At 60.9% G+C, this 340,927-nt stretch carries 323 protein-coding genes, 4 tRNA genes and 8 pseudogenes; 182 read left to right on the top strand and 153 right to left on the bottom strand.

All coding sequences use genetic code 11. The annotated features are described in order from the left end of the window. Window positions 1-242: 242 nt before the first annotated feature. The 11 genes from flgL to flgB all read right to left on the bottom strand — a co-directional run bounded on the left by flgL (window position 243) and on the right by flgB (window position 10,131). Entirely contained in the window at window positions 243-1,439 is a 1,197-nt protein-coding gene (gene flgL / locus C8K66_RS07835) for a flagellar hook-associated protein FlgL (protein WP_108524544.1), read from the bottom strand. Between the two features lie 24 nt (window positions 1,440-1,463). Next, the gene (gene flgK / locus C8K66_RS07830; protein ID WP_108524542.1) at window positions 1,464-3,074 is read right to left on the bottom strand and encodes a flagellar hook-associated protein FlgK; all 1,611 of its coding nucleotides are present in this window, start codon (window positions 3,072-3,074) and stop codon (window positions 1,464-1,466) included. 65 nt (window positions 3,075-3,139) lie between these two features. Next, a complete protein-coding gene (flgJ, locus tag C8K66_RS07825; RefSeq protein WP_108524540.1) occupies window positions 3,140-4,072 on the bottom strand; it encodes a flagellar assembly peptidoglycan hydrolase FlgJ in 933 nt (310 codons plus the stop codon). Further along, on the bottom strand, window positions 4,072-5,190 hold the full coding sequence (locus tag C8K66_RS07820; RefSeq protein ID WP_108524538.1) for a flagellar basal body P-ring protein FlgI: 1,119 nt from the start codon (window positions 5,188-5,190) through the stop codon (window positions 4,072-4,074). Before C8K66_RS07820 ends, flgJ begins: the two co-directional genes overlap by 1 nt. 11 nt (window positions 5,191-5,201) lie before the next feature. Further along, on the bottom strand, window positions 5,202-5,855 hold the full coding sequence (locus C8K66_RS07815; RefSeq protein WP_046382149.1) for a flagellar basal body L-ring protein FlgH: 654 nt from the start codon (window positions 5,853-5,855) through the stop codon (window positions 5,202-5,204). A gap of 23 nt (window positions 5,856-5,878) precedes the next feature. After that, window positions 5,879-6,661: a flagellar basal-body rod protein FlgG gene (flgG, locus tag C8K66_RS07810; protein WP_108524536.1), complete on the bottom strand. Its 783-nt coding sequence runs from the start codon at window positions 6,659-6,661 to the stop codon at window positions 5,879-5,881. Window positions 6,662-6,692: 31 nt separating this feature from the next. Further along, window positions 6,693-7,433, bottom strand: a complete 741-nt coding sequence (locus C8K66_RS07805) for a flagellar basal body rod protein FlgF (RefSeq protein ID WP_108524534.1) — start codon at window positions 7,431-7,433, stop codon at window positions 6,693-6,695. A gap of 4 nt (window positions 7,434-7,437) precedes the next feature. Then, the gene (flgE, locus tag C8K66_RS07800) at window positions 7,438-8,586 is read right to left on the bottom strand and encodes a flagellar hook protein FlgE (RefSeq protein WP_108524532.1); all 1,149 of its coding nucleotides are present in this window, start codon (window positions 8,584-8,586) and stop codon (window positions 7,438-7,440) included. A gap of 27 nt (window positions 8,587-8,613) precedes the next feature. Then, window positions 8,614-9,291 carry a flagellar hook assembly protein FlgD gene (locus C8K66_RS07795; RefSeq protein WP_046382153.1) on the bottom strand — a complete coding sequence of 226 codons (678 nt, stop codon included), beginning with the start codon at window positions 9,289-9,291 and terminating at the stop codon, window positions 8,614-8,616. 3 nt (window positions 9,292-9,294) lie between these two features. Then, the gene (flgC, locus tag C8K66_RS07790) at window positions 9,295-9,702 is read right to left on the bottom strand and encodes a flagellar basal body rod protein FlgC (RefSeq protein WP_108524530.1); all 408 of its coding nucleotides are present in this window, start codon (window positions 9,700-9,702) and stop codon (window positions 9,295-9,297) included. Window positions 9,703-9,717: 15 nt separating this feature from the next. Further along, entirely contained in the window at window positions 9,718-10,131 is a 414-nt protein-coding gene (gene flgB / locus C8K66_RS07785) for a flagellar basal body rod protein FlgB (protein WP_046382155.1), read from the bottom strand. A 162-nt stretch (window positions 10,132-10,293) separates the two neighbouring features. Between flgB and flgA the strand changes: the two genes are divergently transcribed. From flgA to C8K66_RS07770, 3 genes are all read left to right on the top strand, one after another. Then, window positions 10,294-10,953, top strand: a complete 660-nt coding sequence (flgA, locus tag C8K66_RS07780) for a flagellar basal body P-ring formation chaperone FlgA (RefSeq protein WP_227778721.1) — start codon at window positions 10,294-10,296, stop codon at window positions 10,951-10,953. 88 nt (window positions 10,954-11,041) lie between these two features. Next, entirely contained in the window at window positions 11,042-11,320 is a 279-nt protein-coding gene (gene flgM, locus C8K66_RS07775) for a flagellar biosynthesis anti-sigma factor FlgM (protein ID WP_046382157.1), read from the top strand. A 27-nt stretch (window positions 11,321-11,347) separates the two neighbouring features. Next, on the top strand, window positions 11,348-11,779 hold the full coding sequence (locus C8K66_RS07770) for a flagella synthesis protein FlgN (RefSeq protein WP_046382158.1): 432 nt from the start codon (window positions 11,348-11,350) through the stop codon (window positions 11,777-11,779). A 186-nt stretch (window positions 11,780-11,965) separates the two neighbouring features. On the opposite strand, the gene C8K66_RS07765 is transcribed toward C8K66_RS07770, so the two are convergent. Then, on the bottom strand, window positions 11,966-12,475 hold the full coding sequence (locus C8K66_RS07765) for a hypothetical protein (RefSeq protein WP_046385181.1): 510 nt from the start codon (window positions 12,473-12,475) through the stop codon (window positions 11,966-11,968). Window positions 12,476-12,601: 126 nt separating this feature from the next. Between C8K66_RS07765 and C8K66_RS07760 the strand changes: the two genes are divergently transcribed. After that, on the top strand, window positions 12,602-13,489 hold the full coding sequence (locus C8K66_RS07760; protein ID WP_017846743.1) for a LysR substrate-binding domain-containing protein: 888 nt from the start codon (window positions 12,602-12,604) through the stop codon (window positions 13,487-13,489). A gap of 448 nt (window positions 13,490-13,937) precedes the next feature. On the opposite strand, the gene C8K66_RS07755 is transcribed toward C8K66_RS07760, so the two are convergent. Then, window positions 13,938-14,591 (bottom strand): NBR1-Ig-like domain-containing protein, encoded by a 654-nt coding sequence (locus C8K66_RS07755; RefSeq protein ID WP_232565975.1) that lies wholly within the window; start codon window positions 14,589-14,591, stop codon window positions 13,938-13,940. 271 nt (window positions 14,592-14,862) lie between these two features. On the opposite strand from C8K66_RS07755, the gene C8K66_RS07750 reads away from it, so the two are divergent. Then, complete coding sequence (locus C8K66_RS07750) at window positions 14,863-15,669, top strand: 2OG-Fe(II) oxygenase (protein WP_104904491.1); 807 nt, start codon at window positions 14,863-14,865, stop codon at window positions 15,667-15,669. A gap of 24 nt (window positions 15,670-15,693) precedes the next feature. Continuing rightward, on the top strand, window positions 15,694-16,344 hold the full coding sequence (locus C8K66_RS07745) for a LysE/ArgO family amino acid transporter (RefSeq protein WP_108524526.1): 651 nt from the start codon (window positions 15,694-15,696) through the stop codon (window positions 16,342-16,344). A gap of 228 nt (window positions 16,345-16,572) precedes the next feature. Here C8K66_RS07745 and C8K66_RS07740 read toward each other — a convergent pair whose 3' ends face one another. From C8K66_RS07740 to C8K66_RS30975, 3 genes and pseudogenes are all read right to left on the bottom strand, one after another. After that, window positions 16,573-16,935, bottom strand: a complete 363-nt coding sequence (locus C8K66_RS07740; protein ID WP_017846747.1) for a DUF167 family protein — start codon at window positions 16,933-16,935, stop codon at window positions 16,573-16,575. Between the two features lie 189 nt (window positions 16,936-17,124). Then, window positions 17,125-18,174, bottom strand: coding sequence for a GIY-YIG nuclease family protein (locus tag C8K66_RS07735; RefSeq protein ID WP_108524524.1), 1,050 nt, complete (start codon window positions 18,172-18,174; stop codon window positions 17,125-17,127). Window positions 18,175-18,403: 229 nt separating this feature from the next. Continuing rightward, a pseudogene (locus C8K66_RS30975) lies at window positions 18,404-18,498 on the bottom strand (integrase); the annotation flags it as partial. A gap of 282 nt (window positions 18,499-18,780) precedes the next feature. Between C8K66_RS30975 and C8K66_RS07725 the strand changes: the two are divergent. The 3 genes from C8K66_RS07725 to C8K66_RS07715 all read left to right on the top strand — a co-directional run bounded on the left by C8K66_RS07725 (window position 18,781) and on the right by C8K66_RS07715 (window position 20,775). Beyond that, the gene (locus C8K66_RS07725; RefSeq protein WP_079444646.1) at window positions 18,781-19,317 is read left to right on the top strand and encodes a dihydrofolate reductase family protein; all 537 of its coding nucleotides are present in this window, start codon (window positions 18,781-18,783) and stop codon (window positions 19,315-19,317) included. 243 nt (window positions 19,318-19,560) lie between these two features. Next, window positions 19,561-20,211 (top strand): hypothetical protein, encoded by a 651-nt coding sequence (locus C8K66_RS07720; protein ID WP_052735757.1) that lies wholly within the window; start codon window positions 19,561-19,563, stop codon window positions 20,209-20,211. 171 nt (window positions 20,212-20,382) lie between these two features. Continuing rightward, window positions 20,383-20,775, top strand: a complete 393-nt coding sequence (locus C8K66_RS07715; protein ID WP_046382162.1) for a hypothetical protein — start codon at window positions 20,383-20,385, stop codon at window positions 20,773-20,775. Between the two features lie 232 nt (window positions 20,776-21,007). On the opposite strand, the gene C8K66_RS07710 is transcribed toward C8K66_RS07715, so the two are convergent. Both C8K66_RS07710 and C8K66_RS07705 read right to left on the bottom strand, forming a co-directional pair. Further along, on the bottom strand, window positions 21,008-21,328 hold the full coding sequence (locus C8K66_RS07710) for a hypothetical protein (protein ID WP_017846753.1): 321 nt from the start codon (window positions 21,326-21,328) through the stop codon (window positions 21,008-21,010). A gap of 296 nt (window positions 21,329-21,624) precedes the next feature. Then, complete coding sequence (locus tag C8K66_RS07705) at window positions 21,625-22,194, bottom strand: hypothetical protein (RefSeq protein WP_108524522.1); 570 nt, start codon at window positions 22,192-22,194, stop codon at window positions 21,625-21,627. Window positions 22,195-23,322: 1,128 nt separating this feature from the next. Between C8K66_RS07705 and C8K66_RS07695 the strand changes: the two genes are divergently transcribed. From C8K66_RS07695 to C8K66_RS30970, 12 genes and pseudogenes are all read left to right on the top strand, one after another. After that, window positions 23,323-24,159, top strand: a complete 837-nt coding sequence (locus tag C8K66_RS07695; protein WP_046382163.1) for a hypothetical protein — start codon at window positions 23,323-23,325, stop codon at window positions 24,157-24,159. A gap of 154 nt (window positions 24,160-24,313) precedes the next feature. After that, window positions 24,314-25,045 (top strand): hypothetical protein, encoded by a 732-nt coding sequence (locus tag C8K66_RS07690; protein WP_046382164.1) that lies wholly within the window; start codon window positions 24,314-24,316, stop codon window positions 25,043-25,045. A gap of 117 nt (window positions 25,046-25,162) precedes the next feature. Then, complete coding sequence (locus tag C8K66_RS07685) at window positions 25,163-25,906, top strand: hypothetical protein (protein ID WP_227778716.1); 744 nt, start codon at window positions 25,163-25,165, stop codon at window positions 25,904-25,906. Window positions 25,907-26,736: 830 nt separating this feature from the next. After that, the gene (locus C8K66_RS07680; RefSeq protein WP_108524520.1) at window positions 26,737-27,198 is read left to right on the top strand and encodes a hypothetical protein; all 462 of its coding nucleotides are present in this window, start codon (window positions 26,737-26,739) and stop codon (window positions 27,196-27,198) included. 100 nt (window positions 27,199-27,298) lie between these two features. Beyond that, the gene (locus C8K66_RS07675) at window positions 27,299-27,955 is read left to right on the top strand and encodes a hypothetical protein (RefSeq protein ID WP_046382167.1); all 657 of its coding nucleotides are present in this window, start codon (window positions 27,299-27,301) and stop codon (window positions 27,953-27,955) included. Between the two features lie 494 nt (window positions 27,956-28,449). Beyond that, on the top strand, window positions 28,450-28,827 hold the full coding sequence (locus tag C8K66_RS07670; RefSeq protein WP_158276045.1) for a transposase: 378 nt from the start codon (window positions 28,450-28,452) through the stop codon (window positions 28,825-28,827). Next, window positions 28,824-29,168, top strand: a complete 345-nt coding sequence (gene tnpB / locus C8K66_RS07665) for an IS66 family insertion sequence element accessory protein TnpB (RefSeq protein WP_108524516.1) — start codon at window positions 28,824-28,826, stop codon at window positions 29,166-29,168. The genes C8K66_RS07670 and tnpB overlap by 4 nt, the downstream gene beginning before the upstream one ends. Before the next feature lie 37 nt (window positions 29,169-29,205). After that, window positions 29,206-30,711, top strand: coding sequence for an IS66 family transposase (locus C8K66_RS07660; RefSeq protein ID WP_108524514.1), 1,506 nt, complete (start codon window positions 29,206-29,208; stop codon window positions 30,709-30,711). A gap of 3 nt (window positions 30,712-30,714) precedes the next feature. Continuing rightward, window positions 30,715-31,293, top strand: coding sequence for a plasmid pRiA4b ORF-3 family protein (locus tag C8K66_RS07655; RefSeq protein WP_108524512.1), 579 nt, complete (start codon window positions 30,715-30,717; stop codon window positions 31,291-31,293). Between the two features lie 215 nt (window positions 31,294-31,508). Beyond that, window positions 31,509-31,694, top strand: coding sequence for a hypothetical protein (locus tag C8K66_RS31585; RefSeq protein WP_165933317.1), 186 nt, complete (start codon window positions 31,509-31,511; stop codon window positions 31,692-31,694). Further along, a pseudogene (locus tag C8K66_RS31580) lies at window positions 31,649-31,804 on the top strand (integrase); the annotation flags it as partial. The gene C8K66_RS31585 and the pseudogene C8K66_RS31580, both read left to right, overlap by 46 nt. Continuing rightward, window positions 31,796-31,981 (top strand): annotated as a pseudogene (locus C8K66_RS30970) (DUF6124 family protein); the annotation flags it as partial. The pseudogenes C8K66_RS31580 and C8K66_RS30970, both read left to right, overlap by 9 nt. On the opposite strand, the gene C8K66_RS07645 reads toward C8K66_RS30970, so the two are convergent. From C8K66_RS07645 to C8K66_RS07630, 3 genes are all read right to left on the bottom strand, one after another. Then, on the bottom strand, window positions 31,974-32,273 hold the full coding sequence (locus C8K66_RS07645) for a hypothetical protein (RefSeq protein ID WP_057004590.1): 300 nt from the start codon (window positions 32,271-32,273) through the stop codon (window positions 31,974-31,976). The pseudogene C8K66_RS30970 and the gene C8K66_RS07645 overlap by 8 nt on opposite strands. A gap of 910 nt (window positions 32,274-33,183) precedes the next feature. Further along, a complete protein-coding gene (locus C8K66_RS07635) occupies window positions 33,184-34,164 on the bottom strand; it encodes a GyrI-like domain-containing protein (RefSeq protein WP_046382169.1) in 981 nt (326 codons plus the stop codon). Window positions 34,165-34,373: 209 nt separating this feature from the next. After that, window positions 34,374-34,751, bottom strand: coding sequence for a c-type cytochrome (locus C8K66_RS07630; protein ID WP_079444642.1), 378 nt, complete (start codon window positions 34,749-34,751; stop codon window positions 34,374-34,376). 403 nt (window positions 34,752-35,154) lie between these two features. Here C8K66_RS07630 and C8K66_RS07625 point away from each other — a divergent pair, with 403 nt between their 5' ends. Then, window positions 35,155-35,463, top strand: a complete 309-nt coding sequence (locus C8K66_RS07625; RefSeq protein WP_017846211.1) for a DUF3077 domain-containing protein — start codon at window positions 35,155-35,157, stop codon at window positions 35,461-35,463. 163 nt (window positions 35,464-35,626) lie between these two features. Here C8K66_RS07625 and C8K66_RS07620 read toward each other — a convergent pair. Further along, window positions 35,627-35,711 (bottom strand) — tRNA-Leu (locus tag C8K66_RS07620). Between the two features lie 108 nt (window positions 35,712-35,819). Here C8K66_RS07620 and queA point away from each other — a divergent pair. The 6 genes from queA (at window position 35,820) to C8K66_RS07590 (ending at window position 41,894) form a co-directional block, all read left to right on the top strand. Further along, complete coding sequence (queA, locus tag C8K66_RS07615; RefSeq protein WP_017846191.1) at window positions 35,820-36,869, top strand: tRNA preQ1(34) S-adenosylmethionine ribosyltransferase-isomerase QueA; 1,050 nt, start codon at window positions 35,820-35,822, stop codon at window positions 36,867-36,869. Window positions 36,870-36,874: 5 nt separating this feature from the next. Further along, window positions 36,875-37,990, top strand: a complete 1,116-nt coding sequence (gene tgt / locus C8K66_RS07610; protein WP_010565220.1) for a tRNA guanosine(34) transglycosylase Tgt — start codon at window positions 36,875-36,877, stop codon at window positions 37,988-37,990. 43 nt (window positions 37,991-38,033) lie between these two features. Further along, a complete protein-coding gene (gene yajC / locus C8K66_RS07605) occupies window positions 38,034-38,372 on the top strand; it encodes a preprotein translocase subunit YajC (RefSeq protein ID WP_003175975.1) in 339 nt (112 codons plus the stop codon). Window positions 38,373-38,434: 62 nt separating this feature from the next. Continuing rightward, window positions 38,435-40,303: a protein translocase subunit SecD gene (gene secD / locus C8K66_RS07600; protein ID WP_057004584.1), complete on the top strand. Its 1,869-nt coding sequence runs from the start codon at window positions 38,435-38,437 to the stop codon at window positions 40,301-40,303. Window positions 40,304-40,312: 9 nt separating this feature from the next. Continuing rightward, window positions 40,313-41,227, top strand: a complete 915-nt coding sequence (gene secF, locus C8K66_RS07595) for a protein translocase subunit SecF (RefSeq protein ID WP_017846188.1) — start codon at window positions 40,313-40,315, stop codon at window positions 41,225-41,227. A gap of 124 nt (window positions 41,228-41,351) precedes the next feature. Further along, window positions 41,352-41,894: a glycine zipper 2TM domain-containing protein gene (locus C8K66_RS07590; RefSeq protein ID WP_017846187.1), complete on the top strand. Its 543-nt coding sequence runs from the start codon at window positions 41,352-41,354 to the stop codon at window positions 41,892-41,894. Window positions 41,895-42,100: 206 nt separating this feature from the next. Here the strand turns inward: C8K66_RS07590 and suhB are convergent, their stop codons facing one another. Then, complete coding sequence (gene suhB / locus C8K66_RS07585; RefSeq protein ID WP_017846186.1) at window positions 42,101-42,916, bottom strand: inositol-phosphate phosphatase; 816 nt, start codon at window positions 42,914-42,916, stop codon at window positions 42,101-42,103. A 145-nt stretch (window positions 42,917-43,061) separates the two neighbouring features. Here suhB and trmJ point away from each other — a divergent pair, with 145 nt between their 5' ends. The 21 genes from trmJ to C8K66_RS07480 all read left to right on the top strand — a co-directional run bounded on the left by trmJ (window position 43,062) and on the right by C8K66_RS07480 (window position 62,033). Next, a complete protein-coding gene (gene trmJ, locus C8K66_RS07580; protein WP_003210307.1) occupies window positions 43,062-43,832 on the top strand; it encodes a tRNA (cytosine(32)/uridine(32)-2'-O)-methyltransferase TrmJ in 771 nt (256 codons plus the stop codon). A gap of 2 nt (window positions 43,833-43,834) precedes the next feature. Then, the gene (gene cysE, locus C8K66_RS07575; RefSeq protein ID WP_046382172.1) at window positions 43,835-44,617 is read left to right on the top strand and encodes a serine O-acetyltransferase; all 783 of its coding nucleotides are present in this window, start codon (window positions 43,835-43,837) and stop codon (window positions 44,615-44,617) included. Between the two features lie 303 nt (window positions 44,618-44,920). After that, window positions 44,921-45,412: a Fe-S cluster assembly transcriptional regulator IscR gene (iscR, locus tag C8K66_RS07570; protein WP_003194020.1), complete on the top strand. Its 492-nt coding sequence runs from the start codon at window positions 44,921-44,923 to the stop codon at window positions 45,410-45,412. Window positions 45,413-45,462: 50 nt separating this feature from the next. After that, window positions 45,463-46,677, top strand: a complete 1,215-nt coding sequence (locus tag C8K66_RS07565) for an IscS subfamily cysteine desulfurase (RefSeq protein ID WP_046382173.1) — start codon at window positions 45,463-45,465, stop codon at window positions 46,675-46,677. Window positions 46,678-46,776: 99 nt separating this feature from the next. Next, entirely contained in the window at window positions 46,777-47,163 is a 387-nt protein-coding gene (iscU, locus tag C8K66_RS07560; RefSeq protein WP_003443374.1) for a Fe-S cluster assembly scaffold IscU, read from the top strand. A 29-nt stretch (window positions 47,164-47,192) separates the two neighbouring features. Further along, a complete protein-coding gene (iscA, locus tag C8K66_RS07555) occupies window positions 47,193-47,516 on the top strand; it encodes an iron-sulfur cluster assembly protein IscA (protein ID WP_010565230.1) in 324 nt (107 codons plus the stop codon). Window positions 47,517-47,524: 8 nt separating this feature from the next. Beyond that, complete coding sequence (hscB, locus tag C8K66_RS07550; RefSeq protein WP_046382174.1) at window positions 47,525-48,046, top strand: co-chaperone HscB; 522 nt, start codon at window positions 47,525-47,527, stop codon at window positions 48,044-48,046. A 51-nt stretch (window positions 48,047-48,097) separates the two neighbouring features. Beyond that, a complete protein-coding gene (hscA, locus tag C8K66_RS07545) occupies window positions 48,098-49,960 on the top strand; it encodes a Fe-S protein assembly chaperone HscA (RefSeq protein WP_046382175.1) in 1,863 nt (620 codons plus the stop codon). 3 nt (window positions 49,961-49,963) lie between these two features. Beyond that, window positions 49,964-50,305: an ISC system 2Fe-2S type ferredoxin gene (gene fdx, locus C8K66_RS07540; RefSeq protein ID WP_104904502.1), complete on the top strand. Its 342-nt coding sequence runs from the start codon at window positions 49,964-49,966 to the stop codon at window positions 50,303-50,305. 14 nt (window positions 50,306-50,319) lie between these two features. Beyond that, complete coding sequence (gene iscX, locus C8K66_RS07535; protein ID WP_017846180.1) at window positions 50,320-50,520, top strand: Fe-S cluster assembly protein IscX; 201 nt, start codon at window positions 50,320-50,322, stop codon at window positions 50,518-50,520. Between the two features lie 91 nt (window positions 50,521-50,611). Then, the gene (gene ndk, locus C8K66_RS07530) at window positions 50,612-51,037 is read left to right on the top strand and encodes a nucleoside-diphosphate kinase (protein ID WP_017846179.1); all 426 of its coding nucleotides are present in this window, start codon (window positions 50,612-50,614) and stop codon (window positions 51,035-51,037) included. 28 nt (window positions 51,038-51,065) lie between these two features. After that, on the top strand, window positions 51,066-52,214 hold the full coding sequence (rlmN, locus tag C8K66_RS07525; protein ID WP_017846178.1) for a 23S rRNA (adenine(2503)-C(2))-methyltransferase RlmN: 1,149 nt from the start codon (window positions 51,066-51,068) through the stop codon (window positions 52,212-52,214). A gap of 12 nt (window positions 52,215-52,226) precedes the next feature. Next, the gene (pilW, locus tag C8K66_RS07520; protein WP_057004580.1) at window positions 52,227-52,985 is read left to right on the top strand and encodes a type IV pilus biogenesis/stability protein PilW; all 759 of its coding nucleotides are present in this window, start codon (window positions 52,227-52,229) and stop codon (window positions 52,983-52,985) included. Next, complete coding sequence (locus tag C8K66_RS07515) at window positions 52,985-54,010, top strand: RodZ family helix-turn-helix domain-containing protein (protein ID WP_108524510.1); 1,026 nt, start codon at window positions 52,985-52,987, stop codon at window positions 54,008-54,010. The genes pilW and C8K66_RS07515 overlap by 1 nt, the downstream gene beginning before the upstream one ends. A 2-nt stretch (window positions 54,011-54,012) precedes the next feature. Then, a complete protein-coding gene (ispG, locus tag C8K66_RS07510; RefSeq protein WP_017846175.1) occupies window positions 54,013-55,122 on the top strand; it encodes a flavodoxin-dependent (E)-4-hydroxy-3-methylbut-2-enyl-diphosphate synthase in 1,110 nt (369 codons plus the stop codon). Between the two features lie 23 nt (window positions 55,123-55,145). After that, complete coding sequence (hisS, locus tag C8K66_RS07505) at window positions 55,146-56,435, top strand: histidine--tRNA ligase (protein WP_079444636.1); 1,290 nt, start codon at window positions 55,146-55,148, stop codon at window positions 56,433-56,435. A 41-nt stretch (window positions 56,436-56,476) separates the two neighbouring features. Then, entirely contained in the window at window positions 56,477-57,118 is a 642-nt protein-coding gene (locus tag C8K66_RS07500; RefSeq protein ID WP_046382180.1) for a YfgM family protein, read from the top strand. Then, on the top strand, window positions 57,111-58,262 hold the full coding sequence (bamB, locus tag C8K66_RS07495; RefSeq protein WP_017846172.1) for an outer membrane protein assembly factor BamB: 1,152 nt from the start codon (window positions 57,111-57,113) through the stop codon (window positions 58,260-58,262). Before C8K66_RS07500 ends, bamB begins: the two co-directional genes overlap by 8 nt. A 259-nt stretch (window positions 58,263-58,521) precedes the next feature. Then, window positions 58,522-59,991: a ribosome biogenesis GTPase Der gene (gene der / locus C8K66_RS07490; RefSeq protein ID WP_017846171.1), complete on the top strand. Its 1,470-nt coding sequence runs from the start codon at window positions 58,522-58,524 to the stop codon at window positions 59,989-59,991. A gap of 114 nt (window positions 59,992-60,105) precedes the next feature. After that, the gene (locus C8K66_RS07485; RefSeq protein ID WP_057004578.1) at window positions 60,106-61,254 is read left to right on the top strand and encodes a pyridoxal phosphate-dependent aminotransferase; all 1,149 of its coding nucleotides are present in this window, start codon (window positions 60,106-60,108) and stop codon (window positions 61,252-61,254) included. After that, a complete protein-coding gene (locus C8K66_RS07480; protein ID WP_017846169.1) occupies window positions 61,242-62,033 on the top strand; it encodes an amidohydrolase in 792 nt (263 codons plus the stop codon). Before C8K66_RS07485 ends, C8K66_RS07480 begins: the two co-directional genes overlap by 13 nt. Window positions 62,034-62,205: 172 nt before the next feature. Here the strand turns inward: C8K66_RS07480 and leuA are convergent, their stop codons facing one another. The 4 genes from leuA to C8K66_RS07455 all read right to left on the bottom strand — a co-directional run bounded on the left by leuA (window position 62,206) and on the right by C8K66_RS07455 (window position 67,334). Then, complete coding sequence (leuA, locus tag C8K66_RS07475; protein ID WP_057004577.1) at window positions 62,206-63,885, bottom strand: 2-isopropylmalate synthase; 1,680 nt, start codon at window positions 63,883-63,885, stop codon at window positions 62,206-62,208. 323 nt (window positions 63,886-64,208) lie between these two features. Next, window positions 64,209-65,030: a M23 family metallopeptidase gene (locus C8K66_RS07465; RefSeq protein ID WP_046382182.1), complete on the bottom strand. Its 822-nt coding sequence runs from the start codon at window positions 65,028-65,030 to the stop codon at window positions 64,209-64,211. A gap of 3 nt (window positions 65,031-65,033) precedes the next feature. Next, window positions 65,034-66,413, bottom strand: coding sequence for an exodeoxyribonuclease VII large subunit (xseA, locus tag C8K66_RS07460; protein ID WP_017846166.1), 1,380 nt, complete (start codon window positions 66,411-66,413; stop codon window positions 65,034-65,036). Between the two features lie 30 nt (window positions 66,414-66,443). After that, complete coding sequence (locus tag C8K66_RS07455) at window positions 66,444-67,334, bottom strand: LysR family transcriptional regulator (RefSeq protein ID WP_046382184.1); 891 nt, start codon at window positions 67,332-67,334, stop codon at window positions 66,444-66,446. A 99-nt stretch (window positions 67,335-67,433) separates the two neighbouring features. Here C8K66_RS07455 and C8K66_RS07450 point away from each other — a divergent pair, with 99 nt between their 5' ends. The 4 genes from C8K66_RS07450 to guaA all read left to right on the top strand — a co-directional run bounded on the left by C8K66_RS07450 (window position 67,434) and on the right by guaA (window position 72,256). Beyond that, window positions 67,434-68,201: a sulfite exporter TauE/SafE family protein gene (locus C8K66_RS07450; RefSeq protein WP_046382185.1), complete on the top strand. Its 768-nt coding sequence runs from the start codon at window positions 67,434-67,436 to the stop codon at window positions 68,199-68,201. 136 nt (window positions 68,202-68,337) lie between these two features. Next, window positions 68,338-68,886 (top strand): hypothetical protein, encoded by a 549-nt coding sequence (locus C8K66_RS07445; RefSeq protein WP_017846163.1) that lies wholly within the window; start codon window positions 68,338-68,340, stop codon window positions 68,884-68,886. Window positions 68,887-69,126: 240 nt separating this feature from the next. Continuing rightward, window positions 69,127-70,596: an IMP dehydrogenase gene (guaB, locus tag C8K66_RS07435; RefSeq protein WP_017846162.1), complete on the top strand. Its 1,470-nt coding sequence runs from the start codon at window positions 69,127-69,129 to the stop codon at window positions 70,594-70,596. 82 nt (window positions 70,597-70,678) lie between these two features. Beyond that, window positions 70,679-72,256 carry a glutamine-hydrolyzing GMP synthase gene (gene guaA / locus C8K66_RS07430; protein ID WP_046382186.1) on the top strand — a complete coding sequence of 526 codons (1,578 nt, stop codon included), beginning with the start codon at window positions 70,679-70,681 and terminating at the stop codon, window positions 72,254-72,256. Window positions 72,257-72,412: 156 nt separating this feature from the next. Here the strand turns inward: guaA and treR are convergent, their stop codons facing one another. Continuing rightward, window positions 72,413-73,117 (bottom strand): trehalose operon repressor, encoded by a 705-nt coding sequence (treR, locus tag C8K66_RS07425; RefSeq protein WP_017846160.1) that lies wholly within the window; start codon window positions 73,115-73,117, stop codon window positions 72,413-72,415. Between the two features lie 238 nt (window positions 73,118-73,355). On the opposite strand from treR, the gene treP reads away from it, so the two are divergent. The 5 genes from treP to C8K66_RS07400 all read left to right on the top strand — a co-directional run bounded on the left by treP (window position 73,356) and on the right by C8K66_RS07400 (window position 80,847). Next, on the top strand, window positions 73,356-74,798 hold the full coding sequence (gene treP / locus C8K66_RS07420) for a PTS system trehalose-specific EIIBC component (RefSeq protein ID WP_017846159.1): 1,443 nt from the start codon (window positions 73,356-73,358) through the stop codon (window positions 74,796-74,798). Window positions 74,799-74,915: 117 nt separating this feature from the next. Next, on the top strand, window positions 74,916-76,562 hold the full coding sequence (treC, locus tag C8K66_RS07415; protein ID WP_057004574.1) for an alpha,alpha-phosphotrehalase: 1,647 nt from the start codon (window positions 74,916-74,918) through the stop codon (window positions 76,560-76,562). 111 nt (window positions 76,563-76,673) lie between these two features. After that, entirely contained in the window at window positions 76,674-77,894 is a 1,221-nt protein-coding gene (locus C8K66_RS07410; RefSeq protein WP_026139927.1) for a carbohydrate porin, read from the top strand. A gap of 122 nt (window positions 77,895-78,016) precedes the next feature. Next, window positions 78,017-80,548 carry a phosphoenolpyruvate--protein phosphotransferase gene (gene ptsP / locus C8K66_RS07405; RefSeq protein WP_108524506.1) on the top strand — a complete coding sequence of 844 codons (2,532 nt, stop codon included), beginning with the start codon at window positions 78,017-78,019 and terminating at the stop codon, window positions 80,546-80,548. A 2-nt stretch (window positions 80,549-80,550) separates the two neighbouring features. Continuing rightward, the gene (locus tag C8K66_RS07400; protein WP_017846155.1) at window positions 80,551-80,847 is read left to right on the top strand and encodes a PTS transporter subunit EIIB; all 297 of its coding nucleotides are present in this window, start codon (window positions 80,551-80,553) and stop codon (window positions 80,845-80,847) included. A 66-nt stretch (window positions 80,848-80,913) separates the two neighbouring features. On the opposite strand, the gene mltF is transcribed toward C8K66_RS07400, so the two are convergent. Then, window positions 80,914-82,374: a membrane-bound lytic murein transglycosylase MltF gene (mltF, locus tag C8K66_RS07395; RefSeq protein WP_046382191.1), complete on the bottom strand. Its 1,461-nt coding sequence runs from the start codon at window positions 82,372-82,374 to the stop codon at window positions 80,914-80,916. 286 nt (window positions 82,375-82,660) lie between these two features. Between mltF and purL the strand changes: the two genes are divergently transcribed. Beyond that, a complete protein-coding gene (gene purL, locus C8K66_RS07390) occupies window positions 82,661-86,557 on the top strand; it encodes a phosphoribosylformylglycinamidine synthase (RefSeq protein WP_017846153.1) in 3,897 nt (1,298 codons plus the stop codon). 4 nt (window positions 86,558-86,561) lie between these two features. Next, entirely contained in the window at window positions 86,562-86,873 is a 312-nt protein-coding gene (locus C8K66_RS07385) for an NIF3 1 (protein WP_017846152.1), read from the top strand. A 181-nt stretch (window positions 86,874-87,054) separates the two neighbouring features. Here C8K66_RS07385 and nagE read toward each other — a convergent pair whose 3' ends face one another. The 7 genes from nagE to C8K66_RS07350 all read right to left on the bottom strand — a co-directional run bounded on the left by nagE (window position 87,055) and on the right by C8K66_RS07350 (window position 95,549). Beyond that, window positions 87,055-88,746, bottom strand: a complete 1,692-nt coding sequence (gene nagE, locus C8K66_RS07380; RefSeq protein ID WP_057004571.1) for an N-acetylglucosamine-specific PTS transporter subunit IIBC — start codon at window positions 88,744-88,746, stop codon at window positions 87,055-87,057. Between the two features lie 26 nt (window positions 88,747-88,772). Next, window positions 88,773-91,283, bottom strand: coding sequence for a phosphoenolpyruvate--protein phosphotransferase (gene ptsP, locus C8K66_RS07375; RefSeq protein ID WP_108524505.1), 2,511 nt, complete (start codon window positions 91,281-91,283; stop codon window positions 88,773-88,775). 36 nt (window positions 91,284-91,319) lie between these two features. Continuing rightward, the gene (locus C8K66_RS07370; RefSeq protein ID WP_371928134.1) at window positions 91,320-92,330 is read right to left on the bottom strand and encodes an SIS domain-containing protein; all 1,011 of its coding nucleotides are present in this window, start codon (window positions 92,328-92,330) and stop codon (window positions 91,320-91,322) included. Beyond that, entirely contained in the window at window positions 92,323-93,429 is a 1,107-nt protein-coding gene (gene nagA, locus C8K66_RS07365; protein ID WP_104904516.1) for an N-acetylglucosamine-6-phosphate deacetylase, read from the bottom strand. Before nagA ends, C8K66_RS07370 begins: the two co-directional genes overlap by 8 nt. Window positions 93,430-93,465: 36 nt before the next feature. Further along, window positions 93,466-94,197 (bottom strand): GntR family transcriptional regulator, encoded by a 732-nt coding sequence (locus C8K66_RS07360; protein ID WP_017846147.1) that lies wholly within the window; start codon window positions 94,195-94,197, stop codon window positions 93,466-93,468. 262 nt (window positions 94,198-94,459) lie between these two features. Beyond that, window positions 94,460-94,963, bottom strand: coding sequence for a murein L,D-transpeptidase family protein (locus tag C8K66_RS07355; protein WP_017846146.1), 504 nt, complete (start codon window positions 94,961-94,963; stop codon window positions 94,460-94,462). A gap of 37 nt (window positions 94,964-95,000) precedes the next feature. Next, entirely contained in the window at window positions 95,001-95,549 is a 549-nt protein-coding gene (locus tag C8K66_RS07350; protein ID WP_017846145.1) for an NUDIX hydrolase, read from the bottom strand. 146 nt (window positions 95,550-95,695) lie between these two features. Between C8K66_RS07350 and C8K66_RS07345 the strand changes: the two genes are divergently transcribed. The 5 genes from C8K66_RS07345 (at window position 95,696) to purT (ending at window position 98,951) form a co-directional block, all read left to right on the top strand. After that, the gene (locus C8K66_RS07345) at window positions 95,696-96,298 is read left to right on the top strand and encodes a CoA pyrophosphatase (RefSeq protein WP_017846144.1); all 603 of its coding nucleotides are present in this window, start codon (window positions 95,696-95,698) and stop codon (window positions 96,296-96,298) included. A 35-nt stretch (window positions 96,299-96,333) separates the two neighbouring features. Further along, entirely contained in the window at window positions 96,334-96,858 is a 525-nt protein-coding gene (locus tag C8K66_RS07340) for a gamma carbonic anhydrase family protein (protein WP_017846143.1), read from the top strand. Continuing rightward, window positions 96,855-97,070 (top strand): DUF1289 domain-containing protein, encoded by a 216-nt coding sequence (locus C8K66_RS07335; RefSeq protein WP_017846142.1) that lies wholly within the window; start codon window positions 96,855-96,857, stop codon window positions 97,068-97,070. The genes C8K66_RS07340 and C8K66_RS07335 overlap by 4 nt, the downstream gene beginning before the upstream one ends. A 162-nt stretch (window positions 97,071-97,232) precedes the next feature. After that, a complete protein-coding gene (locus C8K66_RS07330; RefSeq protein WP_017846141.1) occupies window positions 97,233-97,700 on the top strand; it encodes a VUT family protein in 468 nt (155 codons plus the stop codon). A gap of 69 nt (window positions 97,701-97,769) precedes the next feature. Beyond that, the gene (gene purT / locus C8K66_RS07325) at window positions 97,770-98,951 is read left to right on the top strand and encodes a formate-dependent phosphoribosylglycinamide formyltransferase (RefSeq protein WP_026139924.1); all 1,182 of its coding nucleotides are present in this window, start codon (window positions 97,770-97,772) and stop codon (window positions 98,949-98,951) included. A 122-nt stretch (window positions 98,952-99,073) separates the two neighbouring features. On the opposite strand, the gene C8K66_RS07320 is transcribed toward purT, so the two are convergent. The 3 genes from C8K66_RS07320 to C8K66_RS07310 all read right to left on the bottom strand — a co-directional run bounded on the left by C8K66_RS07320 (window position 99,074) and on the right by C8K66_RS07310 (window position 102,719). Next, window positions 99,074-100,384, bottom strand: coding sequence for an MFS transporter (locus tag C8K66_RS07320; protein ID WP_017846139.1), 1,311 nt, complete (start codon window positions 100,382-100,384; stop codon window positions 99,074-99,076). Between the two features lie 271 nt (window positions 100,385-100,655). Next, the gene (locus tag C8K66_RS07315; protein WP_108524503.1) at window positions 100,656-101,894 is read right to left on the bottom strand and encodes a transporter associated domain-containing protein; all 1,239 of its coding nucleotides are present in this window, start codon (window positions 101,892-101,894) and stop codon (window positions 100,656-100,658) included. Window positions 101,895-101,906: 12 nt separating this feature from the next. Further along, the gene (locus C8K66_RS07310; RefSeq protein ID WP_026139922.1) at window positions 101,907-102,719 is read right to left on the bottom strand and encodes an inner membrane protein YpjD; all 813 of its coding nucleotides are present in this window, start codon (window positions 102,717-102,719) and stop codon (window positions 101,907-101,909) included. Between the two features lie 219 nt (window positions 102,720-102,938). On the opposite strand from C8K66_RS07310, the gene ffh reads away from it, so the two are divergent. The 9 genes from ffh (at window position 102,939) to thrC (ending at window position 111,430) form a co-directional block, all read left to right on the top strand. After that, window positions 102,939-104,315 carry a signal recognition particle protein gene (gene ffh / locus C8K66_RS07305; protein ID WP_017846136.1) on the top strand — a complete coding sequence of 459 codons (1,377 nt, stop codon included), beginning with the start codon at window positions 102,939-102,941 and terminating at the stop codon, window positions 104,313-104,315. 251 nt (window positions 104,316-104,566) lie between these two features. Then, window positions 104,567-104,818 carry a 30S ribosomal protein S16 gene (gene rpsP / locus C8K66_RS07300; RefSeq protein ID WP_003175899.1) on the top strand — a complete coding sequence of 84 codons (252 nt, stop codon included), beginning with the start codon at window positions 104,567-104,569 and terminating at the stop codon, window positions 104,816-104,818. Window positions 104,819-104,823: 5 nt separating this feature from the next. Next, window positions 104,824-105,360, top strand: coding sequence for a ribosome maturation factor RimM (rimM, locus tag C8K66_RS07295; protein ID WP_008014731.1), 537 nt, complete (start codon window positions 104,824-104,826; stop codon window positions 105,358-105,360). Next, window positions 105,342-106,115: a tRNA (guanosine(37)-N1)-methyltransferase TrmD gene (trmD, locus tag C8K66_RS07290; protein WP_169864091.1), complete on the top strand. Its 774-nt coding sequence runs from the start codon at window positions 105,342-105,344 to the stop codon at window positions 106,113-106,115. Before rimM ends, trmD begins: the two co-directional genes overlap by 19 nt. Window positions 106,116-106,160: 45 nt before the next feature. Next, the gene (gene rplS, locus C8K66_RS07285) at window positions 106,161-106,511 is read left to right on the top strand and encodes a 50S ribosomal protein L19 (RefSeq protein WP_003175895.1); all 351 of its coding nucleotides are present in this window, start codon (window positions 106,161-106,163) and stop codon (window positions 106,509-106,511) included. A 223-nt stretch (window positions 106,512-106,734) separates the two neighbouring features. Further along, a complete protein-coding gene (xerD, locus tag C8K66_RS07280; protein WP_017846134.1) occupies window positions 106,735-107,631 on the top strand; it encodes a site-specific tyrosine recombinase XerD in 897 nt (298 codons plus the stop codon). 156 nt (window positions 107,632-107,787) lie between these two features. After that, window positions 107,788-108,519 carry a thioredoxin fold domain-containing protein gene (locus C8K66_RS07275; protein WP_003175893.1) on the top strand — a complete coding sequence of 244 codons (732 nt, stop codon included), beginning with the start codon at window positions 107,788-107,790 and terminating at the stop codon, window positions 108,517-108,519. 129 nt (window positions 108,520-108,648) lie between these two features. Then, complete coding sequence (locus tag C8K66_RS07270; RefSeq protein ID WP_017846133.1) at window positions 108,649-109,953, top strand: homoserine dehydrogenase; 1,305 nt, start codon at window positions 108,649-108,651, stop codon at window positions 109,951-109,953. 67 nt (window positions 109,954-110,020) lie between these two features. Continuing rightward, on the top strand, window positions 110,021-111,430 hold the full coding sequence (gene thrC / locus C8K66_RS07265) for a threonine synthase (protein ID WP_046382201.1): 1,410 nt from the start codon (window positions 110,021-110,023) through the stop codon (window positions 111,428-111,430). 97 nt (window positions 111,431-111,527) lie between these two features. On the opposite strand, the gene C8K66_RS07260 is transcribed toward thrC, so the two are convergent. Then, window positions 111,528-111,749 carry a hypothetical protein gene (locus C8K66_RS07260; protein ID WP_017846131.1) on the bottom strand — a complete coding sequence of 74 codons (222 nt, stop codon included), beginning with the start codon at window positions 111,747-111,749 and terminating at the stop codon, window positions 111,528-111,530. A gap of 313 nt (window positions 111,750-112,062) precedes the next feature. Here C8K66_RS07260 and C8K66_RS07255 point away from each other — a divergent pair, with 313 nt between their 5' ends. Further along, the gene (locus tag C8K66_RS07255) at window positions 112,063-112,347 is read left to right on the top strand and encodes a DUF3509 domain-containing protein (protein WP_017846130.1); all 285 of its coding nucleotides are present in this window, start codon (window positions 112,063-112,065) and stop codon (window positions 112,345-112,347) included. A 170-nt stretch (window positions 112,348-112,517) separates the two neighbouring features. Here the strand turns inward: C8K66_RS07255 and C8K66_RS07250 are convergent, their stop codons facing one another. Further along, complete coding sequence (locus C8K66_RS07250; protein ID WP_108524502.1) at window positions 112,518-113,387, bottom strand: TIGR02285 family protein; 870 nt, start codon at window positions 113,385-113,387, stop codon at window positions 112,518-112,520. A gap of 16 nt (window positions 113,388-113,403) precedes the next feature. Further along, on the bottom strand, window positions 113,404-114,603 hold the full coding sequence (locus C8K66_RS07245) for a CaiB/BaiF CoA-transferase family protein (protein ID WP_046382203.1): 1,200 nt from the start codon (window positions 114,601-114,603) through the stop codon (window positions 113,404-113,406). Between the two features lie 148 nt (window positions 114,604-114,751). Here C8K66_RS07245 and C8K66_RS07240 point away from each other — a divergent pair, with 148 nt between their 5' ends. Next, window positions 114,752-115,294 (top strand): YaeQ family protein, encoded by a 543-nt coding sequence (locus tag C8K66_RS07240; RefSeq protein ID WP_017846127.1) that lies wholly within the window; start codon window positions 114,752-114,754, stop codon window positions 115,292-115,294. A gap of 57 nt (window positions 115,295-115,351) precedes the next feature. Further along, on the top strand, window positions 115,352-117,061 hold the full coding sequence (gene recJ / locus C8K66_RS07235) for a single-stranded-DNA-specific exonuclease RecJ (protein ID WP_046382204.1): 1,710 nt from the start codon (window positions 115,352-115,354) through the stop codon (window positions 117,059-117,061). 107 nt (window positions 117,062-117,168) lie between these two features. On the opposite strand, the gene C8K66_RS07230 is transcribed toward recJ, so the two are convergent. The 7 genes from C8K66_RS07230 to C8K66_RS07200 form a co-directional block, all read right to left on the bottom strand. Then, window positions 117,169-118,449 carry a virulence factor family protein gene (locus tag C8K66_RS07230; RefSeq protein ID WP_108524501.1) on the bottom strand — a complete coding sequence of 427 codons (1,281 nt, stop codon included), beginning with the start codon at window positions 118,447-118,449 and terminating at the stop codon, window positions 117,169-117,171. Continuing rightward, complete coding sequence (mprF, locus tag C8K66_RS07225; RefSeq protein ID WP_057004564.1) at window positions 118,449-121,091, bottom strand: bifunctional lysylphosphatidylglycerol flippase/synthetase MprF; 2,643 nt, start codon at window positions 121,089-121,091, stop codon at window positions 118,449-118,451. Before mprF ends, C8K66_RS07230 begins: the two co-directional genes overlap by 1 nt. A gap of 267 nt (window positions 121,092-121,358) precedes the next feature. Beyond that, window positions 121,359-121,435, bottom strand: a tRNA-Met gene (locus C8K66_RS07220). Window positions 121,436-121,609: 174 nt separating this feature from the next. Then, entirely contained in the window at window positions 121,610-122,734 is a 1,125-nt protein-coding gene (locus C8K66_RS07215; RefSeq protein ID WP_046382207.1) for an ABC transporter permease, read from the bottom strand. Window position 122,735: 1 nt separating this feature from the next. Beyond that, on the bottom strand, window positions 122,736-125,477 hold the full coding sequence (gene rbbA, locus C8K66_RS07210) for a ribosome-associated ATPase/putative transporter RbbA (RefSeq protein ID WP_079444617.1): 2,742 nt from the start codon (window positions 125,475-125,477) through the stop codon (window positions 122,736-122,738). A gap of 2 nt (window positions 125,478-125,479) precedes the next feature. After that, window positions 125,480-126,523 (bottom strand): HlyD family secretion protein, encoded by a 1,044-nt coding sequence (locus C8K66_RS07205; RefSeq protein ID WP_057004563.1) that lies wholly within the window; start codon window positions 126,521-126,523, stop codon window positions 125,480-125,482. Between the two features lie 298 nt (window positions 126,524-126,821). Continuing rightward, window positions 126,822-126,898 (bottom strand) — tRNA-Met (locus C8K66_RS07200). 281 nt (window positions 126,899-127,179) lie between these two features. Here C8K66_RS07200 and dinB point away from each other — a divergent pair. Beyond that, window positions 127,180-128,238: a DNA polymerase IV gene (gene dinB, locus C8K66_RS07195; protein WP_046382209.1), complete on the top strand. Its 1,059-nt coding sequence runs from the start codon at window positions 127,180-127,182 to the stop codon at window positions 128,236-128,238. Window positions 128,239-128,307: 69 nt separating this feature from the next. Here the strand turns inward: dinB and C8K66_RS07190 are convergent, their stop codons facing one another. The 4 genes from C8K66_RS07190 to C8K66_RS07170 form a co-directional block, all read right to left on the bottom strand. After that, window positions 128,308-129,261: a hypothetical protein gene (locus tag C8K66_RS07190; RefSeq protein ID WP_108524500.1), complete on the bottom strand. Its 954-nt coding sequence runs from the start codon at window positions 129,259-129,261 to the stop codon at window positions 128,308-128,310. A 20-nt stretch (window positions 129,262-129,281) separates the two neighbouring features. After that, on the bottom strand, window positions 129,282-130,997 hold the full coding sequence (locus tag C8K66_RS07185) for a proline--tRNA ligase (RefSeq protein WP_017846118.1): 1,716 nt from the start codon (window positions 130,995-130,997) through the stop codon (window positions 129,282-129,284). A gap of 208 nt (window positions 130,998-131,205) precedes the next feature. After that, on the bottom strand, window positions 131,206-132,738 hold the full coding sequence (locus C8K66_RS07175) for an AmpG family muropeptide MFS transporter (protein WP_108524498.1): 1,533 nt from the start codon (window positions 132,736-132,738) through the stop codon (window positions 131,206-131,208). Window positions 132,739-132,781: 43 nt separating this feature from the next. Continuing rightward, complete coding sequence (locus C8K66_RS07170; RefSeq protein ID WP_186355047.1) at window positions 132,782-133,096, bottom strand: MGMT family protein; 315 nt, start codon at window positions 133,094-133,096, stop codon at window positions 132,782-132,784. 192 nt (window positions 133,097-133,288) lie between these two features. On the opposite strand from C8K66_RS07170, the gene C8K66_RS07165 reads away from it, so the two are divergent. From C8K66_RS07165 to groL, 5 genes are all read left to right on the top strand, one after another. After that, window positions 133,289-134,296, top strand: a complete 1,008-nt coding sequence (locus C8K66_RS07165; protein ID WP_057004560.1) for a DUF481 domain-containing protein — start codon at window positions 133,289-133,291, stop codon at window positions 134,294-134,296. Between the two features lie 101 nt (window positions 134,297-134,397). Further along, window positions 134,398-135,129 (top strand): HugZ family protein, encoded by a 732-nt coding sequence (locus tag C8K66_RS07160; RefSeq protein ID WP_108524497.1) that lies wholly within the window; start codon window positions 134,398-134,400, stop codon window positions 135,127-135,129. A 67-nt stretch (window positions 135,130-135,196) separates the two neighbouring features. After that, window positions 135,197-135,673 carry an FxsA family protein gene (locus C8K66_RS07155; protein ID WP_017846113.1) on the top strand — a complete coding sequence of 159 codons (477 nt, stop codon included), beginning with the start codon at window positions 135,197-135,199 and terminating at the stop codon, window positions 135,671-135,673. A gap of 246 nt (window positions 135,674-135,919) precedes the next feature. After that, window positions 135,920-136,216 (top strand): co-chaperone GroES, encoded by a 297-nt coding sequence (gene groES, locus C8K66_RS07150; RefSeq protein WP_017846112.1) that lies wholly within the window; start codon window positions 135,920-135,922, stop codon window positions 136,214-136,216. 50 nt (window positions 136,217-136,266) lie between these two features. Continuing rightward, complete coding sequence (gene groL / locus C8K66_RS07145; RefSeq protein ID WP_057004558.1) at window positions 136,267-137,913, top strand: chaperonin GroEL; 1,647 nt, start codon at window positions 136,267-136,269, stop codon at window positions 137,911-137,913. Between the two features lie 107 nt (window positions 137,914-138,020). On the opposite strand, the gene C8K66_RS07140 is transcribed toward groL, so the two are convergent. Together C8K66_RS07140 and C8K66_RS07135 are read right to left on the bottom strand one after the other, a co-directional pair. Then, entirely contained in the window at window positions 138,021-138,758 is a 738-nt protein-coding gene (locus C8K66_RS07140) for a phosphatase PAP2 family protein (RefSeq protein WP_057004557.1), read from the bottom strand. Window positions 138,759-138,808: 50 nt separating this feature from the next. Beyond that, window positions 138,809-140,758, bottom strand: a complete 1,950-nt coding sequence (locus tag C8K66_RS07135; RefSeq protein ID WP_057004556.1) for an LTA synthase family protein — start codon at window positions 140,756-140,758, stop codon at window positions 138,809-138,811. A gap of 203 nt (window positions 140,759-140,961) precedes the next feature. Here C8K66_RS07135 and colR point away from each other — a divergent pair, with 203 nt between their 5' ends. The 5 genes from colR to C8K66_RS07110 all read left to right on the top strand — a co-directional run bounded on the left by colR (window position 140,962) and on the right by C8K66_RS07110 (window position 144,731). Further along, complete coding sequence (gene colR, locus C8K66_RS07130) at window positions 140,962-141,645, top strand: two-component system response regulator ColR (protein ID WP_046382217.1); 684 nt, start codon at window positions 140,962-140,964, stop codon at window positions 141,643-141,645. Then, complete coding sequence (locus C8K66_RS07125; protein WP_108524496.1) at window positions 141,635-142,915, top strand: HAMP domain-containing sensor histidine kinase; 1,281 nt, start codon at window positions 141,635-141,637, stop codon at window positions 142,913-142,915. The genes colR and C8K66_RS07125 overlap by 11 nt, the downstream gene beginning before the upstream one ends. Window positions 142,916-143,102: 187 nt before the next feature. After that, window positions 143,103-143,783: a class I SAM-dependent methyltransferase gene (locus tag C8K66_RS07120; RefSeq protein ID WP_057004554.1), complete on the top strand. Its 681-nt coding sequence runs from the start codon at window positions 143,103-143,105 to the stop codon at window positions 143,781-143,783. Window positions 143,784-143,787: 4 nt separating this feature from the next. Beyond that, window positions 143,788-144,507 carry a lipopolysaccharide kinase InaA family protein gene (locus C8K66_RS07115; RefSeq protein ID WP_057004553.1) on the top strand — a complete coding sequence of 240 codons (720 nt, stop codon included), beginning with the start codon at window positions 143,788-143,790 and terminating at the stop codon, window positions 144,505-144,507. Continuing rightward, entirely contained in the window at window positions 144,504-144,731 is a 228-nt protein-coding gene (locus C8K66_RS07110) for a hypothetical protein (protein ID WP_057004552.1), read from the top strand. Before C8K66_RS07115 ends, C8K66_RS07110 begins: the two co-directional genes overlap by 4 nt. 97 nt (window positions 144,732-144,828) lie before the next feature. Here C8K66_RS07110 and C8K66_RS07105 read toward each other — a convergent pair whose 3' ends face one another. From C8K66_RS07105 to C8K66_RS07095, 3 genes are read right to left on the bottom strand one after another with little or no spacing between them, the layout of a single operon-like run. Beyond that, a complete protein-coding gene (locus C8K66_RS07105) occupies window positions 144,829-145,926 on the bottom strand; it encodes a DUF1513 domain-containing protein (RefSeq protein ID WP_057004551.1) in 1,098 nt (365 codons plus the stop codon). 2 nt (window positions 145,927-145,928) lie between these two features. Next, entirely contained in the window at window positions 145,929-146,993 is a 1,065-nt protein-coding gene (locus C8K66_RS07100) for an imelysin family protein (RefSeq protein WP_057004550.1), read from the bottom strand. Between the two features lie 31 nt (window positions 146,994-147,024). Further along, window positions 147,025-148,452, bottom strand: a complete 1,428-nt coding sequence (locus tag C8K66_RS07095; protein ID WP_057004549.1) for a di-heme oxidoredictase family protein — start codon at window positions 148,450-148,452, stop codon at window positions 147,025-147,027. 140 nt (window positions 148,453-148,592) lie between these two features. Here C8K66_RS07095 and C8K66_RS07090 point away from each other — a divergent pair, with 140 nt between their 5' ends. Beyond that, window positions 148,593-149,156 carry an NAD(P)H nitroreductase gene (locus tag C8K66_RS07090; protein WP_017846101.1) on the top strand — a complete coding sequence of 188 codons (564 nt, stop codon included), beginning with the start codon at window positions 148,593-148,595 and terminating at the stop codon, window positions 149,154-149,156. Between the two features lie 55 nt (window positions 149,157-149,211). Continuing rightward, the gene (locus C8K66_RS07085; RefSeq protein ID WP_108524495.1) at window positions 149,212-149,502 is read left to right on the top strand and encodes a hypothetical protein; all 291 of its coding nucleotides are present in this window, start codon (window positions 149,212-149,214) and stop codon (window positions 149,500-149,502) included. A 102-nt stretch (window positions 149,503-149,604) separates the two neighbouring features. On the opposite strand, the pseudogene C8K66_RS31575 reads toward C8K66_RS07085, so the two are convergent. The 8 genes and pseudogenes from C8K66_RS31575 to gap all read right to left on the bottom strand — a co-directional run. Next, a pseudogene (locus tag C8K66_RS31575) lies at window positions 149,605-150,129 on the bottom strand (methyl-accepting chemotaxis protein); the annotation flags it as partial. Between the two features lie 333 nt (window positions 150,130-150,462). Next, window positions 150,463-151,368: pseudogene (locus C8K66_RS31570) on the bottom strand (HAMP domain-containing protein); the annotation flags it as partial. A gap of 510 nt (window positions 151,369-151,878) precedes the next feature. Next, on the bottom strand, window positions 151,879-152,280 hold the full coding sequence (locus C8K66_RS07075) for a YbaN family protein (RefSeq protein ID WP_057004547.1): 402 nt from the start codon (window positions 152,278-152,280) through the stop codon (window positions 151,879-151,881). Between the two features lie 159 nt (window positions 152,281-152,439). Then, window positions 152,440-153,048, bottom strand: a complete 609-nt coding sequence (locus tag C8K66_RS07070) for a biliverdin-producing heme oxygenase (RefSeq protein ID WP_017846098.1) — start codon at window positions 153,046-153,048, stop codon at window positions 152,440-152,442. Between the two features lie 140 nt (window positions 153,049-153,188). Beyond that, on the bottom strand, window positions 153,189-155,753 hold the full coding sequence (locus C8K66_RS07065; RefSeq protein WP_108524493.1) for a TonB-dependent receptor: 2,565 nt from the start codon (window positions 155,751-155,753) through the stop codon (window positions 153,189-153,191). A 116-nt stretch (window positions 155,754-155,869) separates the two neighbouring features. After that, the gene (locus C8K66_RS07060; protein WP_108524492.1) at window positions 155,870-156,838 is read right to left on the bottom strand and encodes a FecR domain-containing protein; all 969 of its coding nucleotides are present in this window, start codon (window positions 156,836-156,838) and stop codon (window positions 155,870-155,872) included. A gap of 74 nt (window positions 156,839-156,912) precedes the next feature. After that, on the bottom strand, window positions 156,913-157,431 hold the full coding sequence (locus tag C8K66_RS07055; protein WP_017846095.1) for an RNA polymerase sigma factor: 519 nt from the start codon (window positions 157,429-157,431) through the stop codon (window positions 156,913-156,915). A gap of 190 nt (window positions 157,432-157,621) precedes the next feature. After that, on the bottom strand, window positions 157,622-158,623 hold the full coding sequence (gene gap / locus C8K66_RS07050) for a type I glyceraldehyde-3-phosphate dehydrogenase (protein WP_057004545.1): 1,002 nt from the start codon (window positions 158,621-158,623) through the stop codon (window positions 157,622-157,624). A gap of 221 nt (window positions 158,624-158,844) precedes the next feature. Here gap and edd point away from each other — a divergent pair, with 221 nt between their 5' ends. From edd to C8K66_RS07030, 4 genes are all read left to right on the top strand, one after another. After that, a complete protein-coding gene (gene edd, locus C8K66_RS07045; RefSeq protein ID WP_046382228.1) occupies window positions 158,845-160,671 on the top strand; it encodes a phosphogluconate dehydratase in 1,827 nt (608 codons plus the stop codon). Continuing rightward, a complete protein-coding gene (locus tag C8K66_RS07040; protein ID WP_108524491.1) occupies window positions 160,668-161,627 on the top strand; it encodes a glucokinase in 960 nt (319 codons plus the stop codon). Before edd ends, C8K66_RS07040 begins: the two co-directional genes overlap by 4 nt. A gap of 123 nt (window positions 161,628-161,750) precedes the next feature. Next, window positions 161,751-162,485 (top strand): response regulator, encoded by a 735-nt coding sequence (locus C8K66_RS07035; RefSeq protein ID WP_046382230.1) that lies wholly within the window; start codon window positions 161,751-161,753, stop codon window positions 162,483-162,485. Window positions 162,486-162,516: 31 nt separating this feature from the next. Then, on the top strand, window positions 162,517-163,944 hold the full coding sequence (locus tag C8K66_RS07030; RefSeq protein WP_162231530.1) for an ATP-binding protein: 1,428 nt from the start codon (window positions 162,517-162,519) through the stop codon (window positions 163,942-163,944). A gap of 36 nt (window positions 163,945-163,980) precedes the next feature. On the opposite strand, the gene C8K66_RS07025 is transcribed toward C8K66_RS07030, so the two are convergent. Next, window positions 163,981-164,910 carry an AraC family transcriptional regulator gene (locus tag C8K66_RS07025; RefSeq protein ID WP_046382231.1) on the bottom strand — a complete coding sequence of 310 codons (930 nt, stop codon included), beginning with the start codon at window positions 164,908-164,910 and terminating at the stop codon, window positions 163,981-163,983. A gap of 327 nt (window positions 164,911-165,237) precedes the next feature. Between C8K66_RS07025 and C8K66_RS07020 the strand changes: the two genes are divergently transcribed. Together C8K66_RS07020 and C8K66_RS07015 are read left to right on the top strand one after the other, a co-directional pair. Beyond that, window positions 165,238-165,579, top strand: a complete 342-nt coding sequence (locus tag C8K66_RS07020; protein ID WP_046382232.1) for an antibiotic biosynthesis monooxygenase family protein — start codon at window positions 165,238-165,240, stop codon at window positions 165,577-165,579. A 41-nt stretch (window positions 165,580-165,620) separates the two neighbouring features. Next, window positions 165,621-165,866 (top strand): hypothetical protein, encoded by a 246-nt coding sequence (locus C8K66_RS07015; protein ID WP_017846087.1) that lies wholly within the window; start codon window positions 165,621-165,623, stop codon window positions 165,864-165,866. A gap of 159 nt (window positions 165,867-166,025) precedes the next feature. Here the strand turns inward: C8K66_RS07015 and C8K66_RS07010 are convergent, their stop codons facing one another. Continuing rightward, window positions 166,026-166,658, bottom strand: a complete 633-nt coding sequence (locus C8K66_RS07010) for a flavin reductase family protein (RefSeq protein ID WP_046382233.1) — start codon at window positions 166,656-166,658, stop codon at window positions 166,026-166,028. Between the two features lie 193 nt (window positions 166,659-166,851). Here C8K66_RS07010 and C8K66_RS07005 point away from each other — a divergent pair, with 193 nt between their 5' ends. Beyond that, window positions 166,852-167,607, top strand: a complete 756-nt coding sequence (locus C8K66_RS07005; protein ID WP_057004542.1) for a hypothetical protein — start codon at window positions 166,852-166,854, stop codon at window positions 167,605-167,607. A gap of 116 nt (window positions 167,608-167,723) precedes the next feature. Here C8K66_RS07005 and C8K66_RS07000 read toward each other — a convergent pair whose 3' ends face one another. From C8K66_RS07000 to C8K66_RS06985, 4 genes are all read right to left on the bottom strand, one after another. Next, window positions 167,724-169,043, bottom strand: a complete 1,320-nt coding sequence (locus C8K66_RS07000; protein ID WP_046382234.1) for an MFS transporter — start codon at window positions 169,041-169,043, stop codon at window positions 167,724-167,726. 216 nt (window positions 169,044-169,259) lie between these two features. Beyond that, on the bottom strand, window positions 169,260-170,585 hold the full coding sequence (locus C8K66_RS06995; protein WP_017846084.1) for a sigma-54 dependent transcriptional regulator: 1,326 nt from the start codon (window positions 170,583-170,585) through the stop codon (window positions 169,260-169,262). Beyond that, window positions 170,579-172,345, bottom strand: coding sequence for an ATP-binding protein (locus tag C8K66_RS06990; RefSeq protein ID WP_108524490.1), 1,767 nt, complete (start codon window positions 172,343-172,345; stop codon window positions 170,579-170,581). Before C8K66_RS06990 ends, C8K66_RS06995 begins: the two co-directional genes overlap by 7 nt. 105 nt (window positions 172,346-172,450) lie before the next feature. Beyond that, on the bottom strand, window positions 172,451-173,974 hold the full coding sequence (locus tag C8K66_RS06985; protein WP_017846082.1) for a fumarate hydratase: 1,524 nt from the start codon (window positions 173,972-173,974) through the stop codon (window positions 172,451-172,453). A 217-nt stretch (window positions 173,975-174,191) separates the two neighbouring features. On the opposite strand from C8K66_RS06985, the gene C8K66_RS06980 reads away from it, so the two are divergent. Further along, window positions 174,192-175,136, top strand: a complete 945-nt coding sequence (locus tag C8K66_RS06980; protein ID WP_108524489.1) for an iron-sulfur-binding ferredoxin reductase — start codon at window positions 174,192-174,194, stop codon at window positions 175,134-175,136. 92 nt (window positions 175,137-175,228) lie between these two features. Here the strand turns inward: C8K66_RS06980 and pyk are convergent, their stop codons facing one another. Beyond that, on the bottom strand, window positions 175,229-176,680 hold the full coding sequence (gene pyk, locus C8K66_RS06975) for a pyruvate kinase (protein WP_079444600.1): 1,452 nt from the start codon (window positions 176,678-176,680) through the stop codon (window positions 175,229-175,231). A 172-nt stretch (window positions 176,681-176,852) separates the two neighbouring features. Between pyk and C8K66_RS06970 the strand changes: the two genes are divergently transcribed. Together C8K66_RS06970 and C8K66_RS06965 are read left to right on the top strand one after the other, a co-directional pair. Beyond that, window positions 176,853-177,227 carry a tol-pal system YbgF family protein gene (locus C8K66_RS06970; protein WP_017139782.1) on the top strand — a complete coding sequence of 125 codons (375 nt, stop codon included), beginning with the start codon at window positions 176,853-176,855 and terminating at the stop codon, window positions 177,225-177,227. Window positions 177,228-177,454: 227 nt separating this feature from the next. After that, on the top strand, window positions 177,455-177,814 hold the full coding sequence (locus C8K66_RS06965) for a PilZ domain-containing protein (protein ID WP_046385190.1): 360 nt from the start codon (window positions 177,455-177,457) through the stop codon (window positions 177,812-177,814). A gap of 60 nt (window positions 177,815-177,874) precedes the next feature. On the opposite strand, the gene C8K66_RS06960 is transcribed toward C8K66_RS06965, so the two are convergent. Both C8K66_RS06960 and C8K66_RS06955 read right to left on the bottom strand, forming a co-directional pair. Further along, complete coding sequence (locus C8K66_RS06960) at window positions 177,875-179,206, bottom strand: DUF58 domain-containing protein (RefSeq protein ID WP_108524488.1); 1,332 nt, start codon at window positions 179,204-179,206, stop codon at window positions 177,875-177,877. A gap of 7 nt (window positions 179,207-179,213) precedes the next feature. After that, window positions 179,214-180,254, bottom strand: coding sequence for a MoxR family ATPase (locus tag C8K66_RS06955; protein ID WP_256381373.1), 1,041 nt, complete (start codon window positions 180,252-180,254; stop codon window positions 179,214-179,216). Window positions 180,255-180,752: 498 nt separating this feature from the next. On the opposite strand from C8K66_RS06955, the gene C8K66_RS06945 reads away from it, so the two are divergent. Further along, complete coding sequence (locus C8K66_RS06945; protein WP_108524487.1) at window positions 180,753-182,081, top strand: OprD family porin; 1,329 nt, start codon at window positions 180,753-180,755, stop codon at window positions 182,079-182,081. Between the two features lie 282 nt (window positions 182,082-182,363). Here the strand turns inward: C8K66_RS06945 and C8K66_RS06940 are convergent, their stop codons facing one another. The 4 genes from C8K66_RS06940 to C8K66_RS06925 are packed head-to-tail and all read right to left on the bottom strand — an operon-like array spanning window position 182,364 to window position 186,703. Beyond that, the gene (locus C8K66_RS06940; RefSeq protein WP_108524486.1) at window positions 182,364-183,521 is read right to left on the bottom strand and encodes a DUF4350 domain-containing protein; all 1,158 of its coding nucleotides are present in this window, start codon (window positions 183,519-183,521) and stop codon (window positions 182,364-182,366) included. Further along, entirely contained in the window at window positions 183,518-185,047 is a 1,530-nt protein-coding gene (locus tag C8K66_RS06935; RefSeq protein ID WP_026139914.1) for a DUF4129 domain-containing protein, read from the bottom strand. Before C8K66_RS06935 ends, C8K66_RS06940 begins: the two co-directional genes overlap by 4 nt. Continuing rightward, entirely contained in the window at window positions 185,034-186,014 is a 981-nt protein-coding gene (locus tag C8K66_RS06930) for a stage II sporulation protein M (RefSeq protein WP_017846071.1), read from the bottom strand. The genes C8K66_RS06935 and C8K66_RS06930 overlap by 14 nt, the downstream gene beginning before the upstream one ends. Next, window positions 186,011-186,703 (bottom strand): RDD family protein, encoded by a 693-nt coding sequence (locus C8K66_RS06925; protein ID WP_026139913.1) that lies wholly within the window; start codon window positions 186,701-186,703, stop codon window positions 186,011-186,013. Before C8K66_RS06925 ends, C8K66_RS06930 begins: the two co-directional genes overlap by 4 nt. 167 nt (window positions 186,704-186,870) lie before the next feature. Between C8K66_RS06925 and sbcB the strand changes: the two genes are divergently transcribed. Further along, window positions 186,871-188,298, top strand: coding sequence for an exodeoxyribonuclease I (sbcB, locus tag C8K66_RS06920; protein ID WP_108524485.1), 1,428 nt, complete (start codon window positions 186,871-186,873; stop codon window positions 188,296-188,298). A 90-nt stretch (window positions 188,299-188,388) separates the two neighbouring features. On the opposite strand, the gene mvaT is transcribed toward sbcB, so the two are convergent. Further along, window positions 188,389-188,763, bottom strand: a complete 375-nt coding sequence (mvaT, locus tag C8K66_RS06915; RefSeq protein WP_005790963.1) for a histone-like nucleoid-structuring protein MvaT — start codon at window positions 188,761-188,763, stop codon at window positions 188,389-188,391. A 347-nt stretch (window positions 188,764-189,110) separates the two neighbouring features. Here mvaT and purU point away from each other — a divergent pair, with 347 nt between their 5' ends. Further along, window positions 189,111-189,959: a formyltetrahydrofolate deformylase gene (gene purU, locus C8K66_RS06910; RefSeq protein ID WP_017847102.1), complete on the top strand. Its 849-nt coding sequence runs from the start codon at window positions 189,111-189,113 to the stop codon at window positions 189,957-189,959. Between the two features lie 127 nt (window positions 189,960-190,086). Here the strand turns inward: purU and C8K66_RS06905 are convergent, their stop codons facing one another. From C8K66_RS06905 to C8K66_RS31560, 5 genes and pseudogenes are all read right to left on the bottom strand, one after another. After that, entirely contained in the window at window positions 190,087-191,187 is a 1,101-nt protein-coding gene (locus C8K66_RS06905; protein WP_057004534.1) for a lysylphosphatidylglycerol synthase transmembrane domain-containing protein, read from the bottom strand. After that, complete coding sequence (locus C8K66_RS06900) at window positions 191,184-191,927, bottom strand: DUF2334 domain-containing protein (RefSeq protein ID WP_108524484.1); 744 nt, start codon at window positions 191,925-191,927, stop codon at window positions 191,184-191,186. Before C8K66_RS06900 ends, C8K66_RS06905 begins: the two co-directional genes overlap by 4 nt. Beyond that, a complete protein-coding gene (locus C8K66_RS06895; protein ID WP_108524483.1) occupies window positions 191,920-193,041 on the bottom strand; it encodes a glycosyltransferase family 1 protein in 1,122 nt (373 codons plus the stop codon). Before C8K66_RS06895 ends, C8K66_RS06900 begins: the two co-directional genes overlap by 8 nt. 143 nt (window positions 193,042-193,184) lie before the next feature. Then, window positions 193,185-193,949, bottom strand: coding sequence for a methyl-accepting chemotaxis protein (locus tag C8K66_RS31565; protein WP_370737559.1), 765 nt, complete (start codon window positions 193,947-193,949; stop codon window positions 193,185-193,187). 93 nt (window positions 193,950-194,042) lie between these two features. Beyond that, window positions 194,043-195,074 (bottom strand): annotated as a pseudogene (locus C8K66_RS31560) (cache domain-containing protein); the annotation flags it as partial. A gap of 205 nt (window positions 195,075-195,279) precedes the next feature. Here C8K66_RS31560 and C8K66_RS06885 point away from each other — a divergent pair. Continuing rightward, window positions 195,280-196,764 (top strand): helicase HerA-like domain-containing protein, encoded by a 1,485-nt coding sequence (locus tag C8K66_RS06885; RefSeq protein WP_046382248.1) that lies wholly within the window; start codon window positions 195,280-195,282, stop codon window positions 196,762-196,764. 4 nt (window positions 196,765-196,768) lie between these two features. Here the strand turns inward: C8K66_RS06885 and C8K66_RS06880 are convergent, their stop codons facing one another. Beyond that, on the bottom strand, window positions 196,769-197,224 hold the full coding sequence (locus tag C8K66_RS06880) for a DUF721 domain-containing protein (protein ID WP_017847108.1): 456 nt from the start codon (window positions 197,222-197,224) through the stop codon (window positions 196,769-196,771). Window positions 197,225-197,518: 294 nt separating this feature from the next. On the opposite strand from C8K66_RS06880, the gene secA reads away from it, so the two are divergent. The 3 genes from secA to C8K66_RS06865 all read left to right on the top strand — a co-directional run bounded on the left by secA (window position 197,519) and on the right by C8K66_RS06865 (window position 202,560). Next, window positions 197,519-200,254, top strand: coding sequence for a preprotein translocase subunit SecA (secA, locus tag C8K66_RS06875; RefSeq protein WP_017847109.1), 2,736 nt, complete (start codon window positions 197,519-197,521; stop codon window positions 200,252-200,254). A gap of 124 nt (window positions 200,255-200,378) precedes the next feature. Next, a complete protein-coding gene (argJ, locus tag C8K66_RS06870; RefSeq protein ID WP_026140046.1) occupies window positions 200,379-201,596 on the top strand; it encodes a bifunctional glutamate N-acetyltransferase/amino-acid acetyltransferase ArgJ in 1,218 nt (405 codons plus the stop codon). Window positions 201,597-201,615: 19 nt separating this feature from the next. Next, entirely contained in the window at window positions 201,616-202,560 is a 945-nt protein-coding gene (locus C8K66_RS06865) for a Nudix family hydrolase (protein WP_046382249.1), read from the top strand. 115 nt (window positions 202,561-202,675) lie between these two features. On the opposite strand, the gene C8K66_RS06860 is transcribed toward C8K66_RS06865, so the two are convergent. Genes C8K66_RS06860 through C8K66_RS06850 form a run of 3 tightly spaced genes read right to left on the bottom strand, consistent with a single transcriptional unit; the run spans window position 202,676 to window position 206,257 of the window. Further along, window positions 202,676-203,254 carry a cob(I)yrinic acid a,c-diamide adenosyltransferase gene (locus tag C8K66_RS06860; protein ID WP_017847112.1) on the bottom strand — a complete coding sequence of 193 codons (579 nt, stop codon included), beginning with the start codon at window positions 203,252-203,254 and terminating at the stop codon, window positions 202,676-202,678. A 2-nt stretch (window positions 203,255-203,256) separates the two neighbouring features. After that, window positions 203,257-205,293 carry an ATP-binding protein gene (locus C8K66_RS06855; RefSeq protein ID WP_026140048.1) on the bottom strand — a complete coding sequence of 679 codons (2,037 nt, stop codon included), beginning with the start codon at window positions 205,291-205,293 and terminating at the stop codon, window positions 203,257-203,259. Window positions 205,294-205,339: 46 nt separating this feature from the next. Further along, the gene (locus C8K66_RS06850; RefSeq protein WP_017847114.1) at window positions 205,340-206,257 is read right to left on the bottom strand and encodes a putative 2-dehydropantoate 2-reductase; all 918 of its coding nucleotides are present in this window, start codon (window positions 206,255-206,257) and stop codon (window positions 205,340-205,342) included. 123 nt (window positions 206,258-206,380) lie between these two features. Between C8K66_RS06850 and C8K66_RS06845 the strand changes: the two genes are divergently transcribed. Together C8K66_RS06845 and C8K66_RS06840 are read left to right on the top strand one after the other, a co-directional pair. Then, window positions 206,381-206,866 carry a YajQ family cyclic di-GMP-binding protein gene (locus C8K66_RS06845; RefSeq protein ID WP_017847115.1) on the top strand — a complete coding sequence of 162 codons (486 nt, stop codon included), beginning with the start codon at window positions 206,381-206,383 and terminating at the stop codon, window positions 206,864-206,866. Between the two features lie 135 nt (window positions 206,867-207,001). Next, window positions 207,002-207,844 carry a mechanosensitive ion channel family protein gene (locus C8K66_RS06840; RefSeq protein ID WP_017847116.1) on the top strand — a complete coding sequence of 281 codons (843 nt, stop codon included), beginning with the start codon at window positions 207,002-207,004 and terminating at the stop codon, window positions 207,842-207,844. 191 nt (window positions 207,845-208,035) lie between these two features. Here C8K66_RS06840 and C8K66_RS06835 read toward each other — a convergent pair whose 3' ends face one another. Next, complete coding sequence (locus C8K66_RS06835) at window positions 208,036-209,334, bottom strand: OprD family porin (protein ID WP_079444592.1); 1,299 nt, start codon at window positions 209,332-209,334, stop codon at window positions 208,036-208,038. Window positions 209,335-210,077: 743 nt separating this feature from the next. Between C8K66_RS06835 and C8K66_RS06830 the strand changes: the two genes are divergently transcribed. Both C8K66_RS06830 and C8K66_RS06825 read left to right on the top strand, forming a co-directional pair. After that, entirely contained in the window at window positions 210,078-210,503 is a 426-nt protein-coding gene (locus C8K66_RS06830; protein ID WP_046382253.1) for an HIT domain-containing protein, read from the top strand. Between the two features lie 3 nt (window positions 210,504-210,506). Beyond that, on the top strand, window positions 210,507-210,713 hold the full coding sequence (locus C8K66_RS06825; protein ID WP_017847119.1) for a SlyX family protein: 207 nt from the start codon (window positions 210,507-210,509) through the stop codon (window positions 210,711-210,713). A 67-nt stretch (window positions 210,714-210,780) separates the two neighbouring features. Here the strand turns inward: C8K66_RS06825 and C8K66_RS31470 are convergent, their stop codons facing one another. Next, window positions 210,781-211,383 carry a cold-shock protein gene (locus C8K66_RS31470; protein WP_010566142.1) on the bottom strand — a complete coding sequence of 201 codons (603 nt, stop codon included), beginning with the start codon at window positions 211,381-211,383 and terminating at the stop codon, window positions 210,781-210,783. 427 nt (window positions 211,384-211,810) lie between these two features. On the opposite strand from C8K66_RS31470, the gene C8K66_RS06815 reads away from it, so the two are divergent. From C8K66_RS06815 to C8K66_RS06730, 18 genes are all read left to right on the top strand, one after another. Then, a complete protein-coding gene (locus C8K66_RS06815) occupies window positions 211,811-212,284 on the top strand; it encodes a Dps family protein (protein WP_104902566.1) in 474 nt (157 codons plus the stop codon). A 182-nt stretch (window positions 212,285-212,466) separates the two neighbouring features. Next, window positions 212,467-212,808, top strand: a complete 342-nt coding sequence (locus tag C8K66_RS06810; protein WP_017847121.1) for a ribbon-helix-helix domain-containing protein — start codon at window positions 212,467-212,469, stop codon at window positions 212,806-212,808. Between the two features lie 182 nt (window positions 212,809-212,990). Then, window positions 212,991-213,212, top strand: coding sequence for an FmdB family zinc ribbon protein (locus tag C8K66_RS06805; protein ID WP_026140049.1), 222 nt, complete (start codon window positions 212,991-212,993; stop codon window positions 213,210-213,212). A gap of 109 nt (window positions 213,213-213,321) precedes the next feature. Next, complete coding sequence (gene aspS / locus C8K66_RS06800) at window positions 213,322-215,097, top strand: aspartate--tRNA ligase (protein WP_017847123.1); 1,776 nt, start codon at window positions 213,322-213,324, stop codon at window positions 215,095-215,097. A 135-nt stretch (window positions 215,098-215,232) separates the two neighbouring features. After that, window positions 215,233-215,979: a YebC/PmpR family DNA-binding transcriptional regulator gene (locus tag C8K66_RS06795; RefSeq protein ID WP_017847124.1), complete on the top strand. Its 747-nt coding sequence runs from the start codon at window positions 215,233-215,235 to the stop codon at window positions 215,977-215,979. Between the two features lie 157 nt (window positions 215,980-216,136). Continuing rightward, a complete protein-coding gene (gene ruvC / locus C8K66_RS06790; protein ID WP_017847125.1) occupies window positions 216,137-216,661 on the top strand; it encodes a crossover junction endodeoxyribonuclease RuvC in 525 nt (174 codons plus the stop codon). A 68-nt stretch (window positions 216,662-216,729) separates the two neighbouring features. Next, window positions 216,730-217,341 carry a Holliday junction branch migration protein RuvA gene (gene ruvA / locus C8K66_RS06785; protein WP_017847126.1) on the top strand — a complete coding sequence of 204 codons (612 nt, stop codon included), beginning with the start codon at window positions 216,730-216,732 and terminating at the stop codon, window positions 217,339-217,341. Further along, window positions 217,342-218,400 (top strand): Holliday junction branch migration DNA helicase RuvB, encoded by a 1,059-nt coding sequence (gene ruvB / locus C8K66_RS06780; protein ID WP_017847127.1) that lies wholly within the window; start codon window positions 217,342-217,344, stop codon window positions 218,398-218,400. A 139-nt stretch (window positions 218,401-218,539) separates the two neighbouring features. Next, window positions 218,540-218,995, top strand: a complete 456-nt coding sequence (ybgC, locus tag C8K66_RS06775; protein ID WP_046382255.1) for a tol-pal system-associated acyl-CoA thioesterase — start codon at window positions 218,540-218,542, stop codon at window positions 218,993-218,995. Window position 218,996: 1 nt separating this feature from the next. Further along, window positions 218,997-219,692, top strand: coding sequence for a protein TolQ (gene tolQ / locus C8K66_RS06770; protein ID WP_017847129.1), 696 nt, complete (start codon window positions 218,997-218,999; stop codon window positions 219,690-219,692). A 23-nt stretch (window positions 219,693-219,715) separates the two neighbouring features. Continuing rightward, complete coding sequence (tolR, locus tag C8K66_RS06765) at window positions 219,716-220,168, top strand: protein TolR (protein WP_160384999.1); 453 nt, start codon at window positions 219,716-219,718, stop codon at window positions 220,166-220,168. Further along, window positions 220,168-221,241, top strand: coding sequence for a cell envelope integrity protein TolA (gene tolA, locus C8K66_RS06760; RefSeq protein ID WP_017847130.1), 1,074 nt, complete (start codon window positions 220,168-220,170; stop codon window positions 221,239-221,241). Before tolR ends, tolA begins: the two co-directional genes overlap by 1 nt. A gap of 17 nt (window positions 221,242-221,258) precedes the next feature. Beyond that, on the top strand, window positions 221,259-222,539 hold the full coding sequence (gene tolB, locus C8K66_RS06755; RefSeq protein WP_046382256.1) for a Tol-Pal system beta propeller repeat protein TolB: 1,281 nt from the start codon (window positions 221,259-221,261) through the stop codon (window positions 222,537-222,539). Window positions 222,540-222,591: 52 nt separating this feature from the next. Beyond that, window positions 222,592-223,092, top strand: coding sequence for a peptidoglycan-associated lipoprotein Pal (gene pal, locus C8K66_RS06750; RefSeq protein ID WP_003209827.1), 501 nt, complete (start codon window positions 222,592-222,594; stop codon window positions 223,090-223,092). A 6-nt stretch (window positions 223,093-223,098) separates the two neighbouring features. Then, on the top strand, window positions 223,099-223,929 hold the full coding sequence (gene ybgF, locus C8K66_RS06745; protein ID WP_108524482.1) for a tol-pal system protein YbgF: 831 nt from the start codon (window positions 223,099-223,101) through the stop codon (window positions 223,927-223,929). A 164-nt stretch (window positions 223,930-224,093) separates the two neighbouring features. After that, the gene (gene queE, locus C8K66_RS06740; RefSeq protein WP_017847133.1) at window positions 224,094-224,741 is read left to right on the top strand and encodes a 7-carboxy-7-deazaguanine synthase QueE; all 648 of its coding nucleotides are present in this window, start codon (window positions 224,094-224,096) and stop codon (window positions 224,739-224,741) included. Between the two features lie 16 nt (window positions 224,742-224,757). Beyond that, window positions 224,758-225,432 carry a 7-cyano-7-deazaguanine synthase QueC gene (gene queC, locus C8K66_RS06735; protein WP_162231531.1) on the top strand — a complete coding sequence of 225 codons (675 nt, stop codon included), beginning with the start codon at window positions 224,758-224,760 and terminating at the stop codon, window positions 225,430-225,432. 63 nt (window positions 225,433-225,495) lie between these two features. Then, window positions 225,496-225,571 (top strand) — tRNA-Lys (locus C8K66_RS06730). Window positions 225,572-225,732: 161 nt separating this feature from the next. On the opposite strand, the gene C8K66_RS06725 is transcribed toward C8K66_RS06730, so the two are convergent. Then, window positions 225,733-227,733 (bottom strand): PAS domain-containing sensor histidine kinase, encoded by a 2,001-nt coding sequence (locus C8K66_RS06725; RefSeq protein WP_241561604.1) that lies wholly within the window; start codon window positions 227,731-227,733, stop codon window positions 225,733-225,735. Window positions 227,734-228,220: 487 nt separating this feature from the next. On the opposite strand from C8K66_RS06725, the gene C8K66_RS06720 reads away from it, so the two are divergent. Then, complete coding sequence (locus tag C8K66_RS06720) at window positions 228,221-229,003, top strand: hypothetical protein (protein ID WP_108524481.1); 783 nt, start codon at window positions 228,221-228,223, stop codon at window positions 229,001-229,003. 241 nt (window positions 229,004-229,244) lie between these two features. Next, window positions 229,245-230,303 carry a quinolinate synthase NadA gene (nadA, locus tag C8K66_RS06715; protein ID WP_017847137.1) on the top strand — a complete coding sequence of 353 codons (1,059 nt, stop codon included), beginning with the start codon at window positions 229,245-229,247 and terminating at the stop codon, window positions 230,301-230,303. 63 nt (window positions 230,304-230,366) lie between these two features. Here the strand turns inward: nadA and C8K66_RS06710 are convergent, their stop codons facing one another. The 12 genes from C8K66_RS06710 to arcD (C8K66_RS06650) all read right to left on the bottom strand — a co-directional run bounded on the left by C8K66_RS06710 (window position 230,367) and on the right by arcD (C8K66_RS06650) (window position 244,832). Continuing rightward, complete coding sequence (locus tag C8K66_RS06710; protein WP_017847138.1) at window positions 230,367-230,855, bottom strand: RDD family protein; 489 nt, start codon at window positions 230,853-230,855, stop codon at window positions 230,367-230,369. 105 nt (window positions 230,856-230,960) lie between these two features. After that, entirely contained in the window at window positions 230,961-231,176 is a 216-nt protein-coding gene (locus C8K66_RS06705; RefSeq protein WP_017847139.1) for a cold-shock protein, read from the bottom strand. Window positions 231,177-231,565: 389 nt separating this feature from the next. Beyond that, complete coding sequence (gcvT, locus tag C8K66_RS06700; protein WP_046490083.1) at window positions 231,566-232,690, bottom strand: glycine cleavage system aminomethyltransferase GcvT; 1,125 nt, start codon at window positions 232,688-232,690, stop codon at window positions 231,566-231,568. Window positions 232,691-232,729: 39 nt separating this feature from the next. After that, complete coding sequence (locus C8K66_RS06695) at window positions 232,730-234,106, bottom strand: L-serine ammonia-lyase (RefSeq protein WP_017847141.1); 1,377 nt, start codon at window positions 234,104-234,106, stop codon at window positions 232,730-232,732. A gap of 165 nt (window positions 234,107-234,271) precedes the next feature. Next, window positions 234,272-237,112 carry an aminomethyl-transferring glycine dehydrogenase gene (gene gcvP, locus C8K66_RS06690; protein WP_108524480.1) on the bottom strand — a complete coding sequence of 947 codons (2,841 nt, stop codon included), beginning with the start codon at window positions 237,110-237,112 and terminating at the stop codon, window positions 234,272-234,274. A 10-nt stretch (window positions 237,113-237,122) separates the two neighbouring features. Next, window positions 237,123-237,506 carry a glycine cleavage system protein GcvH gene (gcvH, locus tag C8K66_RS06685; protein ID WP_046490087.1) on the bottom strand — a complete coding sequence of 128 codons (384 nt, stop codon included), beginning with the start codon at window positions 237,504-237,506 and terminating at the stop codon, window positions 237,123-237,125. A 413-nt stretch (window positions 237,507-237,919) separates the two neighbouring features. Continuing rightward, complete coding sequence (locus tag C8K66_RS06675; protein WP_017847144.1) at window positions 237,920-239,428, bottom strand: sigma-54-dependent transcriptional regulator; 1,509 nt, start codon at window positions 239,426-239,428, stop codon at window positions 237,920-237,922. A 119-nt stretch (window positions 239,429-239,547) separates the two neighbouring features. Next, window positions 239,548-239,910: a DUF5064 family protein gene (locus tag C8K66_RS06670; protein WP_046382264.1), complete on the bottom strand. Its 363-nt coding sequence runs from the start codon at window positions 239,908-239,910 to the stop codon at window positions 239,548-239,550. 18 nt (window positions 239,911-239,928) lie between these two features. Then, window positions 239,929-240,858 (bottom strand): carbamate kinase, encoded by a 930-nt coding sequence (gene arcC / locus C8K66_RS06665; RefSeq protein WP_017847146.1) that lies wholly within the window; start codon window positions 240,856-240,858, stop codon window positions 239,929-239,931. A gap of 185 nt (window positions 240,859-241,043) precedes the next feature. Beyond that, window positions 241,044-242,054 (bottom strand): ornithine carbamoyltransferase, encoded by a 1,011-nt coding sequence (locus tag C8K66_RS06660; RefSeq protein ID WP_017847147.1) that lies wholly within the window; start codon window positions 242,052-242,054, stop codon window positions 241,044-241,046. Between the two features lie 69 nt (window positions 242,055-242,123). Further along, window positions 242,124-243,380, bottom strand: coding sequence for an arginine deiminase (gene arcA, locus C8K66_RS06655; RefSeq protein ID WP_017847148.1), 1,257 nt, complete (start codon window positions 243,378-243,380; stop codon window positions 242,124-242,126). Between the two features lie 24 nt (window positions 243,381-243,404). Next, the gene (gene arcD / locus C8K66_RS06650; RefSeq protein ID WP_026140052.1) at window positions 243,405-244,832 is read right to left on the bottom strand and encodes an arginine-ornithine antiporter; all 1,428 of its coding nucleotides are present in this window, start codon (window positions 244,830-244,832) and stop codon (window positions 243,405-243,407) included. Window positions 244,833-245,272: 440 nt separating this feature from the next. On the opposite strand from arcD (C8K66_RS06650), the gene arcD (C8K66_RS06645) reads away from it, so the two are divergent. Further along, window positions 245,273-246,700 (top strand): arginine-ornithine antiporter, encoded by a 1,428-nt coding sequence (arcD, locus tag C8K66_RS06645; protein WP_046382266.1) that lies wholly within the window; start codon window positions 245,273-245,275, stop codon window positions 246,698-246,700. A 59-nt stretch (window positions 246,701-246,759) separates the two neighbouring features. Here the strand turns inward: arcD (C8K66_RS06645) and C8K66_RS06640 are convergent, their stop codons facing one another. The 7 genes from C8K66_RS06640 to C8K66_RS06610 form a co-directional block, all read right to left on the bottom strand. After that, window positions 246,760-248,109 carry a CoA transferase gene (locus C8K66_RS06640; RefSeq protein ID WP_108524478.1) on the bottom strand — a complete coding sequence of 450 codons (1,350 nt, stop codon included), beginning with the start codon at window positions 248,107-248,109 and terminating at the stop codon, window positions 246,760-246,762. Window positions 248,110-248,149: 40 nt separating this feature from the next. Beyond that, a complete protein-coding gene (locus C8K66_RS06635) occupies window positions 248,150-249,493 on the bottom strand; it encodes a HAMP domain-containing sensor histidine kinase (protein ID WP_057004521.1) in 1,344 nt (447 codons plus the stop codon). 67 nt (window positions 249,494-249,560) lie between these two features. After that, a complete protein-coding gene (locus C8K66_RS06630) occupies window positions 249,561-250,028 on the bottom strand; it encodes an LTXXQ domain protein (protein ID WP_046382269.1) in 468 nt (155 codons plus the stop codon). Between the two features lie 169 nt (window positions 250,029-250,197). Beyond that, window positions 250,198-250,875, bottom strand: coding sequence for a response regulator transcription factor (locus tag C8K66_RS06625; RefSeq protein ID WP_046382270.1), 678 nt, complete (start codon window positions 250,873-250,875; stop codon window positions 250,198-250,200). Window positions 250,876-250,882: 7 nt separating this feature from the next. Further along, window positions 250,883-251,290 carry a translation initiation factor 2 gene (locus C8K66_RS06620; protein WP_046382271.1) on the bottom strand — a complete coding sequence of 136 codons (408 nt, stop codon included), beginning with the start codon at window positions 251,288-251,290 and terminating at the stop codon, window positions 250,883-250,885. Window positions 251,291-251,396: 106 nt separating this feature from the next. Continuing rightward, window positions 251,397-251,696, bottom strand: coding sequence for a YciI family protein (locus C8K66_RS06615; protein WP_046382272.1), 300 nt, complete (start codon window positions 251,694-251,696; stop codon window positions 251,397-251,399). 1 nt (window position 251,697) lies between these two features. Next, the gene (locus tag C8K66_RS06610) at window positions 251,698-252,294 is read right to left on the bottom strand and encodes a septation protein A (RefSeq protein ID WP_108524477.1); all 597 of its coding nucleotides are present in this window, start codon (window positions 252,292-252,294) and stop codon (window positions 251,698-251,700) included. Window positions 252,295-252,381: 87 nt separating this feature from the next. Between C8K66_RS06610 and C8K66_RS06605 the strand changes: the two genes are divergently transcribed. From C8K66_RS06605 to rluB, 5 genes are all read left to right on the top strand, one after another. After that, window positions 252,382-253,245: a PHP domain-containing protein gene (locus C8K66_RS06605; RefSeq protein WP_046382274.1), complete on the top strand. Its 864-nt coding sequence runs from the start codon at window positions 252,382-252,384 to the stop codon at window positions 253,243-253,245. Between the two features lie 13 nt (window positions 253,246-253,258). Next, on the top strand, window positions 253,259-253,888 hold the full coding sequence (locus tag C8K66_RS06600) for an L-threonylcarbamoyladenylate synthase (RefSeq protein WP_017847159.1): 630 nt from the start codon (window positions 253,259-253,261) through the stop codon (window positions 253,886-253,888). Between the two features lie 120 nt (window positions 253,889-254,008). After that, window positions 254,009-254,707: a ScpA family protein gene (locus C8K66_RS06595; RefSeq protein WP_169850570.1), complete on the top strand. Its 699-nt coding sequence runs from the start codon at window positions 254,009-254,011 to the stop codon at window positions 254,705-254,707. Between the two features lie 12 nt (window positions 254,708-254,719). Then, window positions 254,720-255,646, top strand: a complete 927-nt coding sequence (scpB, locus tag C8K66_RS06590) for an SMC-Scp complex subunit ScpB (protein ID WP_079444579.1) — start codon at window positions 254,720-254,722, stop codon at window positions 255,644-255,646. Between the two features lie 290 nt (window positions 255,647-255,936). After that, window positions 255,937-257,181 (top strand): 23S rRNA pseudouridine(2605) synthase RluB, encoded by a 1,245-nt coding sequence (gene rluB / locus C8K66_RS06580; protein ID WP_017847162.1) that lies wholly within the window; start codon window positions 255,937-255,939, stop codon window positions 257,179-257,181. A gap of 111 nt (window positions 257,182-257,292) precedes the next feature. Here the strand turns inward: rluB and C8K66_RS06575 are convergent, their stop codons facing one another. Continuing rightward, on the bottom strand, window positions 257,293-258,252 hold the full coding sequence (locus tag C8K66_RS06575; RefSeq protein WP_108524475.1) for a leucyl aminopeptidase: 960 nt from the start codon (window positions 258,250-258,252) through the stop codon (window positions 257,293-257,295). Between the two features lie 73 nt (window positions 258,253-258,325). Next, window positions 258,326-258,463, bottom strand: coding sequence for a hypothetical protein (locus C8K66_RS30965; RefSeq protein ID WP_003175756.1), 138 nt, complete (start codon window positions 258,461-258,463; stop codon window positions 258,326-258,328). A 648-nt stretch (window positions 258,464-259,111) separates the two neighbouring features. Between C8K66_RS30965 and C8K66_RS06570 the strand changes: the two genes are divergently transcribed. After that, entirely contained in the window at window positions 259,112-260,527 is a 1,416-nt protein-coding gene (locus C8K66_RS06570) for an amino acid permease (protein WP_057004518.1), read from the top strand. A gap of 110 nt (window positions 260,528-260,637) precedes the next feature. Continuing rightward, window positions 260,638-261,051: an alternative ribosome rescue aminoacyl-tRNA hydrolase ArfB gene (arfB, locus tag C8K66_RS06565; protein ID WP_017847165.1), complete on the top strand. Its 414-nt coding sequence runs from the start codon at window positions 260,638-260,640 to the stop codon at window positions 261,049-261,051. Here arfB and C8K66_RS06560 read toward each other — a convergent pair. The 4 genes from C8K66_RS06560 to C8K66_RS06550 all read right to left on the bottom strand — a co-directional run bounded on the left by C8K66_RS06560 (window position 261,048) and on the right by C8K66_RS06550 (window position 263,205). Then, entirely contained in the window at window positions 261,048-262,244 is a 1,197-nt protein-coding gene (locus tag C8K66_RS06560) for an MFS transporter (protein WP_108524474.1), read from the bottom strand. The genes arfB and C8K66_RS06560 overlap by 4 nt on opposite strands. 103 nt (window positions 262,245-262,347) lie before the next feature. Next, the gene (locus tag C8K66_RS06555; protein WP_046382277.1) at window positions 262,348-262,530 is read right to left on the bottom strand and encodes a hypothetical protein; all 183 of its coding nucleotides are present in this window, start codon (window positions 262,528-262,530) and stop codon (window positions 262,348-262,350) included. 74 nt (window positions 262,531-262,604) lie between these two features. Then, a complete protein-coding gene (locus C8K66_RS31200; RefSeq protein ID WP_017847168.1) occupies window positions 262,605-262,733 on the bottom strand; it encodes a hypothetical protein in 129 nt (42 codons plus the stop codon). A 160-nt stretch (window positions 262,734-262,893) separates the two neighbouring features. Beyond that, window positions 262,894-263,205, bottom strand: coding sequence for a DUF962 domain-containing protein (locus tag C8K66_RS06550; RefSeq protein ID WP_017847169.1), 312 nt, complete (start codon window positions 263,203-263,205; stop codon window positions 262,894-262,896). Window positions 263,206-263,365: 160 nt separating this feature from the next. On the opposite strand from C8K66_RS06550, the gene C8K66_RS06545 reads away from it, so the two are divergent. Further along, window positions 263,366-264,424, top strand: a complete 1,059-nt coding sequence (locus C8K66_RS06545) for an AraC family transcriptional regulator (RefSeq protein WP_046382278.1) — start codon at window positions 263,366-263,368, stop codon at window positions 264,422-264,424. Here the strand turns inward: C8K66_RS06545 and C8K66_RS06540 are convergent. Next, window positions 264,381-265,835 (bottom strand): TrkH family potassium uptake protein, encoded by a 1,455-nt coding sequence (locus C8K66_RS06540; protein ID WP_057004517.1) that lies wholly within the window; start codon window positions 265,833-265,835, stop codon window positions 264,381-264,383. The genes C8K66_RS06545 and C8K66_RS06540 overlap by 44 nt on opposite strands. A gap of 157 nt (window positions 265,836-265,992) precedes the next feature. On the opposite strand from C8K66_RS06540, the gene C8K66_RS06535 reads away from it, so the two are divergent. Continuing rightward, complete coding sequence (locus C8K66_RS06535) at window positions 265,993-270,228, top strand: dermonecrotic toxin domain-containing protein (RefSeq protein ID WP_165933318.1); 4,236 nt, start codon at window positions 265,993-265,995, stop codon at window positions 270,226-270,228. Between the two features lie 78 nt (window positions 270,229-270,306). Here C8K66_RS06535 and C8K66_RS06530 read toward each other — a convergent pair whose 3' ends face one another. The 5 genes from C8K66_RS06530 to C8K66_RS06510 all read right to left on the bottom strand — a co-directional run bounded on the left by C8K66_RS06530 (window position 270,307) and on the right by C8K66_RS06510 (window position 275,746). Beyond that, a complete protein-coding gene (locus C8K66_RS06530; RefSeq protein ID WP_102617884.1) occupies window positions 270,307-271,650 on the bottom strand; it encodes an imelysin family protein in 1,344 nt (447 codons plus the stop codon). 127 nt (window positions 271,651-271,777) lie between these two features. Beyond that, a complete protein-coding gene (locus C8K66_RS06525; protein WP_017847174.1) occupies window positions 271,778-273,829 on the bottom strand; it encodes a bifunctional diguanylate cyclase/phosphodiesterase in 2,052 nt (683 codons plus the stop codon). A gap of 203 nt (window positions 273,830-274,032) precedes the next feature. Further along, on the bottom strand, window positions 274,033-274,215 hold the full coding sequence (locus C8K66_RS06520; protein WP_017847175.1) for a hypothetical protein: 183 nt from the start codon (window positions 274,213-274,215) through the stop codon (window positions 274,033-274,035). Window positions 274,216-274,371: 156 nt separating this feature from the next. Then, window positions 274,372-274,968, bottom strand: a complete 597-nt coding sequence (locus C8K66_RS06515) for a superoxide dismutase (protein WP_017847176.1) — start codon at window positions 274,966-274,968, stop codon at window positions 274,372-274,374. A 178-nt stretch (window positions 274,969-275,146) separates the two neighbouring features. Then, on the bottom strand, window positions 275,147-275,746 hold the full coding sequence (locus tag C8K66_RS06510; protein ID WP_017847177.1) for a LysE/ArgO family amino acid transporter: 600 nt from the start codon (window positions 275,744-275,746) through the stop codon (window positions 275,147-275,149). Between the two features lie 100 nt (window positions 275,747-275,846). Between C8K66_RS06510 and C8K66_RS06505 the strand changes: the two genes are divergently transcribed. The 10 genes from C8K66_RS06505 to C8K66_RS06460 all read left to right on the top strand — a co-directional run bounded on the left by C8K66_RS06505 (window position 275,847) and on the right by C8K66_RS06460 (window position 286,898). Then, window positions 275,847-276,740, top strand: coding sequence for a LysR family transcriptional regulator ArgP (locus tag C8K66_RS06505; RefSeq protein ID WP_017847178.1), 894 nt, complete (start codon window positions 275,847-275,849; stop codon window positions 276,738-276,740). 52 nt (window positions 276,741-276,792) lie between these two features. Next, on the top strand, window positions 276,793-277,791 hold the full coding sequence (locus C8K66_RS06500; RefSeq protein ID WP_046382282.1) for an NAD(P)-dependent oxidoreductase: 999 nt from the start codon (window positions 276,793-276,795) through the stop codon (window positions 277,789-277,791). Window positions 277,792-277,918: 127 nt separating this feature from the next. Beyond that, window positions 277,919-278,764 carry a hypothetical protein gene (locus C8K66_RS06495; RefSeq protein WP_057004514.1) on the top strand — a complete coding sequence of 282 codons (846 nt, stop codon included), beginning with the start codon at window positions 277,919-277,921 and terminating at the stop codon, window positions 278,762-278,764. A gap of 115 nt (window positions 278,765-278,879) precedes the next feature. Further along, a complete protein-coding gene (locus tag C8K66_RS06490; protein WP_108524472.1) occupies window positions 278,880-280,139 on the top strand; it encodes an AGE family epimerase/isomerase in 1,260 nt (419 codons plus the stop codon). Between the two features lie 104 nt (window positions 280,140-280,243). Then, the gene (locus C8K66_RS06485; protein ID WP_017847182.1) at window positions 280,244-281,530 is read left to right on the top strand and encodes an ABC transporter substrate-binding protein; all 1,287 of its coding nucleotides are present in this window, start codon (window positions 280,244-280,246) and stop codon (window positions 281,528-281,530) included. A gap of 77 nt (window positions 281,531-281,607) precedes the next feature. Beyond that, a complete protein-coding gene (locus tag C8K66_RS06480; protein WP_003175732.1) occupies window positions 281,608-282,516 on the top strand; it encodes a carbohydrate ABC transporter permease in 909 nt (302 codons plus the stop codon). Further along, window positions 282,509-283,354, top strand: coding sequence for a carbohydrate ABC transporter permease (locus tag C8K66_RS06475; protein ID WP_046382285.1), 846 nt, complete (start codon window positions 282,509-282,511; stop codon window positions 283,352-283,354). The genes C8K66_RS06480 and C8K66_RS06475 overlap by 8 nt, the downstream gene beginning before the upstream one ends. Window positions 283,355-283,356: 2 nt before the next feature. Then, complete coding sequence (locus tag C8K66_RS06470) at window positions 283,357-284,517, top strand: ABC transporter ATP-binding protein (protein WP_046382286.1); 1,161 nt, start codon at window positions 283,357-283,359, stop codon at window positions 284,515-284,517. Window positions 284,518-284,603: 86 nt separating this feature from the next. Next, the gene (locus C8K66_RS06465) at window positions 284,604-285,950 is read left to right on the top strand and encodes a carbohydrate porin (RefSeq protein WP_017847186.1); all 1,347 of its coding nucleotides are present in this window, start codon (window positions 284,604-284,606) and stop codon (window positions 285,948-285,950) included. A gap of 102 nt (window positions 285,951-286,052) precedes the next feature. Further along, entirely contained in the window at window positions 286,053-286,898 is an 846-nt protein-coding gene (locus C8K66_RS06460; protein WP_057004511.1) for a D-hexose-6-phosphate mutarotase, read from the top strand. 132 nt (window positions 286,899-287,030) lie between these two features. Here C8K66_RS06460 and C8K66_RS06455 read toward each other — a convergent pair whose 3' ends face one another. Continuing rightward, entirely contained in the window at window positions 287,031-287,891 is an 861-nt protein-coding gene (locus C8K66_RS06455) for a MurR/RpiR family transcriptional regulator (RefSeq protein WP_169850571.1), read from the bottom strand. A 219-nt stretch (window positions 287,892-288,110) separates the two neighbouring features. On the opposite strand from C8K66_RS06455, the gene zwf reads away from it, so the two are divergent. The 3 genes from zwf to C8K66_RS06440 are packed head-to-tail and all read left to right on the top strand — an operon-like array spanning window position 288,111 to window position 290,960. Continuing rightward, window positions 288,111-289,577: a glucose-6-phosphate dehydrogenase gene (zwf, locus tag C8K66_RS06450; RefSeq protein ID WP_017847189.1), complete on the top strand. Its 1,467-nt coding sequence runs from the start codon at window positions 288,111-288,113 to the stop codon at window positions 289,575-289,577. Then, window positions 289,564-290,277, top strand: coding sequence for a 6-phosphogluconolactonase (pgl, locus tag C8K66_RS06445; protein WP_046382287.1), 714 nt, complete (start codon window positions 289,564-289,566; stop codon window positions 290,275-290,277). The genes zwf and pgl overlap by 14 nt, the downstream gene beginning before the upstream one ends. 17 nt (window positions 290,278-290,294) lie before the next feature. After that, a complete protein-coding gene (locus C8K66_RS06440) occupies window positions 290,295-290,960 on the top strand; it encodes a bifunctional 4-hydroxy-2-oxoglutarate aldolase/2-dehydro-3-deoxy-phosphogluconate aldolase (RefSeq protein ID WP_017847191.1) in 666 nt (221 codons plus the stop codon). Window positions 290,961-291,105: 145 nt separating this feature from the next. On the opposite strand, the gene C8K66_RS06435 is transcribed toward C8K66_RS06440, so the two are convergent. Together C8K66_RS06435 and C8K66_RS06430 are read right to left on the bottom strand one after the other, a co-directional pair. Beyond that, window positions 291,106-292,281, bottom strand: coding sequence for an aminotransferase class V-fold PLP-dependent enzyme (locus C8K66_RS06435; protein WP_108524471.1), 1,176 nt, complete (start codon window positions 292,279-292,281; stop codon window positions 291,106-291,108). A gap of 11 nt (window positions 292,282-292,292) precedes the next feature. Beyond that, entirely contained in the window at window positions 292,293-292,529 is a 237-nt protein-coding gene (locus C8K66_RS06430; RefSeq protein ID WP_003213031.1) for a DUF3820 family protein, read from the bottom strand. A 207-nt stretch (window positions 292,530-292,736) separates the two neighbouring features. On the opposite strand from C8K66_RS06430, the gene C8K66_RS06425 reads away from it, so the two are divergent. Continuing rightward, window positions 292,737-293,204: a PA2169 family four-helix-bundle protein gene (locus C8K66_RS06425; RefSeq protein WP_017847193.1), complete on the top strand. Its 468-nt coding sequence runs from the start codon at window positions 292,737-292,739 to the stop codon at window positions 293,202-293,204. Window positions 293,205-293,258: 54 nt separating this feature from the next. Here the strand turns inward: C8K66_RS06425 and C8K66_RS06420 are convergent, their stop codons facing one another. Then, complete coding sequence (locus C8K66_RS06420) at window positions 293,259-293,729, bottom strand: MaoC family dehydratase (RefSeq protein WP_017847194.1); 471 nt, start codon at window positions 293,727-293,729, stop codon at window positions 293,259-293,261. 57 nt (window positions 293,730-293,786) lie between these two features. Continuing rightward, window positions 293,787-294,731 carry an alpha/beta hydrolase gene (locus C8K66_RS06415; RefSeq protein ID WP_046382289.1) on the bottom strand — a complete coding sequence of 315 codons (945 nt, stop codon included), beginning with the start codon at window positions 294,729-294,731 and terminating at the stop codon, window positions 293,787-293,789. Window positions 294,732-294,941: 210 nt separating this feature from the next. On the opposite strand from C8K66_RS06415, the gene fadD2 reads away from it, so the two are divergent. Both fadD2 and fadD1 read left to right on the top strand, forming a co-directional pair. Beyond that, complete coding sequence (gene fadD2 / locus C8K66_RS06410) at window positions 294,942-296,630, top strand: long-chain-fatty-acid--CoA ligase FadD2 (protein WP_108524470.1); 1,689 nt, start codon at window positions 294,942-294,944, stop codon at window positions 296,628-296,630. Window positions 296,631-297,013: 383 nt separating this feature from the next. Beyond that, window positions 297,014-298,705 carry a long-chain-fatty-acid--CoA ligase FadD1 gene (fadD1, locus tag C8K66_RS06405; RefSeq protein WP_057004507.1) on the top strand — a complete coding sequence of 564 codons (1,692 nt, stop codon included), beginning with the start codon at window positions 297,014-297,016 and terminating at the stop codon, window positions 298,703-298,705. Window positions 298,706-298,821: 116 nt separating this feature from the next. Here fadD1 and C8K66_RS06400 read toward each other — a convergent pair whose 3' ends face one another. Next, window positions 298,822-299,199 (bottom strand): hypothetical protein, encoded by a 378-nt coding sequence (locus tag C8K66_RS06400; protein ID WP_017847198.1) that lies wholly within the window; start codon window positions 299,197-299,199, stop codon window positions 298,822-298,824. Between the two features lie 199 nt (window positions 299,200-299,398). Here C8K66_RS06400 and C8K66_RS06395 point away from each other — a divergent pair, with 199 nt between their 5' ends. The 3 genes from C8K66_RS06395 to def all read left to right on the top strand — a co-directional run bounded on the left by C8K66_RS06395 (window position 299,399) and on the right by def (window position 301,258). Then, complete coding sequence (locus tag C8K66_RS06395; RefSeq protein ID WP_046382290.1) at window positions 299,399-299,584, top strand: CsbD family protein; 186 nt, start codon at window positions 299,399-299,401, stop codon at window positions 299,582-299,584. 180 nt (window positions 299,585-299,764) lie between these two features. After that, a complete protein-coding gene (locus C8K66_RS06390) occupies window positions 299,765-300,715 on the top strand; it encodes a YihY/virulence factor BrkB family protein (protein ID WP_046382291.1) in 951 nt (316 codons plus the stop codon). A 3-nt stretch (window positions 300,716-300,718) separates the two neighbouring features. Then, window positions 300,719-301,258 carry a peptide deformylase gene (gene def / locus C8K66_RS06385; RefSeq protein ID WP_108524469.1) on the top strand — a complete coding sequence of 180 codons (540 nt, stop codon included), beginning with the start codon at window positions 300,719-300,721 and terminating at the stop codon, window positions 301,256-301,258. 43 nt (window positions 301,259-301,301) lie between these two features. On the opposite strand, the gene C8K66_RS06380 is transcribed toward def, so the two are convergent. From C8K66_RS06380 to C8K66_RS06360, 5 genes are all read right to left on the bottom strand, one after another. Next, window positions 301,302-301,718 carry a GNAT family N-acetyltransferase gene (locus C8K66_RS06380; protein WP_046382292.1) on the bottom strand — a complete coding sequence of 139 codons (417 nt, stop codon included), beginning with the start codon at window positions 301,716-301,718 and terminating at the stop codon, window positions 301,302-301,304. A gap of 397 nt (window positions 301,719-302,115) precedes the next feature. Next, a complete protein-coding gene (locus tag C8K66_RS06375) occupies window positions 302,116-302,628 on the bottom strand; it encodes a hypothetical protein (protein WP_108524468.1) in 513 nt (170 codons plus the stop codon). A gap of 223 nt (window positions 302,629-302,851) precedes the next feature. Further along, window positions 302,852-303,280 (bottom strand): hypothetical protein, encoded by a 429-nt coding sequence (locus C8K66_RS06370; RefSeq protein WP_108524467.1) that lies wholly within the window; start codon window positions 303,278-303,280, stop codon window positions 302,852-302,854. A gap of 204 nt (window positions 303,281-303,484) precedes the next feature. Further along, complete coding sequence (locus C8K66_RS06365; protein WP_108524466.1) at window positions 303,485-304,117, bottom strand: glutathione S-transferase family protein; 633 nt, start codon at window positions 304,115-304,117, stop codon at window positions 303,485-303,487. A gap of 175 nt (window positions 304,118-304,292) precedes the next feature. Further along, window positions 304,293-305,324, bottom strand: a complete 1,032-nt coding sequence (locus tag C8K66_RS06360; protein WP_162231529.1) for a LacI family DNA-binding transcriptional regulator — start codon at window positions 305,322-305,324, stop codon at window positions 304,293-304,295. Window positions 305,325-305,537: 213 nt separating this feature from the next. On the opposite strand from C8K66_RS06360, the gene C8K66_RS06355 reads away from it, so the two are divergent. From C8K66_RS06355 to C8K66_RS06345, 3 genes are all read left to right on the top strand, one after another. Next, on the top strand, window positions 305,538-306,071 hold the full coding sequence (locus C8K66_RS06355; RefSeq protein WP_046382296.1) for a gluconokinase: 534 nt from the start codon (window positions 305,538-305,540) through the stop codon (window positions 306,069-306,071). Between the two features lie 84 nt (window positions 306,072-306,155). Further along, window positions 306,156-307,508, top strand: a complete 1,353-nt coding sequence (locus C8K66_RS06350) for a GntP family permease (protein WP_046382297.1) — start codon at window positions 306,156-306,158, stop codon at window positions 307,506-307,508. 108 nt (window positions 307,509-307,616) lie between these two features. Further along, window positions 307,617-307,898, top strand: coding sequence for a hypothetical protein (locus C8K66_RS06345; RefSeq protein WP_046382298.1), 282 nt, complete (start codon window positions 307,617-307,619; stop codon window positions 307,896-307,898). A gap of 44 nt (window positions 307,899-307,942) precedes the next feature. Here the strand turns inward: C8K66_RS06345 and alaC are convergent, their stop codons facing one another. Next, on the bottom strand, window positions 307,943-309,160 hold the full coding sequence (gene alaC / locus C8K66_RS06340) for an alanine transaminase (RefSeq protein WP_057004502.1): 1,218 nt from the start codon (window positions 309,158-309,160) through the stop codon (window positions 307,943-307,945). A 196-nt stretch (window positions 309,161-309,356) separates the two neighbouring features. On the opposite strand from alaC, the gene C8K66_RS06335 reads away from it, so the two are divergent. Next, window positions 309,357-309,839, top strand: a complete 483-nt coding sequence (locus C8K66_RS06335) for a GyrI-like domain-containing protein (RefSeq protein WP_079444565.1) — start codon at window positions 309,357-309,359, stop codon at window positions 309,837-309,839. 107 nt (window positions 309,840-309,946) lie between these two features. Here the strand turns inward: C8K66_RS06335 and C8K66_RS06330 are convergent, their stop codons facing one another. Further along, window positions 309,947-310,441, bottom strand: coding sequence for a GNAT family N-acetyltransferase (locus C8K66_RS06330; RefSeq protein WP_017847211.1), 495 nt, complete (start codon window positions 310,439-310,441; stop codon window positions 309,947-309,949). Between the two features lie 144 nt (window positions 310,442-310,585). Here C8K66_RS06330 and C8K66_RS06325 point away from each other — a divergent pair, with 144 nt between their 5' ends. The 3 genes from C8K66_RS06325 (at window position 310,586) to C8K66_RS06315 (ending at window position 312,728) form a co-directional block, all read left to right on the top strand. Beyond that, window positions 310,586-311,005 carry a nuclear transport factor 2 family protein gene (locus C8K66_RS06325; RefSeq protein WP_046382301.1) on the top strand — a complete coding sequence of 140 codons (420 nt, stop codon included), beginning with the start codon at window positions 310,586-310,588 and terminating at the stop codon, window positions 311,003-311,005. Between the two features lie 42 nt (window positions 311,006-311,047). Beyond that, window positions 311,048-311,392 (top strand): YciI family protein, encoded by a 345-nt coding sequence (locus C8K66_RS06320; RefSeq protein WP_017847213.1) that lies wholly within the window; start codon window positions 311,048-311,050, stop codon window positions 311,390-311,392. A 118-nt stretch (window positions 311,393-311,510) separates the two neighbouring features. Beyond that, the gene (locus tag C8K66_RS06315; protein ID WP_057004501.1) at window positions 311,511-312,728 is read left to right on the top strand and encodes an RNA polymerase sigma factor; all 1,218 of its coding nucleotides are present in this window, start codon (window positions 311,511-311,513) and stop codon (window positions 312,726-312,728) included. Window positions 312,729-312,782: 54 nt separating this feature from the next. Here C8K66_RS06315 and C8K66_RS06310 read toward each other — a convergent pair whose 3' ends face one another. Next, window positions 312,783-313,637: a LysR family transcriptional regulator gene (locus tag C8K66_RS06310; RefSeq protein WP_017847215.1), complete on the bottom strand. Its 855-nt coding sequence runs from the start codon at window positions 313,635-313,637 to the stop codon at window positions 312,783-312,785. 87 nt (window positions 313,638-313,724) lie between these two features. On the opposite strand from C8K66_RS06310, the gene C8K66_RS06305 reads away from it, so the two are divergent. Further along, window positions 313,725-314,237, top strand: a complete 513-nt coding sequence (locus tag C8K66_RS06305) for a multidrug/biocide efflux PACE transporter (protein WP_046382304.1) — start codon at window positions 313,725-313,727, stop codon at window positions 314,235-314,237. On the opposite strand, the gene C8K66_RS06300 is transcribed toward C8K66_RS06305, so the two are convergent. Further along, complete coding sequence (locus C8K66_RS06300; RefSeq protein ID WP_046382305.1) at window positions 314,136-314,894, bottom strand: SDR family NAD(P)-dependent oxidoreductase; 759 nt, start codon at window positions 314,892-314,894, stop codon at window positions 314,136-314,138. The two genes, C8K66_RS06305 and C8K66_RS06300, sit on opposite strands and share 102 nt — an antisense overlap. Window positions 314,895-314,999: 105 nt before the next feature. Here C8K66_RS06300 and C8K66_RS06295 point away from each other — a divergent pair, with 105 nt between their 5' ends. Then, on the top strand, window positions 315,000-315,896 hold the full coding sequence (locus tag C8K66_RS06295; protein WP_017847218.1) for a LysR family transcriptional regulator: 897 nt from the start codon (window positions 315,000-315,002) through the stop codon (window positions 315,894-315,896). On the opposite strand, the gene C8K66_RS06290 is transcribed toward C8K66_RS06295, so the two are convergent. Next, on the bottom strand, window positions 315,893-316,810 hold the full coding sequence (locus C8K66_RS06290; protein WP_017847219.1) for a LysR family transcriptional regulator: 918 nt from the start codon (window positions 316,808-316,810) through the stop codon (window positions 315,893-315,895). The genes C8K66_RS06295 and C8K66_RS06290 overlap by 4 nt on opposite strands. A 104-nt stretch (window positions 316,811-316,914) precedes the next feature. Between C8K66_RS06290 and C8K66_RS06285 the strand changes: the two genes are divergently transcribed. The 3 genes from C8K66_RS06285 to C8K66_RS06275 are packed head-to-tail and all read left to right on the top strand — an operon-like array spanning window position 316,915 to window position 319,579. Beyond that, window positions 316,915-317,673 (top strand): 5-oxoprolinase subunit PxpA, encoded by a 759-nt coding sequence (locus tag C8K66_RS06285; RefSeq protein WP_108524465.1) that lies wholly within the window; start codon window positions 316,915-316,917, stop codon window positions 317,671-317,673. A 56-nt stretch (window positions 317,674-317,729) separates the two neighbouring features. Next, complete coding sequence (locus tag C8K66_RS06280) at window positions 317,730-318,608, top strand: allophanate hydrolase subunit 1 (RefSeq protein ID WP_017847221.1); 879 nt, start codon at window positions 317,730-317,732, stop codon at window positions 318,606-318,608. Next, the gene (locus tag C8K66_RS06275) at window positions 318,605-319,579 is read left to right on the top strand and encodes a biotin-dependent carboxyltransferase family protein (protein WP_057004499.1); all 975 of its coding nucleotides are present in this window, start codon (window positions 318,605-318,607) and stop codon (window positions 319,577-319,579) included. The genes C8K66_RS06280 and C8K66_RS06275 overlap by 4 nt, the downstream gene beginning before the upstream one ends. A gap of 139 nt (window positions 319,580-319,718) precedes the next feature. On the opposite strand, the gene C8K66_RS06270 is transcribed toward C8K66_RS06275, so the two are convergent. Together C8K66_RS06270 and C8K66_RS06265 are read right to left on the bottom strand one after the other, a co-directional pair. Next, a complete protein-coding gene (locus C8K66_RS06270; RefSeq protein WP_046382307.1) occupies window positions 319,719-321,335 on the bottom strand; it encodes an inorganic phosphate transporter in 1,617 nt (538 codons plus the stop codon). 140 nt (window positions 321,336-321,475) lie between these two features. Then, window positions 321,476-322,498 carry a transporter gene (locus C8K66_RS06265; RefSeq protein ID WP_017847224.1) on the bottom strand — a complete coding sequence of 341 codons (1,023 nt, stop codon included), beginning with the start codon at window positions 322,496-322,498 and terminating at the stop codon, window positions 321,476-321,478. Window positions 322,499-322,563: 65 nt separating this feature from the next. Here C8K66_RS06265 and C8K66_RS31555 point away from each other — a divergent pair. After that, window positions 322,564-323,454 (top strand): annotated as a pseudogene (locus C8K66_RS31555) (hypothetical protein); the annotation flags it as partial. Between the two features lie 165 nt (window positions 323,455-323,619). After that, entirely contained in the window at window positions 323,620-324,387 is a 768-nt protein-coding gene (locus tag C8K66_RS31550) for a methyl-accepting chemotaxis protein (RefSeq protein ID WP_370737557.1), read from the top strand. A 59-nt stretch (window positions 324,388-324,446) separates the two neighbouring features. Here C8K66_RS31550 and C8K66_RS06255 read toward each other — a convergent pair whose 3' ends face one another. Together C8K66_RS06255 and C8K66_RS06250 are read right to left on the bottom strand one after the other, a co-directional pair. Continuing rightward, window positions 324,447-324,755: a PepSY domain-containing protein gene (locus C8K66_RS06255; protein WP_017847226.1), complete on the bottom strand. Its 309-nt coding sequence runs from the start codon at window positions 324,753-324,755 to the stop codon at window positions 324,447-324,449. A gap of 87 nt (window positions 324,756-324,842) precedes the next feature. Continuing rightward, window positions 324,843-325,970 carry a glycerophosphodiester phosphodiesterase family protein gene (locus C8K66_RS06250; protein ID WP_017847227.1) on the bottom strand — a complete coding sequence of 376 codons (1,128 nt, stop codon included), beginning with the start codon at window positions 325,968-325,970 and terminating at the stop codon, window positions 324,843-324,845. Between the two features lie 233 nt (window positions 325,971-326,203). On the opposite strand from C8K66_RS06250, the gene C8K66_RS06245 reads away from it, so the two are divergent. Then, window positions 326,204-326,527 (top strand): DUF2025 family protein, encoded by a 324-nt coding sequence (locus C8K66_RS06245; RefSeq protein ID WP_017847228.1) that lies wholly within the window; start codon window positions 326,204-326,206, stop codon window positions 326,525-326,527. A 58-nt stretch (window positions 326,528-326,585) separates the two neighbouring features. On the opposite strand, the gene C8K66_RS06240 is transcribed toward C8K66_RS06245, so the two are convergent. Beyond that, the gene (locus tag C8K66_RS06240; protein ID WP_017847229.1) at window positions 326,586-326,906 is read right to left on the bottom strand and encodes an antibiotic biosynthesis monooxygenase; all 321 of its coding nucleotides are present in this window, start codon (window positions 326,904-326,906) and stop codon (window positions 326,586-326,588) included. Further along, window positions 326,903-327,610, bottom strand: a complete 708-nt coding sequence (locus tag C8K66_RS06235; protein ID WP_046382311.1) for a CTP synthase — start codon at window positions 327,608-327,610, stop codon at window positions 326,903-326,905. The genes C8K66_RS06240 and C8K66_RS06235 overlap by 4 nt, the downstream gene beginning before the upstream one ends. An 80-nt stretch (window positions 327,611-327,690) precedes the next feature. Here C8K66_RS06235 and C8K66_RS06230 point away from each other — a divergent pair, with 80 nt between their 5' ends. Then, window positions 327,691-328,572: a LysR family transcriptional regulator gene (locus tag C8K66_RS06230; protein WP_108524463.1), complete on the top strand. Its 882-nt coding sequence runs from the start codon at window positions 327,691-327,693 to the stop codon at window positions 328,570-328,572. A gap of 20 nt (window positions 328,573-328,592) precedes the next feature. Here the strand turns inward: C8K66_RS06230 and C8K66_RS06225 are convergent, their stop codons facing one another. The 3 genes from C8K66_RS06225 to C8K66_RS06215 form a co-directional block, all read right to left on the bottom strand. Beyond that, on the bottom strand, window positions 328,593-329,117 hold the full coding sequence (locus C8K66_RS06225) for a DUF1003 domain-containing protein (RefSeq protein ID WP_046382313.1): 525 nt from the start codon (window positions 329,115-329,117) through the stop codon (window positions 328,593-328,595). Window positions 329,118-329,234: 117 nt separating this feature from the next. Further along, the gene (locus C8K66_RS06220; RefSeq protein ID WP_046382314.1) at window positions 329,235-330,293 is read right to left on the bottom strand and encodes a diguanylate cyclase; all 1,059 of its coding nucleotides are present in this window, start codon (window positions 330,291-330,293) and stop codon (window positions 329,235-329,237) included. Window positions 330,294-330,484: 191 nt separating this feature from the next. Further along, on the bottom strand, window positions 330,485-331,111 hold the full coding sequence (locus tag C8K66_RS06215) for a TetR/AcrR family transcriptional regulator (protein ID WP_108524462.1): 627 nt from the start codon (window positions 331,109-331,111) through the stop codon (window positions 330,485-330,487). A gap of 124 nt (window positions 331,112-331,235) precedes the next feature. Here C8K66_RS06215 and C8K66_RS06210 point away from each other — a divergent pair, with 124 nt between their 5' ends. The 3 genes from C8K66_RS06210 to C8K66_RS06200 all read left to right on the top strand — a co-directional run bounded on the left by C8K66_RS06210 (window position 331,236) and on the right by C8K66_RS06200 (window position 334,792). Next, window positions 331,236-332,294, top strand: a complete 1,059-nt coding sequence (locus C8K66_RS06210; RefSeq protein WP_079444556.1) for an MBL fold metallo-hydrolase — start codon at window positions 331,236-331,238, stop codon at window positions 332,292-332,294. Between the two features lie 207 nt (window positions 332,295-332,501). After that, window positions 332,502-333,146: a hypothetical protein gene (locus C8K66_RS06205; protein WP_256590914.1), complete on the top strand. Its 645-nt coding sequence runs from the start codon at window positions 332,502-332,504 to the stop codon at window positions 333,144-333,146. Between the two features lie 140 nt (window positions 333,147-333,286). Further along, a complete protein-coding gene (locus tag C8K66_RS06200; protein WP_108524460.1) occupies window positions 333,287-334,792 on the top strand; it encodes an amidase family protein in 1,506 nt (501 codons plus the stop codon). A 58-nt stretch (window positions 334,793-334,850) separates the two neighbouring features. On the opposite strand, the gene C8K66_RS06195 is transcribed toward C8K66_RS06200, so the two are convergent. From C8K66_RS06195 to C8K66_RS06175, 4 genes are all read right to left on the bottom strand, one after another. Next, window positions 334,851-335,225, bottom strand: coding sequence for a helix-turn-helix transcriptional regulator (locus C8K66_RS06195; RefSeq protein ID WP_057004494.1), 375 nt, complete (start codon window positions 335,223-335,225; stop codon window positions 334,851-334,853). A 157-nt stretch (window positions 335,226-335,382) separates the two neighbouring features. Continuing rightward, window positions 335,383-336,336, bottom strand: a complete 954-nt coding sequence (locus C8K66_RS06190; RefSeq protein WP_046382318.1) for a hypothetical protein — start codon at window positions 336,334-336,336, stop codon at window positions 335,383-335,385. 116 nt (window positions 336,337-336,452) lie between these two features. Further along, the gene (locus tag C8K66_RS06185) at window positions 336,453-337,097 is read right to left on the bottom strand and encodes an HAD-IB family hydrolase (protein WP_017847240.1); all 645 of its coding nucleotides are present in this window, start codon (window positions 337,095-337,097) and stop codon (window positions 336,453-336,455) included. Window positions 337,098-337,461: 364 nt separating this feature from the next. Beyond that, the gene (locus C8K66_RS06175) at window positions 337,462-338,388 is read right to left on the bottom strand and encodes a LysR family transcriptional regulator (RefSeq protein WP_046382319.1); all 927 of its coding nucleotides are present in this window, start codon (window positions 338,386-338,388) and stop codon (window positions 337,462-337,464) included. Between the two features lie 305 nt (window positions 338,389-338,693). On the opposite strand from C8K66_RS06175, the gene C8K66_RS06170 reads away from it, so the two are divergent. The 3 genes and pseudogenes from C8K66_RS06170 to C8K66_RS06160 form a co-directional block, all read left to right on the top strand. Next, window positions 338,694-340,130 carry an NAD-dependent succinate-semialdehyde dehydrogenase gene (locus tag C8K66_RS06170; protein ID WP_057004493.1) on the top strand — a complete coding sequence of 479 codons (1,437 nt, stop codon included), beginning with the start codon at window positions 338,694-338,696 and terminating at the stop codon, window positions 340,128-340,130. A 12-nt stretch (window positions 340,131-340,142) separates the two neighbouring features. Beyond that, the gene (locus C8K66_RS06165) at window positions 340,143-340,475 is read left to right on the top strand and encodes a carboxymuconolactone decarboxylase family protein (RefSeq protein ID WP_017847243.1); all 333 of its coding nucleotides are present in this window, start codon (window positions 340,143-340,145) and stop codon (window positions 340,473-340,475) included. A 29-nt stretch (window positions 340,476-340,504) separates the two neighbouring features. After that, window positions 340,505-340,645: pseudogene (locus tag C8K66_RS06160) on the top strand (zinc-binding dehydrogenase); the annotation flags it as partial. A 189-nt stretch (window positions 340,646-340,834) separates the two neighbouring features. Here the strand turns inward: C8K66_RS06160 and C8K66_RS31190 are convergent. Then, the coding region (locus C8K66_RS31190; RefSeq protein ID WP_238347833.1) for a hypothetical protein at window positions 340,835-340,927 on the bottom strand (93 nt) is incomplete at its 5' end.

Raw genomic sequence — 340,927 nt, 5'->3', positions numbered from 1 at the left:
CAGCTGCCACGGTCCAACTGTGGGAGGGAGCAAGCTCCCTCCCACAGTTTTTGATGTGTTTGAACAGTGACATGGGGGCGTCGCAGTTGATGGGCTTTTGTGGGCTGGGTTTAGGACTATTTTTGGCCAATCAGCTGCCACGGTCCAACTGTGGGAGGGGGCTTGCCCCCGATGGCGGTGTTTCAGCCCGTGCATCTGGTGACTGATCCAGCGCTATCGGGAGCAAGCTCCCTCTCGCAGTTTTAGATGTATTCGAACAGCGACATCTTTTGGATGCTGACGAAGGTCTGCTGCGCCGCCTGCAAGGCCACTTGCAGTGCGGTGTACTCGGTGACCGACTCGGTGTAGTCGGCATCCACCAACCCCGACAGGCGTTCGGTGTAGCTCAGCGCCAGGTCGTCGCCGATGGTGTCGAGCACGTCCAGCTGGTTAAGCCGCGAGCCGACAGAGGTCTGCACCGTGAGTACGTTGTCCTGGGCATTGCTCAGTTGGCGACTGGCGGTGGACAGGGTGTTGTCCAGGTTGGCCTGGTCGGCGTCGGTTTCCACCGGGGTCTGCAGCACCGAGATCAGGTTTTTCAGGGTCGCGAACAGGTCCGGGTCGGCGTCGGCGGCCTTGCTCACGGTAACCGTGTCGCCGTCCACCGGGGTGCCGCTCAAGGTCAGGGACAGGCCGTTGACTTCCAGCGTGTCGCCCGAGGTGTACGCCACCGGGGTGGCGCCGTCGAGGCTGTATTGCGCGGTGCCGTCGGCGGCGGTGCTGAAGGTCAGGCTGAAGCCGCTGCCGTAATTGGCGTCCTGGGTATCGGTAATGGTCGGGCCGCTGTAGGTCACGCTGCCGCTATTGTCGCCGGCCTCGGCGATAAACCCCGCCGAACTGCTCACCGAAAGGAAAATCGTCGCCCCGGTATCGCCGCTGGCCATGCTCTGAGTGGAGCTGACCTGTTGTGTGATCGCGTTGTTGTCGCCCTGATACACCAGATCGCCATTGGCATCGGTGGCAAACGCCGGGCTTTGGCTCTGGTAGCCGGAAAACAAATAGTTGCCGTTGCTGTCGGTGGCGTTGGCCAGTGTCACCAGCGTGTCGTACACCCCTTGCAGCGAGGTGGCGATGGACTCGCGGTCAGCGTCGCTCAAGGTGCCGTTGTTGGCTTGCACGATCAGCGCCTTGGCGCTGGTGATGGCATCGTTGATGCTGTCCAGGGTGCTTTCTTCCTGGGACAAGGACGTGCTGATGGTGCTGCGCGAGTCGGCATATTGCGTATTCGCGGCGATGGCCTGGCGCACGTTGACGGCCTGGGCGGCGGCCAGCGAATCATCCGAAGGGTTGACCACCCGGGTGCCGCTGGACACTTCCTGGGCGGCGTCCTGATAGGCGCTTTCCTGGGCGAGCATCGAGTTCAGGCTTTGGTTGTAAATCGTCGCACTGCTGAGGCGCATGGCGTCGCTCCGCTCAGAAAATTATCAGTTGATATCGAGGAGGGTGTCGAGCAGGGACGTGCCCACTTCGACCACCTTCGCGCAGGCCTGGTAATACTGCTGGTAGACGATCAGGTCGGCCGCCTCTTCATCCAGGTTCACCCCCGATTCCGACTGTTGCAGCGTGGTCAGTTGCTCGGTGAGGCCCGACTGGGTTTCCAGTTGCCCGGCGACCTTGCTGGCGGTGCTGCCCACGTCGCTGACCAGCGCCGAGTAGGTCTGGCTGAGGGTCTTGCTGCCGCCGACGATGCTGTCGGTCTGCAGGTTGAGCATCGCCAGGGCATTGCTGTTGTCGCTGCTGCCGGTGGAGGTGCCTGCCGCGATCAGGCTGCCGTCGCTGGTCAAGGTGCTGAAACTGCTGGCGGCGTTGCGTGTGGGCAGTACCAGGAAACTGTCGCCGTCATCGGCGGTGCCGCTGATGGCCACGCTCATGCCGGCGAAGGTCAGGGTGTCGTTATTGGCGTCGTAGGTCGAGGTGACGCTGGCGCCGCTGTCGTTGCGGGTCACCATGTAGCCGTCGGTGGCGGAATACTTGACGGTGTAGTCGGTAGCGCTCAGGGCGCTGACATCGTCGGTAAAGGTCGCGCTCAGCGTCGCGTCGCCGGTGTTCTCGGTGTTGCCGTAGATGCTCGGGTCATCCACCGAGAAGAACGCGCTGCCGCTGTCGCCATTCAGGTCGATGCCTGCTGCCTGCAAGGTGTTGAAGGCTTGGGTCAGGCTCACTGCCAGGATGCCCAGCTGGTTTTGCGCGTCGCTCAGGCTGGTGTCGCGAAAGTCCATCAGGCCGCCCAGGGAGCCGCCTTCGAAGGTGGAGTCGTCGAGCACGGTGGTGTGGCCGGCGGCGTCGACGTAGGTGACCACGGTTTGCGTCGGGTCACTGGCCGAGACGGCGGTCTGCAGATCGAAGCTGTCATTGCCCGACACCAGCGCCAGGCCGTTGCTCAGTGCCACGGTGTAGCTGCCGTTGCTTTGGGTGGTGACATCCACGTCCACCAGTTCACTGAGCTGGCTGACCAGCAGGTCGCGCTGGTCGAGCAGGGCGTTGGACGTCGAACCCAGGGCGTCGGACAGGCTGATCTTTTTGTTGAGGCCGGCGATCTGTTCGGTGAGGTCGTTGACCTGGGTGACCTGGTCGCTGATCTGGCTGTTCACGTCGCTGGCCATGTCGTCCAGGTAGCTGCCCAACTGGGTGAACTGCGAGGTCAGGGTTTGCGCGGCGCCGACCACTTCTTCGCGCGCGGCGGTGTCGCTGGCGTCGGAGGTCAGGGTCTGGATCGACGAGAAGAAGCTTTGCATCAGGGTGTCGAGGCTGGCATCGCCATCGGCCAGCAGGCTATCGATCTGGTCGACTTCGGTCTGGTAGGTCGACAGCGCGCTTTCGGCGCTGATGGAGCTGTTGAGCTGGCTGGTGACGAATTGGTTGTACTGGCGGTCGACGCTGGCGATCTGCACGCCGCTGCCCGAGGTGGATTCGGAGAAGTTCGCCACCTGCAAGGTGTAGCCCGCCGTGTAGGCGTTGGTGGTGTTGCTGCTGCTGGTGCTGAGGGCGATCTGCGCGGCGGTCAGGCCGCTGACGCCAATGGAAATAATGCTCATCGAGAAGCTCCTGGGCTACATGGTTGGCACTATCGGCCCGGCAAAAGGGCAACTTGACCCCTGTTCTATAAATCGTTTTGCAGTTGCGCCACGGCCGGCACGTTGCGCAGCGGACCGATGGTGGCCATCACCGAAATCAGCTTCTGTGCATAGCGCGGGTCGGTGGCGTAACCGCCCTGTTGCAACGCGATGGCGGCCTGGGGCGCATCGACGGCATTGCGCACGGCGGCATAACCGGGGCGGTTGCGCATCAGGCGTGCATAGTCGTTGAAGGCAGCGTCGTCGCAGGTATAGACACGAAACGCTTCCAGCTGTTTTTGCGCTTGGGCGTCGGTGTATTCGGTGGTCATCACCTGGGTCGTCGCGCCTTGCCACTGGCCGCCGGCCTTGATGCCGAACAGGTTGTGGCTGTCGGCGCCCTGGGCGGTGGTGATGGTGCGCCGGCCCCAGTCGGTTTCCAGGGCGGCCTGGGCCAGGATCAACTCGGCGGGTACGCCACTGGCGCGGGCGGCCTTTTGCGCCGGTTCGCTCAAGCGCGCGATAAACGCCTGTACATGCTCGGGCTGGTCCTTGTCGCCGCCGCTGACTTCACGGCGTTTCCAGGCATCGAACGCCGGGCTGGCAAACGGCGAGGGGCGCGAGGGCGGCAGGTCGAGGAAGGCTGTGGTGGCGCTGTCCAGTTCAGGCGCCTGCCGGGTGGTGTAGCCGCTCAGTTGTCGGGTCAGTTGCTCGGCAAGGCCGATACCTTTGCCCGCTAGGCTCTGGGCCCACTGCTGGTCGAGCATCTCGGTGTACATCTCGGTCTGCGAGTTGTTCGACATCTCCGACTTGGGCACCGCCGCCCGCATGCTCTTGAGCATCATCTGCAGGAACAGCGCCTCGAACTGCTTGCTGGCTTGCTTGAGCCCCGATTGCGGGTCCAGGTGCGCGCTGTTGCGCAGCCGGTCCAGGCCTTGCACATCCAGGGCAAAGCCATCGGTACTGCCGCCTTTGTTCATCAGATGATCTCCAACTCGGCCCGCAAGGAACCGGCCGCCTTGAGCGCCTGCAAGATCACCATCAGGTCCTGTGGCGTGGCGCCGAGCGCATTCAGGCCCTTGATCACGTCCATCAGGTTCGCCGTGCCTTCGAGCAAATGCAGCGAACCGCCTTGGGACTCGATGGAAATATTGCTCTGGGAGCTGGTCGTCGTCTGGCCGCCACTGAAGGCGCCGGGCTGGCTGACCGTGTTGGTGGTGTCGATGATCACCGACAAATTGCCGTGTGCCACGGCGGCGCGGTACAGCTTCACCGAGCTGTTGAGCACAATGGAGCCGGTGCGCGAATCGAGGATCACCTTGGGGCGCGCCTGGATCGGCAACACTTCGATGCTCTCGATGCGCGCCATGAAGTTGGTGCGCTCATTGGGCGACACCGGGCCCTGAATCTCGATCATCCCGCCGTCCACCGCCGAGGCCACGGTTCGACGCATTTCCAGGTTAATCGCATACACCACGCGTTGTGCCGTGGCCGAGTCCGGTTCGTGCAGGGACAAACCAAGCAGGCCGTGGTCGTTGTTCAAATTCAGCGCCACCGTGCGCTCGATAATCGCGCCTCGGCTGATGCGCCCGCCGGCCAACTGGTTGACCGTCACGCTGCTGCCGTTGGCCGACGCGCCGGCGCCGCCCACCAGCAGGTTGCCCTGTGCCATGGCGTACACCTCGCCGTCGGCGCCCTTCATCGGGGTCATCAGCAAGGTGCCGCCGCGCAGGCTTTTGGCGTTGCCGATGGACGACACCACCACATCGATCTGCTGCCCCGGGCGCGAGAGGGCCGGCAGGTTGGCGGTGACGATCACCGCCGCGATATTGCGCATCTGCATGTTCGCGCCGGCCGGCAGGGTCACGCCCAATTGCGACAGCATGTTGGTCAGGCCCTGTTCGGTGAACGGGCTCTGGGTGGTCTGGTCGCCGCTGCCATCCAGGCCGACCACCAGGCCGTAGCCCACCAGGTTGTTGGGGCGGATGCCGGCGAAGTCGGCGATGTCGCGAATCTGCTCGGCGTGAACCGTTGCCCCCAGCCACAACGGGCAGCTCAGCAGCAGGGTGCGCAACGTTCGGGCGGCTCTAGTGAACATGGCGTGGGTACTCAGAAAGGGGAAACGTTGAGGAGGATGCGATGGAGCCAGCCCATCCGCTGCGCTTCGTTGATGTAGCCATCGCCCACGTATTCGATGCGCGCCTGGGACACCTGGGTCGATGACACGGTGTTCTCGCCGGTGATGCTGCGCGGGTTGACCAGCCCGGAAAAGCGGATGAACTCGGTGCCCTGGTTGATCGCGATCTGTTTGTCGCCGCGCACACGCAAGTGCCCGTTGGGCATCACCTGCATCACCGTCACGGAAATCGTGCCGGTGAACGAGTTGTTCGCCTGGGAACCGCCGGCGCCCAGGAAGTCATGAGTCGTCGAAGCATCCAGCCCAAAGGAGCCGACCTGGCTGGCGCGGCTGGAGGTGGTCGCCAGGCTCAATCCCATGGAGCCGGCGCGGCTGGCATTGGAGGAGGAGTTCTTGCTGGCGCTGACCTGTTCTTCCAGCTCGATGGTCAGGGTGTCGCCGACCATGCGCGGGCGGCGGTCTTCGAACAGCGGTTGCGAGCGGCTGCTCTGGTAGATCGAGCCGTTGGCCAGGCGCGCGGGGTAGCCCTGCGCCTGGACTTCTTCGTCGGGCACCACCGGTTTGTGGGGCAGTTGATCGCAGCCGGCGAGGGCCAGCACGCCGGCCAGAAGATACTTGTGAGCCATAAAGGGAGTCTCGAACCGGGCGCTCAGAGCTGGGTCAGACGCTGGAGCATCTCGTCCGAGCTTTCGACGGCCTTACTGTTGATTTCATAGGCGCGCTGGGTCTGGATCATGCCGACCATTTCTTCCACCACGTTGACGTTGGAGGTTTCCACGTAGCCCTGGGACAGCGTGCCGCCGCCGTTCAGGCCCGGCGTGGTTTCGGTGGGCGAGCCCGAGGCATCGGTTTCCAGGTACAGGTTCTGGCCGATGCTTTCCAGGCCGGCCGGGTTGATGAACAACGCCAGGTTCAATTGGCCGACCTGGGTCGAGGTAGACGCGGCGGGCGTGGTCACCGAGACGATGCCGTCGCTGCTGATCGTGATGGCTGTGGCGTTGGCCGGGATGGTCACGCCGGCCGACAGCTTGTAGCCGTTGGAGGTAACCATCTCGCCATTGGCATCGAGCTGGAAGCTGCCGTCACGGGTGTAGCCGGTGCTGCCGTCGGGCATGTCCACCTGGAAAAAGCCCTGGCCGTTGATGGCCAGGTCCTTGGAGTTGCTGGTTTGCTCCAGGTTGCCCTGGGTGTGCAGGCGCTCGGTGGCGACTTCGCGCACGCCGGTGCCCACTTGCAAGCCGGAGGGCAGGCGCGTGTCGGTGCTGCTCTGGGCGCCGGGCTGGCGCACGTTCTGGTACACCAGGTCTTCGAACACTGCCCGCGAGCGCTTGAAGCCGTTGGTGCTGACGTTCGCCAGGTTGTTGGCGATCACGTCCATTTGCCCCTGCTGGGCTTCCAGTCCGGTTTTCGCCGTCCACAGTGATCGGATCATCGTTCGGTTCCTTGTCTATTCAACCGGGAGGTCAGCCCTGCAGGGAAAGCAGGCTGTTGGCGCGTTTGGCGTTTTCGTCGGCGGTGCTGATGGCTTTCATCTGCATGTCGTAGCGCCGCGAGTTGTCGATCATCGCGACCATGGCGTTGGTCGGGCTGACGTTGCTGCCTTCCAACGCACCGGGCGCCACGCGCAGGCTGTCGTCGGCCGGCAGCGGCTGCGCGTTCGCGCTGCGGAACAAGCCGTCGGTACCGGCCTGCAAGGTGCCGGGCGGCGCCGACACCAGCTTCAACTTGCCCACCGGGCTCAAACCGCGGGGTTCCATGCCCAGCTCGCGCACGCTGATGGTGCCGTCGCTGCCCAGGGTGACCTCGCTGCCCAGCGGCACGCTGATCGGCCCGCCGTCACCGATCACCGGGCGCCCACCCACGGTCATGGCGCCGGTGCCGTCGACCTGCAGGTCACCGCGCCGGGTGTAGGCTTCCTGGCCGTTGCCGGCCTGCACGGCGAGCATCACATTTGGGCCAAGGGCCACGTCCAGCGCGCGGTCGGTATGCACGATCGGCCCTTCGCTCCAGTCCACGCCCACGCCGTTGGCGGCCACCGACACGCGGGTCGGCAAGCCTTCGCCCGCCACCGGCGAAGACTGCATCTCCACCAGTTGCGCGCGAAACCCCGGGGTGACGATATTGGCCAGGTTGTTGGCCACGACGGCCTGCTGTTCGAGCGCCTGATTGGCCCCGCTCATGGCCGTGAAGAGCATGCGATCCATAGGGTCAGGAACCGATATTCACGGCTTGCTGCAACACTTCGCTCTGCGCCGTCACCGACTTGGCGTTCGCCTGGAAGTTGCGCTGGGCAATGATCAGGTTGACCAGTTCGGCGGTCAGGTCGACGTTGGAGTCTTCGGTGGTGCCGCTCAGGATCGAGCCCAGCGAGCCGCTGCTGGCCACGCCGAGCAGCGCCTGGCCGGAGGAGGTGGTGGCCAGCCAGGTGTTGTCGCCGTTGGCTTTGAGGCCGTTTTCATTGCTGAAGGTGGCCAGCTGGATCTGGTCGATGTTTTTGGTCTGGTCGTTGGAGTAGGTGGCGACCACCGTGCCGGTCTCGTCGATGGTGAAGCTCACCAGGCTGCCGGAGGTGTAGCCGTTCTGGGTGATGTCGGACACCGAGGAGTCGTTGCCGAACTGGGTCGTGCCGGTCAGGTCCAGGGTCAGCGACAGGCTGGCCGCGCCGTTGGCCGGGTCGTAGGTGTAGGTGCCGGTTTCGCCGCTGGTGATCAGGCCGCTGGAACTGAAGCTGACGGTCTGGGAGTCGGTCAGCAGGTTACCGTCGATGGCGGTGTGTACGTCCCAGGTGTTGTCGGCGGTCTTGCTGAAATACAGGGTGCTGGTGTGGCTGATGCCCAGGGAGTCGTAGAGTGTCGCGCTGGTGGAATAGGAGTAGGTCGACGAGTCGGTCTGGTCGAAGGTGGTGGTGATGATGTCGTCGCTGGCGTCCAGGTTCAGCTCTGCGTCCAGCTCGGTGCTGGCGCTGGCTTGCATGCCGGTGGTGGGGATCTGGATCACGCCGTTGACCCCGAGCAGTTGATCGCCGGCGGCGTTTTCCAGGTAGCCCTCGGCGGTCAGGGTCAGTTGGCCGTTGCGCGAGTACACGGTTTGCGTGCCGTCGGAGAAGGTGAAGAAGCCGTCACCGTTGATCGCCAGGTCCAGGGCGTTATCGGTGGTGGTCAGGCTGCCGGATTCGAAGTTCTGCACCACGCCCGAGACCTGGGTACCCAGGCCGACGTCGGCGCCGGAGTACACATCGGCGAACTGCGTGGTCGAGCTTTTGAAGCCCACGGTCTGGGAGTTGGAAATGTTGTTGCTGACCACGTTGAGGTCGGTGGACGCTGCCGACAGACCACTGAGCGCTTGGGAAAAAGCCATGGTGTTTCTCCTTCGTTAGGTAGAGGGTCAGAGGACAAGACTGATGTCGCTGAGGGCGACGTTGTCGTTGACGCCCCCCAGGTCCAGCGCGACTTCGTTGCTGCTGTCGGTGGTGACGCCGGTGACCAGCGCGTATTTCAGGGCGGTGCTGGCCACGGCGACGTCGTCGGTGGTAGCGCTGATAGAGAAGGTGTAGGCGCCGTCGGCAGCCGTGGTGCCGTCGTCTTGCAGGCCGTCCCACGACAACGCCTGGGTGCCAGCGCTCATGCTGCCCTCGTCCAGGGTCCGCACGACGGTGCCGCTGCTGTCTTTGATGGTGACGCTGACGCTGTCGGCATCGCTGTCCAGAGTGACGCCAAACGTGGTCGCCACGCCGCTGTCGACTTGGATCACATTGCCGTCGATCAACACGCCGTTGCCCACCAGGGCCGAGGCTTGCAGGGTTTCGGAGGCGCTGATCTGGCTGGAGATGCCTTCCAGGGTGCTGGTGACGTCTTCGATGCTGCTGATGGTGCTGATCTGCGCCAGCTGGGTGACCATCTCACTGTTGTCCATCGGGTCGGTGGGGTCCTGGTTCTGCAGCTCGGTGGTCAGCAGCGTGAGGAACTGGTCCTGCAAATCGTCCGCCGCCGAAGTGGTGCTTTCGGCAGTGGTGCTGGTGCTGTTCATCGTCGACAGCACCGAGCTGGCAATCGTACTGGTCATGGTTTACGCCTCACCTAGGGTCAAAGTTTTCAGCATCATTTCCTTGCTGGTGGACATGACCTCGACGTTGGCCTGGTAAGAGCGCGACGCGGAGATCATGTTGACCATTTCGCCCACCGGCTCGACGTTGGGCATGGTCACGAAGCCCGATTCGTCGGCCAATGGGTCGCCGGGGCGGTATTCCTGGCGCATCGGCGAGCCGTCTTCGACCACCTGGCTGACGCGCACGCCACCGATGCTGCTGCCGGCCTGGTATTGCGACTCGAACACCACCTGCCGCGCCCGGTAGGCTTCGTTGTCCGGGCCGCTGGTGGTGTCGGCGTTGGCCAGGTTGCTGGCGGTTACGTTCATGCGCTGGGACTGGGCGCTCAGCGCGGAGCCGGCGATATCGAAAATACTGAACATCGACATGGTGGTTTCCCTGGGTTATTCGGACTGCATGGCGGTCTTGAGCGACTGCAGGCGGCTGCTCAGAAAGGTCAGGCTGGCCTGGTACCGCACGGCGTTATCGGTGAACTGCGCGCGTTCGCGGTCCATGTCCACGGTGTTGCCGTCCAGGCTCGGTTGGTCCGGCACGCGGTAGAGCAGGTCGCGGCTGGCGAAGCGGCTGGAGTCGGCGTGCAGGTGGCGGTCGGACGTGGTGGCCAGGGTCATGCCGCGGCCCTGGGTGTGCGACTTTTGCAGGGAGCTGGCCAGTTCGGCGCTGAAGTCGAAATCCCGCGCGCGGAAGTTGGGTGTGTCGGCGTTGGCGATGTTATTGGCCAATACCTGCTGGCGCTCAGCCCGCAAACTCATTGCGTCCTGCTGAAAGCGCAGCTCGTTGTCGAGCTTGTCGATCATGGTTGCGGACCTGTGCATCAAATAAATGAACGGCTCGCAGGTTAGTCCCAAGGCTGCCCCGGCAAAGGCCGAAACAGGCCGCTATTTGACGACCAATTCAGGCCTTGCCTCGCTGGCGGGGCGACTAGAATTCTGCGCTGGGTAGCGCGGAGGGCGGGATCGATGACAAGACGGATGTGGGGCTTGATGGGCCTGTTGTGCTGCACCCTGGCCCAGGCGGACGGCCTGCAGGAGCAGGTGCGCGAGGTGATTGCGCCACGCTTGCCCGCGCGCGCCCAATTGGTTGCCGTGGACATCGGCCAGCCAGCGGCGCGCATCGCGGCCTGCGCCCACCCGCGGCCGTACCTGGTGCGCCCGGAGCAAAGCGTGATCGGTCGTGTGGCCGTGGGCGTGCGTTGCCTGGACGAGGTCGCGGGTTACCTGCAAGTCAGCGTGCGCGTGGTCGGCGACTACGTGGTCAGCCGTCAGCGGATTGCCGCGGGTGAGGTGATCAAGGCGCCGATGCTGGAACTCAAGCGCGGCCCGCTGGAGCGCCTGCCCAAAGGCAGCGTGTTCGAGCCTTCGCAGATCATCGGCCGCCAGGCCAGCCGCAACCTAAGCCGGGGCATGGTGATCACCGTGAATCACGTGCGCGAGCGTTGGCTGGTCGAGCGGAACGCCCGCGTGGTCCTGCAGGCCCGGGGCGCTGGCTTCACCATCCGCCGCGAAGGCAAGGCACTGGACAACGGCAGCCTGGGCGGCAACGTGCGCGTCATGGGCAACGACGGCAAAATGCTCAACGCCCAGGTGGTGGGCCAGAACGAATTGCAACTGCGCTACTGATTTTTTCAGCGAAACCCGATTACCGGTCAAAGTTTGCCGTCGCGATTGCCGATAGTTGACCCAACCACAGCCAATTGAAGCCTCTAACGTGAAAATCATAAGTGCAAACCTGACCAACACCCTGGCGCCCGCTGACAGCAAAGCAGGCGGTAATCAACGCGTGGAACTGCAACCTCTCGAAGCCACTCTCGACGACGGCGTGCAAGTCTCCAGCAGCACCGCCAGCTCGCAGGTCGCGACGTCGGCGGACGTGGACATGGAGAAAGTCGCGGCGCTGCGCCAGGCCATCGACAGTGGCACCTATCAGGTCAGCGCGGATTCGATCTTCGACGGCCTGGCCTCCAGCGTGCGCGAAACCCTTCCATGAGCGTTGGTCGATGAGCAGCAGGTACCTATGAGTCTGGCGAAACACTTGGAGTTGCAGCAGCAGGCGATCGTCGAACTGATCGACTGGCTGGAACTGGAACGGCGTGCATTGGCCCAGGCCAAGGTCGACGGTGAAAAGCTGCAGGAACTGACGGCGTGCAAGCAGGCGGCGTTGCAGAAGCTGGAGCAGTTGGAAGCGATTCGGTCTGGGGCGCAGTTGAAGCTCGGCTATGGGGCAGGGCGGCAGGGGGCGCTGAAGGCGGCGCAGGATGCCGATTGCGTCGCGGCCTGGCGGGAAGTGCAGGCACTGGCGCGGCGGGCGCGGCAGCTTAATATCGCCAATGGCGAGGCGTTGGGGCTGCGGATGGCGAGTAATCAGCGGGTTGTCGGGTTTTTGAATTCGGTTATTGGTAACAAGTTGTATGGGCCGGATGGGCGCAGGCTGCGCGGCGTTGATTGAGTAGTGATGTTGTCTGTGTGATCGAAACAAACTTAGGCAGCAAACCGACGAGAAGGTTAAACGCGAACAAGAGGCCGCTAAGTCGGGCCCCTATGAAGGTGATTGGTCATCCGGTAAGACCCTTCGGGGTAAAACCTAGATCACTGTGCCGGCCGGCAAGCCTCCAGTGATTTATGTCCGCGTGGCTCATGACACTAACTGCATGGTCATTGCGCTATATACCTTCAGCCCCTGCAGATCGCTGGCCCTTGCCTGAGTGCAGCCCAGTTTGGCCAGCCAACGGTGTGCAGGGTTCTTGTCCAACGCAACCGCGTGCAGCGCTACAGGTGTAAGGCCTAATCCAATCAGTACTTGAGGGCCTTGTTCACTGACCAACAGGAATTCGTCCGCGCCCACGCCAACTGCCCGGTCCAGCCCGGCATAGAGGTTGCGCTTCCAATCAGTGATGTGCGACTGCCAACGGGCAAAATTGCCTCCCCCTTTTTGGCGGTACTCGTCGCTCTGCAACACGGCAAGCGTGTCGACTGAATGCAGGGCCAGGTAGGCCGGGCAATCGCCGCTCAAGGCTTTGAACCGCTGCGAGGAGCTGAATCCGCTCACCGAGATCAGCGCTGGCAGTTTTTCCAGGCTGTAAAACGCATTCCACTCAGCTTCGCTGGCGGGGTCAGCGTAGTTGCATTCGACTGTATAAATCATCATGTCACTTCGTTGGTTGATGTTTAATCATGCTAGTGACACGGTAATGATCCATAAAACGACTTTTCGGCACTCTTCAGTGATTAAACATCAAGGTGGAGGCCTTGACTTGAACCAGGAATGCCCATGCGTCGAAAGCTCCCGAGTAACGCTGCCCTGATGGCCTTTGAAGCAGCAGCCCGGCATGGCAGTTTCGCCCGTGCCGCAGACGAGTTGGCCCTGACTGAAGGCGCCATCAGCCGGCAGATAGGCCGTCTGGAGGCGTTTCTGGGGGTCACGTTATTCGAGCGTGTTGGCAACCGTGTGCGGCTCTTGCCCAACGGTGAGCGCTACGCGGCCCAAGTGCGCGAACTACTCGACCGGCTCGACAGGGACAGCCAGTATTTGATGGGCCAGCCCAGCGACGGCGCCAGCCTGGATATCGCCGTCAGCCCAACCTTTGCCCTGCGCTGGCTAATTCCGCGGTTGGCCGGCTTTGGCCAGCAACACCCGAATATCTGCGTGCACCTCTCGGAACGTATGGAACCGTTCGTGCTAGCCGGCAGCGGTTTTGATGCCGCCATCCATTTTGAGCACCCGGCGTGGACGGGCATGCAGACGCATCGCCTGTTGAACGAAGTGTTAATTCCGGTTTGTCACCCTGGCCTGCTGAAGCCGGGCAAGCAGGCAACGGCTCTGGATTCACTGCCGCGATTACACCGACGACAGAACCCGGATGCCTGGCAGCGTTACGCCCAGCAAACCGGGATTGTCCTGAGCAACGCCGCGATGGGCGCGCGTTACGATTTGCATGCGATGCTGATCGAAGCCGCGCTGGCGGGGCTCGGCGTGGCACTCGTACCGCGCCTGTACGTGGAAGCCGAACTGGCGCAAGGCCGGCTGGTCGCGCCATGGCCACAAGAGAAGAATGTCGCCAAGGCCTTTTGCCTCGTGCTACCCGAACCGCTTGAACTGAGCCGCGCGCCCATCCAGGTATTTGCGCGTTGGCTGTTGGAGGAAGCGCAGGTGAAGTAGGGGACGCGGTGGGGCCTGTACCGGATTGGTTCAGACGCTGAGCGACTCAGAACTTCACATTGAAACCGGCATGCATCAGCGTGGTCGATGGCCACGCTGGGCATCAGGTCGAAATTCACGGTATCGCGGAACGCTTCATTGATCCGCGCGCCATTGAGATAAACCGCCAGCCCCTTTGGAGTTCCTTATTCCTGGCGGGATAAATGCGTCAACGTCTGTTTGCAAAACCACGACCTATTAGTAGGGAGTTAAGACTTTTGGATGAGTTGAAGGGGCGTGCAATGTGTTTTTTTGATTTTGTGTAATAAGGAAGAGGGGGTTAGTTGGTTTAATACAGTAGTCGAGGTTTTATTTTTATGGAGGTGTAAATGCCGTTGCGGTCTACATTGATAGACGCCCGTCATCAGGCACAGAGTTTTGGACAGATTTGTGGGGCTCCCGTCGGACCTTAACGTGCCATGACGTTGACGATTACATGCAGGATGAAGGCGGGTCCATAACAAGGCTGGCCCTGTTCATCTTCGATACGCCAGATCGACGTGAGTGTGCAGGTCTCCCTTGGGGCGCCGAACTCCACGCTGATACGTACCGGCTGGCCGGGCAGGGTGTCGGCGATGGGGATTTCGTTGTTCAGGCTGCGCAGGTGGGTGTCCATCACCACTTCCAAGGGAACGCCGGACGCGCTGCGGCGAGCGATTACGTATTCGCCGTCGACCCGTACCAATTTCCGACCGCGCCACGGGCGGGCGCCAAGGTTCTGGATCTCCCAGGTTTTCTGAAACGTCTCACCGGGCAGCACCACGGTCTGGTCTGGGGTGGTGACATCCGCGTTGAAGACAGCTATGTCGCTGGGGTCACGCAGGCCGGTGGCGCGATTAGTGGTTGCCATTGAACAGGCATCGCCCGGTGCGCCAGCCAGGTCGGCGAAGTAGCGGAATAACAGCAGCGGCGAAACCTGCAACGCCTTGGCCAGTTTGATCAGGGTGCGTACTGAGGGATCTTGTGAGGCTCCGCCGGTCAATCCGTAGAGGTAGGTTCGGGAAATGCCGGCTTCTTTGGCCAGGGCTGTCAGGGGCTTTCCCAGTTCTCGGCTGCGTCGCATAACCAAGGCTCGAAGCGTATCGCGTGTTCTGATGTTCATATTCGAGTGTTGATCTCCGGTCCTTGGTGATAGTCGTCACGTTGTTCGCCAAAAAGGACAACCTGCTCGCCGCTACGTATATCGAGCGATGCACACTTGCGACCTGCTAGCGACGTGGTGAAGGACATGGATAGGTCCCTTTTGGGTTGGCTACATCCAGTGTCGTGGTTTCTCGCATGCTTGCGAACCTTGTGTGTGTTGCATTCCTTTACAATCATCTTTGGATATAGCGATGACTCAAATAAAAACGTGCTGTGAATCCATTGTTCGATCAGGCTTCGGCATCCTGCAAATGTCTGATGCCATGCTGCAGGACTACAAAAAAATTGTTGATGGATATTCAGCAATCTCTCAGGCCACTAAAGATTCATTTTCCTTTGTTCAAGACACTGACGGGTTTTTTCCGTTTGGAGCCGAATACTCAAGTATTGAGGACCATCCCGACTTATGTGAGCGTTTCTGTTATTGGCCCGTGCATGTGTCTAAGCGAATGCCCTGCGAGTTTACCCAGAGTGATTTTTTTGCCGCTGTGGCTACTTTTGAGCGACAGGTCAACGAGTTGGCTCAGGAACTCATGGATGACGTCTGTGAAGAGTTTGGAGTCGCGCCACTAGCCCCATTTCGCTCGGCATCCTACGTGCAACTATGCGTCTATGGCGCTCAGGCTACTGGTAACCATCGTCAGTTTGCCCAAGACCCACACGAAGATGGTCATATGCTCTCATTCATCAAACCTAATCGTGACGGGCTGGTTTTGGTGAGGGGCGGTTCACTGGAACCCGTGCGTCTCCTGGAATGTGAAATTGCAGTATTGTCGGGGTCTTTGCTAACAGAACTCTCCGATCATGCAATTCCTGCTGCGTACCACGCAGTTCTTGCGCCTCTAAGGCCGGTAGCCAGAAGCTCCCTGATCTACTTTGCCAATCCGAACCCGGAGCAGGCGCTGACAAGTTTTTTCCGCCGGCAACCCATCGATTTGAATAGTGCCGTAAACACCCGCCACACCGGGTTCGGTAACCAGCCTATTCAACTTCTCTAATATTCTCGCGGGTTCGAACATCCCATGTTTCTAAACTTCAACGCTCTTTACCTCGAAGGCTTGCTTTTGGGCATGGGGCTGTTCGCCGCGCCTGGTCCGAAAGACACCTTGGTCATCCGCCAAGGTGTGGGCCGGGGTCCGATCTGGGCCGTGGTTGCTATCTGCGTACTCGCCGATGTCCTACTGATCGCTGTTGGCGTCGCAGGGTTGGGTTCATTGCTGGGAAGTCGGCCGGGTGTGGTGGCGCTGTTGCTGCTGTCCGGTGCGGCGTATTTGCTTTGGTTTGGCGGTCAACGCTTGCTGGCCTGCCTACGTAACCAGTCCATGCCCAACACGCAAGGCGGTCACTCGCAACGAGGCTTGCTGCGCACCGCACTGGTGCTCGGGTTTGCCAATCCTTACGCCTGGCTTGATACCGTCGTGCTGATCGGCTCGATCGGCGCAGCCAAACCCACCGGCCAACAAGCACTGTTCGCGAGTGGCGCGATGACGGCATCGTTGGTGTGGTTTGTGATACTGGCGCTGGGATGTCAGCGTTTGACGCGGCTGTTCCAGGCGCCAGTGGTGTGGCGCTGGTTGGATGCGGGTGTGGCGGTGTTGATGGTGTACCTGGCCGGGATGTTGATCACTGATTCAGTGGGTGTCTTTCAGCAGGTAATCGGGGTCAGACTCTGAAGAGTCCAAAGGGCTGCGAACGCCTCAATGTCGTCTTTCACCAAGTCGGCTTGGACGTATCGCGCTGGAGAAAGAGTAATCTGCCGGTTGCGATAGGCCGAAGTCGGCCAGAAGCGGACGCTTAGTGCAGAAAATAAATCTGTCCCCCCCTTTTATTGCAAGCAGACACTGGAACAGTCCATGACAGCAGGACGGCTCATTAGGCTGCATCGCGCCCGTAGCGAATGGTCAGGTGCTTTCTGCTTCTGACAGGGCCTTGGCCACTACGGCAGGTAAGCTTCCGGGCGCCCTTATACGCATTTGCTTGTTCAAATTAAAACGACCGAACACAACCGTGATGTCAGAAACCGAGACGTCAAACTCTCGGGCGAGAAACTTAACCATATGGTCAGTCGCCCTGCCTGCTACGGGTGCGGCGGTGACGCTGATCTTGAGTTGACTTCCTTTCGCCTTGCCGATGGCATCCTTTTTGGCGCTCGGAGTTCCAAGTATGTTCAGAACTAAAGTCTCTCCATCCCACCCACAAAACGAGGACATCTCAAAGCCACGGCCGGATGATTTCTTTTTGGTAATCGCTTTTGCTTTCTTCACATGGATCCTGCGTAGGTCGGATAAAAATGCCTAACTAAGGTAATCGGGGTCACTCCCCGATTGTTCTGTCGGCTAAGGTCGCAATAAACGGCGCTTGGTTGCGCCGACCCGGAGGAATTGCGCGACGCGAAAACGCCCAAACGCCCGGTTGATTGTGTAGTTGGTTGGCGTTTTTTTCAAATGCCGACCCTAACCGCCGCTCACCTTCGATGCCCATTCATGGACGGGCTTTAAGCGATCAATCGCAGCGGACAACGCTTCGATCGAGTCGCTCAATGGGTCAATTGGAGTCCAAATAGTCAGGTGAGGCGAAACCAACATAAACGTCGAATTCGCGTCTGCCCCATCCTTTCTCAGCACGGTCACAGCTTGGCGGGCTCGGCCATGGTAGCTCCGGTCTTTGTTGAGGCAGCCGATGGCTTCGGTGAGTATTGAACGCCATAACCCATCGGTGATTTCGGAGAGACGAAACTCGCGTCCACCTAAAGTGTCCTCCAGGATTTTCGGTCTTGAACTTAGCTGCCACGCGTCTCTCGCGAAACGCAGGGTGATGTCCTGAGGATCGAGTATATCTGGCACAAGTCGTAGTAACGCAGGGATTTCCAGTTCGGATTTTATCAGCGTTGCAATCGGCCAGCCGCTGTATTGCAAGCCCTCGAGATTGACTCCCACGCGCGCTTTCCCATCGTTCGGGTATATCGCGAGGTTCCATTGAACTCCTTCGTGTCCATCACTAATTCCAAAGGAGGGTTTGTTTAATTGGCCGAATGGTCGTCCTTTAATACCCAGCAATTCGGTGAATCCGTGTAATAGATGGGCGTATAGGGTGTTCCTGCTGGAGCGCGTAGACTGTTTGCGGGGAGGAGCACCCGCTTTTGATACATCGATGTTTTCTTTTTGCGCTTCCATGATGGTTACTGCACTTACGTCCGATACCGACGCGAGTATGGATTGAACCGCAAGAATTGCATCGTCCGGGTGAAGATTGAAGAACTCACGCCTTCTCTGTCGGAGTGGCAGGAGCTTTGTATGAACCAGCGACTCAAACTTCTGGCAGTCGTTCACTGCAATCTGATGGGTTACCTCCCAAAGAAAATCACCCGTCGAGCTCTGATTTATTTCTGCACAGCGAACAGCAGGATCTCTAGCGGTTCTTCCGATCTTGCACACCGGAAGTTCGATGTCTTTAACCCCGAGGATATATACATATCCTCTCTCAGGGGCAGGATAGTTTTCCATAATGGTCTACCTACAGTTGTATAGGAAACTAGCTCCTTAAGTCACCGGTCGGAATGGCTTGCAAACAGCACTTTCCACTTACCACCTGGCGTGAAGGTAACTCGCCTCGAAAATATCAATTTAGCACGCGGAGTCGCCTACAGGCCGAATGATTGAGTTAAGGCCGAGGCTCGATCGACCGCTCCGGGGCGGATAGCGACGGTTTAGAGTCGACTGTCGTTATAAATAGTCAGACTTTCGTCTGTTCCGCCGTCTTAAAGGCATCGTCGACCTCGACTCCGAGGTATCTGACAGTGCTTTCAACTTCGTGTGACCTAGGGTAATTAGAGTCAAACTCTGAAAAATCAAAAAGGGCTGAAATGCCTCAATGTCGTCGCTCACCAAGTAGACTTGGGCGCGTCACGCTGGAGAAAGAATAATATGGGAGTTCAACGACCGCGACGGCACTCTCAACAGTCTCTAAGTTCATAGAAACGGTTTACTTTGGCCCTGTTGCCATCTTGGCGCTTATGGGATCGTACCTATGAACGGCAGTCAGCGAAGGCGAACCTTTTATTCGGCTTATGATCAAGTATGAATAAACGTCGTTTCAATTAGGAGGTCCTGATGGCCACTGCACATGTTTTCATCGCCGTCAGCCTGGACGGCTTCATCGCCCGGCCAGATGGCGACATTGATTGGCTTTTGCAGCGTGATGATCCGACTGAAGATCATGGCTACTGCGCCTTCATTGCCGACAAGGATGTGATCGTGATGGGGCGAGGCAGCTATGAGAAGGTGCTGACCTTCGACACATGGTTCTACGACCGGCCCGTCGTGGTGCTGTCTGAACAACTGGCCGGTACGCCGGTGCCCGAGGCGTTGAAGGGCAAGCTGCGCTTCTCAAACCTCGCACCAGGGGACCTGATGGCCGAACTGGATGGGCAAGGCGTGCATCGTGTCTATGTCGATGGCGGGCAGTTGGTGCAATCCTTCCTGCGCGATGGATTAGTCGCCGATATGGTGATTACCACTGTTCCCGTACTGATCGGATCGGGAAGGCGATTGTTTGGGGCCCTTCAGCAGGACATTGACTTGGAACTGGTATCCAGCTGCAGCTTTGCTTCGGGGTTGGTGCAGTCTACCTATCGGTTGACGGTATGACCGGTTCGCGAGGATGTTCGATCTAGAGCAATGAGGGGAGAGGGGGGATTTATTTGCCGAGGCCGATTCTCGTGAACGTTGCCTTTTCTTCTGGCTGGCAGTCAGTTAGTGGTCGACTTCTGCCGGATATGACAGGCAGAAATCGGCCAGAAGCGGGCATTGGGTGGCACATGGCGATATATTCCGGGCATAGCAATCCACCTTCATTCATGATACTCGCTAAAGACAATGGTCAGGAAAGACATGAACTTCACCGACGAATTAGTAGCCGCCTTCCCGGCAAGCAATCCGGTACCTCCAGTATTACGACAGACCATGGAATTCCTGGAAGCACTAGGCTGCGTCCGTCACTATCGGACCGGGGGCCGCTACATGACTTTGCATCCCGAACCTGAATACAACAACAGCGCTATCACCGCCTTTCACGTTCCGGACTCCGCCGATACTGCTCGATGGACGGCCTGCGAAGATCCCAGAGTAAACGAGCGGCTATCAATATTCCTCAGGACTGGTGGCGATGGATCGTGGGCAGGGTTATGGCTGGACGACCACGATCAGCAGCGAATCGTCCATCTTGGCTCGGGCTCGGGATCAGACATGCTCTGCGTCTTGACCAATAGTACGCAAGACCTGATTCGCTTACTGGCCATCGGTTACAACGAGCACTGCTGGCCAGAGGAGTTTACGAGAACACCGGCCGAACTGCGGGAGCAGCAATACGCAGATGATGACTACCCCGCACCACCTAGGGCATTGCGGGCTTACGTGGAACGCACGCTTGGCCTCAGCGTCCCGGCGCGCGCATCAGATCTCATCTCAAGCACAACAAGCATGGACGCGCATGAATCCAGTGATCCTTTCTGGAACTGGCTCAAACAGGTAAGAAATGATTGAAAGGTCCCGTCACTATCTCGACCACCAGAAGGTCAGAGAATCGCAGGATTTTTCATCAAGCCTTGGATTAATTGGCCGCTCGCAACGGGCGTAGACCAGCAAAAAATCGACGTTAGACACGTAATCGCGAGCTGCCTAATCCAAGCTTCGAAGCCACGATAGGGGAAAGATATGGCAGGAGGGAACATCATCTGCGGCACCTTCCAAAGTGCTGACAAATCCGGATCAGCCTTGGAGGTTGTGTTAGAGGCACTCCCGTTGCAGGCTCACGAACTGGTCGAAAATGTTAAACAGCAACTCGATACAGCAGAATTTGTCCTCATAGAGGTTGAACAAGCGAAAAGCTTGCTTCCATTCTTACAGGTCTACCAGGCTCAATTGATCGCTGAGATCGGGCACGATGATTGGGCTCGCGCAACGCAGGAGGAAGAGTCTTCGCTTGAACCTGTCGCGGCAAAGTGGGGATCAGGTAAGGGATGGAGACTTTACTGTGTGCGAGATCTCGTAGGGGCCTGTGAAAATTCGTTGGTAGAGATGGAACCAGTCTGCATCACGTTTAGTTAACTGCTTCCAGCTCGTTTTCACACAACCTGGGTCGATAGCAGCCCTTTGCCAAAGGCAGCCATCGACCAACAGCACCCCCTGGGCTCCTTCCGCGTTGCGGGTTCAACAAAGGCGAAACCGCTCCGCGAAGACACCCAGGGGTAAAGCATGGCCCTTCGGCCGATGCTTACAGACCGACCGCTATCGGCCAAAAGCCGCCTGTCGATTGCCTTGACGCTGAAACCATGGACTCTCAATCTGTTATCGAACCCAACGCACTGTAAAGCTCTTGTCGAGCGAGAGGAAAATCCTCAAGCCTTGTCCTGGCTTCCAGCGTTGCGCGTGCTTTGGCAACAGACGCGGGCCCCAGGATACCAATGGCGCGTATGGCAGCCCAACGAGTGAAATGGTTCTCGGGATCTGAAACCAGCAAAAGTATTTTTTCAAAGTCTGCATCATCGGACGCATGCTCTGCCAGCAATCTGGCAATACCAAAGATATCAATTGGGTATGCAACCTGGTGCACGCCCAGATACATCGCCCTATCGATCAATTCGTCAAATGAAGAGTCCATGGTGTCTCGTAAGGTAGTCGGGGTTTCCACGTAGCTGAGCCAAGACAAGACTTTGTCAGAACTCATTAAACGTGCAGGGTGCAGCCGTCAGGTTACACGACCGTTTAGCCGAGGGCTGATAAACAGTTGTGGATTTTTGTCGGTGTCGGAAGCCGCTTTTGAGTCGATTCTGCCTGTCGTCTATGACAGAAAACAGCTATGATGCGGACGACGGTAGTAGGCTACATCAAAGTTCTACCAGAGTTACTTACAGGCTGATTAAGCACTGAGGTCTATGGAAGCGATTCCACTATAATTTATTTATAAATGAACTGATACCCAACAATATAAGAGCCTATCTTATTGGAGTGTGCAGTCACCAAAACGACATCCATGCCTTTTTTCCTTCGTTCGTTGAACTCCAACTCAGTGGTGCACAGCTCAATCCAGCGCTCAGTATTTAAATCCTTAAACCGCAAGCCCGCCTCACACCGGCCAGACCTTCCAAAGGAAGGTCCCGGAATATGTAGCTCATAAGCTGATTCATAATGAACAATCTCGCCAGGCAACAGATAAGTAAAAACCTTATAACTATTTAAAGATAATACAAGACCCAGACAAACGCCCCCCACAAAAGAGTCGGCAACTCGCTTCAAATCTCTTCCGTCAGGGCGATAGTAAATTGCTCGTCCGGCAAAAACGAGTCCAACCAAACAGCCAGCGACTATATAGGTGGTCCACTCAGGAATCGACGCCATTAAAACGATTCGAGTCCCAATGCGACTAGCCCAAAGCATATAAATAATCCAGCCCACCACCAAAATCAGGCACGTCGCCGCCCAGAAAGCTTTTTTCTTTGGCTCGTTTTCAAATGAAGGATATTCCATTCCCTGAATGCTCTATTTTTTATTTCCAACATGAGTCGAAGGCAGCGCAGCTCAACAGCCACAGGCTTGTCACGACGCCCCTCAAGATATTCACGGCTTTCGCCGAGGTGTGCAATAGCACCGAGACCAGAGTGCCGGCGTGCGCGCCCGGAACGACGCCAGGGTGATTGAGAGCGTGCCGACCATCAGGCACTCATCTGAATAGCCCCCACTCTAGTGGAGACTTTAGATTTCTGCTTTTGGACAACCTCTGCCTGTCGCCGCGGACGACAGTCGACCGATCGGATTAGACTACACCGGGGTCCTGTCAGAGATTATTTCCATGCTGATTAAATGCCAAAGGTGCGGTCAAGGTGACGTTCGAGCAATGCGGGTCTGCTCTACACAACTTTTACTGTGGGTGTGCGACGAGTGTGAAGCAACGTGGGCGAGCCAGATTGAGGTGAATGTCTGCAATTTTGAAGACTTCGGGACATTAATGGCCGGCATGGGACGCAAAGGTTTATGGTCAGAATTAGAGCCACAGTGATAATTTCGTCATCAACTACTGTCTATCAAAGGCCCCTTTTGGCCGTTTTTTGCCCGTCGCGCAGAACGGCAACCGACCCTAAGCTGTCCTTCGCGACCGGCAAAAAACGACCCGTTGCGGACGTTCAGAAACCTTTCGACTAAGTACTTACGATCACAACGGCACAACCAGTTATCGTTCTAGCGCCTGCTTCAAGCCGAACGCTTAGACCAGATCAACAGCCCTGACCTCTATAGCTCGTTGAGGGACAAAGCTGGCACCCTGTACTGTGCAGGATCTGAATCAACGTACAAGGAGGTGCTTCTAACTCTCATGACCCCTCGGTTGCCCGCTCGGGCAGCCGTTCTACAAGCCCCTCGCGGTAGCCCTGCGCTACGGTAACGATACTTAGTCGTCAGTCGATTAGACGCTAGACTCCCCGAGCAAGTTGAAAACGTTTGCGAATACAAAATTAAGAATAGAGTTTTGATTCGAAAACAATGGGCAGCAGTTATAGATCATGCTACTTGGCGAATGCACGGCTGCCCAAATAAGTATCAAACTCAGTCATTCGGCATGCGCAAACTTTTTCTATGAACGGACGCAGGGGAAGTAATGCTATGACTGACAACGACATCCGCTATTTTGGTCGCGACCTTATAGAACTCATTGACGTTAAATCCGCCAGAGACGTTTTATTATCCAGCGACATGTTCAAACACTCTCCGCGCATGAGTCGCCTGCTCAACTATCTTGTTGAACAGGCCATCGTCGAGTCGGTGCGCGACACCAGCGAATACGCCATCGGCATCAGCGTATTTGACCGCGACCCATGTTCGTACAGCACGGGCGAAGACCCGGTCGTTCGGGTACAGGTGGGGCGCTTGCGGGCAAAGCTGAGGAATTACTACGCAACATTCGGGCGTAACGCCAAGGTCAGGATCGTGATTCCCCTGGGTTGCTACATGCCCACCTTCCAGCGCCAGTCAGCAAACGCCACCGGGGTTGCGCCCAGCCATGCGTTTTGTATCTGCCCGTTCAAATGCCTGTCTTCACAAACGAGGTGGGAATGCTTTACCGAAGGGCTGCATGAGGAATTGACCCACCACCTGTACAAAAAGCTCGACAGGAAAATCATCGTCGAGTCCGCAGCTACTTGTGCAGGCATTCACCCTGCGCAATCACTCGACAGTGTGCCCTGCAACGGCATCGGTCACCGTCTGGAGGGCAGTGTCCACGTGGACGCGGAACGGATCAGAACGTCAGTACGCCTGATTGATGTAACAACAGGCTATGTGGCCTGGTCGGAACAGTTCAATCGCGCGGCGTATACGGCCATTGCACATCAACAAGAACTGGCGTCGTCTATTTGTTATGCACTACAAGGCTTCCTGGCAATGCATGCGAGTATTCTTTCGGAGCACTCAGCCCATAACAGCGGCACGGCGTTACTGTAACGATACTTATAAAAACATCGCGTTATTCATACGCTCCCCCTCGAACCACTGGAATGCGCTAACCACTGATTAGCCTCCCGGCGATTCAAATAGCCAGTCGCGCGGAATGAACGACTGACAAACTTTAATGTGTTAGGGATTAACAGGTGAAAAAATGACTACGTACACTATTGAGTTCAACTTTGAAAATTCCGAACAACAGGCCGTGCTCGCGGCTTTACAGGCGCAGGGTTATAATCTGCTGGCTTATAAAGGCGCCGTTGGCCCCAACCAGCTAACCACTGGCGTACCGACCTGGTTTTCGGTCCCTTACGGCGACCAGTTCGGCATCGTCGACATTTATTACAAACCTAAATACAAGTTGTACGTCAGCACCCAGGCCGATATCGCTGCCAATACAACGATTCTCATGAAATCCCTGTCCCGGCCCCTCGAACTTGGCATTGCGCAAACATTCAACTCTGACGGCACCTTCGTTTCAGGCGGGGTCAGCAATGTTCCCGCTGATAGCCTGGGGCTGTTCAATAATCGGCCTGCGGGTACGCCACCGCTGACAGTGGGCCTTGCCGGCCTTGTCACTACCCCTTCAGGAGGCGAACAGTACTTGCCGTTCTGCGCATTTACCTTGAACCCACAGGGTTCAATCATGATGAAGCCGCTGGAAACCATTTTGCTGGTTGCAGCGCAACAGAGCCTGGAGTCAGGTAATGTCCAAGCCAGCGTTTCGGCGCCTGGGTGCACCTTCTCGTTCTCCGCGAGCGTGGGCAAATATGACATGCAAGTGCTGCCCAGCACCTTTGCCATTACCAACCTGAAAGGTAAACCTTCGGTTTCCCCCGTAAGTTCCGGCTCGACCATTGGCACCATCGTCAACTCGGCCAAGTGACCGGATTTTAAATAGGTGCACTACACCCGTGTCCGTCCTGGCGGAAACGGGTGTTTTTCTATCTGGCGGGAGGTGCCTGTGTGTGAATACAGACCGTACGTACTGTTGTGTGCCTGCTTGATAACAGGCCTGTTGACTCAGGTTTGCCACGCGGCGCCGTTGCGGCTGACGCTTTATCTGAACATTGAAGCCCGGCAATTTTTGAATGCCACTAACCAGTCCATTGTCATCGTTGTACCCGACCCCTCGTCTGAAGGAGACAACAGCGTAGTGGCTATTAATTTACCGCCGCCTATCACGGACTCGATGGTGGTGGTCATTGAACCGAAGACCAGCATTTATGTTGCCCACGGTGTCGTCAGCTCCGCACAGGCTTTTAAAATCGGGGTGTCCAGCCCTGTCTTGTATGGCAACGCGTACAGCTTCAACGGTTATAAAATTAACGGAAACGGCAAAGGCAAGGACGGCAGCGTGGGTATCTACTACGACGCACCCCCTAACGCGAAACCGCTGATCACGGGGCAGGCGTTATTTATCTATGACAGTGACACAGGAAAGCCTGCTTCACCGTCGCCGATCAATGGCTTCACCCTCAACCCCTTTCAATCTCGCTATATCTCGCAGCCGGCCGCCGTTATATGGGCGCTGATCGGCAGCAATATCAGCAGCGGCAGCGTATTGCCTAACAGCGTGCTCAAGTCTGTATCGCCGTATCTGTCCTATGCCAACGCATCGACACAAGGGCGTTCGTCCTTTCAAATCAGTCGTTACCTCGAAGTACCCTTCAATGAACAGAACCAGGCCAGTATTCATTTTGACTTATCCCTTAACGCCTTCGAATGTGGGCCCTACCCGAAGTAGCGCTACGGTAACGATACTTACCCAGGTTGTGCCACTAACGTGCTACTGCGTCAGAAAAATGGGTCGATTCTGGAACAAATGCAGTGACAAGTAATTCTTGCAGTGTGGGACGAATTTGCGGTGACGTCCATTTCTGCTGGTTTTGGAGAGAGCCAGACTGAAGCCTATGAAAAAACGTTTATCAACGACTTAGCTCAAGCTGACAAACGCTCCAATAGACTGATTTTTAACTACAGAGAGCATGGTGTTGGCGCCGACGCCGAATTGCCCTAGTTGCCGATATATCTCTGACCCGGTCAGACTCCTCGCGAGCCACTACCTTTGCTAGATTTGTGTTGATTTAAAGGTGGGTCAGTCTCACGTCAGCTCGCGGGTCAATTCTGCATTGGCGTTAACACATATGGGCGGTCTGTCGCGTAATTTCAGAGTCGTCTTTAGTGTTTCATTACTATTGGTCTTGCTTATTTTTCACAAATTAGCGTGGTTTAAGATTGGAACTTTTTAGGGTGATCTTACGAAAATTATCTAGTGGTTTATCTGTGATGAAAATATTAATGCACCTCTGGCTCGTAGCCACCGAGTCACCCATTGCTACGCTTATTTTTAGTGGGTAACAGCCGAGCTGTTACACGGTGTATCTGTAACGTTACTTACCAGAAGCAGGGGAGTTCGCGAATCTCAAATGGTCGCAGCCAATGACGGCAACGACGGTCAGCCGCGGTAGTGATTGCAGGACATTGCGATCCAAGCCAGCGGAGGCCTTATCACTTGGAGATTTCTAGAATGTCTGATGATCTGATTTGTCTCGACTTAAGCCCTAAGGAATGGACATGAAAAGTAAAAATCTGATTGTGCTGTTTTGTGCCGGTTCGCTGTTCAGCACGCTGGCGACTGCGGATGTTAACGTGTTCCGAGCGATCGATAGAAAAAACGCCACTTATGCGAAGGTAGCAGATGCGCAATGGAGGATTGACGAGGATGGTCTGTCCACATTTGAAGCAGCAAACTTCATTGTGCCCGGAAAGCCTTGCAAGGTCCGGTTCACTGTCGTTGGGGTCAACCCGCCGTTCAATCAGGGCGACCAGGGTCCGATCCACAATATGGCCGGATATATTGGCGTTTACTCTCCTCAGCACGGAGGGCTGGGGCATTGGAGCATTACCAAGGACCCCGCGCCGGCTGTCCCGGCTGAAATCACGAACTTTGTGATTGCAAACCATGCGTCGGAGGTAAATGTCGGCTATACCGGAGGCAGTCCTTCTCAATGCCTCACTCCGGCACAGCCAAATTAGTACTGCCAGAGCGCAATTGATATTGTGATGACTGATTAGAACTACAGTCAATTGAGAAGAGGTGTCTGGTTAGCACCTCTTCTTTTTTTAGGAGAGTCTTATGGCTGTTCTGCATTATTGTTATTCATTCACAAGCGATGTCCTCAAAAAAGATCTCGCTGGAACCCCAGATGAAGTCATTGCTCGGTTGCACCAAAAATCAGCTGAGGCGTGCAGAAAGCCGTCCCATGTGATGGCGGAGGCTTTAGAGGCAGTGCGTTTTAGCCCTTCTTGGCTTACCGATGAGGAAGAGAGTGATCGCCCGGCAAAGCAATTGCTGGTATGCCTACTTGGGCATTGTCATCCAGTACTCTCGCTAGGTCGAAGCGGTGAGCTTCCGTATCATTTGATTCTGAAGGCTCTACTGACGGATGCGGGGTGGAGTAACGAGCGAATCACTGACCTTATTCGTGGAAAGCCAGCAACAATCTTGTTTTCTATGGCGGAGAGAAAAGATTTGGAAGCGATATTCACTGGCCTCACTGATATCGTAGGTATTCTCGGTCCCGATGAATGCGCCAAGCTGACCATGGAGTTGAATTCAACTCGCGATTATTTCTTCATCGATCATGCGCGTCACGAAGAAGTTCTCGGCGGCATTGTTCCGAATTGGTCAGGTCAAGGGGCTGTGCTGGCGAAGTCTGCATGGTCAAGGGCGGTTGACATGCTGAGCAGTCGAGCCTCCGAGCGTGACGCGCTGATTTTGATACTGGATTGATTGTTTAGGTCAGCGGTAAAACCCGACGGGCGGCCAGACAGATAGAAGCAGCGACCTCCTGCTGCCACTCCATGGTCTGGGGGCCTGTTTCTCATCAAACTGGTCCACCCATAACAAACGTCCGCTTTGGCAGCTTGTAAGCTTGGCCGTCAGCCTCAGCTTGCAATCATGGAAGCGAAACCGAGCTGTAATCAGGTAGTCCAGAGCGTTGTGGTTAACGGTTTCAACCGGCACCACGAGCACGAACGTGGTCGAAAAGTTTTGGTATGCCTGGTATGCCAACAGACGTGTAACAGAACTGTCTTGACCTCTGCCTTTTTTTATCGCAGATCTGCTCATCCAACCGATTGGACAGATAGCTGAAAATTTTCTCAAGTCACCAAGGCCTTTGTGATTGGTGGGAAGCCTATTGGTAACCGTCCGGCCAGCACCCTCTCCTGACAGCCCTCCAAATTAGCCAAGATAGTGGACACCATTTTTTAGTGGACACTATCTTGGATACCGTTGCCCCAGCCCGTCGAACTGGCCGCCGCCCCAACTTCTCGCTGGCGTTCAAACGCCAAGTCGTCGAGGCGACCCTCCAGCCTGGCGCCTCCGTGTCGTTGATCGCTCGTGAGCATGACGTCAATGCCAACCTGGTGTTTCGCTGGCGGCATCAATATCAGGAAGGGGTATTCGGCACCGTCAGCCAGAGCGCAACGCTTTTGCCCGTCCAGGTGATGGAGGCGCCAATCGATCTGCCGCGCGTCGTCCAGCCACAGGCGGAGTGTCATTCCGAGATCGCAGTTGAGGTCGGAAAAGCCAAGCTGCGTATCATGGGCGCACCCGATCCGCAGACGCTGCAATTCGTCTTGCAGCAGTTGCTGCGATGATTGCCCCGCCCGCTGGAACCCGTATCTGGATCGCCGCCGGCGTCACGGATATGCGCCGTGGCTTCGATGGTTTAGCGGCACTGGTGCAGACACAGTTGGAAGCCGACCCGTTTTCCGGTCAGATATTTGCCTTTCGCGGACGGCGCGGTGACCGGATCAAGCTGTTGTGGTGGGATGGCGACGGCTTGTGTCTGTTTTGCAAACGGTTGGAACAAGGGCGCTTCGTCTGGCCGCAAGCAACCAGCGGCAGCGTGTCGCTGACGCCTGCGCAGTTATCGATGCTGTTGGAAGGCATTGATTGGCGCAGGCCAATTCGTACAACGCCTGTCCTCGCAGTCTGACTTGCCGCGCTGAAAAAATCCCCAGTAACATGCGGTCATGACTCTCGTGACCGACTCCCTGCCGAACGATCTTCAAGCCTTGAAGACTCTGGTCTCTGCCCAGCGGGCAGAGATTGAGCGCTTGAAAATGATGATCGCCAAGCTGCGTCGTACGCAGTTCGGTCGCAGCTCCGAGCAACTGGACGCGATGATCGATCAACTCCAGTTGAGCCTTGAAGAGCTGCAAGTCAGCCAAGCCGAAATGACACGGCCAGTCGAACCGGCCCCTCGCGCAGTTTCGCGCCGCAAACCATTGCCCGAACACCTGCCTCGCGAAACTCACGTGCATCAGCCCGAGTCGCAATGCACGGGCTGCGGTGGGAAGCTTCGCTATTTGGGTGAGGATGTGTCCGAAGTGCTGGAGTACGTTCCGGCACGTTTCAAAGTTATTTGCCATGTCCGTCCGAAGTGGGTCTGTCGCTGCTGCGAGCACATCGCCCAGGTGCCGGCGCCGAGTCGTCCGATAGCCCGAGGCCTTGCAGGCCCGGGGTTGTTGGCCCATGTGCTGGTCTCCAAGTTTGTCGATCATCTGCCGCTGTACCGGCAGTCCGAGATCTACGCCCGTGAGGGCGTGGAGCTGGAGCGCTCAACCCTGGCCGACTGGGTGGGCCAGAGCAGTCAATTGCTCAGGCCGCTGATCAACGCCCTTGAGCACCACGTCATGAGCGGTCACAAAGTCCATGCAGACGACACGCCGATTGGCGTGCTCGCGCCGGGCAACGGCAAGACCAAAACGGCTCGCCTGTGGACATACGTGCGGGACGACCGACCTGCGGGTGACTCGACACCGGCGGCAGTTTGGTTTGCCTACTCGCCGGATCGCAAGGGGCAACATCCGCGCGCTCATCTCAAGGGCTTTAGCGGGATCTTGCAGGCTGACGGCTACGCCGGTTTTGCTCAGCTGTATGCGACGGGCACTATTGAGGAGGCTGCATGCTGGGCTCACGCCCGGCGCAAGTTTTACGATGTCTACAAAGACTTGGCTTCACCCCTTGCCGCCGAGGCGCTGCAACGGATTGCAGCCCTGTATGCCATCGAAAGCGAGATCCGAGGGCAGCCGCCTAACCTGCGAAAAACGGTTCGGCAAAGTCGGGCCAGTCCGCTGCTGGAGCACCTGCACGCATGGCTTAATCAGACGCTGACTCAACTGTCGAAAAAGTCGGCATTGGGCGGTGCAATCCTCTATGCCCTCAACCGGTGGCAGGCCTTAACGCGCTACTGCAATGACGGCCGAATCGAAATCGACAACAACGCCGCCGAACGGGCGCTACGCGCCGTCGCGCTGGGCCGCAAAAACTACCTGTTTGCCGGTTCCGATGCCGGCGGAGAACGAGCCGCTGCGATTTACAGCCTGGTGGGTACTGCCAAGCTAAACGGGTTAAACCCACAGGCCTATCTGGCCTACGTACTTGAGCACATTGCCGAACACCCGATCAATCGGGTGAGCGAGTTGCTGCCTTGGAACATCTCTTTGAATCACACTGAACACTGCGAGGCCGCCTGATCCATGGTTAAAACTGTCCGTTTACCCAAACCCGCCCCCGACCTGTTACTGCTGCACATCGAGCTGAAGTGGATCACTCCGAAGATTTGGCGTCGGTTCGCGGTGCCTGAAAACATCACCTTGGGCAAGCTGCACCATGTCATCCAGGTCGTGATGGGCTGGAGTGATAGCCATCTGCATGAGTTTGAAATTGCTGGTGAGAATTACGGCATGCCCGACCCTGATGGTTGGGGGCCGACGGTGAACCCGGAAGCCCGTAAAACGCTGATCAAGGCGCTGAACGGAAAGCGGACATTCAATTATCTCTACGACTTTGGTGACAGCTGGCATCACAGTATCAAGGTCGAAAAAACGCTACCCGCTGTTGCCTGTCCTCAGGTGCCGTACTGCATCGACGGCGCCAATGCTTGCCCACCGGAAGACGTGGGTGGCGGGCCTGGTTACGAGGAGTTTCTGGAGGCGATGGGCAACCCCGATCATCCAGAGCATGACGCCATGGTTGAATGGCATGGCGATGTTTTTGATCCGGTGACATTTGAGTGCGAGCGCGTGAACCAGTGGTTTAAACGGATTAAGGTTTGAGTTGCAAGGCGGTGTAGCTCGGACGCTTACGCCTATTGTGCGATTGGGCACGGTAAAGTCGTATGCGAACGGCAGCAGTGGGTCGATTTCAGCCGGTCGCCACTGGCTGAAATCGGCCAGAAGCAGACATTCAAACCGCTAGCCAAATACACTGTCGAGAAGATCGCACTCAAAAATTTTGGTGCAAGTGTGCAGCCATGGAAAAGGGAGGATTCATGAGTCTTGATCTGTGCTTGGAAGCTGATAGTACGCTCACAATTTCGACGCTGAGCAAAGCACTTGCGAATGCTGGTGCTTGGGAAATAGAGAAAACGCAGCGGCCAGCGCAGTTCAAGATTACTGAACAAACACAGTCCATCTATCCACTCGCCAATACGCTCGTATCGTCAAAGGCTGGGTGAAGGCCGTTGGCCTTGATCCAGCCATGTATGGCACTCATGAGATGAGACGTACGAAGGCATCACTGATCTATCGCAGGACGAATAACCTGCAGGCGGTTCAACTGCTGCTCGACCTGTACGAAGACCTGAACGGCAAACACCGCGACATCGCCCTGGCGATCCATCAACTGAGCGAACTGGGCGTACTCCTCACCGCCAAATTGCTCGATCGTGAAACGCCTTGCCCTGGCCAACCCGCCCAACAAGCCGTCTCAGGCCACCTGCAACGGCTTGCCGCGATCAATTGACCCCAGGCCAGCTCTCCACATATTCAATAGTGAAGTCCGGATAGGAATCGACGATCTGGATCTTGTAGTCGGGGTAGCTGTCGACGATTTGCCATTTGCCAACAGAGTCCGGCCAGGAAACCACCTTCTTTACCTTAAGGTCGGGGTACTGATTCACCACTTTCACCTTGTAGTCGGGATAGCTGTTCACGAACTGGATCTTGCCGTAAATCTTCGACACATCGACCGTCGTACCGGCGTGAGCGCAAAAAGTGCAGGTCAACAGCAAGGAAGCGAGGGCAGCTTTGAACATGAGCATTTCATCCTAAAAAATCGAAGCCTCCAGTCTATCGATATCCACGCGGGCCGTTTCAACTCACCTGCCCGATTGCTGGCGGCGTCATCATACGGCACATACAACGGCTCGGCGATCTGGCTTGTGATGGCTTTGGTCAACCCCCTCAGCCTTGCCGACTGCGCGATTGAGCTCAAGCGCCATCGATGGCGTCGAGCTGCTTGGCAGCGTGAAGGCCCACGCCTTATCGCTCTAAAGCGATCACTGTAGTCCGCTATCCAAATCTAGCGGTTCGGAATTCTATTTCGCGGGAAGAAAGTGACCAGCTACTCGTTTTATACTTGGCCGGTTCAGGCTTGCTCATGCAGTCATTTCACCAGCCAGCCCATAAAGTGAGAGAAGCTGAATTCAACTCAAATCTGTCACCTTGATTGAGCGCCCATAGCTTTCCAACAAGGCTGTCATCAAGTACCACCTCTTCAGCTGTCTCGATCAGATGCCGTGTATGCAGTTTTTTTTGAAGCCTAACGCTTCTGACCATGGATCAACCTACCAATAAATAGTCCGAAGATCGGCATGATAATACTGGAACGCGGAGATGACCGCTCTGGGGCTATTTCAGCCGGTTCCGACAGGCAGCTATTGGCCGGACGCGGCCTATTCCGAATCCCCGCTCTCGACCCATAGCTGCTGGTGGTGATCGCCCGCTTTAGGCCGTAAACCATTTCGAGTGAAGAGAATTAACTCGTCTGATTTTCACCTGTGCAGCTAGATCAAGGAGGGACTTTAACGAATGCGTCGTTAGGGATATGGGCTCTTATCGCTTGCTCGATTTTGCGTTATGCCATGCAGCTGCATGGCATAACGATAGTGGCTGGTGAATGCGATGCGCTCACGCCCCTAAACAATGCGGCACGCGGGAGTTGCGTTACAGCGCTCGCACTGGAATGCAGATGTCGCAACTAAACTCACCGGTGTGGGGGTCAAGTGCCGTGGTCGCAGAAAACATCTCGAAGCAAGGCCTATCGTCGCATTGTAGTCCGCTGGACGGCATCCATTCACGCGTCAGCCACATCCAGGCGTTACCTAAAACCTCAGCTTTCCCTTTGAAACTCGCTACGGCATAACGGCCGCCCGGCAGAGTTAGAATATCTACCTGGCCGCTAGCAACAAAATGAGCGGGTACTTCGACGCACGCGTCATAGCGGCACTTGTTGGCTGGAGTGAGAGACGGGTCGTCATGACCTATGCCATAACACGTTTCATCACTGAGGCCATTTGAGTGCATCCACGGCGCAATGGTGCCGCGCCAAAATTCGCCGATGGCGGGCCCATATGGTCCGATCAAACGTTGATACGCGACGCGTGCTTTTGGTAAATCAACGATACGTACATCCATGGCACAAGTTTCCGTTAGCCGATAAGAGACGTCAGATTCACCGAGCGCGGGCTCGCCTTCCTGATGGATATTGCTGAAGACCTGATCAGGATTGCTCTCTTGGTTGCCTGGTTGCTGTCCGATCGCGGACGCCTGCATTTTCAGCCGCTGAAGAGTCGTGGAGCGCCAGGTCGATGGCGTGCAGCCGAACTTGAGTTTGAAGGCTCGCGCAAACGCTTCACCCGAATGGAAGCCGGTGGCCAACGCTGTTTCAAGTACTGTTTCATGGCTACCACAGGACAGCCGGAAGGCCGCCTTCTCGAGCCGTCGACGCTGTGCATAGCTGCCAAGCGTTTCGCCCATCCATGCGGCGAAAATTCGATGAAAATGGAAGCGCGAGAAATTGGCGATGTCGGCTAACTGCGCGCCATCTAACGGCTGATCGAGGTGAGCATCGATGTAGTTGAGTACACGATTTATCCGTCGCGCGTACTCAGCGCGGGATACTTGCGCAGAAGGCTTGGTCGTCATGTTAGCTATTCTAAAAATCACCGTTCATGTGGCTATTGAGCCGTTGAGTTCCTGCGATAACCGCAGCGCGTTCTTCGTTTCTTTCTCGGCAGCGTGCAGCTCCAGCGTAGGCCAATCTGTAGCAAAGGTATCGAGTTTGAACTGTTGGCAGAGCGCTTAAAGCGTCATGTCAATCCACGGAGACAGCACAGGACCAGGCACTTCGACGGTCATCGGGTTTGTGAAATAACGCCACCCATGTATTGATTTAAATCGCGAAAATCCTTAACGCTCCATGAGTGCGGCGATAGCTTTACTCCATTCTCTCGCAAGGTTTTTGGAATTAAGTCGCCATTTGGGCGAAGTATTATCGAAGACACAATCACGCCCGGATAATCATTTAATCGTTTTTTGAAAGCGAGCGTTGTTAGATCAGGCGTCGGCGGATTACTTTTTTTAGCCAGCGGTCCTGTTGCTTTGAGATCCATTCCATGGCACATGCTGCATCGCTGTAGATAGAGATTTTTTCCATTAGCATTATCCGCGAAGGATAGTGATGTTTGAGTCAGCGACAACATTCCTAGCGAAGCGATGAGCACTACTTTCATTGTTTTTATCTTCCTTGATGGGACCGGCGTCGATTGGACGCGATTGGGCGCGCGGGAAAGATATCAGCCATCGCGTCGGCGCACACTGTCATTTCTGATGCCCATTAAACCAATACGTTTTCCCGGAGGTAATCGGGGGCAGACCCCGGTTGTTTCCTGCATCTGGGGGGATCGGCGTCCCCCCCGACCGACCTAACGGAAATTTTTCGCCACAGATACTGACTTTCAACCCCAATCGCTCCTGCGCTAACTTCCTCCCCGTCGCTTCCAACCCAGCGACCGGACTTGAGAATCCGAGAAACAATAGGCTCACTATATTAGGAGCTTAAGCAATGAGCGTTTCTGACAGGCCATACCCTCACAACCCCACCACCCACACCTCCGCCCATCCAGGAGGTGCCCAATGATCAACCCACCCCTCAACAAAACCCTCGGCGTCATCACCTTTTCCACCTGTGGCAAGCAGCCCAACCTTCACCGACTATTCCGCGTGAACGCCGGCGTGCCCATCCGCGATGCGCTGGAGCATGCCTCCGAACTTCTCCACTGTTCAAAACTGCTGGCGTTGGATGCCGCCATGGACACGGGCGCGGATCGTTATGCCTGGGCGGCGCATTATTTGGGGGAGATGGCGAAGGCGGTGGTGGATGATTTGGCGAATGGGATGTTGGCCAATGGGGTGACGGAGGAGGGTGAAGTGGCGGGTAGTTAGTCTGGTGGTTTGAGGGTGTTGCGGCTGACGCTATCGCAGGCAAGCCAGCTCCCACAAGGGGCTGTGTTTCAAGTTGATGTTGCGCTGGTCGGGGATTTTGCTGGTTGCCCACTTTTCGACAGGCGAAAAAAAAGACCTTGAATTTCAAGGTCTTTTTTTAAGATGGTGCCCCGAGGGAGACTCGAACTCCCACTCCTTTCGAAAACGGATTTTGAATCCGCCGCGTCTACCAATTCCGCCATCAGGGCTCAATGGCGGCGAAGTATAGAGATGAGATTACCGTTGGTCAATCACGTTTCATGGTCAATTTTGACTATTTCCGCTAGACTTCCCGGCCCTGCTAGACGAACCCCATCATGCGCGTTGCTGACTTTACTTTTGAGCTCCCTGATTCGCTGATCGCCCGCCACCCTTTGGCCGAGCGTCGAGCCAGTCGACTGCTGACCCTGGACGGGCTCAGCGGTGCCCTCGCACACCGTCAATTCACTGATTTGCTTGAGCATTTGCGCCCAGGCGATTTGATGGTGTTCAACAATACCCGGGTGATTCCGGCGCGGCTGTTTGGCCAGAAAGCTTCCGGCGGCAAGCTGGAAATTCTGGTGGAGCGGGTGCTGGACAGCCATCGCGTGCTGGCCCATGTGCGCTCCAGCAAGTCGCCGAAACCGGGTTCGACTCTGCTGATCGATGGCGGTGGCGAGGCCGAGATGGTGGCGCGTCATGATGCGTTGTTCGAGCTCAAGTTTGCCGAGGAAGTGTTGCCGCTGCTGGAGCGCGTCGGCCATATGCCGTTGCCTCCTTATATAGACCGCCCCGACGAAGATGCGGACCGCGAGCGCTATCAGACGGTGTATTCCCAGCGCCTCGGTGCCGTCGCGGCGCCGACGGCCGGGCTGCATTTCGACCAGCCGCTGCTGGATGCGATTGCCGCCAAGGGCGTCGAGAGCGCGTATGTGACCCTGCACGTGGGGGCCGGCACGTTTCAGCCGGTGCGTGTGGATAACATCGAAGACCACCATATGCACAGCGAATGGCTGGAAGTCAGCCAGGACGTCGTGGATGCAGTCAATGCGTGCAAGGCGCGCGGCGGGCGGGTGATTGCCGTGGGCACCACCAGCGTGCGTTCCCTGGAAAGCGCGGCGCGTGATGGCGTGCTCAAGCCGTTCAGCGGCGACACCGATATCTTTATTTACCCAGGCCGGCCGTTTCATGTGGTCGATGCGCTGGTGACCAACTTCCATTTGCCGGAATCCACGCTGTTGATGCTGGTGTCGGCATTTGCCGGTTATCCGGAAACCATGGCTGCTTATCAGGCTGCCATCGACAATGGATACCGTTTTTTCAGCTACGGTGATGCGATGTTTATCACCCGTAATCCGGCGCCACGCGGCCCAGAGGAACAACTATGAGTCGTATGTCGTTTGAATTGCTGGCCACTGACGGCAAAGCCCGTCGCGGTCGTCTGACCTTTCCGCGCGGTACGGTAGAGACCCCGGCGTTCATGCCGGTCGGCACCTACGGCACCGTCAAAGGCATGCTGCCGCGCGATATCGTCGCCACCGGCGCCGAAATCATCCTCGGCAACACCTTCCACCTGTGGCTGCGCCCGGGCACGGAAGTGATCAAGAAGCACGGCGACCTGCATGACTTCATGAAGTGGCAAGGCCCGATCCTCACTGACTCGGGTGGTTTCCAGGTGTTCAGCCTGGGCGCCATGCGCAAGATCAAGGAGGAGGGCGTGACCTTCGCCTCGCCGGTCGACGGTTCCAAAGTGTTCATGGGCCCGGAAGAGTCGATGCAGGTCCAGCGCGACCTGGGCTCCGACATCGTGATGATTTTCGACGAATGCACGCCGTACCCGGCCGATGAAGACGTCGCGCGGGTTTCCATGGAGTTGTCGCTGCGTTGGGCCCAGCGCTCGAAGAACGCCCACGGCGACAACACTGCGGCGCTGTTCGGTATCGTCCAGGGCGGCATGCATGAAAGCCTGCGCAAGCGCTCGCTGGAAGGCCTGGATAAGATCGGCTTCGACGGCCTGGCCATCGGCGGTCTGTCGGTGGGTGAGCCCAAGCACGAGATGATCAAGGTGCTGGATTACCTGCCAGGCCTGATGCCTGCTGACAAACCTCGTTACCTTATGGGCGTTGGCAAACCGGAGGATCTCGTAGAGGGTGTGCGCCGCGGTGTGGACATGTTCGATTGCGTGATGCCAACCCGTAATGCCCGCAATGGGCATCTGTTCATCGATACAGGCGTGCTGAAGATCCGTAACGCGTTCCATCGCCATGATGATTCGCCGCTGGATCCCACCTGTGACTGCTATACCTGCCAGAACTTCTCCCGTGCTTATCTGCACCATCTGGACAAGTGTGGGGAAATGCTGGGTAGCATGTTGAATACCATCCACAATTTGCGTCATTACCAAGTCCTGATGGCTGGTTTGCGCGAGGCTATTCAACAGGGTACATTGGCCGCCTTCGTCGATGCCTTCTATGCCAAGCGCGGGCTCCCTGTGCCGCCCTTGGACTGAGTTTTCCGACCCTAAGATTCACTATTTGCAACTGGAGTGCTAAATGAGCTTTTTTATCTCTAACGCCATGGCTGATGCCGCTGCGCCTGCTGCTGCCGGCCCTATGGGCGGTGGTTTCGAGTGGATTTTCCTGGTCGGCTTCCTGGTCATCTTCTACCTGATGATCTGGCGTCCACAGGCCAAGCGCGCCAAAGAGCAGAAAAACCTGCTCGGCAGCCTGCAGAAAGGTGACGAAGTCGTGACCACCGGCGGTATCGCGGGCAAGATCACCAAGGTTTCCGATGCTTTCGTGGTTCTGGAAGTCTCCGACACCGTCGAAATGAAGTTCCAAAAGGGCGCCATCGCCGCCACGCTGCCTAAAGGCACGCTCAAAGCGATCTGAGTAACAACTTTTACCAATCGACGGGGCGCGCAAGGCGCCCCGCGTTATAAGCGGGCGGCGTGATGCTGAACAAATACCCTCTGTGGAAATACCTACTGATCCTGGCGGTGCTGGCGATCGGTTTTATTTATTCCGCTCCCAATCTCTATCCTGATGACCCTGCGATCCAGATCTCTGGCGCCAGCACTTCGCTGAAGGTCAATCAGGCTGACCTGGAACGCGCGAGCAAAGCGCTCACCGATGCGGGCATCCAGGTCAAAGCGGCAACGTTGGCAGCTGATGCGAAGGGCGGCTTGTTGCGCCTGACCAAGCAAGAAGACCAATTGCCGGCCAAAGACGTCGTGCGCAAGGCCATGGGTGACGACTACGTTGTCGCGCTCAACCTGGCACAGACCACGCCAAAATGGCTGCGCAGCATTGGCGCGCACCCGATGAAGCTGGGTCTGGACTTGTCCGGTGGTGTGCACTTCCTGCTGGAAGTCGACATGGACAAAGCCCTCGACGCGCGCCTGAAAGTCTACGAAGGCGACGTGAAGAGCCTGCTGCGTAAAGAGAAGTTGCGTTATCGCAGCCTGCCGCAGCTCAACGGTGCCATCCAGCTGGGCTTCTCTGACGAAGCTTCCCGCGAGCAGGCCCGTGCGCTGATCCGCAAGAACTTCAACGATTTCGACATCGTACCGGCCGACCTCAACGGTCAACCTGTACTGCGTCTGGCGATGACCCCGGCCAAGCTGGCGGAAATCCGCGAATACTCCATCAAGCAGAACTTGACCACGGTGCGTAACCGCGTCAACGAGCTGGGTGTGGCCGAGCCGATCGTTCAGCGCCAGGGCGCCAACCGCATCGTGGTTGAGCTGCCGGGCGTGCAGGATACCGCTGAAGCCAAGCGTATCCTCGGCAAGACCGCCAACCTGGAATTCCGTCTGGCCGCCGAGCCGGGTGCTTCCAAAGCCACTTCCGAGACCTTCGAGTTCCGTGAAGGCAACCGCCCTGCGGCGCAGATCGAGCGTGGCTTGATCATCACCGGCGACCAGGTGACTGACGCCAAGGCCGGTTTCGGCGAGCACGGTACGCCTGAAGTGAACATCCGCCTGGATGGCCATGGTGGCGAACTGATGAGCCGCGCCACGCGCAGCAACGTCGGGCGCAGCATGGCGGTGATCTTCATCGAGCAACGCCCGATCACCACCTACACCAAGCAAATGGTCAACGGCGTCGAGAAAGACGTGCCGGTGCAGACCTTCAAGGAAGAGAAGAAGATCATCAGCCTGGCGACCATCCAGTCGCCGCTGGGTGCTCAGTTCCGCATCACCGGCCTGAACGGCCAGGGCGAATCCTCGGAACTGGCCCTGCTGCTGCGTGCCGGTGGCCTGGCTGCGCCGATGTACTTCGCTGAAGAACGCACCATCGGCCCGAGCCTGGGTGCCGACAACATCACCAAGGGTATCGATGCGGCATTGTGGGGCATGCTGTTCGTGTCGCTGTTCATCATCGCCATCTACCGCTTCTTCGGCATCATCGCCACCGTGGCCCTGGCGGGCAACATGGTGATGCTGCTGGCCTTGATGTCGTTGCTGGGCGCTACGCTGACCCTGCCAGGCATCGCCGGTATCGTCCTCACCATGGGGATGGCGGTGGACGCCAACGTGCTGATCTTCTCGCGGATTCGTGAAGAGATCGCCGCGGGCATGACCGTGCAGCGCGCAATCAACGAAGGCTTCGGCCGGGCATTTACCGCGATTCTCGACTCCAACCTGACCACATTGCTGGTCGGCGGGATTCTCTTTGCCATGGGCACCGGCCCGGTCAAAGGTTTTGCGGTGACCATGTCCCTCGGTATCTTTACCTCGATGTTCACGGCCATCATGGTGACCCGCGCAATGGTCAACCTGATCTTTGGCGGGCGTGACTTCAAGAAGTTGTGGATTTAAGGGGCTGCCATGTTACGTACAATCAACTTCATGGGCGTTCGCAATATTGCGTTCGGCGTCACCGTGCTCCTTACCGTTCTGGCGTTGTTCAGCTGGTTCCATAAGGGCCTGAACTACGGTCTGGACTTCACCGGCGGTACGCTCATCGAGCTGACCTACGAGAAGCCGGCCGACGTGACTCAGGTGCGCGAAGAGCTGGTCAAGGCCGGCTATCACGAAGCTATCGTGCAGAGCTTCGGTGCGACCACCGATCTGCTGGTGCGTATGCCGGGCGAAGACCCGCAACTGGGTCACCAGGTTGCCGAGGCCTTGCAGAAGGTCGGCGGTGATAACCCGGCGGCAGTCAAGCGCGTCGAGTTCGTCGGCCCGCAAGTGGGTGAAGAGCTGCGCGACCAGGGCGGCCTCGGCATGCTGATGGCGCTGGTCGGCATCATGATCTACCTGGCGTTCCGCTTTCAGTGGAAGTTCGGTGTCGGCGCCATTGTCTCGCTGATCCACGACGTGGTCGTGACCGTGGGCATCCTGGCGTACTTCCAGATCACCTTCGACCTGACCGTGCTGGCCGCGGTGCTGGCGATCATTGGTTACTCGCTCAACGACACCATCGTGGTATTCGACCGGGTTCGCGAGAACTTCCGCGTACTGCGCAAGGCGACGTTGATCGAGAACATCAACATCTCCACTACCCAGACCCTGTTGCGCACCATGGCGACGTCGATCTCCACCTTGCTGGCGATCGCAGCACTGATGATCTTCGGTGGCGACAACCTGTGGGGCTTCTCCCTGGCGCTGTTTATCGGCGTTCTGGCGGGCACCTACTCGTCGATCTACATCGCCAACGTGGTGCTGATCTGGCTGAACCTCAACAGCGAAGACCTGATCCCTCCGGCCGCGACTGGCAAGGAGGTCGACGACCGCCCTTGATGGGTGGTTGTTGATCTGCTGTTACAAAGAAGGCGCGAGTATTGAACTCGCGCCTTTTTTTTTGCTCCAAGGCTGGGTATAGCGCGGATCTTTCGGTCCGTTTGTGATGGTCAGGAGGTTCAACGTGAACAAGTCGTTACTGGTTGGTGCGGTATTGGGTGCTGTCGGTGTGACTGCCGGGGGTGCTGTTGCCACCTACAGCCTGGTAAAAAGCGGCCCTGAGTATGCGCAAGTGCTGGCGGTGCAGCCGGTGAAAACCCAGATTAAAACCCCGCGCGAGGTCTGCAAGGACGTCGCCGTGACCCGGCAGAAGCCGGTGCAGGATCAACACCAGATCGTCGGTACGGTGGTCGGTGCGCTGGCCGGTGGCCTGTTGGGCAACCAGATCGGTGGCGGTAACGGTAAGAAGCTGGCCACCGTGGCCGGTGCGGTCGGTGGCGGTTATGCCGGTAACAAGGTGCAGGAAGGCATGCAGAACCGCGATACCTACACCACCACGCAAACCCGTTGTAACACCGTCAACGACATCAGCGACAAGGTCGTCGGTTATGACGTGCGTTACACCTTGGATGGCAAGGAAGGTTCGGTGCGTATGGATCGTGACCCAGGCGGCCAGATCCCGGTCGATAAAGAGGGGCGTCTGATCCTGGGCCAGAACCAGCAATAACCCCGGGCCTGGCACAGTTCACAATGTGGGAGGGGGCTTGCCCCCGATGGCGGTGTGTCAGTCAGCCTATCTGTAGCTGAAACTCCGCTATCGGGGGGCAAGCCCCCCTCCCACAGTTGGCTTGTGGTGTTGCTGGTATTTAAGCTCACACCAAATTCCAGACATAAAAAAAGCACCCCGAAGGGGGCTTTTTTGTGCTCGCTCGCTTAGCGCTTCAGCGAAGCCGGCAGGTGCGGCTGGATCGCCGTCAGCACTGCCTTGAAGCATTTGGTGTTGCCGGCTACCACGTGGCCTTTCTCCAGGAAGTCATGACCGCCGGTGAAGTCGCTCACCAGGCCGCCGGCCTCTTGGATCAGCAGGGCGCCCGCTGCCATGTCCCACTCGGACAGGCCCGATTCCCAGAAGGCATCGAAACGACCGGCGGCGACGTAGGCCAGGTCCAGGCTGGCTGCACCGGCGCGGCGGATGCCGGCGGTCTGGCCAACCAGGGCGCGGAACATACCCAGGTAGTTGTCCAGGTTGTCCATCTGGTCGTCACGGAATGGGAAGCCGGTGCCCAGCAGGGCGCCGTCCAGGCTGGTGCGGCCGCTGACGCGCAGGCGACGACCGTTCAGTTGGGCGCCACGGCCACGGCTGGCGGTGAATTCTTCCTGGCGAACCGGGTCCAGCACAACGGCGTGTTCCAGGCGGCCACGGTATTTGCAGGCAATGCTCACGGCAAAGTGCGGGATACCGCGCAGGAAGTTGGTGGTGCCATCCAGTGGGTCAATAATCCACAGGTAGTCTTCGCCTTCACCGCTGCCTTTGTGCAGGCCGGTTTCTTCGCCGAGAATGCCGTGGGTCGGGTAGGCCTTGCGCAGGGCGTCGATGATTTTCTGTTCGGCGGCGCGATCCACCTCGGACACATAATCCTTGGCGTCTTTTTCGTCGACCTTGATGGTATCCAGGCGCTCGATGGAGCGGAAGATCAATTCACTGGCGCTGCGGGCGGCGCGCAGCGCGATATTCAGCATGGGCTGCATGGATGTGTCACCTAAGGTTGTTAAAGAAAGCCGAGCATTCTAGCAGAAACTTTCTTCAGGTGAAGGACGGCGTGAGCTTTCGTGGCATAACCTTAGGCTGTTCTGTAAGATTTGCTCCCCTTTCCCGTGTCCGAGAGCGCCTCCCTTGCTGCAAAACATTCGTGTCGTCTTGGTCAATACCAGTCATCCCGGCAATATCGGCGGGGTGGCGCGAGCCATGAAAAACATGGGGCTGACGCGCCTGGTGCTGGTCGAGCCGCGCGTGTTCCCGCACCACGAGGCCGATGCCCGCGCATCCGGCGCCAATGACATCCTTGAAAAAGCCCAGGTCGTCGCCACTTTGGAAGACGCATTGGTCGGCTGCAACCTGGTGCTCGGCACCAGCGCCCGCGACCGGCGCATCCCCTGGCCATTGCTCGATCCGCGTGAATGCGGGACCAAAGTGGTGGAAGAGGCCGCCGGCGGCGCTGAAATCGCCCTGGTGTTCGGTCGTGAAGACTCCGGCCTGACCAACGAAGAGCTGCAGCGATGTCATTATCACGTGCATATTCCATCAGACCCGGAGTTCAGCTCGCTGAACCTCGGGGCGGCGGTGCAGGTGTTGAGTTACGAAGTACGCATGGCCTGGCTGGCCGCTGAAGGGCAGCCGAGCAAGGTTGAGAAGGATGAAGTGGCGTCGACCAAGAGTGGCGAGTTGGCCACCATGGACGAGCTGGAGCGGTTCTATGAACACCTGGAGCAAACCCTGGTGGCCATCGAATTCCTCGATCCGGAAAAACCGCGGCACTTGATGGCGCGCCTGCGTCGTCTGTACGGACGCAGCTCGGTCAGCCGGGCGGAAATGAATATATTGCGTGGCATCCTCACGGAAACCCAGAAAGCGGCCCGTGGCGAGCTTCTTAAGCGGAAGGATTAAAAATGTTCGAGCGTTTGCGAGAAGATATCCAGAGTGTTTTCCACCGTGACCCGGCGGCGCGCAACGCCTTTGAAGTACTGACCTGCTACCCGGGCATGCATGCGATCTGGATTCATCGCCTGTCCGGTGCCTTGTGGGGCATGGGCTGGAAATGGCTGGCGCGGGTGGTGTCCAACTTTGGGCGCTGGTTGACCGGCATCGAGATTCACCCGGGCGCCAAGGTCGGCCGCCGCTTCTTTATCGACCATGGCATGGGCATCGTGATTGGCGAGACCGCCGAAATCGGTGACGACGTGACCCTGTACCAGGGCGTAACCCTGGGCGGCACCAGCTGGAACAAGGGCAAGCGTCACCCGACCCTGGAAAACGGTGTAGTGGTCGGGGCGGGCGCCAAGGTGCTGGGTCCGTTCACCGTGGGGGCGGGGGCCAAGGTCGGCTCCAATGCGGTGGTGACCAAGGCGGTGCCGCCGGGCGCAACCGTGGTCGGCATTCCGGGGCGCATCATCGTCAAGCCGGAAGTCGGCGATGAGCAGGAAGCCAAGCGCAAGGCCATGGCTGAGAAGATCGGCTTCGATGCCTACGGCGTCAGCGAAGACATGCCCGACCCGGTGGCCCGTGCCATCGGCCAGTTGCTCGACCACCTGCAGGCGGTAGATGGCAAGCTGGACGGCATGTGCGGCGCGCTGAAGGAGCTGGGCAGTAACTATTGTGCGAAAGACCTGCCTGAGCTGCGCGAAGAGGACTTCGCCGAGATCAAAGACGAAGCCGCCACCAAGGCTGGCTGAAGCCTCGCGATCACCAAAAGTCCCCTGTGGGAAGGGGCTTGCTCCCGATAGCGGTGGGGCAGTCACCCATACATTGACTGGTCCTTCGCCATCGGGAGCAAGCCCCCTCCCACAGGTTGTTCTCCATTGGTCTTGGAATTCCTGCTTGACCGCTGTTCCTTCTGTTCGTCCCCACCCCATCCTGCTATTATTTGCGCGCCCTTTTTACGGGTAATCCTGACTAAAGTACTAGGTCTTATAGTTGACTTAAATACTCGGGAATAGCATACTTGCTCCCATTCTGAAACACCTTGGTACTTGTCCATGAGACTGACTACAAAAGGCCGATACGCGGTGACCGCCATGCTTGACTTGGCTTTGCACGCGCAAACTGGGCCGGTGTCCCTGGCCGATATCTCCGAGCGCCAAGGCATTTCCCTGTCCTACCTCGAGCAACTGTTCGCCAAATTGCGCCGCAGCAATCTGGTCTCCAGTGTGCGTGGGCCGGGTGGTGGCTATCAACTGTCCCGCGACATGCAGGGCATCCAGGTGGCCCAGGTGATCGACGCGGTCAACGAATCCGTCGATGCCACCAAATGCCAGGGTTTGGGTGATTGCCATGCCGGCGACACCTGCCTGACCCACCACTTGTGGTGTGACTTGAGCCTGCAGATCCATGAGTTTTTGAGTGGTATCAGCTTGGCTGATCTTGTGACTCGCCGTGAGGTGCAAGAAGTAGCCCAGCGTCAGGACCAGCGCCGTTGCAACACCAAGGCGCCGCGTCTGGACAAGATTGAAGCGTCCGCCGTCGAGTGACAGCCGAAGAGCTAACGGCACGCCAGCCAGCCTGATTTAGGAGAAAGTCCATGAAATTGCCGATTTACCTTGATTACTCAGCGACCACCCCGGTTGATCCGCGTGTCGCGCAAAAGATGAGCGAATGCCTGCTGGTTGACGGAAACTTCGGCAACCCGGCGTCGCGTTCCCACGTATTCGGCTGGAAAGCCGAAGAAGCGGTTGAAAACGCTCGTCGCCAAGTCGCCGACCTGGTGGGTGCAGATCCACGCGAAATCGTCTGGACCTCCGGTGCCACCGAATCCGACAACCTGGCAATCAAGGGCGCCGCGCATTTCTACGCGACCAAAGGCAAGCACCTGATCACCACGAAGATCGAGCACAAGGCGGTCCTCGACACCATGCGCCAGCTGGAGCGTGAAGGGTTCGAAGTCACCTACATCGAGCCGACCACCGACGGTATCGTGACGCCGGCGATGATCGAAGCGGCCATGCGTGAAGACACCATCCTGGTTTCCGTGATCCACGTGAACAACGAAATCGGCACCATCAACGACATCGCGGCCATCGGCGAGCTGACCCGCTCCAAAGGTGTGTTGCTGCACGTCGACGCGGCTCAGTCCACCGGCAAGGTCGACATCGACCTGTCGAAGCTGAAAGTCGACCTGATGTCGTTCTCGGCGCACAAAACCTACGGCCCCAAAGGCATCGGCGCCCTGTACGTGAGCCGCAAGCCTCGCGTTCGCATCGAAGCCACCATGCACGGCGGCGGTCACGAGCGCGGCATGCGTTCGGGCACCCTGGCGACTCACCAGATCGTCGGCATGGGCGAAGCGTTCCGTATCGCCAAGGAAGAAATGGCTGCCGAAAACGTGCGTATCAAGGGCCTGAGCGATCGCTTCTACAAGCAGGTCGAAAACCTTGAAGAGCTGTACATCAACGGCAGCATGACTGCCCGTGTACCGCACAACCTGAATTTGAGCTTCAACTACGTCGAAGGCGAGTCGCTGATCATGGCGCTCAAGGACCTGGCGGTTTCGTCCGGTTCGGCCTGCACCTCGGCCTCCCTTGAGCCGTCCTACGTGCTGCGCGCCCTGGGCCGCAACGACGAACTGGCGCACAGCTCGATCCGCTTTACGTTTGGCCGTTTCACCACCGAAGAAGAAGTCGACTACGCCGCGCAGAAAGTCTGCGAGGCCGTCACCAAGCTGCGCACCTTGTCGCCGCTGTGGGACATGTACAAAGACGGCATCGACATTTCCAAGATCGAGTGGGCGGCACACTAACTATAGAAGCCGCCACCCCAGCTCTGTAGGAACGTGGCGGAAAACGCAGACGTTTTTACAGGGTTCCAGAGCGGCCCTGATGAGTGAGGATTCAGTACCATGGCTTACAGCGAAAAGGTCATCGACCACTACGAAAACCCGCGCAACGTCGGCAAGATGGACGCGGAAGACCCTGATGTCGGCACCGGCATGGTCGGCGCTCCGGCGTGCGGCGATGTGATGCGCCTGCAGATCAAGGTCAACGAACAAGGCATCATCGAAGACGCCAAGTTCAAGACTTACGGCTGCGGTTCGGCCATCGCCTCCAGCTCCCTGGCGACCGAGTGGATGAAAGGCAAGACTCTGGATGAAGCAGAGACCATCAAGAACACTCAGCTGGCCGAAGAACTGGCCTTGCCGCCAGTGAAGATTCACTGCTCCGTACTCGCAGAAGACGCCATCAAGGCGGCCGTTCGCGACTACAAGCAGAAGAAAGGCTTGATCTAAAGCATTTGGCGACGAGTAAGGAGTCAACGATGGCTATCAGCATGACAGAAGCGGCTGCGCGGCACGTGCGACGCTCCCTGGATGGGCGCGGTAAAGGTGAGGGGATTCGTCTGGGTGTTCGCACCACGGGCTGTTCCGGCCTTGCCTATGTGCTGGAGTTCGTCGACGAGGTGGTGGCGGAAGATCAGGTGTTCGAAAGTCACGGCGAGAAAGTGATCATCGACCCGAAAAGCCTGACCTACCTGGACGGCACCGAACTCGATTTCGTCAAGGAAGGGTTGAACGAAGGCTTCAAGTTCAACAACCCCAACGTGCGCGGTGAATGTGGCTGCGGCGAAAGCTTCAACATCTGAGGCTACTTGTGGGCACTCCTTGTCATTTCGCTTTATTCGAGTTGCAGCCGAGCTTTCGGCTGGACCTCGAGCAGCTTGCCACGCGCTACCGTGAATTGGCGCGTGGTGTGCATCCGGACCGCTTTGCCGACGCTTCCGAGCGTGAACAGCGCCTGGCGCTGGAGCAGTCGGCCAGCCTCAACGAAGCCTATCAGACCCTCAAAAGCCCCCCCAAGCGCGCGCGTTACCTGCTCGCGATGAACGGTGGTGAGTTGCCGCTGGAAGTCACGGTGCATGATCCGGACTTTCTGATGCAGCAGATGCAGTGGCGCGAGGAACTCGAAGACTTGCAGGACGAAGCCGATCTGGCGGGTGTCGCGGTCTTCAAGCGGCGTCTGAAAGTGGCCCAGGATGAGCTCAACGAAAGCTTCGCAGCCTGTTGGGACGATGCAGCGCAACGTGAGCAGGCCGAACGCCTGATGCGGCGCATGCAGTTCCTCGACAAGCTCTCCTACGAAGTGCGCCAGTTAGAAGAGCGCCTCGACGATTAACCCAGCGCTGCCCCTGTTGCACGCCTGAAAGACAGATAAGACCTGATTACCATGGCCCTACTGCAGATCGCCGAACCCGGCCAAAGTCCTCAACCGCACCAGCGTCGCCTGGCGGTCGGGATTGACTTGGGCACCACCAATTCCCTGGTCGCCGCCTTGCGCAGCGGCCTGTCCGAGCCGCTGCCCGATGCTGATGGCCAGGTGATCCTGCCGTCGGCGGTGCGCTATCACGCCGATCGCACTGAAGTCGGTGAGTCGGCCAAGCTGGCGGCGTCCACCGACCCGTTGAACACCGTGCTGTCGGTCAAGCGCTTGATGGGTCGTGGGTTGTCCGACGTCAAGCAATTGGGCGATCAACTGCCGTACCGCTTTGTCGGCGGCGAGTCGCACATGCCGTTCATCGACACCGTCCAGGGCCCGAAAAGCCCGGTGGAAGTGTCGGCCGATATCCTCAAGGTGCTGCGCCAGCGCGCAGAGACCACCCTGGGCGGCGAACTGGTGGGGGCGGTGATCACCGTGCCGGCGTATTTCGACGACGCCCAGCGCCAGGCGACCAAGGACGCGGCGAAACTCGCCGGCCTGAACGTACTGCGCCTGCTCAATGAGCCGACCGCGGCCGCCGTGGCCTATGGCCTCGACCAGCAGGCCGAAGGCCTGGTCGCCATTTACGACCTGGGCGGCGGTACCTTTGATATTTCGATCCTGCGCCTGACCGGCGGGGTCTTCGAAGTGTTGGCCACCGGCGGCGATACTGCCCTGGGCGGCGATGACTTCGACCATGCGATCGCGCGCTGGATCATCAGCAGTGCCGGTTTGTCCGATGACCTGGACCCGGGCGAGCAGCGCCATCTGCTGCAAACCGCCTGCGCCGCCAAAGAAGCCCTGACTGACGCGGCCTCTGTTGACGTTTCCTACGGCAATTGGTCGGCCAAACTGACCCGCGAAGCCTTCGATGCGCTGATCGAACCGATGGTCGCCCGCAGCCTCAAAGCCTGTCGCCGCGCTGTGCGTGACTCCGGCGTAGAACTCGAAGACGTGGCTGCCGTGGTCATGGTCGGTGGTTCGACCCGCGTGCCGCGCGTGCGCGAAGCCGTTGCCGAAGCGTTCGGTCGTCAGCCGCTGACAGAAATCGACCCGGATCAAGTGGTGGCCATTGGTGCCGCGATCCAGGCCGATACCCTGGCGGGCAACAAGCGCGACGGTGGCGAACTGTTGCTGCTCGACGTGATTCCGCTGTCCCTGGGCCTGGAAACCATGGGCGGCCTGATGGAGAAGGTGATTCCGCGCAACACCACCATCCCCGTCGCCCGCGCCCAGGATTTCACCACCTACAAAGACGGCCAGACGGCCATGATGATTCATGTGCTGCAGGGCGAGCGCGAGCTGATCAGCGACTGCCGCTCCCTGGCGCGCTTCGAATTGCGCGGTATCCCGGCGATGGTCGCGGGCGCGGCGAAGATTCGCGTGACCTTCCAGGTCGACGCCGATGGCCTGCTCAGTGTGGCTGCGCGTGAATTGGGCTCGGGCGTTGAGGCCAGCATCCAGGTCAAGCCGTCCTACGGCCTGACCGACGGCGAAATCGCCAAGATGCTCAAGGATTCGTTCCAGTATGCCAGTGACGACAAGGTCGCCCGCGTGCTGCGCGAGCAGCAAGTCGATGCCCAGCGCCTGCTCGAAGCGGTGCAGGGCGCTCTGGATGTCGACGGCGAACGCCTGCTGGATGCCGAAGAGCGCATGGTCATCGACCTGCAGATGCAGGAACTCGCTGAATTGATGAAAGGCTCCGATGGCTATGCCATCGAGCAGCAGACCAAGCGCCTGTCGCAAGTGACCGATGCCTTCGCTGCCCGCCGCATGAACCAGACGGTAAAAGCCGCCCTGGCGGGCCGCAACCTGAATGAAATTGAGGAATAATTGATGCCGCAGGTCATTTTTCTGCCACACGCCGAGCATTGCCCGGACGGTATGGTCGTGGAGGCTGAGACCGGCAAGTCCATCCTCGAAGTTGCCCATGACAACCACATCGAGATCGAAAGTGCCTGCGGCGGTGTCTGCGCTTGCACCACTTGTCACTGCATCATTCGCGAGGGTTTCGACTCTCTGGAAGAAGCTGACGAGTTGGAAGAAGACTTTCTTGACCGTGCCTGGGGCCTGGAGCCGACTTCTCGCCTAAGCTGTCAGGCCAAGGTCGGGACCGAAGACATCACCGTCGAAATTCCGAAATATTCGCTCAACCATGCGGCCGAAGCGCCGCATTGATTCAAGGAAGTGTCATGAGTCTTAAATGGGTTGATGTGCAAGAGATCGCTATCCTGTTGGCCGATGGCAATCCGGATATGGATCCCTACTCGCTGAACTTTGTCGCTTTGCGTGACATGGTCATGGCTTTGCCTGGGTTTGACGATGAGCGCGACCGCGGCGGTGAAAAGGTCCTGGAAGCGATCCAGACTGCCTGGAAAGAAGAACAGGACTGACGCCTCCTTTACGCAGTTAGGCAATACCCAAGAACCCGCGTATAATTCGCGGGTTTAATTTTTCGCAAATTACCGTTTCTGGAGTTACACCATGGCTGTTCAACGTACTTTCTCCATCATCAAGCCTGACGCTGTTGCAAAAAACGTCATCGGCGAGATCACCACTCGTTTCGAAAAAGCCGGCCTGAAGGTTGTAGCCTCGAAACTCAAGCAACTGTCCAAGGCTGAAGCTGAAGGCTTCTACGCTGAGCACAGCGCTCGTGGCTTCTTCGGCGACCTGGTTGCCTTCATGATCTCCGGTCCTGTTGTCGTTCAGGTTCTGGAAGGCGAAAACGCTATCGCTCTGAACCGTGAGCTGATGGGCGCTACCAACCCTAAAGAAGCAGCTGCCGGCACCATCCGTGCTGATTTCGCTGATTCCATCGACGCCAACGCTGTACACGGTTCGGACTCCGAAGCCGCTGCTGCCCGCGAAATCTCGTACTTCTTCGCAGCTACTGAAGTAACCACTCGCTAAGCATTGGCTTAAGAGTGAAGGTGAATCCATGACTACATCGACTGTAAAAACCAACCTGCTGGGTCTGACTCAACAGGAAATGGAAAAATTCTTCGACTCGATCGGGGAGAAGCGTTTCCGTGCCGGTCAGGTAATGAAATGGATTCACCACTTTGGCGTCGATGATTTCGACGCCATGACGAACGTCAGCAAGGCCCTGCGCGACAAGCTCAAGGCTATTGCCGAGGTCCGTGGTCCCGAAGTTGTCAGCGAGGACATCTCCAGCGACGGCACCCGTAAGTGGGTGGTGCGCGTGGCGTCCGGCAGCTGCGTCGAGACCGTCTACATTCCCCAGGGCAAACGTGGCACCTTGTGCGTTTCGTCCCAGGCAGGCTGTGCCCTGGACTGCAGTTTCTGCTCCACCGGCAAGCAAGGCTTCAATAGCAACCTCACCGCCGCCGAAGTCATCGGCCAGGTGTGGATTGCCAACAAATCCTTTGGCAGCGTCCCGGCGACCGTCGACCGTGCCATCACCAACGTGGTGATGATGGGCATGGGTGAGCCGCTGCTGAACTTCGACAACGTGATCGCGGCCATGCACCTGATGATGGACGACCTGGGTTACGGCATCTCCAAGCGCCGTGTGACCCTGTCGACCTCCGGCGTGGTGCCGATGATCGATGAGCTGTCCAAGCACATCGACGTCTCCCTGGCGTTGTCGCTGCACGCACCCAACGACGCATTGCGTAACCAATTGGTGCCGATCAACAAGAAGTATCCGCTTAAGATGCTGCTTGAATCTTGCCAGCGCTACATGTCGTCCCTGGGCGAAAAGCGCGTGCTGACCATCGAGTACACCTTGCTCAAGGACATCAACGACAAGGTCGAACACGCGATCGAGATGATCGAGTTGCTCAAGAACATCCCGTGCAAGATCAACCTGATTCCGTTCAACCCGTTTCCCCATTCTGGCTATGAGCGGCCGAGCAACAACGCCATCCGCCGTTTCCAGGATCAACTGCACCAGGCCGGCTTCAACGTCACCGTGCGTACCACCCGTGGTGAAGACATCGATGCCGCCTGTGGCCAATTGGTAGGACAGGTGCTGGATCGCACCCGTCGCAGCGAACGTTATATCGCCGTGCGCGAACTGAGCGCCGCCGACGATGTGCCGCAAAGCGCCGCGACTCGAACCTGAGAGAGGATCTCTATGCCCTTGCGCCTTGCGCTGCTTTTGCTTGTTACCGGTCTCGCGGCCGGTTGTGTTTCATCGGGCTATGACAGCCCTTTGCAAACCGGCAAGGGCCGCGAAGAGGCGCGAGTGGCTTATGTGCAACTGGGCTTGGGTTACCTGCGCCAGGGCATGAGCGAGCAGGCCAAGGTGCCGTTGAAAAAGGCCCTTGAACTGGACGGCGACGATGCCGAGGCCAATGGCGCACTCGCCCTGGTGTTCCAGGCCCAGGCCGAGCCTGAGTTGGCCGAGCAGTATTTCAGCAAGGCCCTGGCTTCCCGTCCTGCCGATCCCCGGCTGCTGAACAACTACGGCAGCTTCCTGTTCGAGCAGAAACGCTATGACCAGGCTTCCCGTTATTTCCAGCAAGCCAGCGCCGATACCCTCTACCCAGAACGGTCGCGCGTGTTCGAGAACCTTGGGGTGGCCTCCAAGCGTCTCGGCCAGCGTGACATCGCGCGCCAACACCTGGAAAAAGCCCTGCACCTGAACAGTCGCCAGCCTCGCGCTTTGCTCGAAATGGCTGAGTTGTCTTACGAAGACAGGCATTATGTGCCGGCACGTGACTATTACGAACGTTTTAGCCTGCTCAGCGGGCAAAATGCACGTAGTCTATTGCTCGGTGTGCGCCTGGCGACGGTTCATGAAGAACGCGACACGGCCGCACGTTATGGCCAGCAACTCGAACGACTCTATCCCGGTACGCCGGAATATCAGCAATACCTGTCGGAGCAATGATGAAAGCGGCGCACCCGGAAGTTGTAGCAGCTAATCGCGTAAACCCAGGCGACACCTTGCGTCAGGCCCGCGAAAGCAATGGTTGGTCGCTGGCGGAAGTGGCCCTCAAGCTCAATTTGACCACCACGTCCCTGGGCAACCTGGAAGCCGGCGCGTTCGACAAGCTGCCTGGGCATACCTTCGCCCGCGGCTATATCCGCGCCTACGCCAAATTGTTGGGTATCGACCAGGCCATCTTGGTCCAGCAATTCGACCAGGTCACCGGCACCGACTCCCAGGGCAGCAACGTCCATGGCCTGGGGCGCATCGAAGAGCCGGTGCGGGTGTCCCACACGATCCTGCGCATCGTCAGCCTGCTGCTGCTGATCGCCGTGATTGGTGGCGGTTTCGTCTGGTGGCAGGACCAGGCCTCCCAGCGCACCAAGGACCTGACCAGCAACGCCATGGAGCACGTCGAAGTCGAAAGCGCCGACGGCACCACGCAGATTCACCCGTTGGACGAGCCGGAAGACCAGGCTGTCGCCGAAGGTCAGGCTGCACCCGAAGCGCCAGTGAGGGCCGAGCAACCCGCGGCGGAATCGGCCCCGGCGGCCACCACTGCTGCGGTGCCGGCTCCAGCCGTACCGGCGCACGCCCCGGTCGTACCGGCTGCACCGGCGCACACTCCGGCGGCGCCTGTGGCGCAAGCCACCGCCCCGGTCGCTCCCGTGCAGGCGCCAGCGCCTGCCGCCGCCCCGACGGCCCCCGCGATTTCGCCGCCGACCACTCCCGTGTTGATCGCCGGTGACGGGCACGTACAAATTACCTTCGTTGCTGACTGCTGGACGCAACTCAGCGATGGCAATGGCAAAGTGCTGTTTAGCGGTCTGAAGCGTAAGGGAGATACGCTCGACCAGGGCGGCAAGCCTCCTTTGACGCTGCGTCTGGGCTTTGCCCGTGGCGCGCAAGTGGCCTACAACGGCCAGCCTGTCGACGTAGCGCCGTTCACCAGTGGCGAAACTGCTCGCCTGAAGTTGGGACAATAGTCATGCACGGCGAATCTCCAATCAAACGTCGCGTATCGCGCAAGATCTGGGTCGGCTCGGTGCCGGTGGGTGGCGACGCCCCCATCGCGGTACAGAGCATGACCAACAGCGACACCAACGATGTCGCTGCCACCGTCGCCCAGATCAACCGTCTGGAAGCCGCCGGCGTCGACATCGTGCGGGTTTCCGTACCGGATATGGATGCCGCCGAAGCCTTCGGCCGCATCAAGCAACTGGTCAAGGTGCCGCTGGTTGCCGACATCCACTTCGACTACCGGATCGCTTTGCGCGTGGCCGAACTGGGCGTCGATTGCCTGCGCATCAACCCGGGCAACATCGGTCGCGAAGACCGTGTGCGCGCGGTGGTGGATGCTGCCCGTGATCGCGGGATTCCGATCCGCATCGGCGTCAACGCCGGTTCCCTGGAAAAAGACCTGCAAAAAAAATACGGCGAGCCGACCCCGGCCGCGCTGGTTGAATCGGCGCTGCGCCACGTTGAACACCTTGAGCGTCTGAACTTCCAGGACTTCAAGGTCAGCGTAAAGGCCTCCGACGTGTTCATGGCGGTAGAAGCCTACCGCCTGCTGGCCAAGGAAATCGTGCAGCCGCTGCACCTGGGTATCACTGAAGCGGGCGGTTTGCGCTCAGGCACAGTGAAATCTGCGGTGGGTCTCGGTATGCTGCTCGCCGAAGGGATTGGCGATACTATCCGCATCTCCCTGGCGGCAGACCCGGTAGAGGAAGTGAAGGTCGGTTACGACATTCTCAAATCCCTGCATTTGCGTTCCCGTGGCATCAACTTCATTGCCTGCCCGAGCTGCTCGCGGCAGAACTTCGACGTGGTGAAAACCATGAACGAACTGGAAGGGCGCCTCGAAGACCTGCTGGTGCCGCTGGATGTCGCGGTGATCGGTTGTGTGGTCAACGGGCCGGGTGAAGCCAAGGAAGCCCATATCGGCTTGACCGGCGGCACGCCGAACCTGATTTACATCGACGGCAAGCCGTCGCAGAAACTGACGAATGACAATCTGGTGGATGAGCTCGAAAGACTGATCCGCCAGAAAGCGGCCGAAAAGGTCGAGGCTGACGCTGCAGTTATCGCGCGCGGCTGATCCAGCGAATTTAAGGAATAGATGTGAGCAAGTCTCTGCAAGCCATTCGTGGCATGAACGACATCCTTCCGGAGCAGACGCCGCTGTGGCGCTACTTCGAGAACACCGTTGCGCGTCTGCTGGATAACTACGGTTACAAACAGATCCGTATGCCGATCGTCGAGTTCACCGAGCTGTTCAAGCGCTCCATCGGTGAAGTGACCGACATCGTTGAAAAAGAGATGTACACCTTCGAAGACCGCAACGGTGATTCCCTGACCTTGCGTCCGGAAGGCACCGCCGCGTGCGTGCGCGCCGTGCTCGAGCATGGCCTCACCGGCGGTGGCCAGCCGCAGAAGCTGTGGTACATCGGGCCGATGTTCCGCCACGAGCGCCCGCAGAAAGGCCGTTATCGCCAGTTCCACCAGATCGGCCTGGAAGTGTTCAACCTCGACGGTCCGGACATCGACGCCGAACTGATCGTGCTGACCTGGCGCCTGTGGGGCCTGCTGGGCATCCGCGATGCGGTCAAGCTTGAACTCAACAGCCTGGGCACCAGTGAGTCCCGGGGCCGATATCGCATCGCCCTGGTCGAGTACCTGTCTGCCCACCTGGACAAGTTGGACGAAGACAGCCAGCGCCGTCTGAAAACCAACCCGTTGCGCGTCCTCGATACCAAGAACGCCGACACGCAGGCCGTGCTGGTCAATGCGCCGAAGATGGCCGATTACCTGGACGACGAATCCCGCACCCACTTCGAGGGGCTCAAGGCGCGCCTGGAAGCCGCCGGGATTCCTTACGTGATCAACCCGAAACTGGTGCGCGGCCTCGATTACTACAGCAAGACCGTGTTCGAGTGGGTCACCGACAAGCTCGGCGCCCAGGGCACCGTGTGTGCCGGTGGCCGTTATGATGGCCTGGTCGAGCAGATGGGCGGCAAGCCGACCCCCGGCGTGGGTTTTGCCATGGGTATCGAGCGCCTGATCCTGCTGCTGGAAACCCTGGAACAGGTTCCGGAAGAAATCTCCCGTCAGGTGGATGTGTACCTGTGCGCCTTTGGCGAGGCCGCCGAACTGGCTGCCCTGGCCCTGAGCGAAAAAGTGCGCGACCAGTTGCCGAACCTGCGCCTGCAGATCAATGCCGGCGCCGGCAGCTTCAAGAGCCAGTTCAAGAAGGCCGACAAGAGCGGTGCGCTGTACGCACTGATCCTCGGCGATGACGAATTGGCCCAGCAAGTGATAGGTTTCAAACCCCTGCGTGGCCAGGGCGAGCAACAGAACATTGCCTTTGATGCGCTCGCCGCGCACTTGGCCACCTGCGTCGTGCAGGGTTGAAGCTGTCGAACAGCCGAATTTAGCGATTAAGGAGTGTTGGGGTGTCGAGTACTGATGATGAGCAGCTGGCCGAGTTCAAGGACTGGTGGCAGCGTAACGGCAAGCCCCTGGTTACCGGCGGCCTGCTGGCTTTAGTGGTGGTGTTCGGCTGGCAAGCCTGGCACAAGTATCAGGCCAACCAGTCCCAAGGCGCCTCGATCCTCTATCAGCAATTGCTGGAAAGCACGCTGACGCCGAGCGGCAAGCCCGATCCTGCGCAAGTGGCAGACCTGGCCGGCAAGCTCAAGAGCGAATTTGGCGGTAGCACCTACGCCCAATACGGTAGCCTGTTCGTCGCGAAAGTCGCGGTCGACACCGGCAAGCTGGATGACGCCGTCGCCGAACTGAAGGCCATCGCCGACAAGCCGACCAACCCGACCCTGGGTGAAATCGCACGTCAGCGCCTGGCTCAGGTATTGGCGGCACAGAACAAGGCCGACGAAGCACTCAAACTGCTCGACGGCGACGCTGACAAGGCATTTGTAGCCACTCGCGAAGAGCTCAAGGGTGACCTGTTGGTCCAATTGGGTCGTACCGACGAAGCCAATGCTGCGTACAAAAAAGCCAAGGCGGCGCTGTCTGATGAAGCGGCGGTCGGTGGCTTACAAATCAAGCTCGACGACTTGGCCAAAGGGGATGCGTGACGTGATCCGTTGGAAACATGCAGCATTGCTGGCTCTGGCCGTTCTGGCCGCGGGTTGCAGCAGCAACAGTAAAAAAGAACTGCCTCCGGCCGAGCTGACCAGCTTCAAGGAAGAAGTGGTCCTGCAAAAGCAGTGGAGCCGCTCCATCGGTGACGGTCAGGGCGAAACCTACAACATGTTGGTACCGGCAATCGACGGTGACAACATTGTGGCCGCTGACGTGACCGGCGTGGTGATCTCCATGGATCGCATGAACGGCGACGTGAAGTGGAAGAAAGACCTCGAACTGCCTGTATCCGGCGCCGTCGGCGTGGGTTACGGCATGGTCATGCTCGGCACGCTCAAGGGCGAAGTCGTGGCGCTGGACTCCAGCACCGGTGAAGAGAAATGGCGCGCTCGCGTGACCAGTGAAGTTCTCGCACCGCCTGCCACCAACGGCGACATCGTCGTGGTGCAAACCCAGGACGACCGTGTGATCGGCCTCGACGCCAGCACTGGCGCCCAACGCTGGTTGTACGACAGCACCCCTGCGGTGCTGACCCTGCGCGGTACCAGTGGTCCGGTTGTGACCAATAATCTGGCCGTTGCGGGCCTGTCGACCGGTAAAGTGGTCGCCCTGAATACCCAGAACGGCGTGCCTATCTGGGAAACGCGTGTGGCGATCCCGCAAGGTCGTTCGGAACTGGATCGCGTCGTCGACATCGACGGTGGCTTGCTGCTGTCCGGCGAAACCCTCTACGTCGCTACCTACCAGGGCCGTGTCGCGGCACTGGACCTGCAAAGCGGCCGCGTCAACTGGCAGCGTGATGCTTCCAGCTACGCCGGTGTCGCCCAAGGGTTTGGCAGCGTCTACGTAAGCCTGTCGTCCGGCACCGTTGAAAGTGTCGACGAACGTTCCACCACTGCGCTGTGGAGCAACGACTCTCTGGCCCGCCGTCAACTGTCGGCACCGGAAGTGTTCTCCAGCTACGTAGCGGTAGGCGACTTCGAAGGCTACCTGCACCTGCTGAGCCAGGTAGACGGTCGCTTTGTGGGTCGCGAGCGCATCGACAGCGACGGCCTGCGTGCGCGTCCGCTGGTCGTGGGTAACATGCTTTATGTGTTTGGCAACAGCGGCAAGCTGGAAGCCCTGACCATCAAGTAAAGGTTTGACTATGCTTGGGGTTACCCCCAGGCGGCCCTGCTTCATTGCTTAATGTAGGAGCGAGCTTGCTCGCGAAGGACGTCAACGCTCACGCGGGTTTCTGGATAAACGCGGCGTCCTCAGGTTTTTCGCGAGCAAGCTCGCTCCTACAGGAACCAGTGTCGGGCAGGGTATGTGGCATTTCAAATGCCGCCCCGAGCACCAGCCGCTGCCTTGCAGCGGCTTTTGTATTTTCTGAAATAACGAAGTGGAGAGCCGCATGGTTCCCGTAATCGCCCTGGTGGGCCGACCTAACGTCGGCAAGTCCACCTTGTTCAACCGCCTGACCAGGACTCGCGACGCCATTGTCGGCGACTTGTCCGGTCTGACCCGTGATCGCCAATACGGTGAGGCAAAGTGGCAAGGGCGCTCCTACATTATTGTCGACACCGGTGGTATCTCCGGTGACGAGCATGGCATGGATGAAAAGATGGCCGAGCAGTCGCTGCTGGCCATTGAAGAAGCCGATGTCGTGTTGTTCCTGGTGGACGCCCGCGCGGGCTACACCGCTGCCGACCAGATGATCGGCGAGCACCTGCGCAAGCGCAACAAGCGTTCCTACGTGGTCGCCAACAAGATCGACAACATCGATCCTGAAATGGCCCGTGCCGAATTCAGCCCGATGGGCCTGGGCGACGCGATCCCGATCGCCGGTGCCCACGGTCGCGGCATCACCCAGATGTTGGAAATCGCCCTGCGCGACTTCCCTAAGGATGACGCCGAGGAAGAAGAGGGCGAAGAAGAGGTCGTCGCCGAAGGTGAGGAAGCCAAGCGCATTCCGGGCCCGAGCGAAAAAGACGGTATCAAGATCGCCATCATCGGCCGTCCCAACGTCGGCAAGTCGACCCTGGTCAACCGTATGCTCGGTGAAGACCGGGTCATCGTGTATGACCAGCCCGGCACTACTCGCGACAGTATCTACATCCCGTTCGAGCGTAACGACGAGAAGTACACGCTGATCGACACCGCTGGTGTGCGCAAGCGCGGCAAGATCCACGAGGAAGTTGAAAAGTTCTCCGTGGTGAAAACCCTGCAGGCGATCAAAGACGCCAACGTGGTGATCTTCGTGATGGACGCCCGCGAAGGCGTGGTGGACCATGACCTCAACCTGCTGGGCTTCGCCCTTGAGGCAGGTCGGGCGCTGGTGATCGCGATCAACAAGTGGGACGGCATGACGCCGAGCGAGCGCGATTTCGTCAAGATCGAACTGCAGCGTCGTCTGTTCTTCGTCGAGTTCGCCGATATCCACTTTATCTCGGCACTGCACGGTACCGGCGTGGGCAACCTCTACGCGTCCGTACAGAACTCGTTCAAGTCCGCGGTCACCCGCTGGCCGACCAACCGTCTGACCCAGATCCTCGAAGACGCGGTCGGCGAGCACGCACCGCCGATGGTCAACAACCGCCGGATCAAACTGCGTTACGCCCACTTGGGTGGTGCCAACCCGCCGATTATCGTGATCCACGGTAACCAGATCGAGAAGGTGCCTAAATCCTACGTGCGTTACCTGGAAAACACCTACCGCCGTGTCTTGAAGCTGGTCGGTACGCCGATCCGCATCGAGTTCAAGGGTGGCGAGAACCCATACGAAGGCAACAAGAACACACTGACTGACCGTCAGGTGAACAAGAAGCGTCGTTTGATGACTCACCACAAGAAGGCCGACAAGAAGCGCCGCGACAAGCGCTGATTCCGACCTCGCAAAAAGGGCTCTTTACGGGCCCTTTTTTGTGCGTGGTGGTTTGCGCCTTGACCCGATGCAGTTGGCAGCTTAAAACTTGGGGTTCACCTGCAGGGGCCTCCGATGATCAACAGCAAGCTGCCAAATGTCGGCACGACCATTTTCACCACCATGTCGCAACTCGCTGCCGAAACCGGCGCGCTCAACCTGTCCCAGGGCTTCCCTGACTTCAATGGCCCGCAGGGTTTGCTCGATGCCGTGGGCAAGCATGTCGCCAGCGGCCATAACCAATACGCACCGATGACCGGCCTGCCAGCCCTGCGCCAGCAAGTGGCGGCCAAGATCGCGCGCAGCTATGGCGCCACGGTCAGCCCCGACAGCGAAGTGACGATCACGCCCGGAGCCACGGCGGCGATCTTCTGCGCGATCCAGGCGGTGATCCGCAGCGGCGATGAGGTCATCGTGTTCGACCCGTGCTACGACAGTTATGAGCCTTCGGTCGAGTTGGCCGGCGGTCGCTGCGTGCATGTGCAACTGAACCTGGAAAACTTCAGCCTCGACTTTGAAAAGATCCAGGCGGCGTTGTCTGCGCGCACGCGCATGATCATCCTGAACACGCCGCATAACCCCACCGGCGCACTGATCAGCCGTGCCGAGCTGGACCTGTTGGCGGCCTTGATCCGCGACCGCGATATTTACCTGGTCAGCGATGAGGTCTACGAACATCTGGTGTTTGACGGTGTGCCTCATGTCAGCGTGCTGGCCCACGAAGAACTGTATCAACGTGCGTTCGTGGTCAGTTCCTTCGGCAAGACCTATCACGTCACCGGCTGGAAAACCGGCTACGTGGTCGCGCCACCGGCACTGACCGTCGAATTGCGCAAGGTGCATCAATATGTCAACTTCTGCGGCGTGACCCCGCTGCAGTACGCGTTGGCAGACTTCATGGCCGAACACCCGGAACACGTCGAAGAACTGCCGGCCTTTTACCAGGCCAAGCGCGACCTGTTCTGCGACCTGTTGACGCCGTCGCGTTTCAGCTTTACCCGGGTCACCGGTACTTACTTCCAACTGGTGGATTATTCAGCGATTCGCCCAGACCTGGATGACGTCGCCATGTCGTTGTGGATGACCCGCGAGCATGGCGTAGCGACGATCCCGGTTTCGGTGTTCTACCAGCATCCACCCCAAGGCCAGCGCCTGGTGCGCCTGTGCTTTGCCAAACGCGAGGAGACGCTGCAACAAGCAGCTGAGAAACTATGCGTGATCTGAATGCACTACCCGACCTGAACATCGCCCTGGTCCAGACCAGCCTGGCCTGGCACAACCGCCAGGCCAACCTCGATCACTTCGAACTGTTGCTGGAACAGGCTCGTGGCGCTGACCTGATCATCCTGCCGGAGATGTTCACCACCGGTTTCTCCATGGACTCGGCCACCCAGGCCGAACCGGAAAATGGCCCGACCCATCGCTGGCTCCAGAGCCAGGCGGCGAAGTACAACGCGGTGATCACCGGCAGTGTGATCATCCAGGCCGCCGACGGCAGCCACCGCAACCGTCTGTTATGGGCGCGGCCGGATGGCGAGGTGCTGCATTACGATAAGCGCCACCTGTTCCGCATGGCCGGCGAGCACAATCACTACACGCCCGGCGAGCGCCAGGTGCTGTTCGAGATAAAGGGCTGGCGTATTCGCCCATTGATTTGCTACGACCTGCGTTTTCCGGTGTGGAGTCGTGACGCCCAGGATACTGACCTGCTGCTGTACACCGCCAACTGGCCGGGGGCGCGACGCCAGCATTGGAACCGGTTGCTGCCAGCGCGGGCGATCGAGAACCTGTGTTATGTGGCGGCGGTGAATCGGGTGGGTACCGACGGCAAAGGCTTCGCTTATACCGGGGATAGCCAGGTGCTGGACTTCCAGGGTGAGAGCCTGTTGAGTGCGGGGGAGGCGGACGGGGTGTTTACGGTGTGCCTCAAAGCGGATGAATTGGCGGCTTACCGCAGCAAATTTCCGGCGAACCTGGATGCCGATACTTTTCAGTTTGTCTGACAGACCGCTATCGCGGGCAAGCCCACTCCCACATTCGAGCCGAACACGGTCAAAATGTGGGAGTGGGCTTGCCCGCGATGAGGCCCCAACAGACCACACACATCCAAAGCCCAACAAAAAAGGCCCCTGAGTTCTCACCCAGGGGCCTTTTGCATGTCAGCGCTCAGTGTGTTTACGCCGCTTTCGCTTCCAGATGGCTCAACGAGCGGTTCAGGGCGCTGAATACCGCCTTGAAGCTGGCCGTGGTGAAGTTTTCATCAATGCCCACGCCATGCACCGGACGCTCACCGTTCACTCGCAGCTCGATGTAGGCCGCAGCCTTGGCGTTGGTGCCGGCACCGATCGCGTGTTCGTTGTAGTCCATGATTTCCACACCAATCGGCAGGCTGGCGACCAGGGCTTCGAGCGCGCCGTTGCCCTTGCCGTGCCAGCGCAGGTTGGTTTCGCCCTGGCCTTTGCCCGAGACTTCCACTTCCACGGTGCTGTTACCGTTTTCTTCCTGCAGACGATGGCTGACCAGCGCGTAGGGCGTGTTGGCTTGCAGGTATTCACGCTGCAACAGCGCGTGAATCTGCGAAGCGCTCATCTCCAGGCCCACGCGGTCGGTTTCGGCCTGAACCACTTGGCTGAACTCGATCTGCATGCGACGCGGCAAGCTGATGCCGTATTCCTGCTCCAGCAGGTAGGCGATGCCGCCTTTGCCCGACTGGCTGTTCACCCGGATCACCGCCTCGTAGCTGCGGCCGATGTCGGCCGGGTCGATCGGCAAGTACGGCACTTCCCACAGGGCGTCGGGTTTCTGCTGGGCGAAGCCCTTGCGGATTGCGTCCTGGTGGGAGCCGGAGAATGCGGTGTGTACCAGGTCGCCGACATACGGGTGACGTGGATGCACCTGGATCTGGTTGCATTCCTCGACCACTTTGCGCACGCCGTCGATGTCGGAGAAGTCCAGCTCAGGGTTCACGCCCTGGGTGTAGAGGTTCAACGCCACGTTGACCAGGTCGACGTTACCGGTACGCTCACCGTTGCCGAACAGGCAGCCTTCGACACGGTCGGCGCCGGCCATCAGGCCCAATTCGGTGGCGGCTACGCCGGTGCCACGGTCGTTGTGGGTGTGCAGGCTGATGATCACGCTGTCACGACGGTTGACATGACGACCGAACCACTCGATCTGGTCGGCATAGATGTTCGGCGTGGCGCATTCAACGGTGGCCGGCAGGTTGAGGATCATCTTGTGCTCGGGCGTCGGGTTCCACACCTCGATCACTGCGTCACACACTTCCTTGGCGAATTCCAGCTCGGTGGCGCTGAAGGTCTCTGGCGAGTATTCGAACGTCCACTGGGTTTCCGGCTGCTGGGCGGCGTATTTGACGAACAGCTTGGCCGCGTTGACCGCGATGGCCTTGATCCCGTCCTTGTCCTGGTTGAACACGATGCGACGGAAGGACGGCGAGGTAGCGTTGTACAGGTGGACGATGGCTTTTTTCGCGCCGCGCAGGGATTCGAAGGTGCGCTCGATCAAGTCTTCACGGCCCTGGGTCAGCACCTGGATGGTGGTGTCCTCGGGGATGTGGTTGCCTTCGATCAGGGTGCGGACGAAGTCGAAGTCGGTTTGCGAAGCGGCCGGGAACGAGGCTTCGATTTCCTTCACGCCGACGGCGACCAGGGTCTTCCAGAAGCGCAGTTTTTTCACTGCATCCATCGGTTCGATCAGCGACTGGTTGCCATCACGCAGGTCGGAGCTGCACCAGATCGGCGCGGTGGTGATGGTTTTCGACGGCCAGGTGCGGTCCGGAATATCGATGGTCGGAAACGCGCGGTACTTCGAAGACGGGTCTTTGAGCATGCTCATCGGGAAATCCTTTGGTGGAGGGGCCGAAAAAGGGCGGCCTGCCGGAAAATTGTTATGGGGTATAAAACAAGGGACGAGGCAGATCGATTCAGCCTGGCAGTCGTGCGCTGACAAGGCACAGGCTGCGGTGCTGGCGGAGCAAAATGAGTGTGTGAGAGGTTTTCATAAGCTCAACCCTAACCGCCGGGGTGAAAGATGGCAAGTAGTCCAGAAAAATTGAGATAAGTTCTTCTGTTGGCGTAGGAAACGAGATTTTATGCTTGGTAAATAGTCTGAGGCTGGTTTTAATTGCGCAGCCTTTATCGGCTGCGCAATCGAGTCGGTCAAGGTTGAAATGCGCCGATAAAGATCGCGGGATCCACCCGTGCATCGTTCAGGCTGACATTCCAGTGCATATGCGGCCCGGTCGCGCGACCCGTCGCGCCGACCTTGCCCACCACCGCGCCGCGTGCCAGTTGCTGGCCCGGGCTGACATCGATCTTCGACATATGGCAGAACATGCTGATAAAGCCCTGGCCGTGGTCGACGAACACGGTGTTGCCGTTGAAGAAGTAGTTGCCGGTCAGGATCACCTTGCCCGCCGCCGGGGTCTTGATCGGTGTGCCGGCGGGGACGGCGAAATCCAGGCCGGAATGCGGATTGCGTTCTTCGCCGTTGAAGAAGCGACGCACGCCGAACTTGCTCGACAGCGGCCCGTTGACCGGTTTGTCCAGCAGCAGGTTGCTTGGCAGGTTAGGGCTGAAACTGCGGTAAGCCTTGATCTGCACCGCCAGCTCGGCTTCGATGCGCTTGAGTTGCGCCGGGGCGGGGTTGACCTGGCTTTTGTTCTTCAGGGTGATGCGCTGTTCCGGGTACTGCTTGTAGCCGACGATAAACGGCAGGTTGCGCCCGCCGCTGCTGATGCGTTCGTTGCCCGGTTTGACCGTCAACGGAATGCCGACAATCGCCAGCCAGTTGGCCTGTTCCTTGACCACCAGGACCGGCTTGCCCTGGTAGGTGGCTTTCGGCGCGGCCGCCGCGGGGCCGAGGTCGACGACGGCCACACCGCCGGGCACCGGCTTGTTCAAGGCCCGGATGATGAAGCTGTCGGCGTGGGCGTTGACGGTCAGGCACAGCAGCATCAACAGGCTGAAAAAACGTGGCATCGATCAATCCAATAACGAAAGGGTGACGGGTGTCAGGTGGTTGTCTTCCACCCGCACTTGCAATTGGCCTTCACCGAGGCGCGCAGTCAGGCGCTGGCCGGTGTGGGTCTGCGCGGCATTGCGAATCGCCTGGCCGCGCTCGTCGAGCAGGATGCTGTAGCCGCGGCCGAGAGTCGCCAGCGGGCTGACCACTTGCAGCGTCTGCACCTGGCTTTGCAGTTGCAGGCGGCGCGCCTTGAGGCCTTCGCGCATGGCGCGGGGCAGGCGTTCGGCGAGGCTGTCCAGGCGTTGGCGCAGCAAGGCCAGTTGGCGGCCGGGGTGTTGGCCGGCGAGGCGGGTTTCCAGGCGGATCAAGCGTTCGCGGCGGGTATTGAGGCTGCGTTCGAAGGCGCGGCGCAGGCGCATGTCCAGGTCATCCAGGCGCTGGGCCTGTTGGCGCAGACGTTCGCCGGGGTGGCGCAGGCGGCGGGCCATGCCTTCGAGGCGCAGGCGGTCGTGGCTCAGCCGGTTGCGCATCAGCATCACCAGGCGGCGGTGCAGGCTGTCGACCTGGCGCACCAGGTTGCTGGCGTCCGGAGCCAGCAGTTCTGCAGCGGCAGATGGCGTCGGCGCGCGCACGTCGGCGACAAAGTCGCTGATCGACACATCAGTCTCATGGCCGATGGCGCTGACGATCGGCGTCACGCAAGCATCCACCGCCCGGGCCACGGCTTCTTCGTTGAAGCACCAGAGGTCTTCCAGCGAGCCGCCGCCACGGGCCAGGATCAATGCGTCGAAGCCACGCGCATCGGCCAGCTTCAGCGCGCGCACGATCTGCGCCACCGCTTCGCGGCCTTGTACGGCCGTGGGGATCAAGGTGAGTTGCACCTGCGGCGCGCGGCGGCGGAACACGCTGATGATGTCGCGGATCACCGCGCCGGTCGGCGAGCTGATAATGCCGATGCGCTGCGGATGGGCCGGCAACGCCACCTTGCGGTCGGCGCTGAACAGGCCTTCGGCGCTGAGTTTTTCCTTCAGCGCATCGAAGGCCAGGCGCAGCGCGCCATCGCCGGCGGGCTCGACGGTGTCGAGGATCAGTTGATAGTCGCCACGGCCCTCGAACAGCGAGACCTTGCCGCGCACTTTCACCGCCAGGCCGTCCTTCAAGGCCTGGCGCACCCGCGCGGCGTTCTGCCGGAACAGCGCGCAACGCACTTGGGCGCCGCTGTCCTTGAGGGTGAAGTACACATGGCCGGACGCCGGGCGGGCGAGGTTGGAGATCTCGCCTTCGACCCAGATATTGGTGAACACGTCTTCCAGCAACACCCGCGCACGGCCGTTGAGTTGGCTGACAGTCAGGACCTCGCGGTCCAGGCCCAGGCGGGCGAACGGATCTTTAATCATGGAGAGGGATCTTTAATCATGGGCGGCAGTTTATAGGCATTCGCGCAAGGTTTGGCAGAATTGCTCCACCAACGCGCTCGGTGTGTGCGGGCAGGCCAGGGCCACGGTACTCAGGCAGTCCGGGTCGGCCAGGGGTAAAAAATGCACGGCGGCCGGGGCGATGTCCTGCATCGATTTTGGTAACAAGGCAATACCGAAGCCGGCCTGGATCAACTGCAACTGCGTGGTCTTGCGCGACATGACCCGTGCAGCCTTGGGGAAAAATCCGGCACGCATGCACAACTCGGCCGACAGATAGCTCAGCCCGCCGCGCTGGGGATGGGGGACCGAGATAAACGCTTCGTCCTTGAGTTGGGCCAATTCGACCGGTGCCTGGCAGCGGGCTAGCGCGTGGTTCGGCGGTACGGCCAGCAGTAACTGCTCACTGTATAAAGGCACCACACGCACGCCTTCGCGCTGGCGTAGCACCGGCAGGCGCAGTAGGCCGACGTCCAGGCGACCGTCGGCAATTTCTTCGAGTTGTGCTTCGGAGGACAGTTTGGCGATATCCATCGATACGCCGGGGCAGCGCTCCAGCCAGGTGCTGATGCCGCGCAGCAGCGCGCCGCTCATCGGCACGGTGCTCGAATGGCTCAAGCGCAGAGTGCCGACCTGGCCGTTACCCACTTGCGTCGCCATCTCGCTGGCCTTGTGCAGTTCACTCAGCAGATTGCGCGCCCGCGGGTAGAAGGCTTCACCGGCGGCGGTCAGCCGAGGCAGGCGCGCGGTGCGTTCGAACAATGGGGTGTGCAGTTGGTTTTCCAGTTCTTTGATCTGCCGGCTCAGGGCCGATTGCGCGACAAACAGGCGCTCGGCGGCGGCGCTGAAGCTGCCGCTGTCGGCGATTTCGACGAAGTAGCGCAGTTGGCGGGTGGAAATCACACGTCATGCCTTTTCGAGATGGGTGGAGGGCTTTGAAGATATTAGTCGCAACTCTCACCGATGGCTAAAGTGATGGACATCTCTTTCAAGGAATTACCCATGAGCCCGGTTGAGCTGATGAGTCAGTGGTCGTTTGGCGGTACAGATTGGCTGGTGATCGGCCTGGGCGTTGCCGTGGCCTATATCGTGTTTGGCATCGCCGGGTTCGGTACGGCGCTGGTGGCGGGGCCGATCCTGCTTATGTTCATGCCGCTGTCGAAGATCATCCCGCTGCTGGTGTTGCTGGATTTCATCGCGGCCTTCGGCAACCTGCTGCAATCGCGACGGGATGTGAACAAGCCGGAGCTGTTGCGACTGCTGCCGTGCATGGCGATCGGTTGCACCCTGGGCGTGGTGTTTTTGCTCAACCTGCATTCGGATCTGTTGCTGTTGTTGATGGGGCTGTTTATCAGCGCCTACGCGATTTACACCTTGGCGGTGAAGGCCCGGCCGGCGCAACTGGCGGCGGGCTGGGCGGTTCCCATGGGCACCGTCGGCGGTTTGTTCGGTGCGTTGTTCGGCAGTGGCGGCTTTTTATATGCGATCTACTTGAGCAGTCGTTTGCCCAAGGACGCCGCGCGCGCCACGCAAAGTGCGTTGATCAGTTGCAGCACCGTGGTGCGCCTGAGCCTGTTCCTGATCGCCGGGGTGTATGCCGACATGCCGCTGTTGCTGCTGGCGGTTTGCCTGCTGCCGGCGATGGCCCTGGGGTTGTGGTGTGGGCGGCGGCTGACGCTGCGCATGTCCCGTGAGGCGTTTGTGCGATTGGTCACGTGGCTGGTGCTGGCCAGTGGCATTGCCTTGATTGGGCGGTACCTGAGTACTTGACCTGTGTCGGGCAGGGATTAAGCTGCCTGCCTTCAGGGCTTCTTCGCGAGCAAGTCCGCTCCCACAGTCGATCGCATTGCAAGGTGGGAGCCGGGCTTGCCCGCGACGGCGCCAGACGTCATACCGCAGGGCTCCCATGAATTCCCAAAGCATCCTTGTCCCGAAAATCTCCACCTTGCCCGTCCACGAACCCCGTGCCCGGGCGATCGTGCGCTGGCTGGTGCGCAAGAACATCATCAAGGAAGAGCTGACCACCTGCGGGCGCACCGGCAACCGCATGGCCTACGCCCTGGCCGACGGCGCCCGCGCCGTGGTGCTGCACCCGGATGCGCTGCCGTTCAACGAACCCGTCAATGGCCTGGAAATCATCTACAAGCGTTGCATCTATACACCGGCCAAGGGTTTTCTCGAAGAAGCCGGCTGCCCGGAATGCCTCAAGGAAATCGGCGAGGCGCTGTTCGACAGCCTGGAAGAGTGGATGCCCGGCCACACCGACAACTTCACCTGCCCGCTGTGTGGGCATGAGGATGACATCAACGGTTTTCTGTTCCTGCAGGAATGTGGGTTTTCCAACCTCGGATTCATCTTCAACAACTGGGCGGAGGCGGGGTTCAAGCAGAGCTTTATCGACGAATTTGCCGATTGGTTGGACCAGAAGATCAGTTGGGTCAAAGTCGAGTTGTAGGCTGCAAGCTCAACCCTCTGTAGGAGCGAGCTTGCTCGCGAAAATCGTCAACGATAATCCGGGTAGTCTGGTTAAACGCGGTGTCTTGGTGTTCTTCGCGAGCAAGCTCGCTCCTACAGAAAAGCAGCATCTTTTCTCCATCTATCAGTATTACCAAGTTTGTCAGAGTTTTACGTTGAGACCTGAGGGGTGTCTGAGTATAATGGCGCGCTTCCATTTTCCCGCTCGGGAGCCCCCGCGATGCTGCGTATCAGCCAAGAAGCTCTGACATTCGACGACATTCTCCTAGTGCCCGGTTATTCCGAGGTGCTTCCTAACGAAGTCAGTCTCAAGACCCGCCTAACCCGTGGCATCGAGCTGAATATTCCCCTGGTTTCCGCTGCCATGGATACCGTCACCGAAGCCCGTCTGGCCATCGCCATGGCTCAGGAAGGCGGTATCGGCATCATCCACAAGAACATGACCGTCGAGCAGCAAGCTGCCGAAGTGCGCAAGGTCAAGCGTTATGAAGCCGGTGTGGTGAAAGATCCGATCACCATCGACGCTGACGCCACCGTGCGCGACCTGTTCGAACTGACCCGTCTGCACAACATCTCCGGCGTTCCGGTACTGCACAATGGCGACCTCGTCGGCATCGTCACCTCCCGTGACGTGCGTTTCGAGAACCGTCTTGAAGTCACCGTCCGCGAAGTGATGACGCCTAAAGAGCGTCTGGTCACGGTCAAGGAAGGCGCCAACAAGAACGACGTGCGCGAATTGCTGCACAAGCACCGCATCGAGCGCGTGCTGATCGTCGACGACAAATTCGCCCTCAAGGGCATGATGACCGTCAACGACATCGAAAAAGCCAAGGCTTACCCGCTGGCCAGCAAGGATGACCAAGGTCGTCTGCGCGTCGGCGCGGCAGTCGGCACCGGTAAAGACACTGGTGATCGCGTAGCGGCCCTGGTTGCTGCCGGTGTGGACGTGGTGGTGGTCGACACCGCCCACGGTCACTCCAAGGGCGTGATCGACCGCGTTCGCTGGGTCAAACAGAATTTCCCTGAAGTCCAGGTGATCGGCGGCAACATCGCCACCGGCGCTGCCGCCAAGGCCCTGGCCGAAGCGGGCGCGGATGCGGTCAAGGTCGGTATCGGCCCTGGCTCGATCTGCACCACGCGTATCGTCGCCGGTGTGGGCGTGCCGCAAATCAGCGCCATCGCCAACGTCGCCGAGGCCCTCGAAGGCACGGGCGTTCCGTTGATCGCCGACGGCGGTATCCGGTTCTCCGGTGACCTGTCCAAGGCCATCGTCGCCGGTGCGTCCTGCGTGATGATGGGCTCGATGTTCGCCGGTACTGAAGAAGCCCCGGGCGAGATCGAACTGTTCCAGGGTCGTTCGTACAAGGCTTACCGCGGCATGGGTTCGCTGGGCGCCATGTCCCAGGCGCAAGGTTCTTCCGACCGTTACTTCCAGGACTCTTCGGCAGGCGCCGAGAAACTCGTTCCGGAAGGCATCGAAGGCCGTGTGCCGTACAAAGGCACCCTGAGCGCGATCATCCATCAACTGATGGGCGGCCTGCGTTCCTCGATGGGCTACACCGGTAGCGCCAACATCGACGAAATGCGTACCAAGCCAGAGTTCGTGCGGATCACCGGCGCCGGTATGGCCGAATCCCACGTCCATGACGTGCAGATCACCAAGGAAGCGCCAAACTACCGCGTAGGTTGAGGCTTCCAGCATAAAGTTAAGTAACCGGGGCTGTCTTATTCAGCCCCGAGTTGTTTCTGATTCATTAGACGAGACTGATCTCATGGCCCTCGACATTCACGCCCACCGTATCCTGATCCTCGATTTCGGTTCCCAGTACACCCAACTGATCGCCCGTCGCGTGCGTGAAATCGGCGTGTACTGCGAACTGCATCCGTTCGACATGGACGACGCAGCGATCCGCGAATTCGCACCGAAAGGCGTCATCCTCGCCGGCGGCCCCGAGTCGGTACACGAAGCCAACAGCCCGCGCTGCCCGCAAGCCGTATTCGACCTGGGCGTGCCCGTGTTCGGTATCTGCTATGGCATGCAGACCATGGCCGAGCAGTTGGGCGGCAAGGTTGAAGGTTCCGAGCTGCGTGAATTCGGTTATGCCCGTGTCGACGTGGTCGGCAAGAGCCGCCTGTTGGACGGCATCGAAGACCACGTCGACGCCGACGGCCTGTTCGGCCTCGACGTGTGGATGAGCCACGGTGACAAAGTCACCAAGATGCCGCAAGACTTCCACATCCTGGCCAGCACCCCGAGCTGCCCGATCGCCGGCATGTTCAACGACGAGCGTGGTTACTACGGCGTGCAGTTCCACCCGGAAGTGACCCACACCAAGCAAGGCGGGCGCATCCTGTCGCGCTTCATCCTCGACATCTGCGAGTGTGAAGCCCTGTGGACCCCGTCGAAAATCGCTGAAGACGCCATCGCCAACGTGCGTGCCCAGGTCGGCACCGACAACGTCCTGCTCGGCCTGTCCGGCGGCGTTGACTCCTCCGTGGTTGCTGCGCTGCTGCACAAGGCCATCGGTGATCAACTGACCTGCGTATTCGTCGACAACGGCCTGCTGCGCCTGCACGAAGGCGAGCAAGTGATGGCCATGTTCGCCGAGAACATGGGCGTCAAGGTGATCCGCGCCAACGCTGAAGATCAGTTCCTGAACAACCTGGCCGGCGAGTCCGACCCGGAGAAGAAGCGCAAGATCATCGGCCGCACCTTCATCGACGTATTCGATGCCCAGTCCAACAAACTGGACAACATCAAGTACCTCGCCCAAGGCACCATCTACCCCGACGTGATCGAGTCGGCTGGCGCCAAGAGCGGCAAGGCCCACGTGATCAAGTCCCACCACAACGTGGGTGGCCTGCCCGAGGAAATGAACCTCAAGCTGGTCGAACCGCTGCGTGAGCTGTTCAAGGACGAAGTCCGCCGTCTCGGCCTGGAACTGGGCCTGCCCTACGACATGGTCTACCGCCACCCATTCCCGGGCCCGGGCCTGGGCGTGCGGATCCTCGGTGAAGTGAAGAAGGAATACGCCGACCTGCTGCGTCGCGCCGACCACATCTTCATCGAAGAACTGCGCAAGGCCGACTGGTATCACAAAGTCAGCCAGGCGTTCGTAGTGTTCCAGCCGGTGAAATCGGTGGGCGTGGTCGGTGACGGCCGTCGTTACGCCTGGGTCGTGGCCCTGCGTGCGGTGGAAACCATCGACTTCATGACCGCCCGTTGGGCACACCTGCCTTACGAACTGCTGGAAACCGTCAGCGGCCGTATCATCAATGAAATCGAAGGCATCTCGCGCGTGACGTATGACGTGTCGAGCAAGCCGCCGGCGACGATTGAGTGGGAATGATCCTGCCCTAGCAGGTGGATGCTGAATAACAGAACCCCGGCCATGTGCCGGGGTTCTGTGCTTCTGAAACACGATAAATCAAACGCCGCAGCAAAAGTGTGGGAGCGGGCTTGCTCGCGATAGCGGCCCGCGGCTACGTTTGAGCTTCGCTCGGCCTTAGCGCCGCGCAATATCCGAAAAGTAGAACTTATCCAACGTATGCCGCGACTCGGTGTACTCGAACTGCCGCCCGTCCTGCAGAAACGTCTGGTTGCTTACCACGATCACATGGCTTTGCCCCTCGAGATCGAGGTGTGCCTGGTCGTCTTTGCCGCGGGGCAGGGCTTCGATGGTGCGTTGGGCGTAGCTGATGTGCAGTTGCAACGTCTGTTCGATGAAGGCGTAGATCGACTGCTCGGCGATGGTGCGGTCCAGGCCGGGGATCAGGTCGGCGACGAAGTGGTTGATGTCGAGGATCACCCGTTTGCCGCCGATGCGCCGCACCCGTTTGATGCGGGTGATCAGGGTGCCGGGTTCGGCCTCGATATGCTGCAGCAGTGAGCCTTCCAGCGGGAACTGGGTGAATTCGACGACGTCGGTGTGGACGTCATCGCCCAGGTCGGCGTGGGTTTCGTGGAAGCTGACGATGCCGCCCAGTTGGAACTCGATGGGGTTGGGCGATAACACAAACGTGCCTTTGCCATGGATTTTCTGCGCAAACCCACGCTCCTGCAGCTGCTCGATGGCCCGCCGCACGGTGCCACGACTGGCCTGGTAGGCATCCATCAGTTCGGTTTCAGAGGGAAGACGGGTGCCGCGTTGCAGGCGTTCGGTGGTGATGTTGGCAAGCAGATCGGTATAGATCTGGTTGTATTTGCTCATGGGGATGGCTCTGTGCCGCGTTTGCGTTCAAGGCAGGAACCTTAGTGGCACGGCTGGGGTTTGTCCATTGGGCCCACGGAAATCTGTGGGCTGTGGCGGGGCCTGATCCAGAAAAAATAGACAATATGTAACTCGTACAGACGAGTTGTTGCTTTAACTCGTCTGTACGAGTACTTTTGCCTTCGGCGTGCTGCCAATGACTGCCCCCCAAATAAAAAAATCAAAGTGGAAACCAAGCATGAGCCACGACTATTCGAACATCGCCCGCGAAATTCTCGAGCACCTCGGGGGCCGCGACAATCTTGAGCAAGCCGCCCATTGCGTGACCCGCCTGCGCCTGGCGCTCAAGGACCCGAGCCTGGTCAACGGCAGCGCGTTGAACCAAGTCGACCTGGTCAAGGGCTCGTTCTTTACCGGTGGGCTGTTCCAGGTGGTGATCGGCCCCGGCGAAGTGGAAAAGGTCTACGCCGCCCTGCGCGAACAGACCGGCCTCGCCGCCGCCACCATCGCCGACGTCAAGAAGAAGGGCGCCGACAAGACCAACGCCATGCAGCGTCTGGTGCGGGTGTTCTCCGATGTGTTCATGCCGATCCTGCCCGCGTTGATCATCGCCGGCCTGTTGATGGGCGTGAACAACCTGATGGGCGCCAAGGGCATGTTCATCGAGGGCAAGACGCTGCTGGAGGCCTACCCGAACCTGGATGGCCTGTGGAGCCTGATCAACCTGATGGCCAACACCTCGTTCGTGTTCCTGCCGGCGCTGGTGGGCTGGTCGGCGGCCAAGCGTTTTGGCGGCAGTGAAATCCTCGGCATCGTGCTTGGCCTGATGCTGGTCCACCCGGACCTGCTCAACGCCTGGAACTACGGCAAGGCGGTGGCCGGCCTCGATGGCCAGAGCCTGCCGTACTTCGATATTTTCGGTTGGTTCAAGATCGAGAAAGTCGGTTACCAGGGGCAGATCCTGCCGATCCTGATGGCGGCGTATGTGATGAGTGTCATCGAGAAATGGCTGCGCGCGCGGGTGCCAAATGCCATCCAACTGTTGGTCGTGCCGATCACCACCATCGTCGTCACCGGCGTGCTCGCGCTGGCGATCATCGGCCCGGTGACCCGTCACCTCGGCATCCTGATCACCCAGGGCGTGGTCACCCTGTTTGACCTGGCGCCGATGCTCGGCGGGGCGATTTTCGGCCTGTTGTATGCGCCGCTGGTGATCACCGGCATGCACCACATGTTCCTGGCGGTGGACCTGCAACTGATCTCCACCCAGGGCGGCACGTTTATCTGGCCGATGATCGTCATGTCCAACCTGGCCCAGGGCAGCGCCGCGCTGGCGGTGTTCTACATGGCGCGCAATGCGCGGGACAAAAGCATGGCCTCGACTTCCGCTGTCTCCGCGTATTTCGGTATCACTGAACCGGCGATGTTCGGCGTGAACCTGCGCTTCAAGTTCCCGTTTTATGCCGCGCTGCTGGGCTCGGCACTGGGCAGCATTTTCCTGTCGCTGAACAAGGTGCAGGCCTCGGCCATCGGGGTCGGCGGCTTGCCCGGGTTTATCTCGATCGTGCCGCATGCCATCCCGATGTTTGTGATCGGGATGGTCATCGCGATGGTCGTGCCGTTTGTTCTGACCTGTGCATTGAGCATGAAGATCGTGCGGCCTGGGTATCGCGTTGCCTGAATTACCGCGTTCGCGAGCAAGCCCGCCCCACAGTTGAATGCGTTCCCCCTGTGGGAGGGGGCTTGCTCCCGATGAGACCCTAGCGGCGGGTACACAATTTTACTGAAGGAACCCACCATGCAAAACTGGCAACACTCGGTGATCTACCAGATCTACCCCAAAAGCTTTCACAGCCACGCGGGTAACGCCACCGGTGACCTGCTGGGTATCGTGGACAAACTCGACTACCTGCAATGGCTGGGCGTCGACTGCCTGTGGATCACCCCGTTCCTGCGCTCGCCGCAGCGCGACAACGGCTACGACATCAGCGACTACTACGCCATCGACCCAAGCTACGGGACCATGGCCGATTGCGACCAACTGATCAGCGAAGCGGCCAAGCGCGGCATCAAGTTGATGCTCGACATCGTGGTCAACCACACCTCCATCGAGCACGAGTGGTTCCAGCAGGCGCGCAGCAGCCTCGACAACCCGTACCGCGACTTTTACATCTGGCGCGACCAGCCGAACAACTGGGAATCCAAATTCGGCGGCTCGGCCTGGGAATACGAAGCGCAAACCGGCCAGTACTTCCTGCACCTGTTCGATCACACCCAGGCCGACCTGAATTGGGACAACCCCAAGGTGCGCGCCGAGGTGTTCAAGCTGATGCGTTTCTGGCGCGACAAAGGCGTCGGCGGTTTCCGCCTGGATGTGATCAACCTGATCTCCAAGCCCGCCGACTTCCCCGAGGACGCCAGCGACGGTCGGCGTTTCTACACCGACGGTCCGAACGTACACGCGTACCTGCAGGAAATGCACCGCGAAGTCTTCGCAGGCCATGACCTGATCAACGTCGGCGAGATGTCATCCACCAGCCTGGAACACTGCATCCGCTACTCGCGGCCGGAGTCCAAAGAACTGTCGATGACCTTCAACTTCCACCACCTGAAAGTCGACTACCCGAACCTGCAGAAGTGGGTGAAGGCCGACTTCGATTTCCTGCAGCTCAAGCAGATCTTTTCCGACTGGCAACTGGGCATGCAGGCCGGCGGCGGTTGGAACGCGCTGTTCTGGTGTAACCACGACCAGCCACGGGTGGTCTCGCGCTTTGGGGATGACGGTGAGCATCGTGTGGTCTCGGCCAAGATGCTCGCCACGGCGCTGCACTTCCTGCAGGGCACGCCGTATGTGTACCAGGGCGAGGAGTTGGGCATGACCAATCCGGGCTTCGACACGATCGAGCAGTACCGCGATGTCGAAACCCTCAACATCTACCGCCTCAAGCGCGATGCCGGTGAGTCCGAGGCGTCGAGCATGGCGGCGATCATGCAGAAGTCGCGGGACAACGGGCGCACGCCGATGCAGTGGAATGCCCGCCAGCATGCCGGTTTCAGCAGCGGCGAACCGTGGATCGGCATCCCGGCCAACGCGGCGCAGATCAACGTCGACAGCCAACGGGATGACCCGGATTCGGTGCTGCATCACTACCGCAGCCTGATCGCCCTGCGTCGCCAGGAACCGCTGATTCAAGACGGCGTTTACCGCGAACTGTTGCTGGGCCACCTCCAGGTCTGGGCCTACCTGCGCGAAGGCCATGGCGAGCGCCTGCTGGTGCTGAACAACTTCTACGGCAAACCCTGCGAAATCCAGCTGCCCGATCACGTCCTCAACGCCGCTACCCGACAACGCCTGCTGATCAGCAACTACCCCGATTGCCAGGTCAGCACGGGCCCGCTGCTGTTGCGGCCTTACGAATCCTTCGTGCTGCACCTCAAGGACTGACGGCTGGAACGTCGTTGCAACTGCCCCGCGCGACGCGAAGCAGAAGGTCAATTCCCGGTGTGGGAGCACCGGGCGCTTCACACAAACATAATAAAAATATCGGAGTACTTCATGAAAACAACAATAAAGCTGGGCCTCGTTGCATCGTGTCTGAGCTTGCCGTTCGGCGCTCAGGCCCTGGAGTTTGCCGGTTACTTGCGTAGCGGCGCGGGGACGTCGACCGGCAGTGGCAAGCAGCAATGTTTCCAACTGCCGGGCGCGCAATCCAAGTACCGGTTGGGCAACGAATGCGAACAGTACGCCGAACTGGAACTGCGCCAGGACCTGCTGACCCTCGACGACGGCTCCGTGCTCAGCGTCGACGCCATGGCTTCGCTCTACAACAAGTACGACCGCGCGCTTAAATTCCAGGGCGAAGACAACGGCTCGGCGCGCATGCCGCAGATGTATGCACAGTGGTCCAACCTGCCCAGCCTCAACGGCGGCTCGCTGTGGGCGGGGCGGCGTTACTACAAGCGTAACGACATCCATATCTCCGATTTCTACTACTGGAACCAGAGCGCCACGGGCGGCGGCATCGAGGATGTGCTGATTGGCGACCTGAAATACAGCTACGCGCTTTCGCGCAAGGACAACCTGTACCAGAAGGAATACGCCACGCGTCACGACTTCAACGTGGCCGGCTTCAAGACCAACCCCGGCGGCGAGCTGGAACTGGGCTTGAGCTACATCGAAAAAGCCGGTGGGCGTGATGCCAACAGCGGTTGGGCGCTGACCGCGCAACATGTGCAAAAACCTTTCCTCGGCGGCAAGAACAAGTTCGCCCTGCAGTATGGCGAAGGTCCCGGCACCGGCCTTGGCTACACCGGCAATACGGCCCTGGATAACAGCAGCAAAAGCTACCGCGCCGTGGAGTTTTTCGACTGGCAGGTGACCCCGCGTTTCGGTGGGCAGATCGAGGCCGTGTACCAGAAAGACATTCGCCCCGGCAGCCAGGACCAGACCTGGATGTCCATCGGTGTGCGCCCGGCCTATGCCATCAGTGAACAGTTCAAACTGGTCACCGAGCTTGGTCATGATCAGGTCGACGCCACCGGCGGTACGCGCAAACTGAGCAAATTCACCTTCGCCCCGACCTGGTCGCCCAAAGGCCCGGATTTCTGGGCGCGCCCGGAAGTGCGTCTGTACTACACCTATGCGAGCTGGAACGCAGCGGCCAAACGCGCGGCGAATGAGCTGGCGGCTGGGTCGGCGTTGTCTGACACCGGCGCCTACGGCACCGCGCGGCATGGCTCGAACGTCGGTGTGCAAGTCGAGTACTGGTGGAAGTGAATCTTCGGATGTAGACAGGCTTAAATGGGGGAGGGGGCAAGCCCTTCCCACATTTGATCTTTGTCACCTCGGGATTTGTATCCACCCAATGATTTTTACAGAACAAAACAGCAGGTGAAGTCATGACCGCAACTCAACCCCTGGAATTGCTTGCGCCCTTGTCGGGCGTGCTGCTGGCACTGGACAAGGTCCCCGACCCGGTGTTCTCCAGCCGCCTGATCGGCGACGGCCTGTGCATCGACCCGACCTCGCAGACCCTCTGCGCACCGTTGGCCGGGGTGATCAGCAATATCCAGGACACTGGCCATGCGGTGAGCATCACGGCTGACAATGGCGTCCAGGTGCTGCTGCATATCGGCCTGGACACCGTGAACCTGGCGGGCAAGGGGTTCAGCCGTTTGGTCGGGGAAGGCCAGCGGGTGGAGGCCGGGCAGCCGTTGATCGAGTTCGACGCCGACTACGTAGCGCTCAATGCCCGGAGCCTGTTGACCTTGATGCTGGTGGTCAGCGGCGAGCCGTTTGCGCTGCTGGCGTCGGACAGCGGCCCGGTCACACTGGGCCAGCCGCTGGTGCGCCTGTCGCCAGGCGAGGCGGCTGAAACCGAGGACGAAGAGGAGGGCGACGCACTGTTCTCCAAACCGTTGACGTTGCCCAATGCCAACGGTCTGCACGCGCGCCCGGCGGCGGTGTTTGCCCAGGCGGCGAAGGGGTTCGACGCCAGCATTTACCTGCACAAGCAAACCCAGAGCGCCAACGCCAAGTCGCTGGTGGCGATCATGGCACTGCAAACCGTGCAGGGCGACACTTTGCAGGTGAGCGCGGCGGGAGAGGATGCCGCCTCGGCGATCAAGGCGTTGGTGGCGCTGTTGGCCGAGGGGTGCGGCGAGAGCGTCGCGGTGCCGGTCGAGGGCGTCGAACCGCGTGTGTCGCTGGCGTCCACGAGCCTGCTGCGGGGCGTGTGTGCGTCGCCGGGCTCGGCGTTTGGCCAGGTGGTCCAGGTGGCAGCGCCGGCGCTGAGCATTCCCGAAACGGGCGGCGGCGAAGCACTCGAACGCGCGGCGTTGGACCGTGGCCTGCACGCCGCTACCGAGGCCTTGCAGAGCTTGCAGGCCAAGGCGGTCGGCAGTGCCCAGGCGCAGATCTTCCGCGCCCATCAGGAACTGCTCGAAGACCCGACCCTGCTGGAGCAAGCCCACGACCTGCTGGCCGTCGGCAAAAGCGCCGCCTTTGCCTGGAACAGCGCCACGCTCGCCACCGCCCAACTGTTCCAGGGCCTGGGCAATGCCCTGCTCGCCGAACGTGCGGCGGACCTGGCCGACGTCGGCCAGCGCGTGCTGAAACTGATCCTCGGCATTCACGACCGCGCCTGGGAACTGCCCGAGCGCGCGATCCTGATCGCCGAGCAACTGACGCCGTCGCAGACCGCCAGCCTCGACACGCACAAGGTGCTCGGGTTCGTCACCGTCGGCGGCGGGGCGACCAGCCACGTCGCGATCCTCGCCCGGGCGCTGGGGCTGCCGGCGATTTGCGGGGTGCCGCCGCAGGTACTGGCGTTGGCCGACGGTCGGCAGGTGTTGCTGGACGCCGACAAGGGCGAGTTGCACCTGGACCCGGACCTGGCCGAGATCGAGCAATTGCAGGCCACCCACCGGGAGCAAATAGTGCGGCGCCAACGCGACGTCGCGCAGGCACGCCTGGCGGCCATCACCCGCGATGGTCATCACGTCGAAGTCACGGCCAACGTCGCGTCGCTTCAGGAGGTCGAGCAATCCCTGAGCCTGGGCGGCGAAGGCGTGGGGCTGCTGCGATCAGAGTTTCTGTACCTGGACCGCCATCGCGCACCGAGCCCCGAGGAGCAAGCCGGCACCTACAACGCCATCGCCCGCGCCCTGGGCCCGGAGCGCAACCTGGTGGTACGCACGTTGGATGTCGGCGGCGATAAGCCGTTGGCCTATGTGCCGATGGATGCCGAGACCAACCCGTTCCTGGGCTTGCGCGGTATTCGTTTGTGTCTGGAGCGCCCCGAGTTGTTGCGCGAACAGTTCCGCGCGATCCTCGCGAGTGCCGGGTTGACGCGGCTGCACATCATGCTGCCGATGGTCAGCCTGCTCTCGGAGCTGCGCCTGGCGCGCACGATGCTTGAAGAGGAAGCGTTGGCGCTGGGGCTCACCGCGCTGCCGAAGCTGGGCATCATGATCGAAGTGCCGTCCGCGGCCTTGATGGCGGACGTGTTCGCGCCCCATGTGGACTTTTTCTCCATCGGCACCAACGACCTGACCCAGTACACCCTGGCGATGGACCGCGATCACCCACGCCTGGCCAGCCAGGCCGACAGCTTTCACCCGGCGGTGCTGCGTCTGATCGCCACCACCGTCAAGGCCGCCCATGCCCACGGCAAGTGGGTTGGCGTGTGCGGGGCGCTGGCGTCTGAAGCGTCGGCGGTGCCGGTGTTGATCGGGCTGGGGGTGGACGAGCTGTCGGTCAGCGTACCGCTGATCCCGACCATCAAGGCCACCGTGCGCGAGCTGGACCTGGCGGATTGCCAGATCATCGCCCATCAGGTGCTCGGCCTTGAAGAAGCCGCGCAGGTGCGTGAGGCCTTGCGCCTGTACCACGCGGCCACCGTTGAAACCTCACCTGTCGTGGAGCACTGAACATGTTCGAGAAATTGCAGCGGGCATTCTGGAAAGCCCTGACCCCGGACTTGATCGCCGAAACCGTCGCGGCGCCTGTGCCGGCGGCGGAGAACCTGTTGTCCGCCGATGTGCTGAATGCCCTCGGTGGCGCGGATAACCTCCAGTCGCAACAACGCGTGGCGCTGACGCGGGTGCGTGTGCAACTGCGGGATGCGGCGCGGGTGGATGCGGCGGCGTTAAAGGCGGCGGGAGTGTCGGGAGTGATGGTGCTGGCGGGTGGCGCGGTACATCTGCTCACCGGCCTCCAAGGCCAGTAGCGATTCAAATGTGGGAGGGGGCAAGCCCCCTCCCACATTGGGCGGTGGTGTTTGGGGGCTTCGGGTTTACAGCTGCGGGTTCTCTTCCGGCGGCTTGGTCTTGTTGACCCCTGGCACATGCAGGTTGCCTTCGACTACCTGGTTGCCTTCCAGCTGTGGCTGGGTCACCCAGGTGAGGATGTCGTAGTAGCGCCGGATGTTCGCCACGAAGTGTACCGGCTCGCCGCCCCGTGCATAGCCGTAGCGGGTCTTGCTGTACCACTGCTTCTGCGACAGGCGCGGCAGCATTTTCTTCACGTCCAGCCACTTGTTCGGGTTCAGGCCGTCCTTCTGCGCCAGCTTGCGTGCGTCGTCCAGATGCCCGGTGCCCACGTTGTAGGCGGCCAGGGCAAACCAGGTGCGGTCCGGCTCGGCGATATCGTCGTCCAGCTCGTCCTTGATCTTCGCCAGGTACTTGGCGCCGCCCATGATGCTTTGCTTGGCGTCCAGGCGGTTGGACACGCCCATCGCCTGGGCGGTGTTCTGGGTCAGCATCATCAGGCCGCGCACGCCGGTCTTGGAGGTGACCGCCGGTTGCCAGAGTGATTCCTGATAGCCGATGGCGGCCAACAGGCGCCAGTCGACCTTTTCTTCCTTGGCGAAGGTCTTGAAGTGTTTCTCGTACTTGGGCAGGCGCTGCTGCAAGTGCTGGGCGAAGGTGTAGGCGCCCATGTAGCCGAGTACATCGACGTGCCCGTAATAGCGATCTTTCAGGCGCTGCAAGGTGCCGTTCTTGCCGACCTTGTCCAGGTAGCTGTTGACCTCGTTGAGCAGGCTGTTGTCTTCGCCGGCGGCCACGGCCCAGCTTTGGTTGCTGGCATCGCCGAGGTCGAACGCCACGCGCACGTTGGGAAAGTACACCTGGTTCATCGCCACTTCGTTGGAGTCCACCAGGGTCAGGTCGATCTGGCCCTCGTCGACCATGCGCAGCAGGTCGACCACTTCAACGGCGTCGGATTCTTCGTATTCGATCGCAGGGTTCTGCTTTTTAAGCTCGGCCAGTTGTTCGGCGTGGGTGCTGCCCTTGAGCACGATGATCTTCTTGCCCGCCAGGTCTGCCGCGTTGGTGGGGCGCGACTGGCCGTTGCGGTAGATGATCTGCGGGGTGACTTCCAGGTAAGGGTGGGAAAAGCGCACCTGCTGCTTGCGTCGCTCGCTGCTGACCAAGCCGGCGGCGGCGAGGACCGGGCCGTTAGGTTTGCCCAACTGGCCGAACAGGTCGTCGAGGTTGTCGGCGGTCTCGATTTCCAGCTTCACCCCCAGGTCGTCGGCAAAGCGCTTGACCAGTTCGTATTCGAAACCGGTTTCACCGTTGCGGTCCTGGAAATACGTGGCCGGGCTGTTCCGGGTAATCACCCGCAATACGCCATCCTCCTTGATTCGCTCGAGCGTGCTGGGTTTATCAACACAGGCGCTGAGCATCAGGAAGAGTCCGGTGGCGATGAGCCATTTGGCGCATCGCGGGCGCAAAGCAGTTGGGGAGAACATCTGCGCAGTATACGCAAACGGCCCACGGCGCCATATCTCGACAGCGGGGGACTTGTCTGCTAGCCGCCTTGAAACTGTGCTGCAGCCCGCAGAAACGTGGCTTGGAGAGCGATTGTGACGGTTAAAATAACTGTGCCCGCCGCCCCGGATAACGCCCCGACACCGTGCAAACCCAGCCAACTGACGTTCGGCAGCGGCCAGCGTTAGTGTTTCGGGTGCCGTTGACGACGGTTTACGTTAGAATGCACGGCCTCAAAGCACACCCCTTCCCGAGGCTGTCCCGAAGATGTTGATCCTGCGCGGCGCTCCTGCCCTTTCTGCCTTTCGCCACAGCAAACTCCTTGAGCAACTGAGCCAGAAGGTTCCAGCTGTTACAGGCCTGTATGCTGAATTTGCTCATTTCGCCGACGTGACCGGCGTCTTGACCGCCGACGAACAGCAAGTGCTGGCACGCCTTCTGAAGTACGGCCCAAGCGTTCCCGTTCAAGAGCCGACTGGCCGCTTGTTCCTGGTTCTGCCGCGGTTCGGCACCATCTCGCCCTGGTCGAGCAAGGCCAGCGATATCGCCCGCAACTGCGGCCTGGAAAAAATCCAGCGCCTGGAACGCGGTATTGCCTTCTATGTCGCGGGCCAGTTCAGCGAGGCCGAAGCCGAGCTGATCGCCGGCAGCCTGCACGACCGCATGACCCAGATCATCGTCAGCCAGCTGGAACAGGCCGGTGCTCTGTTCAGCCACGCCGAGCCCAAGCCGCTGACCGCGATTGACGTGCTCGGCGGTGGCCGCGCCGCCCTCGCGAAGGCCAACACCGAGCTGGGCCTGGCCCTGGCCGAAGACGAGATCGATTATCTGGTCAACGCCTTCAACGGCTTGAAGCGCAACCCGCACGACATCGAACTGATGATGTTCGCCCAGGCCAACTCCGAGCACTGCCGTCACAAGATCTTCAACGCCAGTTGGGACATTGACGGCGAAAGCCAGGAAAAAAGCCTGTTCGGCATGATCAAGAACACCTACGTGATGCACAGCGAAGGCGTTCTGTCGGCTTATAAGGACAACGCTTCGGTCATCGTCGGCAGCGTCGCTGGCCGTTTCTTCCCGGACCCTGAAACCCGCCAGTACGGCGCGGTGCAGGAACCGGTACACATCCTGATGAAAGTCGAGACCCACAACCACCCGACCGCGATTGCCCCGTTCCCGGGCGCAGCCACCGGTTCCGGCGGCGAGATCCGCGACGAAGGTGCCACCGGCCGTGGCGCCAAGCCCAAGGCCGGGCTGACCGGTTTTACCGTGTCCAACCTGCAGATCCCGGGCTTCGAACAGCCGTGGGAAGTGCCCTACGGCAAGCCGGAGCGCATCGTCACCGCGCTGGACATCATGATCGAAGGCCCGCTGGGCGGCGCCGCGTTCAACAACGAATTCGGCCGTCCGGCGCTGACCGGTTATTTCCGTACCTTCGAACAGTCCATCACCACCCCGCGTGGCGACGAAGTGCGCGGTTACCACAAGCCGATCATGTTGGCCGGCGGCATGGGCAACATCCGTGAAGAACACGTCAAGAAAGGCGAGATCCTGGTCGGCTCCAAGCTGATCGTGCTCGGCGGCCCGGCGATGCTGATCGGCCTGGGCGGCGGCGCGGCTTCCTCCATGGCCACCGGCACCAGCTCGGCAGACCTGGACTTCGCTTCGGTACAGCGCGAAAACCCAGAGATGGAGCGTCGCTGCCAGGAAGTCATCGACCGTTGCTGGCAGTTGGGTGACAAGAACCCGATCAGCTTCATCCACGACGTCGGCGCCGGCGGTTTGTCCAACGCCTTCCCGGAGCTGGTCAACGATGGCGAGCGTGGCGGCCGTTTCGAACTGCGCAACATTCCAAACGACGAGCCGGGCATGGCCCCGCACGAAATCTGGAGCAACGAGTCCCAGGAACGCTACGTCCTGGCCGTCGGTCCTGAAGACTTCGCGCGCTTCCAGGCCATCTGCGAACGCGAGCGTTGCCCGTTTGCCGTGGTCGGCGAAGCCACTGCCGAGCCGCAACTGACGGTCACCGACAGCCACTTCGGCAACAGCCCGGTGGACATGCCGCTCGAAGTGCTGCTGGGCAAAGCCCCGCGCATGCACCGCTCGGCGGTACGTGAAACCGAGCTGGGCGATGACTTCGACCCAAGCACACTGGAATTGGCCGACAGCATCGAACGCGTGCTGCACCACCCGGCGGTCGCGAGCAAAAGCTTCCTGATCACCATCGGCGACCGCACCATCACCGGCCTGGTTGCCCGTGACCAAATGGTCGGCCCATGGCAAGTGCCGGTGGCCGACGTTGCCGTCACCGCCACCAGCTTCGACGTCTACACCGGTGAAGCCATGGCCATGGGCGAACGCACGCCGCTGGCCCTGTTGGACGCTCCGGCGTCGGGCCGCATGGCCATTGGTGAAACCCTCACCAACATCGCCGCGTCCCGTATCGGCAAGCTGTCCGACATCAAATTGTCGGCCAACTGGATGTCCGCTGCCGGTCACCCCGGCGAAGACGCGCGCCTGTACGACACCGTCAAGGCTGTCGGCATGGAGCTGTGCCCTGAACTGGGGATCACCATTCCGGTGGGCAAGGACTCCATGTCCATGGCCACCCGCTGGAACGACGAAGGCGTGGACAAGAGCGTCACCTCGCCACTGTCGTTGATCGTCACCGGTTTCGCGCCGGTCACCGACATCCGCCAGACCCTGACCCCGCAACTGCGCATGGACAAGGGCACCACCGATCTGATCCTGATCGACCTGGGCCGTGGCCAGAACCGCATGGGCGCCTCGATCCTCGCGCAAACCCATGGCAAGCTCGGCAAACACGCGCCGGACGTCGATGACGCCGAAGACCTGAAAGCCTTCTTCGCCGTGATCCAGGGCCTCAACGCCGACGGCCACCTGCTGGCCTACCACGACCGGTCCGACGGTGGTCTGTTGACCAGCGTGGTCGAGATGGCCTTCGCCGGTCACTGCGGCTTGAACCTGGTGCTCGACAGCGTTGCCGAGGACGCCTCTGAACTCAACGGCATCCTGTTCAACGAAGAGCTGGGTGCGGTGATCCAGGTGCGCCAGGACGCGACGCCAAACGTATTGGCACAGTTCAGCGCCGCCGGCCTGGGCGATTGCGTGGCCGTGATCGGCCAGCCGATCAACAACGGTCAGATCGACATCGTCTTCAACGGCGACACCGTGTTCGAAGGCCAGCGCCGTCTGCTGCAGCGCCAGTGGGCCGAGACCAGCTACCAGATCCAGCGCCTGCGCGATAACGCCGACTGCGCCGAGCAGGAATTCGACGTGATCCTGGAAGAAGACAACCCGGGCCTGAGCACCAAGCTCAGCTTCGACGTCAACCAGGACATCGCCGCGCCGTACATCAAGAAAGGCATTCGCCCACAGGTTGCCGTACTGCGCGAGCAGGGCGTCAACGGCCAGGTGGAAATGGCGGCCGCGTTCGACCGCGCCGGCTTCAATGCGATCGACGTACACATGAGCGACATCCTCGCCGGTCGCGTCGACCTCAACGAGTTCAAAGGCCTGGTGGCCTGCGGCGGTTTCTCCTACGGCGACGTGCTGGGTGCCGGTGAAGGCTGGGCCAAGTCGGCCCTGTTCAACAGCCGTGCCCGCGACGCGTTCCAGGGCTTCTTCGAACGCAACGACAGCTTCACCCTGGGTGTGTGCAACGGTTGCCAGATGATGTCCAACCTCCACGAACTGATCCCGGGCAGCGAGTTCTGGCCGCACTTCGTGCGTAACCGTTCCGAGCAGTTCGAAGCCCGTGTCGCCATGGTGCAGGTGCAGGAGTCCAACTCGATCTTCCTGCAAGGCATGGCCGGTTCGCGTATGCCAATCGCCATCGCCCACGGTGAAGGCCATGCCGAGTTCGCCAGCGAAGAAGCCTTGCTCGAAGCCGATGTATCCGGTTGCGTCGCCATGCGTTTCGTCGACAACCACGGCAAGGTCACCGAAAGCTACCCGGCCAACCCGAACGGTTCGCCGCGCGGGATCACCGGCCTTACCAGCCGCGACGGTCGCGTCACCATCATGATGCCGCACCCGGAGCGTGTATTCCGCGCCGTGCAGAACTCGTGGCGCCCGGAAGAGTGGAACGAAGACGGCGCGTGGATGCGGATGTTCCGCAACGCGCGCGTGTGGGTGAACTAAGGCGGTGTACAAGCTCAGCTTCTTCGTGCCCGGCAGCCATGTGGAGGCGGTGAAAGCCGCCGTCTTCGCAGCCGGCGGCGGGCGCATCGGCGACTACGACAGCTGCGCCTGGCAAGTGCTGGGCCAGGGCCAATTCCGCGCGTTGGACGGCAGCCAGCCGTTTCTCGGGCAAGTCGGCCAGGTTGAAGTGGTTGAAGAGTGGAAGGTTGAGCTGGTGGTGGCGGATGAGCTGATCGTGGCTGTTGTGGCTGCGTTGAAGCTGAGCCATCCCTATGAGACACCGGCGTATGAGGTGTGGCGGTTGGCGGATTTCTGATTCGTTGATTGCATGAACGAGAAACCCGCTGGGCCAGTTTGGTCAGTGGGTTTTTTGTTGGCTGTAAGGGCCTCATCGCGGGCAAGCCCGCTCCCACATTTACCCGCATTCCAGCGTTGGAACTCGGGCAAATGTGGGAGGGGGCTTGCCCGCGATGAGGCCAGAACAACCACTACCTCTCTTAAACCCTGGCGCCGACCTCATGGCCGCTGACCAGTCGCTCCAATACCTCACCCAAACCCGAGGCCTTGTCACCAATCAGCAGGTGCCAAACACCGCTATCAAGTTGGCTGATGCCTTGGCAACCAAGCGCCGTCAGTTGAGCCTCGGACACCACCGAATCATCCCCCAGCTCCACCCGCAACCGGGTCATCGCCACCGCTTCCAGCTGGCGCACATTCCCCCGGCCGCCCAATGCACTCAACCATTGCTCGGCTTCCTGCACATTGACCGCGACCGGTTTATCCACCGGCGCGCCGGCCACAAACGCTGGCATCGCCAGGCGAATCTCATCGGCAATGCTGTCGGCCATCGGCCCGACCACCACCTGCAAACTGCCGCCGTTGCCCGGCCGCACCACGGCCATCGCGCCGAGGGCTTTCAACTGTGCATCCACCGCTTTGTTGCGGTCGACCATGTCCAGGCGCAGGCGCGTGGTGCAAGCCCCCACGCTGAGCAGGTTGTCCGCCCCTCCCAGCGCGTGGATGTAAGCCGTGGCGCGCTGGTTATCGCTCATCGCTTCGGCCTGCGCCACCGGGATATCTTCGCGGCCCGGTGTCTTCAGGTTGAAGCGGCGGATGCAGTAGCTGAACACGCTGTAGTAAATCGCCGCATAAGCCAGGCCGACCGGTACGACCAGCCAACCGTTGGTGGACTTGCCCCAACCCAGCACCATGTCGATAAAGCCGCCGGAAAAAGTAAATCCGAGGTGGATATCCAGCAGGTTGGTGACCGCCATCGACAGCCCGGTCAGCAGCGCGTGCAGCAGGTACAGGAACGGCGCGAGGAACATGAAGGCGAATTCGATCGGCTCGGTCACGCCGGTCAGGAACGAGGTCAGCGCCATCGACAGGAAAATCCCGCCCATCACTTTGCGTCGTTCCGGCAGGGCGTTGCGGTACATCGCCAGGCACGCGGCGGGCAGGCCGAACAGCATCACCGGGAACATGCCGGTCATGAACTGGCCACCTTTCGGGTCGCCAGCGAAGTAGCGGGTCAGGTCGCCGGTCACCACCGCGCCGGTCACCGGGTCGGTAAAGCTGCCGAACACGAACCACGCCATGTTGTTGAGGATATGGTGCAGGCCGGTGACGATCAGCAGGCGGTTGAACACGCCAAACACGAAGGCCCCCAGGCTGCCGCTTTCCATCAGCAACACGCCGAAGCTGTTGATGCCGTGCTGGATCGGCGGCCAGATCAGGCCAAAGATCACGCCCAGGCCGACCGCGCTGAACCCGGTGACAATCGGCACGAATCGCCGCCCGCCGAAGAACGCCAGGTACTCCGGCAGCTTGATGTCCTTGAAGCGGTTATACAGCCCGCCCGCCATCAGGCCGCTGGCGATCCCGGCAAGCATGCCCATGTTGATGGTCGAGTCCATCACCTTGAGCGTCGAGATCATCACGAGGTAACCGATGGCCCCGGCCAAACCGGCCGTGCCGTTATTGTCGCGGGCAAAGCCCACGGCGATGCCGATGGCGAAGATCAGCGCAAGGTTGGCGAAGATCGCCTGCCCGGCGTCGTGCATCACCGCGATGTTGAGCAGGTCGGTGTCGCCCAGGCGCAACAGCAGGCCGGCGATCGGCAGGATCGCGATCGGCAGCATCAGCGCACGGCCCAGGCGTTGCAGGCCTTCGATAAGGTGTTGGTACATGGCGTGTCTCCCTTTTCTTGTTGTTGTCAGCTCAGCGGCCAGTGGTGTTGACAGGCTTGGCGTACCGCCTTGGCGCTGCTCAGGTCGAGCAGGCCCAGGCTCAGTTGCCGGCATTGCGCCGCGTCCAGATGGCGGACGCGGTCCTTGATTTCGCCGATCTGCGGCGGGCTGACCGACAGCTCGCTGACCCCCAGCCCGACCAACACCGGCGTCGCCAGCGGGTCGGATGCCAAGGCGCCGCACACGCCGACCCAACGCCCGTGTTTGGCCGCACCCGTGCAGGTCTGGGCGATCAGCCGCAGCAGCGCCGGGTGCAGCGCATCGACCCGCGCGGCGAGGCCGGCGTGGTCGCGGTCCATGGCCAGGGTGTACTGGGACAGGTCATTGGTGCCGATGGACAGGAAGTCGGCATGCCTGGCCAGTTGTTCGGCCATCAGCGCGGCGGCGGGCACTTCGATCATCACCCCCAGTTCCGGGCGTTGGGTCAGTTGCAGCTCGGCGCACAGTTCATCCAGGCGTTGGCGGATCTGCAGCAGTTCGTCGACTTCGCTGACCATCGGCAGCAGGATGCGGCAGCGCACCAGCGGGCTGACTTGCAGCAGTGCGCGCAGTTGCTGGTCGAGCACGTCGGGGCGCACCTGGGCCAGGCGAATGCCGCGCAGGCCCAGCACCGGGTTGGCCTCGACCGGCAGCGGCAGGTAGTCGAGCTGTTTGTCGCCGCCCACGTCGATGGTGCGGATGATCACCGACTTGTCGCCCATCGCATCCAGCACGGCTTGATAGGCCTGGCGCTGTTCCTGTTCATCCGGCGCGGTGCGGCGGTCGACGAAGAGGAACTCGGTGCGCAGCAGGCCGATGCCATCGGCGCCGTTTTCAAACGCCACCTGGGCCTCGGCGCTGGAGGCGACATTGGCGGCGACTTCGATGGTCATGCCATCGCGGGTGTTCGCTGGCAGTCGGGCCTGGGTCTGTTGTTCCTGGCGACGCAGGTTCTGTGTTTCGCGAATCCGCTCGACTTCGGCGTGGCGCGTCGCGCTCGGTGTCAGCTCCAGGCGACCGTTGGCCGCGTCGAGCACCACGCGTTGGCCTTGGGGCACATCGAGCACTTCGGCGCCCAATGCCACCACGCACGGCAAGCCTTTCCCGCGGGCCAGGATCGCGACATGGGAGGTGGCGCCGCCCTCGGCCATGCAAAGGCCGGCGGCGTGTTGCGCGCTCAGTTGGAGCAGGTCCGACGGCGTCAGCTCGTGGGCGCTGACAATCGCCCCGGCAGGCAACTCGACGTGCCACGCTTCGCCGAGCAGCACGCGCAGCACCCGTTGTTGCAGGTCGCGCAGGTCGTTGGAGCGCTCGGCCAGCAACGGCTTGCCCAGGCCCAGCAACACCGCGCATTGCGCCTGGATCGCATCGCGCCAGGCGTGGGTCGCGGCGCTGCCGTGCTCGATGGCGCGGGTGGCGGTGTCCAGCAGGGCGGGGTCTTCCAGCAAGGCGAGGTGGGCGGCGAAGATGTCTTCTTCTTCGGCATTTCGGCGTTGGCGGGCGAGGTCCAGGGTGGTGCGGATTTCGCCGCGCACTTGCTCAAGGGCCGCGTCCAGCCGTTGCAACTGTTCGTCGGCGCAGTGGTTGCCGGTATCGGCCGGCAACTCGATCGTGCTCAGGCGGAACAGCGGCCCGCACACCAGGCCCGGTGCCGCACAGACACCTTGCAACACACCGACCTCGGTGTTCGCGCGGCGTGGAGCGGCCGCCATCGGCGTGTGAGGTTCTTCGCCGATGGCGACAGACAGCGCGGCGACCAGCGCCTGTAACGCCGCCGCACAATCCTTGCCGCGACAGGTGACACGCACCTCATCGCCCTCACCGATGCCCAGCCCCATCAGGCCGATCAAGCTGTCGCACGCCGCCGACTTGCCGGCGAAATGCAACTGCGTCTGGCTGCTGAACGCTTGTGCGGTCTTGCGGATCAATGCCGCCGGACGCGCATGCAAGCCGCCGCGATGGGTGATCCGCACGTTGGCGCTGGCTTGCGCGACGGAGTTATCCACAGCGGTTTGCAGCGCGGCGCCGGAACGCAGCGCCACGCGCGCCAGCGGTTCACCGTGTTTGACTGAGCGCAGCGGCAGCGGTGTCAGTTCGAAGCGCTCGCTGTTGGTGAGAATGATCAGGCTGACCAGGCTTTTGCACTGGCGCGCAATCCGGTCCAGATCGAACTGTATCAGCGCCTGGCCCTTGCTCACCTGCGCACCGTTCTTCACCAGCAGGGCGAACCCTTCGCCGTTCAACTCTACGGTGTCGATGCCCACATGCATCAACAGCTCGGCGCCGTTCTGCGCGCGAAGCGTCAGCGCATGCCCGGTGCGCGCGACATGGATGATCTCGCCGTCGCACGGTGCGTACAGGCTATCGTTCAGCGGATCGATGGCCAGGCCGTCACCCATGGCGCCGCTGGCGAATACTTCGTCGGGGACGTTGCCCAGGGCCAGCACCGGCCCGCTGAGGGGGGCGCCGAGGGTCAATGCATTATTGTTGTTGGACATGGGCACGGTACTCATCAGGAAATCGCGGCACGCCACTCAGTGGGTGCGGGTCACTTTGCTCAGGTGGCGCGGCTGGTCCGGGTTCATGCCACGGGCGAGCGCCAGGCCGGCGGCCATGACATAGAAACTCTGGATGGCCAGGATCGGGTCCAGGCTCGGGTGTTCGGCGCGGCTCAGCGGCAGGTCGCGTTCGGCGATATCGTCCGGCGCGGCCAGCAACACGCGGGCGCCGCGTTGGCGCATATCGGCGGCCAGGCTCAACAGGCCGGCTTGCTCGGCACCGCGTGGGGCGAATATCAGCAGCGGGTAGTTGTCGTCGATCAAGGCCATCGGCCCATGACGCACCTCGGCGCTGCTGAAGGCTTCGGCCTGGATCGCCGAGGTTTCCTTGAGCTTGAGCGCGGCTTCCTGGGCGATGGCAAAACCGGCGCCTCGGCCGATGACCATCAACTGCTGGCAGTCGCGCAGGGCGTCGATGGCGTTCGTCCAATCCTGTTTGGCCGCCTCGCGCAGGCCATCGGGCAACGCACGGCAGGCGTGCAGCAGGTCGGTTTCCTGGTTCCAGTGGCCGATCAACAGCGCGCTGGCGCTGAGGGTCGCGATAAAGCTCTTGGTCGCGGCCACGCTGAGTTCCGGCCCGGCGCACAGCGGCACGTGGAATTCGCAGGCGGCTTCCAGGGGCGAGTCTTCGGCATTCACCAGCGAGATGCTCAAGGCGCCGCGTTGGCGCAGCAGGCGCAGGCTGTCGACCAGGTCCGGGCTCTGGCCCGACTGAGAGAAGCCGAACGCGACCTGGCCGCTGACCTTCAACGGCGCGTGCAGCAGGGTCACCACCGACATCGGCAACGACGCCACCGGAATGCCCACGTGCTGCATGGCCAGGTAGGCGAAGTAGCTCGCGGCGTGGTCGGAACTGCCGCGAGCGACAGTCATCGCCACGTGCGGCGGCTGACGGCGCAGGTGCTCGGCGATGTCTTGCAGGCGCGGGGCCAGGCGTTGCAGCTGCGCCGCGACCGCGTCGCTGGAGGCGAGGGCCTCTTCAAGCATTTTTGAAGACAATGGTTTCTCCTTCGACCATGACGTCGGTGAGGTGCAGGGAGCGGTCCAGGCGCACGCAGTCGGCAAAGCTGCCGGGTTGCAGGCGGCCGCGTTGTTCCAGGCCCAGGTAGTCCGCCGGAAATTGCGACAGGCGTTGTGAGGCTTCGCTGATGGGCAGGCCGATCTTCACCAGGTTGCGCAGCGCCTGATCCATGGTCAGGGTGCTGCCAGCCAGGGTGCCGTCGGCCAGGCGCACGCCGCCCAGGCATTTGGTCACGGTGTGGCTGCCCAGCTTGTATTCGCCGTCGGGCATGCCGGCGGCGGCGGTGGAATCGGTGACGCAGTACAGGCATGGGATCGCGCGCAGGGCTACGCGCATGGCGCCGGGGTGTACGTGGAGCAAATCCGGGATCAATTCCGCGTACTGCGCGTGGGCCAGCGCCGCGCCGACGATGCCGGGCTCGCGGTGATGCAGCGGGCTCATGGCGTTATACAAATGCGTGAAGCTGGTGGCGCCGGCGGCGAGGGCGGCGACGCCTTCTTCATAGCTGCCCAGGGTGTGGCCGATCTGCATACGCACGCCGCGTGTACTGAGGGCGCGGATCAGGCGGTCATGCCCGGCGATTTCCGGGGCGATGGTGATCACCCGGATCGGCGCCAGGCGCAGGTAGGCTTCCACTTCTTCCATCAATGCGGTGTGGGCGAAGTTGGGTTGCGCGCCGAGTTTGCCCGGATTGATGTAGGGCCCTTCCAGGTGTACGCCGAGGACCCGGGCGCTGCCGCTCGGGCGCTGCGCGCAGAAGCTGCCGAGCTGGCCGAGCACGCTGGAGATTTCATCCGCCGGCGCGGTCATGGTGGTGGCCAGCAGCGACGTGGTGCCAAAGCGCACGTGGGTGCGGGTGATGGTTTCGAAGGCGTCGGCACCTTCCATGATGTCTTTGCCGCCACCGCCGTGGACGTGCAGGTCGATAAAACCCGGCAGCAGGTAGGGCAGGTCGTTGTCGGCCGGGTCGCAAGGTGCGCCTTCAATGGCGATCACCTTGCCGTGTTCATGCACCAGGCGGCCGCGAATCCAGCCATGGGGTGTGAGGATATTGTCTTCGGACATGGGCAGTTCTCTAAGGCCGCAGTGCGCGGCAAAGGCCTATCGACGCAGCTCGGCGACAAAGTCGTAGTAGTCGTTGCGGCAGTAGGTGTCGGTGATTTCGATCGGGGTGTTGTCGGCGGTGTAGCCGACACGGGTCATCAACAGCATGGCGGTGCCGGGGGCGATGCCGACCAGCGCGGCGAACTCGTCTGAGGCGTTGATCGCCTGGATATGCTGCAGGGCGCGCACGATGGGTTTGCCGATGCCTTCGAGGTACTCGTAGAGAGACTGGCCGATGGCTTGCGGGTGCGGCAGCACCGCGGCGGGCATGGTGGTCATTTCGATGGCCATCACCGTGTCGTCCGCCTTGCGCAGGCGCTTGAGCCGCGCCACTTTGTCGGTCGGCGACAGGCCCAGGCGGATCAGCTCTTCGTGGGTCGGCGCGCTGATGTCGCGTTCCAGCCACTGGGAGCTGGGCACAAACCCCTTGAGTCGCAGCATCTCGCTGAAGCCCGACAGGCGCGACAGCGGTTGTTCCAGGCGTGGCGTGATAAAGGTGCCGGAGCCTTGGCTGCGACGGATCAGGCCTTGGGCAAACAAGACTTCCAGCGCCTTGCGGGCGGTGACGCGCGAGATGCTCAACTGCTCGCTGAGGGCGCGTTCCGACGGCAGGGCCTGTTCAGATTTCCATTGGCCGGCGTGGATCGCCGCTTCCAGGTTGCGGGCCAGTTGCAGGTACAGCGGCGTGGATTGCTTGTCGTCGGGACGCAGCGTCAGGATGGGGTTCATCTGTCAGGTTTCCGATGCGGTTATTAGTGTGTTGTCGCCCGGTATTGGTCGGAAACTAATACCACTTAAATACCATGTCAATGCTGCCAAAACGCTTCGGCTCCTGGTTTCAGGGCGCATTAACGGTGTCTGGTATCAAGTGGTATTAGAGAGGTCTTTAAGGCGCGCAGAGCTGCGCAGCCTGCGGGGTGAATTGGTATTCACCGGCAGGCGCTGTCGAGGGCAGGAAACTTTTTTTAGTTAATTGACCGAGGGGCGAAGGTTACGGGCGGATCTCGACCAGGGTGCCGTCCTTGACCAGGTTCCAGACTTCGCGCATGTCGACGTTACGCATGCCGATGCAGCCGTCGGTCCAGTCCAGGGTGTGAAACCACTGCTCCGGGTACTCCGCGGTGTCGGGCGTGCCGTGGATCATGATCATGCTGCCGGGGTTCACGCCTTGGCGGCGGGCACGGGCCGAATCGCTGATATTGGGGTAGGAGATGTGCATGGACAGGTTGTAGCGGTCGCTGGTTTTGCGCCAGTCGATCCAATACAAGCCTTCCGGCGTGCGACGGTCGCCCTCGATCAGCTTGGTGCCCTTGGGATTTTTGCCCAGGGAGATACGGTAGGTCTTGAGGGGTTTGCCGTCGTTGATCAGCTGCAACTGATGGGCGGACTTGAGGACCAGAATTTTCTCGACCGTTTTGCCGCCCAGGGTTTCCAGGGTGGTGGCTGAGGACAACGTGGCGAACGACAGGCAGAGCAAAGCAAGCAACCAACGCATTAAAACGATTTCCCTTGGACGACGATCTGCCGGTTTGTTATTGGGCGGGCTGGGACAGCGGCGGCACAGCTTCGTTGCGCACCGGGAACGACCGTAGGCGACGGTCGGCGAAGAAGTATTCTAAGGTACGCCCGACTGTGCGGAAAGCCAGCTCGGACCAAGGGATATCGGCCTCGTCGAACAGTCGCACTTCCAGGCTTTCGGGGCCAGCGGCGAAGTTGAGGTCAATCAGCTCGGCGCGGTAGAACACATGCACCTGGCTGATATGCGGCACGTCGATCAGGGTGTAGAGGCTCAGGTTGCGTACATGGGCGCAGGCTTCTTCCATGGTCTCGCGCATGGCGGCCTGTTCCACGGTCTCGCCGTTCTCCATGAAACCGGCGGGCAGGGTCCAGTAACCCAGGCGGGGCTCGATGGCGCGGCGACACAACAACACTTGATCGCCCCACACCGGCACGGTGCCGGCGACGATATTGGGGTTCTGGTAGTGAATGGTATGACAGTGATCGCATACAAAACGCAGGCGTGCGTCGCCTTCGGGAATGCGTTGGGTGACCGGTTTACCGCACTGGCTGCAGAAATTCATGCTGGGGTTCCTGGAAAGTCTGCCTATCTTGGCGTGGGCGGCAGGGCCCTGCAAGTTGTCGTTTCGCGACAGCCCTTCGGTTTTGGGGTTGGGCGCCCGCGCGCTTTGGTGCATGATGCAAAGTAGCCAACAGACCGAGATGACTCATGCTGGACGAGCTACTTCGCCGGGTAAGCAATCACACACCGCAACGGCTTGAGACCGACGGGCGTTTCCCCGAGGCCGCCGTGCTGGTGCCGATTACCCGCAGTGACGAACCTGAGCTGATCCTGACCCTGCGCGCCAGCGGCCTGTCGACCCATGGTGGCGAAGTGGCCTTTCCCGGCGGGCGTCGCGACCCCGAAGACCCGGACCTGATCTTCACCGCCCTGCGCGAAGCCGAAGAAGAAATCGGCCTGCCGCCTGGCCTGGTCGAGGTAATCGGCCCGTTGAGCCCGCTGATTTCCCTGCATGGCATTCGGGTCACGCCCTACGTTGGCGTCATCCCGGACTACGTCGACTACCTGGCCAACGACGCCGAAATCGCCGCCGTCTTCAGCGTGCCCCTGGAGTTTTTCCGCCAGGACCCGCGCGAACATACGCACCGCATCGATTACCAGGGCCGCAGTTGGTACGTGCCGAGCTATCGGTTCGGCGAATACAAGATCTGGGGGCTGACGGCAATCATGATCGTCGAGCTGATCAATTTGCTCTATGACGATGCCAACATCAGCCTGCACCAGCCGCCCAAGAGCTTCATCCATCTATAAGCCATCGTTTAAATGGCCAGTCGTGAGGACATATCATGAAATACCGCCTGGGCGACGCCCGCGTTGAGACGCACCCACACAGCTGGGTGGCGCCGAATGCCACGCTGGTGGGCAAGGTCAAGCTGGAGGAGGGCGCCAATGTCTGGTTCAACGCGGTGTTGCGTGGCGACAACGAACTGATCCTGATCGGCAAGAACAGCAATGTGCAGGACGGCAGCGTGATGCACACCGACATGGGTTACCCGCTGACCCTGGGCACCGGCGTGACCATCGGCCATAACGCCATGCTGCATGGCTGCACCGTCGGCGACTACAGCCTGATCGGCATCAACGCGGTGATCCTCAACGGCGCGAAGATCGGCAAGCACTGCATCATCGGCGCCAATTCGCTGATCGGCGAAGGTAAGGAGATTCCCGATGGCTCCCTGGTCATGGGCTCGCCGGGCAAAGTCGTGCGCGAATTGACTGACGCGCAGAAGAAGATGCTCGAGGCCAGCGCTGCGCACTATGTGCATAACGCCCAGCGTTATGCGCGGGATCTGGTCGAGCAGGAAGAATGAAGCCGCCAGAGCGCCCCGTCGCCTCGCCGTGCGTGAGCATTTGCGCGCTGGATGACGACGACATTTGCACCGGCTGCCAGCGTACCGTGGAAGAAATCACGCGTTGGAGCCGCATGGACAACGCCGAGCGTCGGGTGGTGCTGGGGTTGTGTCATGAGCGGGCGCTGGCGGGTGGGTTGGTGTTTATGGCGTCCGGTAAATCCGCTGGCTGAACCATCGCTATCGGGGGCAAGCCCCCTCCCACATTTTGACCGCGTTCCTACAGATTAAACGCGGTCGAATGTGGGAGGGGGCTTGCCCCCGATGGCGCCATCCCAGACGACATCCCTGTAATTGTGTACCCTGTGCGGCATTACCCACAGGTCCATCCCCCCATGCTCTTCCTGATCGCCTACATCAGCAGCGTCGTGCTGATCAACTTCGCCTTCTCCACCGCGCCGCACCTGGATGTGATCTGGTCCGCCTGGGGCGGCCTGGTGTTTATCCTGCGCGACATGGTGCAAACCCGCTTCGGCCACGGCGCGATCCTTGCCATGCTGGCGGCGCTGGCGCTGTCGTATATCACCTCCGACCCGTCCATCGCGCTGGCCAGCGCCACTGCGTTCGCGGTGTCCGAGTGCATTGACTGGCTGGTGTTCAGCATCACCAAGCGCCCGCTCCACGATCGCCTGTGGATAAGTTCGGCGCTGAGCATTCCCCTCGATACCTTTATCTTTTTCGGCTTGATCGGCGCGCTTACGCCTGCCGTGGTGGGCACCGCGCTGGCGTCGAAATTCGCCGGGGTCACCGCGGTCTGGCTGATCATGGCCTGGCGTATCCGCAAACGTGCCGTCGCCAACTGAAGCCAATCTGTGCAGTTCATGTAAAATGCCGGCCTTTCTCCCCATGATCCGCTCCCCTGAGGACCTGAGATGACCCGAATCGGAACTCCATTGTCGCCAACCGCGACCCGCGTTTTGCTGTGTGGCTGCGGTGAGCTGGGCAAGGAAGTGGTAATCGAACTGCAACGCCTGGGCGTTGAAGTGATTGCCGTGGATCGCTACGCCAACGCGCCGGCGATGCAGGTGGCTCATCGCAGCCATGTGATCAACATGCTCGACGGCGCGGCCCTGCGTGCGGTGATCGAGGCGGAAAAACCGCACTTCATCGTGCCGGAAATCGAAGCCATCGCCACCGCCACCCTGGTGGAGCTGGAGGCCGAAGGCTTTACCGTGATCCCGACCGCGCGCGCCGCGTCGCTGACCATGAACCGCGAAGGCATCCGGCGCCTGGCCGCCGAAGAGCTGGACCTGCCGACCTCGCCGTACCACTTCGCCGATACCTTCGAAGACTACAGCAAGGCCGTGCAAGACCTGGGCTTCCCGTGTGTGGTCAAGCCGGTGATGAGTTCGTCGGGCAAGGGCCAGAGCCTGCTGCGCAGTGCCGACGACGTGCAGAAAGCCTGGGATTACGCTCAGGAAGGCGGGCGTGCCGGCAAGGGTCGGGTGATCATCGAAGGCTTTATCGACTTCGACTACGAAATCACCCTGCTGACCGTGCGCCACATCGGCGGCACGACCTTCTGTGCGCCGGTCGGCCACCGTCAGGAGAAAGGCGATTACCAGGAATCCTGGCAGCCTCAGGCCATGAGCCCGATTGCCCTGGCGGAATCCGAGCGCGTGGCCAAGGCCGTCACGGAATCCCTGGGCGGCCGCGGCCTGTTTGGCGTGGAGTTGTTCATCAAGGGCGATCAGGTGTGGTTCAGCGAAGTGTCGCCACGCCCGCATGACACCGGCCTGGTCACCTTGATTTCCCAGGACCTGTCGCAGTTCGCCCTGCACGCGCGCGCCATCCTGGGCCTGCCGATCCCATTGATCCGTCAGTTCGGGCCTTCGGCATCGGCGGTGATCCTGGTGGAAGGGCAATCGACCCAGACCGCTTTTGCCAACCTCGGCGCGGCCCTGAGCGAGCCGGACACGGCGTTGCGTCTGTTCGGTAAGCCGGAAGTCAACGGCCAGCGCCGCATGGGCGTGGCGTTGGCGCGGGATGAGTCGATTGAAGCGGCTCGCGCCAAGGCGACCCGTGCCGCTCAGGCGGTTGTTGTAGAGCTCTAAACCGCGTCGTGCCTATCGGGGGCAAGCCCCCTCCCACACTTAACCGCGTTTAATCTGTAGGAATGCGGTCAAAATGTGGGAGGGGCGGTGCGACGATTCGACTTGCCCCCGATAGCGATCTATCAGGCAACCTTGTTCAAATCGTTATCCCGCGTCTCTTTCAAGCACAGCACCGCAATCAAGCTCAGCAACGCTGCCGCCGACACATACCCGCCGACATAACTCAGCCCGCCCATCGCCACCAGCTTGGTCGCGAAGAACGGTGCCGCCGACGCACCGACGATCCCACCCAGGTTATACGCCGCCGAAGCGCCGGTATAACGCACGCGGGTCGGGAACAGTTCCGGCAGCAGCGCGCCCATCGGCGCGAAGGTCACACCCATCAGGAACAGCTCCAGGGCCAGGAACAGCGCCACGGCCCAGGTCGAACCGTGGGTCAGCAACGGCTCCATGGTGAAACCCGACAGAATCGCCAGCAGCGCACCGACAATCAGCACCGGCTTGCGCCCGAATCGATCGCTGGCCAAGGCTGCCAGCGGCGTCGCCAGGCCCATGAACAACACGGCAAAACACAGCAAGCCGAGGAATGTCTCGCGGCTGTAGCCCAGGGTCGAAACGCCGTAGCTCAGGGAAAACGCCGTGGTGATATAGAACAGCGCATAACACACCACCATCGACGCGGCACCCAGCAGCACCGGCAGCCAATGCTGGCTGAACAGTTCCACCAACGGCACTTTTACCGGTGCTTCCTTCGCTACCGCACTGGCGAATACCGGGGTTTCATGCAGCTTCAGCCGCGCATACAGGCCGACCATCACCAGCGCCGCGCTGAGGATGAACGGGATGCGCCAGCCCCAACTGCGGAACTGCTCGTCGTTCAGGTTCATGGCCAGGATCAGGAACAGGCCGTTGGCCGCCAGGAAGCCAATCGAAGGACCGAGTTGCGGGAACATGCCGAACCACGCGCGTTTGCCCTTCGGCGCGTTCTCGGTGGCGAGCAGCGCCGCACCGCCCCATTCCCCGCCCAGCCCCAGGCCTTGGCCGAAACGCAGCACGCACAACAGAATCGGTGCCCAGGCGCCGATGCTGTCATACCCCGGCAGCAAGCCGATCAGCGTGGTACACACCCCCATCAGCAGCAGCGAAGCCACCAGCGTCGATTTGCGGCCGATACGGTCGCCAAAGTGGCCGAACAGCGCCGAACCCAGCGGGCGGGCGATGAACGCGATGCCGAAGGTCAGGAACGACGCGAGCATCTGCGCCGTGCCGGAGGTCTGCGGGAAGAACACCGGGCCGATCACTAGCGCGGCCGCAGTGGCATAGATATAGAAGTCGTAGAACTCGATGGCCGTGCCGACGATGCTGGCGGTGGCGACGCGGGCGGTCGAGTTGGTCGGGGCGGCGGTCGCAGCCTCGTTATAGGTGGTGCTCATGGCGGTATCCCTGAGGGGCAGTGCGCGTTTGGACGCGGATTATTATTGGTCGAACACCCATGGATCAGGGGTGTGGGCGGAGCGGCTCGGGATGAGAGCGGACACCGGTCGTACAGGGCAAGGCAGTGCCTGGACGCGGTCCGTGCGGATAGCACGCGGTCGGGCGCGGCTTGGGTAAGCCGACCCGATTATAGGAAGGGGGTTGCGCATCCAACAAGGGGGAAAATCTGATCGTCTGCACACAGTGGATCAGTGTGTTCCGTCAGCGAGGCTACGTGGCAACCGGCACGCGGCTGGTGTGCCAGATCAGCACCTTGCTCACGCGGTTGTCTTCGGTTTCGAGGATTTCCAGGCGGTAGCGGCCGATCTTCAGGCACACCGCGCAATCGGGAATGGTTTCCAGCGCTTCGGTCACCAGGCCGTTGAGGGTCTTGGGCCCGTCGCTGGGCAGGTGCCAGGCCAGGCTCTTGTTCAATTCGCGGATCGAGGCGGTGCCGTCGACGATGTAGCGGCCGTCCGGTTGCGCTTCGATATGCGGGTTATCGGCACTCTGTTCGCTTTCGAATTCGCCGACGATTTCTTCGAGAATGTCTTCCAGGGTGACGATGCCCAGCACTTCGCCATACTCGTCCACCACCATGCCCAGGCGCCGCTGTTGCTTGTGGAAGTTCAGCAGTTGCAGTTGCAGGGGCGTGCTTTCCGGGACGAAGTAGGGTTCGTAGCAGGCCTCGAGCAAGGTCTCCTTGGTCAGGCTGGCATCCGGTAGCAGGTGCTGGATCAGCCGGGTGTTGAGCACGGCTTCGACCTGGTTGATGTCGCTGTGGAACACCGGCAGGCGGGTGCGCTGGGAGTTGCGCAGTTGCTCAAGGATCGCGTCGAGCGAGTCGTCCAGGTTGATGCCGTCCACTTCGCTGCGCGGCACCAGGATGTCGTTGACGGTGATGTTGTCCAGCGCGTGGATACCGGGCATGCCGGGCGTGCGACGTTCATCTCCCTCTGGCTCGGGTTCGTCATCATGGTCGGGCTGCGGGTCGTCGCTTTTTTTCACCATGCCCGGCGGGCGGGCAAAGGGGCGCAGCAACAGCAGGCTGATGCCATTGAGCAGCCAGGCGAGGGGGTAGATAATTTTCAGCGGCACGCCCAGCAGGGCATTGCCGAAGCCCAGCACCGCTTGCGGATGGCGGGTGGCCAGGGCGCGCGGCAGGTAATCGGCCAGCACCAGCAGGATCGTGCAGGAAACCAGCCAGCCCAGCCACGCGCCGTTTTGCGCCCAGGCATAGATCGCCAGCAGGGTGCAAAGGATCACCACGCCAGCACGGCACAGGGTGTTGCAGAGGATCATGCTGTGGCGCGGGAAGTGCAGACGGGCGGCGGCTTTGTCGCCCTGGCGGGTACCGGGGCGCAGGGCCAGCAGGTGCTGTTGTGCGGCTTCGATGGCGGTAAACAGCGCCGCCCACAAAATCAGCAAGGCGATTACCGCGAGCATCGGCCCTAAGGGCAAGTTGTCCATGATCGCTGCCCGTCAGATATGCAGGATGTATTCGCGAACCAGCTTGCTGCCGAAATAGGCCAGCATCAGCAGGCAGAAACCGGCCAGGGTCCAGCGGATCGCCTTGTGCCCGCGCCAGCCAAGGCGGTTGCGGCCCCACAACAGCACACTGAACACCACCCACGCCAGGCACGCCAGCAGGGTTTTATGCACCAGGTGCTGGGCGAACAGGTTCTCGACGAACAGCCAGCCAGAGATCAGCGACAGCGACAGCAGCGTCCAGCCGGCCCACAGGAAGCTGAACAGCAGGCTTTCCATGGTTTGCAGCGGCGGGAAGTTCTTGATCAGGCCCGACGGATGCTTGTGCTTGAGCTGATGGTCCTGCACGAGCAGGAGCAACGCCTGGAACACCGCGATGGTGAACATGCCGTAGGCCAGGATCGACAGCAGGATATGCGCAAGGATGCCCGGCTCTTCGTCGATCACCTGCACCGTGCCGGTGGGGGCGAATTGCGCCAGCAGCACCGTCAGCATGCCCAGGGGGAATAGCAGCACCAGCAGGTTTTCCACCGGGATGCGTGCGCAGGCGATCAGCGTGAGGGCGATCACTGCGGCGGCGATCAGGCTGGCGGCGCTGAAAAAATCCAGGCCCAGGCCGACCGGCGTCATCAAGTGGGTGAACAGGCTCGCGGCATGGGCCAGCAGGGCGAGGACGCCAAGGCCTGCCAGCAGGCGAGTGTCTGCCTTGGCGCCTTGCGCCAGGCGAGTGCCTTGGTAGAGGGTCGCAGCGGCATATAAAAAGGCGGCGGCGAGACTGGGTAGCAAACTGGGTGACAAAGGGAGCATAAATCCTGTTAGGCAAGCCCGAAAGGCGCTGAGTTTGGCATACACCTGCGTTCCACGAAAGACTTCAGGGCCAGACAGCGGGTGTGCATGGGCGCAGTCTTCGCTATAATCCGCGACCTGCCCACGCCGCAGGCTCGCCGAGCGCTGTTTTTAATAGCGATTTATCACAGCCTGGGCCGCCATTACCTCGGTCTACCATAGGGCCTGAAAGGATCGCGCATGTTTGAAAACTTGACTGACCGTCTCTCGCAGACGCTGCGCCATGTAACCGGCAAGGCCAAGCTGACCGAGGACAATATCAAAGACACCCTGCGTGAAGTACGCATGGCGTTGCTGGAAGCCGACGTGGCCTTGCCTGTGGTCAAGGACTTCGTCAACTCGGTCAAGGAGCGCGCGGTCGGCACCGAAGTGTCCCGCAGCCTGACGCCGGGCCAGGCTTTTGTGAAGATCGTCCAGGCCGAGCTCGAGAGCCTGATGGGCGCGGCCAACGAAGACCTGAACCTCAGCGCCGTGCCGCCGGCCGTCGTGCTGATGGCCGGTCTGCAAGGTGCGGGTAAGACCACCACCGCCGGCAAGCTGGCGCGCTTCCTTAAAGAGCGCAAGAAAAAAACCGTGATGGTGGTGTCGGCCGACGTGTACCGTCCGGCGGCCATCAAGCAGCTGGAAATGCTCGCGGGCGAAGTGGGCGTGACCTTCTTCCCGTCCGACCTGAGCCAGAAGCCGGTCGACATCGCCAACGCGGCGATCAAAGAAGCCAGGCTGAAGTTCATCGACGTGGTCATCGTCGATACCGCCGGTCGCCTGCACATCGACGAAGAGATGATGGGCGAGATCAAGGCGCTGCATGCCGCGATCAACCCGGTCGAGACGCTGTTCGTGGTCGACGCCATGACCGGCCAGGATGCGGCCAACACCGCCAAGGCCTTTGGTGACGCACTGCCGCTGACCGGCGTGATCCTGACCAAGGTCGACGGCGACGCCCGTGGCGGTGCCGCGCTGTCGGTGCGCGCCATCACCGGCAAGCCGATCAAATTCATCGGTATGGGCGAGAAGAGCGACGCGCTCGAACCGTTCCACCCTGAACGTATCGCTTCGCGTATCCTCGGCATGGGCGACGTGCTCAGCCTGATCGAGCAGGCCGAAGCGACGCTCGACAAGGACAAGGCCGATAAACTGGCCAAGAAGCTGAAGAAGGGCAAGGGCTTCGACCTCGAAGACTTCCGCGATCAGTTGCAACAAATGAAGAACATGGGCGGCCTCGGCGGCCTGATGGACAAGCTGCCGAACATCGGCGGTGTGAACCTGGCGCAAATGGGCAATGCCCAGGGCGCGGCAGAGAAGCAGTTCAAGCAGATGGAAGCCATCATCAACTCCATGACCCCGGCCGAGCGCCGCGACCCTGAGCTGATCAGCGGTTCGCGCAAGCGTCGGATCGCCATGGGCTCCGGCACCCAGGTGCAGGACATCGGTCGCTTGATCAAGCAGCACAAGCAGATGCAGAAGATGATGAAGAAATTCTCCGCCAAGGGCGGAATGGCCAAGATGATGCGCGGCATGGGCGGTATGTTGCCCGGCGGCGGCATGCCGAAAATGTAAAGTATTCGAGCGGGAGCATGCTCCTGCTCCGACCCACAGGGATGTGGGATCTCCAGCAAACCCGCCGTCTGGCGGGAGCTGACTTGCCGTTTTAACCGACGGCTCTATAGCAGATCTGAATGGCACGCTGATAGGCGCCAGAAAAAGACATTTGCAAAAGTCCGGATATTCCTTAGAATATGCGGCCTTTCGGGCACCTATGCCCGCTGTGCATTTAGATTTGCAGCACCGACTACAGGAACGATGTTCACATGCTAACAATCCGTCTTGCCCTTGGCGGCTCCAAAAAGCGCCCGTTTTACCACTTGACCGTAACCGACAGCCGCAACCCGCGTGACGGTTCGCACAAGGAACAGGTTGGTTTCTTCAACCCTGTTGCTCGTGGTCAAGAAGTTCGTCTGTCCGTGAACCAAGAGCGCGTAGCCTACTGGCTGAGCGTTGGTGCACAGCCTTCCGAGCGTGTTGCCAAGTTGTTGAAGGACTCGGCTAAGGCCGCAGCCTGAGCAATATGAACGCGACGCCAGCTGTTGCTGATGATTTGATCGTTATCGGCAAGATTTACTCTGTTCATGGCGTTCGCGGCGAAGTGAAGGTGTATTCCTTTACTGATCCGACTGAAAACCTGTTGCAGTACAAAACCTGGACGCTCAAGCGCGAGGGGAATGTGAAACAGGTCGAGCTGGTCAGTGGACGCGGGAACGATAAGTTCCTGGTCGCAAAGCTCAAGGGTCTTGATGATCGTGAAGAAGCTCGTCTTCTGGCCGGTTATGAGATCTGCGTGCCGCGCAACCTGTTCCCTGAATTGACCGACGGCGAGTACTACTGGTACCAGCTGGAAGGTCTGAAGGTTATTGATCAACTCGGGCAATTGCTCGGGAAAATCGATCATCTTCTGGAAACCGGCGCCAATGATGTAATGGTGGTCAAGCCTTGCGCTGGCAGCCTGGATGATCGCGAACGCCTGTTGCCCTATACCGAGCAATGCGTGTTGGCCGTCGACCTGGCCGCGGGCGAGATGAAGGTGGAATGGGACGCGGACTTCTAAGCGTGGCTAATTTGCGCATTGAAGTGATCAGTTTGTTTCCCGAGATGTTCTCCGCCATCAGCGAGTACGGCATCACCAGTCGGGCGGTGAAACAGGGGCTCTTGCAGCTCACCTGTTGGAACCCGCGAGACTACACGACGGATCGACATCACACTGTGGACGATCGCCCATTTGGCGGTGGCCCGGGCATGGTGATGAAGATCAAGCCCCTGGAAGACGCGTTGGCTCAGGCCAAGGCTGCCGCCGGGGAGAAGGCGAAGGTAATTTACCTGTCCCCTCAAGGCCGTCAGCTGAAACAGGCGGCGGTACGCGAACTGGCGAATGAGGAAGCACTGATCCTGATTGCCGGTCGCTATGAAGGCATTGACGAGCGTTTCATTGAAGCTCATGTCGATGAAGAGTGGTCGATTGGGGACTATGTCCTGTCTGGCGGTGAGCTGCCGGCGATGGTCCTGATAGATGCGGTTACACGACTGCTGCCTGGAGCTTTAGGGCATGCGGACTCCGCGGAGGAAGATTCCTTCACGGATGGTTTGCTGGATTGCCCGCACTACACCCGACCGGAGGTGTATGCGGATCAGCGTGTTCCCGACGTATTGCTAAGTGGCAATCACGCACACATCCGGCGTTGGCGTTTACAGCAGTCCCTTGGTCGGACCTATGAACGACGCGCCGATCTTCTGGAAAGCCGCTCGCTTTCTGGAGAAGAGAAGAAGCTGCTCGAGGAATACATCCTCGCGCGGGACGATAGTTAACAACGTATCGATGGTAGGTCCATTGACTTACCTTAGGAGCACAGCATGACTAACAAAATCATCCTTGCACTCGAAGCAGAGCAGATGACCAAAGAGATCCCTACCTTTGCCCCGGGCGACACCATTGTCGTTCAGGTGAAAGTGAAGGAAGGCGACCGTTCGCGTCTGCAAGCGTTCGAAGGCGTGGTAATCGCCAAGCGTAACCGTGGTGTGAACAGTGCTTTCACTGTTCGTAAAATCTCCAACGGTGTTGGCGTAGAGCGTACTTTCCAGACCTACAGCCCGCAAATCGACAGCATGGCCGTTAAGCGTCGCGGTGACGTGCGTAAAGCCAAGCTGTACTACCTGCGTGACCTGTCCGGTAAAGCAGCTCGCATCAAGGAAAAACTGGCTTAAGTCCAGCTTCCCGATGCAGAAAAAAAGCAGCCTGCGGGCTGCTTTTTTTGTGCCTGGGATTTATTGACGGGTCCGGGTCGGCTGCGCGGTTATCGCAGGCGGGCCAGCTTGCACACTTGATCATTAGTGGTCATAAAATCGATGCACGACACAAATCCAATGTGGGAGCCGACTTGCCTGCGATAGGATCTACCAGACACCACCGTCATCTGCCTGAGCCCCCATGCCCGCCATCGACCATCCTCTGATTGACCGCTTCCTCGACGCCCTTTGGCTGGAAAAAGGCCTGTCGGACAACACCCGCCAGGCCTACCGCAGCGACCTGGCGCTGTTCAACGGCTGGCTGCAGGAAAAAAACCTCGAGCTGATCAATGCCGGCCGTGAGTTGATCCTCGATCACCTGGCCTGGCGCCTGGAGCAGAACTACAAGCCGCGCTCCACAGCGCGCTTCCTTTCCGGTGTGCGTGGCTTTTATCGCTACCTGCTGCGGGAAAAGCTCATTGCCCTCGACCCGACGTTACAGGTCGACATGCCGCAATTGGGTCGGCCATTGCCCAAGTCCTTGTCGGAAGCCGATGTCGACGCCTTGCTCGCCGCCCCGGACTTGAGCGAAGCCATCGGCCAGCGCGACCGTGCCATGCTCGAAGTGCTGTACGCCTGCGGCCTGCGGGTGACCGAGCTGATCAGCCTGACCCTCGAGCAAGTCAACCTGCGCCAGGGCGTGCTGCGGGTGATGGGCAAGGGCAGCAAGGAGCGGCTGGTGCCGATGGGCGAAGAAGCGATTGTGTGGGTCGAGCGCTACATGCGCGATGCGCGCGGCGAACTGCTCGGTGGGCGCCCCAGCGATGTGCTGTTCCCCAGCCAGCGCGGTGAGCAGATGACCCGCCAGACTTTCTGGCATCGCATCAAGCACCAGGCCAAGGTGGCAGGGATCGGCAAGAGCCTGTCGCCGCATACTCTGCGCCATGCATTTGCCACGCATTTGCTCAACCACGGCGCGGATTTGCGCGTGGTGCAAATGCTCCTTGGCCACAGTGACTTATCCACAACCCAGATCTACACCCATGTGGCACGGGCGCGCTTGCAGGATATGCACGCCAAGCACCATCCGCGAGGCTGAAAACCGCCAAATTATCCCGCCACGGGCTGCCCTGCGGCCCAACTGTGGTAGGCTTTGCCGGTTAGCAAAGGGGACGGCGTGACTTGTGATTACAGTGCCGTGTTTCCAGATCGGTGTTCGACACACCCGTCCCTGCATCTGCCTTCAGGAGTTCCCATGCGCTTGACCCAGATTATTGCCGCCGCAGCCATTGCGTTGGTTTCCACCTTTGCCGTCGCCGATGACGCTGCCGAGCAGACTATTCGCAAGAGCCTGGCCAACCTGCAACTCGACACACCGATCGAAAGCATCAGTGCCAGCCCGATGGCCGGTCTGTACGAAGTCAAGCTCAAGGGCAGCCGCGTGTTGTATGCCAGTGCCGACGGCCAGTACATTGTCCAGGGCTACCTGTTCCAGTTGAAGGACGGTAAGCCGGTCAACCTGACCGAGAAAGCCGAGCGCCTGGGCGTGTCCAAGCTGATCAACGGCATTCCGGTTGCAGAAACCGTGGTCTACCCGGCCATCGGCGAGACCAAGACGCACATCACCGTGTTCACCGACACCACCTGCCCGTACTGCCACAAGCTGCACGCCGAAGTGCCGGCGCTGAACAAGCTCGGTGTGGAAGTGCGCTATGTCGCGTTCCCGCGTCAGGGCCTCGGTTCGCCGGGCGACGAGCAGTTGCAGGCGGTCTGGTGCTCGGCCGACAAGAAAGCGGCGATGGACAAGATGGTCGACGGCAAGGAAATCAAAGCGGCCAAGTGCGCCAATCCGGTTTCCAAGCAGTTCGCCCTGGGCCAGTCCATTGGTGTAAACGGTACACCGGCCATCGTTTTGGCTGACGGCCAGGTGATTCCGGGCTATCAGCCGGCACCGCAAGTTGCCAAACTGGCGCTGAGTGCCAAATAAACCAGCATCGTCGAACCTTTGACGATCATGGCCCTTTGATAAGTCGATGGGCCATTAATTGAAAGCCGCGGTTGTGCGGCTGTTTTCCACGGCCGACCTCGCGTCGGCCGTTTCATGGGGAGTTCTTCAGTGAAACCGGTCAAAGTAGGCATCTGTGGGTTAGGGACCGTCGGTGGCGGCACCTTCAACGTACTTCAGCGTAATGCTGAAGAAATTTCCCGCCGTGCAGGGCGCGGGATTGAAGTGGCGCAAATTGCCACGCGTTCGCCAAAGCCTCAGTTCGAAACGACCGGTATTGCGATTACCAACGATGTCTTCGCCGTGGCGACCAACCCAGAAATCGATATCGTCATCGAGCTGGTGGGCGGCTATACCATTGCCCGCGAGCTGGTGCTCAAGGCGATCGAAAACGGCAAGCACGTGGTCACCGCCAACAAGGCGCTGATCGCCGTCCACGGCAACGAGATCTTCGCCAAGGCGCGTGAGAAGGGCGTGATCGTCGCGTTCGAAGCCGCGGTGGCCGGTGGTATCCCGGTGATCAAGGCGATCCGTGAAGGCCTGTCCGCCAACCGCATCAACTGGGTGGCCGGCATCATCAATGGCACCGGTAACTTCATCCTCACCGAAATGCGCGAGAAGGGCCGCACCTTCGAAGACGTGCTGGCCGAAGCCCAGGCTCTGGGTTACGCCGAAGCCGACCCGACCTTCGACGTTGAAGGCATCGACGCGGCGCACAAACTGACCATCCTTGCGTCCATTGCCTTTGGCATCCCGCTGCAGTTCGACAAGGCCTACACCGAAGGCATCACCCAGCTGACCACCGCCGACGTGAATTACGCCGAAGCCCTGGGCTATCGCATCAAGCACCTGGGCGTGGCGCGCTGCACCGCGGCCGGTATCGAGTTGCGCGTACACCCAACGCTGATCCCGGCCGACCGCCTGATCGCCAACGTCAATGGCGTGATGAACGCCGTGATGGTCAACGGTGACGCCGCCGGTTCGACCCTGTTCTACGGTGCCGGCGCCGGTATGGAACCGACCGCTTCGTCGGTGATCGCCGACCTGGTGGACGTGGTTCGCGCCATGACCAGCGACCCGGAAAACCGCGTGCCGCACCTGGCCTTCCAGCCGGATTCGCTGTCGGCCCACCCGATCCTGCCGATCGAGGCGTGCGAAAGCGCCTACTACCTGCGCATCCAGGCCAAGGATCATCCGGGCGTACTGGCCCAGGTTGCCAGCATCCTGTCGGAACGTGGCATCAACATCGAGTCGATCATGCAGAAGGAAGTCGAGGAGCAGAACGGCCAGGTGCCGATGATCCTGCTGACTCACCGCGTGCTCGAGCAGCACATCAACGATGCCATCAAAGCCCTGGAAGCCTTGCAAGGCGTAGTGGGCCCGGTGGTACGGATTCGCGTCGAACACCTGAACTAACCGATTTGTTCCAGGGGCCCCGTGTGATCGGCGGCCCCTGTTCGAGAATGTTTTAGAGGAGCCAGTCATGCGTTACATCAGCACCCGCGGCCAGGCACCGGCCCTGAATTTCGAAGACGTCCTGTTGGCAGGCCTTGCCACCGACGGCGGCCTGTACGTGCCGGAAAACCTGCCACGCTTCACCCAGGAAGAAATCGCTTCCTGGGCCGGCCTGCCGTATCACGAACTGGCGTTCCGGGTGATGCGCCCGTTCGTCACCGGCAGCATTCCGGATGCGGATTTCAAAAAGATCTTGGAAGAGACCTACGGCGTGTTTTCCCACAACGCCATCGCGCCTCTGCGCCAACTGAATGGCAATGAGTGGGTTTTGGAGCTGTTCCATGGCCCGACCCTGGCGTTCAAGGACTTCGCTCTGCAACTGTTGGGGCGCCTGCTCGATTACGTGCTGGAGAAGCGCGGCGAGCGCGTGGTGATCATCGGCGCCACTTCCGGTGATACCGGCTCGGCGGCCATCGAAGGCTGCAAGCACTGCGAAAACGTCGACATCTTCATCCTGCACCCGCATAAGCGCGTGTCGGAAGTACAGCGTCGGCAGATGACCACCATCTTCGGTGAAAACATCCACAACATCGCTATCGAAGGCAACTTCGACGACTGCCAGGAAATGGTCAAGAACAGCTTCGCTGACCAGAGCTTCCTCAAGGGCACGCGCCTGGTTGCGGTGAACTCGATCAACTGGGCGCGGATCATGGCCCAGATCGTCTACTACTTCCACGCTGCGCTGCAGCTGGGCGGGCCGGCGCGTTCGGTGTCGTTCTCGGTGCCGACCGGCAACTTCGGCGACATCTTCGCCGGCTACCTGGCGCGCAACATGGGCCTGCCGATCAATCAGTTGATCGTCGCCACCAACCGCAACGACATCCTGCACCGCTTCATGAGCGGCAACCAGTACGTCAAGGAAACCCTGCACGCCACCTTGTCGCCGTCGATGGACATCATGGTGTCGTCGAACTTCGAACGCCTGCTGTTCGACATGCACGGCCGCAACGGTGCGGCGATTGCCGGCTTGATGGACACCTTCAAAAGCGGTGGCGGTTTCAGTGTCGATGAAGAGCGCTGGACCGAAACCCGCAAGCTGTTCGACTCCCTGGCCGTGGACGATGCACAGACCTGCGAAACCATCGCAGAAGTCTATGCCCAGACCGGCGAACTGCTCGACCCGCACACCGCGATCGGCGTGAGGGCTGCACGCGAATGCCGTCGCAGCCTGGATATCCCGATGGTGATCCTCGGCACCGCGCACCCGGTCAAATTCCCGGAAGCGGTGGAGAAGGCCGGCGTTGGCAAGGCGCTGGAGTTGCCGGAGCATCTGTCCGACCTGTTCGAGCGTGAAGAGCGTTGCACCGTGCTGCCGAATGACCTGAAGGCGATGCAGGCGTTTGTCAGCCAGCATGGCAATCGCGGTAAGCCGCTGTAAGGCAAACTGCCGGCGCCCTGGCGCAGACAAAAACGCCGCTTTCCCTTCCGTGGGTCAGCGGCGTTTTTCGTTTCAGGCAGGCCCGGGTTGCTGAGCGTTATGAGAGTAGTTTCTGCGCCACGACAATCACGGTGCCGACAGCGGCGTAGAAACCCGTGGCGATACCCACGGGGTACCAGAAAGTCTCACAGGTTATCTTCAAGGACTCTGCGTTGAGCTTGCCTCGCTCGGCATGCATGCGTGAAATCTCGGCATAGATGCGAGATACGTCAGCATGCATCTTCTCCATCGACGCTTGTTGTTCGTTGTGTTCCACCATCATGTTCATCCTTAGCAATAAGGGCCTTTGACATGCACTTCTAGCTGCGTGACAGCGTGATCAGCGCTTACCGAATATAGGGTTCACCCTCGGCCGCGCTGCAGGGCGAACCCTGAAACGGCCGCCCATTGCGTAAGCAGTTATGTGCGGCCGTTTTTTCGTTGTCATGTTGCAAGCGCATGCTGGATCAAGTCACTCCCTGACGGCTCCATAAACACGAAAAAGCGAACTTTCCTACGTTACAAACAGTCACTTAGGAGAGAGGCAACCCCCATTGAAACGATTGTTCCCGAACTATTGAGTGGTGATCGAAATGGAAAGTATCAGCCTATTGCTCGAAGAAGCGCTGAGCCCTTATCAGGTTACGCTGACCACCGCTGGTGTGCAGGGCGAGTGCCTGGTAACCGTAAAGAACCCTGCTGGTGCCATCGTGGTCGAGCGTGAAGTCGACCGGGCGCAACTGACCGACAAGCGCGTCCTGGTGGATGTCGTGGATTGCTTGCTGCGCGATCTGAAAATCGCCGAAGGGCGCCTGGAGCCCTCGGTCATCGCTGCCTTGCGCAATGCGGCCCAGACCCGCAGCAGCGCCCTCGCATGAAGAATTGTTTATCCGCGGAAACTTCCTACGGCGTGGCCGGTCAGATTTAGTAACAGCAAGAGCAGACATTGTGCTCCGGTGTTTGTGACTTGCTGTACTGGTCTTTGTAGGCCACGTTTAACCCCGAAGTGTCTCCCCACTCTTCGGGGTTTCTTTTTGCCCGCGATTTATCACGGGGTGGGCACTTCTTCATAGAATCGCGAATGGTCCAGCAGGTATTGCTCGCGCAGGGCCGGGTCGAGCCATGACGCGTAGGAACGCAGCAACTGCGCCTGCGGCAGGTCGCCCAGCAACTGGTTGATACGCGCCATGACCTCGCGCCCCTCGGGCGTATCCGAACAACCGATATGGATGTGCTGATAGGGCGCGGTGCCGGCAATCGGATAGAACGCCAGCCCTTCGGGATCGATACCTTGCTGCAATGCGTGATAGCGAATTTCGGTCCAGTAACCCAGTACGCCTTCCAGGCGTCCCAGGCGCTGCATTTGCAGCAGGCTGCCCAAGGCGTCGGTGCCGTAGTGCATCACTCGATTGTGCGTGTCGCCTTGCTGCAACATGCCGTCAATGAATGGCCCGTAGCTGCGCTCGGCGATGATGCCCAGGCGTGTGCTCTTGTCCCGTAGCATCGCGTCCAGGTCGACCTTGCCTTGCACGACAAAGGGCGCCAGGACTTCACGGTTTTGCTGGCGGACGACCACGCCATTGCTCACCACGGGAAACGCCTGGCCGGAATACACAATCCATTGGGTCCGCTCCGGCGTCCACAGCAGGGTAGGGTCGCAGGTGAGGGAGGGCGCCTGGAGCATCTGCATGCCCCGCGCACGGTTGACGTGCTGGATCTGGTGCTGATACTCCGGCAGGTGCTCCATCAGCATCGGCAACAATTCGTCGATGGCGCCCTGGCCTTTTTGCGGGCCTTCGAAGATCGTCAGCGGCGGCAGGTCGCGAACCAGCCAGATCAAGGTCTGCGCCGCCTGGGTCGGTAGCGGCAATAGCCCCAACAAGGGCGCGCACAGGTGCAATAGCCAGCGGCGAGTCATTATCTTGAACGCGCCATCAGATCGCCCCTTGTTCACGCAAGCGGATGATGGCCGCCGCGTCATAGCCCAGCTCACCGAGTACCACGCTGTTGTGTTCGCCCAGTTGCGGCCCCACCCACTCGCAACTGCCAGGGGTGTCGGAGAGCTTGGGCACGATGCCTGGCATCTTGAAGTCCTTGCCGTCGGGCAGTTGCGCCTTGAGGAACATTTCCCGCGCCAGGAATTGCGGGTCCCCGAGCATGTCTTCGGCGCTATAGATGCGGCTGGCCGGCACCTCGGCCTTGTTGAGCTGCTCGACCACCTGTTCCAGCGGCAGCGAATTGACCCAGCGATCAATCACGCCATACAGCTCGTCGCGGCGCTCGTCACGCCCGTCATTACTGGCCAATTGCGGGTCGTTGGCCAGATCCTCACGGCCGATGGCGGACATGAAGCGCTTGAAGATCGCATCGCCGTTGGCGCCGATCTGCACATGCTTGCCGTCCGCGCTGGTGTGGATCGAGGACGGAGTGATGCCGGGCATGATGTTGCCGGTGCGTTCGCGGATGAACCCGAACACATCGAACTCCGGGATCATGCTTTCCATCATGGCGAAGATGGCCTCATACAGTGCTACATCCACCACTTGGCCCAGCCCGCCGTTGACCTCGCGGTGACGCAACGCCATCAGCGCGCCGATCACCGCCCACAGAGCGGCAATGGAGTCGCCGATGGAAATCCCGGTGCGTACCGGCGGGCGGTCTTCAAAGCCGGTGATGTAACGCAGCCCGCCCATCGATTCGCCGACCGCGCCAAACCCCGGCTGGTCTTTCATCGGGCCGGTCTGGCCAAAGCCCGAGAGGCGCACCATCACCAGCTTGGGGTTCAGCGCGTGCAGGGTGTCCCAGCTCAGGCCGAGCTTTTCCAGGACGCCGGGGCGGAAGTTCTCGATCAGGATGTCGGCGTCCGCCAGCAACTGCTTGAGGATGGCCAGGCCGTCGGGGTGCTTGAGGTTCAGCGTCAGTGATTTTTTGTTGCGTGCCTGTACGAACCACCACAGCGAGGTGCCTTCGTACAGCTTGCGCCATTTGCGCAGCGGGTCGCCGCCGTCCGGGGATTCGACCTTGATCACTTCGGCGCCGAATTCGGCGCAGATGCGTGAAGCGAACGGGCCGGCGATCAGGGTGCCGAGTTCGATGACTTTCAGGCCGGCAAGCGGTTTGGCGTTAAACGACATGAGGAACCTTTCATACGCAGCACAGTGGTGTAATGCCTTTTAACATAGGCGAGTCGCGCAGGGATAAGGATGATGCAGCGCAGGATTCGTTGAATAGCCCTACCATCGGTTAGACTGCCCGCCTTTCCCTGTCTCTAGAAGCCCGTTCATGGCCCAGCCGTCCACGACCTACAAGTTCGAACTCAACCTCACCGACCTCGATCGCTCGGTGTACGAGAGCGTCAAACAGACCATTGCCCGCCACCCTTCGGAAACCGAAGAGCGCATGACCGTGCGTCTGCTGGCCTACGCCCTTTGGTACAGCGAGCAGCTGTCGTTTGGCCGTGGACTGTCAGATGTAGACGAGCCAGCCCTGTGGGAAAAAAGTCTGGATGATCGGGTTTTGCACTGGATCGAAGTCGGCCAGCCCGATGCCGACCGCCTGACCTGGTGCTCGCGTCGTGCCGAGCGTACCAGTCTGCTGGCTTACGGCAGCCTGCGCGTGTGGGAAGGTAAGGTGATTCCGGTGGCGAAAACCCTGAAGAACGTCCACATCGCCGCCGTGCCGCAGGAAGTCCTCGAGACCCTGGCCAAGGACATGCCCCGCGTGATCAAGTGGGACGTGATGATCAGTGAAGGCACGATCTTCGTCACCGATGATCGTGGCCAGCATGAAGTGCAACTGCAATGGCTGATCGGCGAGCGCGGTTGAGCTAGCGCTTGTAGCTTGCCGCTAATATTTCCCCTACAGAGAATTTCCCAGCGTCCCATGCGTATCGATCCCCGCCCGTTGCCTGCGGTCCTGCCGTTTCTCGGTGAATTGCCACCGCTGTTGACCCGCCTCTACGCTGCGCGCGGGGTGCGCTCGGAGGCTGAGCTGGACAAGAGCCTGGCGCGGTTGATCCCTTATCAGCAGCTCAAGGGCATCGACGCCGCGGTAGACCTGCTGGTGACAGCCTTGGAGCAACGCCAGCGCATCCTGATCGTCGGCGACTTCGACGCCGATGGCGCCACTGCCAGTACGGTGGGCACCCTGGGCCTGCGCTTGCTCGGTGCGGCCCATGTCGATTACCTGGTGCCCAACCGTTTCGAATACGGCTACGGCCTGACGCCAGAAATCGTCGCCGTAGCGCTGCAGCGCGAGCCGCAGTTGCTGATCACCGTGGATAACGGCATCTCCAGCGTCGAAGGCGTGGCGGCGGCGAAAGCGGCGGGGCTCAAGGTGCTGGTCACCGACCACCACTTGCCGGGGGATGAGTTGCCGGCGGCGGATGCCATCGTCAACCCGAACCAGCCCGGCTGTGAGTTTCCGAGCAAGGCGTTGGCCGGGGTCGGGGTGATCTTTTATGTCTTGATGGCCCTGCGCGCCCGTTTGCGCAGCCTGGGCTGGTACGAGAACACGCAGCAGCCGAACATTGGCGAGTTGCTTGACCTGGTCGCCCTGGGCAGCGTCGCCGACGTGGTGCCGCTGGACGCCAATAACCGCATCCTGGTCCACCAGGGCTTGGAGCGTATCCGTGCCGGTCGCGCGCGGCCGGGGATCAAGGCGATCCTCGAAGTGGCCAAGCGTGACCACGCTCGCCTCACGTCCACCGACCTCGGGTTTATCCTCGGGCCACGGCTCAATGCCGCCGGGCGCCTGGACGATATGAGCCTGGGCATCGAATGCCTGCTCACCACGGATTTCGCCGCTGCACGGGAAATGGCCGCGCAACTGGACGGCATGAACCAGGACCGCAAATCCATCGAACAAGGCATGCAGCGCGAGGCCCTGGCCCAGCTCAAGGACTTGCCGCTGGAGTCGATGCCGTATGGCTTGTGCCTGTTCGACCCGGAGTGGCACCAAGGTGTGATCGGGATTCTGGCGTCGCGCATGAAAGAGCGCTATTTCCGTCCGACCATCGCCTTTGCCGACGCCGGTGATGGCCTGCTCAAGGGCTCAGGCCGCTCGGTGCAGGGCTTTCACATCCGCGATGCGCTGGCGGTGGTGGCGAGCCAGCATCCCAACCTGATCAGCAAATACGGCGGTCACGCCATGGCGGCCGGCCTGACATTGCCCGAGGCGAATTTCCCGTTGTTTGCCCAGGCCTTCGATGCCGAAGTGCGTCGGCAACTGCGCGAAGAAGACTTGACCGGCCGGCTATTGTCCGACGGCACCCTGGCGGTGGAAGAGTTTCACCTGGAGCTGGCGCGCGCGCTGCGGCATGCCGGCCCCTGGGGGCAGCACTTCCCCGAGCCGTTGTTTCACGGGGTGTTTCAGTTGGTCGAGCAGCGTGTGGTGGGGGAGCGGCACCTGAAAGTGGTGCTCAAGAGCGAATGCGGCTCCGTGAAGCTCGATGGCATTGCGTTTGGGGTTGACCGTGAGGTCTGGCCGAACCCGACCGTGCGTTGGGTGGAGTTGGCCTACAAGCTGGATGTGAACGAGTTCCGTGGGCAGGAAACCGTGCAGTTGATGATTGCGCATATCGAGCCGCGCTAGTTCCAACCCCAATGTGGGAGGGGGCTTGCCCCCGATAGCGGTATGACTGACCTATCGCTATCGGGGGCAAGCCCCCTCCCACATTAGGTTTTGCGCACAGCGCAGGATTACTCGGCCTTGGCCTGGTGCTTGACGATGATATCCACCAAACGCTTGGCCAGCGCCGGGTAGTTCTCATCGAAGTGGTGCCCGCCCGGCAGCTTGATCGCTTCGCCGACGGCGGTCTTGTCGGTGCAGCCGCTTTCGTCGACCTCTTCGGCACCGTAGATGCACACCACCTTGGCCGCTGGCAGCTTGGCCATTTCCGGGCCGGTCGCGGCTTCTTTGCCGGCGTTGCCCAGCCAACCTTCCACTTCGATTTCAAAGCTGCCGGTGCGTGCGAACGCCAGCAGGATGATTGCGTCGACGCGCTGCTGCTCGCTTTCCGGCATGCGGTTGTAGATGGCGGGCAACACGTCGGCGCCGAACGAATAGCCGGTCAGTACGAAGCGCTTGGTGCCCCATTTCTGCCGATAGTGCTGCATCAGCTCGCTGAGGTCCTTGGCGCTTTGTTCCGGAGTCTTGTGCTGCCAGTAGTAGCGCAGGGTGTCGATGCCCACGACCGGGTAGCCGATCTTGGCCATTTCACCGGCCACGTCGCGGTCGAGGTCACGCCAGCCGCCGTCACCGGAGAGGAACAGGGTCACGGTGTCCTTGGCCTGGCCTGCCGGGACTTCCACGACTGGAATCGCCAGGCCGCCGTTGTCCGAACCGACCAGTTGCTTGCGCAGTTCGTTATTCAGCACTTGTGGGTAGTGAATGTCGTAGTCGCTGATGCTGGTGGTGGCGCGGGGGGTGTCGCGCACGAAGCTGGCGCTTTCATCGTCAGGGTTGTCGTTCCACGCCACCAGCCAGTTGCCGTGAGCGGCGGTTTTCGGCAACGGGTCTTTGCAGCCTTCCTGCACCAAGGCGAAGCCGACGGAGATGGCATTGGCCTTGTCGTCGTTCTGTGTGGCCAGCCAGCGCCAGGCGAGGGCGGCGCCAGGGCCGATGCCACTGACCAGCGTCGCAGGGCCCTTGAGCTGGCTCAGGGCGCCTTGCAGTGCCTGTTGCTGCTGCGTGCAGTCATCCTTGGGCAGGATCACCTGCACGATCTGCGCCTTGCCGCCCTGGCTGAGGGCAATCAGTTGGCTGTCGGTCAGGGTCTCGTCGGCCATCACCGCCACGGCCACGCGGGCTTTGGGGGTGCCGGCCGGGGTGACGCGGGTCATCACCGAGCCATCGGCCTGGGGCAGTTGCTCCAGGGTCGGCTGTGGGGCAGGGCGGTTCCAGTACCAATAGCCGCCACCCAGGACCACGGCGAGCAGCACCACAAAGGCTAATACATACCGCCAGGAGCGTCGAATCATCAGCGTTTCACCAATCCAGTCAAGCCGCCTGCGATCAGGGCGGCGGTATCGGCCAGTGCCACCAGCGGATCAAGTCCTGCGGGCACGGCCATGTAACGGGGTTCCCAGTCAGGCTGGAACTTGTCTTTGAAGCGGCGCAAACCTTGGAAGTTATACAGTTGCTCGCCACGGCGGAACACCATCGAGCCCAGGCGTTGGGTCAGCGGTGCGCCACGACGCGGTTGCAGGCCAGACAATGGCACCATGCCGAGGCTGAAGCGAGCATAACCGTGGCTCTTATAGTGTTGAATCAGGCCGACCATCATGAATTCCATGGTCAGCTTGGGCGCATCGGGGTGGGCGCGCATCAGGTCGAGGCTGGCCAGGTCGTGGCTGTAGGTCTCGAGCAGGTTGGCGAAGGCCACCGGGTGCCCTTCGAAGCGAATGATCGCGATGCGAAAGTGCTTGAGGTAGTCGTCGCTGAAGCGTCCCAGGGAAAACCCCTTCTCCCGCACGTTCTTGCCGGTCAGCCAGGCGTCGGAAATAACCTTGAGTTCGTCCATCGGCGCCGTGCCCGGTTCGTGGATCTCCAGGGACAAGCCATCCCGGGTGCCACGGTTCCAGGTGTAGCGCAAATCCTTCATCTCTTTGCCCTTGGCTTCCAGGTCAAAGCGTTTCAGGTCGACGCGGGCTTCTTCGCCCAGCTTGATCGCGGTCAGGCCGATGTCCATGTAGTACGGCAGGTTTTCCGCGCGTACCTGGTAGAACACCGGGCGCGCATGGTGGATGTCGCACAGGTCGCGGAACTGCCAGATCATCTCGGCGCGGGGTTGGGTCGGGCCGATCGGGTCGTACAGGGCTACCAGGCTGCGCCCGCGACGGGCGTACATCAGGAAGGCTTCGTCGTTGGGGTGGAACAGCAGCGCCTTGTCGCCGGTCAGCGCCAGGCCGCCGTCGGGTTGCGATGAGGCCATCAGGATCTTGGTGGCGCGTTCCAGTTCTTCGGCTGTCGGCAGGTGGATCACCGGGCGCGCGGTACGCAGCAGCCAGGTCAGCGACACGATCACCAGCAGCACCGCGGCCCCCAACAGCGAGCGCAGGCCGCGCGGGGCGTTGGCGTCGAGGGTGAACTGCCACCACAGTTGGTGGCTATACGGGACGTCTTGATAGGCAAACAGCAGCAGCCAGATCGAAGCCCCCAGCACGCACACGCTGGCTACCAGATACAGCGGCGAGAACGGCAATTCGGTCAGTCGGCTGGCGCGGTAGAAGGAGCGGCGGAAGATCGCCAGCAGCACGGCGGTCATGGTCATCAGGCTGGCTTCTTCCCAGTCGAAGCCCTTGAGCAGTGAGAGCAGGGCGCCGGTCAGCAGCAGCACCATGGTCAACATCCAGGCCGCCGACAAGCGTCGACGCAGGCCTTGGGCCAGCAACAGACACAACACGCCGATCAGGCTCGCGCCAAAGTGCGAGGCGTCAATCAGGCGGTGGGGAATCAGGAAGCCGATGTTTTCCAGGCGTGAGTCGATCTCCGGCGTGGCGCCGGAAAACAGCAGGACCACGCCGGACAAAAAAACCAGTACGGCCAGCACCGGCGCGGCGAAGCCCGACGCCACGCGCAGGCTCTGCTGGGTCTGGAACAGGCGCTGGGCCTCGTTGACCAGCAGGAACACACAGGCGATCAGCAGCGGCAGCACCACATAGATCATGCGGTACAGCAGCAGGGCGGCGGCCAATGGCGCGGCGCCGAGCTTGTCGGCAAAGGCCGCGAGCAGGATCGCCTCGAACACCCCGACGCCACCCGGCACATGGCTGAGTACGCCAGCGGCCAGCGCCAGCAGGTACACCAGCAGGAACGGGCCGAACGGTGGCGCTTCCGGCAGCAGCATATAAAGGACGGTGGCGGCAGCGGCGACGTCCAGCGCGGTGATGATCAGTTGCAGGAACGTCAGGCGTCGACCGGGCAGGCGCAGGGTGCGGCGGCCGACCTTGACCAGCAGGTTGTCCGCGTAGGGCTGTTCCGGCAGGCGACGGCGATAAATCCCGATGCACAGCGCGGCCGACAACAGCAACACGACGCCGGCAATCGCCCCCAGCAAGCCTTGCGACACATGCAGGGCAGTGGACGCGGCGGGCAAGTTGCTCAAGGTGGCCAAGGCCGCCAGCGGCGGCAGGGCGCAGCCCAGGGAGAGGCTGGCGAACACAGTCATGCGGGCGACTTCCGAAGCCCCGATGCCATGGCGCGCATATAAACGGTAACGCACCGAACCGCCCGAGAGCATCGACAGGCCAATGGCGTTGCCGATGGCAAAGGCGGTAAAGCCGCCGAGGGCGAGGGTCTTGCGGGGCAGTTTCACCCCGGCATAGCGTGCGCCGGAGAACTCATAGCCCAATAGAATGACGAAGCCGGCGATGGCGGCGACGAACGCGCCCAACAACGCCGGTTTGGGTACTTCCAGGATCGAGTCGTGGAGGGCGTAGAGATCCAGTTCCAGCAGCAGGTGTCGGCAGGCGATCAGGGCGATTGCGAACAGCAACAGCGTCACGGCCAGCCCGATGGGTTGCCGATACTTGCTTAACAGATCCAGCCAGCGCAAACGGGTGGGAGTGATCGGTTGTGTCGCTGTGACAGGGTCTTGTGGTTCAGACGAGTTGGCGCGCATCAATCACCTCGTGGATTGTGCGCGACAGGATGGGGGTATCCAGCCAAGTTACCAATCCCTATGGACAAAATAATTACAAATATTAACGCGGATCACCGGATGCGGCGACTGCGGCCATTGGTCGTAGAAGGATCAAGCATAGCGTGCGATGAAATGGACTCCACGAAACGTCTAGGGTTTCATGAAAGATGCCATGTCATTGTTTCAGAAGAACTTTTTTGTCAGATACAAAAAAGGCCACTCTTTCGAGTAGCCTTTTTTGATGTTTGGTTGCGGGAGCCGGATTTGAACCGACGACCTTCGGGTTATGAGCCCGACGAGCTACCAGACTGCTCCATCCCGCGTCTGTGGCCGGCATTCTACAGCCCAGCGGCGGAGTGTCAACCGTTAATGGTCCGTTGGGTCAAATAAGTGCAAATTGGCCGTTGAATCTCAACGAAATGCGCTAAGTGCGCGCTCGGGCAAGGTTTTTTGTCGGACAATCGTCCACGCCTGACGCGGGCAGGCGCAAAAAAGCCTTAGCGCAAGGTCGCAACAGACTGGCGGAACAGCAGCAAACTCATCGCGATAAATGTCACGCCCATCACCAGGACCGTCACGAACTCTTTCCACACGATGTCGAGGCCCGCGCCTCGATACACGATCGCCTGCATGAAGCTCACATAGTGCCGCGACGGGAAAAACCACGTCACGTACTGGACCCATTGCGGCTGGCTCTCGATGGGCGACATGCCGCCCGACAGCATCATCATTGGCATGACGGCCATCATCATCAGCAGGGCAAATTGCGCCATGGTGCGGGCGAGGGTGCCAAGAAAGATGCCGATCGCTGCCGTGGCGAAGATATAGATGAGGGTGCCGAGCAGCAGCACACCGCGCGAGCCGGCAATCGGAACGTCGAGAAGGCCCTCGACCACGAACAACAGGGAACAGATGAAGCCGATGAAGATCACCAGCCCGCTCGACCACACTTTGGCGAGCGCTATCTCGAAGGCCGTCAACGGCATCACCAGCAAGTGCTCGATCGTGCCGTGCTCGCGCTCGCGCAAGAGCGCCGCGCCGGTCAGGATAATGATCAGCATCGACAACTGATCGGCAAGGCCGACGATCGCGCGGAACCAGGATTGTGTGCCGTTGGCATTGAAGGCGCGGCGCACGACGAGATCGGAGGGCAGCCCGGTGGTTTGCTGCGCCTCCTGTCGGTAGCGCGTGACTTCGTCGGTCACCATGTTCTGGATATAACCCGACCCCAGGGACGCCTGCTGGACCGCGGTGGCGTCTGCGTTGACCTGGACTTCGATATCGCGGCCCTTTCGCACATCCGCTTCAAAGTGCGGAGGAATCACGATGACGAGGGTGTAAAGGCCGTTGTCCATGCCGCGATCGATGTCGGCGGCGCTGATCATCTTGGCTGCCTGGAAGTACGGCGGATAGAACAGTCCGGCAATCGATCGCGACAGGCTGGAGTGGTCCTCGTCGACGATCGCCACGGAGGCATTGTTGACGGTCTCGCCGGCTCCGGTCGACTGCATATAAATGCTGAGGCCGAAGGAATAGATGATGAAGAGGATCATCATCAGGTCCTTCGAGAGGGTGCGCAGATCTTTGACGCCGAGCCAGAAAATGTTGGAGAGACTCTGCATCTTATTTCTCCTGTTTGCGCAGGAGCAGCGCGGACAGCAATAAGAAGGCCGGGCAAAACAGGCTCAGCGCGAGCAGGTCGGTCACCATGTCGGTGAAGCCAAGCCCCTTGGTAAACGCACCGACACTCATGTGCATGTAATAGCTCGTCGGCCAGAGGTACCCCATGAGGCGCGCGCCGCCCTCCAGCGTCGAGACGGGCTGCATCATGCCGGAGAACTGCATGGTCGGCAGCATCGACAGCACCGCTCCGGCGAACACCGCTGCGACCTGGCTTGAGGTGAACGTCGAGATGAACAGCCCGTAGCCGGTGGCCGCCGCCACATAGAACAGCGCGCCCAGGGTCAGCGTGAGGCCGTCGCCCTTGAGCGGAACATCGAAGAGGAACCGCACGGTCACGGTCATGATGAAGAAATTGATCATGCCGACGCCAATGTAGGGCAGTTGTTTGCCGATCAGGAACTCCAGGCGCGTCGTGGGCGTGGCGTAGAAGTTCGTGATCGTGCCGATCTCCTTTTCACGGGCAACGCTGACGGCTGTGAGAATGGCGAGAAACATCATGAGCAACATCGCCGGCACGGCCGGCCCGATTGCATAAATGCTCTCGGCCGTCGGGTTGTAACGGTTGCGGATCACGATGCTGGTCGTCGGTTTCTTGCTCGCTACGTCGCTGGACTGGCGCTTTCTCTCTTCGGCGAAGAGGTTGTGCGCCGACTCGACGTAACCCTCGATGGTGGCGGCACGCGAGGTGTTGGCGCCGTCGATCCAGGCCGATACCTGCCAATCCGAGTCGCGCTTTACCAGGCGCCCGAAGCCAGGTGGGATTTCGATGGCCAGCGTGATGTCGTTCGACTTCAGGCGCCTTTGCATTTCGTCGACACTGTGGATCGGCGTCTTTTCGGTGAAATATCGGGAGCTCGAGTAGTTGGCGAGATAGGCTCTGCTCTCCGGCGTGTCGTCGTGGTCGAACGCCGCATAGGTGAGGTTGGTCACATCGCTGGAGACGCCGAAGCCGAAGATCAACAGCATGATGAAGGAGCCGAGGAAGGCGAAGGCGAGCCGCACCGGATCGCGCATAAGCGACAACGTCTCGCACTTGGTAAAGGCCAGGAGGCGGCGCAGCGGCATGAAGGTCGAGCGGCTGGGCGACAACGCCGCTGCATCGCGCTGGGTCTGCGCCTCGGCATCCGCCACGGAGGGCGCGGGCGCAGCGGGCTCGGCATCCTCGATATAGGCGATGAACGCCTCTTCGAGATTCGCGCTGCCCTTGGCGGTAATGACGTTTTGCGGCGTGTCGCAGACGAGGACGCGACCTGCGTGCATCAATGAGATGCGGTCGCAGCGCATGGCTTCGCTCATGAAATGCGTGGAGACGAAGATCGTGACATTGCGGGTTCGCGAGAGATCGCCGAGCAAACGCCAGAATTCATCGCGTGCCAGCGGATCGACGCCCGAGGTCGGCTCGTCAAGGATCAGCAACTCGGGGTCGTGAACGATCCCCACGGCCAGCGAAAGGCGCTGTCGCACGCCGAGCGGCAGCGAGTTCGCTTCGGTGTCGGCATAGTCGACAAGGCCGACATCGACCATGAGCTGGGCGATACGCGCGTTAGCGTGGTCCGCGGCCAGATGAAAAAGGCGTGCATGAAGACGCAGGTTTTGCCGCACGGTGAGTTCGCCATAGAGCGAGAACGATTGCGACATGAAGCCGACGCGCTGGCGGACCGACAGGTCGTTGGCATCGACAGGTTTGCCGCAGACCTCGGCCTCTCCCTCGCTCGGCGCCAGGAGTCCGGTCAGCATCTTCATGGTGGTGGTCTTGCCGCTGCCGTTCGAACCGAGGAAGCCGAAGATTTCTCCGCGCTCGATGGCGAAGCTGACGTTATCGACCGCGGTGAAACTGCCGAAACGGCGTGTCAGATTCCTCGCGACAATGACCGGCGCCTCGCTGCCTGGTTGGCGCGGCGGAATGACGAAGCGCTGCGCCGTCGATTTGTGCCCCGGCTGCAGGGCGGCAAACACCGCTTCGATGTCTTGTTGGCCAGTCTTCTCGCGCAGCTCATCCGCGGTGCCGCAGGCAAGCACGCGGGCGTGATCCATTGCGATGAGCCAATCGCATTGGCCGGCCTCGTCCATATAGGCGGTGGAGATGACGACACTCATCGTCGGCCGCTCGCGCCGCAGTTCGCTGATCAGGTCCCAGAACTGTCGACGCGACAACGGATCGACGCCGGTCGTCGGCTCATCGAGAATGAGCAGGTCGGGGTCGTGAATGAGCGCGCAGCACAGGCCGAGCTTTTGCTTCATGCCGCCCGACAGCTTTCCGGCCGGCCGCTCGAGAAACGCGAGTAAGCCAATCGCCGCCGCCAGGCGCCGGGTGCGTGCGTCACGTTCCGATGCGGACAGGCCGAAGAGGGTGGCGAAGAAGGCCAGGTTTTCGCGGACGCTGATCTCCTGATAGAGGTTTTTGCCGAGCCCTTGCGGCATATAGGCAATGCGTGTGCAGACGGAGCGGCGGTGCCGGGCATTGCTCATGCTGCCGCCGAGGACCTCGACCGATCCGGTCTGCATCTTCCGCGCACCGGCGATCAGGCCGAGCAGTGTGGACTTGCCGGCGGCGTCAGGGCCGATGATGCCCGTCATCTGGCCGCTCGGCAGTGCGAGCGAGACATTGTCGAGCGCTAGAACCTTGCCGTAGACATGGCTCGCGTTGGAAACCTCGGCAATCAGCGCTGCGCGAGTCTCCATTATCAATCCTCAGCGTCGACAGGATCAGCCTGAATGCGCTTTTGCAGGGTGTCCGGCCAATTGGGTGGGTTCGGATCGAGGCGCACATAACCGATGCCGCGGGTGCCCGTTTTCACTTGGTTGAGGTGGCGCGCGATGAGGCTCGGCGGGATGCGCAGCTTGACCCGGAACATAAGCTTGTCGCGTTCGCTGCGCGTCTCGACCTGCTTGGGCGTGAACTGCGCGTCCGGCGACACGAAACTCACTTTGGCCGGCACGGCGAAGTCGGCACCGTCGAACACAATTCGTGCGGCCGACCCGATCGTTACGCGCATGGCCTGTTCGGAGGGGAGATAAATCTCCATGTAGATTTCGGACAGGTCGATGATCGTCAGCACCTTTCCGCCCGCCGAAACGACTTCCCCGGGGTTGACGAGACGATACAGAACACGCCCCTGCACGGGCGCCACAAGAATGGTGTCGGCGATCTGGGCGTCGGTCTGATTAACCAGGGCTTGTGCGGCCACCACCGAACGCTCGCGCGCGGTCACGGTCCGCTGCGCGGCGTCGAGAACGGCGCGCGCAGAATCGCGTTCGCCCTGCGCCTCATCGCGGTTGTCCTCACTGATCGCCCCGGTGACGATCAGCTTGAGGGCGCGGCGCAGCTTTGCTTCCTTGAGGGTCAGTTCTGCCTGCCGTTGCACGACAGTCGCCTTTGCCTCGAGCATCGAGGCCTCCTCGGAAGCCACGTCGGCGGCATATTTGGCGCGTTGCGCTTGCAACTCCGTGGTATCGAGGCGGGCGAGCACCTGGCCTTCGGCGACGAGGTCGCCTTCCCGGGCCAGCACCTCGCGCACGCGTCCGGCCAGCTTCGCGGCGATGTCGATTTGGTCGGATTCGATGCGGCCGTTCCCGGAGACAATGCCCTCGGGCAACTTGCCTTGCTGGCTTTGCCACCAGTACCAGGCGCCACCGGCGCCGGCTGCCAAGACGATGACAAGGATCAGAACAATCCTTGTGACACGCCGCCAAGACCACTTTGCATCGTTACTCGGGATGGCCGTCATGATCCGATCCTTGAGTGGGGAGGCGTGAAGATCGATTGAGGCGTACACCAGCACCTGTCAGGCCGCGAGACGCAAACGCGAGCGCGTTATTTCATCCGTTGCGGCAGGTGAATTCCGATGCTTGCCCATCCGGGTAAACGTTACCAACCAAGGGCTGTACATAACGTTGATTTTTATCAAGCAATCGAGCCGAAACCGGGCGCGGCCATCGCCCTCAGTCTCAGTCATTAAAATCAGCACAAACGAAAACACCGCCGCGACGGTGAGGTCGTGGCGGTGTTTGACGTGTACTTAAAACTGGTTGCGGGAGCCGGATTTGAACCGACGACCTTCGGGTTATGAGCCCGACGAGCTACCAGACTGCTCCATCCCGCGTCTGTGTGTCGGCATTCTACAGCGCAACGCAGGGGTGTCAACCTATGAATCGAAGAAAAGCGCTTGTGCTTCAATCGGTTAGCTCTCCATCACAGCCAGGTTGAGCCCTCGGGGCCAGTCTGGCCGAGGGTTTCAGCTCTATTGGCAGGTTAAATTCGATTGAGAAAATAAATTCATCTGAGAATTTTCCTACCGCTCAAGCGGAAGATTCAAACTACTGGTGCTATATACAGGGGTGAGTGCGATACTGCCCATCCGTTGGATTGCTCCCCTTCTTATATATGACGCAGCGCAAAATCATCCACGTCGACTGTGATTGCTTCTACGCCGCCATCGAGATGCGCGATGACCCGAGCCTGGCGCAAAAACCGCTGGCCGTCGGCGGCTCGGCGGATCGGCGCGGGGTGATCGCAACCTGCAACTACGAAGCGCGGGCCTATGGGGTGCGTTCGGCGATGTCATCACGCCATGCCTTGAAGCTCTGCCCCGACCTGACCATCGTCAAGCCGCGCATGGATGCCTATAAGGAAGCGTCGAAGGAAATCCACGGCATCTTTCGCGACTATACCGACCTGATCGAGCCGCTTTCCCTGGATGAGGCTTACCTGGATGTCTCCGACAGCCCGCATTTTGGCGGCAGCGCCACGCGTATTGCCCAGGACATCCGCCGCCGGGTCTCCAATCAGTTGCATATCACCGTGTCCGCCGGTGTGGCGCCCAACAAGTTTCTGGCCAAGATCGCCAGTGATTGGAAGAAACCCAACGGCCTGTTTGTGATCACCCCGGACCAGGTCGAAGACTTTGTGTCGATATTGCCGGTGAAAAAGCTGCATGGCGTGGGCAAGGTGACCGCCGACAAGCTGGCGCGCCTGGGGATCGAAGACTGCCTGCAGTTGCGCGAATGGAACAAGTTGGCGTTGGTGCGCGAATTCGGCAGTTTTGGCGAGCGACTGTGGAGCCTGGCGCGTGGGATAGATGAGCGCGAGGTGCAGAACGACAGTCGTCGGCAATCGATCAGTGTGGAAAATACCTACGATGTGGACCTGCCAGATCTTTCAAGTTGCCTGGCGAAACTGCCTGAACTGATGGAAACCCTGGCTGGACGCATCGCGCGCATCGACAGCAGTTACCGCGCGGGGAAGCCGTTCGTGAAGGTGAAGTTTCATGACTTTACCCAGACGACCCTGGAGCAGGCGGGGGCAGGGCGGGACCTGGAGAGTTATCAACAGCTGATGACCCAGGCGTTCAATCGCGGTGGCAAGCCGGTGCGGTTGCTGGGGATTGGGGTGCGGTTGCTCGACCTGAGCAGTGGCAATGAACAACTCGAACTCTCCTGGTAGAACCCGGAAACCAAATGTGGGAGGGGGCAAGCCCCCTCCCACATTTAGATCTACAGCGTTTTCGAGGGCTCAGCGTGCGCCAGGATCCGCGACGAGTCGCCCCGCGTCCTTGGTCAGCGCTTGCAGGAATTCCTGCTGCAACTCCGGATCATTGTGGGTCAGTTCGATCAGGCTCTGCTCCAGTTCGCTGGCTTCTTCCTCCAGGCCCAGCTCCGACAGGCGCTTGACCCGGTGGACCCACTGGCTGACTTCGTCGTCTTCCAGGTCGTCGTAGATCAGGCCGTGGGCTTCGAGCAACTTGCCGCGCAGTGTGTGGCTCACCGCCAGGGTCGAGTCCGAATGTACGTCGTCCTGGCCATCTTCCACGCTGATCTTCAAGGTGCTGATGCGGTTCAGATCCTGCTCGGCAAACGGGCTGTCCAACAGGTTCAGGCGCAGTACGCCGTTGCGGTCGGTGGTCATTTCATACACTTGCCTGCCGGCGGTGACCTGCACCGGGCGTTCGCTCCAGGGCAGGCTCGAATACTCCACGCGCTTGTCGCGCTGGACTTCATCGATACCCGCCAGGTTCTGTTGCGCACGCCCGTGGGATTGCACGTTCATGAACGGGTTGATGCCGTCGATGCCGTAGCTCAGCCAATCGTGGGTGATGCTGGTCGGCAGGTTGCCGAGGGCGAAGATATTCGCCACGTTGGCGCCCGCGCCGGCCACCAAAGCGACCGCGCCCAGCGGCATCTCATAGAGTTTGCGCCAGGGTTGATAGGGGGTGTAGCGGTCGTAACGACGGGTGACTTCGAATTCGGTGACCTCGAAGGTCTTCTGCTCGTGAATGCGAACCCGGCGTTGCGGCAGCTCCAGCACTTTGGGTTCGCCTACATCGATCTGCAGGCTGTGGTCGAGTAACTTACGCTCGACCCGCTCCTCGTGCTCACTGCGTTGCGACATCTGGTTGGCGCAGCCGCTGACCAGCAGGGCGCCGCACAAGGCGGCGCCCCCCAGGGCTCTGGTGTTTCGCTTGAACATGACTTCTCTTGATCTGGTTTTCAGCGACGAATACGCGCCTGAAGGAAAGACAGCACGTCAGCCACCGGCAACGGTTGGGCTTCGGCTTCGGTCCGGCTCTTGTATTCCAGATTGCCATCGGCCAGGCCACGGTCACTGACCACGATCCGGTGCGGGATGCCAATCAGCTCCATGTCGGCGAACTTGATGCCCGGGCTGGTTTTCTTGTCGCGGTCGTCCAGCAACACTTCGAAACCGGCGGCCGTCAGTTCGGCATACAGTTTGTCGGTGGCTTCACGGACTTGCTCGGTTTCATAGCGCAGCGGCACCAGGGCCACCTGGAACGGCGCCAGGGCGTCACTCCAGATAATGCCTTTCTCGTCGTTGTTCTGCTCGATGGCAGCGGCAACCACGCGCGATACGCCAATGCCGTAGCAACCCATTTCGAGGGTGATCGGCTTGCCGTTTTCGCCCAGCACTTCGCACTTCATCGCCTTGCTGTACTTGTTGCCCAGCTGGAAGATGTGCCCGACTTCAATGCCACGCTTGATTTCCAGGGTGCCCTTGCCATCCGGGCTCGGGTCGCCGGCGACCACGTTACGCAGGTCGGCCACGGTCGGTACCGGCAAGTCGCGTTCCCAGTTCACGCCGAAGTAGTGCTTGTCGTCGATGTTCGCGCCGATACCGAAGTCGCTCATCAGCTCGACCGAGCGGTCGATGATGATCGGCAGCGGCAGGTTCAGCGGGCCCAGGGAGCCGGCACCGGCGCCAATGGCGTCGCGCAGTTCGGCATCGGAGGCCATGACCAGCGGGCTGGCCACGCCCGGTTGCTGGGCGGCCTTGATTTCGTTGAGCTCGTGGTCGCCACGGATCACCAGGGCGATCAGCTTGCCGGCTTCCTCGGCGTGAACGATCAGGGTCTTGATGGTCTTTTCAATCGGCAGATTGAATTTTTCCACCAGGGCCGCGATGGTCTTGGTGTCCGGGGTGTCCACCAGGCGCAGTTCTTCAGCCGGGGCTGGACGGGCGGTTTCCCGTGGCACGGCTTCGGCTTTCTCGATGTTCGCCGCGTAGTCGGAACCGTTGCTGAACACGATATCGTCTTCGCCGGACTCGGCCAGTACGTGGAACTCGTGGGAGCCGGCGCCGCCGATGGAGCCGTTGTCCGCTTCAACCGGGCGGAATTTCAGGCCCAGGCGCGTGAACACGTTGCAGTAGGCGGTGTGCATGCGGTCATAGGTGACCTGCAAGGACGCCTGGTCGGCGTGGAACGAATACGCGTCCTTCATGATGAACTCGCGGCCGCGCATCAGGCCGAAGCGTGGGCGGATCTCATCACGGAACTTGGTCTGGATCTGATACAGGTTGAGGGGCAGCTGTTTATAGCTGCTCAACTCGTTGCGCATCAGGTCGGTGATCACTTCTTCATGGGTCGGGCCAGCGCAGAAGTCGCGGCCATGACGGTCCTTGAAGCGCAGCAATTCAGGGCCGTACTCTTCCCAGCGTCCGGATTCCTGCCACAGCTCGGCCGGTTGGGTGCTCGGCATCAACACTTCCAGAGAACCGGCAGCGTTCATTTCTTCGCGAACGATGGCTTCGACCTTGCGCATCACCTTCAGGCCCATGGGCAGCCAGGTGTACAGGCCAGAAGCCAGCTTGCGGATCATACCGGCGCGCAGCATCAGCTGATGGCTGATCACAACCGCGTCGGAAGGCGTTTCTTTCAGTGTGGCGAGCAAATATTGACTGGTACGCATGGTAGGCCGTTGTCGGTTGCTTGGACTTGAAGTGACTTGGGATTGTACGGGCGCAAACTGCCGCCGTACAGGCATCAGGACGCAGAGCTGTTTGTAGGAGCGAGCTTGCTCGCGAAGATCGTCAACGATGACGCGGGAAACCGGGATAAACGCGGTGTCTGTGACTTCTTCGCGAGCAAGCTCGCTACAGCTACAAGGGGAGGCTCTGTCAGTCTTCTGCCGGTGGATTCAAGCGAATCCGTCGGCTTTCCTGGAACCAATGCAGCGCAATCAGCAGCAAGGTCGGCACACCCAGCATGCAGGTGATCAGGAAGAAGTTGTGATAACCGAACTTCTCCACCATCACCCCCGAATACCCGCCGATCAGGCGCGGCAGCAACAGCATGATCGAACTCAGCAGCGCGTATTGGGTGGCGGAGAACTTGAGGTTGGTCAGGCTCGACAGGTAGGCGACAAACGCCGAGGTGGCAAGGCCTGAGCTGAAGTTGTCCAGGGAGATGGTGAAGATCAGCATCTGCAGGTCCGGGCCCATGTCGGCGAGCATCACGAACAGCAGGTTGGTGCCGGCCGAGGCGATGCCGCCGATGAGCAGGATCGGAAGGATGCCGAAGCGCACAATCAACAGGCCTCCCATGCCGGCGCCGACCAGGGTCATGATCAGGCCGAAGATCTTGCTGACCCCGGCAATCTGGTCCTTGGTAAAGCCCTGGTCGATATAGAACACGTTGGCCATCACGCCCATCACGGTATCGGACATGCGATAGGTGGCGATCAGCCCAAGCAGCAGCAGCGCCTGCCAGCGATAGCGCAGGATGAAGTCGTTGACCGGCGTCAGCACCGGCGCCAGGCCTCGGCGGCCCATGGCCGACAGGCACAATGTTGTCAGGGTGATGTAGAGGATGGCGCGCAGGAAGGCGCGGTCTTCCATTAACAGTTCCCACAGGCTGACACCGTGGAACAGCACGCTGGCGAAATCGGTGTTGTACAACTGGGTGAACGTCGCCGGCACCGACACCAACAGCACGATCAGCACAAACACCGACACCAGCTGATGCACGAAACTGTAGCGTCCGGCCTGCAACTGGGTGCGCAGTGGCACATTGGGCTCGCGCATGAACAGGGTGGTCAGCAGCGCCGGAATCATCAGCACGCCGAACAGCACATAGGTGCCGGTCCACGCCGAGTGTTTATAGTTGAAACCGGTAGAGCCGAAACCTTCGGCAAAAAACAGCGCGCCGGCCGTGGCGAGCAGGGCGGCGATGCGGTAACCGGACATATAGCTGGCGGCCAGGGCAGCCTGGCGGCTGTCATCGGCGATTTCCAGGCGATAGGCATCGACTGCAATATCCTGGGTAGCCGAAGCGAAGGCGACGATCACCGCAATAGCGATCAGCCAGGACAAGTGTTTCTGCGGGTCGCAGAAGCCCATGCCGATCAATCCGAGGATCACCAGCGATTGGGCCAGTACCAGCCAGGAGCGACGACGTCCGAGTTTGCCCAGCAGCGGCAGGCGCCATTGGTCGAGCAATGGCGACCACACCCATTTGAAGGCATACGCCAAACCGATCAGGCTCGCATAGCCGATGGTCTCGCGGGCCACACCGGCCTCACGCAACCATACCGAAAGCGTCGAGAACACCAACATGTAAGGCAAGCCGGCGGCAAAGCCAAGCAACAACAGCACTAACGTCGAGGGGCTGGCATAGGCGGCGAGCGCGGCGCGCCAGGTTTTACGGGGCATGGGCTGGAGTCTGCCTCAGATTCACGGAAACAAAGCGCGCACTCTAACCGCTGTGCTCTACCGGGCGCCAGCCATGACGCTGAATATCCACGCGATTGTTCAGGATAGCGACACCTTCGTTGCGTAAACGCGCACGTTGTTCGTCGCCTGAGGCGCTGCCCGCCGGCAGGCTTATCCGACCGCCGGCAGCCAGCACGCGGTGCCAGGGCAAGCGGGTATCGTCGGGCAGTTGGCTCAGGGTGCGCCCGACCCAACGCGCCGCGCGCCCCAGCCCGGCGAGGTGGGCCAGTTCGCCGTAACTCACCACGCAACCTTCGGGGATTTGCGCCAGCGTCAGGTACAGCGCGGTGCGGCGCATCTCGGCAGGGCTTTGCGGGGCTTCGGCGGGTTGCTTCACGGTGGATATATCCGTTCAGATCGTCGGTTTCTTGTAAGAAACGTCTGTAAATATGCAGATGAGAACTGAACTCAACACAATTCATTGAGTCAGTCCTAGCTATCTAACACGATAACGCCCCTATTTCGCCAATCCTGAGCCCCTTATCCGCTTATGTTGTCCAGAACCCTGCTGTGCCTTGCTGTTTTCAGCGCTTCCACCCCCTTGCTCGCCGACACCGTCTGGTTAAAGAACGGTGACCGCCTGTCCGGCAAGATCAAGCTTTTCGACGGTGGCAAGCTGCTGATCCAGACCGACTATGCGGGGGCTATCCCGGTGGATTGGAAACAGGTGAAAACCCTGGAGAGCGATCAGGAGTTGTTGGTCAAGCAGGATGCCTACACCGGTGAGAAAGCCAAATCCTTGCAGGCTGCGGCTGATGGCAAAGTGGTGCTGGCCAATGGCGAGGCGCCCAAGACCGTGGAACTGGCCAGCATCCAGCAGATCATCAAGCCCAAGCCGGTGATCGAAGACCTGGTGTGGAAAGGCAATGTCGACATGGCGCTGGACTACAGGCGCGCCGAGAAAGACACCAACGACTACGACATCGACTTCAAAACCTCCGCCCGCCACGGCCAATGGCGCCACACCGGGCAGGGCGAGTACAACCGCGAGTTCCAGGACGACGTCACCACCACCGACAACTGGTCCCTGGAATACGACCTCGACCGCTTCATCACCGAGCACTGGTTCTGGCAGGGCCGCTTGACCTACAAGCGCGACAGGGTCGAAGACCTGTCCCGCCAACGCACTGTCGGCACCGGCCCGGGCTACCAATTCTGGGACGATGAGCTCGGCGCGTTCTCCCTGGGTTCGTTGGTCAACCGCACCGATTACGAATATTCCGATGGCGGCAAGGACAACTTCTATTCCCTGGCCATGAAGTGGGACTACAACCGCTACCTGATCGGCAAGACAGTTGAATTCTTCACCTCCGGCGAGTTGGGCAAGCCTATCGGCGGGCCGGCCGAGTATGCCCTCGATGCGGAAATGGGCCTGCGCTACAAGGTCACCGAGTGGGCGTCGCTCAATCTCAAGGCCGAGCGTGACGTGATCAGCGGCGACTCGGAAAGCAGCTTGAGCAAGACCCGCTACACCGCAGGGTTTGGCGTGGCCTGGTAATCCGCTTCGTGCCCGCTGGCAACCTGCGCGGATATTGATTACCTTGGCTTGAGATCCATTCCCATACGCTATGGGCGACTGAATTCCCGAGGAGTCATACGTTGAGCGCGCACGTTGCCAAGAACGCCCGAGAGCTGTTGCTCAAGGAATACCGTGGGGCCCTCTCCACATTGTCCAAAGCCATGCCCGGCTTTCCCTTCGGTTCGGTCGTGCCGTATTGCCTGGACGAGCAAGGCCGGCCGTTGATCCTGATCAGCCGGATCGCCCAGCACACCCATAACCTGCAGAAAGACCCCAAGTGTTCGCTGCTGGTCGGCGAGCGTGAAGCGGATGACGTGCAGGCAGTGGGGCGCCTGACCTACCTGGCCGAAGCCGAGCAATTGCAGGACGCCGCCGCGATTGAAGCGGCCGCCGAACGCTATTACCGCTACTTCCCCGAATCGGCCAATTATCACCAGGCCCACGACTTCGACTTTTGGGTACTCAAGCCGGTACGTCACCGCTATATCGGCGGCTTTGGCGCGATTCACTGGCTTGACCGGTTGACCCTGGCCAACCCGTTCGCCGGCCCGGCCGAGCGCAGCATGGTCGAGCACATGAACGCCGACCACTCCAAGGCCATCGCCCATTACGTCGGGTTGGCCGGTTTGCCCACCCACGAGCCGGCGCAACTGGCCGGGATCGACAGCGAAGGCATGCACCTGCGCATAGGGCATGCGCTGCACTGGTTGCCGTTCGCCGAGTCTTGCAACACGCCGACACAAGTGCGCGAGGCCCTGGTTTCCTTGGCTCATGCTGAGGTCTGGCCGAAAAAAAGCGCCGCTGAAGCTTGAATTCACGAAATGGCGACGTCATCTAAGGTGGACTGGCAAGGCAATCTTGCGTTGAGGAAACCATTTGATGCGCCCTTTTTTATTGCTCTTTCTGCTGTTCCCGGTGTTGGAGCTGTTCGTATTCGTAAAAGTCAGTGGTGCGATCGGGTTTTTCCCGGCACTGCTGCTGATCATTCTCGGCTCGATGCTCGGCGTTCTGGTGCTGCGCGTCGCCGGTCTGGCCACGGCGCTGCGTGCCCGTGAAAGCCTGAATCGCGGCGAATTGCCGGCACAAACCATGCTCGAAGGGCTGATGATGGCCCTGGCCGGTGGCCTGTTGATCCTGCCAGGCTTCATCAGCGATGTGCTCGGCCTGGTCATGTTGCTGCCGTTCACCCGCAAGCTGCTGGCGGGCAAGATGCGCCAGCGCGCCGAAGAGGCTGCGATTCGCCAACGGGCGTTCGCCGACGACCTGCAACCCCGTGGCGGCCCGGCTCCGCGCCAGCCGTTGGGGCGAGAAGGTGATGTGATCGAAGGTGAGTTCGAGCATCGCGACAGCAAATAACCGCTTCACTGGCGCGGCCCCTTCGGGGGCTGTGTTGTTTTTAAGGGTCGGCAGACGCAAAAAAATTCATCGCCGGCCCCTTGTAATAAGCTGATGCGCCCTTATGTAACGGTCACCGCAAGGTTTCTGGTGGCGACACCAGACAGACTTCCGCGTTTCGCCCAGCGAACCGCGACCGGCCCCGCCGGATTTAACCTGCCGGTACTGACACCGGCCGATGAAAAACACAATTAGGAGAGATCGACAATGAGCAAGCTTCGTCCTCTGCACGACCGCGTCGTTATCCGTCGCAGCGAAGAAGAAAAGAAAACCGCTGGCGGTATCGTTCTGCCAGGTTCGGCTGCTGAAAAAGCCAACCACGGTGTGATCGTCGCTGCAGGCCCAGGCAAGACTCTGGAAAACGGTGAAGTACGTGCGCTGGCCGTTAAAGTCGGTGACAAGGTTGTATTCGGTCCTTACTCCGGCAGCAACACTGTGAAAGTCGACGGCGAAGACCTGCTGGTCATGGCTGAGAACGAGATTCTCGCCGTTCTGGAAGGCTGATTTCCCCGCTCATTTTCCCGTTACTACAAAGTATTTAAGGAATATCGATAATGGCTGCTAAAGAAGTTAAATTCGGCGATTCCGCCCGCAAGAAAATGCTCACCGGTGTCAACGTCCTGGCTGACGCAGTAAAAGCGACCCTGGGCCCTAAAGGCCGTAACGTGATCATCGAGAAGAGCTTCGGCGCTCCGACCATCACCAAGGACGGCGTTTCCGTCGCCAAAGAAATCGAACTGGAAGACCGTTTCGAGAACATGGGCGCGCAGCTGGTCAAAGACGTTGCCTCCCGTGCCAACGATGACGCAGGCGACGGCACCACCACCGCTACCGTTCTGGCTCAGTCGATCGTCAACGAAGGCCTGAAAGCCGTCGCTGCCGGCATGAACCCGATGGACCTCAAGCGCGGCATCGACAAGGCGACCATCGCCATCGTCAAAGAGCTGAAAAACCTGTCCAAGCCATGCGCTGACACCAAGGCTATCGCTCAGGTGGGTACCATCTCCGCCAACTCCGACAACTCCATCGGCGACATCATTGCCGAAGCCATGGAAAAAGTCGGTAAAGAAGGCGTGATCACCGTTGAAGAAGGCACTGGCCTGGAAAACGAACTGTCGGTTGTAGAAGGCATGCAGTTCGACCGTGGCTACCTGTCCCCGTACTTCGTCAACAAGCCAGAAACCATGGTTGCTGAGCTGGAAAGCCCGCTGATCCTGCTGGTCGACAAAAAAATCTCCAACATCCGCGAAATGCTGCCGGTGCTGGAAGCCGTTGCCAAGGCCGGCCGCCCACTGCTGATCGTTTCCGAAGACGTTGAAGGCGAAGCCCTGGCGACTCTGGTTGTGAACAACATGCGTGGCATCGTCAAGGTTGCAGCCGTCAAGGCTCCAGGCTTCGGCGACCGTCGCAAGGCCATGCTGCAGGACATCGCTGTTCTGACCGGCGGTACCGTTATCTCCGAAGAGATCGGCCTGAGCCTGGAAAGCGCCACCCTGGAAAACCTGGGCAGCGCCAAGCGCGTGACCATCTCCAAGGAAAACACCATCATCGTCGACGGTGCTGGCGTAGACGCCGACATCCAGGCGCGCATCACTCAGATCCGTGCCCAGGTTGCCGAAACTTCCTCGGACTACGACCGTGAAAAACTGCAAGAGCGTCTGGCCAAGCTGTCCGGCGGCGTTGCAGTGATCAAGGTTGGCGCTGGCTCCGAAGTTGAAATGAAAGAGAAGAAAGCCCGCGTTGAAGACGCCCTGCACGCAACCCGCGCAGCCGTTGAAGAAGGCGTGGTACCTGGCGGTGGTGTTGCGCTGATCCGCGCCCTGGAAGCCATCCTGGACCTGAAAGGCGACAACGCCGATCAGGACGTGGGTATCGCTGTACTGCGTCGCGCCGTTGAAGCACCGCTGCGTCAGATCGCTGCCAACAGCGGCGACGAGCCAAGCGTTGTGGTTAACGCTGTGAAGAACGGTAAAGGTAACTTCGGTTACAACGCGGCAACCAGCGAATACGGCGACATGATCGAAATGGGCATCCTGGACCCTACCAAGGTGACTCGTTCGGCGCTGCAAGCAGCTTCCTCCATCGGCGGTCTGATCCTGACCACCGAAGCAGCTGTTGCTGAAGCACCGAAGAAAGAAGGCTCGGCTGGCGGCGGTATGCCAGACATGGGCGGCATGGGTGGCATGGGCGGCATGATGTAAGCCAGCCTTACCCGGCTACTGAAAAACCCCGCCTGCAGCGATGCAGGCGGGGTTTTTTTATGCGGGTGCGTAATAAGGGAGGGAGGTAACTGAAGTGGTTGGCCGGTCTACGTATTCAATGCACGCACTTCTGACACCCTGACCTTCGATGGCCGATAGAGCATCAGGCAGTACAGCCCCAGGCAGATCAGCCAACAGAAAATCGCCGTCCACACGTTGTGGGAAAAGAAGTGCGCGCCCTGTGCCATGCGGCTCACGGAAAACACGCTGCCCAGCGCCACGGCAAAGATGAACGCCTTGCGTGCCATCCGCGGCCGGCGATCCCGTAGCGCAAAGAACCAGGCGAACAGCGCGAACCCGGTTGCCGCATGCCCGCCGGGCCAGCAGCGCCCAGGTTTATCGGTGGGCGGGCGAGGGCTCAGCAGTTCGCTGTAGGTTTCCTGGCCACCGAACTCCTTGAGGCTCCACGGGCATTGCACGGCGGTGACGGTTTTCAATGGCGAGACGAACGCCGTGGCCAGCCCCAGGGACAACACCAGGCAGCCCAGTTCGCGGCGGTACGGCTTGAGGCGCTGGAGGATAAAGGTACCGGCAAACCCCAGAATGGCCAGCACCGAGAACAGGATGACCAACTGTTTGGCGCGGTCATGCAGGATGTCTTCGAGGAAGAAGCTGTAACGCCCGATGAAGCCGCCATCCGCAGCGCTGTAGAACTGCTTGGCGAGGTCCATGTCCAGCGATGTCAGCTGCAGCAATAGCATCAGCAGCGCAGCACCGGCGGGGATGCCCAGGCACAGCCAGAAATTGAGAGGTTTGGAAACCGGAACAACAGGAGGGGATTGCATGGTAAACCCTGATAAAAAAGTCCCGTACTTGGCTGTACGGGACGTTTTGGTTAGCGCGTGCTTAATGCTGGGGCCTCTTCCTTGGGCGCTTTCCAGCTCAGCAGTTGTTGTTTGAAACCATAACTGGCGGCCTGGTAATAGGTGATCGCCCGCAGGATCAGCGGGTCATCGCTGCCGACCCGCAACTCCTGGCTTTCACCCAGCGCCTCGTCGTGGCGACGCAGGCCCTGGCGTGGGCTGAGAATCGCCAGGTCTTTGCCGTCGAACAGCCCCAGGTGCTGGTAGTTGCCGACCACGACCCGAGGGGGCAATGGGTTGTCCTGCAACAGGTCGCGGCCAAAGAAGGTCGATTCATAGCTCAGGTTGATCAGGCCCAGCAGGGTCGGCGCCAGGTCTATCTGGCTGGCCAGTTGCGCCGATTCCCGTGCGTCGATCAGCTTCGGCGCATAGATGAACAGTGGAATCTGATAGTTGGTGATGGGCAGGTCTTCCTTGCCTGCACTGCCGGCGGTGTGGTCGGCGACGAAGACGAAGATCGTGTTATCGAACCATGGCTTCTGACGCGCCGCTTCCAGGAACTGGCCGATGGCATGGTCGGTATACTTCACCGCGCCGTCGCGGCCATTGCCGGATTTGATATCGATGCGCCCGTCCGGGTAGGTGTAGGGGCGATGGTTGGAGGTGGTCATCAGTTGCAGCAAGAACGGCTGCTGCTTGGCGTAGTCGGCATCGGCCAGCTTCAGGGTCTGTTTGTACAGATCCTCGTCCGCCATGCCCCACGCATTCTTGAACGAAATTTCCGACTCGGGCACGCTGCTCTGGTCTACGACGCGATAACCGTTGCCGCTGAAAAACGCGTTCATGTTGTCGAAATAACCGCGCCCGCCATACACAAACACGCTGTCGTAACCGATGGCCGTGAGTTGTTGCCCCAGGCTGGCGAAGCCGCTCTCCCGACCAATGCGCTTGACGATGGAGCGTCCCGGCGTCGGTGGGATGGCCAGGGTGATCGCCTCCAGGCCACGGTCGGTGCGGGTGCCGGTGGCGTAGAAGTTGTTGAAGTACAGGCTTTGTTGACGCAAGGCGTCGAGATTCGGCGTGAGGTTGCGCCCGTCGCCATTGCTGCCCATGTATTTGGCGCTGAAACTTTCGATGGTCACCAGCACGATGTTGGGTTTGCGCAGCGTGCCCGGGTGGGTGATGGCACGGCGGATATCCAGTGGGTCCTGGCCGATGAAGCGCGCATTGGGCTCGCTGAGTTCGGCGCGCAACTGCTTGGCTACGATTTCGGTTGGCAGGCTCTTGTAGAACTGTGAGTAATCCAGCTCGTTGTTACGGAACGCGGCGAAAAACTGATACGGGCCATTGCTCGCCAGTTCGTTCTTGTAGGCATTGCCACCTTGGGCGCGTGGGCTGTCCTGGCTGATCAGTTGCAGGCTCAGGCCCGCGACGACCAATAGCGCCAAGGCATTCAACAGACGGCCGCGCATGGGCGGCAGCGGGGCGTTCATTGCCGCATTGAATGGCTTGCGCAGGGCCAGGCTCAGCACGACAGCCAGCATCGCCAGCAAACTGAGCAACTTGCCGATGGGGTAGGATTCCAGCAGGTTGTTCAGTACTTCGTCGGAGTACACCAGGTAGTCGACGGCGATAAAGTTGAAGCGCACGCCGAACTCATCCCAGAACAACCATTCGGCCACCGAGGTGAACAGCATCGCGAACAGGCTGACGGTGAGCACCGCCTGCAGGAACCAGCGATGGCCGCGGCGACGCCACAGCGCGGGCGGGCACAGCAACAGGTACAGCCCCAGAGGAAGGGCGGCATAGGCTAGAAAGGCCAGGTCATAGAGCAGGCCCACACCAAACACCGGCAACAGATTGCCGCCGACTTCACTCAGGTGAGTAATGAGCAATACGCTACGTGTGAGCAGGAAAATAACCAGCCAGGCACCGGTTACCAATAGCAAATAGCGCATAGGCGCTGTTTTGAAAAAACCCATGTACAGCTTCCTTATATCGATGCGCGCGATGTTCACCCCGCTACTGTAGTGAGTTTGTGAAGCTATAGTGAAAAACTCGTTCAACTCTTTAGTCGGTTGAAATCGTTTATCTGCCTAGCGCTCAGCTCTATCCCTGAGCCCTACTTGGCCTTAAGCTGCGCGGGCCAACACACGGCTGGCACGAAAGTACGGAGACACTGCCCATGCGAATTTTATTGGTTGAAGACAACCGCGATATTCTGGCCAATCTGGCCGATTATCTGGGGCTCAAAGGTTACACCGTGGACTGCGCGCAGGACGGCTTGTCGGGCCTGCACCTGGCTGCCACCGAGCACTACGACCTGATCGTGCTCGACATCATGCTGCCTGGCATCGATGGCTACACCTTGTGCAAGCGCCTGCGCGAAGATGCGCGCCGCGATACGCCGGTGATCATGCTCACCGCCCGCGATCAGTTGGATGACCGCCTGCAGGGCTTCAAGTCCGGAGCGGATGACTACTTGCTCAAACCGTTCGCCCTGTCGGAACTGGCCGCGCGCATCGAAGCCGTGCTGCGCCGCGCCCACGGCGGCGGGCGCCGTGCCCTGCAGGTGGCCGACCTGCATTACGACCTCGATACCCTGGAAGTCACCCGCGAAGGGCGCCTGCTCAAGCTCAACCCGGTGGGCCTGAAGCTGCTGGCGGTGTTGATGCAGAAAAGTCCCCATGTGCTGCGTCGGGAAATTCTCGAAGAAGCCCTATGGGGGGATGATTGCCCCGACAGTGACAGCCTGCGCAGTCACGTCCACCAGTTGCGCCAAGTGATCGATAAACCTTTCGCCAAGCCATTGCTGCAAACGGTACACGGTGTGGGTTACCGCCTGGCCGAGGGTCGTGATGGAGTTTAAGCAAAGCCTTGCCCAGCGGATCATCATCGCCTTTGCCTTGATGAGCGCATTGGTGGCGGGCGCCTTCGCGATGGGGATCATCGCGACGGTGCATCTGGTGGAAGAGAAGCTGATTTCGGCAGGTTTGGGCGGCGACTTGCAGCGCCTGCTGCTGATGGACAGCGTCGAGGACTGGAGTCACCGACCCGAGCCGGACCAGCTGTTCTATTTCAGCGGCGGGCGCGGGGATTTCGAGCTGCCCAAGGACCTGCGGCACCTGGAACCGGGTTTTCATGAAGTGTTCCGCGAGGCGTTGTCGTACCACGCCATGGTCGAAGTGGTCGATGGTCGGCGTTACGTGCTGCTGCAAGATCAGAGCGATTTCGAAGAGCGTGAGCGCGTGCTGTTCGCGGTGGTGCTGGTGGGCTTCGTGCTCAGCCTGGCGCTGGCGGTCTTCCTCGGCTGGGTGCTGGCCCGCAAGGTGATGGCACCGGTGGTGCGCCTGGCGCGCCAGGTGCGTCATCGTGACCAGTTGCTCGGCCTGGCGCCGCCCCTGGCACCGGATTACGCCGCCGATGAAGTGGGCGAGCTGGCTGTGGCCTTCGACGCCACATTGGGCCGTCTGCGCCAGGCGCTGTCCCGCGAGCAGTTGTTTACCAGTGATGTGAGCCACGAATTGCGCACGCCGTTGATGGTATTGGCCAGTTCCTGCGAGCTGCTGCTGGAAAACCCGGCCATCGACGAGCGTGGGCGCAACCAGGTGCTGCGCATCGCCAGGGCCTGCGAAGAAATGCGTGAACTGGTGCAGACCTTCCTGATGCTGGCACGCGCCCAACACAACGACGCCACCATGTCCCCCCGGGTAACCCTCACCCAGGTGGCGGATGATTTGCTCGGCCTCTGGCGTGAGCCGATCGAGCAAAAAGGCCTGCAACTGATCTACCAGCCGGGCAACCCCCTGGATACGCGCTATAACACCACCTTCCTGCATGCGGTGATGGGCAATCTGCTGCGTAATGCACTGCATTACACCGAGCAGGGCTTTATCCGGCTCACCCTGGAACCGAGTGGTTTTGTGGTGGAAGACTCCGGCGTCGGCATTCCTGAAGACAAGCGCGAAGCCATGTTCGAGCCCTTCGTGCGCGGCAGCGAAAAACGCGGTGAGGGCCTTGGCCTGGGGCTGTCGCTGGTGCAGCGGATCTGCGAAAACCAAGGCTGGAGCGTCAGCCTGAGCACCATGGAGCCCAATGGTTGCCGCTTTCATGTCCAGTTGAGCCAAGTCAAACCCTGACTTGCCGTGCTACCGCTATGCTGGCAACGATCAGTGTAATTCGTCGAAGATGGCCCTGTGCCATCAATCGTGTCGGTAAAGTCTTGAAATGTATGAGTCTGGACAGGACAAGTTTTTCACAACGAGTTGACCTATTGATCACAGTTTGCAACCTAAGGTCGTAGGCATCAGTAAACGGAGACGTAAGATGCCTACCCCGATCAAGCTCGAATTTTCCGATAAGTACGACGAAGAGCATGCACAGAATTATTTGCTCAAACATCAGGATAATTTAGCTCGCCGGCTGTCCCACAAACGTGACGAGCAGTTGGCGCGCGGTGCGCTGGCCATGGCCGGTGAACCTGGCCTGGTCTTGGACTTGCCTTGCGGGGCGGGGCGTTTCTGGCCGTTGCTGGCGGAAAAACCCAACCGGGTGATCATCGGCGCCGATAATTCGGAGTCGATGTTGAAGGTCGCGATGGTCGCCCAGCCAGCGGATGTGGTCAAACGGGTACGCCCTTTGCAGACATCCGCCTTTGATATCGATTTGCCTGATAACGCGGTCGACAGCATCTTCTGCATGCGCCTGATGCACCACATTGGTGAGCCTGAGCACCGCTTGGCGATATTGCAGGAGTTTCATCGTGTTACCCGCGACAGCGTGATCATCTCGCTGTGGGTGGATGGCAACTTCAAGGCCTGGAAACGCAAGCGTGCTGAAGTAAAACGTCGTAGGAAAGGTGAGCAGGAAGGTTACCAAAACCGGTTCGTGTTACCGGCTGCTACTGTCGAGGCAGAGTTTGAGCAGGCCGGTTTCCGAGTTCAGGAGTCCCTGGACTTTATTCCGTTCTACGCCATGTGGCGGGTATACGTATTGCGCAAGAGGTAACAGGATGGCAGTTGAGTGCGTAGCAGGCAGTCATGTAGCTCCCGAAGAGCGATTTGAGTATTTCTGGCGCCAGCAGGGCGAGTGGGTCGAAGAGCCTAATCGTCGGCGTGGCGGTGAAAGTGGCGTGCAGCGTGTGATGGGCCCCACCGGGCGTTTGCTCTACAGCAAACGTCAGACCGGGCATATCTACCGCAGTTTGCTGCATCCGTTTGGACGCCCGACGGTGTTGCGCGAACGGGATGCTCTCAAAGGCCTGCGCGCGCTGAATGTACGGGTACCGGAGATGGTGTTCTGCGAGGCGCGTCGTGATCCGCAACACCAATGGAAAGCATTGTTGGTGACGGCTTCGCTGGACGGTTTCGACGAAATCGAAAAATGGTACGCCGCCGGTGGCCGTGAACAGTACGGCGAAGCGGTACACGAGCGTGTACTCAAAGAGGTGGCGGCGACATTGGCGCGCATGCACAAAGGTCGCTGGCAACACGGTTGCTTGTACATCAAGCATATCTTTGTGCGCGTTACGGGTGAGCCCGACTCGGCCAACGTGGAAGTCGCGCTGCTGGACTTCGAGAAATGCCGCCAGCGCCTGACCGCTTATCGAGCCGCCTCCCATGACATGCTGCAACTGCGCCGCCATTCGTCGTGGAGCGATGGCGACTGGGCAAAACTCAGCTACTTTTACGAGACGGCGTTTGGCAGCGCTATCAAGGGTTTAACCAAATGAAGCTAGAAATAGCTCGAGGTCTGTTTCTGGTCGGGGCGTTGGGCATTGCTGCCCTGGCCCTGGCTGCATGGGAACAGCCTCGGACACAGGTCCTCAGTGCGGTGCAAGGCAGCGGGCAATGCCTGCTGCCGCGCATCGCCAAGGCGAGTGCGACGGTCAAGCCCGATCATGACCTGCTGTTGTTCATGTTCGGGATGTCTCGAGGGATGGGGCCACAAAGTTGAAACGATCGAAACCACCCAAAAAGGGCCTTGTGAAACGAGGCCCTTTTTTTTCGCCGGCGATTTGGCCGTCGGGCGCAGCGTTGGCCGAGCCTGACCGTCAGACCAGATGCAGATGGTTATCCCAAAGCCCGGCCGGCAATTCCAACGGTGTTGCGCTCAGCTGTGCCTGGCGGCAGTCATAGAACCGGCAGCGCCCCTGGCCGGAGGTCACGACAAACCCATCCGCCACCGCACCCACGCCCGCACAGTCCGGCAACGGCCCATCCAGGCGCAGCTCGCCACTGTCCATGTGCCAGATAAACAAGCGGTTGCCGCGCGGTGCGGTCAACGCGACCAGGCGCAATTCGCTGTGTACCGCGACGCTGGCGGTGTAGTGCGCCATCGCCTGTAACTGCTCGTCGGCCACCGCAAACGCCATGAATGGCTGCCCCGGCCGCTTGATCGCGAGCAACTCGGAGCGCTCCTGGGACGGCCCCATGAACTGCTGCCCGGTAAGGATGGTGCCATCGCTGGCGATGCCCATATGGCGCACGCTGTTCATCTGCTGGCCGAGGGTTTCCTTGCTGATCAGGCTGCCGTCGCGTTGCATCAGCACCAGGCTCGGTTCCATGGCGTTGAGGTTCATTTCCACGCGGCTTTCGGCTTCGGTGCGGATGCCGCCGTTGGCCACCACCAGGGTTTCGCCGTCGGGCATCCACGCCACCTGGTGCGGGCCGATGCCATGGGTGGAAATCTCGCCGCTGTGCACCAGCCGTTCGCCTTCGAACCGGTACACCCCGAGCAGGCCACGGCCCGGATCGGAGGTGTCGTTTTCGGTGGCGTACAGCCAGTCGCCACTTTTATGGATTACCGCGTGGCCATAGAAGTGGCGGTTTGCATTCGCGGTGATGGTTTGCAGCAGCGCGCCATCACGCAGGTCGATCAGGTAACTCTCGGTGCCCGGGCGACGGGCGACAAACAGCGCGATCGGCAGCGTCGGGTGGTTGATGATGTCGTGGCAGCGTTGGCCGACCTGGGTGGCGAACACCCGCTGGCCGTCCAGGCGATAACCGACAGCATAGTGTTTGCCGTCTGCATCATCCCGCGCCGAGAGCAGCAGCGGGCCCTTGTCTTTCTGCTTGAACAACGTCCAGCCGCCCAGCGTGAGTGCGCCGAGCAACGCGCTGCCAATGGCCAAAGCCTGTCGCCTGAGCATCATCAGTCACCGTCGTTGGCGTTGAAGCCCAGTTGGATGCCCAGCGCCTTGGCCAGCTCGCCTTCGTGCAGGCGGTGGACGACGTTGAGGCTGTCGTAGAGATCGTTGAGCTGCTGGCGTCCGGCGTCATCGGCGAGCAATTCGTTGAGGGTGCGCTGGTTGCTGGCGAACAGTTTCAGGGACGCGGCATAGGCGGCGTCGATCTTCTCGGCCAGGGCCTTTTGATCGGCCGGCAACAAGCCACGCAGGCCTTTGTTGTCGACGCCGACCCACACGGTCTGGGCCGCGGCAAGGCTGGCCTCCAGGCTTCGCAGGGACGACTGGCTGCGCCACGCGTCGGCCTGGAACGGCTGCGGGATGCCCTTGGTCTGGCGACCCATCGGCGTGCCGAGTTTTTTCTTCAGGGTGTCCAGTGCGGTCACTTGTACGCGCAGCAGGTCGGCAATGGCCTCGTGGGAATCAGCGTAGCGCTGGTTGGGAAACTTGCTCATCTGCGCGAGCATGCCGTCGGTGCTGTTCCAACTGGCCAGGATCTCTTCGGCCAGGGCTTTCTGGCGCTCGCCGATGGCCGTCAGCAGCGGGCAGTAGCGGGCTTTCTGCGCGGCGTCGGCGATATCGGTCTTGGCGTCGTAGAGGATGTATTCATAGGCCGACAGGCCTTGCACCACCACGCTGGATTTGGCCAGGGCGGCCGCATCGATCTGCGGCTGGGCGGCGACCAGTTGCTCGACCTGACGACCCACCAGGTTTTTCTTGTCCGGCCAGAACTGCACCTGCCACGAACGGTTACCCTCGGCCAGCGGGCCGATCAGCAGCGGTTGCAGTTCGGCCCAGGCTTTTTGGGCGTGAAGGAAGTCGGCGCGAGCGGTGTCCAGGCTTTCCTTGCCCTGGCAGTACGCCAGGGCGCTGACGGCCAGTTGACGGTCGGCTTCCACCCAGCGGCTGTAGGTCGGCAAGATCACTTGCTTGGCGATGGCGGCCGAGGTCACCGCTTGCGGGTCTTGCGGCGAGCAGGCACCGAGCGCGAGGGCGGCCAGGCTGGTGAACAACAACTTGGGACGGAACATGTCGAGCTCCCTTCTGTAAGTGGGGCGAAGCTTATAAAGAGTTCAGGAACGCCAGCAGTGCAGCGCGCTGCTCGGCATTGAAGGACAACACATGCTGCTGCGCCGCTTGTGCTTCACCGCCGTGCCAGAGCACGGCTTCCAGCAGGTTGCGGGCGCGGCCGTCATGCAAGAACTGGGTGTGGCCACTGACGGTTTGCGTCAGGCCGATGCCCCACAACGGCGGCGTGCGCCAGTCGCGGCCACTGGCCTTGAATTCGGTGCGGTGGTCGGCCAGGCCGTCGCCCATGTCATGCAACAGCAGGTCGCTGAAGGGGCGAATCACCTGGTTGGCCAGTTCAGGTTCGGCAGCATTGGTCGCCGTGGTGAACGACGGCGTGTGACACCCCTGGCAACCGGCCTGGTAGAACAGGTTCTTCCCGGCCAGCACCTGTGGTGCGTCGACGTCGCGGCGCACGGGCACCGCCAGGTTGCGGGTATAGAACAGCACCAGGCGCAGGATGTTATCGCTGACTTCCGGCTCGCCATCGGGGCCATTGCCGTTGGGCGCCTGTTTGCAGGCGACCTGGGCGTCGGTGCAGTCATCGACGGGTCTCAGCGACGTGGTGAGGCCCATATCCCCCGAAAACGCGTGAACGTTCTGTTGATTGAGGTTGGGTTGCCCGGCTTTCCAGCCGAAACGTCCGAGCACGGTTTTTTGCCGGGCGTCATCCCAGACCCAGTTCGCGCGGCCGACGATGGCGTCTTTGTCGGCGGTCTTCGGGTCGGTGTTGCGCAAGATATCCGCGTCGGCAATCGCTTCGAGCAGGCCCAGGCCGATCATCGGCGGGGCGATGCGTGCGGAGAAGCGTGTGTCCGGGTGCATCGGGCCGTAACCGAGTTGGGTGATCTGCAGGTTGGGCTTGCGCAGTTCGACGACGCTGCCGTCCGTGAACGTGACGTTGACCGGTGTGTAGTCGACCCGCACCTTGCCCTCCGGCGTCACGCCGGGTACGGCCATGTCCTGCAACTGCCCGCCGTAGACCGGCTCGGGCACTACGCCGAGTTGCTCGATGAGCTTGGCATATGGCGGCGCATCCGGGATCGACAGGCGCACCAGCATCGACACGGCGTTCTGCGCGTCGGCCAGCGGCGGGTGGCCACGGCCGTCCTTGATATGGCAGTTCTGGCAGGCATTGGTGTTGAACAGCGGCCCCAGGCCGTCGCGCGCGGTGGTGGTGGAAGGCGCGATCACCCAGGGGCTGCGAAAGAAACTGTTGCCGACGCTGAAATCCAGGCGGCGGGTTGGCGACAGGTTGGCCGAGGGCAGGGAAAAGGCGTTCTGGCCGTGTTTGTTCACCGTCGTTGCCCCGCCGGCCCGCGCTTCCCCCGGCTCAGCCTGGGTAAACCGGGGGGCGTCGTCGCAGGCAACCAGGCTCATGGCCATCAGTCCTGCAGACAGGCGAAGAAGCGAACGGAGCATCGAGTTTCCTGAGCAAAGGCGGAAAATAAGGTCGCAAAGTCTAACAGGGCGGGGCGGTTTGAATAAGAGCAATTATCGTTTGATGGCATCCCGGTCCATTCCCGCTAGAATGACCGCACATTTTTTTCTGGAGGTGGCCAATGCAGGCTCTCGACGCTTTGCTCAACCGTGTTTCCGTGCCGCGCCTGCTGGAACCGGCACCGACCCAGGAGCAGCGTGATGTGCTGTTCGCCGCGGCCATGCGTGCGCCCGACCACGGCCAGTTGCGTCCTTGGCGGTTCCTCACCGTGGAAGGCGCGGCCCGTGAGCAGATGGGCACGTTGCTGGTCGAAGCCGCCCGCCTGCAAGACCCCGACGCGCCGCAGGCCGTCCTCGACAAGGCCCAGAACGGCCCGTTGCGCGCGCCGCTGGTCGTAGTGGTGATTGCCCGCCTGCAGGAACACTTCAAGGTGCCGAAATCCGAGCAATTGCTGGCGGCGGCTTGTGCCGCCCATGGCATCCTGCTGGCGGCCTACGCCCAGGGGATTGGCGCGGTGTGGCGCACCGGGGACTTGTCCTACTCGGCCCATGTGGCCAAGGGGCTGGGACTGAAAGAGGGCGAGGAAGTCATTGGCTTCCTCTACCTGGGCACCCCGCAGAACCCGCCGCGTACCGCGCCGAAAGAGGATGTAGCGGCGTTTGTCACGGCCTGGACCGGCCTGTAGGAGCGAGCTTGCTCGCGAAAAACTCAAGGACACCGCGTTCCTCCAGGATGCACGCATGATCGTTGACGTTCTTCGCGAGCAAGCTCGCTCCTACAGCGAAAAACTCAAGGACACCGCGTTCATTCAGGATTCACGCATGATCGTTGACGTTCTTCGCGAGCAAGCTCGCTCCTACAGCGAAAAACTCAAGGACACCGCGTTCATCCAGGATTCACGCATGATCGTTGACGTTCTTCGCGAGCAAGCTCGCTCCTACAGCGAAAAACTCAAGGACACCGCGTTCATTCGGGATGCACGCGTGATCGAGGATGTAGCGGCGTTTGTCACGGCCTGGACCGGCCTGTAGGAGCGAGCTTGCTCGCGAAAAACTCAAGGACACCGCGTTCATCCAGGATGCACGCATGATCGTTGACGTTCTTCGCGAGCAAGCTCGCTCCTACAGTGTTGTTTACACCCTGAACTGGTCCATCAACGTCATCTGTTGAGTCGCCAGTGCATTGAGTTGGCTGCTGATTGCCGCCGATTCCGTGGCCTGGCCGGTGAGGGTTTCGGTCACGGTGCGGATCGCCGACACATTGCGGTTGACCTCTTCGGCCACTGCGCTCTGTTGTTCGGCGGCGCTGGCGATCTGCAGGTTCATGTCGCTGATCACCGTCACCGCGTCGCTGATCTTGCCCAACGCCTGCACGGCCTGATGGATCTGCCCGGCATTGCTCTGGGCCTGCTGTTGGCTCGAATGCATGGTCGCCACCACGCCACGGGTGCCGCTCTGGATGCGTTCGATCACCTGGCGGATTTCCTCCACCGAATCCTGGGTGCGCTTGGCCAGGTTGCGTACTTCGTCGGCCACTACCGCAAACCCGCGCCCGCTTTCCCCGGCGCGTGCCGCTTCGATGGCAGCGTTGAGCGCCAGCAGGTTGGTCTGCTCGGCAATACTGCGAATCACTTCCAGCACTGAACCGATCTGCTCGCTGTTGACGGCCAGTGCTTCGACTTCGCTTACGGCCTTGCTGACTTCGTCGGCGAGGGTGGTGATATCGCGGGTGCTCTGCTCGATGATCGACATGCCTTCGCGTGCCGACTGATCGGCCCCGCGCGCCGCGCTGGCGGCGTTGGAGGCGCTGTTGGCGACGTCATGGGCGGTGGCGCTCATTTCATTGGACGCCGTGGCCACCTGGTCGATCTCGCGGAACTGCACCTGCATGCCTTCGCTGGTCTGGCGTGCAATGGCCGAAGACTGGTCCGCCGTGCCACGGGCTTCGCTGATGCTTTGCTTGATCTGCGCGATGGTCGGTTGCAGCTTGTCGAGGAAACGGTTGAACCAGGTCACCAGTTCGCCCAGCTCGTCTTTCTTGGAGTAGGCCAGGCGCTGGGTGAGGTCGCCGTCGCCGCTGGCGATGTCCTTGAGCATGGCGGCCACGCTGTTGATCGGCCGGGTCACGCCGGTGGCGGTCAGCCAGACCAGCAGCAGGCCGAGCAATGCGGCGACGGCCGCGACCAGCAAGGCCTTGAGCGTGCCGCTGGCCTGGGCCTTGTCGAGTACGGCTTGCAGCTTGACGTTGTCGGCCAGCAGTACCGCCTTGGGCAGCTTGATCACTATGCCCCAGGACTTGGCGTCGGCAAGCGGTTTGACCGGGTACACCGCGCGAATGGTGTTGTCCTGTTCGAGAATCGTGCGGTTGTCGCTGCCCAGCAGTTGCACGATCTCTTTGCCTTCGGCGCCCAGGGTGTCGATCAGGTTCTTGCCGACCTTGGCCGGTTCGCCACTGTAGGCGGCGATCAAACCGGTGCTGGAGAGAATCTCCAACTGCGCCATACCGTTGAACAGGTCTTTCTGCGCGGCATCGGTGCTGGCTTGCAAGGCATTGAGGGCAATGTCGACGCCCAGGACGCCGATGAGTTTGCCGTCCACCAGCAACGGCAGGGCGATGGTGGTCATCAGTACAAGCTTGCCGCCCACCGTGTCTTCATACGGGTCCAGCAGGCAAGCGCGACGGGTGTCCCGTGGGCAGGTGTACCAGATGTTGTAGGGGGTGCCGTTGAGGTTGAGGGTGGTTTTATTCAGGTCCTCTTCGACCATGATGGTGTTCAAGCCTTCGCCGCCGGCGCGGCTCCAGTAGCTGGAGAAACGGCCTTTATCGTTGGAGACACGCGCCTTGTCGTCGACAAACTCACTGTCCTTGCCATCCAGCGCATTGGGCTCGAACGACATCCAGATCCCCAGCACCTTGCTGTTGCGTTCAAACGCGGTTTTCAGGCTCTGGTTGAGTTCTTCACGCAGCGCGCCGGGTTCGAGGGAGCGCTTGGCGGCCAGGGTGCGCAGGTCTTTGACCTGGTCGGCGAGGGCGGTCAGCGCCACCAGGCTGTCGCCGAAGGTTCGCTGCAGTTGTACCGCCTGTTCGGCAGCCTTGGCTTGCAGCAGTTGTTGCACACTGGCGGTGAGCATCCGTGAGCTTGAGTCGCTGACCAGCGCATTGTTCTGCGCGGTATTGTAAATATTCATGCCGACCACCAGCGCAATCACTCCCAGCAGGCAGAGGCCGGACAGCAGCACGATTTTCAAGCGGATGGAGAGGGTATCGAACATAGGTTCACTCACGGATGGGCTTGTTGGTATGCGAGCCGGGCCAAGTCCATTCGGCGCCTTATCCGGAGCATCGGCGTAGCCAGGGGTTTCATGAGAGGGAGGCGATGAACGGTAGGAAAACGCCTACATCCCGCGTTATACGGGGCGTGCAAGCCGTTCCGGGCGGGACCATATCCACAGGTTGCCCAGGCTCATTCCGGCGATGGTCAGGTAGATCGGCCAGCCGTGATCGAGCGTCAGCAGCATCAGTAGGGCACAGAGCAGCATGCTGACGGTGGCGCTGATTTTGGCGCGGCGCGCAATGATCTTGCCGTTGCGCCAGTTGAACAGGATCGGCCCGAACAGGCGGTGGTTTTCCAGCCAGGCGCTGAGGCGCGGCGAGCTTTTGGTGGCGGCCCAGGCAGCCAGCAGGATGAATTCGGTGGTGGGCAAACCCGGCACGACAATCGCCACCAACCCGATACCCAGGCTGACGTAGGCCAGCAGGCCGAAGAGGAGCCGGGCGATTCTCGAGGTGGATGGGGATTTGCCGGTCATGGGTGTGTGCAAGTCGGGGAAAACAATTATTCAGCTTGGCATGAGATCCAAGTGTGGGGGGGCGTGTCAGCCACCACTTTCATGGCTGACCCACCCCTATCGGGAGCAAGTCGAATCGTCGCACCGCCCCTCCCACCGAATACGCATTTCAATCGAATATCAGGCCAGCTCAGGGGCGGTAGCGTATGCCTGTTCGAGCAACACCGTGAAGCGCATAAACGCATTGAGCGCACCTTTTTCCACATCGGCTTCTTCTTCGGCGCTGAATTCCAGGCCGTCGAGGGTGCGGGTGAAGCGCTTCCAGCCGTCGGCGCGGCCGCCGGCCGGCTCGCCGAGGTGGCGGGCGCCGAAGGTTTCGCTCAGGCCCAGGGCCACGGCGCGCTTGATCAGGAACGCCGCGCCCAGCTTGGAGCCTTCGGAGACGAACAACCAGCCCAGGGCTTCGGCTTGGCTCGGGTTCTGCACGGCGCCGGGGACGGCGGCCGGCACGTCAGTGTCCAGGTCGGCCAGGTCCAGTCTGGCGGCGTCGGCGCGGCAGCGCTCGGCCAGGTCGGGGACGATCTTGATCAGCGCGGCATCGTTGTACAGCGCCACCAGTTCCGATTGGAACAGGTACTGCGCCACCACGAAGCGCGCGAAGTTGGGCCGGGTTTCAAACGGCGCGTGCGCCTTGACCAGCGCATCGAGCCGGGTGTGCGGCTCGCTGGTGATCTGGTTCAGGCGCTGGGAGCGCAGGCTTGGGCGTTCTGCGGAAGGCGAAGCGGTCATGACAAAGTCCTTGTGAAGGAAGCGCCGTGTTGCCCTGAGGCATGGCTGGGCGGTTAGTAACTAGACGAACAAGAAGACGCGGCACAGTAAAAAATCCTCACCTCGCCGGTGATTGATTCCGGCGAGGCGAGGCGGATTGATCAGATGTCCCAGATCACATTGATCGCAAAGTTGCGACCGGGCTGGGTCAGGCGGTCGAGGTTGGCCGGGCCGGTGACACCGGCTTCGCCGACGCTGTCGTAGCTGCGCACGTCATCCCAGTTCCAGTACTTCTTGTCGGTCAGGTTGTAGAGACCGGCGTTGAGGGTCACGTCGTGGGTGACTTTATAGAAGCCGGTCAGGTCGAGGATGCCGAAGCCTGGGGTCTTGAACGGGCCGTTGGCGCTGTCGCCGTCGGGCGCGAAGAAGGTCTTGCTGTCGACACGGTCTTGTTTCTTCACCAGGGTCCAGCTCAGCAGGCCACCGTAGTTGTCCTGTTCGTAACCCAGGCCGAATACGCCTTTGAGTGGGTTGACGCTGTTCAGTGGCTCGCCGCTGTCGTCGTTGCGCCCGTAGGCGTAGGCAATCGACCCCTGGGTATACAGGCCCTGAGGCGCCCCGAAGGCGTCGAGGTTCAAGCGGCCCTTGGCTTCCGCGCCCTTGATGGTTGCGCGCTTGATATTGACGGCCTGGAACTGTTCGACGGTGCCGCCGACGACCGCGTTGTCTTCGTCGATAAAGTCGCGGTACTTGTTGTAAAACACCGCGATGTCGAAGGAGCCTGCGGCGAACTTGCCGCGAATCCCGGTTTCGATGCCTTTGCTGGTTTCCGGCTTGAGGTCGGGGTTGGGCTCGACGGTGTAGCCCAGGTTCAGGTTTTCAAAGCGTCCGTACAGCGCCTTGGCCGAGGGGGTGCGGAAGCCTTCGGCGTATTGGCCAAACAGGGTGTAGTGATCGGTCAGGGCATACGTCAGGCCAAACTTGGGGGTGACACGGTGCCAGGTTTTTTCCTTGTCGCTCACCGGGTATTGGCCGGTCGGGTTGACGGTACTGAGGAACGCTTGAGTCAGCTTGGGTTTGAGCTGGGTGTGGTCATAACGCAGGCTGGGCAGGAAGGTCCATTTGTCCCAGGCAATCTGGTCCTGGGCAAACAACGAATAGGTGTTGATGGTCGGGTCGGGGAAGTCGCTGGCCTTCTTCACGCTGTCGCTGGCCGTTGGGCTGGGCGCGCCAATGGCTGTGCAACCGGCGCCGACGGCAAGGCAAGTGGCCGCGCCCTCGCGGGAGCCGGTGACTTTCTGCTGCTTGAGCGTGGTGCCGTAGGTCACTTGGTGATCGGTTTCGCCGACGCTGAATGCCTTGTCCAGCTGGGCATCGAATACCCACTGTTTTTCTTCATAAAGCGTGTCGCGGGTGCGCAATACCCGACGGCCGGCCTGGTAGATTTCTGCGGTGCTCTGGTCGGTCTTGGCGATCTGGTAATTGAGGCTGGTCTTGATGCGATCGGTCACGGGCGAGTCGAAGGCAAAGGTGTTTTCCAGGCCGAAACGTTCGCGGGTGATGGTGTCGTTGCCCCGGCGATCACGGTAGAGATTGAAACCTTGACCACCGACGAACGGGCCACCCACGGCATTCTTCAGGTTGACGTCGCGATCGTCCTTGTACTTCTCGTAAGTCAGGCCCAGACGGTTGTCATCGCCATAGTTCCAGCCCAGTTTGGCCAACACGTTGGTGGTGCGCGCCTCCTCGGGGTTGGCGCCGGTGCGGGCCAGGCCGGTGGCGTTGTTGCCGTCGTAGGCTTCGGTTTCATGGCCGTTGCGCTGGCTCAGGTGCAGCAAACCGTCGACGTCCTGTACGCGGCCGGCGACGGTGGCGGAGGTCAGCCAGCTCTCGTCGGCGGAGCTGTAGCCGGTCTTGAGGCGGGCGCCGACGTCCTGGCCGGGCTTGATGATGTCGTCCGGGTCGAGGGTGAAATAGCTCACCGCGCCGCCGATGGCGCTGCTGCCGTACAGGGCCGACGCCGGGCCGCGCAGGATTTCCACGCGCTTGACGATTTCCGGGTCGACGTAGTTGCGACGGGTCTTGGCGTAGGGGCCGTTGAAGAAGTTGTCCGGCACTTCCACGCCATCGACCTGGGTGAGGATGCGGTCGCCGTCGATACCGCGAATGTTGTAGCCCGCATTGCCGGCACGGGTGCCGGCGCCACCGACCGAGACGCCGGGCTCGTAACGCACCAGTTCGCGGATCGTGTTGACGTTCTGGCGGTCCAGCGTTTGGCGATCATGCACGCTGACGGTGTTCGGTACGCTGTTGACGTCCTGCTCGTTACGGGTGGCGCTGATGGTCACCTGTTGCAGGTTGAGGACACCGCCGCCAGCGTGCTTTTCCAGGACGATGTTGCTGTTGCCGAGTTTGCGGTAGCCCAGGTTGGTCCCCACCAACAAGCGCTCCAGGGCTTTTTCCGGCGACAGCGCACCACGCACGCCAGGGGACGACACGCCCTGGCCCAGCTCCGCCGGCAGGCCGACTTGCCAGCCGGTCACGGCGGTGAAGGCATTGAGTGCCGAAACCAGTGGCTGCTGTTCGATGCTGAAGCTGTAGTTGCCGTGGCTGCGGGCGGTCGGTTCGGCGGCGGCGGCCGTCAGCGGGGTACCGGCCAGCAGGAGGGCGGCGGTCAGCAAGGACAGCACGGGTGAAGAAGACCGGCGATTGAAACGAGAGGACATCGAGAGCGCTCCGGAAGTACGAGTCTTATAGTTGCGCACTGGTTCAAATAGGAATCAGTTGCATTGGCTAAGACGAGACGTACAGCCGAGGTCTATCGAGTAAAAATAATTCTCATTTAGTTCAGGATCACCAATGCCGGGTATTCAGAGAGCTTGGCCGAGGTGATGTGGGCCAGGGAACGCACTACGTCCAACGGTTGGTCGAGGCGGTAGTTGCCGGTGACGGCGACGCTGGCGAGTTGGTCGTTGGTGTTGACGATCCAGCCGGGGTAGTAGCGGCGCAATTCGGCGAGCACTTCGCTCATCGGGCGGTTTTCGAAGATCAGCCGGCCCTGGACCCAGGCCAGGTCCTTGTTGGCGTCGAGCCTGGCGGGTTGACCGAAGCCGTTGGGACCGATGCGGATGCTTTGCCCAGCGCTCAGGCGCACGCGGGCATCGTCGAAGGTGTTGCTCAGGTCGACGTCGCCGCGCTGCACCTGCACCTGCGCTTCGCCGTTGAGGTAGCGCACGGCGAATGCGGTGTCGCGCACGCTGGCGCGCACCGGGCCGGCGTCGACTTCCAGGGGCAGGCCGCGGTTGGGCGTTACCTCGAAAAACGCTTCGCCTTGGTAGAGGCGGGCGATGCGCTGGTGATCCCGGGTGGTGCTGGAGAATGCCGAATCGGTGTTCAACAGGACGTTCGAGCCATCATCCAATTGCAGGCGCTGGCGCTCACCCACCACGGTGAGGTGGTCGGCTTGCAGACGTACCGGCAGGTTGCTGAAGCTGAACAGCCCGAGCATCAACACGGCGGCGGTGGCCAGTGGTTTCCAATGCGGTTTGATACGGCGCCAGGCCCCGGGTTTGCGCGGTGCGGCCAGCGCGACGGCGGCGCTGTGGACGGGCGCCCCGCCCCAGGCGGCCTGGGCTTTGTCGAAGGCACGGACGCGTGCCGGATCGCCGGCCAGCCAGGCTTCGAACGCGGCCTGCTGCCCGGGTTGCGGGCACTGCAAGGCGATCAGCCAGTCGAGGGCCTGGTCCATCGCCGGGTCTTGCAACACCTCATGAGCCAGCGCGTGGGGGCGCAGTTTATTCGGGTCGGTCACGGTGTGCCTCGGGTCTTCGCCACGTTCTATTTATCTTTCCTACAGCCTGGGTCGACATTTCTGTCGGGTGAAGCTTAAGGCTGATCCAGCCGTTCGGCCACACCTACACAGATGGCCATGATCAATTTCAGTTCCTTTTGCACCGTGCTCAAGGACACTTCCAATTGATCGGCAATCTCCTGGTAACTGCAACCGTGCAGGCGGCTGAGGATGAAAATCCGTTGCTGGCGGGCACTCAATTGGCCGAGGCTGATGCTCAGGTGCTCAAGCAGTTGCTCGGCCTGGGTCGCGTCTTCGGGCGTGCTGATGGGGGCGGCGACGCTTTGCAGGACGTCCAGCGGGACATCTTCCTGCAGTGTGCGCGCCTGTATCCTGCGTGAACGCAAGTGATCCAGCGCGAGGTTGCGCGCGGTCTGGTAGACGAAGGGTTCGAGGTGATCGATCGGCCGCTCGCCCAGGGCCCGGGTCACGCGCAGGTAGGTTTCCTGCAACAGGTCCTCGGCGGTGCTGTGGTTGTTCACCATCCGCTGCAAGGTGCGTAGCAGAATCACCCGTTGGGTGAGAAAGACTTGGTTGAAGCGAGATTGGCTCACAGCGATACCGGACCGATTTGTAGTTAATGATAATGCGTATCATCAGCACAAATGGCAAGTGGCTGTTTCTCTAGGCCTCTACCGATCAAATGTGGGAGGGGCTTGCTCCCGATTACGGAATGTCAGTCAACACATGCATGACTGATACGCCGCCATCGGGAGCAAGTCGAACCGCCCCTCCCACAAAAGATTATTCGGCGTTGCAGAGCGCCAGGCAGTTGTCCAGCATGCGGTTGGAGAAGCCCCACTCGTTGTCGTACCAGGCCAGCACTTTCAGCAGTTTGCCGCTGGACTTGGTGTGGTTGGCGTCGAAGATCGACGACAGCGGGTTGTGGTTGAAGTCACTGGAAACCAGCGGCAGGGTGTTGTAGCCGAGGATCTTCGAGTGCTGGCTGGCTTCCTTGAGCAGCGCGTTGACTTCCTCGGCGGTAGCGTCTTTCTTCAACTGCACGGTCAGGTCCACCAGCGATACGTTGATCACCGGCACCCGCACGGCCATGCCGGTCAGCTTGCCCGCCAGTTCCGGCAGCACCAGGCCGACCGCTTCGGCGGCGCCGGTCTTGCTCGGGATCATGTTCTGGGTGGCCGAGCGCGCGCGGTAGGGGTCGGTGTGGTAGACGTCGGTCAGGTTCTGGTCGTTGGTGTAGGCATGGATGGTGGTCATCAGGCCGCTCTCGATGCCCAGCTCGCGGTGCAGCACCTGGGCCACGGGTGCCAGGCAGTTGGTGGTGCAGGAAGCATTGGAGATGATCTGGTGGGATTGACGCAAAATGTCATGATTTACCCCGTAGACCACGGTGGCATCCGCGCCTTTGGCCGGGGCAGAGATGATCACCTTGCGCGCGCCGGCGCTAATATGGGCAGCAGCCTTGGCCCGGTCGGTGAACAGGCCGGTGCATTCGAACACCACGTCGATATTGTGCGCAGCCCAGGGCAGCTCGGCCGGGTTGCGAATGGCACTGACGGCGATCCGGTCACCATTGACGGTCAGGCTTTCCTGATCGTGCGCGACCTCTGCATCGAAAGTACCGTGGACGGTGTCGTACTTGAGCAGGTGGGCATTGATCGAGCTGTCGCCCAAGTCATTGATCGCGACGATCTGCAAATCCTGGCGATAGCCTTGGGTATACAGTGCGCGCAGGACATTGCGGCCGATACGGCCAAAACCATTGATTGCGATTCGAAGAGTCATTGAAGAGTGCCTGTCGTCGATTTGTTGTAAGAATTACAAGATTATTCGCATAAAAATAGAAAACAAGCCTTTTTAGTGGCAATATTTTGTTCAATCTACAACGAGTGACCTGAATCAACTGGTCCGATGATCCAAACGACTCTCTGCCATCCCATGTGCCGCGGGCGTTTGATCAGCATAGACACTCAGGTCGCCACATCCGTTAGCCTGGAGTTCTACACATGCATCCCCGCGTTCTTGAGGTCACCGATCGGCTTATCGCCCGCAGTCGTGCAACCCGTGAGGCTTACCTTGCGCTCATTCGCGGCGCCGCCAGCGACGGCCCGATGCGCGGCAAGCTGCAATGCGCCAACTTTGCCCACGGCGTGGCCGGTTGCGGCACCGAAGATAAAAATAGTCTGCGTATGATGAATGCCGCCAACGTGGCAATTGTTTCGTCATATAACGACATGCTCTCGGCGCACCAGCCGTATGAACATTTCCCGGACCAGATCAAAAAAGCCCTGCGCGAAGTCGGCTCGGTCGGCCAGTTCGCCGGCGGCACGCCCGCCATGTGCGACGGCGTGACCCAAGGCGAGCCGGGCATGGAGCTGAGCCTGCTCAGCCGTGAAGTCATCGCCATGTCCACGGCGGTAGCGCTGTCCCACAACATGTTCGACGCTGCGCTGATGTTGGGCATCTGCGACAAGATCGTCCCCGGCCTGATGATGGGCGCCCTGCGCTACGGCCATCTGCCGATGATCTTCGTTCCTGGCGGGCCAATGCCGTCGGGCATCTCCAACAAGCAGAAGGCCGACGTGCGCCAGCGCTACGCCGAAGGCAAGGCCAGCCGCGAAGAGCTGCTGGAGTCGGAGATGAAGTCCTACCACAGCCCCGGCACCTGCACCTTCTATGGCACCGCCAATACCAACCAGTTGCTGATGGAAGTGATGGGCCTGCATTTGCCCGGCGCCTCGTTCGTCAACCCGTACACGCCGCTGCGTGACGCGCTGACCCGCGAAGCCGCGCATCAGGTCACGCGCCTGACCAAGGCCAACGGCAACTTCACGCCGATCGGCGAGATCGTCGACGAAAAATCCATCGTCAATGCCATCGTTGCGCTCAACGCTACCGGCGGTTCCACCAACCACACCCTGCACATGCCGGCCATCGCCATGTCGGCGGGGATCATCCTGACCTGGCAGGACATGGCCGACCTCTCCGAGGTGGTGCCGACCCTGTCCCACGTCTATCCAAACGGCAAAGCCGACATCAACCACTTCCAGGCGGCGGGCGGCATGTCGTTCCTGATCCGCGAACTGCTCGAAGCCGGCCTGCTTCACGAAGACGTCAACACCGTGGCCGGCAAAGGCCTGAGCCGCTACATCCAGGAACCGTTCCTGGTCGACGGCGAACTGATCTGGCGCGACGGCCCGATCGAAAGCCTCGACGAAGCCATCCTGCGCCCGGTGGCCCGTGCGTTCTCGCCCGAAGGTGGCTTGCGCGTGATGCAAGGCAACCTCGGCCGTGGCGTGATGAAAGTCTCCGCCGTGGCCCCCGAGCACCAGGTCGTCGAAGCCCCAGCGGTGGTGTTCCAGGACCAGCAAGATCTGGCCGATGCGTTCAAGGCCGGTCAGTTGGAAAAAGACTTTGTCGCGGTGATGCGCTTCCAGGGGCCGCGCTCCAACGGCATGCCCGAATTGCACAAGATGACGCCGTTCCTCGGCGTGTTGCAGGACCGTGGCTTCAAAGTGGCGCTGGTAACGGACGGGCGCATGTCCGGCGCGTCGGGTAAGATCCCCGCCGCGATCCATGTCAACCCCGAAGCCCAGAGCGGCGGGCCGCTGGCACGGGTGCGCGATGGCGATATCATTCGTGTGGATGGCGTCAAAGGCACCTTGGAGCTTAAGGTGGACGCCGAAGAATTTGCAGCGCGCACACCTGCCACGGGCCTGTTGGGCAATAACGTGGGGGCCGGTCGCGAGCTGTTTGCATTTATGCGCTTGGCCGCAAGCTCCGCAGAGCAAGGCGCCAGCGCCTTTACCTGTGCCTTGGAGACGCTTAAGTGAAGCTTGCGCTGGTCGGTGATATTGGCGGTACCAACGCCCGGTTTGCGTTGTGGCGGGATCAGGCACTGCATTCGATCCGGGTGCAGGCCACCGCGGATCATAAAAGCCCTGAGGACGCGATCAAGGTCTACCTCAAGGAAGAAGGCCTGGCGATCGGCGACATCGGCGCGGTGTGCCTGTCGGTGGCCGGGCCGGTGAGCGGCGATGAATTTAAATTCACCAACAACCACTGGCGCCTGAGTAAGACTGCGTTTTGCAACACCTTGCAGGTGGATGAACTGCTGCTGGTCAATGACTTCTCGGCCATGGCCCTGGGCATGACCCGCTTGAAGCCCGACGAATTCTGCGTGGTCTGCCCTGGCACGCCGGAACCGTTGCGCCCGGCGGTGGTGATCGGTCCGGGCACCGGCCTGGGCGTCGGCACCTTGCTCGACCTGGGCGGCGGCCGTTGGGCCGCGTTGCCGGGGGAGGGCGGCCATGTCGACCTGCCCCTGAGCAGCCCGCGGGAAGCCCAGCTGTGGCAGCACATTTACAATGAGATCGGCCATGTCAGCGCCGAAAGCGCCTTGAGTGGTGCAGGTTTGCCACGGGTGTATCGGGCGATCTGTGCGGTGGATGGTCACTCGCCGGTGCTGGATACGCCGGAAGCGATCACGGCGGCAGGCCTGGCCGGCGACCCGGTGGCGATGGAAGTGTTGAACCAGTTCAGTATCTGGCTGGGCCGCGTAGCCGGTAACAACGTCCTGACCACCGGCGCACGGGGCGGTGTGTATATCGTCGGCGGGGTGATCCCGCGGTTTGCCGACTTCTTTATCCACAGCGATTTTGCCAAGAGCTTCAGTGACAAAGGCTGCATGAGCGACTATTTCAAGGGCATTCCGGTATGGCTGGTGACGGCGCCGTATTCCGGGTTGACCGGGGCGGGTGTGGCGCTTGAACAGGCATTCGCCATGTAGGAGCGAGCTTGCTCGCGAAGAACGTTGACGATAACGAAGCGCATCAGGTGATACGCGGCAGCCTCAGGATTTTCGCGAGCAAGCTCGCTCCTACAGCATGGCCATAACAACAAGGAGGACCCCGTGAGCGTAATCAGTAAATCGATTCTCCTCGTCGACGACGACCAGGAAATCCGCGAATTGCTGCAAACCTACCTCAGTCGCGCCGGTTTCCAGGTGCGTGGCGTGCCGGACGGTGCGGGGTTCCGTCAGGCGATGGACGAGGCGCCGTGCGACCTGGTCATCCTCGATGTGATGTTGCCGGACGAAGACGGCTTCAGCCTGTGTCGCTGGATTCGCCAGCACCCGCGCCAGGCGCAGGTGCCGATCATCATGCTCACCGCCAGTTCCGACGAAGCCGACCGCGTGATCGGCCTGGAGCTGGGCGCCGACGACTACATCGGCAAGCCTTTCAGCCCCCGCGAGTTGCAGGCGCGGATCAAGGCACTGTTGCGCCGCTGCCAGTTCGGCCAGGAGCGCGGCGGCAATGGCGACGTGTTGGCGTTCGATGAATGGCGCCTGGACACGATCAGCCACCGACTGTTTCACGTCGACGGTGAAGAGGTGATTCTCTCCGGGGCCGACTTTGCCCTGCTCAAGCTGTTTCTCGACCACCCGCAACAGATCCTCGACCGCGACACCATCGGCAACGCCACCCGTGGCCGCGACCTGATGCCGCTCGACCGGATCGTCGACATGGCCGTCAGCCGCCTGCGCCAACGTCTGCGCGACACGGAAAAACCGCCGAGGCTGATCCGCACCGTGCGCGGCAGCGGTTATCAACTGGCAGCCAGCGTGGTTGCCGGCAGTGTCCACTGAACACCTGAGCGAACGTCGCCGCCGCTTCCCGGTGCCGCGCTCGCTGCTCGGGCGCATGCTCCTGCTGACGCTGCTCGCGGTGCTGTTCGCCCAGGCGCTGTCCAGCGTGATCTGGGTCTCGCAATTGCGCGCCACCCAGCTCGAAGGCCTGGTCACCAGCGCCCGCAGCCTGGCGCATTCGATGACCGCCAGCGTGAGCTATTTCCGTTCGTTGCCGGTGGCTTATCGCCCGTTGGTCCTCGACCAATTGCGCAGCATGGGCGGCACACGGTTTGTGGTGACGCTCAACGACCGTCCGCTGGACATGGCGATCTTGCCGCAGACCCCGCGCAAGCAAGCGGTGCTCAAGGCGGTCGATGAAGTGTTGCGCCAGACCTTGGGCGCCGATGTGCATATCTCGGTGGAATTCGTCAGCGCCGAAGACCTGCGCATTTTCAATGCCGGGTTGAAACTCGATGAGCTGCCACGCTCCTGGGCGCATTACGCGCTGACCCTGGAACCGGTGAACCCGCCCGTGCTGGTCACCCAGATCCAACTCGCCCCCGGCGAATGGCTGTACATCGCCTCGCTGTTGCCCGAGCCGTACACCAGCCTCGAAGAACAAGGCCTGCCGTCGCAGCAAGTGTGGTTTATCGTGCTGACCAGCGGCTTTTTGCTGCTGTTCATCGGCCTGTTGGTCCACTGGCAGAGCCGGCCGCTCAAGCGCCTGGCGCGGGCGGCGCGGGACATGTCGCTGGGCGCCGACGTGGAGCCGGTGGCCGAAGGCGGCGGCAGTGAAGTGGTCGAAGTCGGGCGCGCATTCAATGCCATGCGCGAGCGCATCAGCCGTTACCTCACCGAACGCAGCCAGTTGTTCAGTGCAATTTCCCACGACTTGCGCACACCGATCACACGCCTGCGCCTGCGGGTTGAATTGCTTGAAGATGAAAACCTGCAAACCAAATTCGGCCGCGACCTGGACGAGTTGGAGTTGCTGGTCAAAGGCGCGCTGCAATGCGTGAAAGACACCGACATCCACGAAAACATCGAGCCGGTGGACCTCAACCATGTGCTCGACTGCCTGGTGGAACCGTACCTGGCGCCCAACGGCAACGGCCGCGTGACCCAGCATGGGCGCGCGTTGGCACCGTACCCGGGCAAGCCGCTGGCGCTCAAGCGCTGCATCGGCAACCTGATCGACAACGCATTGAAGTACGGGCAGAACGCCCATTTGCATATCGAGGACGATGGCGCGGAGTTCATCCTGCACGTCGACGACGAAGGCCCCGGCGTGCCGGAACAGCGCCTGGAGCAAGTCTTCGAACCGCACTTCCGCCTCGCCGGCCAGCAGCAGGGCTACGGCCTGGGCCTGGGCATCGCGCGCAACATAGCGCACAGCCATGGCGGCGAAGTGAGTTTGCAGAATTTGCGCGAGGGTGGTTTGCGGGTCACCTTGCAACTGCCCCGCACCCTCGACTAAGCAGCGCCGCCGATCAAATGTGGGAGGGGCGCTGAATCACACGCTCTGACGCAACCTGGCCAAATCCCGCAGCGGCGGCGCACCAAACAGCCGGCTGTATTCGCGGCTGAACTGCGACGGGCTTTCATACCCCACCCGATACCCCGCCGCGGAGGCTTCCAGACCTTCGGCAAGCATCAGCCGCCGCGCCTCCTGCAAGCGCAACTGCTTCTGGTATTGCAGCGGGCTCATCGCGGTGATGGCCTTGAAGCGGTGGTGCAAGGTCGAGACGCTCAGGTTCACTTCCCTGGCCAGGTCATCGATGCGCAGCGGTTGTTCGTAGTTGCCATTGAGCCATTTGATCGCCTGGCTGACCCGATGACTCTGACTGTTGGCTACGGCAATTTCATACAGCCGATAGCCCTGCGGCCCACGTAACAAGCGGTAGAGAATTTCACGGCTGATCAACGGCGCCAGCATCGCAATGTCTTTGGGCGAATCGAGCAAGCGCGTCAAGCGCAGTACGGCGTCGAGCAGTTGGTTGTCGAGGCGGTCGACGTACATCCCACGCGCAGTCGGGCGCGATGGCACGCCCATCGGTCCGGCTTCTGCGATCAGGGCGGTGAGCTGCGCCGGGTCGATGTTGATGCGGATCGACAGGTTAGGGTCTTGCGCGGTGGCATCGATGATCCGCCCGGCCACGGGCATCGACACCGAAAACACCAGGTAATTGAGCGGGTCATAGGCGAAGATTTCATCGGCCAGGCGCACTTCCTTGCGGCCATTGGCCAGGATGCACAAGGCGGGCTCCACCAGCACCGGGCTGAAGTCGCGCGGGGTGTTGTGGCGGTTCAGGAACAGTGACGTGATCGCCGTACCGTAGGAGCCGTCTTCCCAGGTATGCCGACGCACGATGCTGGCCAGTTCGGCGCGCTGTTTTTCCATCTCGGCATCGAGGGGCACGGGCTTAGGTTCGGGCGACGACATAGGGCGTCCTCTGCAGGCTTCTTTGATGGGCTCAGCTTAGCGGTGGCGGTGCAAACCGTGTTATGTCGATTCTGCTCGATCCTTGCCTGATCCTGCGAAGCTGCGTGAATCAGGCAAGCGCGGCGGTTGTCACGTCCCTGAAACAAGGCGTTTGCCGGTGGAATAAAACCGGCGGGCAATCGTCCTGTCTACGCTTTTCGCAGGATTGTGCAATAAGCCGGCAGGAATCGACTAACCGCGCCTCGACCCGCGCCGTTATCTTTGATCCTGTGGCAACACACCCTCACAGTGTTTGCCGAGCATCACTTCTCAACGGGAGAGTCGAACATGTCCACCCCCATTCCCGCGAGCCATATGGCCTTTATCCGCGCCCGTAGCGGCTGCAGCACCGAACTCGGTGCTCGTTTGAGCAGTTTGATCGAACCGGGCCGTCAGGCTCAGGGTTGCCTGCAATTTTCGTTGCAGCATTCCCAGGTCGACCCCGATGTCTGGCTGGTCTCGGGCCTCTGGAGCAGCGAGCAGGCGATGAGTGCCTACTTCAACTCGCCAGCCCTGATGATCTTCACCGAGCTGTTGAACGACGCAGTCGTTCGCAGCATGGATTTCCAGACCTTCACCGATGCATCCGCCGCCAGTGCTTACGGCGAGTACCTGCAACTCGCCGGTTAGGGTTTAGAATGGCCGACTTTCCATTGGCCAGGACCTGCAACATGGCACGTAAACAATTTGCCCACCACGAAGCCGTTTCCGCCGTAGTACCGGGCGAAGGGGGCTACAGCGCCGCCGTCGCCGTCAAGGCACTCGATGGCATGGGCGCACCGCAGTTTCACAAGATCCTGGATGGACAGAAGTTCAAGACGGCATCCGATGCCGATGATGCGGCGACGCTGCACCTTGAGTTGTTGACCGACGTCGACGCAGAAGGTCAGTTGACCTGGGCGACTGCCACAAACTAACGCACGCCGCTGATCTAATGTGGGAGGGGGCTTGCCCCCGATGGAGGTGTGTCAGTCAGCCTATCTGTAGCTGAAACACTGCTATCGGGGGCAAGCCCCCTCCCACATTTTTATTGCATTGCATTGCATTGCATTGCATTGCATTGCATTGCATTGCAGTCAGGCTTGGGTGACGCCTGGGCGATACATTTTGAACAGCGCCTCGGGGCCCAGTTGGAAGTAATCCGCCGGGCCGCCGCCACGCAGGATCGGCTCGGCGGCGGCGGTGTCGTAGATCCCATCCTTGAGCAGCCACTTGGCAATATGCACCGCGACCACCTCGCCCAGCACCAGCCAGCTGGGTACCAGCACATGGTCGGCACGCTGCAGCTGAATGATCTGCGTGACCTTGCACTCGAACGCCACCGGGCTCTCGCCCACCCGCGGCACGCCGACGATCTTCGAGGCCACCGGCGTCAGGCCGGACAACTCGAACTCATTCACCTGCGGCGGCACGGCGGCACAGCTCTGGTTCATCTGCTCGGCCAACGGACGGGTGGCCAGGTTCCACACAAACTCGCCGGTCTGTTCGATGTTGTTCAGGCTGTCTTTGCGCCCGACACTGGAAAACCCAATGATCGGCGGAATGTAGTTGAACGCATTGAAGAAACTGTAGGGCGCCAGGTTCAGGTGGCCCTCACTGTCGTGGGACGAAATCCAACCGATCGGTCGCGGGCCGACGATGGCGTTGAACGGGTCATGGGGCAGGCCGTGGCCCTTGGCGGGTTCGTAGTAGTAGCTGTCGTCAGACATGGCTGGGGTTCCTGCTGCGCTTCTCTGGGAGGCCGTCATAGTGCAAGCCATGGCGGCGAATTTCCATCGACCCTATGGAATTTTCATTCAGCGCCCACCTATTTTTCACAGCGTCCCGTTCAGTCTGCGCGCGCGGTCGACACCCCCTATAAGTCGGCCCATTGATAGATTGAGCTTCGGAGCCTTCCACTGCATGAACAAACTTCCTCAGATCACCCTGGCGTTCTGGGTCATGAAAATCTGCGCAACCACCCTGGGCGAAACCGCCGGGGATTTGCTGTCGATGACCCTTAACGTCGGTTACGCCATCAGCTCGATGATCCTGATCAGCGTGTTCCTGGTCACCCTGGTGACGCAACTCTGGTCGAAAGCCTACAACCCGGTGCTGTACTGGATCGTGATCCTGTCCACCAGCACCGCCGGCACCACCATGTCCGACTTCATGGACCGCAGCCTCGGCCTGGGCTACGCCACGGGGTCGATGATCCTGATCGTGATCCTGATGATCATCTTCGCGTTATGGCACCTCAGCGGTGATTCGCTGAACGTGAACAAGGTGCAGACCTTTCGCGGCGAGTTGTTCTACTGGATGGCGATCCTGTTCTCCAACACCTTGGGCACCGCCCTCGGCGACTTCCTTGCCGACGATTCCGGGCTCGGCTTCGCTGGTGGCGCGTTGTTGATCGGCTCGACCATCGCAGTGGTGGTGGCGCTCAAGTACTTCACACGGATCTCGTCGGTGTTGCTGTTCTGGGTGGCGTTCGTGTTGACCCGGCCGTTTGGTGCGACCCTGGGCGACTTCCTGACCAAGCCCCATGCCAAGGGCGGGCTGGACTTCGGCACCATCGGTTCGTCGGCGGTGTTGGCGGCGGTGCTGGTGGTGATGATTATCGGGGCGTCGTATGCGCAGCGGCGCTATGTGCGGCGCGAAGTGGCAGAGTTGTCCTGATTCCACATGTGAGAGGGGGCTTGCTCCCGATGGCGGTGGGTCAGCTTGAGACAAGTTGACTGATACACCGCGATCGGGAGCAAGCCCCCTCCCACATTCGTGACTGCGTTCGGCGGTTAGTTCGTGGTGATCCGCGAGTGCTTGCGGGTGTCTTTCATGGTCACGTAGACCACCAACGACACCGCGATACATGCGGTCACGTACCAGTAGTAGCCGGTTTCCATGCCGATGCTCTTGAACCACAGCGCGATGTATTCAGCGGTGCCGCCGAAGATCGATACGGTCAGCGCATACGGCAGGCCCACGCCCAGCGCGCGGATTTCGGTGGGGAACAGCTCAGCCTTCACCACCGCGTTGATCGAGGTGTAGCCGCTGACGATGATCAGCGCCGCCATGATCAGGAAGAACGCGCCCCACCAGGTCTGGATGGTGTGCAAGGTGGTCAGGATCGGCACGGTGAACAGCGTGCCGAGGATGCCGAAGGCGATCAGGATCGGACGGCGGCCGACTTTGTCCGACAGCGCGCCGACCAGGGGTTGCAGGCACATGAACAGAAACAGCGTCGCCGCCGAGATGGTGGTGGAGTCGGAAATGCTCATGCCGACGGTGTTCACCAGGTACTTCTGCATGTAGGTGGTGTAGGTGTAGAAGGCCAAGGTGCCGCCCATGGTCAGGCCGACCACGGTCATCAGTTCCTTGGGGTGGCGCATCAAGGTACGCATTGCGCTTTCCTTGGCTTTTTCCTTCTTGGTGAACGACTCGGTTTCTTCCATGCCGCGACGCAGGTACAGCGCGACCACTGCACACAGGGCGCCGATGGCGAACGGGATACGCCAGCCCCAATCGTATAGTTGCTCGGTGGTGAGCACTTGTTGCAGCACGATCAGCACCGCCAGGGCTATGAGCTGGCCGGAGATCAGGGTCACGTACTGGAAGCTGGAGAAGAAACCGCGACGCTCCTTGGTCGCCATTTCACTCAGGTAAGTGGCCGAGGTGCCGTATTCGCCACCCACCGACAAGCCTTGCAGCAGACGGGCGAACACCAGCAGGATCGGTGCGCCGACGCCGATGGTTTCATAACCCGGGCTCAGGGCGATGATCAGCGAGCCGAAGCACATCAGCAGCACCGAGGCCATCAACGCGGCCTTGCGACCGGCACGGTCGGCATACAGGCCCATCAGCCAGCCGCCGATCGGGCGCATCAGGAAGCCCACGGCGAAGATCGCAGCGGTGTTGAGCAGTTGGGCGGTGGTGTCGCCTTTCGGGAAGAAGGCTTTGGCGAAGTACAGCGAGAACGCCGCGTAGACGTACCAGTCGTACCACTCGACCATGTTGCCGACCGATCCGCTGAAGATCGATTTGATGCGGCTGGTGGTGGTGCGTTCTTTCGCCGGCGCAGCCGCCGACCCCAGAGGCAAAGTATTGGAGTTATCCATTGAAGGAACCTTCAGATAGTTGTTTTTATGGAGCGTGCCTGAGCACAGCCTGACTGGGGCTATAGCAGGAGCTGTGCCAGGTGGGGGAAGGCCCGATCTAGAAGGGTTTGCAGCTTTTTTTGAGCGGAAAGCCGCCGATGGTTCTGGGGTGGGTGAGCGGAAATCCGCTTATGGCGTGCCTGCGATGGCGTCTTTGAAAACACCACAAAGAACGCCCTAGAGAAACATCTCGCGCACCAACCCATGCCGCTGCATTTTCTCGTTGAAGGTGCGCCGGGGCAGTTGCAGCTCGGCCAGTACCGCCTTGATATCGCCTTTGTGTCGGGTCAGTGCGGCTTTCAGGCAGTGGGCCTCGAAGGCTTCCTGTTGCGCCGCCAATGATTGCCCGGCCTCGATGCCTTCGGGCTCCGGTTCGCCCAGCCCCAGCACCTGGCGTTCGGCGACGTTGGCCAGTTCGCGCACGTTGCCCGGCCAGTCATGGCTGAGCAGGCGCCCCAGTTGCGCGCCACTCAGCGGTTCAACGCTGCGGCCCAGGCGTTCGGCGGCGCTTTGCGCAAAGTGATCGAACAGCAGCGGTATATCTTCACGGCGCTCGCGCAGGGGCGGCAGGCGCAGTTGTGCGACGTTCAGCCGATAGGCCAGGTCTTCGCGAAAACGTCCGGCGCGGGCTTCTTCCAACAGGTCCGGTTTGGTCGCAGCGATGATGCGCAGATCGACGTGGATGCTCTGATTGGAGCCCAGGCGCTCTAACTTCTGCTCCTGCAACACCCGCAGCAATTTGACTTGCTGGGCCAGGGGCATGCTTTCGATTTCATCCAGAAACAGCGTGCCGCCGTGGGCGTATTCCAGCTTGCCGATACGCTTACCCTGAGCCCCCGTAAACGCGCCGCTCTCGTGGCCGAACAGCTCGGCTTCAAACAGCTGCTCGGGGATTGCCGCGCAATTGAGCGCGACAAAGGCTTTCTTCGCCCGCGGGCCGAAGTCGTGCAGGCAGCGGGCGACCAGTTCCTTGCCGCTGCCGGTCTCGCCGCGGATCAGCACATTGACCGGCAACGTCGCCAGGTCGAGCACCTGGCGGCGCAGGTTCTGCATGCTGCGGGACACGCCCAGCAGGCTGTTTTCCAGTTGTGTCCGATGATCGGCTTGTTGATGCAGGCGGCGGTTTTCCAGGATCAGCCCACGTTTATCGAGGGCGCGACGCAGGCTGTTGAGCAGGGCTTCGGGGCTGAAGGGTTTTTCCAGGAAGTCGTAGGCCCCGTCGCGCATCGCCTCGACGGCCATCGGCACATCGCCATGGCCGGTCAGCAGGATCACCGGTAAGTCGGCGTCGCGCCGCCGCACTTCGGCCAGCAGTTCCAGGCCGCTGAGGCCGGGCATACGCACGTCGCTCAACACCACCCCGGGAAAGTCCTTGGGCAGTTGCGCCAGGCAGGCCTCGGCGCGACTGAACAATTGCACGTCAAATCCCGACAGGCTCAACCATTGCTCAACGGCTGTGCGAATGCTGGCTTCGTCATCGACCACAATCACCGCATTCAGCATAGCTCCGGCGTCTCCAGCGCGATAGGCAGGGTCAGGGTAAACACCGCGCCGTCGCCACGGTTAGCGACGCACAGGCGTCCACCCAGTTCATGCACGATAGCGTAGGACACCGCCAGCCCCAAGCCGAGTCCATCACCCACGGGCTTGGTGGTGAAGAACGGGTCGAACACGCTGTTCAGGTGTTCTTCGGCGATGCCGCCGCCGCTGTCGCTGACGGTCAGTTGCCACAGTTGCTCATCGGCGTGCAGGCGGATTTCCAGGCGTTTGCGCGGCTTGTTGGCCATGGCGTCGAGGGCATTGCGCAACAGGTTGATCAGTACCTGTTCCAGGCGGATCGCGTCGCCACGGACCCAGGCGGGGCGGGTCAGGTCCAGCACGGTGCCGATGCCTTCATCGCGCAGGCGTGCGTCGAGCAGTTGCAGGGCCTGGTCGACCACACTGGCCAGGTCCAGGCGCTCGCGCAGGCCGCTGGGGCTTTTGCGGGCGAAGGTCTTGAGGTGGCCGGTCAGCGCGGCCATGCGGGTGAGCATGTCGTCCAGTGGTGTGAGCGCCTTGTAGGCATCTTCCACGCGGCCATGGTCGAGCAGCAGGCGCAGGGTCGCCAATTGCATGCGCTGCGCGGTCAGCGGCTGGTTGATTTCATGGGCGAGGGCGGCAGACATCTGCCCCAGCGCCGCCAGCTTGGCCGATTGCACCAAACCATCCTGGGCCGTGCGCAGGGCCTGGGTGCGCTCCTCGACAAGCTGTTCGAGCTCTTCGCGGCTGCGCTGGCGCATGCGGGCCAGGCGCCAGCGCTGGGTCAGGAACAGCACCAGGAACACCAGCGCCAGCCATGAACCGGCGGCGGCGAGGCCGGCGTTGCGTTGGTCTTCGAAGGCGAACTGGGGTTTGCGCAGCAGGTGCAAGGTCCAGCCTTCGCCCTTCAGCGGCAGGGATTCCCAGATGTACCGGGCGTTGCCGTCGGGGCCGTTGACGCGCATCAGGTGGCTGTTTTCGTCGAAACGCTGCAGGGTCTGGGTCTCCAGCGATTGCAGCTGTTTCTTGTCGTACTGGCGGGTGGCCGTGAGTTCGGCGAGGTCGCTGGCCGACAGCGGGCGCAGGTTGCGATAACGCCAGCCCGGCTGGTTGGCAATAAACACAATGCCGCGCGCATCGCTGACCAGCAGCAGGTCGTTGCCCTGGGCCCATTCGCGCTCGAGTTCGGGGAACTCCAGTTTGACCACCATCGCGCCGAGGAACTGCTCGTGTTCATCGAGCACCGCGCTGGATAGGAAATACCCCGGCACGCCGGTGGTCACCCCAACCGCATAAAAGCGCCCGGTGCCGTGGCTCAGGGTCTGCCTGAAATATGGCCGGAACGCATAATTGTGCCCGACGTAACTGCTCGGCAGCTTCCAGTTGCTCGCGGCCACGGCCAGGCCGGTGCGGTCCATCAGTTCCAATGTGGAGGACTGCGCGGCGTTGTTGATACGTTCCAGTTTACGGTTGAGCAGGTCCTGGGTCGCGGCATCCAGCGGGCTTTTCAACGCGCTGATCATTTCCGAATCCAGTGCCAGCACGGCGGGCAGGGCGCGGTAGCGTTCGATCAGGGTGTGCAGCGAGTTGGCGTACAGCGCTAATTGCTGATTGGCACGGGCGGCATCGTCCACCAGGGCCTGGCGTTCAGCGTGGCGGGTGGCCAAGGCAGCGGCCAGCACCGCACCGGCGATGATCAACAGGGAGTAGAAGGTCAGGCGCAGGGGGCGAGGGATCGCGATCATACGGAGATGAACAGCTGCAATTAGGGGGGAGCACCATAGCATGCGCGATAAAAAAGGCGACTGGGCTGTGTAGCCGCAGTCGCCTTTATCGGTGCGAAGAAGCGCTTACTGCACTTCTACCGCCAGGCTTTCACTGATCTTTTTCTGCCAGATGGCAGGACCGGTGATGTGGACGGATTCGCCTTTGCTGTCCACCGCAACGGTGACCGGCATGTCTTTCACTTCGAACTCGTAGATCGCTTCCATGCCCAGTTCGGCGAAAGCCACCACGCGCGACTTCTTGATGGCTTGCGCCACCAGGTAAGCAGCACCGCCTACGGCCATCAGGTACACGGCCTTGTAGTCCTTGATCGCTTCGATGGCGGTCGGGCCGCGCTCGGATTTGCCGATCATGCCCAGCAGGCCGGTTTGTTCGAGGATCTGACGGGTGAACTTGTCCATCCGCGTCGCGGTGGTCGGGCCGGCAGGGCCAACCACTTCGTCGCGCACCGGATCAACCGGGCCGACGTAGTAGATGAAGCGACCCTTGAGGTCCACCGGCAGGGTTTCGCCCCTGTTCAGCATCTCGACCATGCGCTTGTGCGCCGCGTCGCGACCGGTCAGCATCTTGCCGTTGAGCAACACGGTTTCGCCCGGCTTCCAGCTCTGCACGTCTTCCGGGGTCAGGGTGTCGAGGTTGACGCGACGGGCCGACGGGCCGGCTTCCCAGACGATTTCCGGGTAGGCGTCCAGCGGTGGCGCTTCCAGCGATGCCGGGCCCGAACCGTCGAGCACGAAGTGCGCGTGACGGGTGGCGGCGCAGTTGGGGATCATGCACACCGGCAGGGAGGCGGCGTGGGTCGGGTAATCCATGATCTTCACGTCGAGCACGGTGGTCAGGCCACCCAGGCCCTGGGCGCCGATGCCCAGTTGGTTGACCTTCTCGAACAGCTCCAGGCGCATCTCTTCGATACGGTTGGAAGGGCCACGCTTTTTCAGCTCGTGGATGTCGATGGATTCCATCAACACTTCCTTGGCCATCACGGCGGCTTTCTCGGCGGTGCCGCCGATGCCGATGCCGAGCATGCCCGGTGGGCACCAGCCGGCGCCCATGGTCGGAACGGTCTTGAGCACCCAGTCGACGATCGAGTCGGACGGGTTGAGCATGGCCATTTTCGACTTGTTCTCGGAACCACCGCCCTTGGCGGCCACGTCCACTTCCACGGTGTTACCCGGGACGATGGAGTAGTGGATCACCGCCGGGGTGTTGTCCTTGGTGTTTTTACGCGCGCCCGCCGGGTCGGCGAGGATCGAAGCACGCAGGACGTTTTCCGGCAGGTTGTAGGCGCGACGCACGCCTTCGTTGATCATGTCGTCCAGGCCCATGGTGGCGCCGTCCCAGCGCACGTCCATGCCTACGCGCACGAACACGGTGACGATACCGGTGTCCTGGCAGATCGGGCGGTGGCCGGTGGCACACATGCGCGAGTTGATCAGGATCTGGGCGATGGAGTCACGGGCAGCCGGCGATTCTTCGCGCAGGTAGGCTTCGTGCATTGCCTGGATGAAGTCAACGGGGTGGTAGTAGGAAATGAATTGCAGGGCGTCAGCAACGCTCTGAATCAGGTCGTCTTGCTTGATCACGGTCATGAGTCGCGCTCCTCTATAAGGGAACATTCAATAAAGGTGGCTTCAGTGGGGTGTATCGGTCGGCTGAAACCACCTTTCCAAGGCACGCCGAGTGATGCTGGCGCGACGCTAAAAAGGCGCGGCAGTATAACCCGGCACGGTGGCCGATACACCCGACTATGGTCAAACTCTGCCGGGCGTGATTCCCTGTGTAGGCTTTTTTGATCCGAGACCTTGTATGCCTGAACTGTACGTCGGCGAACGCCACTGGTCGGTCTCCACCGGCAGCAACCTGTTGGATGCCCTGAACCAGGCCGGCGTTGCCGTGCCCTACAGTTGCCGCGCCGGCAGTTGCCATGCGTGCCTGGTGCGTTGCCGGGGCGAGGTCGAGGATCAGCAGCCCGACGCCCTCAGCCCGGCGCAACGCGAGAACGGCTGGCGCCTGGCCTGCCAGTGCCGGGTGACGGCGGACCTGCACGTCGAAGCGTTTGACCCGAGCCGTGACGGCGTGCCGGCCGCGGTGGTCGGCGTGGAGTGGTTGAGCACGCATGTGCTGCGCCTGCGTCTGCAACCGGAGCGCGGCCTGCGCTACCGGGCCGGGCAGCATCTGGTGTTGTGGGCGGGGCCGGTGGCGCGCCCGTATTCCCTGGCCAGCCTGCCCGAGGAAGATCCGTTCCTGGAGTTTCATCTCGACTGCCGTCAGCCCGGCGCGTTCAGCGATGCCGCTCGACAGTTGCGCGTCGGTGACCATCTGCGCCTGGGCGAACTGCGCGGCGGCGCTTTGCAGTACGACCCCGACTGGCAAACCCGGCCACTGTGGCTGTTGGCGTCCGGCACCGGCCTGGGCCCGTTGTGGGGCGTGTTGCGTGAGGCGTTGCGCCAGGACCACCAAGGCGCGATCCGCGTGATTCACCTGGCCCACGATGCCAGCGGTCACTACTTGGCCGAGCCCCTGGCAGCGCTGGCCGAGCGCCATCCGAACCTGACGGTGGAGCTGTGGACGGCGGCGCAGTTGACCCCGGCCTTGGCGCAACTGCGGCTGGTTTCCCGGCAAACACTGGCCTTGCTCTGCGGGCATCCGGCCAGCGTCGAGGCGTTCTCCAAGCGCTTGTTCCTGGCAGGGCTGCCGCGCAATCAACTGTTGGCTGATGTGTTCCTGTCCAGGTCGATCAGCGGGTGCTGATGACGTTTCCACAGGCAAGCCCATCACTGTGAGCCGCAAAGCAAAAAGCCCCGCCATTCACAGGGCGGGGCTTTGTTTTTTCAGCAGATCACTCAGACCATTGGGTCGCCAACGTGCAGGATCTTCATGCCGTTGGTGCCGCCGATGGTGTGGTAGCTGTCGCCCTTGGTCAGGATGACCCAGTCGCCTTTCTCCACCACGCCACGCTTGAGCAGTTCGTCGATGGCAGCCTGGCTGACTTGCTCAGGCGGCAACGACGCCGGGTCGAACGGTACGGTGTAGACACCACGGAACAACGCCGCGCGGGCCTGGGTTTCGCGGTGCGGGGAGAACGCGTAGATCGGTACCGAGGAACGGATACGCGACATGATCAACGGCGTGTAGCCACTTTCGGTCAGGGCGATGATCGCTTTGACGCCAGGGAAGTGGTTGGCGGTGTACATGGCGGCCAGGGCGATGCTCTGGTCGCAGCTTTCGAACACTTTGCCGATGCGGTGGCTGGAGGTCTTGCTGGTCGGGTGCTTTTCGGCACCGATGCAGATACGCGCCATGGCCTGGACGGCTTCCAGCGGGTACGGGCCAGCGGCACTTTCAGCCGAGAGCATCACGGCGTCGGTGTAGTCGAGCACGGCGTTGGCCACGTCGGACACTTCGGCGCGGGTCGGCATCGGGTTCTGGATCATCGACTCCATCATCTGGGTCGCCACGATCACTGCTTTATTGTGGCGGCGTGCGTGCAGGATGATTTTCTTCTGGATACCGATCAGCTCGGCATCACCGATTTCCACGCCCAGGTCGCCACGGGCAACCATCACCGCGTCGGACGCTTTGATCAGGCCGTCGAGGGTTTCGTCATCGGCCACGGCTTCGGCGCGTTCGATCTTCGCCACCAGCCAGGCAGTACCACCGGCTTCGTCGCGCAGTTTGCGCGCGTATTCCATGTCGGCAGCGTCGCGTGGGAAGGACACCGCGAGGTAGTCCACTTCCATTTCGGCGGCGAGCTTGATGTCGGCCTTGTCTTTTTCAGTCAGGGCCGGCGCCGTCAGGCCACCACCGCGACGGTTGATACCTTTGTGATCCGACAGCGGGCCGCCGATGATCACGGTGCAGTTCAGCTCAGTGACGCTGGCGGTGTCGACTCGCATGACCACGCGACCGTCGTCCAGCAGCAGTTCGTCGCCGACGCCGCAATCCTTGACCAGGTCCGGGTAGTCGATACCCACGACGTGCTGGTTGCCGTCGGTCAGCGGGTGGCTGGTGGAGAAGGTGAACGTGTCACCGATCTTCAGCTCGATCCGTTTGTCGGTGAATCTGGCGATGCGGATTTTCGGGCCTTGCAGGTCACCCAGCAATGCGACGAAGCGACCGTGTTTGGCGGCCAGGTCACGCACCAGCTTGGCGCGAGCCTTGTGCTCGTCCGGGGTGCCGTGGGAGAAGTTCAGACGGGCAACGTCCAAACCAGCCAGAATCAGCTGTTCGAGGACTTCCGGCGAGTTACTGGCCGGGCCAAGGGTGGCGACGATTTTGGTACGACGGACGGACATGCACAGACTCCTGAGTTCAAGCGCTGAGGAAGGCTACTATGCTCTTTGGTTGTAGTCATTGTTCGTTTGCACTACTTATCGGCGATTCGCTTTTCGCTCCGGTTGAATAGCTGAACAACCTTGAAGATTTTTGACGAGGGGTCGATACACTGCACAAGACAGGAGAACCCTCATGCGAATTTTGCTCATTGCTGCCCTGGCCGTCAGTGTTGTCGGCTGTACCCGCTGGTCGATGGACCACCATTTGAACAACGCCTACCGTGCGTATGGGGTTGGTGACTGCGAGCGCGTGACCCTGGAATTGTCCCAGGTCGACCGGGAAAGTCGCACCCGGCGCTATGTGCAGCCGGAGGTCTCGATGTTGCGCGGGCAGTGCCTGGAGCGACAGAAGTTGTTCGTCGACGCGGTGCAAACCTATCAGTTCATCATCAACCAGTACCCGTCCAGCGAGTACGCCTACCGGGCCCGTGCGCGTCTCGACACCCTGCAACAACTGGGGCACTACTCCGGCGCGAGCGTTGCGCAGCCACGTCCGGCGTCGTTGTGATGGTATTTGTCGTTGCGTAGCTGGCCCGTTGCCAGTCTTAGGCTATTCTTTGAATGTCCGTTTGTACAAGTTTGTGTCCAAACGGATGGAACACTTGGGATTGGCAGGCTGTAGAGTGGCAAAGCGCTAGCTGTTGTCGCACCGATCTCCAGGGAGAGCGGGGGTGTTTGGCCCGTTCCGAATCACTGGCGTGGCCAGAGTTATGGCCAATGGATGGCGATATCATCATGTTTACCGACCGACGAATTGAGCGGCATCAATTGTCTTGTTTCCTGCAAGTGTTCAACCGGCTTACGGATAAGCCCATTGGTTACTTGGGTAACGTATCCGCAGAAGGACTGATGTTGATCAGTCAATTGCCGATGATGGTCGACGTGGCGTTCGAGCTGCGCTTGAAGATTCCCACGGTCGACGGTGATTTCCAGGCAGTTGATTTCACCGCGACCTGTTTATGGAGTCACGAGGACATCAATCCCCAGCATTACGACTCGGGTTTCAGCGTGGCTGAGGCGCCTGCCGAATACGGCCAACTGATCAATGCCTTGCTGCAGTATTTCAGCTTTGACCCCTTACAGGCGTCCGCTTAGACATAGCGTGCAGTCGCCCCGGCTTGGGTGTGGCGACCCAAGCCGGGGTGTGCGCTGTTTTCACAGAACGCCGGCTTTTTTCCAGCCCAGGTAACGTGTCACCAGGGCGGCGCCCAACTCCGAGGGGCGCGTATCCAGTACCGACAACCCATGGGCGTTCAGGCGGTCATGCAGTTCGTCGCGTTGATTGAGGTAGTCGACGGTGCCGCTGTAGGCCAGCGCTTCGGGCAGGGTTTGCACCGGCGAAAGGCGCAGTTGGTCGAGTACTTCTTCGCGCAGGCTGGCGACCAGTACCCGGTGTTGCCGGCTGATGCGTTTGACCGCGGTCAGCAGTGCCTCATCGTCCTCATCCCGCAGGTTACTCACCACGATCACCAGCGCCCGGCGTTTCTGCCGAGCCAGCAACTGGTTGGCCGCGGCTTCGTAGTCGGCCGCGCGTCGCGTGGTGTCGAGGTCGTAGACGGTGTTGAGCAACAGATTCAACTGCCCGGTGCCCTTGACGGGCGCCAGGTAGCGCGGCTGGTCGCAGGCAAAGGTGCATAGGCCGACGGCATCGCCCTGGCGCAAGGCAACATAACTGAGCAGCAGGCAGGCATTGAGCGCGTGATCGAAGTGGGACAGCTCTGCGTCCTGGCTGCGCATGCGCCGACCACAATCGAGCATGAACACGATCTGCTGGTCGCGTTCGTCCTGGTATTCCCGGGCGATCGGCGTGCGTTGGCGTGCGGTGGCTTTCCAGTCGATCTGCCGCAGGCTGTCGCCCTCGCGAAACTCGCGCAGTTGATGAAACTCCAGCCCCAACCCCCGGCGCTGGCGTTGACGCACGCCCAACTGGCTCAGCCAGTTATCCACACCCAAGAGCTGCGCGCCATACAGGCGGGCGAAATCCGGATAGACCCGGGTGGCATCGCTGACCTCAATACTGCGCCGAGCGGACCACAACCCCAAGGGGCTGGGCAGGTGCAGCTCGCAGCGACTGAAACTGAAGTGCCCACGCCGCAGGGGGCGCAGCCGATAACCCAGTTCGCTGCGTTCGCCGGGGCGCAGTTCAATCGACTGCGGCATGTTTTCCAGGCTCAGGCCGTCGGGGACGTGATCGAACACCTGCACCGTCAGCGGTTGTGGGTAATCGTGTTCAAGCGTCAGGCGTACTTCGCCCCAGCGTCCCAATGCCAGGCTGCCGGGCATCTGCCGTTGTACTCGCGCGGACGGACGACGGCGCAGGCGCATCGCGTCCAATAGCGCCAGCAACAACAGCGCCAGCAGCAGACCCCAGGCCACCGAATGCAGGCTGTCGGGCACCGGGAGCTGCAACGCCTGTGCGGCGCCCAGCAATATATTCAGGCCCAGCAGCACGCCGAGCCAGATCAACAGCAGACGGGTCGGCTTCATGGATGGGTCATTGCCGAGGTGCCGAAATCTGGTCCAGCAGTTGCTGGAGGACCTGGTCCACTTCCAGTCCGTCGATATCCAGCTCGGGGGCGATGCGAACGCGATGACGCAGCACCGCCAGGGCGCAGCCCTTGATGTCGTCCGGGGTGACGAACTCGCCCCCGCGCAGCAAGGCGCGGGCACGGGCGCCGCGCACCAGGGCAATGGATGCGCGTGGGCCGGCACCGATGGTCAGCCCCGGCCAACTGCGGGTGGCCCGTGCCAGGCGCACGGCGTAGTCGAGCACTTGCTCGTCCAGCGCCAGTTCGCTGGCGATCTGTTGCAGTTGCAACACGTCTTCGGCTTGCAGCACGGTGCGCAGGGGTTGTACGTCGAGCATGTCGGCCCGGGATGAGCGTGTGACTTCGCGCACCATCTCCAGCTCTTGTTGGGAGTCGGGGTAGTCCATCCGCACCTTGAGCATGAAACGGTCCAGTTCGGCCTCGGGCAGCGGGTAGGTGCCTTCCTGCTCGATGGGGTTCTGGGTGGCCAGCACCATGAACGGTTGGCCGATGGGCAGCGCTTCGCCCTCAAGGGTCACTTGGCGCTCCTGCATGGCCTCGAGCAAGGCGGCCTGGGTCTTGGCCGGCGCGCGGTTGATCTCGTCGGCCAGCAACAGGTGGGTAAACAACGGCCCCTTGCGCAGCTTGAACTGCTCGGTGTGCAGGTCGTACACGGCGTGCCCGGTGACATCGCTGGGCATCAGGTCCGGCGTGAACTGGATGCGCGCGAAGTCGCCGCCGAAGCAACGGGCCAGGGCCCGAACCAACAAGGTCTTGCCCAGGCCGGGTACGCCTTCAAGCAGCACGTGGCCGCCGGCGATCAAGGCGGTGAGGACGTCGTCGATTACCTGGTCCTGGCCAATCACCGCCTTGCGCAGCTCAACGCGCAACGCCTGGGCTTGGCGGCTGGCGCGTTGCAGGGTTTCGGTGGTCAGGGCAGTGGGTGTTGGAAATTCGCTGATGATTTCCGGAGCCTTATTCATTGTTACATTGGTTGTATTATCCATAAATCAGATACTTACCTAATCTAACTATTGTTGGGTTTTTATGGGCCGGATGAATGGAATCAGGTCGATATGCACAACTTTCATTCCATGATAGTCCCCGACTTTGGGCGCTCGACAGACGACGCGTCGGCCATAATGACCCGCTTCGGTTTGGAGGGATGCCTCCAGGCGCCAGTGGCACTGCCTTCCGGATCATCCCCTGATGCCAAGGGCAATGGTAGTGTGGCCGCTCAAGAGAAGACACTACAGACTGGCTATGCTTTGTAAACCTCAATAAGACGCTCTCTCGCCTCTCCGGCTGCAACGGGCAGCTCGTTATAGGGCGGCAGGAGAGCCACTTTTTCAACAGTGTTGAGCAAAAGCAGCCGCTCTCGAGTAACAAGCTGGCTTGTTTAGCCGCCAAGTTTAATATCAGAATATTCATCTGGTTTCATTTGTTGATCGTCTGGGCTATCGCCTTAATGCTCCAACACGACATCGTGCACTGGAGCAAAAATAATGAAAAAACACCAATCGGCACTTCAACTCAATACCTTGGCCGTGGCGCTGGCATTTGCCTTGCCGGCCATGAGCTATGCCAGCGATCAGTCCGATTCCAAGGGGTTTGTCGCGGACAGCAGTTTAAATATTCTGAATCGCAACATGTTCTGGAACCAGAACGGCAGCGGCACCCACACCCGTGACTGGAGTCAAGCGCTGATGGCGACCTTCAGCTCGGGCTTCACCCAAGGCACCATCGGCGTCGGCATTGATGCGTTTGCCGACCTGGCGTTGCGCATCGACGGGAGCACCGACCGTGCCGGAGGCCCGAACATTCCATCCGATGCCAATGGCCATCCGGATCACGGCCTCGCGAAGGCCGGCGGTGACGTCAAGTTCCGTGTTTCCAATACCACGCTCAAGGTCGGCGACTTGCAGCCCACGTCGCCGGTGTTTGCCACCGCTGATAACTACCTGATGCCACAGACCGCATCAGGCTTCCAGGTCGACAGTCATGAAATCACGGGCCTGAACCTGGAGGCCGGTCATTACACCGCCGGTACCGGTAACACCACCACGTCGCGCAGCGGCGACATTCTCGCCAGCTATGCGGGTGTGGAAGCGGCGTCGGCCAGCTTCGCGGGTGGCAAGTACCAGTTCAGTAAGGAATTCACCGCGTCGCTGTACGGAGCGCGCCTGGAAGACGTTTGGAACCAGTACTATGTCAACTTGAACCTTGTTCATCCATTGGCCGTTGACCAATCCGTCGCACTGGATTTCAACCTCTATCGCACACTGGACGACGGCAGCGCCAAGGCCGGTACCATCGACACCACTGCAGCCTCGCTGGCGGCTGCCTACACCCTGGGCGCGCACACCTTCACACTGGCCGGACAGAAGATCCATGGTGACGAGCCGTTCGACTATGTCGGCTTTGGGGAGACCAACGCCGGTGTCGGTGCCGGCCGCTACGGTAACTCGATCAACCTCGCTGATTCGGTGCAGTACTCCGACTTCAACGGCCCGGGCGAGAAGTCCTGGCAGATGCGCTATGACTTGGACATGAGTTCCTTTGGCGTCCCAGGCCTGAGCTTCATGGCTCGTCATATTCGCGGTTCTGGCATCGACGGTACGCATACTGCCAGTAACTCGGCCTACGCCGGGGCCTATGGCGCCAACGACCAGGAACACGAAACCGACGCCGAAGTGAAATACGTCGTACAGAGTGGCCCGGCCAAGAAACTGACTGTCCACCTGCGGGAGGCCTGGCACGATGGCGATGCCTCTACCGGGGGGCATTTGGTGCAGACGCGTCTGATTACTGAGTACCCGTTGAATATCTTCTAAACAGGCGGGCTTACTTGTCGCTTTAGTTAACGTGTTTGGATTCAACGACGAAACTCGACCGACAGTCTTGCCGCACAAATGCGATATAACCAAACGCGGCCTTTGAGGTCTGCCGGGGCTTGTGCGTCCAGAGACTCGGCCGGGGCAATCAGGCGACGGATCAGGCACTCCACGTTGGTTCTCACTCTGGGTGTGGATCTCACGAGGCGCTGAACCTCAGAGTCGAGGCGCAGCGCCCTCTTGCTGGCGTTGTACCACGCACCTTCGTCACAGAACGCGGAGTCATAGTGCATTCCTGAGCGTTTGCAGGCACGCCACCTGGCGGCTGAAATCGGCGCTGGAAAGCCGTTTTGCCGCAAGTGGGCCAAGGGCCTGGCTGATCACGTGAGAGGGTTGGCGCGTCAGGTGTTCAAGCACCTGCCACTGGTCTGCGGTGTTTAGGTGTTCAAAGCCAGGGTGGCGCCGCCTTGCGGCGCGCAGGATATCGCGCTGCAAGGCGTGCAACAGGGCGCCCTGGCCGCTGCGGCGCAGCAGGAAGTCGGCGCTGGCCTGCAAGTGTTCCTGCAGTTGTCGGCGAGCTCTGGGCGCTGGCGCCTGGATCGGGCCTTGGCGCATGCCGGCCTGCCAGAGCGCCAGAGCGATCAGCGCGGCGAGCGCCACCAGCGCCTGGGGGAAATAGCGCATCAACAAGGTGAACAGGTCGTCCACGTCGCTGTTGAACAGCAGGGTCACGTCGGTGCCCTGGTTGAGGTACCACAGCAGCCAGGCGTTATCGTGTTGGCCGATTCCCGGGGTTTTCCATAAGTCGCTGTCGGTGACGACTGTCACACGGCCTTGCCCGAGATTGAGTTGCATCAGGTGGCTGGACCTGGCGCTGTTGGCGGAAAACTGGGCCAGGTGCTTGGGGTCGGTGAGATTGAAGTCGGTATCGAAGCTGAAATACGCCGGGGCGGTTTCATTGTCGACATAGAGCTTGGTCAGGTCCGGTTTTTTCTGTTTGCGTGCCGGAGCGGGTTGCTCGGATTCGTCGCTCAAGGTCTGCTGGATATGCAGGCGGTCGAGCAGCAGATCGCCGCTTTTAGCGGTTTCTTCATCCCACAGCGCTTCGGCCACCACCAGCAGGTGGCCACCGGACTTTGCCCAGTCCAGCAGTTGATCCACCTGGCGCGGGGTCATGTTGTCGCGTTCGCCCAGCAGCAACAGGCTGCGGCCTCTGGGGGGCAGATCGGAGAGCCGTTCAAGGCCGCTGGCACGCTCCACCGCCAGGCCTTGCTGGCGCAGAAAGTGTTCGGCCGCCAGGTAGGGATTGCCCAATGCTTCGGGGGAAGGGCCGCGATCCACCACTTCGTCATAAGGCATTGCCTTGTGCCACACATACAGGCCGCCCGCCCCCAGCAGGCAAGCAAGCAGCAACCCCACCCACAGCAATGGCCGCTTCATCGGGCGACTCCCGAACTGAACAGGGTGCGCCAATCGTTGCACAACTGCTGCTGTACCACCGCGGGCGGAAGGCGGTGCCCGTAGGCGAGGTTTTGCCAGTGCCGGGTCAATTCGTCGCTGAATGCCAGCAATTGTGGTTGTTGCAAGCGTTGAACGCGTTCCAGGACCTGGCCTTCGGTGTCGGCGGTTTTCAGTGGCAGGTTGAAGTCGTGCAGTAACCGGCTGAGCAGCCCGCGATACAACAGGCCCAGTGCTTCCCTGGGGTGGTTGGGCCATAGTCGCTCGGCGGCGCTGGCAATGTCATCGGGCAGGGTTTCGGCGCCCAGCTCCAGGCCGAACAGTTGGGTGGGTGTCGGTTTGGCGAGCTTGGGTTGGCGTGGCCCGCGCCGGCTGACAAAGGTGCGCAGCCACTCGCGATAACGCCAGGCGAGCAACGCCACGCCGCCCGCCAACAGACTCCACAGCAGCACCTCCAGGCCTTGGGCGAGGTGCTTGAAGGCGTCGCTGTTGAAGTTGTCCAGCAGTGCTTGCAGCCAGGCCGGTAGTTTGCCGTCACCGCGTGCCTGGGGCTTGGTGTTGGGTTTTTCGTCAGCAAAGCGATAGCGCGTGACGGTTTCCGGATTTTTGAACGGAGGCTTGTCCAGCAGCGCCTTGATCGATTGGCTGGCGGATTGGGGGGTGACTTGCCGGGTGGGGGGCGAGTCATCGGCCATCGCGGGTCGGCCCAGCGGCAGCAGCATCAGCCCGATCACCAGCAGTAGCAACGGGGCCGCGCTGCTCAGGCGCTGGCGCAGGCGGCGAAAAACCAGCTCAAGGTCCCACGCTTCCAGCACGGTGCGACGGTTGAGGTAGAGGCTGAAGCCACAGGCGACGTAGATCGGTTCCCAGAACACCAGGACCAGCGCGTAGAAGGCGTTGCTCAGGTGTTCCAGCCACAACCCCTCCGGGCCGGTTGCCAGGGCCAGCCGTTGCCAGTCCCAATCCAGTTCAACCTGCTGGGGGATGAACAGATAGAACAGCGCCATGCAGCCGAACCACAGGCCGATTTCCAGGTGTACACCGAGCGTGGTCAACCAGCGCGCCGCGCCGGCGTTGTGTTGTTGCAGCACGCCCAGGCGTTTTTGGCGTGCCTGACCATCCAGGCCTTCGAGTTGGCTGACCGGCATCAAAAAGCTGCGGCTCAGGCTCAGTCGCCGCCAGGTCAGGCTGGCCAGGAGTTGGCCCTTGAGCAGGCGCGGCCAGTGACGCACGGCCTGTTTCAGGCTGGGCGTCTCGCCAAACAGGGCCTTGGACAGGATATACAGGGGCAGTCGGTCGAAGGCCGGCTTCAACCACCAGAACACAAACAAGGCCGTGGACGGGTATTGCCACAACAGAACGCTAAGCGCGATGAATATCGGCAGGCTCACCAGCGCCCAACTGGCCATCAGCAGCAGTCGGTGTTCCTGGGCCATTAACACGCCCAGGTCCATGGCTTCCCATGATGTTCGCGGGCGAATCACTACGCTGGCATCACTCAGGCGCATGGCGAGTCCGTCCGGCAAGGGTCAGGTAGGCGGCCACCAGTAGCCAGAGCCCCGCGCCCACCAGGTATTTGACCCAAGGCGCGATCGCGGTGGTGGAAGACCAGTAGGCTTCGATAAATGCTGCGATCAGCAGGAACAGCATGACGCCGCAGAGCATCTGCACGCTTTTACGTGCCGCCAGCCGCAGGGATTCACCGCGTGTCAGGTGCCCCGGAGCGATCAACGCCCAGCCCAACTGCAAGCCTGCCGCGCCAGCCAGGGCAATTGCGCTGAGTTCGAAGGCACCGTGGCCGATGACAAACGACCAGAAGGTCTGGCCGTAGCCGATTTCAGTGAGGTGCCCGGAGATCGCACCGATGATCAGGCCGTTGAATATCAGAAAGAACACGCTGCCCAGGCCGAACAGCAAGCCCGCGGCAAAGGTCTGGAAGGCGATGCCGATGTTGTGCATCACGTAGTAGCCGAACATCATCCAGTCTTCACTGGATGCACGTTCGGCGACGCGGCCCAGGCGACTGGCGTCCGGGTCGTACATGCTATGCATCTCGGCCACCTGCTGGGGGCTGACGACGCTGTAGATCAGTTCGGGAAACAGGTACACCAGCAGCGCAATACCCACCAGGCTGCCGAAGAACAGCAGGCTGGCGATCAACACGAAGCGCCACTGTTCACGCACCAGCCGGGGGAAACCGGCCAGCAGGAAAGCCAATACGTTCGCACCCAATTGGCTGCGGTGGCGATACAGCTGTTGGTGGCCGCGCAGGGCCAGTTGTTGCAGCGGGTCCACCAGGTAACTGCTGTAGCCGCGCTCCTGGGCCATGGCCAGGTGCTGGCACAGGCGTCGATACTGATGAGGGAAATCAGCCAGCTCAGCGGCCTTGGCCTTGCCTTGTTCCAACTGCGTCAGTTGTTCGGCGAACGCTTGCCATTGGGGCTGATGACGGCTTTCGAACAGGCTCTGTTTCATGTCGGCCCCAGCAAGCCACGGGCCACGCCGTTGAGCTGCTCGACAGCGCGAGCCGGGGACACCTGCAGGGGCGTGGCGAGGATCGAGGCCAGTTCCTGTACTCGCTCGGCGGACAGTTCGCCCTGGCGCTCGGCGAAATTGAGGATGGCGCGCTGTTCGCTCAGGTCCAGGGCAAATGGCAGGCGCAGGGCAGGGGCCTGCGGCACCTTGGGGCGTGCCAATGGCAGTTCGCGGTAGACCACCAGCGTGCCGGCCGCCAGATCACCGAGCCGTTTGAAGTTAGGGTGCTGCAGGCAACTGATGGCGCCGAGGAAGTAGCCGAACGGCAGCATATCGACAAAGCGCAGCAGGTTGCGGATGAGTGAGGCCGACCAGCCGATGGGCGTGCCGTCATCCTGTACCACGCGCATCCCCATGACCTGCTTGCCCGGCGAGCAGCCCTGGTTGAGTACTTCAAACAGCACCATGTACCACCAACTGACCAGGAACAGCAGCAATGAGCCCAGCCCTATGCCGATGTTGCCGAGCAGGGCCAACGGAACCAGCAGGATGCCCATGAGCAACCCGCGCACGCCCAGGTCGAAGGCGAAGGCCAGTGCACGTGGCAGCAGGCCAGCCGGGCGCAAGGGCAGGTCGATGCCCTCCGGGGTCTCGATCTGGTAACGGGTATCCAATGGAGCTGATGGCATCGCGATCCTTGGCAGCGCAGAGCGGTTGGAAGACACGGATGCTAGCAGTGTCGGCGATGGAAGCAACCATTCAAGGTTTTGCTGGATGTTTATACAGTTGAACTGGCGCTGGCCTCAGGCACCTTCCAGCGCCTAGACTTCGTCGATCTTCAGCACAGGAATAGCCCGTGACCACTCTTTTCTGGTACGACTATGAAACCACCGGCATCAACCCGCGCAGCGATCGCCCCCTCCAGGTCGCCGGTATTCGCACCGATGTCGACCTCAACGAGGTTGGCCCGCCGGTCAACCTGTATTGCCAACCCAGCGACGATATCCTGCCCCATCCGGCGGCCTGTGCGATCACCGGCATCACCCCGCGCATGCTGGCGGAAAAGGGCTTGGCCGAAGCCGATTTCATGACGCGGGTGCATGCCGAACTGGCGGTCCCCGGTACCTGTGGGGTGGGTTACAACACCCTGCGGTTTGACGATGAAATGACCCGTTACAGCCTCTATCGCAATTTCTTCGACCCTTACGCGCGTGAATGGCAGGGCGGTAACAGCCGCTGGGACTTGATCGATGTGATGCGTACCGCCTACGCGCTGCGCCCGGAGGGAATCGTCTGGCCCGAGCAGGATGGGCGTGTCACCCTCAAGCTGGAGCGTTTGACCGAGGCCAACGGGATCGCCCATGGCCAGGCCCACGATGCGTTGTCCGACGTGCGCGCGACCATTGCCCTGGCCCGATTGGTCCGTGAAAAACAGCCCAGGTTGTACGACTGGCTATTCCAATTGCGCAGCAAGCAACGGGTGATGGACCAGGTGCGGCTGCTGCAACCGATGGTGCATATCTCCGGGCGCTTTTCAGCCGAGCGCCATTTCCTCGGCGTCGTACTACCGCTGGCCTGGCACCCGCGCAATCGCAACGCGTTGATCGTCTGTGACCTGGGCCTTGATCCGCAAGGGCTGCTGGACCTCGACGCCAATACCTTGCGTCAGCGCCTCTACACCCGTCGTGATGATCTGGCCGCAGGCGAGTTACCGGTACCGCTCAAGTTGTTGCATATCAACCGCTGCCCGGTGGTGGCGCCATTGAATGTGCTGCGGGCGCAAGACCGTGAACGACTGCAATTGGATATGGACGCTTATCAGGCGCGGGCGCTGCGGCTAACTGACGCACAGGAAGTTTGGCGCGACAAGTTGGCGGAGATTTATGCCGAGGAAGATTTTGCACCGAGTTCGGACCCGGAGCAGCAGCTCTATGATGGTTTTATCGGCGACCGCGATCGTCGTTTGTGCGAACAAGTCCGCGCGGCAGAGCCGGCGCAATTGGCGCGGCAGCAGTGGCCCTTTGATGATCAGCGTTTGCCGGAATTATTATTTCGCTACCGTGCGCGCAACTTTCCTGCAACCTTGAACAGCGAGGAGCAACAACGCTGGAAACTTTTCTGTCAGCAACGCTTGTCAGATGGCGAATGGGGTGCACCCAATACCTTGGAGGCATTTAAACGTGCTCGTATTGAATTGGCTGTTAGTGCCACGCCGTTTCAGCGTCAGGTGCTGGATCAATGGCAGGAGTATGCTGACTCTTTAGCCGTTCGGTTCAATCTGTAATCAGGCAATTGCAGATTATTCAGACAATAAAAAACGCCAGCAAGCTGGCGTTTTTCGTCTGTCGCGTATCAGGCAAGAGCCTGGCGAGGCTTAGCCCAGCAGGGTAGCCCAGCCTTCAACCACGTCACCGCCCCACTTGGCTTTCCACTCTTTCAGCGTCTTGTGGTTGCCACCTTTGGTTTCAATCACTTCGCCGTTGTGCGGGTTTTTGTATTGCTTGACCTTGCGGGCACGCTTGGTGCCGGTAGTTTTCACTGCGCCGCGCGGTGCTTTAACTTTAGACTCTGGATCCAGCAGCGCGATGATGTCACGCAGGGATTTGGAGTATTCACCCATCAGGGTACGCAGTTTGCCTTCGAATTCCAGCTCGGTTTGCAGTTTGTCGTCTTGGGACAGATTCTTCAAACGGGCTTGCAGCTCTTTGATAGCTTCTTCGGTGGCACGGTATTCGTTGATCAGGGACATGTGGACTACCTTATGTAGAGCGCTGATTGACAGGGATAGTGGCCCAATAATAGTCAGGCTATTTCCCCAAGTAAACATTTAAGGGAACATTTATGTGAATTACTTTGAATGTTTGTGGCAAATCTATGCAAACGAGTTAATTAGTAGCGGGTATGGGCAAAGACTACCTGCTTAATTTCCGCTAACTGCCTGAGCGTGCCGATGCACATGCATATAGCGGTGGTAAAACCCTACGTTATTAAGGGGTGTGGTCAAGGCGAGGGCAGAATAAGCGTCAACGGATACTGCAGTTTTTCTGCGTAATCGCTAGAATGACCGCCTTTGCGAAGTTCTGGAGTTCCCCCCTAATGCACACTTTTCGGCTGGTGATCGCTTGCCCGGACCGGGTTGGCATCGTTGCCAAAGTCAGTAACTTTCTGGCCTCCCACAACGGCTGGATCACCGAGGCGAGCCATCACTCGGACAATCTCAGCGGTTGGTTCTTCATGCGCCACGAAATCCGTGCCGATACGCTGCCCTTTGGCCTTGAGGCGTTTCGCGAGGCGTTTGCGCCGATCGCCGAAGAGTTTTCGATGATCTGGCACATCAGCGATACCGAGCAGAAAAAACGTGTGGTGTTGATGGCCAGCCGTGAATCGCACTGCCTGGCGGACTTGCTGCACCGCTGGCACAGCGACGAGCTGGACTGTGAGATCGCCTGCGTGATCTCCAACCACGACGACCTGCGTAGCATGGTCGAGTGGCATGGCATCCCGTACTACCATGTGCCGGTCAACCCGCAGGACAAGGAACCGGCGTTCGCCGAGGTGTCCCGCCTGGTCAAGCAGCATGAAACCGACGTCGTGGTGCTGGCGCGCTACATGCAGATCCTGCCGCCGGAACTGTGCCGCGAATACGCCGGCAAGGTGATCAACATTCACCACAGCTTCCTGCCGTCGTTTGTCGGTGCCAAACCGTACCACCAGGCTTCCCTGCGTGGCGTGAAGTTGATTGGCGCAACGTGCCATTACGTCACCGAAGAACTGGACGCCGGCCCGATCATCGAGCAGGACGTGGTGCGTGTCAGCCACAGCGACAGTATTGATGACATGGTGCGCTTCGGCCGTGACGTCGAGAAAATGGTCCTGGCCCGTGGTCTGCGCTATCACTTGGAAGACCGCGTGCTGGTACACGGCAACAAAACAGTCGTGTTCTGATCAACGCGTTTTGATTGAAGAATGAAGGGCCTGGGCGTTAAATCGTCCCAGGCCTTTTTTCATTGATCTGCCCAGCAGGACAAGCCCATGACCGATCCACTCGATAAAGCTACGTCCAGGGCGCCAGCTACGTTGGGCGAGGGGTGTCTGAGTCGCTATGACCCGGATGAGCTGGAGGCCGAGGATGGTACTGACTTTCCTGGGGCAGCCCAATTGTGGGACGAGTTGCAGAAACGGCCGGCGTCCCCTGAAACAGACGCTTGAGCAGCGGCCTGCCGAGCATCAGCAGAAACACCGGCCCACCGGCCAGCAGATAGAAATAGTAGGTCACCGCCCGCCAGATCAGAATCGCCGCCGCTGCGCTGGATTTGCCCAGCCAGGGCGCCAGCAAGGCCGCTGACGTCAACTCCGCCGCACCGGCCCCGCCGGGCATAAGGCTGAACTGGCCCGCCGTCAGCGACAGCATCTGGATCAGGAAACTCCAGGCCCACTGCACATCGCCTCCCAACCCTTGCACCGCAAGGTAAAGCACGCTGTAGCGCAGTATCCAATGCAGGCTGGTCAAGGCAAACACGGCGGACAGGGTGCGCCACGGCAATTTCAGCGTTTGGGTAAATGCCGCCAGGAAGCGCAATACTTTGCGCGCCCAGCGCCGGCGAGTCGCGGCGCTTACCTTGCATCGCTGGAGCAAGGTGCCGCTCAGCCGTATCAGGCGGCGATGAAAGCGCACCAGCAGCACAGCGCTGAACACTGCGCCCACCATCGATGCCGCACTGAGCCCCAACAGCCACTCCAGGCGTGGGCTGAGGCTGTGGAACACTGCGTACAACGCGATCCCCACCAGTGCGCAGAAAAAAAACAGCAAGTCGCTCAACTGATCCATGGCGAACACCGCGCTGCCATGGGCCGGACGTATGCCGTTGCGCGCCAGCAGGACCATCAGTGTCAGTGGCCCGCCGCTACCTCCGGGCGTGGCGCACATGGCGAATTCGGTCGATATCACCACGCCCAGGCTGTTGAGTCGCCCCAGTTGGCCGCGTTGCTCGCCCAGTAATAAGCGGATACGCACGCTGTTGATCAGCCAGCACAGGATAATCATGCCGAACATCAGCGACAGTTGGGGCAGCGGGAATTGCTTCAGGCGCGTAACGGTTTCGCCACCTCCCAGCCACACGGGAATCGCCAGCGCCAGCAGCAGGCCCAGCAGCAGCCAGATCACCCGGCTCATGGCTGGGTGGCCAGCCAAGCGGCCTTGGTCAGTGGTGTGCGTCCGGCGTTGAGCAGGCGTTGTAGGGTTTCAAGCCAGTAGCGGCGGGAAAATTCGTGGCGCATGTCCACCGGGTGCAGCCCCAGGCGAATCACCGGGGCCGCCTGCCAGCGCTGTTCCCGTCGGTCGCTGAGACACTTGGACAGACCTCGGCGCCAGGCACTGCGCGCACTCCACACCAGCCCCGGGGCGTTGACCGGCGTGAAGTCGGGTAGCCGGTACAGATGCTGCGGGTCGCTGGTGTAGGTCAGCGGCAATTGGCGCAGTGCCTGGCGGGTGCCGCGGCTCATCAGCCAGGCGGGAGCGACAAAGCCTTGCAGCGGCCAGTCGTAGCGACGGAATACCGCGATGCCATCGCTGATACGCTGCAGCGCCTGATCCTGGCGCAGTTGGTAGAACTCACCCTCATGGGTATACAGGCGCCGCATGAACCAGGCTTTGGGGGTGCGCGGAGCCGGTTGATCGTCGCAATGGTAGTAGCCGTGCAAGGTCAGCTCATCGCCCTTGGCCACGCGGCTGTCCAGCAGACGGCGAAAGTCGCCATGGGCGGTCAGGGGGGCATGATGATGAAACTCCGGCACCACCAGCCAGGTGATGGGCACGCCGCCCAACGCGTCGACGGCTGCGACGAATGGGTGGTAGTCGGCCCAGGTCTGCGGCGCTACATCGTGCAGCACCAGCAGCACCGAGCGCTCATCCATGGGCGAGCATCGGCTTGTGGCTGCCCAGCACCGCATAATAGTGCGTCAACAGGCTGTCGACGACCGTCTCCCAGGCGTAATGCTGTTCGACATGACGCCGAGCCTGCTCGCCCAGGCGACGGCTGTCGGCACCGAACAGCTCGCGCACCGCATCGGCCATGGCCCGTGGATTATTGGGCGTACACAGTAGGCCGCAGCGCTCGTCAATGATCTCGGTAAATGCGCCGGCCGCCACGGCGACCACCGGTATGCCGCAGGCCATGGCCTCCAGTATTACCAGGCCGAAGGTTTCCTGATCGCCGCCATGCAGCAGCGCGTCGGCGCTGGCCATCAGCCGGGCGACATGCTGGGCGGGGCGGAACCCATCGATCACGGTGACGTTGTCCGGCACGCTGGCCGGCATGCCGGAGCCCACCAACAGCAAGTGGTAGTTGTCCCCCAGGCGTTTCATGCAGTTGAGCAGCAGCGGCAGGTTTTTTTCCTTGGAACCGCGCCCGGCGAAGATCAGCAGCCGGGTATCCGCGGCGATCCCCAGTTCGGCGCGCAAGCCCGGGTCGCGGACGTCCGGACAGAACGTCTGCAGGTCGACCCCCAGCGGCTGCACGAAGACATTATTCACCCCAAGCCCGATGAGCTTGTCAGCCATCACTTGGCTGGGCGCCAGTACCCGGTCGAAATTCCCATAGAGTTTGCTGACGTAGGCTTCAGCGTTCGGGGTAAACCACGACCCCATGCGGTTACTCACCAGCAGCGGCAGATCCGAGTGATAAAAACCAATGACGGGCACATCCAGTTGGCGTCGTGCATCCAGCGCCGCCCAGGCGGTCAGGTAGGGGTCGCCGACTTCGATCAGATCGGGCTGTAAATCGTGCAGGACATTTCGCCAAGGCGCGAGCCGAAGGGGGAAGCGGTAGCCTTTGCCGAAGGGGAGGGCGGGGGCCGGCACCTTGAATATCCCATCCCGTTCGCTCAAGTGCGCGCCGGGGACCAACAGGCTGTGGCGAATGCCGGGCTTGAGCGTCAGACGCCGGTGCTTGGCGTCGAGATAAGTGCGTACGCCACCGCTGGCGGGGGCGTAGAACATGGTGATGTCCGCGATATGCACGATGAACATTCCTCCGATCCGTAGCTCTCCTTACGTGGACCTGAGGTAATGATAGATGTTCGATCGGAATTGGGGGCGCGCGCGCTCAAGTTGATAAAGGTCAATGTGGGCGCAAGGCGGACCTGTGCTCCCACAAGGTTCTGTGGTGTCGGTCAGATACGGAAACTGCCCACCAGATGCTTCAGCCGTGCCGCCTGCTGTTCCAGGTCGGCGCAGGCGCGCAGGGTCGATTGCAGGTTTTCCACGCCTTCTTGATTGAGTGTGTTGATCTCGGTGATGTCCATGTTGATCGACTCGACCACCGAGGTCTGCTCCTCGGTGGCGGTGGCGACCGACTGGTTCATCCCATCGATCTCGCCGATGCGCTGGGTCACGCTGTTCAGGCGTTCGCCGGCCAGGTTGGCGATTTCCACGCTGTCGAGGCTGTGGCGCTGGCTTTCGCTCATGGTACTGACCGAATCCCGGGCGCCGACTTGCAGCTCCTCGATCATCGTTTGCACCTGTTGTGCCGATTCCTGGGTGCGGTGCGCCAGGTTACGCACTTCGTCGGCCACCACCGCAAACCCACGTCCGGCTTCCCCGGCGCGCGCCGCCTCGATGGCGGCGTTGAGCGCCAGCAGGTTGGTTTGCTGAGAGATGCTGGTGATCACTTCGAGGATTTGCCCGATATTCACCGTTTTGCTGTTAAGTGCTTCGATGTTGCTGCTGGAAGCGCTGATCATCGCGGACAACTGGGTCATTGCCTTGATATTGCGTTCAACCACCTGCTGACCGTCTTCGGCCAAGTGCCGCGCATCGCTGGCCTGGTTCGAGGCTTGTGCGGCGTTACGCGCGATTTCCTGGGCGGCGGCCCCCAATTGGTTGATGGCCGCGGCGACGCTGTTGGTGCGGTTGGCCTGCTCGTCGGAGTTGATCATCGACGAGTTGGACGCGCTGACCACCCGCAGGGCGACTTCATTGACCTGCCCGGTGGCCGAGGACACTTCGCGGATCGACGTATGAATCCGCTCCACGAAGCGGTTGAACGCATTACCCAGGATGCCAAATTCGTCGTGATTCTGGATGCTCAGGCGACGGGTCAGGTCGCCCTCGCCATCGGCGATGTCCTGCATGGCGCGAGTCATCACGTGCAGCGGTTGCATCAGCACTCGGATCAGCATGCCGAGCAAGGCGATGATGATTACCACGGCAATGATCGTGGCGATGATCGCCGAGGTGCGGAATTCGCTGAGCATGGCGAAGGAGGTGGCTTTATCCACGGAAATACCAAGGTACCAGTTCACCGACGGCAGGCCCTTGATCGGTGTAAAGGTCACGATGTTGTCCTTGCCGTTGGCCTCGACTTCACTGAAGTCGCTGCTGATCTTCGGCGTGTGTTTCGGGTAGACGTCGGCCAGGGTTTTCATCACCAGGTTTTTGTCCGGGTGGACCAGCACCTTGCCGTCGGCGCTGACCAGGAACGCGTAGCCCATGCCGCCGAAGTTCAGCGCGCCGATGTTGTCCACCAGGGTTTGCAGGCTCAGGTCGCCGCCGACCACGCCGATGCTCTGGCTACCCTGGGCGCTGGGGGTCGCGATGGAAATGATCAATTGCCCCGTCGCGGCATCGATATAGGGTTCGGTCAGGGTCGAACCATTGCTGCTCTGGGCGCCTTTGTACCAAGGACGAACGCGTGGGTCGAAACCGTCCGGCATCTTGGTGTCGGGGCGGATAGTGAACGCGCCCTGGCTGTCGCCCACGTAGGTTGCCATGAACGAGGAGGTCAGGGCTTTCTGTTCCAGCAGGCTGGCGACCACCTTGGGGTCGGGATTGATCGCAATATTTTGTGCCGCGTTTTCCACCAGGACAATGCGCCCGGTGAGCCAGGTTTGAATGTTGCTGGCAGTGACATCACCCATTTCATGCAGGTAATTGTTGAGATCTTCGCGAATTGCGTTGCGTTGCAGGTAGTCGTTATAAAGCGTAAACAGCGCGAAGGCGGCGATGACGATAAGGGAGGCAGCAAGCAGGATTTTGTGGCTGAAGCGCAGGTTTTTATTCATGGCCTGAAGGGTCCGCTAAGGTCTTAATATCCAAAACGCGTCCTTATGGGATGCGCAGAATGGTAGCGTCAAAAAAGGTGTGATATTTCTGGCGATAGCCCTGTGAGGTCCCTGTAGGAGCTGTCTGACCTGTTTTTAGACTTTGTGGGTCTTACATTGATGTGTATCGACCTTGCGGCACGAAAGATTAACCATAGGTGACGAAATGCCTGACTCCACGCAACTCCTTATCGGCGCCGGCCTTGATGGCCAGCCCATCGCCCAGGCCATGCGCCTGGCCAATCGTCACGGGTTGGTTGCCGGTGCCACGGGCACTGGCAAGACCGTCACCCTGCAACGCCTGGCAGAAGCGTTCAGCGATGCGGGCGTGGCGGTATTCGCCGCGGATATCAAGGGCGACCTTTGTGGTCTCGGCGCTGCGGCCAACCCCCAGGGCAAGGTGGCCGAGCGCATCGCCGGCATGCCTTTCCTGAATTACACGGCCAAGGCGTATCCGGTCACGCTGTGGGATATTCACGGTGAGTCCGGTCATCCATTGCGTACCACCATCAGTGAAATGGGGCCGTTGCTGCTCGGCAGCCTGCTGGAGCTCACCGACAGCCAGCAGTCAGCGTTGTATGCCGCCTTCAAGGTGGCGGACCGCGAAGGCCTGTTACTGCTGGATTTGAAGGACCTCAAGGCGCTGCTCAATCACTTGCGCTACCACCCGGAACTGCTGGGTGAAGATGCGGCGCTGATGACCACCGGCTCCAGCCAGGCGCTGTTGCGGCGCCTGGCGGTGCTGGAGCAGCAGGGCGCGGAAGCGTTGTTCGGCGAGCCAGCGCTGCAGCTCGAGGATATTTTGCAACCCGCCAGCGATGGTCGCGGGCGTATCCACCTGCTCGACGCCAGCCGCCTGGTCCACGAAGCCCCCAAGGTGTACGCAACCTTCCTTTTATGGCTGCTGGCTGAACTGTTCGAGCAGTTGCCCGAACGCGGCGATGCCGATAAACCACTGCTGGCGCTGTTTTTCGACGAAGCGCACTTATTGTTTGCCGATACCCCCAAGGCCTTGCAGGACCGCCTCGAACAGGTGGTGCGGTTGATTCGCTCGAAAGGCGTGGGTGTGTATTTCGTCACGCAATCGCCCGGGGACTTGCCTGACAGCGTGTTGGCGCAACTTGGCTTGCGTATCCAGCATGGCCTGCGCGCATTCACCACCAAAGAGCAGAAATCACTGCGCGCGGTGGCGGATGGTTTTCGGCCCAATCCGACATTTGATGCGTTGTCGGTCCTGACAGAGCTGGGCACCGGTGAAGCACTGGTGGGCACTTTGCAGGAAAAGGGCACGCCGGAAGTCGTCCAGCGCGTGTTGGTCGCGCCACCGCAATCGCGGATCGGCCCGCTCAGCGACGCCGAACGCGCCGCCCTGATTGCCAGTTCGCCGTTGCAGGGCCGCTATGACAAGCCGATTGACCGCGAATCGGCCTATGAAGTGCTGATGGCGCGCAAGGCGTTGGGCCCGGCCGAAGCCGAAGAAGCCAAGCCGGTGAGCGAAGAGCCGAGCTTTACCGACAGAGCCGGCGCATTCCTCGGGACTGCGGCCGGCAAGGCGCTCAAGTCAGCCATGCAACAGGCCGCCAATCAGGTGGGGCGCCAATTGGTGCGGGGCTTGCTGGGGTCGTTGCTGGGCGGCAGCAAGCGTAGATAGCCGATCAGGCTTTGGGCTTGGCGTGCGCGGCGAGGCGTTCCAGCGCCGCGCGTAAACCCGGATCGCTGATGCCGTCGGCCGTTGCCTGAATGGTTTCGGCCGCATTCGCCGATAAATCCATGGTGTGCCCCGCCGCGCCTTGCGGAACGGTCGGCGGTTGCACCTTGAATTGGATACGCGTCAGGCTGGCAAACTCGTCAAACGCCATTAATTGTCGCTGCAAGCGTTTTTGCTGATAGCGCAAGCGTGTCGCCCAATGGCCGTCTGTGACAATAAGCAGCAGGTTGCCCTCGCGCCACGAGGCGACATGGCAATGTTCCCGCGCTGCCGGTTGCAATTGGCTTTCAACCAGGCGTTGCAGGTGGCCCAGGCGTTGCGCATGGCTGAAGATGGCTTTCAACGGCTTGGCTTCGCGAAGCAACACGCTGGGCGCGCGGGCTGTAAGAGGGCGAAACGCCATGATCAGACACCTTAAGTAACAGAGCCGCCATCTTAGCAGAAAGCGCCTGTGGACCCCCAGGCAATGCATTGGCGGGGCTTTATCTGCGAAATCAATGCACTCCATGGGTTGAAGTTCCGGTAAAAGCCCTTATTTTAAATGAGCCCTCTCACGGGCTCATGCCTGCATTGGGGAACAACGCCACTTTCCTCACCCACGATTCCGGGTAGAATGCGCGTTCGCATGCGCCCGTGAGGGCCGCTCGGGCCACTCACGGTGCGCCCTCCATCCCTATGTGTGGAAGAACCTGCCGATATGTTTGCGCCTTTGTTAAAGAAACTTTTTGGAAGCAAGAATGAGCGCGAAGTCAAACGCATGCTCAAGACGGTGCAGCTGGTCAATGCCTTCGAAGAGCAGATGGTTGCCCTTTCGGACGAGCAATTGCGCGCCAAGACCGAAGAGTTCAAGGCCCGCATAGCCAAAGGTGAAACCCTCGACAAGTTGCTTCCCGAAGCCTTCGCGGTCGCCCGTGAAGCCGGTAAGCGTGTCATGGGCATGCGCCACTTCGACGTCCAGCTGATCGGCGGCATGACCTTGCATGAAGGCATGATTGCCGAAATGCGTACCGGTGAAGGCAAGACCCTGGTGGCGACCCTGGGTGTTTACCTCAACGCGCTGTCCGGCAAGGGCGTGCACGTTGTGACGGTGAACGACTACCTGGCCCGCCGTGACGCCAACTGGATGCGCCCGCTGTATGAATTCCTCGGCCTGACCGTCGGCGTCGTGACGCCGTTCCAGCCGCCGGAAGAGAAGCGTGCGGCCTATGCTGCCGACATCACCTACGGCACCAACAACGAATTCGGTTTCGACTACCTGCGCGACAACATGGCGTTCAGCATGGAAGAAAAATTCCAGCGCGAACTCAACTTTGCCGTGATCGACGAAGTCGACTCCATCCTCATCGACGAAGCCCGTACCCCGCTGATCATCTCCGGCCAGGCCGAAGACAGCTCGCGCCTGTACACCGAGATCAACAAGTTGATCCCGCGCCTGGAGCAGCACATCGAGGAAGTGGAAGGCGTGGTGACCAAAGAAGGTCACTTCACCATCGACGAGAAGACCCGTCAGGTCGAACTCAACGAAGCCGGCCACCAGTTCGTCGAAGACATGCTGACCCAGATCGGCCTGCTGGCCGAGGGCGAAAGCCTGTACTCGGCCCATAACCTGGGCCTGCTGACCCACGTGTATGCCGGCCTGCGCGCGCACAAGCTGTTCCATCGCAACGTCGAATACATCGTCCAGGACGGCCAGGTCGTTCTGGTTGACGAACACACCGGGCGTACCATGCCGGGTCGTCGTCTGTCCGAAGGCCTGCACCAGGCCATCGAGGCCAAGGAAGTGCTCAACATCCAGGCCGAAAGCCAGACGTTGGCTTCCACCACCTTCCAGAACTACTTCCGTCTGTACAACAAACTGTCCGGCATGACCGGTACGGCCGACACCGAAGCGTTCGAATTCCACCAGATCTACGGTCTGTCGGTTGTGGTCATCCCGCCGAACAAACCGCTGGCGCGTAAAGACTTCAACGACCTGGTGTTCCTGACCGCCGAAGAGAAATACGCGGCGATCATCAACGACATCAAGGACGGCATGGCCCAGGGGCGTCCGATCCTGGTGGGTACCGCGACGATCGAAACGTCCGAGCACGTGTCCAACCTGCTCAACAAGGAAGGCATCGAGCACAAGGTCCTCAACGCCAAGTTCCACGAAAAAGAAGCCGAGATCATCGCCCAGGCCGGTCGCCCCGGCGCACTGACCATCGCTACCAACATGGCCGGTCGTGGTACCGACATCCTGTTGGGCGGCAACTGGGAAGTGGAAGTGGCTTCCCTGGACAACCCGACTCCCGAGCAGATCGCCCAGATCAAAGCCGACTGGCAGAAACGCCACCAGGCGGTGCTGGAGTCCGGCGGCCTGCAGGTGATTGCGTCCGAGCGTCACGAATCGCGCCGTATCGACAACCAGCTGCGTGGTCGTGCCGGTCGTCAGGGTGACGCCGGTTCCAGCCGTTTCTACCTGTCCCTGGAAGACAGCCTGATGCGTATCTTCGCCTCGGATCGGGTGAAGAACTTCATGAAAGCCCTGGGCATGCAGTCCGGTGAAGCGATCGAGCACCGCATGGTGACCAACGCGATCGAGAAGGCCCAGCGCAAGGTCGAAGGCCGCAACTTCGACATTCGTAAGCAACTGCTCGAGTTCGATGACGTCAACAACGAACAGCGTAAAGTGATCTATCACATGCGTAACACGTTGCTGGCCGCCGACAACATTGGCGAGACCATCGCCGATTTCCGTCAGGACGTGCTCAACGCCACCGTCAGCGCACACATTCCGCCACAGTCCCTGCCAGAACAATGGGATGTTGCTGGCCTGGAAGCCGCGTTGAAGAGCGACTTCGGTGTCGACTTGCCGGTTCAGCAGTGGCTGGACGAAGACGATCACCTGTACGAAGAAACCCTGCGCGAGAAGCTGATGACCGAGCTGCTGGCCGCGTACAACGAGAAAGAAGAGCAGGCGAGTGCCGAAGCGCTGCGCACTTTCGAGAAACAAATCGTACTGCGCGTGCTGGACGACCTGTGGAAAGACCACCTGTCGACCATGGATCACCTGCGTCACGGTATCCACTTGCGTGGCTACGCCCAGAAGAACCCGAAGCAGGAGTACAAGCGCGAGTCGTTCACGCTGTTCTCCGAACTGCTGGATTCGATCAAGCGCGATTCGATTCGCGTGCTGTCCCACGTTCAGGTGCGTCGCGAAGACCCGGTCGAGGAAGAAGCGCGCCTGCGTGAGGAAGCCGAGGCACTGGCGGCGCGCATGCAGTTCCAGCATGAGGAAGCGCCAGGTCTTGAAGCGCCTGAGGTCTTGGGCGAAGAGGTCGATGTGGCCCTGGCTCAGACTCCGGTGCGCAACGAGCAGAAGCTGGGCCGTAACGAGCTGTGCTGGTGCGGTTCGGGCAAGAAGTTCAAACACTGCCACGGCGAAATCAACTAAGATTTTCGCCTGACGCTGCAACACCCCGCGCCGCGACCGGCATCAGCCGTCGCGGCGTTTTGCCATTAATTCCCACCGTCGAACGCGACGGCACAGACATCATCTATTTTTAAGGAGCGCATTCATGGCTGTTGGTCTTGGTCCTTTGCCCACATTGCACCCGGTTGCCGGTTTTGAACTCGGTATCGCTTCGGCCGGCATCAAACGCCCGGGGCGCAAGGATGTCGTGGTGATGCGCTGTGCTGAAGGCTCGACCGTCGCCGGTGTGTTCACCCTCAACGCCTTCTGCGCCGCGCCGGTTATCCTGGCCAAGCAGCGCGTGGCCGGTCCGATTCGTTACCTGCTGACCAACACCGGCAATGCCAACGCCGGCACCGGCGAGCCTGGCCTGGTCGCCGCCGCGCGGACCTGCGCCAAACTGGCACAACTGGCCGGCGTCGACGCCAGCCAGGTGCTGCCGTACTCCACTGGAGTGATCGGTGAGCCGCTGCCGGTGGAAAAAATCGAAGGCGCCCTGCAAGCCGCGCTGGATGACCTGTCTGTGGATAACTGGGCGGCCGCCGCCACTGGCATCATGACCACCGACACCTTGCCCAAGGGCGCGAGCCGTCAGTTTGTGCATGACGGCGTGACCATCACCGTCACCGGCATCAGCAAGGGCGCGGGCATGATCCGCCCGAACATGGCCACCATGCTTGGCTACATCGCCACCGACGCCAAAGTCTCCCGCGACGTGCTGCAGCGCTTGATGCTGGACGGCGCCAACAAGTCGTTCAACCGCATCACCATCGACGGCGACACCTCCACCAACGATTGCTGCATGCTGATCGCTACCGGCCAGGCCAACCTGCCCGAAATCACCTCCACCAGCGGCCCGCTGTTCGCCGCGTTGAAGCAAGCGGTGTTCGAAGTGTGCATGGATGTGGCCCAGGCCATCGTGCGTGACGGCGAGGGCGCCACCAAGTTCGTCACGGTTGAAGTCAACGGCGGCGGCAACCACCAGGAATGCCTGGATGTCGGTTACACCGTGGCGCACTCGCCGCTGATCAAGACCGCGTTGTTCGCCTCCGACCCGAACTGGGGCCGTATCCTCGCCGCCGTCGGCCGTGCCGGCGTGCCGGACCTGGACGTGAGCAAGATCGACGTGTTCCTCGGTGACGTGTGCATCGCCAGCCGTGGCGCCCGCGCCGAGAGCTACACCGAAGCCCAGGGTTCGGCGGTGATGCAGCAGGAAGAAATCACCATCCGCATCGAGCTGGGTCGCGGCGAGTGCAGCGAAACCATCTGGACCACGGACCTGTCCCACGAGTACGTGAAGATCAACGCGGAATACCGTACCTGAAGCCCGGAGGATAAACGCGGTGAAACGAGTGCATGTAGCAGCAGCGGTGATCCGCGGCGTCGACGGCAGAATCCTGCTGGCGCGCCGTGCCGATACCCAGCATCAGGGCGGCCTCTGGGAGTTTCCCGGCGGTAAGGTGGAGGCCGACGAGTCGGTCGCCACGGCGCTGTCCCGCGAGTTGCAGGAAGAGCTGGGCATCCAGGTCACCACGGCGCGACCGTTGATCAAGGTGCAGCATGATTACCCGGATAAGCAGGTGTTGCTGGATGTCTGGGAAGTCTCGGCCTTTACCGGCGAGCCACACGGCGCCGAAGGTCAACCCCTGGAATGGGTCGCGGCGCGTGACCTGCTCAACTATGAGTTCCCGGCGGCCAATGCGCCGATCGTTGCCGCCGCACGGTTGCCCGGCGACTACCTGATCACACCGGGCGAGCTGGAAACCGCGCCGCTGTTGCGCGGTATCCAGAAAGCCATCGCGGGCGGCATCAAGCTGGTGCAACTGCGCGCCCCTAACGGTTACGACCCCAAGTACCGTGACCTGGCGGTAGACGCCGTGGGCCTGTGTGCCGGCAAGGCGCAACTGATGCTCAAGGGCCCGTTCGAATGGCTGGGGGATTTTCCTGCGGCCGGTTGGCACATGACCTCGGCGCAGTTGCGCAAATACGCAAGCAAGGGCCGACCGCTGCCGAAGGATCGCTGGTTGGCGGCGTCTTGCCATAACGCCGAGGAACTGGCGCTGGCGGAATTGATGGACGTGGATTTTGTCACGCTGTCGCCGGTGCAGCCGACCCAGACCCATCCCGATGCCCAACCGTTGGGTTGGGAGCAGGCGGCAGAGCTGATCCGCGGGTTCAGCAAGCCGGTGTATCTGTTGGGTGGCGTTGGGCCTGCTGAGCGCGAGCAGGCATGGGATGCCGGCGCCCAAGGTGTGGCAGGGATTCGGGCGTTCTGGCCGCAAGATTGATCTAGCGTTTGCTGGCCTCATCGCGGGCAAGCCCACTCCCACATTGGAAGGTGTTCACAAATCCAAATGTGGGAGTGGGCTTGCCCGCGATGGCGCCAGACCAGACACCTGATAATCAGTGGGGTTTGGCCGCCGCCTGCCACAAAATCTCCGCCACACCCTGGCGCTTGGCAATTACCCGCGCCGCCACAAACAGCAAATCCGACAGCCGGTTGATATACGCCAAAGCCACCCCCTCCAACGGTTCAACCGCATTCAGGTGCTGACAGCGGCGCTCGGCACTGCGTGCTGCGCTGCGGCACACGTGGGCCTGGGCGATCAGCGCTGAGCCACCGGGCAAGATGAAGTTCTCCAGCGCCCCGACCTCTTCGTTCCAGCGATCAATCGCTGCCTCCAGCCGATTCACCTCCGCCGCGTTCAGCGCTTTGTACACCGGCATCGCCAGCTCGCCGCCGAGGTCGAACAGACGATGCTGGCAAGGCGTCAGCACTTCGATCACGTCCTTCAGGTGCGGATGCTTGCCGCTTTGCTCTTCAAGGCCGGCCAGCAGCAAGCCCAACTGACTGTTCAACGTGTCGACTTCGCCGATGGCTTCCACCCGCGGGTGGTCCTTGGGCACGCGGCGACCGTCGCCGAGCCCGGTTTCACCCTGGTCGCCGGTACGGGTGTAAATCTTCGACAGGCGAAAGCCCATGATCAGTGCTCCAGTTGGGTAAGTTCAGCGGGGGACAATTGGCTGCCGGCCAGGGGCAGGCGCAACGTGAAGCAGGTGCCTTGGCCCAGGGTGGAATGCACTTCCATCTGCCCTTTGTGGTTATTGGTGATGATGAAGTACGACACCGACAACCCCAGCCCGGTGCCCTGGCCGATTTCCTTGGTGGTGAAGAATGGCTCGAAGGTGCGTTTGCGCACGTTCTCGCTCATGCCGATGCCGTTGTCTTCGACCTGGATCTCCGCCCAGGGCGGGTTGAGGCGGGTGCGCAGGATGATGCGCCCCGGCTCGCGGTCGTCTTCGCGCTGGTGAATGGCCTGCGCCGCGTTTTTCAGCAGGTTGAGCAGCACCTGTTCCAACTCGTTGGCGGTGCCGGGCACCGGGCCGAGCTGCGGGTCGAACTGGCGGATGATCGCCTGCCCCTTGAAGTCGAAGCCGATCGCCAGGTCAAAGTCGTTGCCGGCGATTTCCACCGCCTGGTCGATCAGCGCCGGCAAATCACACGGTGCCATCTGCCGATTGCTGCGCCGGCTGAAACTGAGCATGTGGGTGACGATTTTCGCCGCCCGCGCGCCGGCCTGCTGGATACCGTCGAGCAATTGTGGGACTTCGCGGCTTTGCAGGTAACGGTTGACCGTCTGCAGTTCGATGCCCACTTGTTCGGCGTGTTCCAGGTTCTTGGGCAGGTCGGGGGACAGCCGGCGGCGGATGTTCTGCACGTTATGCAGGATCGCCCCCAGCGGGTTGTTGATTTCATGCGCCATACCCGCAGCAAGGCCGCCGACGGAGAGCATCTTTTCCGACTGCACCATCATTTCTTCCAGGGACAGGCGCTGGGTGATGTCATCGATCCGGATCACCACACCGCGCCCGGCGCCGCCCATCAGAGGATAGAACGTCAGGGCGTAATGCTTGGATTCATCGTCCTTGACCCAGGTGACACGCTCGATGCGCTCCACCGTGTGTTGCTCGACCGTGGCCTTGATCTGCGGCAGGTAGGGTTTGAGCGGTTGGAAAGCGAGGTAGATCGGCTGGTTCAGCGCTTCATCCAGGCGCGTGCCGGAAAGTGCGGTGGCTTCCTGGTTCCACTGGGTGACATAGAGCTGTTCATCCAGGGCGATCAGCGCGGAGGGCATCGAGTCGATGATGCTGTTGAGATAGTTCTGGAAACCGGTGAGTTTTTTCTCGATCTTGCTGCGCACCTGGACTTCCAGCTCCAGTTTGCGGTTGGTGTGGCGGGTTTCTTCGGCCAGGCCCTGTGCCTGGTCGTAGGCCGCCTGGGACTCATCGCGCGCGCGCTTGAGCTGCTGCTCGCGGGCCTCGATGCGCGACAGCATGGTGTTGAAGGCTTCGGCCAGGCTGCCGATTTCGTCATGGTTGCCACGGCCGGCGCGCAGGGCGTAGTTCTCTTCGCGGGTGACCTGGCGCGACAGCTCTTCCAGCTCATGGATCGGCCGGGTGATCAGGCGTTTGATCTGCCGGGCGATGACCAGCCACAGCAGCACGCTGAAAATCAGGATGCCCAGGCTCGCCGTCAGCGTGCCGGTATAGAACGCCACCGGTAGCTCACTGCTGGCCACCAGCAACAAATGCCCGGAAGGCTGGCCGGGGCGGGGCAGGGTGATGACTTGGTTGCTGCGAAACTCGGTGAGGCGCCAGGCTTCGATATCCCGGTAGTTGCCCGGCAGGTGCAGGCGGTCGCCGTGTTGCATCTGCGCCAGGCGGTTGCCCTCGGCGTCGTACAACGCGGCTGCGCGCAGCGGCGAATAGCTGGTCAGCTCATTGAGCAGGGCGTCGGCCTTGGCCGGAGACTCAAGGGCTTCGGCGGCAAGCGCCGGGTTGGACACCAGCCGGCCAATCGCCTGCAGCGCCTGGGGCGCCATGCTCTCCTGGGAGATCCAGTAAGCGGCGCTGATAAAAGTCAGGTTGGCCACCAGTAACACAGTGGTCAGCAACACCAGCAGGGCGGCCAGCAGTTTCTGCCCTACCGGTAGGTTTTCAAGACGCTGGCGCAGTGGCATCAGGGGTTTCACAGGTAATAGACGAGTGGGCAGGGTAGCGCGTGCCTCAGTCGCGGGGCAATCCGCGTGCAACCAGCTGGTCGACGAGGCGCGTGTACACCTGTTGCAGATGCGGCAGCGTCAGCCGATGCCGAGCGGCGGCCTGGCAGGCGTAGCCCAGCAGGTAGCTGATTTCGGTGCGCCGCGCGCTGGCCACGTCCTGGTACATCGAAGAGTAATTGGCCGCCGTGGCCTGGATCACCCGTTCCACTTCCGTCTGCAGGTCCTGCGCCGCTGCCGGTTGGCCGCAGCATTGCAGCAGCTCGGTGAGTTCGGCGCACAAGGTTGCGACTTCGCACTGATGGGCTTGCAGGCCGCCATTGCGGCATTGGTACAGCACGGTCAGCGGGTTGATGGCGCAATTGAGTGCGAGCTTGCGCCACAGGCGCGTAAGAATGTCGCTGCTCCATTCGTGAGGGATGCCGGCGGCGCGCAAGTCGTCCAGCCACACCGGGGCCGTGGGGTGACTGGCGTCCCCCAGCCAGGTGTAGCCGTGGCCGGCAAACACCACGCGCCAATCGCCGTCGCGAAACGCGCCTTCGGTGCTGGAGGCAAAAATGCAGCGGGCCTGGGGATATTGCGCGGCGACGGCGTCCTGGCTGCCCAGGCCGTTTTGCAGCAGGATCAATTCGACGCCGGGCGCGAGACGCGATTGCAGGTGTGCGACGGCGCTTTGAGCGTCGTAGGCTTTGCACGCCACCAGCAGGCGATGGATCGGCTCGGGGCTGTCAGGCGTTTCGGCGAGTACCGGGTAAGTGTGCGCTACGCCGTGCTCCACCAGGGTCAGCCCGTCGGCCGCCTGATAGCTGGCCAGGCGTGCCGCATCGCGCAGGATCAGCTTCACCGGCAGGCCGGCGCGGGCCAGGCGGGTGGCCCACAGCGTGCCGAGGCTGCCGGCGCCGAGAATATGCCAGGTGGTCGACATCAGTTTGTGCTCCGTAGGGTCGCTCACAGCGAATGGGGCGAAAGAACCGCTATAATGCCCCGGCATTTTAGCTTGGGCGCGCTCCATCTCTACTGAGCCCGCCCCTTATATTGGAGAAATGACATGCCTTCGTTCGACGTGGTATCCGAACTGGACAAACACGAAGTCACCAACGCCGTCGAGAACGCCGTCAAGGAACTGGACCGTCGCTATGACTTGAAAGGCAAGGGCAGTTTCGAATTCAAGGAAAAGGAACTGACCGTCAACCTGACCGCTGAAGCCGATTTCCAGCTGGAAGCGATGATCGAGATCCTCAAGCTCGCCCTGGTCAAGCGCAAGATCGACGTGCAGTGCCTTGAAGTCAAGGACGCCTACGCGTCCGGCAAGCTGATGAAGCAGGAAGCCGTCCTCAAGGAAGGCATCGACAAGGAACTGGCGAAGAAGATCGTGGCGCATATCAAGGACGCCAAGCTGAAAGTCCAGGCCGCCATCCAGGGTGAGCAGGTGCGCGTCACCGGCAAGAAACGTGACGACCTGCAAGAGGCCATCGCTGCCCTGCGCGCCAAGACCTTCGAGATGCCGCTGCAGTTCAATAACTTCCGCGACTGATGGCACTTTGGGGAACCTGCGGCCGTTTTTGACGTCCCACGCCCCAGAACCTGCGCCTGCCATTGAGCCCTTCGGGGCTCAATTGCGTTAGTGGGCACAAAAAACGCCGTACATCCGGCAAACAGGAGAATGTAGATGGATTTGAACGCTGAAGTGGATCACCTGATCAAGACCTCCCAGTCGTGGATCCCGATGATCATGGAATACGGCAGCCGGGTATTGCTGGCCGTGATTACCCTGGCCATCGGCTGGTGGCTGATCAACCGCCTGACCCACAGAGTGGGGCGTTTGCTGGCCATCCGTAACGCGGACCTGGCGCTGCAGCACTTCATCACCAGCCTGGCGAACATCGTGCTGAAGGTCATGCTGATCGTCAGCGTGGCCTCGATGATCGGCGTGGAAACCACCTCGTTCGTCGCCGCCATCGGTGCCGCGACCCTGGCCATCGGCCTGGCCTTGCAGGGCAGCCTGGCTAACTTTGCTGGTGGCGTGCTGATTCTGTTGTTCCGCCCGTTCCGTATCGGCGACTGGATCGAAGCCCAAGGTACGTCTGGTACCGTCGACAGCATCCAGATCTTCCACACCGTGCTGCGCACCGGCGACAACAAGACCGTGATCGTGCCGAACGGCATCCTCTCCAACGGCATCATCACCAACACCAACCGTCAGCCTACCCGCAAGGTGGTGTTTGATGTGGGGGTGGACTACGAGGCCGACCTGCAGAAAGCCCGCGAAGTGTTGCTGGAGCTGGCAAAAGACCCGCGTGTATTGGCTGATCCGGCGGCAGTGGCCGTGGTTTCGACCTTGGGCGACAGTTCGATCACGGTGTCTTTGCGGTGCTGGACCAAGACGGCGGATTATTGGGACGTGATGTTCATGTTCAATGAACTGGCACGTGATCGCTTGAAAGCGGCGGGGATCGATATTCCATTTCCGCAGCGGGTTATTCGGGTGATGCAGGAAACAGCGGCGAAGTAATGAAAGGCATTTGCACTTAACTTGGCTGATAGGTCACGTTAAGTGCGGGAACGATACTGTCGTTAGTTAGCTTGCTAGTTATTTTACTGCTGAAATAATATTGCAATAAAAAAGCCGCTCCCTTGCATGCAGGGGAGCGGCTTTTAATTTAAGGCCGAAGCCTTAAGTCATCGTTGTAATCGAACGGGCAATTACAAGATGTTCAGCGGGTATTGCGCGATCAGACGCAGTTCGTCGAGCGACGCCGAACCGTAGTACACGCCGTCAGACGAGCGATAAGTCGCTTGGCGTATACGCAGGCTCAGGTCTTTCGCTGGGCCGCTCTGGATCACGTATTTGGCTTCGATGTCGCGTTCCCACTCTTTGCCGTTCGACGTGGTGCCAGTGTTGGCGCCGCTACCGTTGACGTAACGAGTCATGAAGCTCAGGCCTGGCACGCCGAAGGTGGCCATGTTCAGGTCGTAGCGAGCTTGCCAGGATTTCTCGTCTTCAGCGTTGAAGTCGGAACGGGCGATGGAGTTGGCCAGGAAAACCGTGCCGCCGCCGTCTACGCCGTAACCGTAGTCACCGTCACCGCTAACTTTCTGGTAAGCGAGGGTAAAGGTGTGAGCCTGGTAGGTGTAAGCGCCTTGCAGGCTGTAGGCACGGTTATCCAGCTTGGTGGTGTTGTCTTTTTCTGCGCGTTGCAGACCGGCGCCGTCGCTTTTGGTGCTGTAGATGTTGAAGTCTACGGCCAGGGACTGATCGGCGCTCAGCGCGTGGGTCCAGTTCACGTTGGCGTAAAGTTTCTTCCAGTAGTCTTCTACTTTCGAGTAGTAGAGGCTGGTAGTGAACTCTGGGGTCCAGGCGTAAACACCGCCCAGGAAGTTGGCATCACGCAGGCCACGGCCGGTAATCGGCTCGGAGCTGGAGATACTGTCCTTGTAGGTATGGTCTTGGGCGACGATCGAGGTGAAGTGACCGGCTTCAAGCTTCAGGTCTTTGATCTCGTTGCTGGTGATCGAGATACCTTGCGGCAACTCAGGCAGCAAGCGGCTGTCATCAGAGGCGAATACAGGCGCTGTGGTGTATTGATCGCCGGCTTTCAGCACGGTATTGGAGACGCGGAATTTAACTGCGGCGCCGCCTTTGGAGTAGTCGTCTTGCGAACGACCATCCGAACCTGTTGGGAACAGACCAGTGCCAGCACGGCCCTTGCCGCTATCGAGCTTGAGGCCCAGCAGGCCGATGGCGTCGACGCCGACACCGATGGTGCCTTGGGTGAAGCCCGATTGGTACAGACCGTTGAAACCAAGACCGGTTTCTTCGCTGCGGCTTTGGCCGGAGTCATTGTTGCGTTTGTCGCGGCTGAAATACAGCGCACGGGTATTGATACTGAAAGTGCTGTCTTCAACGAAGCCCTTGGCATCGTCTTGGGCAGACGCCATTGCGAACTGCGAGGTGCCTGCTGAAACAGCCAGGGCGATCATGCTCCACTTCATCACGCGCATCGTGATTTGCTCCTTTGGTTTTAGGAAGAGTACTGCCGTCCCACCTGTATTTTTATCTGGGCGGCTCTTTCTTTTTTTGTGTCCGCGTAAAGTTATATCACGCTGACTCTAATGACGATACTTACCCATCTTTCCTTTCAGCTTCTTTACGAGGCTGTCGTGAATTGCTAGGTCCATGTCGCAAATTCACAGTCCGAATGTTACCGAACTGACAACTTCAATGCTGTTTTCAAACCCTTTTCTAAGTTTGAATGCATCCTTGATACGCATTGACTCGCTAGTGTTCTTATCGCGAAACACCCGCTTCCCGAAGGGTGCCGTTGCCGACGATGTGGGTGTGAATGCAACAAGCGCGCCCAAACCGGTAACTGAATGTCATTTTTTCGTGAAAAGCCTCACTGCAGTGTAAAAACCGCATAAACACGGGCCTCTCAAGCCGTTCAGTTTGTCCTTGACGGCCATGCATTCCATTGATTCGGTGGTGCATGAATCCTGTACCTGCGCGAAACGTTACCGGTTCACCCTCATGGGTGGGTACTTGGCGGATCTCTTTGAGGCATGAGTGGGTCATTTTGGTGCACTCCGATGAGTCCCGATTCAGCGTAGCTCAATTATTCGCCTGCCTCGAAAAGGGGCAGGTTTTTTATCGGGATGCGCGTTGGCGTCTGTATTCGAAGTGAAGCCGTCGGCGTTCGAAGGTATGCTGGGCGCCAGAATCTGACCTGCCGAACGGAGTGCCCGCGGTGTTCGCCTTAGATCAACGCCTGCAACAAGACACACTGACCATCGGGGACTTCCCGTTGTGCCGCCTGCTGCTGTCCAATGACTCGAATTACCCTTGGTTTATTCTGGTACCGCGCATAAACGGTATCAGCGAAGTTTTTCAATTGTCTGTCATAGATCAACAAAAACTGTGGAATGAAACGACAACCCTTGCGCAATTGCTGAGTGAAGGTTTCGGCGCCGACAAGATGAACATCGGCGCGCTGGGGAACGTTGTCAGCCAGTTGCATGTGCATGTGATCGTGCGCAAGCGCGATGACATGGCCTGGCCTGCGCCGGTCTGGGGCAAGCATCCGGCCCGGCCGTATACTGAAGAACAGGTGGCAGCGATCCGTGCGCGGTTGCGCGAGCTGTCACCTGCCGACTTCATCTTTAGCCAGGACTGAACCATGGATCTGCAAGACCGCGTGACCGACCTGGAAAGCCGCCTGGCCTTTCAGGACGACACCATCGAAACCCTCAACGACATCCTGGTCACCCAGCAGCGGGCGGTCGAACGCCTGCAACTGCAGATGACCGCGCTGCTCAAGCGCCAGGAAGAAATGGGCGGCCAGTTCGAGTCGTCCGAAGAAGAAGCTCCGCCGCCTCACTATTAATAGCCGCGCAATAAAAAACCGCGATCCAGCTTGTGCCGGATCGCGGTTTTTTTTGCCTGGCTTGGAATCAGCGACGCGGCAACGCGGCGATCACATCTTCGGCTTGCAGGCCTTTGTCGCGGTTCATGACGGAGAATTCCACACGCTGGCCTTCGACCAGGACGCGATGGCCTTCGCCACGGATGGCCCGGAAGTGGACGAAGATATCGTCGCCCGAATCGCGGGAAATAAAGCCGAAGCCCTTGGACGTGTTGAACCACTTGACGGTCCCGGTATCCCGATTGGTCATGTCGTAGTTTTGCGACGCGGCCGCAGGGGACGAACGGTAGAAGCTGATGGCCAGGTGAAGAACGATGGCGACCAGCGCAATCACCAGGCTGAGCAGGATGGCCGGGTGGCCGCCGACTTCAGGCATGGGTGCCAGGAGGGTGAGGGTTTGTACGACAACAGTCAGCACCAGCAGCGCGCTGACCAGGTTTTGCAGTTGATGACGCGTGCCTTTGTTCCAGTAAGGGATCACTGGCGCCAGCGTCAGGTTAAGAAGGCCGAACAAGGCCAGGTACAGAGCGTCATGTTGTTGCAGGTAGGGCAGGCTTTCAGGCTGCAGGCTCGGGATAAAGGACAGCAGCAAAGCTGCAACGCCCGTTAGCAGGTGGACGATTTTCAACATTTTGATTAACTCACGTTAAGACGGATCACAAGGAAGAGCTGACTGGCACGGTTCGCTTCTGAACAATGGGAGGCGTTGGGCACGTGCGCGGGTATCAGCCTATGCGCTGGCCGAAGAAAATAACGGCAGCGACACGCTGCCTATTTAACAGCAAAGGCTGTGCCTACTCAAATCAAGCATTTCCGGGCGTTGCAAGGGGCGGGGCATTTCTGCGTCAAACGCTTGTCCTAGACAGTTGCAGGCGTTTTGCCTGCTGTCGGGGAAATTTTCTGTCGCGCCTAAAGCCTTCACCGTCGCGGGCCAGCGAGGCCGCGCAGGGCGATTTGCCGCACGTCGCCTCGGTGCGTCGGGCTGCACACAGTGGGTACTCTTGCTAGAGTGATCCGGCACCTGATCAATGAATGCTGTTCAATTGAAGGGGATAAACATGGCAATCGATATCGGTATCAGTGAAGAAGATCGCAAATCCATCGTCGACGGGCTTTCGCGCCTGCTTTCCGATACCTATGTACTGTACCTGAAGACCCACAATTTCCACTGGAACGTCACGGGCCCCATGTTCCGCACGCTGCACTTGATGTTCGAAGAGCAGTACAACGAGCTGGCGCTGGCGGTGGACCTGATTGCCGAGCGCATTCGTGCCCTGGGCTTCCCGGCGCCGGGTGCCTATTCGATCTATGCGCGTCTTTCTTCGATCAAGGAAGAAGAGGGCGTGCCCAGCGCTGAAGAGATGATCAAGCAACTGGTGGCGGGCCAGGAGGCGGTTACGCGTACCGCGCGCGGTATTTTTCCGCTGCTCGATAAGGTCAGCGACGAACCGACGGCCGACCTGTTGACCCAGCGTATGCAAGTTCACGAAAAAACTGCGTGGATGCTGCGTTCCCTACTCGAAAGCAAGTAAACACCGACCTCGGGCGGCGCTGTCCTGGCGCCGCTCGCTTGTTTCTCCGTGCTTCCTGGCGTTGTCCTACGACTATCAACTCCCCGTCTTCTGGCTGCCCCCCGTCGTCCTGCTGTTTGATAGGCCCACTGTCCAATGGGAGAAGCCCATGGACTGCTGTTTGGCAATGGAGTGTCAGGTGTATGTCGCGTGGAGTGGGTAGTAGAGTGATGGAGACCTGTGGTTTTCATAAGATAAACGTCGACCCCTTTGTCAAAGGGTTCGATATGGGGCTGGCGCGGCCGTTGTCCCGATCGGTAAGGCTCAATGGGTTTTCCACTTGCCTGCGGCTGGAACAGATCTACTGGAATATCCTCACGGAAATAGCCAGGCTCAATGCCTGTTCAGTCAGTGCGCTGTTGTCTTATGTCGATCGGGAAGTGCATTTGCGCTATGGCGGCGTGAAGAACTTCAGCGGGCTGGTCAGGGTGGTCTGCGTGGTTCACGTATTAAAAGGCCGCGCTTGCCTGTCCAATCCCGAGTAATCCGGGGGTTCCGGGGCTGGCCCGGCGTTCAGGCGGGCCGGGCCTCGGGCAGAAAGCCGGCTGCGCTGCCTCGATTTACCAGATATAATCCCGCGCTTTGCCGCTGCAGGCGCTTTCTGCGCAGTGGCCTCTATCCGGAGGCCGGCGCGGCACAGTAACGATCTGATCGCCGAGACATCTCCATGCCCATGTACGACTATCAATGCGCTTCCTGTGGTCATCAGTTGGAAGCCATCCAGAAGATCAGCGACGCGCCGCTGGTCGATTGCCCAGCTTGCAAGGCGCCTGAGCTTAAAAAGATGTTGTCCATGCCGGGCTTCCGCCTGAGCGGCAGCGGCTGGTACGAGACCGACTTCAAGACCGGCTCGAAGAAGAATCTGGCGGGCGGCGACAAAGCAGACTGAGTTGAACTCTACGCGCAGGCTCCTGCATTATCCGTCCCCTGACTTATGTACGGTGACTGAGGCCAAGCCTGCCACCGAATTTCGAATTACGAGAAGTGAAACCACTACCATGATGCGCAGCCATTATTGCGGCCAACTGAACGAGACCCTGGAAGGTCAGGAAATCACCCTTTGCGGATGGGTTCACCGTCGCCGCGACCACGGCGGGGTGATCTTCCTCGATATCCGTGATCGTGATGGTCTGGCCCAGGTGGTGTTCGACCCGGACCGCGCCGAGAGCTTCGCCGCCGCCGACCGCGTGCGCAGCGAATACGTAGTGAAGATCACCGGCAAGGTGCGCCTGCGTCCGGCCGGTGCGGTGAACCCGAACATGGCGTCCGGCGCGATCGAAGTGCTGGGCTACGAGCTGGAAGTGCTGAACGAGTCGGAAACCCCGCCGTTCCCACTGAACGAATATTCCGATGTTGGCGAAGAAACCCGCTTGCGTTATCGCTTCCTGGACCTGCGTCGCCCGGAAATGGCCGAGAAGCTGCGTCTGCGCTCGCGCATGACCACCAGCATCCGTCGCTTCCTCGATGAAAACGGCTTCCTCGACGTTGAAACGCCGATCCTCACCCGTGCCACCCCGGAAGGCGCGCGTGACTATCTGGTGCCGAGCCGTACCCACGCCGGCAGTTTCTTCGCCCTGCCGCAATCGCCGCAGTTGTTCAAGCAACTGCTGATGGTGGCCGGCTTCGACCGTTACTACCAGATCGCCAAGTGCTTCCGTGACGAAGACCTGCGCGCCGATCGCCAGCCTGAATTCACCCAGATCGACATCGAGACCAGCTTCCTCGATGAAAAAGAGATCATGGGCATCACCGAACAAATGATCCGCAACCTGTTCAAGGAAGTGCTGGACCTGGAATTCGGCGAATTCCCGCACATGACCTTCGAAGAAGCCATGCGCCGCTACGGTTCCGACAAGCCTGACCTGCGTATCCCGCTGGAACTGGTGGACGTGGCCGACCAACTCAAGGACGTCGACTTCAAGGTGTTCAGCGGCCCGGCCAACGACCCGAAATGCCGCATCGCCGCCCTGCGCGTGCCTGGCGGTGCGAGCATGCCGCGCAAGCAGATCGACGACTACACCAAGTTCGTCGGCATCTACGGTGCCAAGGGCCTGGCGTACATCAAGGTCAACGAGCGTGCCAAGGGCGTTGACGGCCTGCAGTCGCCGATCGTGAAAAACATCCCGGAAGCCAACCTCAATGTGATCCTCGATCGCGTGGGCGCAGTCGACGGTGACATCGTGTTCTTCGGCGCCGACAAGGCCAAGATCGTCAGCGAAGCCCTGGGCGCGCTGCGGATCAAGCTGGGCCACGACCTGAACCTGCTGACCTGCAAGTGGGCACCGATGTGGGTCGTCGACTTCCCGATGTTCGAAGAGAACGACGACGGCAGCTTCAGCGCCTTGCACCACCCGTTCACCGCGCCGAAGTGCTCGCCGGAAGAGCTCGAAGCCAACCCGGCGGGCGCTCTGTCCCGGGCCTACGACATGGTCTTGAACGGCACTGAGCTGGGTGGCGGTTCGATCCGTATCCACCGCAAGGAAATGCAGCAAGCGGTATTCCGTCTGCTGGGCATCAACGAAGCCGAACAGGAAGAGAAATTCGGCTTCCTGCTCGACGCCCTGAAGTACGGCGCACCGCCCCACGGCGGCCTGGCCTTTGGCCTGGACCGTCTGGTGATGCTGATGACCGGCGCCCAGTCGATCCGTGAAGTGATCGCCTTCCCGAAAACCCAGAGCGCTGCGGACGTCATGACCCAGGCGCCAGGTGTTGTGGATGCCAAGGCACTGCGCGAGCTGCATATCCGCCTGCGCGAGGCGCCAAAGGCTGAGTAAGGCCGCTGCGTGAAAGCGCGATAAGGTTTTACGCAGTCAAAAAGGCGCATCTTCGGATGCGCCTTTGCGTTACAAGGGTTGTATCCCGCCTGGGGCGGGGTTGATAAGGTTTCTAGAGAATTTCGGAGTTGTGTTATGGCTGGCCATTCCAAGTGGGCGAACATCAAGCACCGCAAAGAGCGTCAGGATGCCAAGAAAGGCAAGATCTTCACCAAGTGGATTCGCGAACTGACCGTCGCCGCCCGCCAGGGCGGCGGTGACCCAGGCTCCAACCCGCGTCTGCGCCTGGCGCTGGACAAGGCCCTCGGCGCCAACATGAGTCGCGACATCATCGACCGCGCCGTGGCCCGTGGCGCCGGTGCGGCCGATACCGACGACATGGTCGAGCTGACCTACGAAGGCTACGGCCCGGGCGGCGTGGCGGTGATGGTCGAGTGCATGACCGATAACCGCAATCGTACCGCCGCTGCGGTGCGTCATGCGTTCAGCAAATGCGGTGGCAACCTCGGCACGGATGGCTCGGTGGCCTACCTGTTCGAGCGCAAGGGCCAGATTTCCTTCGCGCCGGGCGTGGATGAAGACGCGTTGATGGAAGCCGCGATGGAAGCGGATGCCGACGACGTGGTGACCAATGAAGACGGCTCGATCGATGTGTTCACCTCGTTCGCCGGGTTCTATGCGGTGCGTAACGCGCTGGAAACCGCTGGTTTCAAAGGCACCGACGCAGAAATCGTGATGCTGCCGACCACCAGCGCCGAACTGGACCTGGACGGCGCGCAGAAAGTGCTGAAGATGCTGGATATGCTCGAGGACCTGGATGACGTGCAGAACGTCTACTCGAATGCTGACATTCCAGAGTCGGTCGCCGAGCAGCTAGGCTGACGGACGATGTGGATCTAAATGTGAGAGGGGGCTTGCTCCCGATTACGGTGTGTCAGTCATTTATGAATCGACTGAACCACCGTAATCGGGAGCAAGCCCCCTCCCACATTGGATTTTACCTGTATCAAAAATTGTGTTTACCCGACCTGCAGGCGTTATGACTTTAATTCTAGGTATCGACCCCGGTTCGCGCATCACCGGTTTTGGTGTGGTGCAACACACCCCGCGCGGCTGCGTGTATGTCGCCTCGGGCTGCATCCGCACCGGTGCGGGCGAGTTGGCCGAGCGCCTGCAGATCGTCTATCGCGGCGTGCGTGAAGTGATCCAGACCTACAAGCCGGTGACCATGGGGATCGAAAAGGTGTTCATGGCCAAAAACGCCGACTCGGCTCTCAAGCTCGGCCAGGCCCGTGGCGCCGCCATCGTCGCCGGTGCCGAGGAGGCCATGGAAATCGCCGAGTACACCGCCACCCAGGTCAAGCAGGCCGTGGTCGGCACCGGCGCGGCCAATAAAGAGCAGGTGCAGATGATGGTCATGCACATGCTCAAACTCACCTCCAAGCCGCAGATCGACGCCTCCGACGCCCTGGCCATCGCCATTTGCCACGCGCATACCCGTTCCAGCCTGCTGCCTCACGGCCTGGGGGCGGCACGTAGTCGTGGCGGGCGGCTGCGTCTCTGATAGCATCGGCGCAATCGTTATTTGCGGTCAGGCCTCGATCTGACCCCCAAGCTTTAAGGATCTGAACCGTGATTGGACGCTTGCGCGGCACCCTGGCTGAGAAACAGCCGCCGCACCTGATTCTGGATGTCAACGGGCTGGGGTATGAGCTGGAAGTGCCCATGACCACCCTGTATCGCCTTCCGTCGGTTGGCGAGCCATTGACCCTGCATACTCACCTTGTGGTGCGCGAAGATGCGCAACTGCTCTATGGCTTCATTGGCAAGCGTGACCGGGACTTCTTCCGCGAATTGATTCGCCTCAATGGCGTAGGGCCGAAACTGGCCCTGGCGCTGATGTCGAGCCTGGAAGTGGATGAACTGGTACGCGCGGTGTCGGCCCAGGACACCTCGGCGCTGACCAAGGTGCCGGGGGTCGGCAAGAAAACCGCCGAACGCCTGCTGGTGGAGCTCAAGGACCGTTTCAAAGCCTGGGAAGTCGTGCCGAGCATGTTCGCCCTGGTGCCGAACCAGCCGAACCAGCCGGCGGCCCAGGTGGCCAGTGCCGAAAGCGATGCGGTCAGCGCGCTGATTTCCCTGGGCTACAAGCCGCAGGAAGCCAGCAAAGCGGTGTCGGCCATCAAGGACAAGAACCTGAGCAGCGAAGACATGATCCGCCGAGCCCTGAAGGGAATGATTTAAGTGATTGAAGCTGATCGTCTGATCGCGGCCACCGGCCCCCGTGACCGTGAAGAAGTCCAGGACCGCGCCATCCGCCCCCTGAGCCTGGCCGACTACATCGGCCAGCCCACCGTGCGCGAGCAGATGGAGTTGTTCATCCAGGCTGCGCGTGGGCGCAGTGAATCCCTGGACCACACCTTGATCTTCGGCCCGCCGGGGTTGGGTAAAACCACCCTGGCCAACATCATCGCCCAGGAAATGGGGGTGTCGATCAAGTCCACCTCCGGCCCGGTGCTGGAGCGTCCGGGCGACCTCGCGGCGCTGCTGACCAACCTCGAACCGCACGACGTGCTGTTCATCGACGAAATCCACCGCCTGTCGCCCATCGTCGAGGAAGTGCTGTACCCGGCGATGGAAGACTTCCAGCTCGACATCATGATCGGTGAAGGCCCCGCGGCCCGCTCGATCAAGCTCGACCTGCCGCCGTTCACCCTGGTGGGCGCGACCACGCGCGCGGGCATGCTGACTAACCCGTTGCGAGACCGTTTCGGCATCGTCCAACGTCTAGAGTTCTATAGCACCGCAGACCTGGCGACCATCGTCAGCCGTTCGGCCGGCATTCTCGGCTTGCCCCTGGACCCCGAAGGCGCGTTTGAAATCGCCCGGCGGGCGCGGGGCACGCCACGGATCGCCAACCGCTTGCTGCGGCGCGTGCGCGATTTTGCCGAAGTGCGGGCCAAGGGGCATATCACCAAGGCCGTGGCCGACCTGGCGTTGAACCTGCTGGACGTGGATGAGCACGGCTTCGATCACCAGGATCGACGGCTACTGTTGACCATGATCGAGAAATTCGACGGTGGCCCGGTGGGCGTGGACAGCCTGGCAGCGGCCATCAGTGAAGAGCGCCATACCATTGAGGACGTGCTGGAGCCGTACCTGATCCAGCAGGGCTACATCATGCGTACACCAAGGGGCCGGGTGGTTACCCGCCATGCCTATTTGCACTTTGGGCTAAACATTCCGTCACGATTGGGCGAGATGCCCGTGCTAGACGAATTCCTCGATGCAGTGGACGATTAAAAAGGTCACTCGGGTCGATTTATTCAAGGTTTGTGCTGTCCTAGTGGCTGGCGTCGTCATTCAGTCGTTAGAAATGTTTCATAGAATGAAAAAACAGTTGCCCAGCCGGATTGGCAACCTGAGGAGTAAGCACTAGAGTATGCGCGCGCAAAACGGGGATCAGTCGTTCGCACATCGCTGTCGCGTTTATTACGAGGACACCGATGCTGGCGGCATCGTGTATTACGTCAATTACCTCAAGTTCATGGAGCGGGCTCGAACCGAGCGGCTACGGGAGCTGGGCTTTGCCCAATCCCAGCTGGCAGGGGAGGACCTGTTGTTTGTCGTGCATTCCAGCGAGGCGCGTTATTACGCGCCGGCGCGATTGGACGATGAGCTGCTGGTCAGCGCTGAAGTAATCGAATTGAACCGTGTCAGCCTGCGCTTTAAACAGCAGGTCAGGCGGGCTGCGGATGCAACGCTGCTCTGTGAGGGGCAGTTCCTGGTGGCGTGTGTGCGCCCCAATAGTTTGAAACCTCGGGCCATTCCCGAAACTCTACGTGCGGCCTTTGCCGCCGTGAGCGGCGCGGGTAAACAATCAAAGCAGGAGATTTAGCGTGGAACCTACCGTCGTCGACCATTCCTCCATGTGGAGCCTGGTCAGTAATGCCAGTGTTGTGGTTCAACTGGTGATGCTGATCCTGTTAGCCGCATCGGTTACATCCTGGGTCATGATTTTTCAGCGCAGCAACCTGCTGCGTGCCGGTCGACGTGCCCTGGAGAGCTTCGAAGAGCGCTTCTGGTCGGGTATCGACCTGTCCAAACTGTATCGCCAGGCCGGTAGCAACCCTGACCCGGATTCGGGCGTCGAGCAGATCTTCCGTGCCGGCTTCAAGGAGTTCTCGCGCCTGCGCCAGCAGCCGGGCGTCGATCCGGAAGCGGTCATGGAAGGCGTGGCCCGTGCCATGCGCGTGGCCATCTCCCGCGAAGAAGAGAAGCTGGAGCAGAGCCTGCCGTTCCTCGCCACCGTGGGTTCCGTCAGCCCGTACATCGGTCTGTTCGGTACCGTGTGGGGGATCATGAACTCCTTCCGCGGCCTGGCCCAGGCCCAGCAAGCGACCCTGGCCACCGTGGCCCCGGGTATCGCCGAAGCCCTGGTCGCCACCGCGATCGGCCTGTTCGCTGCGATCCCGGCGGTTATCGCCTACAACCGCTTCGCCGCGCGCGGTGAGACCCTGATCAGCCGTTACTACACCTTCGCCGACGAATTCCAGGCGATCCTGCACCGTAAAGTGCACACCAGCGAAGAATAAGCAGGTACTCCCCGATGGCTTTAATCACTCGAGCACGAACCAAGCGCAAGCCGGTCGCCGAGATGAACGTAGTGCCTTACATCGACGTGATGCTGGTGCTGCTGGTGATCTTCATGGTGACCGCGCCGATGCTCAACCAGGGTGTGAAGGTTGATCTGCCCAAGGTTTCCAGCGAAGCCTTGCCCCAGGACAACAACACCCAGGTGCTGACGATTTCGATCAAGGCTGACAAGACCTACTACTGGAACCTTGGCAGTGAAGTCGATACGCAGAAACAACAGGACAAGGCCCTGACCTTGCCGGCGATGACCGATGCGGTGACCAAGATCATTCGCTCCGGCAACGAAGGCGGCAAGCACACCCAGGTGTTCATCCGCGGCGACAAGTCGGTCGACTACGGTTCCGTCATGGGCGCCATGGGCGGGCTGCAGAAGGCCGGCGTCGGTAACGTTGGCTTGATTACCGAGGCGCCCTGATGCACCAACAGCGAGAGCCGTCCGCCTCGGAAAGCTACTTCTGGCCTAGCGTCTGGGCAATTGCCCTGCACGTCCTGGTGTTTGGCATGCTGTTCGTCAGCTTTGCCATGACCCCGGACCTGCCGCCAGCCAAGCCGATCGTGCAGGCGACCCTGTATCAGCTGAAATCGAAAAGTCAGGCCACTACCCAGACCAATCAGAAGATTGCGGGTGAGGCCCAGAAGTCGGCTGCGCGCCAGACTGAAGTCGAGCAGATGGAACAGAAGAAGGTCGAGCAGGAAGCAGTGAAGGCTGCTGCGGAACAAAAGAAAGAAGAGGCGGCTCAAAAGGCCGAGGAATCGAAAAAGGCTGACGAAGCGAAGAAGGCTGACGAGGCGAAAAAGGCTGATGAAGCCAAGAAAGCCGAGAAAGCTGCCGAAGCTAAAAAAGCCGAAGAGAAACAATTGGCTGATATAGCCAAGAAGAAATCTGAAGAAGAAGCCAAAAAAGCTGCCGAAGAAGAGGCCAAGAAAAAGGCCGCTGAAGACGCCAAGAAAAAGATAGTCGAAGACGCGAAGAAGAAAGCCGCCGAAGACGCCAAGAAAAAAGCTGAAGCAGACGAGGCGAAGAAGAAAATCGCCGACGACGCGAAGAAGAAAGCTGCCGCCGATGCCACCAAGAAAAAGGCCCAGGAAGCAGCGCGTAAATCCGCCGAAGAGAAAAAGGCCCAGGCCTTGGCAGATTTGCTCTCCGACACGCCGCAGCGTCAGCAAGCCTTGGCCGATGAACGTGGCGATGAAGTCGCGGGCAGTTTCGACGACCTGATTCGGGCGCGGGCAGCAGAAGGCTGGACACGTCCGCCTTCGGCACGCAAAGGCATGACAGTAGTGCTGCAGATCGGCATGTTGCCGGACGGTACGGTGACTTCGGTCAGCGTGGCCAAGTCCAGTGGTGACGGTTCGTTCGACAGTTCGGCGGTCGCGGCGGTCAAGAATATTGGCCGGTTGACCGAGATGCAGGGAATGAAACCAAGCGACTTCGCTCCCTATCGTTCATTCAAGATGACATTCACACCTGAGGATTTAGCCTTGTGAGAAACCTTCTTCGAGGAATGCTTGTCGTTATTTGCTGTATGGCAGGGATAGCGGCGGCGGATGAAAAGAACATCCTGGTCACCAGCGGTAGCGATCGGGCCACCCCGATCGCCGTTGTACCGTTCGGCTGGCAGGGCGGCAGCGTGTTGCCGGACGACATGGCCCAGATCGTCAGCGACGACCTGCGCAACTCCGGTTACTACGCGCCGATTCCCAAAGGCAACATGATCAGCCAGCCGACCCAGGCCAGCGAAGTCATCTTCCGCGACTGGAAAGCCGTGGGCGCCCAGTACCTGATGGTCGGCAGCATCGTGCCGGCCGGCGGTCGCCTGCAGATCCAGTACGCCTTGTTCAACGTGGCGACCGAGCAGCAGGTCTTGACCGGCAGCGTATCGGGCACCGCCGAACAACTGCGCGACATGGCCCACTACATCTCGGACCAGTCGTTTGAAAAGCTTACCGGTATCAAGGGGGCTTTCTCGACACGTCTGCTGTATGTAACGGCCGAGCGTTTCTCCGTAGACAACACGCGCTACACGCTGCAGCGTTCCGACTATGACGGCGCGCGCGCTGTGACCTTGCTGCAATCGCGTGAACCAATCCTGTCGCCGCGCTTCGCGCCGGACGGCAAGCGCATTGCCTACGTGTCCTTCGAGCAGAAGCGTCCGCGCATCTTCGTCCAGCACATCGATACTGGCCGTCGTGAGCAGATCACCAACTTCGAAGGCCTCAACGGTGCGCCAGCCTGGTCGCCGGATGGTTCGCGCCTGGCTTTCGTGCTGTCCAAGGACGGCAACCCGGATATCTACGTGATGAACATGGCTTCGCGCCAGATCAGCCGCGTGACCAGCGGTCCTGGTATCAACACCGAACCGTTCTGGGGTAAAGATGGTTCGACCATCTATTTCACCTCCGACCGTGGCGGCAAGCCTCAAATTTATAAAACGAGCGTGGGTGGCGGTGGCGCGGAACGCGTGACCTTTATTGGTAACTACAACGCCAACCCTAAGCTTTCGGCTGATGAAAAGACGTTGGTGATGATTCACCGTCAGGATGGTTTCACTAATTTCCGGGTTGCGGCCCAGGATTTGCAGCGCGGAACCGTAAAAATCCTTACAGATACCAACCTAGATGAGTCAGCCACTGTTGCGCCCAACGGCACCATGGTAATCTACGCCACCCGCCAGCAGGGCCGGGGAGTCTTGATGCTCGTGTCCATTAATGGACGCGTAAGGCTCCCGCTTCCTACCGCACAAGGCGAAGTCAGAGAACCATCCTGGTCCCCTTACCTGAACTGACGCGGCGCTACATGATTTGCTTAACACACTGGGGTTCATTAGGAGTTTCACGATGGAAATGCTGAAGTTTGGTAAGTTTGCTGCTCTGGCTCTGGCTCTGTCCGTAGCCGTTGGTTGCTCGTCTAAAGGCGGCGACAATGCCGGTGAAGGCGCAGCTGTTGATCCAAACGCTGGTTATGGCGCCAACACTGGTGCAGTTGACGGCTCCCTGAGCGAAGAAGCTGCTCTGCGCGCAATCACCACTTTCTACTTCGAATACGACAGTTCGGACCTGAAACCAGAAGCCATGCGCGCTCTGGACGTTCACGCGAAGGACCTGAAAGCTAACGGCGCTCGCGTTGTTCTGGAAGGTAACACCGACGAACGTGGTACTCGCGAGTACAACATGGCACTGGGCGAGCGTCGTGCGAAAGCCGTTCAGCGCTATCTGGTACTGCAAGGTGTTGCTCCAGGCCAACTGGAACTGGTTTCCTACGGTAAAGAGCGTCCAGTTGCTACTGGCCACGACGAGCAGTCCTGGGCTCAAAACCGTCGCGTCGAACTGCGTAAGTAATTCGTCATGCGAACGTGCCGTCGTGCTCTAACTGTATTGGCTCTCAGCCTCGCGCCGCTTGCGGTGTGGGCTGCGGTTCCTGTGGAAGATAGCAACTCAGGCTATAACAATAGCGGGAGCAGTTATCCGCCAGCAGGTTATGGCACGAACGGCGCCTATGCTGGGGGGGCGGCTACGTCCGCTCCCTCGGCACAGGGCGAACTGTTCAACCAGTTGCAACGCATGCAGGATCAATTGTCGCAGCAACAAGGCGCCATTGAAGTTCTGCAGAATCAAGTGAACCAGCTGAAGCAAGAAGGCCTGGAGCGATACCAGGATCTTGATCGACGCATAGGAGCCGGCGTTACACCTGCCGCTACTCCTGATAATTCTTCTGCCGGTGGCGCGCCAAATGCCGCCGCCGGTGGTGCAGCAGCAGGGGCCGCCGCCGCAGCCCCTGCCGCCAGCAGCGAACCGGGTGATCCGGCGAAGGAAAAACTGTATTACGATGCAGCCTTCGACCTGATCAAGGCCAAGGATTTCGACAAGGCCAGCAAGGCCTTCACCGCATTCCTCGGTCGTTACCCAAACAGTCAGTACGCGGGCAACGCCCAGTACTGGCTGGGTGAGGTAAACCTGGCAAAGGGTGATCTGCAGGGGGCGGGCCAGGCATTTGCCAAGGTCAGCCAGCTGTACCCCAAGCATGCCAAGGTGCCGGATTCGCTGTACAAACTCGCTGACGTAGAACGCCGCCTGGGTCACACCGACAAGGTCAAAGGCATTCTGCAGCAGGTCGTTGCCCAGTATCCGGGGACTTCCGCTGCCCAGTTGGCTCAACGCGACCTGCAGCGCTTGTAAGCGATGCTGTCCGTTTAGAAGAAACCCGCGCCTGGCGCGGGTTTTTTCGTTAGAATCCACGCCCTTTTATGAAACACGCTTCCTGGGGTTTACGCGTTGGCGGAATTCCTTGAAGTGCCTGACGGAGGCGGACAGCCTGTTTAGCTGTTACGCCCGTGGCGACTATGCAAGACACATTACGCATCACCGAAGTTTTTTACTCGTTACAGGGTGAAACGCGAACGGCCGGCCTGCCCACAGTATTTGTGCGCCTGACCGGTTGCCCCCTGCGTTGCCAGTACTGTGACAGCGCCTACGCCTTCAGTGGCGGCACCGTGCGAACCCTTGAAGACATCCTTGAACAGGTTGCCGGTTACCGGCCGCGCTACGTCTGCGTGACCGGCGGTGAGCCGTTGGCGCAACCCAACGCCATCCCTTTGCTCAAGCAGCTGTGTGACGCCGGTTACGAGGTGTCCCTGGAAACCAGCGGCGCCCTGGATATTTCCGCGGTGGACCCGCGTGTAAGCCGAGTGGTCGATCTCAAGACCCCCGGCTCCAAAGAGGCACATCGCAACCTCTACGAGAACCTGGACCTGCTGACGGCCAACGACCAGGTCAAGTTCGTGATCTGTTCCCGCGACGATTACGACTGGGCGAGCTCCAAGCTGATCCAGTACGGCCTGGACCGCCGCGCGGGCGAGGTGCTGTTCTCTCCAAGCCATCACGACCTGAACGCACGCGACCTGGCCGACTGGGTGGTGGCTGATAACCTACCGGTCCGTCTGCAACTGCAACTGCATAAATACCTTTGGAACGACGAGCCAGGACGCTGAAATGACTGAACAACCGATTGATCAAAAACGTGCGGTAATCCTGCTGTCCGGCGGCCTCGACTCCGCCACGGTGGTGGCCATGGCGCAGGCTGAAGGCTACACCTGCTACACCATGAGCTTCGACTATGGCCAGCGCCATCGCGCCGAGCTGAACGCCGCTGCCCGCGTCGCCCGCGACATGGGTGTGGCCGAGCACAAGGTCATTGGCCTGAATCTCAACGGCATCGGCGGCTCGGCGCTCACCGACAGCAGCATCGACGTGCCGGAAGCCCCCAGCGAAGGCATCCCGATCACCTACGTCCCGGCGCGCAACACCGTGTTCCTGTCCCTGGCCCTTGGCTGGGCGGAAGTGCTGAATGCCCGCGATATCTTCATCGGCGTCAACGCAGTGGATTATTCCGGCTACCCGGATTGCCGCCCAGAGTTCATCGAGTCGTTCGAACGCATGGCCAACCTGGCGACCAAGGCCGGGGTAGAGGGGCAGGGCTTCCGTATCCTGGCGCCGCTGCAAAACCTCAGCAAGGCCGATATCGTGAAGGCTGGCGTAGGGCTTGGCGTCGATTATTCGCTGACTGTTTCCTGCTATCAGGCAGACGATGATGGCCGTGCTTGTGGGAAATGCGACAGCTGCCGACTGCGTGCAGAAGGCTTCAAAATGGCCGGAATTACGGACCCAACGCGTTATTTTTGATTTATTTAAAATAAGGTGTTGAATAATCCTTAGAAATCAGTATTATACGCGCCACAACACAGCGGGTCGTTAGCTCAGTTGGTAGAGCAGTTGGCTTTTAACCAATTGGTCGTAGGTTCGAATCCCACACGACCCACCATTTTTGGCGGTTTAGAAAATCCGGAAGGCCCACGCAAGTGAGGATTTCCGGGTTTTTTTTTGCCTTGTGAAAAGCCCGTGCAAGCTGCCAAGTCCCACCACATGCAACCCGCCTTCCGATGCTGAAAGGCGACAGCGTGCTGATCCTAAAGTCGCGTCGACCTACTCCACCCCCATCAAGCCGCCCAGACGGCCCTTGACGACCTTTTGCAGGAGCAAGGCCAGCGTCTCGGTGGCATAGGGTTTCTGCAGCAGTACAAAACGCTTGGCTTCTTCTTGGGCAATGCGCGCGTATTCGTCGTTGTAGCCGGTGGTGAGCACCACCGGCAGCCATGGATAGAGCGTTTCGATCGCGTCGAGCAGTTCCAGGCCGCTCATGCCGGGCATGGAGATGTCGGAGAACACCACCTGGAAACTTTCCGGGTTGGGGGCCAGGGCTTCCAGTGCGCTCTTGGCGTCCGGCACCCACAACACGTGAAAGCCCATCTGTTCCAGGGTCTGCGAGGTGTAGAGGCCAACGTCAGCATTGTCCTCGACCATCAGCACGCACAAGTTCGAGATGATCGGTACGCGATGGTTGTCCTGGGCGGTCGGGATCGTGCTGGCCTCGACCTTGGGCAGGTACAACGTAAACTGGCTGCCTTTGCCGCGTTCGCTCTGCACCAGAATCTCCCCGCCCGACTGTTTGGCAAAACCGAACACTTGCGACAAGCCCAGCCCGGTGCCTTGGCCGATGCCTTTGGTGGTGTAGAAGGGTTCGAAGATGGCGTCGAGTTTTTCCGGCGCAATGCCTGATCCGGTGTCGCTCAATGCGATGGTCACGTAGTCGGCGACCCGCCCCGGGTGGGCGCGCACCGACGGCAGCCAGGCGGCTGTCGTGACCTGGATGGTCAAGTGGCCATTGCCGGCCATGGCATCCCGCGCATTAACCACCATGTTCACCAGTGCGGTATCGAACTGGCTTTCATCGGCGTTTATAAAGCAGGGCTCATCCGGCACTTCGATGGTGACCTTGATCCGCGAGCCAGTCAGGCTGTCCATCATCTCGCCCACCCGCAACACGCTGTCGCCGACATTGAATACTTCCGGGCGCAGGGCCTGGCGGCGGGCGAAGGTCAGCAGTTGCGCGGTCAGGCGGGCGGCGCGGTCGACGGTGCTGGCGATGGCATCGATGTATTTGATGCGCCGCACTTCGCTCAGGGATGGGGTCTTGAGCAGGTCGGCGCAGGATTTGATTACCGTCAGCAGGTTATTGAAGTCGTGTGCGACGCCGCCGGTGAGTTGGCCAATGGTTTCCAGTTTCTGGGATTGGCGCAAGGCATCTTCCGACAGGCGCAGGGCGTCCTTGGCTTCTTCTTCGGCCTGGATATCCCGGCCCACCGCATGGATGTAATCGCTGTCGGGTACGGCGGTCCAGGCGATCATGCGATAGCTGCCATCCTGGTGGCGGTAACGGTTCTTGAAGTTGGGGAAGTTCTTGCCGTCTCCCAGGCGGCTGACTGCCGATGCGGAGTCGGCCAAGTCGTCCGGGTGAACCAGGGCCAGCAACTGGCTGCCCACCAAGTCGTGTTCGGCGTGGCCGAGCATGCGAGTCCAGGCTGGGTTGACGGCGGAGATCACGCCGTCGAGTTGGGCCACCAGCATCAGGTCCGGGGACAGGCGCCAGATGCGGTCGCGGTCGCGGGTGCGTTCCACCACCCGCTGTTCCAGGGACTCGTTGAGCTTGCGCAGTGCTTCTTCGGCTTCACGCAGGGCCGTGATGTCGCGGGATACGCAGAGGATCTGTTCCGGCCGGCCGTTACTGCCCAGGATCGGGCTCACCTGTACATGCCACCACTTCAGGTTACCGGCCAGGGTCTGGGCCGGGCCGATAAAGCTGGCGCTTTCGCCGTTTCTGGCGGCCTGTACGGCGGCCTTGGCGTCTAGGTTGCCTTGATCCTGCCAGAAATCGGGCCAGGAGCAGCCACGGATGGTGTTGAAGTCACTGACCTCCATGATGTTTTGGCCGCCTTCGCTCATGAACGTGAGGCGGGCATCGAGATCGAGTACTTGGATGCAATCGTTGATGCTGGCCAGTACGCGCTCGGTGAACGCTTCGTTTTGGCTCAGGCCGGAGGTGGCCAGTTCGCTGACCTCAGAGCCCATCCCGACGGTGCTATTCATTTGAGTTTGGCCGAGCGGGTTAAATGGCCTTCATCATGTCATTAAGATACCTCCCCCCACCAGCGACTTCCTTGCGCACTGCACTGCTTTTGCTGTGGGAAGGCATTGGATAATGCCGGCACGTTCTGTACATATTCCTACGAGCGATCGCGCGGTATGTGTGGCGTTGACTTACAGCTCCTGAGTCTGCGCGATGCGGCAAAGAGGCGGTTTTTTTGACGTGGCTCTTTGCCACTTATTTCGGCTTTAATGCTGTCAATACGCGGCGTATCTTGGCTAGATTGGAGGCTAAGCTTTCAAGACATGGACTGTCATGACTACGCTAACTCCGATCATCGCTAGCAATCCCCTCATTGTTCGCGCTGTAGCCACACCGCTCGCCATTTCGGCGAACACTGTCGATGTCTTGCCGGTGCGACCTGCGTCGGTGGTCAGCCTCGGTAATCCGGCTGCCGATGTCGTTGATATCTACTCCCGAGACGGGCAGATGCCGGGTCGGGAAAGTGTGCGGGCCTGGGAAAATAGCAGCCAGGACGCAGTCAGCAAGATCATCAACACCCGCTTTAACTCGACCTCCACGGCCAGTCGCTACAGCGGCTTGGGGGCAGCATTGGTGGCGCAGTTCGCCAAAGGCGGCGGCGCGGACATTTCACAGTCGGTGCTCAACACCACGGCCGACCGGGCCGGGAGCGATAAAGGCTTGCTGACCGGTCTGGCGGACTTCAAGGCTTCCCTCAAGCAGGCCGTAGACAGCTCCAACCCGATGCGCCCTTCAGAGGTCGACAGCTTTTCTTACAATGTGTCGCAAAAAAACCAGGTTAATGGCCGCAGCAGCGCGGATCGCAGTGTCACCCAGAACCAGCAATCGGTGCTTTCGGCGAGCTTCCACAAAGGCCTTGATGGTGGGAAACCGCCGGTGTTTGATGGCAGTCGCGAATCGCAGAATTACCTGTATGTGCACGTACAGGACAGGGTCAGCAGCACCGCGAGCTTTGCCTATACAGACAGCCAATTGACCCGTGCTTCCGTCACACAGTCGGCTTCCCAGAATACCCACACGCAGAAGTATGTGATGGCCAACCTGGTAGAAGACACCGTGGTGCCGAAGGAAGGCTCATCCAAGCGTGACTACTTGGCGCTGCTCGAACACGCGGGCAGGGAAAGCAAAAAATCCAAGGATGCGCTGGAGCAGTCGACGTTGAAGGATGCATTGGCGAAGATGCATGACTCAGTCCTGTTGCAGGATGATCCGGATGTGCTGATGCGCTGAGGTTCATCGTGGTCAACGCGCGAAGCCCCAGTGATGCGCCTTCGCGTTTTTTTTTGCCCGACAGATGCGTCGCGCCGTGCCAGATTAGGCTTTTGAATCCATTCGATATTCTGTAGCCTTGCGCAGCTTCACCTTAACCCGTGCTTGATGACATCATCACTTCGTCCGGCGGCGCCTGAAGGGCTCCAGAGCCGGTGGTACACTCGACTTTCGCGCAACGGCGCCTGCAGGTCTTGCGAACATGACGCAAATTTCCGAACGCCTTCTGGTTCAAGCCCACCTCGACGCCAAGCAGCCCAAGGCCCTCAGTGCCGAGGAAGAGGCTAGCCTGCGTACCGCCATCGCCGCCGAGCTCAAAGCTCAGGACGCGGTGCTGGTCGCCCACTTCTATTGCGACCCGGTGATTCAGGCCCTGGCCGAAGAAACCGGCGGCTGTGTCTCCGACTCCCTTGAAATGGCACGCTTCGGCGCTGCTCACCCGGCCAAGACCGTACTGGTCGCCGGTGTGCGTTTCATGGGCGAGACGGCCAAAATCCTTACCCCCGAAAAACGCATCCTGATGCCGACCCTGGAAGCCACGTGCTCCCTCGACCTGGGCTGTCCGGTGGAGGAGTTTTCCGCGTTCTGCGATCAACACCCCGAACGCACGGTGGTGGTGTATGCCAACACCTCGGCGGCGGTCAAGGCGCGGGCGGACTGGGTGGTGACTTCCAGTTGCGCGCTGGAAATCGTCGAAAGCCTGATGGACAACGGCGAGACCATTATCTGGGGGCCGGACAAGCACCTGGGTACTTACATTCAGCGCCAGACCGGTGCCGACATGCTGCTGTGGGACGGTGCGTGCATCGTCCACGAAGAGTTCAAGTCCAAGCAATTGGAAGACATGAAGGCGCTGTACCCGGACGCGGCGATCCTGGTCCACCCGGAATCCCCGACCTCGGTGATCGAACTGGCGGATGCAGTGGGCTCCACCAGCCAACTGATTGCCGCCGCTCAGCGTTTACCGAACAAAACGTTCATTGTCGCCACCGACCGCGGCATTTTCTACAAGATGCAGCAGCTGTGCCCGGACAAGGTCTTCGTCGAAGCGCCTACCGCCGGCAACGGCGCGGCGTGCCGCAGTTGCGCGCACTGCCCGTGGATGGCGATGAATACGCTGGAGCGCACGCTGCAGTGCCTGCGTGAGGGCAGCAACGAGATCTTCGTCGAGCCTTCGGTGATCCCGCAGGCGGTGCGCCCGCTCAAGCGCATGTTGGACTTCACTCAGGCTGCGCGCCTGAAGCTGGCCGGCAACGCCTGACCCGGTCGAACATGTGGGAGGGGGCTTGCCCCCTCCCACATTTTGATCCGCACCAGCAGGGCGTTATTTTTTCCGCTTCGGAACCTGCACCAACTGCGTGTCAGAATAAATGTCGTGCCAGCTGCGTTTCTGCTTGTCGAACAATGACCAGATAAACCCCAGCCCCACGCACAACCACGATGCAATCGACACCACAAAGCGCAACAGCGCCTGCCACAGGCTGATCCGCGAGCCGTCGGCGTTCTGTACGCGCACGCCCCACACCTGCATGCCCAGGGTCTGCCCGGAATGGGTCCAGAACTTGGCGAAGAAGCCAAACAGCACGAAGAACAGAATCGTCGACAGCAGCGGGTCGCCGTCCAGCGCGCCGGATTCGGTGAGGGTACGCATTTTGGCTTCGCCCACGAACGCGATCCACACCAGCTTGTAGAGAAAGGCCGTGACAATCAGTAGCGCCGTGCAGAGGAGGAAGTCATAGAACATCGCTGCCAGACGACGGCCCAGGCCAACGGCGGGGAAGTCGCCTTGGGGGCTCAGCAGGGGTTTGGACATGGCCGGCTCTCTGAAGAAAAAAAGCATTTTACGGCGCAATGCCCTTACCGCGCCCATAAAAAAGCCCCTGATGTCACCATCAGGGGCTTTTTGTCGCAGGAGGGATCAGCCTTCGGCGATCACTTCGTCAGCCTGCATGCCTTTCTGGCCTTGCACGGCGACGAAAGACACTTTCTGGCCTTCTTTCAGGCTCTTGAAGCCGTTGCCCTGAATAGCGCGGAAATGCACGAACAGATCCGGACCGCTTTCTGGAGTGATAAAACCAAACCCTTTCTCGTCGTTAAACCACTTGACGGTACCGCTCTGACGTTTATCCGACATTTTCTTATTTCCTTGACGCTAAAAATGAATGACAGCCCCTTTCGCATGAAAGAGTACTGGGCTGGGTTGCAGGAAAGTAAGAGACGTCGAACGGGTTGTAGCAAACTTTGGCTACTGCCCAGGTCCAGGTTCCAAGCGACCCATGCAAACACAGTGAGCAAACTCTACGTCAACTAATGGAGAAAAAACAAGCCCTGCGCAAAGCCCAGCTTTTGCTCGGCTTTGTGGCACTTGGGGGAACAATGGGCGGACGACTTATTCGATAGAAATGGTCACTTGTTATAGGTTGACCCCTATAACAATGACTATCGTCAATGCACTGTTTTATGGCGGTTGCGTTACAGATTAGTGCGCGTTAACGCAACCGCGTTACTTATAGAAACAATCAATCAGCCGCGGTAGTACCGTTGCGGCACAAATGGCATTTTACTTACACGAAGTGGCACCTTTTTCCCACGCACCAGTGCAGAAACTTCGGTATCCAACGCAGTGAACGCGCTGTCCAGGTAGGCCATCGCCAACGGGCCGCCGAGGCTCGGGCCAAAGCCGCCGCTGCAGACGCTGCCGACCACGGTGCCGTGTTCGTCGACGATTTCCGCACCTTCACGCACGGGGGTGCGCTCCTGAGGCAGCAGGCCGACACGTTTGCGGCTCACACCGGCTTGCTGCTGGGTAAAGATCCGGTCGGCGCCGGGAAAGCCACCGGCACGAGCGCCGTCGGCGCGACGGGCCTTGGAGATCGCCCAGAGCAGGCTGGCTTCGATCGGGGTGGTGTCGGTGTTCATGTCGTGGCCATACAGGCACAGGCCGGCTTCCAGGCGCAGTGAGTCGCGGGCGCCCAGGCCGATGGCCTGGACTTCGGTCTCGGCCAGCAGGCTGCGGGCCAGGCTTTCGGCGTGGGCGGCGGGCACCGAGATTTCAAAGCCGTCTTCACCGGTGTAGCCGGAGCGGCTGACGTAGCAGTCCACGCCCAGCAGGCGCAGGGACGTGAATTGCATGAAGGTCATCTTGGTCACTTCAGGGGCCAGGCGTGCCAGCACTTTTACCGCTGCCGGGCCTTGCAGGGCGAGCAGGGCGCGTTCTTCGAACAGCGGCTCGATGCTGCACTGGTCGCCAATCCTGGCACGCAGGTGCGCCAGGTCCTGGTCCTTGCAGGCCGCGTTGACCACCAGGAACAGCTCGTCGTTCCCCAGGTTGGCCACCATCAGGTCGTCGAGAATACCGCCCTGCTCGTTGGTGAACATGGCATAGCGCTGCATGCCTACGGGCAGGTCGATGATATCCACCGGCACCAGGGTTTCCAGGGCCTTGGCGGCATTGGCGCCGGTCAGGCGGATCTGGCCCATGTGAGACACGTCGAACAGCCCGGCCTGATCACGGGTGTGCAGGTGTTCTTTCATCACGCCCAATGGGTATTGCACCGGCATGTCGTAGCCGGCGAAGGGCACCATGCGCGCGCCGAGTTCGATGTGCAGCGCGTGCAACGGGGTTTTCAACAGGGTTTCGGTGGACATATTCAGCTCCTGAAAAACGTGCGGACGCGCTTCTAAGCGTCAGCACTCGATAATGTTGACCGCCAAACCGCCACGGGCGGTTTCCTTGTATTTGCTTTTCATGTCGGCGCCGGTCTGGCGCATGGTGCGGATGACCTTGTCGAGGGACACAAAATGCTGCCCATCGCCGCGCAAGGCCATACGCACTGCGTTGATGGCTTTGACCGAGCCCATGGCATTGCGCTCGATGCAGGGCACTTGCACCAGGCCGCCGATCGGGTCGCACGTCAGGCCGAGGTTGTGTTCCATGCCGATCTCTGCGGCGTTTTCGACCTGGGACACGCTGCCGCCCAACACTTCGCACAGCGCTCCGGCGGCCATCGAGCAGGCCACGCCGACTTCACCCTGGCAGCCAACCTCGGCACCGGAGATCGACGCGTTTTCCTTGTACAGAATCCCGATCGCGGCGGCGGTGAGCAGAAAGCGCACTACGCCGTCTTCACTCGCGCCGGGGATAAAGCGCATGTAGTAATGCAGCACCGCCGGCACAATCCCGGCCGCACCGTTGGTAGGCGCGGTGACCACGCGCCCGCCGTTGGCGTTTTCTTCGTTGACCGCCAACGCGTACAGGTTGACCCAATCGAGTACCGACAACGGGTCGCGCAGGGCCGACTCCGGGTTCTTGCACAGCTGGCGATGCAGGGCGGCGGCACGACGCTTGACCTTCAAGCCTCCCGGCAAGATCCCTTCATTGCGACAGCCAGCGTCCACACAGTCCTGCATCACCTGCCAGATCTTCAGCAGGCCGTTGCGGGTTTCGGCTTCGGGGCGCCAGGCACTTTCATTGGTCAGCATCACCTGGCTGATGGACAGCCCGTAGGTGGCGCAATGACCGAGCAAGTCCTTGGCGCTCTTGAACGGGAAGGTCAGCGGCGTGGCGTCTTCGACGATCCGGTCGGCGCCGGCAGCGTCTTCATCTACCACAAAGCCACCGCCCACCGAGTAGTACTCGCGGCTGCGGATCTGGATGCCGGCGGCGTCGAAGGCACGGAAGATCATGCCGTTGGGGTGATAGGCGAGGGGTTTGCGAATCATCGCCAGGTGTTCTTTCTCGTTGAACACAATGCTGTGTTCGCCGAGCAGGTTCAAACGGCCGGCGCTGCGCATCTGTGCCAGGCGCGTGGCGACGGTTTCTGTGTTCACGGTGTCCGGGTGTTCGCCTTCCAGGCCGAGCAACACGGCCTTGTCGCTGCCGTGGCCTTTGCCGGTGGCGCCGAGTGAGCCGTAGAGTTCCACCTTGACACAGGTGGTGGCGCTCAGCAGGTCGTCACGGCGCAAGCCCTCGACAAAGCGCGCGGCGGCGCGCATCGGGCCGACGGTGTGGGAGCTGGAGGGGCCGATGCCAATCTTGAACAGGTCGAACACGCTTAACGACATGAGTTGTTCTCCAGGTTCTTATTATTCTTGAGGTCATACGCGGTCAAGTGTGGGAGGGGCGGTGCGACGATTCGACTTGCCCCCGATGAGGGGGTGTCAGTCACCAGATCTATCAACTGACACTCTGCCATCGGGAGCAAGCCCCCTCCCACATTCTTGACCAGGTTATGCGTAGCTCTCGATCGAAGGGCAGGCGCACACGAGGTTGCGATCGCCGAACACGTTGTCGACCCGGCCGACCGGCGGCCAGTACTTGCCGTCGATCAACGACGCCAGCGGGTACACCGCTTGTTCACGGCTGTAAGGGTGGCTCCATTCGCCCACCAGTTCCGCCGCGGTGTGCGGGGCGTTTTTCAGCGGGTTGTCGTCCTTGTCCAAGGTGCCGTTTTCCACCGCGCGGATTTCTTCGCGGATGGCGATCATCGCGTCGCAGAAGCGGTCCAGTTCTTCCCTGGATTCGCTTTCGGTCGGCTCGATCATCAAGGTGCCGGCCACCGGGAACGACATGGTCGGCGCGTGGAAGCCGAAGTCGATCAGGCGCTTGGCCACGTCATCCACGCTGATGCCGCTGCTGTCTTTCAACGGGCGCAAGTCCAGGATGCATTCATGCGCCACCAGGCCGTTGCTGCCGGTGTAGAGCACTGGGTAGTGCTCTTCCAGGCGACGGGAAATGTAGTTGGCATTCAGGATCGCCAGTTGCGAAGCGCGCTTGAGGCCCGCGCCGCCCATCATGCTGATGTACATCCAGGTGATCGGCAGGATGCTCGCGCTGCCGAACGGCGCCGCGCACACCGCGCCTTCCTTGCGTGCCATGGCCGCGTGGCCGGGCAGGAATGGGGCCAGGTGGGATTTGACGCCGATCGGGCCAACGCCTGGGCCGCCGCCGCCGTGGGGGATGCAGAAGGTCTTGTGCAGGTTCAGGTGAGAGACGTCGCCGCCGAACTTGCCCGGCGCGCACAGGCCGACCATGGCGTTCATGTTGGCGCCGTCGATGTATACCTGGCCGCCGTTGTCGTGAATGATCCCGCAGATTTCGCGGATACCTTCTTCGAACACGCCGTGGGTCGACGGGTAGGTGATCATCAGCGCGGCGAGGTGGTCGCGGTGCTCGATGGCTTTGGCGCGCAGGTCTTCGATGTCGACGTTGCCGCGCGCGTCGCAAGCGGTCACCACCACGCGCATGCCGGCCATGTGGGCGGTGGCGGGGTTGGTGCCGTGGGCCGACGACGGGATCAGGCAGATATCGCGGTGCTGATCGCCACGGCTCTGGTGATAGGCGCGAATCGCCAACAAGCCCGCGTATTCGCCCTGGGAACCGGCGTTCGGTTGCAGCGAGATGGCGTCGTAGCCGGTGGCCGCGCAGAGCATGGCTTCCAGGTCGGAGGTCAATTGCAGGTAGCCGGCGCTTTGTTCGGCCGGGGCGAATGGGTGCAGGGCACCGAATTCGGCCCAGGTCACCGGGATCATTTCGCTGGCGGCGTTGAGCTTCATGGTGCAGGAGCCCAGCGGGATCATGGTGCGGTCCAGCGCCAGGTCCTTGTCGGCCAGCTTGCGCAGGTAGCGCATCAGCTCGGTTTCCGAGTGATAACGGTTGAACACCGGGTGGGTCAGGATCGGCGACTGACGCAGCAGCGCGGCCGGCAGGCTGCCTTCGACCTTGGCGGCGAAGTCCGGCAGGGCTTTACCGTCGGCAAACAGTGCCCACAAGGTTTCGATATCGGCCTGGGTGGTGGTTTCGTCGACCGACAGGCCGAGACGTTCGGCGTCGACCACACGCAGGTTGATGCGCTGGGCGCGGGCCTGGTCGTGCAGGGCGGCGGTGCGGGTGCCGGTGTTGAGGGTCAGCGTGTCGAAGAAGTGTTCTTGCTCGACTTTCAGGCCCAGGGCGCGCAGGCCGTTGGCCAGGATCGCGGTCAACTGGTGAATGCGCTGGGCGATCTGGGTCAGGCCTTTGGGGCCGTGGTACACGGCGTACATGCTGGCGATGTTGGCGAGCAGGACCTGGGCGGTGCAGATGTTGCTGGTGGCTTTCTCGCGGCGGATATGTTGCTCGCGGGTCTGCATGGCCAGGCGCAAGGCCGGCTTGCCGAAGCGGTCGACCGAAACACCGACCAGGCGGCCCGGCATGTCGCGCTTGAACGCATCCCTGGTGGAGAAGTACGCCGCGTGCGGGCCGCCGAAGCCCAGCGGGACGCCGAAGCGTTGCGCGCTGCCGATGGCCACATCGGCGCCGAACTCACCCGGTGGGGTCAGCACGGTCAGGGCCAGCAGGTCGGCGGCCACGGCCACCAGGGCGTTGGCGGCGTGGAAGCGTTCGGTCAGCTCGCGATAGTCGAACACGTCGCCGTTGCTGGCCGGGTATTGCAGCAGGGCACCGAAGAACGGGCTGACATCACTCAGTTCGCGTTCATCGCCCACCACGACGTCGATGCCCAGCGGCTCGGCACGGGTGCGCAGCACGTCGAGGGTCTGCGGGTGGCTGTGGATCGAGGCGAAGAAGGCAGTGCTGGCCTTGTTCTTGCTCAGGCGCTTGCAGAAGGTCATGGCTTCGGCGGCGGCGGTGGCTTCGTCGAGCAGCGAAGCGTTGGCGATCGGCAGGCCGGTGAGGTCGCTGATCAGGGTCTGGAAATTCAGCAGCGCTTCCAGGCGGCCCTGGGAAATTTCCGGTTGGTACGGGGTGTAGGCGGTGTACCAGGCCGGGTTTTCGAGGAGGTTGCGCAGGATCGGCGACGGCGTGTGGCAGTTGTAGTAGCCCTGGCCGATGTAGGTCTTGAACAGTTGGTTCTGGCTGGCGATGGCTTTGATCCTGGCCAGGGCCTCGGCTTCGCTCAAGCCATCTTCCAGGCCGAGCACGCTGGTGCCCTTGATGCTTTCCGGGATCACACTGGCGCTGAGGGCTTCCAGGGAGTCGAAGCCCAGGCTGGCGAGCATCTGCTGCTCATCTTCCTGGCGCGGCCCGATGTGGCGGGCGATGAATTCGTTGGCGGTGCTCAAGTTGATCGTCATGGCGCGCTCCTCAGGCTTCGGCGGTGGCTTTGATCAGGCGGTCATACGCATCCTGATCCAACAGCGTAGTCACTGCGTCGGCATCGGCGGGTTTAAAGCGGAAGAACCAGCCTTCGCCCATCGGGTCTTCGTTGACCAGTTCCGGGCGGCCCTCCAGCTCGGCGTTCACTTCGAGCACTTCACCGTCCAGGGGCATGTACACGCCGCTGGCGGCTTTGACTGACTCGACGGTGGACGCCTCGGCGCCTTTTTCGTAAGCCTGCAACTCCGGCAGTTGCACGAAAACCACATCACCCAGCGCATTTTGCGCGAATGCGGTGATACCCACGGTGACGCTGCCGTCAGCTTCGGCGCGCAGCCATTCGTGATCTTCAGTGAAACGCAACTCGCTCATGGAAACTCCTCGGGGCCAGATTCGTCTGGTGGACGGGATTGGAATAATGGGGAGTTGCTTAGCAATATCGCGGCCAATGTCATTAAGTGTTTATAAATCAATGACTTGATAAAAATGACGAATGCGTTGCCGGCTGAGGTTGTAGCGATTTCGCTACACTTCGGCGCTGGAAAAAAAGCCTATGTGGATCAAAGCCTTGCATGGCGCGCAAAAAGCAGGGTTGTAGCGATATCGTTACGCTGTAGCGCTTTCAGTACAGTTGATGTCGTTCTCAGACCCAATTGGGAATGCGAGCCCTGTAGGCGCGAGCTTGCTCGCGAAGATCGTCAACGATGATGTGGGAGGCCTGGATGAACGCGGCGCCCTTGGGTTTTTCGCGAGCAAGCTCGCTCCTACAGTGGACAGCGCCCTGCTCAGGGTTTGTTGGGGATGCCGTATTTGCGCAGGCGATGGGCGATAGCGGTGTGGGAGGTTTGCAGGCGGCTCGCCAACTGGCGGGTCGAGGGGTAGCTGGCGTAGAGCTTCTCCAGCAGGCTGCGTTCGAAGTCTTCCACGGCCTGTTCCAGGCTGGTGATTTCGCTGTCGCTCTGACGTGCGACCGAGGTGCCGGCGATGTCCAGGTCGCCGATGTCCACCAGGCTGCTTTCACAGATGGCGGCGGCGCGGAAGATCACGTTCTGTAACTGCCGCACGTTGCCCGGCCAGCGGTTGCCGAGCAAGGCCGGGTAAGTGCCGGGGGCCAGGCGGCAGACCGGGCGCTGGATCTGCGCGCAGGCTTGCTGCATGAAGTAGCGCGCCAGCAGCAGGATGTCCTGGCCGCGCTCGCGCAGGGGCGGCACTTCGACATTGAGGACGTTGAGGCGGTAGAACAGGTCTTCGCGAAAGGTGCCCTCGGCGACCATCTTCTCCAGGTCGCGGTGGGTGGCGCTGAGGATACGCACGTTCACCTTCACTTCGCGGTCGCCGCCTACCCGGCGAAAGCTGCCGTCGTTGAGAAAGCGCAGCAGCTTGGCCTGCAGGTACGGCGACATTTCGCCGATCTCATCGAGGAACACCGTGCCCTGGTTGGCCAGTTCCATCAGCCCCGGCTTACCGCCGCGCTGGGCCCCGGTAAAGGCGCCGGGGGCGTAGCCGAACAGTTCGCTTTCGGCGAGGTTTTCCGGCAGCGCCGCGCAGTTCAGCGCCAGGAACGGCGCACTGCAGCGTGCGCTGATGGCGTGGCAGGCCCGCGCCACCAGCTCTTTGCCGGTGCCGGTCTCGCCCTGGATCAACAGCGGCGCATCGAGTACCGCGACACGCTGCGCGCGCGCCTTGAGGGTGCGGATCGCCGGCGACTCGCCGAGCAGCGCATCGAAACCTTCGGCATGGTCGTGGTGCAGCGCCGACAATTGTTCGCCGATGCGGTTGGGCTGGTAGAGGCTGAGCAGGGCACCGGCATCGGTGATCGGCGTCGCCTCCAGCAGCAGGGTCTGGCCGTTGACGCTGATCTCGCGCAGAGGCAAGCGAAAGCCTTGCTCCAGCAAGGTGTCGAGCAAGGCCGGATCGTTGAACAGTTCGCTGATGCTTTCGCCGGCCGGTTCGCGACCGTACAAGGCGATCAACGCCGGGTTGGCCAGCAGGATCTTGCCCGCGCTGTCCAGGGCCAGCACCGGGTCGGTCATGGCCGCCAGCAGGGCGTCGAGTTGCAGGTGGCGGCGTTGGCCGGGGAGGATGTCCACCACGGTCACTGCCTGCACGCCGTTGACGCTGAACAGCGCGTCCCGCAGCTCTTCGAGGACTTCGGCGCTCAGGGTCGGCGCGTCGATGTAGACGTTGGGCGGCACCATCTCGACCGCGTCCAGGTTGAGATTGCGCCCACCGAGCAAGGCCAGGACTTCCTGGGTAATGCCGACGCGGTCGATGAAGCTGACGTGGATACGCATGGGGCGGCTGACAATTCTGGGGAGCGAGAGGCGGCAAGTATGCCAGACAGGGGGGGAGATCAAAAATGGGGGAGGGGCGGTGCGACGATTCGACTTGCCCCTCCCACATTTGGACCGAGTTATGCGAGGTGTTCGGGTTTGACGGGGTCGCCGGGCTTCACATTCAACTGATGCCGCACATCTTCGAACATCGAGTCGTACTGCTTGTGCATCTCGCCATTGAGTGTCGCGATCTTCGGCATCCCGTACTTCTGCGCGATATTCATCGCGTGCCGGGCAAAGTCGAAGGCCTGGTCCTTGGGCAGGAAGAATTCTTCCTTGAGGTCCTTGCCCTGCACCGACCCATGCAGCGTGAACAGCATCCCCTGGCCTTCCTTGGGATGCTGGCTGATTTCATAGTCGATGCACAGGTTGTAGCTGTAGTCGTCTTTGTTCAGCGCGTGGCGTTCGATGTGCAAGTGCCCGGGTTCAAAGGTAGCCATAGGCATTTCTCCTCAACTTCACAGATAACGGATGCCAGGGGTCGCTGTGCTGACACGGGTGCCGGCGGTGCCCTGGACGATGGCTTCGATGTCCGAGAGTGAACCGATCACCGCGGTTTTGCCAGTCTGGCGGGCGAACTCGCAGGCCGCTTGGACCTTGGGCCCCATGGAACCGGCGGCGAAACCGAGTTTTTCCATGTCGTCCGGGTGGGCCTGGCTGATAGCCTTCTGGGTGGGTTTGCCGTAGTCGATAAACGCCGCGTTGACGTCGGTGGCGATCACCAGCAAATCGGCTTCCAGTTGCGAAGCCAGCAGCGATGAGCACAGGTCTTTGTCGATGACCGCTTCAATGCCGCGCAGTTTGCCGTCTTCGCCATACATCGTCGGGATACCGCCACCGCCGGCGCAGATCACGATGCTGCCTTTCTCCAGCAGCCATTGGATCGGGCGAATTTCAAAGATGCGTTTCGGCCGCGGGCTGGCCACCACGCGGCGGTATTTATCGCCATCCGGGGCAATGGTCCAGCCTTTCTCCGCGGCGAGTTTCTCGGCTTCGGCCTGGGAGTACACCGGGCCGATCGGTTTGCTGGGTTTTTTGAAGGCCGGGTCGTTGGCGTCCACTTCGACCTGGGTGAGCAGGGTGGCAAACGGGACTTCGAAGTCCAGCAGGTTGCCCAGTTCCTGTTCGATGATGTAACCGATCATGCCTTCGGTTTCGGCACCGAGCACGTCCAGCGGGTACGGCGAGACGCTGGTGTAGGCCGCTGCCTGCAACGACAGCAGGCCGACTTGCGGGCCGTTACCATGGGCGATCACCAGTTCGTTGCCGGAATGGATTTTGGCGATCTGTTCGGTAGCGATTCGGATATTGGCGCGTTGGTTGTCCGCTGTCATGGGTTCACCACGGCGGAGCAGGGCGTTACCGCCCAGTGCAACGACGATACGCATAATGCAATCCTTCTAGAGTTCAGCGTGTGAACACAGGACTAAGTGTGGGAGGGAGCGTGCTCCCGATGGCGGGCTAACATTCAATACTTGTGTCGACTGATACACCGCTATCGGGGGCAAGTCGAATCGTCGCACCGCCCCTCCCACATTTTGACCGTGTTCCTACAGTAGGCGTTGTGTCGAAATCAGATATCCGCCAACGCCGACACCAGGATCGCCTTGATGGTATGCATGCGGTTTTCCGCCTGTTCAAAGGCAATGTTGGCCGGGGATTCAAACACCTCTTCGGTCACTTCCACGCCATTGGCCAGGTTCGGATAACGCGTGGCGATGTCCTTGCCGACCTTGGTTTCGCTGTTATGGAACGCCGGCAGGCAGTGCATGAACTTCACCCGGGGGTTGCCCGAGGCTTTCATCATCTTGGCGTTGACCTGGTACGGCAGCAGTTGCTCGATACGCTCGTCCCACGCTTCCACCGGCTCACCCATGGACACCCAGATATCGGTGTGGATGAAGTCCACGCCCTTCACCGCTTCAAGAGGGTCTTCGGTGATGGTGATGCGCGCGCCGCTTTCTTCGGCAAAGGCCTGGCACTGTTTGATGAAGTCTTCGTGGGGCCACAGGGCTTTCGGCGCGCCGATACGCACGTCCATGCCCAGCTTGGCGCCGATCATCAGCAGCGAGTTGCCCATGTTGTAGCGTGCGTCGCCCAGGTAGGCGTAGCTGATGTCATGCAGCGGCTTGTCGCTGTGTTCGCGCATGGTCAGGGTGTCGGCGATCATTTGGGTCGGGTGGAATTCGGCGGTCAGGCCGTTGAACACCGGCACACCGGCGAACTTGGCCAGTTCTTCGACGATTTCCTGCTCGAAGCCACGGTATTCAATGGCATCGAACATCCGACCGAGGACGCGGGCGGTGTCTTTCATGCTTTCTTTGTGGCCGATCTGCGACGACACCGGGTCGATGTAGGTGACGTGGGCACCCTGGTCGTGGGCCGCGACTTCGAAGGCGCAGCGGGTGCGGGTCGAGGTTTTTTCGAAGATCAGCGCGATGTTCTTGCCCTTGAGGTGCGCGCGCTCGGTGCCGGTGTATTTGGCGCGTTTGAGGTCGCGGGACAGGTCCAGCAGGTAGTGCAGCTCGCGATTGGTGTGGTGCATCAGCGACAGCAGGCTGCGGTTGCGCATGTTGAAAGCCATGGTGGATCTCCTTGTGTTCAGGTTATCCCCTTGGCCGACGCCTTGTGGGCGGCGGCCAAGGCCTGGAAATTAATAGTCGATAGGGTCGCGGATGATCGGGCAGGTCATGCAGTGGCCGCCGCCACGGCCACGGCCGAGTTCACCGGCACTGATGGTGATGACTTCCACGCCGGACTTGCGCAGCAGGGTGTTGGTGTAGGTGTTGCGGTCGTAGCCGATCACCACGCCAGGCTCCAGGGCCACGACGTTGTTGCCGTCGTCCCACTGCTCGCGCTCGGCGGCGAAGCTGTTGCCGCCGGTTTCGACCACGCGCAGGGTTTTGAGCTTGAGGGCGGTGGCGACCACGTCGAGGAAGCTTGCGTCTTCACGGCGCACATCGATGCCACCGGGCTTGCTGTCGTCCGGGCGCAGGCTGAAGGCGACGATCTGGCTGACCACTTCGGGGAAGATGGTGACCAGGTCGCGGTCGCAGAAGCTGAACACGGTATCCAAGTGCATCGCCGCGCGGGATTTCGGCAGGCCGGCGACGATGACGCGCTCGACGGCTTTGTGCTTGAACAGGTTCAGCGCCAGTTGGCCGATGGCCTGGCGCGACGAACGCTCGCCCATGCCGATCAACACTACGCCGTTGCCGAGCGGCATGACGTCACCGCCCTCGAGGGTGGCGTTGCCATGATCCTGGTCCGGGTCGCCGTACCAGATCTGGAAGTCGGCGTTGGTGAACTCGGGGTGGAATTTGTAGATCGCGCTGGCCAGCAGGGTTTCCTGGCGTCGCGCCGGCCAGTACATCGGGTTCAGCGTCACGCCGCCAAAGATCCAGCAGGTGGTGTCGCGGGTGAACTGGGTGTTCGGCAGCGGCGGCAGGATGAAGCTGGAGTGGCCGAGGAAATCGCGGAACATCTCGATGGTCTTGCCACCGAAGCTGTCCGGCAGGTCATCGGCCGACACGCCGCCGATCAGGAACTCGGCGATTTTGCGCGGCTCCAGGCTGCGCAGCCACGAGCCGACTTCGTTGATCAGGCCGAGGCCGACCTGGTTGGCGGTGATCTTGCGTTCCAGAATCCAGTCCAGGGCTTCGGGGATGGCGACGATATCGGTCAACAGGTTGTGCATTTCCAGCACATCGATGTCCCGTTCGCGCATCTTGGTGACAAAGTCGAAATGGTCGCGCTTGGCCTGGGCCACCCACAGCACATCATCGAACAGCAGTTCATCGCAGTTGTTGGGGGTCAGCCGCTGGTGGGCCAAACCTGGGGAGCACACCATGACTTTACGCAGTTTGCCGGCTTCGGAATGTACGCCGTACTTCACTTTTTCCGTGGTCATTACAGATCCTCCAGTGAGCAACAATTACATAGTCAGGAAGCCGGCGTAGAGGCCATAGGCAGCCACCAGGGCGCCAACGACCACCGCAGCGAAAATCAGCTTCTCGACGTTGGTGAAAATCGGTTTGCCCAGTTCATGCTTGGCCTTGGCGAACAGGATCGCGCCAGGGGCATAGAGCAGGGCGGAGAGCAGCAGGTATTTGGTACCGCCGGCATAGAGCAGCCAGACCGCATAGATCAGCGCGATCGCGCCGATGATCAGGTCCTTTCTGCGCTCGGCCGGGGCGTTTTCGTAGGTCTCGCCACGTACCGCCAGCAGCAGCGCATAAGCTGCCGACCACAGGTAAGGCACCAGGATCATCGAGGTGGCGAGGTAGATCAGCGACAGGTACGTGCTGGCGGAAAACAGGGTAATCACCAGGAACACCTGGACCAGTGCGTTGGTCAGCCACAGGGCATTGGCCGGCACGTGGTTGGCGTTCTCGCGGCGCAGGAACTCCGGCATGGTGTGGTCCTTGGCGGCGGCGAACATGATCTCCGCACACAGCAGCACCCACGACAGCAGCGCGCCGAGCAGCGAGATGACCAGGCCGACGCTGATCAACACGGCGCCCCAGTGGCCCACGACGTGCTCCAGCACGGCCGCCATCGACGGGTTCTGCAGCTTGGCCAGTTCCGGTTGGGTCATGATGCCCAGGGACAGCACGTTGACCAGCATCAGGAACAGCAGCACGGTGATAAAGCCGATCACGGTGGCCTTGCCCACGTCGCTGCGTTTTTCGGCCCGCGCCGAGAAGATGCTTGCGCCTTCGATGCCGATGAACACCCACACGGTGACCAGCATCATGTTGCGCACTTGGTTCATCACGCTGCCCAGGTCCGGGTTTTTCAGGCCCCAGATGTCAGCGGTGAAGATGTCCAGCTTGAACGCGAATACGGCGATCAGCACGAACAGCACCAGCGGCACGACCTTGGCGACGGTGGTCACCAGGTTGATGAACGCCGCTTCCTTGATCCCGCGCAATACCAGGAAATGCACGGCCCATAGCAGCACCGAAGCGCCAATCACCGCGGCCGGGGTGTTGCCCTCGCCAAAGATCGGGAAGAAGTAGCCGAGGGTGCTGAACAAGAGCACGAAGTAGCCGACGTTGCCCAGCCAGGCGCTGATCCAGTAACCCCAGGCGGACGAGAAGCCCATGTAGTCGCCGAAGCCGGCCTTGGCGTAGGCATATACGCCGCCGTCGAGATCGGGTTTGCGGTTAGCCAGGGTCTGGAACACAAACGCCAGGGTCAACATGCCTACAGCCGTAATCACCCAGCCAATCAGGACGGCGCCGACATCGGCGCTGGCCGCCATGTTTTGCGGCAGAGAGAAGATCCCGCCGCCAATCATTGAACCCACGACAAGTGCAACCAGTGCGCCAAGTCGAAGTTTTCCGGCAGATTCAGACATTGTATGACTCCAATGCAGGAGAAGAGAGACCACAGAATAATTCCGTGCGCTAATCAAACAGCTGACTTAGATCACATCATTGGCACATTCCATTGTGAATTAATGACTTAGAGTGAAAATGCCGTGCGCGCGATAGTGCCGCCAAGACGCTCGTCATAGAGCCTCTATGCGCTTTTTTATTGTTAAGGTTTCCTGATTGCCGGGACGTTTCAAGCTAGTCCCTTTTGGTGAATGTGCAAACTTTTTCCGGGCCGGCTTGGCAAGACGCTCAAAACCTTAAAGTTCAATACTTATTTAATTTATAAATTTGACTAAACTCTATTTTTTGACATGCCTTTGGGTTATTAGAGCCTGCGTTTTATTCGCGATATCTGATAAACGCTAACGCGCCTGCGTAAATTAGTTGAGTACACGGTGGTTCTTTTAATTCTGGAGAATTCATGTCGCAATCGTCTGAAAAGCTTCGACTCAGCGCCTTGATCGCCCTGGTGGTGGGCTCCATGATCGGCGGCGGGATTTTTTCCCTGCCACAAAACATGGCCGCGCGCGCGGAAGTCGGCGCGGTATTGATCGGCTGGGCGATCACCGCCGTGGGCATGCTGACCCTGGCATTTGTGTTCCAGACCCTGGCCAACCGCAAACCCGAGCTGGATTCCGGGGTGTATGCCTACGCCAAGGCCGGCTTTGGCGACTACATGGGCTTCTCGTCCGCCTGGGGTTACTGGATCAGTGCGTGGATGGGCAACGTCGGCTACTTCGTGTTGCTGTTCAGCACCCTTGGCTATTTTTTTCCGGTATTCGGTGAGGGCAATACGCCTGTGGCCATCGGCTGCGCCTCGGTGTTGCTGTGGGCCGTGCATTTTCTGGTGATGCGCGGGATCAAGGAGGCGGCGTTCATCAACCAGATCACCACCGTGGCCAAGCTCGTGCCGCTGCTGATGTTCGTGGTCATCGCCGGCGTGGCGTTCAAGGCCGATGTCTTCACCGCCGACATCTGGGGCCTGGGCAAGCCGCATTTCGGCAGTGTGATGAATCAGGTGCGCAACATGATGCTGGTCACGGTGTTCGTGTTCATCGGCATCGAGGGCGCCAGCGTGTACTCGGCGCGGGCGCAGAAACGCTCGGACGTGGGCCGGGCCACGGTGATCGGGTTTCTCGGTGTGCTGGCGTTGCTGGTGCTGGTGAACCTGCTGTCCCTGGGGATCATGAGCCAGGCGGAACTGGCGCAATTGCAGAACCCGTCCCTGGCCGGCGTGCTGGAGCACATCGTCGGTCCCTGGGGCGCGCTGCTGATCAGCATCGGTTTGGCGGTATCGCTGCTGGGTGCGTTGTTGTCATGGGCGCTGCTCTGCGCGGAAATTCTCTACGCCACGGCCCATGACAAGACCATGCCGGCCTTCCTGAAAAAGGAAAACGCCAATCAGGTGCCGGTCAATGCGCTGTGGCTGACCAATGTGATGATCCAGATATTCCTGGTGATCACGCTGTTTTCCGAAAGCACCTACACCACCCTGATTTACCTGGCTTCATCCATGATCCTGGTGCCTTACCTGTGGTCGGCGGCCTACGCGGTGTTGTTGAGCGGGCGCGGGGAAACCTACGAAGGCGCCCAGCGCCAGCGTCTGAAAGATCTGCTGGTGGGCTTGATTGCATTGGGCTACGCGGTGTGGCTGCTGTACGCCGGGGGCCTGAAGTACTTGCTGCTGTCGGCGTTGCTGTATGCGCCGGGCGTGGTGCTGTTTGCCCTGGCCAAGCGCGAGCAGGGCCTGCCGTTGTTTACCCATGTGGAAAAAGGCATTTTCGCCTGTGTGATTGCGGGCGCGGGGTTGGCGGCGTATGGGCTGTATAGCGGAGTGTTGTCGTTATGAGCAGGGTGGCTTGATCGTGTGGGCCTCATCGCGGGCACGCCCGCGATGGCGGTCTCAGGTCACCAGCGAGGCCGGTGCGACCCCAATTCCCCTGCCGGCAAATCCCACTGCAACGGTGTGCCGCTGATGGTCAGCGGCGCGAGCAATCGGTGCGCCGGTCCCCAGGCGGTTTGCTCCACCACCAGCCCCTGGTCTTCGAGGGCTTCGGCCCGCAATGCCGGTTGCTCCGGAACCGGCCCGGCCTCCATCAAGCATTTTGCCGTGCGCGCCAACGATAATTGCGCCGAGCCGCCACGGCCGGACGCCAAGCGCTCGCGCAGGGCCTGGATCGCGCTGGCCGCCATCAAGTAGCCGGTGGCGTGATCCAGCGCCTGCAACGGCAGCGGCACAGGTTTATCCGTGTGTTTCCAGGCCATGCCCGCGTCGGCGATGCCGCAGCTCATCTGCACCAGGCTGTCGAAGCCCCGGCGATTGCGCCACGGGCCGCTCCAGCCATAGGCGTTGAGGCTCACGTCGATCAGGCCGGGGGCGAGCTGTTGCAATGCGTGGGCGGTGTAGCCCAATTGCTCGAGGGCATCGGCGCGGTAACCGTGGAACAGTATGTCGGTGTCTTTGAGCAACCCTTCGAAAACCTGGCGGTCTGCGGCGGTTTTCAGGTCCAGGCGCGCACAGCGTTTGCCCAGGGTCATTTCCGGCACCACGCCCGGCTCGTTCCAGGTCGGCGAGTCGATGCGCAACACGTCCGCGCCCAGCCCGGCGAGAAAACGACTGGCCACGGGGCCGGCCAGCACGCGGGTCAGGTCCAGCACTTTGAGGCCGGCCAGCGGGCGGGCCGCCGCGCCGCGCCAGGGTCTGTTGGCGGCGGGTTCAAAAGTTTGGCGCTGAACCAGGTGCTCGGCATTCACCGCCAAGCCTTGGGGATGTTGCTGCCAGGCCTGCCACGACCGCATCTGCGCGGCACAACCGCCGGCATCGACAATCGCCTGTTCCAGCTCGGCAGCGTTCCACGCGACGACCTTGCTCGCCATCCCGGCACGGTCAGCGACGTGGCCCAGCACCCGCTCGGCAGCCGCACGGTGATGCGGCGCGTTGGTGTGCAAGCGAATCCAGCCGTCGGCGCTGGCATAGTCGCCGGCCACCGGGTCCCACAGTGGCGGTACTTGCCAGCCTGTGGGGCGGATCGAAGAAGAGAACCAGAAAGACGCGAGGCGTCGGTCCACGCTCACGCTGGGCAAGCGCCCGGTCTGTTGCAGGATGAGTTGGGCAACCGCCTGGCCGGCGGCGCCGATGCTGGCGCAGGCCAGGTCGCTCACGGCGAAGATCGACGGCAAGGCGCCGGCCCCGGTCGAGGTCAGCGGGGTGCGCGGTAGATCGAGTGCGGCTTGGATGGGAGTCAGCAGGTCAGTCATCGAAGGCCCTCCATAAGAGAAGGGCCACTATAGAAGATCATCACACCGGTGTGACAACCCCCGGCGTCAATGGCAGGTCGATGCTGGCGCTGAAACCGCCGTCGGGATGATTGGCCAGGATCAGGTTGCCGCCATGCCGTTCCGCTGCGCGCCGTGCAATCGCCAGACCCAGGCCGTGGCCCTGCGCCGTTTGGCCGGGGGCGCGGTAGAACGGCTCGCCCAGTTGGCTCAGGTGCTCGGCTTCGACGCCGGGGCCGTGGTCGCGCACGCTGATCAGAATGCGTTCGCCCAGGCGGCGCGCCTGCAACTCGATCGGTTGGCCGGGCGGGTTGAAGCGCTGGGCATTGCGCAACAGGTTATCCACGGCGCGTTCGATCATGGTCGGCCAGCCTTTGAGGCGCAGGTCGGGATCGGCGCTCAGTTGCACCACTTGGTCCGGCGCGCTGAGTTGGGCGTCCTTTTGCAGGGTCTTGAGCAGCGGGATGAGGTCGACGTCTTCGGCACTGGCGTTGTCGGCATCGACCCGGGCCAGTACCAGGATTTCGCTGATCAGTGCTTCCAGGCGGTCGCACTCGCGGGTCAGGCGCGGCCAGAGTCTTTCCCGTTCCTCGGGGCCGGCCCGCTCGGCCAGGGCCAGGGCGATACGCAGGCGGGCCAGGGGCGAGCGCAGTTCGTGGGACACGTCTCGCAGCAGCTGGCGCTGGCTGCCGATCAGGCTCTGCAAGCGTGCGCCCATGCGGTTGAAGTCGGTGGCGAGTACGCCGAACTCATCGCGGCGGTTGGCCAGTTGCGCCAGGCTGTTCTGCTGGTAGGTGGCCTGGCCGAGGTCGTGTACCGCGCCACGCAGGCGGCTTAAGGGGCGGGTGATGGACAGCGTCACCAGCAGGCTGAACAGGGTCAGCACCACCAGGGCAATCGCCAATGCGCTCAACGGCCACATCAGGCTGCTGCGGTGCCAGGCGTCCAGCTCCGGGTGGGGGATGCGATAGATCAGCAGGTAGGTGTCGCCGGTCTTTTCGCTGGTGTACTCGGCGGTCAGGCGCCGCCAGGGCAGGTGGCCGTCCTTGCTGTCGTTCTGCCGGGCTTCGAAGGCGGCGGCGCGGCGCGGAAAGGTGCCGCGGACCACGGGCTCGCCGCTTTCGTTGAGTACTTGCACGTCAATGTGATACTGACGCTTGCGCTGTTGCAGCAAGTCTTGGGCGGCGTCCTCGCCCTGGGCTTCGTAGAGTTGGGTCCACTCTTCGGCCAGGTTATTGAGGCCGGGGTGGCGGCTGAGAATCCAGGCGTCCTGGTTGAGCATATGCCCAAGCAGGATCGACAGCCCGGCAACCAAGGCGATAGCCAGCCAGAAACTGGCCAGGATGCGCCAGAACAATGAACGCACAGGAAACCCTCAAACAGGAAAAGCCCAGCGGCGCGAACCGCTGGGCTGGGGCAGTGAAGCTAACGCATTATTGCGCTTTTTGCGGCTGCTGCGCTTTCCAGGCCTGGAATTCCTTCCATTCGGCGCGGCGTTGTTCCTGTTTCTTGACGATCTCGTCGAATTTCTTCTGCTGGTCAGGCTTGAGTACGGCACGGATATCGGCCTGGGTTTTCTGCTTGCCGGCGGCGATTTCATCTTGCATGGCTTTCTGCTCAGCAGCCGGGAGTTTGTCCAGGTACTTTTTGACCAGGTCTTTGCGAGCCTGCCATTGGTCACCCATCAGCTTGCCAATTTGCTCGCGCTGTTCCTTGCTCAAGTCCAGCTGGCTGAGCGGGCCACCTTTGCCACGCGGACCATGTTCACCGCCGTGGCCCGGGCCACCCATCATCATGTGGCCTTCTGGGCCGCCCATCGGGCCTGGGCCTTCGGGCATTGCCGCCATGGCAACGGTGGGCAGGGCAGCGGCGAACATCAGAGCGATTAGGGTCTTGCGCATGGTGATTCTCCTGTCTCTATTCCGGTGAGTCCGGATGTGAGTAGATTACGGAGATCAAGGTCAGCGGCGGTCAGGTGTGGGTAAAGCTTGGGTAAAGAGGGTTTTGGCGGCGCCTGACAAAACCCTTGGGAACGAGCAGATCAACGGTGGGATCAGTGTGGCGCGGGGTTCAGAGGCTGTAGTAGTAGCCGCGGCTGCGCAGCGCCACGATCCGTGGCCGGCCATCCGGGTGCGGGCCGATCTTCTTGCGCAGATTGCTGACGTGCATGTCGAGGCTGCGATCGTAGAGGGTCAGCTTGCGGCCGAGGGCGATCTGCGCCAGTTCCTGTTTATCCAGCGGTTCGCCGGGCTGGCGCAGCAAGGCTTCGAGCAGGCGGCTTTCGGAGACGGTGAGGGTGAATTCCTGATTGTCGATGCTGACCACGCCGCGCACCGGGCTGAAGCACAGGTCGCCCAGTTCCAGCTGGGTCGACACGGCAGCCGGGTGGCTGCGGCGCAGCACCGCGCGCAGGCGGGCAGTCAGTTCCCGCGGGTCACAGGGCTTGGCCAGGTAATCGTCGGCGCCCAGTTCCAGGCCGAGGATGCGGTCCAGCGGCTCGCCCCGGGCCGACAGCATCAGCACCGGCAACTCCGGATGGTCGTTGCGCAATTGCTTGAGCAACTCCAGGCCGCTGCCGTCGGGCAACATCACGTCGAGCACCACGGCCGCCGGGGCGCTGTCGGCCAAGGCTTTGCGGGCGCTCAAGCCGTCGTGGCAGGCGCGCACCTGGAAGCCTTCCTGGCCCAACCAACTGGTCAGCAGCTCACAGAGCTCCTGGTCATCATCTATCAGTAACAGCTCGCTCATGACTCACTCAATTTAGCCATTGTCGACGGCGACGGTGCCCACCGCTGGCGAAGATCCCGCACAGCAAGGCGATCAGCGCGACGGCCGCGCCGGTGACAAACCACTGCTGCTGCTCGGTCAGCCATCGGGTCAAGCCGCCGCCCTGTGCCTCTTTGAGTTGCTGGGCCAGGCGTTGGTTCTCTTGGCGCAAGCGACTCAACTGGGCACTTTCACGCGCAGCATCCGTGGTTTGCAGTTGCTTGCTCAGTTCTTCACGCAGCCGTTCGCTTTCTTTCAAGCGTTGCTGCAATTCGGTGATCTGGCTGCCGGCGCTCAAGGACAGGGGCGTAGAACTGCCGGTGCTTGAGGTTTCTTCAGCGTGGGCCGTAGCCCCGATCATTAACACTGCCAACAGACACAACTGACGTAAGCGCATCGGAACTCCTGATTCCACACGAATATTCAGAACGTTGTCGGCAGGTTACCCAGAATAATGAGCAATTAGGAGTGCGCCGAACCGAATTGGTTCGGCGCGACCGGGGTCAAGGCAGGACTTGCTTGAACGGTTTGATCACCACGTCCGCGTAGACGCCGGCCGCTACATACGGATCGGCCTTGGCCCAGGCCTGGGCATCGGCCAGGGACGCGAACTCGGCAACGATCAGGCTACCGGTGAAACCGGCGTCGCCCGGGTCGTTGCTGTCGATCGCCGGGAGCGGGCCGGCCAACACGATGCGGCCTTCGGCCTGCAGTACTTTCAGGCGCTCGACGTGGGCCGGGCGCGCGGAGAGGCGTTTTTCCAGCGAGTTGGCAACGTCGGTGGCAATGATGGCGTAGAGCATGTCAGTCCTCGGTTTTCGGCGAAGTGGGGTCGGTGTCATGCAGGTGGCGCGACAGGTAGATGCCTTGGCCGACCAGGAACAATACGGTCATGCCCAGGCTGCCGAACACCTTGAAGTCGACCCAGTAGTCCTGGAAGGTGAAGGCCACGAACAGGTTGGCGGCGCCGCAGAACAGGAAAAATACGATCCAGGCCATGTTCAGGCGCGTCCATACCGGCTCCGGCAGGGTCAGGGCGTGGCCCATGATCCGCTTGATCAACAGGCGGTCGCCAACGAAGTGGCTGCCGATAAACGCCAGGGCGAACAGCCAGTTCACCACCGGGGCTTTCCATTTAAGGAAGGTTTCGCTATGGAAGGCCAGGGTCAGGCTGCCGAAGACCAGGCAGGCGACGAGGGTCAGCCATTGGCTTTTTTCGAGTTTGCGCTGGGAGATGAAGATGGCGCCGTAGACCACGATGGAGCTGATGATCAGCACGGCGGTGGCGCTGTAGATGCCTCCGAAGGTCAGTTCATGGCCGGCGAGATCGATGACCTTGGGGTCGAGTTTGTAAACGATGAAAAACAGCAACAGCGGGATGAAGTCGATGAATTGTTTCACAGTAAGAGCCAGAAGCTGGATGTGGCGGCATAATAACAAACATCCTTGGTAGCGAAAGCGCCACCTGACTTGAGGTTACACACTTCCGTGAATGTTGATTTGCACTGCCACAGCACGGCCTCCGATGGCGCCCTGGCGCCCGCGGTGCTGGTTGCGCGTGCGTTTGAAAAAGGCGTGCGAGTCCTGTCGTTGACCGACCACGATACCCTCGAAGGCCTCGACGAAGCCCGCGAAGCCGCCCAGGCCCTGGGTATGCAACTGGTCAACGGCGTGGAATTGTCCTGCACCTGGGGTGGCGCCACCATTCATGTGCTTGGCTACGGTTTCGACCAGAAAGCCCCGCCGCTGGTGGAGGCCATCGCCCAATTGCGCGATGGCCGCTGGCTGCGCTCCGAAGAAATAAGCCGCAAGCTCGGCCTCAAAGGCATGTCCAACGCCCTCGACGGCGCCCGGGCCATCCAGCAGGAGCTGGGCGACAGCGGCAACGCACCGGCCCGGCCGCATTTCGCCGATTGGATGGTGCGCGAAGGGTTTGTCCGGGACCGCGCCGAAGCCTTTCGCAAATGGCTGGGCGCCGGCAAGCTGGGCGACGTCAAGCAGCACTGGCCGACCTTGGACGACACCGTCGAGACCCTGCGGGCCTCCGGGGCCTGGGTCAGCCTGGCACATCCCTGGCATTACGATTTCACCCGCAGCAAGCGTCGCAAGCTGATTGGCGACTATATTGGTGCGGGCGGCCACGCAATTGAAGTGGTCAACGGGCATCAACCCGCCGAACAGGTTGGCAGCCTGGCGATTCTTGCCCGCGAATTTGGTCTGCTGGTCAGCGCCGGCAGTGACTTTCATGGCCCAGGCGGCTGGTCCGAGATCGGCGAATATCGCCCGGTCCCGGAAGACTTGCCGCTCTTGTGGGGGCGATTCAAGCATGACCCCATTATTGCCACCGTCTGAACAGGTAGAGCACGTGAGTCAATTCTTCCAGATTCATCCGGAAAACCCTCAGCCACGCCTGATCAAACAGGCCGTGGAGATCATTCGCGCCGGTGGCGTGGTGATCTATCCAACGGATTCGTCCTACGCCATCGGTTGTCAGATCGGCGACAAAAACGCGGTCGAGCGTGTCAGACGCCTGCGTCAGTTGGACGACAAGCACAACTTCGCGCTGATCTGCAGCGACCTGTCCCAACTGGGCCTGTTCGCCAAGGTCGACACCGGCACCTTCCGCCTGCTCAAGGCCCACACGCCGGGGCCGTACACCTTTATTCTCAACGCCACCCGCGAAGTGCCGCGCCTGCTGCTGCATCCGAAGAAGCGCACCATCGGCCTGCGCGTGCCGGAACACCCGATCGCCCTGGCGCTGCTGGCCGAGTTGGGCGAGCCGCTGATGAGCGTGTCGCTGATCATGCCCGGCGCCACTGAACCGCTGGAAGACCCCTACGAAATGCGCCAACTGCTGGAAAAACACGTCGACCTGATCATCGACGGTGGTTTCGGCGGCGGCAAGGCATCCACCGTGATCAACCTGGCCGACGGCGACCCCGAAGTGATCCGCGTCGGCTGCGGCGACCCTGCGCCGTTTATGGCCGAGGCCTGAATGTCGGCCGTGGAAACCGTCGACAGCCAGGCCGGCGCCCAGCAGGAACTGCCGTTTGCCATGGTGTATGGCCAGGCGGTCATGGAAATGCCGCTGGACCTGTACATCCCGCCGGATGCCCTGGAAGTGTTCCTCGAGGCCTTCGAAGGCCCGCTGGACTTGCTGCTGTACCTGATCCGCAAGCAGAACATCAACATCCTCGACATCCCGGTGGCGGAAATCACCCGCCAGTACATGGGCTATGTCGAGCTGATGCAGTCGGTGCGCCTGGAACTGGCCGCCGAGTACCTGGTGATGGCCGCGATGCTCGCCGAGATCAAGTCGCGCATGCTGTTGCCGCGCTCGGAGACGATCGAGGCCGAAGAGGACGACCCGCGCGCCGAACTGATCCGACGCCTGCAGGAGTACGAACGCTTCAAGGCCGCCGCCGAAGGCATCGACGGCCTCAGCCGCGTGGGCCGCGATGTGGTGGTGCCCAAGCTCGATGCCCCGGAAGCCCGGGCGCGCAAGCTGTTGCCGGACGTGAGCCTGGAAGAGTTGCTGATGTCGATGGCCGAGGTACTGCGCCGTGGCGACATGTTTGAACACCACCAGGTCAGCCGCGAGGCGTTGTCGACCCGCGAGCGCATGAGCGATGTGCTCGAACGCCTCAAAGGCGGCGGTTTTGTGCCGTTTGTCGAGCTGTTCACCGCCGAAGAAGGGCGCCTGGGGGTGGTGGTGACCTTTATGGCGATCCTTGAGCTGGTCAAGGAATCCTTGGTCGAGCTGGTCCAGAATGAGCCTTTTGCGGCTATCCACGTGCGGGCGCGAGCCGAATAACGAGCTGAATCGATGAATCTGACTGAACCCCGCGAACTGGCCCCGCTGCTGGAGGCCTTTCTTCTGGCCTCGGGTAAGCCGCAATCCCTGGAGCGCCTGTTCGAACTCTTTGAAGAGGCCGAACGTCCTGAACCGCCGGTCTTCAAGAAAGCCCTGGAGATCCTGCGCAAGTCCTGCGACGGCCGCGCCTTTGAACTGCGCGAAGTGGCGTCGGGTTATCGCCTGCAGATACGTGAGAAGTTTTCCCCATGGGTCGGCCGCTTGTGGGAAGAACGCCCGCAACGTTATTCCCGGGCGATGCTGGAAACCATGGCGCTGATCGCCTATCGCCAGCCGATCACCCGTGGTGAAATCGAGGACGTGCGCGGCGTGGCGGTCAACAGCCATATCGTCAAGACGTTGCTGGAGCGCGAGTGGATTCGCATCGTCGGTTACCGCGACGTGCCCGGCAAACCGGCGATGTTCGCCACCACCAAGGTGTTCCTCGACCACTTCAACCTGAAAAACCTCGACGACCTGCCGCCCTTGGCCGAATTGCGCGAGATGGAAACCGAGCCGGAACTCGACTTCGACGACGCCCCGGTCCCGGCGAGCCTGCAGGAACTGGCCGATGCCACGGCCGAGCCGGAAGAACCGAAGGACGAAACCAGTTTCCATACCTTGTTGCTGGAACTGGACGACATGGAGCAGGGGATCAAGACCGACTTCGATGACTTGCTGCGTGATGGCGCGGCCGAGCCCGAAAGCCAGGTGAATGTTGAAGCCGAGCCAGAGCCCGAAGCGGAACCTGAGGAAGACATTCTCGGCGTCGCCCAAGCCCGCGAAAAACTCCTGGCTGCCGTCGCCGCCCTCGAGCAGCCGCCGCTGAGCGACGAAGAGGACGAAGCCCGTGCCCTGGCCGAAGCCATCGAGGCCGAGCGCCGCCAGCTCGACGACTGACGCCCACCTTGTAGGAGCGAGCTTGCTCGCGAAAAACCCAAGAACACCGCAGACAACCAGATTCCCCGCGTTATCGTTGACGATATTCGCGAGCAAGCTCGCTCCTACAGCCGGTGGGCACCACCGGTCGGCGGAAAAACCACCGACTCGGCACTTATCGACTAGCCTCTGATGCGCAACGCGCGCCATGCGCGTATGATTCGCGACCCTTTGCCGATGTATTCGGCCAAAGCCCCGCTTTCAACACTCTTCAGGCCACGCCTGAATCGACCCACCGGGAGGTGCTTAAGATGAACGATAAAGACCAGAACGACAGCCAGGAAATCGGCCCAGCAGGCGAAAAACTGCAAAAGGTGCTGGCGCGTATCGGCGTGGGCTCGCGCCGCGACGTCGAAGCCTGGATCACCCAGAAGCGCATCAAGGTCAACGGCGTCGAGGCCACCCTCGGCCAGCGCGTCGACCTGCACGATGCAATCACCATTGATGGCAAGGTCATCAAGCGTGAAGAGGCCGCCGAATCGGTGCGCCGCGTGATCATGTACAACAAGCCCGATGGCGAGATCTGCACCCGTGACGACCCGGAAGGCCGTCCGACAGTGTTCGACAAGATGCCAAAGCCCAAAGAAGGCCGTTGGATCAACATCGGCCGTCTCGACATCAACACCACCGGCTTGCTGATGTTCACCACCGACGGTGAGCTGGCCAACCGCCTGATGCACCCGTCCTACGAGATGGACCGCGAATACGCCGTGCGTGTGCGTGGTGAAGTCGATGACGAGATGATCGAGCGCTTGAAAGCGGGCGTCGTCCTCGAAGACGGCCCGGCCAAGTTCACCGATATCAAGCAAGCACCCGGCGGCGAAGGTTTCAACCACTGGTACCACTGCGTGGTGATGGAAGGTCGCAACCGTGAAGTGCGTCGCCTGTGGGAATCCCAGGGCCTGGTGGTCAGCCGCCTGAAGCGCGTGCGCTTCGGTCCGGTGTTTCTCAACTCCGACCTGCCGATGGGCCGCTGGCGCGAAATGAGCCAGTACGAAGTCGACATCCTCAGCGCCGAAGTCGGCCTGACGCCGGTCGCGATGCCGCAGATGAACGCCAAGAGCAAAGACAAGCTCGAACGCATGCAGCGTAAATCGTCGCGCCCGGTGGCCCGCACCGAACGCGTTGCCCGCACCCTGCGCCCGGCGCTGGATGCACCGGCTACCGGCGGGCGGATTTCCCGTGAGCCGCACATTGAAGGCGAGCGTCGTCCAACCGCGCCATCGCGTCAGGAAGGCGAACGTGCGCCACGCACGCCGCGTCCTGCCGGCCGTGGCGAAGCGCCAAGCGGTGGTCGCGGTAATCGCGGTGAAGCCGGTCGCGGTGCGCCCGCAGGTCGCCCGGCCGACAACGCCAGCACCAAGCGCCCAGCCAAGCCCGCGCCGAACAAGCGCCCAGGCCTGAAACTGGTGGCGGACGAGCCGTCGGGCAAGCGCCGTGGCGCGCCGGCCGGTTCCGGTCAGCGCCCGGGTTTTGGTCGCAAGAAACCGCAGTGATGTAAGCGCTGCATAAAAACGCCAACCCTCGGGTTGGCGTTTTTTTTGGATCTGCATTTGCAATGCCATCAACTGTGGGAGGGAGCAAGCCCCTCCCACAGTTGGATCTGATCAGAACGCAAAGGTGCCATCGAACACCGGCTTGTCATCCAGCGCCAACACCCCGCTGGCGAAGATCAAATCCAGGTGATGACTGCCTTTCTGCCCGCCACCCAACCCAAGGTGCAGGCCGCAGTGACGCTCTTCGAACCCGGCGTTGCGCGCATACAGATCCTTGACCCCTTCATTGGTACCGATCCCCAGTTCCTCCACGCGGCGGTTCGATGGGTTGGCGTTCAGGTACTTGTTGAAATCGTCCGCCAGCCCCGGAACGTCGCTGGCCACACTGCAGATGGTCGAGTTTTCGATCCACAGCTCCAGCGGTGATTGCAGCACGCCATATTTGCGTGCGAAGGGGATGGTGCTGAGGAAGGTGCCGACAAACCGCACCTGGCCGTTGATGGCTTCGCTGTGGGTGGCGATCTCGCCGGGGGCCAGGTCGTGGTTGCCGATGCCGTTGATATTGGTCCACTTCTTGATGCTGCTCAGCGGTGCTCGCAGGCGTGAGCCGTGCCGATCGCTGAAGCTCAGCACCGAGGCCTGGGACATGCGCCGGATCAGCGTGGCGTTGAGGTCGGCGATGCGTTGCGGCTCGACGCTGAAGGTGTCGTAGAAGTAGTCGCCGTAGTCCTTGAACAGCAGGGATTTTTTCCAGTGCTCGGCCATTACGCCATGCAACGCGCGGATAAAGTCCGGGCCTTCGGCGCGGGGGTTGGGCAGGGTCGAGGCGTCGTAGAAAAACAGGTACAGGTCGCAGGTTTCGATGGCTTCGGCCAGGGTGTCGCCGGCGGCCAGGTCCAGGCGCTGCACCTGGAAGTTGAAGCGGGCGGCGCTGCCGAGGCTGATCGCCTGGGCAATCGCCTCGTAGCGTTCGGTATGGCCCAGCAGCACAGTCGGCCGGCTCAAGCCGCTGAGGGCCGGATGGTGGGCGAGGTAGTAGAGAAAGTGTTCGACGGCGCGGGCCTTGTCCATGACGGGTGTCCTTGTGTGCCTTGGGTAAGGGGGCAGGCGCAGCGCACTGCGCCTGCCGGATGCCTGCCGGGGGTTAGAACGGCCACATCGCGGTGCCAAAAGGCACCACGGCATCGGCTTGCATCATTTCAACGGCGGCCTCATGGGTCGGCGCTTCAAACCAATCGTCAAGTTGCAGTTCGGTTTCCAGGTCGTTTTCCAGTGCTTGCATGGTGTATCTCCTAGAGGACGTTGTTTGAGAACGGCTTACCCGCGGGCTTCGCAGGGCAAGTGAAAGAACCTAGGTGAGAGTGTTTCGGAATGCAAAAATTTTATTGACACGGTCTCATTTGGATTTTTTGTTCTGTTTTTGACGCGCCATTTTTTCCCCATGCAAAACAGCGCACTGGGGCAGGCGAGTGTTCGGATATGTCCTACCGCCAATTTTTTGTGAACTGACAGATACTGGCTGGGTGTAACGCCGATTTTCCGCGTTGTAACGATTGATTTACGCAAAAGGCCTGCGGTACCGGGCCGGCACCGCGCTGTAAGGAATACCTGACAGATTGTCGCGGATGCTCGCCAGGGCCGTCCGCAAGCGGTCGAGCGGTGTACAATGCGCCGCGTTTTACTGTGACCCCCTTGCGTAACCGCGCAAAAGGCCAAGACCTCAGGGTTAATCCACCCTGATCACTCCGCCTAGCCACGAGCCAGACGGGTTCGATTTCGTCACAGATAAAAACAAACAGGTGACGCATGACCGATAGAACGACGCTGTATTCCTGGTGCCTGCGCTGGGGTTTGAGCGGCGCTGCTTGAGTCGCACATCAAGGCAGCAACCTGCATTCAACATCATCAAACCTTGCGTGAGAGCCTTTTCATGAGTGGACCCGATTCCTCTTCAGGCGAACTGAAACGTGGCCTGAAAAACCGTCATATCCAGTTGATCGCCCTCGGTGGTGCCATCGGCACCGGCCTGTTCCTGGGCTCGGCCGGGGTGCTCAAATCCGCCGGCCCGTCGATGATCCTGGGCTATGCCATCTGCGGCTTCATTGCCTTCATGATCATGCGCCAACTCGGCGAAATGATCGTCGAAGAGCCGGTAGCCGGTTCCTTCAGCCACTTTGCCCACAAATACTGGGGCGGTTTCGCCGGCTTCCTGTCGGGCTGGAACTGCTGGATTCTGTACATCCTGGTGGGCATGTCGGAGCTGACGGCTGTCGGCAAATACGTGCATTACTGGTGGCCGGAGATTCCGACCTGGGTGTCGGCGGCGGCGTTTTTCGTGTTGATCAACCTGATCAACCTGGCCAACGTCAAAGTCTTCGGCGAGGCCGAGTTCTGGTTCGCCATCATCAAGGTGGTGGCCATCGTCGGCATGATCGCCCTGGGCAGCTACCTGCTGGTCAGCGGCAGCGGCGGCCCGCAAGCCTCGGTGAGTAACCTGTGGGAACACGGCGGCTTCTTCCCCCACGGTGTCGGTGGGTTGGTGATGGCCATGGCGCTCATCATGTTCTCCTTCGGCGGCCTGGAAATGCTCGGCTTTACCGCGGCCGAAGCCGACCAGCCACGCACCGTGATCCCCAAGGCGATCAATCAGGTGATCTACCGCATCCTGATCTTCTACATCGGCGCCCTGGTGGTGCTGTTGTCGCTGACGCCGTGGGACAGCCTGCTGGCGACCCTCAATGCGTCCGGCGATGCCTATAGCGGCAGCCCGTTCGTGCAGGTGTTCTCGATGCTCGGCAGCAACACTGCCGCGCATATCCTCAACTTTGTGGTGCTGACCGCCGCGCTGTCGGTGTACAACAGCGGCACCTACTGCAACAGCCGCATGCTGCTGGGCATGGCCGAGCAGGGCGACGCGCCGCGGGTGTTGGCGAAGATCGACAAGCGCGGCGTGCCGGTGCGCTCGATCCTCGCCTCGGCGGCGATCACCCTAGTGGCGGTGCTGATGAATTACCTGGTCCCGCAACACGCGCTGGAACTGCTGATGTCGCTGGTGGTGGCCACGCTGGTGATCAACTGGGCGATGATCAGCTTCTCCCACTTCAAGTTCCGCCAGCACATGAACCGCACCGGCCAGGTGCCGTTGTTCAAGGCGCTGTGGTATCCGTATGGCAATTACCTGTGCCTGGCGTTCGTGGTGTTTATCCTGGTGATCATGCTGATGAGTCCGGGGATTCAGGTCTCGGTGTATGCGATCCCGGTGTGGGTGGCGTTCATGGGGCTGTGTTACTGGATCAAGAACAAGCGCCGCGCGGATCAGCGTCTGGCGATGGCCGCGCTGGAGTAACCCTTCGATGCTGTTGAGCAAACCCGGCCGCGTGCCGGGTTTGTCGTTTGAAGGGATGGGCGGGGCGCATTCGCGTATCCTTGGGCTCCCCTTAGAGGAACCCGTTGCTCATGCTGGTGATTTCCAACAACGTCCACTTGCCCGACGCCGAGATCGAGCTGACCGCCATTCGCGCCCAGGGCGCCGGCGGGCAGAACGTCAACAAGGTGTCGAGCGCGGTGCATCTGCGCTTTGATATTCCGGCCTCGTCGTTGCCGGAATTCTATAAGGAGCGCTTGCTGGCACTGCGCGACAGTCGGATTACCAGCGACGGCGTGCTGGTGCTCAAGGCCCAGCAATACCGCACCCAGGAACAGAACCGCGCCGATGCGCTGGAACGCCTGGTGGAGTTGATCCTCAGCGCCACCAAGGTGGAGAAGAAACGCCGCCCGACCAAACCGACCCTGGGCTCGAAGAAACGCCGCCTCGAATCCAAGACCAAGCGCGGCAGCATCAAGGCCGGGCGCGGCAAGGTCGACTTCTAGGCGTCGCGCGCCTCGCGGGCCTTGGGGGCTTGCCGGTACAGGTAGACACTCAGCAGCAACCCGACCAGGGCGGCGAGGGCGGCGAACAGGAAGATCGACGCAAAGCCAAAGCCGGCCGCCACGGCCCCGGCCAACGGGCCGGTGATCCCCAGCGACAGGTCGATGAACAGCGAGTACGCGCCCACCGCCGAACCCCGGCTGGACGCAGGCACCAGATTGACCGCCTCCACTCCCAGCGCCGGAAACACCAGAGAAAAACCGAAGCCGCTCAACGCCGCGCCCGCCAGTGCCCACGGCGCATCCGGCGCCAGCCACAGCAACAGCAGGCCCAGCACCTCCACCGACAGGCAGGCGATCGCCACGCGAAAGCCGCCGATGCGGTTGATCAAATTGCCGAACAATAGGCGCGCGCCGATAAAACTGGCGCCGAACAGGCTCAGTGCCCACACCGCGTTATCCCAATGCTGGGTGGTGTAATACAAGGTGATGAAGGTGGCGATGGTGCCAAAGCCGATGGAGCCCAGCGCCAGTGCACAGCCGTGGGGCAATACCCGGCCCAGCACATTCATGAAAGGCAGGCGCACCCCGGCGACAATCGGTGCCGGCTCTTTGCGCCACGCCAGCAGCAGGCCCAGCGCCGCCAGCAGCAGGATACTCACGCCCATGCTCCACAAGCCTAGGTGACGTACCAGCAGCACCCCCAACGGCGCGCCGACCGCCAGGGCGCCATAGCTGGCGATGCCGTTCCACGAGATGACCTTCGCCGTGTTCGCCGCCCCCACCCGGCCAATGCCCCAGCCGATGGCGCCCGAACCTACCAGGCTTTCGGCACTGCCCAGCACCAGGCGGCCGATGAGCAGGCTGCCCAGGCTCAGCGCCGGCAGGCTGGAAAACCACGCCGCGAGCAACATGAACACGCCGCTCAGGCCGCAGCCCGCCAGGCCGATCAGCACGGCGCGCTTGCTGCCCAGGTTATCGATGATGCGCCCGGCATACGGCCGGCTCAGCAGGGTGGCGAGGTATTGCACACTGATCACCAGCCCGGCGATCACCGCGCCAAAGCCCAGCTCACTGTGGACATAGCCCGGCAACACGGCCAGGGGAATGCCGATATTCAGGTAGCCGATAAAGGTGAACAACACGATGGAAACAACTTGCAGCGTGACCGCCATGGGGCGCTGGGTATCTGGCATGGGAAGGGTCCACTGTCGCAGCAGGTAAAGATAGGCTGCTAATGATACCGATGCTTTGGCCCGCGCAGGGCAGTAAAAAGCCAATACGTCGGTCTAAACCGTGTCAGGACCGGGCAGGAGCGAGCAATTGCGTGGTGACCAGGGCGGCCAAGGCGTTTTCCTGGGTGCCGAAGCGCTTGAGCAGCAGGGCCTGTTTGTCCGCGTTGAGGCGGTTCCATACGTCGACCATCTGCAGGGCAGTGTCGAGTATGGCGGCGTTGGGGCTATCGGAGTGGTTGTCGGTCATGGCGGGTATCTCGGGAATTTCAGGCAGTGTGGAAAGCGCTCAAAGGTGCGCTTTCCACACGGTCTGGTACGGCGTCAGTCCTGGCTTTCGCGGTCGACTGGTTTTGCTTCTTTGGCCTCAGGCTGCTTGTCGCCGGCCTGCTGCGGTGTTGGCTGCTCTGTTGGGTGCAGGCTTGGGAAGGGGAGATTAGGTATCTCGTGCATCGTCGTCGCTCCTCGCAAAGTCTGTTTTTTCAATCGCAGGTGATTCCGCGCTCTCAAAAAGCCTTGGCAGGATACAGCACTGTAAATGACAAAAAGACTTTTATATCGACGGATGGACAAAGCGTCATCGTTAAAGCACAAGTGACCAGACGTCGCACCACTAGAACGGCACTTTGCCCAGGATCATGTCGCGGTACATCACGAAATCCCCGAGCAGGCTGTAGAACGGATGCTGGAAGGTCGCCGGGCGGTTCTTTTCGAAGAAGAAGTGGCCCACCCAGGCGAAGCCGTAGCCGGCGATGGGCACCGCAATCAACAGGCCGAGGGCGCCTTTGCCCAGCACATACGCCAGAAGCCCAATCACCAGCGTGGTGCCGATAAAGTGCAGGCGCCGGCAGGTGCTGTTGCCGTGTTCTTTCAGGTAATACGGGTAAAACTCGGCGAAGCTATTGAATTGCTTGGTATTTCCCACGGTGGTCGGCCCTCTGATTGTTATGCCGTCGAACAGTTGTTCGGCGGGGAGCTTATTTGAGTCTAGAGTGATCAGTGGTAACAGCCAGTGACATTAGATGCCACTTTAGTATCCTTGCCTTCCTGGCTGCGGTTTCAGCCTGCTTTATTAAGAAGACGCCATGAGCGAACGAACAACTTCTGCAAGCTGGGCGATGGGGATAGTCAAGGCACTGGAAATGGACGGCCTGGATTGCCAGGTGTTGTTCAAACAATTGGGCCTGGACTATGCCGCCCTCAACGACCCCGATGCGCGCTTTCCGCAAGACTCCATGACGCGGCTGTGGCAGCGTGCCGTGGAATTGTCGGGCAACCCCGCGATTGGCCTGAACATGGGCAAAGTGGTGCGCCCGGCGTCGTTTCACGTGACCGGTTACGCGCTGATGTCCAGCAACACATTGGCGGAAGGCTTTATGCGCCTGGTGCGCTACCAGCGGATCATCGCCGAAAGCGCTGACCTGAGTTTCCGATTATTACCCGAAGGCTATGCGCTGATTCTGACAGTACATGGCGATCACCTGCCGCCCACCCGGCAAAGCGCCGAAGCCTCGCTGGCCTGTGCGCTGGCGCTGTGCGGTTGGTTGACCGGGCGTACCCTGCAACCGCGCAAGGTGCTGCTGCAAGGTGAGCAACCCGCCGACCTCGCGCCCTACAAACAGGCGTTCCATGCGCCCCTGGAATTCAACGCAGCCTATGACGCGCTGATTTTCGAGCGCGCCGACATGGAGGCGCCGCTGCCCACCGCCAATGAGGCAATGGCGCTGCTGCACGACCGGTTTGCCGGTGAATACCTGGCGCGCTTCTCCGAAAGCCGTGTGACCCACAAGGCGCGGCAGGTGCTGTGCCGCCTGTTGCCCCAGGGCGAACCCAAGCGCGAAGTGGTGGCCCAGACCCTGCATCTGTCCCAACGCACGTTGCAGCGACGTCTGCAGGAAGAGGGCACCAGTTTCCAGACCCTGCTGGACGACACCCGCCGCGAACTCGCCGAGCAATACCTGGCGCAGCCGAGCATGACCCTGCTGGAGATCGCCTACCTGCTGGGCTTTGCCGACCCGAGCAACTTCTTCCGCGCCTTCCGCCGCTGGTTCGACGCCACGCCCGGCGAGTACCGCGCGCGCTTGCTGGATGCGTCGACGGTCAGTGACGCCAGAACGCCGGGATGCACAGAACAAAGACTGTGATGATTTCCAGCCGGCCGAGCAGCATGCCCAGCGCCAGGATCCACTTGGCCGCGTCCGGCAGGCTGGCGAAGTTGCCGGCCGGGCCGATGGTTTCGCCCAGGCCCGGGCCGACCCCGGATACCGTGCTGGCGGCGCCGGTCAGCGCGGTCATCCAGTCCAGGCCGAGCAGCGACAAGGCCAGGGCGATCATGCAAATGGTGATGGCGAAGAAAAACGAGAAGGTCAGGATCGAACGCACGATCTCTTCGTCGAGGCGGTGACCGTTGTACTTCTGCTTGATCACCGCGCGCGGGTGAATCAACTGGTTCAAGTTGGCCTTGAGCAGGATATAGGCGACCTGGAAGCGGAAGATCTTGATCCCGCCCGCCGTTGACCCCGAGCAACCGCCGATAAAACCCAGGTAGAAAAACAGCATCAGTGAGAAATTGCCCCACAGGCTGTAGTCCCCCAGTGCAAAACCGGTCGTCGTCACCACCGACGTCACGTTCAGGGCCACATGGCGCAGCGCATCCAGCCAGTGCAGGTTGGTGGTCCACCAGTACCAGGTGCCGAGCACCAGCCAGGTCACCAACAGCAAGGCGAGCAAACCCTGCACCTGCTGATCCTTGATCAACGCCCGGCGGTTGCCGCGCAACGTGGCGACGTACAGGGTGAACGGCAGGCTGCCGAGGATCATCACCACCACCGCCACCCAATGCACCGCCGGTTGTTTCCAGTGCGCCAGGGACTCATCGGAGGTGGAAAACCCGCCGGTGGAAATCGCCGACATCGCATGGTTGATCGCATCGAACAAGCCCATCCCGGCCCACCAGAACGCCAGGCTGCCGAGGATGGTGATGCCCACATACGCCGCCACGATCAGCCGCGCCACCATGTGCGAACGCGGCATGACCTTTTCCGAACGGTCCGAGGACTCGGTCTGGAACAGGCGCATGCCACCAATGCGCAGCAGCGGCAGGATCGCCACCGCCATGCCGATAAAGCCGATCCCGCCGAGCCAGTGCAGCAGCGAACGCCACATCAAAATGCCGGGCGACATGGTGTCCAGCCCGCTCAACACCGTGGAACCGGTGGCGGTGATGCCGGACATGCTTTCAAAAAACGAGTCGGTGTAGCTGATGTTCTGCGTCAGGAAAAACGGCAGCGCGGCGAAGATGCACACCACCACCCAACTGCTCACCGTCAGCAGGTACATGTCCCGGGGACGCAGGTGGATATGTTCCGGGCGACCGGGAATCACCAGGGCCAGGCCGGCGATAAAGGTAATCAGGCTGGCCCACAGGAACGACGGCAGGTCGCTGGTGCGTTCGAAGATCACCAGGATGGCCATCGGAACGACCATGGCGATCGCGAGGGTGATCAGGAAGATGCCGATGATGAAGCCAATGATGCGAAGGGTCGGCAACGCCATGAAGTCTGCTCGGGTGACAGGGGAAGGGCGCCATTCTACCTGGGGTGCAGGGCATGTAAACCTTGGCCGCCGATCGGCGGCGCGTAGCTATGTAGCGCATGGTTCAGGGGGCGCTTAGGCACGATGGGCCGGTATGTTTCCTATTCGAGAGGCCACCATGCCGTCTGATTTATTGTTATCTGCACCGCCAACTGTCAAGGACGCACCGCAACAGGTTGCGTTGCGCGAACAGTTAATGGCGCTCGACCGCCAGATCGCCGAGCAGTTTCAGTCGCCACCGACGTTCCATTCATTTGTGCAGCATGCGTTCGAGCAAGCATTCCCGACCTTGACGCCCAGCCTCGATGTGCGCCACGCCTTCATCCGACTGCCGGAGACGTCCATCCCGCCAGCGACGTCAGAGGCGCAACCGCCCACCGAGGTCGAGTTGCTGCCCACGCTGTTCGATGCGGTGGTGCAACGTATCACCGCTGACCAGCCAGCGAGTTATGCGGGGCGCATGGCGACCCTGCATCGGCTGCCGGCGACGGGCGAAGCGCTGCTGCCCTTGAGCGGTATCACCCCGGCCGGGCTGGATAAATTCCTCGACCGTCTGGCCACCGGGCTGACTGCTTCTTACAGCGCTTTCGTGCAAGCCTTCTGGACGCGCGCGCGCAGCCTGACCGATGCGCGCACGCAGAAACAATGGTTGGTGCAAACCCGTATCGAGCTGCTGAAAACCGAAGTGGCGCTACTGGCTGCCGACCGCCTGCTCAGCCCCGCCGACCAGGACCTGTTCGCCCTGGTACTGCGTCACCCGCACGCCCAGGCACGACAGGCGCTGCGCGCTGACCGGCCGTGTGTCTACGCGGTTGCCCTCAAGGGAGCTCCCGGCGCTGCGGACCTGACCTTGCGCGGCGCCTTTGTGCTGACCTCCAGAGACCCGGAACAAGCCGTGGTGAGGGCGCAGGAGGCGGTCGAGCCGGCTCGGGTGCGCCCCGTGGACCCAAGCATGAACGTCGGCACGCTGCTGCTGTTTCTGCCGGACTCTGGGCTTGAAGCGTTTGACTCCCTGGCCAGCCTGGATCGGGAGTTGCATCGGCGTTTGAACCACCCCGTCGAATTCGCCGCTGTGCTCGCTGGCCTGGCGGTGGCGGACCAGGCGCAAGGCTTGGCCCTGCATCGTCAGCTCAAGGCCACGGGGCAGGTGGTCTACCATGAACAGCTCGAGTCGCCGTTCGTTGAGAGTGTCGAGGCGCAATGCCGGTTGATGCTCGACAACTTCACCTCAACCCTGTCGCGCTACCCGTCACCGGTCGACCCCATCGAAGTGGCTGAGCTGCCGCAGGTGCTGGACCGGGTCACGGACCCCGCTCGCCTTTTCAGTGCTGGCGGGGTGTTGTGGGGCCGCGAAATCAAGCGCGGACAGGCGCAGCTCCGGACCTTTCTGCACGACGCATCCCCCGCCGATAAACAGGCGTGGCGCGCCGCGATGGCCGATTATTACGAGCTGCTGTCGCGCCTGCCGGACGCCGAGGGCTTGCCGTCGCTGGCGCAATTCAGTGATAAACCGACGCTGCTGGCATACGCCAACCAACAGCTGCGCATTCGCCTCAAGGCTGACTATGCACTGGACATCGACCCCGACACTGTCCGCGTACACACCAAAGAACCGTTCGTGCCGGCGACTGTCGTGGTTCCGGGCGCGCCTGCTCCGGCGCCGCGCGAGCCCGGTACAGCGTTGTTCCGGCAGCGAAGCCGCACGCTGACCGAGCTGGCCCTGGAGAATCTCGGCGGGCTGGATTTTAACTTCACGCACTTTTCCAGGCTCAGTGAAAGCACGCGCAAAAAGCCTGATGAAGCACTGCTCCCCGAAGATCTGGAGGCGGCCCCGGCCTATGACGGGCTGACCCTGCAACAGGTCAAGGATCTGGTGCGCGCGGTCAATGTCGGACAAGGCTACGACACCTTTCTGAAGGACCGCCTTATCACCTCGCCGGCTGCGCTCGCGCAAAAACACACCTATGGCCAAGTCATGCGGCGGCAACTGCGTCTCGACGCCATCGAGGCCAAGATCCACGGCGACTTCCTCCCGGACCGCCTGGCCCGTGGCTTCAATTGGGTGCGGGCGGTGCTCGATGCCCCCGTCGACAGTGATCGGCGCGAGCGCGTCGACGGGCATCGGATTCTCGTGCAGCACTTGAAACTGCGCGGTCAGCGCGTGCGCGGGGTACTGCTGTTCGGCACGGCCGCCGCCGGGGTCGGCTCGATCGTTGTGTACACCCCGCAGGCGCCCGACGGTCGCGTGTTCCACGAGTACGCCAAAGACCGCCTGATGAGCGACTTCATCATCAACAGCAGTTGGCGCGCCTACCTGCTGGGGCGCGTGGAGCGGGCCTTCGAGCCTCACGTCCGCGCCGTGCTCAGGGGCCGCGGCGACGTGTCGATGGTGAGCCTGAGCCGGATTGCCGACGACTTCTTCGAGGAGGCTTATGAGGCTGAAGCGAACTGCGTGATCAACGACGCCGCCGCGCAAGTGAAGAGCACCCGGCAAGTCGATATCGAAACCGGCCTGAACGTCGCCACCGTGGCCTTCGACGTGCTGTCCGTGGTGCTGCCGGTCAGGATCATGTTGCCGATCGGTTTGGCGCGCAGCCTGTTTTCGGTGTTCAACGCCGTCGAGGCGCTGGACCTGGGCGACCGCGCCGGTGCCGCACAGTCTTTCGTGCGCTCGCTGGGGGAGCTGGTCGGTGCGCTGGTGGACGGCGCGGTCGGCGCCCGCGCACCGGTGGCGGGCTCCCGGCCAAGGGCGTTGCCGGCGGAGATGGCGCTGGGGAAAAAGCCCGACGGCGTGGTGCCGTTGGCCGGATGGGAAGGCCAGGGCGTGTATCACGCGCCCTCGAACGCCGCGGGTGCCCAGCACTACTTCCTCAATGACGGTGGGCGTTGGTACTCGATCCTCGATGACGGCGACAAAGCCGCCTGGCGGCTCAGGGACGCACGCAAGCTGACGCAATATCACTACGCGCCGATTCGGCGGAATGCGTCGGGGCAGTGGGAAATAGGTTCCCATCCGCTAGCCGGACTCAAGGGCGGCAACGCGCCGGAGCGTGCCCTCAGGGACCTTTACCCTCGGCTGGATGAGGTGCAGGCCAGACGCGTGTTTGAGTCGTTCAACTTCCCGGCGGGGCGCGAAATCGAATATCGGCTGGCCTTGGTCGAAAACCTGCGGCTGAGGCTCTCCACGGCGGCCTTCGAGACCTATCTGAACGTACCGCTTCTGCGGTTTCAGTGGCGTCTGGACGGGATTGATCTGCCAGACCTGCCGGTGGTGGCGACCCGCCATCCGCCGCCCGCCGAGCTGCCACCGAGCCTACCGACGCCACCACGCGCCAGTACCCGTGTCGCGGCGCCCGAGGCCACGGTGGTGCGTCCTGCAAACGAACAATTCATCGAGTGGGGCAGAACCCTCGACGTGGCCGAACTCGAGGTGGTGGATGCGACGCGGGGCATCTATCGGCGGGTTGCCGGTGATCCGCAGTGGCTGGGGCAGGAATACATCAAGATGGACCAGCGCTATTTCGCGATTTTGCCCCGCGACCCCAGCGCGCCCAACGACGTATTGATTCGTGACCCGAGGCGGCCGGCCATGCATTTCCTGGATCTGGAAAACCTGCTGCTCTCCGGCATTTACAATCAGCCCCGACAGGTGAAGTTTGCCACCGGTGATGGGCTGTGGGTCGTCGCCAGTGGCGTGGCCTTGAAAAAACTGGTCACCGCCTATGTGCGCGAGGCGTTTGCGCTGTTGACCACCCGCAGCCAAGTCGAACTCGCCCAGATCCTATTCAATCGGGCCAACCCGGGGGGCTTGACCCAACTGGGCCTGCGCTCGCTGATACGCACCCTGCGGGACTGGCAGTTCTGGCTGCCCACGGCGCAGGGGCGGTTGGCCGATCCGTTTTCGTTGCTGCCGCCCACCCACACGCTCAGCGACGGCAGTTGGCTGTTACCGACCGCGCCCGGGCATTACCGCCGCCTGGACTTTCGTCCGGAGCCCGTCGCGGTGCCGCTGTTCAACGCGCTCCCGCCCGGCTCGGCCGGCTGGTTGCGGAGCTTGATGAGCGAGGTGGTGAGCCGCTGTCGCTACGGCGTGCTTGGCGGCTATGACGTTGCCGGCGAGCTGCTGTTCCGGCGTGCGGGGGATGTCAGGCTGTATTGGTTGAGAACGCGGCGTGTGGTCGGTGAGCGGATTGCCGCCGACGCGCAGGTTGCGCCCTACCGCAGCTTGATGGATGAGCCGACGCGAACCCTGGTCGCCCAGGCTGAGGCCAGTCATAACCTGGTACCGCTGATCGGCGGCATCCAACTGACGACGCCCATCGCGTCGCCGCAGATTTTTATCATTCGGGTGTAATGCCTTGGACTGCGGGCGTAAAAAAAATGCCCCGAGCGAGTCGGGGCATTCTTTATGGCACTTAGGCGTCGGCAGTGATCAGAACTCGTGATCAGCGCTATCCGGGTTCAGGTCGCTGATCCCCAGCTTGCCGGCAGCCGCTTCGATCGAGCCGGTCTGCTTGACCAGTGCGGCGATGGCGTCCCGCACGATCTGGTTGCCCGCGTCGTTACCCGCAGCGATCAACTGGTCGTAGTGCTCACCCTTGTTGGCGTGGTCAACCATGACCTGGATCTTCGCTTCGGTCGCCGCCAGGTCCGCTTTCAACGCGGCGTCGGCGGCAGGGTCGGCCTTGGCCACCAGGGATGACAGGCTGGCGCCGGTCATTTTGCTGCCGTCAGTGCGGGTGTATTCGCCCAGGTAGACGTTGCGGATGCCCTTGGCGTCGTAGAAGTGCGAGTTGTGGGTGTTGTCGCTGAAACAGTCCTGCTCGTCTTCCGGCGAGTTGGCTTCCAGGGACACCTTCATGCGCTCACCGGCCAGTTCGCCGAGCGACAGGCTGCCCATGCCGAACAGCATTTTGCGCAGGCCGTCGGTGGCCGGTTCGGCCTCCAGGGTGGCGCGGTAGTTGTCTTCGACGTTGGGTTTCCAGTTGCCGACCATTTCTTCCAGGTCGCTGACCAGCAACTGCGTCACGGCGCGCAGGTACGTGCGGCGGCGCTCGTTGTGGCCACCGGTTGCACCGTCGCCGGTCATGTAGTCCGACGCAGGACGGTTGCCGGCGCCCGGGCCGGTGCCGTTCAGGTCCTGGCCCCACAGCAGGAATTCGATGGCGTGGTAGCCGGTGGCGACGTTGGCTTCGGAACCGCCCAGCTCATTGAGGCTGGCGAGTTTTTCCGGGGTGATGTCCTTGACGTCGACCTTGTCTTCGCCGACCTGGATCTCGGTGTTGGCGATGATGTTGGCCGTGGCGCCAGGGTTGCCCAGCGCGTGCTCGTAGGATTTGTCGGTGTAGTCGATCAGGCCTTCGTCCAGGGGCCAGGCGTTCACTTGGCCTTCCCAGTCGTCGATGATGGTGTTGCCGAAGCGGAACACTTCGCTCTGCAGGTACGGCACGCGCGCGGCGACCCAGGCGGTACGGGCGGCTTTGAGGGTCTCGTCGTTCGGGTTGGCGAGGAAGGTGTCGATCGCGGTTTGCAGGGTTTTCGCGGTGGACTCGGCATCGCTGTACACCGCGAACACCATGTCAGCGTAATGCGCGACCACGGCCTTGGCGGCGGTTTCGTCGACCTGGCCGGCAGGGGTGGCAGCCGCCGGAGCGGCAGTGCTGGCGGCCGGGGTCGGCGCCTGGGGCGCGGCGGCCTTGTCTTTACCTTCGCCGCAACCGGCGAGCGAAATGGCAATGGCCAACAGACTGGCGGTGGCCAGGGGCATACGAATCATGGCGAACATCCTGCATCGGTCGTTGATAGGGCGCGCGGGGGCCGCGCAAAACTGCAACATAATGCGAAAGATTTGCATTTTCTGTAAAGGGTTATACGAGGGAAATCTCAACTATCGTTTGGTCGTGTCAGAGAATGGCTGCGTTATTGCGCTCGGCCTGCTTCAAATACGCCGCCAACTCCCGTGCCGGCAACGGTTTGCTGTAGTGGTAGCCCTGACCTTCATGGCAGCCCTCGGAGATGATGTAAGCCTCCTGTTCCGCGGTTTCCACGCCTTCGGCGATCACCTGCATGCCCAGGCTTTTACCCAATTGGATAATCGCGCGCACGATGGTGGCGTCGTCGTCATCGTCGAGCAGGTCCTGCACGAAGCTCTTGTCGATCTTGATCTTGTCCAGCGGCAGGCTTTTCAGATAGCTCAAGGATGAATAGCCGGTGCCGAAGTCATCGATGGCGATCAGCGCGCCGGAGCGGCGCAGGCTCAGCAGGTGCTGGGCGGCGGTGCTGATGTCTTCCATCAGGCCGGTCTCGGTCACTTCCAGTTCCAGGCTGCGCGGTGGCAAGCGATAGATCTGCATCAGGTTATTCACCACCCGTGGCAATTCGGTGTGGTGCAGTTGCACGGTGGACAGGTTGACCGCCATGCGCAGCTCGGTGAAGCCCTGGTCGTGCCATTCGCGCAATTGTCGACAGGCCTGGTCGAGCACCCATTCACCGATCGCGATAATCGTGCCGTTCTGTTCCGCCAGGGGGATGAACAAGTCTGGCGGCACCAGGCCGTGTTCCGGGTGCTGCCAACGGATCAACGCTTCGACGCCGACCACGCGGTGGTCGCGGTAGCTGATCTGCGGTTGGTACACCAGGTAAAACTGGTTGCGGCTCAAGGCGTCGCGCAGGTCTTTCTCCAGTTCGCGGCGTCGGCGCATTTCACTGTCGACACTGGCGATATAGAACTGATAGCGGTTGCGCGAGCGGCTCTTGGCCAGGGTCATGGTCTGTTCGGCTTTTTGCAGCAGTTTCTCGGTGCTGTCGCCGTCTTCCGGGAACAAGGTGATGCCGATGGTGGCGCGCAGGCGAATCTGCTCGCTGTCGAGGGCAAACTCCGCTTCCAGGTCATCGAGGATGCTTTGCGCCAGCTCGGCGGCTTCGTAGGGCTGATCGATATCGGCCTGCACCAGGGCGAACTGGTCGCCGCCGAGGCGGGCGAGGGCGCCGAGGCGGCCGCTGTGGGCGCGCAGGCGATCGGCCAGGGCCAGCAGCAGTTTGTCGCCGGCCTGGTAGGTGAACTGCTCGTTGACGCTTTTGAAGTCATCCAGGCCCACGCACAACACGGCGACGCGGCGCTGCCGACGGCCGGCGTCGATCAGGATCTTGTCCAGTTGCTCCTGCAGTTTCTGGCGGTTCGGCAGGCCGGTGAGAAAGTCGTACTGGGCCATGCGCAGCAGGCTGGATTCCGCTTCATGGCGCAGGTGGGTGTTGCGTTCGATGGATTCGAGCAACTGGTTGGCCGTATTGATCCACAGCCCCAGTTCATTGCGTTCGTGGCCCTTGAGCTGGGGGATCTTGTGTTCGCTGGGGCGGTCGGGGTTGATCGAGGTCAGGTGCTCGATAATCCGCGACAGCGGCTTGGTCAGCAGCCAGTGATACACCAGGTACAGCACCAGGCCCATGGCCAGTGCGCGCAGCACCCCGGAAATAAAAATGATCACCGAGCTGACAATGAAACCCTTGCCGTAGGTGGCCGTGTCGAGCGTGATGCTCAGGTCGCCGTAATACTCGCTATAGGGGCCTTTGCCGACCAGGGCGGTGGTGAACGTGCGCTCCTGGCCGAGAATCAGGTCGGTCAACCAGCGGCTGGAGGATTGCTGCAAGGCGCGGTTTTTTTCCGCGAGCATGGTTTCGTTGGGATGGCCGATGGAGGCCATGCGGACCGCGTCGTCCTGAAACAGACCTTCGATCACCTGCATGCCCATCTCGCGGTCCAGGCTGTAGACGGCCTGGGTCGAGGGGTCGCGAAACATGTCGAGGATGCGCTGGGCATCATCGGCCACGGCCTGGCGCGTCTTGTAGGCATCGAAAACGATCTGCGCCACGCTCAGCGCCACGCCCACGATCAATGCCGACAGCAGCACAACCCGTAGCAACTTCACCGACAAGCTGTTTTTGAGTTCCAGCTTCAAAGGGGCATTCCTTGTCTCATGCGGGTGGCCTTCAATATGCCATGAGTATTGGCAATCTGGTGATGGCAGTCAAAGGAACATTGCGGCGCGATGCTCCATGACGCCATGGTGGGCCGGTCTGTTGCAGGCGGGGTCGTCAGGCGAGGGGGGAATTCAAGTGATGGCGGACTGATTTTGCTCCGCCACCGTTCACGCTTTCCCAATCAGAATTTGATTTGCTGCTGTTGATTCGTTGCGCTGCCGGCAGCACTCGTTGCGTTTTTCAGAAGGTCTTTTGCGACATTCATGGCCATACCGGCGGCTTGTTCAGCCAACGGCATTAGCACGGGGGCGAGTGCTGCGGCTGCGGAGGCTGCTGCTCCTAATCCTGCTGCGCCTGCGATCATAAGTTAATTCTCCGACATTGAATGAAAGGGACATTCCTCTCACTGCCTGGGTGGCAATTTCCGCGCAGTTGGTTCCGTCATGCCCAACTGGCGCCGCCGTCGAACGCACAAAAAAAAGCCCGGCAATCGCCGGGCTCTTTTTACTGCAAGGGTTGCTTAGGCAGTGAAGGCCTTGCCTTCGAACTGCTCAGCCACGAACTTCCAGTTGACCAGGTTCCAGAACGCTTCCACATACTTTGGACGGGCGTTGCGGTAGTCGATGTAGTAAGCGTGTTCCCAGACGTCGCAGGTCAGCAGCGGGGTGTCGCCGCTGGTCAGCGGGTTGCCGGCGCCGATGGTGCTGGCCAGAGCCAGGGAACCGTCAGCCTTTTTCACCAGCCAGCCCCAACCGGAACCGAAGGTGCCGACGGACGTCTTGGTGAATTCTTCTTTGAACTTGTCGAACGAACCGAACGCAGCGTTGATGGCCTCAGCCAGTGCGCCGGTCGGTTGACCGCCGGCGTTTGGCGCCAGGCAGTTCCAGTAGAAGGTGTGGTTCCAGACCTGAGCGGCGTTGTTGAAGATGCCGCCCGAAGAAGACTTGACGATTTCTTCCAGGGTCTTGCCTTCGAACTCGGTGCCAGGCACCAGGTTGTTCAGGTTCACGACATAGGTGTTGTGGTGCTTGTCGTGGTGGTATTCCAAGGTTTCCTTGGAAATGTGCGGCTGCAGGGCATCGTGTGCGTAGGGCAGCGGCGGCAATTCGAAAGCCATGATGATTCTCCTAATCAGGTCAGTTGCGGTGAGCGCAAGGCCGATCACGGGCGGCCAAACAAGCGCCGGGGAGTTTGTACTCTTTGCGGCGCAGGGTCCGGATCATAGCACCCGGGGTGTGGCAAAACCACGCAACAACTGTGTGGGATAGAGGTTCCAGAGCGTTTTGGAATATTCATCATGCACTGATCAATTGATAGGCCACGCTGAACATCATCCCCGCCACCAGAAGGTCGAGCAGACGCCACGTCGCCGGACGTGCCAGCCACGGGGCCAACCAGGCGGCGCCGAGCGCCAGCGTGGCGAACCACAGGAACGAAGCGCTGGCCGCGCCGGCCACATAGGCGCCGGGTTCGGTCTGTTGGGCGCCCAGCGAGCCAATCAGCAGCACGGTGTCCAAGTAAACGTGGGGGTTGAGCAACGTCACCGCCAACGCGCTGAGCAACACGGCGCGCAATGAGCGCACCTTGAGGGCGTCGCCTTGGTCGAGGCTCTGTTTCGAACAGGCCCGCCGCAGCGCGCAGGCGCCGTACCACAGCAGGAACGCGGCACCGCCCCAGCGGGCAATCCCCAGCAGGATCGGGCTTTGCGCCAGTATCGTCGCCAGGCCGAATACCCCGGCGGCCACCAGCAGCGCATCGCAGACCACACACAGGGCCGCCACCGGCAGGTGGTGTTCACGACGCAGGCTTTGCGCGAGCACAAAGGCGTTCTGGCTGCCGATGGCCATGATCAGCCCCAACGCGACCAGCAGGCCGTTCATATAGCTTTGCCACATAGTTGAAGATCCTTGCTCAAGCCGAAACGATGCTGGCTATCTTCCCTGGCATGGCTGTATAAGAAAAACCAATATTGCTGATCGCTCATTAGAGAAACTGATGTTCGACTATAAATTGCTCTCCGCCCTGGCGGCGGTGGTGGAACAAGCCGGCTTCGAGCGCGGCGCCCAGGTGCTGGGGTTGTCGCAATCGGCGATCTCCCAGCGTATCAAGCTGCTGGAGGCACGGATCGGCCAGCCGGTGCTGGTGCGGGCCACACCGCCGACGCCGACCGATATCGGCCGGCGCCTGCTCAACCATGTGCAACAGGTACGGCTGCTGGAGCGCGACTTGCAAAGCCAGGTGCCGGCGCTGGATGAAGAAGGCATGCCCGAACGCCTGCGCATCGCGTTGAATGCCGACAGCCTCGCCACCTGGTGGGCCGAGGCCGTCAGCGACTTTTGCGCCGAGCAGCATTTGCTGCTGGACCTGGTGGTGGAAGACCAGACCGTCGGCCTCAAGCGCATGCGCGCCGGTGAAGTGGCGGCCTGTATCTGCGCCAGTGAACGCCCGGTGGCCGGGGCGCGCAGCCTGTTGCTGGGCGCCATGCGCTATCGGGCGCTGGCGAGTCCGGCGTTTATCGCACGGCACTTCCCCAACGGCGTGCGCGCCGATCAACTGGCGCGCACGCCGGCCTTGGTATTCGGCCCGGACGATTTCCTGCAACACCGCTACCTGGCCGCGCTCGGGGTGGACGGCGGTTTCGAGCACCATTTGTGCCCGTCGTCCGAAGGGTTTATCCGCTTGGCGGAAGCCGGGCTCGGTTGGGGCCTGGTGCCTGAACTGCAGGTCGGCGACCAGCTGCAAAGGGGCGTATTGGTCGAGTTATTGCCAGATAAGCCCATCGATGTGCCGCTGTACTGGCATCATTGGCGCAGTGGCGGGCAACTGTTGGGTTTGTTGACCGACCATCTGGCCCAGGCCTGTGGTCAATGGTTGGTGCCGTTGGACTGATGGCGGGCGTCAAGGCAACAGCGATGAAAAACGAAAGAACACGGAGTAATACATGAAGATTCTGGTCACCGGCGCAAGCGGCTTCATCGGCGGGCGCTTTGCGCGTTTCGCCCTGGAGCAGGGCCTGGACGTGCGGGTCAACGGGCGGCGCGCCGAAGGTGTGGAACACCTGGTACGGCGCGGTGCCGAGTTTATCCAGGGTGATTTGAATGATGCCGACCTTGTGCGCGAACTGTGCCGCGATGTCGAAGCCGTGGTGCATTGCGCCGGCGCTGTCGGGCTGTGGGGGCGCTATCAGGATTTCCATCAGGGCAATGTGCTGGTGACCGAGAACGTTGTCGAAGCCTGCCTCAAGCAACGGGTCGGGCGCCTGGTTCACTTGTCGTCGCCATCGATCTATTTCGACGGCCGCGACCACCTGGGGCTGACCGAAGACCAAGTGCCCAAGCGCTTCAAGCATCCTTATGCCGCCACCAAGTACCTGGCCGAGCAAAAGGTGTTCGGTGCCCAGGAATTCGGCCTCGAAGTCCTGGCCCTGCGCCCGCGTTTTGTCACCGGCGCCGGCGACATGAGCATCTTCCCGCGTCTGTTGAAAATGCAGCGCAAGAACCGCCTGGCCATCGTCGGCGACGGCCTGAACAAGGTCGACTTCACCAGCGTCCACAACCTCAACGAAGCGCTGCTCAGCAGTCTGCTCGCCACCGGCTCGGCGCTGGGCAAAGCCTACAACATCAGCAACGGCACCCCGGTGCCGGTGTGGGATGTGGTGAACTACGTGATGCGCCAGATGGACTTGCCCCAGGTGACGCGGTATCGGTCCTACGGTTTGTCCTACAGTATCGCCGCGTTGAACGAGGCATTCTGCGCGCTGTGGCCCGGGCGCCCGGAGCCGGCGTTGTCGCGCCTGGGCATGCAGGTGATGAACAAAGATTTCACCCTCGACATCAGCCGCGCAAGGCATTATCTCGACTATGACCCCAAGGTCAGCCTGTGGACCGCGCTCGACGAGTTCTGCAGCTGGTGGAAGGCCCAGGAACCGGGGCTGAAGTAAGCTCACAAGCAGCAACACATCGGGAACCGAATTCAGGGTTCCAGGTCGATCAGTGCGGTAGGACAGCGGTTTATACTGCCGCCGCTCGGCTTTTCAGATAGCTATCTCACCGATTCAGGGTTGATTCATGCGTAACGATGCCAACGACGATTTCGACAATGTTCCCAGCCTGCGGGCCGACTCCTTGGACGATGATGATTTCGTGCCGACCGCCGCCACCTCCGTGCGTTCGCGCAATACCCCTGTGGTCAAGGTCAAGAGTGCCAGTACCGGGCCGCTGTGGGCCTTGGTCGGCGCGCTGCTGATCGCCTTTGCCGGCCTGGCCTGGTGGAGCTTCCAGCAGATCTCCCTGATGGGCCAGCAACTGGTTGCCACCCAGGAAAGTTTTGCACGCATCAGCGAAGAAGCGGCGGGGCGCCTGCAGGATATTTCCGGCAAGTTCGTGGCCAATGAGGCCAGCGTGAACAACGGCAGCGAAGCGCTGAAACTGCAGATCAAGCAGCTGGAAACCCAGTTGCTGGAGCAGGGCAAGCAGCAAGTCGGCGTGGCCGGTCAGGCCACCGAACTGGATAAGCGCCTGGCCCAGATGACCGCCAGCACCACCGACCTGTCGAACGCCAACGCCAAGCTGCAAGGCCAGGTGCAGGCGTTGACCGACGCCGTGGCCAGCCTCAAGGCGGCACAAGGTGAGGCCGCCAAGCGCGATGCCGAGATCAGGGAACTGGTCGCCGACGTGGCGGCCCTGAAGAAACAGGGCAACCCGAGTGCAGCCATCGCCCGTCTTGAACAAGACCTGGTGGTGCTAAAGAGCGCGCAGGACAACCAGCCGGGCAATAGCGACGCGCCGACCAATAAAGAGTTCGATGTGTTCCGCATCCAGACCACCCGCAATATCACCACCTTGCAGAGCCAGGTGCAGAACCTGAACCAGCGCCTCAATGCGCCGGCCGCGGTCACGCCGATCGGTCAGTAAAGGGTTTGGGGGGAATGTCACCATCTGGTGACATTTCCCTGGTCCTTCGTTACATGTGCTCACCTCGCCCTTGTTTAGACTCCGGTCATCCCACAAACAATAATAAGGGCTCCCCATGACCACCCAACCACTGCCTGCCAGCAGTTGGCTGAACGCACCTGCCCACCACGCCTGGCTCGCCAGCGAAGGCCTGCGCCTGCTGTCATTCGCCAAGGCTTCGCGCCTGCCCGACGGGTTCGGCAACCTGGACGATAAAGGCCAGTTGCCGGCCGATGCCGTTGCCGAGACCATGAACACCGCGCGCATGACCCATAGCTTCGCCATGGCTCACGCGATGGGGTTGCCCGGTTATGCCGGGCTGGTCGAACATGGGGTGGCCGCCCTCAGCGGCGCGCTGCGCGATAACGCGCACGGTGGCTGGTTCGCCACGCCCCGTGCGGTGGATGGCAACCGCACCAAAGCTGCCTACCTGCACGCCTTTGTCGCCTTGGCCGCCAGTTCTGCGGTGGTCGCGGGCGCACCCGGCGCACAAGCCCTGTTGAACGACGCGATCCAGATCATCGAGCAGTTTTTCTGGAGCGAGGAGGAGGGCGTCATGCTCGAATCCTTTGCCCAGGACTGGAGCGGCGTCGAGGCCTATCGCGGCGCCAACAGCAACATGCACGCGACGGAAGCGTTCCTCGCCCTGGCCGACGTCACCGCCGACACACGCTGGCTGGACCGCGCGCTGCGCATCGTCGAGCGCGTGATCCACACCCACGCCGCCGGCAACCAGTTCATGGTGATCGAGCACTTCGACGCCCAGTGGACACCCTTGCGCGGTTACAACGAAGACAACCCCGCCGACGGCTTCCGCCCCTATGGCGTGACCCCCGGCCACGGCTTCGAGTGGGCGCGGTTGCTATTGCACCTGGAGGCTGCGCGCCTGCGGGCCGGGCTGGCCACGCCGGACTGGCTGGTGACCGACGCCAAAGGCCTGTTCGCCAGCGCCTGCGACAGCGCCTGGGCCGTGGATGGCGCCCCCGGCATCGTCTACACCCTGGACTGGAACCAGCGCCCGGTAGTGCGCGAACGCCTGCACTGGACCCACGCCGAAGCCAGCGCCGCCGCGCAGGCCTTGCTCAAACGCACCTTCGAGCCGCATTACGAAACCTGGTACCGGCGCTTCTGGGAGTTTTGCGACAGCCATTTCATCGACCGTACCCACGGCAGCTGGCACCACGAACTCAGCCCGCACAACCAGCCCAGCAGCAAGATCTGGGGCGGCAAACCGGACCTGTACCATGCCTGGCAAGCGGTCCTGCTGCCGGCGCTGCCGTTGGCGCCGAGCATGGCCAGTGCGTTGGGTTCCGGGTGCTATGTCACCAAGTGGTGACATTTGTGCATCCCTTTGTTACCTGCGCTTAAAAATTCCCTGTTTAAACTCCGTGCAGCGCAAGCTCCAGACTTGCATGCATAACAACAAGAAAAGGTACTCAGATGAACGCGATTAATCGCCTCGCCGTCGCTATTTCCATTGCCTCGTTGTTTCCCCTCAGTGCATTTGCCGCCGACTCGAAAGGGACGGTTGAAGTTGTGCATTGGTGGACCTCGGGCGGTGAAAAAGCGGCAGTAGATGTCCTGAAGGCCCAAGTTGAAAAAGACGGCTTCACCTGGAAAGACGGTGCTGTCGCAGGTGGCGGTGGCGCCACGGCCATGACCGTGCTGAAAAGCCGCGCGGTCGCCGGCAACCCACCCGGCGTAGCCCAGATCAAAGGCCCGGACATCCAGGAATGGGCATCCACCGGTCTGCTCGACACCGACGTCCTCAAAGACGTGGCCAAAGAAGAAAAATGGGACTCCCTGCTCGACAAGAAAGTCTCCGACACCGTGAAGTACGACGGTGACTACGTTGCCGTTCCGGTGAATATCCACCGCGTGAACTGGCTGTGGATCAACCCGGAAGTCTTCAAGAAAGCCGGTATCACCAAGAACCCGACCACCCTCGAAGAATTCTACGCCGCCGGCGACAAGCTCAAGGCCGCTGGCTTCATCGCGCTCGCCCATGGTGGCCAGCCTTGGCAGGACAGCACCGTGTTCGAAGCGGTCGTTCTGTCGGTGATGGGCGCCGATGGCTACAAGAAAGCCCTGGTTGACCTGGACAACGGCGCGCTGACTGGCCCGCAAATGGTCAAGGCGCTGACCGAGCTGAAGAAAGTCGCGACCTACATGGACGTCGACGGCAAAGGCCAGGACTGGAACCTCGAAGCCGGCAAAGTCATCAACGGCAAGGCCGGCATGCAGATCATGGGTGACTGGGCCAAGTCCGAGTGGACCGCCGCGAAGAAAGTCGCCGGCAAAGACTACGAGTGCGTAGCCTTCCCGGGCACCGACAAAGCCTTTACCTACAACATCGACTCCCTGGCGGTGTTCAAGCAGAAAGACAAAGGCACTGCAGCCGGTCAGCAGGACATCGCCAGAGTCGTGCTGGGTGAAAACTTCCAGAAAGTGTTCAGCATCAACAAGGGTTCGATCCCTGTGCGCAACGACATGCTGAACAAAATGGAATCCTACGGTTTCGACTCCTGCGCCCAGACCGCAGCCAAAGACTTCCTGGCTGACGCCAAGAGCGGCGGCCTGCAGCCAAGCATGGCGCACAACATGGCCACCACGCTGGCCGTGCAAGGTGCGTTCTTTGACGTCGTGACCAACTACATCAACGACCCGAAAGCCGATCCGGCCGACACCGCCAAGAAACTCGGCGCTGCGATCAAGTCGGCCAAGTAACGGTTGACCGGATGGGGGAGCCCTGGCCCCCATCCGGTACGTTCCTGTAGTCCTTTTCCTCTGTATTGGATTTTCCCATGAGTTCTGTTGCTGTGTTCAGCAAAGCCTCGCCGTTCGATGCCCTGCAGCGCTGGCTACCCAAACTGGTGCTGGCGCCAAGCATGTTCATCGTGTTGGTGGGCTTCTACGGTTACATCCTGTGGACGTTTGTGCTGTCGTTCACCACGTCGACGTTCCTGCCGAGCTACAAATGGGCGGGCCTTGCGCAGTACGAGCGGTTGTTCGACAACGATCGCTGGTGGGTCGCGAGCAAGAACCTGGCGCTGTTCGGCGGGATGTTCATCGGTATCACCCTGGTGATCGGCGTGACGCTGGCGATTTTCCTCGACCAGAAAATCCGTCGTGAAGGCTTTATCCGCACCATTTACCTGTACCCGATGGCGCTCTCGATGATCGTCACCGGTACGGCCTGGAAATGGCTGCTCAACCCGGGCATGGGCCTGGACAAACTTCTGCGGGACTGGGGCTGGGAAGGCTTCCGTCTCGACTGGCTGATCGACCCGGACCGCGTGGTCTACTGCCTGGTGATCGCTGCCGTGTGGCAAGCCTCCGGTTTCATCATGGCGATGTTCCTGGCCGGCCTGCGTGGCGTCGATCAATCGATCATCCGTGCCGCGCAGATCGACGGCGCAAGCCTGCCGCGCATCTACTGGAGCGTGGTGCTGCCGAGCCTGCGTCCGGTGTTCTTCAGTGCGGTGATGATCCTGGCGCACATCGCGATCAAGAGTTTCGACCTGGTGGCGGCGATGACCGCAGGCGGACCGGGCTACTCGTCCGACCTGCCGGCGATGTTCATGTACTCGTTCACCTTCAGTCGCGGCCAGATGGGCATGGGTTCGGCCAGTGCAATCCTGATGCTCGGTGCGATCCTCGCGATCATCGTGCCGTACCTGTACTCCGAGCTGAGGACCAAGCGTAATGACTAGTCTTGCCGCAAAACCTGCCATCAGCCTGAGCCGCATCGCGATCTACGCGGTGCTGATCTTAGCGGTGCTGCTGTACCTGGTGCCGCTGGTGGTGATGTTGCTCACCAGCTTCAAGACCCCGGAAGACATCAGCACCGGCAACCTGTTGAGCTGGCCGACCGTGGTCACCGGCATCGGCTGGGTCAAGGCCTGGGCCACGGTGGATGGCTACTTCTGGAACTCGATCAAGATCACCGTGCCGGCTGTGCTGATTTCCACCGCCATCGGTGCGTTGAACGGCTATGTGCTGTCGTTCTGGCGCTTCCGTGGTTCGCAATTGTTCTTCGGCCTGTTGCTGTTCGGCTGCTTCCTGCCGTTCCAGACCGTGCTGCTGCCCGCGTCGTTCACTCTCGGCAAGATGGGCCTGGCCAGCACCACCACCGGCCTGGTGTTTATCCATGTGGTCTACGGCCTGGCGTTCACTACGCTGTTTTTCCGTAACTACTACGTAAGCATTCCGGATGCGTTGATCAAGGCGGCGCGCCTGGACGGTGCAGGTTTCTTCACCATCTTCCGTCTGATCATCCTGCCGATGTCGACCCCGATCATCATGGTCTGCCTGATCTGGCAGTTCACTCAGATCTGGAACGACTTCCTGTTCGGCGTGGTGTTCTCCAGCGGCGACTCGCAGCCCATCACGGTGGCGCTGAACAACCTGGTCAACACCAGCACCGGGGCCAAGGAATATAACGTGGATATGGCGGCGGCGATGATCGCCGGGCTGCCGACCCTGCTGGTCTATGTGATCGCAGGCAAGTATTTCGTGCGCGGCCTCACGGCCGGCGCGGTCAAGGGGTAATCATGGCTACGCTTGAACTTCGCAATGTAAACAAGACCTATGGCGCCGGCCTGCCCGACACCTTGAAGAACATCGAACTGTCGATCAAGGAAGGCGAGTTCCTGATCCTGGTCGGCCCGTCGGGGTGCGGCAAGTCCACGCTGATGAACTGCATCGCGGGCCTTGAGACCATCACCGGCGGCGCGATCATGATCGGCGACCAGGACGTCAGCGGCATGAGCCCCAAGGATCGCGACATCGCCATGGTGTTCCAGTCCTACGCGCTGTACCCGACCATGAGCGTGCGTGAAAACATCGAGTTCGGCCTGAAGATTCGCAAGATGCCCCAGGCCGATATCGACGCCGAAGTGGCGCGGGTGGCCAAGCTGCTGCAGATCGAACACCTGCTCAACCGCAAGCCGGGCCAACTCTCCGGCGGCCAGCAACAGCGCGTGGCCATGGGCCGGGCCCTGGCGCGTCGGCCGAAGATCTACCTGTTCGACGAACCGCTGTCCAACCTCGACGCCAAGCTGCGCGTCGAGATGCGTACCGAAATGAAGCTGATGCACCAGCGTCTGAAAACCACCACCGTCTACGTCACCCACGACCAGATCGAAGCGATGACCCTGGGCGACAAAGTGGCGGTGATGAAGGACGGCATCATCCAGCAGTTCGGCACGCCGAAAGAGATCTACAACGATCCGGCCAACCTGTTCGTGGCGAGCTTTATCGGTTCGCCGCCGATGAACTTCATTCCCCTGCGCCTGCAGCGCAAGGACGGCGGCCTGGTAGCGCTGCTCGACAGCGGCCAGGCGCGTTGCGAGCTGCCGCTGAGCATGAGCAACGCCGGCCTGGAAGACCGTGACGTGATCCTCGGCCTGCGCCCGGAGCAAATCGTGCTGGCGACGGGGGAGGGCAACGGTGCGTCGAGTATTCGTGCCGAAGTCCAGGTCACCGAGCCGACCGGCCCGGACACCCTGGTGTTCGTGCAACTCAATGACACCAAGGTCTGCTGCCGCCTGGCGCCCGATGTGGCGCCGCAGGTGGGCGAGACCCTGACCCTGCAATTCGATCCGGCCAAAGTGTTGCTGTTCGACGCCAAGACCGGCGAGCGCCTGGGCACCGCTGCGTCGCTGCCGGCACAGGATCGTGCCGACAACGTGGCCCAGTTCAAGGGTCGCTGAATTATGTAAGTTGTTGTTTTTATTAAAAAAATGTAACCCGCGTTAGATAAAAACAGTTTAATAACAATAAAGACGAGGATGTAGGGATGAAAAAGCAACACAACAACACCCGGCTGATCTGCCAATTGTCAGCAGTGGCAGCCCTGGTCCTGTCCGCCAATGCGATGGCGGACGACGCGTTCAGTGCCGATTCCAAATGGATGACCGGCGATTGGGGCGGCGAGCGGACCAAGCTGATCGAGCAAGGTATCGATATCAAGGCTGACTACGTCGGCGAAGTCGGTGGCAACCTGAGCGGTGGCTACAACAACGACAAAACGGCGCGTTACGCTGACCAGTTCGGTCTGGGCGTGGCACTGGATCTGCAAAAGTTGTGGGGCTGGGATAACACCCAGGCCAAGATCCAGCTGACCAACCGTAACGGCCAGAACATCTCCAACGACCGTATCGGTGATCCGCGTGCCGGCACTTTGAGCTCGTCTCAAGAAGTGTACGGCCGTGGCCACATGGTGCGTCTGACCCAATTCTGGATTCAGCACCAGATGTTCGACAACAAGCTGGACGTGAAGCTCGGTTACTTCGGTGAAGGCGAAGACTTCAACACCTTCCCGTGCGACTTCCAGAACCTGTCGTTCTGCGGCTCTCAGGTCGGTAACTACGTCAGCACCTGGTACAACTGGCCGGTCGCCCAGGCCGCGATCCGCGTGAAGTACCACATCACGCCTGAGCTGTATGCGCAGATCGGTGCGTACAACCAGAACCCGTCGCAGTTGGAGCACGGCAACGGCTTCAAACTCAGCGGCAGTGGCACCAAGGGCACCGTGATCCCGGTGGAATTGGTCTGGTCGCCGAAGGTCAATAACCTGCCGGGCGAATACCGTGTGGGTTACTACAAGAGCGCCGCCGATGCCAGCGACGTCCGTGAAGACGTCAACGGCAACGATGCTGCCACCACCGGCGCGGCCTACCGTACCCACAGCAGCAAAAAAGGCTATTGGTTCGTTGCGCAACAGCAACTCACTACCCATAACGGCGACGCGTCCCGTGGTCTGAACATCGCGGCCAACGCCACGTTCCACGACAAGGACACCAACACCGTCGATAACTACCAGTCGATCATGTTGGTGTACAAAGGGCCTTTCGACGCGCGTCCAAAAGACGACGTGGGGATTGGCGCTGCTCGTCTGCACGTTAACGACGACGTGAAGAAAAACGCCGAACTGCTCAACGTCGCCAATGGCGTGAGCGACTACGACAACCCACTGTACGCGCCGCTGCGCAGCACCGAGTACAACTACGAAATCAACTACGGTTTCCACGTCACCAACTGGCTGACCGTGCGTCCCAACCTGCAATACGTCGTCCACCCGGGCGGCGTGGATAAAGTCGACAACGCGCTGGTGGCCGGTCTGAAAATTCAGTCGGTGTTCTAACGCTGTTGCGATAAGCTCCTTCTCTCTGTGCGCATTTGCGGGTAGCCATGGCTATCCGCTTTTTTTTGGATTGCACTGTGAAGATATTCAGGACCGTGGCACATGCATGAGCATCCGCTGCAACGCTTTTTCAAATCCCTGCGCGAGCGTCCGGTGTTCGCCTGGGAGCGCTTCCAGACGCGCGATGTGTTGGTGATCGACCATCCGTTGTGCCAGGCGGTATTCAGCCGCCAGGGCGCGCAATTGCTGCATTTTCAGCCCCGTGGGCAGAAACCCTGGTTGTGGTGCGCAGCCAAGTGGCCACAAGTCGGTGCCATTCGCGGCGGCGTGCCGGTGTGCTGGCCGTGGTATGGCCGGCATCCCAGCGAAAATGCGTGGCCGTCCCATGGCTGGGCGCGGCTGATCGATTGGAAACTGCTCGACAGCAACACCGACGACGACGGCGTGCGCCTGCACTGGCAGTTGCAGTTGTGCGACTGGCAGGTGGACTTGCACGCGCACCTGGGCGAAACCCTGGAGTTGCGCTTGTGTACCGAGCATCAGGATGAGCTGCCGTGCCAACTGAGCCATGCGTTGCACGCTTACTGGCGGATTGGCAATGTCGGTGAGATAGCGCTGTCTGGGCTCGACGGGGCGCTAGGTTATGACCAGCTCAATCGCCAGGCTTGCCAGCAGGAAGGCGAGTTGCGCGTGGAAGGCGGGTGTCAGCGCGTGTTCCAGCATGAGGGCGAGCTACACCTCAAGGACCACGCCTGGCAGCGCGAATTGTGCATCGACACCGGCGACAGCGCCGACACCGTGGTGTGGCACCCAGGCAGCCGGCCGTTGCTGGGGGTGAGCTTCAACGAGGCGTCGGGGTTTGTATGCGTCGAGTCGGCGATGGCCGGGGCCAGCCTGGCGCCGGGGGAGCGGGCGCATCTGAGTTTGCAGGCCAGGGCTGGGGTTTAACGCTGTTGCTGATACCGTCTTCGCGAGCCAGCCCGTTCCCACATTTGAAGCGTATTCCAAAGTAGGACTCGTCAAAATGTGGGAGCGGGCTGGCTCGCGAAGAGGTCGGGATTGCTGGAGGCGTTGTCTGCCTCAGTTGAACTCATCGCCAACCGGATACCGGCTGTCATTCAAGCTCTCTTTGATCTTGCGCAGGTGCGGCTGGAAGTCCACGCCACGGCGCAAGGTCATGCCGGTAGCCAGTACATCCAGCACCGTCAGTTGGATGATCCGCGAGGTCATCGGCATATAGATGTCGGTGTCTTCCGGCAGCGGAATGTTCAGGCTCACGGTGCTGACCTTGGCCAGCGGCGAGTTCTCGGCGGTCACACCCAGCACCGATGCGCCGTTTTCCCGGGCAATCCGCGCCACTTCCACCAGCTCGCGGGTACGCCCGGTGTAGGAGATGATCACGAACAGCTCGCCGGTGTGCGCCACCGAAGCAATCATGCGCTGCATCAGCACGTCGGCATGGGCGGTCACCGACAGGTTGAAGCGGAAAAACTTGTGCAACGCATCCATGGCCACCGGGGCCGACGCGCCGAGGCCGAAGAAGTGGATCTGGCGCGCCTGGATCAACAGGTCCACGGCCTTGCTGATCAGGTTCGGGTCGAGGGCCTGGCAGGCGCTGTCCAGAGAGGCAATGGCGCTGCCGAAGATCTTTTGGGTGTAGGCCTCGGGGTCATCATCGGCCTCCACCGCACGGCTGACATACGCCGCGCCGCTGGCCAGGCTTTGCGCCAGTTGCAATTTGAGTTCAGGGTAACCGCTGACGCCGAACGAACGGCAGAAACGGTTGACCGTCGGTTCACTGACCGAGGCGGCTTGGGCGAGGGCTGCGATCGAGAAGCGGGTCGCCTGCTGTGGGTTGAGCAGGATGACCTCGGCGACTTTTTTCTCGGCCTTGTTCAATTCTTCGAGGCGGTTCCGGATCTGTTCCAGAAGATTTCGCACGCGGTCCATACAGTGTTTCCTTGGGGCGACGATGCAAATAAAGGGTGGTCACCAATCGACGAGTGGCCCTTTGCGGTGGCCTATCCTACTTAGGGTAGCTGAACACCACCACTCGGAATGCGTATTTCGGGAAAATGTTGTGGTTATTACTACATTTTTCCTTGAGTGATGCCTTGAAAAAAGGTATTTGTAGCTTAACTTGATAAAAGAACAAACATCATGCCTTCGATAACGGTAGAACCCTGCACCTTTGCCCTGTTTGGCGCGTTGGGTGATCTGGCGCTGCGCAAGTTATTTCCTGCCCTCTATCAACTCGATGGTGCCGGGCTCTTGCACGACGACACGCGCATCCTGGCCCTGGCCCGCGAAGCCGGTTCCGAGCAACAGCACCTGGCGCATATTGAAACAGAACTGCGCAAATACGTCGGCAAGGAACTGGACGAAGCCATCGCCCAGCGTTTCCTGGCGCGCCTGACGTATGTTCACGTCGATTTCATGAACGCCGACGACTACGTGGTCCTGGCTGAAAAAGCCGGCACCGGGCAGCGCCTGATCGCCTACTTCGCCACGCCTGCGGCGGTGTACGGGGCGATCTGCGAAAACCTGTCCAAGGTCGGCCTGGCGGACAATACCCGCGTGGTGCTGGAAAAACCCATCGGCTCGGACCTGGAATCTTCGCGCAAGGTCAACGACGCTGTCGCACAGTTTTTCCCGGAAAACCGCACGTACCGCATCGACCATTATCTGGGCAAAGAAACCGTTCAGAACCTGATCGCCCTGCGTTTCGCCAACAGCCTGTTCGAGACCCAGTGGAACCAGAACTACATTTCCCACGTGGAAATCACCGTGGCCGAGCAGGTCGGCATCGAAGGCCGCTGGGGTTACTTCGACAAGGCCGGGCAGCTGCGGGACATGATCCAGAATCACCTGCTGCAGCTGCTGTGCCTGATTGCCATGGACCCGCCGGCCGACCTGTCCGCCGACAGCATCCGTGACGAGAAGGTCAAGGTGCTCAAGGCCCTGGCGCCGATCAGCCCGGACGGCCTGACCACCCAGGTGGTACGCGGCCAGTACATCGCCGGCTACAGCGCCGGCAAGCCGGTGCCGGGTTACCTGGAAGAAGAGAATTCCAACACCCAGAGCGATACCGAAACCTTCGTCGCCCTGCGCGCCGATATCCGCAACTGGCGCTGGGCCGGGGTGCCGTTCTACCTGCGCACCGGCAAGCGCATGCCGCAAAAGCTGTCGCAGATCGTCATCCACTTCAAGGAACCGTCCCACTACATCTTCGCCCCCGAGCAGCGCTTGCAGATCAGCAACAAACTGATCATCCGCCTGCAACCGGACGAAGGTATTTCCTTGCGCGTGATGACCAAGGAGCAGGGCCTGGACAAAGGCATGCAACTGCGCAGCGGTCCGCTGCAACTGAATTTTTCCGACACCTATCGCAGCGCGCGGATTCCCGATGCCTACGAGCGGTTGTTGCTGGAAGTAATGCGCGGCAATCAGAATCTGTTTGTTCGCAAAGATGAAATCGAAGCCGCGTGGAAGTGGTGTGACCAGTTGATCGCCGGGTGGAAAAAATCCGGTGATGCGCCCAAGCCGTATGCGGCGGGTTCCTGGGGGCCGATGAGCTCGATTGCACTGATCACGCGGGATGGGAGGTCGTGGTATGGCGATATCTGAATTGAAACTGCCTCAGGGCGTCACTGCCCATGAGTACCGTTCGCCGGCGTTGCTGGCCGATGGCCTGGCCAACGACGTGGCCGAACAACTGCGCGCGGCCATCAGTGCCCGTGGCGAAGCGACCCTGGTGGTGTCCGGCGGCCGTAGCCCCGTGGCGTTTTTCCAGAACCTGGCCAAGCAGGGTCTGGACTGGTCCAAGGTCACCGTCAGCCTGGCCGATGAGCGCTGGGTGCCGGTGGAGCACGTCGACAGCAATGCCGGCCTGTTGAAGAAGTACCTGTTGCAAGGCCCGGCAGCCAAGGCCAAGTTCCTCAGCCTGTACAGCGCCGCCGCCAATCTTGAAGATGCCGCCGAGCAGGCCGATCGCCTGCTGGCCGAACTGCCAGCCATTGATGTGCTGGTACTGGGCATGGGCGACGACGGCCACACCGCGTCGTTGTTCCCCAACAGTCCGAACCTGAGCGAAGCCCTGCAGGCCGACGGTACCCGCCGTTGCTGGCCGATGCTCGCGCCGACCGTACCACGCCAGCGCCTGACCATGAGTCGCGCGCTGCTGGCTACGGCGAACTACACCGTACTGTCGATTTCCGGCAGTTCGAAATTGACCACGTTGAGCGCCGCGCTGGCCAGCAACGACGTTGCTGCCATGCCGATTCGCGCATTTTTGCAACCTACATTAGAGATTTACTGGTGCCCATGAGCCAAGGATCAGCCGCTATGAAAAGCCCTCAATCGACCGTGTCCATGGCGGATAAAGTTGCCCTGATCGACAGCCTCTGCGCCAAGGCGCGGATCCTGCCGGTGATCACCATCGCCCGTGAACAAGACATCCTGCCACTGGCCGACGCCCTGGCAGCCGGTGGTTTGACCGCATTGGAAGTGACCCTGCGTTCCGAGTTCGGCCTCAAGGCCATTCAGGTCCTGCGCGAGCAACGCCCGGAGTTGTGTACCGGCGCCGGTACCGTGCTCGATCGGCATATGCTCGAAGCCGCGGAGGTTGCCGGCTCGCAATTTATCGTCACCCCCGGCATTACCCGCGACCTGCTTGAAGCTTCGGTCCACAGCCCGATCCCCCTGCTGCCGGGCATCAGCAATGCCTCCGGGATCATGGAAGGCTATAGCCTGGGTTATCGCCGCTTCAAACTGTTCCCGGCCGAAGTCAGCGGCGGCGTCGCAGCCATCAAAGCCCTGGGCGGCCCGTTTGGCGAAGTGAAATTCTGCCCGACCGGCGGCGTCGGCCCGGCCAATATCAAGAGCTACATGGCGTTGAAAAACGTGATGTGCGTGGGCGGTAGCTGGATGCTCGACCCGGAATGGGTCAAGAACGGCGACTGGGCGCGTATCCAGGAAGTCACCGCCGAGGCACTGGCGCTGCTGGACTGAGCTGATTCATCGAATCGTTGTTGCTGTGCTTAACGGCATTTTTGCGGTGCGCTTGGTCGGCGGACCGCTTTTTTTTTGCCTGCGCAAAACCTTGAGACCCACACATCTTCAAATGTGGAAGGGAGCAAGCCCCCTCCCACATTTTTCAGTCCGCGCTGAGTGCGGTGATGGCGTTGATCAGTGCATGGATGTCTGCGGTTGATGTCGCCAACCCCGGTGTCACCCGGATACAGGTGCCGAACGCCGCTCCACTGCGGGTAGTGGTAAACAGGTTGTAGTCCCTGAGCAGGCGGTCCGCCATCACCGGCTGATCCCGCCCGATGAACTTGAACGCCGTGATCCCGCAATACAGTCGCGGGTCATCCGAGGTCAGCACTTCAATCCCCGGTAATGGCCGCACCTGGCGTACCCACAGATCCCGCAGGTAATTCATCCGTGCGCCTTTGGCCGCGGCGCCCCCCAATGCGCGGTGTTCTTCGAACACCAACGGCAAGGTCATCAGCGCCGGGAAGTTCGGCGTGCTGTAGGGCGTGCGGGCGCGCACGTCGGTGATGGGGTAATGGAACTCACCCATGTCCGGGTCGATGTCGGCCAGGCGTTCGGTGGCTATATACAGAAAACCCAGGGTCAGCGGTGCGCCAATCCATTTGTGCAGGTTGAAACCGGCGAACGCGATACCCAGTTCAGCGAGGTTGAACTCGATCTGGCCAAGGGCGTGGGCGCCGTCGAGGATCACGTCGACAGCGTGTTCGCGAGCCGCTCTGGCAATGGCTTCGACCGGCATGACCAGGCCGGTGCGGTGGGTCACGTAGGTCAACGCCATCAGTTTCAGGCGAGGGTATTGGACGAAGGCATCGCGATAGCTCTGCAGCAAGCTATCGAAACTGGACGGGTGGGTGTGGGAAATTTCGATCACTTCCACCCCTCGGTAGCCGGCCAACCAGCGCATGGCGGCCTTGACCGTGTCGTATTCCAGGTCGCTGATCAGCACTTGGTCGCCCGGTTGCAAGCGGTTGTAGTTGCGGATCAGCGACTGCAAGGCTTCGGTGGCGTTACGGGTGAAGGCGACCGATTCGGGGTCGGCGTCGATCAGTTCGGCCAGTTGGCGGCGGATCTCGACGTTTTCGCCCTGCTCGAAACGCTGGCGCACATGCACCGCGTTACTGCGGTTGATAAACGCGACGTGCTCGAGGTACTGCGCTTGCACCACGCGGCTCATGCGCCCGAAGTAGCCGTTTTCCAGGTTGATCGGGCCTGGCTCCAGTGCATAGCGGTCGGCGATGGCCCGCCAGTGCGCTTCGTTGGCTGCATTGCATGGCATGGTGCGGGTTCCTAGTGACGAGGCGCGGGTTTGCCGTGTTTGGCGCGCAGTGGCTCCAGCAGTTCGGACAGGCCGTTGTGGTCGATTTCCTGCATCAAGGCCAGCAACCCGCCCAGCTCGCCGTGGGGGAAACCTTCGCGGGCGAACCAGTTCAGGTAGGGGCCGGGCAGGTCGGCGATGATCCGTCCCTTGTACTTGCCGAAGGGCATTTCGCGGGTGATCAGCAGTTCGAGTTTTTCGGGGTTCATGACGGCTCAGGCGTTTGCATCGAGGTCTTGGAAAATACAGGCATTCTGCATGAAGGCCAAATGACAGATCATGCAAATAACGCATGTACAGATCGTTCAATTATTTTTAACTTATTGAAATCTAAAGAAAAAGTTGTTTTTTAAAACCTGGCACGGGCGCTGCAATCATTAATGCAACCTTTCTCAACCCACATAAGGAATTGAAAAATGACTGATATCAATAAAGAGTCCATCTCCGTATTGAACGACCTGATCGAAACCAGCATCGACGGTCAAAAAGGTTTCAAAGAGTGCGCTGACGACATCAAGCATCCCGAACTCAAAGCGCTGTTTGCCAAGCGCTCCGCAGACTGCGCCACTGCCGCCGCCGAGCTGAAAACCGCTGTGCGTGCCCTGGGTGGCGACCCGGAACAGTCCGGCAGCGTGGCCGGCGCCCTGCACCGTGGCTGGGTCGATGTGAAGTCGATGGTCACCGGCAAAGACGAAGAGGCTGTGTTGAACGAAGCCGAGCGCGGTGAAGACCACGCCCTCAAGGCTTACAAAGCAGCGATCGAGAAGATCACCCAGCACAACCTGGTGGGCATTCGTGACTTGGTTGAGCGCCAGTACCACGGCGTACAACGCAACCACGATCAGGTGAAAGCCTTGCGTAACCAGGCTCGCGCTCAGTCGTGAGCCGTCGCTGAATAAAAAATCCCCGCCGATGCGGGGATTTTTTATGGGGACTGATCAGCCGATGGTGATGGCTGGCAGTTCGGTCAATGTCACGACCTGTTGCTTGCGTGGCGCGAGGATTTCCGCTTCGCCATCCACCACCAGCTCATCGCGCTGGTTGAATACGCGGGTGGCGATACGCACGCGGAACTTCGGCAGCTTTTCGAGGATTTCCAGACGCACGGTCAGGGTATCGCCGATTTTCACCGGTTTCTGGAAGCTCATCTGTTGGCCGATATAGATCGTGCCCGGCCCAGGCAGCTCACAGGCAACTGCCGCGCTGATCAGGGCGCCGCTGAACATGCCGTGGGCGATTCGCTCCTTGAACATGGTCGCCTTGGCAAATTCCGCATCCAGGTGTACCGGGTTGTGGTCGCCGGACATCGCGGCGAACAGTTGGATGTCACGCTCTTCGACGGTCTTGCTGTAGCTGGCGGTCTGGCCGACTTCGAGGGCTTCGTATGGGGTGTTGGTTACCTGGGTCATCTAAAGGTGCATCCTGTGGCTAATCGATAATTTAATTGGCTGATTTTAAACGAAAAATTATTCGCAGCGAGTCGGCCTGCGCGAGGTCAGGGCCTGGTCGAGCCACGTCAGCACATCCGCGGTGACTTCGTCGCGGTTGGTTTCGTTGAACAGTTCGTGACGCGCCTGCGGGTAGATATTCAGTTGCAGGTTCTGGCAGCCGGCTTCACGCAGGGCATGGGCCAGTCTTTTCAGACGCTTGCCTTCACTCACCGGATCACATTCGCCGCCGATCACCAGGATCGGCAAGCCCGGATCGATCTGCGCGAGATTGGACGCTTTGCTGATTTGCTGCAAGCCGCCCAGCAGGTCGATCCACAGTTGGTTGGTGCAGCGGAACCCGCAAAGCGGGTCGTGGCGGTAGCGGTCGACTTCGTCCGGGTCACGGCTGAGCCAGTCGAAAGCCGTGCGGTTGGGCTTGAACGCTTTGTTGAACGAGCCGAACGACAGGAACTCGATCAGCGCACTGCGGCCGCGCAAGCCCTGGCGCAGGCGTTCGGCACGGGCGATCAGCCGCGCGGCGCGGTACAGCGCCACCGGCTGGAAATTCGAACCGCTGAGAATCGCCCCATGCAGGCTGGCGCTGTGGTGCAGCAGGTAAGCCTGGGCGATATAGCTGCCCATGCTGTGGCCCAGCAAAATGATCGGCACTCCCGGCAACTGCTGGCCGATGTGCTGGTTGAGGCTGGCCAGGTCGCCCACCACCTTGTTCCAGCCGTCCCGCTCGGCGAACAGGCCCAGGGTGCCCTCGTCGGCGGTGCGACCGTGGCCGCGCTGGTCCAGGGCAACCACCCCGTAGCCCGCCCCACATAACGCTTGGGCCAGGCGCGCATAGCGACCGCCATGCTCGGCCATGCCGTGGGACACCATGATCAACGCCTTCGGCGGCGTGTCCGGCAGCCATTGATTGACGTACAGGCGGCTGTGGTCATTCGCGGTCAGCCAGAAGGTGGTGTGGTTCATGGCGCTTCCTTTGCTCGGGGTCATTGCAGTGTATAGCCCATCCTCGGCCAAGCGGCTGATCAGTACAGACCCTTGTAGGAAGATTCACGCTATCAATGACGCTATTGCCCGTATTTGCCTGTTTGGCCATAGCTGCTAACGTCCCCGAAGCTCCGCTTTTTATAGCAGCAGAAAAGCGGCCAGGCACATTCAGGTAAGAGGACAAGAATAATGCAACCTGATTTCTGGAATGACAAACGCGCGGCGGGCGTTCCCAACGAGATCGATCTGACCGCCTACAAGTCGGTGATTGAAGTCTTCGAGCGTTCCTGCAAGGCCTTTGCCGACCGCCCGGCGTTCAGCAACATGGGCGTCACCCTGACCTACGCCGAGCTTGAGCGCCAGAGTGCGGCGTTCGCCGGCTACCTGCAGCAGCACACCGACCTCAAGCCGGGCGATCGCATCGCGGTGCAGATGCCCAACGTGCTGCATTACCCGGTGGCGGTGTTCGGTGCGCTGCGCGCCGGGCTGATCGTGGTCAACACCAACCCGCTGTACACCCCGCGCGAGATGCGTCATCAGTTCAAGGACGCCGGCGTGCGCGGCCTGATCTACCTCAACCTGTTTGGTTCGCGGGTGCAGGACGTCTGCACCGACACCGAGATCGACTACCTGATCGAAGCCAGGATGGGCGACTTCATGCCAGCGGCCAAGGGCTGGCTGGTCAACACCCTCGTCGACAAAGTGAAGAAAATGGTCCCGGCCTATCACTTGCCGCGCGCGGTGTCGTTCAAGCGCGCCTTGCGCATGGGCGCAGGGCAGGGCGTGACGCGCCACCCGGTGAGCCTCGATGACGTCGCGGTGCTGCAATACACCGGCGGCACCACCGGCCTGGCCAAGGGCGCAATGCTCACCCATGGCAACCTGGTGGCGAACATGCAGCAGGTGCGCGCCTGCATGTCGCAGACCGGCGAGGATGGCCACCCGCTGATCAAGGAAGGCCAGGAGGTGATGATCGCGCCGCTGCCGCTGTACCACATCTATGCGTTCACCGCGAACTGCATGTGCATGATGGTTTCCGGCAACCACAACGTGTTGATCACCAACCCGCGTGACATCGCGGGCTTTATCAAGGAGCTGAAAAACTGGCGCTTCACCGGCTTGCTCGGGCTCAACACGTTGTTTGTGGCGTTGATGGACCATCCCGGCTTCAAGAGCCTGGACTTCTCCAGCCTTAAACTCACCAACTCCGGTGGCACGGCGCTGATCAAGGCCACCGCCGAACGTTGGGAGCAACTCACCGGTTGTGCGATCGGCGAAGGGTATGGCCTGACGGAAACGTCGCCGGTGGCCAGCACCAACCCGTATGGCAATCAGTCACGCCTGGGTACCGTAGGCATCCCGGTGCCGGGGACGGCGATGAAGGTGATCGATGATGAAGGCGCCGAGCAGCCCCTGGGCGAACGCGGCGAGCTGTGCATCAAGGGCCCGCAGGTGATGAAGGGCTACTGGCAGCAGCCGGCCGCCACCGCCGAGGCGCTGGACGCCGAGGGGTGGCTCAAGACCGGCGATATTGCCGTGATCGACGAAGATGGATTTGTACGCATCGTGGATCGCAAGAAGGATTTGATCATCGTCTCGGGTTTCAACGTTTACCCCAACGAGATCGAAGACGTAGTGATGGCTCACCCGGCGGTGGCCAACTGCGCGGTGATCGGCGTACCGGACGAGCGCACGGGGGAGGCGGTGAAGCTGTTTGTGGTGGCGCGTGCCGAAGGCGTGAGCCTTGAGGAGTTGAAGAACTACTGCAAGACCAACTTCACGGGGTACAAGGTGCCCAAGCACATCGTGTTGCGTGAGTCGTTGCCGATGACGCCGGTGGGCAAGATCCTGCGGCGTGAGTTGCGCGACATCGCCTGATGTGAAATGCAGTCGACAATGGGGGAGGGGGCTTGCCCCGATGGCAGTGAATCAGTCACCAGATGTGTTGGCTGATCCACTGCTATCGGGGGCAAGCCCCCTCCCACATTTGTCTGTGTTTATCCCGTTAAGCCCTGTTCTAGAGCCATTTTCAAGCGTATAGAATTTTTGCTCTAAAAATGACTATTAGTTATTCATGAGTCATGTTTATGACTGTAGGGCCCTCTTTTGGCTCTAGTCGGCCCTTGGCAAAGCTGCTACTCTCGGCGCGCTTTGTGACCTCTCGGCCTGCTTAAACGCGCCAGACTCACCTAAAAAACATACACCAATAATAATCGCATCAAATGCGATGATGAATTCGCGTCGCTGAGGAGTGGGCTTCCATGAACGTAGACTTTTGGAAGGATAAGTACCCCGCCGGGATTGCTGCAGACATCAATCCAGACGAGTATCCAAATATTCAGGCGGTACTGAAACAGTCCTGCCAGCGCTTCGCCAACAAACCGGCTTTCAGCAACCTGGGCAAGACAATCACCTATGGTGAGTTGTACGAATTGTCCGGCGCTTTCGCCGCGTACCTGCAACAGCATACCGATTTGAAGCCTGGCGATCGAATCGCCGTGCAACTGCCCAACGTCCTGCAATACCCGGTCGCCGTGTTCGGTGCCATCCGTGCCGGCCTGATCGTGGTCAACACCAACCCGCTGTACACCGCGCGGGAAATGGAACACCAATTCAACGACTCCGGGGCCAAGGCCCTGGTCTGTCTGGCCAACATGGCGCACCTGGCTGAAAAAGTCGTGCCCAAGACTGCCGTCAAACATGTGATCGTCACCGAAGTCGCCGACCTGCTGCCGCCGCTCAAGCGCCTGCTGATCAACAGCGTCATCAAGTACGTGAAGAAAATGGTCCCGGCCTATCACTTGCCCAAGGCGATCAAGTTCAACGACGTGCTGGCCAAGGGGCACGGCCAACCGGTCAATGATGTCAGCCCGGCCAGCGGCGACGTGGCGGTGCTGCAATACACCGGCGGCACCACCGGCGTGGCCAAGGGCGCGATGCTGACCCACCGCAACCTGGTGGCGAACATGCTGCAGTGCAAGGCGCTGATGGGCTCCAACCTCAATGAAGGCTGCGAGATCCTGATTACTCCGCTGCCGCTGTACCACATTTATGCGTTCACCTTTCATTGCATGGCGATGATGTTGATCGGCAACCACAACATCCTGATCAGCAACCCGCGCGACCTGCCGGCGATGGTCAAGGAGCTGTCGAAGTGGAAGTTCAGCGGCTTTGTCGGCCTGAACACGCTGTTCGTGGCGCTGTGCAACAACGAAGGCTTCCGCAAGCTGGACTTCTCTGCGCTGAAAGTCACCCTGTCCGGCGGCATGGCCCTGCAACTGGCCGCAGCTGAGCGCTGGAAGGCCGTGACCGGCTGCGACATCTGCGAAGGCTACGGCATGACCGAGACCAGCCCCGTGGCGACGGTCAACCCGATCCAGAAGATCCAGATCGGCACCATCGGCATTCCGGTGCCGTCGACCTTGTGCAAAGTCATCACCGATGACGGCGTCGAGCTGGGCCTGGGCGAGGTCGGCGAGTTGTGCGTCAAAGGCCCGCAAGTCATGAAGGGCTACTGGCAGCGCGAAGACGCCACCGCCGAGATCCTCGACAGCGAAGGTTGGTTGAAGACCGGTGACATCGCGATCATCCAGCCGGACGGCTACATGCGGATTGTCGACCGTAAAAAAGACATGATTCTGGTCTCCGGTTTCAACGTCTACCCCAACGAACTCGAAGACGTGCTGGCGACCCTGCCGGGCGTGCTGCAGTGCGCGGCCATTGGTGTGCCGGACGAGAAGTCCGGGGAACACATCAAGATCTTCATCGTGGTCAAGCCGGGCGCCACCCTGACCAAGGACCAGGTGATGGAGCATATGCGTGCCAACGTCACCGGCTACAAGGTGCCCAAGGCCGTGGAATTCCGCGATGCCTTGCCGACCACCAACGTGGGCAAGATCCTGCGTCGCGAATTGCGTGATGAAGAACTGAAGAAACTGGGCCTGAAAAAGTAAACCAGGCCCAAATGTGAGAGGGGGCTTGCTCCCGATGGCAGAGTGTCAGCCACTGCATCGAGTGACTGAACCACCGCTATCGGGAGCAAGCCCCCTCGCACATTCTGACGGCGTTCCTACAGGGTGAATGGCGCGAAGCTGACGCCAGCACCGGCTGGGCGTACATCCTTGAGGAACGAGTCCTTGTCCGCGCTCAGCTCCAGGGTAATCTCTGGCTTGCGCTTGCCCGCATTGCGCACCACCAAGCCTTCGAGCTTTTCACGCAGGAACACCGTCGGCACCTTCAGGTGCAGCAACTGGTCAGTCTCGGCGTTGTGCAGCAACAAGTGAATCCACTCGTACTGGCCCACCGCGATCCGCGCCACCGGCAGGTCGAACCACCAGATGTTGCGTTTGCGGTCCAGGTCGGTGAAGTGGCAGTTGTTGACGCCGAGTACGGCACCGCCCAGTTCCTGGTTTCTGCGGGCGATGGCCTGTGCTTTATTGAGTTTCATAACCTTCCTACGGGATCTGTTATTCAGCGTTGTAGCCTGAATGTGCCGGGCATTCTCGTGGGTTGGCCGCAAAACATAAAGCCAAACCTGCTGCCGGCGATGAAATGCCCGCGTAAAAATAATTGAAACTCTGCCGAACAGCCTTGGGTCAATCTCTAGGTAATGACCAAAACCCCTCGATTGTTCCAGGAGAAATACCATGAGCAGCACATCGGATAAGGTAAAAGGCGTCGCCAACGAAGCAGTCGGCAACATCAAGCAAGGTGTCGGCAAAGTGACCGGCAACGACAAGCTGCGCGCTGAAGGGGTGGTCCAGGAAAAGAAAGGCGAAGTGCAGAAAGCCGTGGGTGATATCAAGGATGCGGTGAAGAAAGCGATCAAGTGACCCTGATTCGCCGGTTGGATTCACCCAGCCCGACGGCCATCCACGGATGGCCGTTTTTGTGTCACCTGAAGCGGTTAATCTTTCGAAATTGTTTCAATGTCGCCAAATAGGCTACCTTGATGTAGAAAACGGCCCCTGAGTCGCCCACGAACCTGACTTTTTGCGGCGAAAGGAGACGCTATGATTTTCCCGGTACTCGATGGTCTCAAGCTGCACCAAGTGCTGGTACGCACGGTCAAGGAATTCGTCAACGACGAGATGTCCACCTACGCCTCGGCACTGGCCTACCAGATGCTGTTCTCGTTGTTTCCGTTCCTGCTGTTTCTCATTGCATTGATCGGTTTCCTGCATTTGCCGGACTTCTTCACCTGGCTGCGCCTGCAGTCGGAACTGGTGTTGCCGCCCCAGGCCCTCGAGCAGGTCAACCCGGTGATCGACCAGTTGCAGCAGTCCAAGGGCGGCCTGCTTTCGGTGGGTATCGTGATTGCCCTGTGGACCGCGTCGGCCGGCGTGCGCCTGATGATGAGCGCGATGAACGCCGCCTACGACGTGATCGAAGGCCGGCCGATCTGGAAGCGTTTCCCGCTGTCGGTTTTCTACACCGTCGGCATCGCTGGCATGTTGCTCGCCGCCGCCGCGCTGATGGTGCTCGGCCCGCAGGTCATGGAATGGCTGGCAGGGCAGATCGGCATGCAGGAATTCGTGGTCACGCTGTGGACCATCTTGCGCTGGCCGCTGATTGTGATCCTGCTGATGTTCGCCGTGGCCCTCATGTATTACGTGATGCCTGACGTGCAGCAGAAATTCCGCTTCATCACCCCAGGCTCGGTGCTGGCGGTGGTGGTGTGGATCGTCGCGTCCCTGGGCTTTGGCTACTACGTCAAAACCTTCGCCGACTACAACGCCATGTATGGCAGCATCGGCGCGATCATTGTTCTGCTCCTGTACTTCTATATTTCCGCCGCCGTGTTGTTGCTGGGGGCGGAGATGAATGCCGTGATCGAGCACATGTCGGCCGAAGGCAAGGACCCGGGAGAAAAGACATTCGATGAAAACACCCATGCCGGTGAAAAAAAGCACGTCTCCGGTCTTGGCCGAGACCATTCCAAGCCCACTCCCGATGAAGTCTGATTGATGATCCGTGAAATCCTGAAAATGGGCGATGAGCGCCTGCTGCGTATCGCTCCGCCGGTCCCGCCGGAAATGTTCGACAGCCCCGAACTGTGGCAACTGATCGATGACATGTTCCAGACCATGGAGCACGTCGGCGGTGTCGGCCTGGCCGCGCCGCAGATCGGTGTTGACCTGCAATTGGTGATCTTTGGTTTCGAGAGCAGCGAACGCTACCCGGAGGCGCCGGCCGTACCGCAGACGATTTTGATCAACCCACTGATCACGCCGCTCAGTCCGATCATGGAAGAGGGCTTCGAAGGCTGCCTGTCCGTACCCGGCCTGCGCGGCGCGGTGGACCGTTACCAGCAGATCCGCTACGAAGGTTTCGACCCCAAGGGCGAACCGATCATCCGCATTGCCGATGGCTTCCATGCGCGGGTGGTGCAGCACGAGTGCGATCACCTGATCGGCCGCTTGTACCCGTCGCGGATTAGCGATTTCAGCAAGTTCGGGTTCATCGAGGTGATGTTCCCCGACATGGACCCGACGGCCGACGAGTAGCCTCCTGACACAACGCAACGCCAACCTCAGCTCCCACGGGAGGTTACAAGGCGCGTTCCATGCCCATCGCGATCATCGGCTTGTTGCGCTTGTAGCGCACCAACCGTTCGCTGAGGGACTGCGGCAGCACGGTATCCTGGGTGAAACCCATGCGTTGATACCAGCCTTCCAGGTCCGGATGACACATCAGCCAGACCGTACCCTCCCCATCGGCCACCGCTTGACGAATCAAGCGCGCCGCCAGCCCCTGACCGCGATAGGCCGGGTCGACAAACACCCCGGTCAGCCATTGCCCGCCCACCACCGGCGTCAGGCATAAGCCGGCGACGATCTCGCGGTCCCGCGCCACCCACAGACGTCCGCCCTTGAGTGCCTTCATCGGCGAATCGTGGTGACGATAAAACTTGTTCAGCAGCGGCCACAGGGGCTCTGCCAGCGGTTCGATGTGCAATTCGGGCATGGTGTTCAGGCAGGCGTTATCCAGGGCCGGGGATTATAAGCGCCTAATGTGCGGCAATAGGTGGTATACCCATTGTTACATCCCCTGTAAGTGGAGCATGCATCATGGCCAAAGGTATGGATTCAAAGAAAGCCGCGAAGAAGAAACCGGCAAAGACCGCCGATGAAAAACGCGCTGACAAGAAAGCCAAGAAATCCGAGACAGGGCTGTTCGGTCACTGAGTTGAACGTGTAGAAGCCTACGATCTGCAAGATGTTCCCGCCTTACCGCACAGAGCAGGACACACCTGCTCTGAGCTGTCGATGCCCAACTAGCGTGATGGCACCCAGTGCCGGGAAATCAACGTCCTGGCACACGGCGTTACTGCGCGACCGAATGGCCCCATTGGCCGGGTCGCTTAGATCGCGGCCAAGGTCTCTTTCACCGATTGCGCTTGTGGCTCTGCCGTCTTCACGGCTACCTGCTGCTCTTGCTGTTGCTTCAGACGATCAGCCACTTGCTTGGCGATTGCATCCTGTTTTTCCTGCGGCATTGTCTGCACCTCCGCCTCGGTCAACCCCTGCTCCTTGAGCAACTGTTCGCGAATGCGTTCGGCCGGGGTTTTACTCATGTAATCGGTGAAGTCTGCGCGCGCGGCACTTGTGGTAGAACCGGCTGCGGGCACATCCGTGGCCGCCGGGGTGGCGGCCGTTGAGGCCTGCAACTGCACGCGGGTCTTGGCGAAGGCTTCGTCGATGCGGTCGGCGGCCTTGTCCAGTTGGGTCTGCGCGGCGGGTACGCTCACACTTTGCTGCGCCGTTTGCAGGGCACCGCTGTACAGCGTGCTGGCGGCAGCGTTGGCGGGGTCCATGTCGGGGCGCTTGAGCTTTTCGACGGTCGACAAGGCTTGAGTGTTGTTGTTAATCAGCATGATCGGTCACCTATGCAAATGTTCGATGCGTCAGCTGGAGCAAATAGCGTGCCGGGTGCTAATCCCAAGGTTTTATGGGCGCTGGCGCGGTCATCGCGGCAAACATTGTCCCGTCGACGGCCAAGCGTTGCCGTCAATGGGCGATGTTTTCCAACGCCTGGTGGCATATGGCACCCCTGGACATTCGCTGATTAATCGCACAAGGGCTCAGTCGATGATGGGGTTAAGCGCCTGTAAGATTCAACTCACCCTGGGTGACCTTCAGTGGTTCTTCGCCCTTGGGCACCTTATGAGAGGTGAAAGAGAATGTCGCAGTGAGGTGCCGAAGTTCCAGATCGATCTTCGTGAGGTGGAATTTCCCGCTGCTGGGCTGGTAAGTCCATGGGTTCGGTCCAAGCGCATGGTAGTAATAGACCTGAACCTTGCCTTTTTCTTGGGCAACATCATATGAGCCAGGCTGGATATCTTTAGCCAATTGAAAGCTCATCAGCCGCTGGCCTTGATTGCTCTTGGCGTCTATAAAATTAGCTTCAGGAAACTCGTGAAATTGGATGTCTTCGGATGTGAAGTTTCCAATGGGATCGTTGATGTTCGCTGTTACCAAGCCATCTGCAGGCTGCGATTTCAGGGCCCGTGACCGATCGTTATCCATGAGCGGATGCCTCCGAGAGGTTATAGGAATTGGGAGCGCCCAATCACTTCGCTGTCAGTCAAACGTCGGTAACGGGTAGCGTCTACTGTCAATGTTGACAGGTAGGCCGCAGTATCCGATGGGTGGTACGAAGCGAGCGTTTTGCTGTCGCAGGCCCCGGTGCGGCGCAGTACGTTGAGTTCTTTTACGTTGTTGTCCTTGGGCTTAGTCATGGCCGTCGAGGGCGAAGGTCTTAAAGCCGGCATGCTGGCCAAGGCGCTGGTAATACGCGGCAACTGCCGGGTAGGACGGGCGCTCCATCGGCGTCATCTGCCAGCGGTGAACCGAGAGGCCGATGAGGATGTCAGCCAGGGTGAATTCGTCGCCGACCACGTAGGCACCGGTCTTTGCCAATTGTTGTTCCAGCAGGCCCATCTTGTCGTGCCAGGCTTGCACGCCCGCCTTGATGCGCTGCGGGTCCTGATGGTCGGGGCTGTTGCGCACCAGGGCCTGGAAGGCATAACCCCAGGACGGGTTGAGTTCGGTGGCTTGCCAGTCCATCCACTGCTCGACCCGGGCGCGGGGGGCGGGCTCGAGAGGCAGCAGGTCGTGGCGTTGGTAGAGGTTCACCAGGTAGCGACAGATGGTGTTGGACTCCCACAGCACACCGTGGTCGTCGATCAGCACCGGCACTTGGGCGTTGGGGTTCAGGGCAAGGAATTCGGCGGATTGGGTCGGCTTGAAGCCGATGCCCCAGTCTTCGCGCACATAGTCGATGCCCAGTTCCTGGCAGGTCCAGAGCACTTTGCGCACGTTGATGGATGAAGCGCGACCCAAGATTTTCAGTGAGTGTCCCATGGTGCTTCCCTGACAGTGGAGAACGCTCAATCTAGCAGGGGGCGGACATTACGGCGATGCCTTCAAGCGGGCACGGTTAAAAATGTGTGTGGGGCCATGGCTTTGCCCACTGGCAATACGCTCAGCTCCCTCAACTGACGAATTGCCAAGGCCACATCGCAATGTCAGCCGCGTCCTACGTGCTCTCCCGCACCTGCAACTCAAACCCCATGTCCACCACCGGCTTGGCGATCTTGTTCCCCGCCATGACCGTCAGCAGATGCTCCGCCGCGCGCCGACCGATGGCCTCGCGCGGCGTGCTGATGCTGCTCAGGCGCGGCACCATGAAGGAGGAGGCGGGCAGGTCGTTGAAACCCAGCACGGCCACGCGCCCCGGGACGTTGATGCCGTGACGCAGGGCTTCGAGCAGCGCACCCTGGGCCAGGTCGTCGTTGCCGAAGAAGATCGCATCCACATCCGGATGGGCCGCCAGCAACTGCAAGAACAACTCGCCGCCCAGGCCCACGGAGGAGGGGCGTGGCGTCAACAGTTCCAGCGCCGGGTCGTACAGCCCGGCCTGTTGCAGCGCACGGCGGAAGCCTTCGCCGCGCAGCAAGGTGCGTTGGTCCAGTTGCGCGCCGATATACGCCAGGCGCTTGCGCCCACGGGACAGCAAATGCGCCGCCGCCGTCTCACCCGCCGCCAACTGCGAAAAGCCCACGCAGTTCACGCCAGCGTTGGGGTCCAGATCCATCATGTACACGCACGGCACATTGCTGGCCTCGACCATCCGTCGCGCGCTTTCGGTCCGATCGAACCCGGTCAGCAGCAAACCCCGCGGCTGGTAGGCCATGTAGTTGCGCAGCAAAGTCTCTTCTTCGTCGCGGGAATAGTGGGAGTTGCCGATCAGCACTTCAAAGCCCTTGGGCCGCAGCACCTGGTGGATCGCTTCGAGGGTTTCGATAAACAGCAGGTTGGACAGCGAGGGCACCAGCACCACCACCGAATGGCTCTGGGCCGAGGCCAGGGCGCGGGCGGCGGGGTTGACCACGTAGTTCAACTCGGCGGCGGCCCGTTGCACTTTTTCCACCAGTTCGGTGGCCACGGTGCTGATGCCACGCAAGGCGCGGGAAGCGGTAATCGGGCTGACGCCGGCCAGGCGGGCGACTTCATTGAGGGTCGGGCGACCCGTGGTGCGCGTATTTTTATCGTTCTTGGAGGTCATCAGGCGGCTTGCCAAACAAAAATCGAGGCACTAAGGTAGCGCTGTCTCCAAACGGCTGCAAATGCTTGAATGCTGGGTTGCCTGATCCAGTTCAAATGCTTGGAGCGGATGCACGCGTCACTCCATAAAAAAAGACAAGACGGCGCGGGAAAAGCCTGTTTTTGCACTAGCCTTACAGCGTGCAAAGGTAGCGCTATCTGCGTCCTGAGGTGTTTCATGAGTCAACCTGTTACCGCCCTGGTCATCATGGGTGTCGCCGGCTGCGGCAAGACCAGCGTCAGCGAGGCCGTGTGCCGCCTGAACGGTGCCACCGCCATTGAAGGCGACAGCTTTCACCCCGCCGCGAACATCGAAAAAATGAGCGCCGGCCACCCCCTCGACGACAACGACCGCGCCGGCTGGCTCGACATCCTGTGCGATGAGTTACGCCGTTCGCTCAAGGCCGGCGAACACCCGGTCCTCACCTGTTCCGCATTGAAAAAGAAATACCGCGACCACCTGCGCGAAGCCGCGCCGGGCCTGGGCTTTGTGTTTCTGGAACTGAACCGCGAAGTCGCCGCCGACCGCGTGTCCCATCGGCCCGGGCATTTCATGCCGGCAAGCCTGATCGACAGCCAGTTCGCCACCCTTGAGTCGCCCATCGGCGAGCCGCTGACCCTGGCCCTCAACGCCAGCGAAGACAGCGTCGAGGCGTTGGCCGAGCAAACCCATGCGTGGTGGTGCAAACACGGTTTTGAACCCGCTCATTAATTTTTGTGTCGGAAAAGATAGCGCTATCTCCGACAACAAATTCAACACCCGCTTTAATAACAACAACAAACAGGAGAGACCCCCATGTTTGGCATGTCCCACGAGTCCTACCTGCTGCTTGATGCAGTGGTCACTATCATTGGTCTGATCTTCTTGATCACCAAGTTCAAGGTTCACCCGTTTATCGCGTTGATCATCGCCGCCGGCTTCCTTGGCCTGACCTCGGGCATGCCCGTGGACAAGATCATCAAGGCCTTCCAGGACGGCTTCGGCGGGGTGCTCGGCTTTGTCGGCATTATCCTCGCGCTGGGTACGATGCTCGGCAAGATGATGGCCGAATCTGGCGGTGCCGATCAGATCGCCCAGACCCTGATCCGCGCCTTCGGCAAGGAAAAGGTCCAGTGGGCGATGATGTTCGCCGCGTTCCTGGTGGGTATCCCGCTGTTCTTCGAGATCGGTTTTGTGTTGCTGATCCCGCTGGTGTTTATCGTCGCGCGCCGTACTGGCGTGTCGCTGATCAAGATCGGCATCCCGCTGCTCGCCGGCCTGTCGGCGGTCCATGGCCTGGTGCCACCGCACCCGGGCCCGCTGCTGGCCATCGGCGTGTTTGGCGCGGACATCGGCAAGACCATTCTGTACGGCCTGATCGTCGCGCTGCCGACTGCCATCATCGCCGGCCCGATCTTCGGTACGTTTATCGCCAAGTACATCCCGGGCAACCCGTCCCAGGAACTGATCGACCAACTGGCCCGCGAGTCGGAGCACAAGACGCTGCCGAGCTTCAGCATCACCCTGATCACCGTGCTGCTGCCGGTGTTCCTGATGCTGCTGAAAACCTTCGCCGACATCGCCTTGGTCGACGGTCATGTGGTGCGCAACTGGATGGACATGATCGGTCACCCGATCAGTGCCTTGCTGCTGGCGTTGCTGCTGTCGCTGTACACCTTCGGTCATCGCCAGGGCATCCACTCCAAGCAGATCCTCAAGCTGCTCGACGCCAGCCTGGCGCCGACCGCCGCGATCATCCTGATCATCGGTGCCGGTGGTGGTTTCAAACAGATGCTGGTGACCAGCGGCGTGGGCGACGTGATCGGCCATATGGCGGTGAACGCGCAGATCAACCCGATCCTGCTGGCGTGGCTGGTGGCGGCGGTGATTCGGGTGGCGACCGGTTCGGCGACAGTCGCGACCATCACTGGCGCAGGCATCGTGGTGCCGGTGGTCGGCATGATTCCGGGGGTTAACCGCGAGCTACTGGTGTTGGCGACGGGGGCGGGTTCGTTGATCCTGTCTCACGTCAACGATGCGGGGTTCTGGCTGGTGAAGCAGTACTTCAACATGACCGTGGCCGAGACGTTCAAGACCTGGACGGCGATGGAGACCATCTTGTCGGTGGTGGCACTGATTTTCATCATGTTGCTGTCGTTGGTGGTGTGACAGCGACCGCGAATACCGCTTGTCGTAACTGGTACTTTTCACAGGTCCGGGTTTTTTCTGAATATGAGGGAATGAAACCCCAAATGTAATTCAGAAAAGGAAATGGCCATGACCAAGGAAAATGAACCCACGCAGGCACTGCCGCCTCAAATCCAGGCGCCGGCAGCCAATACGACTGTCCCTAGCCCTGTCACCATCTCCGGGTTAGTACCCCTGGAAGGTGCCACGGTAACAGTGGAGGACTCGACTGGTAAGTTGGGAGTTGCCGTTGCTATCGGACATAATTGGTCGCTCACCGTCGTTATGACTCCGGGCGCCCACCACATCTCGGCTTATGTTTCTTTTCCGGTGGTTTCAGGTAGTACCGAGCGAAAATTTGTCGTGAAGTAGTCTTTCAAGATAATGGGGCATGAATGCCCCATTACAGTTCGCAGTCAGACTCCAGTCCTGGGCACCAAGCCATCCGCCCTGAACATCCCGCGAATCCCGCGTACCGCCTGGCGAATCCGGTCCTGGTTCTCGATCAGCGCAAAGCGCACATGGTCGTCGCCATATTCACCAAAGCCAATCCCCGGCGACACGCACACCTTGGCTTCCAGCAGCAGCTTCTTGGCAAATTCCAGCGAGCCCATGGCGGCATACGCTTCGGGGATCTTGGCCCAGACGTACATCGACGCCTTGGGATTCTCCACCATCCAGCCCAACTCATGCAGGCCTTTGACCAGTACATTGCGGCGCTGGCGGTACTGCTCGGCGATGTCTTTCACGCACTGTTGGTCGCCTTCCAGCGCGGCAATCGCCGCCACTTGCAGCGGGGTGAAGGTGCCGTAGTCGTGGTAGCTCTTGATCCGCGCCAGGGCGTTGACCAGTTCTGCGTTGCCCACCATGAAACCAATGCGCCAGCCGGCCATGTTGTAGCTCTTGGACAGGGTGAAAAACTCCACCGCAATGTCCTTGGCGCCCGGCACCTGCATGATCGACGGGGCTTTCCAGCCGTCGTAGACGATGTCGGCGTAGGCCAGGTCATGCACCACCAGCACGTCGTACTGCTTGGCCAGGGCGATCACCCGCTCGAAGAAATCCAGCTCCACGCACTGCGCGGTCGGGTTGGACGGGAACCCCAGGATCATCATCTTCGGCTTGGGAATCGAACCGCGAATCGCCCGTTCCAGCTCGGCGAAAAAGTCCACGCCCGGAATCAACGGCACCGAACGCACCTGGGCGCCGGCAATCACGGCACCGTAGATATGAATCGGGTAGCTCGGGTTGGGCACCAGTACGGTGTCGCCCTGGTCCAGGGTGGCCAGCATCAAGTGCGCCAGGCCTTCCTTGGAACCGATGGTGACGATGGCTTCCGACTCGGGGTCGATATCCACTTCATAACGGTCCTTGTACCAGCGCGAAATCGCCCGGCGCAGGCGCGGAATGCCTTTGGAGGTGGAGTAACCGTGGGTGTCTTCACGCTGGGCGACGGTGACCATTTTTTCCACGATATGTGGTGGGGTCGGGCCGTCAGGGTTGCCCATGCTCAAGTCGATGATGTCTTCGCCGCGCCGACGCGCAGCCATCTTCAGCTCGGCAGTGATATTGAAAACATAGGGGGGGAGTCGATCTATGCGCGCAAAGCGGCGCGGCAAACCTTGGTCGGCCATTGTTGCCTCGAGAGTACGTAAGCGCCCGGAACCGTCCGAGCGACGTCGGCCACTGCGGTGGCCTGCGGGGCAGACAATACGGTTGATGATGGCCAGTTGTCCAGATGCGTAGGAAAAATTTCTACATGCAGTGCAATCCGGATATACCCCTATACTCAATACGGGTTTGTTCTCTCATAAGAAGGAGACTGTTCAGATGGATCAGCAGACGCAACAACCGTTAGAGCCGCGCATGGAAGAGGGCAAGGCCCTGGTGATCGCCGGGGTGCAAGGGCATTATTCGAAGGCCACCATCGGGGATATTCCCAAGTTGTGGGGCGTGTTTGACGAGAGCGTCAAGTACATCAAAAAGCGTTTGGGCGGCTTTACCTACGGGGTTTGTCATAACCCCAGACACGATGAGTTCGACTACATCGCAGGGGTTGAAGTCCCCGCCAAGGGCGATGTGCCGAGCAATTTCGAGTTCATCGAAATCCCGCCGCATCACTATGCCGTGTTCGCGCACTACGGCGAGGTGCACGCGTTGCCGCAGACCTACGAGCGGATCATGTTCGAATGGTTGCCGCATTCCGGGTACAAGGTTGCCGGCGTGGATTTCGAGCGGTACAGCGCGGATTTTGATGTGAGAAAGGGCCTCGGCACCGTGGAGGTCTGGCTGCCTGTGGAAGCAAAGGCCTGAAGCGCCGGCCGAAGATGATGGCGACTCTTCGGCCGTTTTTCCTGCGCGGGAATGCTCATGATCCAGCGTCCCCTCAAGCGTTGGTCGCTGTCATCTCAACGTGACATCTACTGCGGCTCCAAGCCCCGACTCAAACGGCGCTCATACCCGACCCGCCCTTTGTACGCCTCCCCGCGATCCACCCAGCCCAGCCCCAGGTACAAGCCCATCGCCGCGACATTGTGCGTGTCCACCGACAACTCCAGCGCCTTGATCTGCGGCCACGCCTGAAGCGCCGCCGCGGGTAGCGCCTGCAGGCAGGCTTTGCCAAATCCCCGGCCCTGTTGGCTGCGATCCACCTGTAACGCGTGCAGCGTGGCGCTGTGGGCATCGGCCCAATGGGGCAGGCATGGCGGGCATTTGAGCAGGAGGAAGGCCACGGGCACATCGTCGGCCAGCAGCGCAAAGCCTTTGATGCCGGGGCTGGGGTTGACCAGCAGGGTGTTGAGTGCGCAATACATGTCGCCGCAAAACGGCAACTGCTCAGGGTGAACTTCGATCGCGCCGACTTGCTGTGTTTGCACAGCGTTCAGCGCCTCGTAGGCGACAAGGCGGGTTTGCATCGGGGCGTCCGAACGGCTGCAAAGAAGGGCGCAGTCTATCGGGTTTGCACGCTGCGAGATTTTTTTTCAGCGCGCTGTCGATCGGGCGGCGGGCCATTCGACTAAGGGTGTCTCTGAAGATTTTCACCCCCCAGGAGTATCGCCATGAACACTGCAATCCACACCCTGATCAAACAATGGAAACAAGCCGTCGTCGCCAAGGACATCGATAAGATTGTCAGCTTTTACGCCGACGATATCATCGCGTTCGACGCGGTTAGCGCCCTGCAGTTCAAGGGCAAGGCGGCCTACCGCGCGCACTGGCAGGCGTGCATGGAAGTCTGCCCCGGCCCCGGTGTGTTCGACTTCCATGAGTTGCATATCGTCGCCGCCGACAACAGCGCCTTTGCCCATTGGCTGGCTCACTGCGGTGGCACCGGCCCGGACGGCGTGCTCAAGACCTGCTGGATGCGCGTCACCGTCGGTTACCAGCGTGTCGACGGCCAATGGAAGGTGGTGCATGAGCATTGGTCGGCCCCCTTCGACATGGCCACCGGCGTCGCGCTGTTCGACCTGAAACCTTGAGCCCCGCGAACTATAGTCAGTAGTCCGAAAACGGAGAACGCCATGAAATACCTGTGCCTGATCTACAGCAACGAACAGGTGCTGCACACCGCGCCGGACAGCCCGGCCGACCCGGAGTGCTTCGCCTACGCGCAGTCCGTCCAAAAGAGCGGGCGCATGCTCGCCGCCGAGCCGCTGGAGTCGGTGAGCACCGCCACCACTGTGCGTATGCGCAATGGCAAGCTGTCGATCACCGACGGGCCGTTTGCCGAAACCAAGGAGCAGCTCGCGGGGTTTTACCTGATCGAAGCCCGGGACTTGAACGAAGCGCTCCAGGTCGCCGGCGGCATTCCGGCGGCCCGGGTCGGCAGTGTGGAAGTACGCCCCGTGCGCCAATTGAATCTCTGAACACAAAACACTCATAAACAGGAGGTTTACCCATGAACACTCAACCTGCCGAATGTGAAAGGTCCATCAAACCTGGGGGCGACGCGCCCAATCGCCCGGTGACCCAGGATCTGCCCGATTGACCCCTCCGATCGAGACGATTTACCGCCGCGAATCACGGCGCGTGCTGGCGACGCTGATTCGCTTGCTCGGCGATTTCGACCTGGCCGAGGAAGCGCTGCACGAGGCGTTCCTGGTCGCCATGCAGCGCTGGGAGCACGACGGCGTGCCGAGCAATCCACGGGCGTGGCTGGTCTCGACCGGGCGCTTCAAGGCCATCGATCGCCTGCGCCGCCAGGCCCGTTTCACCCCGTTATTGCAGGCGCAGGCCGATGCGCTGGCAGCGGCCGATTGGGACGACGAAGACGTGGAAGACGACCGCCTGCGCCTGATCTTCACATGCTGCCACCCGGCGCTGGCGGCTGACGCCCAAGTGCCGTTGACCTTGCGTGAAATCTGCGACCTGACCACCGAAGAAATCGCCCGCGCCTTTCTGGTCCCGCCGGCCACCATCGCCCAGCGGATCGTGCGGGCCAAGGGCAAGATCCGCGAGGCGAAGATTCCCTATCAGGTGCCGTCGCTGGCCGAATTGCCCGAGCGCCTCGACAGCGTGCTGCGTGTGATTTACCTGGTGTTCAACGAAGGCTACTCGGCGTCGATGGGCGCGGATCTCACGCGCGACGACCTGACCCGTGAAGCCATCCGCCTCGGCCGTTTGTTGCTGGAGTTGCTGCCGGAGCCGGAAGTCATGGGCTTGCTGGCATTGATGCTGCTGCACGAGTCGCGCCGCCCGGCGCGGACCTCGGCCGGCGGCGAATTGGTGCTCTTGGACGAACAGGACCGAGCATTGTGGGATGCGTCCCTGATTGCCGAAGGCTGTGCGCTGGTGGAGCAAGCGCTGACGACCCGGCGCTTTGGGCCCTATGGCTTACAGGCGGCGATTGCGGCGGTACATGCCGAAGCGCCGAGTGCCGAGCACACCGACTGGCCGCAGATTGTCGGGCTATACGATGTGTTGCTCCGCACCGTGCCGTCGCCCGTGATCGAACTGAACCGCGCAGTGGCGCTGGCCATGCGCGATGGGCCGTTGGCCGGGTTGCAACAGGTGGAGGCGATTCTGGCGCGGGGCGAATTGCTGGACTATCACCTGGCGCATTCGGCGCGTGGCGAATTCTGCCGACAATTGGGGCGGCTGGACGAGGCGCGGCTGGCGTATGAAAAAGCCCTGTCTCTGACCCGGCAAACCCCGGAAAAGCACTTCCTCGCACGCCGCCTGGCCAGCCTGACCCCGATCTAGCGTCCAACGCATTTCCACTGTGGGACCACCAAGCGCTGCCTGCTCTGGACGAACTCAATCGAGCATCTGCCCCAACAACCAACTCCCCGCAGGCCCCGGCGGATATTGCCGCGACCACAGCGCATCCACCGCCACCGAGCGCGGCCAACTGCGCACGCTCAGTTCAATCAGCCCGGCATTGCCAAAGCGTTCCACCAACCAGCGCGGCAGTGCGGCCCAGCCAAAACCGAGCTGGGCCATTTCCATCAGCATCAGAAAACTCGGCGCCGACCAGACGCGGCCCATGGGGCGGGTTTCATTCGGGTTGATGATGCTCGCCAGGCGCAGCTCACGGTGTTGCTGCAACACCTGTTGGTTGACGCTTTCCAGGCTGGCCAAGGGGTGCGTGGGCGCGACGAACAGGGCAATTTCGGTGCGCTCTTCCACCGGCGAACGGCTCAGGTCGGGTGGGTAAACCTCCTGGGCCTCCACCAGGGCAATCTGGGCCCGGCCACTTTGCACCAGGGCTATCAGGTCTTCGCACTCGGCGATCAGCCATTCCAGTTCCAGGTCGGGGTAGCGTTGCTCAAAGGCCTTGAGCGCAAGCTCGAAGCGCTCCGACTGGTAGGTGTCGGACATCGCAATCGTCACTTTCGCCTCCAACCCCTGGGATAGCTGACTTGCCGCCAACGCCAGCCGACTGCTCGCCTCCAGCACCTGCTCGGCGCGTTGCAGCAGCACGTGGCCAGCGGCGGTCAGCGTCGGCTTGCGGCTGCTGCGGTCGAACAGCAGCACATCGAGGTCAATCTCCAGGCTCGCCACCGCCGCGCTGACGGTGGACTGGCTCTTGCCCAGCTTGCGTGCCGCCGCAGAAAACGAGCCTTGGGTCGCGGCCTGAACAAAGGCCTGGAGCACTTCATGGGAGGCCATGACTATCGCCTTTATCGATGGTTATTGGTTATGAAGTATCGATACAAAGCGCAATGATGGCAACACAGTCACTCACGGAGCCGGGGCATGAACCCTACCAAGTCGATTACTGAACGTGTGTGCCAGGCCATCGGTTTCGAGGCCCTGGCGTTGTTGATCTGCACGCCGTTGCTGGCGTGGATCATGGACAAGCCCGCCGTGGAAATGGGCATGGTCACCCTGGCAATCAGCCTGATGGCGCTGACCTGGAACGTGATTTTCAACGGCCTGTTCGACCGCCTCAAGGCACGCCTGCAACTGGCCAACAACGGCTGGACCCGGGTGCTGCACGCCTTGCTGTTTGAAGGCGGGCTGGTCCTGATGTGCGTGCCGTTGATTGCCGCGTGGCTGAACATCAGCCTGCTGCAGGCGTTTATCCTCGATATCGGCGTGTTGCTGTTTTTTCTGCCGTACACCTACGTGTACCACTGGGGCTACGACGTGATGCGCGAAAAGCTCTTACAGAAACATGCCGCCCGAAGCCTCGATCCGCTGGCCGGTGATCCAGTGGCTACCGTCCGCCAGCAGGCTGGCAATGGCCCCGCCGATATCATCCGGTAACCCGGCGCGGCCCAGGGCGGTGTTATTGGCGACCATCGCGTTGAGGTTGGCGTTGTCGCGCACGGCGCCGCCGCCGAAGTCGGTTTCGATGGCGCCCGGCGCGAGGATATTGACGCTGATACCGCGCGCGCCGAGCTCTTTGGCCTGGTAGCGGGTCAGCACTTCCATGGCGCCTTTCATCGCCGCATACGCGGCATAGCCGGGCAGGCTGAAACGGGCGAGGCCGCTGGAGATATTGAGGATGCGGCCACCGTCACGGATCAGCGGCAGCAGTTTCTGGGTCAGAAAAAACGGGCCTTTGAATTGAATCGCGACCAGTTGGTCGAACTGCGCTTCGCTGGTCTCGGCAAAGCTGGCGTGGATGCCGATACCGGCGTTGTTGATCAGAAAGTCGAAATCATCCCGTGCGAAAACACGCTTGAGCACGCCGCCGACGGCTTCGACGAACGCGTCGAAGGTGGCGCTCTGGCTCACATCCAGTTTCAGCATGGCGGCGCGGCCACCCCATTGTTCGATCTGCTCGACCACTGCCTGGGCTTCATCCGCCTGGCTGTGGTAAGTGCCGATGATATCCACGCCTTGTGCGGCCAGGCGCAACGCGGCGCTTCTACCCAGGCCGCGGCTGGCGCCGGTGATCAGTGCGATTTTGCGGGTCATGGTGCAGTCCTCTGAGGTGATCGTGGGAATGAGTGTATTTGTCCGCCTGTAACGTGATAAACAGCGGTAAAGCGAAATCACTGGCCGGAAAAAGCGAACAATCCCATGAACAAACTGGAGTTGCTGCGCACCTTCGTGCGCGTCACCGAACTGTCGAGTTTCACCGGCGCCGGCGAGAGCCTGGGCCTGCCGCGTTCCACGGTGTCCGAGCATGTGCAGGCACTGGAAGAACTGCTCGGCGCGCGCCTGCTGCAGCGCACCACGCGCAAGGTGCAGGCGACCCAGGACGGCCGCGTGCTGTATGAACGCAGCAAGGACTTGCTTGCGCACATGGAGGAACTGGAGGGCTTGTTTCGCCAGGACGAAACACAACTGACCGGACGCATTCGGGTGGACCTGCCGACCATGATGGCGCGGGATTTGATCCTGCCGCGCCTGCCGCATTTCATGGACGCGCACCCGTTGATCGAGCTGGAAATCAGCGCCACCGACCGTCAGGTCGACCTGCTGGCCGAGGGGTTCGATTGCGTGCTGCGCGTCGGTGCGCAGCCGGACCAGTCGGTGGTCGCCCGGTTGTTGTGCAGCATGCCGATGATCAACTGCGTGAGCGCAGGCTACCTGCAACGCTATGGCGTGCCGCGGACGCTGGCCGACCTGGCCGACCACCACTTGGTGCATTACGTGCGCCCGCTGGGTTCGCGCTCGGCGGGGTTCGAATACCTGCAGGGCAACAAGGTACAGCGCTTGCCCATGGCCGGGCGGGTCACGGTCAACAGCACCGATGCCTACAAATCCGCCTGCCTGGGCGGTTTCGGGATTATCCAAGTGCCGGCCCTGGGCATTGGCGATCAGTTGGCCAGTGGCGAACTGGTGGCGGTTTTGCCGGAATACCCGGCGCCGCCGTTGGACGTGTCCCTGCTCTATGCCGGGCAGCGGCATTTACCGCTGCGGGTGCGGGTGTTCATGGACTGGTTGGCGGCGACGCTGCAAGCCCAACTCTAACGCCGCGCCGACAACTGCTGCGGGGCCAGGAAGGCGTCGTGGAAGTAGTCCCGGAACGCCTGCATCGCCGGGGTAAATGCGCGCTCGCGGTGCCAGGCCAGGCCGACGCTCATGGGCGTCACCGGGTCGGTCACGGTCAGGGTTTCGATGCGCTTGCCTTCCAGGGACCAGGGCCGATGCACCAGGTCCGACAGGATCGCCACGCCGCTGCCATTGGCGACCATGCTGCGCACTGCTTCCACCGAACTGGTGCGCAGCCGCACCTTGGGCGTTTGCCCGGCCTGTTCCCAGTAGCGCATGGCGCTGTGTTCGGCTTCGTCGACGGTCAGCAGGATGTAGGGCTCGCGGGCCACGTCCGCCAAGCTGACGGCGCCGCGTTCGCACAACGGGTGATGGCTGGGCAGCCACAGGCGGCGTTCGGAGTTGAAGAGGATTTCCGACACGATATCCGCGTGGGTGAGGTTGGCGGTGAGCACCACGGCCATGTCGAACTGGCCGTCGAGCAGGCCGTGTTCGATGGCCTGGCGCTCCTGCTCGAACACCTCGATGGTCACGTCCGGGTGCCAGTGTTCCATGCGCTGCAGATGGTGCGGCAGGAAGTAACCGAGCACCGTGTAACTGGCGGCGACCCTTAGCACGCCGCTGGCGCGGTAGTCGGGCAATGGGCTGTTCAACGCGTCGTCGACACTGCGCACGATCACATAGGCACGGTTGAGAAAGTGCCGCCCGGCGTCGGTCAGGTTCATGCCCTGGGCCGAACGCACAAACAATTGCACGCCGAGCATCGCCTCCAGTTCCTTGATCGCCGTGGTCACGGCCGATTGGGAGATGTTCAGGTGAATCGCCGCCTGGGAAATCTGGCCGATCTCGGCGGTGGCGACGAAGTAGCGGATTTGGCGCAAGGTCAGCGACATGGCGATATCTGTTTTTCAGAAGATAGGCCATCTGATAATAGATCTTCCCAAGGGGTCAAGCCGCAGCCTACTTTTCAGCATCACCTTTGGCGGAGCGACTTTTCATGCAGGCAGTGGATTTCAATTCAGACATGGGCGAAGGCTTCGGCCCCTGGACGATCGGCGATGGCGTCGATGCCGAGCTGATGGCCTACATCAGCTCGGCCAATATCGCCACCGGCTTCCACGCCGGCGACCCCGGCACCATGCGCCGCACCGTCGCACGCGCCAAGCAACTGGGGGTCGCCATCGGTGCCCATCCGGGCTTTCGCGACCTGGTGGGCTTCGGTCGCCGCCATATCCACGCGCCGGCCCAGGAGCTGGTGGACGACATGCTCTACCAGCTCGGCGCCCTGCGTGAAATCGCCCGCGCCCAGGGTGTGCCCGTGCAACACATCAAGCCCCACGGCGCGCTCTACATGCACCTGGCCCGCGATGAAGACGCCGCGCGGTTGTTGGTGCAAAACCTGCAACTGATTGAGCCGACACTGTTGCTGTACTGCATGCCGAATTCAGTGATCTGGCGCATTGCCAAGGAACTGGGGCAGCCGGTGGTGCGTGAGTTCTACGCCGACCGCGAGTACGACCTGAGCGGCTCCATCGTGTTCACCCGCACGGTGCGCGCCCTCGACCCTGCCACCGTCGCGGCGCGGGTCCTACGGGCTTGTCAGACGGGTCTTGTACGCACCGTAGAAGGCGAAGACCTGTTTATCGAATTCGATTCCATCTGCCTGCACAGCGACACCCCCGGCGCCCTGGAATTGGTCGAAGCCACCCGTGAAGCCCTGGACCAAGCAGGCATTGCGGTCAGAACACCCGAATAAGATCGACCCCATACTTTTTTGCCTGCCTTTCTATAACGATTCCAAGAGGAACAGACATGGCTGAAACGTCCCCCATCCGCTACAGCTTCGGCGCCGACGAACACCTGTTCGCCGAGGTCAGCGACAGCATGTCCCTGGAGGCTTTCTTCAAAGGCATGGCCGTGACCCGCGCCGTGGAACGCCTGGCGTTGGACGGTGTGCTGGATGTGTGCCTGGCCAACGCCTCCTTCCAGATCCGCTTCGACCCGGACCGCATTGCGCCCCATGTGCTGCTCGACGCGGTGCAAAGCGCCGAAGCCCAGGCCGTGGCCGAACGCACCTTGCACACGCGCATCATCGAAATCCCGGTGCTCTACAACGACCCCTGGACCCACGAAACCCTGATGCGCTTTCGCGATCGCCATCAAGACCCCAGCGGCACCGACCTGGAATATGCGGCGCGGATCAACGGCCTGGCCGATGTCGACGCTTTCATCGCGGCCCACAGTGGCGCGCCGTGGTTTGTGTCGATGGTCGGCTTTGTCGCGGGCTTGCCGTTCATGTTCCAGATGGTCGAGCGCGAGCGGCAGTTGCAGGTGCCCAAGTATCTGCGCCCGCGCACCGACACGCCGAAACTGACCCTCGGCCATGGCGGCTGCTTTGGCTGCATCTACTCGGTGCGCGGCGCTGGCGGCTACCAGATGTTCGGCGTCACCCCGGCACCGATCTACGACCCGGCGCAGCAGCTGGCCTACCTCAAGGACCATATGGTGTTCTTCCGGCCGGGCGACATCGTGCAGTTCAAACCGATCGACCGTGAGGCCTACGACCTGGCCGTCGCCGAGGTGGACGCAGGACGTTTCGACCTGCGCATCCGCCCCCTGGAATTTTCCTTGGATGCGTTTCTCGCCGACCCCATCGGTTATCCGAAAACCCTGCAGGAGGCGCTGGCATGATCAAGGTGCTCAAACCCGGCCTGGCGACCTCGGTACAGGACCTGGGCCGCGAAGGTTATTACCACCTGGGTATTCCGCCGTCGGGCGCGCTGGACCAGTATGCGCTGAGCGCGGCCAACCATTTGGTGGGCAACCCGCCGGGCGCGGCCGGCCTGGAATGCACGCTGATCGGTCCCGAGCTGGAGTTTCGCCGGGACGCCTTGGTCGCCCTGAGCGGCGCCTTGATGGCGCCGCGCCTGGACGGTGAAGTGGTCCACCAGGACACCGCGTTCCAGGTCCGCGCCGGGCAGGTGTTGCGCTTCGAATTTCCCCTGGCCGGTGCGCGTACCTATCTGGCGGTCGCCGGCGGCATCGACGTGCCGTTGGTGCTCGGCAGTCGCTCGACCTACACCCTCGGCGCACTCGGTGGCTTTCACGGGCGGCGATTGCAGGCGGGGGATGAGCTGCCCATCGGCGAGCCCAGTGGGCAGGGGCGGGCGGGCAACAGCTTGCCGATGGCCTTGCGCCGGGCAGTCGGTGGCGATGTGACCTTGCGCGTGGTGCCCGGCCTGTATTACGAACGCCTGACGGCGGCGGCGAAAAGCAGCTTTTTTGCCGAGCCGTGGACGGTGGGGTCCGAGGCGGATCGTATCGGCTATCGCTTCAAGGGCGGCAGTGCGTTGAGCTTTCAGCCACGGGAGCAGCCGTTTGGCGCGGGGTCCGATCCGTCGAACATCGTCGACAGTTGCTACCCGATCGGCTCGATCCAGGTGCCGGCCGGGCTGGAGCCGATCGTGCTGCATCGGGACGCGGTGTCGGGCGGCGGCTACGCGATGATCGGCACGGTGATCAGTGCCGACCTGGACTTGATCGGGCAGATGCAGCCGAACCAGCGGGCGGGGTTTGTGGCGGTCAGCCTGGAGCAGGCGTTGGAGGCGCGGCGGGTGTACAAGAAGCGTCTGAAGGCAATGACCGGGCTCTTCAATACCTGAAACACCACCCAGCAAAATGTAGTGGGTCAGCAGCGTTTGGTGAACAGCCAGTAGAGCAGCATCGCCACCCTGGTCACTGCCACGCCGGCCAACAATGTGGGAGGGAGCAAGCCCCTCCCACCTTTGATCCGGCGCTGGGTCAGAAGAGTTTGGTGAATAACCAGTACAGGCTACCCGACAGTAGAATCGCTGCCGGCAAGGTCAGCACCCAGGCCATCAGCAAATTGCGGATGGTCTTCATCTGCAAGCCGCCGCCGTTCGCCACCATGGTCCCCGCCACGCCGGACGACAACACATGGGTGGTCGACACCGGCAAGCCGAACATATCCGCTGCGCCGATGGTCAGCATCGCCACGGTCTCGGCCGAGGCGCCTTGGGCGTAAGTCATGTGCGTCTTGCCGATTTTCTCGCCCACGGTCACCACGATGCGCTTCCAGCCGACCATGGTCCCGAGCCCCAGGGCGATGGCCACGGCGATCTTCACCCACAGCGGAATGAAGCGCGTGGAGTTGTCGATCTGTTGCTTGAACAGTTGCAGCTTGCCTTGGGTGTCGGCGTCGAAGTTGCCGATCTTGGCCTTGTCCATCAACCGAATGGTTTCGCTGGTCAGGTACATGTCGTTACGCACGTTGCCTACGGCTTCGGCGGGGACTTTAGCCAAAGAGCCGTAGCCTTTGACTTCATCGCCGATCTGGCCGGCGAGGGCGGCGAGGGCCGGGATCAGTTCGGGTGTGGCGTCCTTGGTCCGCACGTAGGTCGAGAGGATGGGGCGCGGGTCGCCCGGCAGCGCTTGCGGCGCGCTTTTCATCAGCGCGACCTGGGTCACTTCGGCCACCGCGGCAAACTGCAGCGATTGTTCGGCGGGCATGGCGCGGTTCAGCGCATACGCCATCGGCAGGGTGCCGACCAGGATCAGCATGATCAGGCCCATGCCTTTTTGCCCGTCGTTGGAGCCGTGGGCGAACGATACACCGGTGCAGGTGAGGATTAGCATGCCGCGAATCCACCATGGCGGCGGGGTGTCGCCTTTGGGCGCCTTGTACAGCGCGCGGTTTTTCACGAAGGCGCGCAGGGCCAGCAACAGCAGGGCGGCGAAAGCGAAACCGATCAGCGGCGAGAGCAGCAGGGCGTAACCGATCTTGATCGCCTGGCTCCAGTCCACGCCGCTGGTGCCATCACGTCCGTGCATCAGGGCATTGGCCACGCCGACGCCGATGATCGAACCGATCAGAGTATGGGAGGACGAGGCCGGCAGGCCCAACCACCAGGTGCCGAGGTTCCACAGGATCGCCGCGATCAGCAGGGCGAAGATCATCGCGAAACCGGCCGAGGAACCCACCTGCAAAATCAGCTCGACCGGCAGCAGGGCAATGATGCCGAACGCCACTGCGCCGCTGGAGAGCAGCACCCCGAGGAAGTTGAAAAAACCCGACCACACCACCGCGAACTGCGGCGGCAGCGAGTTGGTGTAGATCACCGTCGCCACGGCGTTGGCGGTGTCGTGGAAACCGTTGACGAATTCGAAACCCAGGGCGATCAGCAGCGCCACGCCCAGCAGCAGGAACGGCGTCCAGGTGGTGACCAGCGTGCCCAGTTCGTGCATGTCGCGCATCAGGCTGTAGGCGGTGAACAACAGGCCCATCGCGAGCACGGCAAAGAACATGATCACCGTCAGCAGGCCGGGTTTTTTGTCCAGCCTGGGTCGGGTATCAACGGATGACGTATGCGTTGAAGCTGTCAGGGAAGGGGTGGCCATGCAGTAACATCCAGTGTTGGAAAGGATGTCGCCCATGATCATTGCAGAATATTACAGAGATGCTGCGATAGATCAGTGTTTAGCGGATTGGATCGGCCGTTGGTCTACAAACGCACAGATTTTTTGAGCGCATGTGAGGGTCAGTAGTCGTTGCGTTTCCTGAAGGCCCAGCGCCCGGCAATCAAGGTAAAGGTCGCGACCAACGCCACCAGAATCCAGAAGCCTTCCGGGTCTTGGGAAAGCGGCACGCCGCCTACGTTCATGCCGAAAAAGCCGGCAATGATATTGATCGGCAACGCCAGCACCGTGACCACCGTCAGCGTAAACAGCGTGCGGTTGCTTTGTTCGTTGAGGTTGGCGGCGATTTCTTCCTGCAACAATTTGATGCGTTCGCCCAGGGCCGTCAGGTCGTTGATGATCAGCGCAAACTCCTCGGTGGATTTGCGCAGCTCCTTGACGTCTTCCTTTTGCAGCCACTGCGGCGGGCGGTTGAGCAGCCGCAGCAACGAGCCGGGCTCCAGCGCCAGCAGGCGTTGCAGGCGCACCAGCACCCGGCGCATGGCGCCCAGCTCGGCGCGGTTGGTGGACAGGTGCGAGGAGAGCAATTGGTCTTCGATGTGGTCGACGCTGATGCTGGTCTTGCGCACGATCTGCGTCAGCACCTCGCCCTGGTCGCGCAGCAGGTGGACCAGCAACTCCAGCGGCGAGCGGAAGTGCTCACCGGCCTTGACCGACGAACGCAACTTGTCCACCGAGTGCAGCGGTTGCAGGCGCGCGCTGATCAGCAAGTGACTGCGGGCGCAGACCCACAATGTGGAAATATCCGACGAGACCATGCTGCTGAAGTTGAACACCACGTCGTTGACCACCGCGAGCAAGGCTGAGTCGACGTGTTCGATACGGGTGGAGCGCGAGCCTTCGTGCAAGGCTTCGAAGAATTCTTCCGGCAATTGCAGGTGCGCCAGCATCCAGCGCTCGCATCCGGCATGCGCCAGGTTCAGGTGCAGCCATAGAAACTCCTGCGGGTCTTGCGGTTGCTGCAAGGCCTGGAGAGCGGTGGCTGAATCAATCTGCTCACCCTTTTCGCCTGGGCGGAAACGGAAACCGTAAAGCAAGCCAAACAGATCGGAGTCCTGGTGGCTGTGGTCGATGCTGTGGTTCATGGAGTCTCGCAGAGAAAGGACCTGTAGGACGTTTCACAGGTTCGCGTGAGCGAATCATTGCAAGGATGCTTGACAGTTTTGTGACAGTTTTCGACTTATTTCGCCTTGATGACATTTTATTGACCGGCTATCGAAATGAGCTCAAGAAGTGTCTAGATCGGCCGATTCAGGGCGCAAGAACCGCTGCGGATGACGGCGCCTTCGACGACAGGGATGTCATGACGTATTTGCACCTTTTCCTTGTTTCGAGGCTTTTCCCGATGACTTTTTTGCGAACATCCCTGCGGGCACAGATTTTGTCGCTGCTCGGCGGCAGCCTGCTGGCGATGCTGTTGATAGCCCTGGCCTGTTTCAACTTCCTTTCCAACGGGGTGCAGAGTTACCGCAGTTTGCTCGACGGGCCGTTGCTCACTTCACAGTTGATCGATGAGGCCAACCTGCAATTCAAGGTGCAGGTGCAAGAATGGAAAAACGTGTTGTTGCGCGGCAAGCAGCCGCAGGACCTGGAGAAATATTGGGGCCAGTTCCAGGATCGGCAGCGCGATGTACAAGGCATTCTCTCGCGGCTGGTCACCCAGACCGCCAGTGACCCGGCGCTGAGCCAGCGTATCCAGAACCTGCGTCAGGAACACCAGCAGCTCGGCGTTGCCTACCAGAAGGGCCGCGATGCCTACTTGGCCGCCGGCGCCGACCCGAGCGCCGGAGACACCGCGGTCAAGGGCGTGGACCGCGCCGCCAGTGAACAGATGAGCGCGCTGGTCAGCGACCTGCGTGCCCAAAGCACCCAGCAATCCCAGGTCATCAGCGCCCATGCCGAGCGCACGGTGATGGTGGGGCTGGCGATCATGTTGCTGTCCGGCGTATTGATCGGCCTGTTCAGCCTGTGGTTGATCAACCGCAACCTGATCCTGCCGATCCGTGGCTTGATCGACTATGTGAGCCAGCTGAGTCACGGCCGTTTTGCCGAGCGTGTCGCCAGTCGTCGCCAGGACGAACTGGGGCATCTGGCGGAGGCCGCGAACACCTTGCGCGACTTCTTGGCCGAAACCTTCAGCCGCCTGCAGCGCAGTGCCACCGATCTGGTCCACGCCAGCGGTGAGTTGAATTCGATCGCCGGGCAAATGGCGACTGGCACCCACGAACAATTCAACCGTACCGACCAGGTGGCCACGGCCATGACCGAAATGTCGGCCACCGCCCAGGAAGTGGCGCACCACGCCGCCAGTGCGTCCCGCGCGGCCGATGACGCAGACCAATCGGCCCGCGAGGGCGGCGAAGTGATGAAAGTCACCATTGCCACCATCGGCCAGATGCGTACTGAAATCCTCAACACCGGCACCATCATCCGCCGCCTGGAAACCGACAGCGTGCGGATCGGCAAGGTGCTCGAAGTGATTCGCGGGATCGCCGAGCAGACCAACCTGCTGGCGCTCAACGCCGCGATCGAGGCGGCACGGGCGGGCGAGGCGGGGCGCGGGTTTGCGGTGGTGGCCGATGAAGTGCGCAGCCTGGCGCAACGCACGGCGGCGTCGATCATCGAGATCAATCAGATTATCCAGGCGGTGCAAACCGGCGCGGTCGACGCGGCCGAGGCGATTGTCACTGGCCAGTCGTGCAGCGATGACAGCGTGGAAAAAGTCACTCAGGCCGGCGCGATGCTGGCTCACATCACCCAGGCCGTCGAAGCGATTCGCGACATGAACCGCCAGATCGCCACGGCGGCCGAGGAGCAGACGTCGGTGGCCGAGGATATTTCGCGCAATATCACCCAGATCACCACCGTGGCCACCGCCAACCTCGACAACGTGAAGCGCACCGAAGCGGCGAGCCAGAATCTGCGTGGTTTGTCCGGCGAATTGAACGAGGTGACGGCGCGACTGAGCGCTTGATCAAGCGCCCATAAAAAACCGCGCCACCCGAAGGTGGCGCGGTTTTTTCAGGGTTTGACTCAGGTGTCTTGCTTGTCTTCGAGCACGGTGCCGGTCTTGGCGTCGAGTTTCACTTCAAAGCGCTTGCCGGCGGTGTCGGTCAGTTCAACTTCGTAGACCAGGACGCCGCTGTTGTTGTGGTCCAGCTCGGTGTCGGTAATCTGGGCGCCGGCGTGTTTGGCCACGGCGGCGGCGTTGAGCTTGTCGAAAGGCATCACGGCACCGGATTTGAGCAGACCTTCGATATGATCCGGGCGGACATCGGCCTGGGCCAGGCCGGCGGCCAGGGTCAGGGCGGTCGCGGCAAACAGAGCAGTCAAGGTTTTCATGGTGTGTATCCTTTTTCGGTGAGCTGTTTAAGTGGCGCCAGATTAACCGGCGCAACTTAATTCATCCTTAATGGCACACTGACTCGCTCAGTATTTGTGGTCGTTCAGCAGGTCCTGCACGCTGGACGACGGCCAGCGCTTGTAGAACTTCAGCAGTTCGGCGGCGCGGTTGGTGAAGATACCGTCGACGCCGGCGTTCATCACTTTCTCGAAGTCCACAGGTTCATCCACGGTGTAGACGTGTACCAGCAGGCCCTTGTCGTGGGTCAGCTTGTTCATTCCAGGCTTCACCAGGTCGGTGTAGCTCTGGTCGCCAAGGGCGGTCAGCTCCGCCGACGGGCCCGTGCCGATGGCGCCGAGGCTCTTGGCTTCGTCGACCCACTTTTCGAACTCGGCGGCGTCCTTGGGCTCTTGCTTGGCGTAGTAAGCGGCCTTGGTCGCTTCGCCGGATTCGGCGAAGGTTTGCTTGGATTTCGGCTCGATGCTGCCTTCACCCACCCACAGCAGCAGGATTTTCGGGGTGTTGGGCATTTCTTTCTGCAGCTCTTTCAGGCTGGCCGTCTCGAAGGTCTGCAGCACCACGCGCCCTTTGCCCTGGCCGACCCCGGTGTTGCTCTTGCCCAGCTTGGAGCCGGCGGAGCTCAACCAGCCTTTGTCCAGCAGCTTGTTTTTCAGGTCGGCTTCGATGCCCGGGAATTGCTTGGGTTCTTTGGTTTCGATGTACAGGCCCGGTTTGTGCTGCGGGTTGCCTTCGGCGATCTTGATGATGTCGTCCAGGCTGAGGATTTTCAGGCCGACGAAGCCCGGGCGGGCGCGGTCCGGGTAGGCGGCGTTGAACCAACTGCCGGCGTCGAGGGTTTGCAGTTCTTTCCAGGTGAACTCGTTGGCCGGGGCGTCTTTGCGCTCGGGGAACTTGGTGGCCACGTCGGTGGTGCGTTGCAGGTTGTTGTCGTGCAGGGCGAACAGCACGCCGTCCTTGCTGCGCTGCAGGTCCAACTCCAGGTAGTCGGCGCCCAGGTCGCGCGCGACCTTGTAGGCTGCGGCAGTGGACTCGGGGGCGTCGTAGGACGCACCGCGGTGGGCGATCACCGCAGGGTAGGGAATGCCTTCGTTAGTTGCCAATTCAGCCGGGCTGATCGGGTCGGCAGCCTGCGCCTGGCCAAGGCCAAGCATCAGGGCGAGCAGCAAGGCACTCTTGGTGAACGTGACAGGCATATGTGGAGTCCTTTCGTGGAGGGAGCTTTGAGAAGGCTTCCTTTTTAACAATTGATAACGAAAGGCGCTATCACCAAACCGACATTAACGTGTGTGCGCGCCAATTTTCTGGGTTTTTTTTGCGTGGCTTTGCAGTACTCTTGCCGCGAACCGCCCCGTAAGAGGGCAGTACTTTCCGCCACGCGTGTAAACCATCTTTCCAGTCCCTGTGGGACTTTTCAGTGAGGTTTACCATGCGAATCACCTCCGAGCTTATCTGCCAGGCCGCCGACCAGCTTCACGGTTTTGTCGGCCTCAACCGCAAGACCGGCCAGTACATCGTGCGTTTCAGCGAGGACTCCTTCGGTATGGATGTCGCCGATGACGGCATCATCCCCACTGCCGAATTTGTCTGGCTGCCGGCCCCCGAGCACGTCATGACGTTGTCCCGTGAGCGTCTGCAGCTGCTGCTCGATCAGAACATCGACGACCGCATCAACATCACGGAGCCGCTGCGCGTGTACATGCGGCGTGTGGAGATCCCGCAGATCAGTGCGTTGCGCAGTCTCGTCAGCTAGCCTGAGCGGCGTTTTGGCATCGATGAAGATCAACGGCGGGAGGGCTTCTGGCTGCCGTTCAGTTCTGGAATGTGTAGGCCCGCTCCACCTTGCATACGCGGGTGTGAAACGCCGAGTACCAAGTGGAACGCCCCTGCTCGCGCACCGCCCGATGCTCGGCCTGTTGTTTCCAGGCGAGGATGTCGGCTTCGCTGCGCCAGTACGATACGGTGATCCCCAGGCCATCCTCCCGCGCCGACTCAACCCCGAGAAAGCCCGGCTGCTCGCGCGCCAGTTCCAGCATGCGCGTGGCAGCCTCAGCGTAACCGTGGTCACCGGCGGTGCGCAGTGAGCTGAAGATCACTGCGTAGTAAGGCGGAGCGGGGGTGTGGGCAATCATACCGAGGTCTCCTGGCAGGCTTTGAGCAGAGCGATCGCCAGCGGCGGCGTGACGCCCCTGAGGGCGGCGCGTTCGGGTTGGAACAGCGTGGCGACAAAGAACGGATGGTCCAGCAACTCCACCGCGCGCAGGTCGCCGGCCGAGTCGTGGCCGCAGGGGATCAGAGCACCGTCCAGCAGCGCGCTGGCGAAGTCGGGGTTGATGCCGTAGCGGCAGCGATAACCTTCGTGGATATCGCGTGTGCCGTAGGCGTCGGCGATGCGCGTGTAGGCGGCCAGGCGCACGGTGTCGGTGGCTTCCACCAGAGAACAGCTCAGTGGCGCGATCACCGCACGTGGGGCGTTGGGGGCCAGTTCGCCATGTTCGGCATCGGCCCAGCCCAACACATTGCGGGCATATTCCAACACCGCGTGTTGAAAACCGCCGCAGGTGCCGAGGAAAGGGCGCCGCTGCTCGCGGGCAAAACGGATCGCACGCAGTGCGCCGTCGATGTCGCGGTACGGGCTGGCGGGCACGCACCAAAAGCCATCGAAACCCTGCAGCGCGGAGGTGGTGTTGAGGGTGTCGGTCTCCAGCCATTGCGTGCGAACCGTCAGGCCCAAGGCGTCGGCGGCCTGTTGCAGCGCCACGGGAATGGCCTGGTGTGCAATGACATCGGGGTTGTAATCGCCGATCAGGGCGAGGTGCAGCGTGCTGGCGTTCATCTTAGGCATCCCCTGGCTTGTTGTGTCCTGGCGCGCACTATAGATTGGCGTTCACGCAATCAATATTGGCGTTTTCCAACATGTTCAATGCACTCACGCACTATCGAATCGATTACCCCGACCTGTCGCTGATCCTCGCCCTGGTGCGCGGTGGCACCCTGGCGCGGGCCGCCGCGTTGTTGCGGGTGGATGTGTCGACGGTGTTCCGCGCCGTGCGGCGCCTGGAGGCCGCGCTGGGCCAGACGTTGTTTGAAAAAAGCCGCTCCGGTTACCTGCCCACCGGCCTGGCCAGTCATCTGGCGCAACAGGCCGAACGCGCCGAACAAGCCCTGGAAGCGGCGCGGGTCGGCGTCGAGCAAGGCGGTGAAGTGATCAGCGGCACCGTGCGCCTGACCTGCACCGACTCGGTACTGCAAGGCTTATTGTTGCCGGCGCTGGCGCAGTTCATGCCGGATTACCCGGCGCTGACCCTGGAGCTGAGCACCTCCAATGACTTCGCCAACCTCAGCCGCCGCGATGCCGACATCGCCTTGCGCCTGACCCGGACACCGCCGCAGCATCTGGTCGGACGTTGCCTCGGCACCGTGAGGTATCAGGTGTGCGCGAGCACAGATTTTGCGCGGCAGCACGCAGGACGCGAGCTGGCGGAGCTGGCCTGGATCGCACCGGATGATTTCCTGCCCGATCATCCCACCGTCGTCTGGCGCCGCGCGCAGCTGCCGGGTGTGCGTCCCGGCTATCGCTGCAACAGCATGTTGTCGGTCACCGAACTGGTGCGGGCAGGGCTGGGCGTGGCGGCGCTGCCGGATTTCCTGTTGGATGAACACCTGCAACCGCTGGGCCCCGCGTTGGCGGGGCATGACACGGCGCTATGGCTGCTGACGCGCCCCGATTGCCGGGCATTGCGCTCGGTGGTGACGCTGTTTGATCAACTGGGGCGGCATGTCCGACTGAGCCCCTGAGACCGGCGGGCATGGGGTGCTTAAGGTTTTCGCACAAACTGCGCGTGCATTTCACACGTCAGGGTCTCGATGCGCTCGGTCAGTTGCTTGGTCATTTCCGTCAGCCGAGTGTTCTGCTCCAGCAGTTCCAGCAGCTGTTTGCTGGTGTTCTGCGCCTCGGCCTGGCGCTCGGCATTGGCGACGGCCAGCGCTTCACGGTGCTGCGCGTCGGCGTCGGACTGGGCTTTGTCGCGCGCGGCCTGGCGTGTCTGGGCCAGCAGAATCAGCGGCGCCGCGTAGGCCGCTTGCAGGCTGAAGGCCAGGTTGAGCAGGATGAACGGGTAGACGTCGAAGTGCGTGATGCCGCTGACGTTGAGCGCAATCCACACGGCCACGATCAAGGTTTGCGCACCGAGGAACATCGGCGTGCCGAAGAAGCGTGCGAAAGCCTCGGCCTTGAGGGCGAAGGTGTCGTTGCCAAAGGTCGGCGCCAGGTGCGCGTGGCGTCGATGGAAACGTAGATGATCGACGGGGACGGCTTTGGGGTTGTCGGGGGTTGGGCTCATGGCAAACTCGGGTCATCAATGTTTAAGACAGGCGGCCACTATAGCCTTGGCGACCTGTCTTACGCATGAATAACCCGAGGACGACCTGGGGTGCCTACGAGATGCCGTATGACCGCCTCAGGCGGAATGGGCGACCGCGTAGTTACTCGCATTGACCCGGTTGCGCCCGGTGTCCTTGGCGGCGTACAGCGCGCGATCCGCCGCGTTCAGCCAGGTGGCGGCATCGGTGAAGATCCGTTGGAAATCGGCGAGGCCGATGCTCAGGCTCACGCGCAACTCGGGGATCTGCGGGTTGCGATAATTACTGAAGTTTTCGCGGATACGCTCCATCACCCGTGCTGCTTCTTCCAAGGGCATTTGCGGAAGAATCACACAGAACTCATCGCCCCCGTAGCGTCCGGCCAGATCGTTTTCGCGCAGGTTGCGCCGTATCTCCAGGCTCAGTTGGCGCAGTACGGCATCGCCGACGATATGGCCGTGAGTGTCATTGATTTGTTTGAAGTGATCGATATCGATCAGCGCGATGGTGGCGTGGCTTTGCTGTTGCCGGCACTTGTGGAACTTGAGGTGCAGCAGATCTTTCCAGGAACCGTGGTTGAGCAGGCCGGTGAGGCTGTCGGTGCGGCTCAGGGCGCTGAGGGCGCGTTTGTGTTCCGACAGTTTGATCGCCAACTCGTAGCAGACCATGCCGATGGCCATGGGGTACAACGTCAACATCGGCAGGCAGGTGTAGACCTGCAGCAGGCTGACGTCGGGGTTGAACCGCACGCCGAACAGCGCCCATGCCACCCCGATCCCCACCCCTTGCGCGAGCAAACCGCGCAGGAACAGGCGCTTGCCGCCGGCGGCGAAGTTGTTCATGGTCATCATCGAGAGGATGGTCACGGCCGTCAGCGGCGTGAACTGGGCAGCGGCGGCCCAGAAACCACCGCACAACGAGTCATACAAAATGTTGCGCTGTTCGGCGTGGTAGGGGAAGGGTGAGCGGATTGACAGTTGGTACGCCACATGTGCCCACGCCAACCCATTGAACAGCAGGAACGCCCACACCCAGCCCGGCATCGCGAGCGGGTACAAGCCGCCGATGACACTGATGCAGCCGATACCCAGGCCGATGATCCTTGGCTTGTAAATACGCCTGGCAAATGAAAGCCCTTTGCCTCGTCTGTTTTCCATAGATTCCCAGGTCAGCTCTTTTTCACAGATTCAGCCGCGCGCGTGTGCAGGGATAACCGTTGATCGGATAATGTGTGTGAATATTGTCGATTATTCATGTAGGAATAATCAGTGTCCTTCCAGGCCATTCGCGCAAAACAGAGGGCAAATAGGCCAAAAACGACCAGGTATGTCGCGTCTGCAACGGTCGTTTACTGCGGGCGGCGAGTATCGGCGTCGTAGCAGGCCAGAAACATATCGATTGCCGACTCGATCACGCGGGCTTGGTCGGCGGCGTCGAGGGTGGGTTGGCCGAGGGTGATCTGCGGCCAGAAGGCGAACGCCTTGAGCAGGCTTTGAATCTGGTGCGCGGCGAAGGCCGGGTCGGCACACGTGAGCCGGCCGTCTTCCTGGGCGGCGCGCACCCATTGAGTGAAACCTTCTTCGCGCATGCTCAAGCGGTTGACCATGTCCTGGGCGCGTTCCGGCGAGTGAATGGTGGCGGCGATGGCGACCCGGGCCAGGTCGAGGAAGTTAACGTCCGACATCATCTTCATCTTCGCTTCCAGCAACCCGCGCAGTTGTTCACGCAACGGGCGGTCGCCGGCGTAGCTCACGTCGAGTTGCGCGACGCTGCTGGCCCAGAGTTGGTTGAGAATTTCGGCGAACAACTCTTCTTTGCTGGGGAAGTGGTTGTACACCGTGCGCTTGGAAACGCCAGCGGTGGCGGCGATCCTGTCCATGCTGGTGACCTCGAACCCATTGACCCGAAACTCTGCGATGGCGGCGGCCAGGATGGCTTCGCGTTTGCGTTGGGTGAGGCGTTGAGGCGCAGTCATGAACAGTGATCGACTCTAAAAGGAAAATTACACTCGGTAGTTTACTTGCTCCGGGTTTTGTTGCAATCTTGAAACTACACTGTGCAGTGTAATTCCATGAGCGGTCCGTAGGAGTCACCTTGTAATGGCCACGATTTCAACCCGTCTCGATCCCTCGCCTGTGGTACGCAAAGCTGCCGAACAGGAGCAAGGCACCTTCAGTAACCATGCTCCCGTACAGCGCGCCGGCTTCGGCAGAACCTTGCGCATTTTCTGGAAGATGCTGTTTCACAAGCCGCGCAGCACGCGGCCGGTGGGGGAGATTCCGGTACATTCGCTGACCCGCGAACAGCTGTCGGCCGCCCCCGACCACAGTGTGTTCCGCCTGGGGCATTCCACCGTGCTGCTGAAAATGCGCGGCAAATTCTGGCTGACCGACCCGGTATTCGCCGAGCGCGCTTCGCCGTTCAGTTGGGCCGGCCCCAAGCGATTCCATGCCCCGCCGATCAGTCTCGAAGACCTGCCGCCGTTGGAAGCGGTGATTCTTTCCCACAACCATTACGACCATCTCGACCGCAAGGCCGTCATCCAACTGGCCGACAAGACCCGCTACTTCCTTGCGCCGCTGGGCGTCGGCGACATCCTGGTGAAGTGGGGTGTGGACGCCGGCCAAGTGCGGCAGTTGGATTGGTGGCAGGGCAGCGAAGTCGATGGCATTCATTTTGTCGCCACTCCCGCGCAGCATTTTTCCGGGCGTGGTTTGTTTGATAGCAACCAGACGCTGTGGTGTTCCTGGGTGATGATCGATGGCGCGCGTCGCGTATTTTTCAGCGGCGACACCGGTTATTTCGACGGTTTCAAACGCATCGGCGAACAGTACGGGCCGTTTGATCTGACGCTGATGGAAACCGGTGCTTACAACGTCGACTGGCCCCATGTACACATGCAACCGGAGCAAACCCTGCAGGCGCACATCGACCTCAAAGGTCGCTGGCTGCTGCCGATTCACAATGGCACCTTCGACCTGGCCTTCCATGCCTGGCACGAGCCTTTCGACCGTATCATGGCGTTGGCGTGGGAGCGTAACGTGTCGATTACCACACCGGCCATGGGGCAGGCGTTCAGTTTGAGCCAGCCCGCGCGAGGTGTCGCGTGGTGGTTGGAGGTGGAGGTTCAGAGCGGTAAGGAAGCGCTTGTGAACTGACGGTTGGGAAAAACGGAAAAAAAGGAATTTTCAAGGTGTTGCAGGCCTACGACAAACGCCAGATGAGAGTGCGATGATCTCGGGAAGGTCAATTTCCGGGAGTCGGCTCTGATGGACAATAAATGTGGGAAGTCTTTGCTATCGCCTATGTCTTGTCGGCGGGAAGCGTTTTTACCCCCCTCTGCGGAACCGGTTTGTTTGGCGCAGGTGCCCTCCAACGCTCACATCGAAACGGGGACCACGACGGCACTGGGTATCGGCTACGTCCCCGATGCACATCTTGGTGCCGGCGTTGTAATCCCTGGCTATAACGTGCCGGCCCTGCCTCTGAAACCTGTGCGCGACCCCGCGCTGTCATTGATCGCCTTGAGTGGTGTCGAGCCCACTGAATCGGGCAAGGTGGAAGCTGCCTTGGTGCAACACTCCAGCAATTGCGCCGTCCCCTACACGTTGGCGGGCACTCGCGTGGGGTTCGCCGACCGCCTTGTGCGTGGCAATGATCAGGAGCCGATTGAACACAGCGCATCCTTCCTGGAAGCGTTGGGCTTCCTGCGTCAGGCCGGTGCCCAACTGGTGGCGGTGCCGGCAGAGCGGGCTGATGACGGCCTGCGCTTCACCCTGCATTCGCGCAATGAAATCGATGAGCGTGTGAGTGAGCATCGGCTGGATGCGCTGGTGTCCGAGAGCCATAGCGCTGCATTCCATGCCGCGTGCTGGAGTGGCTACCCGAGCCTTGGTGAGCCGCTGGGGGACGGGGCGACGCTGTGGTTCTATGGCGCACAGTGGTCGAAAGACTCGTTGAAGGTGCTGGTGCAGGGCTATCGCAACGCCCGTGGCCTGACTAATGGGTAGGCAAAGCTACCAACTGCGCTGAACAATCCCACGGTTTGAACAACCTGCGTCGCGCAGCCTGGAAGGAGGGGGGTTTTTAGACTGGTGTACGGATCAATGTGGGTCCTTCATCACTTCTTACGCCTTCCGGGAGGTGCTTCATGTTGGGTATTGGTTATGGCATGGGTGTGTTTGTTCACCAGGTGCAGCGAGTGCTGCCTGCGCAGTCTTCATCGGGGGCTTCAGCGCCGGTTCCCCCGGGAACGGAATACGCCAGTGTGCGTGAGCTCGGCGAGCAAATGGCCCGACCGGGTGGGCTCACTTCGGCGAATCTGGTCAGTTACCTGCAGGAGCGCATTCATAAGCTGGACCCCAAATTGAGTTCGATCATTGAACTGAACCCCGAGGCCTTGCAGATCGCCCGCGAGCTCGATCTGGAGCGCGCCAATGGCAAGGTGCGTGGCCCGCTGCATGGCATTCCCGTGTTACTCAAGGACACTATCGAGACGGGAGATACCCAGCAAACCAGCGCTGGCGCCTTTGGCTTGGTGGGCAGTGCGGCGCCCAAGGATGCCTTCATCGTCGAGCGCTTGCGCGAGCAGGGGGCCGTGATCCTGGGTAAAACCAACTTGACTGAACTGGCGGGCTTTCGCGGTGGCCCCGATGGTTCGAGTGGGCGGGGCGGGCAGACGCGTAACCCGCATCAAGCGGGCGCAGAGGTGGGTGGTTCGAGTTCGGGGTCGGCCGCCGCGGTCGCCGCAGGCTTCGCCCCCTTGGCGGTGGGCACCGAGACCAATGGTTCGATCATCGTGCCGGCGGCGTTCAACGGGGTGGTCGGTTTCAAGCCCGGCGTGGGTTTGTTGAGCCGCAGCGGCATCATTCCAGCCAGCCATCGGCAGGACACGCCGGGCCCGATGACGCGTTCGGTGTTTGATGCTGCGTTGATGCTTAACGCGATGTCGGGCAGGGACCCTCATGATGCCGCCAGTGTGGATGCGCCCCAAGGGATTGATTACACCGCGTTGCTCAAACCCGGTGCGTTGCAGGACAAACGTATCGGCTATCCCGTGACCTTTTCCGCGAATGGCGAAAGCTTACCGGTGGACAACAGTCCGCAATTTCGCAAGACGCTTGAAGTGCTTCGCGCGCAAGGCGCGGTTCTGGTGCCGGTCGATATGCGCTTGGCCGACGCATCACGCTATGGCGAACTCTTGTACGCCGATGTGAAGGATGAATTGAACGACTACCTGGCCAAGCGCGAGGGGTTGCCGGTCAAGTCGGTGTCCGAGTTGATCGCATTCAATGAAAAGCGCGATGGCACCGACACCGATCACCAACCGACACTCAAGGAGATCAACGCGTCCACCCTCACAGCCGATGAGCGCCAGCCGTTATGGGACGCAATGATCGAGGATTTTCGTGGCACGGTGGATGAACTGATCACGCAGGAAAACCTCGACGTCATGGTGTCGGACTTTGATACGAACAGCTACTTCGCGGTTGCGGTGGCCGGCTACCCAGGGATCAGCGTGCCATCCGGGAAGAATGAGGACGGCGTGCCGACCAGTGCGTACTTCTTTGGTGCCCGTGGGTCTGAACCCACACTGCTTGCTGTGGGCCATGGCTATGAGCAGGCGGCACAGAAGGTCGCCAAGCCCAGCCTCTAAGCCGTCAGGCAATGTTCACACCCTGGCGTGGCCAACGTTGGGGTTCGCACTCAGCGCCTTACTGCGCCTGCGGGGTTGGTGAATCAATTGACGTCGCTGTTGAACCCATCAATCGAGACAGGATGTTTTGTGCAGCGGGTTCCGTTGCGGCGGCTCCCAACTTGCGCGCACGCATCCCCCAGCCAGGCGCAAACCCTGGGAAAAACGCCAACCCCTCGGCTTCCAGGCGAAACGCCAGGGTCAGGCGCACGTCGTCCTCCACGGTGCCCTGGGTTTCAAACCGTTGAATCGCATCCACCGTCACACCGGCCTGGCGCGACAGCTCTTCGCGGCTCCAGCCGAGCATGACGCGGGCCTGCACGCTGTGCTTGGCGGTGAATTGATGCAGGACGATCTGCTGTTCTACGAAAGAGCTCATTGCCAGAGAGGACATGGGGTGTCTCCAGGGTTCGACGGGGAGGACAAACTATACTGTGTTTTTGTACAGTTGTTTTGACCGCTCATCAACTGGAATGTTCTCCGGCGCCGACACCGTTCTATTTTGAGGCTTGCACGAGGGTATTCGTGTGCGAGGTCGGGCACGGTCTCGGCTAACCCGCCTCAGCCGCCGGCACTTCGCGAATAATCAAATGATCCAGATTCTCGATGTCGGCGCTGAACACCCCAAACGTCTGCTCGGGGTTTTTCTTGCTGGGCACCTGTCTAAGTGCCGGCGTCACCCCGTAAAAGAAGCAATATAACGGCCGTGCGCTGCTGGCCGCGGCCTTGATCTGCTCGAGGAACGCTGTGCGCTTGCGGTAATTCTCGATGAGTTTCTTGCTCAGGTAGACGTTGACCGAGTAGGGCTTCTTGTCGAGCCAAACCTTCTTTTCGAAGTCGATGCGAAAGCTGCTGGTGTAGTCCTTGATCGCTTTGATCCGGCCCCAGTAGATCAGGCCCTGATTGTCCTGCAGGTACTCGATCTTCTTGAAAAACGTCCAGTACGTCGCGGTATGGTCGCCGATCTTCAAGGGCATCGCCTTGAGCTTGTCCTTGTCGTCGAGGTTCGACACATAACATTCCACCGGGTGTGCGAACACGCTGGTTTTATCCGGGGTGGTGTCGTTGGCGCCGACAGACGCGCTGGTGCGGGTTGAAGGCGGCTTCGCCGGGGCTTGTGGGACTTGCCCGTCAGTGCCGGCCTGCGGGGTTTTACGCGGGTAGGTGCGCCGGGTCAGGACGAATTCCGATGGGAAGTGTTCCTCGCGCTCGTCCTCACTTTCGCCCGTGGCAGGCTTGTGGCTGCTGGCGTAACGGCAACCCTCGATGTGCCGGGTGCCTGGGGTGTTCTTGAAATGCGGGGTGCGTCGGTAGTTGACGTTTTTTGCGTTGAATGTGCTCAACACATTGCCTGCGTCAAAGGCCGCGCGACATGTGTCGTTGGGGCAGAGGAAACGGTCCGTGTCGGAGTCGTAGGCGTCGGTTTCGTCGAAATTCAACTCTCGCACGTCGTAGATCGACAGCTTGTCGTCGAGACTCAGGCTGTAGGCCGTGTCGAATTTCATGGGCTCGGGTCCGTGAGAGGTTTGGCTATTGATAGCCGGATATTACGCAGATGTCGCTAGGAAACCGCAACCTCGCGTATCCCAGCGAGGCTGCGATGGCATCCCCACCGCCCCTATCAGCGCTGCAACCTGGCCTGCTGCTTCTTCCCATGAAAATGCCGAAAATGCGCGTCCTGCGCCGCCGCCAACAACTCCCGATCCCCACGCGTATCGCCCCAGGCCCTGAGCCGATACTCCCCCAGGTCGCCATACACCGCTTCAAGTCGCAGCACCTTGTTCTCGCACCGGCAGTTGTTCCCGGTGAGCTTGCCGGTCAACACGCCGTCGACGACCTCAAGTTCGGTCCCGATCAACTTGATCCCAAGCCGATCGGCAAACGGCTGCAACACCAACGCCGGCGACGCCGAACACAACGTCACCACCGCCCCCGAGCCCAGCTCCTGCTCCACCGACAACACCCCCGCCGGCCGCATCAACCGCGCCCAACTGCGCTGGCAGTACTCCTCGGCCTTCTGCTGCACCCACGCCTTCTCCACCCCGGTCATAAAGGTGCGGATCAACTGCGCCTTCAACTCGTCCCGGCTGATCTGCCGCACCAGAAACCGCAGCCCAGGCACCGCCAGCTTGACCATCCGGCCATAGAACTCGCCGGCGCCAAAGGCAAACTTGAGGAAGGGCACGAAACTGTCGTGATGGGTCAGGGTGCCGTCGAAGTCAAAGACGGAAAGTACTTTGGCATCCACGGGGCCGGCTTCGAGCATATCTGGGTTCACGGGGTGGCCTCGGTCCTGGCTAGTATTGATTGAGAATGCATCAGCTGTGACCGCAAGAGTTTACTCCTGTATCAATCGGCCGATTGTCGAGTAGAGCCCGGCAGTGAATTCATCCCGGTCATTCGAGCGGTGACAGCGCTGATAGCAATTGGCGGACAAGGCTACAGCATTGGTGATGCGATCCGAACCCTTCGTGATGGACTGCAAAAAATGGCAAAACAAACACTTCAAGTGGTATGACCGAACCTTAGCCCGCCTGATGGTCTTTAGCGTCTTCTGTTTCGAAATGCCTCGAAATGAGGAAGACACCCATCCTGATACAGCCTCCCCGTCGGGCCTTGGTTGGCGTCCTTCAAGCGATGAGCTCCTGAGCGGTCATCATCAGCTCAGTACCGACCCGATTTTTTAACGTATCGATGAATCGAGTAACTTTTGCATCGATGAACTGACGTGATGTGTAGACGGCGTAAACATTACGCTCGTAGGTATGGTACTCGGGCAAAACACGCACGAGCCTGCCTGAACGCAAGTCCTCAATGGCTGAAAAACCGGCCAGCAAACCTATGCCTGCTCCTTCTCGAATGGCGACTGCCATTGCGTCCATATCATTGACGCTGAAACTCGGGCCCTTGGGGGTAAATAGCGCATCCCCGGTCTTGCTCTTTAATTGCCATTCATCCCGCACATAATCGACGGTGCCCAATAGCAAACACTGATGATCGCTGAGATCTTCTGGCGTTACAGGGGCAGCGTGTTGCTCCAGATATGCTGGAGACGCCACCAGCACACAATGGCTGATGCCGATCTTTTGGCTGACATACGCTGAATCTGGCAGCGTTCGGGCAATCAGAATCGAGACGTCCAGTTGGTCTTCCAGGAGGTTAGGCATTCGCTGAGAAAGCATTAAGTCCACGGTGACATCGGGGAATTCCCGGCGGTAATCCAGCACGGCCGAAGTAACCAACTGCCGTGCTAGCCCCGGCACACAATGCACACGCAACGTCCCCCTGGGTTTCAACGCGGCGTTGCTCGCTTCGGCTTCTGCATTTTCAAGGTCTGCCAGAATTTTGGTACAGCGCTCATAAAAGCGCCGGCCAGCGTCTGTCACCGAAAGGCGGCGGGTCGAGCGCTGTAACAGGCGGGCGTCGAGCACGTTTTCAAGCGCGGAAACCGCACGCGAGACATTGCCGACCGTAGAGTCCAGATGGTTAGCCACCGCAGTAAAACTGCCCATCTCAACAACTTTGACGTACACGGACATGTTCGTAAGCTTATCCATCCAACTCTACCTGTCGATCTGATTGCAAACGTTCTTCACTGCAGAAGTCCCCACCCCAAAAAACAATCAAGCCTGGAGCGACGAGCCAGGTTGTCATTGCCGCATGACGTGGGCGGTATTTGCAGATGCTACACACTCCTGGCGGTGCTCGATATTACCTCCAGGCACAACAATGATTCCCTTCTGGTCGGCTAAATCAAACGGTTCGTACTCCATAGACTTGGTTGCACAGGGCGCCTGAACACGGCAACCCAGGCGCTGAGTCTTGTACGAACTTGTTGATAAACCAACCGAAGGGCAACCTCATGAACACGTCTTACGACCCGCTTTATCTCTTTATCGGTGGTGAATGGATCAGTGCCGAAGGACGCGCGACCGCCGCTGTCGTCAACCCCGCAACCGCACGTGAGATCGGGCGTGTTCCACTCGCCACCGCAGGCGACCTCAATCACGCGCTCGAAGTGACTCAACAGAGCTTTGAACAATGGCGCCAGACCGTACCCGACAAGCGCGCAAAAATTCTCAAACGCGCTGCCGATCTCATCCTGGAACGGGCCCCACACATCGCCGAGCAAATGACGCTGGAAGAAGGCAAACCGCTTGCGGAAAGCCTGGATGAGGTCACGCGTGCGGCTGAGTACTTCGAGTGGTTTGCCGAAAGCGCGCGCCGTATCGATGGGCGTGTAGTTCCGGCCAATCGTCCCGGTGTGCTGCAAATGGTAAAACGCCAAGCCATCGGCCCTGTCGCTGCGTTCACGCCCTGGAATTTCCCGGCCATTACACCCGCCCGCAAGCTCTCGGCAGCCTTGGCCGCAGGTTGCAGTGTCATCCTCAAGCCAGGGGAAGAAAGCCCCTCCACCGCGCTGGCCCTGGCGCGTGCTCTCGACGATGCAGGATTGCCTAAAGGCGTGTTGCAAGTGGTCTTTGGTGTGCCGGACCAAGTTTCCAGCCACCTGATCGCTTCTCCCATCATTCGCAAGGTGACCTTTACCGGTTCGGTCCCCATCGGTCGGCTGCTATCCGCTCGTGCTGCCGAGGGCGTCAAGCCCATCACCCTTGAACTGGGAGGACACGGGCCGGTGCTGGTATTCGATGACGCAGAAATCGAAAAAGCAGCCGTCGAAGGCGTTGCCAATCGGTTCCGCGGGACTGGCCAAGTCTGCATCTCGTCAACGCGCTTTCTGATTCAGCGTGGCGTCTATGAAACGTTTGTTGAGCACTTTGTGACGGCCACCCTCGCGTTGAACATTGGCGATGGCCTGACGCCCGGCACCCAGGTTGGGCCGCTCGCCAATCCACGGCAGTTGGCCAAGATGGAAGAGCTGGTGGCAGATGCCGTTGCCAAAGGCGCACGCGTGTTGGCCGGTGGTAAACGCCTGGAATGCAGCGGCTACTTTTTTGAGCCCACCGTGTTGGCGGATGTGCCTATGCATGCCCGAGTCATGCATGAAGAACCGTTCGGGCCTATCGCCGTGCTGATGCCATTCGATCACTTGGCTGATGGTTTGAAGGAGGCCAATCGTCTGCCTTACGGGCTTTCAGCCTACGCGTTCACGTCGAGTGCTCGAACGGCCATTGACGTCGCTGACGGGTTAGAGGCCGGGATGATCGGGATCAACCAATACCGCATCGTCGCCACAGAGCTTCCCTTCGGCGGCATGAAAGAAAGCGGCCACGGTTCGGAAGGTGGCATTGAAGGCATCGAGCACTACCTCACCCACAAATTCATCAGCCAGGTTTAAGGAGACAGCATCATGTCCAATCTCAACTTCAGCAGTCCTCGTGAAGCGGCCCGGGCGTTTACCCCAAAGCTGTCGCAATTCGTTGATTCGACGCTGTATCCGCAGATCTGGAGCGATCCGGCATTGTCCCCACGCGACCGCAGTCTGATCACAGTGGCCGCATTGATTGCCGGTGGTCACTCTGAAGAGTTGCCCGCGCATCTGCGACGGGCGCTGAGTAACGGGGTGACCCATGACGAAATCGCCGCCGCGATCACTCACCTGGCGTTCTACGTAGGCTTTCCAGGCGCCATTACCGCCTCTGCTATCGCTAATGCCACGTTTACCGAACCGGAGAAAAACTGATCATGCATGCCGCGGCTATTCCCGAGGGCTTCGATGGCGCTGGAAGTTTGGAGCCGGTCGTCGACAGTACTTTCCCGCTGTCACACGCGGCCGATGCCCATCGCCGAATGGAGTCGTCTGAAAACGTTGGAAAAATCATCCTGACGATGCAGCCTGCGGACTTGGTTTAAGTGCGAGGGCCAAAGGGGGTGGCATAGAGGCTTCGTTGGCACAAATACGCGGGCACCGTCACCCTTGATGCTGGCGTTCTGATGGGGATTTGGCCGGATTACAGGTAATCCATCTGCTGTTCCAAATCACTGAGTTTTTTACAAAAAAAGAGCTGCCAATGGGCAGCTCCTTTGTACCGTCCGTTAAAATCAATCCCAGCTCAACGCACCGCCAGTCTGGTACTCGATCACACGGGTCTCAAAGAAATTCTTCTCTTTCTTCAAGTCCATGATCTCGCTCAT

Origin of the sequence: Pseudomonas sp. GV105 (genome assembly GCF_003058185.1) — a bacterium.
GTDB classification, from domain to species: Bacteria; Pseudomonadota; Gammaproteobacteria; order Pseudomonadales; family Pseudomonadaceae; genus Aquipseudomonas; species Aquipseudomonas veronii.
Note: the sequence above shows the minus strand (reverse complement) of the source record. Positions and strands in the feature narration are given on the sequence as shown.

Coding starts and splice junctions, on each gene's coding strand:
- leuA (WP_057004577.1), bottom strand. CDS start 63,885: ATGAGCATGCTCAAAGACCCGTCTTCGAAGTACCGCGCGTTTCCGACC.
- C8K66_RS07185 (WP_017846118.1), bottom strand. CDS start 130,997: ATGCGTACCAGTCAATATTTGCTCGCCACACTGAAAGAAACGCCTTCC.
- C8K66_RS07345 (WP_017846144.1), top strand. CDS start 95,696: ATGCTGGACGAGCTACTTCGCCGGGTAAGCAATCACACACCGCAACGG.
- C8K66_RS06250 (WP_017847227.1), bottom strand. CDS start 325,970: ATGCCTGTCACGTTCACCAAGAGTGCCTTGCTGCTCGCCCTGATGCTT.
- C8K66_RS07820 (WP_108524538.1), bottom strand. CDS start 5,190: ATGTTCACTAGAGCCGCCCGAACGTTGCGCACCCTGCTGCTGAGCTGC.
- C8K66_RS07795 (WP_046382153.1), bottom strand. CDS start 9,291: ATGACCAGTACGATTGCCAGCTCGGTGCTGTCGACGATGAACAGCACC.
- flgK (WP_108524542.1), bottom strand. CDS start 3,074: ATGAGCATTATTTCCATTGGCGTCAGCGGCCTGACCGCCGCGCAGATC.
- C8K66_RS06575 (WP_108524475.1), bottom strand. CDS start 258,252: ATGGACAAGGCCCGCGCCGTCGAACACTTTCTCTACTACCTCGCCCAC.
- C8K66_RS06835 (WP_079444592.1), bottom strand. CDS start 209,334: ATGCGCGTGATGAAGTGGAGCATGATCGCCCTGGCTGTTTCAGCAGGC.
- C8K66_RS06435 (WP_108524471.1), bottom strand. CDS start 292,281: ATGCCATGCAATGCAGCCAACGAAGCGCACTGGCGGGCCATCGCCGAC.
- C8K66_RS06440 (WP_017847191.1), top strand. CDS start 290,295: ATGAAAAGCCCTCAATCGACCGTGTCCATGGCGGATAAAGTTGCCCTG.
- C8K66_RS06220 (WP_046382314.1), bottom strand. CDS start 330,293: ATGGAAAACAGACGAGGCAAAGGGCTTTCATTTGCCAGGCGTATTTAC.
- C8K66_RS06475 (WP_046382285.1), top strand. CDS start 282,509: ATGACTAGTCTTGCCGCAAAACCTGCCATCAGCCTGAGCCGCATCGCG.
- edd (WP_046382228.1), top strand. CDS start 158,845: ATGCATCCCCGCGTTCTTGAGGTCACCGATCGGCTTATCGCCCGCAGT.
- C8K66_RS07205 (WP_057004563.1), bottom strand. CDS start 126,523: ATGACGGCCATCCCGAGTAACGATGCAAAGTGGTCTTGGCGGCGTGTC.
- C8K66_RS06495 (WP_057004514.1), top strand. CDS start 277,919: ATGCGTAACGATGCCAACGACGATTTCGACAATGTTCCCAGCCTGCGG.
- C8K66_RS07255 (WP_017846130.1), top strand. CDS start 112,063: ATGGAAAGTATCAGCCTATTGCTCGAAGAAGCGCTGAGCCCTTATCAG.
- rluB (WP_017847162.1), top strand. CDS start 255,937: ATGAACGATAAAGACCAGAACGACAGCCAGGAAATCGGCCCAGCAGGC.
- C8K66_RS07755 (WP_232565975.1), bottom strand. CDS start 14,591: ATGCGACGCAGCCGAGAACTGGGAAAGCCCCTGACAGCCCTGGCCAAA.
- C8K66_RS06900 (WP_108524484.1), bottom strand. CDS start 191,927: ATGGATGAGCGCTCGGTGCTGCTGGTGCTGCACGATGTAGCGCCGCAG.
- zwf (WP_017847189.1), top strand. CDS start 288,111: ATGCCTTCGATAACGGTAGAACCCTGCACCTTTGCCCTGTTTGGCGCG.
- C8K66_RS07465 (WP_046382182.1), bottom strand. CDS start 65,030: ATGCCACGTTTTTTCAGCCTGTTGATGCTGCTGTGCCTGACCGTCAAC.
- flgE (WP_108524532.1), bottom strand. CDS start 8,586: ATGGCTTTTTCCCAAGCGCTCAGTGGTCTGTCGGCAGCGTCCACCGAC.
- secD (WP_057004584.1), top strand. CDS start 38,435: ATGCTGAACAAATACCCTCTGTGGAAATACCTACTGATCCTGGCGGTG.
- C8K66_RS06300 (WP_046382305.1), bottom strand. CDS start 314,894: ATGACCCGCAAAATCGCACTGATCACCGGCGCCAGCCGCGGCCTGGGT.
- xseA (WP_017846166.1), bottom strand. CDS start 66,413: ATGATTAAAGATCCGTTCGCCCGCCTGGGCCTGGACCGCGAGGTCCTG.
- C8K66_RS06855 (WP_026140048.1), bottom strand. CDS start 205,293: ATGCCACTGCGCCAGCGTCTTGAAAACCTACCGGTAGGGCAGAAACTG.
- C8K66_RS06345 (WP_046382298.1), top strand. CDS start 307,617: ATGACCAAGGAAAATGAACCCACGCAGGCACTGCCGCCTCAAATCCAG.
- C8K66_RS06225 (WP_046382313.1), bottom strand. CDS start 329,117: ATGAGCCCAACCCCCGACAACCCCAAAGCCGTCCCCGTCGATCATCTA.
- C8K66_RS07095 (WP_057004549.1), bottom strand. CDS start 148,452: ATGCTCCGTTCGCTTCTTCGCCTGTCTGCAGGACTGATGGCCATGAGC.
- C8K66_RS07660 (WP_108524514.1), top strand. CDS start 29,206: ATGACTCTCGTGACCGACTCCCTGCCGAACGATCTTCAAGCCTTGAAG.
- C8K66_RS07315 (WP_108524503.1), bottom strand. CDS start 101,894: ATGGACAACTTGCCCTTAGGGCCGATGCTCGCGGTAATCGCCTTGCTG.
- C8K66_RS06500 (WP_046382282.1), top strand. CDS start 276,793: ATGAAGATTCTGGTCACCGGCGCAAGCGGCTTCATCGGCGGGCGCTTT.
- C8K66_RS07815 (WP_046382149.1), bottom strand. CDS start 5,855: ATGGCTCACAAGTATCTTCTGGCCGGCGTGCTGGCCCTCGCCGGCTGC.
- C8K66_RS07630 (WP_079444642.1), bottom strand. CDS start 34,751: ATGAAAGTAGTGCTCATCGCTTCGCTAGGAATGTTGTCGCTGACTCAA.
- C8K66_RS06695 (WP_017847141.1), bottom strand. CDS start 234,106: ATGTCGTTAAGCGTGTTCGACCTGTTCAAGATTGGCATCGGCCCCTCC.
- queE (WP_017847133.1), top strand. CDS start 224,094: ATGCAAGACACATTACGCATCACCGAAGTTTTTTACTCGTTACAGGGT.
- tgt (WP_010565220.1), top strand. CDS start 36,875: ATGTCGTTTGAATTGCTGGCCACTGACGGCAAAGCCCGTCGCGGTCGT.
- C8K66_RS07115 (WP_057004553.1), top strand. CDS start 143,788: ATGGCAGTTGAGTGCGTAGCAGGCAGTCATGTAGCTCCCGAAGAGCGA.
- C8K66_RS06845 (WP_017847115.1), top strand. CDS start 206,381: ATGCCTTCGTTCGACGTGGTATCCGAACTGGACAAACACGAAGTCACC.
- C8K66_RS07310 (WP_026139922.1), bottom strand. CDS start 102,719: ATGCTCCCTTTGTCACCCAGTTTGCTACCCAGTCTCGCCGCCGCCTTT.
- bamB (WP_017846172.1), top strand. CDS start 57,111: ATGCGTGACGTGATCCGTTGGAAACATGCAGCATTGCTGGCTCTGGCC.
- C8K66_RS06170 (WP_057004493.1), top strand. CDS start 338,694: ATGAACACGTCTTACGACCCGCTTTATCTCTTTATCGGTGGTGAATGG.
- C8K66_RS06625 (WP_046382270.1), bottom strand. CDS start 250,875: ATGAGCGAGCTGTTACTGATAGATGATGACCAGGAGCTCTGTGAGCTG.
- C8K66_RS06630 (WP_046382269.1), bottom strand. CDS start 250,028: ATGCGCAAGACCCTAATCGCTCTGATGTTCGCCGCTGCCCTGCCCACC.
- C8K66_RS06465 (WP_017847186.1), top strand. CDS start 284,604: ATGAAAAAGCAACACAACAACACCCGGCTGATCTGCCAATTGTCAGCA.
- C8K66_RS06530 (WP_102617884.1), bottom strand. CDS start 271,650: ATGATTCGTATGCCCCTGGCCACCGCCAGTCTGTTGGCCATTGCCATT.
- C8K66_RS06275 (WP_057004499.1), top strand. CDS start 318,605: ATGATCAAGGTGCTCAAACCCGGCCTGGCGACCTCGGTACAGGACCTG.
- C8K66_RS07645 (WP_057004590.1), bottom strand. CDS start 32,273: ATGTTCAAAGCTGCCCTCGCTTCCTTGCTGTTGACCTGCACTTTTTGC.
- trmD (WP_169864091.1), top strand. CDS start 105,342: ATGGGACGCGGACTTCTAAGCGTGGCTAATTTGCGCATTGAAGTGATC.
- C8K66_RS07245 (WP_046382203.1), bottom strand. CDS start 114,603: ATGTCGTTTAACGCCAAACCGCTTGCCGGCCTGAAAGTCATCGAACTC.
- suhB (WP_017846186.1), bottom strand. CDS start 42,916: ATGCAGCCCATGCTGAATATCGCGCTGCGCGCCGCCCGCAGCGCCAGT.
- C8K66_RS07240 (WP_017846127.1), top strand. CDS start 114,752: ATGGCCCAGCCGTCCACGACCTACAAGTTCGAACTCAACCTCACCGAC.
- treR (WP_017846160.1), bottom strand. CDS start 73,117: ATGAGCAAATACAACCAGATCTATACCGATCTGCTTGCCAACATCACC.
- C8K66_RS07765 (WP_046385181.1), bottom strand. CDS start 12,475: ATGATTTATACAGTCGAATGCAACTACGCTGACCCCGCCAGCGAAGCT.
- C8K66_RS07710 (WP_017846753.1), bottom strand. CDS start 21,328: ATGGACTCTTCATTTGACGAATTGATCGATAGGGCGATGTATCTGGGC.
- C8K66_RS07100 (WP_057004550.1), bottom strand. CDS start 146,993: ATGTTCCGTCCCAAGTTGTTGTTCACCAGCCTGGCCGCCCTCGCGCTC.
- C8K66_RS07075 (WP_057004547.1), bottom strand. CDS start 152,280: ATGACCGGCAAATCCCCATCCACCTCGAGAATCGCCCGGCTCCTCTTC.
- der (WP_017846171.1), top strand. CDS start 58,522: ATGGTTCCCGTAATCGCCCTGGTGGGCCGACCTAACGTCGGCAAGTCC.
- C8K66_RS06420 (WP_017847194.1), bottom strand. CDS start 293,729: ATGACCCAGGTAACCAACACCCCATACGAAGCCCTCGAAGTCGGCCAG.
- C8K66_RS07360 (WP_017846147.1), bottom strand. CDS start 94,197: ATGAACCCCATCCTGACGCTGCGTCCCGACGACAAGCAATCCACGCCG.
- C8K66_RS06175 (WP_046382319.1), bottom strand. CDS start 338,388: ATGGATAAGCTTACGAACATGTCCGTGTACGTCAAAGTTGTTGAGATG.
- ffh (WP_017846136.1), top strand. CDS start 102,939: ATGTTTGAAAACTTGACTGACCGTCTCTCGCAGACGCTGCGCCATGTA.
- C8K66_RS06925 (WP_026139913.1), bottom strand. CDS start 186,703: ATGCCATCAGCTCCATTGGATACCCGTTACCAGATCGAGACCCCGGAG.
- C8K66_RS07025 (WP_046382231.1), bottom strand. CDS start 164,910: ATGTCGTCGCCCGAACCTAAGCCCGTGCCCCTCGATGCCGAGATGGAA.
- iscA (WP_010565230.1), top strand. CDS start 47,193: ATGGCTATCAGCATGACAGAAGCGGCTGCGCGGCACGTGCGACGCTCC.
- tolB (WP_046382256.1), top strand. CDS start 221,259: ATGCTTGTCGTTATTTGCTGTATGGCAGGGATAGCGGCGGCGGATGAA.
- C8K66_RS06355 (WP_046382296.1), top strand. CDS start 305,538: ATGAGTCAACCTGTTACCGCCCTGGTCATCATGGGTGTCGCCGGCTGC.
- C8K66_RS07065 (WP_108524493.1), bottom strand. CDS start 155,753: ATGTCCTCTCGTTTCAATCGCCGGTCTTCTTCACCCGTGCTGTCCTTG.
- arcA (WP_017847148.1), bottom strand. CDS start 243,380: ATGACCACGGAAAAAGTGAAGTACGGCGTACATTCCGAAGCCGGCAAA.
- C8K66_RS07695 (WP_046382163.1), top strand. CDS start 23,323: ATGACTGACAACGACATCCGCTATTTTGGTCGCGACCTTATAGAACTC.
- C8K66_RS07010 (WP_046382233.1), bottom strand. CDS start 166,658: ATGTCTGACGACAGCTACTACTACGAACCCGCCAAGGGCCACGGCCTG.
- xerD (WP_017846134.1), top strand. CDS start 106,735: ATGCCCGCCATCGACCATCCTCTGATTGACCGCTTCCTCGACGCCCTT.
- C8K66_RS06375 (WP_108524468.1), bottom strand. CDS start 302,628: ATGCTGATTAACAACAACACTCAAGCCTTGTCGACCGTCGAAAAGCTC.
- tnpB (WP_108524516.1), top strand. CDS start 28,824: ATGATTGCCCCGCCCGCTGGAACCCGTATCTGGATCGCCGCCGGCGTC.
- purT (WP_026139924.1), top strand. CDS start 97,770: ATGACCCGAATCGGAACTCCATTGTCGCCAACCGCGACCCGCGTTTTG.
- C8K66_RS06505 (WP_017847178.1), top strand. CDS start 275,847: ATGTTCGACTATAAATTGCTCTCCGCCCTGGCGGCGGTGGTGGAACAA.
- arcD (WP_046382266.1), top strand. CDS start 245,273: ATGTCGCAATCGTCTGAAAAGCTTCGACTCAGCGCCTTGATCGCCCTG.
- yajC (WP_003175975.1), top strand. CDS start 38,034: ATGAGCTTTTTTATCTCTAACGCCATGGCTGATGCCGCTGCGCCTGCT.
- mvaT (WP_005790963.1), bottom strand. CDS start 188,763: ATGTCCCTGATCAACGAATACCGTGCCACCGAAGAAGCTATCAAAGAG.
- C8K66_RS06510 (WP_017847177.1), bottom strand. CDS start 275,746: ATGTGGCAAAGCTATATGAACGGCCTGCTGGTCGCGTTGGGGCTGATC.
- C8K66_RS06210 (WP_079444556.1), top strand. CDS start 331,236: ATGGCCACGATTTCAACCCGTCTCGATCCCTCGCCTGTGGTACGCAAA.
- C8K66_RS06490 (WP_108524472.1), top strand. CDS start 278,880: ATGACCACCCAACCACTGCCTGCCAGCAGTTGGCTGAACGCACCTGCC.
- scpB (WP_079444579.1), top strand. CDS start 254,720: ATGAATCTGACTGAACCCCGCGAACTGGCCCCGCTGCTGGAGGCCTTT.
- mprF (WP_057004564.1), bottom strand. CDS start 121,091: ATGCGCGCCAACTCGTCTGAACCACAAGACCCTGTCACAGCGACACAA.
- C8K66_RS07275 (WP_003175893.1), top strand. CDS start 107,788: ATGCGCTTGACCCAGATTATTGCCGCCGCAGCCATTGCGTTGGTTTCC.
- C8K66_RS06305 (WP_046382304.1), top strand. CDS start 313,725: ATGAACCCTACCAAGTCGATTACTGAACGTGTGTGCCAGGCCATCGGT.
- C8K66_RS07085 (WP_108524495.1), top strand. CDS start 149,212: ATGATCGTTGACGTTCTTCGCGAGCAAGCTCGCTCCTACAGCGAAAAA.
- C8K66_RS07410 (WP_026139927.1), top strand. CDS start 76,674: ATGAAAACAACAATAAAGCTGGGCCTCGTTGCATCGTGTCTGAGCTTG.
- fadD1 (WP_057004507.1), top strand. CDS start 297,014: ATGAACGTAGACTTTTGGAAGGATAAGTACCCCGCCGGGATTGCTGCA.
- C8K66_RS06675 (WP_017847144.1), bottom strand. CDS start 239,428: ATGCGTATCCACGTCAGCTTCATCGACCGCGTCGGCATTACCCAGGAA.
- C8K66_RS06905 (WP_057004534.1), bottom strand. CDS start 191,187: ATGAGCCGGGTGATCTGGCTGCTGCTGGGCCTGCTGCTGGCGCTGGCG.
- flgJ (WP_108524540.1), bottom strand. CDS start 4,072: ATGAACAAAGGCGGCAGTACCGATGGCTTTGCCCTGGATGTGCAAGGC.
- C8K66_RS06810 (WP_017847121.1), top strand. CDS start 212,467: ATGTCGCGTGGAGTGGGTAGTAGAGTGATGGAGACCTGTGGTTTTCAT.
- C8K66_RS31200 (WP_017847168.1), bottom strand. CDS start 262,733: ATGCACGAGATACCTAATCTCCCCTTCCCAAGCCTGCACCCAACAGAG.
- ispG (WP_017846175.1), top strand. CDS start 54,013: ATGCACGGCGAATCTCCAATCAAACGTCGCGTATCGCGCAAGATCTGG.
- C8K66_RS06245 (WP_017847228.1), top strand. CDS start 326,204: ATGCGAATCACCTCCGAGCTTATCTGCCAGGCCGCCGACCAGCTTCAC.
- flgL (WP_108524544.1), bottom strand. CDS start 1,439: ATGCGCCTCAGCAGTGCGACGATTTACAACCAAAGCCTGAACTCGATG.
- C8K66_RS07015 (WP_017846087.1), top strand. CDS start 165,621: ATGGCACGTAAACAATTTGCCCACCACGAAGCCGTTTCCGCCGTAGTA.
- C8K66_RS07515 (WP_108524510.1), top strand. CDS start 52,985: ATGAAAGCGGCGCACCCGGAAGTTGTAGCAGCTAATCGCGTAAACCCA.
- C8K66_RS06310 (WP_017847215.1), bottom strand. CDS start 313,637: ATGGCCTCCCATGAAGTGCTCCAGGCCTTTGTTCAGGCCGCGACCCAA.
- C8K66_RS06945 (WP_108524487.1), top strand. CDS start 180,753: ATGAAAAAACACCAATCGGCACTTCAACTCAATACCTTGGCCGTGGCG.
- C8K66_RS07005 (WP_057004542.1), top strand. CDS start 166,852: ATGAACAAACTTCCTCAGATCACCCTGGCGTTCTGGGTCATGAAAATC.
- C8K66_RS31470 (WP_010566142.1), bottom strand. CDS start 211,383: ATGTTGAAAATCGTCCACCTGCTAACGGGCGTTGCAGCTTTGCTGCTG.
- C8K66_RS07715 (WP_046382162.1), top strand. CDS start 20,383: ATGGCAGGAGGGAACATCATCTGCGGCACCTTCCAAAGTGCTGACAAA.
- C8K66_RS07330 (WP_017846141.1), top strand. CDS start 97,233: ATGCTCTTCCTGATCGCCTACATCAGCAGCGTCGTGCTGATCAACTTC.
- hscA (WP_046382175.1), top strand. CDS start 48,098: ATGGCCCTACTGCAGATCGCCGAACCCGGCCAAAGTCCTCAACCGCAC.
- C8K66_RS07675 (WP_046382167.1), top strand. CDS start 27,299: ATGGCTGTTCTGCATTATTGTTATTCATTCACAAGCGATGTCCTCAAA.
- C8K66_RS07170 (WP_186355047.1), bottom strand. CDS start 133,096: ATGCGCCGCACCGCGCTGTACCTGACGCTGGCGCAAATCCCCGAAGGT.
- rpsP (WP_003175899.1), top strand. CDS start 104,567: ATGCTAACAATCCGTCTTGCCCTTGGCGGCTCCAAAAAGCGCCCGTTT.
- iscX (WP_017846180.1), top strand. CDS start 50,320: ATGAGTCTTAAATGGGTTGATGTGCAAGAGATCGCTATCCTGTTGGCC.
- queA (WP_017846191.1), top strand. CDS start 35,820: ATGCGCGTTGCTGACTTTACTTTTGAGCTCCCTGATTCGCTGATCGCC.
- C8K66_RS06330 (WP_017847211.1), bottom strand. CDS start 310,441: ATGCAAACCCGCCTTGTCGCCTACGAGGCGCTGAACGCTGTGCAAACA.
- C8K66_RS06395 (WP_046382290.1), top strand. CDS start 299,399: ATGAGCAGCACATCGGATAAGGTAAAAGGCGTCGCCAACGAAGCAGTC.
- fdx (WP_104904502.1), top strand. CDS start 49,964: ATGCCGCAGGTCATTTTTCTGCCACACGCCGAGCATTGCCCGGACGGT.
- C8K66_RS07805 (WP_108524534.1), bottom strand. CDS start 7,433: ATGGATCGCATGCTCTTCACGGCCATGAGCGGGGCCAATCAGGCGCTC.
- arcC (WP_017847146.1), bottom strand. CDS start 240,858: ATGCGTATCGTCGTTGCACTGGGCGGTAACGCCCTGCTCCGCCGTGGT.
- C8K66_RS07215 (WP_046382207.1), bottom strand. CDS start 122,734: ATGCAGAGTCTCTCCAACATTTTCTGGCTCGGCGTCAAAGATCTGCGC.
- purL (WP_017846153.1), top strand. CDS start 82,661: ATGTTGATCCTGCGCGGCGCTCCTGCCCTTTCTGCCTTTCGCCACAGC.
- C8K66_RS06520 (WP_017847175.1), bottom strand. CDS start 274,215: ATGATCGCAGGCGCAGCAGGATTAGGAGCAGCAGCCTCCGCAGCCGCA.
- C8K66_RS06200 (WP_108524460.1), top strand. CDS start 333,287: ATGTTGGGTATTGGTTATGGCATGGGTGTGTTTGTTCACCAGGTGCAG.
- C8K66_RS06720 (WP_108524481.1), top strand. CDS start 228,221: ATGCCGGGTCGGGAAAGTGTGCGGGCCTGGGAAAATAGCAGCCAGGAC.
- C8K66_RS07680 (WP_108524520.1), top strand. CDS start 26,737: ATGAAAAGTAAAAATCTGATTGTGCTGTTTTGTGCCGGTTCGCTGTTC.
- C8K66_RS07400 (WP_017846155.1), top strand. CDS start 80,551: ATGTTCGAGAAATTGCAGCGGGCATTCTGGAAAGCCCTGACCCCGGAC.
- C8K66_RS07655 (WP_108524512.1), top strand. CDS start 30,715: ATGGTTAAAACTGTCCGTTTACCCAAACCCGCCCCCGACCTGTTACTG.
- pal (WP_003209827.1), top strand. CDS start 222,592: ATGGAAATGCTGAAGTTTGGTAAGTTTGCTGCTCTGGCTCTGGCTCTG.
- iscU (WP_003443374.1), top strand. CDS start 46,777: ATGGCTTACAGCGAAAAGGTCATCGACCACTACGAAAACCCGCGCAAC.
- C8K66_RS06940 (WP_108524486.1), bottom strand. CDS start 183,521: ATGAAGCGGCCATTGCTGTGGGTGGGGTTGCTGCTTGCTTGCCTGCTG.
- C8K66_RS06415 (WP_046382289.1), bottom strand. CDS start 294,731: ATGAACCACACCACCTTCTGGCTGACCGCGAATGACCACAGCCGCCTG.
- C8K66_RS06320 (WP_017847213.1), top strand. CDS start 311,048: ATGAAATACCTGTGCCTGATCTACAGCAACGAACAGGTGCTGCACACC.
- C8K66_RS07250 (WP_108524502.1), bottom strand. CDS start 113,387: ATGACTCGCCGCTGGCTATTGCACCTGTGCGCGCCCTTGTTGGGGCTA.
- C8K66_RS07260 (WP_017846131.1), bottom strand. CDS start 111,749: ATGGTGGAACACAACGAACAACAAGCGTCGATGGAGAAGATGCATGCT.
- flgB (WP_046382155.1), bottom strand. CDS start 10,131: ATGATCGACAAGCTCGACAACGAGCTGCGCTTTCAGCAGGACGCAATG.
- C8K66_RS06980 (WP_108524489.1), top strand. CDS start 174,192: ATGCCTGAACTGTACGTCGGCGAACGCCACTGGTCGGTCTCCACCGGC.
- C8K66_RS07090 (WP_017846101.1), top strand. CDS start 148,593: ATGCAGGCTCTCGACGCTTTGCTCAACCGTGTTTCCGTGCCGCGCCTG.
- C8K66_RS07165 (WP_057004560.1), top strand. CDS start 133,289: ATGTTGTCCAGAACCCTGCTGTGCCTTGCTGTTTTCAGCGCTTCCACC.
- C8K66_RS06480 (WP_003175732.1), top strand. CDS start 281,608: ATGAGTTCTGTTGCTGTGTTCAGCAAAGCCTCGCCGTTCGATGCCCTG.
- gcvT (WP_046490083.1), bottom strand. CDS start 232,690: ATGTCCACCGAAACCCTGTTGAAAACCCCGTTGCACGCGCTGCACATC.
- gap (WP_057004545.1), bottom strand. CDS start 158,623: ATGACTCTTCGAATCGCAATCAATGGTTTTGGCCGTATCGGCCGCAAT.
- groL (WP_057004558.1), top strand. CDS start 136,267: ATGGCTGCTAAAGAAGTTAAATTCGGCGATTCCGCCCGCAAGAAAATG.
- C8K66_RS06425 (WP_017847193.1), top strand. CDS start 292,737: ATGACTGATATCAATAAAGAGTCCATCTCCGTATTGAACGACCTGATC.
- C8K66_RS06470 (WP_046382286.1), top strand. CDS start 283,357: ATGGCTACGCTTGAACTTCGCAATGTAAACAAGACCTATGGCGCCGGC.
- C8K66_RS06725 (WP_241561604.1), bottom strand. CDS start 227,733: ATGAATAGCACCGTCGGGATGGGCTCTGAGGTCAGCGAACTGGCCACC.
- C8K66_RS06640 (WP_108524478.1), bottom strand. CDS start 248,109: ATGACTGACCTGCTGACTCCCATCCAAGCCGCACTCGATCTACCGCGC.
- C8K66_RS07190 (WP_108524500.1), bottom strand. CDS start 129,261: ATGTTCAAGCGAAACACCAGAGCCCTGGGGGGCGCCGCCTTGTGCGGC.
- C8K66_RS07485 (WP_057004578.1), top strand. CDS start 60,106: ATGATCAACAGCAAGCTGCCAAATGTCGGCACGACCATTTTCACCACC.
- ybgF (WP_108524482.1), top strand. CDS start 223,099: ATGCGAACGTGCCGTCGTGCTCTAACTGTATTGGCTCTCAGCCTCGCG.
- gcvP (WP_108524480.1), bottom strand. CDS start 237,112: ATGACGATCAACTTGAGCACCGCCAACGAATTCATCGCCCGCCACATC.
- C8K66_RS06545 (WP_046382278.1), top strand. CDS start 263,366: ATGAGCGAACGAACAACTTCTGCAAGCTGGGCGATGGGGATAGTCAAG.
- C8K66_RS06955 (WP_256381373.1), bottom strand. CDS start 180,254: ATGGATAATACAACCAATGTAACAATGAATAAGGCTCCGGAAATCATC.
- C8K66_RS06825 (WP_017847119.1), top strand. CDS start 210,507: ATGGATCTGCAAGACCGCGTGACCGACCTGGAAAGCCGCCTGGCCTTT.
- C8K66_RS07340 (WP_017846143.1), top strand. CDS start 96,334: ATGAAATACCGCCTGGGCGACGCCCGCGTTGAGACGCACCCACACAGC.
- C8K66_RS06190 (WP_046382318.1), bottom strand. CDS start 336,336: ATGAAATTCGACACGGCCTACAGCCTGAGTCTCGACGACAAGCTGTCG.
- C8K66_RS06235 (WP_046382311.1), bottom strand. CDS start 327,610: ATGAACGCCAGCACGCTGCACCTCGCCCTGATCGGCGATTACAACCCC.
- C8K66_RS06895 (WP_108524483.1), bottom strand. CDS start 193,041: ATGTTCATCGTGCATATCGCGGACATCACCATGTTCTACGCCCCCGCC.
- C8K66_RS06325 (WP_046382301.1), top strand. CDS start 310,586: ATGAACACTGCAATCCACACCCTGATCAAACAATGGAAACAAGCCGTC.
- C8K66_RS06805 (WP_026140049.1), top strand. CDS start 212,991: ATGCCCATGTACGACTATCAATGCGCTTCCTGTGGTCATCAGTTGGAA.
- recJ (WP_046382204.1), top strand. CDS start 115,352: ATGCGTATCGATCCCCGCCCGTTGCCTGCGGTCCTGCCGTTTCTCGGT.
- C8K66_RS06240 (WP_017847229.1), bottom strand. CDS start 326,906: ATGATTGCCCACACCCCCGCTCCGCCTTACTACGCAGTGATCTTCAGC.
- C8K66_RS06540 (WP_057004517.1), bottom strand. CDS start 265,835: ATGGCGTTGCCGACCCTTCGCATCATTGGCTTCATCATCGGCATCTTC.
- C8K66_RS06255 (WP_017847226.1), bottom strand. CDS start 324,755: ATGAAAACCTTGACTGCTCTGTTTGCCGCGACCGCCCTGACCCTGGCC.
- C8K66_RS06400 (WP_017847198.1), bottom strand. CDS start 299,199: ATGAAACTCAATAAAGCACAGGCCATCGCCCGCAGAAACCAGGAACTG.
- colR (WP_046382217.1), top strand. CDS start 140,962: ATGCGAATTTTATTGGTTGAAGACAACCGCGATATTCTGGCCAATCTG.
- C8K66_RS06885 (WP_046382248.1), top strand. CDS start 195,280: ATGCCTGACTCCACGCAACTCCTTATCGGCGCCGGCCTTGATGGCCAG.
- C8K66_RS07445 (WP_017846163.1), top strand. CDS start 68,338: ATGAATTCCCAAAGCATCCTTGTCCCGAAAATCTCCACCTTGCCCGTC.
- rimM (WP_008014731.1), top strand. CDS start 104,824: ATGAACGCGACGCCAGCTGTTGCTGATGATTTGATCGTTATCGGCAAG.
- alaC (WP_057004502.1), bottom strand. CDS start 309,160: ATGGCCGACCAAGGTTTGCCGCGCCGCTTTGCGCGCATAGATCGACTC.
- C8K66_RS06815 (WP_104902566.1), top strand. CDS start 211,811: ATGGCAATCGATATCGGTATCAGTGAAGAAGATCGCAAATCCATCGTC.
- C8K66_RS07020 (WP_046382232.1), top strand. CDS start 165,238: ATGTCCACCCCCATTCCCGCGAGCCATATGGCCTTTATCCGCGCCCGT.
- flgA (WP_227778721.1), top strand. CDS start 10,294: ATGACAAGACGGATGTGGGGCTTGATGGGCCTGTTGTGCTGCACCCTG.
- C8K66_RS07690 (WP_046382164.1), top strand. CDS start 24,314: ATGACTACGTACACTATTGAGTTCAACTTTGAAAATTCCGAACAACAG.
- C8K66_RS07750 (WP_104904491.1), top strand. CDS start 14,863: ATGACTCAAATAAAAACGTGCTGTGAATCCATTGTTCGATCAGGCTTC.
- ptsP (WP_108524506.1), top strand. CDS start 78,017: ATGACCGCAACTCAACCCCTGGAATTGCTTGCGCCCTTGTCGGGCGTG.
- arfB (WP_017847165.1), top strand. CDS start 260,638: ATGCTGGTGATTTCCAACAACGTCCACTTGCCCGACGCCGAGATCGAG.
- C8K66_RS06710 (WP_017847138.1), bottom strand. CDS start 230,855: ATGTCCAAACCCCTGCTGAGCCCCCAAGGCGACTTCCCCGCCGTTGGC.
- C8K66_RS06930 (WP_017846071.1), bottom strand. CDS start 186,014: ATGAAACAGAGCCTGTTCGAAAGCCGTCATCAGCCCCAATGGCAAGCG.
- C8K66_RS06230 (WP_108524463.1), top strand. CDS start 327,691: ATGTTCAATGCACTCACGCACTATCGAATCGATTACCCCGACCTGTCG.
- C8K66_RS06860 (WP_017847112.1), bottom strand. CDS start 203,254: ATGGGCTTTCGCCTGTCGAAGATTTACACCCGTACCGGCGACCAGGGT.
- C8K66_RS06380 (WP_046382292.1), bottom strand. CDS start 301,718: ATGCCCGAATTGCACATCGAACCGCTGGCAGAGCCCCTGTGGCCGCTG.
- pilW (WP_057004580.1), top strand. CDS start 52,227: ATGCCCTTGCGCCTTGCGCTGCTTTTGCTTGTTACCGGTCTCGCGGCC.
- C8K66_RS07745 (WP_108524526.1), top strand. CDS start 15,694: ATGTTTCTAAACTTCAACGCTCTTTACCTCGAAGGCTTGCTTTTGGGC.
- C8K66_RS06185 (WP_017847240.1), bottom strand. CDS start 337,097: ATGCTCGAAGCCGGCCCCGTGGATGCCAAAGTACTTTCCGTCTTTGAC.
- C8K66_RS07175 (WP_108524498.1), bottom strand. CDS start 132,738: ATGCCCCGTAAAACCTGGCGCGCCGCGCTCGCCGCCTATGCCAGCCCC.
- C8K66_RS06990 (WP_108524490.1), bottom strand. CDS start 172,345: ATGATCGCGATCCCTCGCCCCCTGCGCCTGACCTTCTACTCCCTGTTG.
- C8K66_RS06670 (WP_046382264.1), bottom strand. CDS start 239,910: ATGGCTACCTTTGAACCCGGGCACTTGCACATCGAACGCCACGCGCTG.
- rplS (WP_003175895.1), top strand. CDS start 106,161: ATGACTAACAAAATCATCCTTGCACTCGAAGCAGAGCAGATGACCAAA.
- C8K66_RS07105 (WP_057004551.1), bottom strand. CDS start 145,926: ATGCTCAGGCGACAGGCTTTGGCCATTGGCAGCGCGTTGCTCGGCGCA.
- C8K66_RS06370 (WP_108524467.1), bottom strand. CDS start 303,280: ATGGATAACGATCGGTCACGGGCCCTGAAATCGCAGCCTGCAGATGGC.
- fadD2 (WP_108524470.1), top strand. CDS start 294,942: ATGCAACCTGATTTCTGGAATGACAAACGCGCGGCGGGCGTTCCCAAC.
- C8K66_RS06620 (WP_046382271.1), bottom strand. CDS start 251,290: ATGCGCTTACGTCAGTTGTGTCTGTTGGCAGTGTTAATGATCGGGGCT.
- C8K66_RS06285 (WP_108524465.1), top strand. CDS start 316,915: ATGCAGGCAGTGGATTTCAATTCAGACATGGGCGAAGGCTTCGGCCCC.
- C8K66_RS07000 (WP_046382234.1), bottom strand. CDS start 169,043: ATGGATAACTCCAATACTTTGCCTCTGGGGTCGGCGGCTGCGCCGGCG.
- tolA (WP_017847130.1), top strand. CDS start 220,168: ATGCACCAACAGCGAGAGCCGTCCGCCTCGGAAAGCTACTTCTGGCCT.
- C8K66_RS06570 (WP_057004518.1), top strand. CDS start 259,112: ATGAGTGGACCCGATTCCTCTTCAGGCGAACTGAAACGTGGCCTGAAA.
- rbbA (WP_079444617.1), bottom strand. CDS start 125,477: ATGGAGACTCGCGCAGCGCTGATTGCCGAGGTTTCCAACGCGAGCCAT.
- dinB (WP_046382209.1), top strand. CDS start 127,180: ATGACGCAGCGCAAAATCATCCACGTCGACTGTGATTGCTTCTACGCC.
- secF (WP_017846188.1), top strand. CDS start 40,313: ATGTTACGTACAATCAACTTCATGGGCGTTCGCAATATTGCGTTCGGC.
- C8K66_RS07735 (WP_108524524.1), bottom strand. CDS start 18,174: ATGGAAAACTATCCTGCCCCTGAGAGAGGATATGTATATATCCTCGGG.
- treC (WP_057004574.1), top strand. CDS start 74,916: ATGCAAAACTGGCAACACTCGGTGATCTACCAGATCTACCCCAAAAGC.
- C8K66_RS07625 (WP_017846211.1), top strand. CDS start 35,155: ATGATCAACCCACCCCTCAACAAAACCCTCGGCGTCATCACCTTTTCC.
- ptsP (WP_108524505.1), bottom strand. CDS start 91,283: ATGTCCAACAACAATAATGCATTGACCCTCGGCGCCCCCCTCAGCGGG.
- C8K66_RS06705 (WP_017847139.1), bottom strand. CDS start 231,176: ATGTCGGATAAACGTCAGAGCGGTACCGTCAAGTGGTTTAACGACGAG.
- purU (WP_017847102.1), top strand. CDS start 189,111: ATGCACACTTTTCGGCTGGTGATCGCTTGCCCGGACCGGGTTGGCATC.
- C8K66_RS06965 (WP_046385190.1), top strand. CDS start 177,455: ATGTTTACCGACCGACGAATTGAGCGGCATCAATTGTCTTGTTTCCTG.
- nagE (WP_057004571.1), bottom strand. CDS start 88,746: ATGTACCAACACCTTATCGAAGGCCTGCAACGCCTGGGCCGTGCGCTG.
- groES (WP_017846112.1), top strand. CDS start 135,920: ATGAGCAAGCTTCGTCCTCTGCACGACCGCGTCGTTATCCGTCGCAGC.
- C8K66_RS07135 (WP_057004556.1), bottom strand. CDS start 140,758: ATGGGTTTTTTCAAAACAGCGCCTATGCGCTATTTGCTATTGGTAACC.
- guaB (WP_017846162.1), top strand. CDS start 69,127: ATGCTGCGTATCAGCCAAGAAGCTCTGACATTCGACGACATTCTCCTA.
- C8K66_RS07335 (WP_017846142.1), top strand. CDS start 96,855: ATGAAGCCGCCAGAGCGCCCCGTCGCCTCGCCGTGCGTGAGCATTTGC.
- guaA (WP_046382186.1), top strand. CDS start 70,679: ATGGCCCTCGACATTCACGCCCACCGTATCCTGATCCTCGATTTCGGT.
- C8K66_RS06795 (WP_017847124.1), top strand. CDS start 215,233: ATGGCTGGCCATTCCAAGTGGGCGAACATCAAGCACCGCAAAGAGCGT.
- C8K66_RS06880 (WP_017847108.1), bottom strand. CDS start 197,224: ATGGCGTTTCGCCCTCTTACAGCCCGCGCGCCCAGCGTGTTGCTTCGC.
- C8K66_RS07450 (WP_046382185.1), top strand. CDS start 67,434: ATGAGCCCGGTTGAGCTGATGAGTCAGTGGTCGTTTGGCGGTACAGAT.
- C8K66_RS06290 (WP_017847219.1), bottom strand. CDS start 316,810: ATGTCGCTGACCTTGCGCCAAATCCGCTACTTCGTCGCCACCGCCGAG.
- def (WP_108524469.1), top strand. CDS start 300,719: ATGATCCGTGAAATCCTGAAAATGGGCGATGAGCGCCTGCTGCGTATC.
- flgG (WP_108524536.1), bottom strand. CDS start 6,661: ATGATCCGATCACTGTGGACGGCGAAAACCGGACTGGAAGCCCAGCAG.
- C8K66_RS06335 (WP_079444565.1), top strand. CDS start 309,357: ATGGATCAGCAGACGCAACAACCGTTAGAGCCGCGCATGGAAGAGGGC.
- C8K66_RS06165 (WP_017847243.1), top strand. CDS start 340,143: ATGTCCAATCTCAACTTCAGCAGTCCTCGTGAAGCGGCCCGGGCGTTT.
- C8K66_RS06960 (WP_108524488.1), bottom strand. CDS start 179,206: ATGAAGCCGACCCGTCTGCTGTTGATCTGGCTCGGCGTGCTGCTGGGC.
- C8K66_RS06535 (WP_165933318.1), top strand. CDS start 265,993: ATGCCGTCTGATTTATTGTTATCTGCACCGCCAACTGTCAAGGACGCA.
- C8K66_RS06995 (WP_017846084.1), bottom strand. CDS start 170,585: ATGCTGAATGCGGTGATTGTGGTCGATGACGAAGCCAGCATTCGCACA.
- C8K66_RS06850 (WP_017847114.1), bottom strand. CDS start 206,257: ATGTCGACCACCTGGCATATTCTCGGCGCCGGCAGCCTCGGCACGCTG.
- secA (WP_017847109.1), top strand. CDS start 197,519: ATGTTTGCGCCTTTGTTAAAGAAACTTTTTGGAAGCAAGAATGAGCGC.
- cysE (WP_046382172.1), top strand. CDS start 43,835: ATGTTCGAGCGTTTGCGAGAAGATATCCAGAGTGTTTTCCACCGTGAC.
- C8K66_RS07705 (WP_108524522.1), bottom strand. CDS start 22,194: ATGGAATATCCTTCATTTGAAAACGAGCCAAAGAAAAAAGCTTTCTGG.
- C8K66_RS06430 (WP_003213031.1), bottom strand. CDS start 292,529: ATGAACCCCGAAAAACTCGAACTGCTGATCACCCGCGAAATGCCCTTC.
- ruvC (WP_017847125.1), top strand. CDS start 216,137: ATGACTTTAATTCTAGGTATCGACCCCGGTTCGCGCATCACCGGTTTT.
- C8K66_RS31585 (WP_165933317.1), top strand. CDS start 31,509: ATGAGTCTTGATCTGTGCTTGGAAGCTGATAGTACGCTCACAATTTCG.
- rlmN (WP_017846178.1), top strand. CDS start 51,066: ATGACTACATCGACTGTAAAAACCAACCTGCTGGGTCTGACTCAACAG.
- C8K66_RS07720 (WP_052735757.1), top strand. CDS start 19,561: ATGAACTTCACCGACGAATTAGTAGCCGCCTTCCCGGCAAGCAATCCG.
- C8K66_RS06970 (WP_017139782.1), top strand. CDS start 176,853: ATGCGAATTTTGCTCATTGCTGCCCTGGCCGTCAGTGTTGTCGGCTGT.
- gcvH (WP_046490087.1), bottom strand. CDS start 237,506: ATGAGCGAGTTGCGTTTCACTGAAGATCACGAATGGCTGCGCGCCGAA.
- C8K66_RS06560 (WP_108524474.1), bottom strand. CDS start 262,244: ATGCCAGATACCCAGCGCCCCATGGCGGTCACGCTGCAAGTTGTTTCC.
- C8K66_RS07155 (WP_017846113.1), top strand. CDS start 135,197: ATGCGCCCTTTTTTATTGCTCTTTCTGCTGTTCCCGGTGTTGGAGCTG.
- C8K66_RS07140 (WP_057004557.1), bottom strand. CDS start 138,758: ATGCAATCCCCTCCTGTTGTTCCGGTTTCCAAACCTCTCAATTTCTGG.
- pgl (WP_046382287.1), top strand. CDS start 289,564: ATGGCGATATCTGAATTGAAACTGCCTCAGGGCGTCACTGCCCATGAG.
- C8K66_RS06280 (WP_017847221.1), top strand. CDS start 317,730: ATGGCTGAAACGTCCCCCATCCGCTACAGCTTCGGCGCCGACGAACAC.
- C8K66_RS07565 (WP_046382173.1), top strand. CDS start 45,463: ATGAAATTGCCGATTTACCTTGATTACTCAGCGACCACCCCGGTTGAT.
- flgC (WP_108524530.1), bottom strand. CDS start 9,702: ATGTCGATGTTCAGTATTTTCGATATCGCCGGCTCCGCGCTGAGCGCC.
- iscR (WP_003194020.1), top strand. CDS start 44,921: ATGAGACTGACTACAAAAGGCCGATACGCGGTGACCGCCATGCTTGAC.
- thrC (WP_046382201.1), top strand. CDS start 110,021: ATGCGTTACATCAGCACCCGCGGCCAGGCACCGGCCCTGAATTTCGAA.
- aspS (WP_017847123.1), top strand. CDS start 213,322: ATGATGCGCAGCCATTATTGCGGCCAACTGAACGAGACCCTGGAAGGT.
- C8K66_RS07770 (WP_046382158.1), top strand. CDS start 11,348: ATGAGTCTGGCGAAACACTTGGAGTTGCAGCAGCAGGCGATCGTCGAA.
- C8K66_RS07725 (WP_079444646.1), top strand. CDS start 18,781: ATGGCCACTGCACATGTTTTCATCGCCGTCAGCCTGGACGGCTTCATC.
- C8K66_RS07070 (WP_017846098.1), bottom strand. CDS start 153,048: ATGACCGCTTCGCCTTCCGCAGAACGCCCAAGCCTGCGCTCCCAGCGC.
- C8K66_RS06270 (WP_046382307.1), bottom strand. CDS start 321,335: ATGGCCACCCCTTCCCTGACAGCTTCAACGCATACGTCATCCGTTGAT.
- C8K66_RS06840 (WP_017847116.1), top strand. CDS start 207,002: ATGGATTTGAACGCTGAAGTGGATCACCTGATCAAGACCTCCCAGTCG.
- C8K66_RS31565 (WP_370737559.1), bottom strand. CDS start 193,949: ATGATCAACTCCGACGAGCAGGCCAACCGCACCAACAGCGTCGCCGCG.
- C8K66_RS07230 (WP_108524501.1), bottom strand. CDS start 118,449: ATGATTCGACGCTCCTGGCGGTATGTATTAGCCTTTGTGGTGCTGCTC.
- C8K66_RS06295 (WP_017847218.1), top strand. CDS start 315,000: ATGAACAAACTGGAGTTGCTGCGCACCTTCGTGCGCGTCACCGAACTG.
- C8K66_RS06515 (WP_017847176.1), bottom strand. CDS start 274,968: ATGGCTTTCGAATTGCCGCCGCTGCCCTACGCACACGATGCCCTGCAG.
- mltF (WP_046382191.1), bottom strand. CDS start 82,374: ATGTTCTCCCCAACTGCTTTGCGCCCGCGATGCGCCAAATGGCTCATC.
- pyk (WP_079444600.1), bottom strand. CDS start 176,680: ATGTCCGTCCGTCGTACCAAAATCGTCGCCACCCTTGGCCCGGCCAGT.
- C8K66_RS06935 (WP_026139914.1), bottom strand. CDS start 185,047: ATGCGCCTGAGTGATGCCAGCGTAGTGATTCGCCCGCGAACATCATGG.
- C8K66_RS06215 (WP_108524462.1), bottom strand. CDS start 331,111: ATGACTGCGCCTCAACGCCTCACCCAACGCAAACGCGAAGCCATCCTG.
- C8K66_RS06265 (WP_017847224.1), bottom strand. CDS start 322,498: ATGAACCACAGCATCGACCACAGCCACCAGGACTCCGATCTGTTTGGC.
- C8K66_RS07480 (WP_017846169.1), top strand. CDS start 61,242: ATGCGTGATCTGAATGCACTACCCGACCTGAACATCGCCCTGGTCCAG.
- C8K66_RS06485 (WP_017847182.1), top strand. CDS start 280,244: ATGAACGCGATTAATCGCCTCGCCGTCGCTATTTCCATTGCCTCGTTG.
- C8K66_RS07370 (WP_371928134.1), bottom strand. CDS start 92,330: ATGCTTGAAGAGGCCCTCGCCTCCAGCGACGCGGTCGCGGCGCAGCTG.
- C8K66_RS07320 (WP_017846139.1), bottom strand. CDS start 100,384: ATGAGCACCACCTATAACGAGGCTGCGACCGCCGCCCCGACCAACTCG.
- ybgC (WP_046382255.1), top strand. CDS start 218,540: ATGCGCGCGCAAAACGGGGATCAGTCGTTCGCACATCGCTGTCGCGTT.
- C8K66_RS06660 (WP_017847147.1), bottom strand. CDS start 242,054: ATGGCTTTCAACATGCGCAACCGCAGCCTGCTGTCGCTGATGCACCAC.
- C8K66_RS07760 (WP_017846743.1), top strand. CDS start 12,602: ATGCGTCGAAAGCTCCCGAGTAACGCTGCCCTGATGGCCTTTGAAGCA.
- C8K66_RS07635 (WP_046382169.1), bottom strand. CDS start 34,164: ATGACGACCAAGCCTTCTGCGCAAGTATCCCGCGCTGAGTACGCGCGA.
- ndk (WP_017846179.1), top strand. CDS start 50,612: ATGGCTGTTCAACGTACTTTCTCCATCATCAAGCCTGACGCTGTTGCA.
- nagA (WP_104904516.1), bottom strand. CDS start 93,429: ATGTCCGAAGACAATATCCTCACACCCCATGGCTGGATTCGCGGCCGC.
- C8K66_RS07350 (WP_017846145.1), bottom strand. CDS start 95,549: ATGAATTTCTGCAGCCAGTGCGGTAAACCGGTCACCCAACGCATTCCC.
- C8K66_RS06615 (WP_046382272.1), bottom strand. CDS start 251,696: ATGCTCTACGCCATCATTGCCACCGACGTTGCCAACTCGCTGGAAAAA.
- C8K66_RS06555 (WP_046382277.1), bottom strand. CDS start 262,530: ATGACCGACAACCACTCCGATAGCCCCAACGCCGCCATACTCGACACT.
- C8K66_RS07355 (WP_017846146.1), bottom strand. CDS start 94,963: ATGCGTTGGTTGCTTGCTTTGCTCTGCCTGTCGTTCGCCACGTTGTCC.
- C8K66_RS07125 (WP_108524496.1), top strand. CDS start 141,635: ATGGAGTTTAAGCAAAGCCTTGCCCAGCGGATCATCATCGCCTTTGCC.
- treP (WP_017846159.1), top strand. CDS start 73,356: ATGAGCCACGACTATTCGAACATCGCCCGCGAAATTCTCGAGCACCTC.
- nadA (WP_017847137.1), top strand. CDS start 229,245: ATGACGCAAATTTCCGAACGCCTTCTGGTTCAAGCCCACCTCGACGCC.
- C8K66_RS06365 (WP_108524466.1), bottom strand. CDS start 304,117: ATGGGACACTCACTGAAAATCTTGGGTCGCGCTTCATCCATCAACGTG.
- argJ (WP_026140046.1), top strand. CDS start 200,379: ATGGCTGTTGGTCTTGGTCCTTTGCCCACATTGCACCCGGTTGCCGGT.
- C8K66_RS06985 (WP_017846082.1), bottom strand. CDS start 173,974: ATGACCGTGATCAAGCAAGACGACCTGATTCAGAGCGTTGCTGACGCC.
- C8K66_RS07110 (WP_057004552.1), top strand. CDS start 144,504: ATGAAGCTAGAAATAGCTCGAGGTCTGTTTCTGGTCGGGGCGTTGGGC.
- C8K66_RS07120 (WP_057004554.1), top strand. CDS start 143,103: ATGCCTACCCCGATCAAGCTCGAATTTTCCGATAAGTACGACGAAGAG.
- C8K66_RS06195 (WP_057004494.1), bottom strand. CDS start 335,225: ATGTCCTCTCTGGCAATGAGCTCTTTCGTAGAACAGCAGATCGTCCTG.
- C8K66_RS31550 (WP_370737557.1), top strand. CDS start 323,620: ATGGCGACTGGCACCCACGAACAATTCAACCGTACCGACCAGGTGGCC.
- C8K66_RS30965 (WP_003175756.1), bottom strand. CDS start 258,463: ATGCAAGCACTGGAAAACGACCTGGAAACCGAACTGCAACTTGACGAT.
- C8K66_RS06350 (WP_046382297.1), top strand. CDS start 306,156: ATGTTTGGCATGTCCCACGAGTCCTACCTGCTGCTTGATGCAGTGGTC.
- C8K66_RS06390 (WP_046382291.1), top strand. CDS start 299,765: ATGATTTTCCCGGTACTCGATGGTCTCAAGCTGCACCAAGTGCTGGTA.
- arcD (WP_026140052.1), bottom strand. CDS start 244,832: ATGTCTGAATCTGCCGGAAAACTTCGACTTGGCGCACTGGTTGCACTT.
- C8K66_RS06460 (WP_057004511.1), top strand. CDS start 286,053: ATGCATGAGCATCCGCTGCAACGCTTTTTCAAATCCCTGCGCGAGCGT.